This is a genomic window from Thermogemmatispora carboxidivorans (assembly GCF_000702505.1).
GTDB classification, from domain to species: domain Bacteria; phylum Chloroflexota; class Ktedonobacteria; order Ktedonobacterales; family Ktedonobacteraceae; genus Thermogemmatispora; species Thermogemmatispora carboxidivorans.
In genome coordinates, this window is sequence record NZ_JNIM01000001.1 from 519,045 (window position 1) to 980,417 (window position 461,373).

Consider the following 461,373-nt stretch of genomic DNA (forward strand, 5'->3'; position numbering starts at 1 on the left):
ATTCAGGTCATGGGCATTTAGCCGCCCTCGGACAAGGATAGGCATCGGCGTCACAGTAGCGAGCGGCAGGGCCGTCTGGGCTGCCATCGGAGCAGGGGCAGGCAGGCGGCCCTACCTTGCCAACAGGGCGGCTACCCCTCTTCGGTCTCAATCTCTGGCTCGTCCACCTCCTCTGAAAGAGGCTCTGCCGGAGTGACGTCCTCCTCCTGATTGGCTGCTGCTTGCTCGCGCGAGGCACCAGCGACCACCAGAACGTACTCGCCGCGAGGCTTCTCCTGAGCGATCATTTCCAGCAAAGAAGAAAGCGTTCCGCGATAGACCTTTTCGAACAATTTGGTCAGCTCATTGGCCAGAGCTGCTGGTCGGTCGCCAAAGACCTCCAAAGCGTCGCGGAGAAGGTCAGTCAGCCGATAAGGGCTTTCATAATAGATGAGGGTGTAAGGTGAGAGGCGGTCGGCCTCCAGAAAGCGCCGCCGCCGGCCCGCCTTGCGAGGTGGGAAGCCTCGGAAGGTAAAGCTGTGTACAGGGAGGCCAGAGAGCACAAGGGCCATGACAAAAGCGGCTGGCCCGGGAATCATCGTTACGGGGATGCCTGCCTGGATGGCACGCTGGACCAGCGTGTAGCCCGGGTCAGAGATGCCAGGGGTGCCCGCGTTGGTCACCAGGGCCACTGACTTCCCCTGCTTGAGAAGAGCCTCAATCTGCCGTCCGGCTCGCTCCTCGTTGTGCTCGTAAAAAGCGAGCAGCGGCTTGTGAATATCATAATGCCTCAAAAGGATGGCCGTCTTGCGGGTATCTTCAGCGGCAATGACATCGACGCTACGCAGAACCTCTAAAGCCCGCAGGGTCATATCGCCGAGATTGCCGATCGGGGTCGCAACAAGATAGAGAGTGCTCATCTAACGTATCCACCTGTTTTTGAAACTGACGGAGAGTTCACGATGGCGACTAGACCAGACCAAACCAGCCTTGGGCCAGTCGCTCTGCCCGAGCCACCAGACGCCCTGGCGGTAAAACTCCATTAGTAATATTGGGAGGGTCAGACAGGAGCTGACCAGCCTGAACCGTTCTACTAGATGGAAGTTTTCGGGCCATGCCCCTGGGCATGGCTGCGGGAACAGGGCCGGTTGCTTGCTTGCCGTGGGGGATGCGGCAAGACGATGATGGTCACTGCCAGTGCTGGCATAGTCAGTGAGTGCAGCGGCGGACGGGTGGGAGGGAGAGATCCAATCTTGCGCTGATGGCCATAGAAAAAGAGAAAGAGCATTGCTCATAAGTCTGACTTAGAACCGATCCTTAACTGCTCAAAAATATGCTGAAATGCTGGCCGGCCAGAGAGATTATAATCGAGAGAGAGACTGTTTCGCTAGCACTGTAATCGTTGAACTTATTCCAGGTTTGAATGTGGGAAGGCTACCCCCTCTGAAGATCAAGGCGCTGGCACTCGCAAAGCATTTAGCTATTGTTGTATAATGATAGAAGAGCTAAGCTTTGCCAGCAGCGTAGTTGCATCTCAAATATGTGAATTTTGTATTCAAATCAAAAGGGAACAGGCCATATTTTTGCTGCTCCTGAATCAGGCAAAAAAATTAATCCCCCAGGGACAATCAGGCTAGAGAGAAGTACCCATAGAGAGAGAACCTATCTGGCTACTCCTTAAACTAATAATGCACGATATATTGACCTCGTGCCCTAAGTATGATAGAGTAGACTTGATGTTTTGCTTAGACTGCTCATCCCTGGATGTTGATACATCCCTTGCTTACTGATTCGCTGCGGCTTGTACAAGCCTGTTGAAAAACCGCTGCTCAGCCAGCCAGGGATAGCAGTGCAGCAGCATCGCACGGGCCTGGTGCATGGAGCGATCGTCGGTCAGGCAAGGCCGTGGTGCTCTGGATGATCCTGGCCAGGCAAACAAGCAAGCAAGCGTACTTTCGAGAGAGCAAGCGGAATCTCGGAAAGGAATGTCCTTATGCCGTCGACAGAAACTGCGAACGTGGGTAAAGCGGTTGCTGCCCGAGTGGGCACCAATATCCGTGAGGTGCGCACGCGGTTGGGCCTCACCCAGGCGCAACTGGCGTCGCCCGAGTTCTCAATTTCATATATCTCTGCCATCGAGAGGGGCAAGATCCGCCCTTCGCTCAAGGCGCTATCCATTCTCGCCCGGCGGCTTGATGTCCCGCTTACCTTCTTATTGGAAGGCTCGCCTGCGGGGGCGGCTGAAGCGCGTGCTGTTGGTTACTCGCCGGCGGACTCTGGTCCTGACCAGCGAGTCGAGGTTGATCTCTTACACGCCGGCATCCTCATCCAGCAGCAAGCCTACGAGCAGGCGACCCAGTTACTGGCGCCGCTGCAGCCTGAGCGTCTCACCACCGATCAGGCTTTCCGTCTCTATCTCTTGCGGGGTCTGATCCATCTAGGGGCTGGGGAGTATCAAGAGGCTGTTGTAGATCTGCGTGCTGCGGTCAACCAGGGCGAGGGCATGAGTGAGATCGAATACAGCGAGCGTGCGCGTAACTACCTTGGCAAAGCGTACTTTCTCCTCTATAACTACACGCTGGCCTTAGAGAACCATCAGCGCTGCCTGGAGGTCATCGAGGCTGGACAAATTAAGGACCCGATCTTCGCTCTAGAAGTCTTTAGCAATCTGGCCAACGACTACTTCCGCCTTGGTGAGCTTGAGAAGGCGGTGACCTTCTATCATCGTGCTTTAGAAACCCTGGACGAGGTCTATCGTGACAGCCGGGCCTTCGCCCGTCGTTATATGGAGATCAGTCAGCAGTATCGTAGCGCTGGCAAACTGGCAATGGCGCGCGACTATGCGATGCGCAGCCTGGCCATCTACGAGATGCGCGATGAGCAGCGTCTGATTGGTCTGACCCATCAGCAGCTTGGCAAAGCGCTGGAGAAGCAAAACGATCTGGCGGGAGCTGAGCAGGAGTATCGCCGTGCCATCGAGATCGAGCGTGAATTAAGCGATGAGGTCGCCGCCTCACTCTGTCATACCAGTCTGGCAGAGCTGCTGCTGAAAGAGGGGAAGCTGGCCGAGGCCGAGCGTGAAGCTCAGGAGGCCCTCAACCTGGCTCGCGCCAGTCAGGACCCACGTACGCAGGGGCAGGCTCTGATCGCTCTGGCTCAGATTCGTCACCAGGAGAGCGATTTCGCTGGCGCTGATGAGCTGTTCCATCAGGCGCTGGACCTGCTCGATCGGGCCAATGCCCATGAGCTGGCGGCCAGTGCCTACTTCCGCTATGCGAATTTGCTGGAACAGCGAGGTGAGGTGCAGCGCAGCCTCAATGCCATTAAGAAGGCCTATGAGCACCAGCGCCAGGGCAAATTGGGTGATCTGGAGTAGCCTGCCCGGCCCACTACCGCTCGCGCCAGGCGAGCAGTAGGACCGGGGGCTACTCTACTGCCGTCTGCTGCTTCCTGCTTCCCTCTTCTGCGGAGATCCTTGTTGCCTGGAGAGCGGGTCGGTCACTGCGTGTGCTGACTGCTGGCCTGCTCGCCCCACGCGCTTCCACCGCGGCGCTGCTACTGCGCGCCACGGTGGTCCTTCCTCCCTTCTTTTTGTCCCTACTATCTGCTCCTCCTGACATTAGAGAAGATCAGTGGCATCATACTTCATAGTGTTGCAGTGTGCTGCTTTGTACGCCGTCTCCTTGCCGGATGGAGCAAAAGCAGATATACTGCTGTGAGATCCTGCACATGCTGCCTTCGGGAAAGAGGCTGCGCCTGATCCTAGAGTCTTTAAAGGGGAATCTTGAGCATGCCATTCACGGCTCGTGATCTAAGATATGAGCCGGAAAAAAGCTTTCCTGCGCTGGAAGCTTTCCTCCGGCAGCGGGCTCAGCGCTACCTGGGGCCGCTGCAGTATAATGCTGAAGAGGTTGATCTGGTAGTCAACCACGTGGTCGATCGTCTAGTCGCTTTGGGCTTGCTGGGAGGGGGAGATCGGCAGCCGGAGACGGTGCTGGACCGCCTGAGCCAAGCTCAGTTCTATGCCTTCCTCAATAACTGTGTGTATCATAAGGCGATCGATCGCCTGCGTCTGCATCCGCGGCAAGCGACCCCTTTTTCCGCTCTGGAAGAAAGCGAGGAGCGCCAGGGCGAGGCCGACCCTTTGAGCGAGATCACCACATCGCTGTGGGGCAGTTCCCCTTTCGCTCATCCTGAAGAAGCGGCCCTGGCTGCCGTAACCCGGCAGGAGCTGCGCACCCTGTTGAAGCACTGTATTAAAGCGCTCGCCAGTGCCCCACGTCAACTGCGGGCAGTGTTGCAGGAACTGGAAACGTTAGGCGCTGTGGATCTGGCTCGCGAGGTGGTGGAGGAACTCCAGGCGATGGCTATCACTCCCCTTCCTGCTGAAACCCCGCTCGCTCACCTGAGTCAGCATCGCGACCACGCTTATAAGAAGCTCCGCACCTGCCTGCAGTCGCAGAGTTCCAATTTGGCGGTTATTGTTGCTCTGCGTCTAACAGAGTATGAGGCTTTGCTCTCGTCTCGTAGCAATGAGGCTGCCGGCGAGGTAGTGATCCCGGTACAGGATCTGGCACGCAAGGAACTAACGCTAGCTGAGGTCCAGCAAGGACTGAGACAGCTGGCTTTCGAAGACCTGCTGGACTGGCATGAGGGAGATGAGGTCGTGCGTCTCGATGCTGCTCGCCTTCGCCGGTTGACCCGTTACTATCGGGTTGAATAGATACAAATCGTGATTACCCCCCCGATCCAGAGGAAGGAAGGAGGTTGTGAATGAGCAACCACAGCAACGATGAGCGTGAGATGATGCAGCCGCATCCGGATTCTTCTGGGGGACTGGCCCGTTGGTTGCAGGAGTTGATGCTACCCCCCAATGCGCCGGCTCCTTCCCCCTCGTCTGCAAACGAGCAGCTCTCTTTGCTCCAGAGCAACGACGACCATCTACGCCTCTATCAGCAAATTCCCGATTTTTGTGCAGCACTGCTTCAACATGATGATCAGGTTTACCTGCGCTATGCTGGGTTCATCTATCATCTGATTGGTTGCTCGCTCTGCCGAAACACCTATGTGGAAACCTACACCGCGCTGAGAAAAGCCCTGACGGATCAACCTCGTTCCCCTGAGCAGGAAGCCATTTTGCGCCCTCCGTCCGCGGTTCCGCCAGCGCCAGCCCGATCGCTGGTCCATCTCTGCCAGACCCTGATTCGCCAGGCGGAGCTCTTGTTGCGTCAGGCAAAACGCGAGCCTGAGCGCGAAGATTCCCTCATCGCTGCCCGGCAGCTTTTGCAACGGGCTATTCGCTTGAGCGTGGGTCTGACTCAGCAGCGCGAGCAGGCTTTGCGCGATCTGGTGCGAGTGGCAAGTCTGGTGGCGGAACGTGAAGGGCCACCCCGTGAGCCTCCGCTTTATGCCTATGAGCTACGCCAGCCTGGTGCTGCGGCGCGCTCTGTTCGCAGGAGCGTTACCCCCTTGGCGAGTGCGGGATTGGCTGGCCAGCAGGGGAGGCCGGCTATTCTTTTGCAGGCTGGTTCCTATGAAGGCAGAATAGAGCAAGAAGGCGACCTGCTTGTTCTCTTTCTGCAGGGATTGCCCCCGCAGCTGCATGGTCAATCCCTGGAAGCAACTCTTCCTCTAGGCACCCTGATTGAGGCAGTGGAGTGGTTCGGCGGTAACCCACAGGCAATTCGCTCGCCGGAGGCGGTGGATTCCCAGGGCCGGCTGCGCTTCCCGTTAGGGCGCACCTCCCTCCAGCTAAGCAAGCCAGAAGAGCGCAACATGCTGGAAGTCGTGTTCATGCGCCTCGAGTTACGTCCCTGCACGACCTGATGAGGAGCCACCGCTGACCCTGAGCAAGGGTACAAGTGGGGTGCAAGCTGATCTTCATTCAGGGACGAGGGCGGCGCTGAGCGATCTCGTAAGCGCGGCGGAAGTAGAGAAAGGCTTCTCGTGCTTCCCCTCGTCCCTCAAGCAGACGAGCGTAAGTGCTGTAGTATTCGGCGAGCTGGTCGCGGTCGATGTGGAGGCGCTCTAAAAGGCTCAGTGCCTCGCGACAGAGCTGATCGCCGTACTCATACTGGTTCTCCTCGTAAGCGAGCTGACCAAGAAGGAAGAGGGCCTCGGCCTGAATAAGGTTGTCATCAAAGGTGCGCGCCAGTGCCAGAGCTTGCTCACTATAGCGCCTGGCTTCGCTGAGCTGATGATCGTGGTGGAAATGCCAGTGCGCCAGGTGAAAGGCGATACTGGCAGCCTGCAGCGGTTCTCTGGCCCGCTGTTGCAGGTCTTCTAAAGCGGCGAAGGCTTGCCGACGGCTGGCCTCGTCTCCGCTGTGCAGACGGGCATGGTAGAGCAAATGGGTGATCTCTCCTTGTAAGCGGCTGAGACGGCGCCGCGTCTGGACAGCCAGGGCTTTGTGGGCGCTGAGCAGGGCCAGTGGATAGGTGCCCTGTCGCGCATAGCCTGCGCTTAGCTCATAGTAAGCCTGTTCTGGCGGTGAGGTGAGCGCTGCCGCCGCCTTCTCGCTCAGGGCTGCCGCTTGTCTCAGGGCGGCGATCGCGCGTTCGGCCTCGCCTCGTCTTAGATAGTGCTGCCCAAGACCGAGATAAGATCGAATGAGAAGAAAGTAGTCTTTCGGGGTAATTCTGTCGGAAATGCTGATACTTTCATGATAGAAAAATTCTGCTAAATAATAATTTTGCATAGAGAAATGTACAAGACCAGAAAGATATAAAATACAGGCTTTTAGGGGAGAAGGCTCATAGTCTGCAAGAAGCTGGCGGCCCTCTTCAAGGGAGCGCTCAGCTTCGGAGAGGTGCCCACTGGAGAAGGCGGCAAGGGCGAGAAGATAATAGACCCGCGCCTTATCCTGGCGCGGGAGAATGGCACTGATCAAGTCGTGCAAGGCGGCGGTGGCCCGGGCAAGCTCGCCCTCGTGAATCCAGATCTCGCTCTCCAGTAGCCGCAGGTGCAGCTCGCTCTCGCTTGCAAGGGCGCGTCGCCCATCGCGAGCGGTGGTGCTTGGCTGGTCAAGTAGCCCTCCTCCAGTCTCGGCCAGCAGCTGGGCGGGGGAGACGTTCAGCCGGCTGGCCAGGATTTCCAGCGCCCGAATAGAGGGCTGAATCTGTCCGCGCTCAATCGCTGAGATGTAGCTTACGGAGAAGTCTTGACCGGCCAGCTGGCTCTGAGTGAGTTTCCTGGCTTGCCTGATCGCTCGCACTCTTGCCCCTACTGAAGACCCGAGGTGGTTGGGCGTCTTTGGTGACATAGAACCCTCCTACGTACAGCACACTCGTGAACATGAATGGGGAGTCAATAAATAAATAACTTCCTCATAAAAGAGATTGTAAATTCTTTTTATTGTTGTGTCAATAGCAAGAAAAAATCAGCACGCAAAAAAGTCCCTTTCTTGTGTTACAACTAAAGCTGTCTCCCTATTCTGATCCTCTGAATGAACAGCGTATTGCAGCAGTCATCGCAATGCTATGCACAGTTTAATCAAAATTCAAGCAGAGGCTACCCTCTCCTTTAGAACGCCAGCCAGCCAGCCAATCTGCTCGAACTGTATATAGCAGTCTTTCTCTATGAGAAAATAACGCAGAGGCTCTCTGCATCTGGTACCATCTTCCTGTGCTCTTCTATCTTCATCTGGTTATCTCTCTTTAGTGAAAGCAGGGGGGACAGATATCTCCTGCTGACGGCCTACCCTTTTTCCCTGTATAATCAAGGCAATCTGGACTTCTGGGAGGGTGAGTCTCTCATGTTTCGCTTTCTCACCGCGGGTGAATCGCATGGTCCCTGTCTGACTGTGATTGTCGAAGGGCTGCCTGCCGGGCTGGAGATCGATCGTGAAGCTATTGACCGGGATCTTCGTCGTCGTCAGGGTGGCTATGGGCGTGGTGGACGCATGAAGATCGAGAGAGACAGTGTGCGTTTTCTCTCTGGTGTTCGGCATGGGCGGACTCTTGGCTCGCCGGTGACCATGCAGATTGAGAATCGCGACTGGGTAAATTGGCAGCAAGCTATGAGCGCTGAGCCGGTGGAGGAGCTGCCCGAGCCGGTGACGCGCGTGCGTCCTGGTCACGCCGATTTTACGGGGGCCATCAAGTATGGCCATCGTGATGTGCGCAACGTGATTGAGCGAGCCAGCTCGCGCGAGACTGCGGCGCGTGTGGCTGTCGGGTCCCTTTGCCGCCAGCTGCTGCAGCCTTTTGGGGTCTCCATTCATAGCCATGTTCTGGCCATTGCCGATGTAGGCTATGAGGAGCCGCGTCCCCTGACGCGCGATGCCTATCCTCCCAGCCTGTGGGAGCAGGTCGAGGCGTCGCCGATGCGCTGTGCTGATCCTGCCTTGACCGAGCGCATGATTGCTCGTATTCTAGAAGCAAAGCGAGCTGGCGATACCTGTGGTGGTGTCTTTGAGGTCGTGGCGCTTGGGGTTCCGATCGGGCTGGGCAGCTACAGCCAATGGGATCGGCGTCTGAGCGCGCGCCTGGGCCTGGCCATGCTCAGCATTCCTTCGGCCAAGGCTGTCGAGATCGGCGCGGGGCTGGAAGCGGCGCGGCGCACTGGCTCTCACGTTCATGATGTGCTGCGGCATGGCGCTGACGGTAGCTGGTATCATGTGACGAACAACGCCGGCGGCATCGAAGGAGGGATTACCAACGGCGAGCCGCTGGTGGTGCGTGTGGCGCTCAAACCCATCCCTTCTTTGGCTCATCCGCTACCCGCCGTCGATCTGGCCAGTGGCGAGAATATTGATCAGACCCGCTATGAGCGCAGCGATGTCTGCGTGGTGCCTGCTGGTGGCGTGGTTGGTGAGGCCATGATGGCTATTGTTCTGGCCGAAGCCCTGCTAGAAAAGTACGGAGGCGATAGTCTGGAGGAGGTGCTGCGTCATTTCCAGGCCAGCCAATCGGCTTAGGGCAGGGCCTGTCAGGTCAGAGAGCGAGTGGCGAAAACGCGCGCCCTGGGTCTGCTGTTTCGCTGGCTCCGGTCCAGCGGGGGGAGGCTTCGCTCAGATCTCGTCTTGGGGGCTGTTGCTCTTCACCTCCGCGGTCGTCTCGCCCGCAGAGGGAAAGGACTGTCTTTTCTGCCAGCAGGTCGGGCAGTAACCGCTGGCCATCAGGTCCAGTGTCAGACCGTGAAAGCCATATTGCTGCTGTAGGTCTTCGTGCAGGTTCCCGAGGAGGTTCTCGTCGAGATGGATAATGACGCGGCAGCCACGGCAGATCAGATGGTGATGGGCCTTGCCTGGCGCACGCTCATAGCGTGGCGGCTCCCCCGGAAGGCGGTTCTCACGTACCAGCCCTAGCTCCTTGAGGAGTTCGAGCGTGCGGTAGATGGTCGAGAGGCTGACCGCGGGATTCTGCTGCTGAACACGCTCGCTGATCTGTTCGATGCTGAGATGGGCGTCGGCTTCGTGAATGACGTTCAAGATCATCGAGCGCTGCGGCGTGAGACGGTAGCCGCGCTTGCGTAGAAACTCGCTCGACGACTTGATAGAATGATGCATTGCTCAAACCTCGACGTGCAATTGACCTGAGCTGGGCTGTCTTCGGCTCGCCAGGACAGCCCGACAGCTCTCTTAGCTCTATATGAGAATGCCTGGATGGGTAGATCGATGGATCGATCGATCGAGTATACAGGGTGCGCAGCCTCGCCTGAATCCTAGCATGGCCAGAGGCGAGGCGTCAATGAGGGTGGCTAGAGGCGATCATGAATAGAAGAACGGCGTGGTCTTCTCGCTTGCCGTTGTGTGCAAGCCTGCTCAGCTGATGAGTGCACAGTGCGACGAAGCGAAGGAGGATGGCACCATGACTGCTACCCAATTTTGGCGCTCTATCGTTGATCCTCTGCGCGTCATGAGTGCGCGCGTGCTCCACTGGGAGGGAGAAGATGCTCAGTTGCGCGACGAGGCCCTGGCTGTCGAAGAGCCGCTGGAGGTCCGCCTCAACCGGCGCAGTCTCGCGATCATTATGCGTACCCCCGGCCACGATCGCGAGCTCGCTCTGGGGTTCCTTTTTAATGAGGGTCTCATTCGCTCGGGGCAGGAGGTGCTGCGTGTCGAGGAAGCTCTTGACGCTGATGGCCTCCCGCTGCCCAACGTCATCGAGGTCACTTTGCGCACGAGCGAGGCCCAGGAGGAGCAAGCCGGTGGTGACGCTCTCTGCCAGGCTACCTTTGAGCGCCACTTTGCGGTCTCCTCTAGCTGCGGGCTATGTGGCAAGAATAGCATTGCGGACCTGCTGAGCTCGCTTGCACCGCTTGAGCCAGATACGCTGCGCTTGCGGGCCGAGACCCTCTACGCGCTGCCTGAGCGGCTGCGGGTCGCCCAGGCTGTCTTCTCCCATACTGGCGGCCTGCATGCGGCAGCTCTCTTCTCACTCCAGGGTGACCTGTTGCTCCTACGTGAGGATGTCGGGCGACATAATGCGGTGGATAAGCTCGTGGGCTGGGGACTGCTCCAGGGCAACTTCCCCTACCGCGAGCATATTCTCATGGTGAGCGGACGGACCTCGTTCGAAATTATTCAGAAAGCTCTCTCTGCCCGTATCCCTTGTGTTGCGGCGATCTCGGCGCCATCGAGTCTGGCCGTGGAGCTGGCGGAGCAAGCGGGCATCACGCTCGTTGGCTTTCTGCGAGGACGTTCAATGAACGTCTACACGCACCCTGAGCGTTTGCTGGCCGCGGGCTAAAGTCCTCTTGCGTGCCAGGGAGGACAGGGCTATAATGCGGACTATGCGAGGAGCCATGCAGAGTGATACCATAGCAGCGATCGCCACCCCTCCTGGTGTGGGTGGCGTGGGCATTGTGCGCGTGAGTGGGGAGGCAGCTTTCTCCATTGTGCTCCCGCTCTTCCGCCGTCCTGGTGGGGAGCAGACGCCCCCTCCTTCCCACCAGCTCACCTATGGGCGAATCGTTGATCCGCGTAGCGGGGAGGTGCTCGACGAGGTGCTGGTGGCTTTCATGTGTCGGCCCCACACCTATACGCGCGAAGATGTCGTTGAGATTCAGGGACATGGCGGGCCGCTCGTCCTGCAGCGTATTCTGCGCCTTGTACTGGAACAAGGGGCCCGACTGGCGCAGCCGGGTGAGTTTACTCTGCGAGCCTTTCTCAATGGACGTCTCGATCTGGCGCAGGCGGAGGCGGTCATGGATGTCATCAGTGCCCGCACCGAGGCGGGGTTACGGCTGGCCATGCAGCAGCTGCAGGGGCGCGTCTCGGCCCGTCTGCATGAGGCTCGACAGACAGTGCTGGGTGTCCTGGCACGTATCGAGGCGAGCATTGATTTCCCCGAAGATGATATTCCTACCCCGCGCGCCGACGAGTTGCGTTCCCCTCTCCTGGCAGCTCTGAGCCTGATCGATGAGTTGCTGGCCGGGGCAGAACAGGGCCGCCTCTATCGCTACGGTCTGCGCACCGTCATCATCGGTCGCCCCAATGTTGGCAAATCAAGCCTCCTGAATGCCTTGCTGCGCAGTGAGCGTGCCATTGTTACGCCGATCGCCGGCACAACCCGCGATACAGTTGAGGAAGTGGCCAATCTCCGGGGCATTCCTCTCCATCTGATCGACACCGCTGGGATCACGCCTACGGATGACCCAGTCGAGCAGATTGGTATCCAGCGCAGCCGCGCTGCTGCGGAGAGCGCTGACCTGGCGCTGCTGGTCTTCGATGGCGCTGAGGATTTCACCGCTCAAGATCGCCAGGTCTGTGAGGAGCTCCAGCGTCTGGGTTTCGGCCAGGAGGACAGTGAGACGGCCAATGGTCGCACTGGGCGCCCGCTGATTCTGGTGCTGAATAAGATCGATCGTCCGCGCTCGTTGCCGCTTGAGCAGGTGCGCCGCTTCTGGCCGCAGGCGCCGCTGGTGATGACCTCAACGCTGACGGGCGAGGGACTGAGCCAGCTGGAGGAGACGATCGCCAACCTGGTGCTGGCCGGCAGAGCGCTCCAAAGCGATAGCGTGCTGGTGACAAATCTGCGCCATCAGGAGGCTCTGCGCCTGGCCTCGCAGCATTTGCAGGCAGCCCTGGCCACGTTGGCGCAAGATCTGCCCCTCGACTTTGTCTCCATCGACCTGCAGGCTGCCTGCCACGCCCTCGGCGAGATCACCGGCGAGACGGCCAGCGCCGACCTGCTTGAACGCATCTTCAGCGAATTCTGCATCGGAAAGTAACAGATGTTCTTTTTTTGTTGATTATATTGATTTATTTGTAATAGTCTCTGAAGAAGAAAGATGGTCTTTAGAAGCAATATCAAGCGCTCGACGCTGCTCATCGTTGTGGCTGTCATCCTAAGCAGTGTTGTTCTGACCGCCCTGGCCTACCGGGTGGCGCTAGTGGGCATGGCGGCGAGCGAGGCCACGCCGACCCCGGTGCCGGTGGTGTTGCGACCGACGCCGACCCCTTCGCCGACGCCGACCTTTACGCCGACACCGACTCCTTCGCCGACCCCCTCGCCGACGCGTGATCCGGCTACCATTCTCGGGGTTGAGGGACGTACGGCTGCCGCGGCTGGAGGTATTGCCTGGGTGAGGCTGGGAGACCACAGCTGTGGTGCTGCTGGTTTACAAGGCAGCGCTCTCAGAAATGCCGTTGCCAGCATGCATGCAGCAGGTTTCCATGTCCTGCTGACCCTGTGCCAGCCAAGTGCAGGGCCGCCCCGTCTTTACGATGCCAACATTATCCAGGATGCCGCTTTGGCGGGGGCGGATGCCGTACAATGCGGCAACGAACAGATGAAGCTAGACGCCTGGACAACCTATGTTACGCCTGAGCGCTTTGCGCGCTTTTATGATCTTTGTGCTCAGGCCGTGCAGACCTATGATCCCGGTGCCAAGGTCATTCTCGGCTCCGTTGATCCTCTGGTTGTCCCGGACGACTACGGCAAGCTCATGACCCGTGTCGCCTACCTGAATGAGATGCAGACTGCCATGAATACGCTCGTCCATCCAGGTGGCCACTGGAGCTGGCGCACCCAGACCCTGGGTCTCATCGATAGCTGGCACAATGGTTATCCAGGCGATTACGTCAATAATCTCTACGGGGTGCTGGCCTTCTGGGCGCAACAGTTTGGCCTTGATCTCAACAGCGGCAAGCTGGGAGAGCGCATCTGGATTGTCGAGGGCACGGGCTGTTTTCAGGGCTGCGGCCTCAACGTCTACAATCCAACGGAGATCGCCATTGCCCACATCCTGTCATTGGTTAGCGATGTGCGTACGGCGATGAGCTACCGTGTCCCCTTCTTCTACTTCAGTGGGCAAGACTTCATCATTGATGGGCAGCTCTGGCCGATCGGGGTCGTAGATGTGAGGGGACATCCCAAGCCTTTAAGGCAAGACCTGGGAATGGGGGCGCGTACATTGACGCTCAGCTGTCCACGGGGAGCACTCCAGGTCCAGACACAGCCAGCGTTGCTCGGGGCACTCTATCGCGGCTGCCAGCTGCCGGCGAACTATCGGAGCATTCTGGCCAGCTAAAGGCCCTGCCTGAGTGGGGCCGGTTGTTGAGTCGCTTCCGCCCTGCCACTCAGCCGAATAGCCAGGCCAGACAGCACTGCTCTCCTTATTGTGAATGTGGGCAGTGGGCAAGACTGCGAGGAGTTGCCTGCTGAGAATCTGTGAAGGAAGAAGGCTACTCAACGACAGCCACGAGCGAGGAGAGAAGGGCGCGCACCCAGAGAGCGTAGCCTTCTTCTGCTCCTCGCTCGCCTCAGACCTGGAGGTAGCGCAGGACCTCCTTGCGAGGAACGGCTACCTGCCGGGCTTCCTCCTCAGCGCCTTCGGCGCGCAGTGAGCGGAGAGAGACCAGCCCATTGGCCAGCTCCTCCTCGCCGAGAATCAGGGCATAGGCGGCGCCCGAGGCATTGGCCTGCTTCATCTGGGCCTTGGGGCTGCGATCACCGTAGCTCATCTCGGCCTTGATACCGGCATGCCGCAGCTCAGCAATCAGGCGGACCGCTGCCTCCTTGAGCGCTGGCTCCTTGCCCATATAGACCACAAAAGCCCGTGGCCTCTCGGGAGGAGGTGGGACGATCCCCTGACGCCTCAGCTCCAGAATGACGCGCTCGATCCCCATACCGAAACCAATGCCGGGCGTAGAAGGGCCGCCCAGGAGTTCGGCCAGTCCGTCGTAGCGCCCCCCGCCGTTGAGCGCCGTATTGTCCATCTCCGAAGTGAACTCGAAGACCGTACGAGTATAGTAATCAAGACCGCGCACAAGCAGCGGATTCAGCTCAAAAGGTACCTCATAGAGCTGCAAGAAGCGCTGCACACGCTCGAAGTGTTCATGACACGCTTCACACAGGTAATCAACGCTGTGAGGAGCGGCAGCGATCTTGGCCTGATCTTCCGGCTCTTTGCAATCCAGCAGACGAAGCGGATTCTTCTGGAAGCGAGACTGGCAGTTATGGCAGCACTGGTCAAGCAAGGGACGATAGTAGGTGCGCAGAGCCTCCACGTATCGCGGGCGACAGGTGGCGTCGCCGATGCTATTGAGCTGGACGCGGATGCCTCGCAGCCCGAGCTGGCTGTAGACCTGATAGAGCAGGGCGATCAGCTCGGCATCGATTGCCGGATCGCTCTCACCGAGGGCCTCGCAGCCAAACTGGTGATGCTGGCGATAGCGTCCGGCCTGGGGACGTTCATGGCGAAACATTGGTACGCTGAGATAATAGAGCTTGACGGGCTGAGGGAGCTTAAACATCCCATGCTCCAAATAGGCCCGCACCACGCCCGCCGTTCCCTCGGGGCGCAGCGTCAGACTCTGGCCACGGCCCTCCTTTCCCGGGCGATCCTCGAACGTATACATCTGGTGCTCAACCACGTCCGAAGTCTCGCCAGAGGTTTTGAGGAAGACCCCTGTCTCTTCGAGAATGGGCGTCTCGATACGGCGGTAGCCGTACAATTCGGCCACGGTCGCGGCGGTCTGCTCCACGAAGCGCCAATAGGGCTGCTCATCAGGCAAAATATCGCGGAAGCCCTGCAAGGCTCGGTACTGCTGTGCTGACATAGTCCGGTTCTTTCGCGCCTCCAGATCGGAAATGCACAGCCTATTATAGCAGATGATGTCTAGAGGAGAGGTCAGGAAGGGCGAGTCAAAAAGCTGGGAAGAGAGGGCCATCGCCCGCTGCTTTAGCTGAGCCGTAATCTGAGGGCTGTTACTCTTGAGCTAAAGCAGGCGTTACACTCATGGTTAGTTGAAAGGGGGACCATCCTATCTGTTAGGCGCTCGCAGGAAGTGAGCGACGAGAAGGGGCCTGGACTACGAGGCTTGTGGTTGTGGCAGGGCAGGGTGTAGCTTATGGCCCAAGAGCCTGTCCTCTGGACATTCTGGCGGGGAAATGGTATTACACAACTGAGGAACTGGCTCGTTCTGCAGTTGCCATCAGGCTTGCTGGAATGCCATAGGGCCTGTCCACATGTGATCGGATGGTAGGTCCTGCACGCGCCTCCGCCGGCAGTCGGCATCAGGCATCCGGCTATGCATGGGCCAGAATGGTCAAGGTCTGCACGTAAGCAAGGATGCGACTGACATCTCCGTTGGGCCGTGCGAGCCAGAAGAAATGCCCGGTTCTTCTTCGTCATCTCAACTGCCGTACGGCAAGTAACAGGGAGCTATGAGAGAATTACGATCAGAAACCATTGAGACAGGAGTCAAGACGAAGTACAGCCTTTCGGTCATTCTGCCTGCCCATAACGAAGAGGCAGCCATTGCCGGTACACTGCAAAATGTGCTGGAGACGCTGACCCCTTGGGTGCAAGACTTTGAGGTCGTAGTAGTCAACGACGGCAGCAGAGACAACACCAAGACGATTGTGGAGGCGCTGGCTGCTGTTGATCCACGCATTCGGCTGATCAACCATCCGGTCAATCGCGGCTATGGGGCGGCTCTGGTCAGTGGCTTTGAGGCAGCGAGTAAAGATCTCGCCTTCTTCATGGACTCTGATGGCCAGTTCGATATCCGCGACATCGAGCATTTTTTTCCGCTCATTGAGCGCTTCGATGCGGTCCTGGGCTATCGGATCAAGCGCCAGGACACCTGGATGCGCAAGCTCAATGCCTGGGGCTGGAAATGGCTCGTGCGTCTGGTCTTCGGCCTGCGCGTACGTGACATTGATTGCGCCTTTAAGCTCTACCGGTCGCAGTTTTTCCGCGATCACAAGCTAGAGACGCGAGGAGCGATGATCAACACAGAGATTCTCTACAAGTTCACTCGCGCGGGCTATACCTATACTGAGGTTGGCGTTCACCATCTGCCCCGCAGGGGGGGACGAGCCACGGGGGCGCGACCGGAGGTCATTGCCCGGGCCTTCCGTGAGCTGATCTACTATGCCTGGAAGTGGCGAGCAGAAGAACGTCAGCAGAGACGAGCCTATCGAGCTATGCTACACGAATGAGGTAGAGAAGGAATGAGCGCGACCTTTGCCGAGCTCTATGCTCCTGCCCTGAAAGAGGTCTTTACCGTCCAGGCCCGGCAACGCCTGGCAGAAGGAGTAGACGGCCTGGAGTATGCGCGCTCCTACGCCGAACGGGGCAAACCTGATTTTGTGCTTGCGTTCCTGCTCCTTGTGGAGGCCGAAGATGATCTCAAGCGGGAGCTGCTAGCCTATGCCTATGAGCGGCGAGCTGCCCTCTCCGAGCAGAAAGCTGCCAGCTTTGCGCGGCAGTTCCGCCGCTCCTTCCCACTGGTACGCCAGAGTGCTCATCAAGATCGGCTAGCGGCTCAGCGCATCCGTACCGGCCAACCGCTGCCCTCGGCGCACGAACTGGCACGGCTCTTCAACGAGCAGGCGCAGCTATAAAAGAGAGAAGAGAGGAGCCAAAGCGAACGCAAAGGCGATAGCGCCCGGCGACCGTAACAGAGCGGGGTCGATCCGCTTGGAGTGGTCCAGGCTCAGCGCCTGGGCCAGAGCGGACCGATCCCTTTTCTTCTCTTGTGCGCGCAGGCCAGCTACGAGCTACGCCTACGCCTGTCCAGGCGCTGAGCTTTCAGAAGCCGGTAGCTCCCCGTCGGCCTGCTGCTCCTCTCCCTCAGCGTCTGGCGTCTGATCATCCGAGGATACGAAACCCTCCTCGCGCTCACCGTGGCGTTTCCCGTTCGTCGTCGCCACGGCCACCACGCTATCGCCGTCAGCAATCGTCATCAGGCGTGTCCCCTGAGTAGCGCGGCCCAGACGCGAGACGTTGCTGATCTCTGTGCGGATCACCACCCCGCCGGCGGTAATAATCATCAAATCATTATCGAGATCAGTAATGATGCGAGCCGTGGCCACCGGACCAGTCTTCTCCGTCACTTTAGCTGTCAGCACGCCGCTGCCGCCGCGGCTCTGTGGCGGATACTCCTCGATAGGGGTACGCTTGCCGTAGCCACGCTCTGTCACCACCAGCAGCTCGCTGTCGCGAGGAGTCAGGTTGAGAGAGACCACGCTGTCGCCCTCTTCCAGCCGGATACCGCGCACCCCGCCGCTCATGCGCGAAGCAGCCCGCAGCTCCTCCACGGTAAAGCGGATGGCCTTCCCATGAGCGGTAATCAACAGCACATGGTCATCGGCGCGCGCCAGCTTGGCCCCGATCAAACGATCGTCCTCCTCGAGATTCATCGCGATCAACCCCTGGCGGCGCACGCTCTCAAACTCGCTCATGACCGTCTTCTTCACCTCGCCCTTGCGGGTTGCCACGATCATATAATCGCGACTGACCCCTTTGGGCACGGCCACGATAGCCGTCACGCGCTCCTGCTGATCAAGGGCAATCAAGTTAATCAGGTGCTCGCCCCGGGCCGTACGGCTGACATCGGGCAGCTCATAAACGCGGAGCTGATAGACGCGGCCCCGGTCGGTAAAGAAGAGCAGATGATCATGGGCGTGGGCCACCAGCAAATGGCGGACGGCATCATCCTCGCGCGTAACCATCCCGGTCACCCCCTTGCCGCCGCGGCGCTGGGCGCGGTAGGTACTGGAAGGGAGGCGCTTAATATAGCCCTTCTCCGTCAGCGTCACCACCACTTCCTCATTCGGGATCAGGTCTTCTTCGGTGAAATCGCCGGCCTCGCCCTCGCGGATGTCGGTGCGACGCGGATCACCGTACTTCTCCTTCAGCTCCTCCAGATCGGCTTTGATGAGCTTGCGCACTTCATTAATATCGCTCAGCACCAGATTATAGTAATCGATATGCTGCTGAACGGTGCGCAGTTCCTCCTCGACCTGCTGACGTTCGAGAGCAGCCAGACGAGCGAGGCGCATATCGAGGATGGCACTGGCCTGAGCCTCCGAGAAACCGAACTGCTCCTGCAGCGTGCGGTTCAACTCGGCCTCCGTGCCCTGCGACTGGCGAATTGTCTGCAAAATGGCATCGAGGTGCTCAAAAGCCTTGCGGAAGCCTTCGAGGATATGCTTGCGAGCCTCAGCGCGAGCCAGCTCATAGCGGGTGCGCCGCGTAATCACCTGTTCGCGATGGTTGATATAGTGCTGTAGGAAGCCTTTGAGCGTCAGAATGCGCGGTTGGCGGTCGACCAGCGCCAGCATGTTGGCATTAAAGGCGCTCTGCATAGCCGTATACTTGTAGAGCGAATTGAGGACGCTGGTCGGATTCGCGTCGCGCTTCAGCTCGATGACCATGCGCATGCCGCGGCGATCCGACTCGTCGCGCACCTCAGCGATTCCTTCGATCTTCTTATCGCGAGCTAGCTCGGCGATCTTCTTCACAAGCTCGGCCTTGTTAACCTGATAGGGCAGTTCAGTCACCACAATGCTGGCGCGCCCACGCTCGTTTTCCTCGATATGGGTCCGAGCCCGGACGACGATGCGTCCGCGCCCGTTGGCATACATATTGCGGATGCCTTCACGGCCCTGGATGATGCCCCCTGTGGGAAAGTCGGGGCCAAGGATGATGTGCGAGAGGTCCTCAGTAGTGGCCTCGGGGTGATCGATCAGGTAAGTGATACCGTTGCAGACCTCGACAAGGTTGTGAGGAGGGATATTTGTGGCCATACCAACGGCGATGCCAGCAGAACCATTGACCAGAAGGTTAGGCAGGCGAGCTGGCAGGACAGTTGGCTCTTTCGCCTGGTTGTCATAGTTGGGCACGAAATCGACGGTGTCTTTCTCGATATCGCGCAGCATCTCGTCGGCGATAGGGGCCATTTTAGCTTCCGTGTAGCGCATCGCCGCTGGTGGATCATCGTCCTGAGAGCCAAAGTTGCCTTGCCCTAAGATCAGTGGATAGCGCATCGACCAGGGCTGGGCCATGCGCACCAGGGTATCGTAAACGGCGACGTCGCCGTGTGGATGGTAGAGTTTGAGAACCTCGCCGACAGTGCCGGCGCATTTGCGGAAAGGTTTATTGGCTTGCAAGCCCATCTGCTCCATGGCGTAGAGGATGCGACGATGCACCGGCTTGAGGCCATCGCGTACATCCGGCAGCGCGCGGCTGACGATGACGCTCATGGAGTAGTTCAGATAGGCCACGGTCATTTGTTCAACTATATCAACAGTTTTGACATTGCCTACTTCTTCCATCATGCGAAAATCCTCGAGCGAAAAGAGAGATCAGCGCCAACGCTCAAGCGCTGCTGGCTGCTTCGGATGGGGACGAGACGAGATGGACGGAGGCCAGACAAGGGTCGAGCCGGGCAAACCAGACCTCCTTCTCACACCCGCATTTTCTTATAGTATAGCATATCCGAGAGAAAATTGCGAATGGGGGCCAGAACTTCCCTATCGGCGATCGAAAACCCGCAGCTTTTCACCCGTCCAGTGCTATATTTCATAGCTGACATGTGGTATGATAGATGCTAGAGCGGGATTAAAAGAGGCTTGTATAGCGCTGTACGAGAGGCGTCCTGGACTCTGCCCAGGGGACGACACTGCAGTGCTGCTAGCGATTGTGCTACGGCTGATGCCATTAGAGGGAGAAGGGTAAGCAAAACAATGGAATGGCATCTCACTCTTCAGACAGCCTTATTCATCCTGCTGGTGCCGATCTTTCTCTGGTTCGGCTACCGTCGGGGATGGCGTCGTGAGCTATTCCTCCTGCCATTTGTGCTGGGGGCAGTACTCTTTCTCATCCTGAATGTGGGGCGGGGGCTGACACAATTTCTGACACAGCTGTTTGTTGATCAGCCTAGCATCAGCCCCTCACCGCGGGCGGTGACCATTGTCACCGTGCTTTGTCTGGCGGGTATTATTGCAGCGGGCTATCTCCTGGGCAACCGTCTCTTTCCCAAGCCGAGCGCGCCCCAGGATCGCGTCCTTGGTCTTGGCCCGGCCTTTATCACTGGCTGTGTGGCGGTCTTCTATCTGACGACCCTGGTTTTTCCGCAGACCCAGGCAGTGATGCTAGGTCAGGGCTTCATTCTGCTGGATCAGTATCATCTAGGCTACTATGCGCTAGCGCTCTTTATTATCATCGCTGTTGTGGTCGTTATCCGGCTGGTCACGGCCAGTACTGGTAAGAAGAAGTAGCAGGCAGGGGCTGAGGTCGTGAGTGGGGCGGGAGGAGAAAGTGAGCAGGCAAGCTCGGGTATTTGAGTGAAGCCAGATGGAGGCGACCCAGTGCGGATGGCCTGGCGCGTCATCTGCCACGCTGCCGAGGTGAGTGAGCGATGAGCAAGAAAGACGCCAAAACCATTGCTGCCGAGGAGCAGGAGAAAGACGATCCCTGGCGCTCCGGGAGAGCGCGCTGGAACATTCGTCAATTCCGGCGGGGACGAGACAGACGCTGGCATTTTCCCGGTCAGCAGCCCGATGAGGTTGTTCGGCTGGTGGTCCGCAAGCACAAGGTCTTTCTGCTGAAGCCGGCCATGCCTACGATTGGCCTGATCCTGGCCTTGGTGCTGGTGATCTGGGCCAGCACCCGTCAGCCGGCCCTGGGAGGACTGTGGCTTGCCCTCGAAGTAATCATTTCGCTGCTGATGTTGGCCGCTTTTGGCTGGTTTTTGTGGAAGGACTTCCTGGCCTGGTGGTTGGAGACCTACATCATCACCAACAAGCGCATCGTCAGTTCGCGGGGGGTACTCCAGCCAGTGCGCCAGCAGATCGAGATCAACAAGGTCAATCAGGTTGGTATTGATCAGGACAGCCTGCTCAGCCTCTTACTCTCCTATGGCAACGTGCATCTGTATCTCACCGGCGGCGATTTCATAATGAAGGATGTTCCTGCGCCGCAGAAGGTCAAGGATGCTATCGAGGGGCTGAGCGCTGAGGTCAAGAGCACTAAGAAACCGGAGGAGAAACCTCCTGCTCCCCGCGATCAAGATCTGACCCGTGTGCTGGAGCAACTGGCCAAAGGCAAGGAGGTCCCCAAACTCCAGGATGCTGATGAGCGCTATCCGCTGCGCCATCCCGATCGCGTGCGTGGTCCCAGGCGGACCTTTGGCGGTCCCTTGCGCATTCCCTGCGATGTGCATTATGCCTCGGGTGAGTTCACCGTTGAATACATTCAGCGCTCGCGCTATGTCCTCTATCGCAACCTGGCTCTGCCGCTCTTCTTCTTCATCTGCATCCCCCTCCTGGCGATTCGTGTCTCGCAGCTGATTCCTGCGACCTGGTATCTGGTGGCCCTGAGTGAGGTCGTGCTCCTGCTGGTCATGGGTTTCATCTACGTCAACTACGTCGATGATGTTTACATTCTGACGAACCGCCGCATCATCGACATCCAGCGCCGTCTGATTTTCCTCTATGAGGCGCGAGTTGAGACCGAGTACAAGAACATCCGCGATATCAAGGTGACGGTCTCCAGCGTCATAGAGCGGCTGCTTGATATCGGCAATGTCTACATCGAGACCCCTGGTTCCAGCGCTGACATCGTCCTTTCCACTGTCGACCATCCTTTCCTGATTCAGGATAAGATCTACTCGATTAAGGGGTATAAGGATCGGGTAGATGCGGTCTCTAAGGAGAATGCCAGCAAGAAGGAGCTACAGAGCTGGTTTGCGGCGATCCTGGCGACGCTCGAAGGGAAATGGCTCAACTACGGTACCCCCAATCTGCAGCGCCTTGATTATTGGTCGGCAGTCGAGCGCGCCAGTGAATTTGGCCTGCGGGTTGTGGCTATGGGTGAGGACACATCGTATCCCGATTTACCGCCGGGGCTGGTTGTACGCCAGAATCCGCCGCCTGGCACGGTGATCAGCCAGGGGGGCGAGATCCAGGTCTATCTGAGCAGGCGGCCCTGACTGGCTGCGATTGCCTCCTCCTGCCCTGCCATACAGGCAGGCGGTGTAGTGTATGTGCCCCCTTGCCTGCCTGGGCAGGACATCCAAAAGAAACGGGAAGCGCCACGCCTGGCGCATCAGCTCCCCCCTTATGGGGAAGGAGGCTGAGCCTGCCAGCGTGGCGCTCTTGTTATACAAGAGCCAAGAGTCACGTCAAACGGTTCTGCTCACTCAGGAAGGTATCCTCTAGCTCAGGCGAGCGACCTTGAACTCAGCGCATGTTCCCACGTACGAGCAAAGCCACGCACTCGATATGGTAAGTTTGGGGGAACATATCGATAGGCTGGGCGGCGATCAAGCGGTAGCGATCGCCGGCGCAGAGCGTAGCGATATCGCGCGCCAGTGTGCTTGGATCGCACGAGACATAGCAGATAGCCCGTGGAGCCAGAGCCAGCAAGCCCTGTAGGGCCTTTGGGTGGCAGCCGGCGCGTGGTGGGTCGATGACGGCCAGATCGATGCGCTCGCGGCGGTAGTGAAGCTGGCCAAGCAAGCGTTCGAGTGTACCCTCGATCGTTGTAATATTGCTCTGATTATTGAGCAAGGCATTGGCCCGCGCATCGGTGACGGCGCTGGGCTGTGACTCGATAGCGATCACGCGGGCGGCGTGATTAGCCAGGAAAGCCGAGAAGAGGCCGACGCCGCTATAGCCATCCAGGACCACATCGCTGCGACGCGGCTCCAGCATAGCGAGGGTGCGCTCGATCAGAGTCGCGGCCTGAGTAATATTCACCTGGAAGAACGAATCGGCAGAGACGCGGAAGCGCTTGCCGAGGACCATATCGGTGAGGAACTCCTGTCCCACCACCACGCGACCGAAGCGTCCGCCGACGCGCTCGATAATGACGCCGACGATGCCGGGAGCGATCGTAATCAGCTCATGGGCCAGCTGTTGAGGCGCCTCGATGATCGAGCCGGGGCGGGCCTGGATGGTCAGCAGCGTGGGCACAGCCCTGGCCGTTTCGCCGGAGCCACCAGCGGGACTGACAGTTCCGACGGCGCCGCGGATCGTAAACTTCTGGATCATCTGGCCCAGGGCATCCCCGAAGTACTTCAACAACTTGGCACGCACGCGCTGGTAGACCATATCCAGGGCGGGGTGCAACAGCGGGCAGTCCTCCAGGTCCTGGACGTCGTGGCTATCGGTCAGCTGGAAGCCGATCTCGCAATTGGGGCCGGTCGAAAACTGAGCGATATTGCGATAGTGCCAGGGCGAGATGCCTGGGGGCATGCCGATAGTCGGGTGGACCACCGCATCGGGCTGCTTGCCGATGCGCACCAGCAGCTGGCGGACGATATGAGCCTTCCAGGTCAGCTGGGCGGGGTAAGCAATATGCTGCCACTGACAGCCGCAGTCAGTCAGCTGAGGATAGCGCGGCTCTACCCGCTCGGGAGCTGGGCGTAAGACTTCCAGCAGCGCCGCCCGCGCATGACCGCGGCGTTCTTCAACGATTTCCACACGAACACGTTCGCCGGGAATGCCACCGGGTACAAAAAGGACCCGTCCCTCGTATCTTCCGACGGCGTCGCCTCCATAGGCAAGGTCTGTCAATTCAACGTCGATGCTCATAATCACCTCGGCGGCCACCTGCACTCTAGAGGCTTGCGTCCCTGCAAAGGTCCTGATCGGTTGCGCGCATGACTGCGGGGGCAGGCCCTACGAGCGCATCGATTGTGCCGTCCCATCTTTCCAACATTGTAACAAACCGACACTGTTGTGCAACAGCAGGGGTGAAGAAGGAGGGCCGTACGTACCCCCTCTTCTGAGCTTGGGAAGGGGGGGCCCGCAAGAGACGGGCCCAATCAGTAATACGCCCCTATTATACAGGATGTCGCACTGTCAGGCGATGGTTAGTTGTGACTAACCCCCATCTCTCCCTGCTGCGAGCGGTGGTCGGGCGGACAAGAAACTGGCTAACCGGGAAGGAGCCGGACCACGTTTAAAGCATGAGCGGGTAGCGAGGCAGGCCATAGAGCCGGGTGCCAAAGCGGCTCAGGAGGGTGGCACCCAGACCAAGCAGGCCTGCGCCCAGGCTCACCAGCCAGCCGAGAAGAGGGAGAGAGCTAGCCAGAGTCAGGATGACGAGTCCCACCGCCACCTGGATCAAGCGGGCGTGCCGCTGTGGAGCGGACGTCTGTAAGAGTCGTTCACCGATCAACAGGCCGAGGGCGACCATGCCCAGCACCCACCCCGCAATCAATCCTACAGCCACTATAATAGCTAGCGGAATAGTAATGATCAGCGTACTCAACAGTAGGATGAGGACCGGGGCTAGGATTGAGCTGAGCAGACCCACGAGCAGACTGCGCCCGACGCAGGTCTGGATCGTAGTACGTACCAGCATCACGTGCTCAGGAAAGAGCCAGGTAAGCAGCAGACCAAGCCCTACCCAGATCAACAGGGAGAGAGAAGGGAAGCTGAAGCTCAAGGAGCCGGAGAAGGGCCAGATCAAGTGCTGCGAGCGGTCAATGAGGGCTCCATCGAGCCGGGCATTGCGCTCACGGGACCAATGGGCGTTATAGAGGTGGATCGTGCCGTGAACGTGGGAACCACTCTGCAGACTGACTGCGCCGCCGTAGAGGTTCACATCCCCATTCACTGTACCCTCGATAATAACATCGCCGTCAAATGCCACCACGTTGCCATTCACCGTACCATTAATGGCAACCGTACCGCCGAAAGAGATAAGATCACTGCAGAGCACCTGATTGCTGGCAACCACGAGATTACCACCGATGAACGGCCCATGTCTGGTGCACTGATCACCCCCTCCTGGGAACTCTTGCTGAGGAGTCACAAGGGGTGCGGCGAACGTCTCCCTCGGGAAGAACGCTCCTGTGAGAAGGAGCAAGAGGAGGCAGAACATCACCAACCCCATGCAGCTAGCTCCCGCAAGCAAGAGCCACCGCTGTCGTTTCCGCGTAGGCTTAAGCATCGGCTCCCGATCCCCTCGCTCTCGATGTGGGCAACCGGCCAGGCTCAGATGCTGGCTGCTTTCGGTTCAGACTCCAGCCAGCCATGAACCAGTCAGACCCCGCTTCCAGCAGCGGGCCTGGCTGGCGCTGTCCGCTTTGCCCCAGGGCCTGTTCCTTCCTGCTTTCTTCCTTCTCTCGCTTGCGGTTTGGCGGCTCGCTCGGCTCGGTCAGGCCTCTTGTGGAACACGCATGAGGCGCAGCCACATCGCCGCGAGCAGCAGAAGGAGGAAGGCTAGAGCGGCCAGTAGTAGATTGTCTTGCGAGACAAAGCTCAGACCAAGGCGCAGATAGGTGAGCGCCACCAGAGAAACATCAACAACATCGCTCAGCAGTAGCAGCGTTCTGACCAGTAGCTCGGGCTGATTGAAAAAGAGCAGGAATAACAATACAGGAATACTGGCGGTCAGAATAAACAGTGAGATCATTAACAGAGAGCTTAAGGTCTGGAGATGTGCCAGGCGAGTGCGTTGCTGTTGATGCAGCTCCTCAAGCTGGCGTGTCGTACGCTGACGCAGGTAGATGGCCTGCATGATCTGTTCGGTAGAAAGGCTGCAAGAAACGGGTGAGAAACTCCTGTACAGAGTCCGCTTCAGCTGCTGCTGCTGCTGCTCATAGTGCCGGCAGGCGGGACAATGAGCCAGGTGAGCAAGGACCTCGGAACGTTGACGGGCCATCTCGGCCTCGCTGTCTCTGTGCTCCTCAGTCAGCCATGCTCTAGCGTCGCGGCAGCGCATCGACCTCTCCCTCCTTTGCGTCTTCCTGCTGCATGTAGCGCGCGAGCAGCTCACGTGCTCGGTGCAGGCGCGCTTTCACCAGCGCGGGCGTCAGCTTGAGCGCTCCTGCAATCTCCTCATATGACAGATCGTACCAGTAGCGCAGGACGATCACCGCGCGGTACTTAGCCGGGAGACGCTGCAGATAGCGCTGAATCTCATCATGCTGCTCGCCCTCTAGAGCAGACTGCTCGGGGCTGCTGCCGTGGTCGATGATCCATTCAAGGAACGGCACTTCTTCCAGCGATCTGGCCAGAAAGCGCCGTCGCCTGAACTGGTCGATGGCCAAATGTGAGGCGATCGAGAGCAGCCAGGTGCTGAACTTATGAGCAGGCTTGTAGCTGGCCAGTTGCATGTAGGCACGGACGAAAGCTTCCTGAGTGACATCCTCGGCCTCAGTCACGTTCCCCAACATACGGTAGGCCAGGTTGTAAACTGCATCTTTGTAGCGCTCGACGAGCACGCTGAAGGCGTCTTGCTCTCCTGCCAGCACAAGCTCTACCAGCGCCGTATCGCTGATCGCCTCCACAGCTGCCCCTTGTACCTGTCCACGCAGGAGCTGCTCCCCTGTGACGGTCCCCTGCCCACTTTGTGTATGGCTCCGACTGGAAATAGCCTCTGCGCTTTCCTCGGGCCGGCTTCCCCGCTTACGTCGTATGTGACGCGCTGGTTGGGCCACTGGCCCAAGACTCAGCGCCCCTGATGCTCGTAATGTCGAATCCATCTTTAGCTATCCGCTCGTTTCCTTTTCGACCGCTTTATCTATATGTAGAAATGGATTGGAAAGTCCTTCTATGGCAAGATACGAGCGGTGACTAAAAAAGTTGTAATCTTTTGGCAAGTGTAGCACGACGGAGGAAGCTCTGACAAGGGGGGTGGTCCTGGGAGATTTGGCTAGAGGAGCAAGCTTCAAGCAGACCGACTGTCATGGATCTGTCGGCTGGCAGGCCGTGCTGCGGCCCATTGCCAGCTGGTGATCAGCGGCTAAGCGTCTGGTGGGGTTGAGAGAGGCGGACGTCCTGTAGAGAGGACAAAAAGGCTACAGGACGTCCGTTTCTTTCCCTTAGTATGTGCGCCTGGACAAGCAAGGCGTAGGGAAGAGGGGGGAGTGGTGTGAGAGCGCTAGATGCTGATATCCCAGATCGTTTGGCCGCTCTCCAAGAGGTCGCTCACGAAGGCCAAGGTGTAGTGGTGCTCTGAGCGAGGGACCTCGTAGGTCAGGGTGCCGCGGATTTGCTCGCCGGCCTCGACCTTGCCATCGGGTGTCTTGGGGGCCGAACTGACAAAGGCGAAGTCCATCTCCTGGCCGCTGCTATCTCTGAGGGTGAAATTTACGGCAGAGGAGACGGTTTGCTCGCTGTTGCTGAGGTTCTTGAGCGCGACGTCGATGAGCAGGTAGGTATTGCCGGTTTTGGGGTGGCTGAACTCATCGCCGTCGCTGGTTTTGGCCCCCAACACAGTCACCTGCCAGATGTCGCCTACCTTGACGGCCTGGCCGACTTTGAAATGCTGCGTCGTCGTGGTCCCGGTCGGCTTGTTGGTGGTGCTTGAGGAGGAGGGGGTAACCGCTGTTCCTGTGTTACTGCTCGTGCTCCCATCGCAGGCCAACAGAGCCATGATGAGGAGACCCACGCCTATCACTAGGCTCAACACACGCTTCATCTTTCGATCAACCTCCATTCATACAGGTGGGCTAGTAGATCCTGGGAACGATCTTCCCAATCGCTCAACGTTCGTCGCCGTAATTTTTATCGCTCAGATTGCCCTTTAAAATGGCTCAGTAATTGGCCTGAAAGCGCATTTAGACATGAAAATACGACCACATTGTGACTGAAAAGGCCCATTTTCTACTTGATTTCGTGACTTTTGGCCAGCAAGGAGGGGCCGGGTAGATGCAGGCGGCGAGGTAGCTGGTGGAGGCTGGCAGACCGAGGCTGGTGACAGGAGAGATGAGAAGCGGACCAGTTGCTTCCTGCTCTGGGGAGCGGGTACAGAAGTCTCGAAGAAGGCAGCAAGAGAGGGGACGCAAGTTGATGCGACGATCAAGAAGTTAGCTGACTCAGGGGAGTGTGTTAGCTTTGGGTTTTGGGAGGGCTGTGTAGCCCAGGGGATCAGGGTCAAAAGGGTCGATCTGAGGGACAAAGGTGCCCTGGGGTGAGCTGGTGGGGAAAAGGACTCAGTGGGCCTGGGGAGCGGTGTGGAGCGGGAAGAAGGAACAGGTGGGGCGAGTGGGACTCGAACCCACACGGGGGTCTCACCCCAGGGGATTTTAAGTCCCCTGCGTCTACCATTTCGCCATCGCCCCATTGTCTCCTGGCTGACCAGGTGGCGGGCATCTGTAGCACCTATCCGGTTCGGCGTCTGAAGACTACTCAGCGCCGGCCTTCTGTCCCACCCTGCACGAGAGTGGGGCACGGCCTCGTGGTTGACCTTAAGCTCTGCAATGCTACAGATCCCAGTGCAATTCTAGCAGATCTTGGGGGAGAGGACAAGTCAGCTTCCACCGTTGCAACTGGCGAGTAATCTGCGGCTTCATCGATCCAGACCGCCAGCTCAGCTCTCTTTGCTCAGCAGGGCGGGAAGCGTGAAGATCATGGCCACACTTACTGATGGTGATTGGCCCCTGTCAGGACGCAGGGGCAGAATCTTCCCCTGGGACCACCTTCGGCTAGAGGGAAGCTGAGCCGATACGTTTCTAGCGAGCAGCTTGAGGGGCAATTTGTCAAAGGCGGCGGTGGCTGTATTGACGTGCCTTTTTATCTGCGGCATAATACCAGAGTGATCGTTATACATGTACATGACATGTAAGTGGGCGGAACGCAACAAATGACAAACGAAGCAGGCACTCATAGTCTTTCTGCTGAAGGGCAACAGCGAGGCACGTATGAGGTGATCGTGGTTGGAGCAGGGCATGCTGGCTGCGAGGCCGCACTGGCCAGCGCGCGCATGGGCCGTAAGACACTTCTGCTCACCATGAACCTGGACAGCATTGCGCTCATGCCCTGCAATCCCTCAATGGGAGGACCAGCGAAAGGGCACCTGATCAAGGAAATCGATGCCCTTGGCGGCGAAGTTGGGCGCAACACGGATCGCACCTTCATTCAGATCCGCTTACTCAACACTGGCAAAGGGCCAGCAGTCCAGGCCCTGCGCGCTCAATGTGACAAGCAGGCCTATCGCCTGGCGATGAAATTTGCATTAGAAGCTCAGCCTCATCTTGATCTGAAGCAAGCGACGATCACGCACTTTCTCTATGAGCAGGGGCAAGATGGGCGCCCGGCTATTCGTGGGGTCGTGACCAGTACTGGCTGGCAGTATGAGGCGAAAGCGGTTGTGCTGACAACGGGCACCTTCCTCAACGGGCGCCTCGTGGTAGGCGAGAAGACCCAGCCAGGCGGACGCGCTGGCGAAGGTCCCTCACTGGGAGTCGCCGACTCGCTACGGGCCTTTGGCCTGGAGGTGCGCCGTTTCAAAACCGGGACACCGCCACGCATCGATGCGCGCACCATCGATTTCAGCAAGACCGAGCCGCAGCCGGGCAGCCGCGTTCCCCTCTATTTCTCCTGGGATGAGGCGGCCCGAGCCGATGTGCAGCTGCCAGGCGGGCGGCCTCATCCGGTCTATCCGGTTACCGATGAGGACCTGCACGGCTGGCGTCCGCAGTTGCCCTGCTATCTGGTGCGCACCAACGAGCGCACCCATGAAGTGATTCGCTCCAACCTGCATCGCTCTCCGCTCTTCAATGGCCTCATCGAAGGCATCGGACCCCGCTATTGTCCCTCGATCGAGGATAAGGTGGTACGTTTCGCTGAAAAGGCCTCCCATCAGGTCTTTTTGGAGCCGGAGGGTTGGCGCACGGGCGAGGTCTATGTGCAGGGAATGAATACCAGCCTCCCCGAGGATGTGCAGCTGGCCATGCTGCGCTCTATTCCGGCCCTGGAGCGGGTGGAGATTGTTCGCTTTGGATACGCTGTCGAATACGATTATGTTCCCCCCTATCAGCTCACACCGACCCTGCAGACGCGGGCCGTAGCCGGCCTCTTTCTGGCTGGTCAGATCAACGGCACCTCTGGCTATGAGGAGGCGGCAGCCCAGGGGATGATGGCCGGCATCAATGCCGCTCTCTATGCCCGCGGTGAGTCGGGCTTCGTCCTGGGCCGACACGAAGCCTATATCGGCGTCCTCATCGATGACCTGGTAACTCGTCCTCTCAGCGAACCCTATCGCCTGCATACTTCGCAAGCCGAGTATCGCCTCCTCCTGCGCGCCGATAGCGCTGATCTGCGCCTGAGCGACTACGCCTATCGCCTGGGCCTCATCGATGAACAACGCTATGCACAAGTGCTGCACAAGCGCGAGCAGATTGAGCAGACCCTGGGACGCCTGAGCAAGGTGATCTTGACTTCGTCGCGCCGTGTAGAGTCTGCTGCGCGCGAGGTGGGCATCGCTCCGCTTGGTCAGATGACCTCGGCTCGCGATTTGTTGCGGCGCCCCGAGGTGCACTATGGGCAGGTCGCTGAACTGACCCGCCTTGCCTTCCAGAATGAGGAGCGCACGCACACAGCGCCACCTTTACCCGCGCTCTCTCCTGATATCGCGCAAGAGGTGGAACTACAGGTTAAGTACGAATATTATGTTCAAAAACAGCAGCAATTGGTTCGGCAGGCTCAGCGTCTTGAGGGACTCCTGATTCCCGAGAATCTTGATTATCAGAGCATTCCCCACTTACGGACGGAAGCGCGGCAGAAGCTGGCCCGCTTGCGCCCACGCACGGTTGGACAGGCCTCACGTATTGAGGGAGTCACACCGGCGGATATCGCTATTCTGATGGTCTATGTGGAGAAGCTACGCGCGGCGACAAAGGCTGTCTCGTAGTAGGGGCCCCGGCCAGCAAGGCAGGGGGCGAGGGCAAAGCACAGAGGGAGGAGAACCGTGATCATCCTCTGGCGCATTGTTGATGGGCCGTGGTAAGGAGAGACGACCGTCGGTTATCCTGGCCTGGAGAGGGATGCAAGGAGGCATGGCATGCGGCTACTGCTTAGGCTACTACGCTCCTTTGCTTCTATAGCGATGTGTCCGAACAGCATGCTCATCCTGCCGGGCCGTGAGGCAGAGCGCAGCCCAAAGCTGGATGGACTGCGGACCTTCCCCGTTCCCGGCGGCTGAGCACTATGTGCTGAAGAGGGGAAGAACTGTGTATATCCTTGTGGTTGATGATAGCCAGTTTACAACTGCACTGGTGCAGTTTGCCTTGAAACAGGAAGGCTACGAAGTTGAAGTCACGGACAACCCTCGCGGGGCTATGCAGATGATCCAGAAGCGCGAGCCTGACCTGTTGATTCTCGACATTGCCATGCCCTATCAGAGCGGTTTCGAGTTTACTGCCAGGTTGCGAGCGGAGGGGTACGATATTCCTCTGATCTTCATGACCGCCCAGGATAGCATGGAGTCTAAGCTCAAAGGCTTTCATATTGGGGCTGATGACTATATTTGTAAGCCTTTCGATCACCAGGAGCTGGTCGCGCGCGTCCAGGCTGTACTGCGTCGCATCAAGCGCAGCAAACGCAATGAGGGTCAAAGTATCCGCGTTGGTCCAATCGAGCTATTCCCGGCTGAGCTACAGGTAGTGATCAATGATCGCGTCAAAGTGCCATTGACCCGCACCGAGATGCAGGTCTTGCGCATCCTGATGAGCTGCCCCGATCAAGTAGTCAGCCGCGATCAGCTTCTCTCTTCAGTCTGGAATGATAATGAGAATAATAGTAATATTGTTGATGTTTACATTGGCCGTTTGCGCAAAAAATTAGAGCCGGATGCCGCTCATCCGCGCCATATTATTTCTGTGCGTCGTATCGGATATAAGTTTGTCAGCAAGTAAGGAAAAGGGGGGAACGTGGTGAAATCGGTCTCTCGCCGCTCTCGGGTGAAGGAGCGTGCGCCTGCCAGGGCCGAAATCCGGCAGGTACACAACGTTGACGGCGTTGACCAGCCTGATCAGTCGTTATCTGAGGAGCAAGCGCGTACGCAGGAGGAAACGGCAAGTAGGAAGAAAGTGGTGCGTGAGCGGCATCCGCCCGAGCAGGAGAGCCGGGCGGAGATGGAGCTGTTGGCGGACTGTGCTGGGAAGGCGCTGGCTGCCACGACTGATGTCGCCTTTCTCCTGGACAGCTGCTTTCGTCTCCGGGCCTTCAATCCTGCAGCGGCGGCTCTCTTAAACTGGGAAGTAGCTGCCACCATTGGCCAGGGCTGTGCCCAGGTTCTCAGGTGTCGCAACCTGGACCATATGCCGCTCTGTGGAACCTCTGGCTGTCCGCTGGTGCGTGTCTTGCAGGGAGGGCAGCCGCTGGCCAACGAGGAAATCATTCTCGGTCCCGAGACTGTGCAGGGTTGGGAAGCCTCGGTCAGTGTCACCCCTATCGAAGCCGCCAATGAACCCTATGTCTTCTTCCTGGCGCGCGATGTCTCTGCCCTCAAGATGGCCAATCGCATGCGAGAGCACTTTGTATCGATGGTCTCGCATGAGCTTCGTACGCCGCTCAACTCCGTGCATGGGTTTATCGAGCTGCTCTTGCGCGGGCAGATGGGGCCGTTGAACGATACCCAGCGCGAGTACCTGGGCTACGCCAGCGAGGCGTTGCAGCAACTACTCTCGCTAGCCGAGGATGTCCTCTTCATGGCGCGCTCCGATGCTGGGCACTTTGAGGTTCGGCTCCAGCAGGTGAACGTTGAGGTCCTCTCTCAACAGGTTCTGGAGAGCTTGTTACCGCTGGCGCGCAAGGCTGAGATCGTCATGAGCAAGGAGATAGAGCTGCCCGCTCCGCTCCTGCATGCTGATCCGCAGCGTCTTAAGCAGGTACTCTCTAACCTGCTGGGGAACGCCATTAAGTTCACCCCACCGGGGGGAACAGTGGTTCTACGCGCCCGTCCCGATCCCGATGATCCTCAGATGGCGCTGCTCTCCGTGAAAGACACTGGCTTTGGTATTGCACCCGAAGATCAGCCTCATGTCTTTGAACGCTTCTATCAGGCCACGCACAGCATGCAGTCCCGCATGGGGGGCTATGGGCTGGGGCTGACGATTGCCCGCCTCATCATTGAACAGCATGGAGGTAAGATCTGGTTTGAAACAGTCCCTAATCGGGGTACCACCTTCTATTTCACTCTCCCTCTCTATCGCGAACCAGCGCCAGGAGAAGAGAGAGGCAAAGGCGGCTAACTGGGCCAAGAGGTCCACCACACTGTTCGCTGCTCTAGATGAGGCGGGGGGAGGTGCAGGTGGCAGGCAGGCCAGAGGGCGCTTACTGCCAAAGCGAATCCTGAACGGCTCCGTTTGCTGTATCCTGTCCCTCCTTGGGTCTGCTGGCTGGCTCTCGATAGGCGTTATTCTTTGAGAGCCGATCGGCCAGGCGCGTTGGCTCGGGCAGGCGATAACCGCGACAGCAGGAGAGGGCGTAGCGGATGCTTGTCTCCAGGCTGATCCGGTGACCGATAGATATGATCATTGGCTTGACGTGCTCGCGCGTCCGCACGGCAGCGCCGATGATCTCTCCATGATCGAGCAGAGGAACCCAAGAGCCGGCTGTTGCGCCTAGCTCCTGCTCGTTGTAGTGGCCGCGCAGGACCGATTTAGCGCATCCAATTGTGGGGAGATCCAGCCAGAGGCCCAGGTGGGAAGCGATGCCCAATCGGCGCGGATGAGCGATTCCCTGGCCGTCAACCATGATCAGATCCGGCTCCTGTCGCAGCAGATTGAGTGCTCCCAGCACGCAAGGCAGCTCGCGAAATGAGAGCAAGCCCGGGATATACTCCATGCGTACTGGCTCCTCGTAGACATGTTGCTCCTCCAGCTCCAGGGAAGGGTAAGAGAGAAGAACGGCGGCGGCGCGCGCCAGACCATTGTTTTCATTGATCGCCAAGTCGACGCCAGCAATATGCTGGATCTGAGACGGCAGGCGATCCTCGCGAATCACCCGGCTGGCAAGCTCTTTCTGCAGAGCGATGGCCTGCTCTGGCTGCAGGTTCCACTCATGCAGGGGGTGTACTGCTCGCATGGGCTATCGTGCCTCCGCAATGAAGATCATGCGCGGGCTTTGCAGTTCGTAGGGGGCCATCTCATAATTGCCGTAGACATCCTTGATGGCAAAACCCGCCTGCTCTAGCATCAATTCCAGCTCACTGCGCTCGAAGAGGTAAAAAGTGGTGCGTGTAACGGTGCGCCGCACCGTTTCCCCCTGGCAGTACTGGTCATAGAAATGGACCAGCTCCAGCATGTGGCGGGTGTTGGACGCGGAAGGAGAAACAAAATGGGTCAACAGGCTACCGTCCTCGCATGTCCAGGTCCCCTGATGCAGAAGCTGCCCACTCAGATTTTCCATCGCGCGAGCATCGGCGTTGCTGAGATCAAGGATGAGTGTGGCGCCGGTCACCAGGTGAGCGCGTAACAGGGCCAGCGCTTGCTGCTGATCTTTGCGGGTGGTCAGGTGGGCGAAGGAGCCGAGCGCGATAAAAGCCAGTCGAAAGCGCTGCTCTAGATGTAAGGCGCGCATATCCTGCTGCACCAGTGTCACTCGTGACAGAAGGCCCTCCTGGATCAGCCGCTGGCGTGCGCGTTCCAGCATCCTGGCCGAGATGTCGACCCCGGTCAGCTCATAGCCTTCGCGCGCCAGTGGTAGAAGCAGGCGACCGCTGCCGCAGGCCACCTCCAGCAAAGGACCGTAGGGGCCGCATAGCTCGGCAAAGTCCCGATAGAGGTCCAGGTCCTCCAGGAAGTGGGTATGCTCGATATCGTAAAAAGCTGCAATGGTATCGTAATCGTTCACAGTATCTCTTTGCATAAGAAGATCCGCTCCGCATAGCTCGGCGATGGGCGCTGGCCTCTAGAATACTCTCCCGATGATAGCACGGGAGCAAAAGAGCCGCAAGAGGGGAAAAAGAGGATCTGGCCAGGGCAAGGAGGTTCACAAGGAAGGAGCTGCCATGACCTCTCTGCTGGCCTGCCGGCCTGCTGCCGGCGGACCATCCTGGTGAGATCTTCTACAAGAAGCGTCTCTGGAACGGGGAAAGGCTAAATCCCATCTGCCGAGCTGATGCGATCGAGAGTGGGCAGGGCCTGCGTGGCGAACGTCAGATGAACATCATAGATTGCCAGGTCGCGCCAGACCGTGACAGTGAAATGGTAGGGGTCCTGGTCATCGACTGAGAAGTCCGAGACCTTGCCGAAGCGCTGATCTTGCGCGCGCGCGAGCTGAAGATAGCCATTCAGGTCCAGATGCTGCCCCTGCACTGTGGCGTCGCTTGCCAGCTCGATATAGGCTAATTGATACTGCTGCTGCTGGATAGCCGTGTAATAATTCTGCACGACCGTGCGGTGGGCCGTTTCAAGCGTGGCTGGCGAGACGTTCTGTCTGAGGCTCTGGCTGAGAAGCTGACTGGTCTGCTGGTAGGCAAGGAAGGTGGCGAGGCCGCAGCTGGCCAGACTGGCTACGATGAAGAAGGTGATGGCCAGCGGTAGCCACCACGGTTGCTGACGGGTTGAACGCGGAGCCGGAGGAGCTGGTAATGGTGTTGGGAGCGGCGCGGGACCGCCATAGGGCGGAAAGGGCACCATACCCATGCCGGAGGGAAAAGCCGTCGCTGGTGGTGGGGGAAACCAGGTCGGAGGCACCATGTTCGCTGCGCCGAACCAGGGCTGCGGTCCTGGCGCGGCAGAAGGCCACGGAGAAGCGAGTGATGACTGCTCAGGCTGATTCTGTTGCTGAGGATCTGACTGCATCGAACCTTATCCCCCTGCTCCTGATGAGCCAGATAGCTAGTAGTAGACGTTCGATCAAGCCTCTCCTTGTAGGGCAAGATAAGTATAATGAACCAGGACATATTTGGCAAGACCACAACAGTGGTTTTTCGATCTGTAATCTGTAGTGGCTTGTCCTGACCTCCACAGGTGCCTACCTGAGCAAGCGGGACGACAAGAGGAGTACACTTTCTTCCTGCGGCCAGCAGCGCGCTTGCGCAGACCACGAAGCCAAGAAAAGAGGGCAATTCCTCACCGCTCCCAGCTCAGGGATTGGGGAGCGTCAGAAGGAATTGCCCGCTTTCCTAAAGCTACACGCCTTCGAAAGCAACCCGCAAGCCAGACGCCCAACGGGACGAAGGTGACTGGCCCGGGCCTGGTCTCCTTATTTATCCTTTTCGGACTTGCTCAAAGCGGCCTGAGCGGCGGCCAAGCGAGCCACTGGCACCCGGAAGGGCGAGCAGCTCACATAATCGAGGCCAACCTGATGGAAGAACTCGATGCTGCTCGGATCGCCGCCGTGCTCGCCACAGATTCCCAGCTCAATCTGTGGATTGGAGGCGCGTCCCTTCTCAGCCGCCGTACGGACCAGCTGACCCACGCCATCGCGGTCGATTGTCTGGAAGGGGTTCACTGGCAAGATCTTCACCTTTTCGGGCAAGCCAGGGGCCTCCAGACCGTCGACGTACTTCATCAAGAACTTGCCTTCGGCATCGTCGCGGCTGAAGCCAAAGGTTGTCTGCGTCAGATCGTTGGTACCGAAGCTGAAGAAGTCGGCCACCGTCGCGATCTGATCGGCGGTCAGTGCGGCGCGCGGCAACTCGATCATCGTACCAAACTTATACTCGACCGCAGAGCCAGCCTCTGCCGTAATCTCTTTGGCCACGGCCTCAAGCTGGCGGCGTACCTCGCGCAGCTCGTTCACATGCCCGACCAGCGGGATCATGATTTTCACCTGGGGCTTCTTCCCGGTCTTACGCGCTACCTCCAGAGCGGCCTCCAGGATGGCGCGCGTCTGCATAATGGTAATCTCTGGGTAGAGCAAGCCCAGGCGACAGCCGCGCAGGCCGAGCATCGGGTTCATCTCGCGCATCGCGGCCACGGCATCGAGCAGGGCCTTTTTCTCCTTGAGCGCCTCTGGATTGGCGCCAGTGGCCTCCAGGCGCGTCACCTCGACCAGCAGCTCCTCATAGTTTGGCAAGAACTCGTGAAGCGGCGGATCGATCAGGCGGATCACCACCGGATAACACTCCCCGGTGCGCGGATTGACCATCGTCTCGAAGATCCCGATGAAATCGCCACGCTGGAAAGGCAGCAGCTGGTCGAGGGCGGCCTGTCGCTCCTCGGGGGTCTTCGCCAGGATCATCTTCTGAACGATGGGCAGGCGCTCCTGCTCCATAAACATATGCTCGGTGCGGCAGAGGCCGATACCCTCGGCGCCGAACGTTACCGCGCGCTGAGCATCGCGGGGGTAGTCGGCGTTGGCCCAGACCCCCAGCTTACGGATGCGGTCCGCCCAGTTCAGGAGCTTCTGCAGCTCGGTCTCCTTTTCGAAGTCCGGCTCCACCGTGGGAATCACTCCGGCAAAGACCTCGCCGGTGTCGCCATCGATGGAGATCTCATCGCCCTCACGGATGACCACATCGCTGCCGACCACGCGGAAGAGCTTCTCCTCCTCGTAGACGCGGATTCCCTCACAGCCGGCGACACATGGGAGACCCAGGCCGCGGGCCACCACCGCGGCATGGCTGGTAGCGCCGCCACGGGCCGTCAAGATACCCTTAGAGACGAGCATTCCGTGGACGTCGTCGGGGCTGGTCTCTGGGCGAACCAGGACCACCGGCACGCCGGCCTTTCCCAACTCCTCAGCGCGGTCGGCGTCGAAGACCGCTTTACCCGCGGCAGCACCGGGTGAAGCATTCAAGCCGCGGGCCAGAAAACGCCCCTCCTGATGAGCGCGGGCCTTCGCTTCCTCATCAAAACGCGGCAGCAGCAGCTGATAGATCTGGGTTGGATCGGAGCGGCGGATGGCCTCCTCCTCGCTGATCAGCCCTTCCTCGACCATGTCCACGGCGATCTTCACCGCCGCCCTGGCTGAGCGCTTGCCCGAGCGTGTCTGCAGCATATAGAGCCGGCCACGCTCCACCGTAAACTCCATATCCTGCATATCGCGATAGTGTCGCTCCAGACGGCGAGCGATCTCCTGGAACTGCTCGTAGACCTGAGGCAGCTCCTCCTTCAGGCGGCTGATCTTCGAAGGCGTGCGGATGCCAGCCACCACATCCTCGCCCTGAGCGTTGAGCAGGTACTCGCCGTACAGCTCCTTCTCACCGGTGCTGGGGTTGCGTGTGAAGGCCACGCCGGTACCGCTGTCATTGCCCATATTGCCAAAGACCATGCTCTGCACATTGACAGCGGTGCCCAAATTGTGAGGGATCTTATTGAAGTTGCGGTAATCGATGGCCCGCTTATTGTTCCAGGAGGCGAAGACCGCCTCGATAGCGCCTTTGAGCTGCTCGTAGACGTCGGTGGGGAAGGGCTGACCGGACTGGCGTTCGGCGATCTGCTTAAATTCGGCTACCAGTTCCTTGAGAGCTGAAGCCGGCAGCTCTGCGTCGCTCTTGGCTCCCGTGCGCTCCTTATACTCATCGAGCTTCTGCTCAAACTCGCGGGGGTCGGCATCGAGCACGATCTTGCTGAACATCTGGATAAAACGCCGGTAGGCATCGTAAGCGAAGCGCTCATCGCCGGTTTGCTCTACCAGACCCTGAACCGTCTCATCATTGAGGCCCAGGTTCAGCACGGTATCCATCATGCCTGGCATTGAGAACTTCGCGCCCGAGCGCACGGAGACGAGCAGAGGATTATGGCGATCGCCAAAGGTTTTGCCGGTCTGCTGCTCGACGATACGCAGAGCGGCCAGGGCCTGTTCCCACATCCTTGGTGGGAACTGTTTTCCAGCCTCGTAGTAGGCATTACAGGCTTCAGTCGTGATAGTGAAGCCTGGAGGAACCGGCAAGCCAGCCTTGGTCATCTCGGCGACGCCTGCCCCCTTGCCGCCGAGCAAGTCGCGCATGCTGGCACTGCCTTCAGTGAACAAATAGACCCACTTGCGCGGCGATTGCTTGACCACCTCTTCAAAGGGCGTTCCCTGGGGCTGCCCTCCTGTGATTGCTTGCGTCACGAAATACTCCTCCCAGTTGATAGAATACTCAGGATCTATAGAAGCCGAAGCACGACGCCAGGGGAATCCTCCTCATAGAGGATGGGTAGGACGTAGCGCTGCAAGCAACCGGGTCGGCGCTGACCCGCGCCGCTGGATTGCGCTGGAGAAGGCGCGTGTTCAGTCGGCTGGTCGATCAGGCGCTGGTAAAGATTCTTCCCCTGGCCCAGCGCAAGACACGGCGGGCACGCTGTACATGGTCGTTGGCCTCGGAGGCGCTAATGACCTCATCGGCCTCCTCGGGGGGCGTGTCGGCATAAAAGGTTTCGGGATGGAAAGGAGTGAGAGCCTCCATATCGTGCAGGATCTCCGTCGGTGCGCCGACGCGCTCGCCCAAGGCTCGCAGATCATGGTTATAAGGGGAACGACGTCCGAAGAGGAGCAGGCTCACGGCCTGGGCGGCTTTCTCAGCCACCTGGTTACAGTAATCGACGCAGGCGAAATGCCGACCGAGGTTCAGCTCCAGGCTTGCGGTGGCCATGTCCTGGGCGGCCTCGGCGAACAGAGCCAGAGCCCCCTGCAAGTCGCCTCTTGCAGACTGCATGGTCTCTGTCTCCTCTTCGTCTTCTGCCTCCGCTTCCGCTCCATCTCCTTCGCTCTCGCGCCCCGTTCCTCTGGCGGCTGGCGTTGAGCTGTCCTCTTCCCTGGTGTGGGAGGGAGGAGCCTGCTCCGACTGCTGCGGGCTGACGCCTTCCAGCAGCAGCCGCTCCAGATCCTCCTCAGACTCATGTGGTTGAGGGGCGTCACCCGCTGTGTGGCGCTCTGACATCTGAGTAAGCTCTCCCCGGTGCCTGCCCAGGGGCCAGCGAGCGCCCCGGGCGGCTTGTTCTCTTAGCTCAAACGACCTGTCCCTTGCCCGTAACGTACCAGGCTTTCCGCTTATCGATACCTCTGTGTGTTTCTCCTCTATATTAGTCCTGTCAGCGCGTGGTGTCAATGCAGCTTCACCGATGATTGATAGCGAAGAGCGAGAGTGGCCGCCGACAGTCCCCCTGCTGAGCCATTCCTGCTGCTCTTGTCCCCTCTCTCCCCCGCCTGGTGCTGGACCTCGACCGGTGAGAAGCGAACTGATCTGGAAAAACTGGCTGCAAAAGCTGGCCTGTTGACTCGTGAGAGGGAGAGGGAGAGAGCGAGGCGGTGGCTCTCGATGAGCGCTGCGGCAAAGTAGTGGGCCTGATGAGCGGGGAGCATCTCCTCAGCACCTACTGGCATGTTCTATTCACCGGGCGTTCCTGCTATACTAGGTATACAAATGCATGCTTTTAGTAAGGTTAGTGAAGGTGGCGAGGGCGCAGTAACTGCTGGTAACGCTGATGTCGCTGCTGTCGCAGAGGCCCGGAGAGAAAGAGTACATGTCAGCATGACAGAGAAAACGCCTGCGCATTCGCAAAGAGCCGGCCCTGAAACTGTTGCTAATGCTGAGAGCGCCCTGGCCTTAAGCAGGCTCTATGAGCGGTTCAGTCGGCCAATTCACTCCTATATTTATCATCTCTTGGGGAACCGTGAGGACGCCGATGATATGACGCAGGAGGTCTTTATCCGTGCCTGCCTGGCCTGGGATCACCTGCATGACCGTGAAAACCTGAGCGCCTGGCTCTATCGCATTGCGACGAATCTCTGCGTAGACCTCTTGCGCAGACGGAAACGTATTGCCTGGTGGCCTCTCTCCCTGAGCCATCAGGGCGACCATGATGAAGGCTCGATCTCTGAGGAGTTTGCTCTGTTGCTGGCTGATAGCGGAGGCATCCCCGAAATCGTAGAGCGTGAGCATATCCGTGCTGCGCTGGCGGCGATGCCGCTGGACTATGCGATCGTTCTCATGCTGAGCGCTGTTCAGGGCCTACCCTATCAGGAGGTTGCTACCATCATCGGAATCTCCCCCAATGCTGCCGCAACACGTATATCTCGGGCAAAAAAGATGTTTATCGAACGTTACATACGAATCGAGCGAGAACATCTGAAGGGGGAGGAGCGCCAGCGATGAGTGAGGCGAGGCACGAATCTGATCTGCCGCCGTTGCCTGCGGCTCATGAGCGCGGACGGCAGGTCTGCGAAACTGTCCAGCTCTACCTGGCCGTGCTCGATGACTTAAGCTTTGAGCAAGCGCAGGCGGTGCTGGAGCATGTCTACGATTGCTCATCCTGCCTACAGACCTATCGTCTCTTGAACCAGGTGACGCAACTGCTGCGTAGCAACCTGGAGCAAACACGCCCCTCAGCGCGCGTTGAGCGGGCTGTCTATCAGGCGATTGCGGCGCGTTGGGGGTCAGCAGCCAGTCTCTCCCGGGAGAAGCAGGCAGGGGAGTTCCACGAGCGGGCCGAGGTGTCTCGTACTCAGCGGCGCCTGGCGGCTCTGCGATCCCCAGTCCGTCGCGCTTCCGTGCGTCGCCGTCTCTGGCTCTTGCCGGCAGTAGCGGCCCTGGTGCTGCTGGTCCTGGGGGCCTCCCTGGGGCTAAGCACCATCTGGCAACCGTCGCAGGCGTTTGCCTTGCCTGCAGGACTCTCCTGGAGTGGCTATGTCCTCTATCATCGTCAAATCAAGGCGAGCGATGAAGGACTACCATACCGAGTCGAAACCTATCATAACCTGGGGACCGGTGAGCTGCACGTGGAGGCCACCATGCCTGGTCAGCTGGATGTGGTGCTGATCAGCGATGGGAAAATGGTTCTTGGGTTGGACATGATGCATCACGTGGTGCAGTGGAATCCTGCTCAATGGACTGTCCAGGACACGGCCTTTGATCTTGGGCAGTTGCGCCGCGATCTTCAGCAGGGTAGGGCCCACTATCTTGGTCAAAGTCGATTACAAGGACAAACAGTCTACCGTATCTGGCTGCCCAGTAACTATATTTTGTTGCTGGATCAGCACTACCATCCGGTCAACCTCCTGTATGCCGATGGTGCTCAACAGGGTCAGCCGGTGTATGACAGCCTGCGCTTGCTGACGGAAGACCAGGTCTCCGAGCGCCTCTGGGACATGCATCCTCCCTCGGACTTTCTGCCGGGCCACCTTCCCGCTGAGCCTTAGCCTCTCTTCCGTTCTTGCTTGCTTGCATCGCCTCGCGAGTGGAAGCTACAATGGGAGAACGAAGGAGCAGCAGGGCCTTCTGTAGGGTGGCTGTTCCAGCGATGAAGCTATTCGAGAGGCTGCACTGGCAGCAGGAGCAAGCATCATGGCAACAGCAGAACCAGTGCCTGTGATTGTCGGCGCGGCACGCACCCCGACGGGGAAATTCTTAGGGGCGCTTGCAAGCTTTACGGCCCCACAGCTGGGGGCGATCGCGATCAAGGAGGCGGTGCACCGTTCGGGCATCGCTGTCGAAACCATCGATGAAGTTATTATGGGCAATGTAGTCTCGGCGGGCCTGGGCCAGGCCCCAGCGCGCCAGGCGGCGATCGGGGCTGGCTTGCCGGTTGAGATTCCTGCCTTCACTGTCAACAAGGTTTGTGGGTCTGGCCTCAAGGCTGTGATGCTGGCGGCGCAGGCCATTCGGGCGGGCGATGGGCGCGCCTTTGTCGCCGGCGGCATGGAGAGTATGTCGAATGCGCCCTATCTCTTACCGAAAGCGCGCACTGGCTACCGTATGGGCCATGCTGAGCTGGTGGATGGCGTGGTTCATGATGGCCTCTGGTGTGCCTTCGAGCATGTGCATATGGGGAACGAGGCGGAGATCATTGCCGAGGCCTTTGAGATCTCTCGCGAGGAGCAAGATCGGTTCGCACTCGCCAGCCATCAGAAGGCCGCGGCAGCTACAGCCGCTGGCCGCTTCAAAGAAGAGGTTGTTCCGATCGAGGTCAAGCAGAAGGGCACCAGTCTCTTCGTTGCAAGCGATGAGCCGATTCGCTCGGATACTTCGCTGGAGGCCCTGGCCAGGCTTAAGCCGGCCTTCCAGGAGCAGGGCACGGTCACAGCGGGTAACGCTCCTGGCCTCAGCGATGGAGCCTCGGCGATGGTGGTGGTCGAGCAAACCCTTGCTCGTGAGCAGGGCTTGCCCGTGCTGGCGCGCGTGATTGGCTATGCCTCGGCTGCCATTACGCCGCGCTATATCTTTGCGGCCCCAACGCGCGCTGTTAAGCGGCTACTGGAGCTGACCGGCTTGCAGTTGAGCGACTTTGATTTGATCGAGGTCAATGAGGCTTTTGCCGCTCAAACACTGGCCAATGGGAAAGACCTTGGTTGGGACTGGAACCGGGTCAATGTGAATGGGGGGGCGATCGCCCTTGGCCATCCTATTGGCTCTAGCGGTTCGCGCATCTTGATTACCCTCATCTATGAATTGCGACGCCGTGGCGGCGGGCGGGGCCTGGCGACACTCTGCCTGGGCGGCGGCGGCGCTGTGGCTCTGGCTGTTGAGGTCTCGTGAACGGCACCAGCGCCAGCCTGCCTGTTGTCCGCTCTCCGCTCCTCGTTCACCCTGGCGGCTCAACCACCAGGACCAGGATGGGCGAGGAGCAGGAGGAGCGTTAGCTAGTCAGACTGCTTGATCTGGCTATACCCCCTCTGAGACCGGTAAAGACCTGCCTCCACTGGGGCGATTCCCCCTTCTGCTCTCCCCTTTTCATCACTGCAATGCTTAATTTCTTGCTACCCTCCCTCTCCACCTTTCAAGCGTCCTTTGTTATAACAATGGAAACTTTACATTTAAAATTATCAATATCGAATAAAGACAAGAGAAAGAGTTACCTCCTTCGAAGTGAATCGTTAAAAACAGATGCAAGGAAAAATAAAAACTGGAAGGTTGTATCATATAACATGCTTAAACAAGCTAACTCTTTATCGTTGATTATTCCTGTCCACAATGAGGCGGGAAACCTGGCGCTTCTGCATCGGAGAATTCGAGATGTTATGTCTAGTATGCATCAGCAGTATGAGGTCGTTTATGTCGATGATGGTAGTACTGACGGTAGTCTCTCTGTCTTAGAGCAACTGGCTGGGGCTGACCTCCATGTAAGAGTGGTGGGGTTAAGCCGCAATTTTGGGCAGACAGCGGCGCTGGCTGCTGGGGTGGCTCACAGTAGAGGAGAGGTGCTGATTCTGCTCGATGCTGACCTTCAGAATGATCCTGCCGATATCCCGCGGCTGCTCAGCAAGCTAGAAGAGGGGTATGATCTGGTCAGTGGCTGGCGGCGGAAGCGGCGGGGGGATGGTTGGCTACGTTGCCTGCTCTCTCGTCTGGCCAATTTTCTCGTTGCCAGGATCACTGGCATTCCCATCCACGATCTCGGTTGCACACTGAAGGTCTATCGCCGTGCGGTCTTTGCCCATGTTCCCCTCTATGGAGAGATGCATCGCTTTCTAGCGGCCTATGCGGCTCTGGCTGGCGCGCGCGTTGCTGAGGTTGAAGTAAGGCACTATCCTCGCTATGCCGGGCGTTCGCACTATGGTCTAGACCGCACACTAAGGGTGCTTCTTGATCTCTTGCTCTTGAAGTTCTACAGGAGCTTTGCCACTCGTCCTCAGCAGCTGCTGGGCCTGCCGGGGCTGCTGGCGCTTGTCCTTGGCCTAGCCTTTCTGCCGCTTGTCCTGATCCTTGTCTTGCTAGCTGGTAGATCGCGGGCGGCCTTCTGGTCGGGGTCTTTGCTCTTAGGTGCGCTCGGCTTTTGCTGCTTCGGCCTCCTGTCGCTTCAGCTGAGCCTCCTGGCAGAGATGCTGATGCGTACCTACTATGAGTCTCAGAACAAGCGGCCTTATGTGGTGCGCTGCCTTGTCTCGGGCGCAGAGCACCGTGAATGCTGGTAATGTCTGGACTAGATTGACTGCTCGCGTCTCACCCGTCTGATGTTTGTGGAGAAGTTGCTTGAGGGAAGAAGTAGGTAGTACGAAATGAAGATCTTGGTGATTGCTCCTCAACCCTTTTTTGTCCCCCGCGGAGTGCCTTTCAGTGTTTACGCCCAATTGCGTGCCCTGAGCGAGCTGGGCTATCGAGCAGACCTGGTGACCTATCCGCTTGGGGAGCCAGTAGCGCTGCCTGGCCTGCGCATCTGGCGCATTCCCAGCCTACCTTTTGTGCGCGAGGTACCTGTTGGCCCCTCGCTCGCCAAGCTCCTCTTCGACCTGCTGCTCTTTCTGTGGGCTTGTGGGCGGCTTTGTTCTCAGCGCTATGACTGCATTTGCACGCATGAAGAAGCTGGCGTCTTCGGTGTTGTCCTCGCGGCGCTCTTCCGCTGTCGGCATGTCTATTATATGCATTCTCAGCTGGCTCAGCAGGCTGCCTGCCTGGGACATGAGCACAAGCGCTGGCTGCTCTGGAGCCTGCATTGTCTGCAGGTCTGGATCCTCCGCCATGCCACTGCCGTGGTGGCGATTTGCCCTGCTCTGGAGCGGGAAGCCTGGCGGATGGGCGCTCATGGCAAGATCTATGTGATAGAGAACGTGGCCTTGCCGGATGACCTGCCGCCTGTGGATGGGGGGAGCGCGAAGGGAGCTTGTCTACGGCAGGTCGATGTAGCAGCGACCGGAGGTGAGTCGAGCGAGCCAGCTGCTCTAACTGCAGCCCGCGAAAAAACCAGGCTTGTCGTGAAGCAACCTGACGCTCGATCGGCCTCTCCGGAGGTGGCGCCCTTACTCCTCTATACTGGCACCCTTGAGCGCTACCAGGGAATTGAGTTACTGCTAAAGAGTGCTGTCATGGTACGGCAGCGCTGCCCTACCGTCCGTTACCGGATTATTGGCGGACGACAGGATCAAGTGGCGGCTTTGCAAGCGCTCTGTGGTCGCCTGGGGATCGAGGAGTGTGTGGAGTTCCTTGGCCAGCGGCCACCTTCTGAGATGGCCGCTGCTCTGGAGCAGGCCACCATTCTAGTGAGCCCGCGCTGCACAGGGACAAACATGCCGCTGAAGCTGGCAAGCTACTTGCAGTCTGGCAAACCCCTGCTGGCCACTTCGATTGTAGCCCATACGCAGGTCCTTAACGCCGAGGTGGCCCTGCTGGTACCGCCAACGCCAGAGGGTCTGGCTGCTGGTACGCTCTTCCTCCTGGAGAATTCGACTTACGCGCGTGCCCTAGCCTCTGCCGCCAGGCGTTTTGCCGCCGAACGCTGGAGCTGGCCCTCCTTTGTGAGACAGCAACAGTGCCTCTATGCTGACGTGATTGCCGGCGAGGTGAGGAGGTGCTCCCGATGAAGCGCTATTTGCGCGACCTTTTCGCCGAGGCGGCTGCGGAAGAGTTGGGGCTACCTCGCTGGTTGATGCATCTCTACCTGACGCTGCTGGAGCCGCCGCTTGGCAAGACGATCCGTCTCGATCTGCTGCGCTCGGTGCTGCGTGGCTACAGCGTGAGAGGAGAGCGCTGGCTAGATCTCGGCTGTGGCATCGGTGATCTGACGTTGCGCCTGGCCGCTTGTGGCGCCAGGGTGGTCGGGATCGAGCGCGACCCACGACGGGTTGAGCGCGCCGCAGCTTTGGCGGCTCGTGCTAGTTTGGATCAGGTGCGCTTTCTGGCGGCTGATGTCTGCCAGCTGACCGAGCTGGGGCTAGGGTCGTTCGATGGAGTTTGTTGCCTGGCAGTGCTGGAACATATTGTCGATGATCTCGCTTTGCTTCGGCAGATTGCCGCTGTACTGCGCCCCGGGGGCCTCCTGGTGCTGCAAGTCCCTTCCGCACGCCGCAAGGTGCTCCCCGCTGCCGAACAGGAGGATGGTCATGTCCGCTCCGGCTATGCCCTCTCAGAGATCTATGCCCTGCTCGAAGCCAGCGGCTTCCGCGTGCTTAGAGACGACTCACGGGACCCCCTCAACCTGATGTATTGCTGGTCCCTCTGTGCCTGGCTGCTAGCAGGGTTATTCGGGAGTGGTCGCTTGCGTGGCCCCTGCTTCGCTCTGTTTGGCCCTCTCTTTCTTCCCCTCATTCGCCTCTCTTCTCGCTGCCTGCCGCGGGTTGGAAGCGAGTTGGCTTTTCTGGCAGTGAGGTGCTGAATGACCAGAAGTCGATGCCAGGCGGGCAGTATATGCTCTGGCGCGAGGCAACATCAATCTCTTAGCCGTTCTCTCAATATTGGTGGAAATTCTGTCGTGTTGAGTGGTTTTTAGATCGTTTTACAGGCAAAAAACATGTGGTGGAGGTAAACATATGCGCTGCCTTATTACTGGTGTAGCTGGTTTTATTGGGTCCCATCTAGCTGAGCGCCTGCTGGCTGAGGGACATGAGGTCTGCGGTATCGATGCTTTTACCGATTGCTATCCACGCCAGATCAAGGAGCGGAATATCGAAGGGATTTCAAGATCCAGTCGTTTCGACTTTATCGAGGGCGACCTGCTCCGGCTGCCTCTGGTCTCACTCCTGGATGGTGTGGACTGGGTGTTTCACCTTGCTGCTCAGGCTGGGGTACGCCAGGGATGGGGTAATGAGTTTGTGCGCTATGTTGATGCCAATGTGTTGGCAACCCAGCGCTTGCTGGAGGCAGCTGTCCGCGCAGGGAACGTGCGACGTTTCGTTTGCGCCTCCTCTTCATCCGTCTATGGTGAGGCGACCTGCTTGCCGGTGAAAGAGGCGGCTCCCTTGCGACCTGTCTCGCCCTATGGAGTGACCAAGGTTACCACTGAGCAGTTGTGTATGCTCTATCATCGTAACTGTGGTCTGCCGGTGGTCATTCTCCGCTACTTTACCGTTTATGGCCCTCGCCAGCGGCCCGATATGGCCTTCTACCGCTTCTGCTGTGCGCTGATCAACCAGCAACCGGCTCTTGTTTACGGTGATGGTCTCCAGACGCGAGATGTGACCTATGTCGATGATGTTATAGAGGCAAATTTGCTGGCGGCGGCTGTCCCGGCAGCGGTGGGCCTGGCCTTTAATATTGCAGGGGGCACTCGGGTCAGCATTCGCGAGGTCCTCGATCTGCTCGAAGAGATGAGTGGCATGCCTCTGCCGGTGAAGTTTCTCGATGAGCAGCGCGGTGAAGCCCATGATACCTTCGCAGACATTTCACAGGCCAGCTGTGTTCTGGGCTTCTCTCCGCGGGTGGGGCTGCGCGAGGGATTGAAGCGTGAGTTAGATTATGTGATCTCGTATGCTCGCAGCCTGGCTTCTCGGTCCTATCTCGGCTGGCCTTTTGGCTCTGCGAGCCAGCTGCTGGGGGGGAGTGACGATGATAAGTAGGAGACCACCATCCCCCATGCTTTCCATTGCTTGTTATCCTCACAAAGGGGTGGGGACGGCACCGCCGTTCCCACCTCGCCCCTCGTCGGCGAGGAGATTAGCGCGTGTCAGGCTATGCCCGCTGGAGAAGGAGACTTCCCTACCTTCCCCTGTTGATTGTACAGGAGCGGCAGCCGATGGTTCCTCTGTCTCTGTGCCATCCAGAGGCTGGCTCTTCCGGGGCAAGGAGGCTGGAAAGAGGGGGTGCTTTGCGAGGTCTGCCCTGGGTGGGGGACCTGGTTGGCGACACGCTTTGGGGACGCTGGTGCTGGGCGCTGTCTCTCTGGCTGCCATCTGCTTGTTGCTTGGGAAGACTCTTGTTGCTTCTGCGGGCTGGACGGGGCTTGCGCGCAGCCAGGTGAGCTGTGCCTGCCTGCTGCTGGGGGGATCAGGGGGGCTGCTCTGTGTAGTGATCAGCGCCTATCAGTGGCGTGCCTTGTTACTGGCCCAGGGGAGACAGCTGGATCTGGCCGAGCTGATCAGGCTCTATCTGATCGGTCTCGCGTTCAGCCATTGTCTCCCTCTAGGGATTGGGGGCGATGCCATCAAAGCGCTCTACTCGGGTCGAGCGCTCGGCTCCTATCCGCTGGCGGCAGCCACCCTGGCTCTGGCTCGCTTACTAGGTTTGCTGGCCTTGAGCCTGCTGCTTGGGGGAGCGCTCTGTATCTGGAGGCAGCTCCTGCCTGCTCCTTTACCTGCTCTGGCCGCTGCCGTTAGTCTGCTGATCATGCTGGCTCTGGCGTGCCTGTTTGTGCTTGGCAGGCTGGCCAGCAGGCGGCAGCGGTCTGGCTGGCCTGCTCAAGCGGGTGACTTGCCTCGCCTCCTCTGCGGCAAGAAGCTGGGCCTTGGGCTTGCTGCTCTGACAACAGTGGTAGCCAAACCGTTTTCTTTCTTGCCTTCGCTGGGCTTCAGCCTCTGTTTCTGGGTTATGGCTGGGCTGAATTACTATAGCTATGGCCTGGCCCTCGATATCCATCTGCCGTTGCCTTGCTACCTTGTCGCCATTCCGCTGGTAGCTCTCGCCGCCGCCCTCCCACTCTCTTTATTCAACGGTCTGGGGATACGTGAGGGAAGCCTTGTCGCCATCCTGGCTCTTTATCACGTGCCCGCGAGCAAAGCCCTCTTCCTGGCGGCCTGTGTGGATGCCCAGGGGGTGCTTCTGGCGCTGGGGGGCTGGCTGGTCTATCTCTTGCGGAGAAGGGAGGAGAAGTAAGCAATGACTCAGCAGCCGCCCAAACGGCGCCAGTTTAAGCCGGGCGTCGGGATGCCTTCCTCTCAAGTACGTTTTTGCTTCGACGATGAGGAAGACACCGTTGTTCTGCCTCTCCTTCCAAAGTCGACAGGAGGGGCAGCAACTGGCGGGCACGCCAGATCCGATGCGGGCGCTGTCCCGGAGCTGCGACGGGCCTTCATCCCCCAATCTTTGCCAATGTTGGATGCAGAGGAGTTGTCGCAGCAGCCGATCTGGCTAGCCACAACTCTGCGCTTGCGGGTCCTGCCAGGAACCTGGCGGCGTCGGGGCAGTCGCCGCTTACGATTGATGCTTGTGAGCTGTGGCCTCTTCGTCTTGCTCTTCGTGGGCTGGCTGGTCCTCGTGCGCTCGTCTGTACCGGAAGTAGTGCTTTATCAGGCTCAAAGCCAGGACTATGATCAGAGCCTGGGAGGGGAAGGTCTGGTCTATCCCCAGAGGCAGCTTGTGCTGTCTCTGCCTTTCGGGGGCAAAGTTGATACCGTGCTGGTCAAGGTGGGCGACGCTGTCAGCGCTGGGCAGGCTGTGTTGCGCCTTGATCCACTTGAGTTGTCTGGGCAGCTAAAGCTGGCCCGGGACGAGCTGACTGCCGCGGAAAGTTACTTGCAGGAGGTGATGAACAGCGGCAATGCAACGGCGATCGCGCAAGCGCGTCAACGCTATGCGCTAGCCAAAAGCAGATATGAAGCCTTACAGGCTCGTTCCTCTTCCCTCCTTTCAGGGAACTGCCTTGTGACTCCGCTGAGGGGAGTGGTGACAGCGGTGCATGTCGTGGCCGGCCAGTTCTTCTCGGCCAATGCTTCCTTGCTCACAATCAGCGATCAATCGAGGGTAATAGTCCGCGCTAAACTGCCGTTGAAGGCTCTAGGATTGGTCCATGTAGGGCAGTCAGCGGAGGTCTTTACTGTCGCAGGACCGACGCCGACTCTGAGTGGCACTGTGCTGACCATTGTGCCGCGTGCCGATCCACAGACCGATACCTTCGAGGTGTGGGTGGTGCTGGATAATCGGAGTGGGGTTCTTTTGCCAGGCATGAATGTCTTTGTGCGCCTTGCTGTAAAGGGGAGGGCCTTGGGACTGCCGCGACTGGCGGTGCTCGATCTGGATCTGGCTCCAGCTGTCTTTGTTGTGAAGCAGCAGCATGCTTATTTGCGCTCAGTACACGTGATTGCTCGCTCGTTCACCCAGATCTTTATTGATCTTGGTTTGCGCCGTGGAGAGCTGGTCGTTCTGGTAGGGCTGGCTGACCTTCGCGATGGACAAGAGGTACGTGTAGTAGGGATTGAGAAGAGTTGATGACTCGCCCGAGGTATCAGCGTGGGAAGGGATGGAATATGACAATAAGATACCAAAGACTCGCTGGCTTGGCGCAGTGGTTGGAACAGTGGCCCTGGCTGGAGTGGAAAGCTGATCGTGGCAGATTCCTGCTGGCCTGCCTCTTGATGCTAGGAGCGAGTGGCCTGCCCTGGCTAGCAGACCCTTTGCAGGGTGGATGTTCTCCCTGGCAAACGCCGCTGGTGCCAGCCTGGTCTGTGGCAGCTCCCAGTACGATTGGAGCGGCACTGACAAGCGTTGGGGCTGGCTCTTTCATGGCCGCTTTGCTCTGTCTGAGCTGCACTCTGAAACCTGTTGCTCGTCAGGACCTGTGGCGCTATCGTCTGGCGGGGAGCGCTTGTCTACTGCCACTATGCCTCTTTTTGCTGCACTTTATTGCTGTCGACACTCAGCAGGGCGATCTGCTGGCTTACCATAAGCTGGAAGCGCTGCTTATCCTGCGTCACTTGGGCTACAATCTTCCCCGGGACTGGCTCCCTGTGACAGCTCCTTTTGCTCTGGATAAGACGGCACTCCACTGGCGCGCCGTCTTATTGGTGGATCAGCTTCGCCCGGGGGCTCTGCTTCCTTTGATTGGCCTGAGCCTTTGGTTCCCGCACCAGCAGCCAGGCCCTAGACGACCAGACGGTAAGGTAAGGTCTCGGACAGGCAGCCGGGGCCGTGTCTGGCGCCCGCTCTGGGTGACGGTAGTGCTGGGAGTGGGCCTGCTGCCAGCTCTCGTCGCTCCACTCTGGTCTCTGTTGGCTACATACCAGGCGGGCCTGGCCATCGCCTCCGGTGAGTATCAGCAGGCTCTCGAACGGTTAGAGACAATACGCTGGCTGGCCCCTGGGGCTGTCGACTCTGTAACCTATGAGGAGCAGCTCGGTCAATCCTTCTTCGGGCTAGAGGCCTACTCGCAAAGGGAGGCCATCAGCTTTGCTGCCGCTCTCTCTTTGCTGCAACAACGTGCCTACCTGCGGGCCTATCAGCTGCTTTTCCCACAGTGGTTAGCGCATACCCAGCGGCAGCAAGATCCTCCTGAGCCGTGGCTAACCGCTGCTCTCAGCGAGGCCCTGGAGGGGCTGGTAGAGGCTGCCTGGCCTGCCGGAGCGCTCTCAGAGGATACGCTGGAGCGGAACCACCGATTGAGTATGGCTCGGGCCTGGCTGAGGCGGCTCGCGCAGGTCAATCCAGATAGCCTCTATGCTCACTACCTTCTGGGACGAGCTGACTACGAGCTTCGTAACTATCAAGACTGCCTGGCTGAAATGGGAAGAGCGTCCACACTCTCCGCCGATAATGACCTCCGCTCGTCTGCCTATACCTATATAGGTCTGGCGGAGATTGCGTTAGGCCACTCCGTTCAGGGGCGGGAGGCTTTGCTACTAGCGCTCGCGCTTGATCCCGACTATCACAATAACACGGCGCGAGAGGCGCTCTCTGGTCTGCACTAAAGTGCACTCGTTGCTGAGAATAGCAAATACCTATTGATATGTATGAACAAATAAGGAAGAAGGGATGGTCGTAGGGTGCTATGTTTGAGCGCTGGTACTTGTATCGCCAGTTTCTTCCCAGTCCCGGCTCTCTCTGCCTCCTGCTGCTGGCCATGTTGGCGGCGGTTTGGTTTCCCTGGCAGGCTACTATGGTTCCTCAGCCGGGGGATTTTGATCCCGGCTGGGGAGGGGCCCGTTGGATCACCGCGGCAGATGGGAGCGCACCGGTCGCCTACTTTCGTTACAGCCTGCCGCTCAATTCGTGGCCAGAGGAAGCGCTGCTGACGGTAGCGGCGCGGCAGACTTTCACCCTGGCTGTCAACGGCGTCTCACTGGGCAGCACGAACGGCCAATTCGCTCCCCGTGCCTTTCTCTATGATCTACGCCGCGCGTTACGGATCGGGGTAAACGTCATTGCTCTGCGTGTAGTCAATGCAGACTTGCAGGTACCGGCTCTAAGAGCTTTCCTAGAGATCAGGAATGGGGCAGGAACCTACCGCTATGGCTCGGGAGAAGTCTGGCGCGCCACCGCTCAGAGCGGTCTGGCCCATCGCCGCGATGCGGCTACGGCCAATGCCTGGAGCCTGCCCGACTTCGACGCAACTGACTGGCGGCGGGCGAGAGTTCTTCCTGAAGAGGCTGGCTCTGAGCCTCATCTCTCCTTTGATCCCCGTCCCTACGAGCAACCTTTGCCTCACCTCTGGCTAAGAGCGGACAGCCCGGACGCCTGCTTTGCTCGACTCCTCGACGTGCCCGAGGGAGTGACCACTGCCTGGCTGCGCCTGGGAAGCCCTGCCCGAACAAGTGTGTATCTCAATGGAAGGTTGCTGACGACCCTGAGCGGAGGAGTCCAGTCTCTGCCTTTCAAGCAGCCTCCCTCTTCAGAAGGCTATCGGGCCGGGCTTGCGGTCACGCTTTATGACATCTCACCCTGGCTGCATAGGGGGCGTAATACGCTGACCATCCATACGGCTCTGCAGGTGCCGCCAGTCGCAGGACCGGTGGAGCACCTTGTTGCCAAGGTGACAGTGCTGACCGATCTTGTTCTTGAGGAGAGCGAAGGCCGGTCTCTTTGGCTGGAACCATCAGCGGCCTGGCGCCTGGCCGATCATCGGGCCTGCGGAGAATTAAATGCGGAACAGCTAGCGAAGCGCTGGCCATCGGCTCCTCTCGAAATTCCTTCGGCCCCCTTGCTCTTGCCATACCTGACCACTGTGACGCTCGCCTCGCCTTCTCTCCTCTCCCTGCCCACCACAAGCTGGATCATCCTTAGCGGAGCGATAGCCAGCGTTTGGCTCCCCTGGCTTGGGCTAGGTTTCTGGCTCGCCATTGGATGCTCTGTTGTACCGCGAATGATCTGGCGACGATTGAGCCTGGCCGTAGTCCCACCGCTAACGCTGGCGGCACTGTTGATAGTGCTGGCCCATGTGCCCGTACTCCCACATCTCTGGCCGTATACCAGGTTCTGGCTCTGGTTTCTGGAAACACTCCTCTTGCTTGACTACGCCGTGCTGGCCTGGGCAATCTGGATGGCCAGGCGTCGATTGCAGATCAGTCATTTCAGACAGGAAGCTATTTGGCTGGGAAAAGAGCACAAAAACAGCAAAATCGAGGCAGAGGAGTGCCTTCAAGATAGCTCTCAACGTTGGAAGCGCTTGTCCGGCTGGTATCGATCGCTATCTGGCTATCTATTAATGGGCCATCCCTCCTGGCTATCCTGGCGCTTCTGGCTGGCCATGCTCGCGCTCCTGGTCGTAGCTATCCTCTTCTCAGGCTACCAACTCGCGTATGAGCCGTATTGGCAAGATGAGCTTTCCAGCTACTATGCAGCACACGGCATTTTGGCCACTGGCTGGCCAAGCTTCCCGTCGGGTTTTCTCTACACCAAGGCAGAACTCTATTCGTATCTATTGGCCGGCTGGAGCCTGCTTTTCGGCGACCGTCCAGAGATAACGCGGGCCATCAGCGTTGGCGAGTACCTGCTCTGTCTACCCCTGCTCTATCTGGCAGGCTGCTACTTCTTCTCCCGCCGTGTGGCCTGGCTAGCGACGGCTATGCTGACCTGTTCACCTCTGGCCTGGGTCTGGTCACGCCAGATGCGCATGTACCAGCAAGCGCAGCTCTTCACCCTGCTGACCTTGCTGCTCTTTCATAACTGCCTACAGCGCCAGGCGCGCTCTCGCCTCATCTACGGGGTAGCGCTCTGCCTGCTAGCAACCTATCTGAGCCACGAGGAGACCTTTATCATCCTGCCGGCCCTGTTGTTCTGCGCTCTCTGCTGCAGAGACCGGGCCCGGCTCAGCCTGGCAGCCCTTTGTTGCTCGCCCTCCTGGCGAAGAGCTGGCCTGCTCTCTGGCATCGGTATCGGCATTCAGCTCCTGCTGGCTCATGGCAGCCATCCACCGATCCTCGGAACAGATACCTCGCAGCGCCCTCTTGTCCAATTCACCTTGAATAACGTCATCTTCTATACAGAAATGCTGTTTTCGCCTGCCACAAATGGACGGACCCCCTGGCTCTTCCTTAATTCGGCGAGCATGGTACTTGGCTGCTTGAAAGCTATTCGCAGCAAGGAGCCACGCGCTTGCTACTGTCTCTTGTTTTTACTGGCTTCCTGGCTGACGCTCATCTACGGCTTTACGCTGCAGGCTGATCGCTACCTCTATCCATTGCTCCCTTGCTATTACCTGTTGAGCGCCTATGGAGCGAGCGAGCTCATGCAGGCTATTGGGAGATTCACAATGGCCTTGACAGAGGCAGGCTCTTTATTGCCTGACCAGAGCTGGAGCCGAGTAACGGCGGTGCAGCGCCTCTTCTTAATAGGAAGCTCGGGTCTGCTGTGTGCCCTCCTCTTGATTGCGCCGTTGAAAGCGATGAACACCAGCAGCCTGTTTCTGAGCCGGCTGTTGGGGCTGCCCTATCACCGTCACTACGCCGACTATGATGTCGTCGGAGCCTATCTACGGCAACATCTGCGCCGAGGGGACGTGGTAATTGCGGTAGCACCTGCCAACTGCGTGCGCTACTATGTGGGGCAAGTCGATTACTTTTTCTCCATCGACCGCGCCCTCTATCTCATGGAGCAGCGTGGGCATATCATAGAGACCGCCTCTGCGGCGGAGGCGCTCCTCAACCAAGAGGACTTCGCGACGGTGCTGGCTGAGCACCCACGGGTCTGGATTGTCTCAGATGGCGGACCATATGAGTCTGCTGTCAAAAAGCGCTTTATCTTTCCGCCCGATGTGCGCCTGGTCTTTGAAGGATATGCATCCGCTCTCTATCTGCGTGGCGGCTAGCTATTTCGGAGGGTCTAGTTCTATGCAAAAGAAGCTATACGGATTATTGCGAACTATCGTGTGGATTGTGATTGTGCTCTGGGTGATCATGACCGCAGCTGGCTATATTGTGAGCTGTGCGCCACTCTGGGAGCAGCTCCCTCATCCGCCTCTGCTCGTAGGGGAGGGTCTCACTCCCAGTCCTGGCCAGAACCTCGCCGCTGCCGCGACCTCGCTGACCTTGTTGCCTGGGTGGCGCCAGCAGGTTGAGACAGTGGTCGACCAGGTACTGGAGAGCATGCATCAGCATGCCTGGAATCCCCTGGCCGAAACGCATGGCCAGCACACCGGCGGTCTCTTCATCAACTGGGAGATGGCCCATCCAGAGCGTGTCAATGCCATTCGGCCTGGGCCTGGGCCGCAAGCAGAGACACTGAAAAAGCATGATCCCCAGGTTGATCTGCTCTACCTGAACGCCTTGAGCAGCTATCAGCGCCTCAACCCTGGAAAGAGGAGCTATCAAGCCGACCTGCAGCGAATACTGGCTGTGGTCAGAATCGATTTTCAGAACTACAACCTGCCCAAAGGCTGGGTCTACTTCTCACTCCTCTCTGCTGCGCTCTCCTTGCCAGATGCTGCTCTCCTACAAGAAGCCCGTGCTCTGGCCGAGCGTTTCTATCGCTTCTGGTATGATCCACTGGTAGGGAACGTCTACGACCGGCGTCATCGACTACCCGACTATAGTACGGTCCATACGCTAGAGTGTGGTGTCGCTCTCATCGATGCGGGAAAGCGCTGGCAGGTGCCGGCCTGGAAGGAGGCCGGCGAGCGGACGCTGCAACACGTCATCAGCGTCGCCTTTGATCCTCACAGGCACTTGCTCTACGAGAGCATGCTGGTTGAACCTGCAGGCCCTGACCAGCCCCAAAGCGATCAAGTCAGAGCGGCCTCCGAAGGAGAGGCGATCTCAGCCCTGGCCCTGGCCTATCATCTCACTGGTCAACGCCACTATCTTTCGCTCGCTGGCACGTTACTCCAGAGCCTCTTCACCACCAGTGGTCTCTGGGACACCCAGCGCGGCGGCTTCTACTTTGCCCTCCATCTGAGCAATGGGAGCGTTATCCAGGATTATAAAGAAACACGGGCCCAGTGTCTAACGCTAAGCGGCCTCCAGCTCTATAATACCCAGGTCACGCTCCCATTGCTCAACGAGGAACAGGCCCTGATTGCTTTACTGTTGGGACCATTTTATGAGCACACGTATCATGGCTACTTCTACCGTCTGCGAGCCGATTTTCAGATCTATGTGAGCAAACCGGGCGCCGGGATTGGCAAAGAAGACTATTTCACTTCGGAGGCAATGGGATGTGTCGTGAACGCGCTACTAGCAGTGATCCAACCTGTCTAGCAACCCTCCTTACATGCGCCAGAGCAGAAAGACCCAGGCTGCGCTCCGGCTACGAATCACCAAGGGCAAGCCCACCGTTCAGCCCTGGCCGACCACTGGCTGCTGACGGATCAGAGTCAGTAAGCTCCCAGCCAGGAGGTAGGAGAGGGCCATCGCCATAAAGGCGAGCTGGAAGCCAAACTGATCGATGAGCCAGCCAATGATGCCACCCCAGGCGGAGCCAACGCCAAAGGCCAGCGCGAAATAGAGACCGAAGGCGTTGTCACGCACATCGCGGCTGGCCGAATCTGCCAGGTAAGCCTGGAGCAAAGGAGCTTCTGCATAGACAGCAAGGCCCATCAGCAACAAAGCCGGTGGGATAAGCCAGAAAGGCATACCTGGGCGAGCCAGCTCGGTAAAGAGGAACGTCGTGACAGCCGAGGCTCCATAGAATAGATAGAGCATAGGGCGGCGTCCCAGGCGGTCGGAGAGGCGGCCACCTAGCAGCGGGCCGACGACGCTTCCCAGAAGCAACAAAGTCAGCAGAAGACCCTGAAGACGGCTATCTACATGGCGCACATTTTGCAAATAAAGCGGGACATAGGTAGTAACATTGCCTAGACCACGACCGCCAGCGGCAATAATGGAGACGGCCATGATAATCAGCAGCGTACGGTCGCGCAGCGGAAGCAGCAGGCTTTTGCCTGTCTGGAGCAGCTCGCTCCCGCGCGAGGCCCGATTGTGAGCGGGCTGAGGCGCTATTTCTGCAGTCTGCTGCCGGAAGCGGCTGCGCCGATCGAGTGGTCCCCTCTCTTCGAGCAGAATCAGGATAGCGATGCCAATCAAGATGCCTGGCAAAGCGGCCACATAGAGCAAGGGGCGCCAGCCCCACAGTCCCAGCAGGGGGCCGGCGATAAAAGGGACAGCCAGCGTGCCGATATTGCCGCCGGCGATATGCCAGGCCAAAGCATAGCCATGCCGGTGCTGGCCGTAGCGATCGGTCAGATACGAGCTGCCAACGGGATGTTGAGGAGCGGTAGCCAGTCGGAAAGCCGTACTCCAGGTCATCAAAGGCCAGAAGCCATTGATCGTACCCATCAGCAGGGTGCTCAAGCCGCCGAGAATAGCGCCAGCACCAAGGAGCACCTTGCGCAAGATATAGCGGCTGGCCAGGCCGAAGACCACCTGGAGAAAGCCCCCGAGAGCATTGGGAAGAGCGACTACCAGGCCAATTTGGGTATAGCTGAGATGATACTCCTCCTGGATGAAGGGGTAAACGAGAGGCATCAAGACGGTAATAGCGTGAATAAAAGCATGAGCTGTGCTGACCAAAAAGAGATCGCGACCTGCGGCAGGCAAAGTAGCAATCTGCTCTTCTGGTAGCATAGCCATCTGGTTTGAACCAGCCGTCGATTTCTGCTCTGCTTGTTTCATAAGATCCCTCCAAATGAAGTGTAACACGGAGAGAAGTGGAGGAGATAGAGAGGAAAAGGGCACCTGCCGGGGAGAAGAGGGGCCGTGAGAGGCCACCCCTATGGTACAATACAACTGTGGAAATCGTCCTGGGGGGCGGCAATGTCAACGGCTCAGGCCGTCCCACAAGGGTTCTCGACGAAGAGGAGTGAGCGGCATGCTAGACCAGGAATCTGTGGATATTGGCAAGGAACCCCGCCTTGTGCAGGGGACCCTCTTTGATAAAGCTGAGCTAGAACGGTTGGCAGCCGAGCAACGGCGCTGGGAAGGAACCACGCTCAAACAGTCGCTTGAGCGCATGCCCGAGCGAGAGCACCACATGACCACCTCCAGTGTCCCCATCAAGCGCGTCTACACCCCGCTGGATGTTGCCCACCTGGATTACATGCGCGATATCGGCCTGCCGGGCGAGTACCCTTTTACCCGCGGCGTACAGCCGACAATGTATCGGGCCAAGCCCTGGACCATGCGGATGTTTGCCGGTTTCGGCACAGCTGAAGATACAAACGCGCGCTTCAAGTATCTCCTGCAGCAGGGGCAGACAGGTCTATCGACCGCCTTTGACATGCCCACGCTTTACGGCTACGACACTGACCATCCGATGGCTGCCGGTGAGTTCGGCAAATGTGGCGTTGCAGTCTCCTCGCTGGCCGACATGGAAATCCTCTTTCAGGATCTGCCCCTTGATCGCATTACTACTTCCATGACCATCAACAGCCCGGCAGCAGTCATCTGGGCCATGTATATCGTCAACGCCGAGAAGCATGGTTATCCGCGTGAGAAACTGGGAGGCACTCTACAGAACGATATCCTCAAGGAGTACATAGCGCAGAAAGAGTTTCTCTTTCCTCCCGAACCTTCCCTGCGGCTCGTCGTTGACACCATCGAATTTGGCGCGCGCCACATGCCGCGCTGGAACACCGTCAGCATCAGTGGCTATCATATTCGCGAAGCAGGTGCCACTGCTGTCCAGGAGCTGGCCTTCACCATTGCCGATGGCATGACCTATGTAGAAGCGGCGCTCCAGCGTGGCCTCAAGATTGATGAATTCGCGCCGCGACTCTCCTTTTTCTTCGATGTCCATAATGACTTCTTCGAAGAGATCGCCAAATTCCGCGCAGCGCGTCGCATCTGGGCAAAACTCATGCGCGAGCGCTACGGAGCCAAAAATCCGCGTTCCTGGCTGCTCCGCTGTCACGCTCAGACGGCGGGGGTCTCCCTCACCGCTCAACAGCCGGAGAACAATATCGTACGCACAACCATTCAGGCGCTGGCCGCAGTGCTCGGAGGCACGCAATCGCTCCACACCAACGCCCTTGATGAAGCGCTGGCGCTTCCCACTGAGAAGGCGGCCCTGATTGCCCTGCGTACCCAGCAGATTATTGCCTGCGAGAGCGGGGTCACCAATACTGTCGACCCACTGGGAGGCTCCTACTTTATTGAGAAGCTCACCGATGAGACCGAGCAAGCGGCGTGGGAGTATATCAAGCGGATCGAGGAGCTGGGGGGGGTATTGGCCTGTATCCAGAATGGCTTCTTCCAGCGAGAGATTGCCGAATCGGCCTACCGCTATCAACAAGAGATCGAGCAACGCAAACGCATCATTGTAGGTGTGAATCAGTACGTCCTGGAAGAGGAGATGAAGGTCCCGACGCTCTACATCGATCGCGAGGGGGAGCGCGTCCACCTGGAGCGCTTAAACCGTGTGCGCAGAGAGCGGGATCAAGCGGCAGTCAGGAAAGCTCTCGACAGCCTGCGCCGCGTAGCCGAAGGAAGAGAGAACACGATGCCGGCCATTATTGAGGCCGTGAAAGCCTATGCCACCCTGGGCGAGATCATGGATGTCTTCCGCTCAGTCTTTGGTGAGTATACAGAGCCGACAGTTTTCTAGCCAGGCGAGGGCCTTAGCCAGGAGCCTGGTGCTTCCTGGTGGTTGGAGAAGCTGCCACTAAGGGCGAGGGGGCAGGCGGAGCCAAAACATCGCGCTGTTACCTGGCTGATCTCCTGGAAGCCAAGCCCTAGAGATTGGTGGACCGGGCTGGATGGCAGGGAGGGCCGCCGACCCCCTGATCCGCCAGGGGTGGGAAAGCGCGTTGCGTGCGCGCTCTCCTGATGGCATAATAGAATATCGCGCGACCCTTGGGATAAGAGTGAAAGGGCATTACCTGATTTAAGGTGAGGATCGAGATGCGATGCAGTGGATAGAATTAACGGTGCAGGCGCACCCCGAGGCGGTTGAGTCCGTCAGTGAACTCCTCATGCGCTATACGCATGGTGGCGTGGCCATTGAAGAACCGATCGAACTGCTCGATGACGGGCAGGAATATCGCATTCTCCCCGGCCATCCTGTCAAGATTCATGCCTATCTGCCGGTTGATGGTAAAGAGGAGGAGGCCCAACAGCGGATTGCTGAGGGGCTGTGGCATCTTGCCAGCATCGGCGCCGGGCTTGTTGGAGAGCTAGAGACGCGCCTGATCCGTGAAGAAGACTGGGCCACCGCCTGGAAGGAGTCCTATCATGTGACCCATATTGGCCGCCGCCTGGTCATCTGCCCTTCGTGGCGCGAATACAGGCCCGCTGAGGGCGAGGTTGTCATGACGCTCGATCCCGGCATGGCCTTTGGCACCGGTCTCCATCCGACCACCAGAATGTGTCTGGAGGAGCTGGAACGGCGTGTACAGCCAGGTATGCGTGTCCTTGACCTGGGAACGGGTTCGGGCATCCTGGCCTTGGCTGCCGCCCTGTTGGGAGCTGACGAGGTCGACGCCTACGATATTAGCGATGTTGCTGTCGCCAGCGCCCGCGAGAATGTGGAGCGCAATCATCTTAGCGAACGCATTCGGGTGATTCACGGAACACTCGACGAAGCAAGCAGCCTGGCCCTGGTTGGTCGCTATCATTTGCTGGTGGTGAACATTCTGGCTGGTGTGATCTGCTCTCTAGCCCCCTTTATGGCGACCGTCCTGGCTCCTGGGGGCCTGCTGCTAGCCAGCGGAGTGTTGCAGGAGCATCGGGATAAGGTCGAGGAGGCGCTCAAAGGAGCCGGGCTTTGTCCAATGGCCACCGTGCAAACCAATGACTGGTTGCTTTTTGTCATGCGCAAGCCAGTCTAGCCTGATGAGCGGCCATGCACCGTTTCTTTGTCTCGCCTGAGTTGTTAGCCCAGACTAACCGTTCCTCGTTGTACCGGATGATGTTGCCCACAGCAGTAGCTCATCAGGTTCGTGATGTCTTGCGGCTCGCTCCCGGTGAGCGTGTGCTCCTACTTGATAACAGTGGCGACGAAATTGAGGCGAGGATTGTACACGCTGGGCGCTCTGGGGTCGAAGTGGAGATCGTCGAGCGGCGTAAGGGCCGTAGCGAGGGCTGCCTCCGGCTAGTGCTGTATCAGGGACTGCTGAAGTCAGCCCGCTTCGAGTGGATTCTGGAGAAAGGGACAGAGCTGGGTGTCAGCGCTTTTGTCCCGCTCCGCTGCCAGCGATCGCAGAGTGGACAAGAGGTGCTGGGAGCGACAAAGGTCCAGCGTTGGCAACGTATTCTCCAGGAAGCGGCGGAACAGTGTGGCAGGTCTCGTCTCCCCGAACTGCTTCCCGTACGCAGCCTCCCCCAGGCTTTGGCCGAGCTTCCTGCTGATGCCTTGATCGTGATGCCGTGGGAGCAGGAAAAAAAGCTCGCTCTGCGCACAGCCCTGCGCACTCGGCGGCAACAGATACGTGAGGCGGTGCTGCGTGGACCGTTCACTGTGGCCCTCTTTATCGGACCCGAGGGCGGACTGGCCCCCGAGGAAGTGGCTCTGGCCCGTGAGCATGGCGCTCTCATTGTCTCACTTGGCCCCCGCGTTCTCCGGGCAGAGACAGCGGCTCTGGTGGCCGCTGCCAGCGTACTTTACGAATACGAAGATGCAGAGGCAGAGACCGACGAGGCTGTCTCTGGCTAGCTAACGCTGGTTGATCAGAGAAGGCCCCTTCCTTATCAACACATCGGCAGAGCATCCACCTATGATGGCCTCCACCTGCCGCAACGCTCACAGCGGTGTGACGGGCAATCGCCGCGCTACTTCCGACAGTGGCCCCGCTTTGACGAGACAGGCCTGTCAGTCTAGCCCTGCCTCGCCTGGCCCCATTAGTGGAAACCGCTTTCCGCATGGCCCGGACCTTGCTCTCAGGAGCAAGAGATCTCCCTCTCTAACGAATGCTGAGAAATTTCTGGAATCTGATCCAAAACCTGTTGACAAATCACCAGAGATGTGCTATCTTAATGGCACAAGGTTAGAGAACTCCTCTAGCCAGATATGCGGGAGTGGCTCAGTGGTAGAGCGCTTCCTTGCCAAGGAAGATGTCGCGGGTTCGAATCCCGTCTCCCGCTCCAGGTGTGGCGACGTGGCCAAGTGGTAAGGCAGGGCTCTGCAAAAGCCCGATCAGCGGTTCGAATCCGCTCGTCGCCTCCTCCTCTTCTCTCATGGAAAGGCGTGATGCTCTACGATCACGTCTTTTTTATTGCTAAGGACTCCAGCGCATGCGGCAGCAGCGTAGCTACTCCACAAGAGCAATTGTCCTCAGACGGATCAACCTCGGTGAGGCAGACCGCATTGTGACCCTCCTCACGCCCACTCATGGCAAAATGCAGGCGGTGGCCAAGGGGATACGTCGCCCGACCAGTAAGCTGGCTGGCCATCTAGAACTCCTCTGCCATAGTCAGTTGCAGCTCGCTCTCGGGCGTGACCTGGATATTGTGACGCAGGCAGAGAGTCGCGAGAGCTTCCTCGATCTGCGCATGAGCCAATGGCACATGACCTGCGGCTTCTATCTGGCTGAGCTGGTAGACCGTTTTCTGGAGGAGCATACGCAGCAGAGCCGGATCTACTTTCTTATGCTAGAGATGCTGCGTGCGCTCGATGCCGATGCGGCCCGCTCTCGGAAGGAGGAGTCACCTGGCCAGGCCGATGATGCCTGGCGAGCGCTTTCGCAATTGCTGTTGCGCTACTTCGAGATCCATCTTTTAAGTCTGGTTGGCTACGAGCCGGCCTTCCGCGCCTGTGCTCATTGCGCTGCCGAATTGCGTCCCGAACAAAACGGCTTCTCTCCTTCGCTGGGGGGCGCCCTCTGTCCTCGCTGTTCCCGCTTCTGGAGTCGTTCCCTCTCTGTGAAGGCGCTGCATGTGTTGCGCGTCCTGCAGCGTAGCGAGTGGCAGGCCGTTCCTCATTGGCGTCTCAGCCCTTCGCTGCTGCTGGAGATCGAGCGTGTGATGCATGATCTCCTCCGATTTCACCTGGAACGCGACTTGAAAACCTGGAGTTTTCTTGAAATGCTGCGCCTGGAGCGAAATCTTGACAGTCCCTCCCTTCCCTCCGCTCCGAATCTGTGATAGAGTGGTGCTCAGGTCAGTCCCTTTGCGATTGTCGTTGGGCTTCTTTGCCTATCTCCCTCTGAGGAGGTTGTCCATGAAACCATTTGCTCCCTCAGTCAGTGCTGACCTGGGAGCCGGGAAACGGCGCACCTCGGGCTATGCAACCTACGCTTTTGTGATCCTGTTCTCCATTAATTTCCTCAACTACATGGATCGTTATGTCTTCACAGGAGCCTCTACAAGCATTGGCCAGGAGCTGGGACTGGGCTTAGACCAGCTTGGTTACATTGCCTCGGCCTTTCTGATCGTCTACACGCTAGGGACGCTACCTTTTGGCATCTGGGCTGATCGCACGCGGCGCAAGAACGTAGTGGCGCTCTGCGTGGCTATTTGGAGCCTGGCCACGGCCCTTACTGCCCTGGCCAGCAACTTTATCGCCCTCTTTCTGTCTCGCATGGTCTTGGGCGTTGGCGAGGCCGGTTACTATCCAGCGGGCACAGCTTTACTGAGCGACTACTATAGTCGTAAGAAGCGGGCAGGGGTCATGAGTCGTTGGGGAGCAGGCTCGCTGATTGGTCTGATGGTAGGCTTCATCCTCGGTGGCGTTATTGCTGGATTGGGGCAAGGAAGCTGGCGGCTCGCTTTTCTGATCTCAGGGATTCCTGGCCTCGTGCTGGCCTTGCTGGCCTGGCGCTTACGTGAGCCGCGACGCAATGAGGCTGATGAGCTGGAGGAGGAGGAAGAGAGGGAGCAAGTCGGCGAACTACAGGAGGTAGAGGGAGAGAGGGTCAGCGCCAGCTCTGATCTTGTCCTTGCCCATTGGAAGTCAGTGGTCAACGCGCTGAGCTATCTCTTAGGAGGCTTCATCTTAGGTGGGGGAGTCACCGGCCTGATCCTCAAGAACTGGGGCGTGGCCCTGACCTTTATCGCGATCGGGTTAGTGCTGGTAGTAGTAATAGCCCTGCTGGCCCTCGGTGGTCTCTTTCTGATGCTGCGCTGGCAGGCCAGTACTACCCGGGCTGAGGAGGCAGGCGCCGAAGTCGAAGAACAAGGAAGCCCTTCTCTTGCAGAGGCCGTGGTCACTGCTCCTGCTCCACCTGTGGCAGAAGAGCAGCGACTACCCTTTAGCTGGCAGCAACTCTGGAGGGACTTCACTTCCCTACTGCGCATTCGTAGTCTGATCGTACTGACGCTTGTCCAGGTCTTTGCCTTCTATGCCCAGGGAGCGAGCGTCTCCTTTTTGCCGGTCTATCTGCATCAGAAAGATGCTCTGGGGCTGACGGTAGCGCAGGCGGCAACGCTCTCGGGCGTAGTGGTAGTCATCGCGGGTATTGCGGGGATGATCATCGGTGGTTATCTGGCAGATATTCTGAACACCTTCCATCCGGGGGCGCGTATTCTTGTCTGTGGGATTGGCTTTTTGCTCTGCGCCCCAAGCTTCGCCCTGGCGGTAACCGTGCATAGTACTACCGCCTTTATGGTCTTTTTCTTTATTACAGCTATGCTCATCTTGCTTTATAATGGACCCTGCACAGCGGCTATTCAGGACACTGTGCCCTCGGCGTTGCGCGCTTCGGCGGTCGCCCTGGCGTTGCTTCTGGCTCACTTGCTCGGCGACGCCTTTGCGCCCTCGCTGATTGGGGTGCTGGCCCAGCATTTCGACCCGACACATGGCAGCCATTTTGCCCATGATCTGGCCGGTCAGGACCTGCGCCTGGCGTTGTTGGTGACTTGTGTACCAATGTTGGTGCTGGCCGGGCTGGTTGGGATCTTCGGCGCACGCTGGATGAAGAGCGATGTTGCTGCCGCCCAGCGCGCCGACGCCCTTGCTCGGGGGTCCAGTTCGGATGCTGTAATGGCCTAAGCCGAAGAGGGGTCTTCAGCGGCGAGCAGAAAACGGAATCTTTTCGGTGGAGTCTGATAGGTAATGGTGCATTTCTATGAGCTGGCGACAATGGATGCAGCCCAGCGCCGGCGTCTACTGCGCCGCGCCGAGCTGCGCATAGAAGAGGTAACCGAGCGCGTGCGGCCAATCGTCGAGGAGGTACGTGCGCGTGGCGATGCCGCGGTCCTGGAGTATACAGCGCGCTTTGATGGTGTTCAGCTGAGTGCCGAGCGCCTGCGGGTGAGGGCCGAAGAGATTGAGCGTGCTCATCGTCAACTTGATGGTCGTGTGCGTGTCGCGCTTGAGCAGGCCGTGCGCAATGTCAAGGTCTTTCATCAACGGCAATTGCCGCAGGAGCAATGGTATACCCAGGTGATGCCGGGGGTCATGGCCGGGGAGCTGGTGACGCCCATCAGCAGCGTGGGTCTCTATGTACCACGTGGCAAAGGGGCTTTCCCCTCCGTCATGTACATGCTGGCTGCCCCTGCCAGCATTGCCGGCGTACCGCGCATCGTTGTCTGTACGCCGCCTGGCCCCGATGGCGAAATCGATGCTGCCTCCCTGGTGGCTGCCGACCTCTGCGGTGTGCACGAGATCTATCGCGTTGGTGGAGCGCAGGCCATAGCGGCTCTCGCTTACGGCACTGAGACCATCCCGCGGGTGCATAAGATTACAGGACCTGGCAGCGGCTATGTCGCAGCCGCTAAGCGATTGCTCTATGGGGTCGTTGACGTCGGGCTGCCGGCAGGACCCAGTGAGGCTATTCTCCTGGCCGACGACAGCGCTGACCCCGAGCTGGTCGCGCGCGATCTGCTCATCGAAGCCGAGCACGGCCCCGATTCTTCCAGCCTGCTGGTCACCCCTGCTCGAAGCCTGGCAGAGGCCGTCAGTCAGCTCTTACCGACCAAAATCGCGGCTCTGCCTGAGTGGCGGCGTGCCTTTTGCCGCGCTGTCCTGGAGGAAGAGAAAGGAACAGGGGGGATCATCCTGACGCGCACTATGGATGAGGCTGTAGACTTTGTCAACGAATATGCTCCCGAGCATCTGGAGGTTCAGGTACGTGAGCCATTTGCGCTGCTGACGCATCTGCGTAACGCCGGGGAGATTCTCATAGGACCTGCTACCCCCATCTGTCTCGGCAACTATTGCATAGGAACCAACGCCATTCTGCCAACCGGCGGCTTTGCTCACACCTTCTCGGCGACCTCGGTTCACGATTTTCTCAAGCGCACGGGCGTAGCCTATGTGACAGCAACAGGATACCGTGCGTTAGAAGAGACAACGCGGACGCTGGCAGAGTTTGAGGGGTTTCCGGCCCACGCGGCTGCCGTCAACGAGCGACCGCTGTCGACGTGGCCAGAAGCCGGGGAGTAGGGGAGCAATCGCAAGGGCTGCGGCTAGCTCAGCCTGCTCCAGAAAAGGTGGAGCAGTCGGGGCTGGCCGAGCCCCGGGCACGGGATGGCTCAGCTGTGCTGGGTTCACATAGAGATAGTACAATAGCTTACTTCCTGTTCAGCGAAAATGTGCTATAATGCGCCCAGCACCATGAGCAACGAGCGAGCGTTTTTCCTGGAAAACCAGGGAGCCTGGGCGAGTAGGCTGAAGAAGTGCAACGGATCGAAGGGGAGCGGGACAGGGGCGAACCTGATAGAGAGGATCGCTAATGTCGGGGGCTTGGGGGTAGCGGAGTGGTAGACAGGCCAGGAGATAGTCGGTGCGTCTTGTAAAGAAGCAAGGGCAAGGGGCGACCCTTTAATAGAGAATTCAGGGCTGCATCAAGAAGCGGTGTAAGGAAAGATGGCTAGCAATCACTCTGATCCCAGAGAAGTCGTGTCTGCCGGGAATGCAGCAACACCTGCAAGCGGGCAAAGCGAGAGCGGGCCTCGGCTGCCTCCACCGCCGGGAGCTCCGGCGGCGGTTGGGGCTGGTAGTGTGATGCCGGAGAGTGTCGGATCGGCGGCGTCGGGGGCTGGGGTGATGCGCCTGAGCCCTGGGGTCTTGCTGTCGAACGGACGCTATAGAATTGAGCACCTGGTAGCGGCGGGCGGTATGGGAGCTGTGTATCGCGCGATCGATCTGCGCTTTGAGCGTCCCTGCGCGGTCAAAGAGATGCTGGACGATTTTCAGAGCGAGGTGGAGCGGAACCAGGCGGTCGAGTGGTTCAAACGAGAAGCAACCCTGTTGCTGGATTTGAATCATCCCTGTATCCCGCGCGTACGCGACTTCTTTGTGGAAGAGGGGCGCCATTATCTGGTGATGGACTTCATCGAAGGGCGCACGCTGGCCAAAGTGCTGGAGGAGGAGGGGAATGTTGTGGGGGTGAGTGGAGCGCGTGGTGTACCCGAGGCGCGTGCCAGGAGCTGGGCACAGCAGATCTGCAACGTTCTGAGCTACCTGCATCGCCAGAGTCCACCGATTATCTTCCGTGACCTGAAGCCGTCGAACATCATGGTCACAGACCGTGATGAGATCAAGCTCATAGACTTTGGCATTGCGCGTACCTTCCAGTCGCAGCGCCAGGCCACGATCATCATGACCATTGGCTATGCGCCACCGGAGCAGCTGCATGGGATGCCGGAACCGCGCAGCGACATCTATGCCCTGGGGGCGACACTGCATCGCCTTCTGACGCATCACGATGCGGCCAACAATAGGCCGACGATCTTCTCGTTCCCACCGGTGAGAAGCTTGCGCCCCGATGTCTCGCCCGAGTTTGAGCAAGTCATCATGAAGGCGCTGGCGCCCAGCGTAGAGCAGCGCTGGGCAAGCGCGGCGGAGATGGAGCGGGCGATTCTGAGCCTGCCGCCGATCAAAGCTGCGCCTCCGTTGATGAGCAGCGTGCCACCAACAGTAGCAGTCGGGCCGGCAACGCCGGGGCAGGTGGCTCTACCAGTTGCTGGCAGCACCACCGGCCCAGCCGGACAGTTCATCCTCACAGCGCAGGCTCAGCTGCAGGCCGGGCGAATCGAAGCTGCCTATGCGGCTGTCCAGCAGGCTTATGCCCTGGAGCCAAACAATGCCCTGGTCCATAAGATCTTTGGGCAAGTTTTTGCGCGCCGCCAGCCGCCTGATCCTCAGCGGGCGATTCAAGCGTACAACCGCTCAGTCCAGCTCAATCCCAGCGATGCTGAGACGCATAAGCTGGTTGGTGATGTCTATCATTTCATCCTCATGCGCCCGGGTGATGCCAGCACAGCCTATACGCAGTCTCTGCGCCTGAATCCCAATGACTTCGAGGCCCACCAGCGCCTGGCGCAGTGCTACGAGCGGCTGAGTCAGTTCGAGCCTGCCTTACGGGAGTTTCAAGAAGCCTTGCGACTCGCTCCCAAGGTTCCGAATCTGCTCGCAGCTTTGCACTATGAGATCGGCCAGCTGGCCTGGCGACTCAATCAGCTATCACTGGCTGAGCGGAGCTTTGTGCAGGTCCTGATTATCAATCCCGCCGATCATCAGACGCGCTTCCTCTTAAGCCAGGTCTATGAGCGGGAGAACAAGCTCGGCGATGCACTGCGCGAGTGCCGCTATGTTGTTGGGGCTATGCCTACCAATCAGGCGGCTCAGGCCATGTTACAGCGCCTGCAAGCCAGGTTAGGACGATGAGAAACTATTTGCTCCTTCGGCGCATTTCGTCAGCTTTGGATGTAAGGGAGAAAGTGCCGATGAGTACGTATTACCTGTGTTCCGCGGAAAGGAAAAGCATCGGCCTGCTGTCAACCGTAATTGGCCCCTTGCTTGGCGCTCTTCTCATCGCCTTACAGCTCCTGTGGCCTGTTGCTGCAGTCGCTGCTCCTGGAGGTGGGAGCGTCGACGTCGGGAAAAGTCAGGTGCTTGACCTGGTAGGGGCAGCAGTCGTTCGTTTGTTGGTGACCTATACTCCTGGCCGTGCGGGTGGTGGTCAGCTGCCTCTGTCACGGACCTCAGTGGCGAGCGAGCTATCTGATGAGCTCGTGCCGCTGAGTCTGCCTGGTGTTCAGTGCACGGGCTTAGGGGTGCTTGTTAGAAGCTGGCAGTCGCGGGGAGCAAATGACCTCAACGCCTGGGTCTTAACCGACGGAGATCTGGTGAGCAGGTTGCGCCTCTGTGGAAATAGTGGCAGTACCGGTGACCTCCCAGACCAATTGACCTCGATTGATATCTATAGCAGTTCAACCGGGTTGGGGACCCTGCTGACCCACATTACTTGCTCTGGCTCCCCCCTGAGCTGCTCGAATCGTGGCCAGCTGCTCCCAAACGGTGGCAGTAGTTGCCCGATAGAACTGAATAATTGTGCCCATGCCCTCGTGCTTGTTCCTTTCCATAGCGCCTATACTCTACCTTATGCCGACCTGGCATCGCTCTCCTCCGGGGGGCAAACAACAACCTTTGGGCTGGAGCTTACTGACGCCAGCGGGACCCTGCCAGCTCAGGCCAGCCAGGCGCCAAACTTTCTCACCCCCGAGCTCCTTGGGGGCCAGGAGCGACCTGTAAACACCGCCATCTCGGCACCTGGTGAGCCGCAGGAGGGGGGTATGCCAATCGTCAATCAGGCTGGTCAGGTAGTCGGCTTGCGGCTTCTCAACGGCGAGGCCAGCGACGCCAGTCAAGTAAGTATGCTCCTTCGTGGCTTCAACCTGCTAACGGCGCCCGCTAATCCGCTCCTTACTCACTGGCGAGCTGGTGTCCAGGACTATTATCGTAGCCAGTATCAGCAGGCCAAAGGGGAGTTTCAGCAAGTCCTCGTCTTCAGTCAAAACCAGCTGCGAGGAGCCCAGCAATTCCTCCAGTTGATCGATCAGCGTCTGCAGGCCCCTGCAGCCGGCCAGGCTCAGCCCCAGGCAGGAAGCAGCGAAGTCGGTTTTGCGGGCCTCCCGCTGCTTGTCTGGGGAGGCATCGTCGGCTTGCTCCTGCTGGTGATAATTCTGCTGTTCGTCACCCTGACGGTGGGGCGCGTCAGGAGGCGCAAGGAGCTGGAGCGCTTCCGCAAAGAAGAGGAAGAAGCCAAGCGCCAGGCGGACCTGGAGGCGGAGCGTCAGCGTCAGCGAGCCAAGGCCTTCCAGGCGCAGCAGCATGCCGCGGTCTCTGCAGCGAGGCTGCAGCAGGAGCAGCTGGAGAGAGAGGAAAGAGCGGCGGCCTCGACGGGGGCTGCTGGAGCCAGTGCCCTGCTGCAATGTCCGCGGTGTAAGCAGCAGGTCAGCCGCGGTGTCGAATATTGTCCCTCATGCGGTGTGTTGCTCTCCCCATCGACCTCGGGCCTGCGCCTCCGCGCGCTCGTGCCGCCCGAGGTAGTCGCTCCTCAGCCAGCATCGCCCATGCCGGGGCCAGAGATGCCGACCGCAAACGAGATGCCAGCATCGGCTTTCTCTGCCTCCTCTTCTCCACCCGCTCAAGCCGCCCCGTCGCCTCCACTCAGCGATCAACCCACCTTTGTCCTGCCACCGCTCAGCGAGCAGCCAACGCAAGCGATCGTTGCCCCCGCCCCATCGAGGTCAGAGGGCAAAACCCAGGTCGTAAGAGGAAGACAGCGGATGAAGAGCCTTCAGCTGGTGGTTGGTCATCGTACTGACCCAGGCATTAAGCGACGTCATAAGCCGAATGAGGACAGTCTGCTCGCCATTCTTGGGGGGCGGCAACTGGGTGGGCAGCTGCAGCCCTGGGGCCTCTTCGTCGTGGCCGACGGCATGGGAGGCCATGCCAATGGGCAGGATGCTAGCCGTCTGGCCATTCAGACTATCGTCGACTACGTGCTCCCTTCACTACTACGCGAGCAGGAGCTGAGTAGCAATGACTACCAGCACCTCCTGGTAGAGGGGGTGCAGTCAGCCAATCAGGCTGTTCATGAGCAGAACCAGCGCGAGCACGCCGACATGGGAACCACCATGACCGCGGCGTTGATTGTCGGCTCCGTGGCCTATGTCGCCAATGTAGGCGATAGCCGCACCTATCTCTATCGAGAGGGGAGGGGTCTCAAGAAGGTAACGCAGGATCATTCGGTAGTCGCTAGCCTGGTAGAAGCAGGCATTATCAAGCCCGAGGATATCTACACCCATCCGAAGCGCAATCAGATCTATCGGAGCCTGGGAGAGAAGCCGATCGTCGAGGTGGATCCATTCCGCGAAGAACTACTCCCTGGCGATAAGCTCTTGCTCTGCTCCGATGGTCTCTGGGATATGACTCGTGATCCCCACATCGAGGCCGTACTGCGCAAACCCGTTGATCCTCAGCAGCTGGTTGATGATCTGGTGCAGCTCGCGCTCGATGGAGGTGGCGAGGATAACATTTCCGTCATTGTCGTCCAGCTTGTCGAAAGTAGCCGAGCAAAAGGCCTGACGAGCCTGCACGTCCTTGCTCAGCCAGATCAGTTTGCTCTGCCCACCTTGCCGCAGGGCTGAAACCACAGCAGCAGAGACACGCCAGGAGAGAAGCATCCTCCTCCTGGCGCTTGCTTTTTGGGGAGTGACCCGGCAGGGCAGGGCAAGGCAGGCCAGGGCAGGCCAGGCCAGAGAGGGGTAGAGTCAGCCGGCCAGTTTGTCGCCTGTTCAACCCTGTGCTATAATCTTTGCAGCATCTTCTGACCCTCTTTTCCTTTGTAAACAAGGGTCCGACAGCTGGAGGAAGGCGTGTGTCACTAACTACCAGTACTGGTTATCTTTATGCCGCGATTCTGCTGGCCGCCGGCTTCACCTTTGTCCTGATCACAATGACGGTCGCGAATCTGCTGGCTCCCAGACGCAGGACCTCAGAAAAGCTGCAGACCTATGAGTCGGGCGAGGTGCCGATCGGTTCGGCCTGGGTCCAGTATCCGCTGGGATTCTACATCTTTGCCTTGCTCTTCGTCGCCTTCGATGTCGATATTGTCTTTATCATCACCTGGGCTATCCTCTTCAAAAGTCTGAGTATCTTTGGCTTTTTTGAGATACTCTTCTTTATTATTGTGCTCGCGCTCGGTCTGGTCTATGCCTGGCGCAAGGGAGTGATCCGATGGATATAGTGCCGCGTGTTTCGCAGATTCCGAGCGCCTCTGACTATAGTGACGAGCTCGCCGAGCTTGCACGCGACCTGGCGCCGCTAGCGCAGATCACCGGTCAGCCGGTGGGGCCGCGGGTGATGAAAGGCAATTATCTGGGCATCGAGGTTGATCGTGCCCATCTGGTTGCTGTCTGTCGCTTTCTCCGCGATCAGCTTGGCTTTGACCTGCTCAGCTGCGTCTCTGGGGTTGACATGCTTGACCATCTGGAGACAGTCTATCATGTGCGTTCGACCACACGTGGCTCGCTCTTGCAGATCAAAGTACGCCTGGATGCGGAGAGCCCAGAGGTGGATAGCGTAGTTTCGGTCTGGCCGACAGCGAACTGGCTGGAGCGGGAGACCTACGATCTGTTCGGCATCCGTTTTACGGGGCATCCCGATCTGCGGCGTATGCTGCTTGATGATGACTTTGAGGGGTACCCGCTGCTGAAGAGCTTCCATCAGGTGCCTCTAACGGTCAAGCCGCCAGCCACGACCCAGGTTGATCCCAATATGGCAGTTGCTGGTCAGTATCAACAGCGTGGGGTTGAGCATGTGGTGCAGAAGAAGTTTGGTCAGGGCAAGCTAGAGCGGCTGCATCCAGGAACGCCAACCTTTGGCCATGCTTCCCATGCTCATGGGCACGAAGAGGAAGAAGGAGAGGCGCGCTCAGCTTCGACGGAGGGCCAGGCTCGCTGATGGCCAGCAGCAGGGGGAGCAGCAAAGGAGCCAAAGCCAGAGCCTCAGCGCAGGCCGCCAGGCGTGCTGAGCAGGAGCAGCCTTCGCAAGGGCGAGGGTCTGGGCAGAGGGAGCGACCGCTTCCTGCCCGCTCGGCGTCCGAGTGGCGTAGCTTGCTCTGGTCTCTCTTTCTGGCGCTGGCCTTCTGGTGCCTGGCGATCGTCTTTTATGTCAGCCTGGAGCGAGATCCGAACCGCATTCTCTACGCTGCGATGGCGGCGCTCCTGGCGCTGCTCTGGACTGTCAACTTCAGTCTCCGCCTCTCCCGAAGGCGAAGGCGCTGAGGCGCTCGCCCGGTAGCTGTCTAAAGCAAGGTTCGCCTCGCCCATCATTCTGGCCTGGTTGCTGCCCTACCTGTCAAGCAGTCGGCCAACCAGCCAGCTAGCAGCGCAGAAAAAACAAGCGTGAAGCGTTATCCTGCTCTGAGCGGCTGGAGAGCTGCGTCGAGGTTCAGGTACTGCACAGTCAGTGGTACGTCACGCAGGCTTGCCCACTGCGGAGACTCAGCACTGACTACCCCTACTACCTGCTGAGTGAGACCAAAGAGCTGCGAGGAAGCTATGGCGACCAATCAAGGTGTAAATAGACCTCCCCTCGAAGGGGTAGCGCCCGGTGAGCTGCGCTCGGAGGAAATGATCCTGAACATGGGGCCGCAGCACCCGAGCACTCACGGCGTGCTCCGCCTCGTACTCACCCTGGAGGGTGAGACGGTGGTGGATTGTACGCCGGTCATTGGCTACCTCCATCGTGGCATTGAGAAGATTCTGGAGAATCGCACGGTGATGGCCGGCATTCGCTATATGGACAATGCCGACTATCTCTCACCGATGCTCAACGAAACCGCCTATGTAGGAGCGGTCGAGCAGTTAATGGGTATAGAGCCGCCGCGCCGTGCCCAATACATTCGCCTGATCACCAATGAGCTGCAGCGCATCGCCAGCCATCTGGTGGCCATTGGTACCTATCTGCTCGACCTGGGTGCCTTTACGCCGATTCTGTGGACCTTCCGCGATCGCGAAGGGATTCTCTCGCTCTTCGAGGCCCTGGGAGGAAGCCGCTTTAATGTCAACTATATGCGTGTGGGTGGCGTCCTCCATGATTTTCCCAGGGGCTGGCTCCAGCAGTGTGAAGCCTGGTGCAATCAGTTCGAAAAGAACCTGCAAGAGCTAGAGACCCTGATCACGGGAAACGAGATTTTCGAGGCGCGTACGCAGGGCGTTGGCTATGTTGATCCCCAGCAGGCCATCGCCTATGGACTGACTGGCCCGATGCTGCGCGCCAGTGGCGTGAATTGGGACCTGCGGGTCAATCGCCCCTATATGGCCTATCGGGAAGTCAAGGTCAATCCCCAGGTGCGGCAGGAAGGTGACTGCTATGCGCGCTATCGGGTGCGTATGCAGGAGATGGCGGAGAGCCTGCGCCTGGTGCGGGTGGCAATGGATCAGCTGCCAGGTGGCCCGATCTCAACGCGGACACCAATTGCGCTCCGTCCACCACGCGGTGAAACCTACTTTGCCATTGAGAGCAGCAAGGGCGAGCTGGGGATCTACTTTATCAGCGATGGCAGCGAGTACCCGTGGCGGGCCAAGATTCGTGGGCCTTCCTTTGTCAATCTTCAGATTCTGCCCGAATTGCTGCGCGGCCACAAGATGAGCGATGTCGTGGCCATTCTGGGAAGCCTGGATATTGTGCTGGGAGAGGTCGATCGTTAACGCTCGCGGGCAAGGCCATACGCAGCCTCTCTTGTCGCGACAGGGCTGCCAGCCTTTCAAACGCTTGCTGGCTCCAGGCCGGACAACCGTTCCTTCCTGCCTGGCAGCGGTGACCACGGCTGCTGGCCTGCTCTGAAGACAAGCTGGGTGCGCATGTCTTGCTCGTAAGCTCGCTGATGCAAGGTAAGAGAGTGGAGTGTATCCTATGTCCGGTGGAGTTGTATTAGCCGAAGTCTGGTGGGAGCAGCTCCTCCACGGCATCCTTTCTTGGGAGTTTCTCCAGTTCGTGGTGGCGTTTCTTTCCATCTTTGGCTTCGTGCTGACCAGTGCTGTGATTCTGATCCTGGCCGAACGCAAGGTCATGGCCTGGATGCAGGATCGCTATGGCCCGCTGCACACGGGACCCTGGGGCATGTTGCAGACCGTGGCCGATGTGGGCAAATTGCTGCTCAAGGAAGATATTCATGCCGGCAAAATCGATAAGGCTGTTTTTATCCTGGCCCCTTCGGTCTTTCTTGCCCCAGTGATTGCCTCCTTTGCCGTGCTGCCCTTCTCGCCCTATATTAGCCTGCCGGGCGGGGTGCTGGCGACAGGCATTGTCTACTTGATCGCTATGAGTTCGCTCGATGTGGTGGGTGTGGTCATGGCAGGCTGGGGCTCGAACAACAAGTATGCCCTGATCGGGGGCCTGCGCTCTGCGGCTCAGATGATCTCTTACGAGCTGCCGCTCGTGCTCTCTCTGATCGGCATTGTGATGCTGACGAGCGTCCTGCATGACAGCGGCCTTGGCACCATCGCTATCAAGGACATCATGAATCTCCAGATGGCGCAGAGTTGGCCGGGCAAGGGCAGCCCCGTCTGGGACTTCATCTTCGAAGGCTTCACGCCCTGGGCCTGGTTTATTCTGGTGCAGCCGTTGCTCCTGTTGATCTACTATACCTGTGGACTGGCCGAGACGAACCGCTCGCCTTTTGATCTGCCGGAGGCTGAGTCGGAGCTGGTGGCTGGCTACCTCACTGAGTATAGCGGCATGCGCTGGGCGCTCTTCTACCTGGGCGAGTATGGCAATATGACAATTGTCTCTGCCATCACGGCCATGCTCTTTCTGGGTGGCTGGTCGGGTCCGGGCGTGGCCTTCCTAACGGCTCCAGGCATGGCCATTGGCTGGCAAGTCCTGGGCAATCTGCTGGCGCTCTTCTACTTCATCCTCAAGGTCTACCTGCTCTGTGGCGTGTTCATCTGGGTGCGGACGACGCTGCCGCGTCTGCGTGCCGATCAGCTGATGCAGTTTGCCTGGCTGATTCTGATCCCCACGACCCTGGTTAACATTGTCCTGACTGGAGCGCTCTATCTGGTTCTGAACGCTCTGGGGGCCTCGAATCTGGTCTTCCTGGTCGTTCTGGGGGTTGTCAACTGGTTGATGCTCTTTGGCTTCTTCTGGGTGGTCAGCCGGGCGACGACTGCCTCGACGCGACGTGCAGTGGCGCCGGCCATTCGCGCTCGCCAGCGCCTGGCGGCCCTTGCAGCGGCTCCCGCCGCTCCGCAGCTCCCTGAGCCAGAGCGAGCCAGTGTGACTGGTGCCGGCGCCGGCAGCAGCCGCTAACCTTGCGCTCAGCAGGAGCCAGAGAGATACCGTCGGGGGTGGAGCAGGCATCAGTAGGGCTGTTGTTGCCGCTCTTGCTGTTGCTGCTACGCCAGGCCGGTATCTCGCCAAAAGAGCAGGAGAGCCTGTCTCGCCGCTGTCGGCCTGACAGGCTCTCCTGCCTTGCTCATCAGAAGTCGTCTTCTTGCGTGCCTCTTCTCTCGAGAGACTCTCAAGAGGTCCTGTCCCTGCTTCCCTCCCCCGCTCCCTGTTAAAAGAGAGGCCTCTCAGCGCGAGCTGAAGGGCAGACGCGTGGCTCCTTCCTAGAAGCCCCGCAGCTTAAGGATGACAGTGGTGAGCAGGATGCTCAGGAGAGCGCCGAGCGTCACCTGGGCCACTGTATGCCGGCGTAAGGCCACCCTTGACCAGCTTACCAGGATGAGCAGCAGGAAGAGTGGCAACATCACTGAGCCGTACATGGCAGTCAGCAAGGTTGCTGCGCTGGCCATTGAGGAGGCATGAACGCTGATTTTCCACCAGAGCGTGATGAAGAGCATCACAATGCCGCTGGTGATGGTGATGATCAGCAGCGTCATCAAATTATAGGGGCCGTGGAGCGTTTGCAAGACGAAGAGGCCGACGGTGGCTGAAGAGATAGAGAAGACATAAGGACCCATGCGCTCGGAGCGGCGCGTGATCTCCAGATCGGAGAGCCGACCGGTGTGAACGCCGATGGCGATATAGAGCAGGGGACCAAGGCTTAGGAAAAAGAGAGTGACAAAGGCGCAAGCCAGCGCATAGCGCGGATCGGCGCTATGATAAAGTGCTACTAGTGTTACCAGTGGCAAAGAGATCGAAAAAGGTGCAAGAACATTGGAAACGTGACGTGCGATTCGTAAGCGCAAAGATTCGCTATCAGTCATACCAAATTCACCAAGTTGAGGGCCGGCGGCATCTTCTTTGAGCACCTGAGTCAGACGGCGGCTATTCATCACAATCACTCTTTCCCTTCCTCATGAGCGGCGGCAGTTGTGATCTGAGCGAGCTGGCTGGCCTGGTGCACCACGACGGGATAGCCCAGAATGCTAGAGGCGACCTGGCGGAAGGACGTGGGGTCGCCGCTGCACCAGACTTCCAGTCTGCCGGTGGGGTTCTGGCCCCCTTGCTTCGTCGAGGGCTTTAGGAGGGCGGCAGCTTCCAGCACGGCGCGTGTCCGGCGAGCAATTGCCGCTCCGCTGTCGATGACCTGGACACCGCTGCCGGCGACGCGCTCGATCAGCGGGCGCAAAGCCGGGAAATGGGTGCATCCCAGTACCAGCACATCGATATCCTTGCTGAGCACAGGCTTCAGAGCCTGGTGCACGACCTCCTCCGCCGTTGGCGTATCTAGCTCGCCACGCTCGACGAGGGTCACCAACTCAGAGCAGCCGTGGCTATAGGTCTCACTATCGCGAGCAAAGTCGGCAATTAACTGGCGCAAATAGGGCGAGCGCGCCGCTTGATTCGTAGCAATGATACCGATACGACCCTTGCGTGTCAGGCGTGCTGCGGGCTTCACAGCGGGCACTACCCCGACGAAGGGCACAGGGAAGGTGGCGCGCAGAGTGGCAAGGGCCGCTTGTGAGGCGGCATTGCAGGCGACAACGATCAGTTTCACGCCGCGTTCTACCAGGAAGCGACTGATCTCCAGCCCCAGCAGGGTGATCTCAGCCTCACTGCGCAGGCCGTAGGGGCAGTGAGCCGTATCGCCGACGTAGAGGAAGTCCTCGCCGGGTAGCTCTTGCCTCAGAACGCTGAGAATGGTCAATCCACCGGCTCCCGAGTCAAAAACCCCGATGGGAGCGCTGGCCTGACCGGCTCCAGGGGCCTGCAGGGTCGGCAGTTTTGATGGCTGAGACTCTCCCTCCTGCTGGAGATGGACGCTCTGTAGCCTACTACTCAATGGTGCCTCAGATGCTTGTTTAAAGTAACTATTGTGCATAATACTACTGAAAATTCACCAGCATAGTGATAACATGGAAAGGCACGTCTCCTGATGGCGAGCGCCTGGCGTTGTCCTGGAGAGGCTGGCGGGCGAGATGCTGGCCAGAAGAGCCAGGCTTCTCAACCATAAGGTCAGGCGAGCAGAAAGGCGCCAGGGGCCTCTTCGTTAGAATACTCCACTGTCCCAGGGCATGCAATCCGAGTCCGTGGCTGCTGCTCTTGTCTGGTCCTTACCTTGCGCGCGTGCAGGCTGGCTCAGACCGTTCCGGAGAACCACAGCGACTCAGCCGGACTTCTCTGACTGACGACATTGGGTATCTCCGCGAAGGAGAATCTTCGCTGGATGCGGCCACCGATCTGCGGCGGTGCTCATCTCAAGCGAAGTGAACCATTCTCCAGAGGCCGTGGGCGTTGGTCGTATCAGTCAGGGTACTTTATATAGAACGATCCAGACGAGAGATCAACCACATCGGCGACATCTGTCTCACTTGTCGGAAGGGTTCGATTGGCAGAGGGAGGTCGCAGCGCTGCCGTCCGTCCTGGATGCAACCGGGTGGTGATTCTAACGCTTCTCTAACACTCTTCCTACGCTTCTCTAATGCTTTTCCTACGCAGCTCTAATGAGGGGTGTGGCATACTCAGAGCAGGCTCAGGTGTTGCTTGGACAGCAAGGAGAGGCGAGGACCCATGTACGCAGCGGGCAATCGGTCACAAGGGAACGCTGGTCAGAGTGCTCAGCGGGCGCCACAACCGCAGCCGTTGCGCTGTGCGAACTGCGACATCGAGATTCGCTGGTCTCCAACGATCGTGCAGGGCAAGGCTTATTGCTGTAGCGGGTGCGCCGCTGGGGGCCCTTGCAGCTGTGACTATTCACAGTATCGCTCAGTCAACATAGCTGGTGTGATCCACTACATGCCTGAGCATGAGGGGCAGGATTCTACTCAGCCGCATGGGATGGAAACAAGCCCGTCCTGAGCTGCTCGAGGGGTGCTCGTGAGCTCCAGTGGTCCCCAGTTCTGCTGTCTCCCTGTCCTGCGGCTGCCGACCGCGCGCACAGAGCGGGGAATCGGAGTCTGCATCGTTCCAGACCGTATCTGAGGCCAGAGGCAAGGCGAGGGCGGCGGCCTGGTCAGCGACAAGGTGGCCACCAGGAGGAGGCGAAGCTTTTCTGAGAGTGGGAGCTTGCCTGATAGCCCCTTTTGTTCGCTTGTGCTGGTACGCGAAAGACGCGATGGGTCCTCTATAAGAGAAGCTCTAAACAACTAGCGGAAGAAAGGGAGAAGACGTTCGTGGCGAAGATCCGTCCTGTTGGCGACCGCGTGGTGGTGAAGCCCGCGGCCAAAGAAGAGGTCACTAAGAGTGGTATCGTCATTCCTGATACGGCCAAGGAGAAGCCCCAGGAAGGGACCGTCGTTGCCGTAGGGAGCGGTCGGCTGCTTGATAATGGCGAGCGGGCGGCGTTGGAGGTGCGCGAGGGTGATCGGGTGCTCTTTGCCAAGTACAGTGGCACTGAGTTCAAGCTCGATGGTGAGGAATACCTGGTGCTGAAAGAAAGCGACATTCTTGCCGTTCTGAGCTGATTGATCCCCGCTGTACACTCTCCCCCTTTGTTGGCGCTCCCCTCTCTATAGAGAAGAGAGAGCTGTCATCGACCGAACGGAACGATCGCTTAGCCAAGATAGAGAGGAAGGAACAATCGATAAATGGCAAAACAGTTAGTATTTGACAGTGAGGCGCGTCGTTCTCTGAAGCGAGGGATCGACATTCTCGCTGCCGCGGTCAAAGTCACCCTTGGCCCCAAAGGCAGGAACGTCGCCCTCGATAAGAAGTTTGGTGCTCCCTCCATTACGCACGACGGCGTCACCGTGGCCAAAGAGATCGAGCTGGAAGACCCCTTTGAGAATATGGGGGCCCAGCTGCTGAAGGAAGCGGCCACCAAGACCAACGATGTGGCCGGTGATGGCACAACGACGGCCACCGTTCTGGCGCAGGCCATCGTCACGGAAGGCTTGAAGAACCTGGCCGCTGGTGCCAATCCGATGCAGCTCAAGTATGGCATCGATCGCGCCACCGAAGCGGTTGTCGACTATATCCGTTCGGTAGCAGTACCGGTGCAGACGCGAGAAGATATTGCCCATATCGCCACCAACTCTGCGGCGGATGAGACGATCGGCAGACTGATTGCCGATGTGATGGACAAGGTCGGCAAGGACGGCGTCATCACCGTCGAGGCTTCGCGCGGTACCAGCTTCGAGACGGAGTTTGTCGAGGGCATGCAGCTCGACAAAGGCTTTGTCTCGGCCTACTTCGTGACCAACAACGAGAAGCAGGAAGCCGCCGTTGAGAATCCCTATCTCCTGATTACCGATCGCAAGATCAGCGCTGTTCAGGATATCCTGCCGGTGTTGGAGAAGATTACGCAGCAGGGGCGGCGCGAGCTGGTGATCATCGCTGAAGATGTCGATGGGGATGCCCTGGCGACGCTGGTGGTGAATAAGGTGCGTGGCGTGCTGAACGTGCTGGCTGTCAAGGCCCCGGGCTTCGGCGATCGCCGTAAGGAAATGCTGCGCGATATCGCGGCGCTGACTGGCGGCCAGGTGATTAGCGAGGAGATGGGCCGCCGCCTTGATTCGGTGACTCTGGCCGATCTGGGCCAGGCTCGCCGCGTGGTGGCCACCAGAGATACGACCACCATCGTCGAGGGCCGCGGCAATCCGGCTGACATCCAGGCCCGTATTCGTCAGATCAAGGCTCAGATCGAGGAGACAACCAGCGACTACGATCGCGAGAAGCTGCAGGAGCGCCTGGCAAAGCTGGCCGGCGGCGTGGCGCTGATCAAAGTGGGGGCCGGCTCAGAGGTGGAGCAGAAGTATCGCCAGACCCGCGTCGAGGATGCCCTCTCGGCGGCTCGGGCCGCAGTTGAGGAGGGGATCGTCCCCGGCGGCGGTGTGGCTCTGCTCAATGCGATCGAGGCTTTGGACAAGCTGGAGCTGACCGGAGATGCGGCGACCGGGGTGAGGATCTTGCGCCGCGCCCTGGAGGAGCCGGTGCGCCAGCTCGCTATCAATGGCGGCAAGGATGGCTCGGTGGTGGTCGAGGGCATCCTGCGCGCTCAGCGCGAGCAGAATAATCGCAACTATGGCTACAACGTCCTGCTCGATCGCTATGAGGATATGATCGCCGCTGGCATCACCGACCCCGCTAAGGTGACCCGCTCTGCCCTGCAGAATGCTGCCAGCATCGCGGCCATGATCCTGACCACCGAGGCCCTCATCACTGACGTGCCTGAGAAAGAGAAAGCTGCTGCTCCTTCTATGCCTGAGTACTAGCGCTCTTCGAACCGCTTCACCCCGACTCTCTGCGATGGGAGCGGGGCCAGGTTGTCGCGAGGCCCTCTTTCCTCCCCTACCTTCTGGCTGGAGAGGATGAGGGCCTCGCTGACTGTAAGAGAGCTGACTGGCTGCCAACGCCGGCTTTGCTCAGGCGATAAAGTGCAGCGAGTTGAGCATCGGATCGTAGTATTTCTGCATTGCCTCGTCAAAAACGTCATTGCTGGCATAGAACTGAAGGCTATAGTAATGTTGCTGGTGCATGACGCTCAGGGTGACGAGGTGCAAGCTCTGGTTGTTGTTCAAGGGGAAGCTCACGTCGTCCTCGCTCCAGCTCTGGCCCCCGACGGTCCGTGTCTGGGGGGTATTGGTCAGTGTTTGTGGATTGCTCAGGCTGGTGGCCTGGGCGAAGTTCTGAATCAGAAACTGGTCAAGCTCGTGCGCGCTGGAAAAGGCCTGGTTGGCATCGCTGGGAAATTGGACAACCAGCAGGCTCAAGGGGGCTGAGAGACTCTGAGGGGGATCGAGCGTGAGCGTTTTGACCCCACTGCTGGAAGTGTTGAGCTGACCCTCAAGCCAATCCTGGGGGAGGTTCATGGTCAGACCCAGAGATTGGCTACTGGCATTGCTCAAGGGCTTGAAAGAGGATGGCGTAGGCAGAGCGTTTGTGGTCGAGCTCTGGCTGCCTGCCGTGGCGGTCGCCGCTGGCGCCTGGCTGGGGAGCTGAACGCTGTGCGCGGGCGCTTTGGGGGCAAAGTAGCCGTGGGCCCACAGCAGCCCCACAGCAAAACCAGCGCCGAGCAGACAGCTCAGGAGCAGCACGGTGATCACCGTAAGCCAGCGGCTGGAGCGCCCTGCTGGTCGAGTCTGACCCGGAAAAGCGACCGCCGTACTCTGACCGGCAAGACCGTTGGCCAACAGCAAGGAACCGGAGACTTCGCGCGGGTCACGTGGCCAGGCAGGTGTATCGGCAGGAAGGTACGAATAATATGCCTGTGCTCCTGATGAGACTGCCGTGCCACACTGGGGACAGACCACGGCAGAGACCGGTAGTTCTATCTTGCATTGTGTGCAGGTCATGGCTGCACCTCTCCCGTGTTCGTTCCGACAACAGCAGCTGTTGTCGGAGAATGACCTCTGTACAAGAGATGGGTGGATGGGGCGGTTACAGCCGGGACGAGGCAGCTCCTCTTGCTCCGGCGCCCCTTCTTCGCTCGCGTGTAATCGCTTCTTGCTGACTGGCTGGTCAGAGAGAGCTATCTCGACTTGGATGCCGGCCTCTCACACCGGTAGACAGGGTCCCTTACCTTGCTCATGCGGCTTGGTTCTGTCCGGGCGATTCATCAGGGCTGTTGCTCGCTGAACGTCAGCGGCTCCGGCTATCTTGAGCCGCGAGCTAGCGAACCCAACGGCAGTCAAAGCGAACCTGTCCGCTGCGACGATCGGTGATAGCTCTGACGATCTCCAGTGTCATTGGCTCGCCAATAGCGATCGGCAGATCGTTCTCATCGAGCACGCGGCACTCGAATTGGCGTGTTGGGTCATTGAGATCGGCAATGACGCAACGCACATAAGAACGCTCCTCACCGCCAATAGTGGCCCGTAAGCCGGATTCCTTCGCGAGTAACTTTCCCGTGCGCTTCACCGTCCCCTGTCCCCCCTCTCTGGGAATCCTCTCACTCACTTCCCTCCTCTCCCACTAGGATGGCAAACTGCTAAAGACATGGTAGAAGAATCTGCAGCAAAAGTCAACGAGGCTCCTACCCAGCCCAGCAACCAATCAGCTTCTCTGTTGACCTGCCCTGCTCCCGTTACCTCAAGGAAGGCCAAGAGCAGGATGGCTTGAGTCCTCTCGTTGTCCACGGCGGCCAGTGCCCGGGGGTGCTGGGCTGAGTCTTAGCCCAGCACCTCGGGATTGACCAGGTTGGGGGGCCGGCGTCCTTCGTGGTAGGCGACAATGTTGTTACTGGCCACCAGTGCCATCTGATTGCGTGTCGCATAGGAGGCGCTGGCAATATGGGGTAGCAATACCACGTTTTCCATCGTCAAAAGCTCTGGCTCAATGGCCGGCTCGTGCTCATAGACATCCAGGCCGGCGCCGGCGATCTGCTTCTCCTGCAAGGCGCGGACCAGGGCCTTCTCATCGACGACGGGGCCGCGAGAAGTATTGATCAAATAGGCTGTTGGCTTCATCAATGACAGCTCTCGTTCGCCGATCAGGTGGTGGGTTGAAGGCAGGTAAGGGGTGTGAATACTGACGAAATCGGACTCGCGCAGCAACTCGTCCAGCGGGGCATAGGTCAGATGATGGGCTGCTTCCTCCTCGGGTGGCAGACGGTAGACATTGTAGTAGAGGACGCGCATTTCAAAGCCGCTGGCCCGTTTGGCGACGATCTTCCCGATGCGTCCAACGCCGATGAGCCCCAGGGTTGCATGATGGACATCGGCGCCGCAGAAGAGCAAAGGACCCCAGCCTTTGAACTTCCCGGCGCGTACGAAGCGCTCGGCCTCGGGAATGCGACGAGCGACGGCGATCAGGAGGCCGAAGGCCAGGTCGGCGGTAGTATCGGAGAGGACACCAGGAGTGTTACTGACGGCAATGCCGAGGCGCGTAGCCGCTTCGACATCAATGTTGTTGTAGCCAACGGCCATATTGGCCACCATCTGTAGACGTGGCGTGGCCGAGGCACAAGCCTCCAGAAAGCGGGCATCGATCTGATCGGTGAGCAAGCAGAAAATATAGTCATGGCCGGGACCGCGACGGAGCAGCTCTTCGTAGGGCCAGATAACGCCTTCCTCCATATTGGCCTCTACCTCGCCGATGGCCTCCAGAGGTGGATAGGCAACATCAGGTACACGCTGGGTCACCAGGATTTTGGGACGTTCTGCCATAGCACTCTCCTGCCGATCTTGCTTGCTTGCTACTGCTGCTGCTGCTGACTTGCTGGAGCAACGGTCTACCTGAACATATTGAAGCTGGGAAGCCTCGCTGACAGACCAGGCGCATGCGGTCCGTCGATGACTGCTGGCTATGCTGGCTGGAACTTTCCTTTTATTGTATAACCTCTGACAAGCCTCGTGTCTGATCCGTCTGATCGTCGGGGCGATCGGTCGGTTGACATGCCAGGGAGGTGGGTAGACGGAAGGGTTTCGCCAGACGGCGACGCAGGAGCATCAGGAGGGCAGGCCATCCGTCGCGCCAGGGGGAGAGCTTTTTAGCCTGGCGAGGAGCATAGCGAATGGGGACTTCCAGGATAGTGAGGCCGGCCTGTACCAGATAGATGGTGATCTCTGGCTCAATCTCGAAGCGGTGTCCCTGGAGAGGGAGAGCCTGCACCACTGCGCGTGGCATGAGCTTGTAGCAGGTTTCCATATCGGAGAGGCGGCAGCCGTAGAGCAGATTTGTGGCCCCTGTCAAAAAGCGATTGCCCCAGCGTGTCAGCCAGGGCTGTCGAGAAAGATCACGGCAGCCGTAGACAGCTACGAGGGGGTGACCCGCCGAGATCCAGCGTTCCACGAGCAGGGGGATATCTTGAGGATCGTACTCTAGATCGGCGTCTTGGATAAGGACCAGGTCGCCCGTGATAGCTCCAAAGCCTGTGCGTAAGGCCATGCCCTTCCCCTGGTTGGTACTGTGGCGTAGGTAGCAATAGCGATCAAAGGGCGGCTGCTGACGCAGTGTCTGTAAGATCTCCCAGGTACGGTCGGTGGAGGCATCGTCGACGATGACCACCTCCAGATCAAGAGGGACGTTGGCCAACATCTCCAGAAGCTGGGCCACTGTGGCTTCTTCGTTGTAGACAGGCACAACCACCGAAATGCGCATGCTTGCAGTAACCTCACTTCCCGATGCTGCGGAGCAGTGAGCATAGGGGCTATCTGCCCTTTGTGCTCCTCTCTCCTTATCCGGGATGACGACTCTCTGGGTGGTAGGGGGTAAGAATAGAGCTGTTTCTTCTCCTGGCTGCTGGCATCCATCAGGTCTGCCGCCCGGTCTCGACTCATTCCCAAAGCTGCACCGTACCATCGGTCAGGGCGACGAGCAGGCGACGATCGGCAAAATGCAGGGCACTGATTTGCCAGGGATGGTAGAGCTTTTGGGCCAGCTGTCCTGCTCTCAGCGACCAAAGCTCAACCACGCCCTCGTTGATCTCGCTATCTTCGCGGGCCACGGCCAACCAGCTGGCATCATCGGAAAGCGCCAGACGCGAGGTGCCTCCCAGGGTGCCGACAGCGAGATCGTAGTAGGTGGCAGCGCGCAAGTTCTGCACGCGCACGCGATTACGCTCCTGCCGCGCTGCGAAGACCACCGTCTGCAGATCTGGTGTGACCGCATAGGGCGGAGCACAATCGCTACACGCTCCAGCCAGCACAGAGGTGACAATGCGTGGGCGCGGACGGTTCCCAAAGCGGGTGCGGGCAGTCAGGTCCCAGCGCCGAACAACAATCACCTCCTCCTGGCTGCCGGGGCTATGCCCACAGGAAAGCGTCAGCAGGGAGCGCGTGTCGCGTGAGAGCGCGCGCAGGCGAATGGCCCAGAACTGGCGCTTCTCGATTTCCTCTTCGATGCAGACCAGGGTCTCCTGGGGAGCAGCGCCCTGCCCCGGCTGGTAGAGCAGGACATCGGTGGCACGCACTCCCACTTTCCGCGGGGTGCGCGGGTCCTCGGCCTGATAGGGAAGGGCGAGGCGCAAGTACAGAGAGAACGAATCTATTGTCGAATCCGGCGGGGGTTGAAGAACGCTTCCCTCCTCTACGAAGGCCAGATCGAGCGTATAGTGGTCAAAAACGGTGCGCTGCTGCAAAGGGTAGCTCCAGAGCAGCGAGCCGCTCTGTGTACGCCAGACGTGCAAGCCGAGGCGCCCCCAACCGGCTAGGAGCTCCCCATGCGGTGAAAAGCGCAGTTCACGCAGCGATTCGACTGTCAGAGCAGGATCAGTGCGAAACTGAGCAAGCTGAGCACTGCGGGCCACGCTCCAAATGGCTCCCTGGCCATCCAGAGTGCCAGCAGCGATGTACAAGTCATTGTCTTTCGTTTGCACGCTGCCCAGGGCCGAGATCACTCCCAGGGACGTCTGGAGGCGAGCGCCGGCGCGCAGGGGGCCGCGTGTGCTGAAGATGCTCAGGCTGGCAAACTCTAGCTCCTCCTGTGGGTCAATGCGCTGGGGACGCCGGCGCGGTCGCAGCAGGCCACTACGTACATCCAGCACACCGCGCAGGACCACATCATACTGCTGTCGCTTCTGGGGGTCACCCAGGACGGCGTAGGCGCGATTGATGCGCTTCATCTGCGTTGCTCCCTCGGGGCCAGCCAGATCAGGGTGGTAGCGCCGTGCCAGTTGTCGATAGGCGCGTTTGATCGTCTCCTGATCGGCATCCGCTGGTACACCCAGAATGGCGTAGTAGTTTTCCAGTTCGTCCCTCTCCATAGCCAGCTCTGTTGCCTGCTGAAAGTGAGTGGATCGCGCTAGAGCGATACAATACGTGTTTTGACACGGTTGCCTGGCATCGACAAGCGCCGTGTGCGCCAGATATACCAGGTTGCCAGAGTGCGATAAGGTCGCCAGCGCTCGCCGAAGGCCAGCAGTTCTTTGCGCGTTGGGCGCCGTTCTAGTTCGTAGAGGAGGCGGAGGCCCTCGGCCAGACCCAGATCATCGACGGGCCAGACATCAAGGCGTCCCAGGGAAAAGATCAAGATCATTTCTGCTGTCCAGCGCCCGATACCTCTGACTGTGGTCAGGGCGCGGATAACGGCCTCGTCGTCAAGTGCTGGGAGCTGCTGCAAATCCAGCTCTCCACTCAGGACGTGGGCACAGAGATCACGTATATAGCGAATCTTTTGTGTAGAAAGGCCGACTGCCTGCAGTTGCTGCTCGTCGAGGGCGGAAAGGAATTGGGCCTGAAGAGGTCCGGGTGGAAGAAGAGTGCGCAAACGAGCCATAATGGCGTCGGCGGCCTGAACAGAAATCTGCTGCGAGATGATGGCATCGACCAGCGCTTCGAAAAGGTTAGGGTCCGGCACCAGCGTACACGGCCCTACGCGCTCAATGGCGCTGGCCAGAACTGGATCACCGGCTTTCAGCGCCAGGGTGGCTGTAGCAAGAAGGTCGGTCCAAGATTGCTGGATGGTCATCCCTCCGTCTTTCTGCTCGCTCAATGTTCTCATGCCAGTTGCTTGCTCGCTGGTTGCCAGCTGGCCGCTGAGGCAAACAGCACAGCCGCTGATATTGTAGCACATGCTGGCCTCCTGCCGCTGGCGCGCTCTGGCCTGGCAGGCGATGGATGCAATGGAGCAGATAATGACTGAAGAAGCAGATAGACAGGCGGAGGAGATGCGATTTACTCCTCCGCCTGTGGGGCGTTGCAGGCTCTCGTCAGGCCCTGGCCATGAGGCTGCTTTCCTTGAAGTGGAAGAGAGCAGCCAGGGCCACCGCGATGGCCAGGCCAAGGACCGTCAGGGTGGGACCCCAACGCATACCCTCTGTGATTGGGCTACCGTAAAGGTGGAAAATCGAGAGGTTGATCAGCCAGTCGGGCAGTTTCAGCATCGGTTGCAGAAACTCCATCAAGAAGGAAAGAGCTATGAAAAGGCTGACCAGGCCCGTGGTCAGGCCAGCGGAGAGGCGTGTCGCCAGCAGGTAGACCAGGGCAGCGGCCAGCCATTCGAGCGGCAGCATGCTGAAGCAGGCGGCAGCGGTGTCTCCAACATCGATGCGCAGATTGATGCTGCTGGCTGTCACCAGGAGGCTGAGCCAGATCACCAGCGGAGGAATCAGTGAGGCCACCACCACAGCCGCAGCGTGCTCGCCGAGCAAGCGGCTGCGGGAGTGAGGCGTACTCAGGATAAGCTCCAGGCGGTTGTTGTCAAGGTCGCGGCTCCAGCTGTAAGCCAGCGTCATGGCGAAGATGGTCAAGGCGACAGGGATAAAAGCAAAGACGGTCGCTCCCAGAAAGCCCTGGTTAGTAGCGACGTTGTAGCCGCTAAAGAGCTGGCTCATCACGGCATTACCTGCAACTGCCTTCCTGAAGATGTCCAGCAGGCTGGGAATGAGAGCGGTCAAAAATTCGACGAAGAAGAGCGTGATCATCGTCCACCAGAAGAGTGAGGTGAACTGCGCGCGCAGGGTGCGCAGACTCAGCGAGCGCAAGAAGGGATCGCCAGCGGCGCGCGCCAGCGCACGGGCGCGCTCGACGGTGGACGGGTGCCGTCGTCCATTGAGGGCGAGCTGGAACGCCACGCCGCCCAGATCGCGCCGGGCAAAGATCAGGGTGCTGGCGACGATCAGGACCACGGCGAGCAGGATGAGGAGCGCCAGGGCGCCCCAGTTGGTGGCCACCGAGGGGACTAAGGGCTTATTCCTGTTATAGTAGTAAAAGATCGACAGGCGTCGCAGCCAGTCAACATTTTGCTGAATACGCCCAACGCTATCGAACAGGAACATCAGCACCAGGATAGCAGCGGTCCAGCCGGAGGCGGCACCGCGCCAGCGCACGAACTGCGAGATCAGCAGGGCGATGCTGGCGAAGATCAGCTCAAAGAGGCCGACGTTGAGGGTCGTCAGCAGGGCCCGCGGGTAATCGGCTGTTTCGTGGGCGCTGAGCTGGCCAAGCAGAATAAAGAGGCTAATGATAAGCATCATCACAAGAATGGCCAATATCAGTGAAAGCAGCTTTTCCAGCAAGAGGCGCGACCGTGCCACTGGCTGCGAGAGCAGAACATCGAGCGTGCCACGCTCCTCGTCCCCGCGTACCAGGCGGGCGCCGGCCAGGATGGCCCAGATGGCCAGAAAGGCTGGCAAGGTCGTGCCAAAGACGCGAAAGGTGACATAGCCGGGAATAGTGTTGAGCGCCACCTGATCGCCATAGAAGCTAAAGGACTGATAAATCTGCGTGACACCAGCGCTGAGAGCATCCTGAGCGGTGGCATACATAGCATAGATCAGCAATCCCAGGCCGAGGCCCCAGCAGAGGACTGCGATCCAGTACTCGCGCAGCGTTTTCAGCCAGATCGTACGCAGCATAGCTGTTCCCTCCCGTCACTGGCCGCCAGAAAGCGGACAATGACATTTAGCGGCCAGCGGCAACCGGCTGGTCGACCTGATAGAAGCGCAGAAAGATCTCTTCGAGGCTTGGCTCCTGAGTTGAGAGGCTGAGAGCATCGTGGGCGGCGGCTACCTTGATAACTGCCTGCAGCTCGCCCTGGACGTCAAGATGCAGCTCGCGCCCGTCGCGATTGAGGCGGACGGCGGCCACGCCCGGCAGCCCCTGGAACCACTCCGGTGAGGCAGGTCCAGGGAAACTGATGACGACTGTCTGCTGCCGCATGTGCTTGAGCCGACTCACCTCATTCACCTCGACCAGGCGTCCCTCGCGGATGATACCGACACGGCTACAGGTCTGCTCAACCTCGGGCAGGATATGCGACGAGAGAAAGACCGTGTGTCCCTCGCTCTGCACTTCCCGCAGCATGCGGTAAAACTCCTGCTGGTTGAGGGGATCGAGGCCACTGCTCGGCTCGTCCAGGATAAGCAATCGTGGACGATGCATGAATGCCTGGATCAGACCCAGCTTCTGGCGGTTGCCACGCGAATACTCGCGGAAGCGCTTGCCGGGATCGAAGTCCAGTCGCTCGCAGAGCTGCTGCACGTAGGAGCGGTCGACGCCGCCGCGCAGGTGGCCGAGGTAGGTCAGGATCTGGGCGCCCGTCAGCGAGGGATCAAAGGCAAACTCCGAGGGCAGGTAGCCCACGAGCCGCTTGACGGCGGCAGCCTGCGACCAGCAGTCCAGGCCGGCGATGGTGGCGCGGCCTGCCGAGGGGCGCAGGAAGCCCATTAAGGTGCGGATCGTCGTAGTTTTACCGGCTCCGTTGGGACCAAGGAAGCCAAAGATTTCGCCTTCCTCGATCTCAAAGGTCAGGTCAAGGATGCCGCGGCTGCGACCGTAATACTTCGTCAGGCCGCTGGCTTGAATCAGGACGGTCATGATGACTCTCTCCTTCCATATATTGGCTGAGGTAAGCGCGAATGGCTATTACGAAGCTTTCGATATGCTCATTGACTGTGTAAGCCAGCCGACGGCGCTTCTCTGGGGGCGGTAGCTGCTGATTTTCCAAGGCTCGGCGAATGGCCTCGCCCAGATCCTGAGCCTGTTGCTTAAGCGGAAGGCGTTCTTCTTCCGGCCAGAGCGGGTCGAGCGTCATATAGCCCATAAAGAGGGCTGCCAGCATGTATTCCAGGCGCTTGAGGCTCAGGTCCGAGCGCAGCAGACCCTCCTCCTGCATCTGTGCCAGAATGGCATGAGCAAAAAGCACTTTGCGGCGAGCGATCGAGTTCCCCTGTAGATAGTCATGCTGAGTCATCGAGCCGAGCAGACTGACATCGTTAGTCAGCAGCGCCTTCACCAGCGGACGCTCCTGGTAGCGCAGAAAGGCATAGGGAAAAAGCGTATGGAAAGCAAAGCTATCAGCATGCTCGGCGATGTACTTCTGCAGTGCTTCGATCACGGCCAGGGCCTCGCGCATGATGACACTCATAAAGAGGTCCTCGCGCGTCTTCCAGTGGAGATAGATGGTCCCCTTGGCGACGCCGGCCTCGCGTGCAATGTCGTCGATGGTCGTCTTATCGTAGCCCCAGCGCTCGATGAGCTTGACAGCAGCATCGAGAATGCGCTCAGCGCGTGCCCGGCGCTTTTCCGGGGACGTACGGGCCCTGCCACGCTTCCTCTGCAGCTGATCTGTCACTCCAACACCTCCTTTCTTGACTAAATGACTGTATAAATAAAAATGGTCACAAAATTCTGATAAGAGTATAGTCCGCTGGAGCAAGAAAGTCAAGGGGAGAGGGAAAGCTCAATAAAGCTGATCTGCTCCTACCTGGCCGCCCGCCGTCACAAATTCCTGCGTAGCTTTGCCGGCGAAGTAAACTCATAACGATCGACTATCAGGCGCAGATCCCTCCCCTGATGTCGTACAATGGACATCTAAAGGAGAAAAGAGACTGTTCTTGAAAAGCAAAGCGAGCATCTGCTCGGGAGGCAGCATGACAGAAGCAAGCGGCGCGCCGCAAGGCGCTCAGCATACCAATCGGCTCATTCACGAGACGAGTCCCTATCTGCTGCAGCACGCACACAACCCGGTGGACTGGTATCCCTGGGGGGAGGAAGCCCTTCACAAAGCCAGACAGGAAGACAAGCCCATTTTTCTCAGCATCGGCTACTCCGCCTGCCACTGGTGTCACGTCATGGAGCGCGAATCCTTCGAAAACGCAGAGATTGCGGCCCTCATCAACCGTTACTTTGTGCCGATCAAAGTTGACCGTGAGGAGCGGCCCGATCTTGACGCCATTTACATGCAGGCCGTCCAGGCGCTGACCGGTCAGGGAGGCTGGCCCCTCAGCGTCTTTCTGACGCCGGACGGCAGGCCCTTTTTTGGTGGAACCTATTTCCCGCCCGAGGATCGGCGCTACGGCGGGCAGGTGATGGCCGGGTTCCCGCGAGTGTTGTTGACCATTGTCGACGCCTATCAGAATCGGCGCCAGGAAGTTGAAGAGCAGGCCGAGCGTCTGGTCGAATACCTGCGCGAGCGGAGCAGCGCGCCCCTCTTGCGCCGCGGGCAAGGGCAGGTTCTGCCGCAGCTTGAGCAACTGGCCAACGCGGCGCGCGAACTGGCTGCCGAATTTGATCCCACCAACGGCGGCTTCGGCGGCGCTCCCAAGTTTCCCAACAGCATGGCGCTGGAGTTCCTGCTACGTGTCCACCTGCACCGCGCCGCCGGCGAGCTGCCAGCAGCCAAAGAGGGGGAACGCTCAGAGCTGGAGATGGTTGAGCAGACCCTGCAGCGCATGGCCTGTGGCGGCATCTACGACCAGCTTGGTGGCGGCTTTCATCGCTACTCGGTTGATGCCCGCTGGCTGGTGCCCCATTTCGAAAAGATGCTCTACGACAACGCCCTGCTCAGCCGCCTCTACCTGCATGCCTATCTGGTTACAGGCAATCCCTTCTACCGGCGCATTGCCGAAGAGACCCTAGACTACGTCATGCGCGAGATGACGGCGCCGGAGGGGGGCTTCTACTCGACCCAGGACGCAGACAGCGAAGGGGAAGAAGGCAAGTTCTATCTCTGGCAGGCCGAGGAGATTGCCCGCCTACTGCCTGGCGAGGATGGGGACCTCTTCATGGCCTGGTATGGCGTGACCCCGCGCGGCAACTTTGAAGGCAAGAACATTCTCCACGTGCCCGAGCCTGATGCCCAGCGGATGGCTGAGCGTCTCGGGGTCAGTCGAGAGCGTCTGGAGCAGGCTCTGGAGAAGGGCCGCGCGCTCCTCTTGGCGGCACGGGAGCAGCGCGTCAGGCCGGGACGCGATGAGAAGGTTCTGACGGCCTGGAATGGGCTGATGCTGCGCAGCTTCGCCGAAGCCGCGCGCTATCTCGGGCGTAGCGATTACCGGCACGTAGCCGAGCGCAATGCTGACTTTCTGCTGACGGCGCTGCGCAAAGATGGGCGCCTGCAGCGTACCTGGAAGGATGGACGGGCCCATCTGGCTGGCTATCTGGAGGACTATGCCTTTCTGGCGGATGGTCTGCTGGCCCTCTACGAAGCCAGCTTCGAGCTGCGCTGGTTCAGTGAAGCGCGCAGCCTGATGGAGGAAGCCCTGAGCCTCTTTGCTGATAGCGAGAATGGTGGCTTCTTCGACACTGGCAGCGATCAGGAGGCCCTGATCAGCCGGCCCAAAGAGATCATGGACAACGCCACGCCGGCGGGCAACAGCGTTGCGGCGGAAGTGCTATTACGGTTGGCGGCCTTCACAGGAGAAGAACGCTATCGCCAGGCGGCTGAGAGCTATCTGCAAGCCCTGGCTGATATTATGACCCAGCATCCGCATGCCTTCGGGCATGTGCTGGGTGCGCTGGACTTTGCCCTCTCGCCTGGGCGTGAGATTGCCATCATTGGAGATCCGCAGGCGGAAGGGACCGCGGCTCTCCTGGCTGTGGTCAACCGTCGCTATCGACCCAACAGCGTCCTGGCCTGTGTTGCACCCGGCAGCGCGCAGGAGCGTGCCGCCGCTCTCATTCCGCTCCTGGCCGAGCGGCCTCAGCAGAACGGACGGGCGACAGCCTACGTCTGTCAGCATTTTGCCTGTCAGGCGCCGGCGACAACAGCCGAGGCGCTGCAGGCCCAGCTTGGTGATCTGGACCGCTAGCCGACGCTCAAGGTAAGCGCAGAGAGAGAGAGACAGACCCAGCGGATCGGCAGAGAGGAAGCTGGTCCGCTGGGCCTGCAGCGTATCCTGATGAAGATGGGGCCAGGGTCACCGGCGGTCGGGCAGACTCAGGATGGGCTGAGATGAGGTGAGGCTGGGGCCAGAGCCCGCAGCGGCAAGACGCCGCTGATGGCCTTAGTCATTGACATAACGCAGCTGGCCTTTCACCTCATGACGGCAGAGCCGGCCACTGTTGACGAGATGTTCAAGCGCAAGCGTGGCCGCAGCAATCTCCTTTCTACCGGCCTTCTTCTTGTTGGCCGGCAGAAACATGGTGGCTACCTCCTGGGGAGTGAAAACGGCCAGGGCGCCAGTATGCTCCTCCAGATAAGCGGTCAGAGCCTTGCGATACCAGGCCACCAGATCGCCGGGGCGGGCAATTGGTGGGGCCATCACGATCATCACGGGGCAGGGGGCAAGGGCTAACACGCGGCGGGAAATACTGCCAACCAGCAAGCGGCGCAGCTTGTGGCGCAAGCCCTCACCGCGACTTCCGACGACGATCAGGTCGGCGCCCAGCTCACGCGCAGCCCTGACGATTTCACCAGCCGGCTCGCCGACGCGGATCATCATCTCGATACGCTCGGAGGAGATGGCATATTTTTGGAATTCAAGGCGGGCGCGCTTGAGCACCTCCTCAGCCTCGCTGCGCTGTTCGGTGGTGATGGGCAGGGGCTGGATCTGGCCAACATACATGCCGAGGGAAGGGGAAGCAGTATAGGGGATAGGAATGACCGTCAGGAGAATCACGTGAAAAGCGGGAGCCTGCTCAACCAGCTCTCTGACTTTCGTGATTGCCTGCCTGGTGGCCGGAGAGATCGCGGGATCGATACCAAGCAAGATGTGCCTGTTCATGGCTACCGTACTCCCGAAGGTCACCCGAAGATGGCCACCCCATCTTCTGGGTTCGGTTTCTCACTGAGCGGGGATGAATGCCCGGACATCCGGCGTCGGGCTGAACTGGTATGGTCTACTGCGTCTCTCGCCAGAGAAATGCTCTTCCCGAGGACATGGGGCAGAGAGCGCCTTGCACCGCGGTTGGCTAGCCAGCTGGTTACTGACGGATTCGCCTGCCTGGCGTGATAGGGTCCCTCTCTCATCTCTCCCCCATTGCCCAGCGCTTGCCTTCTCCTATCCACCTCAGCAGGTAGTCCCTTTTGCCTTCCTTCCTGCCTCCTTCTGACGGCCAGCTTCCTGGCCGGGTTCGACGCTCTTTTCGCTGGAGGCCTGTCTAACAGGTGATCGAAGTAAGAGGAATACGACGCTTAGTGAACACCGTCACTGTCTGACCACTCATTCTCAGCCGCGCCTCCTTCGCGAGCCGTACCTGGCTTAGAAAGCGGCAGACAGACAAGACAGACAATCGAAGCGGCTGGGAAGAGAGCGCCATCGGCGGTTCCTTCCTTGTCGGCGCTACCCGCATACCTCGGCTTGCTCTACCCCGCCATCGCTTTTGTGGAGTAGTTCACACTGAGCTGGTTAGCTGCGACATAGCCTGTCCAGAGAAGGGACCGTACACTCTCTATACGATAGTATAGCTGGTTTTTAAAGGAGCCACAAGAGTTCAAGCCGCTTCTATAGCAGAGTTCAGATCCTTGAAGCAGCTGAATCCTGTCAAGGAGTGATCTCCGCCATGAGCCAGAGCGACAGACTGGGCCCAGGGGGAAGCCCGGTCGCCCAGTGCATTGTTCCACAAATGTTCCCTACGCCTGCCGGGCAAGGTAGGTGGTGGGGGAGCTGTCGTTATGAACATATAATTCTGTCCCATACCAATAAAAAATTGGAGATCAGCTTGTAAATAGCGTCTATCTGAAGATGGATGGGTAACGGTTCTGCCAACGAGCGGAGGAACAAGACCATCTCTGTGTAAGCGAAGGCATTGAAGGAAGAAAGCAGGTTGAGAGCGATGGGCATGCAGACTGAACAATTCTCAAGCGTCCTGGAGCTGGCCCTGCCGACTGAGGTTGACGCCGGGGGAGCCGAAGCGATGAGCAACAGAGAAGCCGAGCAAAGGCTGGCGGAAGAGCGTTATGGGCTGGAGATCTTCCAACGCGCCATTTTGGAAGGTGACCAACAGGCCTGGGCGCTGCTTCAAGACCGGTTTTCCGACCTTGTCCGCGCTTGGATACGCCGGCACCCTAAGCGAGAGATCGCCATTCGCCTTGATAGCGAAGAGAACTATATTGCTCAGGCTTTTGAGCGATTCTGGCAGGCGACAGCTTTCAAGCAAGATCTCCAATTTACTTCCCTGGCGGCGGCTCTGAGCTATCTGCGGGCCAGCCTCAACGGGGCCATCATGGACACTTTGCGTACATATGCCCGGCCACGCGAGGCTTCTCTCTCGACGCCGGGCTACGAAGGAGTATCAGTGAGCGAGGACGGGGATGACGGTGGCGAGCTTTGGGAGATCCTCAAGAGTCTGCTGCCTCAGCGGCGGGAGCAGTATCTTGCCTATCTGCTCTTCCATTGTGGCCTGAAGCCACGAGAGGTTGTCCGCTACTGCTCGCAGGAATTCCACAGCGTTCAGGAAGTTTATCGCCTAAGACGCAACATCGTCGAGCGCCTGTTGCGTCAAGCTGATCAGCTACGTTGGAGGCTCAGCGTGCATTAGCCCTAGCCCTCGGTCAGATCGATGGTCGGCTCCTTGCCCCAGGAGCCAGGCGGTGCGGAAGGAGAGATGGCAGCTGGAAAGGGGTGGAAGAAGGCCATGTGTAAAAAGCCGCACCTGAAACGTTGATTTAGCGAAAGGAGTATCCTCAGAAGGAGGAAGAACCTGCCTGCGTTTAGGCATCGTTGCATGCCATGCTGCCAGGTGAAGGAAACAAATGATGGATTGCAGAGATCAGTTTGCTCCTGAAGCTGAGGAGCTGATCATGCTGGCCTTCGGCGAGGAGGGCCTGGCTCCCGAGGTAGTGCGACACTTACACGCATGCATGATTTGCCAACGGCGCCTTATGCAGTTTCAGTCGCTCTCTCATCACTTACTGGCGCAACTCTACCGTAGTCAATGTCCTGATGGCCAGCGCCTTAGCTTCTACTGTGCTGGTCTCCTTAGTGGAGAGGAGCAGCGTCAGATTGCTGCTCACGTGCAAGAGTGTCCACTCTGCGCCGAAGAAGTGGCTGTTACCAGGCGCTTCATGGCTGATCCGCTGACACCTACGACCCTGGCGCCTTCTTTCCTCCGCCTGGCAACAACACCTACCGGGCGGCAGGCTTGGCATGGGCTGCCTGATGGGCGCCCATCGGCAGCATGGCCGCGGTACTACCATAGCGAAGAGTTTGAGCTGGTGCTGCATATCTCATCTTCAAGTGCGGGGCGCTGTGCCGTCTACGGCCAGCTCAGCTGCGTCAATGCCCCTCTTGGCGGCGCGGCTTTCGAAGGTCGCCAGGCGGTGTTACAACCCCTCAAGACCGTGCGGAAAAAGCCAGCCGAACGAGCGGCGGCAGACACTGCTCTGCTCCGGCTGACAGCCGAGATAGACAACCGAGGAATGCTGACCTTCCCCACTGTGCCCCCTGGGCGCTATATGCTGCTCTTGCATCTACGTGAGCGAGATCTGGTGATTGAGGAATTGCAGATCGACGGTTGTAGAGTGATCTGGAGCTAAGGCTTGACAGAGCAGCGAAAGCTGCTGAACGACAATGGCGCCGGACTTGGGACAAACCAGGCGCGACCTGCTGCTTGCCTGGGGAGGCGCGAAAAGCCGCTGACCCCAAGGTGGACCGAACGGACCCGCGTCAGGCCGGGGATTTTTCCCCAGGTCCCAACCGGCGCCGTTGGACAGGTGGTAGCTCCTCTTACCAGAGCAAAGGCCCTGCAAGGGCTTGTTGTTCGCTTGCCGCTTTTCTGTGGAGAGGGCAGCGCGCTCCTGACGTGTTCTCTTCGCTGCTGGTCTTTCCGCTGGGGAGCCTACTCCAGGTCGCCCAGCCAGCGTGTCTTCTGCCGGTAATCGGTTGGAATCCGTTCCGGTGGCGAGAGGGCTGGATAGCCGACATAGAGAAAGGCCACAATCTCATCCTCGGGGGCCAGGCCAAGCCAGGCTTTGACCTGGGGGTCATAGGCCGCTTCGCCGGTGCGCCACATGGTGGCCAGGCCCTGCTCCTCAGCGGTCAGCAGCATATTCTGAACAGCGGCGGCCACCGCCTCGATATTTTCAATGGCGCGCACCTCGGAGCGCTGAGGAGCCTCCGCTGCTACTACGATCACTACTGGGGCACGTAAGGGCTTCTGGCGTTCCTTCTCGATCAAGGCCCGTATCTTTTCATCCTTCCCCTGACTCAGGCGCAGCGCCAGTGCCTGAGCCATTGCCTCCCCCAATTCCTGGCGGGCAGCACCGCTAAAGACGATGAATTTCCAAGGCTCGACTCTATGGTGATTGGGGGCGTGGGTCGCCGCCTCCAGCATGCGCTCGATCTGGACCCGCGTCGGACGGCGCTCGCTCATCTTGCTGATGCTACGCCGTCGGCGGATCGTTTCAAACACCAGCATGTCGATGTTCACCCTTATAAAGTGCGATGATGATGTTCCGTATACTATACCCCATGCGGTCCTGTTACTCAAGGAGGACTTTCGCTCTCAAGCGGCCTCACAGGCTGTGACAGCGCCCTTTCTTCTGACTGCCTGTCTCATTCATAGGCAGCCAAGGAGACGTCCCCGGCTGCGAGGCTCTCTCTGGCGAGCGTAGTGATTTTCGTGTAGCCTGCTATGCCTTGTCATGCTGCTGCCCGAAGGATACAATGGAGGCAAACAGCGAAGATCAAAGTGAAAGCGAGCCATGATGACAGCAGTACATTTTGGCTGGGTTCTCAACGCCGGGCCGACGCGCGGCATGGAGCCGAGCCGCTTTCTGGAGATCGCGCGAGAGCAGGTTGCGCTGGTGGGTGATCGGATCGACTCGCTGTGGTTCACTGATCATCTGCAGTTTGGCGATTCACCTGTTCTAGAGGCGTGGACAGCGCTGACCTATCTTGCGGCGCTTTACCCGCGGTATCGCATTGGCCACATGGTCCTCTGTCAGTCTTTTCGCAATCCCGCCTTGCTGGCCAAAATGGGGGCCACCTTGCAGTATCTGAGTGGAGGGCGTTTCTTGCTGGGCATCGGCGCAGGCTGGCATGAGGAAGAGTATCGGGCCTACAACTATTCTTTTCCCGGCCCGAGAATCCGCCTCGAGCAGCTTGAGGAGACCCTTCAGGTTGTCAAGGCGCTCTGGAACGAGAGGCAGGCAACCTTTGAGGGGCGCCATTATGCTGTTCGCAGCGCCTATTGTGAGCCAAAACCAGAACCGGTGCCGCCTATCATTGTCGGTGGTCTGGGTCCGCACCTGCTCCACATTGTGGCTCGCTATGCTGATGGCTGGAATGCTGCCTGGGTCAGGCCCGAAGCCTATCGCCAACGGCTAGCGACCTTCGAGCGCGCGTGTCAACAGCTCGGGCGTGATCCCAGCCAGATCGAGCGGAGCTGGTTCGGGCGCTGCATCTGTGTTCCTTCTCCAGAAGAAGCGGCCAGACTGCAAGGTCGGGGGCTGCTTGGTACGCCGGACCAAATCGCCGAGCAGATTCAGGCCTATCTCGACCTGGGCATCACCACCTTTATGCTGGGAAGCTCGAAACTAGAGGATCTGCAGACCGTCGAGCTGCTGGCGCGCCAGGTTTTGCCGCGCTTTCGCCCAGGGAGCGCAACCGTCTGAGTACCATCGCCTTGGTGATCACTATCCTGACATGGTCTCCCTGGGCTCTTCTCTCTTGCTGGCTGGCTGGCGGCCAGATGACGACCTGGAACCCTCATTGCTCCCATCTTTTGCACCACTGACGAGCGCGCAAGGGGAAGCAAGCGGATGAGAAAGAAGGAGCAAGGCCAATGGAAACCCCTAAGAGTGCGTTGCGCCCTATTCTCTTTGGCGCCAATGTTGATCCTACTGCGGACGATCCGCGCTGGCCTCTGGAACTTACCCACGCCGTGGAAGAGGCCGGCTTTGATCTCATCGGTATTCAGGATCACCCGTACAATGCGGGCTTCCTCGATACCTGGACGCTCATTGCCACACTGGTGCAGGCCACACAGCGTGTGCGCTTCTTCCCTAATGTTGCTAACCTACCGCTGCGTCCTCCGTTGATGTTGGCCAAAGCCGTTGCCTCCCTTGATGTTCTCAGCGGTGGCCGGATTGAACTGGGGCTAGGCGCTGGCGCTTTCGCTGACGGCATTGTTGCGATGGGAGGACCAAGGCGCCGGGCTGGCGAAGCAGTGACTGCCCTGGAGGAAGCAGTACAGCTCATACACCGCTTCTGGAGCGGAGAGCGCAGCCTTCACTTTCAAGGGCGCTACTACAGCGCTCTGGGAACGCGCCCCGGTCCGCGTCCGCTCCATCCGATCGGCATCTGGCTAGGGGCCTATCGTCCGCGCATGCTGCGTCTCACCGGGCGCCTGGCCGACGGCTGGATTCCCAGCAGCACCTATGCGGCCCCCGAGCAACTACCGGCCATGCAACGCCAGATTGACGAGGCCGCCCAGCAAGCAGGACGCTCGCCGCGAGCTATTCGACGTATCTACAATATCATCGGCCAGATCACTGATAGCGGCCCCGGCTGGGAGCGCGGTGTCTTCCGCGGAGGCCCCCAGGACTGGATTACAGAGCTAGCGCGTCTGGTGCGCGAAGTGGGGATGGATACCTTCATCTACTGGCCTGTGGAGGATCGCCTGCATCAGATCCAGCGCTTCGCTGCCGAGGTTATCCCCGGCGTTCGCGCGGCCCTCAACACTCCCTAGCCAGGTGCCAGGCATAGGACGGCCTCCGGCCACCGAGACGCGCAAGGTAGCCAGCCAGCCACGACTCACCAAAGTCGTGGCTGGCTGTGTCTGCTCTCTACCTGTGTTCAGCCCGGTCTTTCTGCTGAGGCTGAAGAGGAAGGGGAGGGAGCGGTGTGGGCCGGCCCTTTCTCCAGAAGGTTGCCCTCAACGCCTTTCAGCAAGTTCCCCTCGACACCGAGCGAAGGGAGAAGCTGGGCCTGGGCCTGGGTCTGCAACGGTAGGCCCCACAGCTTAATAAAGCCGATGGCGGCGTTGTGATCGAACTGATCACCCGTATCATAGGTGGCCAGGCTGTGGCTATAGAGCGAATGCTCGGACTGCCGTCCGACCACCGTGAACTGACCCGGCGCCAGCTTCACGCGCACCTTGCCGCTCACAAAGCGCTGCGTACTCTGCACATAAGCGGCCAGATCCTGATGGAGGGCGCTGTACCACTGCCCATTGTAGATCAGGCGCGCGTATTCGGCAGAAACCAGCTCCTTGAAGCGCAGCTGATCCCGGCTGAGCGTCAGGCTCTCCAGAGCCTTGTGCGCGGCATGGAGGACCACCGCCGCGGGCGCCTCGTAGATCTCGCGCGACTTAATGCCCACCAGGCGATTCTCGACGTGATCGATGCGTCCGATCCCGTACTTCCCAGCCAGAGGATTGAGCGTCTCGATCAAGGTCACTCCATCGATCTCCTCGCCGTTCAGAGCCACTGGAATGCCGTGCTCGAAGGTCAGCTCGATATAGGTTGGCTCAGGGATAGGTGGACCGCCCGGACGCCCAAAGAGCCAGGGGCTGGTTGTCCAGGCATAGACATCCTCCGGCGGCTCCTGCCAGGGATCTTCCAGCGCACCACACTCGATGCTGCGCCCCCAGAGATTCTGATCGATTGAGTAGGGGCTGGCGTTCGTTACTGGAATCGGAATATTGTGCTCGGCAGCGTAGGCGATCTCGCTGTCGCGCGTCATGCTCCACTCACGCACGGGAGCGATGATCTTCAGATCAGGGGCCAGTGCCGCGATCGAGACATCGAAGCGCACCTGGTCATTGCCCTTGCCAGTACAGCCATGAGCCACGGCGACCGCCCCCTCGGCGCGGGCTACCTCTACCAGCAGGCGAGCAATTAAAGGACGGGCCAGAGCGGTTGCCAGCGGATACTGGCCCTCATAAATCGCGCCGGCCTGCAGGGCGGGCCAGACAAAATAGCGCACAAAGTCAGCCCGCGCGTCCACCACAATCGCCTTCACCGCTCCAATCTGTTCCGCGCGGCGTGCGATACTTGGCAGGTCGCGGTCGTTGCCGACATCTATCGTTAGCGCGATCACATCCAGATCGTATTTCTCCTTAATCCAGCGGATCGCCACGGAGGTATCCAGACCGCCGGAGTAGGCGAGAACCGCAGTAGCCATCAGCTTAAGCCCTCCCATGCTCAGACTGAATCTCGCCCGGCGCCGAGGCGGGGCTATCCTGGCTGCCCTGGTCATCCTGTTCTGAGTCTATCAGGCGCCGGATCGCTATTTCAAACGTGGTGGTGCGTTCCTGCCAGGCCGTCCGGGCTGCGGTCAGCCGTTGAGCAAGCTGCTCCAGACCGAGATTCCCGGCTCCGCCCAGGTGATTGCGCTTCTTGAGGCGCTCGACCAACTGCTCGCGGCTCTCCGTTGGCAGCGCTTCATGGCGATCAAGCTGCGCTGTGACCTCGGCTCCCACAATCCGATAGGCATCGCGAAACGGCAGGTTGGCGGTGCGCGTTAGCTCGTAGGCGCGATCGGTGGCGAAGAGTTCGAACGTGCAGGCAGCAACCAGGCGGTCGACATTTACCTCCAATGACCCCACCACCAGCGTAGAAATCTCCAGGCACTCACGCACCACATCCAGCGCTTCCATAAAGGGGCGCTTGGTCTCCTGATAGTCCATATTGTAGCCCGAGGGCAGACCGGTGACAATGCCCAGAATCTGCTGTTGAAGAGCCAACACCGTCTGAGTGCGGGCGCGTACCAGCTCCATCACCCCCAGATTGCGTTTCTGGGGCATAATGCTGCTGCCCGTACAGAGTTCCTGGGGTACGTGGAAGAAATTATATTCCGCCGTTGTGAACAGCAGAATGTCCTGAGCCAGCTTACTCAGGTCCAGCATGATCTGGGCCAGGGCCTGGACAATGGCCGCCTCTACTTTGCCGCGGCTATTCTGGACATAGATCACATTATGCTGCACACGGGCGAAGCCCAGCAGCTCAGCAGTGTACTGGCGATCGATAGCGAGCGGCACCCCGTAGCCGGCAGCGGAGCCAAGTGGCGACTGGTCGTTCAGGCTGTAAGCGGCGCTCAACAGCTGCTCATCGTCAAGCAGAGCCTCGGCGAAGGCGCCGGCCCACAGGGCCACCGATGAGAGCATGGCCCGCTGCATATGGGTATAGCCGGGCATCGGCACATCGGTATGGGCGCTGGCGAAGTGCCAGAGCGTTTCCACCAGCGTCAGCAGCGAATTGGCAATCCCGTGCAGCTGCTCCTTAGCATAGAGGCGCAGGTCAACCAGCACCTGATCATTGCGCGAGCGCGCCATGTGGATCTTCTTGCCGGCGGCCCCGGCCACCTCTGCCAGGTAGTTCTCGACGCGCGTATGTACGTCCTCATCGCTGGGCGTGATCGTAAACTGTCCCGTTTCGGCCAGGTGGAGGATGTCACACAGGGCCTCTTTCAAGGCCCTGTGCTCATCCTCCGTCAGCACGCCGATTTTGGTGAGCATGGCCGCATGCGCCAGCGATCCCCAGACATCGTGACGCACAAGGCGGCTATCGAGAGCGCTATTCTGCGCCGCCTCGAAGCGCTCGACCTGCTCATTCACACGGTAGGTTTTCTGCCAGAGTTTCGGCATGAATCAGATCCCTCCCACGGGACTGAACCCCAGATTCTTGTTGCGGCGCGAGATCAGCTCATAAGGCAGGCCGCGAATATGGGCCACAGCGGCGCACTCCTTCTGATTGAAGCTGGCGCTCTTGATAGAGCGCACATCGGGGAAGAAGAGACCGCCTTCAGCCTTGCGCGCCACAATATCAACGTTCCCCTTATAGAGCTGGAGCGTATACTCGCCGTTCACCACCTTCTGAGTCTCAGCGATAAAGGCGTCGATAGCCTGCTTCAGAGGATGGAACCACTCGCCGTGATAGACCAGGCGTGCCCAGTAAGCATCGAGTGGGCGCTTCAGCTGAATCTCCTCCTTTGTCAAACAGAACTGTTCCAGGTCACGATGGACCTTCAGCAGGATGGTGGCCGCGGGAGCCTCATAGATCTCGCGGGACTTGAGGCCCATGATGCCATCCTCGAAGAGGTCGATCTTGCCGATTCCATTGGCCCCACCGAGTACATTCAACCGCTCGATCATCTCATCGAGCGGCAGCTCATGGCCGTCCAGGGCGACCGGCAGGCCATTGCGCCAGGTCAGCTTGATCATCGTCGGCTTATCCGGGGCCTTCTGAGGGGGAGTCAGCCACATCCAGATCGAATCGGGCAGCTCGGTATCCAGATCGATCCCGCCGCTGGCGATCGAACGGCACCACATCGTCTTGTCATCGCCGCCAACAATGATCTCCTCGATTGGAACGCCGTAGTGCTCCATTAGCAGCCCCTCCTCGCTGCGCGTCAGGTCGAAATCGCGCACCGGCACAAAGATCGCCAGGCCGGGAGCGAAGAGGCTAAAGACGTTATGCATGCGGTACTGGTCGTTGCCTTTGCCGCTGGAACCCTCCATCAAGGCATCGCAACCCAGCTCCAGGGCCTTCTGAGCTACCTTGGCGGCGATCAGCTGGCGCGTCATCGAAGTCGAGACAGGATAGCCATTGTAGTCCGAGTTGGCCTGGATGGCTTTTGTCAGCCACTGCTCGGTGAATTCCTTCCTGGCATCGATCGTAATCGGCTGAATACCCAACTGGACCGCGCGCTGGACCGCCATCTCGATCTCATCCTGTCCCTGACCAACATCAACGTTGATGGCATACAAGGCCCGCGCCTTGTACTTGAGCTGGGAGAGCTTGACGCAGAGCGACGAATCGAGGCCACCGGAGTAAGCCAGGGCGATACTCTTTCCCTGGGGCACCTCTACCGCCTCGATCTTCTGCAGGGCGACTGCAAGGGCACTCTGCTTGTCGGTCTGCTGTTGCTGATTGCTGGTCGTCATCGTGCAACACTCCTTCAAGGTCTAAGGAAGATGTCCTGGGAAGGAGCGAACAGGCATCAAAAAACCCTCGCCCCTTCCTGTCCTGGAAACCTGAAGGGACGAGAGTAGGCAAAGGCGAGATGGGATTGAGGACTCGCTTGCACCTACACCCGTGGTGCCACCCTTATTGTCACCAGCCGCTGCCTAGCGCCGGAGAGAGAAGACCAGCTCTCTCCTGTTGGATGCTGCTCACACCGCTGTGAGGAGCATGCACGGTGACCGCTCTTTACGGTTATTGCGCTGCGTGGGAACCACCCACCTGATCCTACTTGCCCGTGATGTGCCCCTGCTCCCGCTCTCCTCTCTACCCTAAGCCAGGACGGACCCGGCCTTGAGCGCATCACGAACTTTCTTCGGCCAGCCGCTCACGAAGGCGTTCCAGAGGGCGTGTCCTTCCGAACTCTCACCAATCATCGGATCGCTGTTGGCCGCTTCCTCTGTACTACGTTCGCTCAACGCGGGCCAGCTATCAGCAAGCCCATATTCGATTGTCGCTTGGGCGGCGTGGACACCTGCCCTGGTGGAATAGTGGCCTCTCTCGGCTGCTTGCCCGACAGTCTGGCGCACCTTATCTGCCAGGGGCGGTACCGCGGTGTCTTGCTGCTGATGGAAAAGGGAGATGCCTGTGAGCAATGACCTGCAGGCATATCTCTTTTCAGCCTTGATTTGTAGATTACGGCAAGTGAAGCGAACTGCTGTCAGCTCGGCTCTGGGTGCCGAGAACGAGGATGTCGCAGGAGACAGTGCAGAGAGGGGAGTTGCTTATGCGAGCTGCGGACCCCTGGCGGCTTTCGGGGACGCAATGCTGAAGTGAGTGATGCTCATCCAGATCGCAGCTTGCGACTCTGTCAGCAAGACCCACGCCCAGACGGCCCTCCAGCCAGCGATGCGCTTCGCTGCTGTCATCCTCCACTACCTCTCACTGAGGCTTCCCCTGCTCTCGTTTTCGCTCTTGATGCTAGCCTCTATTCCCAGAGGCTGAACACCCTACCCAGACTAGTATACAGAGACTATCGGGATTGCGCAAGTTTCTGCCTGGTGGGCACAGGACTTCTGTGCTAGCGGAGCATACCATAAAGAAAAAGGTGGCGCTTCCCTTCGTCTTGGCCTGCCATTGTTGCGCGGCAGCACTCAGGGCCACTTCTTCTACGGGGTTCGCTGCGGACAAGCCTTCGACATGGGTAGAATGCTTCTCCGTGTGTTCCTTCCAATCCTTCCCTGACGCCGGGTCTCCCAAACCTTAGCCGTGGGAGAGCTGGCCCTCTGCCGTTGTTGGCTGCCTATCGGGCGCGCCTGGCCACTACGATATACACCGCCGTTGAAAGCAGCATGCAGAGTACCAGACCGATGAACCCCAGGGCTCCGGGACCCGTCGCCTGCTTGGTCGCCACCTCTATCGTAAGCCATTCGGCATAGACCAGTATCCAGATCAGCAAGAGTTTGAGCCAGTTGATCAGCCCTCGCGCTAAGCGGTACTGCCGAGCTGCGTTCTCTTCGGTAATGGCCCAGGGATAATTGAAAAACTGTGGGATGCGTGACAAGAGAGTCATAAAAATGTAGGCAATAGTCGAGAAAATGGGATAGTAGAGAAGATCGGCTTTGTTAGTATAGGCATCAGGCTGGCCCGCGAGGTTGAAATGGCCGGGGATGCGTGCCGGCAATGTACCCCAGGCCTGCACCGTCAGGTAAATGTTCAAGGCAATACTGACCAGGGCAACAACCTCTATCCCTATTTCGAGAGGGGAAAGTGGTAAACGAACCACAGGACGCCCTTTTCTCGCGTGCATGGAGTGCTCCAACTCGTTGAAACGCTCATCCTTACTGAACTAGCGTTGCGCCGCGAAAGCTGTCAGAAGTCGCAGCCCAGCATGAGGTACCATTGTATACCTCTCCCTGCAAAATTGATCGGTGCTATCGCTCAGAGCCGATCTGACAGCTGTTCTATTCACTTGTAGTAATTCGTACATCAATTCCAAAAATACCATATGCCTGGCAGCGAGGTCAACCCCGGCGAGTGGAGATACTGACGGTGCAATGTTGGCGCTTGTGCCCCTGCGGAGCGCTGTGTCATACTGGTAGCAGACAGGGCGGGGTGCTCTGATTGGTGATGGAGGCAACCCTGCCGAGAGATAGCTCCGTCAGGAGGGAGAAGCGTTTCACAATGGTCGCTATTTCCATTCAGATCGAGGGACAGACGGGTCTGACCTGGCCCCGCTGGAAGCGTCTGGTGGAGGCCATCGAAGGTCTGGGCTATGCTGGCCTCTTCCGCTCCGATCACTTCACCGATCCCGTGCCGCCCGACCGTGAGGCCCTGGAAACCATTGTCTCGCTGGCCTATGCTGCCGATCATACCCGGCGCCTCCATTTTGGCCCCCTTGTCTCGCCGGTCTCCTTTCACCATCCCGTCATGTTAACGCGCCAGGCGATTGCTCTCGACGACCTGAGTGGGGGACGCTTCATCTTCGGCGTAGGAGCTGGCTGGCAGGAGCGCGAGCATACCATGTTCGGGCTCAACCTGGGTGATATGCGCACGCGCATGGCCCGCTTTGCCGAGGCCCTCGAGGTCACCGCCCTCCTGCTGCGCTCCGAACAGCCAGTCACCTTCAACGGCAGCTTCTACCAGCTCCGCGAGGCGCAGCTCCTGCCCCGTCCGCAGCGACCTGGTGGGCCGCCCATCATGATCGGCGGCGGCGGACGCAAACGCACGCTGCCGCTGGCAGCGCGCTACGCTGACATCTGGAACGCCGGCTTTCTCTCACCCGAGCAGTTTCGTGAACTGTCTGCCTTTCTTGATCAACTGCTGCAGGAAGCAGGACGCCCGCCAGCGAGCGTGCAGCGCACCATGATGACCTCGCTCTTCTTCGGGCGCACGCGCGAGGATCTCTATCAGCGCCTGGACTGGTGGCGCCACTACGATCCCAGCTATGCCCCCCTCTCCTCGCAGGAGATCCTGGAGCGAGTGCAGGCCCAGAATCGCACCATCGTCGGCACGCCCGACATGGCTATTGCCCAGATCAGACGCTACGGTCAGGCCGGCGTTCAAGAACTGATGCTGCAGTGGTTCTACCTTGATGACATCGATGGCCTGCGCGACTTCGCCGAGACAGTCCTGCCTTTTGTCTAGCTGGCAGGCGTAGGCCCCCAGGCAGCAAGGCGGATGGTCACATAGCATAGACAGGCAGAGCAGCACAAGAAGGGATGAGACCACTGAGATGGGCCCCATCCCTTTCTGCGTCTTGTCTCGCCTCGCCTCGCCTCGCTTTACGGGTCTGCGCCTGCTGAAGGGGGAGGTAGACCACTAGCCGGTATTGCGCAGGCCAGCGGCAATGCCATTGATGGTCAAGAGCACAGCGTAGGTCAGACGTGCCCGCTCGCGCTCCTGTTCGCCGGCCTCCTGTTGCTCTGCCTTGCTCAGATCCAGCGGCCCGCCCAAGGCCCGCAGGCGGCGGAGCAAAACCACCTGGAAGTAGCTCAGCGGGTCCACGTAAGGATTGCGCAGACGGATCGAGCGCTGCAGAACCGGCGAATTATCAAGCAGGGCCTTGCCTCCCACGATACGCAGCAGCCAGCTACACGTACGCTCGTACTCCGCCTCAATCTCCGCAGAGATGCGTCGGCGCAGCTGCTCGTCAGCCACCAGGGTCGCATAGTGGCGCGCGATATGCATGTCTGCCTTTGAGAGCGTCATCTGTAAATTATCGAGAAAAGCGCGCATGAAGGGCCAGGAGCGATACATCTCCTGCAACTCATGGAGGCCCTCTGGCTCGGCCTGCACAAACTCCTCGAGCGCCCCCCCGATCCCGTACCAGCTTGGCAGCACATAGCGGCTCTGCATCCAGGAGAAGACCCAGGGGATGGCGCGCAGCTCCTCAATATTGCGCCCGCTCGTGCGGCGCGCCGGGCGCGAGCCGATATTGAGCCAGCCGAGTTCAAGGATTGGCGTCGCCTGCTCGAAGAACGACAGAAACTCGCGATCCTCATAGATCAGGCGGCGGTAGCGCTGATAGGCGCTCAGCGAGAGCCGATCCATGATCTGAACCCAGCGCGGCGACTCCTCGTGGTGCTGAGCCTGGGGAAGGCTGGACTCGATCACTCCGGCCACCACCAGCTCCATATTGCGCAGGGCAATCTCATGCAATCCGTACTTAAACGAGAGCATCTCACCCTGCTCGGTGATGCGGATGCGTCCGTTGACCGTTCCCGGAGGCTGGCCCAGAATGGCCTCGTAGATAGGGCCGCCGCCGCGTCCAATGGCCCCGCCGCGCCCATGAAAGATCGTGATCCCGATCCCGTAGCGCTCCCCCAGTGCTGCCAGGCGCTGCTGAGCCTGATACAGCTCCCAGCCCGAGGTGAGCATCCCGCCGTCCTTACTGCTATCGGAATAGCCGAGCATGATCTGCTGCTTATCGCCATGACCGCTCACCCACTGACGATAGAGCGGGAAGCGGAAGGCCGTCTCCATGATCGTTGCGCAGCCGCGCAGATCGGCGATCGTCTCAAAGAGCGGCACGATCGGCAAGCCGCTAATGCCGGCCTCCTTGCAGAAAAACTGCACCTCCAGCAGATCGCTGAGCGTGCGGGCCATACTAATGATATAGCAGGTCACCGCCCGCGGACCGAACTCCTCCCGTGCCTGACGAATGGCCTCGAAGGTTCCCAGCACCGTGGCTGTTTCCCGGCTCAACTGCAGGCCCCGCCGTGGCAAAACGCGCGGATCGCGGAGCAAGCGCTCCAGCAACTGAATGCGCTCCTCCTCATTCAGCTCCAGATAATCTCGGGCGGGTGCTCCATCGGTGCCAGCGGCCAACGTTTCCGCCAGGCCTGTCACGCGCAGCAGCTCCGAGAGTGCCTGAGCATGGCGCTCGCTATGTTGGCGCACATCGAGCGCGGCGAAATGGAACCCGAACAGCTCCACCTGACGGATCAGGCGAGCCAGGGCCCCATTGGCCACCTCGCGCTCGCCATCGGCCAGCAAGCTCTCGTAGACCAGGCGCAGATCGGTCAGAAGCTCCTCGGCGTCGCGGTAAGCTACCATGCGCGGTGCAGGCGAGGTTAAGGCCGACTCACCGGCTTCCTCCGTCTGGGAGGGGACCATCGCCGCCAGGGTTGCCCCCAGGCGCTTCCACATAAACGACAGCTTGCGCCGATATGGCTCCAGGCGTGTCTGCTCACCCAGCTCGCGATCGTAGTCTGGCAGGAGAGCGGCGTCCTCCTCGATCGAGCGGCGCAGCTCCTCAGTCACTGTGCTATAGTTAATCGACTGCGAATACTCACGTGCCAGAGCTTCGATCGAGCGGCGGTAGTGAGTCAGCAAGCTCGCGCGTTGCAAGCGCAGGGCCTGTAGCAAGGTCTCCGGCCCAACATTTGGATTGCCATCCTGATCGCCGCCGATCCAGGAGCCGATTCGCAAGAAAGGAGGGAGGCGCAGATCGAGATCGGGGTAGTGTCGTTCAAGCAGCTGCTCGAACTCCGCGTAGAGTTCAGGCAGGGCCTCGTAGATAATCTCGTCGAGATAATAGATGCCCATCTTCACCTCATCCACCGGCTGCGGGCGCACATGACGGACAGCATCGGTGCGCCAGAGCAAAGCAAGTGTGCTCTCCAGCTCACGCTGGCGTGGCCAGGGGCGCTGAGGGCGACCGAGCAGGTGACCGTACTCCCGATCGTAAGCATCCAGAAGATCAGCCACCTGACGCGACTTGATAATCAGCGTACGGCGAGTGGCCTCAGTTGGATGAGCAGTGAAGACCAGCTCGATCGAGAGGCGTTCCAAGAGTGATCGCAGAATCTCGCGGTCGACGCCGTGTTGCTCGAAAAATTGGATCAAGGCAGCCATCGAGCCGCGCTGCGGCGTTGGCTCTGGGCTGTTCTCATGCTCACGGCGGCGGCGAATGCGGTGGTACTGCTCAGCTGTGTTGACCAGGTGGAAGTAGATCGTGAAGGCGCGAATCACATCGATGGCCATGCGCAAATCGCAGCCTTCCACGACCCGCATAATGTCGGCATCCAGTGCCTCAATCTCACGCTGCAATTGTTCCGCTTCCGCTCCCTCAGCATGTGCAAGCTGCTCGGCATAATCGCGCAGGCGCTTGCAGCTGCGGCGGAGGTGTTCCACCGTCTCAAACACCTCACTCCCCCCGTGCTGCTGAATGGCGCGTCCCAGCGCATCGCCGAGCATGCGGATATCGCGGCGCAAGGGAGCATCTTTCTCCTGACGGCGTTCTTGCTCAGACATAGAGAAGCATCCTTTTCCAAGCGCTCACATGCAAAACCCTGCTCTGCTAGCGTAGTGGTTGATCCTGTCCCTGCTGGCTCTTCCTGCGCTGCCCAGGCAGCCTGACCAGCTTTCCGCTGCTTGCCTGCTAAGGGGGCAACATTGACGGAGCTGCCAGCCAGGTGGCAATCCCTTATCCATTATGGAAATTGCGAGAAGGAAGGCGAGCAAAACGATCGGCGTTGCAGAAGCCCTCATCAGCGGTGCGGTCAACGATCCTTGTGGGAGGCTCATCATTGCGCCGTCATTAGCAATTGTAGCACATCAGCGCGCGAATAGTCGTGCTTCTTGCGGGCCGCCAGACGGGAGAATGGAAGAGAAACCTTGAGCTGGCTGGCAACCTTGACCAGCGAGCGAGCCCACCACTCCCCAAAAAGCAACCGACAGCCAGGAGGAAGCCCTGACTGCCGGCCTCTTTCAGGCGAGCTGAGTCTGCCAACAGCGACTAGCGCAGCGACACATCATCCACGTAAACCGTGCCCTGGGCGTACCAGCCGTGAACATAAATCGTCACACTGGTCGTCGAGGAGCCGGTCGTAAACGTGACCGACAGCAATGTATAGCTCGTACTGCTCGTCCAGTTACTGGCTCCGCCATTGATGCCCAAATAGGCATAGGGACCGTTCACATAGGCGCTCAGCGTGTAGGTATGGTTTGGCTGCACACTGATCGTCTGCGTGCACTGGCCAGTTGTCGAATTACTCGGTGCCATCTGCAAAGCGTAGGAGCCGCTATGAACAGGAGAGGTCACCACGCGATCGCCGGCGTCGCAGCTCCAGGATGAGAGTGAGCCGCTTTCGAAGCCAGGATTGGCTACCAGATTGCCCCCGCTTGGGGTTGGAGTAGGATTCGTGGCCGTCGGGGTTGGGGTCCTTCCAGGGGTAGGGGTAGGCGTCGCCGGCTGAGACGTTGGCGTGGGCGTGGGATTCGAGGTGCTGCCGCCGGTAAACTGATTCAAGAGCTTCGAGAAATCAAAAGGCTGCTGCTGAATACCGCTGCACGTTGGCGAAACATAGGCCCCATTGTTGGGACAAGACTGGTCGCGGCCAGCTGACCACATTGCCAGCTCCCCCAGGCCATTCTGCTGAGCGAAACTCAGCAGCTGCTGGGCGTCCTGGAGCGTAAAGACCTCGGGCGAGACATCATTTAAACCAATCATTGGCGTCACTCCGAGCATAGCCCATAGCTGCGCGTTCGACTTGTTGGGGTAAAGGCTCTTGAGCTGATTGAAGGTGCTCTGAGCGGCGCTGATGGCATTTTGCCCCATCTGATTGGGAGGGGCAGAGCTGCCATAATCCATTGCCATGATATTGACCATCCCCACATTGACCCCGTTCGCAATGGCGTTCTGCAAGAGATTCACCCCATCCTGTGTCAGTCCCGAGGGCATCACTGGCAGCGTGTACGAGACGGCCAGGCCCGGATTGGCCGCCTGCAGAGCCGCAATAGCCTTGTTGCGCCGATCGACCGAGGCCGAGTCGGCAATAGCCGCCCCCTCGATATCGAAATCGACGCGCCTCAGCTGATAGTTCGTCACCACGGCCTGGTACTGTGCCTGGAGGCTACTGACGCTGCTACAAGCCTGAGCCAGCTCGATGCCATTGGCGCCGCCAAACGAGACAATGACATCGCCGCCCAGAGCGCGCAGATTGCTGAGATCGCTCTGCAAGAAACCCTGATTGACGGGCGTCGTTCCATTCCACTCGGCCTGGCAGCTACCGCCGCCATTAATAATGAAGGCCAGCGTATAGAACTTCACCCCGATCTGCTGGGCCGTCTGCGTCAACTGGAACGTTGGATACAGACTTGTATCCACGTAGGGAGCGAAGTAATGGGCTGGAAAGCCGGCGGCCTGCGCTGGCCGACTCTGGCGCAGCTGCCAGCCGGCAAAGAGAGCGACGGCCAGAAAGAGCGAGAGGACAACGAAAACGATAGGACGCGGTAATCTTTGCTGCATCGTTGCTCCTTTGTTGCATCATGCATCGATCAGAACGGAACCAGACGAACGAGAGAGAAGAAGACCGCAGCCATGCGATCCAAAGAGCAGCAGAGAAGGGCACAAGGCTGCCTTGCGCCTGACTGCCCGACCCGAGGTCAGCTCGAAGGGTCGAGGGAAGGTCAGACATCGCTCACCTCCTGCTGATTGAGTGCCTCATCGTGGAGCTGGCACAGCGTCTGTAGAGCTGCCCTCTCACCGACACCGTCTCACGGGCGAGTTGCCAGTGTATATCAGCAGTTGCGCCTTGATAACAAAGCGACAGAGAAGCATCGTGATCCCCCCTGGTGCACTCAAGACAAAGGCCTGTGCCAGGTTATCCAAAAGGCGATCTGAACGCTCAGAGGGAAGCACTCCCCTCTAAACGAGAGGGTAGCGGGAGATGGATCATATGTCAAGATGTATAGTCCACATGGAAGGGGATTATGCAATGTGCACAAAGTTTCGCGGGTTCTCTTCGGAGGTTTTGCCTGTATGCAAGGGGGGTGAGAATTCCTATACTTCAGAAATAGAAGCGCAACGATTGCGATGTACCCCTTTAGGGCCTTTGGGATGGTGAAATGGCTGAGTTGGAGGTTGGGAGGTCTGCACAGAGAAGAGAGCCCTCAGCGCCGAGAACCCTGGAAGTCTCCTCGAAGGTGAGCACGTTACCTGGAAAGGGGAGTTGTTACAGCATGTCTGTTACCTCATTTCTGCTGCTGCTAGCCTGCTTACTGATTCTTGCGAAGTGTGTCAGCTGGATCTGTCAGAAGCTCTCGCTCCCTAGCGTTTTAGGCATTTTGACCATTGGGATCATTGCCGGGCCATCGGTCCTGGGGTGGTTGCATCCGAACGAAATCCTCTCGACCTTTGCCTCGCTAGGGGTCATCATGCTCATGTTTCTGGCCGGTTTGGAAACGGACATGGAGCAGATGCGCCGGGTGCAGGGAGCGGCCTTCGTGTCAGCGGCCTGTGGGGTAGTAGTGCCCCTGATTGCAGGAACGATCTTTGCCTTAGCGCTGGGGCATACGCTGCCGGTGAGCCTCTTTATTGGAACACTGTTGACAGCTACCAGTGTAAGCATTTCAGCACAGACGCTCAAGGAGATGGGGCGCCTGAACTCGCGTGAAGGCACGACCATTCTGGGGGCAGCAGTGATTGATGACGTGCTGGGGCTGATTGTCCTATCGCTGGTCTTAGCGTTCACCCTTGGGGAGAATCCAGTTTGGTCCATTCTGAAGATGGCGGCCTACTTCCCCATAGCCTATCTCCTTGGTCGCTATGGCTTTCCCTGGCTTTCCCGGCTGCTTCCGCGTATGCTCGCCCTGGAAGCGCGCCTGGGCATGGTGCTGGCGCTTGTCCTGCTCTATTCCTGGGCTGCGGAAGAGCTGGGCAGTGTTGCGGCCATCACCGGGGCCTACATTGCTGGTCTGCTCATAGCGCGCACTGAGATGCGCGAGTGGGTTCATGATGGCATATCGAAGATTGGCTATGCTCTCTTCATTCCCCTCTTCTTCATTAATATCGGTATTGATGCAAATATTGCCTCAATAAAGCAGGTATCGCCTCTGTTGGTGGGCGGTCTGTTGATCATTGCCATTGTCAGCAAGATCGTTGGATGCGGCTCGGGGGCCTGGGCCTGCCGGTTCCCCTTTCTGGATGCTGTGCGCGTAGGAGTGGGAATGATCTCCCGTGGAGAGGTGGCGCTGATCACTGCCTCCCTCGGGCTAGAGGCCGGGCTGTTATCTCCATCGCTCTATGCCACAGTGATTCTGATTACCCTGGTCACAACGATGATTACCCCGCCGCTCCTACGCTTGAGTTATGCGGTACGCATCCAATGGCTCTCTCAGCCACTACTGTTAGCTCGTCAATGGCTAGCGGGAGCACCTTCACCAGTGCCAGCGGTCACAGCAGAGGAGGAGGAGTAGCCTATGCTGGAATCCATGAAGTATCAGATACTTTTGGATGAAGGCTACTCGGCCATACGCCGTGGTGATCCGGAGGCGGCTCTGAATCACTTCCAGCGGGCGTGTGAAAGCCACCCTGATCGTCCCCAGGCTTACTTTGCAGTTGCTGTCGCCTCTCTTGAGCAAAATGACAGTGACCAGGCGATCGAGGCCCTGCAGAAAGCTCTGGCGGTCGATCCGACTTACGCTATCGCGCGTGCCTATCTGGGGGTTGAATACCTGAAGCGCCATCGCCTTAATGAGGCCCAGCAGGAGCTCGATCAAGCCTTAGCGGATGCGCCCCATGATCTCCTTGTTCACATCAAATACGCCGAGTATTACTTCCGTCTGGGTTTTTATCATCGCTCGGTTGAAATGCTTGAGAAAGGCCTGAAAGGACCTCATCATGCCAAAGAGCACGTTGTCCTAATGGCCAGACAGTTACTCACGCAGGCGCGGCAGAAATGCAAGAGCATTGTTCTGCGCGACCCGCCTGATCCTCGCCATCTACTGCGTTTCCTCGCGCCATCCTGGCGTCGCAGGAAGCGTGTTCTGGCCTAAAGAGCGGTCATGTTTGTGGCGATTCCTAATCGCCAGGGGCAAGTGGTGGTCATTTAGAACCTCTTGGAGAGAAAGGATGGTTCCATGCTCGCTGTCTGGTTGTTAATCGGTTGTCTATTCGTCATCATGTTCCTACGTATTGGCCTTCCCTTTGGAGTTGAGGCAGCTGGGCGGACCGTGGCCCGTGTCAGACTTTCCTTTAGGGAGCGGCTGCTCTGGCATCGCGCGGACATGTATGCCCTGGGAGCAGTCTTGCTGCTCAGTGCCATCGGGGGGTGGTTCCCTACCACCCTTGAACTTGTTCTTATCCTTATGGCGCTTGCTATTGTCAATCTGCCGGTGCACTATCGGTTAACCGATCGTGGAATTGCCTGTAACAATGTCTTTTTCCGGCCTTGGGAGGAGTTTGAGTATGCGACGCTTCGTGGTTGGAAGCTGACCCTTATCCCGCGCCAGGGGGCTGGCAGGCTGCGCCTGGCCCTTTCGCCGAAGCATCAGCGTGAGCTTCTCCCCTATCTGAGTCGTTTTCTCCAGATCCGTGAGCTGAGCGAAGCTGGGAGGTCGGAGCGTTTCCGGCTTCGTGTGCGGGCGCTTCAGAGGTATTTCCCCGCACTGAGGACCCTCCTTATCTTTGCTGGCTTGCTGGTCCTTTCGCTGGTCTTGCTCAGTGCCTGTGGCGCTGGTCCTGATCCCAATGGTCTGAACAGCAGTGATCAGCAGCACCTGACCTCGGTCACTGCGACTGGTACGCAGCCATCGATCTCTCAGGACGATGTGAACAAGGCCAAGACGAGCGAGCCATTTGCCTATAATCTGGCCCTGTATGTTGACCAGAACCGCCTGGCTATCAACTTCGTCTGGACGTTGGTCACGGGCTATCTCGTGATGTTCATGCAGGCTGGTTTCGCGCTGGTAGAGACGGGGCTGTGCCGCGCAAAAAATGCCGGTCATACGATGGCCATGAACTTTATGATCTATGGCATTGGTATGATCGGTTACTTTGTGGTTGGTTTTGCCTTCCAGTTTGGTGGAATTGGCCTTGTCGGGGTACCGAACCTGGGCGGCCTCTCCAGCCTGACCAACGAGCTGACCATTCCCATCGGTGGCATCAACTGGGGTATCGTTGGCTATAAGGGCTTTTTCCTCAACGATGGCACCTATGACGTCGGGGTGGCCGTGATGTTCCTCTTCCAGATGGTCTTCATGGACACGACTGCTACCATTCCGACGGGGGCGATGGCCGAGCGCTGGAAGTGGAGTGCCTTCTGCGTCTATGGTTTCTTCGTTTCGACTCTGGTCTATCCGATCTATGGAAACTGGGCCTGGGGTGGTGGCTGGCTCTCGCAGCTTGGCAAGATTGGCCTGGGAGCGGGTTATATTGACTTTGCCGGCAGCGGTGTGGTCCACGCTGTCGGTGGCTGGTGTGCTCTGGCTGGCGCCATGGTGCTGGGTCCGCGCCTGGGCAAGTACAATCGCGATGGTAGCCCTAATACCATTCCCGGCCATAACATGGTTCTCGCCCTGCTCGGCTGCTTTATCCTGGCCTTCGGCTGGTTTGGTTTCAACCCTGGCAGCACGCTAGGTGCTTCTGGGAATGGCAATCTGCGCATCGGTCTGATCGCTGTGGATACCATGCTTGCTGGCGCCTTCGGCTCGGTCGCTGCCATGCTTTTCACCTGGCTCACGGGGGCGAAGAAGCCGGATATTGGCATGATGGGCAATGGTCTCCTTGCCGGACTGGTGGCGATTACTGCTCCCAGTGGCTATGTGAGTCCTGTTTCGGCTTGTATCATCGGAGCAGTGGCGGGCATCATCGTCATTCTGGCTGCTGGCTTTGTGGAAAAAGTCCTGAAGGTTGACGATCCCGTCGGGGCCATTGCGGTTCATGGTTTCAATGGCCTGTGGGGGCAGATCTCGGTCGGTCTCTTTGCCGATGGCCTGGCCAACTATGGTGGCCTTCAGGTGCGAGGTCTCTTCTTCGGTGACCCAAGTCAGCTGGTTGCTCAGCTGATCGGCGCGGTTGCCTGCTTCGTCTACGTCTTCGGAATTTCCTGGCTCTTCTTCAAGGCCTATGACAAGCTCTTTGGGCTGCGCGTCTCGCCTGAGACAGAGCTGGCGGGTCTGGATATCCCTGAGATGGGGTCACTGGGCTATGCCCCTGATGCTGAGCCGTACCGTGTCGTCGCCCAGGGCGACGGTAGTGTGGCTGTGGCTGGTGGGGCTGCTAGCAAGGATTGAGTCGATCCCTCTCCTCCCTGCAGATAGTTATTCCTGGCCTCCTGAACTCCTGAGACAGACCGTAGATGGGAACAACGGCGTTCCCATTCCACCCTTCTGTACTGACACTCGCTGGACAGAGCTTGGAGGCCGTGAGCACCTGTTACAGTGCTCACGGCCTCTGGCCCATGCCTGCTTCACGGGTTTCCCCTTGCCAAAAGCCATGTTCGTATGTTACACTTTTTGAACAGCGAACGCTGGTTGTTCGGCTGTATGGACCGTGACCAGGTGTCCGCGAGCCCCGCCGCTCTCCCCCGACCAATGCCGCTCATGTGTGCGCATCTGTGCGCCCTGCTATCCTGTCTATCCCGATGACCTCGGCGAGCGCTGTTTTGGTCGCCGACACAGTGTGGCTCCAACGCTGGTGCCTCCTGGTCTTCTATGCTGTCTGTTTTACAGGAGGGCAATCTATGCAGCACCATGCTTCTGCTGATCCTGCATATCCGCTCTACGATGCCCGGTGGGAACATGATGCCTGCGGTACAGGCTTTATTGTACAGATTTCCGGAGAGCGCAGTCATGCGCTGGTAGAGATGGCCCTGGAGGCGCTGGCTCGCCTGACCCACAGGGGAGCCCAAGACGCCGATGCCGAGACCGGTGATGGTGCTGGTGTGCTGACCCAGTTACCGACGGAGCTGTTCCGCGCAGAACTGGCGGCCCAGGGGATCACGCCGCCCGAGGCTCACGCTCTGGCTGTGGGTATGCTTTTCCTCCCCCCCCGTACACGCTCTCCCGAGGAGCTTGAGACAAGCCGCCAGATCATTGAGCAGACACTGGCTGAGTTGGAGATCCCGCTGTTGCTCTGGCGCCAGCCGCCGCTCGATGAGAGCGTCCTTGGCTCTCAGGCGCGCGCAACCCTGCCAACAATTTCGCAGGTTTTGCTTGCATGTCCAGACAAGCTTACCCCTGAAGCGTTCGACGCCTCCCTCTATAATGCGCGCCGCCTGATCGAGCGTCGCTGGCTAGAGGCTGGCCTTGCCAATGCCTATGTGGCGTCGCTCTCTCGCCACACCCTGGTCTACAAGGGCCTCATGGCGCCTGATACGCTGGCGCGTTTCTACCTCGACCTGGCCAATCCTCTCTATACCAGCGCTTTTGCTATCTTTCACCAGCGTTACAGCACCAACACCTTCCCGTCTTGGCCGCTGGCCCAGCCTTTCCGCATGCTGGCCCACAACGGCGAGATCAATACCCTGCTCGGTAACCGTAACTGGATGCGGGCGCGCGAGAAAGCTCTGACTGCCGCTCGCTGGGGGGAGAAACTGGCCGATCTGCTGCCGGTGATTCAAGAAGGGGGCAGCGATTCGGCTCAGCTTGACAACGTGCTAGAGTTCTTGACTTGTTCGGGCCGTGATCTGCTGCATAGCATGCAAATGTTGGTCCCACCGGCATGGGAGCAAATGCCCGAGCTGGATACTGCGTGGCGGGCCTGGTGCGAGTACCATGCAGGCCAGATGGAACCCTGGGATGGACCGGCGGCTTTGGTCTTCAGTGATGGGCGCTTTGTTGGCGCGGCCCTCGACCGTAACGGCCTGCGCCCGGCTCGCTATACGCTGACCTCGAACGGGCTGCTGATTCTAGCCTCTGAGGTTGGGGTGATCTCTTGTGAGCCGCATGAGGTGGTTGAGAAAGGGCGTCTGGGACCGGGACAGATGATCGCTGTGGACCTGGAACGCCATGCTGTGCTGCGTGACGAGGATATCAAGGCGCTGCTGGCTCAGCGCCAGCCGTACGAGCAGTGGCTTGACGCCAATCTGGTACGCTTGACGCGCCTGCCGCAGGTGGTGGCCTCGGAGCTGTGTAGCAATGGAGGTAATCAGCAAGAGCCAGATGCCGAAGCCCTGTTCCTGCGTCAGCTGCTCTTTGGTGTGACGAATGAGGATGTTGAGCTGATTCTGCGTGCGATGGTCCAGAATGCCAAAGAGCCGATCTGGAGCATGGGCGATGATACCCCGCTTGCCTCCCTCTCGCTGCGTTCCCGTTCCCTGGCCGACTACTTCCATCAGCGTTTTGCCCAGGTCACCAATCCTCCCATCGATCCTTTGCGTGAGCAGGTGGTCATGTCACTGGACTGCTATTTGGGACGGCGAGAAAGCCTGCTCAGTGAGTCCCCACGCCATGCTCATCTCATCCACCTGGAGACACCGCTGCTGACTGAAGCCCAGCTGGAGACGCTCCGTCATCTGGAGGAGCAAGGATTTCGGGCGCGCACGCTGGAGGCCACTTTCGCCCTGGCTGAGGGACCGACAGGACTGGAGGTTGCTCTGGCGCGTTTGGAGCGCGAGGCGGTAGCAGCTGTTCAGGAAGGCATCGATCTTTTGATTCTAAGCGATCTGGGCACAGATCTGGAGCATGCCCCTGTTCCGATGCTGCTCGCCGTCGGAGCGGTCCATCAGGAGCTGATCCGCCGGGGTCTGCGTACCTCCGTGTCGTTGATTTGTGAGACCGGCGCGGCCTGGGATATTCATCAGATCGCCTTGCTGCTCGGCTATGGAGCGGAGGCTATTATGCCTGCGGTGGCGCTGGCGACGGTGCGCGCGCTGGCCGGTGAGCGCCATCTGGAGTCGGTCACGCCCGAAGAGGCTGTTGAGCGCTACTTCCACGGAGTGGAGGAGGGCTTGCGCAAGGTCATGGCGCGCATGGGCATCTCGACTGTGCGCAATATCATTGGGGGGGGCCAGTTCGAGATTGTGGCCCTGGAGCCTGCCCTGGTCGAGCGTTGCTTTGCTGGCTCGCCGGCTCATCCGGGGAGGATTGGACTGGAACAGATTGGGCGCCAGCTGATCGAACACCATCAGAAGCTGGCCCAACCGGCTGAGCAGCCTGTGATGGCTTCGCGTGCGGCTGCCGGTGCCGGCGCGGCTCATCAGCGGCGCAAGCTACCCGAGGCCGGCTACTATCGCTATCGCCGCGATGCTGAGTATCACGCCTTCAACCCGCTAGTGGTGCGTGCTCTGCAAAAAGTGGCTCAGAGTGGCGATCCCGAAGACTATCGCCGCTTTACTGAGCTGATCTATGGCCGTCCGCCCACCAACATCCGGGATTTGCTCAGCTTCGTGCCACGCCAACCCATTCCCATTGAAGAAGTTGAGCCGGTCGAGGCGATTCGGACCCGCTTCGTGGTCTCGGCGATGTCGCTGGGGGCACTCAGTCCCGAGGCCCATCGTACCATTGCCGCTGCCATGAACAGCATTGGTGGGCGCAACAACACGGGTGAGGGTGGAGAAGATCCCGATTGGTACTACGAGCTATTGGAGGGCCACCCGGTCAGCAGCAAGATCAAGCAGGTGGCTTCGGCGCGCTTCGGTGTAACCACCGAGTATCTGGTGCGCGCCGAGGAGCTGGAGATCAAGATGGCCCAGGGTTCGAAGCCGGGTGAGGGCGGCCAGCTTCCGCCTAACAAGGTCACGCCCTTCATCGCACGCCTGCGTCATACGGCACCGGGCGTGCCCTTGATCTCGCCACCGCCCCATCACGATATCTATAGCATCGAGGATCTGGCTCAGCTGATCTACGATCTGCGTCAGGTCAACCCGCGGGCGCGCATTGGCGTCAAGCTCGTGTCGAGCAAGGGTGTAGGAACCATTGCAGCCGGCGTGGCCAAGGCCCATGCCAACTATATCCATATTGCTGGCCACGATGGCGGCACCGGAGCCTCGCCGTTCCAGTCGATCAAGCATGCTGGTATCCCCTGGGAGCTGGGCCTGGCCGAGACACAGCAGACCCTGGTACGCAACGGCCTGCGCAACCGTGTGCGGGTGCGCGTTGACGGCGGCCTCAAGACGGGGCGCGACGTAGTCATCGCGGCCATGCTGGGGGCCGATGAATTTGGGTTTGGCACTGCCATCATGGTCTCGCTTGGCTGCGACATGGCGCGTCAATGTCATCTGAACACCTGTCCGGCAGGCATAGCTACCCAACGTGAGGATCTGCGCGCAAAATACACAGGCCGACCGGAGATGGTCGTCAATTATCTGACCTTGCTGGCCCAGGAGGTGCGTGAAATCCTGGCTCAGCTAGGCGTGCGGCGCCTCGACGAGATCATCGGGCGGGCCGATTTGCTGCAATGTCCCGAAGAGGTGCGCATCGAACTGGCGCCTGTCCTGGCGACGCCGACGGGCAGCTTTGTGGCTCCAGCGCCACCGCCGCCGGGCTCGCAGGTGGCGGCCCAGATCCTCAGCGAGGCCGAGCAGGCGCTGAATGGAGAGCGCAGCGTCTTTACGCAGCATAGCATCCAGAACGCCGATCGCACGGTCGGGGCCAGTCTGGCGGGAGAGATCGCGCGGCGCTATGGCAATCAGGGGCTGCCGGGCGTGAGCGTCACCTGCACCTTCCACGGCTCGGCGGGACAGAGCTTCGGCGCCTTCTGCGTGCCTGGCATGCGCCTGATCCTCAACGGCGAGGCCAACGACTATGTGGGCAAGGGCATGACCGGCGGCCAGATTGTGATCATGCCGCCGCCGGCGGCGCGCTATCCTGCCCATAAGAATATCATTATGGGCAATGCGGTTCTCTATGGAGCCACTGGCGGCCAGCTCTTCGCCGCTGGCTGCGCGGGCGAGCGCTTTGCCGTGCGTAACAGCGGGGCCCTGGCTGTGGTGGAGGGTGTGGGAGCCCATGCCTGTGAGTACATGACTGGCGGCATGGTCGTGGTGCTTGGCAGCACGGGCATCAACTTTGGCGCCGGTATGTCCGCCGGTGTGGCCTATGTCCTTGATACCGAGGGCGTCTTCCCGCCGCGTTGCAATACCGAACTGGTCGAGCTGCAGCGCATCAGCGACCCTGATGAGGCGGAGGCGCTGCGCAAGCTGATCGTGCTCCATCGCAAGAAGACCCATAGCTGGCGCGCGGCCCAGATCCTGGCTGAGTGGGACCATATGCAGCGCTTCTTCTGGCGTGTGGCGCCGCGCGAGCGTGTACAGACGGCGCGCGATTTCCTGGGAGCCTATCCCGAGGAGAAACGCGACGCCGTAGGAAGCTAGCAGCGTGAAGGGCCACCGCTCTCGGTGGCCCTTTTACTGCTGATGCTCGATCCTGTCCTGCTGACCACAACCGAACCGCCACGGCGACTATGGCCCGCTGCGGCGATGCTGGCGACTCAGCACCTGCTCTTTCAGGCAGCATGAGGCGAGCAGAGTCAAGAGGCTGATGAGGGCACTGGCGACGAAAGCCTGATGCAGGCTCTGCGCCAGCCCACTTTTCACGGCAGTGAGCAGGGCTGCGTAGGCGCGCAGGCCCTGTGGTCCGTAGGCGGCGAAGGCAGCGCGAATCCGCAGCAGGGTGTTACCGGGCGCGAGCAAGACCAGCGGATCATCGAAGATGCTGATGAGGCGCTCAGGCAGGGCTGTGCGCAGCGCCGCCGGCAGAGCGGCGTGAAAAGCCGGGACGTAGCTGGAGGTGACGATGCCTCCCAGAACAGCCAGACTGATGGTCCCTCCGAGCTGGCGGAAGAAAGCCAGTGCCGCCGTCGCCTGGCCGAGCTTATCCGGCAGCGCATTCTGCACAGCCGTCGTATAGACGGCCTGACCCGCTCCCATACCAAGCCCCAGCACCAGCATGGCCATCAGAGCATCCACCCACTGTGAACCCATGTTCAAGCGTAGCAGCAGCAGTGCGCCCAGCAGGGCGAGCGCGGCCCCGGCGACCGCCTGCCATTTGTAGCGGCCTGTCAGGGAGAGCGATAGCCCGGTGGTCACCGCGCCGACGATGGCGGCCAGCGCCAGCGGGATAACCACCAGGCCGCTGTTAGTCGCCGAGCTGCCAATGACACCCTGGATGAAGAGCGGGAGGTAGTAGGCGCTGCCCATGAGGGCAATATTGAGGCTGATCGTTACCAGCGAGGCGATGCCGAAAACGCGCGGGCTGCGGCGAAAAAGGCCTGGCTCAAAGATCGGTTCCAGCCCGCGGCGCTCCAGAGAAGCGGCGTAGAGCACAAGGACGGTCAGGAAAAGGGCAGCTCCTGCCAATAGGGCGAGGATCTGCGGCGAGAGCCAGGCGTACTGGTTGCCGGCCCAGGAGAAGGCGAGCAGCAGTGGCGCCGTGCCCAGTCCCACGAGCAGGGCACCGCCATAGTCGATAAAGACCCGCTCTACCCGTGGTCGCAGCGGAGGCATCAGCCAGAGGAGCATGATCAGGGCCAGGCAGCCGATGGGTAGATTGACATAGAAGATCCAGCGCCAGGAAAAGTGGTCAGTCAGCCAGCCGCCGGCCAGCGGCCCCACGATGGCGGCCAGCGCGTAGATGCTCCCAGTCAGGCCCATCCATTTCCCACGCTCGCGTGGCGGAAAGAGGTCGCCGATCGCTGCGGAGGCAATGGGCTGAAGACCGCCGGCACCAATGCCTTGAAGGGCGCGGAAGACAATCAACTGCGCCATTGACCGCGCCAGCCCGCTGAAGGCCGAACCGATCAGAAACACTCCAATGCTAAAGAGAAAGATGAGCTTACGCCCCAATAGATCGGAAAGCTTCCCGTAGATGGGAATGGTGACCGTTGACGTCAGCAGGTAGGCGATACCAACCCAGGCGAGATCGGTGAAACCTTGAAGATCGGCGGCAATGTGCGGCAGCGCGGTGGCTACAATAGTCTGATCCAGCGTGGCCAGGAAGAGAATCAGCAGAATACCGCCGATGGTGGCGAGCGTTTGACGACGGCTGTAGACTACAAGATCCTCCTGCTGCGCCGGGGATGGCGGTAGCGGCTGCTCCAGTTCAGGCTGCATAGTGGTAAGCCTTTCTCTACTTACATCAGGACATCAGGACATACGATTTTAGGTGTTGCCAAGACACCGGCGAGATCTGCCGACCTGATAACGATGCTCAGGGCTTCAGGATACGCAGCATCCGCTCGATGGAAGGCTGGACCTCGCTGTAGTCATCCATGAACCAGGCGCCCGTTGCCAGGCCCTGAAGCAGCGACCCGTAGAGCAGCGTCAGCTCTTCGGGGTCTGCCAGGACCACCTGGCCGGCCTGCTGGCCCTCAACGATCAGCTCGCGAAAGAAAGTGTACGACTCACGGACGTAGCGTCGTGCCAGCGCTCTGATCTCTTCAGGTACAGCCTCACTGATCAGCGTGTGCAGGACGACATGGACATAGGCCGGTCGGCGACGCATGCCTTCCCACATGTAGGCTGTCAGACGATAGAGCTTCTCCCAGGGTGTGCCTGGCTGCTCGCGTAGCTCCTGCAGGCCAGTCAAGACCTGATCCAGAGCGTTGGCGATCACTGCTCTCAAAAGCTCTTCCTTACTGGCAAAGTAGCGATAGATCAGACCCTGACTGATCCCGCTGGCTGCGGCGATATCGCTGATGCGGGCCTCCGCCAGCCCTTTGCGCGCGAAGATCTCCGCGGCCACATTGAGGATCTGGCGACGGCGTTCATCGCGTATCTGTTGATTGGCTTGCTCGCTGCGTGGCATTGGCTGATCCTGCCAGGTAGTCATACTGTGCTCGTGTACTGTGCTCGTAGTAGCCCTGATCTCAACTCGGCCCAGCACGAGCTCGCCGCTGGATTATTGAATGATTAATCATTCATTGAACACATTGGAAAGTATAGCCTCCTTGCTGACCTCCGTCAAGAGGGCAGGGAGAGAAGGAGGTGGGAGCCGGTCAGGGTGGTGGCCGAGGCAAGGAGGCAGGAGCGAAAGAGAGAGTCAGAGAGGGACAGGCGGAAGCTAAGCGAGAGCGTCCAGCGAGTCATCTTCTGCTGAGGGGTGGATCACCTCAAGTTGGGCCCCGAGGACGCGCAGCTTCTCATCCAGACGCTCATAGCCACGTTCGATATGCTCCACGCCATGCACCTCAGAGGTTCCTTCGGCGCAGAGGGCGGCCAGAATATAAGAGCAGCCGGCGCGGATATCGGGGATATCCAGGCGGGCGGCGCTCAGGGGTGTGGGGCCGCGAACCACGCAACTATGCAAATACTGCTTTTCGCGGAAGCGGCAAGGCACTTCTCCCAGGCACTTGGTATAGAGGCCGATATGGGCTCCCATTGTTTTAAGGGCGTGGGTATAGCCAAAGCGGTCCTCATAGATCGTCTCATGCACCACTGAAATCCCGTCGGCCTGGGTCAGCAGAATAGTAAAGGGCTGTTGCCAATCTGTCATAAAGCCTGGGTGGACATCCGTCTCCAGAGCGATGGGAGGCAGAGGGCGGTCATCCCCAATAAAGCGAATGCCCTCATCCTCCACCTCAAAGCGCAGGCCCATCTTCGACAGCGTATTCAAGAAAGTCAGCAGCGTATCCTGCTGGGCCCCGCGCAGATAAATATCGCCTTTCGTCAGATAGGCAGCGATGGCCAGTGACACGGCCTCATTGCGATCGCTCAAGAGCGTATGGCGGGCGCCGCGTAGGCGCTGGACCCCTTCGATAACGATCCGGCGGTCCACCTTCTGCTCGATAATCGCGCCCATTTTCTGCAAGAACTTGATCAGATCGATGATCTCCGGTTCGAGGGCAGCGTTCTCAATGATCGTCACGCCGCGGGCCAGCGAAGCCGTAATCAAAAAGTTCTCGGTGGCCATCACGCTGGGAAAAGGCAAGTGGATCGTGGCCCCGTGGAGGCCGTGAGGAGCGCTCATATAGTAGCGTCCGCCCAGCTCCACGATGGTTGCGCCCATCTGCTGCAGGCCATTGAGATGGAAATCGATCGGGCGGGCCCCGATCCGGTCGCCGCCGGGGAGAGGGATATCGGCCTCGCCGCAGCGATGCAGCAGAGGACCGACCGTCAGGATCGCCATCCGATTCAGGCCGCCAATGGTCGCGGAGACTGAAGTTGAGTGGATCGCCGGGGTTCGGATCGTGAGCATATGCTCTTGTTCATTGAGCCTCACCTCTGAACCCATATCCTGGCAGAGACTGAGAGTCAGATAGAGATCGCCGATGAGAGGCACATTGCGCAGCGTGCAGGGTTCCTCGCTCAACAGCGAAGCGATGGTCATCTTGGTGACAGCATTCTTGGCGCCGCTGACCGTGACCTCGCCGTGGAGGGGAGTTCCGCCGCGGATCAGATAATAGGGAGCAGCCTTTGCGATGTCCGTCATGGATAGAGAGGTCTCCTTACCTGCTTACGAGCATTGCCCGGGGCCGTCCATAACCAGCGCAGGGCATTGAGGCGGGAAGGAGGGCGTACCACATGACCCGAGCGCGCTCGTTCCCGTCCTCGTCCAAATGGTAACCAGCCTGGCCAGTGCTGGCGTTCGCCGTCTGCGGCTGTCGTGGCTGGCAGGTGAGGGCTGCCCAGAGGACCAGCGGCCTCGCCGCGCTCGATAGCATCGAGAAGGTCGAGCACGTAATTGACGCTCTGTGCTACTCCCTCGACCATCAGATAGCCGCTGGGCTTGACGGCATCGCCCACCAGAAAGAGGCCCTGTAAAGGTGTGACCGGCGAGAGATCTCTCCCCTGGGCCAGGCGATTGACCGGCCACTCGCCTCGATAGACGCTCATCGTCAGAATACGGCAGTGTCGTTCAAAGGTTTCCCCGAAGAGGTGGCGCAGATCGGCGATGGCCAGCGCTTTCTCCTCCTCGATATTCTCGCTCTGGAGCACCTGATGCGTGATGAGCAAATGCTTGCCGGGGGGAGCCAGGCGGGGGTCGCAGTTCGTTGGCTGGACAATGCCAGCGATGCGCTGCGTGTCGAGACAATACATGATCCCTCGGTGTGGGATCAAAGAAACATCGCTGAGCACATGGACCTTCAGGCCCACTGCTTCGCGGTAGGCCTGATCCTGCTCGGCAGCACTCGCGGTGCTCTGGGCCGCCTGTTGCTGCTGCTTGAGCAGCTCGGCCTGACGCACCTGGCGATTTTCGATCAGAGCGGTGGTCGCGCGCGGACCGATATCGCTGACTACCAGGGGCGCGTAGAGCAGTAGCTCGTCACCGCTGGCCTTGTCGCGGGCGCGCACGCCTGTCACTCGCCCATCGGCGTGGAGAATCTGCTGCACCTCATGGCTCAGCAACACAGTGGCTCCCCGCTCGCGCAAACGGCGCTCTAGTTCGGCTGCCAGCGCTCCGCAGCCGCCCTCGACGATTCCGGGCGCACCATAGCGAAACATATTCTTAGTTGTGGCAATGACCTCAGCCGTTGAGACCTGAGCCAGCTCCAGGCTGAGGGCGAAGCGAGCGATGCGCTCGAAGAAGGCCACCAGCTCGCGGTTGCGCTCGACCTTGATATGGCGCGTCAGCCAGGCGCTGAACGGTAAAGCGCTCTCGCTGGCGGGCAGCGGGCGGAAAAACATCAGGTAGCCCAGGCGTAGAAACCAGAAGAACTGGCGCGGGCCCAGAAAGCGATAGACGCCGAGGAGGCCGCGAGCGCGCACCTGGCGCCCGTGCACATGGAAGGAGCCGAAGACATCAGCGTCCAGAAGACGGTGAGGAATCTGCAGGCGCCGCAAGGTGTGGGCCAGCACTCCGCTGCTGCCGAAGGGTACCATGTGCACAGCCCCGGTGCTGACCTGCACACCTTTAAAGGTTTTGGCGCTAAAGCGTCCACCGCAGTGATCAAGTCGCTCTAGCAGAGCCACCCGCTTGCCGCGCTGCAGCAGTTGAGCGGCGCTGAGCAACCCCCCCAGGCCAGCGCCGATGACGAGAGCATCGTAGTGAGCTTCCTGCATTTTTCTAAGAAAGGACCCTGTTTACTAGAATTGGCAACTGTTAGCGCTCTTCCCCGATCAGCGCCCTTAGTAGGGTATTGCACTCAGCAAGGGTATTGAGTACACTCTGGTGGATCTGGAAGACCTTATTCAGCTCGCGAGCTTTGCGAGCAAGGCGAGTCACATACTCGATATCGCGTGGGTTATTCGTAACATCTTCCATCAGCTGGATCAGCTCAGACCAGGCCAGGGCTTCGCGGCTGCGGGCCACGTCGGCGATCGTTTGATCCATGCGTTCAGCCACGCGGCGGACGCCGGCGCGCAACTGATTAGCCGTCTGGGCGATTTCGGCCTCATGGTTGCGCAGGGCCTCCTGGGTTGCATTCAGCTGTTCTTGGAGGGCCGAGACCTGTCCATCGAGTGTGGCCAGAGCTGCCATGAGGGAAGACATATCCGGCAAAGCTGGCAGAGGCAGGCTGGTCAGACGATTGAAGGTCACGCCATCGGCGGTGCTAGAAGCGAGGGGCTGAGCGACCTCTACAGCGGCGGAAGCGGAAGCCACCGGCTCTGACTCGCGCACTGGGCTGGCGGCGACCGGCTCAGCGACAGGAGCGCTGCTGCTGGAACCGCTCTCGCTGCTGGGGGTGACCAGCGGAGTGGGCGAGATTGATCCGCTGCCGGCCACTACCGAAGGAGGGAGCTCGCTCTCTGTGTGTGTCGCAAACTGGTCAATGGAGCTGGCCGTCAGGCTGCTATCCTCGCGTGTCCGATAGGTCATCTCGCTCGGCTGAATGCTAATAGTTGGCAGCTCATCGACGCCGCCAGCGGTGGCCTGGAAGATCAACTCATGCTCACCGATACCGATGTGGTCGCCATCCTTCAGCGTATAAGGGGCCAGTTCTTCAAGCTGTTGCCCATTGACGAATGTGCCGTTAGCGCTCCGCTCGTCGCGCAGGATATACTGGCCATTTTCGTAGCGTACAGTTGCATGGCGGCGTGAGGTGAGCTTATCCTTGGAGAGGAGAATATCGCTGGTTGGCGCGCGTCCAATCGTAATTTCCTCTTTATCAAGGGTATATTCCTGGATCACCTCACCGCTCTCTGATTTCAGGATAAAGCGGGCGGGGTTTTTAATTTTTGGCTCCGCTGTGGCAACTGCCGCTTCTTGGCTGGAGGCTGGCTGAACGGGAGAGGGTGACAGCTCCGTTGGTGTAGATGCAGATGGAGAAGCGGGAATGGTGGCATTGGGCCAGCTGCTGCCGGACGAAGGTGGCAGCTGTGGACCAGGGGCCGCAGCTCCCCACTCGTCCTGAGCTGGCAGAGTTGCGTCGCCCCCGGAGAGCGGGGTCTGGGCCGGCTCATAGGCGGGAGCGGAGGTAGGCAGCGGCTGACCACAACTCAAGCAGAAGCGATCGCCGGGCCGCGTTTCTGCACCACAACGGGGGCACTTGTCCATAATAGATCTCCTCCCTTTGCTAGCACGTAGGCTTTGCTTTTGTGCTCCTCGTATACCTCACAGGAGTATTTAGCGCACTCGCAAAACTGCTGCCATTATACCAGAAGTGGTCACCAGGCGTCGAGCGGGTACACAAGCGAGAGTGGGAGAGCCAGCGCTCGCCTGCAGTGCCACTCATTCACCGGGCAGCTGTGTTACCAGAACAGGCGCCTGAACACCTCGTGGATGAGATGGCGCACAAAGAGGTAGGTCAAGAAAAGCGCCAGAGCAATCAGGCCGACGAAGCACCAGAAGAGGCCGCGCAGCCCTGGAATGAACCAGGCCAGCAGGCCCAAAGCTACCACAGCGGCCAGGGTGCCCCCAATAATGACGAGCAGAATCAGCCCCACTTGCTTGAGGGGCTGTCGGCCCGGCAAGGCATTTGCCAGCTGGAGAGCTGAATCCGGCATAGGCTGGACTGGCGGAGCGACTGACGGATCTCCCCAGACAGGGGACCTGTTCCCCTGGCTGTTGCCTATTCCTACTGAAGGGAACAGCTGGGCACCACAATTGGTACAAAAGCGCGTCTGCAGGTTGTAAGGCTGGCCGCAGTAAGAGCAAGTGCCTGCTCTTTGCATCTTCCTGACTCCTTTCCTTTCCTATCTCCTGAGAGGACGTGCTTGAAACTGTGCCATCCCTGGGACCTGCTTGCTTCGCCCAGCGGAGTCAGAGATCCCCTTGATGGTTGCTTCTGTGCTCGTACTCTTATCAGGAACTCAGCAAACGCTGTTCTACCGCCACTGACTTACCTCTTCTTCTTCTTCTTCTCTTTCTCCTCCTCCTGGCGCTGCCCCGGCGCTCACTCTGGCAGCAATCGATAGATCTCAAGAGAGAGGCACCCAGGCTACATTAGGTTGCAGCGTATCGAAAAACTGTTTCAGCGTCTTCTCGTCGCCGGGCGCCGAAAACACGATGCTGGTCTCGCCGCGCACCCCGGAACAGATCTGGCTCGGCGTACGGGTTGGCGTTGGACTGACGCGAGCGGTTGGGCTGGCCTTGGCCTGGGGGCGGGCCGTTGCCGTGGGGGTCGCTAACGAGGCTGTGCACTGGAAGACAGACTTCTGATTACGATGTGGTGCCTCTGAAAGGCTAATAGCGCTCCCATCGGGGAGGAGATAAGAGATAGAAAAGTTGCCCCCAAAAATAGGATCGTGGACCGTGCCGAGGGCGCTCACCAGACAGGTGCGAGCTGGCAAGCGTGATGGTAAATAGATAGTGAAGCCGAGCAAAGCCTGAACCTGCTGCCAATCGGTCAGGGTCCGCGGGCCGCTGCTGGCAGGCGTGGCGGTGGGAGTGGTCGTCGCGGTAACGGTGGGAGTGGTCGTCGCGGTAGCAGTGGAGACTGCGGGTGAGACGGTGGCCCCCTCGTCGCGGAACAGCATTGAGGGCTTGCCACACCAGTGAAGCTGATTCAGTGCGACAGTAGCTGCAGTAGGTGTCGCGTTTGCAGACTGATTCGGATTGCCACCCAGCAAACCAGAGCAGGCAGCAGTCAGCGATCCCGTTAAGATCACCAGAGTCAGGAGTAGAAGCCAGCCATGTCGATGCTGTGGCGAATGGGAAACCTGTACCGAGCGCAGTAATGCTTTCATGGACATCATTGAGCAGCCTACTCCTCTCCCTGGTGACCTGCGAGCCAGGGGCAAGGTGTGGGGTGGCTGCTCCTCCTTTCTATCCTCTCTCAAGGGATTGCAGCGCGGCAACGAGCAGAGCCTGAGAAAGAGCCTTGTGCTCTGTCCTGCTTGCTCTCCCCCTCCCTCAAGAGGAAGAGAGTCAGGGTCGCTCGCCTCCGTTTTGCTGCTCTATCGTGCGAGCCAGTCAGGCCATCCAGGCCGTGTGCAAAGAGCGGAGCAGATGAGTTGCCAGATAAGAGCAGGGGGTCTCAGCGACGTGTGGGTGAGGGGAAGAAGGCTGCCATCCCCCGGCTCTGGCAGCGGCTGGGCGAGCAAGATGGCGCGGGAGAGGACGGACCAATGTAGCCTCCTCTCTCGCCTGTCGGCTCTCGCCTCCCAGTGACAACAGTACTTTTTTCCGCGCTCGCAAGAGCACCCTGCGCGCTTTGAACCCAGTATATATTACTGGTAAAGGAATTCCTATGGTCTGCTTCTCATCTGGTACCAAAAGAGGGCTTTACAGCCTTTTGGTTTAGTGCTACCATTACCCTCTGCTATTCAGGAATACGTTCATCCGGGTGTTTTTTGTCCTACTCATCCAACCCTTGTACTACCAGCGTAGGGCTGGGCACCCCTCTAGCTACCGAGTTGTTCTGAGAATCCAGGCCCGTGACCTGGCATTTCTATGTCCGAAGGAACTCAATCAGAGCGAACTGACGCAGCCTGAAGGCAGAGACGAACTGCGTATGAGGTGAGAGCCGGTGAATGCAAGACAGATCTGGAAAGCGACACTGGAGCAGATACAGACCCGGGTCCAGCCGTCCGTCTACGATACCTGGTTCAGCGGCACGGTGGGTCTCTCGTTCGATGAGAACGTCTTTATGGTGGGGGTGCCCTCGGCCTTTGCCAAGGCCCAAATGGAAGTACGCTTTATCGAGATGATCCGCTCGCTCCTCTCGGAAGCGACCGGCTGTCAGCCCGAGGTGCGCTTTGTGGTCACGAAGGGTTCGACGGTCAACGAGGAGCTGCAAGCCTTGGAACAAGAGGCCGCATTGAGTGAGAGCCCTGCCCAGCGTTTGAAGCGTGCCTATCGCGCTCCCAGGCATCGCCCGGCCTTGCGGGCGAAACTCGATTCGTCTTCACCGGCGATTGCAATGACGTCTCATGCCCCTTCTAGCGCTCGCCCGGTTCCCCATCGCGCTGAGGCCCATGAGGAGGAACACGAGCAGGCTGCTATCTTTCTTGGATATGAGCGCCCTGCCGAGGAGAAAGCAGGCGGTGGTGGCGAGCAGGAGCACCTCTTTACTCCCATTGAAGGCGGTAGTATGCTAAATCCTCGCTATACCTTTGATACTTTCATTGTCGGCAAGTCGAACCGCCTGGCTCATGCCGCCTCGAAGGCAGTCGCCGAGCGCCCCGGCTATGTCTACAATCCGCTCTTCCTCTATGGAGGGGTGGGCCTGGGTAAGACCCACCTGCTTCACGCTATTGGGCATCATGGCGAAGCTGCCGGCCTGAGCGTCCTTTATACAACCTCTGAAAAGTTCACGAATGAAATTATCAACGCTATTCGCTTTCAGAAGACGGAGGAGTTTCGCGCGAAGTATCGCCAGATCGATATTTTGCTGGTCGACGATATTCAGTTTATCGCTGGCAAAGAATCGACAGAAGAGGAGTTCTTTCATACCTTCAACGCACTCTACGACTCCAACAAGCAGATCGTGGTGACCAGCGATCGCCCCCCAAAGGCCATTGTAAGCTTGCAGGATCGTCTGCGCTCGCGCTTCGAATGGGGATTGCTGGCCGATATTCAGCCACCTGATTATGAGCATCGGCAGGCAATCCTGCGCTCGAAGGCCGAGTCGATGCGTTTCCAGGTTCCCCCGGCGGTCATTGATTATATTGCGCGCCCGGAATGCCGCAGCGTGCGCGAGCTGGAGGGGGCGTTGAAGCGCGTGATCGCCTATGCCACCTTGCATCAGGAGCCTCTCACGGTGAGCCTGGCGGCCAAAGCTCTGGAACATATCTATAACAGCAAGCCGCCAGCAACGTTAACGGTGCGCGAGGTCCTGGAGGGCGTCTGTCGCTACTACAATGTCGATCCTGAGCAGCTGCGTGGCAAAGCTCGCGATCGTGAGATTGTCTGGCCGCGCCAGGTGGCGATGTATGTGATGCGCGAGCAGACCGATGCTTCGCTGCTCCAGATCGGCGCCGAGCTGGGTGGGCGTGATCATACGACGATCATGCATGGCTGGGAAAAGGTTCAGGCGGAGATGGCTACCAATGATCGTGTGCGCCGTGAGATCGCGGCGGTGATCGAGACGATCGAGCAATCCAGAATGGATCTGCGGCGGCTCTGACTGGCTGCTGCTCTCCTCTCCTGCTGATCTGGCTGGGCAAAGCGGGCTTCGAGCCGTTCGCGGTCGGGTGGGGCCCAGGTGGCGCAGCGGTGCCGTAACGAGAGCGATCGCCAGACTGGCAATAGCGTGCGCCAGAGAGGTTGGTGCTGTGCCGGTCTGGTTCTATTTTTGGCCCTTTGCGACCTTGGCCTTACAGGGATCTCGGGAGGCGGCTGCTTGACTGTCAGCCGGTGGGGCGCTTCTGGTTCTGAGGAGCGCTGACCTGTCCGCAGGGACAGGGAGCAATCTGTCCGCTTGCCCAGTGTAGGCTCTGCGGGCCTTGCCCCATAATGGACCTTGCTTGTAAGTGAGTGCTTTAACAAGCAAGGAGGTCCATGAGCTATGACGTCTTCTTCTCTGGGGGCTGTGCGTACCGGGTTGATCACCGGGGCCTCTCGTGGTTTGGGGCTGGCTCTGGCTCGTGAGCTGGCTCGTGCGGGCTGGCGGCTCATTATCGATGCCCGTACTCCTGGCGAGCTGGAGCAGGCGCGAGCCGAGCTGGCTCGCTGGAGTGAGATCGTGGCTCTGGCTGGCGATGTCTGTGATGCTGAGCACCAGCAGGCTCTAACCGGTGCCGTGGCGCGCTGGGGGAAGCTCGACCTGCTGGTTAATAATGCCAGTATTCTCGGCCCCAGCCCTCAGCCGTTTCTGCTGGACTATCCCCTGGCGGTCCTGGAGCAAGTCTATCGCGTCAATACCTTTGCACCTCTTGCGCTTATCCAGCGATTGCATCGCTATCTATCCTCTGACGTCTGTATCATCAATGTTACCAGCGATGCGGCCCGTGAACCGTATCCTGGCTGGGGTGGCTATGGCTCAAGCAAAGCGGCGCTGGAGCAGCTGACGCTCATTCTGGCGGCAGAGCAGCCGCAGTGGCGGATCTACCTGGTTGACCCTGGTGATATGAGGACGCGCATGCATCAGGAGGCTTTCCCCGGTGAGGATATCAGTGATCGGCCACCCCCAGAGGTGAGTGTACCGGGCTTGTTAGCCTTGATTGAGGGGGGCTATGCCTCTGGGCGCTATCTGGCCCGTGAGGTGAAAGCTTGAGGCCCGCGATGGAAGCAGATGGGAGTCGTCTGGCTATCAGGAGAATGGTAGGTACTTATGAGCACGTTCGAGCGACCCTGGCTTGAGCACGAGTCGGGGGCCAGAGGGCGTGAGGAGGGTGCTGGTCTGAGAGCTGGCTCCAAGGGAGAGCGACCGGTGGTTGGGCTGGAGCTGACTACTTTATCCTTTGAGCTACCGCCTGAGTTGGAGGCAGGAGAGCCGCCCGAGGCGCGTGGTCTAGCCCGCGACGAGGTGCGTTTGCTGGTCTCATATTGTCGTGACCATCGGCTGGTGCATGCGCGCTTTCGGGAGCTGCCAGCTTTTCTCAAGCGAGGCGATGTGCTGGTGATCAATACCAGCGGCACGATGAAAGCTGCGCTGCCCGCTGAGCGGGCTGGAGGAGAGCCAATAGAGCTGCATCTCTCGACGTGCCTACCAGCTGGTCTCTGGGTTGTTGAGTTACGCTTGCCTCTCTCTGAAGGCTCGCAGCCTTTTTTCGCAGGCCGGGCTGGCGAGGTGCTGACTTTACCGCAAGGGGGGCGGGTGGTGCTGCATGCTCCCTATGTGCCTCGTGCACGCTCCGAGGCTGCTGATCGGCAGCGGCTCTGGGTGGCAACCTTCGATCTGCCGGAGCCTCTGGAGGTCTATCTAGAGCGCTATGGTTTCCCGATTCGTTACGGCTACGTCCAGCGCGACTGGCCAATCGACTATTATCGCTCGGTCTTTGTCACCGAGGTCGGCAGTGCGGAGATGCCTTCGGCCAGTCGTCCGTTTACGGCTGAGCTGGTGACGCGACTGGTGGTAGGGGGAGTCCAGTTCGCGCCTCTGCTGTTGCATACGGGAGTGGCCAGTTTGGAAGCGCATGAGCCGCCCTACGAGGAGTACTATCGTGTGCCTGCTGAGAGTGCCGAGCTGATCAATGCTGCTCGCCGGCGTGGGCGGCGGGTCATCGCCGTAGGGACAACGCCCATGCGAGCGCTAGAGACAGTGGCTGATGAGTATGGCGAGGTGCATCCTGGTGAGGGCTGGACCGATCTGGTGATTACTCCGCAGCGGGGGCTACGTGTTGTCACCGGGTTGCTGACGGGCTTCCATGAGCCGCGTGCGTCGCATCTGGCGCTCTTAGAGGCCCTGGCTGGACGCGAGCATGTAGAGCGAGCCTATGCGGAGGCGCTTCAGGAAGGCTATCTCTGGCATGAGTTTGGCGATCTCCATCTGATTCTGCCCTGAGCGATAGCGGGTTGTCAGGGCTGGCAGGGCTGGCGGGCGCAGAGGTGATCAGGCAAGTACTGGCGCGTGGATGTCGTTCTCCTGCCCTGGGGTGAGATCTTGCCACCGGATCAGCACCGGCTGCGGCCCGGTGGCCCTCTTGCCTGGTCAGACTGCGCCCGCTGGTCAAGTCTCTTGTGGCAGTCCCTGACTTACTCCTGATGAACGACTTGGCTCTGGCGTACTGCTGTCACTAACCAGTGATAGAGCTTTTCCGTTTCGGGGGTGAGCTGGTCGCTCGGAATGAAAGGGTAGACAGGACGGCTGTACTCGTAGCCCTTGCGGGCGGTAGAGGTCACGGTGGCCTGCCAGCCAAGAGATGCCAAGAGAGAGACGGGGTCATCGATGGTGCCGATCCAGGGGACGCTGAGCCGTGAGACGCGTTCCATGCGCTGGCGCGTTAGGGGAGAGCTGGTCATAGCGCTGTGGATCGCGTCGAAGGCCAGCCAGCTCTGAGGAGCGCTCAGGTTGCTGATCAGTCCAAGCAGCTGATGGATAGCCTCATTGGGCAAGTAGAAGAGCAGGCCTTCAACGAGCCAGATTGCTGGGCGGGCAGGATCGTAGCCAGCCTCCAGCAAGTGTGTGGGCCAGGCGGCCTCGGTCAGATCGGCGGGGATAAGACGGCGTTGACAGCCTGGGCGGGCTTGTTGGGCCTGCAGGATGCCCTCTTTGTAGTGGAGGACCTCGGGCTGGTCCAGTTCGAACAGCAGCAGCTCTGATGGCCAGGATAGGCGGAAGGCACGAGTATCGAGGCCGCAGGCAGGCATAACAAGCTGACGGATGCCTTGCTCACTGACGGTACGCTGCAAGAATTCATCGAAAAAGCGTGTACGCACGATGATACTACCGCCTGCATCTTCGAGCTGACGAAAGCGCCGTTCTCCCTCGGCTCCGGCCAGGGCGGCGGCCCAGGGATCGGTGAAGAGGCGGTCTGCGCGCAGGCTCTCGTGAGCGCGCACGGCGGCTGTCATACAAGCGGTGTAGCCTATCGAGGCTTTCTGGACCGAAGGAGAGCTGTGCTCTGACATCGTGTTCATCCTTTCCAGGACAGGCTTGTTTGCCTGGAGCGCGAGCTAGCTAGGGATAGCACTTGTCTGGGTGACCAGGCGTCTGGCGCTCAAAACGCCCGGATCTAGGCGATGGTCGCCAGAGACAGCCTGACCTCTTGCTCAGGGCAACTCTGGGTTTGGGCTACACCTGTGGGGTGAAGCCCTGGAGAGCCTGAGCAGCGGTTTGGGTATCAACCAGGGTAGAGAAAGGAGGAATCTTCTTCACCGCTCCTGTTTGGAGGGCGAAGGAAGCGGTCACGTTATAGCCCTGCTCGTTGACGATGGGCGTAGTTGCGTAAGAAGAGCGCAGGTCCTGGGCTGCGGCGGTAGCGGTCTTGTCGTCGATGTGGGTATACTTCTGCAGGATCTTGATGGCCTGGTCGGGATACTTTTGGATGAAGGCCAGGGCCATGTCCATAGCGCGCACGAGGGCCTTGAAGGTGTTGGGCTTGGCGCGGATGAGGCTGGCCTTGGCGTAGAAGACCGAGTTGAGCTGGCCCTGCATTTGGGGGACGTCGCCGCGGAGGGGACTGATGAAGATGCGTCCCAGGCCCTGAGTTTGGACGGCCTCGCCGACAGGTTTATAGAAGCTGAGGGCGTCGACACGGCCTGCTTTCAGGGCTGCCACCGCGGCGGAAACGTTGTTGCCGACAGCCACGAGGGAGGCGGACTTGTTGACGTCCAGACCAAAGAGATGGAAGAGATAGCTGACGAAGCCGCCGGTTTGGCCAGTAGTGGAGATGACGCCGATCTTTTTGCCGACGAGCGCTTTGACCTTGGCTTCCAGGGGGCTGGTCTCGGAGAGGCCAGTCTGCTGCAGGAACTTATTGCTGACGGTGATATCGTTGGGGAAGGCTACCTGGAGCTGACCGATCACTTTGACGTCTGAGTCGACCTGCGAGACCAGGAAGGCTTCGGTGAGAAGGCCGCCGACGGCCACCTCAACGGCACCGGAATGGATGGCTTCAGCCATCTGGGGGCTGGTGGGTTCAAGCTGGAAGGGGGTAGGATAGACGGTAAGGCCCTGAGCCTGGAAGTAGCCCTTGTCAAGGGCCACCAGATCTGGCAAGAAGGGGGCCGAAAGGCTGTCAACCGCTACTTTCAATTTCATGTTATCCTGGCTCTGGCTGCTAGATGGAGGGGGGGAGCTGGCGCCGCAGGCGCTGGTAGCGAGCAGCAGCAAGACCAGGATGAGAGCAAGCAGCAAGGAATTGGAATGTCTGAGTGGCCAAAGCTGTTGCCTGTGCATAGGTGAGTCCTCCTTGAGTAACTTGCTGGGCAAGCGATCCTTTGGGCGACGCACGGCTATCTTCAGAGTCTAGCCAGCAGATCAGGCTGATGTTGACTGCTCTGGGGATCTGTTCATGGCTATTGGTACCGGTAGGCTGGTGAGAAGGAAACCGAGCGGCTGCAGCTTGCAGTCAGGACCTCGGTGGTGGCGGACTGCGTGAGTGTTGCCCCCTCAGCATTGGCGGAAAGCTCATTGCATAGTGACCTCCTCTCTTGGCAGTAAGCGGCGTCCACTCAGTGCTCTTAGTGACTCTAGTGGGCGCCGCTTACAAGCTTCAGGCGTCTAACTCAGCTGCCTGGACCAGCTGGATGCATTAAACCTTCGGTGTGAAACTCTGCAATGCCTGGGTGGCAGTCTGGGTATCAACCAGAGAAGAGAAGGAAGGGATCTTCTTGGCAATACCAGTTTGCTGGGCGAAAGCAGCGGTGACATTGTAGGCTTGTTGGTCGACGACAGGAGAAGAAGGGTAGGAAGTACGTAGATCCTGCATGACCGCGGTAGCGGCCTGGTCGCTGATGTGGGTGTATTTCTGCAAGATCTTGGCGGCCTGGTCGGGATACTTTTGAATGAAGGCCAAAGCCATCGCGATGGCGCGCACGAGGGCCTTGAAGGTGTTGGGCTTAGAGCGAATGAGGCTGGCCTTGGCATAGAAGACCGAGTTGAGATGGCCCGTCAGCTGAGGGACATCGCCGCGCAGGGGGCTGATCAGCATGCGGCCCACTTTCTGGAGCTGGACAGCTTCGCCGGTGGGCTTGAAGAAGCTGAGGGCGTCGACGCGGCCCGCCTTGAGAGCGGCGATGGCGGAAGAAACGTTATTGCCGACCGAGACGAGGGTCGCATCCTTGCTGGCATTGAGGCCGAAGAGGTGGAAGAGATAGCTGACGAAGGCGCCGGTCTGGCCAGTGGTAGAGACGACGCCGATCTTTTTGCCAACGAGGGCTTTGACCTTGGCCTCCAGGGGACTGGTCTCGGAAAGGCCGGTTTGCTGCAGGAACTTGGTGCTGACGATGATATCGTTGGGGAAAGCCACCTGCAGCTGGCCGATGATCTGGACATCCGAGTCGATCTGCGAAACCAGGAAAGCTTCGGTAGCCAGGCCGCCGATGGCGACATCGATGGCGCCGGAGTGGATGGCCTCGGCCATCTGGGGGCTGGTCGGCTCAGTCTGGAAGGGAGTAGGATAGACGGTGAGGCCCTGGGCCTGGAAGTAGCCTTTGTCGAGAGCGACAAAGTCGGGCAGGAAGGAGCTGGAGAAGGCGTCGATGGCCACCTTCAGCTTCATATCATCCTGGCTCTTGGTGGTAGTGGTGGTAGTGGTGGTAGTGCTGGAGCCACATGCTGTCATACCAAGTAGAAATAGTATGAGAAACAGCATGGACGACATATTTCTCAACAGCTTCTGCGAGCTGGATTCCATTATGTTCCTCCCAAACGCATTGAGAGATCAATCGAAAATAATCAATTTATTCGGAGTGCCGCCGCTCCAAAAATAGGGAGCGGTTGTTGCCAGCTTCTTCTTAGAGCGGCAGCCTCCAGAGAGATAGCCCCGCCAGGGTCACCCTGCCGTCGGCCTGTACAAATAACACGTGCTCATTGGCTCGGCCTAGACCGATGAAGCTAGACGACAGGTGTAAAGCCTTGCATCGCCTGAGTAGCTGTACTCGTATCGACGATTGCCTGGAAAGGCGGAACTGCTGATAGCAGACCTGCCTTGATGTCAAAAGCAGCGGTGACATTGTAGGCCTGCTCGGTGATCGGCTGCACTGAAGCAGCAAAACCGGATACAGGCTCTTCCCCAGCTTTTCTGCGTGAGGGACTGGCCTGTCCAGACCGGGTTTGCTGATTCATGTTGGGGAGAGCAGACAGTTCTGGCTATCTGCTCCCACCTTTACCAAAGGAGAAGCCTGCCCCTAAAGAGAACCTGCTTCTAAAGCAGGGTTACCTTATTTTGGTGCATTTATCTTCCTGGCCGTCACGAATAGATGGTAGAGGTTCAGCAAGTCAGGGGTCAGCTCTTCTTTGGAGACGAAGGGAAAAACCGGACGATTGTACTCCAGGGCCTTATGGATGCTATAAATAACTGTAGCTCTCCAGCCATAAGAGCGGAGTAAAGAGACAGGATCATCGATAGCGCCGATCCAGGGGGAGCCAAGGCTGGCGACGAGCTTTGTGCGTACTTCCAACAGAGGGGAGTTGAGCATAGCGCTGTGGACGGAATCGAATCCGAGCCAGCTCCCTGGTGCTGTCAGGCTGCTGATCTGCTCAAGGAGCCTTCTGATTTGCTCCTCTGACAGATAGAACAGCAGCCCTTCCACCAGCCAGGCTCCCGGGAGGTGAGGATCATAGCCGGCCTGCAAGAGAGCGTCTGGCCACTCAGAAGCGGTCAGATCGACTGCCAGACTATGGCGCTCACACCGGGGATGGGCACCATGCTTTTGCAAGACCTCCTCTTTGTACTCAAGAACCATTGGCTGATCCAGTTCAAAAAAACGTGTGTCCTCGGGCCAGTCCATACGGAAAGCGCGGGTATCCAGGCCGGCGGCGGGAAGCACAATCTGTCTGATACCCTTCTCAAATGACAATGCTTGCAAGCACTCATCGAAGAAGCGTGTGCGTACAACGATGGGAGCTCCTTGATCCTTGATCAGGAGCCGACGCCTTTCTCCCTCCTCGGTTGCCAGGGCGGCGGCCCAGGGATCATCAAAGAGGCGGTCGGGCCTCTGGCTCTCGAAGGCGCGGACGGCAGCCGTCATAAAAGCGCTAGGGCCGATCAGCTCCTTGGGTGTTGACGGATAAGCGGTTTCTGACATTGACAAGACTCCTTCCTTTGCTCTTGCTTTACTACGACGGGCCTGTTTTCTCCGGCCCGTTTGTTGCCTTATAAGGCAGGTCGAAGGCCCTGCAATGCCTGAAAGGAGCTGGAGAAGGCGTCGATGGCCACCTTCAGCTTTATATCGTCTTTGACGTTACTGGTCCCGATACTCAAATCGCAACTTGTGGAAACAAGAGCGCTCAAGACCAAGACAAATAAGGTGAACTGGAGTGAACTGGCTACACACCGTTCCATTGACATCTCTCTCTCATCCCAAGCTTGCTAACTTTTGTCATATTAGAAGACAAAAAGTAAAAATTGCTGTAAATTCTTTATGAAAAACTGATCTTTATTTAAAGAGTGGAGAGCTTGCAGGCTCTTGAGACTATAATTATTGTGCCACAATGCATCAACTTTACGCAGCTGTATTGCTTGATGTTCGGGGAACTTATGCTAGCCCGACTGACAAGCTCGCTCACTCCTTTCTAGCTGTGAACAGAAGATGGTAGAGGGTAAACTTATCTAGAGTCAGCTCTTGTTCTGGTATAAAGGGAAAAACCGGGCGCTGATATTCAAACCCCTTGAGAGCGCTAGGGACAAATGTTGCTTTCCATCCGTAAGCGTGCAGGAGGACCACCGGCTTTTCAAGGATAGTAAATCCCTCGTTGCTGGCCAGCCAAGCGGCCCAGGGATCGGTGAAGAGGTGGTCTGCGCGCAGGCTCTCGTGAGCGCGCACGGCGGCTGTCATACAAGCGGTGTAGCCTATCGAGGCTTTCTGGACCGAAGGAGAGCTGTGCTCTGACATCGTGTTCATCCTTCCAGGACAGGCTTGTTTGCCAGGACAAGGGCTAATCAGAGATAGCAGTGCTGAGGCCAGGCGCGGCCTGGCCTCTTGCTCTGGGCAACTCTGGGTTTGGGCTACACCTGTGGGGTGAAGCCCTGGAGAGCCTGAGCAGCGGTTTGGGTATCAACCAAGGTAGAGAAAGGAGGAATCTTCTTCACCGCCCCTGTTTGGAGGGCGAAGGAAGCGGTCACGTTATAGCCCTGCTCGTTGACGATGGGCGTAGTTGCGTAAGAAGAGCGCAGGTTCTGGGCTGCGGCGGCAGCGGTCTTATCGTCGATGTGAGTATACTTCTGCAGGATCTTGATGGCCTGGTCGGGATACTTTTGGATGAAGGCCAGGGCCATGCCCATAGCGCGCACGAGGGCTTTGAAGGTGTTGGGCTTGGCGCGGATGAGGCTGGCCTTGGCGTAGAAGACCGAGTTGAGCTGGCCCTGCATTTGGGGGACGTCGCCGCGGAGGGGGCTGATGAAGATGTGGCCCAGACCCTGGGTCTGGATGGCCTCGCCGACAGGCTTATAGAAGCTGAGGGCATCGACACGACCAGTCTTCAAGGCTGCCACCGCGGCGGAAACGTTATTGCCGACAGCCACGAGGGTGGCGTCCTTGCTGGCATTGAGACCGAAGAGGTGGAAGAGATAGCTGACGAAGCCGCCGGTTTGGCCAGTAGTGGAGATGACGCCGATCTTTTTGCCGACGAGCGCTTTGACCTTGGCTTCCAGGGGGCTGGTCTCGGAGAGGCCAGTCTGCTGCAGGAACTTATTGCTGACGGTGATATCGTTGGGGAAGGCTACCTGGAGCTGACCGATCACTTTGACGTCTGAGTCGACCTGCGAGACCAGGAAGGCTTCGGTGAGGAGGCCGCCGACGGCCACCTCAACGGCACCGGAATGGATGGCTTCAGCCATCTGGGGGCTGGTGGGTTCAAGCTGGAAGGGGGTAGGATAGACGGTAAGGCCCTGAGCCTGGAAGTAACCTTTATCCAGGGCGACGAGGTCGGGTAGAAATGGAGAAGAAAGGCTATCAATAGCCACCTTCAGCTTCATATCATCGGTACTACCGGTGTGTGCTGCCGGACCAGAGCTGGAACCGCAGGCAGAGAGAGCTAGTAAAAATAGCAGGAGAAGCAATATAATGGGCTTGGAGCAATATGGCTTGATCTTCATGATTCCTCCTAGCTGTGAGCTGGCTTTGCAAATAGTGTGTGGGCTTCCATTCTGTGACAAGCTTCTCATCAATCCAGATGAGAGAGCCTATTTTCAGAACAGAAGACCGACAAGCCTTTGGGCCTAGTCGGCTCTATGCTCTTAGACTACAGGGGTAAAACCCTGCATGGCCTGCGATGCGGTATCTCCATCGACAATCGCCTTGAAGGGAGGAATGGCCGATAACAGACCTGCCTGGATGTCAAAGGAGGCAGTAACGTTATAGCCCTGCTCGTTGACGATGGGTGTGGTCGCGTAAGAAGAGCGCAGGTTCTGGGCTGCGGCGGCAGCGGTCTTATCGTCGATGTGAGTATACTTCTGCAGGATCTTGATGGCCTGATCGGGATACTTTTGGATAAAGGCCAGGGCCATAGCCAAAGCGCGCACGAGGGCCTTGATGGTGTTGGGCTTGGCGCGGATGAGGCTGGCCTTGGCGTAGAAGACCGAGTTGAGCTGGCCCTGCATTTGGGGGACGTCGCCGCGGAGGGGGCTGATGAAGATGTGGCCCAGACCCTGGGTCTGGATGGCCTCGCCGACAGGCTTATAGAAGCTGAGGGCATCGACACGACCAGCCTTCAAGGCTGACACTGCTGCAGAAACGTTGTTCCCTACAGAGACGAGGACCGCGTCCTTGGTAGCATTGAGGCCAAAGAGACGGAAGAGGTAGCTGACGAAGCCGCCGGTTTGGCCAGTAGTGGAGATGACGCCGATCTTTTTGCCGACGAGCGCTTTGACCTTGGCTTCCAAGGGGCTGCTTTCGGAGAGGCCAGTCTGCTGCAGGAACTTATTGCTGACGGTGATATCGTTGGGGAAGGCCACCTGGAGCTGACCGATCACTTTGACGTCAGCGTCGACCTGCGAGACCAGGAAGGCTTCGGTGAGGAGGCCGCCGACGGCCACCTCAACGGCACCGGAATGGATGGCTTCAGCCATCTGGGGGCTGGTGGGTTCAAGCTGGAAGGGAGTAGGATAGACGGTAAGACCTTGAGCCTGGAAGTAACCTTTATCCAGGGCGACGAGGTCGGGTAGAAATGGAGAAGAAAGGCTATCAATAGCCACCTTCAGCTTCATATCATCACTTACATTAGCAGCAGGTCCTAAACTGCATGCTGAGACACTAAGCAAGTTGATGGTGAGGGTAAGTAGAAATAGGATGAATCTCCTAAAGGTGAAGTGCTTCATGCCTTTTCCTCCCTAGGTTGGATAATATCCTTAATGGACAAGTTTGTCCTTTGTATCTCCTCTGAAATGATCAACCAGGACAGTCCTTGTAAATTCTTTGATAAAGGCATCAGAGGGATAGATACATGTTTGATGCCTTATATTGTTTAAGGGATCTGATTATAATCTGTCCTGGCGAGTTCCTTATTTTCTCCGCGCGGTGACCAGCATGTGGTAGAGCCTTTCTGTCTCAGGGGTGAGCCCTTCTTGGGGGATAAAAGGAAAGACTGCTCGACCGTACTCATAGCCTTTGCGTCCACTAGATACCCAGGTCGCTTCCCAGCCGAGCGATGCAAGCAAAGCGACAGGATCATCGATTGCACCGATCCAGGGTGCGCCAGAACGAGCCAAGCGCTCGATTCTAGCTTGAGTACGTGGCGACCTAATCATCTCACTGTGGATTGCGTCAAAGCCGATCCAGCTATTAGAGGCTGTGAGACGACTTATCCGTTCAAATAGATGGTGGCTTTGCTCAAAAGGAAGGTAGAAAAGCAGGCCCTCGATAAGCCAGGCGGATGGCTGCGTGGGGTTGAAGCCCGCCTGTAGTAAGGCGGTTTCCCAGTCGGGTAAAGTGAGATCGATCATCACAGGGATACGTACACAGCGAGGGGAGGCCTGATGAACCTTGAGAATAGCTTCCTTGTAATCTAGAATAAGCGGCTGATCTAGTTCAAAAAAACGTGTCTCGGGAGGCCAGTCCAGGCGAAAAGCCCTGGTATCGAGGCCTGCTGCTGGCAAAACAATCTGGCGAAGACCCTGCTCATTAGCTATGTGCAGGAGCCACTCGTCGAAAAAGCGTGTGCGCACAATAATTGAACCACCCTGGTCTTCAACTGTGGCAAAGCGCTTCTCTCCTTCATGACCCGCCAGAGAGGCTGCCCAGGGGTCATTGAAAAGACGATCTGGTCGCTGGCTCTCGAAGGCTCGGGCTGCTGCTGTCAAATAAGCCGTTGGACCGATAAGCTCCTTGGGGGCCGGCGAATAGACTGTCTCAGACATAGGTAGGTAATGCCTCCTTTTCACTTACTTGTGCAGCCCGTTTTTTCAGCACCTAATGAAAAGAATCTTACCCGGGCTGCTCTGTCTCGAATGTGGCAACCTATTGCAAAACTTGTACTTTCTGATACGAAAGCGCTGAAACTGCTAGGTGGCAGCAACGTGAGGGGTGGACAGCACACTTAATTGGCGATAGACACTGGTGTCTCTATCGCCCATAAAATCTGGAAATCTACTTATACTTCATAAGCTTTTCATGAGCTAAGCATGGCGTCCTACCTTGATCCTGAAAGTTGCTGTCAGACCTAAAAGTGTTAGTCAATCAGAAATCAGGACTGATCAGCGCTGCTGAGCTTGAGGCCGGCTTTCCAATGGGAAGTCTTGTGATCGATCAGATTCACCACTGCATTGAGCAGTCCTGCGATCAGCGTCAGGACCAGCAACGCAGCGAAGATACCGGCAGCGTTAAACGATTCGCCGGACGACTGAATCAGATAGCCAATGCCGCGATTGGCCCCGATCTGCTCGGCCACAATAGCCCCAATCAGGGCATACGGGATAGCAACATGCAGGCCAGTCAACACCGAGCCCGTGGCCGAGGGAAGAATCACCTTAAAGACCACATCGCGCCGGCGTCCTCCCATCAGGCGCACCGCATCAACCAGGTGCTGATCGACATTACGCACCCCATTGAGCGTATTCAAGAAAATCAAGAAAAAGACCGTCACGGCGGCCAGCACCACCTTCATCGGGATCTCGATCCCCAACCAGAGAATGAAGAGCGGTGCCAAAGCAATCTTCGGGATGCTGTTCAAAGCAATGATGAACGGATTGAAGATCCGCTCAAGCGTTGGCTGTAGACCGAAAAGGAAACCCAAGAGCAAACCACTCGCGACGCCGAAGAACAAGCCAAGCAGCGTTTCCTCCAGAGTCACCGCGGTATTAATGATGAGCGTACTCTCATACCAGGGATCCCCGTCGCTGAGCCAGGCGATGGTCTGGCGAACGATGGCCAGCGGGTTGCTCAGAAAGGAAGAATCAAGAATCGTCCCTGACGCCAATTGCCAGAAGAGCAGCACCCCTACCACCAGCAGCAGGCGAGACCCATAGATCAGCCACTGCTGACGCTGCTTGCGCTGCTGGGCCTGTCTGACCAACGTCGAAGGTCCCACAAGGACAGGCCTCGGCTGCTCCGATCTGAACTGGTTCACCAGGCTCATAGCTTTACCTCCTGCCTCTGCACTTGCAGACGAGACTCCATGAGGGCATCCCAAAGACGTCGGTGCAGATTGGTAAAATCCGGGCGAAAGCGAATATGGAAGGCATCGCGCGGGCGCGGCAGGGTGACCAGCTCATCAGCGATAATATGGCCTCCTGTGCCCAGCACCACCACACGGTCACCCAAGATAATGGCCTCCTCCAGGTCATGAGTCACAAAAAGCACGCTGGAACGCTGTCTGGACCATAGCGAGAGCAGCTCATTCTGCAGCTCTAGACGCAGCTGTGCATCGAGCGCACCGAATGGCTCATCCATCAGAAGCGTTTCTGGTAGAGTTACCAGCATGCGAGCCAGGCTGGCCCGGCGTAGCATGCCTCCCGAAAGCTCGTGAGGATAGAGCTTCTCAAAGCCCTGCAGACCAACCAGACGAATAAACTCAGCAGCACGCCGACGCCGCTCCGTGGCTGGAACCCCTCTGATCTCCAAGGGCATTTCGACGTTGCGCTCGACCGTTCTCCAGGGCATCAGCGTGTCCTTCTGAGTCAGGTAACCTACTTCCAGTCGTGGCCCACTGATAGGCGCCCCTTTGTAGTAGACCGTCCCTGAGCCAGGGGGGAGCAGGCCAGCGACGATATTGAGCAAGGTCGTCTTGCCGCAGCCGCTTGGGCCGGCGAGGACCACGAAGCTTCCGCTCTCAATATCGAGATTCACGTTCTGCAAAACTGCAATTTCACGATCATTGCGAACAAATGACTTGCTGAGCTGTTCTATATGTATGACGGTGCTCATTAAGCTGCTCCTTATAGGACCTGGAGGAGTGGCAAGGGTAGCGAGGGCTCGCCTTCCAGGCCAGGCACAGATCTCCCCTTGTCCTTGCGTTATTCCTGGCAACGGCGTCGACGGCTCACGCCAGCGTCTGGCCTCCTCTGGCCATCGACGAAAGAAGCGGCTGGACGGGCCAGCCCGATCGGTTGCAGGATGTGCTCTCTTGCGCCGCTCATCGAGGCTGAGATTGGCGAACGGATTGCTACTCCTTCCTTGCCCTGCAGGTTTAGTCATCCTTGCTTCTCTAGAGACAAGCGTCTGGCGGTGACGAGCATGTGATAGAGCTTCTCGGTCTCGGCGTTGAGAGCCTCGGGGGCGATAAACGGGAAGATCGCTCGACCATACTCGTACCCCTTACGCGCATTAGGCACAAAGCTAGCCTGCCAGCCAAAGGAGGCTAGCAAAGAGACCGGATCATCGATAGCGCCGATCCAGGGAGCCCCGTTTTGCTTAGTAAGCTGGATGCGTGAGCGTGTCAGCGGCGAAGAGAGCATGGCGCTATGGATCGCATCGAAGCCGAGGCGGCTCCCTGGGGCAGCCAGGCGACTCAGGCGGGCGAGCAGCTGGCAAGTCTGCGCGAGGGGAAGGTAGAAGAAGAGACCTTCTACGAGCCAGATCGAAGGAAGAGCTGGCTCAAAGCCGGCCTGCAGCAGCTGACTTTCCCAGCCAGAGGAGGTCAGATCGGTAGCCACAATGGCGCGTTGGCAGCGGGGCTGAGCCTGATGGGCCTGAAGCTGCGCCTCCTTGTATTCGACAACGGCGGGCAAGTCAAGCTCGAAGAAGCGGGTTGCTGGGGGCCAATCGAGGCGAAAAGCCCGCGTATCGAGACCGGCGGCGGGCAGCACGATCTGACGCAAGCCCTCCTCGAATGTCAATTGCTGCAGCCACTCATCAAAATAACGGGTGCGCACAATAATCGAAGCGCCCCTGTCCTCGCCCTTTTCAAGGATAGTAAATCCCTCGCTGCTGGCCAGCAAAGCCGCCCAGGGATCATCGAAGAGCCGATCTGGTCGCTGGCTCTCGACGGCGCGCGCCGCCGCTGTCAGGAACGCGGTCACGCTGATGCGCTGTTTCGCCGAATCACGCATATCTATCACAGGGGTCTCCCAGTGTATCGTTTCTGCATAATCTACAGCTAATCATCTCTATTGCAAGAAAACATGAAAATTGTATAGTTAGAAAGGCTTAGTAGGCGCCATCGCATACTTAGTCGCAAGCATCACCGGGAGCCCCTCAATTGAAGAGCTTATTATGACTGAAGAGCTTGACTTATTTCTTTCTCTGGATCTATGATATAAAGCCTTGTCAATACCTCACTGGGTAGAAGGCCCTAAAGAGCCGGGCATTTCTATCTATGAAAGGATAGTACCTTCTACGGATTTATGCAATATTTGCCCGGCATTTTTATATAATCTTAATATTTGAGAATGCCATCATCTGTTAAAATAACTAAGCGAGGAGTCGGCTCTGTGGGAATAGCCCTATAAGCAGCACCAGAAAGCGGTTACCGTCTTTCCCCGAATTGTGGAGCTCTATGAATCGAAGAAGGTCAGGAGCCTGATGGTACCAGGCTCCTGGCTCCTTGTTTAGAACAGGAAGAGCCTTGATCGATGTATCGCCTGGACTTTGAAACAATGAAGCAGGTCATGCGCGAACATCGCAAAACCGGACTCCTCTATGCCGACCTTCCCTGGGGAGTCCCGGGGATGCCGGAGCCATGCCGTGTTGAGATCATTCTGCGTGCAGGACAGATTGTCTCCTGCTTTTTCGTTGGTAAGAGCGGGCGGCGTCTGAAAGAAGAAGACGCTTCGTCAAAGCTCGCGCGCCTGGGAAAGCTCGACTGGACTTTTGTTCCTCAAGAGGAAGTGCCCACCGAGTTGCCCTCTGCGCCCGGGCAGGCGAGAAATGTCACCACAGGGCCTTCAGCTTTCCCGCAGCGCCTGCTGCATCTGGAACAGTGGCAAATGGTCGGCTGGTCGCGCATGCATCGCATGGTTTTTGCTCTAGCTGACGGAACCCGTTCTGTCGAGAAAATCGCCGAGATTCTCTCGACCACCCCCGAGGCGGTGCGTGCTGTGCTGCGCGATCTCCAATCGATCGGCGTGATCCGCCTCTAGCGAGCGCCGTGGTGAAAGGGGAGCTCGTGATCAGCCGGGCTGGTACTGTCAGGCACAAAGGCGCAGATTCCTAAGCAGAGGTGGCTCTCTGGGAGAAAGGTGTCTGAGGCGCTTTTCTTTCCCGATGTATATTTCCTTGCTGGTTTCCCAGCTATCACTTTTACCTGTCTTGTGAAAACAAGGAAGGAAAGGCTTCCCGATGAAAAGGATCACCGTTGCTGATCTCGATACGCAGAGTACCGATGCGCAAGTGCCCAGTTATCTGGCCTCCGACCACCGTGAGAACCGCTGGCTGCGCTGGTGGTACCGGCTGGCCTCCCCTATGATGCCACCGGCCTCGGCCTCCTTCCTGCGCCGCGAACTCTTCCGGCGTGGGCGAACTGGCAGCCAGATTCTGCCTGCCCTCTACCTCCTACTCATCGTGGCTCTGCCTGCCGGTTTCCTTGGCACCAATTTCTACCTGGTGCCAATTGTCATCGTCTGCTTCTTCATGCTGGTGATTGCCACGGTGCTAAACCGTCTCGGCTTTGTCAATGCTGCCGGCTTCATCGTGGTCTTGACCTTTATGTTCTTCCCCATCGCCGATATTGTGACGACGCCTGGCGGGATCAATATGATGGATCTGCCGGTCTTCGGCATGTTGATCCTCCCGCTGGTCTGTGCTGTCTCCTTCCTGGCGCCGTGGTGGGTCTTCGTCGTGGCTCTCATCAACTGTCTCTTTACCTTCTTTGCGCTGACTCAGCTCCCCCAGACCCCCGAGCTGATGGGTATGCTCGAAATCAACTTCACTGGCATCATTAGCCCTATCCTCATCAGCCAGATAATCATCTCGGTCGTGGCCTATGTCTGGGTCAGCAGCACGGTGCATGCTCTGGCGCGCGCTGACCGTGCTGAGGAGATCGCCCGCCTGGAGCATGATCTGGCCATGCAAGCTGAGGCCGCTGCCCGGCAGAAGGAGCTGTTGGAAAACAGCATTCAGAAAATCGTGGAGACCCATACCCGGGTGGCCAACGGCGACTACAGCGCTCGCGTGCCGCTGACGAGCGACAATGTCCTCTGGCAGATTTCTGGCTCACTCAATAACTTGCTGGCTCGCATGCAGCGCTTGTCTCAAGACTCTGGCGAGCTACAAAAGATGAAACAGGGCTTCTATCAGCTGCGGGAGGAGAACAGGCGTTTACGTGAGGCCGTCCTGGCCCTTCAGCAGCTGCGCGAGGAAGAGGGTCGCTCGCGGGGAACCTCGCCCAATCTCTCGCAGTTTTCGCCCGATGATCCCAGAAAGCTGATGTGGTATACGGGCGAAGAGCGCTTTTGAGGGCCATCCTTGTGAGCTGACCAGCGCTGGAGCTGGATGCTCCTTCTAGCGTGTGGCTGCGATCTCTGGCGATGCTCTGTTCTGCGCCTCCTTGGAGGCAGAGCTGCTATTGCAGATTGAGCAGACGGCAGTCTGGGCCGGCTGACGCTCGTCGAACTCAGCTGTCCTCGGATTCTCCTTGGTCTGAGCCTCAGTAACTGAAACAAAGACGTGGCTCAGGCGTATCTTCTTTGTGGTATCATACGTACTGGTTAACAAGAAACCGGGCGGCATGCTCCACGAGCTGGATGCTGAGATGGGCACTCGATGAGTCCTTTTGTTGACTATTATGCTGTGTTAGGGATAGAGGCCAGTGCCTCCCCTGCCGAGGTCAAGGCTGCTTTCAAGAAGTTGGCGCTTCGCTATCATCCCGATGTCTATAAGGGCGAGGATGCTGAGGAGCGCATGCGTCTGATTCTGGAAGCGTATCAGACGCTCAGCGATACTGAATTGAGACGTGCCTACGATGAGCGTCGCCGGCAACAGCTTGGCCTGGCGGGGGCAGCTCGCTCAACGCAGACGGAGAGGGAAGGTAGCAGCTCTAGCTCTGCTAAGGCGACGAAGACTGAGGTCTCTCCGCAGGCCCGTCGTGATCGCCAACGCTATTATGATTTTCCGGCGCTGGATGGCTCAACGACTATCTATCTAGGTGAGGTCATCTATAGTCTGGATGCTGAGCAGGCGGCTACCTTGAGGGAGCAGGGATTGCTGCGCGGTAGCGTCAGCGGTGGCCGGGCCCGCAAAGATGGGACGGTCCATGTGCCGCTCTCGTCAGCTGCGGGGTCGTCGGGGAGCGATGTTCACTACTGCCATCGCTGTCGCCATCGGTGGCCTGCTCCCTCGGGAGCAGGATCGGCCTCATCAGCTCAAAGGGTTGCCTGTCCGCGCTGTCGGGCCTATGACTGGGCGGAATATCTGCTGTTGCGCTGTGTTCACTGCCGGGCGGTCTTCGAGAGTGAGCAGATTCGCTATGAGGTCGGTGTCTATCGCTACAGTGGGGGCAGGCTCTGTCCCCCCTACGAGCTTTTTCCGCTCTGCCCTTATTGTGCGCGTCCTCACTGGTGCCCTGCTGAGGAGGTGCGTCTTGAGCGAGAGCGGGCAGCGGCGGCGCGACGGCGTGGTCTCTCTTTTCTCCTGGCACTCGTCTTCCTACTTGCGGTGGTTGCTGCGCTGAGCTTCATGGCCCTGACCACTCTCATCCATTGAGGAAGAGAGGCCGGCCTGGCGCTGGCCGAGGCGAGGTCTGTTCTTCTCCTTCCCGCGTCCACTGGAACTGGATGCTGCCGGTAATCTATGGCCTACCCGAGGGAAAGCAGAGAGATGTCTGCCTTGCTTTTAGAAGGGATTTATCCGCCGGTCCCAACGTTTTTCACTCCTGACGAGGAGCTTGACCTGACAACGCTGGAGAGCCACCTCCGCTGGCTGGCTGTCAGTGGTATCGCCGGTTATGTGGTCCTTGGCTCTAACGGTGAAGCGCCCCATTTGACCGCTGAGGAGCGAGTGCTGGTCATTCGCACCGCGCGTCAAGTCATCGACCAGCTAACCTCCCCCGAGGGAGCGGCGCGTCCCCGGCTCCGCCTGCTCGCCGGTTGTGGCGAGCAGTCGACGCGAGCCACCGTCGCCGGCTGTGAGCGGGCGGCCCAGGCAGGAGCCGACGCCGTCTTAGTATTGCCCCCTTTCTATTTCCGTGGACGGATGAATGGGGCGGCCCTGCTGGCCCATTACCGGGCAGTTGCCGAAGATTCTCCTGTGCCCGTCGTTATATACAACATGCCGGCCAATACGGCAGGTCTGGATCTGGAGGCATCGCTGATTTGCCGCCTGGCCGAGGAGCATCCCAACATCATTGGCCTCAAAGATAGTGCCGGCAACATTGCCAAGCTAGCCCAAATCGTCGGCCTGCTAGAAGCCAGCCGTCCCGCTTTCTCCGTGCTGGCTGGCAGTGCTGGTTTCCTGCTGCCAGCTCTGGCGGTCGGAGCACGGGGAGGAGTGCCAGCTCTGGCCAACGTTCTGCCACAGCAGGTCTGCCGTGTCCAGGCGCTTTTCGCGTCCGGTCAGCTGGACGAGGCACGCCGTCTACAAGCGCGGCTGGTGGCCCTCAATACCTTGCTGACCACAACCTATAGTGTGGCCGGACTGAAGGCCGCTCTGCAGCTGCTCAAGGGCTATGGGGGCCGGCCTCGCTCGCCAGTCTTGCCACTGGATGAGCAGGAGCTTGCTCAACTCAGAACTGCCCTGGCTCCTTTCATCGATGAGGGCTGAGCTAGCTGACAACAAGCCAGTCTCTGGCTCAGACTGGCCAGAGCTGTCGGACCTACCATGAGCGTGAGGGACGCTGCTCGCTCGAACAATCGAGCATCGTAGCGGCCCTCGCTCGTCTCTAAGTCAGGATTAGCTGCTCGCCTCGACGGTAAAGGTGGCCACCTGGGCAAGTTGGGCATCGCTGCAGTCGGAGGTCGTGCACCAGTAAATCTCGACCGCTCCCTGGCCAGCCAGATTGTAGTAGCCGGCGAAATAACCGGCGTCGTAGTCAGGTTTCACTTGCAAGATTTTGTTATCGAAGGCGTGGACATTATCCAGGTACCACTTGGCTATCATGTAGCCACTGCTACCGCTCTTTATTTCAAAAGTGGCATAGATAGTCTGATGAGTCTTAAAGGTCGAAGACAGATGAGTTGGCGTCACATCTTTCACCTGATCGGCCATCTGCACCTTAGTGACAATGGCACTGGCCGAGGTAGCGATGGGTGAGCCAGAGGGTGAGGGGCCCTGCTGATTAGAAGAGGCTGGGCTGGTTGGAGCCTCAGTCGCTGTAGGCGTCAGCTGGCTATTGGCGGTGGCCTCCTCTGCTACAGTTGTAGCGGCGATAGCGGTAGCAGTCGCATTGATGTCGCTCACCACGCTATTGGAAGCATTACGCGCTAGGATGAAAAGACCGCCGCAGCAGGCAGCGACGATAACCAGCAAAACAACGCCGGTGATGAGCAGCACCTTGCCAACGTTGCTCTTACGCGGAGGGGTAGGGGGCGGACCATAGGGGCCTGGGCTGCCAGGTGCGTATGGTCCGGCTGGCGAAGGGCTATAGGGATCAGTAGGCACATTCGGCGTACCGTAGGGGTACCCTCCCTGGGGGCCGTAGTTAGTAGCCGGTGGAGGGGGAGGGGTCTCCTGCTGGGGAGTGGCTGCCACCGTGGGGTCGTAAGGGGTCTGGCCGGCAAGGTTATAAGGTGTAGGATTGCCGCAGACCGGACACGAGGCCGCTCCTGTAGGGAGCGCTGCCCCGCAACGATTGCATTGCATTGAGAAAAACCTCCTCACTTAAGTAGGCAGCAGACGATGGATGTTCGGCAGAGCCAATGCTGTGGTCCAGGAACCTCTGAACTGAGATAAGATACTGAGAAAGCCTGTCTGGGCCTCTGCCTGCTTTTACCATCCTTCTTCGACGCAGCCTGTTCCTTTCTCTGCCAGCTCCCTTGCTACTGACCCTGTGGATTGCTGCTTGCTCCTCGGCCTGACTGCCTGCTCTCATAGTCTAACACGCATCATCAAGGCTGCCAGGTGGCAGCTCCGAGCCATCTCTAGAGAAAACGCTGGCAAGGGGATCATTTTGCAGTAGATTTACTCCTTGCCGAGCCGGAGCGGAAGCGGGTCGGGAACTGGCCGCTGCTAGACCAGCCTGGCTGGGGTGAAGCTGCCGGGCGCAGCAATCCATCACCCTGTCACGACGGTAAAGGTGACATGCTGAGCCAGGACGCGGTCCGTACATTGGGTGGTGCTGGCCCAGTAGAGATCAACGCTTCCTGTTCCGGGTTGGCCGTAGATAGCGTAGGAGTAGCCAGTTTGGCTGTAGGGCCTGACAGGAAAAGCAAAGTTAGTCACACTATTGCCATTAAGATACCAGTAAACGCAGACGGCTCCGGCCTGGCCATGCGGATGGAGAGCAAACGTGACATAGATAGCTTGATTCGTCTTAAACGTTGTCATCACCTGAGTGGGCTGGCCGGTCTGTGTATTAACGGCGCTGGCCAGCTGAGGCTGATCAATATAAGACTGCCCGGGAAGCGCGGTCGCTGAAGGGGAGGCAGTAGCGCTGGCCAGCGGCGTAGCTGATCCTTTAATGCTGGCCGTGGCGGTCACGGCATTCTGCAAGCTGGCGCTACTCCCGTTGGGGTTAACCAGCATATTGGTGGCCATGAACCAGACAAAGAGCAAGATAATGGCTGCCGTTACCAGACAGGCGGCTGAAGCAAAGAAACCCAGGCGAACGTGGCCGGGACGATGAGCAGGAGCAGTGAAGGCTGCACGAGCAGTGGCTGGTGTAGCAGGCGAGAACTCCTGCGGGGGCGCAGCCTGCTGAAGCGGTGCCCCGGCAAGCCAGAGCGGCTGTTGTGACTGGGGCGGCTGTTGTATCAGCTGTGGCTGGAAGACAGTGGTTGGGCTAGAGGGATCAACGTCGTTCCTGTCTCCCCCTCCTGGTGGTAGGGGAGTTGGCTGAGGTGCCGGCCCAGACTGAGGCCAGCTCGGGAAAGGCATTTGCTCAACGGAGGCAGAAGCCGCCCCCACGCTGCCAGGTTGAATCTGGGGCATCGGGGTCGGGACGGCTCCCCATTGATATTCAAACGGCGCTGCCCTATCAGGGGCCAGAGACGATGGCGATGGGGGGACCTGGCCCAGGACGGAGCCACAGCGGGGGCAGCGGCTATCTGTCCAGCCTGGCGAGAGCGGCAGGCCGCAGTGTGAGCACCTTCTCATCGGTCGTTTCTCCCATACATGCTTACGAGTGATCTCAGCGTTATTTCCCGTTACTTTTTTAGTAACGGTCAAAGGATGAACCAGCGGGCGGCTCTTCCCCTGAAAAGGCTATCACACAGAGGCCGCGGTCAGGCCCGCTGGCGGGAAAAGCCTGGAGAAGGCCAGACAGCTATATACTGGCCGCTATCTATGATATAATGTGGTTCAAGTTCGTAGCGGTCGCTGCTGAAGTACCACGGGCAGAGGATAGCACATCTCTCTGAAGCAGAAAGGTCGGATAAGACATCTGGCCTGGTTGACCTGAGAATATCTGGTCCTCTCCCGCAGAGGAAAGGGCGCATCTTCCATCCGTGGCTTGCAAGAGAGGCAGTGACCAGAACAGGGTGACAGGACGTGTCGCAACAGTGTGAAGTGGAGCAGGTGCTAGGCCAACACCTCTCACGGTTACAAATATGCTTACAACGTGCATCCGGTGCAGGCTCTGGCCCCGAGGAAGGGAGCGATGCCTGGCTGTTCTTGCAGGCGCTGATAGGCGACGATGAAGCCGGGCTGCGAAGTCGCTTTGAACGTTCGGGGCGCTGGCTGGCGGAGCAGGGGGGGAGATTGGACGCCCGCCTGGAGGCTATGAAGGCTTATATCGATGCCCTCAGCGAGGAGCTGCAGGCCATTTTTGCTGACCAGCCCCAGTTACTGGCGGCAGCACTTGCGCGCCTTTACCGGCTGCAGTCGACCTGCTCGCTGGCGCTGACTCAAGGTTATCAGGAGGCGATGAGTCAGATCGCAGATCAACAGCGGCGCTTGCTGGAACGTCATAGCCGGCATCTCCTGGCTCTGCAGCGCATCAATGGCATCAACAACTCCAGCATGGATCTTGACCAGACGCTGGAAATGACGGCCCACCTTGTGGCAGAGGAGCTGCAAGTCGAGCTGTGCGCGGTCTTCTTTTACGATGAGCTGCAGCGCTTGTTGACCCTGCGGGCGACAAATGGTCCACGACCGCTTGGAGGCATGCATTTCACCCTGCGCCTGGGTGAGGGATACAGCGGCTGGGTGGCAGATAAAGGCCATCCCCTGTTGGTTCGCGACGTGATGAGCGACCCGAACTTTGCGGCTGAGGCCACCACCTACGATACGGAGTATCACGGCTTGATGGCGCTCCCGATTATCTTCTTCGGCTCAGTCGAGCGCCTGATCGGCGTCATCAGCGTGCAGTCGGAGGAGCCGCGCGACTTCACGCCTGATGAGATCAACTTTCTAGAGGTAGTGGCGGGGATCATCGCCATCAATGTTGAAAATGGACGCCTCTACGAGCAAACCGATGAGCAGCTGCGGCGCAAGGTCCACGAGCTGGCAACCATTCACCGCGTCACCACTGTCATTGCACGCACCTTAAACCTTGACGAAGTGCTGCAGATGATCACGACTCAGGCGGTGCATCTCAGCGGAGCCGAGCGCTCTTGTATCTTTGAACTGGATGCAGAGACGCAGACACTGCACATTCTGGCCCACTATGGCTTTGGCGGCAGCCAGATCCAGCAGGCACGCGTCAAAGTAGGCGAGTGCTGCGCGGGGCGTGCCGTCCAGACGGGGCGCCCAATCATGCTCGTCGACTGTTTCCAGCAAGATGAGAAATGTTTCCTGCGTGCTGATCCTTTCATTTCGTCAGAGATCCATTCAGTGCTTTGTGTTCCGCTAGAGGTAAAAAGGAAAGTTTTGGGGTGTATTTGCATCTATAGTAGTCATAGACACTTGTTGAGTCCTGAGCAAATGCAGCTGGTGGTGACCTTTGCGAATGAGGCGGCCATTGCCATTGAGAATGCGCGCCTCTACGAGGAGACGCGGCGGGGTCTGGAGCTGAAGTCGATGCTACTGCGCGAGTTGCATCACCGGGTCAAGAATAACCTGGCCACGGTGGCCGGCATTCTCTCGTTGCAGCGCCGGCGGACGCGCTCGCCCGAGGTTGGTAATACTCTGGCGGAGAGCGTCAATCGGGTCCAGGGGTTGGCGGCCACCCATGATCTATTGGCGCATGAGGATCTGAGTGAGGCGCGAGTTGATGATATTGCGCGCAAGATCGTTGGCGTTGCCAGTGCGAATCTTAGTCCACCGGAGGCTCATATCACCTTTAAAGTTGAGCCATGTCCGATCGTGATTCCCTCGCGGGCGGTTACGATTCTGGCCCTGGTGCTCAATGAGATGGTCTCCAATGCCATCAAGCATGGCATGGCTGAGCTGAGTGAAGGAACGGTCTTGGTGCGAGGACGTGAGGAGGAGGGCCTGGTGGTGGTGGAGGTCATTGATACGGGAAGGGGGCCGAAGAAGCCCTTAGAGGAGGATGAGAGCGGTGAGGGGCTGGGCCTCTCACTGATTCGCAACTTGCTTGCTGATCTGCGTGGGAGCTTCAGTCTACGGCGTGTGACCGAGCTAGAGCCGCCGGCTAGCACGCCTGGCCTCAAGCCAATCTGTGGGGGCTATACGGTGGCGGAGGTGCGCTTCCCCCTGACACGCACGCATGCACTTGCCTCGTAAGCTGCCTGAGTCGTGTTGTGCAGGTGAGCTGGCCAGTGTATTGCCCAGGCCAGGCTGGGGTGGAGCCTTTCCATGCAAGAATCCTGGTCGTGGCCCCATGTGGGGTCTTTTCTGGCTGCTACCGCGGTTGGGAGAAGGTGATGACATGTCTGCTCAAGAGCGCAAGCCGAAAATTCTCGTTGTTGAGGATGACGAAGCTATTCTCAATGTCCTCAGTCTTTTTCTATCATATGCTCACTTTGAGGTGCGTGGGGCGCGTAGTGGAAAAGAAGCGATGGAGCTCGTGCCCAGCTTTGGCCCTCAGCTCATTGTTCTCGATCTGAACATGCGGCCTATCTCAGGCTGGGAGGTCCTGCATTGGTTGCGTGCCAGCAAGCTGAGTCCACCTATTCGCGTGCTGGTCTTAACGGCCTCGACGCGCCTGAGCGAGCAGGTCCGTGGTCTGGAGGGGGCAGTTGACTATTTGACCAAGCCGACGCAGCCGAGCGTTCTGGTTGAGCGCATTCGCAGTATCCTGGCCATGAGCGACGAAGCGCTGCTTTCGCTGCTCCAGAAGCGGCTGCAGGAGCAGCGTCGCGTTCTGGAGCAGCTCGTTCAGGCTGGCAAAGATGAAAAGATGAATGTGTCTATCAAGACCTATTAAATTAAACGGGGACTGTGGAAAGAGCGTGTCCACAGGCAGTACAGAAGCGAGTGCTGGCCAGGTGGATGCGCCCGCAGCCGGGGCACTGGTTGATTGGGCAGCCGCAGCGGGTACAGTAGCGCATGTGGGGTTTATTAAGGTGCTGGCAGTTTGGGCAGAGGTAGCCAGTGGCATAGGGTTGGGCTGCTCCGGGCGCAGGGGGCCTGGCTGGTGAAGCGGCTGGGGCTGCCTGCGCAGGCTGAGGAGCTGAGGAGACAAAGCGCTCCCTTTGATAGGCTGGTTGATAGGCTGGCAGCCGACCGGTAGCGTGGATAGCCAGATCGAGAGCATCGGCCAGCTCGCTGGCTCGTTGGTAGCGCTGGGCAGGGTCCTTCATCAGGGCTGTCAAGATCACCCGCTCCACCGGAGGGGGCAGGGTCGGATTAAAGCGGCTTGGTGGTGGTGGTGGCTCGTAGAGGTGGCTGTGAGCCAGGGCCGGGTAATTGTCGCCAAGGAAAGGCGTGCGACCGGTCACGGCCTCATAGAGCATCACACCCAAAGCATAGATATCGGCCCGTCCATCGACCTGCCCGCCCATGCATTGCTCTGGAGACATGTATTCAGGGGTGCCGACGCCGGCGCCCGGGCGTGTCAGCTGCTCATGGCTGCTTGCCAGGACCTTAGCGATGCCGAAGTCCGAGAGGATAGGGCGGCCCGAGCGATCCATCAACACGTTGACCGGTTTCACATCGCGGTGAATGATCCCCTGGTCGTGGGCATAGCTGAGGGCATCGGCAATCTGACGGAAGATAGGCACTGTCTCTGCCAGATCCATCGTCTTCCTCTGGGCACGGAGCTGGTCGAGCCGTTGCTTCAGTGTGCCCCCATCGACCAACTGCATAACGATATAGAGCAGCCCGTTATATTCGCTGGCGTCATGGACCGTCACGATATTGGGATGAGAGAGGCGAGCGACCAGGCGGGCTTCGAGATTAAAGCGCTCGACGAAGCTGCGGTCTGAAGCGTACCAGGGCGGGAGCACCTTAATAGCGACCTCGCGATCCAGATTTTCCTGGCGGGCGCGATAGACGCGGGCCATGCCGCCCTGGCCCAGCGGGGCCAGAATCCGATAATTTCCGAGTGTTGCTCCGATCAGCTCATCGCGTTGTGGCTGCACAACTCACCCCATTGAAGGGGGCACCCTGGTGGAGGCTGCCGGGCCGAGAGGCCAGCAACCAGCCGCGGCATCCAAAGTGATGCGACGCGGCGGGTGCCCGACCGATGTGACACACGTTCCGGGCCTGCCTGACTTGGCGAGAGGGAGGCAAACCCGGGGCCGAAGAACCGAACCAACAAGCCAAACCCAAGAAAGGATGCTGTGGCCAGACCGCACGAAGCCAGCCAGGCCGGGTGACAGTACGTTGAGCCACCACAGATCTGTCATCAACGTTTGGCGAAGACAAGCACGGTTTGCCCAAGCTGAATCTTATCCCCCTCCTGGAGCGGATAGGGTTGGTACTTAGTGATCATCTGGCCATTCAGCCGGGTTCCGTTGGCGCTCCCCTCATCTTTCAGGGCATAATTGCCATTGCCCATATTGATGATCGAAGCATGCAAACGAGAGACAGCCAGATCCTCCAGGAAGATATCGCTTTCGCGGCTGCGCCCGATACTGAGCGAATCCTTGCGGATCTCGTAGACGCGACCGGCCTCCTTTCCTTCTTCGACGCGCAAGATCCCGATCCGACTCTGCGGTCCTGTTGTGCGCAGCATCGTCTTATCGGCCTCGGAGAAGGCGGAAGGAGCAAGCTCCTGGGGCTGACCGAACTGGCCGGGCTGGCCAGCGGGGCCGGTGGGAGCGAAGCCGGGCAGAGAGACTGGCTGCTGAGCCTGCTGAGGCTGCTGCCAGGGGTTGCCGGCGGGCGAAGGAGGTACAGGTGTCGCGGGGACCTGCCCCATCAAGCCGGCGCCCTGTGGAGGCTGGAGTCCCTGGCCCCAGGGCTGGGAGGGAGTAGCGCCCTGAGCCTGAGCCTGGGCCCAGGGATCGGCGGAAGCAGGCTGTCCTGTTTGTTGCCCGCTTTGACCCCAGGCAGGCACCCCTGTTGGGGCAGAAGGTGGCTGCTGCGGCTGCTGTGACAGGCTCCAGGGCGCAGTGTTGCCACTCTGTGGGGCTGCCTGGCCCCACGGGTTCTGAGCAGCTGCCGGCGACTGGCTCTCCCAAGGCGAAACGGGGCTGCCAGCCGGCGCACTATCCCAGCTCGCACCCGAGCCCGAGGGAGAAGCTGCTCCCTGGGCCTGTCCTGGGGGCATGCCCCACGGAGGGCTTTGCGGTTGCGCTTGAGCACCCCAGGGAGATAGCTGCTGACCTGGCTGCTGGGCCTGGGGCTGTGGCGCGGACCAGGGAGCCGGCTGGGGCTGTACTCCTGCGGCTCCTGGGCTACCACTCCAGCCGCCAGGCTGCTGAGCTTGAGCTGGATTTTGGGCGCTCCAGGGCGAGAAAGGAGGCTGCTGCTGGGGCTGGGCCGCCATGCCTGGGCCGGGGCTGCCCCATGCGCCGGGCTGCTGTGCTTGGGCAGACTGGCCCCAGAACTGGTCGGGGACGTTCCCCATCGCTTGCTGGCCCCACCCTCCGGGAGCGGCCTGGCGCTGCCATTCTGGTGCCTGAGCCTGCGCGGCGCTCGTCTCCTCATCCCGCTTCTTGCCGCTGCTGCGTATCAGCAAGATGGCCCCCACGATCAGGATGATAACGACGACCGCTGCAATGACGAGGATGAGCGGACTCGATAGTAGATTATGCATACTGGTTCACCCCTCCGAGTTGTAGGAGCTGCCTGGCCGATCCACATATCCTCGCGGAGAAAGCGACCGCGTGGGCCGTCCCTACAACTGCAAAATAGCGTAATAGCTCAGCGCAGTTCAAAGCGAACCTCGACGCTGCCGAAGCGAAGAATATCTCCATCCTTAAGTACATGCTCCTCATGCGGTGCAAGAACCACTCCATTTAAGCGGGTTTTATTCAGGGCGTTCAAGTCCTCAACGGTAAAAGTACCATGCTGATTGCGGATATAGGCATGCCGTCTGCCAACTGTCTTATCCATGAGATTAATCTCGGGGTAAATTCCGAGAATTGGATCGTGGCGACCGACGACCATTTGCTCACCGGTAAGGGGAAAGACCTGGCCCGTAGCGATGACGACCAGGCGGGCCTGTTTTTGAGGAGGCATGCGGGGAGGAGCGGAGCGCTCTCCCTCGGAGGGCTCGGCATGCTCATCAGCGCCTACCTCGTGAACACGCTGCAGCAGCTGCTCCAAGGCGGCCAGGAACTCCTGGGGAGTCTGATAGCGCTCTGCGGGCGCCTTGGCCATCGCCTTCTGGAAAAACTGGTCCATCTCCGGCGGCAGCCCTGGCCGCTGCCGGCAGATCGAGGGCACTTTCTCATTCATGTGCTTGATGACAATATCGACCGCTGTCTCACCCTCAAACGGCGGATGGCCGGTCAGCATTTCAAACAGGACGGTGGCGACCGAATAGAGATCCGAGCGGGTGTCTGCCGAGCGCCCGCTCTCGGCCTGCTCGGGCGCAATATAGTAAGGAGTGCCCATGAACATGTTTGACCGGGTCAGGGTAACCGTCTCACTGCTGCGTGCTAGCCCAAAGTCGGTGATTTTGACGACATCCTTCGTGTTGATGAGAATGTTCTGCGGCTTGATGTCGCGATGGACCACTCCATGCCGGTAGGCAACGTCCAGACCCTCGGCAATCTGATGCGCGTAGTTGAGCGCGCGTGAGGGTTTCAGCGGCCCATAGGTAATTGTATGGTACTTGAGATTCTGCCCATCGATGTAATCCATCACGATAAAGTGCATGTTGTGGTCTTCCCCATAGTCAATGATGCGCACAATATGGGGATCGCTCAGGTGCAACAGGATGCGGGCCTCACGCTGAAAACGGGCCAGCAGCTCGCTGTCCCCCGCCAGCTCGACGTGCAACACCTTGATGGCATAAATATGGTTGTTCTCGAGGTCACGAGCAACATAGACGGTGGCAAAGTTGCCCCGCCCTCTTTCGTCAATCAGTTTGTAGCGACCCTTGATGACACGCCCGATCATGTCACCGTCCATGGCGCAATCTCCTACTTAAAGGCTATTCCTCGCGGCTATTATAGCATCATTCCCTGTCTCATGTCATTGGTACGTGGCTTTTTTCATCGCTCCCATCTCGGGAAACCTGTGTTGATAAACCGGGTACGATATGGCAATAGATCACTCTTCGAGCACACACGCCGGCGCTTCTTGCTTCGCAGGCCAGGAACGCATATAGTGATAGCGTACGCTCGCCGACATCCTTCAGCGTTGCGCGGGGACGATCTGCTGTGCAAAGGCCCTTTTCCAAGAAGATGGTACCAGTATTCCTTACTGTTAAAGAACGCTCTTTTCTTTCTGAGTGGGAAGGTTCCTGTAATGTCTGGCTTTATTTGATCAATCTTGATGAGAAGGAGACACTCGATGGGAACTATTCGCGGTGTACTGCTGGATATCGATGGCGTGCTGCATGTGAGTATGCAGCCCATTGAGGGTGCCGCTCAGGCGCTGCGCTGGCTAGAGCAGCAGGGGTATCGCTATGCCTTCGTCACCAATACTACAACTATGGCCCGTCCAACGCTGGCGCAACGTCTCCAGGCGATCGGGCTGCCGGTCTCTGCTGAGCAGCTTATTACGGCTCCTGTCGCTACCGCGGCCTATGTGCGCCATGCCTACCCAGGCAAACGCTGCTGGCTGCTCAGCAAGGGAGATACGGCGGCTGATTTCGCTGGCATTGAGTTGGTTGAGCCTGACAGCTCGGAAGCGGAACACGTCGATGTCGTGGTGATCGGAGGGGCCGAGGAGCTCCTTTCCTACGAGAATATGAACCGTGCTTTTCGCCTGCTGATGGCTGGGGCCGATCTGGTCGCCATGCATAAAAACCTCTACTGGCGTGTGAGCGATGGGTTGCGCCTCGATAGTGGGCCATTCGTCTCGGCTCTAGAGCTGGCCTCTGGCAAGCAGGCTGTGGTTATTGGAAAGCCGGAGCGAGCCTTCTTCGCGGAAGCTGTACGCTTGCTTGGAACGGAGCCAGAGGAGACGCTGATGGTAGGAGACGATCTTGTCAATGACGTCCAGGGAGCCAGACGGGCCGGCCTGCGGGCCTTGCTCGTCTGCACTGGCAAGCACGGACCGGATACGCCTCTGCTGAGGGAGTGCCCACTAGAGGAGCGTCCCGAGGCGCTGCTGCCTTCGGTGGCAGCTTTACCTGACTATCTTGCTGGCCAGGGCTGAGGGAGGCCGATCAAGGCCAGCGGCCTGGCTCGCCCTCGCCTTCCGGGAAAAAAGCGGCGAGCTAGCTCGTTGCCTCCTCTCCGTCCTTCGTCTCCGTTGGCGCCTGCTGGCCGTTGATCAGTTCAAAGCGCATTTCAATATTGCCGAAGCGGAGGATGTCGCCGTGCTTGAGCGCCCGCTCTTCGCCTGGCAGTAGAAAGCGACCATTGAGACGGGTGCGGTTCCGTGAGTGGAGGTCCTCGATGGTAAAGGTGCCTTGCCGGTTGCGGATGCAGGCATGGCGCCTGCCCACCATCTTGTCGGCCAGGCTGATATCGGGATAGAGATTGCGCAAGGGATCACGTCGCCCAATGATCATCTCCTGATTGGACAAGAGAAAGATTTTCCCCGTGGCCAGGTGGACAAGTCGGGCGGCGACTCGTGGGGCGGGTGCCTTCTCTGTGGAGGCTGGAACCTCGATCACGGTGCTTTGCTCAGGAAGAGCTAGCGCACTGCTTGAGGCTCTGGACAGGCTGGTCGGTTGAAGATGGTTGGCCGCGGCGCGGCGCAGGTCCTGCAGCGCCTCGATAAATTCCTGGGGCGTTTGATAGCGCTGCTCGGGGTACTTGGCCAGGCCTTTTTGGAAAAACTGGTCGACAATAGGGGGAAGATCAGGACGCAGCGGTTGCAACGCTGGAATAGGTGTACTCTTATGCTTGACAATCAATTCCATCACGTTGCTGCCCCGGTAGGGCGGTTGGCCGGCCAGCATCTCGAACAGGATGGCCGCCAGTGAGTAGAGGTCAGAGCGAATGTCTACCGTGTGGCCGCTGTCGATCTGCTCTGGGGAAATGTAGTAGGCCGTGCCCATAAATTCATCAGTCTCGGTAATCGTCGGGGTATCCTTGGCCCGCGCCAGGCCAAAATCTGTAATTTTCACCTCACCCCGGTTATTGACCAGGATGTTCTGCGGTTTCAGGTCGCGGTGCACGATGCCGCGACTGTTGGCCGCCGCTAAACCAAGAGCGACCTGCTCTGCGTAATTCAGGGCAGTCTCCAGGGGGAAGGGACCACGGCGCTGCATAATGGCGCGCAGGTTGTGGCCATCGACGTAATCCATGACGATGAAGTGGACCTGTCCATCCCAGCCATAGTCGATGACATGGACGATGTGAGGATCGTCAAGGCCCAGCGGGAGCGAGGCTTCTCGCTGAAAACGCTGCAGGATCTCCGTATTGCGCAAAAATTTATTGTGTAGCAGTTTAACTGCGTAGAGATAGTTGGTTTCCAGATCGCGGGCAATGTAGACTGAGCCAAATGCTCCCTCCGCAATCTGGTCAATCAGCTTATAGCGCTCTTTGACTAAATAGCCGAGAAACGTGTCGTCCATAGAAACAGCTCCTCCTCCTGACTTACCTGACCGTCTCGACTGACGTGATCGCGCTGTGTCCGTTTCACTATATCATAACGACCGGAAGAGGCCGAAGCCAAACTGGCCAAGGGTGGCCACAAGCACGAGGGCGTTGCGCAACAGAATAATCTCGAAGAAGCCGGGCAGCGTCTGCGCGACCTGGGGCGCACTAGCCGGGTCAGCCAGGTGAGGATAGTAGAAAACGTAGATTGAGCTTGTCAGCAGGCCGATGGCGATCCAGAGGAGCTGCCAGGTGCGAGCACGGGAGGGAGGGGTACGGCTCAGAGTGGCACCGACGACCAGGGGAATGACCCAGAGGAGATATTGCGGGCTAAAGACCTTCCCTGTCGTGATGAGCAGCAGCAAGAGAGCGAGCATGCTCTCCCAGAGGTCGAAGACGCCTTTGCATTGCAGCCAGAGCGTCAGCAGGAGGCCGAGGCAGAGCAGGCCCATCAGGAGCAGGCTCACGATAGGAGCCAGAGGGCTGACGACGTTGAGGGAGCCATAGCTGAAAAGGAGCTGAAGCGGCTGGCCAGGGCCGAGCCAGTTGCTCAGCCAGAGCAGGCTTGCGGCCAGCGATTCGACCTGGGGAGGGCGCTGGCTGAAGTAGCGCAGCGGTTCTAGCAGCGCGCCTGCTGGATTGAACAGGGCGAAGAAGCCGCTGACCAGTGCCACGGTGGCGACAAAGAGCAGCAGGTGACGCCAGCGCCAGGCTTCAATCTTGGGCAGCGCCTCCCGACCGGCGCTGAGATGCTGCTGCTCGGCCAGAAAGAGCACCGGCAGGCCCACCAGGGGATAGAGCTTGAGGAGTGTACCGCCCGCCAGAGCGAGATAGGCCAGGGTCCACCGTTCGCGCCGGGCCGCTATCAGGCAGAGCAGGACACACGAGGACGGCAGCAGATCGTAGCGCACCTGAAGCAGGGGACCACCTCCCAGGATGAGCAGCAGCGTGCCACTCAGCGCAGCCTGGGGCGAAACGAAGCGGTACAGCAGCCAGATGAGAGCGGCGGCCACACCAAGCATCAGCAGCGCAAAGGTTAGGGTATAGTACGGGGGTGGAACCAGCAGCGGCAGAGAGAAAGGGATAAGCGTCAGTGGAGGATACTCTTGTGGTAGAACGTGAAAGGGAGGCTGAACCCCGTGAAGCGAGAGAAAGGTGCACTGCTGCGCCGGCAGCCAGTGCAGGGCTGCGCTGCCGAACCAGAAAAGGAGGGCATAGCACTGGTAACGGAGCAGGTCAGTTGGTGCAAGGAAGACCTGCCAGGCGCTCTCGAGAAAGAGCGCCGTGCCAAGCAAGAAGAGCAGCCAGGGAGCTGGCCACCGGCGCAGGTCGGGTATCCAAAGGGGAGTGGAGCGTCGCATTGCCATCGCGCCACTCAAGAGGCAGAGGTAGGCGTCGAGGCTGCGGAGTCGCGTTCAGCCAGCATTTCCACGAAGACCTCGTACGTCTTACGGGCGATTGCCTCCTGCGTATAGTTTTTCAAGATATGCTGGCGGGCCTGGCGCGCCAGGCGCTGATAGAGGTCCTGATCCTCAAGCAGGCGTCGCACGCACTCAGCCATTGCGCGGGCATCGCCCTCGGGGAAGATCAGGCCGCCATCGCCTACTGTCACCGGGATCTCGCCCGAGCTCGAGCCGACCACGGGCACCTCACAGCACATGGCCTCGGCCATCGAACGTCCGAACTGCTCCATCCAATTGGGGCGTGTCAGCGAAGGTTGCAGCAGCACATGCATCTTGCGCATCTCGTCAGGGACCTTATAGCTCGGCAAGCTGCCCAGGAAAGTCACCCGTTCAGCCACGCCCAGGCGCTGGGCCATCCGCTCCAACTCATCGCGCAGCGGCCCGTAGCCGATAAAGACCACGCGGCAGCACTCTGGCAGCATAGCCAGAGCCTCGATGATTAGCGGCACGCCCTTCTCCTCCTTCAGGCGGCCCACATAGCCCAAGATAAACGGCTCTCCCGGCTGGTAAGGCCGGCGCTGGGGATCGGGGTAGTGCAGGCTGGGCTCCGCTCCGAACTGGGCAATCAGATGAATCTTGCCCTTATAGCCCTTACGGCGCAGCACGTCGCCCGCCGCCTTATTGCAAGCCTGAGCGTGTCTGGCGTGTTGGTAGCAGTACAGCTCAAACTGTCGGAAGGGAGGAGGATAGCGGCGATAAAGGTTTTGGAACGTTGAGAAGATCGGCAGCGCCCCGTAGCGCCGGGCCTGGCGAATCGCCTGGTAGGTTGCGAAATTATACGGCTCCTCATCGATATGCACAATATCGGGGCGCACGCGGCGCATAATACTATTGAATTGAGGATAGTAGTGGATATGGAAATGGCCATTGAGTGCCATCGGCGTCACGATCAGCTCGTAGCCCTCCAGGTAGACCCGTTCCAGCTCCTGCTTACTGCCATCATCGGCCAACCAGTAGGGAGGGGTCACAGCGATCAGCTCGACGCCGGGACACTTAGCCAGCTCCTCCAGCTTGCGATGAGAGGTGCCGGCGACGTAGGCCTTAGAGATCGTCAGAACGCGCATCGCACTAAGCTCTCTCCAGCGATAAAGCTGCTTCATAGGCAGCCAGCGTCTCGCTTGCGGTCCGCTGCCAGCTAAACTGCGTAGCGCGGCGCAGCGAACGGGCGCGCAGGTCTGCCTCAAGTCTCATGTCACTGAGAACAGCATACATTGCATCCGCGAGGGCGTCCAGATCGGTAGGATCAACGCATAGCGCGGCGTCGCCTACCACTTCCGGCAGCGAAGTCCGATTGGAACAGACCACGGGGGCGCCGCAGGCCATTGCCTCCAGAGGATCGAGGCCAAAGCCCTCGTAGAGCGAAGGAAAAACGAAGAGGCCGGCGCCGCTATAGAGAGCGGGCTTATCTTCATCGTGCACAAAGCGTACGATCACCTTATCGGCAATGCCCAGCTCAGCGGCCACCGGGCGTGGATCGGAGAAGCGCGGACCACGCTGTCGGTCGGGATCACCCGAGATCAAGAGGCGCAGATCTGGCTCGCCCAGGCGCTCGTAGACGCGCGCGAAAGCGCGCACCAGCTGCGGAACATTCTTTCGTACATCCAACCCCCCAAGATAGAAGACATAGCGCTGATGCTCGGCCAGGCCGTAGCGTGCACGCGCCGTGGCCAGTTGCTCAGGATCGTGCACTGGGTGATACTCTTCGCCGGCGGCCTCGTAGATCACACGGATGCGCTCGGAAGGCAGCTTCAGCGTCTCGACGATATCGCGCTTCGCGTGCTCGGAGACCGTAATAATCAGGGTTGCGTGCCGCACCGCATAAGCAATGAGCTGCATATAGGCCTCGATCCTGGCTCCGGCGCGATAAATAGGCAGATGCCAGGGAATCACATCATGCACCGTGACGACGACTGGCATAGAGGCCCGCAGCGGTGGCGCGAAATAGGGGATATGGAGCAGATCAACGCCGTGGCTCCGGGCTGCGCGTGGCGACGTCATCTGCTCCCAGAACAATTTTTCAATGTTCTCACTGCGAGCCAACAGAGAGGGAACAGGCGTCGCGACATAGCGCATGTGATCGGAAAGAGCGAGTGGTGGCGACTCCGGGCGAGGCCCCAGCAGAATATACTCGTGGCGCTGGTCGAGCGTAGCCAGGGCTTTGAGCAAGTGCAGCAGATACTGACCGCTCCCGCTAGCGGGGTAGCGAAAGAAGAGGGCATTAATGCCGATCCGCATAGGAAGCCTCCAGCGTAGTGAAGTCCGTGAGGCCCTCATAGAGCTTCTGATAGACCAGAAGCATTTTACGGGCCGAGGCCTCCCAAGTATAGCGTTTCGCTTGCTCCAAGCCTTTTTGGCGCAGCTCCTGGCAGAGCTGCTGGTCGTCGAGCAGGCGTGTGATCGCGGAAGCCAGGGCCTCGACGTCATAAGGGTCGACCTTGAGGGCGGCCTCGCCGACCACTTCGGGTAGCGAAGAGGAATTCGAGGTGACCACGGGGGCGCCGCAGGCCATTGCCTCCAGGGCGGGCATACCGAAGCCTTCATAGAAGGAAGGATAAGCGAAGACATCGGCCATACTATAGAGCATCACCAGGTCGAGCGTGCTGACATGCCCCAGGAAACGCACCTTCTCCGCCAGGCCCAGGCGGACCACTTCCTGCTCGGTCTCTTCATAGAGCCAGCCCGGGCCGCCAACGATGACCAACATTTTCGGGCGTGGCTTGCGGCTCAGAGCCTGGTGGAAAGCGCGAATCAGACCCAAATGGTTCTTGCGCGGCTCCCTGGTTCCGACCGTCAAGACGAAAGGATGTTTCAGGCCATACTTATAGCGTGTAGCCTCCAGCAGCACGGGATCAGTCACGCGCCGGAAGGCGCGGCCCACCCCAGGAGAGATAATAGCCATCTTTTCGGGAGGGGTTCCCAGATACTTGGTGAGGGTACGAGCCGAAGCCTGAGAGACCGTGGCGACCACATCGGCGCTACGTGCTGCCCGTGGAACCACCCCGCGCAGATAGGCGGCCAAGGAAGGAACAGCATACTGTGGGTACTCCAGGAACGCCAGATCATGGATAGTCACCACAGTGCGTGGGCGGCGACCAAAGCGGCTGAAAGGCGGCAAGACAAAGTCCGGGCCGTGGTAGAGATCGACAGGGCCAGTGAACCAATTCGCGTAGGGCGGGAGCTGCCAGCGATACCAGAGAATATTGAGGTAGCGCTCAGGAATAGGAATGCGCCGAATCGTCACATGCTCGGCTTGAGGGAAAGTGCGTCCCTCCTGGGGGGGCTGGCTGCTCAACAGGACATAACGGTTTACCTGATCTTGAGCGAGCAGGGCCTCAACCAGGCAGCGGATATAGGTCCCGATGCCTGCCCCTTGCCTGATAGCCGTTGTGTAGTCAATGGCAATGCGCATAAAGACATCCCTGGCCTTTGTAGAGATCTTCCCGATGGATTGAGCGCTGCTCGACCGATGGCGCCATACCTGTCTCCGCTCATGGCCGTGAGCTTGCTTGACGCTTGCCTGACCTGTGGCTCTGCTCAACTTTGCTTGTTCAAGCGATGAAGATCTGTTCCCACCTGCCTGTTGGCGGATGAAGAGGAGCAGAGGCAGGGCATGCAAGAAGAGGCCGTAGAGCGAGGCGGGCTTGCCTGCCAAAGGCCGACGATTCTACCGCGGGGCCATAGAGACCCAACCCGGAGCAACCCAACCGTTTCCACCAGCGCGCGGAACAGTAACGACTCGGATTGGTTCAGTCAAACCATGCCGAAATGACGAAAGAGGGGCGAGATGCCACAATGATGCGGAGCCAGGCAAACAGGGAAGCGCTGGCGACTCTCGCCCCAGAGTAAGCCGGGCGGGGCCGGCGCGCAGGGCTAGCCGGGTGGCCAGCCGAACGGGCGCCCGCCCAAGAGATGGAAGTGCAGATGAAAGACCGATTGTCCGGCGTCGGGTCCGACGTTCGTCACGAAGCGATACCCGCGCTCGGAGAGGCCGAGGTCCTGAGCGAGCTTATTGGCGACGACGAAGAGGTGGGCGAGCAACGCCCCATCCTGTTCCGTCACCTCCTTCATCGAAGCCAGGTGGCGCCGTGGAATCAACAGCACGTGATGGGGTGCCTGTGGATTGATGTCCGCAAAGGCGACGGCCTCAGCATCCTGATAAAGGATCTTACTCGGGATCTCGCCGTTGGCGATCTTGCAGAACAGACAGTCTTGCATAGTTGCCTTCCTCAAGCCAAGAGGGGCCGGGACTATCTGGCTCTCTCGCCTGGGCGGGAGAGCAAGAGAGAGGTCAGCCCGACTCTTGCCGATTACTCCTCCGAGACCGGCTGGCTCTCGGCGGCGTGAGGTGTAGCTTCGACGCTTCCAGAGCCAGCGCTCTCCCGAGAGAGAGAGACGATCTCGGGAGTGGGCGAGGTGACCATAGTACCAGCCGGCAAGACCGGTACCGCTTGCTTATTGTCCCTGGACTGGACACCCGTTGTCAATTCCTGGTCATGCAAGCTAGGATCATTGTACTGCGGCAGCTTCAGCTCCTGGCGGATGAGGCGGATCGCCTGGTAAACCACAGCGGGCTTGAGCGAAAGCTGCTGCGCGATGGTACGATGGACGCCGATTGGAGGCACAGGGAGAAACGGCTCATACAGGGCCCGGATCTTCGCCAGTTCTTCGCTGTTCCCTCGGTAAGGCTGGACCTCCCACCAGCTTGGCAACCTCTCGCGCTCGCGCAGGGCCTTAACGATCTTCTTCACCGCCGATTTAGGGATATTCAGTTCATGGGCAATCCGCGTACGGATGCCGTCGAACTCAACAGGCTGGGCCAGCTCCTTGTAGCGAGCTTCGATCAGTGCCACCTGCTCTGGAGTAGGCACGAACGGAGCCGGCGGAGGAGTTTTTTCGCGCTTGGGCTTGACCGGCTGTGGGAGAGGCTTCGCTGCTTTTGCGGGCTCCTTTGCCTGCCGATGATGAGGATGATGACGGTGGGCAGCCTGGCCTGATCCTGGCCGGGCACTCCCTTTCCCGCTGGGACCGAGGCCAGTGCCAGTGCCAGCGCCAGTGGATCTGAAGAAAGGGCCGCTCTGGCGGGGACCACGTGCAGGACCGCTCTCCACGGGAGAACGTGGACGCTGGCCTAACGTAGAGTAACCGCTGCGGAAGAGAGGACCCCGACGCTCCGCTTCCCAGTACTGAGCGGGGCCACGTGGCCCTGGCCAGTCCCGTTCCCTCTCTCGCTCCCGCTCCGCGCGCAGAGGGCGCTCCACCGGTCGTGGCCGTGGGCCTTCTCGCCCGGGGGGGCGCGTGTCGGCAGGGGGGCGGGAGGCTGGTCCCTGCGGTGAGCGGAAACGCGCAGGTGGCTCTGGCTCACTGACCTTGATGTCCTGCAGATGATCAAGCCAGTGGTTTGTTCCTCCCGGGGAGCTGGGGGGACGCGGGGGCGGCGGCGGCACTGGACGGGGCGCGCTCACTGGTCTCTGCGGCCCTGTTTTGGTGACCTGCTTCTCTCTCCGCGATTTCTGATTGCACTCAGGGCAAAGGGCTTCTTTAGCATTAACCGACTGGAATCGCTTGCCGCAGTTGATGCAGCGCATCTTGACTTTACTCATGCAGTTCTCCCTGTACCGCTGGATACAAGAACTTCTCTCACTCGCGTCGGAATGCACTTCCTAGTATAGCAGCTTTACCCGGAGCGTCAATTGTCTTAGAAAAAGATCCTGTTTCCCCATTGATATTGCCGAGTGCGCAATAATGCTTAGTACCGGAACATCTGTCAATTGTCCGCTCCTGGAGAAGGCTGACGCCCGTTCTGGAAAAAGCGGTAAACCTCTGCCAGCCGATCGGTGCGGCGCGCAGGGGGAAGAGCGTTCACGATCAGCCGGCCATAGCTTTTCGTATAGATGCGGCTATCGAGAATGGCCATCACTCCGCGATCCTCGCGTGTGCGCAGCAAACGGCCCAGGCCCTGCTTAAGGCGTAGTACGGCCTGGGGGAGGACATAGGAACCAAACCAATTCTCGCCGGCCTCTTTCATCAGCGCGATGCGGGCGGCGTGGACGGGGTCGTCGGGTGGATCGAACGGCAGCTTGTCGATGACCACCAGCGAGAGGGCGTCCCCGGGGATATCGACCCCTTCCCAGAAGCTCTTAAGGCCGAAGAGGACCGCGGGCTCCGCTTTGAACTGGCGCAGCAGCTCACTGCGCGGCCAATCGCCCTGGCGTAGCAGGCGGAAGGGCAGGGCGCTCCCCTGCAGCAGCTCGTAGACTGCATCCAGCATGCGCTGGCTGGAGAAGAGCAAGAAGGCGCGGCCTTGAGAAGCATTGACCAGGTGCAGCATTTCGCCGGCGACGGCCTCGGTATAGCGTCGCACAGCCTCGCCCCCGCCGTAAGCTGGTTCGGGCAGATGGCGCGGCAGATACAGCAGGGCGTTCTGCTCGTAGTCAAAGGTCAGAGGTAGAATCCGCTCTTCTACCTCGGGCATCTCCTCATAGCTAAGACCGATGCGCTGCCGGAAGTAGGAGAAGTGGGGACCTTTCTCCTCTGGCCGCAGCGGATGTGGTCCTGTGGTGGCCAGTGTGGCCGAGGTGAAGATGAGGACAGGGGTCTTCAGCAGTTTCTCGCGCAGCCAGGAGGTCACATCGAGCGGAGCCGCTGAGACCTCGATATGGCTGCCGCGCTGCCCTGGTTGCGTCACACGCTCTAGATAATAGACATAGCGCTCGGCCTGATTGACGGAGAACACGGTGCGAATGTGCTCGGCCAGATTCTGCGTGCGCTTGAGCAGGCGGTCATAGAGGGTACTCTCCTTTTCCGGCAGGTCGCGGGGGCGTTCCTGGCGTAGAGAATCGGCGAGCTGGGCGATAACTGTTGCTAGCTGTAATCCCTCCTCCAGTGGCTCTTGGAGGTTCAGGCGGGCACCAGGTCCGTAGGAGCGGGCCAACTGCTCCAGGCGTCGCCAGGTTGTGAGCCAGGCACGCTCGGCCTCATCCTGAAGACTCAGGCGGCTATGCTCCTTCAGCATGCGCTGAGCGAGCAGGGTGCGGATCTGGTTGGGGCTGATAGTGATTGTGAAGGCGCGGGTTGCTTCTTCTTCAAGGTGGTGCGCTTCGTCCAGTACGATGATATCGCGCTCGGGGAGCAGGTGGCCCTCTAGAGCCGCATCGAGCAGCAGCAACGTGTGATTCACGACAATGATCTGGGCCTGCTCGGCGCGCAGGCGCATCTGCCGCACATAGCAGTCGAAGAAGAAAGGGCATTTGCTCCAGGCGCACTGGTCGCGCTCGGCCACGACCCGGCTGCGCAGGTCGGCAGAGAGAGGGAAATCGAGGCTCTCGATATCCCCGTTGAAATCAGCATCAGGGTCCTGGGTCAGCTCGTAGAGGCGGCGGAACTCACGGTTTTTTGCGTAGAGCTGCAGGCCAAGGCGCTCGCTTTCGAGGCGATCCAGACAGAGGTAGTTTCCCATCCCTTTGACGAGGGCCGCCCCAAACGGCTTGATGTACTGCTGGACGAAAGGAATATCCTTGTAAAAGAGCTGCTCTTGAAGCGCTTTGTTGGCGGTGCTGATAATGGCGACGCGGCCCGAGCGAACGATGGGAACAAGGTAGGCCAGCGATTTGCCGGTACCGGTGGCCGCTTCGAGGATGGCGTGATGCCTTTGCTCCAGAGCGTGGGCCACAAGCTCGGCCATAGCGATTTGGGCGGGCCGCTCTTCGTAGCCTGGCAGGCTGCGGGAGAGGATACCGCCCTGGCGCAGGTCGGCGCGTACGCTGGCCAGCAGACCTTCCTCTCCTTCCTCTTCTGCAGACCTCTCATGCTTCAGTGAGACAGGACCATCAGGCCCAGACTGCCGAGCAAGCACTGCCGGAGCTGGAGGCGCAGGGGTGGCGGTGGCCGGCGTTGCTGATGCTGCACGCCGCGAGGCAACAGGGCTGCTCTCGCTGGACGAGGCCGTCGGCCCTGCTGGTGGAGATGGGATGATGGGCAGAGGGGCGACCGCAGGCTCGCGCTCCTGGACCTGGTAGTGATGAGGCAGACCCTTGATGGCGGCCAGACAGGCGTCGGTAAAAGCACGCACGTGGGGAAAGCGCTCCCCAGGATCAAAGGCCAGGGCCTGCAGCAGCACTGCTTCTAGCTCTGGTGAAAGCGTCGGGTTCAGGCTGCGCGGCCTGATCAGCGTCTGGCGTTCCTGCTGTGCGAGCAGTTCTGCGGCTGTCCGTCCCTCATAGGGAGGGCGCCCGCAGAGCCAGTGATAGACCAGGGCCGCCAGAGCATACTGATCGCTGCTCGGCAGAGGAGAGCCGCGTAGCTGCTCCGGAGCTTTATAGGGCAAAGCCGCAGGCTCGTCGTCGTATGTCAAGCTCCCATCGCGGCAAGCCAGCGCAAAATCGGTTAGGACTGCATGGGTAGGCTCCCCGAGAATGCAGCCCGGATGGAGATTGCCGTGCACCACTTTGCGCTGATGAGCCATGTGTAAAGCATCGCCAATAGAGAGCAAGACGGGCAGAATCTGCTCGGGAGACAGGGTGTCCTGCCCCTGAAAATAGTGTTCAATGCTCTTGATGGGTAGGTCATGTAACACGAGATAACCATAACGCCCATCGCTGGTGGGTGGATTGAAGAGGCCATAGCCTCTCACCGACGCGATGGAGCGGTTGCCAGAGAGCCTCTTGAGGTGGCGCGCGCGCTCCTGAAAAAGCTGCTGGTCGGCCTCGGTAAGCAAGGGGAGAGCACTGACCTTGAGAAAGATCTCGGCGCGAGCGCGTTTCGTTGGCTGACAGCGGTAAAGGGTGCCACTGGCGTTCTCCTTGATTTTCTCGGCGATGGTGTAGGAATCAATCTGGTGCAAGTCTAGACCTGCCATCAATGGCTCTCCCCCACAACTGAACAGATGTTTGTGCTGCCTGTGCCAGTATATCACAGCCGTCGTCGGGGGACAATGTCAGACTGGATGGGGCCGGCCTGGCGGTGGGCCAGCTGCTTTCCCTCCCAGACGGAGGGGGGCTGTCGCTCTCAGCGCGCCCACTTGACAGAAGTGCCAGAGTCAGCTATTTTAGCGTCAACGAGACACGCATTGTGAGGAGCGTGGCACAACACGCAATGGATGAGCGAGCGGGCGCCAGGCCGGGGAAAGGTGCACGCTTCTCGCAGTGAGCCACCTGAGCTGAAGACCGACGCAGCTTGCTCTCGCGCCGCTCATCCTAAGTGTGGCCTCTTTTCACCGCTGAGTTGTCTCCTGGCTTTCTTACTTTATTCCAAACAACAACTATGGGTGAGCAGAACGAGCAGATGAGCAGTGGGCAGAGCCAGACACCGAGTGCAGAGGCCCAGGCCCATCATTATGATCCCTCGAAGTATGAGCGGCCATCGGTGACCGTTGACGTGGTAATGATGAGCATTCGCCAGTCCGATCTGCAAGTGCTGCTGGTCAAGCGGCGCTCCTGGCCGTATGAGGGGATGTGGGCTATTCCTGGGGGCTTTGTACATATTGATGAGTCGCTAGAAGATGCGGCCAAGCGTGAGCTGCGTGAGGAGACGGGAGTCCAGGACGTCTATCTGGAGCAGCTCTATACCTTTGGTGATCCTGGGCGCGATCCGCGCATGCGAGTAATCACGGTCGTTTACTACGCACTTCTCGATTCGGAGCGCTTGCAGGTACGCGCGGCGGATGACGCCAGTGATGTCGGCTGGTTTTCCATGTACAATCTGCCGGAGCTGGCCTTTGATCACGCCGAGATTCTGGCCTACACGCTCCAGCGAATTCGGGGCAAGCTGGAGTATACGACGATCGCCTTTAACTTGCTACCGGAGCAGTTCACGCTGCGCGAGCTGCAGCGCGTTTACGAAATCATTCTTCATCGCAAGTTGGACAAGCGTAATTTCCGCAAGAAGATTCTCTCCACCGGTATTCTGGAAGATACGGGGGCCAAGAAAATGGAAGGAACCCACCGACCCGCCCGCCTCTATCGTTTCAACCCGGCGGCGGTTGCGCGCCAGTAGGGCGGGGCGGCGGGAGCCGGGGTGTTGCTCACCTCTTGCCTGGTCGCTGTCGCGCTTTCTTCCTTCACTCTGGAGAAAGGGCAAGATCACAAGGATCTTATCCCTCTCGGGAAGGCCTGTCTGGCTGCTGCTGTGCTCCATGCTGGTCACTCCTGATGGCCTGCCAGGCAGGCGTGGCCTCTTCGGCGCTGGGGCTTACTTGACGAGAGCCTGGGGCAGCTCAAGCAGCGTCAGCACGTCTGTCAGCGAGTGCACTAGAAGGCAGTCGACATCGCTGCTGCGCAGGCGATGGGAGCGATCGAGCAGCACAGGGGTGATGCCTGCCGAGCGCGCGCCGAGCACATCATGGATGTAGGAGTCGCCGATGTGCAGGGTGTAATCAGCAATCGCGTTGGCGCGCTGCAGGGCCGTTTCATAGAGCAATGTCGATGGCTTGGCGTAGCGCGCGATTGCCGAGACAATCACGCAGTCGAAGAAGCGTGTCAGGCGGTGACGGTGCAGGATGGAGTTGAGGCTGATACCCCAGTCTGAGATCACGCCCAGGGTATAGTGATGTTGTTGCAGCACTTCCAGTGTGGGCACGACGTCGGGAAAGACTTCCCAGCTCGTATGGGCCGCAAACTCCTCCGTGATGGCTCGCGCTAGCTCGTAGAGGCGCTGCTCGCTGCGCTCATCGACGGCCTGGCGAAGCATACTGACATAGTAACCCAGCCACAGCTCATTGATGGCCTGCTCGCTGGCCCAGGTATGGCGGTCCAGGCGGACCTGGCGGTAGAAGAAGTCTTCTGCCTCGATCAGGCCCTGCTTGAGGCGCGGTAGATCGACACCCAGGCCAGCGCGCTGACAAACCTGCTGGCAGATTTCGACAACAGAAGGATAGGGTTGTAGGAGCGTTTGACCAGCATCAAAGAAAATCGTACGGATTGCCTGGGGTTGCTCAAGACGCATAGTCACCTCTTTTCCAGTCTGCTCGCGAGCAAGTTCGTGCGATCCTGTCGGCTTTCAGCTGCCAGTCTGGACAGGCGAGAGCCTGCCACTCCTCATTGTGGCCGAGGGATCAATCATCTTAGCCACTAGAGCGGCTCCTGTGATGCTCCTGTCTCCCTGATCTGCTAGGAGTGCCGGATAGGGAAGGGGCTGGACAGGACAGCGAAGACTGAGGTGGCGCCCTGGAGGTGAGTGGTCCACGGGTCGCTGAGCCTCACTCTTTTCTGTCTCCAGCGCTGCAGCCTGGAGCAGCAGGCTCTCTCTCCTCTCCTCTGGCTTGCCGCTGGTATGTCGACCAGTGGGCCTGCCTGATCCGTTTTCTCGCTCTCAGGCGTCCCCGGAAGGCCGTTCTTCTTTGCTGTAGACCGCTGCCGCAGCGGTCAGAGCTGTCCCGGCCTGGACCGGCCAGCCGTATGAAGGCAAGAGTTGCTCAAGCGCTGCCAGCACCGTTTCAACATTCTTACGGCAGGCGTTGTAGCCCATCAGTCCGATGCGGAGCAACTGCCCTTTCAGGGAACCGAGGCCGCCGCCGACCTCGATGCTGTACCCTGTCAGCAGCTGCTGGCGCAGCAGGCTCTCGGAGACCGAGGAAGGAAGACGAACGGCGGTCAGCACGGGTAGCTCGTAGCTGGGACGTGGTAGCAGGGTAAGGCCCAGGGCTTGCAGGCCGGCGCGTAGCGCCTCCCCATGAAGGTGGTGACGCTGCCAACGGGCCTCTAGTCCCTCTTCAAGCACAATACGTAAAGCCTCATGCATGGCGAAGAGCAGATTGCTGCAAGCCGTATGATGATAGGCGTGGTCGCCATTCCAATAGCGCTGGAGAGCCAGCAGATCGAGATAATAGCTCTGTATCGGCCTGCGACGTCGCTTGATTGCCTCAACGGCGCGCGCGTTGAGAGTCACCGGAGCCAGGCCAGGGAGCGCGCCAAGGCATTTCTGGCTGCCCGCGTAGCAAGCATCGATCTTCATCTGCTCGACATTGATGGGAATGCCACCCAGGCCCGAGACCGCGTCGACGACGAAGAGCGCCCCGTGGGCGTGAGCGATTCGCTCCAGCTCTTCCAAAGGCTGGAGCAGACCTGTAGAGGTCTCCGCGATGGCCGTGGCGAAAAGCTTGGCCTTGGGATGCCTGGCGAACGCTGCAACCACTTGCTGTGGATCGAGCGGCTGCCCCGGCTCGCTCTCCAGCAGAATCACCTGGGCCCCGATCCGCTGGGCGATTTCGGCGATCTTCCCACTGAAGAAGCCCAGGCTTCCGGCAATGAGTGTATCACCCTCCTCCAGCAGATTGCAGAGCACAGCCTCTGCGCCTGCAAAGCCTGAGCCAGAGACGCAGAGCGTCAGCTCATTCTGCGTCTGAAAAACCTGGCGCAGCTGGTCAGCGATGGCGCCGAGCGTGTCAAGCAGAAAAGGATCGAGATGGCCTAGCTGCGGAGCGGAAGCTGCGAGCAGGACACGTGGATCAACGTTACAGGGTCCTGGCCCGAGCAACAGTCGATAGGGGGGATGAAGTTCAGAGATCGTTCTCTGGATGAGAGATGTCTGACCCGGCAGTGGTGGAGTCATCGAAGAAAAAGCCTACCTTTCGCTCAGAGAAATAGTGCAATCATACCCTCTCCATCCTGGTGGCCCTGCTCTCCTCACGGAAGTAGGATAGCACATTGAGGCCATCTTTGCCGGTGCCAGAGGGCCGTCGTAGTGCTCAAGCCGGGAGAGAGGGCTGAAGGAGGCCTGGGAGCCGGTGGCGCGGCTGGGGAGAGGTGTGGATAGGTCTGCCTGAGACAATCAGCCCCCTGCTTCCGTGGTTTACTGGACGGCGGCAGGCTCTTCAGCAAAGAGGCGCTGCAAGCGATCGGCCTGGTCGGCGGCGATCAAGTTATCGATAAACTCGTCCAGCTCGCCGTCGAGCACACCCTGCAAATTATAGCGAGTCAGGCCGATGCGATGGTCGGTCACGCGGTCCTGGGGGAAATTATAGGTGCGGATCTTCTCGCTGCGGTCGCCCATCTGCACCTGTGAGCGACGCGCTTTCCCCAGTTCTTCCTGGCGGCGGGCCTCTTCCAGGTCCCAGAGGCGAGCTTTCAAGACCGAGAGCGCCCGCTCCTTATTCTTCAGCTGCGACTTCTCATCCTGGCAGGTGACCACCAGGCCGGTGGGCAGGTGCGTAATGCGTACCGCTGAGTCGGTTGTATTCACGCTCTGGCCACCGTGGCCCGTCGAGCGGAAGACATCGATACGGATATCGCTCTCCTTGATCTCGATGTTGATCTCCTCGTCGGCCTCGGGCAGCACGATCACCTTTGCTGTAGAGGTATGGATGCGCCCATTCGCCTCTGTCACGGGAACGCGCTGGACGCGGTGGGTACCTCCCTCGTATTTCAAGCGGCGATAGGCTCCCTTGCCGCGCACCAGAAAAGTGATATCTTTGAAGCCGCCCTGATCGGTCTCGTTCAGGTCGAGAATCTCGATCTTCCAGCGGCGCTGCTCAGCGTAGCGGCTATACATACGGAAGAGATCGGCAGCGAACAGGGCGGCCTCCTCGCCGCCGGCGCCACCCTGGATCGTCACGATGGCATTCTTCTCATCCATCGCATCTTTAGGGAGCAGAGCCAGCTTGACCTCTTCGGTCAGCTGCTCGCGGCGCTCTTTCAGGCGCGTGCTTTCCTCACGCGCCAGCTCGCGCAGTGCGGGGTCGTCGCTTTCGCGCTCCAGCTCCTCGGCCTCCTCCAGTTCTTTGAGCGTTGTGCGCAGCTGATAATATTTCTGAACGACTTCTTCTAACTCGGCCTGCTCACGCCCGTAGCGTTGGAGCAGAGGGATATTGCTCAAAACCTCCGGCTGGGCCATGAGCGTATTCAGTTCCTCGTAGCGATTGGCCAGACTTTCAAGCTTCTGCATTAAATCCATAGATGATCCCTCGCTGACTGGCTGGTACTGATCTCGCGGCAAGGCTTCCCTCTCTCTCTGGTGGGCCAGGTGCTGGCAGCTGTGCCGCTCCGCGTCTCTGGGCCTCTTGCCCCTGCAGAGTGACCAGCCTGACCTGACCGGTGATTGTGCCTGGCAGGTGGTAGCCGTGCTATCGTGCCGCAGTGCGCGCGCATCCGGTGTCGCGTTGCAAGGATCGAACCGGTATGCTGTGCAGAGGATCTCGGCAGGAGAGCAGTTCAAGCAGCTTGTCACGCTGACACATGCAGAGCAGGCATGGCCCTGTTCTGTTCTGTTCTGAGCAGAGAAGGAAGTAGCTACCCGGCAGCGAGCAGGTAGCTCTCAGCGCCAGTTCTCCTGGCGCGATGGGCAACGGATGATAGACGCGGAAGATCGCGCATGATGACAAACAGGAACAAGCCCTTTCCATTGTATTATAACACAGCGGCGCCGATCTTTCTGACAGCGCCAGGGTGGTTGCTGTTCTTGGCAAGCATCTCTATACTCAAAAGTGTGGAGCCTGGAGCGGGCAGGGCCAGACGACGGGGGACCTGGTTCAACCAGGGACCGGGTCAGGCCCGGCGCGAGCCGGGAGAGGAAAAAGCGGCCCACGGCTTTCGGCTCTCGGCTGAGAGCTGTCTGACGGCCAACGGCGAGGCGGCCCCTTAGCTAAGCTAAGGTAAGGAAGGAGAGAGGCAGAAACGCTGGCGAGACGGCTCACCCCAGAGAGAGGCATCTTTTGCCCGAAGGGGATGAAACTTGCCGTCCTATCGGATCGTGCCAGGAGCAGGTTCTCTATTTGTGCCAGTGAGGCAGGGCGCCGGACGGGGCGGGGAACGTGGAACGAGCGCGGAGGAAACGGGCAGCGTAGTTGGTCCTGCCAGCTCATTTGCGCCGCGGGCGGCACGGCGTCCGAGAGGGACCACTTGCTTCCTGCCGACGACAGAGTAGGCATACGCAACGTGAAGAAAGACAGAAAGAGAAGAGCCTGTCCACAGCGAAAGGATGTGATGAATAGCGATGGCGAAAGGTAATGGCTTTGCGCCGGTAACAGAAACGCTCAAAGAAGTCCGTGCGCGTACCGCGGAAGTGGCGCGCACCGGCCTCTCAACTGTCCAGGACAATGTACAGACCGTGCTAGAGCCGCGCCGCCGGCGTCTGCTCCTGAAGCGCCTGCGCCGGGGGCTGCGTAGCACCTCAGAGCGCGCCGAAGACCAGCTTCAGCACAAGCGTCAGGCTCTGCAGCGTGCCTGGCGCGACAGCCGTAAACCGGTTGAGCGCTCCCTAGAGGAAGCTCGGCGGGAGGGCAGTCGTCTCAAAAACGTGCTGAGCGAGCAGTTTAGCCTCCTGCTGGGAGCCTTAGCGGCGGGGCTAGGTCTTCTCCAGGTGGCCGTCGAGCGCAGTATGCGCGACGCACGTGGCAGACTGGAGCGCGCGCGAGGCAACCTGGCAGAGGCACGTGTCGCCTGGCAGCAAGAGCGAGAACGACGGGCACGGCGGCGGCGTCGAGCGCGCATGCTCTTCCGCTTCGGCCTGCTGGTTGGTATCGTTCTTGCTCTACTCTTTGCGCCGCGTCCGGGTCAGGAAACGCGGCGTCGCCTGGGTGGCTATCTCCGCAACGTAATTGCCTTTTTCCAGTCGCGGCCATTAGTGCGCTCCGAATCGGAGACTGCCGAGCACGTGCCGCTCAACGTTCGTTAAGGAGCGGGCGTGAATAAGCTCATAAGAGAGTGGACAGAAGGTGTGAGCACCTTCTGTCCACTTTGCCTGTCTGATGCCTGGCGGCAGCGCCAGTGAGAGAGCCGCCGCTCAACGCCTCTGAAGGTGGCAAACATCGTTCAGGGCGAAGAGCACGCGCTGAGAACTGGCCACACGCACCACTGTAATCGACGTATTGGCCGCCGGGAAAAAGAAATCCCGCTCCAAACCCAAGACCTCGGCCACATAGGCGTTGATCACCCCGCCATGCGCAAAGGCGATCACTCGTCTCCCAAGGTGGGCGTGAGCGATGGCATCGAGCGCCGTGACCACGCGAGCCCGGAAGACCTTGGACGGCTCACTGCCCTCGATGGCATCCCAGCTGCCGGCGGCCCCGGCCAGGCGGATAATATCCATCTGGCGCTCTTGCAACGTGCGGGCCAACAGCTCTAAATTATCGTGCTCAGCGGGCAGCGGGCGCACCGTGCCGAGCCGGATCTCTTGCAAGTCGGGGACCACAATAGGCGTTAAACCCAGGCGCTTGGCCAGAGGAGCGGCGGTCTCCCGGCAGCGGCGCAGAGGGCTACTGTAGATCGCGGCGAACTCCAGGCCAGCCAGGCGCTCGGCCAGGGCCAGGGCCTGCTCCTGGCCTTTGCGCGAGAGAGGCAGATCATCGTAGATGCCGCCCGGGATCAGCTCATCGGCAGGGGGGAGCGCGTCACCATGTCGAACCAGGAACAGCTCAGCGGCGTGAGAGCGCCGCAAGAGAAAAGGGTCGTCCTGCAAGAAAGCCATCTCCTCACCAGCATTCACTGTCAGCGTCCTCCGCTGCTGCTGCGATGACAGACGTCCAGCGCTCGGCGGGCCAGGGCTGGAATACCCGCCTCCAGCTGCTCAAAGAACGGGTCATCAGTAGTACCGGCCCGATAGCGGGCGTAGCTACCCTCCAGCAGGATGGCTAACTTCCAGATCGCCAGGGCCTCATAGAAGTCCATCTCATGCACAGAGCGCCCGCTGCGCTCAGCGTAGTACTCCTTCAGCTCAGTGCGCGTCATAAAGCCAGGCTGCTCCATGACGCGCCAGGTCTCCGTATCGAGGGCCGGCGGTGGGTCGCCAGGCTCGCGCCAGAAAGAGAGCAAGTAGCCGAGATCGGCCAGCGGATCGCCGATCGTAGCCATCTCCCAATCGAAGATCGCCACCACTCGTGGCTCATGCTCCGCATACATCACGTTATCGAGGCGATAGTCGCCGTGGACAATGGTTGACGGTCCAGAGACGGGCAGATGGTCCTTGAGCCACTCCGTCACCATGTCCAGCTCGGGCAGAGGGCGCTGACGCGAGCGCTCTAGCTGACCGATCCAGCGGCGCAGCTGGCGCTCCAGATAGCCGCTCGGTCTGCCAAAGTCCCCAAGACCCACAGCCTGCCAGTCAACCGCGTGCAGCTCGACCAGCGCGTCGATCAATGCCCGGCTAATGGCCTGACGACCCACCTCATCGGAGGCGTAGGGAGGGAGCGTATCGCGGATAATATAGCCGTGGACCCGCTCCATGAGATAAAAAGGAGCCCCGATCACGCTCGTGTCCTCGCACGCCAGAAGCACACGTGGTGTTGGCACCGGGCTATTGTTGAGCGCCTTCAGCACGCGGTATTCGCGCAGCACATCATGGGCAGTTGGCAGCAAAGGGCCGCGTGGTGGCCGGCGCAGTACCCATTGCTGGTTGCCACGTGTGATGTAGAAGGTCTCATTCGAGTGTCCCCCACGGATACGCTCGATCTGCAAGGGCAGGTCCTCGCCCGGCAGCTGCTCGGCCAGGTAACGGCGGAGTTTCTCCTCGTCTATGAGAGGGGGGAGTGTGGTCATACTTCCTCCTTTATCTACGAGCCTGGGATTCCCTGGAGGGAGCTGCATACAGGAACATCGCTATATATGATAGCGCGCGCGCACGCGCTTTGACCAGGCAAACGCGGACCCGTGAGGGCCAGGCGGGGGCGGAGGCAGGAATAATGGCACCTGAAACCTCCGTTCTAGATGGTGACGAGAAGGCGAAAGAGAAGTGCGGCGAGAAGATTGCCAGACTGTCTGGCCTCGTTCCCCTCATGGAGAGGCAGAAAGGAGGGAGGAAGTTGGGAATAAAAGGGGGAGGCTCGGTGTTATTCTGGGTAGTTAGCAGTCAAGAGTAGCGAGTGCTAGACAGCAGTGAAAGATCTGTGCTATAATGCTGGCAATCACCCGCGTAGATTGCTAAAATTCCCGGGGAGGAAAGAGAGCGGGGCGCCGGAGGTCGGAGCTGCCGCTTCCCCGGTTGAATGAGGAGCCTGGAATGAAGTGTGAGCGATGTCATAAAAACAATGCCAGCATCTCCGTCGATCTGCTCGTGGAAGGGCGCCATGAGCGGCATTATCTCTGCCAGCAGTGTGTCGATGAGTTGATGCGCTCATCGATGAACCAGGCGGGGAACTTCTTCGGGCAGGGCTTTCCCGCGGCGGCCTTTGGCTTCTTCAATGGTCATGAGGCGGCCAACGGGCGCGGGACCAGGACTGCCGAGCGTCAGGCGAGCGGCAACAGCAAGACGCCGACGCTGGACCAGTACGGTCGGGACATTACGGCGGAGGCGGCACAGGGGAAGCTTGATCCGGCGGTCGGACGTGAGCGCGAGCTGCGCCGCTTGATTACCGTCCTGGGTCGCCGGCAGAAGAACAACCCGGTGCTGATTGGCGAGCCAGGCGTGGGTAAGACGGCGATTGTCGAAGATCTGGCGCGGCGTATCCATGCGGGTAACGTTCCTGCCCCATTGCGCAACAAGCGTATTGTGGCGCTCAACATTGGCGGCATGATTGCTGGAGCGATGTTCCGCGGGCAGTTTGAGCAGCGCATGAAGGCCATCCTTGATGAACTGCGGCAGGCGCCGGATGTCATCCTCTTCATCGATGAGCTACATACCGTTGTCGGAGCGGGTGCAGCGGAGGGCGCGGTTGGTGCGTCGGATATGCTGAAGCCGGCGCTGGCGCGCGGTGAGATCCGCTGTATTGGTGCGACGACACTTGACGAATATCGCAAGTACATTGAGAAGGATGCGGCTCTTGAGCGCCGCTTCCAGCCAATCATGGTCGATGAGCCTTCGGTGGAGGAGGCCATTGCCATGCTGCGCGCCGTGCGGCCCAACTATGAGGCCCATCATGGCGTGACGATCCCGGATGAGTCGATCGAGGCGGCGGTCAAGCTCTCCGATCGCTACATCAACGATCGTTTCCTGCCCGATAAGGCCATCGACGTCATGGATGAGGCTGCTTCGGCCCTGCGCCTGGAGGCCCTGGAGAAGGGCATCGTCAGCCCGGCGATGATTACGGAGCTGGAGCAGCAGCTGGCCGATATCCAGGCCAAGAAGGAGGCGGCGGCCAACGCCGAGGACTATGAGCGTGCGGCCCTCTTGCGCCAGCAAGAGCTGCTGACGCTGCAGAAGCTGGAGAAGGCCCGCTCCGAGGCCGATGCCTCGTTCCAGTTGATTGTGACGCCGGAGCTCATCGCTCAGGTGGTTGAGAACTGGACGGGTGTGCCAGTAACGCAGATGATGGAGAGCGAGCGCCAGAATCTGCGCGATCTGGAGGAGCGCCTGCGCAGACATGTCATTGGCCAGGATGAGGCTATCAGCGCGGTGGCTCGGGCCATCCGCCGCTCACGGGCAGGATTGAAAGATCCGAAGAGGCCAATTGGCTCCTTCCTCTTCCTTGGTCCGACGGGCGTTGGTAAGACCGAGCTGGCCCGTGCTCTGGCGCGCGAGCTGTTCGGTGGCGAGGAGAATATGATCCGCCTCGACATGTCGGAGTACATGGAGCCGCATACGGTTTCGCGTCTCTTTGGTAGCCCGCCTGGCTATGTGGGCTATGAGGAAGGGGGTCAGTTGACCGAGCAGGTGCGGCGTCGCCCCTACAGCGTGATCTTGTTGGACGAGGTGGAGAAGGCCCATCCGGAGGTCTTCAATGCCCTGCTGCAGATCCTGGACGATGGTCGCCTGACCGATGGTCAGGGTCGCACCGTAGATTTCAAGAATACGGTGCTCATCATGACCAGCAACGCTGGCACCAATGAGCTGAGGAAGGCGGCGCGTATCGGTTTCATGCCGATCACTGGCAGTAGCGAGCGCGCGGAGCAGTACGAGGCGATGCGCGAGAAGGCTCTTGAGGGCCTGAAGCAGATGTTCCGGCCCGAGTTCCTCAACCGTATCGACCAGATCGTCGTCTTCCATTCGCTGGGCAAGGACGAGCTGTATCGCATCGTTGATCTGCTGCTGGATCAGGTGCGCGAGCGCCTGCGCGAGCAGAAGATTGAGCTGGTGATCAGCGATGAGGTGCGCGAGTTCTTGCTGCGTGAAGGCTACGACGAGGCATACGGTGCGCGCCCTCTGCGCCGCGCTATTCAGACGCACATTGATGATACGCTGGCCGATGCCCTGTTGAACGGTGAGATTGCCTCGGGCCAGACGGTGCGCCTGGCGCTGCGCGATGGCCGCGTGGTGGCCGAGACGGTAGTCCCGGAGGCTGAGCCAGCTGCCTGAGAGAAGCCTGGCATCTCTGTGCAAGTTAAGGCGTCCATCGATCCCCCGATGGGATCGATGGACGTTTTTTTTATGCCTGTACCTGAGCCGTTGGCTGATCGTTGGGGGGACGTTGCAGCAAGAAATGCTGATAGCCGTCGCCGGTCCTTTCCTCCAGGAGAGCCAGGCCGGCAGCTTCAAGCCAGATTCGCACTTGCTCCAGTGTGGGATAGTAGTGATAGCCGCCGTGATGGGCGTATTCGCCAGGGACGAGGGGCAGGCCCTGCTCTCGGCCCAGAAGAAAGGCCCGCTCGCGCTCAGCGCTCTCAATCAGCTCGACGGTCAAATAGAGCAAGCCGCCGGACTTGACAGCTCGACGCAGATTGGCAAGCACCAGCGGCCAGTCCTCTGGGGGGACCATCTCCATAGCGTCGATACAGAGCACGGCCTCGAAGGTCTCGCTCTCGTTCAGCTCCTGGAGTCCTTGCTGTCGGGTTGGTACGGCTGGGAATTTCTCATCTGCGCGCCGCAGCATGCCCGCCGACTGGTCGATGCCGACGAGAGCGTAGCCGCGCTCCAGCATGAGCCCCCAGTATTTGCCAGTGCCGCAGGCCGCGTCGAGCAGGCAGCTCCCCTGGGGGAGGCGTGCCAGCAGCAGGAGCAGCATCGTAGTGTGTGTCTCGTCGAGGGTGCCCCAATCGCGATCGTAATCGGGCGCCAGCTGATCGTAGCGCCCGGCGGTCAGGCGTCGCCGTTCCTGCAGCCAGGCGGTGCGCTCTAGGGTCATTGCCATGCCGTCCTCTCTGTTCGCTGGGAAGATGCTAGAGCAGATTGGACCATGAGAAGTATTCTAGCCGATCAAGTTGGCGAAGGTGCCTGATGAGGGCCTCACGCCTGGCAGGCTCCTCAATGGCGGCGGCGGCCAGCTCATGGAAGCGGTCGGCCAGTTGTTCCGCGCTCAAGGGATTTTCGGGATCGCCAAGCGGATAGCGCACGCTGGCGCGGAAAACCTGGCCATCATCCATCTCCACGCTGGCCGTAGCGCGCCACTCGGCGGGGTAGTAGTGATCCAGGGCGGGATCGCTCTCGCAGTCGACACGCTGCATCAGGTCGCGGATTGCCGGGTGCTGCAGCCAGGTTTCGCTGAAGGCACTCAGGCCGGCCTGACCGGTGATCAGGGCTACGGCGGCCCCGAAGGGCATGCTGAACTGGGCGTCGACGACGTTGCCAGGTCGCCGCTTAGCCTCAATGGGATCGGCGACCAGACCACGCCCGGCGCTCAGCACACCGCAGCGTACGCGGTGGATATGGTGCGGATCAGGGGCGTGCTGGCGGCGAATGGCCAGCAGACAGTCGATGGGGCCATGCATATAGCGACAGCAGGCGTATGGCTTGAGCGAGACGCGCTGAAGGGCGAAGTCCTCTGTGCCGGAAGGTGGCCGCAGCTCCTCTGGAAAGCTGGCATCAGAGTAGGCCCGCAGGAAGCCGTAGCGTCCATTGAAAATCTCCTGCGGCCCGCGAAAGCCTGCGGCGGCCAGGCGCGCGGCAGTGATGCCGGCGTGGGCGCTCCAGCCGGGGTGCAGGCGTTTGGTCCAGGCACCATCATCGAGATAGGCTAACGAGCCAGCTGCCATGCTACCGGCGATGCCCAGAGCCTGCGCTGTCTGCTCTGCAGAGAGACCCAGGAGGCGAGCGCTGGCGGCGGCAGCGCCGAAGGTGCCGCAGAGCGCGGTTGGATGGAAGCCGCGAGCGTAGGCCGAAGCGGGATTGAGGGCGGCGCCGAGGCGCAGCGTAAGCTCATAGCCAGCCACCACGGCGGCGTAGAGATCATTGATAGGAGCGGCCAGCTGTTCGGCCAGTGCCAGAGCCGCTGGAAAGATTGCCACACCCGGATGCAGTGACGAGCGGTTCTCGACGTCGTCCATCTCCAGACCGTGAGCGGCCACACCGTTGACCAGGGCGGCCCAGGCAGCTTCGGCGCGCTCATCGCGTCCTAGCAGTGTGGCCCCAGGTCTGTCGGACGGGAGAGCGGCCCCTGCTCGCGGGGATTGCACAACTCCCATCGTCACCAGCAGTTGATAGGCTGCCTCACTGGATGGGAGCCGTGCGCCGCCTAGGGCGACAGCCAGATGGTCAAGCAAGAGATCACGAACTCTGGCGCGCACCCGCTCGGGCAGGGCCGTCCCTTCCAGCGAGGAGCAGAAGCGTGCCAGCGCTTGCGTTGCGCTCATAGAGCACCTCGTCTCTTTCTGTGGGAGGTTCCTCGTGTAATAGAAGAGGTGACCTGCACTCCCTCACCTGTATTACAGATCAACGCTCGATTCTGATAATATCCCATCTGAAGTAGAGGTGTATAGATGTGTGCTCGTAAAGCTGAGGGGCCGTCGTCTGACGAACCTTTGGAGGAATTACCTGAAGACGTCGAAGCCTTCATTGATCACTTTCTTGGCACGATGTGTGACCCCAGTCGTCGGCAGATCCTGGCCTTGCTGGCTGCTCCTGCTGTTGAGCATGAGAGGCCGGTCGAGATGCGTTCGGGGGAGATCGCGCGAACACTGGGGTTAGCCCATGCCACCGTCTCTGGCCATCTCCGTCAGCTTGCGCGTACGGGACTGCTCGGCTCGCGGCGCAGTGGTAACGAGGTCTACTATAGCGTGCGCAATCACCTGCTGGTGCGTGCCTTTCACGATCTTGTAGAGGCGCTCTATAAAGAGCATCAGGAGCGCTTCAAGGATAAGCAAGAGGCCTCTGAAAGCGATAGGAGTGCGTAAAAAGGGCCTGATGTACGGCTTTCTGGCAGGCTTGTAGGACGAAAAACGGAAGGAAGGAAGGAAGGAAGGATCAGGCGCTCGCCTTCTCGAATGCTCTCTGAGGAGGCGAGCGTATCTGCTTTGCCCAGGCTGAGAGAGAATGCTATACTGCACAATGAACGACACTGAACCTGGGCAGGAGAGACCAACGGTCATGCAAGCCACACGTGTCAAGCAAGGTCGCAGGCCACTGATTCTCATGCGTCTTCGCCAGAGCGCGGAAGTGCGCAAGCTCTACGCCGCGCGGGTGCCCTGGTGGCGGCGCGCCCCAATTGGTTATCTGCTCTGTATTCCGATTGTTGCCTGCGGGCTGGGGATCGTCTATCTAGAGCATTTCTTTGCGCTGCATATTTATGTACCGGACCTGCCGCTGGTCCTGCCGGTGCTTCTTGTAGCCCTGCTATGGGGAGTTGGGCCAGCCCTCGGCGCTGCGCTGCTCTGTACCCTGGCGCTCATCTACATTTATGTTCCCCCGCAAGGGGCCTTTATGCTGTTGCCGCGGGTGCAGTGGGCTGCGGACAACATCGACAAGCTTGCCGAGATCATGCCTTTCTTTTTGATCGAGGTGGGCATCGCCATTATCGCCGGCCAGCGCGAATCGGCGCGGCGCCGTGCCTTGCTGGCTGAGCTGGAGGCCCAGGCCCGGGCCCAGGATCTGGAGCAGCTCAACGAAGAATTGAAGCGTGCAGATATGCTCAAGGACCATTTTATCTCGGTGGCCTCACATGAGCTGAAGACCCCCATCACCACCATTCGTGGTCAGGCTCAGATTGCCCTGCGGCGCCTTACTCGGGTGGCTGATCTCCCCCCCGAACTGGAGAATGTGCGCCTGGCCTTGCAGAAAATTGATGAGCAGACCTATCGGCTCAGTGCGCTCATCGATGACATGCTGGCACTCAGCAGCATTCAGGCTGGCAAGCTCAAGCTACGGCCTCGCTCCTGTGACCTGGTAGAGATCTGCCGCGAGGCCGTTGAGGATCAGCAGCTTGTCTCGGGTCGCGCCATTATCCTCTCCACCCCTGTAGAGAGCCTCACAATCAAGGCGGATTCCGACCGTCTCCATCAGGTCTTGACCAATCTCCTCAGCAATGCTGTCAAATACTCGCCCGAGCATACCCCTGTCGAGGTCAGCCTGACCTGCCTGGATCACCAAGTAGAGATTCGCGTACGTGATCATGGCCGAGGCATTCCCGAGGACCAGCGGGAGCAGATCTTTCAGGCTTTTTACCGGACGCCCGAGGCTCAGGCCTCGCCCAAAGATGGCTGGGGTTTGGGCCTGGCCATCTGTAAGGATATTGTCGAGCGGCACGGTGGGCGCATCTGGTGCGAGCCTGCCCCTGGCGAAGGCACAGTGTTCGTGCTAGTCCTGCCTGTGAATCTGGACTGATCCCAGTTGTCTGGCACCTGCCTGAGACGGCCCATGCACATGGTTGCCCGGCCTGCCTCAGCCAATAGGGCCAGGACCCAGCAACTTGCTGGCCCCGCTGAACAGGAGCAAGGCGGGCGCATCGGCTTGGCGCTCCTCAAAGAGGTGCTGAAGACGCCCGCTCCTGTCCCTCGATTTCTTCAGATCAAAGTGGCGGCGGCCAGGCCCTAACTGGCAGCGATCCCTGCGCTGGCGCGACGGTAGCGCGCAGCCCCCATCTCGCCAACGCCGATGGCCAGCAGGGCGACCAGCAGGTGTAAGACCTGGATCATCCAGTGCGAAGAGTTCAGCAGCCAGGAATTCTGCATCAGCCCAATGATCGGCAAGAGAAGACCGACGATGACAGCCAGCACGGCGATCACCGGGCTACCACCGCGTACCAGCGCTTGCCCAATACCGACCACCCACAGCGCGAGCACGACTATAAAGCCAAGCAGCATGTGCACTGGAATCAGCTGGGCGGCGTTGCCTGTCCAGAAGAGCACCCCAAGGATCAGGGCTAGCAGTCCGGCAATGCGCAGAACGAAGGAAGCGATCTTAATAGCCATGCAATTCTCCTGCAAACGGCGAAAGTAGCGGAGGTGACCTCCCTGGTAACCTGAGCGGGTGGACGAGCGCGCGCTCGTCCACCCAGCGGACCCTTGGATGCCTGGGAGGGCACTCTCACCGCGTGGCGGGAGCAGCCAGGTCGCTGCTTCCGTTGAGGAGGGATCGATGGCGGCTTGCTCCTCGCCACAACTAGAATCATAGCATTTACGGGAACGGCAAGAGCAAGCCGCCCGGGCGGGACAGTTCCCGTCGAGGAGGCGCAGGCCCGCTGCCGTCGGCCTGACTCTCCCAGAGGGAAAGATGTGGGCACTAGTGTGGGATGAAGGCTTGCCAGAAGCGGCTCAGGTGTTCCCGCAGCGGCACGTGTTCAGGGCGCCGCAGGTAAGGATCACTCGCCCATAGGCGCGCTGCCAGGGTGCGGGTCTCCTCGATCAAGCGCGTGTCGTTAAAATCAGCGATCCGTAGCTCGGGCATCCCGCTCTGACGCACGCCAATGAAATCGCCTGGACCGCGCAGACGCAAATCGTGCTCGGCCAACGTAAAGCCGTCATCGGTCTCCTGGAAGATTGCCAGACGCTCGCGAGCCTGTGGACTTGCATCGGCGCTCAACAGATAGCAATAGGACTGATGGGCGCCGCGTCCGACGCGGCCACGGAACTGATGGAGCTGCGAGAGACCAAAGCGGTCGGCGTCTTCGATCACCATGACGGTAGCATTCGGCACATCGATGCCCACCTCCACCACCGAGGTCGCTACCAGGATGTCCAGCTCATGATCGCGGAAGCGGTGCATGACGGCGTCTTTCTCTGCGGGCTTCATCCCGCCGTGCAGCAGGCCCAGCCGACGGTGAGGGAATACCTCGCGGCTCAGCCGCTCATATTCGGCAGTGACCGCTCTGGCGCTCAGACTCTCGGACTCGTCGACCAATGGGCAAATGATGAACGCTTGCCGGCCCTCAGTCAGCTGCTGCTCGATCAGGCGATAGGCTTCCTCGCGCCGGGCGCCGGTGCGCCAACGGGTAATCACCTTCTGGCGGCCCGGCGGAAGCTGATCAATGACCGAGAGATCCAGGTCTCCGTAGAGCGTCAGCGCCAGCGTTCGCGGAATCGGGGTCGCTGTCATCACCAGCATATGGGGATGGTAGCCCTTCTGACGGAGGGCCTCGCGCTGTTCCACACCAAAGCGGTGCTGTTCATCGATAATCACCAGACCGAGACGCTGAAAGGTCACATCTTCTTGGATCAAGGCATGGGTTCCGATGGCCACAGCCGCCTCGCCGCTCTCTATGGCAGCTCGTCCAAGGGCGCGCTCCCTGGGGCGCAATCCCCCAGTGAGCAGCACGGTACGGATGCCAAAGGGAGCGAGCATAGCGCCGATGCTGCGCGCATGTTGCTCAGCCAGGATCTCGGTCGGAGCCATAATCGCGCCTTGATAGCCGTTGAGTGCGGCCACAAAGAGGGCCGCAGCAGCCACAGCAGTTTTGCCGGAGCCGACGTCACCTTGCAGCAGTCGACACATTGGCTGGCTGCGACTGAGGTCGCCCAGGATCTCGCAGAGCACGCGGCGCTGGGCCGCCGTGAAGCGGAAAGGAAGAGTGGCCTCGAAAGGGCGCTGATCGGCCAGCGGGGCCCACAGGGTTGAGCCTGACTGAGGAGACGGAGCCTCGTGGGGAGCCTGGAGGTCAGCCTCCTGGGCGGCAGCAATGGCCTGGACCGCTTCGCGCTCGGCTGCTGTTGGCTCGACAAAGACGCGCGCCAGGTCGACCTGGAACGCCTGACCGCTAGGTAGCTCACGCTGCCAGCGCGTTCGACGCTCCTGCATACCGAGCTGGATCAGAAACAGCTCGTCGAAGGCCAGACGACGTCGGGCTGCGCTGAGCTGCTCCTCGGTGGCTGGATAGTGCATCTGGGCGACGGCCTCCGACAAAGGCAGCAGCCCTGCGGCCTGTCGAATCGTCACAGGCAGGTGATCGGGGATGAGGGCCGCATAGCGATCGACAACCCAGCGCGTCAGGCGGCGCATAGTGCGAGCTGGCAGGCCCTCGGTGAGCGAATAGATGGGGACAAGGATGCCCGTATTGAGCAGCTCGCCTTTCTCGGGCAGCTCGTGGCTGCGCACTGTGAAAGTGACCTTGTTGCCGAAACGCTGCTTGATCCCTGTGACGACCAGCCACTCGCCCCGCGCCTCGGAAAGCTGCTTTTGCAAATAGGGCTGATTGAACCAGACTGCGCTGAGGCGACCGGTGCCGTCGCTAAGAGTAGCCACCGTACGTGTGCGCCCGCTGCCCGTGCGGCTCGTTTTCACCTCCCAGATAAGCCCTCGGGTGGTCACTAGCTCGTCAAAAGGTAGTTCGGCGATGCTGAGCAACTTGCTGTAGTCACGGTGCTCGCGCGGGAAATAAAAGAGCAAGTCGCCAACTGTGCGGATGCCCAGACTGTGCAGACGAGTTGCGACAGTTGGGCCAACGCCATGAATGGCAGAGACATCGGTCGTCAGCAGAGTCAAGGCGGCGTGACCAGGCGAGCTGCTGCTGTCGAGGGCGATCCGGTCCTGCTCAGCCTTCTGGCGCTCGTCGCTCGCATCTGCTGGCTTGCTGGCGCGCACTGCCGCGGGTGATGCTGTTGTTGGTGCCGATGGTGGCGACTGCCCAAGCGGCTCGTTGGAGAGAGCTGACGGCCTCAGCCCTGAAGAAGGTTGCCGGCCAGGAGCGGCACTGTCCTCGCGCTCCAACTCGTTCAGGAGGGCGAGAGCGGCCCGCAGATTGGCTGCCCGCTGCAGTGGGTCCTGCTGGCGATAGCCCTCTAGACAGGAGGCCAGGCGATAGAAAGGGCGTAGGTCACGCCCTGACGCATGGCAAACAGGCCCGATTTCATCCAGCCAGCGTTTCACAAAGGCTTCCAGCCCACCAGGTTTGACAGCCTGGTCCTGATGATTGGTGTGCTGTTCGTGTTGAAGCACTTTGCGGGCGCGCTCGATGTATAACCTGAGTGCGATGCTGGCTCCTGTTGTCATATGTTGACGCTACTGCTTGTTTCTTAAGAATACTGCTGCTCACCTACTATAGTCGTCGCTGCCCTGGAGTGTCAAGGGCCTCTGGGCCGAGGCAGTCTTGTATTCCGTAGCCGGTCCGGGCTGGTTGCGGGGTGGCAGCCCTGGGCCTGCATGGTGTGTTGAGTAAAATAAAACTGAGCCTCTGGTCCTGGTGAGTCCGTCTACTAAAGGTGTTGCATAAATAGTACCTATTGATCCTGGGGGCCGAATGGGCATAATATAAGGGCTGTGAGCCTGCAAGATGCTTCTGGAGGGAAAGAAAGAAAGATGGCACTGATTGGATCTGCTGCTGTGGTGGGAATTTTCGAAGAGCGGAGTCAGGCGGAGCAGGCCATCGGCGAGCTGAAAGCTGCTGGTTTTCGAGATGACCAGATTACCAGGCTATCGCGTGAGCCACTCAAGCTGCAGGAGGCCGGTCCAGCGGAGCGGTTACTGGAGCGAGTGAGGGCCAGATATAACCTGCCGGTGCTTGGGGGTGTAGTGGGGGCCATTGGGGGAGGGCTATTCAGCTTCATAGCGTCTTTTGCGCTTCCTCTGGCTGGTGTCCAGATCAGCGGGGGGCCGGTGATCGCCTTGCTCGGGGGGCTTATTCTTGGGGCGTTAGGAGGGGGTTTTCTCGGGACCGTCATAGGTCCCTCTTTCATTGCGGAGGGGCCGGGGCCGCGTTATACGGAAACCGAGGCTTTACGGGGACGCACCATTATCATGGTCAGAACGCTGGAGCGTCAGGGCGAGGCGGCTTTCATCCTGAGCAAGTATGGAGCGCGCAATGCTCTGGTGCCACGGGCCACAGAGACGGCTGCGATGGCGGCCCTGCGTCTTGCCCGTTCTGGTCCTGGTGACAGTGCGGCCAATTCTGGCGGCGAGGGGGGGGCCTCTTCCCCCGTGGAAGCAAGTGCTCAACCGGAAGGGGAGAGCCTTACAGGCCGTGAGACGGAAGTGGAAGACAGTGCAACGGAGCGAGTAGCGGCCCACAATTGGGTAGATGAGGGGAGGGGCCAGGGCTAGCCCGACTGCACGGCCCCGCCAGCTCGGAAAGAGATCCTGGACTCGGCCCAGGGCAGGACAGGGAGGGGGGCCACTGCGCCGCAAATCGCAGAAGGTCCATGCCAGGAAGGCTTCTCATAGCGGTCGTAGCGGTTGGCCTGCCCTATTCTGTCCTGCTCAGGTGGCCCCCTCACGCAGTGGGAGATCAGGAGTGGGTTCGCGAGCGTCTCTCACTCTTGAGCGGAGACCACATCCTCATAGATATCGTGCACTGGCTGCCAGCCCAACACCCTGCGGGCTGCCTCATTGCTACAGCGGAACGAAGGGGGGCAGGGCATTGAAAGATCGCGTGGGGGAGGCGGTACCTGCAGCAGAGTGGCGATCCGGTCCACGTACTCCCCATAGCGGACCGGCGTTGCGACGACGTTAAAGATACGTCCTACTGCCGCCGGCTGCAGGGCAGCGACGATAGCCGTAGCCATATCGGCCACATGAATCGGCGAAATAAAATTGCTCCCATCGCAGATTACCACAAGCCGCCCCTCGCGCAGGCGAGCGACCAGTGTATCCTGGGCTGTGCCGTGCCCGACGAAGCTGCCGCCGCGCAAGATGCACCATCCCAGTTCAGTGGGATCGACAGCCTGGACCATCTCCTCCATTGCGATCACCGGTCCGCAGACCGTAGCGCGCTGCGGCGAGCGGTCAATTGGAGTCGTCTCATCGAGCCAGCGCTCGCCCCCATCGGGGTAGGCGATTGCGATGCTCTGCTGGATATAGTAGCGGGCCCCCGCCGCGCGCGCCGCTGCCAGCAGCAGCCGGGTGCCATCGGTGCGCAGGCGAGTAGTAGTTTCCCAGGCTGAGGCTTCGGTGGGATTTTGCGGGATGGCTGTCGCGATATGCACCACCGCATGGCAATCACGGACCAGGGTCGGGAGCTGCTGCGCGGTGGCCTCGGTCAGCAGGTCGCCGCTGACTAGCTCGACCCCGGGAGCTTGGATCAGCCGTCCCCGTTCGGGAGAGCGCACCAGCGCGCGCACCGTATGTCCCTGCTGGAGCAGGCGAGGAACAAGCGCGCGTCCCAGAACTCCTGTTGCACCGGCAACAAAGACCTGCATTGTCCTTTCACCTTTCTCTGGTGGCCTTGCTTCAAGCCTTGCTTTTCAACCTCCCCAGGTGCTTGCTGGCCTCGCTTTCTGCTCTGCTGGCTGGCTTACGAGCAGCACCTGGCAGGTAGTCAGTAGTAAGCAGGCCGCTGCTTAATGAGCAGCGGTTGTATCGGTGATGTAGCAGAATGGAAGAGAACCCGCTGCCAACGGGCGAGCGGGCAGACTGATACCGGAAGCAGAGCAGAGACCAGCCTGCCCAATGTGATCGTGATCTGGCGGGCTGGACTTGCCCGAGCGGGAGCACGAACGCAGACAATGACTCCGCTCAGGCCGATTTCTCATGCTCCGACGCTGGCTGGCTGGCGGGCGGCGCAAAATGGATTTCCAGGGCCTTATCGACGAAGCGCGCCACCGTTGCCTCCTGGCTGGCCAGAATAGCAGGTAGAGGAATATCGCGCTTAAAATTGCCGATCTCGATGATCATCTCATCTCCTTTTTTCGTCATCAGGACCTTCTCCAACTCGACGTGAGGGAGAGGAAGGCGCAGGACGTAATGGCCATCCTGCTCGATGACCTCCTGAATAGGCCCGCGATAAAAGACCTGCGTCGGGTCCTGCTCGCCGAAGATGGCGCGGGCCAGCTCGGCTAAGCGCTCGATGCCGAGAGGTTCCTGAGCGTAGTAAGGGGCCTCCCAGACGGGTAAGGGAGCAAAGGTCTGCTGGATATGGCGACGGAGCTTTTCCTGACTCTGGTACATCTGCTGCATAAACTGATCCTGATAGGGACCGGGCGGCAAGACGCGATTGCAGACCACGCCGTCGATGGGATAGCCGAAGAGAGCGAGATAGGTTTCGGCGCGCAGCGCCTCCTTAATCACCATGCGTTCTGGATTCACGACTGGGCGATAGGAGCTAACGGCGGGATCGCTCAGCACGGTGCGAAGGGCCGTGACACGCTCGCTGAGCAACTGGATGGCGTCCAGCACCTCTGCTGATGGGAGGAAAGCCTTAATCAAGGGGCGTGCCAGATTGAGCGTACTGTTTTGCAGGCCGGCAATACGCCCGGCATACCACTGGAAAGTATCGGGCATGCTCAGCAAGCGCACCGTTTCGCCGGTAGGAGCGGCATCGATTACCACCACCTCAAAAGCGCCGTCACGGGCATTGCGGTAGATATTGAGCAGGCTCACGATTTCATCCATGCCGGGGATCAGGGCCAGCTCTTCGGCCATGATACTATTCAAGCCCTGGGCGCGCAGGAGAGTGCTCAGCGTGCTCTGCAGTTTCCCCCAACTGCGTCGCATCTCATCGAGCACATTCACCTCCTGAGCCCACAACTGGGGAGCCAGCTCGCTCGGTTCCGAGGTCAGAGGCTGCTTCAGGCAATCGGCGAGACTATGGGCCAGGTCGGTACTCACCACGAGCGTCCGTTTGCCGAGCTGAGCTGAGCGCACGGCAGTAGCGGCGGCCACCGTTGTTTTCCCCACGCCACCCTTGCCGAGATAGAGAATCATTCGCATAAGAGAAACCTTATCTTCCCTCGTCGGATGTGCTGTCCTTATTATATGCTCTCAAAGGCACAGTCTGGCGGCGCGAGGTATCTATTCCAGAGGGCGCCTGGTCAGACGGCCTTGTTTCTATTTCTGCAATTACTACGTTGGGTGCCGGGCCAAGTTAGAAGGAAATAGGTGCAAGAAGCAAGACGGCGAGCAGGCGACCGAGCAAGTGCAAGTCGGCAGCCAACTCGCCGGAAAAGAGCGCCTCTATCGTCACGCGCCTGCTCTCACGCTCACGCTGAGGCAGTGGGCCGCTGGCCAATCTCACTGCCTGGCTGGGGGCCGGAGACGGGGTAGTCTTGCCGGCGTCGTGGGCGGGCAGGCGGACGAAATAAGCTACAGCTGAATTTTCCCGTGAAGGAACAGCATTCTGATAAACTCCAGGCGGCGGACAATCTCCATCCGATCGCTTCCTCCACTTTGGTACCACTGGCGCAGCCAGAGCAGAGAGGTGACCTCATCCTCAGTGAAGCCCTGGCGCATCAGCGCCTCACCCTCGTCGATCAGTTGACAGAACGTCGTGTCGCACGGTGTTTCTGGTTGCCGTTCCTCATCGATTCGTGGATTCATCATGCTCTCTCTGTCCTCACGTTCAATCGCTCGCTCGCTCACTCACTCACTCACTCACTGACGTGCCGAGCCCCTATCTCACTTTGCCCATGTTGTGCAGGTGCGATGACCGCTGCTGCTTGTTAATTATAGCGAGAGAAGAGCAGCAGGCGGTCAACGTTTCAAATAAGGCGAGACCTGGGCATCTGCACAAGTCCTCTCATTTTATAGTAACGCTTTCCATCCCTCACTTTGGCATTTCCTCCGCAGCAAGGGAAAGCGGAAATAGCAGGCGCGGCTCTCTACCCATTGGCCCGGGAGCGCCCAAGCGGCGCACTGGGCGACCTCTGGCGGTTCTCGCTCTTATTACGATTGAGGCCCCGCACAGGTTCCATCTCTGGTGATGGTGCGGGCAGCGAATCCAGAGGGGAGGGGGAGGAAAGGCTCGACGTCGCGTCCCGCCCGTTCCCTCTAGTCTTAGCCTGCTCTGACTGCGAGCTGGCTGGGTGAGTGAGAGAGTGGGGGGCGAGCGAGGCGATGGCAGGAAGCGTGGAATAGCAGAGGCAGAGAGGCGTGAATATGCTATAATAGTTGCCGGGACTGGAACAGCTTGGGAGCGAGGAGTGGCTTCGAGCCGCACTTCACTTCTTTTATCCGATCCTCTCCTCCATACTTTTTATCTCACAATATCTTAGGAAGTTGAGGGGTGAATTATGCAGTTGATGAAGCAGATGCAGGCACAGAACTGGCTGATAGATTTTCGCGGGGGCACGCGGGCCAACATGTACCGTGTGCTCAAGACGGTCGTTGCCACCAGGTCGCCGTATCAGGAGATCCTGATTCTGGACACCATTGGCTTTGGGAGAGCGCTTTTTCTGGACGGCATTCCGCAGTCCTCGGCCCTAGACGAGCACATCTATCACGAAGCGCTCATTCATCCAGTCCTCATTGCGCATCAGCAGCCCAAGAAGGTCTTCATTGTTGGAGGGGGGGAGGGGGCCACGCTCCGTGAAGTACTGAGGCACAACACCGTTGAGCGGGTAGTGATGGTAGACATTGACGACACGCTGGTAGCCCTGGCCAGGGAGCATTTGGGTGAGTGGCACCAGGGGGCCTTTGACGATCCGCGTGTTGAGCTAGTGCATACGGATGCGCGGGGCTATTTAGAGAAGACCAGCGAGACCTTTGACAGCGTCATTGTTGACGCCACAGACCCATTGGAGGGAGGGCCGGCGGCCCTGCTCTTCACCACCGAATTTTTCCAGCTGGCCAAATCCCGGCTCAATCCGGGGGGGACTTTTGGCATGCAGGCAGAGGCGACCGACATTGGAGTCTGTGAGGCGCATGCCTCGATCATCAAGACCCTGAAGCAGTGCTTCAAATCGGTGTTTTCCTATCAGGCGATGGTCACCTTCTTTGGTCTTCCCTGGGGCTTTGCCGTGGCCAGTGACGCAGATCTTGCGGCGCGCTTTACGCCGGAGGTCATCGCGGCCACGCTGCGAGAGAGGGGCTGCAGCAATCTCAAATTTTACGACGTTGAGTCGCACCAGCACATGTTTGCGCTGCCCAAGTACATACGGGAAGCCATTGAAGACCCAAACGTGGGGATGATCATTCGGGACGACCGCGTCCTTGTAGTGGAATAGAAAAAACGCCCACCTGAGCCATGCCCCGCTCGGCTTCGGCGCGGGGCATGGCCGTGAGCGTTTTCTGCGCCGAGGAGCCGACCCCACCCACAGGGATGTTTTCCTTCCTCCTCTCGTTCCCTTTCCTTCCCTTCCTCCTCCTTTTCTCTCGCACCTTCGCAACGACCCGTCCCTGCGGACAGGCAGGTGGATAGCGGGCAGGCGGACAGGTTTGGTGGATGAGCGGAGGGCGGAGTTAGCGGGCGAGCCGGCGAGTTTCGATCTTCCCTGGCTCGAAGAACGAGACGAGCGCGGCGTGGATGCGTTCAGCGGCGTCGGAGTTATCCCGCTGATAGTTGCAGAGGTAGACCTCTAGCGTCGCGTAGCCCAGTTCTGGCCAGGTATGGATAGCAATATGAGACTCAGCCAGGGCGATCAGACAGGTGATACCGCCCCCATCGAACTGATGACAAAAAGCTCCCAGTTGCGTGAGATTGTGCTCTTTCGTCATCCTAGAGACGGCTGCACGCAGCTTCTCGCTATCCAGCTGAGCCATCAGGTTCTTGTCGCACGAGTACAGTTCCGACAAGATGTGCTTTCCAACCGGAGGGGGTGCCATCGATTCAGAAACGCTTCCTTTCCTGAATTAATGTACCACTTTCGTAGCCCTGGTCGGTGCAACCAAACTCTATGTATCGCCAAAGCAAAGCGATATTGTTGAGGTGCGTTGGTGAAAGCAGATATATCAGCCCAGATGGCTCCAGGGCGTTTTGTCACAGCGGCCATACTAGTTTAGCATATTTCTTCCCCCATGACAATGGCTGTGCTTTCGGCCACCGAGCGATGTCGCTCGGTGCCTCTGTGGGCCTCTCAAGTGCTCTGAGGTTCTCTGTGGCCTGTCAAATCATGGAGCAAAGTGCTAGAGGAACTCAGGGAAAAGGCCAAAAGGAGACCTCCCAAAAAGATGGCCGTGATGCGCAAGCTGGCATCACGGCCATAGACTGGCTGGTTGGCTGCCTTTAGCCGCTGTGAGAGAAGATCAAGGCACCAGCCTCCAGCTCTGCTACTGGATTACTCTGCTGGCTAGGTCTGTTCTGACTTCGATGCCTGGCCCAGTTCAGGCAGAGGCAAATGGGACTCAGCCAGTCATCAGTGAGGGGCTGGCCGAGTCGAGTCTATCTAAGCGGGTCGTGTCACGACATTGGCAATACGGCCCGGCACGTAGATGAACTTCTCCACGGGGGCATTGCCGATGGAGGCGGCCACGCGTGGATTGCGCAGTACCAGCTGACGGATCTCCTCCTCGGATGTCTCGACTGGCACCTCCAGGCGTTCGCGCACGCGCCCATTGACCTGGACCACCAGCGTGAAGGTTTCGTCGCGTGTCAGGTTCTCATCATACGGTGGCCAGTCGCTCAGATGGATGCTGCCCTGGTGGCCGGTCATCTCCCACAGCTCCTCGGTGATATGAGGGGCCATCGGAGCCAGCAGGTGCATCATGGTCTCCAGGGCCTGGCGGTAGGTAGCGGTGCGAGCGACGGGCTCGTGCTGCTGTTTGATCAGGGCATTGTTCATCTCCATCAAGGCGGCCAGGGCTGTATTGAAGCGGAAATGGTGCAGGTCCTCGGTGACCCGCTTGATCGTCTTATGGCGCAGGCGCTCGATGGCGCGAGTGGCCTCGTTCTCCTCCTCGCTGACCGTGCCGTTGACCCAGCTTTCCGTTACCAGGTTCCAGAAGCGGTTCAGGAAGCGCCAGACGCCTTCCAGGTTCTCTGCTTTGAAGCTGCCACCCTGATCGAAGGGGCCAATGAACATCATGTAGCAGCGCACCGTATCGGCGCCGTACTTCTCGACATACTTATCGGGGGCCTCGACGTTGCCGCGCGACTTTGACATCTTTTGGCCATCGGAGCCCAGCACCATACCCTGGTGATACAGGCGCAGGAACGGCTCGTCGAAGTGCAGATAGCCCATATCGCGCAGAGCCTTGACGAAGAAGCGCGCGTACAGCAGGTGCATGGTAGCGTGTTCGGCGCCGCCCACATACTGGTCGACTGGCAGCCAGTGACGGATGGCCTCCTCGCTCCAGGCTTGCTTATCGTTATGCGGATCGGCGTAGCGCAGGAAGTACCAGGACGAGCAAATGAAGGTGTCCATTGTATCGACCTCGCGCGTAGCCGGGCCGCCGCACTGGGGACAGGTCGTATTCAAGAAGGCCGGTTCGTAGCGCAGGGGAGACTCGCCCGTCGGCTTGAACTGGACGTGCTCAGGCAGATAGACGGGCAGTTGGTCCTCGGGAACGGGAACCGTGCCATCCTTGGGGCAATAGATGATGGGGATCGGGGCGCCCCAGTAGCGCTGGCGACTGATCAGCCAGTCGCGCAGGCGGTAGGTCACCTTCGACTGGCCGATGCCCTGCTCCTCCAGGGAGCTAATCACGCGGCGGATAGCCTGATCGGCTGGTGTTCCTGTAAAGGGGCCGGAGTTGATCATGGCTCCGTAGCTCGTCTTGGCCTCACTCCAGGTTGCCGGATCGCTCTCCTCCTCACCTGGAGGCAGGATGACCTGGCGGATGGGCAGACCAAACTTGCGGGCGAACTCGAAATCGCGCTGATCGTGAGCGGGTACGCCCATCACCGCGCCCGAGCCGTAGCTCAGCAGCACATAGTCGGCGATCCAGACCGGCACGCGGTCGCCGCTGACAGGATTGGTCACATAGCCGCCGGTGAAGACGCCCGTCTTCTCCTTCTCGGTATTCATGCGCTCGATCTCAGTCATCCGGCGTGTGCGCTCGACATAGGCCTCGACCGCGGCGCGCTGTTCAGGGGTGGTCAGGCGCTCGACCAGCGGATGCTCCGGGGCCAGCACGAAGAAGGTCACGCCGTAGATGGTATCGGGGCGCGTAGTAAAGACGGGGATCTCGACGCGCTCGCCATCGACCTCAGTAAAGAAGCGGACCTCTGCGCCCTCGCTGCGTCCGATCCAGTTACGCTGCATCGTAATCGTCTTCTCAGGCCATTCAATGCCATCGAAGCGCAGCAGCTCCTCGGCGTATTTGGTGATACGCAGCAGCCACTGCTCGATCTCCTTGCGGATCACGGTACTACCGCAGCGTTCGCAGGTACCGTTAGGCAGCACCTGCTCATTGGCCAGGGTCGTATTGCAGCCCGGGCACCAGTTTGCTGGGGCGCGAGTGCGATAGGCCAGGCCGTGCTTATAGAACTGCAGGAAGAGCCACTGAGTCCATTTGTAGTACTCGGGCTGGCAGGTCACGACCTCGCGCTGCCAGTCCCACTGAGCGCCCATCATGCGCAGCTGGTTCCGCATGCGCTCGATGTTGGCCATTGTCCAGTCGTGGGCCTGGATGCCGCGTTTGATGGCGGCGTTTTCGGCGGGCAGGCCAAAGGCATCGAAGCCGATGGGCTGCATAACATTGTAGCCCAGGCGGCGCATGAAGCGGCCATAGGCGTCGAAAGGAGAATAGTTGTACCAGTGGCCCATGTGCAGATCGCCGGAGGGGTAGGGGAACATCACCAGATGATAGAACTTGGGCTTAGGCGAATCGTCCGGAGCGTGATAGATCTGCTCCTCCTCCCAGCGAGTCTGCCATTTTGGCTCAATTACCTTTGGGTCATATTTTGTGCGCGTGATCATTGCAGGTGTCCCTCCCCTGATAATCGGTCGGACCTGATCAGGCACTGCGGCCAACAGCAGGAAAGCAGAGGCAAAGCGGGCTGGCATCGTACATAGGCTTGCGAAGCCAGCCTGTGGCGCTCGCGCGAGAGCGGTGGCGCTTGTTCTGCTGCTTCTCCTGGTCTGTCCGTCCGTCCGTCTGGCTGGCTGGCTGGCTCGTAGTGAGTGTGCCTGCTTTGGAGGCGGTAGTGGTCCGGGTGGAGCGGCAGCCGCCGAAAGGCAAAGCAGGCTGCGGCACAGACCAGGCGCAGAGCAAAAGGTGCCGAGCCAGGAAGGCGACAGCGACAGGCCAGGAAATAAGCGATGTAGTAGGGAGCGAACGTAGCAATAAAAAAACCTTTCATCCGCTCGGGACGAAAGGTTTTTCCGTGGTACCACCCTGTTTCCAATCACCATCGGCAGCTTACTGCGGAGTTGAAGAGAAGTGGACCTGAGGGGACTCGAACCCCTGACCTCCTCCATGCCATAGAGGCGCGCTACCAGCTGTGCTACAGGCCCAAGGACCAGGGACGCTTCAGAGCGTCGAAGCAAGCTATTCTTCACTCCGCAGCGCCGGGTGACTGGCACTCATTCACTGCTATAACGGGCATACCGACAGGTGCTACTGACTCCCGAGGCGTTCGCACCTGTTGCTCACAGGCGAGTTCGGTCGTTTCCCGTGTAGCCTTGCACCAGCCGGCTACTCTCTAGACGGGACTGGCGACCTACTACTCCTGCTCATCGCCAGGGCTGTTTTCTTTCCGCTGCCCTTTTACTATAGCATAAAGCTTTGCGGTTGGCAAGGGGGAAGGTCCTTTAGTCCTTGCTACCCGTTGAGCTGTGCTCTCCAGGAGAGCAGGCAGCGGGTGGAGATGAGGGGACTCGAACCCCTGACCTCGACAGTGCGATTGTCGCGCTCTACCGGCTGAGCTACATCCCCATGCCGTCGTGTTGGCAGCTAGAATGATAGCACATTGGAGGGTGAATTGTAAAGACCCTTTTTGAGGAGATCTTTCAATTCACCCGTTCCGTTTTAGGAAACCGATGGCAGGCTAGCGATAAATTCCGCCAGGTTTTCGCGTCCGTCGACGCGGATGCGCAAGAGAGCGAAAGGCTGGGTACTTTGCTGGAGCCAGCCGGTAGGGCCGGGGTCGGTTGTGGCGCCGACATAGCCGTCGGCGGCCAGCATGGTAGTGATGCGTGCCTGTTCGAGGGGGGTGCCGTGGCGGAATGGCTCGCCGCTGGGGTAGCAGAACTGTTGGATAGGGATACCGAGATGCTGTTGTAGGGTCGCCTGTGAAGCCTGCAGCTCCTGCTGAGTGAGCTGGGGGTCGCCGATGATGATCCAGCCCAGGCTGGTATGATGCACGGTATGTGAGCCGACCTGCATACCCTGGGCGAGCAAGTTACGGACCTCGTTCCAGCTCATATAGCCTGTGGCGCCCACGAACCCGGTGATGATATAGAACATGCCGCTGAAGCCGTGGGCCTGTAGGAGGGGCACGGCGTAGCGATAGACGTCCTCGTACCCATCGTCAAAGGTAAGGATGATGGGATGTGGGGGCAGTGGTGCGTCGAAATAAAGGGCGTTGAAGAGCTGGTTGAAGGTGATGGTGTGGTAGCCGTGGCTTTTGAGATAGTCGAGCTGGGCGGCAAAGGTGCGCGGTGTGACTGTCAGGCTGAAGTCGAGCAGGTTGTGGGTGGGGGCTGGTGAGACATGATGGTACATCAGGATGGGGACAGCGATACTGCGGGCAACTGGCTGCGGCGGGGGCAGGATGGGAGCTTCGGGGTCTGCCGGTCCGCCAGAAAGTACGTGCCAGTGTGGCTGCTCATTGCCCTGGCTTGGGCTGCCCTCGACGATGAAGGGCAGGTTGTGGTAGACACTCGCCGGGTGACGGTCCTCGGGCGGTACATTGGCTGCCTTGCTCAGCGTGGCGTCGGGGACGAGTTGCAGCGAGGCCGGGACAGTCAGGGTATTGCTGTAGCTCGTCATGGTCTCGGGATCGATCCAGTGACTGAGCTGGCTGGGTAGTCCCAGGCTGAAGCCCTGCAGGGTGTAATGGGCGAAACGTGCCTGCCAGAAGTGCGCGAAGGTTTGCTCATTGGGCCAGAGGGCGCGCCGGGCAGGCGCCAGGAGCGACCACATGGTATCGTAGTCATGGTGCAGCAAGGCTGTCAGATAGCGCTGAGCGAGGACCAGCACTTGCTGCTCGTTGGCCGCCTCCTGCGGGTGCTCGGCGATGAAAGTTGCAGAGTTATGCAGCGCCTGGTTGCCACCTGTGCTACTGCTGCTCAGAAGCGCATAGAGGCCCCAGACGAGAACGGCAATGGCAATCAGCAGCAGGCTGAGGAGGCCAGCCAGCAGTAGTTGGCTGACTCGCGACGAGGTTGAGCGGTTGCGGCGCCTGCCAGGAGAGAACAGGCTTGCCGCTTGTCCCGCTACTCCCCCTGAGCGGGCCGATCCTGGCTCGCTCCGGGAGGCGTACCCTTGCGGCTCGTACTTGGTGTTGTATCTCATGGCTGAGAACCTGTGTGTTGTGTGTTCTTGCCTATAGCTGTACATGACTGCCCCCTCATTATACCAGAATTTAGGTAAAAATACCTATTCAAGAGCGGCAACTGGCGATCAGCTGTGATGAAACACGCTGATCAGTGATGAGGTGAAGAGAGTGGCTTGTGTCTTCTTAGAGGACATGAATCCTGGGGGAGGTTCTTCATCCAGAATTGAGGGCAGGAGGGAGAGGAAAAGGCAGGAAGGCTGGCTCCGCGGAGCTGCGGGCCAGCCCATTCTGGAGCCGCGGGCCAGCGTTATGTGGTAGTAGTTGCCCGGCGGTCGGCGGACCCGGCGCGCATCTCGCGAGGTAGGCGGGTCGGCTGCGCGAGGGGTCAGAGTTGATAGAGGGGGGAGTAGCCGGGGCTAGCCTTGCTTCTCATGGTGACCGCCGAACTCAAAGCGCATGGCCGAGAGCAGCTTATCGGCAAAATCTGCCTCGCCGCGGGAAGCGAAGCGCTCATAGAGGGCGGTGCTGAGCACGCCGGCGGGTACGGCCTCATCGATAGCGGCTTTGATCGTCCAGCGCCCTTCGCCGGAGTCGGAGACGCGCCCCGCAAACTGACTCAGGTCGGGATCTTGGAGCAGGGCATGGGCGGTCAGGTCGAGCAGCCAGGAAGCGACGACGCTGCCGCGGCGCCAGAGTTCTGCGATATCGGCCAGGTTGAAGTCGTACTGATAATACTCGGGGTTACGCAGTGGCGTCGTCTCGGCGTCGATCTCTTCGGGGTGCTTGCCGATGTTGGCGTGGCGCAAGATGTTGAAGCCCTCGGCGTAGGCGGCCATGATGCCGTACTCGATGCCGTTGTGGATCATTTTGACAAAGTGGCCAGCGCCGTGTGGGCCGCAATGCAGATAGCCATGCTCGGCGGTACCGCCGACCTGCTCGCGTCCGGGAGTGCGTGAGGCGGCCTGGACACCGGGAGCGAGGACTTCGAAGAGTGGTTCGAGCCGCTGAACGATCTCGGCCTCGCCGCCGATCATCAGGCAGTAGCCACGCTCAAGGCCCCAGACGCCGCCGCTGGTGCCGACGTCCAGGTAGTGGATGCCGTGCTCCTTTAACGTGGCGGCGCGGCGAATGTCGTCCTGGTAGAAGGAGTTGCCGCCATCGACGACGACATCGTCGGGGGAGAGCAGTGGAATGAGCTGCTCCAGGGTGGCGTCGACCGAGGCGGCGGGGATCATCAGCCAAACGACGCGAGGTGGCTTCAGCTGCCCGATGAGTTCAGACAGGGAAGTAGCTCCTGCGGAGATGGCCCCCTCTTTCAAACGCTTCTCCACGGTCTCGGCGTGGCGTGCATAGCCAATGCATTTGTGGCCGGCCCGTTGGAGCCGCAGAGCCATATTGGCGCCCATGCGTCCAAGTCCGATAAGGCCAAGTTCCATATAGCAATCCTTTCTGTTTTTCTTTCTTTCTGTCTTTCTTCTCTAGCTAGCGAAGTTCGTGTTCTCCGGGGTATGGATGGAGAGGCGGGCGCAGCATGCTCTTGGTCTGCCTGATGGGAGTCCCTGCTGACGGCAGACGGCTGGATGCTGGACGAAAGGAAGAGCAACGCAGCGCTGCCTGTCCATCGCTAAGTGTACCATACTGGTGCAGGGAAATGAAAAGAGGAGGGCTGGCTGATCGCGGTGTCGGAGGAAGGCCAGCACCAGCGAAGGAGGGGCCTGGAAAGAGCTGCTCCCTGGCAATCTATCTGCCAGGGAGCACGCCAAGGTAAGGCAGGTTACTGCTGTTCGCGCTTAGCTGCTGGTGCGCTGGCGTGTTCGGCGCATCAACACATAGCCTGTTTCCAGGATGGAGAAGATATCGATGCCGAAGGCGTACAACTTCATACGCGTGCGCGAGAGGACGTTGCGCACCGGACGCATCTCCTGGTCCCAGACGCCTTCGGCCTGGGCCAGGCTCAGGCGCCTCCGACAGCGCTCAACCTCGGCTTCGGTGATCTGGCCGTTGGTGAAGCTGGCGAGGAGGACTTCGTAGGGACAGTAGTGGGGGTAGGCTTCCAGTAAGGGGAGCAGCACACAGATTTCACTGTTGGTAAATTGCTGCTCGGCGATGAGTCGGGGCAGACCTTCCTCACAGGCGAGCTGGGCCAGGGTGCCCAGAGTCAGATTGAGGGCCAGGAGATGGTGGGGAGGGAGCAAATCGCGTAAGGCGAAATGGCGAATCTCTGCAGGTTCTTCTTGCAAGGGACGTGGGGACGCTTTGGTCATACGCAGAGAGGTCTTCTGCATGGCACGCTCCTTCTGGCTGGCTAAGATAGCTGCTGATGGACGGACCAACTTGCCGAACAAAGCCCGCGCCGAGCCGGGGGCCGGTGGTGGCTCTGTGCCGCCTGGTTGCTGCTGGAGCGCCCGGGACGTCCCCCCTCTTCCCGCGTCAAGGCCAGCGCAGTTCGTCGCCGGGCCGCGGACCCCTCTTCCGCTGGCGCTCGCTTGTTGCTGGCTGGCTGGCTGGCAAAACGGCTGCTGCTCAGGAGTGGAGCAGCAGGCCCTGCACTGCGAGAGCACTATGATAGCTGCACGAAAATAACGCTCCTTTCCTCATACTGCTTCTCCACAAGCACTTCTTGCTCCTTGAATGCTGCTCTCTACAGAGGACGAACGAGCGGCGCGTTGATCAAATTACGTCTGGGGATCGCGCTCGCTGCCGCTGAGCCGGCGCTTCGGCGCGCTGGCCGTCGCCGTGGGAAGCATGGACTGCTTCGATAGGTGCTGTACAAAGAAACGCAATGATATTCAATGTCTGATATATTTCGTTCCTTCCATATTTTACAGTACCAGATAATCACCCAAAAATCAATACCTGAATTGGCTTTTTTGCTTCTCTTGCCAGAAGAGGCAGCGCTCTCCCTCTTGTAGGAGGGAGGTGAGCGCCGGCTATGGGACATTCTGGCTATTTCCCCATCCTGTGCCCGCAAATTCGACGATTCTGTTCCATACTGCCTTTCGGTATCAGCTTTTCGGTGTCGAAATGCCGCTGATCGTTCAAGGGTTGGCCTCTCTCTCAGTACCTCTCTATCTCATTCCTGTTCTTCCATCCTGGTTCCATCGGATCATATCGATTCCACAGGTGTATGCTGGAAGAATTGCCTTGCTTCTGAGATATGGGGTATGAGGGACGGCTCTCTTGAAAGGAGAATACAGACGTAATTCAACATGAAAGGTGCGCTTCAACCATGCAGAAGACCGCCCTGCCGGCCTGGTTCGGCGATTCACGAATAGAGGCCAGCGCGGATGTTGTGATTGTAGGGAATGGGATCGCCGGCCTGACTGCAGCAATCGAGGCTCGCCGTTTTGCGCCTGAGTCCACGATTCTGGTTCTGACGGAGCAGTGCTATCCGACGATTCACACACCGGCGCTGCGTCAAGTTCTCTCTGGTAGGGTGAGCCGGAGCCAATTGCTGGCCTATCCCGAGGGGACGGAGCAGGCGCGTGGGATCAAGGTGGGGATAGCGCGGGTTGAGGTGATCGATGCGGTCGAGCGGAGGCTGCTGGTAGCGGGTGGGGGGGTAGTCCATTATGGAATACTCCTCCTGGCGACAGGGAGCGTTGCCCGTGGGTTGCCGGAAGGTCTGCCTGGTGCTGCGCTGGATGGAGTTCTGACGTTGCACCGTCTGCCCGACTATCTTGATGTCAGGCGCCGGTTGCGGGAGGTGCGCGAGGTGGCGGTGATTGGTGGTGGGGTGCATGGAGCTGAGACCGTCATGAGTCTTTTGCACATAGGCAAGCGTGTTCACTGGTTCATTCGTGGCTCCTACTGCCTGCCGCGCTTGCTCAATCGGGTGGCGGCTGAGCTGGTTTTGCGGCACGTGGAGCGGGCGGGGGCGCTGGTTCATCTGGAAAGCGAGGTGATAGGTTTTGTGGGCAGGGTAGGGGAGTTAGCGGGAGTTGCCACTGCTGACGGGCGTGTGATTCCTGCGCAGCTGGCGCTGGTTTGCACAGGGACCCGTCCCGCGCTCGACCTGGCGACTCGTTCCACCCTGCCTCTTGTCTATGAAGAGCAGCAGGGCATTCTTGTCGATGGGCGGCTCTGTACCAGTGTCCCGGGAATTCTGGCTGCGGGCGATGTGGCTGCCTGGCGGCATCCTCTGAGTGGTTTCTATCGCTCGCAGCCATCCTGGCATGCTGCTGTCCTTCAGGGACGAGTGGCAGCAGCGACCATGACGGGGCAGGTGGTGACCCAGGTCAGCGAGGTGATCGGTGCTCCCTGGCAGGCCACACGGCTGGGTTCGCTCTCCATCCTGGCGGTTGGCGATCCCTTGGCGGAGGCGGCGGAGGTGAAGGTCCTGACGCGGCATGGGAAGCAGAGCTACCATCGCCTGGCGCTGGTGGGTGATCGTCTGGTTGGCTATCTCGCCCTGGGAAAGGCGCAGCCTGATGCCCTGGCCATCAAGCGCCTCATCGATGAGGCGTTGCCTGTGGGGGTGATCCAGGATGCTCTGCTCCGAGGCGACTTTGATGCACGTGCCTACTTTGCGCAGCTTCGCTCGTCTAAGCTCTATACCTTAACGGCGCCCGGGCGGCTGGCGGAGCGTACATTGGCGACCTCCCGGTGTGCGCCTCCTCTGTCTCCTCCGCTGGGCACAACGCCTGCAGTGGCGGGATGGCAGGCGCCGCCCCAGGGCGGTGAACCCTTCCTGCAGGGAAGCGTGTCAAGAAGGAGGCCCCAAACTGAGCCACTACGGAGATTGATCCCTGCGCAGCATGGTGCCAATGTGGCCAATGCCGCGGGTTCTGGAGCACTTGCTGATCTCGATTCTTGGGCTGGGGGGCTGGAGCCTGAGCCGCTGCCGCGGCGGCTCTCGCTACCGGCCTCTCTCTCCCAGCCGAACCCGCGTCCGCTGCGGTATTGTCGCTAGCCAGGCGGCGAGGCCTGGCGTGAACTTGCTACTTTCTCAAGCGATGCAATCCTTCTTGCTGACTGGGAGGCGCCAGGATGGTTGGTTGGTGGGTGGGCCGCGTCAGATGGCTGACTCTCTGGCATCTGTCGGCTCTCTACTGGTGCTGCTGGCTCTGGGCCGGCCATCCTGGTGTTGTCCTGGTGATGATGATCCACCGCGTGCTGGCCGGTAAGCAGGGAGGCCGGTCACTCAAACATCCATACATCAGGGGAGGATGATTTTATGCTGTGTCCACGTTGTCACGCTCAGTGGGATGGGGAGAGGCGAGCCTGTCTGCGCTGTGGCTTCGTGTTACCCGTGGCCAGTGGAGACGCGGTGGCTCGCCCGGCAGGTCGGGAGCGGCCCCATTGGTCGACTGGCTCTGGCGGAAGACCGCCGCACTTCCATGTTCCGCGGGTGACTCCTGTTGCTGGGCGGCATGCTGGTGGGCAACAGCCGCCCGTTCCACCGGTGCTGGTGAGTGAGGCGCCGCGTTACCAGTCGCCAGCGGAGCAGCTGCGTCAGCATCGGCCCTGGCAGGCTTCTGGTGGTGGTGCTCGTCAGGAGCCGACGACACTGGATGATCAACGTCGCACGGACGAGCAATTGCATGAGCGGGAGCGTCAAGGGGTGAGGCGCTCTTCTGGATCGCAGCCTTCGACTGTGACTGAGGGGCTGCGGTCCCTGCAGGCTGGGGAGCTGCTTCAGGGGGGGCGTTATCGTCTGGCTGAGCGTCAGGGGCGCCATGAGTGGTTGGCGGAGGCTTACGAGACCTTCTGGCTGGCGCATGATGCCCGTCGTGGGGGGGCGCCGGTTCGCATTTGTGAGTTTGTGCTGCCGCGTGAAGATAGTCGTCTGCGGGGGGCGCTTGTCCGCTCTGCTGCTTCTTCCCTCCATGCCGCGGGACGTCACACGCAGATCCCTACTTTGCTCGATGTTTTTTCGGAGGCGGAGCGTGATTTCTTCGTCTTCGAGCACGTTGAGGGGGAATCGTTGTTGCTCCGTTTGCGTCGGCGTGGGCGTCCTCTTGGTGAGCAAGAGGTGGTCGAGTGCTGTCTGCAGATGGTCGATGTCCTGGAGTTTCTGGCCAGTCAGACACCCCCTATTGTTCACGGTTTGATCCGGCCAGACTATATTATTGCCGGTCGCACGCGCTCTCACTATGTGCTGACCGGTTTTTCGGTGATGCTGGCCTCGGGGGCAACGCAGTTTGTGACCGGCATGGCTCGCGCGCAGCTCTCGCCCTATACTGCTCCCGAGCTGACTCATGGGGTGATCGATAGCCGTATTGATCTGTATGCTTTGTTGGCCACGGCCTACCATCTGGCGACCGGCTGTCCGCCGGCCAGGAGCCAGGGCCGTATCCCGCCGGCTCGTCAGTTGAATCCGGCGCTCAGTCCAGGTTTCGAGGCTGTTCTCACGAAAGGACTCTATTCGGGACAGGGGCTACGGCCAGATCTCTCGCAGCGCTATCAGCATCCTGCCCAGTTGCGTGAGGCTCTCACCGAGCGGACGACGCAGCAGGAGGCGCCGCTCCGGGTTGCTGAGCCTCATGCTGAGCTTTCCCAATCTGTGGCTTCTGAGCCGCGTCCGCCCGCGACCGAGCCATTGCCTGATGTGCCCGAGGACCCGCTGCAGGGTCATCCGATCTTGCAATCGTTGGCTCCTTCCTCGGATCTTCCTCAGCACGAGGAGTCGCTGCTCCCCGCTCCTGAAGAGCTGCCTCCCTTGCCAGATGGCAATGATTATCAGCGGGTGCTGCTGTGGGGGATAACGCTCTTTCTCTCGCTTGCCTTGACCATTGCCCTGGCCCGTGGCTGGTTCTGATCAGACTCGACGAGTGGGTGATGGCCGAGATGATCGACGAGAGAGGCGCGCAGCGTCGCGCGCAGCCGCCGGGCTGAGCATGCCAGTCGCTTCAGCTAGCCGGCGAGGGAATAGATAAGAGGCAACTGCCCGGCTCCGGGTCGCGAGCCGGGCTTTTGTTCTGCTGGGAGGACTGCTTCGTCTGGCGCTGGTTCTGCTCAGGAGGAGGGTTCTGCTGGTTGATGTTGCAGCAGGTCGAGCGTGGCACCACACTCGCTGAGGATGCCTGTGGCCTCGCGCTGATAGTTGAGGGCCTCGCTCTGGCGTCTGGGGCTGTGTTGTAAGAGCAGCTGGGCATAGGTGATCAGGGTACGGGCGTAGTGCAGTCGCATGCCGCGTTCCTGGAAGATGCGCAGGGCCTCCTCAAGATGGTGCTCTGCCTGTGGGTGGACCTCACTGGTTTCTGTGTGGACAGAGATACGGCCTAGCAAGGCCAGGGCCTCCCCCTGGATGATCGTCATGTTGGTGCGGCGCGCCTGGTCGAGAATGGCCTGAGCCTGAGACTGCGCGCGGCCTGCTTCCCCAAGGAGGAGGTTGACCTCGGCCAGGGTCAGTTTTCCCTGGGCTTCGACGTCTGCGGTGATCCCTGATTGGGCTGAGGCCAGCCGCAGTGCGGCCCGGGCTCGTTGAAGCAGTCGTTGCTGAAGTTGTTGGCCCTGGGCTCGTTGCTCTGGCTCGAAGACCCCTTCTCGGGAGAGGCTGGCCTGCAGTAGGCGTGCCTGGCTCAGGCGCAGACGGGCCAGGGCGACCAGGGCCGAGCTGATGCAGGGACTGCTTTTAATGGTGCGTCCGATGGTTAGCGCTTGATAGAGGGCCTGGCCGGCCTCACTCAGCTGACCGCGAGCCTGCAGGACACCAGCCAGGTAGCCGTTCCAGTAGCTGAGGTAGACCTGGTCTTTCCCTTGCTCGCCCTGGGCAATGGCTTGCCTGAGATAGCGCTCGGCGTCGTTGAGGTCGCCTGTGCGTTCGGCGAGAATGCCCAGGTTGCTGAAGACAACGGCCATCAATGGCAGGTCGCCTACCTCGTCTGCCAGCTCTAGTGAGCGACGACAGTAGGCCAGAGCGTCTGTATGGTTAGCGCGGTAAAGAAGCACATGTCCGATATTGCAGCAAATATGGGCAATTTCTCGCTTATGGCCGAGTTCTTCGGCGAGTTGGAGGGCGACTTGCAGGTGGTGCAGGGCCTGCTCGTGGCGACCGGTGTTGATCTCCAGGGTACTTAAGAAGCGGTGGGTGCGGGCTAGACCGATGGGGTCGCCGCTGATCAGGGGGGTAGCGGGTCGTGTTGCTTGGAGAGTCGGCTTCTCCTCGGCGTTGGCTGGGATTGAGGAGGGTGCGCTACCGGTGCGCGTCTGGAAGCTGTGAGTGTAGAGGGCTTCAAAGAGGCGCAGAGCCTCCTGTCCCTCCTGGCGTGCCTCGCCGTAGCGGCCTTCGTCATTGTAGATGTAGCCTCGCAGGTAGCGCAGGGTGGCCCAGGCCATTCCTCCTTCAATGCCTGCTGTGCGCAATCTGGTGGCGGCCCGGTCGCAGTAGTCGTGGGCGCGGGCGAAGTCGCTCATATAGAACCAGGTGCGGCCAATCTCGGTGAGCAGGCGCGCTTCAAGTTGCGTTTGATAGGGCGGGTCGCTTGGGGTGTGTGTCCGGCCTTCCTGTGCAACATCAAAGGCACGCTGATAGAGCTGGCAAGCCTCGGCGTAATGTCCCTGGATACGGATGCACTCGGCCAGTCTCCCCAGGAGATAGGCGCGGCGGTCATAAGGGAGGGCCTGGGGGCTCCTGGTGGGCGTGGTGGGGTCGCTGACCTGGGGAAAGTGTTCGACGGCGATCCGATAGAGGCGGGCCGCCTCGGTATAAGCTGAAAGGGCGTAGGCGGCTTCTGCTGCCAGCGAGGCGTAGTGGATAATCTGCTCGGGCGGGCCGCCGCCGGCGACCAGGTGATAGGTGATCATGGCGGCGCCCTTCTCTTCGTGGCCTCTGTAGAGCTGGCGCAGGGTCTCGGCGGCGCGTCGATGGAGTAGGACGCGCTTCATGCCCGACATGCTCTCGTAGAGATGGCTCGCCAGCAAAGGATGCCAGAAGTGGTAGCTGATATGGCTGCCGCTGCTGGTCTCGCTCAGGACGCCGGCTTGCAGGGCCTCGTCTAGCAGGTCGAGGACGCGCTCTTCGTCGAAGGGCTGGGGATCGGCGGCTTCCAGGGCGCAGAGGGCTTCGAACTCGAAGGAGCCGCCGAGAATGGAGGCGTCGCTGAGCAGGCGGCGGCAGTGGCGACTGAGCCGGGTGAGGCGCATATCGAGCACGGCGGTGATGGTCTCGGGCAGGTGCTGCAGGCTTGCCTGAAAGCTGCTTTCGGTAGGAGAGAGCAACTGCATTTCAATGCTGCGAGCCAGTTCCTCGGCAAAGAAGGGGTTGCCAGCGGCGTGCGACTGAATGAAGCGCAGGGCTGCCGGGGGCATGTGGCTGACGATCTGGGCAATTTGTTCATCGGTGAGTGGTGGCAGGTCCAGGGTGATGACGCCGTGTTCGCGCTGCAGGTGGGCAATGAGCGTCTGGAGGACGGTATTGGCGGCCAGGTCGCTATCGCGGCAGGTGCCGATGAAGAGCACCGGGTGGCCGGCGAGGCGGCGCACCAGGTAGCCGAGCAGTTCACAGCTGCTGGCGTCGGCCCAGTGCAGGTCGTCCAGCACGAGCAGGAGGGGGATGTGTCTGCTGATGCGCGTCAGCAGTTCTTGCAAAGCCTCTTTGAGGCGCTGTTGTTCCTGCTCTGGTGGTAGTGGTGGGGGCGGCGGCAGGATCTCGTAGAGTTCGGGCAGGATAGCCCCGAGCGGGGCATACAGTTCGGGATGCTGTTGAATCTCCTGGGTAAACCAGAAGTCTTGCCCGGTAATGCTTCGCAGTGGTTCAATCCAGAGGCGGTACGGGATGGCGCTTTCTTGCTCGTAGACGCGGCTCCAGATGACGGTCCACTGGCGTTGCAGGGCCTCGCGGCTGAGTTCTTCGGCCAGACGAGTTTTGCCAAGGCCGGGGGCTGCGACCAGGACGGCGTACTGAGGTTGGCGTTGGGTCGCCAGGGGCAACGTTGCGGTGGCCCCGTTGCGGGTGGGACCAGTCCCGCTGGCTGCGGGGGTCAGCCGCTCCAGGGCGGTTGTAGCGAGCTGCTCGGTGGTGATGAGGAGTTGCCGTAAGCGGGTCAGCTCCTGATCGCGTCCGACCAGGGGGCTGCGGTGGGTGCGCCCAATCTGAGGAGAAGAAGAGGTGGAAACACTCTCTCGGGAGGTGGCTGGCTGGCTCGGTTGAGGAGCAGGCTCAGGCAGGGGACGAGAGAGCGAATGGTTGGCGCAGATAGCCTGGTAGAGGGTCTGAAGGGCCTCGGAGGGGGTTCCTTCATGTGAAGAAAGGAACTGCTGGTAGAGGCGGATGGCCTCGCTGCGGCGGCGTAGGGCTGCCAGGCAGTACATTGTCAAGGAGAGCGCTTCGTCATCGTTGGGGTTGTAGGCTAAGAGGCGTTCGAGCAGTGGCAATGCGCCAGTGAGGTTATCTCGGGAGAGGCGCAGATCGACCAGGGTCAGCAGGGCCTGGCGCCAGCTCCTGCACAGGGTTTCGCGTCTTCTGGCAAGCTGGGCGGGATAAGGCGGTACAGTCCAGCCGGAGAGCAGGTCCCCTTTGTAGAGGCGCAGGGCTTCGTCCAGCAGGCTTTCGCGGAGCAGCTCGTCGCTGCAGCGCGCGGCCTGGTCAAGCAGCTCCTCGAAGGCGTCGGCGTCAATCCACAGGGTTTGCTGGCCGGCAAGGCTGAGCGTCTCCTCGCTTTCTTGAAGGAGTGTGGGGGCTGTGGCTAAGGCGCTGGCGCTGGTGAGCCAGTAGCGCAGGTTGGAGATGGCGCGTTCGAGGCGGCGGGTAGCCTCGGCAGGTGGCAGGTCAGGCCAGAGGATGGTCAGGGCTTGATGACGCGAGAGCTGACGCTCTGGACTGGAGGTCAGGAGGGCCAGGAGGGCGCGCCCGGCAAGCTGGAGGGTGGGGCGTCCGCCACGTCGGCTGGTTCGCTGTTCTTCGATGGAGCGTTCCAGACGTAGGCTGCCAAGCAGGTAGAGGCGTCGCAGCGAGGGCTGCGCTGGCTGACCGGCCACAATCTCTTGTTGCTCGATCTGGGTCAGTGCCTCTGGTGGCAGGGTGCGGCCAATATAGGTACGTGTGGTCTGGCCGCCCTCGCTGCGATAAGCGTACCAGTAAGGTCCGTGCCCGCGCCCTGCGCGACATTTTTTACACTGTGGTTTGCCACAAAAACTGTACTGACGATAGTAGGTGACCTTACTGTTCATCGCGCGCACTCCTTGCCGCTACGCAGGCTTGCTGCTGGGGAGCTGATCGCAGAGGCTGCTAGGAAGGGCCTGGCCTGCGTGCGTCGCACTGTTGTTGCTGGTGCGTCTAGGGGCCACTGGGCGGCCCACAGGCTCTTGCTCCTGGCGAGGGCCAGACAATGGCTGAGTGGCTGCGCTGGTCCCGACGGGTCCTGGAGAGCTGCCCCTGCCCTGGGCAGCCCTGGCGCCTTCGTAGGGAGAGGGTGATGGTTGACGATGTGGGGCAGCTGCTGTAGCTGGCTGCTTGCTGGCAAAGTGGGACGATCCCCGGCCTGTGCTGCTCTCGTTTGGGAGAGCGCTCTCTTTCTGTGCTCCGGTGCTGGTCTGGTGAGCTGGGCAGGAGAGCACCGGAGTGCTGCAGGCATTGCGAAGCCGTGGCGCTGGTTCCTGAACGGATCATCTGGCGCCGTCGTTGCTACAGGCATGCGCTCTGCTGCTCCCTCGTCAACTGACCTGGCTGACGTGGCTTGGGCACCCTCTGGGGCCATCGCAGGTGTGAAGCGGAGCCGTTGTCTGACCTCTGGCCAGGCCGACCTGTTCTCATTCGTCTAGCATGCTAAGTCTGCCCGCTAATCTTTAGCAGGACTGCTGTAATCCCTTGGCAGCCGCGGGACCAAGGTTTGGGAAGAGACCTGCACCTGCCAGACCTCTTTCTCTCCTCTGAATCCCAAGAAGGCCGCACTGTGAAATGTAGGTAGTCACAGCTAAGATTACCCGATAAATATCGGTGCTTCAACCTGACCGCCAATTGCGACCGCTGGCGAGCAGGGCGGGAGGTCGAGCGGCTCATGCGAGCGACCGGCGTTTCTTATTATAGCTTATGAGAGGCGATCTGTCAGGTAATGCTCGCTCTATGGTGGCAAGGGGCACCTGCCAGGGATTGCGGCCCGGCTCTGGTTGAGGTTCAGGGCCGTGGGGAGGTGCAGTAGTCAGGAGAAGGGGAATGGGAGACAAAAGGTGGGTCGGTCAGCGCTGCGGCTTCGAGGGGTTCAGACCGGGGGAGGCTGACCGACCCGTTCTATCGACAGGCGGGCCAGGCAGGTGCAGCCGGTGTGTCAGTGGACCGACATGGAACTACGGGAGGTGGCCGTAGCCCGTGGCCACTGGTTGTGGCACCCTGCCGGGGGCCTGAGCTGGCTCGCCATGTCTGCAATCACGATGAAGGGTGCGCCGATTAGTCGAAGTGAGACATCAGACGCTTCCTTTCTCAGGGACGTTACTCTGAGAGGGACGAGGGCGATCGGATCGGTTAAGTGATCTTGACCTGGTCGCATCCTCGCCCGCTCAGGCAAGGGTTGTGTCGTTTGCCCGTGTGGGCTATGTATGGATGGCTCTGGCCAATGCGGCCCGTAGAGGGCGGCGCTGCCAGGACGGCTGGAGCGACGGGCGCTGTTGCAGCCTCTGAGTGGCTGGGTGGTACCACGTGGCGCTCTGCGTCGCTCGCCGTCGCCGCCCCATCTCCAGGACCACTGCCAGCAGCAGGACCAGCAAGCTTCAAGCAAGGCAGCTCTTTAACAATGGTGCGCTGTACGTTCGCTGGCGGCCTGGTCAGGTGGCTCTCCCAGCTCGGAGAGCCGTCAGGCGATTAGGGGCTGCCGTGCCACTGGTAGTGAGGTACAACACTCAAGATATGGGTGAGGGCCTGGTGCTCGATCAGCGCCACGGCGCTCAGGGCGGCGGCTACAAGGAGCGCCAACAGGATAATGAGTGTTACCAGTTGCTTCTTGCTGAGAGCGATATGCATTGTGTTCCTCCTCGGCGGCGTGTACGGTTGACCGAAAAACAGGACGACTGGTCTTAGTGTCTGAATAGAAAAGGCTGAGGCTGACTCTATACTCTAAGGTTTTGGTCTGGGCTGGCTCACCTCCGACTTCGAGCAGCGGGCGCTTTGGATAGGCCTGGCCGCTGGCTACCACTATCGTGTCTCTTACAGGGCACTCTCAGTTTTGTTATCTGTATCGTACCCTATCTTGGGGTGAAGAAGCCCAGAGTTTTTACCTGTGTGGAGGGGCAAATAACATAGTGGATGGAAGAGGGACATATCAGAACTCCTGGATGTACGAGAGACGCTCTGCTGCTCTTCAGCATTGCCGGATGTGGGCGCGCAGCCTGCTAGCTGGACTCAAAGGTGAATGAAGCCAAGGTTGCAGGGCTAACTGCGGCGCTCGCCGCCACGGAACGATTCCAGCAGGTGATGGGTGGCTTCGTAAGCAAGCTTATCCTGACAATCTCTGAAGAGCACCAGGGCATCTCTAAGCTGGGGGAGGAATTTGGCCTTTGATAACCTGACATTTTTAGATGAAACAAGTAGAGATAGAAAGTATATCGAATGGCTGTACTCTATTTTTAAGCCCTTATTGTGCAGAGTACTTAGAGCCTGGTTGATCTGACGCTCTGCCTGCGCTCCTGCCCCTTGCGCCAGGAGGATAGTCCCTTGTAAAAACTGAGCCTTTGTAAACTCCAGGACTCGCTCATGGGCGTTCAGCGTGGCCAGCAACTCGCTCGTGAGCTTATGGGCCTGTTCTAACTCGTTGAACAGAAGGAGGACCTGAGCCAGTGCCAGCTTCCCCTCTACGAGGGTTTCGGATTCCAATTGCTCCAAAGTCAGAGCGCGCTCGAGAATCTGGCGAGCGCGCTTCAGACAATGCCTCGCCCTCCCAGCCGGGCTTTCACGACCAGGGGGCTGGTGGGCCTCTGCTGGCCTGCGCGCCAGCTCGTACATGGCCTGGGTCAGACGCATGGTGCCCAAGGCGACGAGCGCGAAGCCAAGGCAAGGCTGCAGATTAAGAGAGACGGCTGCGGAGAGTGCCTTTCTCATGCTCCGGGCTGCCTCCTGGCTCTGCATTTGCCGCTGCAAGATCGTGGCTAGAAAGGCGTTCCAGAAGCAGAAATATATCTTATCACTGACCTTCTCAGCCATCTTCAAGCTGCTCTTGTGCTCTCTCGCGGCCAGGTCGAGGTCCCCCAGTCTGGCGGCTAAGAGGCCCAAGTTGCTGGTAATCACGGCCTGCAACAGGGTATCCCCCAGCCTTTCTGCCAGCATCAAAGCCCGGCGGAAAGCCGCCTGGGCCGCTGGTAGTTGGGCTATGCTCAGATGGGCGTGGCCGATGTTGCAGCAGGCTGCAGCTATATCCCTATAGCGATTATATTGCTCAAATATCGTAAGAGCCATTTTCAGATGATAGAGGGCCTCTCTCGTCTGCCCAACGCTGTTGAGAATTGATCCTAGCAAACGGTGGGTAAGAGCGATGTCGACTTGGTCTCCCATCAGGCTCGTGTTAATATTGGTCTGCCTGAGTGGTTTGTCTAAAGGGAGCCTGATAGATGCCCGCTCCAGGTTCTGCTCGAACAGCTGCAGGGCACGATTGGCCTCCCGCAGAGCCAGCTGGTAATCACCGACTTGCCATGCAATATAGCCGCGTTCGCGGTGAATACTGGCCCAGGCGGGGCTCTTCTCGATGTGGAGCTGTTGAAGGATCTGGGCGCTGCGCTCGCAGCAGTTGAGTGCCTGAGCGTTATCGTTGGCATCGTACCAGGTCCAGCCGATCTCGACCCAGATCATTGCCTGATACTGGGCCTCGTAGAGGGCCTCCTCCGGGCTGCTCGGCTGGCGCTCATAATTGCGCACCTCGAGCAGGCGCTCATAAAAGTGGCGGGCCTCCTCCGGTTTACTTTGCACCCGCAGCGAATAGGCCAGCAGCTCGTACAGGTCTGCCAGATTCAGGCGCTCCTCCTGGCTCCAGGCGGCCAGCGGACGCCCCTGCGACGCCTGCAAATACTGGATCGCCAGGCGATAATAATGCTCGGCCTCCCCATAGGACGACAGCGCGTAAGCATGATCCCCCGCCAGTTCCGCATAGCGCCTGATCAGCGCCGCCTCGCCGCCGCCCTTCACCAAATGCTGCGTAATCGTCGCTGCTCCTTCCGCCTCGCGTCCCTCATACTTCTGCTTCAGCACCAGGGCGGCCCGCCGGTGCAGACTCGTCCGCCGCGCTCCCGACAATCGCTGGTAGAGATGCAGGCCGAGCAGCGGATGCCAGAAATGATAACTGATACGGGTCCCAGCCCCTTCCTCAACAAGGACACCCTCGCGCAGTGCCTCCTCCAATAGATCAAGTAGTTTAGATTCATCGATATTACTACCGCCCAACTGCTCTAGCTGCAACACCTCCCCGAACTCGAAAGCCCCCTCCAGGACCGAGGCATTGCTCAACAAACGCTGGCAAGCCGAGCTCAGACGCTGCAAACGCAGATCGAGCACCGCCGCAATCGTCTCAGGCAGCGGCAGCGCCCGCCCGAGCTCCTGCTTGTGACCGCCGTTCCCCTTGCCGATCAGCAACTGCTCTACCAGCTCCGGGCCTGTGCCGGCCAGCGTTCGCGCCAGCTCCTCAGCAAAGAACGGATTACCGCCAGCCTGCTTCTGAATATAGTGGACTAGCGGCTCAGGCAAATGGGCTACCAGCGAGGCGATCTGCTCCTCGCTCAGCGGCGCGATTTCCAGCCGCAGAGCCACCTGCTCGCGCTGCAGATGAGGCAGCAGCAGCCGCAGCGGATGCTCCTCCGGCAGCTCCGTATCGCGATAAGTGGCGATGATCATAATGGCCCGCTGCTGCAAATGGCGCACCAGGTAGGCCAATAGCTCGCAGCTACTGGGATCGGTCCAGTGCATATCATCCAGCACGATCAGCAGGGGAGTGCGCTCGCTGATCATCGTCAGCAAGTCCAGAGTGGCCTCCCAAAGGCGGCGCTGCTCGTCCTCGGGGGACAGGGGGCTGGCAAACTCAACATGGGGCAAAGCGTTCAACTCGGGGAGAAGAATACTCAAAGGCTGATAGAGCAAGGGGCGGTGACTAATCTCCTGAATCTGCCAGAAACCGCGGCTCTGAGCATTGCGCAGCACCTCTGTCCAGGGCCGGTAAGGGACGCTGCTCTCCTGAGCATAGACCCGGCTCCAGGCGATGGCCCAACCGCGCTGCTGCGCCTCTCGTCCCACCTCCTCGGCCAGGCGCGTCTTACCGATCCCCGCCTCACCGGCCAGCAAAACGCACTGCGGTTGGCGAGGCTGATCGAAAGGAGAAATCAAGGCTCGCCGACGATTTCCAAGACGGACGCGGCGCTGCTGCTCGCAGGTATGCATCACCGTACGCAACGTCTCCAGCTCCTCCTCGCGACCCACCAGCGGGCTCTGATGCTGGCGCCCAACCTGCACCTGTGAGCGCCCGTCGCGCCCCTCCTGGCTGCGGCCCTCCACATCCGGCAACGATGTCAGAGGCACCGGCGGCAACCCCTTGACACTCACCGAGCCGCGGCGCACCTCCTCATAGAGCCGGCGCGTCTCAGCCAATGGCTCAATATCATGGGTTCGCCGTAGCGCCTCGACCAGGCGATGGTAGACACGCATCGCCTCAGCCCGCCGTCCCCGGGCCGTCAAAGCAATAATCAAGCGCTGCACCGCGGCCTCATTCGTATCATCGGCGGCAAGCAGACGGTCCATCGGCTCGATCACCGCCGCATAGGCCTCGCGGGCCAGACGCAGATCAGCCAGCTCCAGCAGGGCCCCCATCCAATGACGGCGCAGCATATCGCGTCGCGTCACCACCCACGGCACATCAGACATCTCCGGCAGCAAATCATTTGCATAAAGAGCGACCGCCTCCTCAAGCAGATGCTCCCGCTCAGAGGCCGTACGCTGCTCCTCGTGGGCCTGCGCCAGCAACAGCTCAAACGCATCGCTATCCGTCCAGATCTCATGCTGATCAGCCAGGATCAGCCCCTCATGCTCAGTGCGCAGCAGGTGGGAAGTTGAAGCACGTGGAAGCGAAGGCTCCAAAATACGGCGCAGCGAATGCACCGTTCGATCAAGCCGGGCCGCGGCGGTCTCAGGATCAAGATTTGGCCAGAGCGCTTCCATAATCTGCTCGCGGCCCAGCTTACGCCCCGCGCTGAGGAGCAAAAGAGCAAAGAGCTGGCGTGGACGCTGATGGTTCCAACGAGCATCTTCCACCATTTGCCAGTTACGTCCCACACGGCGCTCAAGCTCAAAGCGACCTAGCATCGAGACGCGGAGCACGGCGGGATCATCGTCCTGGGCGGGCCGCCCGGCGATCCAGGTCTGGATCTGCTCAGGCTGAACATCGGGAGGTAAGGCCTTCCCAATATAGGTGCGCGTCGTACGGCCATTCACTGTCTTGTAGGCATACCAGTAGGGGCCGTGTCCAATGCCCGTGTTACATTTGCGACAGCGCGGCTTGCCGCAGAAGCTGATTTGTTGATGGTAGGTCACTTTTGTGCTCATGTGATGATCCCCTGATAGCGGTTCCTACCTGTCTGCGAACTGCACTGTGCTGGAGATGAGGGATAGGCTGAGCTGCGCAAAGGGAGCCTACCGGGACGCTTTAATTAACTCCCTCATTATACCTTATACCCCATTATGCGCAAGCTGGCAGCAGGAGCGGGTCAAAAGGATAGCGCCCCTCTCTCATGCTCTTCGCCTGGCAACGCTAGCGCCCACCATGCAAGAAGCCTGCTGCCAGCGCCTGGCAAGCAGCTCCCGGCCCGTTGACAGCCTGGCGGAGAGGACAGCTGATTGACCCTGATTCGTGACCAACCCTCGGACCGCTGTGAGGCTTCTCCAGCGCAGTTCCCCAACAACAACCCTGGTGCCGGCGCCAACCAATGACCACCCAACGGCCAGCAGGGACCCACGAACGCATCGCGCTTTACATAAGACTGGTATAAGACAGGACCAGGTCGAATCTTCTACCGAAACCAGCTTCCGTGGCGGGTGCAACCCGCTGCTTATCTGACCGGGAGCAGAAGCCTGGGGCATGAATCAAGCAACTCAAGGGCCTGTATCGCCCCATTGCAAGGTATACATCTTGCGATTCTGAGACGCCTGTCGAAAGAAGTCGAGCCATCTACTCCTGTACGCAGGGACCTCAGCAGGCACCCCATTGCGCCCGCTTCCTGCTGGCCTGCGCTGTCTTCCCAAGAAGACAGCGCAGCGGCACCCTACCAGGAAGAGAGTGAGGAGGTAGGGGAAACCTCTGATCGGTATACTGCCCAGTGTCAGTGAAATCCTCGTCTGTCCTTGTGTTCTTCTGCGCACCTGCGCAGGTTAACGAGGGAGGAAGACAGCCCATGTGCGAGAGCGAGGTTGCACGGCTGCGATCGCAGATCGAGCGAGAACTAGAGGCCATGCAGCGAGGTCTTTACGGCCTGGCTCTGGGGACCGCTCGCCATGAGTTCATCCGGCGGCGCATGGATCATCTTGGACGCTATCAGCAGCGACTCGCAGGTCAGGTAGGCGAGGAGCAGGCCATGCAACTGATGTATACCCTCTACGTCCAGGTAGTGGGCTAGCAGAGGCAAGCGCTCGCATGAGCGAGGAGGCGTAGACGCTGACTATGAAAGAGCAGCTGCCATCGGAGTACGAGACGCCTCTGTTGGCGCACCTGCAGGCTCTCCCAGGGTTGGTAAAAAGACAACTGTCCGGGCGCGGCAGATCCCCTTTGCGCCGCTGGCAGCGCAATTTGCCGCTGCGCCTGGAGGTCGGCACGGCCTGGCACCAGGGTGAGGGCCGCCGCCTTGGCCCCAACGGAGATCGCTTAATCGCCCTGCAAGGAAGCTGTATTTGCAATGAACGCCTGCTTCCCATTGGCCTCTTCGTAGTGGCCGACGGCCTGGGCCTGGGCGATCGCGCCTACGATTTAGAAGCAAGCAACCTGGCCATCCAGACCCTCTTGCATTTCGTCCTTCTGGGCCTGACAGGCTCTCGCCCCCTGAGCGAGGAACAGCTGCCGAAATTGCTCGTCGAAGGCATCAGACGCGCGAACCAGGCCGTCTATCTGCGTAGCATAGAAGCATGTGCATACATGGTCACAACGCTGACGGCGGCCCTCGTAGTCGAGCTGACAGCCTATATTGCCAACGTAGGCAACAGCCGGGCCTATCGTTATCGAGAGCGCGAGGGACTGCTCCAGATTACGCGCGACCACTCGCTGGCGGCGCGCATGGTTGAGACCAGCGTCATCACGCCAGAAGAAGCCCAACGTCATCCCGAGCGCCGGCAGCTCTACCGAGGGCTTGGCAGCAAAGCCACCGTTGACGTCGATTGCTTCAAACTTAGCCTTCAGATCGACGATCGCTTACTGCTCTGCTCTGATGGGCTATGGGAGGTCATTCCCGATGCCCAGCTCTTAGAGATCCTCTCTCTGCCCGGCCTCTCCTCGGCAGAGATCTGCGATCGGCTAGTGGCCACGGCCCTCGACAGTGGTGGACTTGACAACATTAGCGCGGTTTCCGTGCACATAGCGCCAATAACCGCCTGATTCCTGCGGAAATAGCACAAGCTCAATCCTTACAACATATTTCTCGAAACAGATCAAGAGAGGAGCGTATCTATGGTCAGTGTATTGCCTAAACCCACTTCCGCCTGCGTTGTCATCGGAGCTGGACCAGCTGACGATGAAGAATGGCGCCTGCAATCGCGGCGCATTGAGCGAGCCTTCCCCGGAATTACGGATGACAAGACATCACTGCAGTCTGAGCAAGACATTCTCTGCCTGCGCGATTCTCGTCAGATGTACAAGCGCGAGATTGGGCGCACGCGCCAGCTCTCTGTCGAAGAGGTGACAGCGCTGGCCCGGCAGATGGAGCGTGCCCGTGAGGAGCGCAAGAAGGCTCATCCTGATCCCTACATTCTTGCCCAGGGGGAAGAAGCCAAGCGGCAGCTCATCGAGTCCAACCTGCGCCTGGTTGTCAGCATCGCGCGCCGGTACGTGGGTCTGGGAATGGACCTGATGGATTTGGTACAGGAAGGCAACATTGGCCTCATTCACGCCATCGAGAAATTTGACTATCGTCGGGGCTACAAATTTAGCACCTATGCCACCTGGTGGATCAAGCGCGCCATGTCGCATGCCCTGGCCAAGCAAGCCCACACCATTCGGGTGCCGCTCTACAAGCGCGAAGAGCTGAAGCGTCTGACCCAGGTGCGCCAGCGTTTGCAGCAGGACCTTGAGCGTGACCCCACGACCGAGGACCTGGCGGAGGAGCTAGATCTCTCGGAGCGGCAGGTTATTGCCCTCTTGCAGGCTAGCGAAGAGACCCTCAGTCTCGACTCGCCGGCTACCAGCTCTGAGGATGAGATCCCCTTCAGGGACACCATTGAAGACGACGTCGCCTACTCGCCTGAGCAGGTCGTCATTCGCCAGATGCTGGAAACGCACATCAAGGAGATGTTGCAGAGTCTCAGTCCCAACGAGCGGCGCATCCTCTGTCTGCGCTATGGTCTTCAGGGAGCCCGTGAGCACTCCCTGAAGGAGGTTGGGCGCAAGCTGGGAGTCACACATGAAGCCATCAGGCAGGCCGAAGCCAAGGCCCTGCGCAAGCTGGCGGAACCTTGCCGCCAGCGGATGCTCGAAGAATTCCTTGTGCCCTAACGGAGCGGGGATATGGTCGATCGCTGGTGTCCTGGTCGGGAGACAGGAAGAGCGCTGGAGCGCTGTCCCTCTCCTGGCCAGGCCGGGCCGTCTCAATCGCTCTTGCCCAGAGAGAAAGCAACTGCGGGCGCCCGCTTGCTCGCGAGCAAAGGGCGCTGTTGACAGGGAAGGAGTTGGTGAGGAGAACGGACCACACGTCAAGTCAGAGCCATGCCCAGTCTACAATCAGGTTCCTGCATTGGCAGACCCAGGGGGTGAGACAGGCATGGCGGCTAAAGCGCCTGTTCCAATACGAAGGCGAGCTATCTAGTATCTACGGAGCAAACCAAACCAGAGGACTCCGTCGCCTCTGGCTAGCTACCCTCTGGCGAGAGAAGTAAGAAAGCAGTAACCTGCCGGTATGATTGACCGATGGGGGCCAGATCGCTCAGCTCAAGGCCGGTCGGCGATTGAGCCTCGTTTCCAGGAAGGGGCAGGCCACGATGGGCAAGCTTGTCATGGTGATCGACGACTCATTGCCGGTGCGCAAGATCGTCGAGGTATGTTTGCGACGCCAGGGTATCGATTGCCTGACCTATGCTGATGGAGTGGAAGCCATCAGGACGCTTGCGCAGCAGCGCGATCTCCTCCCCGATCTTGTCCTCCTGGATATTGCCTTACCGCGCCTGAGTGGCTACCGTATTGCTCAGATCCTCAAGGCCCGTCGTCCTCGGCGCCCGGTCATCATCATCCTCTCCGGCTACGATGGCGTTCTAGACCGCCTCAAGGGGCGTCTGGCCGGAGCCAGCGCCTATCTCACCAAGCCCTTTCGGACCGAAGAACTCCTGGCACTGATCAAGACGCACCTGGCCGAGGCAGAGAGCGAGCATGGCGAATAAACGGGAGGGGAAGAGACCAGCGCCGGTGCAAGGCAGGAGAGACGGCGGGAGAGGCAGGAAGAGGCCTTCTCACCGGCGCTGGGTCCTCCTCGGGCGAGGAGCCTGGCAGGGCTGGGAGCCGCTTACGGGCAGCGACTCAACACTTCCTCAATGCGGACAATCTCCTCCTCCCCAAGCTCAGGGTAGCAGGGGATGGCCACCAGTAAGCGAGCAACCTCCCGCGCTCGCTCAGCGGCCACCATACGGCAAGGAAGCAAACCCTGGCGATAGGGTGGCTGATCAGGAACCACACTATAGGTATCGGCAACCTGGATGCCCGCCGCACGCAGGCGGGACTCCAGCAGGTGGCGGGCATCCAGCGTGGGCGCTTTCACCATGTAATTGAAGAAAGCATGACCGCGACCAGGCGCAGTATAGGGGGGCGTGAAAGAAGTGCCGGCCAGAGCAGCGTTATAGCGTGCTGCAATCTGTTGGCGGCGGCTCACCCAGCTATCGAGGTAGTGCAGCTGGGCCAGACACTCTGAGGCCGAGTACTCGTCCATCCGTGCGCGGATACCCCAGGTCTGATGCTCATAGCGATGCCGTCCGAGGCGGCCCGTATTGCGCCAGGCACGAGCCTCAGCGGAGAGAGCAGGCAGGCGGGAGCCGAGACGTCTAGTCAGCGTCAGCAGGCCCGCATCGCAGCCCAGCGAGCCGATATTTTTCACATCGCTCAGCGAAAAGCAGCCGCAGTCGCCCATGCTCCCCGCCTGGCAAATATGGTTCGTCAGGGGATCGCAGTAGGTTGCGCCGTGGGCCTGGGCGGCATCCTCGATGAGAAAAAGCTGGTGCTCATCAGCCAGATCGAGCAAGGGACGCATGTCAGCCATTTGACCCAACATATGAACCGCGATGATAGCCCGCGTGCGCTCGCTCAGGGCTTCCCTGACGCTGGCCGGATCGATCGTATAGGTCTGAGGATCGATATCTACAAAGACAGGAATCAGACCGCCTTTAGCCAGTCTGCCGCTCTGGGACTCAAAAGCAAAGGCATCGTTGACCGCATAGGCGGTCATAATAAACGTATAGGATGGGACAATGACCTCGGCTCCTGGGGGCAGGCGCAGCAATTCGCAGGCGGCCCGCAAGGCAGAGCTGCCGCTATTGACGGCGATCGCATCGGCCACCTGCAGATAGACCTTAAATGCCTCCTCCAGGGCCTGGACACGAGGCCCATTCGTATGACTGCCGCTCTCAGCTGCCTCCTCCACGACTTCGGCCACTTCCTGCTGGAGGGCGCTCAGTCGTCGCAGTAGACGGCGCCCATTGCCCTGAGCGGGAATCAAGGGCCGCGCCTCGCTCGGGGCAGAGGCGGCAGTAGCGTAAGAAGCTGACCGGCTCATAGCCATGCCTCCTTGCTGCGCGGTCTACAATACAGGCCGCGGTGGACGCAATAGTCACCGTGCTCAAGATGAGCACTTCTGTCGTAACGATAGCCTACCATGATCAGTTGACAGATGCCTGTGATTTCTCCCGGTCTCATGGTGAAAGGATGTCGATCTTACTGGATGTAAGGTGCGCTCCCAAGGCGCAGGTGTTTGAGCCACTGCGGGCAGAGGAGACTGACTTAGGGCAGGAAGCTATAGGCCTGATAGCGGAAGGCCGTCCAGGCTGGTGAGGATGTCTGGCTCAAGGAGACAGGGACAAGGCGCAGGTGAATGGCGCCTTTGCCCGCCGTCAACTGAGCCGGTAGCGGATAGTCTTCCTCGCGCCAGCAGCGACGAGGCGAGCCGGGTGGGCCGTGATTGGCTACGCCAGGACTGTACCAGATCCCGGCAAAAGCTCCATCGACGTAGACTGCGGCGCTCTGATTGGGGGCGCAGTAGTCAAAAAGGCGGCGCAGAAAAGCCCCGACGTTGTTAGCTGCCAGACGAAGGCTAAAAGAGAGCGACCCGCCCACCGCACTGACAATGCCACTGTGGACAGTATTCCCCTGTTGGTAGAGAGCAGCGGCGCGCAGCGCGTAGAAGCGTTCATCTGCCGCCTGGTAGCCATGTTGAAGACGGCTACTTGCCTGTGCGGGAAGCAGTGTATCGCTGAGGGTTGCCGTCTGGCGTGCTGTCCCGTACCAAAGCAGGAGCGCGCGATAAGGGTAAGGACTCTGATTGTGGCTGCCATGTCCCAGGCGGAAGACCAGATGGCGATTGAAGGGGATACTGTCCGCGACCAGGAAACGGTAGAGGGCGGCACCATCGCGCTCGCTCCCTGGGGGATTAGCGGGACCGCTGGGGAAACCACCCAGAGGCAGGCTGGTCTGCTGGCCGCCGTGCCAGTAGTCGCCGCCAAGCCCCCACTCTTCGGTCCCTGTGATCTCTATTTGGGGAGTCAGGCTATCATCGAGTGTAATCTCTGGATTGCCCTCCAGCGTCCCATCTGGGCGCCAGAAATTGATCACCGTTCCAACCAGCTTGCCGCTCCCGCGGACATCCAACAAGGTCAGAGCCTGGCCCTGGGGCGGATGGCTCACGCTGGTATAGGTAGCATGAAAGGTGCCCCACCAGGCGGGCGGATCAGGAAACGGCTCTAAAGCCACACTCCAGCCCACGGCAGTCAGCTCTTGAGGCGACTGTAGCATCAAGCGAGCGCTGCGGGAGAAAGGCATTGGCCAATAGAGATGGAAAGCCAGCAGCTGCTGATGGTTGCTGCCCTCACTCTCGATGGTTGCCAGCCAACTGGCAACCAGAGGGCGCTTTGTGGGCTGGTAGAGGCCGGCGCCATCGCCGGCAAGGAACTTCACCGGAGCGGCCACGGAGGGTTCTCGCTCGCCATCCCAGGCGATTGACAGCCAGCTTTTTCCAAAAGCGACCGCCTCCCTCAGCGGCACGCGAAAGGTCAATTCCCGTATCTGGGCGGGTCCTTGCAGTGTCAGCAAGGTCACGCGCTTTCGTGGCAGCAGGGTGAGCTGACCACTCTTCCATTGCCAGGGAGCCATCTCTGACAGCCCTGTAGCGTGAGTACTGACCAGCGCACTGGCCAGCTGGGCTCTCGTACTGGCAGAACACTGGGAGGGCGTGCTTCCCCAGGGCAGGCGCCGATAGAGCGCATAGAAATTTCCATTGGGGCGCGTGGTGCTCAGCGTCAGGCGCTGAGCAAAAGGAAGCGGCAGAGCGATAATGCTGCTGCCCTCGTCCTCGTCTACATTCAGGGAGAAAGGATATGGGAGGAGGCTGGCCACCGATGAGGTAGGTCGTTGCTGGCCCAAATCGCTGGCCGAGACCTTCAGCAGCTCGCCATCGCGGTTGAGCTGCCAGGGAGCACCGATCTTCTCCTGCATGCGGGCGAAGGTCAAGAGGCCGGGGCCGAGCGCATCGAAGAGCACACGGCCACCGCCGGGGAGCGCGCGCAAGTAATGAGAGGAATCGGCGTTGTTCCCGAAAAGATCGGCGGTGGACAAACCCAGGGCGCGATCGCCAATCTCCAGATAGGCCAGCTTATCCACAAAGCGATAGGCCGCCAGACCCAGATAGAGCGGGGGAGTGCGCCCTGGGGAGAGGGAGAGCGCAGTACAGCCGCTGGCGAGCGAGTCGAAGCCGTCCGTGGCCGATCTGCCAAGCAGCACCACCACCAGCGGTAGCAAGACAATGAGCAGCACCAGATGCAGCAGCAGGCGACCACGACTGGCTCTCTGATCCCAAGACGCACCAGGCCACTGCGCTCTCATCACAAAAGCCATCCTCTGTCTCTTCACTCCAGGCGGAGAACAGGCCACTGCTCTCCGCCCGCAAGTACCAGGTCAGCTCAGGCAAAACCTGGCCCCTCCCGTGCAGCCTGCCTTTTCCTCTCTGCCAAGGCCCTGAAAAGGACCTGAGCCGGACAAGACGGGCCTCGCCTGGTCTCGCACCTCAATCGATGACGGCAACCCTGGCAGACAGGGCTGGCCGAAGGAGGAGATAGCCGCAGGAGCAAGCGAGCTTTTTTCTCTTTCAGAAGCGTGTCTTCGTTTTAATCAAAGCTAGCTTGTTTGTAATCTGCTGCATCTATCCCTGCTTTGGAGGATAACGACTTCGGAGCAGGTTGTCAAGCAGCGAGCGGCGAAAGAGAGAGCCAAGGAGACGCCAACCGTCTCAGGTGGCGTCTCTCCTGCTCGACTGAGGATGATCAACGGTCTCCAAGAAGAAGAGATCGACTCAGGCCCGCAGCGAGCGCAAACGAGGGAGTGCATGGGCAGCCTGATGGCGAGCCTCACGAAGCCGCGAGCGGGCTTCCTTCAGCTTACTGGCAGGGATCACACGCGCTGGAAGCGCCGAGCGTCGGCGGCGTTGCTGGAACAGACGAATGAGCAAAGGCACGGCGATGATCAGGGCGAGTAGCGGCAGCAAGAGCACCGGGCTGGGAGCGCGGGGTGCCTCGGAGGGGCGACCTTCGACCATAGTGGCCAGCGAAGCCAGAATCTGGTCATAGATGCGCCGCAGCCCCAGAGGAGCAAAAATACGCTCGAAGAAACCGCCAAGGCCGCTGCCTCCTTCCCACATGGTGGCGATACGCACCTGCGTACGCTGCCCATCATCCAGCGGCGTGACCGTCCAGGTCGTGATCAGCGAAGAATCGAGGTCGCTCTCCGTCAGCGTCCGCCCCCGTACCGGCTCGCTCACCCGCATGCGGTAAGGGCGTTCCCGTCCACCGGCGCGCAGACGAAAGCTGACCACCGTGCCCTCGCCCTGAGCGCCCTGCTCAACGCGATAGTCCTGGAAATTCGCCGTCAGAATCTGCGGATGGCGGCCCTTATAATCGGCTAGAATCGCGTAAATCTCTTCTGGTCAACCTGAGATAACTTTTTCACTCTGAACAATGATACGACTCACAGCAATCCACTCCTTTCCTGATAGGCGTCCCTATCATAACGAGCATATATGCTGATCCGTCACTTTCCTTATCTGCTCTCAGTATGGACACGCGCTATGACAGATCAATGTATATATAGAAATCTAATGACAAGAGAAGACAGAAGGGGGCAAGGGCCTGCCAGCCGTTCAGAGGAGAGCAATCAGTCAAGCGCAAGATCGCTGATGATGATCGCGGTGACCCGGCCCCAGTTAAGGGACCGTAGGGGTCATCGCTGTAGCTGTAGGCAGGGGAGAGAGTGTCACTGAGGGTGTACTCCTGCTGGCGGGCTGCATAGCAGGGGAGGCCGTCGGCAGAGGTGAGGCTTTCAGACCGACGACCGTGGCTACGTGGATGCTAATCGAGCCGGGGTTATCCGGCAAACGGGAACCGTTCCCGCTGAGAGCGAGCGAGACACTCTGAACTCCTGGTTGCTGTCTGAGCAGAGCCAGCGCCTGATCTTTGGATTTCCCTTTAATCAGGGTTGCCAGTCGCTGGCGCTCTTGGGAGTCGAGGTGATAGGCCCAGATACCCGCGGCCTGCACCCGCAGCGTGATAAGGCTCTGCTGGTGCGGATCGAGGGTAGCCGACACGATGCTTGTGGCGATCTGGCCGGCCAGGCTGTAGCCTGGCCCTGGGTTGTGCGCTCCGTCGTTAGCGAGCAGACTGGCGGCAAGAAGGCGAGCCCCCACCTGGTCGTAGACCTCGCCGCTGCAGACGACAGTCACCGTCACTGTCACAGCTAACACACGATCGCCAGCCTGGTGATCAGCGCTCGTCAAGACTGGACACTGCATAGCGCCGACAAAATGCTCATTGGCTGTCGCTCGTGCCTGGAGATCGCGCTGGGCCGCTGCAATCAGGCTGGTCTGAAGCGCCATACTGGCCTGATCAATATCGCTTTGTTGCACATAGGTATAGGGCTGAGGATCGGCTCCGCCGCTAAAGGCCAGGGAATTTTGGACAGTGATGCCGTTGCCACAACAGGCAACAGCGTGGAAGGCGAAGGCTGGAAGGTTCCCCTGACTGCCTGGCTGCAAAGCATAGGCGGGAACGCTCGCACTCGACTCCACAGGGGGTGTAGCTGCTGGCAACGAAGCTGTCTGATCGGTTATGACCTGAACGCCGCGTTGGTCGCTCAAGATGGTGCCTTTCGGAATGCTTTGAGGTACGGGCAAAGCATTATAGAAAGTCAGGATACCCTCGGCTCGCGTTGCCGGAGTCAGGCCGTGCCCGCTAGCTGGCACCTCGCGGCTCTGGCGTAATTCGGATGAGGCCAGCAGGCGAGCGCTGATCTGGTGACGAGCGGCGTCAGCGGAGACGCCCGGTTGCCCGGTCAGGGTATAGATCTGCTTGAGAGTGCGCGTTTGGGGAACGATAGTGACGATAGCGGCGCTAGCTGCCCCGCCGAAGAACTGACTCAGGGGGATCAGAACGATACTGATCAGTAGGAGCAGTCCAATGACCAGGCCGAGCAGCAGCCAGCGCCGTCTATTAGCAAGCAAGCGGCTGGAAAGGCGGGTCTGGTGCCTAGACGGAGAGGGTGGCCGACCGCTCGTCACTGGCACCAGAGCATACGGAGCGCCGGCTGTCCTGTCATGAGCAGTTGGGGGGCCGCTAGCGGTAGAGGCGGCCTCGCTGTCGGGCGCTGCTGGCACTAAGCCTGGCAGGGTGCTGGCACGTGGCTCCTCGGGGGTGCTGCTGGCGGGCAGCGAGGCCGGCGCCGGCTCCTCGCTTGCGGCTGGGCTCTCGCCTGACGAAGGCTGGTAGAGCTGAGCTGTGGCGGCATAGTCTTCCAGCGAGGAAAAGACAGGAAAGCCTTGTTGGCGAGCGTAGTGAGCCACCTTCGAGCCAGATTGAGCAATAATGACCAGCTGGGTCCGCAGCTTGCGCTGCAGCTCATGCAACCCTTCGAAATCCACCTTGCGGTAGAAAGCCTTATTCTCCGCAGGCAGAAGCAGCAGCGTCTGCCTGCGCTCCAGCTTCTCCTGGGTCAAGATCGCTGTGAGCACCTGCTGGCGTCGATCATCGGGTCGCACCTCGATGATACTGATAGCCTGGCTGCGCAATACCCCTGATGGGGGCAGCTCACCACTGTGATGCTCTTTCATGGTCCGTGCCTCCTTGCTCTCTGCAAAGGCTGCCGCCGACTGGTGATAGGCCCACTGCCTGGATTATGGGCTTGGACGCTTGCTTTGTCAAGTAGCGAATAGAGCAAGCTCTTGATCGTTCCAGCGGAAATACGCCACACGCTCGATGTGGCCCTCAACGGCCAGAGCAGCGGTGTAAGCCGGTGCCGGCTCGATAGCCAGCAGCGACCAGCGCTGAGGAGCATCTGGCTCTTCGGCGCTGGCCAGTAGCCTGGCGGGAGAGTCAGGAGCCAGGGACACCTCAAAAGCGTCCAACGGCAGCGAAAGGCCCTGACCGCGCGCCTTGACATAAGCCTCTTTGCGGGTCCAGCAGCGGAAAAAGGCCGGCAGCTTCTCCTCATCTGTCAGACTGAGGAGCGCCTGATATTCCGCGGGCGCGAAGTAGCGAGCGGCGAGCTGCTCCAGCTCGGCCCCTGGCAGAGGGCGCAGATACTCCAGATCGATGCCGATGGCTCGTCCGTCTGCCACAGCATAGAGGGCGAGCGCTTCGGAGTGCGACAGATTGAATGTCAGCATCGACTGAAGGCTAGCTGGCTCAGAATCTAGCTCGGGCTTCCCCCAGGGATTGGTACGCAGGCGCAATTGCTGCGGAGGCTGCCCGAGATAGTGGCTCAGAATGAGGCGCAGGATCGCCCGTGCCGCCACGAACTGCTGGCGGGCCTGCGCCGAGCGAAAGCGCGCAGCATGTTCCTGTTCAGCGAGCGTCAGAACTGTGGCCAGCTCTGCCATTCTGGCGGCGGACAGAGCCAGCGAGGCGCACCAGATATGGACCTCGCCCTGGGCAAGACTCAGCTGAGCTGGTGCATATGGCCAGTCGGGCCAAGGGGGAATAGTGCTCATGCAGTGGCCTGGCTCTCCTTCTTTCGTTGGCAACGGAGCCGGGTGCCTGGCCCTGCTCCTTGGCAAAGGAAGGAGCTGGCAAGCACCCGCACATCTGTCTCTATTCATTACATAGGACGTGCCAGGTGAGGTCTCCTGTTGCAGCAACCCGGCTGAGCAGCAGGGACCACAACCAAAATCGTGGCTCTGTTCCAATGCCTTCCCCGGGACTTGACAGCAGCGGCAAAAAATGGTATAAATCCAGAAAAGCAACCCGTTCTAAGAGCGAAAGGCGTTGCGGGATGAGTAGCGGCCAGGCCGCATTCAGAGAGCGAACGGTCGGTGCAAGGTTCGTATGCTGGCAGGTCGCGAAGAAGGTCCCGAAGCCGCGAGAAGAAATCGTCCCGTCCGCTGAGGCGGGCGAGAGTAGACCTCTGCCGGAGGCCCCCGTTAACGGGCAGGAGTGCAGTCTCGTTCGAGATATCTTGTCTCCACTAAAGAGGGAAAAGCAGGGGATTGCACTCGCCGAGGTCGCTACCGTGAGGTAGCGGCGAATGAAGGTGGTACCGCGAGAGCCGCCATCTCTGTTGTGCTCTTCGTCCTTTCGAGGATGAAGAGTTTTTTTGTTGCTGCAGCCCATGACCTGCGGCGCTATCCGCTTACCACAGGCCCGCAAAGAAAACGGGCAGTAGCAGTAGCAGAAAAGAAGCAGGCGACTCAGAGTGAGAGCCGGCCAGTGGGGATCGGGTCACAAGTGCCGGTTACTGGTTCTCTACGGAGAGCCTGATAAGATAAACAAGCAAGCAGACAAATAGACGCAGTCACAGTCAAAGAAGGCGCTGAAGGGGACAGGTAGCGGTTCCTCCGATAGCCAGAGAGCGAGCGGTTGGTGGAAAGCTCGTCTATCGTGAACCGTGAGAAAGACCCTGGAGCCGCGAGAAGAAATCGTCCCGTCCGCTGAGGCGGGCGAGAGTAGACCTCTGCCGGAGGCCCCCGTTAACGGGCAAGAGCACGCTGGCGTGCTCGCTGAGGCCGGTGCGCAGGAGTGCCGGCGAATGAAGGTGGTACCGCGAGAGCTGTCAATTGCGATTGCTGACGCTCTTCGTCCTTCGCGAGAAGGGGCGAAGAGCGTTTTTGTTTGGCTGTAGCTGGTGAAAGACCCTGGCCTGCAATCAGGCTGCTAATCAGGAGGAACCGTCATGAGCAAACTGGTGGCCCTCTGTCCAGAGTGTGAGGCCGAGATCGATCTGCAGAACAGACTTGTCGGCGAAATCGTCTATTGTCCCGATTGTAATGCTGAGCTGGAGGTAACCAACCTGGAGCAGCCAGCGGTGGCGCTGGCGCCGCGTGTTGAAGAGGATTGGGGTGAATAGAGCATGAGGCTGGCAATTCTGACCTCGCGCATCCGCGTTGAGGAGAAGCTGCTCATCGAGGCTATGCGCCAGCGCAACATCGCCTTCGACCTGCTCAACGATGGCGAGCTGCTTCTTGATCTGGCGCGTCCCGATGAGCGCTGGTGCTCCTACGATGCCGTGCTTTGCCGCAGCGTGAGCCAGTCCCACGGCCTGGCGGTGGCTCAGGTGCTGGAGAGCTGGGGGGTGCACGTCTTCAATCGTCCAGCAACAACAGCGATTTGTAACGATAAGCTGCAAACCACCCTGGCCTTGCTGCGCGCTGGCATCCCCACGCCGCGCACGCTGCTGGCCTGCAGTGCCGAGAGTGCCCTGCGTGGCATCGAGGCCCTGGGCTATCCCGCCGTGATCAAGCCGACTACTGGCTCCTGGGGGCGGCTGCTAGCGCGTGTCAATGACCGCGACGCTGCTGAGGCTGTGCTGGAGCACCGCGAGACGCTCGGCTCCTATCAGCATCACCTGCACTATATCCAGGAATATGTGCAGAAGCCGCAGCGCGATATCCGGGCCTTTTTTGTAGGAGAGCGCACGATCTGCGCAATCTATCGTACAAGCGAGCACTGGATCACGAACACGGCCCGCGGGGCGCAGGCCAGCAATTGCCCAGTCACTCCGGAGCTTGATGCCCTCTGTGTCCGTGCAGCGCAGGCGGTTGGTGGAGGCATTCTAGCCATTGATCTCCTGGAAGACGAAGAGCGTGGCCTGCTGGTCAATGAAATCAATGCCACAATGGAGTTTCGCAATAGCATCGCTCCCACCGGGGTCGACATCCCTGGCGCGATGCTGGACTACATCGAGCAATGCGTGCTGCAAGGAGCGGAGCGATGAGTCAGGTGCGCGTAGCGATCGTTGGCGGCTCGGGCTACACAGCGGGCGAGCTGCTGCGTCTACTGCTCTTCCATCCCCAGGTGGAAATTGCCCAGGTAGCTTCCAGCAGTCACGCTGGTCAGTATGTGCAGAGCCTGCATCCCAATCTGCGCAAGCTCTGCGGCCTGCGCCTCTGCCATTATGATGACCTGTCGACGTGCGACGTCATCTTTCTCTGTATGCCGCATGGAACGGCGATGCAGGCTATCGAGCGTTACCGCACTCTGGCGCCAGTAGTCATCGATCTCTCAGCAGATTTTCGCCTGCGCTCGCCGGACCTCTATCTGCGCTGGTATGGAAAGGAGCATCCGCAGCCGGAGCTGTTAGCCCAGGCTGTCTATGGGCTGCCCGAGCTGCATCGGCAGCAACTACGCGAGGCGGCTCTCATCAGTGGGACGGGCTGTATGGCCACGGCGGCCATCCTTGGTCTGGCTCCGCTCTATCGGGCTGGCCTTGTTGACCAGAGGCTGCCCCTGGTAGTCGATGCGAAAGTTGGCTCTTCGGCGGCGGGTGCTACGCCGGGACCGGGGAGCCATCATCCTGACCGCAGTGGGGCGGTGCGCTCGTTCCAGCCGACCGGTCACCGCCATAGTGCCGAGCTGATCCAGGAGCTAGGTGCTCTGGCGGGCGTGAGTGGCTCCTGGCGGCAGACGCTGGCCTTCTCGGCGACCGCCGTGGAGCTGGTGCGCGGGGTGCTGGTTACGGCCCAGGTTTTCTTGAACACCGACCTTGATGAGAAGGCCATCTGGCGTCTCTATCGCGAGGCCTATCGGGAGGAGCCATTTATTCGCCTGGTCAAAGAGCGGAGCGGTGTCTATCGCTATCCAGAGCCGAAGATTCTGGCTGGCAGCAACTACTGTGACATAGGTTTTGAACTCGATACTGATCAGCGTCGCCTGGTGGTCATGGCTGCGCTGGACAACCTGGTGAAAGGGGCTGCCGGCAACGCTGTGCAGGCGCTCAACTGTCGCTTTGGCTGGGATGAGACTCTGGGGCTGACCTTCCCAGGGCTGCATCCGATCTGATCTGAATGCTGTTCTGTTCGGTGCGGTCAGGAGAGCAAGAGAAGAGGAGGCACGGGCCATGACTCTCGTTGTCAAGATTGGCGGTGGGGCCGGTATCGATGCGCTGCCGGTTGTTGAAGAGATTGCGCATCTGGTGAGGGAAGGCGAGCGGGTAGTGGTAGTACACGGCGGCTCTCAGCTCACGAATGAGCTGAGTGAGCGCCTGGGCCACCCCATGCAGGTCCTCACGGCTCCTAATGGAATGACCAGTCGCTATACCGATGCTGAGACCTTGCGTATTTATGCGATGGCGGTAGCTGGTCAGATCAACACGGAACTGGTGGCGCTCTTGCAGCGCTGCGGGGTCAATGCTGTGGGCCTGGCCGGCGTTGATGGTCAGCTACTGCGAGCGCGGCGCAAGACGGCCCTGCGGGCGGTGATGCCGGATGGCCGCGTGCGTGTGGTGCGCGATGACTATAGTGGACAGATCGAGCAAGTCAATGCCCCGTTGCTGCGCCTGCTCCTGGAGGCGGGCTATACACCGGTAGTGGCGCCGCTGGCCCTGGGCCTGGAGGGAGAGCGCTTGAATGTTGACGGGGACCGTGTGGCGGCGGCGGTCGCGGCGGCCCTGGGCGCGGAGACGCTGGCTATTCTGACGAACGTTCCGGGATTGCTACGCGATCTGGCCGATCCGAGCAGCGTGGTGCCTACGATCGTGGCCCACGAGCTGGAGCGCTATCTGCCCTATGCTCAGGGGCGCATGCGTAAGAAGTTACTTGGCGCTCAGGAGGCGCTGGCTGGTGGAGTGCGCCGCGTCTGCATTGGCTCTGGCTCACTGGCGACGGTCCTGGCGGGGACGGGAACAGTAATCGCCGCTTCCAGCTCCTGTGAAGCTGAGGCGGTCCCCTATCGTCAGCAGCCGGCACTCTCGGGGGAGGTGCGGCGATGAGTACGCTCAGCAGCGAGCTGGCTGCGTCCTGTGAGACGCTGATGGATCTGGAGCGGCTCCACACCAGCGGCGTCTACAACAAGCGGCCAGTGGAAATTGTGCGTGGCGAGGGGGCGCTGCTCTGGGATGCGCAGGGACGCTGCTACCTTGACTGCGCCGCCGGGCATGGAGTGGCGAACATCGGACATGGGCGGGCGGAGATTGCCGCGGCACTGGCAGCCCAGGCGCAGCGCTTGATCACCTGCCCCGAGAGTGTCTACAACGATGTTCGGGCCCGTCTACTGGAGCGCCTGGCGCAGCTCATGCCATCTGGACTACAGCGCTTCTTTCTCTGTAATAGCGGCGCGGAGGCTGTTGAGGGGGCGATCAAGTTTGCTCGTCTGGCGACCGGACGACCGGGCATCATTGCTACCCTGCGTGGCTTTCACGGACGCACGTTCGGTGCTCTCTCAGCCACCTGGGAACGCAGCTATCGTGAGCCGTTTGCTCCCCTGGTACCGGGCATCACACATGTACGCTATAACGATCTGGCAGCTCTGGAACGAGCGATTGACGATCAGACGGCGGCGGTGCTGATTGAGCTGGTCCAGGGTGAGGGTGGTGTACACGTTGCTGATCCGGCTTACGTGCGCGAACTGGCCAGGCTTTGCCAGGAGCGTGGAATCTTGCTGATCGTCGATGAGGTGCAGACGGGTTGTGGACGCACGGGGCGCTTCCTGGCCTGCGAGCATTACGAGCTAGAGCCTGATCTGCTCTGTCTGGCCAAGGGGATCGCTGGCGGGCTACCGATGGGAGTGGTCGCGCTTGGCGAGCGCGTGATTGCCAGCGGGCGTCTGACGCCGGGCACGCATGGCAGCACCTTCGGTGGCAATCCGCTGGTCTGTGCTGCGGCCCTGGAGACGCTCGATATCATCGAGCGCGAGGGGCTGGCTGAGAGAGCCGCGCATCTCGGTCAGCATGCTCTGGAACGTCTGAGGGCGCTGCAATCGCCGCTGATCCGCCAGGTACGTGGCCTGGGCCTCTTACTTGGCGTCGAACTGCGCACGCGGGTGCAGCCCTATCTCGAAGCGCTGCTAGAGCGTGGGGTATTGGCCCTGCCGGCAGGCCCCAACGTCATCCGCTTGCTGCCGCCGTTGGTCATCAGCGAAGAGCAGCTTGACCAGGCGCTCGACTGCCTGGCCGAGGTCTTGCTGCAAGCCGGCCAGCCAGGGCAGTCGGTAGTGACGGAGGCGACGGCAGAATCGCATCCTGCGGGATCAGCGGCCATCTCGGGAGGGGGATCTGCTGAACTGGGACCGGAGGTTGAACTGCTCTATCGCATGGTGAGCATTCCCAGTCTCTCCGGTCAGGAGCGTGCTCTTGCCACCTGGCTGGCCGAGTATCTGCCGCGCCTTGGGCTACAAACCACCCTTGACGAGGTCGGTAACCTGATCGCCACGGTGCCTGTGGCTTCGGAGGCCGCCCAACGAGCGCCGCTGGTGCTGCTTGGGCATATGGATACGGTACCGGGCGCCATCCCGGTGACCTTGCGCGAGGGCAGGCTTTACGGACGCGGGGCGGTGGATGCCAAGGGGCCGCTGGCGGCCTTCCTGGCGGCGGCGGCGCGCCTGGTGGGGAGTCGTCATCTGCAGCGCCCCATTGTAGTCATCGGGGCGGTCGAAGAAGAGGCGGCCACCTCACGTGGAGCGCGTGCCGTCGTGGAGCGCTATCGTCCCTATGCGTGCATTATCGGTGAGCCAAGCAGCAGCCGGGCGGTGACGCTCGGCTACAAAGGGCGACTGCTTGTTGACGGACGGGTGGTGCGTCCCTGTGGGCACAGCGCTGGACCGCGCCAGACGGCGGCGGAGGCAGCCGCGGCCTTCTGGGAGCGGGTCAGGCAGCATGCTGAGGAGTGGAATCGTGAGCACGGTGGCAGCTCACCTTTTGCGTCGCTGCAGCCGGTGCTGCGCGGCATCGAGAGCGACCAGGATGGCCTCCATGAGTGGGCGACGCTGCGCATCGGTTATCGCCTGCCGCTGGCCTGCTCGGCGCAGGAGCTGCGCGAGGAACTGCAGCATTGGGCAGCAGAGGCAGAGCTTGAGTTAGACTTCAGCGGCGAAGAAGCTGCCTTCCAGGCACCGCGCACAACCAGGCTGGTGCGCGCCTTTGTGCAGGCCATGAGGGCAATGGAAATCCAGCCTGCCTTTAAAGTCAAGACCGGTACCTCAGATATGAATGTCGTAGGGCCGGTCTGGGGACCTGAGATTGTGGCCTATGGTCCGGGAGATGCGCGCCTGGATCATACACCCGAGGAACACCTTGCCGTGGAGGAATATATGGAGGCCATTGCCATACTGGAGCGCGTGCTGACAAGCCTGGCTCAGGAGGTGGCAGGCGGAGAGGAGGGAGTGCAATGAGACGAGCGCTGCACATTCTCGATACGACCCTGAGAGAGGGCGAGCAGTTCGCTGGCGCCTTCTTCAATCTGGAGCAGCAGATTGCAATCGCCCGTATGCTGGATGCCTTCGGCGTCGACTTCATTGAGGTGCCCTCGCCGATCTCGGCGCCGCGCATCCGCGAAGCTATCGAGCACCTCTGTGCTCTGGGGCTGCGGGCGCGCATCGTGACCCATGTGCGCTGTGTTGAGGCAGACGTTGAGGCGGCTCTGGCGACCCCAGTGGCCGGCGTCAACCTCTTCTATGGCACCTCACCTGAACTGCGCTCTTATAGTCATGGTAAGCGTATCGAACGAATTATCGCCGACGCCGTGCCGCTAATTCAGCGCATTCGCCAGGCGGGGCGCTATGTGCGTTTCTCGGCTGAGGACGCCTTCCGCAGTGATCTGGTCGACCTGTTGACCGTCTTTGATGCCGTGGTAGAGGCCGGGGTGGGGCGCATCGGCCTGCCGGATTCGGTAGGGATTGCTACGCCACGCCAGGTCGAGCGTATCATTCGCCTCTGTGCCGAGCGCTATCCCCAGGTCGGGATCGAGTTTCATGGGCACAACGATAGTGGCTGCGCCATTGCCAACACCATTGCCGCCTATGAAGCCGGAGCGGATTGTCTGGATGTGACTGTCCTGGGCATCGGTGAGCGCAATGGCATTGCCTCGCTCAGTGGCCTGGTGGCGCAGCTCTACCTGCATTATCCCGAGACGTTGCAGCAGCGCGATTTAAGGCAGTTGGCCAATCTTGATGATTATGTAGCCCAATGTCTTCATCTCCCTATTCCTTTCAATAATCCGATTACAGCGCCGTATGCCTTCACTCATCGCGCGGGGGTGCACACGCGGGCCATTCTCAACAATCCACGAGCCTATGAAATCTTGAATCCGGCGGACTTTGGCCTGGAGCGCCGGGTAGACCTTGGTTCGCGCTTCACGGGAAGTCATGCTGTCGCTCATCGAGCCGCGGAGCTTGGGCTGCAGCTGAACGACGAGGAGGTACGCGAGCTGACCTGGTCGCTGAAAACGCGAGCCGAAGAGGGGCCGCTCTCGCCAGAGGCCGTTGACGCTTTTATTCGATCCTGGTATGAGGAGCAAAGGAGTACCGCATGGGAACGCTAGCTGAGGAGATCTTTAGCCATAAACTGGGCCGGCCAGTGAACGCCGGCGAGATCGTGATCGTCGACGTTGATCATGTTATGAGCCATGACACGACCTCGCCGCTGGCCATTCAGGCCTTTCGCAAGCTGACGGGCGAGCGTGGCGGGCGCGTCTTTGACTCGGCGCGTGCGCACATCGTGTTTGATCACATTGTCCCAGCGGCCACTGTGGCAGCAGCCACTCTGCAGCGTGATATCCGTGTCTTTGCCCGTGAGCAGGGCATTCAGATCCTGCAGGAGGGCATTTGTCACCAGGTGATGCCGGAGCGCGGCTTTGTGGCGCCGGGCGAGATTATTGTTGGGGCCGACAGCCACACCTGCACCTATGGCGCCCTTGGAGCCTTCGCCACCGGCATGGGGTCGACCGATATTGGCGTCGCCTATGCCACAGGGCGGAGCTGGTTCCGCGTGCCCGAGACCATTAATGTGCGCCTGACGGGGAAGTTGCAGCCCGGCGTCTATGTTAAAGATGTGACGCTGGAGCTGGTGCGGCGTATTGGGGTGGACGGCGCGAACTATCGTGCTCTGGAGTACAGCGGCCCGCTTGTCGAGTCTCTCTCGATCAGCGAGCGCTTCACGCTCTGCAACATGGCCATCGAAATGGGAGCCAAGACCGGGTTGGTGGCTCCTGATGCTACGACCGAGGCCTGGCTGCGCGGGCGTGTCAACCGCAGTTATCCCATGTTGCAGCCGCAGAATCCGCGTTATGAGCGCGTGGTCGAAGTCGATGTTTCCGATCTATCGCCGCTGATTGCCTGTCCGCCGGATGTCAATAATGTTGTACCAGTCGAGCAGGTAGAGCACATACGGATTGATCAGGTTTTCCTGGGCACCTGCACCAATGGCAGGCTCGACGACCTGGCGATCGCGGCCTCGATCCTGCGTGGGCGTACCATTCATCCCACTACGCGCATGGTCGTGATCCCCGCCTCGCGCGAGGTCTATCTAGAGGCGCTGCGTCTGGGCTACATTGAGACCTTTATCCAGGCTGGGGCCTCGGTTGGAACGCCGGGCTGTGGCCCCTGCATTGGTAGACACTTCGGCGTGCTTGGTCCCGGCGAGCGTGCTCTGACGACGATGAATCGCAATTTCACCGGGCGCATGGGTGATCCCACTGCCGAGATCTATCTAGGCAGTCCGGCCACGGTGGCAGCAACGGCCATCACCGGCCATATCACCGATCCGCGCCAGTTCCTTGCTTGAGTGGGTGATCAGGAGCTGGCGAGTGAGGGGAGACGAGATGAGAGGGCCGGCGCTATTGTCCAGTAGAGCAACGACTGTAGATTGAGAGTGAGAGAAGGAGCGATCAAGAGCATGGGACGTATCTGGAAGCTCGGTGATAATATCAATACCGATGTCATCATTCCGGGGCGTTACAATGTCACAACCGACCGTGCGCAGCTGGCGAAGTACTGCCTTTGCGAGATTCTACCGGAGTTTGCCCAGCAGGTGCGCCAGGGTGACATTATTATGGCCGGCCACAATTTTGGCTGTGGCTCCTCGCGCGAGCATGCCCCGGCGGCCATTCAGGCCAGTGGGGTCAAGGCGGTGATTGCCCGCAGCTTTGCGCGCATTTTCTACCGCAACGCCATTAACATCGGGCTGCCTGTCCTGATCTGCGAGGAGGCTGTACTCAATAGCGAGGATGGGCAAGAGGCCGAAGTTGAGCTAGAGCAGGGCCTGATTACCAACCTGACCACTGGCCAGCGTTTTCAGGCGCAGCCGCTGCCGCCTTTTATCGCGCGCATTGTGGAGGCCGGGGGCATCATTGAATACATCCGGCGTGAGGGCACGCTGCGATGAGCGCGGCCATCTTTCGGCGGGGGCTGGTCCCGGACGAGCCGGCGCTGATCTGTGTTGTGGCCGGAGACGATGCTGCGCCCGAGGTGGTCTGGCCCACAGTGGAGGTCTTGCGTCGCCTGGTGCCGGAGCTTCAGTTTGTCGAGGGCTGCAGCGGACGTGAAGCTGAGCGGCGCTATGGGGGGGCCTTTCCCCAAGAGACGCGGGAGCTGATCGATCGGGCGGTGTGTACGCTCTTTGGGGCCAGCGGCGGACCAAGCCGGCCTGTGCTCTGGTATCTGCGCTGGGGCAAGGATACGCGCGTCAACATCCGTCCGGTGCGCTGGCAGCCGGGCTATCGCAGTCCGATGCGCGAGCCGGAGCATTTCGATTTTCTCATTGTGCGCGACAATCTGGAGGGGATGTATCCGCCGCGCGAAGGAGACCTGGCCGAACTGGCGGCCCTGGCGAGTAGCTCCACCTGGTGGCTGCCGCCGCCGGTGGACCGTCAGGGGGCCTATGCGGTGCGCATCTGCACCGACGAGCAGATGGCCTATGTGGCGCGGGCGGCCTGTGAGCTGGCCCTGGAGCGCAAGGCTCAGGGCTATCCGGGACGGGTGACGCTCGGCGCCAAGTATTCGATTCAGCCACGCACCGATGGGCGCTTTCGCGAGATTGTGCGCGAGACGGTGCGTCGCTCTGGAGAGCTGGAGTATCAGGAGTTTCTCATCGATGATTTGGCGCGGCGCATGGTAGCAGTGCCTGAGAGCCTCGATGTGGTCGTGCTGTCGAATGAGCACGGCGATATTCTGGCCGATATGGCCGCTGGCTGCATTGGGGGTCTTGGTCTGGCGCCGAGTGGCTGCTATGGTCCCGCCTATGCCTATTTTGAGCCAGTGCATGGTTCCGCGCCGGATCTGGCTGGCAGGGGGGTGATTAACCCGACGGCCATGCTGCTCTCTGGGGCGATGTTGCTGGACTATCTTGGCTATGGGGAGCAGGCCCGGCGCTTGAGGGAGGCCGTTGCTGAGGTCTATCGGCGCGGGCAGGTGCTGCCTCCTGATCAGGGTGGCAGGGCGACCACCGAGGAATTCGTGGCGGCGGTGGAGCAGCTGCTCTAGAGACTGACGAGCGGACGATAGAAAGCTGGAGCGCGCCCGGCTGAGTCTGGCAGATGACGCAGGTTGCCAGCGGCTCAGGGGCGCGCTCTCTTTTTGCTTGCTGCGAGACAGTGGCGGGTGGGGAGTCATGTCAAGAAGCGCAAGGGGGTCAGTAGCCACTCGCTCAGGCGCACGTACCAGGGCCGCTGCTCCCAGTCTTCCAGGCGCAGCTCGAAGGCGTTGGTCTTGTCGTACTTGAAAAGGACCTCCATCTGACGGGCCAGGTCGCCGTTGTAGATCTCCACGTTGATCTCGTAGTTGCCGATGGAGCTGAGGCGATCGAGGTTGGCGGTGCCGATGGTTGACCATTCGCCGTCGATGGTGCAGGTTTTGGCGTGGAGCATGTGGCGGTAGCCGAAGATGCGGATGCCGGCCTTGAGGCACTCGCTGAAGTGGCTGCGCGAGAGCCAGTCGGCAATGATGTGGTTGGACATCCAGGGGACGAGAATCTCGACGTCAACACCACGCCGGGCGGCAGCCTTGAGGGCGTCGAGCAGAATGGAATCGGGAACAAAGTAAGCGTTAGTGAGGTAAATAAACTTCTGGGCGCGGTCGATGGCCTCGATGTACATGTCGCGGATGGGGAACATGAGGCGCATGGCGCTGGTGCCGCGCACGTTGATGAGCGGGTTGAAGCAGCGCGAGTGGCGCCTGGTGATGCGCTCATAGGCGGGTACGTGCTGGTTCCAGAAGTCGACGAAGGATTGGGCCAGATCGGCGGCGGCTGGCCCGCGGATGCGCAGGTGGGTGTCGCGCCAGCTGGTGGCGTAGGTTTCGCCGATGTTATAGCCACCGATGAAGCCGATCTGGCCGTCGACGACGAGCAGTTTGCGATGATCGAGGGCATAGCGTCGCGGGTCGAAAAGATGCCAGGGGTAGCGGAACGCCTGGTACTGGAGCACATGGATGGTGGGAGGGAAGATTTTGAATTTGCGCGGGACGACCAGGTTGGCGAACCAGTCGAAGATGACGTAGACGGCTATGCCTTCTTCAGCTTTGCGAATGAGATGTTCTTTGAAGGCGCGACCGACGCTATCGTCTTTCCAGATATATGATTCCAGATAAATGGTTTCTTGAGCGGAGTCGATGGCGGCGAGCATATCGTCGTAGAGGTCGCGCCCGTAGTCGTAGAGCTGCAGGTGATCCTGTCCAATGGTGACCTCAGCAAAGCGCGTGTGTGGGAAGCCGCCCTGGGGGAGATAGCGCTTGCGCTGACGAGAGATGACCTGCAGGATGATCAGGGTGATGGCCTGTGCGCTGAGGATGGCCCCCACGGTGCGTAGGAGCAGACGCTTCAGGGAGAAGTGGCGTGCGAGGGAGATGAGCAAGGCCATCGCTGTGCTTGCTGGGCTGCTGCGCTCTCGGTGCTCTCTATGCCTCATGTGATTTTCTCCGTTTGTTCTGTCTGTGAGGATGGCTGTTGTGTGTGCTCTTCTGGCTGGTTCATGGGCGGCCCGGTCCAGCCCGGCTGGTCCTGCGAGTGCCGATGGCGGTTGGCTGAGGCACCCCCGTTGTCCTCTGCTCTTCCCGGCTGCCTTGATATGATAGCGTACTTTGCCCCCCTCGGGGAAGGTGAGAATGGAGCAGGGGTGAAATTTCCCGACGGATTGCCTCTCTTATGAGAGATAGCCCCTTTTACTCTCTGGCCATAACTCGCTCATGCTTCTGCATAGGTATTGCTGGTCACTTGTGTAACTATAGATTGCCAGAGTGCCATATCTAAGGTATATTTACATATCATGGAGATTGAAAAATTGGGGAGATTTTTTAGTAAAAAGTAATCCTATTAAGGATAACGCAGTTGCTTGACAGGTTTTATCAATGAAATTCATAAAAATTTGTGAAGAAAATCATATGCCCCTTTAGGGGAGGAGAGCTATAACTATGCTATATTCCTATTGCCTGCCGGCTGAACCTGCTGAGCCAATTATAGGCACCAGAAGGAGGTAGTGCAGCTGTGGTCTATGCGCTGGTAGCGCTCGACACCGATCGTATCAAAAACTACGTCTTCAGCACCGATCGCCTGAGAGAGATCCGGGGTGCCAGCTCCATCCTCGACCGACTCAACCGTGAGGTTATGGGGGCCATCGCCAGGGATCTCGATCCCAACGCGCGAGTGATCTATGCTAATGGCGGCTCGGGCCTCTTCTTGCTGGCAGAGGAGAAAGCCGAAGAGTTCGTGAGACGAATCCAGGCCAGGTACCGCGAAGAAACCCAGGGTGGGGCTACTATCACGGGCGCTGTGCAACGGCTGCCGGCGGAGCTGGCTGGGCATGATCTCCGGCAGGCTGATCTGCACCAGCAGCTTGATCTGCTGCGCTACGAGCTGCGCCGCGCCAAGGAGTGCCCACCCGCCATCGTGGCCCGGCCATCCCATCCACTGCTCCGGCTCTGCGACTCCTGCGGCCTTGAATATGCTGCTGGGCAAAGTCCCTGGAGAGAGCCGCGGGAAGAAGAGCAGCGTTACTGCCCTGTCTGCCTTCAGAAGAGAAGAGAGGATGCCCAGATCAAGAAAAGTATCGAGAGCATGGCGGCCAGACCCCAGGAAGTGAGGCCGGGCTCTGGCGAGGAGGAGAAGCGAGCGGTACTCTGGGCCAACCTGATTCATCGATTAAATAGAATAGCGCCTGATTACTTTCTGGAAGATGGCAAGCCAATCGTACCCAAGCGCCCGCGTGATATCGATACCTTGCGCGCCGTTGCCGGCAGCGGTCGAGATAGTGTCAGAGATTATCTTGCTCTGATCTACGCCGATGGCAACGGGATGGGCAGCAGGATTGAAAAGCTCTCGACCCTCAAACAAATCGAAGAATTCGCCAGCGATATCGACGATGCCATCTGCGAGGCCCTGGCGAGCGCGGTCGCCGAACACCTCAAGCCGGTCCCTGTGAAGGGCCTGTTGGATGAGGAGGACAACGAGGAGGAGAATGATCAGGCAAGACAAGAAGCTCAGCCACAGGGCGACTATTTCTTCCCCTTTGATGTGCTCTTGCTTGGCGGCGACGACCTGATGCTGCTGACCAGCGGTGATCGTGCCCTTAGCGTGGCCCTGGAGGTGGCCCGTGTCTTCCGTGAAAAGGCAGGTAAGCAGCAGGGCACACTCTCAGTGGGGGTAGTTTTTGCCCCGTTGAAGTATCCTTTCGGCCTGATGCACGATCTGGCGGAGAATGCGCTCAGGTTCGCTAAGAAGCAGGCCCGGATGGACCAGTGGCGTGACGCCGGAGATGGCGACGACACACGCGTCAATTTCCTGGTTGTAGCTGGTGCTGGCACTCACGAATTTGACTATCTCTACAAGACCGTCTACTGCAAGCGTGAGGCCGACACTGAATTCCGTGCCACGCTGCGCCCCTATCGGCTCCCCGTGCTGGAGAATCTGCTACAAGCCATTCGCGAGGCGAAGCGCCTGGGTTTTCCGCGCTCCAAGTTGCATCAGCTACGCGAGGCCGTGCTCAAAATGAACCGGACCAGCACCGTTCTCGATGCCCTGGCGGCCTTGCAGGGCTGCCGCGACAGAGAGCGTGAGTTTCTGCTGAGATGGCTCTATGAGTTCAGTCAGCGCTATCTCCTTTCGGGGAACCAGTCAGAGACGAACTCTGGCAATATCCAGGGTTTCCCACATGTCATTTTCCCCTGGTCGCGGCTTCAAGACCAGGGTCAGTCGGGGCGAGAGATCTACCTGACGCCGCTGCTCGACCTGGTCGAACTCTACGATTTTGTGGCAGCAGAGGAGGGCGAGCGTGAAAGCGAGGACTGACCGTCTGTCGATCGATTACAGACTAACCTTCCTTACCCCTTTCCACTTCGGGACCGGCTTCCGTCAGGGGTTGGTCGATCGCACGGTCGCGCGCGATCGGCAGGGCTGGCTCTACGTGCCCGGCGCCACCTTCAAAGGGGTCGTCCGTGAATACTGTGAACGGCTGGCCCGCACTTATGAGGAGCTGGCTGAAATGTACCATCTCATGGCTACCCCGCACGATGATGAGCTGGCCCTGCGCGGCCTCGGGTCACGTGTCAGCATGATCACACGTATCTTCGGCTCGCAGATGCTGCCCGGAACGCTCTTCTTCGACAACGCTCGCCTCTCGGCAGCCTCAGAGGCGGCTTCGACTACAGGGACAGCATCCACGGCGGAAGGACGGCAAGAAGCTCCCGAAGCCCTGATAACTCCCTATACGCAGGTACGCCTGCGGCGCCTCACGCGCACGGCGGTCCCTGGTGCCCTCTATACCAGCGAGTTTGGGCGGCGCCATCTAACTTTCTCCGGGACCATTCGCGGCTGGCTAACCTGCCTGCCTCTTGATGAGGAGCCGCGTAGCCCGACGTACTCGCTGCTGCTCTTGCTCGCGGGCCTGCACCTGGTCGAGCAGCTCGGAGCCAACAAGTCAACGGGAAAGGGGCGTTGTCGCTGCGACGTGCTGCGACTGGAAATCAACGGTGAGGAGTATTCTCCCGAAGAATGGCGCGGCTGGCTGGCGCGTCTCGACGAGCTGATGTACTATTCGACGGCGCAGGAGGATGAAGAATGAAAGCTTTCGCCCTGCTGCTGCAAGCCCGCGCACCGCTGGCCATTCGCGCTGATCATGCCCCCTCTGGCTTTGGGTGCCTGGACTACCTGCCTGGCACCAGTCTGGCCGGTAGCCTGGCTGGTCTGCACCGTCTGCTCTATCCGACCCAGCGTGACGAATTCAGTCGCCTCTTTCTCAGCGGGCGCGTACAATTTCCTGACCTGTTGCTCGCTCCTCTGGTCTCGCATGGGGAGAAGAAAAATAAGGCTCAGCAAGAGATAGCCCTCAGCCCTGTCCATCCGCTGCCGCGCACGGCCCAAAGCTGCAAGCGCCACCCAGGCTTTAAGAGCGCTAGCGGTCAGGAAGCGGACGAGAACGGGCACGGCGTGCGTGATACGCTCTTTGCCTGGGCCGCCTTTGCTCTGCAGCCCAGCGACGAGCCGCAAGCGATCAAGGCGCTTAAAAACCTGCACTCCTGTCCCATTGAGGAGTGCAGTGCCTCGATGCAGAGCATTACCGGTTGTTATGCGCGACACAACGGGACCTTTCATCTGGCCGATTATCGTGGACGACGACACCTACAAACTCATACCGGTATCGACCGCTTGCGAGGAACTGTACAGGAAGAGATCCTTTACAACCGCGAGGTTCTGGACGAGGGAACCTGCTTCTGGGGACTGGTGAAAGCCTCCGACGAAGAGGCCCCTTTGCTCCAGCGCTTTATCGAGGAGGCAGGCCATTCGGGTCTGGTGCGCATTGGAACGGGGCGCACACGCGGCCTCGGCGCAGTTGAGCTGACGCTGACTCCTCTGCAAGATGCAGCGACCTCTTTGGCTCGTTTCCGTGAGCGCCTGCTGACCTTCGATCGCAGACTGAAGGATTACCTGGCCAGTCATGAGCTATGCAACGACCAGAAGCCTTTCTACTTTGCCCTTACGCTCTATTCGCCGACCATCCTCTGCGATGAGTTCCTGCGCTATCGCGGGCGCATCGATGAGACCGCTCTGGCGGAGCTGCTCGGCCCGCCTTTCACCAGCGATGATCTGCGCTGTCTGCACACGGCGGCAGCGCTGCGTCGGGTAACCGGCTGGAACGACCTATGGGGGCTACCGCGTCCGGCGGAGTACGCCATTGAACGCGGCTCGGTCTTCCTCTTCGCTTACTGGGAGCGCAGCGGCGCTGGCCTTGATCGGCTGATTGAAGCCCTCTTCCGCCTGGAAGAGGAGGGCATCGGTCGCCGTCGCAACGAGGGTTTCGGTCGGGTGTGCGTGTCTGATCCTTTCCATTTTGAGGTGTTGTGGTCATGAGCACAAAGGTCAAGGCGATCCCTGAGATTCAGATTGTGATTGCCGTGAGCAAGGAAGCAGATAGACCGGACTTCTATGAGCTGGCCGAGCGTCTTGGATACCATGCGGCGGTCGCTTTGAAAAAGGAACACCGCTCGCAGATGACTGGGCTGGAGGCTATCGTCAATGGAACGCTCAAGCGCAGCGATGTCCTGGACTATGTCAAGAAGCAAATCGCCCGTTTTGACTATTGGTGCTTGCCTCTCAAGGACGATAAGGCTGATCCTCAAACAGGTTTCGGCGAGCGTTTGCTGCGCGTTCTGGAGCAGGATCTGGCCGCGCGTACTGATAAAGTCTGCCAGGAGCTGGGCATCGGCGAGAAAACTGAGGAGGACCGCCAACTCCGTCGACGTGTCCATCTCTCCTTGATGCGCCAGTTTATCCGCTCGATGGTGGCCCACTATGAGTTTCGCTCTGCAATGGAGGGCCGCAAGGAGCTAAAGACCTTTACGGAGCGAAGGAGGTAGCGCCCATGCTCTCAGAGGAACAGATTAACAGGATTGCCCTACTGAGCGACGAGGTGCTTTATCCAGAAGCGGTGGACTTCATACGTCAGCTGCTGGACGAGGAGGACTGCGAGCCCCTGCCCAATAGCCAGATCAATGGCCTGCATGCCATCTCACTGGCTCTCAACTACCAGGCGCTGCGCGACTTCGTCACCCATCAGACCGAGCGTAACTGGCATCAAGATAAAAGGAATACAGAAACATTCTATAAAAAGCTAAAAGAATATATGGAGTTCATGAAGAAAAAACGTCTGAAAAACGATTTCCATCTGCTCAGTGATCAGGGGGGGCCGCAGGCGGTGCGCACTCAGACTGAGGAGCTGATGGCGCAGTTGATGGCCGAATTCATCCAGCATCTGGCAGCAGAAAACAGTCGCTTGCTAGGGGAGCAAGCGCAGAAGAGAAAGAAGAAAGAAGAATTCTCCAGGAGAGAGCGATAATGGCAGTTGATCAGAAGCTCTATGAGAATGATCCCGTACGCCGGCTGCGCCTGCGCAACCGCTATCTCTTCAAAGGGCGGCTTGTCATGGAGACGGCGCTCCACATCGGCGGTGGCAAGCTCACCCTGAGCAGCAGCAGAAGCCCGATTGTCCTGACGGCCGAGAACATCCCTTTCATTCCGGGTTCGAGCTTTAAAGGGGCCTTGCGCAGCACAGTTGAGAAGCTGGTGGCCGCTCTCGCCGATCTTTCTCAGCCGCGCCTGCGCACCTGCGGCCTCATTGAGAGGGAACAAGAAGAGCTAGAAGAGATCCAGCGAGGGGGAGGAAGCCTTGATAACATCTGCCCGACTGCGCGCCAGCGCACCATAGCTGAGGAGAGGCGTCGGCGGGGCGAGCTGGATCTGCTCCCTATTCTAGAGCAGCTTTGTCACACCTGTCGACTCTTTGGCTCACCGTTCTCTGCTTCGCGGGTCAATGTCAACGACCTCTACATTCCCGAGGAGGAATGGAACGGCATCATTCAGCTGCGCGACGGTGTGGCCATCGAGCGCGACAGCGAGCGCGCCAAGGAGGGCCTCAAGTACGACTACGAGGTCGTGCCGGCCAGCACTGCCTTTGACCTGGAGATCACTCTGGAGAACGCCAGCAGGGAAGATCTCTGGCTGCTCAGCCTGGGACTCAGCGAGTTCGTCAACGGCTTCGGATCGATCGGCGGCAAGCGTTCGCGCGGCCTGGGGGCCTGCCGTCTGCGCGACCTGCGCGTCTACATCCTGGAACTGGAAGGCGAAGAGGACGCCGACGGTAAGAGTGGAGGGCTACGCCCCGAGGAGCGCGCCCGGCGTCTGCAGCGTTACCTGCTTGGGCGCAGTCCCGAAGAGAAATTTCACCGCGTCGAAGACGGTGAGGGCTTCCTGGCGAAGCAGATTGAGTTGCTGTTTAAGGCCAAATAGCGAACGAGACGGGAGGGATTGTCACCGATGCTTAAACAACTCCTCAATGAAGCCCGCTTGCGCCTGCGCATCACCACCACCGGCCCACTGCTTGTCAAATCGGGCCTGTCTACGGTCGGCGGGCCGGACATGACGCCAGTGCTGACCTTTCGCAACGGACGTCAGGAGCCGTTCCTGCCCGGCAGTTCGCTCAAAGGGGTCTTTCGCAGCCACGTGGAGAAGATTATTGCCAGCCTGAGACCGCGTGTGGTTTGCTATCCCTTCGCTGGCAGCGAGGGGCAGGAGGCCGATCTTGAGGAGCGCCGCCGCACCTATCGCGACTCCTGTGGCGGGCGCTTCACTAGCGAGGCCAAGGACAATGATCAGCGTCGCCACTATCTCGAAGCCCATACTGATGAGGTCTATGCATGTTCCTGCCCGGTTTGTCGCCTCTTCGGTTCAACCTGGTTTATCGGGCGCCTGGCCATCGGCGATGCCTATCTCGTTTCGGCCCCTGTCCGCGAGCTGCGCGACGGTGTGGGTATCGATCGCCTGACCGGCGGCGCCGCCCACAGGGCCAAATTTGAGCTGGAGGTCATCAGCGCAGGGGTCACCTTTGAATGCGCGATTCACCTGCGGAACTTCGAGATCTGGCAGCTTGGTATGCTCTTCGTGGTTCTGCAAGACCTGGAGGATGGATTGATTCACATTGGCTCAGGGCGCTCGCGTGGCCTGGGCTGGGTCAAAGGAGCGATCAGCGAGGAGGAGCATGAGAGCTGGCCCGGCGGCTTTGTCACGGCCACCATCCGCGGCAGCGACGCGCGCGAGCCGGTCAGCGAGCTGTGGGGACTGGGGCGCTGGCTGAATGAGAGGCCTGCTGTCAGGGAGACGGGCTTAGGTCGCTACGGGACCTGGTATGACGATCTGGTCAAGCTGCCTGCTGGCATTGAGCGACGCCCGCGCGGCATTCGCCACCTGCGTGTCTTCACCAATGAGGCCCTGGCGCAACTCCGCGAGGAGGCCATTGGGCACTTTATTCGCCGCATCCAGGAATGGCCAGAGGAGTCAGCAGTGCTGGCTGCCCTGGCAGCAGGAGGACGCGTATGAGCAAAACAGCATCTCCTGCATGTGACGCGCAGTCTGGTGAGGTTGTCTCCAGCGCATCTGTGACGCGCGCTGTCCTTGAACAGCTTGTGAAGCCTTTTCCTTCAGGGGCCTTCTTTCTCGGCGAGCATTTACCCAGCAGGGTTGTGGATGATAACCGGCAAATGCGGCGCCTGCTGGTGCGCTTCGCCCGGCTGAGCGAAGTGCAACAAATGGCGCAGGACCCTCTGCCGTGGACTGCTTATAGCTGGGGACGGGTCTTCTGCGAAGAGGGGGAATTGCGCTGGGATGGCAGCGAGGGAGAGCTGCGCGTGGTCTACCTGGGACAGGCGCACTTGCTGGCCGAACATCTGCGGGCCAGCTCGCGCCCGGTGGAAGGTCTCAAGCGTCGCTCGACGCAATACTATCTTTTCGGAGAGCGCCCCCGTCGCGTGAAGCCGCAAGAGGTAGGAGTAGCACCTGAAGAGGAGCCGCGCCTCTTTCTCACCACGCGCATTCCTCGGCCCTTGTTCTATCCTGTCGAGCTGCTGTCGACGACGAAGCGAGTAACGCTGAAAATCTACTGCTACTGCGATCCTGCAGATGGGGCGACGGTCTACTTTCGCTTTGCTGGCCTGGAACTGGAAGCCGAGCCAGTGCCCACAAAGACCAGAGGAGGTCGCTCATGAACCCGTATGATTTCGCGCGCATTGATTGGAGCCGTCCCCCGGAGCGGCGTAAGCCCGTCTGGCATCACCGCCTCTTTGGCGTGGGCCTGCCACGCCTCTACAGCGGCAGGCTGGAGCTGCGCCTGACGGCACGTACTCCCATTTTTATCCCGGCCTACTCGCTGGCGGCTGCCGGCAAAGCGATCAGAGATCCGCGTAAGCCAGAACCTTTTATCCAGGATGGAGCTGGCCACTATATCATTCCCGGCACCTCGCTCAAGGGCCTGCTGCGCAGCCTGGTCGAAACCCTGGGCAACGGCTGCCTGACGCTCTTCGATGGTAACTATGAGCAGGAAAAAACAGGCGAGCGGGGTCGCTATAAGGCGGTGTATAAGGATAAAGTCAAGCCTGAATTCTTGCACTGCCAGGACGATACCCATCTGTGCATCGCCTGCCGGATCTTTGGCTCGCTCAAAGAGCACAAGCGGGAAAGCATCTTCATGGGCAAAGTGAATATCGGCGATGCCCAGGTCGACCCGGAAACGGTGGCTCTCTACGGGCCAATGTATACCAAGCCCCTGGTTGAGCCGAAGCCGCATCATCGCGCCTTCTATCTCGACGAGCAAGAGCGCTACATCGCCGGGCGTAAGTTCTACTTCCACCATGATCCTACCAGGAAGCCTTTGCAGGCGGGCGACTATGTCTACTTCACGCGCGCGCAGCCGGCCAACCGCTACATTCACCCGCTGGGCAACGACACCGTCTTTTACGCCCGCCTCGACTTTACCAATCTGGAGCGTGATGAGCTGGGTGCGCTGCTGCTGGCCATTGTGCTCGAAGAGGGCATGTGTCACAAGATCGGCTACGCCAAGCCGCTGGGCCTTGGCTCGATTGCTCTGGAGCCGCTGCGTCTGGAGTTGATCGACTATGCACGGCGCTACAGTTTCAGTGCGCGTGGTCAGGACGGCAGAGAGCAACTGCAGGGCGAGGCCCTGGCGCAGTTTATCGACGAGCTGGTAGAAGAGTTCAAACGCGAGCACTTGCAGCGGCTGGCGATGGAGGATCTGCGCCGTATCTGGCGCTGGCCGCCCGATCCCAATGTCAAATACTACTATCCTGACAAAGCTGGGTGGTTCGATCAGCCCGAGAATGCCCGCAAGCGCATCGCTGAGACGCGCGATTCTGCCTAGTAGAAAGGGGATCTTCGTATGGAAGCGAGCCAATCAACAGCTCGTGAAATTCTTTGCTTGTATGCTATTGAGGATAAGCGTGGTTTTGAGGAACTAAGCAAACACTTATATAATCTTAATGGGATAAGGGATATTCAAAATACTCCACCAGGTAAACCACCGAAGCAGGAGCAGAGCAAGCTGATCAATCAGGCGAAGCTGATCATCATGCTTATCAGCCCTGATCTCTTGTCTTCGCTGAGAGAAGAGGCCAGCACGGCTTTGAAGCAGGCAAAGGAGGGAAATGCTGAGCTTATTCCAATCTTGTACAAGACCGTGGATCTCGGAGGCACTGACCTGGCCGAGCTGCAACTCTTGCCGCGCAATGGGGAGGCCCTCGCCCAGCGAGAGGGAGATAATCGCAATAAAGCATGGAAAGAAATAGCTCAGGAGATTCGGAAGATCTGGGAAGCCCTCGACGCGGGCTCTGGAACAGAGGAGAAAGAGAAGACGACGGTGAATGCTGGCCAATCCGATGCCCATCGATCCCAGCAGCAGGAACAGGACCCAACCAGACCGGCCACCGTTTTCATCAGCTCTGCTGGCGATGCTGGAAAAAACCGCGAACAGCTAGAACTCATGCTACGCCTGCGCGGCCTCAAGCTCTGGCACCGTGACAGCGAGGATCTGCCCTTTCTCGGCATCCGTGAAAAAGCCACAGAGCGGGCCGTGAGCGAGTTAGCCGATGCCTACCTGCTCTATCTTACACCCGAGGCCCTCAAGAAGCCGCAGCTCTGGCCGTCCGAGGCACGCGCCGCCCTGCAACGCCAGGAAAGCGAGCCGGAATTTCCTATAGTTTTGATCCTGCAGGGGGTCAGCCGGAAGAGAGTACAGAGCGCCCTGGCAAAGATCGATCTCGAGAAGTTGACCAGTTTTATTGGCAGCGAGCTTGAGCCGGAGGTGAGCCAGCAGGAGGTGGTGAGCGGCAAGCTGCGCTCGCTTGCGCGCAAGATCCTGCGCGAAGCCTTTCGTCAGCGCCGCGTGAGAGCTGGGGAGAACCATGAAATCTGGATTGGGTTACGCACCTTTGTTTTTGGAGAAGGTAGCCCCAGGCTTGATCTGTCGGTTGATGCCAGAAAGCTTTTCCTTGAAGATGAGAATAGGAATGTGCGACGTGTCACTCCAGTCGCTGAATGGCGGAACCTCATTGTTCCCGCTCTGGAGGATATTGAAGGTCTTCTCGCGGTCTTGGGCTTAGACTCTAGAGGGAGTCTAAAAGTCCCAATTAAAGCAGCCCTCTCGCTGGACTATCTGTTTGGCTTTATCTTCCGCAGCGTGAGACTGGAAGTACGTGATGAAAAGGAAGGACAGTATTGGGATAGCAAAGGGCCGCAAGACGATAGTACCCCTCTTAAATATGATGAGAGTATCCAGGAGGGAGATCCCCGGACAGCGATAGTGGCTATTTCTATATCGAACAACATTGAAAATGATTTGAATCTATATATGCAACGAGCGGAGAATAGAATTAACTATAGCCGCTTCATCCATTATTGGATGCCGGAAGGAGTAGACCACACCCGAGGAGTAAGGGACGGTAGCCATGCCCTGGCCATCGCGCGCCAGATTGGGCGTGACCTGCGTCGCCTGCGCAGCCAGGGTATTACCCATATCCATCTCTTCTCATCGCTGCCTGCGGGGCTGGCGGTCCTGATCGGCCAACAATTTAACGCGAATGTCTTCGGACCCATTTCCCTATACGATTTCTTCGGGGATCAGTACCATTATGTCTTTACCCTCAACCAGCAAGAAGAGCGACTGTAGAGGTGACAGTAGTAGCAAGACTGTGCCTCTAGCTTGCAGCTGTGCCGAGCAGTAGAAGAGCGAGCGCTTGTTAAGGACAGCTCTTCTACTGCTGCTGTTGCTGAGCCTGCTATGGATGACCAGTCAGGCACTCCTGACCTTGTATGCAGCTAGCGGCGTGTGCGTGTATGGCGGCGGCGGCGGCGACGAGCCACGGCGGCCTTACGCTTGCGGCGGTCGCTACGGCTCTCGTAATGTTTGCGGCGGCGCACCTCGGCCAGAATGCCAGCGTTCAAGACTTTGCGATTAAAGCGCTTAAGGGCGACCTCGAAGGACTCGTCAGGGTTCAGGCGAACTTCGCTCATCTCGGCCCGCCTTACCAGCGCGCGCGGCGGCCCTGGCCGCGCCCGTACGACTCCTGGGGACGATAGCAATCGCTGCAATAAACGGGGCGATCATCGCGGGGCAAGAACGGCACCTGGGCCTCGTTACCGCAGCTAGCGCAGGTCACCGTATACATCTGGCGCTCCTCGCGCCCGTAGCCACGGCCACGGCGCCCGCCACTCGCCTTGCGCGCCGCCCGGCAGCTGGGGCAGCGACTGGGTGTATTGGTCAAGCCGCGGCTGGCAAAAAACTCTTGCTCTCCAACGGTAAAGGTGAATTCCTGGCCACACTCGCGGCAGACCAGGATTTGGTCCTGTCCAGGGTTTATCATGTAGATAGTCTCCTTACGCGCATTTCTCCGCGGAGGGAAATGCATTGGGACTCGTCTGACAGCGCTCTTAATCTGCAAGCTACCAGACGGCAAAAGGCTGATAGGCGCGGGAGCGTGCGACCTGAGCCTAGCAGAGTAGGGGCAGCGTCGGCGCGGAGCCGCTGAATGACAAAGAACGGCGTGCCAAAAAAAGCCGCTGCCCGTAACCATGGGCAGCGGCTCTGACAGTTCGCTTCCATGTGTCCTTTGCAGCATACCACACTTGCCCTCTCCCGTCAAGCCTCCCATCTCAAACGCCAAAAGCTCGTCTATTTATACCTCCCTCCCTCCCTTCTTCCGGGCGCTACAGCCGTGGAAGCGGAAGGCGTGCGCTGTCACCTCTGACAGCGAGAAAGGAAAGGAAGAGCAAGGCTCACTGGCAAATACCAAACGGTCATCATCTTCCCTTCCCTCGCCCTTTCTCTCTCTGGCTTGCAACCGTTGGCGTTTCTGCAGTATGCTGGTATTGTCGCGTCTCAGCTCCACACTCTGGCCTGGCGGCGGAACGGCAAGCTCAGCCCGCTTCAGCAGGCCCTCTAGCGAATTACACTGATAAGCAGGACATGGATCTGCTACTTCTGCAGCAAGGGAGCACTGATCATGAGCGAACAAGTGACCTTGATGCCGGTCGACAGCGTCGATGTCACCATCCTCGTAGACAACAGCGTTGACGTCCTGCTGCCTGGCAACGAAATGGTTCGGCGCGCTCCGCTGGCCATCAACTGGACCGAGCGCGAGCAGCTCATTGCCGAGCACGGCTATGCCCTGCTGCTCACAGTGGCGAGCAACGGGCAGCGCGCTTCTCTGCTCTACGACGCTGGGCTTGGACGCAATACGCTCCTGCACAACATGGATGTGTTGGAAGTGCGTCCGGCTGATCTACGGGCCATCGTGCTCTCTCACGGCCATGCCGACCATCACGGAGGGCTAGAGGGCATCGTTCACCGTCTGGGGAAGCGCGGTCTGCCCTTGCTGCTCCATCCCGATGCCTGGCGCTACCGGCGCATCGTCTTTCCAACCGGCACCGAAATCCATATGCCCCCACCGAGCCAGGCCGATCTCGATCGCGAAGGTGTGACCATCATCGAAGAACGAGGTCCCTCGCTGCTGCTCGATGGAACCGTGCTGGTGACCGGTCAAGTTGAGCGCGTCACCGATTTTGAAAAAGGCTTTCCCTTGCAGCAAGCGCGTACCGACCACGGCTGGGAACCCGATATCTGGGTCTGGGATGATCAGGCTATCGTCTGCCATCTCAAAAACCGCGGCCTGGTGGTCCTCTCCAGTTGCAGCCACGCCGGCGTCATCAACATTCTTCAACATGCGCGCCGGCTCAGCGGTATCGAGACGGTCTATGCCTTTGTGGGCGGCCTCCACCTGAGCGGAGCCGTCTTCGAGCCGATCATCCCACGCACCATCGCCGAGCTGCAGGCAATTGGCCCCAGCGTCATTGTGCCTGGGCACTGTACCGGCTGGCGCGCAACTCATGAGCTGGCTCGCGCCTTACCTGGGGCCTATGTCCAGACCAGCGTAGGTACCACGCTGCACCTTGCCTGATGTTCCCTCTTCTCGGTCCTCGTGTGCCAGGGCAGGGGCAGGAGTGCGAGAGATGATCACTGCTATCGTGCTCAAAGAGTTACATCGCGCTCTGCGCTTCCTGCTCTGTGGAATCGGCAATTCTATCTACTCGCTATCGTGCTGATCGCGCTCTTCCTGCTGAACCGCCTCGCTCTCTCGCTCTGGGGACAAAACACGGTCTAGCGGACGGACCGCAGCGACACCTTTTGCGTGGCCCAGTCGTACCTGTGACAGAGCGGAGATAACTGTTGCTAGTGTACCTCTGCTATTGATTGTATGACACTGTGCCGTTCTTGTGAGAGTAAGCAGGATAGCAGTGAGCACGCTGTGAGATGCCCTTGCTATGCTCAGAAAGAAAACGTGCGAGGCTCACTGGCTATGTCCGAAGATGGCTACGGCTGTGACCTTGAGCGAGGATCGCCGCAAAAGCTGCTAGAGTAACTGATGATTGTCAAGTAGGTATTCTTGCCTTGTTTGTCGCTGAACAGAGGAGGGAAGCATGTCGACCGCTGCCGGAGCGCGTACACTCAGCCAGCAGCAGCTAGAATTGATGCATAAGTACTGGTGTGCCGCCAACTATCTGACTGTAGGGCAGATCTACCTCCAGGAAAATCCCTTGCTCAAGGAGCCACTACAGCCCGAGCACATCAAGCCCCGGTTGTTGGGGCATTGGGGCACCTCACCTGGCTTGAATCTCATCTACGTCCATCTCAATCGCCTGATCAAAGACTATGACCTCGATATGATCTTTCTGGCAGGACCCGGGCATGGTGGTCCGGCGGTGATTGCCAACGTCTACCTTGAAGGTACCTATTCAGAGATCTACCCGGAAGTGAGCCAGGACGAGCAGGGGCTGCGTCGCCTCTTTCGCCAGTTCTCTACTCCTGGCGGTGTGCCCAGTCATGTCGGCGTTCCCATTCCTGGCTCCATCCACGAAGGGGGCGAGTTAGGCTATGTACTAGCCCATGCCTTCGGTGCTGCCTTCGACAATCCCGATCTGATTGTAGCTGCCGTTGTCGGCGATGGAGAAGCCGAAACTGGTCCCCTGGAAGGGTCCTGGAAAAGCATCAAATTCCTCAATCCCGTCCGTGATGGAGCCGTGCTTCCTATTCTGCACCTCAACGAGTACAAGATCTCCGGTCCGACGGTGCTGGGTCGCACCAGCGATGAGCGGATTGAGCAGCTCTTCTCGGGGCATGGATACCACGTCTACTTTGTCGAGGGGGACGACCCACTCACGGTGCATCGGGTTCTGGCCGAAACCCTGGATCACTGCTATCACGAGATCCGCGGCTACCAGCAGCAGGCCCGGACCCAGGGTCTCACTGGCGTACCGCGTTGGCCGCTGATTATCCTCCGTACGCCCAAAGGCTGGACTGGCCCCAAGGAGGTTGACGGTGTCCCGATTGAAGGCACCTTCCGCGCTCATCAGGTTCCCCTGGAGGGAGTACGAACGAATCCGGCCCATCTCAAGCTACTGGAGGACTGGCTGCGCAGTTATCGCCCCGATGAGCTGTTTGACGAAGGCGGGCATCTGCGCCCCGAATTGGCGGCTCTGGTCCCGCAGGGAGAGCGTCGCATGGGCGCCAATCCTCATGCCAACGGCGGCAAGCTGCTCGTTGACCTGCGCCTGCCAGATTTCCGCTCCTACGCGGTCGACGTCTCCAAACCGGCTACCAGCTACTATAGCAATACGCGTCCGCTAGGGGTCTTTCTCCGCGATATCTTCAAAGAGAACGCCGAGCAGGCCAACTTTCGCTACTTCTGTCCCGACGAAACCAACTCCAATCGGCTCGGCGACGTTTTCGCCGTCCAGAACCGGACCTTTTTGGAGCGCATCCTGCCCGGCGATGACCATCTCTCGCCGGATGGGCGTGTCATGGAGGTGCTCAGCGAGCATCTCTGCGAAGGCTGGTTAGAAGGCTACCTTCTGACCGGCAGGCATGGCCTGTTTGCCACCTATGAGGCCTTCGCGATGATCGCCGACTCGATGATCATCCAATACTCAAAGTGGCTTGAAGGCTCGCGGGCCCTCTCCTGGCGAGCGCCGATCGCCTCGCTCAATCTGCTGCTCACCTCCACCTGCTGGCGCAACGACCATAACGGCTTCTCCCATCAAGGTCCGGGCCTCATCGATACCCTGCTTTCGCGCCGGGGGAGCATCGCCCGCATCTACTTGCCACCTGACGCCAACTGCCTGCTCTCAGTCGCTGATCACTGCCTGCGCAGCCGTGACTACATCAACCTGATCGTGGTTGACAAGCAGCCGCACCTGCAATATCTGAGCATGGCCGAGGCCATCGAGCACTGTCGGCGTGGCCTCTCGATCTGGTCCTGGGCTGGCAATGAGGACGATGGCGACCCGGATGTCGTCCTCGCCTGTGCTGGCGACGTCATGACGATGGAGACCGTGGCCGCCGCCTGGTGGCTCCGTCGCCGGCTCCCGCAGCTCAAGGTACGTGTCGTCAATGTCGTCGATCTGATGACGCTCTATCCTCCCGAGCTGCACCCGCACGGCCTCGACCAGGCAACCTTCGTTGCCCACTTTACTGAGGAGAAGCCTGTCATCTTCGCCTTCCACGGCTATCAACGCGCCGTTCACCAGCTTGTACATGGGCGTCCCAATCCAGCCCGCTTCCACGTCCGCGGCTACAACGAGCAAGGGACCACGACCACGCCTTTTGATATGGTCGTCCTCAACGAAGTCAGCCGCTACCATCTCTGCCTGCTGGCCCTGGAGCACGTGCCGCGCCTGCGCCAGCTCACAGCGCCACTCGTGCGCGAGTGCGAAGAGCGGCTACGTGAACACCATCGCTATATCCGCGAGCACCTGGAAGATATGCCCGAGATACGTGACTGGACCTGGAGAGACTAATTGCACAGCGAAAGCGGCGCAGAGGAAGAGCATACAGCAATCGCTTCCCCGTGCCGCTTTCGCTATGTCTCCGGGCAGTGCAGAGCTGTGACAGAACCCGTATCAGGGGATGACATTCGCAGTCTCCCCTGTCTCTTACGCTCAGTGAGTCATCTGCTCTGTCGCCAGCGATTGCAGGCTACCATCCCGTTGTTGTCGGCGCAGTACATGCTCAACAAGGTTCATCGGGCAGAATGGTCCACACATTGAGCAGGCGCGCGTCTTGGAAGCGCGCTCGGCAAAGATGCGCCGCGCTTCCTCGGGATAGAGTGCCAACTGCAATTGAGTATCCCAGTCGAGGCGATAACGGGCCTCCGACATCTGGCGGTTGCGTGCCAGGGCCTGGGGATGGCCACGGGCCACATCGGCAGCGTGAGCGGCGATCTTGAAAGCCACCACGCCCTCGTAGACCTGGCGCGGGTTAGGTAGGCCCAGATGCTCTGCCGGCGTCAAATAGCAGAGCATGTCGGCCCCATGCATGCCTGCCAGAGCGCCCCCGATGGCGCCGGCGATATGGTCGAAGCCGGCAGCGGTATCAACGGGCAGCATGCCCAGAATGTAGAAAGGAGCACCACGACAGAGCTTCTTCTGCAGCTGGACATTGGTCTGCACTTCGTTCAGCGGTACATGGCCCGGTCCCTCGACCATCACCTGCACGCCGGCGCGTCGTGCCCGCTCAACCAGCTCTCCCAAGATGATCAGCTCGCCTACCTGCGCACCGTCGAGATCATCGGCCAGCGATCCAGGGCGAAGGCCATCGCCCAGGCTCAGCGTCATATCGTACTGGCGGGCGATCTCCAGCAACCAATCGAAATGCTCGTAGAGCGGATTCTCGGCCCCGTTCTCCAGCATCCAGGCCGCCAGCAGACCTCCACCGCGTGAAACAATCCCTGTCACCCGTCCAGCCTGACGGTAGTGCTCTAACGTCTGACGTGTCACGCCGCAGTGTACAGTAATAAAGTCGACGCCGGCCTTCCCATGCTCCTCGATCGTCTCGAACAGCTCGTCGGGACTCATCTTGAGAAAAGAACCCTTGTCGCTCACCGCCCGAAACTCAGCCTCGTAGATGGGCACCGTGCCCAGAGGAACCTCGCAGGACTCTAGTAGCGTCTGGCGAATAGCAGGGATGTCGCCGCCGGTCGAGAGATCCATCACGGCGTCGGCACCTGCTTGCTGTGCCAGGGCCAGCTTGTGACGCTCCTCTGCCACATTGACATAGTCGTAGGAAGTACCAAGATTAGCGTTGACCTTTACCAGGAGGCCCTGGCCGATGGCGGTGAAGTGGGAGAGCGTGCGATGATTGGGATTGGCTGGAATAACTGCCAGGCCGGCAGCGACCTTCTCGCGGATCGCTTCAACGGGGAGATTTTCGGCTTGGGCCACGTAGGCCATCGCCTCGGTAATCTGGCCCTGACGGGCCTGCTCAAGCTGGGTTGGCACTGTTCCACCTCCGGTCATGATCTGGGCTGACTGACCTGAAGGGGAACCGGCAGCGGGTTGGGCAGCCAGACGGACCCTTCCCTCCGCCGGTATTACCCGGGTCAGGTTCGAGGGGTCGGCCCCGCTTACAGAGGCCCTCTCAGCCCGGTTGGATTGCCCGAGCTCCCCCAGGTCCAATCAGAAGCGCTCAGTCTTCTGCTGAGAGAATCATACCATATCGATTCTGCTGAGCTGGCCCGCTCGATGGCCGGCGGCGGGCTTCCCTGGCCAGATGAGAGCGGTGTACGAGCAAGGGGGAACAAAAAGGAAGAGGCACAGCCGGAGCCGGGACACTGCCAGGCTCCGACCGCTCCTCGAGCAGGAATAACTCAAGCTGCTAGCCAGCCTCCGTCAACGGGCAAGAGGGCCCCATTAATATAGCTGGCTTCTTTGGAGGCGAGGAAAGCAATAGCGGCGGCGATCTCGTCAGGTGAAGCCACCCGCGAAGGAGCGCTGGCGCGGATGAAGGTCCCAACGCGCTCCAGGCCAGACTGACTCGGAACGCCCGATCCCATACCGATAGCTGTGGCCACCGCTCCCGGACAGACGGCATTGCAGCGAATGCCACGCTCGCCGTAGTGGAAAGCGATGCTGCGAGTCAGGCCGATCAGACCATGCTTGGAGACCGTATACGGAGTGCCAGCAGCGCCGCCGCGCAGGCCAGCCTCGGAGGCCGTATTGACAATCGTGCCGCTGCCCTGCTCTAGAAAAATCGGGATGGCCCGGCGGCAAGCCAGGAAGGGGCCGTAGAGGTTCACCGCTAGGACGCGCTCCCACAACTCTAAGGGAACCTCGGCGGCGGGCGTCATCAGGTCCATGATACCCGCATTATTGCACAGGATATCGAGCCGTCCGTAGGTCGAAGTAGCGGTCGTCAGCATGGCCTCGACGCCACTCTCCGAGGCCACATCGGCGCGGCAGGCGCAGAGCTTTGCCCCCTGCCCTTGCAATTCCGCCACCAGTGCCTGCAGTGGCTCTTCTACAATATCGACAGCTACCACTGCTGCCCCTTCGCTAGTGAGGCGCTGCACCAGTGCACGACCGATGCCCGACGCGGCTCCTGTCACCACGGCAACCTGTTGCTCGAAGCGCATCATCTCTTGCTTACTCCTTCTCTGCTAAGCTGAAGACGTCAGAACGTAGAAATTGGAAGCGAAACGCCGAGCCATCCCTGCTCGTTGCCAGATCCAGGCGGCGCTTGACTGCCAGAGCCGCGGCGTCAGAGCACATGCGAGCTGGTTGTCAACGCCGCTTGTTCGCATTATAATGTCACTAACTGACAAAAGTCAATGAAAGACAAAAAGGAATGAGCGACACAGCTATCTCAGAGCAGGACCAGACCGTCCGGCCTGGCCTACGCGAGCGCAAGAAGCGTCTCCTTCAGGAAGCCATTGAGCAAGCCGCGCTCAAGCTCTTTCTGCAGCGTGGCTACGAGCAGACCTCAATTCAAGACATTGCCGAAGCGGTCATGATCTCGCCGCGCACCTTCTTCCGCTACTTCCCATCCAAAGAAGAAGTCTTACTGGGACCAACACGCGCTGTCGTGCGGGCCGGGCTCGAGCGCCTGCGTACTCTACCGCTGCCGGAGGCCCAGTCTGAGAGCGAGGCCGCGTACGCCGCGCTGAGAGCTGTCATGCTCTACATCGCCCATCTCTACCAGCAACAGCGTCGAGGTTTCCTGCTGCGCTATCAGATTGCCCGCCAGGTTCCATCGGTGGCTGCTTTCTATCTCTATGCCCTCTTAGAGGCTGAGACGGCCTTTTGTGACCTTCTTCAGGAGCGCACGGGGGAAGCATATGAGCGTAGCAGGCTTCGCTTGTTAGTGGCAACCCATGTGGCTGCCCTGCGAGTTGCGCTGGAACGATGGCTTGATGAAGGAGCGGAGGGCGACCTCCAGGCTCTCGTCAAGAGCTATCTTGAGGCGCTGCACTAAACACGTTGGGTTCTGACCTCCATGCCCGAGGCGCTTCTAGCGAGTGCCGTGGGTAGAAGAGAGAGAGCTAGGGGGCAGAGGCAGCTCACTCGGAGGGATGACCAGGCCACTGGTGAGAGAAGCCCGCCGTGGTCAGCCAACGGAGAAAAGGAACTGCCATACGTGAAAGGGCCTGTGCAGCCTGCTCACGTATGGCAATTCAAAAAGGGTGCCGAAGGTGGGATTCGAACCCACACGCCCGTGGTAAGGCACAACGCCCTGAACGTTGCGTGTCTACCAGTTTCACCACTTCGGCTTATACGCTGTATGCGGTCCGTTGTCCACCTGCCTGAGCGGCGGGGCTTTCGGTTCCGTGAGGCTATATTACTCCAACTTGGGTTTTCTGTCAAGGGGTTTCCCGGCAAATTTCCCGATTGATCGCCTTATCCCGGCCCTCTTCTCTGGCCCGCAGGCAAGCATGCTATAATGAGACAAAAGCGGCCAACTGTCGCTTTACCTGAGAGGCGGCCTGGTGCCTGGCGGCTGCCAGCCCAACGGAAGTAGGCAGACGAAGCGAGCCGTCTCAAAGGGGCTGGGCTGGAAGACAAGACAGGTTCTGCAGAAAGAGCGAGACAACTGCTTATGGGAGCAGAAGCGCGGCCAATTCGAGCCGCCATCGACATTGGCAGCAACACGATTCACCTTGTAGTTGCCCGTTGCTGGCCTGATTACCTGGACATTCTTGCCGATGAGCTTGATCTTACCCGTCTTGGAGAAAGCGTCAACGTCAGCGGGGCGATCTCTGAGGAGAAGACAGAGCAAGCCTTAGCGGTCATTGGGCACTACGTGACCCTGGCTCGGCGTCTGGAAGCTGAAACCATCCTGCTGATTGCCACCGAGGCCATTCGCCGGGCCAGCAATCGGGAAGTCTTTCTCAAACGGATTGAGCAGCAAGTAGGGCTTCCCGTGGCCCTCATCAGTGGCGAAGCAGAGGCCGTGCTAACCTTTTATGGAGCCACCTATGAACTCTATCACACAGGGCGGGCCCCGCTTGACCTCGGAGTCGTTGATCTTGGTGGAGGAAGCACCGAGCTGGTCACCGCTCACGACGGGCGCATTACCTGGCGTCTCTCCCTATCCATTGGTTCTGGCTGGCTGCTCGATCGCTACCTGCCCTCTGATCCTCCGACCCGACAGGAACGGGCCACCGCGCGAGCCTTTCTGCAAGATGCCCTGCGCAATCTGACCATCCCGTTCTACCCGCCTGTGCTAGTTGCCACCGGTGGCAGCGCCAATTCTCTCTGGCTACTGGCCGAGCGCGCCTTTGGCCTACCGGAGAGCCAGCGCTCCCTCAGCGCCGAAGACCTGGCTCACTGCGAAGGATTACTGGCGGCCCTCTCGGCGAGCGAGATCGCCGGGCGCTATGGGCAGCCCTATAAACGGGCCCGCATCCTTCCTGCTGGCACCCTGATCCTGCGAGCTTTGCTGGCGCGCCTGGGGCTGGATCAGCTACTCATTAGTCCCCACGGCATTCGCGAGGGAGCATTACTGGCCTACGAGCGCCACGGTTCGGCCTGGCTGTACGAGGTTGAGAGTCAAGGGGCCGTCGGCGGTCAGGATCAGAGCCACGATCAGCGTCAGTCTGCCGAAGAGGCTCTCCCGGACGATTTCCTTGCCTATGGCCGTCGCCTGCTGACTGAGCGCCTGGAGAAGATGCTCTCCTGGCGCCGTCTCCTGCTAAAGGAAGCAGATGAGGAAGCCGTCCATAAGATGCGCGTGGCCTCGCGGCGTCTACGAGCTGCTCTCGACGCTTATCGTGGCTATCTAGAACCAGTAGCTTTCAAGAAGCTCTATCGCCGCCTCAAAAAAACCGCAGCCCTCCTAGGCGCCGTACGTGACAGCGACGTCCTGCTCCTGAACCTGCACGCGCTGCTGACAGAAGCTAAGGCCGAGGAACGTCCTGCCCTCCTGTGGCTGCTGGCCGTGCTGGAAGAGCAGCGAGGTCAGCAGATCTCCGCTCTAGAGGAGCATCTGCACGAGCTAGATGGCGAGGCGCTACGCACGCAGCTGCTGGCCTGCTTTGCAGAAGAGGAGTGTTAAGAATGGCCAAAGCCCAACCTGTCAAAGGTCTTGATCCCTGCGCGCCTGCCGCCCACAATGCCCGTCTGATCGCCCTGCAACGCTTGGAGGAACTCTATGGCTGGAGCCAGGCGGCGGAGGATTCACACGACACGCGGCGCCAGCACCACCTACGCATTGCCGTCAAGCGGCTCCGCTACACCCTGGAGCTATTCCAGGAGGTTTTGCCGGAGGAATGTCAGCCTGTGCTGGCAGAGCTGGAGCAGCTGCAAGAAGAGCTGGGGAGACTCCACGATCACGATGTTCTTATTGCCTTACTCAAAGGGATACTGACCGAGAGCGGGCGCAGCGCCCCTGGCGAGGCTGCTGAGGCCATATCTCTGCTACCGGCTCTAGGGGAGCCGCCGCTCGCAGTGCAGGAGGGTCTGCGTCACCTGCTGCCGCGTCTTCTGGAAGAGCGTGAGAGACATTTCCTTACCTTCCGTCAACATTGGCAGGCGCTTGAAGCTCGCCACTTCCGACAAGAGCTGCAAGCCCTCTTACAGCGCTAGCGTAGCCCGGTTGCATTCGCAATTTGCTGCCTCTCTGCACAGCAGTCTTCGTCAATCTGGTGTACAATAAGAACAGGTAAAGGGACAGTAAACGCCAGGTTAAAACTATGCTACAGAGCATGGTCTCTTGAAGAGCGTGGCGTATAAAGGTGGGTATACCGCATGCATTCCATAGAAGATCAATTAGAGTGGTGGCAACTCCCTCAGCCCACACCCGAAGAGTTGCAGCTCAGTGGGGGATTGCAGGTCGAAGACTGGCCCCATGCCCGCCATGTGGCCCGTCTCTCCTTGCAGCTCTTTGTAGCCACGGAACCGTTGCATGGGCTTGACGACAAGGCGCAGCGCCTGCTAGAGCGGGCGGCCCTCTTACACAACACAGGGATGCTCGTTGAAGAGCGGCGTCACCACAAACATTCCTTCCGCCTCATCAAGGAGACCCCACTCCCTGACTTTACCGATGAGGAACGGCACGAAATTGCCTGCATTGCGCGCTATCATCGGCGAGCCTTGCCGAGTCTGGCTCACGAAGAATATGCAGTCATGAGCCGCTCGGCGCGCAAGCGCGTCTCCATGCTTGCAGCTCTCTTACGCATTGCCGATGCCCTCGACTACAACCACGATGCTCGTGTTTTGCGTCTGGCCAGCGTACCCGAGGAGTGCACCCGGGAGCGCTGGACCATACAACTCTGGACGCGCCCCCTGGCTGATCTTGACGAAGAGCTGGAACAGGCTCACGAGAAAGCCGACCTGTTCGAGAAAGTCTTCAAGCGAAAGCTGCGCTTTCACATTGCAGCGGCGGAGTGAGGAGAAAGCCGCAATGGATAACCCCGCCGGACCGCCGTCCGGCCTGGTGCCGCGCCCGTTCCGCCGCTTCTCGCGTCTACTCCACTGCTCTAGAGCTACTCCTCACCATTGATCTGTCTGTTGGCCCGCCTTTTGGGCACTCAGGCGAGTTGGTGCAGCACAATGGCAGCGCCGCAGGCAAAGTCTGGGTGAATCCAGAGGACTGGCTGGGGCTGCTCCTGGAGCAGGTAGGTGACGCCGTGCTGATCGAGATAGCGCTGAGCCGCTTGCAGATCAGAGACCTCTAGCGTCATTCGACAGAGGTTCTCACCCACCGTCTGGAGAAAATGCGCCATACTCCCTGGCTCTGGCAAAAACTGGCCCAGGCCAGGGAGCGGGTCGGCAGATGCATTTCCAGTGCTGACCAGCGGCAGAGGAGCTGCCAGCTCGAAGCTCTGGAAACCATTGCCCAGGGGGAAAGCCACCAGGAGGGCTTCCCAGCGGTCGGCCTCGCCTGTATAGGGGGGAGAGGCCTCCAGCCCATAAATCTGGCTGAAACGTTGCCGGCCCTCGTCCAGATCAGCCACTGCAATCGTCACGCTGGAGACGCGCACCGCTCCCAAAGGATGAGATGGTGGTTGGCGCCAGCCAGCCAGGCGGAAACGGCGCTCCTCCCCACTGCTGTCGTGCTGGATGAGAAAGGGATAGTGCTGGGCCAGGTCGGGGCGCTCAATATCGGCGCGCAACCACGAGCGAGAGCGATCATCGGCGGCCCGTAGCTCTCCGCGAGTCGGACCTAACACGGGTACCCCGCGCGCACGCATCTGCTGGCAATCCGTTTCAATCGCATCAGAAGCCAGAGCAAAGTTCCAGTAGCCCTCTCCCTTGGCGAGGTGCTCCAACATGCTGGGCTGGGCCTCATCCGGCGCCACGACCGTAATCAGCTCCAGGTAAGTGTCGCCGATCACAATAATACGATTCGCTGTCCCGGCGGCGGGATGGCGCCCGCCGCCAGAGACGGTCAAGCCCAGCTGCTCAGTGAAGAGAGCACTGGCCCTCTCCAGATCCTTGACTCCGAGGATCACATGGTCAATCCCGGTGAGCATAACCGTTCTCCACCTCTTACCCATTCAGGATAGACCTGAAGAGTCGCTGGTCCTTTTCATCCTTTCTCACTCGCTGGCGAGCTGGCCGTCTCGCTCGCCTAAACCTGCAGCATGCCGGGCGAGCTGTTGTAGCTCTTCCAAGCCGGAAACCTTGCACCGGGCAGCTGGCAGCTGCTCTGGAGGCCTGGCAGCGAGTTAACCACGGGTCGAAGTCAGCTCGCGCTCGCGAGCGCGGCGTCCACCTGAAGCGGTAGCGCCTGCACCGCCGAAGCGTGCTCGTAGCCAGCTCAGACCAAGCTCGCCCTTCTCCCAGATCACCAGCAGCATGCTGGCATTAAAGATTGACGAATAGGTACCGCTGAAGATCCCGAGCAGCAGCGTCCCCGTGAAAGGCCGAATTGAGACCCCGCCGAAGAGCGTGAGGGCGGCCAGCGTGAAGAGCACCGTCAGCGAAGTATTCAGAGAACGGGCCATCGTCTGGACCAGACTGGCATTCACCACCTCCTCGAACGTTTCGACGGTGCGCCGCTGCATATTCTCACGGATGCGGTCAAATACCACGATGGTATCGTGAACAGAGAAGCCGATTACCGTGAGCAGGGCGGTGATGAAGAGTGCGTCAACCTGAAAGCCGATGGTCCAGCCCAGGATTGAAGAGACTCCCAGCACCACCAGCGCGTCGTGTACCAGAGCGAGCACGGCACAGACACCATAGCGCCAGGGGCGCGGCACCTTGCGGAAGGCGAACCAGATATAGAGCAGGATCAGGATCGAGGCAGCGGCAACCGCCAGAATAGCGTTGCGCTGTGTATCTGCTGCCACTGAACCCTGAACAGTGGCCGTCTGGAGCAACTGAACGTAGGTATTGCCCTGGTTAATAAAGGCGCTCTCGATCCCGGCCTGCAGATTCGCATCCAGGGGGGTCACCGTCAGAATATTGATCGTCTGGGTCGTCGTCCCCTGGCGGATGTCCATCACTTTGACCGGAATATTGGCCGGGTTACTGCTGGAGCTACTTGACGGCGTAGCGGTAGCGGTGGCCGTAGCGGTAGCGGTGGCTGTGGCCGTAGCCGTAGCCGTAGGAGTCACCTGCTTTGCCTGGGCCGTAGCGGTGGCCTGAGCGGCAGCAGTTGCCGTCGCCTTGGCTTGAGCGGTGGCCTGAGCGGCAGCAGTTGCCGTCGCCTTGGCTTGAGCGGTGGCCTGAGCGGCAGCAGTTGCCGTCGCCTTGGTCTGGGAGCTGGCCGTCGGAGTAGGCGTACGAGCGACCGAAGGTCCCGAGGTCGCTGTAGGTGTGGCCGAAGACGACGAGGCACTACTGGAAGCGGCCTTGGTCGTATCGGTAGTATTGGGCAGCTTGCTCAGAGCCTTGCGAATATCCTCCACCTTGGGAGTAACCCCTTTGGGGAAGTTCGTCACCGTAACAAACGTGACCTTCTTTCCGCTGTAGACCAGATCATCGAAGGTAATTCCCAGACTGGTGCTCTTATAGAGCGTCTGCAGATCCTTCTTGATGGCGTCTTGAACCGTACTATCGATGGTCGTATTCAAGCGCACCCAGACCGTTCCCTTGCCGGCCAGCGTCTGATCGCTGCCGAGCTGGACCTGCACATCCTTGAGTGGGAAAGGACGGAGCAGGTTCCGTACGGTTGTGATGGTCAACTGCTTTTCTGGCCGCAGGCTGAGCGAAGAGCCGCCGGCGAAGTCGATGCCAACGTTCAGCCCTTTGAAGATCAAAGAGATGGCACCAGGGATAATCACTAACAGTGAGAGCGCCAGGAAGAGATAGCGCTTTTCAACGAGCCTGAACACAGCATCCTCCTCTTACAGCGAGCTACGCCGTCCTCCAGTGGCCGCCGCGATCGAGCCGGCGGGCAGACCGAAGAGAGCGGGGTGGTTGATGACGCCTGTCGGCACCAGCACGTTCAAGAAGGTGCGTGTGACCGTGATAGCCGTGAACATGCTGATCAGCACGCCCAGGATGAGCGTAGTGGCGAAACCGCTGATGATCGTTGCGCCGAAGGTATTGCCGAAGAAGAAGAGCACCAGGCACGTAATGATCGTAGAGAAGTTAGAGTCGCGAATTGACGGCCAGGCCCGCTTCCAGCCGGCATCGATGGCCGCCGCCAGTAAGCGACCGGCACGTAGCTCTTCCTTGACGCGCTCAAAGATCAAGACATTGGCGTCCACTGCCATACCGATTGAGAGAATGAAGCCGGCAATTCCGGCCAGAGTGAGCGTGACACCGATGAGCTTAAAGACCGCGAACGTGAGTCCGGCATAGAGCGCCAGGGCCAGATCGGCCAGCAGCCCGGGGAGGCGGTAGTAGAGCAGCATGAAGAGCACGACCATGCTGAGGCCGATGGCGCCAGCGATCAGGCTCTTCTGAATCGAGTCGGTGCCCAGCGTGGGACCGACGGTCTCCAGGCTCGCGATCTTTAGCGCGATGGGCAAGGCTCCGTAGCGCAGGACTGTCGCGATAGACTGAGCCTCCTGGAGGGTGAAGCGACCGGTAATGACCCCTGGGCCGTTGATAGCGCTCTGAATAACGGCTGACTGGATCACCTTGCGGTCGAGGGTGACGGTCAGATAGTCGCCGATATGCTGCTGGGTGAACTGGCCGAATTTCGAGACGGCATCACCCTTCATAGCAAAGTTGATCTGCAGCTGGCCTGACGAGTCCGTGCTCACGCCGATCTGGCTGGGATCAAGATCCTTGCCAGTAAACCAGGGCTTGCCGCCGGGGTTGGTGCTGGTGTATTGGCTGGGATCGAAGGCGCTATTCTCGGTGAGCGGCGTCGAGCCAGTATCCCAGAATTCGAGGTTGCCCGCCTGCAGCAGCGTCTGCAGAGCCTGGGTCTGATTGCCCGTGTTAAAGCCCGGCAGCTCCACTGAAATGCTGTATTGATTGCCGTTCTGCTGCACGCGAATGCTTGGCTCTGAGACGCCCAGGCCGCCATTGACGCGCTGCTCGATCAGATTGCGGGCTGCCTGAATCGTCTCGTCGGTTACCTGCTCGTTGGAATTAGCAGGCACCAATAAGGCGCGGACGCCTCCCTGCAGATCCAGTCCCAGATTGACCTTGAAGTCATGGTTAATCCCCAGAATGTGGATACCTGGCGTAGTGGGCCAGTCAATGTAGGCCGCGCAGGCCCCCAGGATGACGATCAGCAGGAGGAGTAGGGCTGTTCCTCTACGCATAGCGTCTACGTTCTCCTCGCTCTCTCCCCGGCTCTCTCCCTCATCCGCTCGCGCAGGCGCTGGCTCTCCTTGCCGTCCTGCCTACGCTGCTAAGATCCTGGGAAAGAAACGCAGGAAAAGAGATGTGTATTGGGTTTGACCAGCGCCTGCCAGAACGCGCCGCAACCAACGACGTCACGTATGGGCTGGGCGGGACGGGCCGCTGATGCGCGTAGGCGGTCGCTGTTGTTCGATTCCTTACAGTTGCTCGCTGTTTCCTCTGTCAAGGCCGTCCGATGAGTTCCTGTGCAGTATAGCATAGTTGATGATGCTTGCCTATCCCGGACTCTCAGACTGGCGCGCCTGCGGTTCTTGGCGCTTCCACGCCTCCACGCCTGGCTTTGAGCGGATCAAGTTTGAGCCAGGGGCAAGCGCTACGTTCTCCTAAGGAGAGAACTGTTCTCCTCTTGACAGATCAGATAACAGTATGTTATAAATGCGAAGGCTATAACTTATTGTTATAGCCCATCGGAGGATCGGCAGATCTTGCCGAACGAGCAAGGGGCTACCCTCTTTCCACTGTAGGGGTATCATCCCATATGGGAGAGGGGTAAGGGGACGGAGCGCGCGGCCACTTGCCAGATGTAATCGGGAAAGAAGGAGAGATCACGACGATGGAAGAAAGAGTGCAAGGCGATAAGAGCGCTGGCCAACTCGAATCTCATAGTGTGACAGCAGGAGGAGATGAACAGAAGCAGCCAGTCCCAGGGAAGACCATCCTCCAGGTTGAGGGGGTAACGCGCAGCCTGCCGCTTGGCCACGAGCGCATCGAGATTCTGCGCGGTATCAGTTTCGGCGTGCAGCAAGGGGAATTTGTGGCCATCGTGGGACCTTCAGGGTCGGGCAAGAGTACGTTACTGGGGATCATCGCGGGCCTGGACAATCCCACCAGTGGACGGGTCATCATTGACGGTGTTGATGTCACACGTATGAGCGAGGGCAAACTGGCCGCTGTGCGCAACCAGAAAATCGGTATGGTCTTTCAAGCCTTTAATCTGATCCCTACTCTCACGGCCCAAGAGAACGTCGAAATTCCCCTCTATGTTGGCAAACACAAAGGGTCGCCGGCGTCCCGGGCGCGCGAACTCCTGGAGCTGGTTGGCCTCTCTCACCGGCTCAATCATCGACCGACGCAGCTTTCGGGAGGCGAGCAGCAGCGTGTTGCCATTGCCCGCGCGCTCGCGACTGATCCTCCGATTGTGATCGCGGACGAGCCAACCGGCAATCTGGATGCCGCCAACGGCGAGAAGCTGTTGCAGCTGATCGCTTACCTGCGTCATACCACCGGTAAAACCTTTATTATCGCTACACATGATGCGACAGTGGCTAACCACGCCGATCGTTCCATTCGGATCGTGGACGGTCGCATTGCTGCGATCGAAGGGCTCAGGGGGGAGGCGATCCGTTCATGAAAGCCTCGCTCTACGTCAAGTATGCCTGGCGTTCGCTGCTCAGGGGGGGACAGCGCAGCGTGCTGGCTATCCTGTGTATTGCGGTAGGGGTGCTGGCCATTGTCTCGCTGGAACTGGTTGGCCAGATGATCAATCTGGCTTTGACCAGCAATGTGCGTGAGGCCAACGGTGGTGATGTGGCTGTCTCTACCTATGTTCAGCCGTTCAATAGCAAGGATCTGGCCTTCTTTGAGCGCCTCAAAAAGCAGGGGGAGATCAGCGCCTATACTCCAGTGATTGCAGCACAGGCCTCAACGACGCTCTCGGCGAGCGTGGGTGACAGCTTCCAGCTTCTCGTGATTGACCCTCAGACCTATCCCGTAGTTTCCTCTCCTACCTTTCTGCAACCGTCTGATGGCAGCTTCACGCGCCTGGTCCAGGGGCAGCAGGTGGTGGTCACCAAGAACTTTCTTGATCGGTATCATTACAAGGTTGGGGATAGCCTGACCATCTATGCCAGCTCTGCTGAGCCGACTGCGCGCTCTTTCCATGTCACTATTGCGGGCGTCATCGCCAATGAGGGTATAGCCTCCCTGGGAGGCGCGAGAATGTACCTGTCCGCAAGTACCTATCAGGCAGCCGCCCCTGATCTGCCATTGCTTTATGAGAACATTTATATATCGACAAATAACGATCAGTCGCGGACCGATCGTGTTGTCAAGGAAATTCAAAACCAGTACTATTATGCCTCAGTGCAGACGGTGGCGGATGCTTTGAAGGCTAATGAGCACCAGGTTGACTATATCCGCAAGTTCCTGGAGGTTGCTGGGCTGCTGGCCTTGCTCATTGGAGGCGTTGGTATTGTCCACACCATGCAGGTGCTCCTTCTGCGACGGCGTACCGAGATTGCCATGCTCAAGACGACTGGCTATCGGCGACGCGATCTCTACCTGCTCTTTGGCCTGGAGGCCGGTCTGCTTGGTCTCGTTGGGGGAGTGATTGGCTCGGCCATCGGTCTGGGTGTGAGCCTGTTGGCGCGCAACCTGATCAGGCAGCTCTTTATGTTCAACCTGCCGGTCAGCTTCGACCCGCTCATCCTCGGCGGTGGGGTGCTGATCGGTCTAGGGACGGCCCTCATCTTCGGTTTATTGCCGATCGTTCAAGCGGCCAATATCCGCCCGCTGAGCGTGATCCGCGAGCTGCCAGAGGGCTGGCGTCCTGGCAGCTATGCCCTGACAGCGGGTCTGCTCTTGTTGCTCTCGCTGCTCTTCTGTGGCATGGCCATCGTTGTGCTCAACAACGATGTTGTGCTAGGGATTGGGGTCGTCTATAGCACGTTCATCTTTCTGGGGCTGCTTAGTCTCTTCTTTGTTCTGGCGGTCATTGTCATTAGTCTGCTGCCGGTTCCAGAGCGGCTGAGTGTTGGTTTTCTGGCTTTGATCGTTGTGGCTCTGGTGATTGCCGGCTTGATCACCTTTGTCCTGCCTATCTTCGGCTCGCTGCTCTTGCTGGCGGCTGTCGCCGGGCTGGCAACGGTCTTCTTGCCCGCTACCTGGAAGGCCAATATCAAGATGGCCTTGCGTAATATCGGGCGTCAGCGGGCCCGTACCACTACGACGATGTTGGCCTTGTTCGTGGGTATCTTCACGATTGGCCTGATTCTGATTCTGGGGCAGGATCTGCGTGATGCCATTAATACGTCGCTGGCGCAGGTCGTCTCGTTCAATGTGATTGCTACCACGAATGATCGCCAGGCTCAGCTGTTAGAGGCACAGTGGAGCAGTGTTCCTGGTATTCAGCGGCGAGAGCACCAGGTGTTGACTTCCTGCTTGCCGCTAGCGATCGACGGGGTGCCGCTGCAGACGCTGCTGCGCCAGACGGGAAATCCATCGCCAAACAGCTTGGAGAATCAAGTCGCACTCCTGTATCTGGGAGAGCTAGAGGGCTATGATCTGGCACATGGGCAGGCTCCATCTCAGGGGGTCTCCATCGTCCAGGGGCGCAACCTTAATGCGGCGGATGTTGGCAGCGATAACGTGCTCTTGCCGCAGGCTACTCTTGAGCTTGCTCCTCTGAAGGGTCATCTGCAGCTCGGCAGTAAACTTACTCTGGTCAGCCAGGACGGCAAAGTTACCCGTACGGTGACGGTGGTGGGCATCTACCGTCCGCAGCCAGGGGTTCTCACCGCTGGGGGGATGCTCGCGCCGTTGAGTCTGGTGCGGACTCTCAGTCCTGGCGATCAGGCGACCAACATCTACTACCTGAAGATCGATCCGGCCCAGCTAGACAAGGCCCTCGATCGTATGCAGGCTATTGCTGGGGCTATCTCGGTCGCCAATCTGGCGAACCTGGGCGACTATGTCAACCAGTTCCTGAGCTATATCATTCTGACGCTGAGCGCCATCGCCTCGCTCTCGCTCTTTGCGGGGATTGTCATCATTGCCAACGCCGTTGGTCTGGCCATGCTCGAGCGGCGGCGCGAGCTCGGTATTCTCAAGGCGGTGGGCTATACCAGCCGTTCGATCCTGGGTGAGGTTCTGCTTGAAAACGGCACCGTCGCTGGGGTCGGGGCCTTCCTTGCTATGCTCCTGGTTAGCCTGGCTCTTAGCCTGCTTGGTCACTTCGTCTTCAATTTCAATCTGGGTACCAGTGAGGTGATCGTTCTGGCGCTGATTGTCGGGGCGGCAGTCCTCGCAATGATGGTAGCGGCCTTTGTGGCCTGGGGGGCGGTGCGCGTGCGCCCGCTGGAGGTCCTGCGCTACGAGTGAGGGCGCGCCATCTGTGCAAGCAAACAAGCAAGCAGTGCACTCGATGGAAGGAAGGAGAGGGGAGCCCCAGGGACAGGCTCCCCTCGCTTCTGGGCCTCTCAAGGGACAGGCACTTGAGCTTCATCTCAAAGCGGCAGGAGCAGCAAGGGGATCTGCATCTCTGCCGGGGTCAGGCCGCCGTGGTGGCCCCGAAAGCGCATCTCGAAGCGTCCTTTTTCAAACCACCAGACACTTTCCCCCTCATACGGTAGGAGCACAACATTGCCCACACGCCTCAGAAAGGCCTCGCTGGGAGCCTGGCGCCCAAAGAAGCGAGCGGCGATCAGGTCCTGCGTCCGATGGACCTCTGCTCGTCCGGCCAGGGCCTGTCTCAGGAGGGCGAGAGCCTCGTCCAGGGCTTCGTCTCTCACGTAGAGGAACATATCGCGTGCCGAGCCTGCGGCGACCAGCGGGCGGCCCTGACGGGTCGTGTGGAGCAGAGGCACCAGTTCCGGTAGCTGCAGATTCAGATAAAAGGTGGTTTCGGGTTGCACGGGCACCATGCCGTGATCGGCGGTGAACATCAGGAGCGTCTCAGCGAGCTTGCCGTGTAGCGGTTGGTAGAAATGCCTTTCCAGGACGCTCCAGAATTGGGCAATTGCCTCCTCAAACTCTGGGGAGTCAGGACCGAAGCGGTGACCGGTGGAGTCGATCCCGTCGAAGTAGAGCAGATAGTAGGCGGGTGTCGTCTCGTTGGCCTGCGCCGAGAGGAGCTGCTCACTTAGTTCATCAAGCGCCTGGGAGAGTGTGTCGAAGGCGCAGACACGTGCTCCTCGGAAGACCACGTTAGAGAACGTCGACGGGGTATAGGAACGGTGCTGGAAGATCGTGCTTTGCACGCCGTAGCTTCCCAGCGTCTCGTAGAGCGTCTGTTGCGGGTAAAAGGCCGAGGGCGGTAGGCCGCACTGTGTCAGCGTGTCGCGTGTGAATGTGCCCGCGTATGAGAAGAGCAGAGGCGCGATCACCTCATCGACCAGTGGCTCGTAGTAGGTCCATTCGTAGATGCCGCTCTGACCTACCTCCAGGCCAGTGTGAATTGTTGTAGTGTGGGCTGCCGTGGTCGACGGGAACTGCGAAGTAAGCAGCGAGAGCGTGCCCTCGTCGAGGGCCTGGCGAAGCAGCGGATGACGCTCGGCGTAACGCTGCAGAAAGCGCCAGCCAAAGCCATCGATAAAGAAGAGGATCACCTGCCGATAGCGCTGGGGCAGTGCTCCGAAAACATCGCGGGGCAAGGGGCTTTCACCGGCGCCCGTCAGCAAGGTCAGAATGGTGTCAGGAAGATTGGCGAAGCAGTAGGAGTCGTAGAGTGGCCTGATGAATGCGTGCGAGAAGTGGGCCTTCTCAACTGCCTGCACGGAAGCTGTATTTAGCATGATCGTTTCGCTTTCCAGGGAGGGGGTCGATGCTGACCTGATGCGTCATATAATAGAGTATACGTAACTCGCCACCCAAAAGATAGGGCACGCAGGCGCAGTCTGTTCCCGCTGAGAGAAAGGATCAAGCCAAAGATGGACTTCGAACTCCCTGAAGAGCACCGACTGGCCTATGAAAGCGCTCTGCAGTTTGCGCTTCGCGAGATCAAGCCTCTGACGGCAGAGCTTGAGCGCAGCGATGATTTCCCGCGCTGGCTCTGGCAAAAGCTGGCAGACCAGGGCTATACCGGGATAGGCATTCCCGAGAGTTATGGTGGCAGTGGCGGCGACTTCTTGATGGCGGCTCTGGTAGCGCGAGCCATTGGGCGGGCCAATGGGGGCATCGCCATGTCATTTGGGGCCCATCTGAACCTCTGCGCCCATAATATTTTGCGCAATGGAACGGAAGAGCAGAAGCAGCGCTATCTTCCCAAGCTCGCAGCAGCCGAGATGATCGGCGGGCTGGCCCTGACCGAGCCTGACGCTGGCTCTGATGCTATGGGGATTCGTACAACGGCGCGCGCCGTGGATGGAGGGTTCGTGCTGAACGGTACGAAGGTCTTTATCACCAATGGCCCGATCGCCGATCTTCTCATTGTCTATGCCAAAACCAAACCAGAGGCGGGTAGTCGTGGCATTACTGCCTTCCTCTTCGAGACCAAGACGCCAGGCTACCATGTGGCGCGCAAGATCGAGAAGGTCGGCATGCACGGCTCTCCCACGGGGGAGCTGGTCTTTGAGGAGGCCTTTGTGCCGGCGGAAAACGTGTTAGGCCGGGTCGACGAAGGCTATCGAGTGGTGATGAGCGGCCTTGATCTAGAGCGGGCCTTCTTCGCTGTCAGCATTGTGGGCGGGATCGAGGCCGCGCTAGAGCTTTCGCTGAAGTACGCTCGTGAGCGTCAGCAATTCGGACAGCCCATTGCTAACTTTCAACTCATTCAGGCCAAGCTGGCTGATATGTATACCGATCTGGAGGCAGCCAGGCTGCTGGCCCACCGAGCCTTGTGGCTGGCACAGCAGGGACAGCGCGTCAGCAAGGAGGCAGCAGCGGCCCTGCTCTTTACAGCACGGGCCCAGTGGCGAGCGGCAAACGAGGCGCTCCAGATTCATGGCGGCTGGGGATACACTACCGACTTCGAGGTCGAGCGCATGTGGCGCGATGCGCGCCTGGCAGAGATCGGGGCCGGGACAACTGAGATTCGCCAGCTGATCATTGCACGCGAGTTGCTGGGTCTGCGCTAGGCTGTGGTGCGGCAAGGGCGCGCGCTTGTCTGCGTGGCCTGCTGGCCTCACAGCTTGCAGTTCACCAGAGGAGGTCGCCAGGGTACCAAGGCCGTTGATTGACAGGGGAGCTGGCGCTATGGCAATGTATAGAGCGGTGACAAACGGCAGCGAACAGATGCGATAGATGGAGAGAAGCGCTGCGCTTGCCATCTATAGCCTCTCACTGCTGCAGGCAGTTTGGCCTTGTTTGTTGGGCAGAGAGGCTGGTGGCAGGCGCGCTTTCTCCCCCCTTGCGCAAAGATATTGAGTAGATACGGGCCGGGCTGCAAGGAATCCCCAAAAATGTCTTGACTAGATTGGACCAGCAAGAAATGCAGAAACATGGTTTGATGCGTAAGCGCACGCTGGCGGCTGAGGAGCTGCAGGAGATTGCCGCGCTGGCGGCCTTATGCCATGAGCGCGAAGGAATTGAGGTGCGCTTGCTCTGGGAGATGTTGCGTTCGCGCTCGGGGCAGGTGACTAACGACTTTCTCTACTATGAGGATGGCCAGCTGCTCGGTTATCTGGCGCTCTATAGTTTCAATCCGCGCGAGGCTGAGCTAACAGGTATGGTTCATCCTGACAGACGTCGCCAGGGCATCTTTTCGCTGCTTTTCCGCCTGGCCAATCAGGAGCTGAGGTCTCGTGGTGTGCCGCGGATTCTGCTCTTTTTTGATCGCAGCTCGCCGGGGGCCCAGGGCTTTGCCCAGGCAGTGAAGGCACACTATCACAACTCCGAGTATCGCATGGTCCGTGGGTTGGAGAGTGCTCCCCTCCAGGTGGAGCGACAGGATGGGGTGCGGATTCGCCCGGCCAGGGCGGATGAGGCGCCGTTACTGACGCACATTACGGCGCGCGCTTTTGATATGGCGGAGGATAGAGCGCTCTTGGCGGAGACGACGCGCGACATTACCGGCCCGCGGCGGGTGACGCTAGTCACGGAGGTGGCTGGCGAGGTTGTTGGGCTGATCCGTTATATCGATGACGAAGAAGAGGCTTTCATCTATGGCTTCTGCATGTTGCCCGAATACCAGGGTAAGGGCTATGGACGCCAGACGCTGGCCTGGACGGTTGAGCATATCCTTCGCCAGCGCCCGCGCCGGATTGCGCTAGAGGTGGATACCACCAACGAAGGTGCGCTGGCGCTCTACCGCTCCTGTGGCTTCGAGATCACCACCACCTTTGATTATTACGAGGTGCCAGTTGGCTGATCGGGCTGGTTCAGTAACAGCCATACGTCGTGAAAGAGCAGGTCCTGAAAGGACTTGACTTGCCCCTGGAGTCTCTGGTCTGCGCCCAGTTCAGGCCGATAGTCTACAGAGTAGACTCCTTCCAGGCGTGTCAGGAGATAGCTGTAAACGAGGAAATGATTTCTTTTTAAAGGCGGCTATGATCATCTGATTGACTGTCTGCACCTGGCGTTCTCCTGGTCATATAAAATCCACCTCTCTATCGGCCAGTCCTCGACAAGCTCGAGGCGTTCAACTGCCCAGTGACAGTACTCGACGGATATATCGCAGCCCTTCCAGCGACGCTTGAGCTGCTCGGCGACGACAGCGGTGGTGCCGGAGCCGATGAAGGGGTCAAGAATTAGATCACCTGGGTTGGACGAGGCGAGCACTATTTTGCGCAGCAGCTCTTCAGGCTTTTGTGTTGGATGAGGAGTTTTCTCGTGCATGCCGTTGCAGGTCGTGGGGATCTCCAAGACATCGCGTGGCTTGGCTCCGTGTGGATGTGGTTGCCAGAGATGCGGGTGGCCTCGTCCATACTGGCTACTTGCAGCTTGTGGATGCTCGGGGTACTTCAGGGTATGGTTGCCGTAGGGGATGCGTACCGCATCGATATTAAACGTGAATTGCCGCGTCTTGCGGAAATGGAGGATGCTTTCATGCGAGCGTCCCCAGTCTCTACCAAGATTCGCTTTGTTCTTGTAATGCCAGACAAGCCAGCGGCAGCCTTGGAAATAGCGGGAAGCGGGCAGGCGCAGGTCAGCCAGAATCTCGGAGTAACCGCAGATATAGAGGGTACCTGTTGGCTTCAGCACACGCGCAGCCTGCTCGATCCACTGTAAGGACCAGTCCACGTATGCCTGCTGTGATTCAAAGCTATCCCATTCAGCTTTTTTGATATTGTAAGGCGGGTCGGCAAAGATGAGATCGACGGACTCACTTTCCAGCGAGCGCAGCCAGGCAATAGCATCTCCGACCCAAATCTCCCCATGAGGATGACGGTAGAATACGTAAGGTTCCTCCCTGTGAGCTGCAGGCGGCTCGTACACAATGCCTCGTCTCACAGGTTCTCCAAAAAAGCTCGGTAGTTCTCGCTCCCCTTTCTGGGCTCGCGCTCTAAAAGCCACGGACAACCACCTCTCTCATCCCTCGGGCTGACGATGCTCTCCTGATGAGGGATCATGTATTTACTACAGCTATGATACCATGCACCGCCCTCTGGGAACTAGTATGGGGTGAGCCTTTCCCAGGGCTTCCTGATCAAATAGCCAGGGGCAAGGAGGGCTACGGGCGCATGGAGCGACCGACAGAGCCACGCCGTCGGAGATCACGCGATTGGCTCACATTGATTCCTGTGAAAAGCTGTAGATTGGCTGTGGTTACGCAACCATCTTTCCTCTATGGTTGTTTCTAGGAAAGGAAGAACAATGATGGCAACATGAGCGGGCGGGATATAGCTAGACCAGGTCGTTCATCGAAGCTCTCCCCGGTCAGCAAGGCAGCTGCTAGCTACCGCTGCGCACGGTCGCCGTCGATCCAAGTACGTTGGTTGGCACATGGCCTGTCCCCATTCAGGAGGTACCTGGCATGACTGGCATACTTCTCCTCTTATTCTTGATCTTACTGATCGCCCTCCTCGGTGTAGCCGCCTTCCTCTGGGGCGCGGATAGCCGCGATGGTCCTGGCAGCCCCGAATGGCAGCGGCGAGGCTCCTGGTTCCTTCCCATCGACCATGCTCGTCCTGTGAGGTATAGTACTCGAGAGCGCTATATCTACCTCTATCGTCGCCAATGTCATGATGAGAGGACGTCTTGACAAGAGGCTGTCCTCTACTCTGACAGGCGGCAGACCTGCGGTGACGCAGTCGGAGAAAGGCAAACCTGTCCCTGAGCGGCACAGAGGCGCGGCAATGACGCAGCGCCTCTTACCAGGCGACCTCTACTTACGGACGCGACGATACAGGCTCAGCGCTATTGCCAGTGTCAGCCCGAGGAGCGGAGGCCAATAGACCAGCGCATAGTAGAGTGTCCAGTCGCGTTCATACATGAAAAAGTAAGCCAGCGGAGTCGTGCAAGCAAAATACCAGGCCCAGAAAGCTATAGGTCTTCCCAATCCCAGCTTGCTTTCGCTGGCGGTCAGGAGCAGCGTGGCCAGTGGGATCAGCACGGTCGTATACCAGGGGAAAATATGGGCTGACACGGCAAACAAGGCACTGATCAGCAAGAGCGCCGCGGCTTCCTCGGCGACTTGCTGGCGCCAGCGCAGCCAGAGCACTATGACCGTTGTCCCCCCCATGATTGCGCCAGTCAAGCCCTCCTCCTGCCAATGCAACAAGACCGGATTCAGAGAGGTATGCAGGGCCAGCCAGTGGCTCAGTTGCTGCGGCAAGCCTGCGTTCGGGGTGTAGCTGCCGGCATAGCTCTCAAAAGGACTCAGCAGCTGGCCCTGCCCCAGAATCAGATACGGCAGATATCCAGCGACTAGAGTCACGGCCCAGACCAGCACCAGCAGCCAGTCGCGGCGCCGGGCGATGGCCAGCAGCAGCAGGGCAGGGTAAAGGCGTACCAGCGTCGCCAGGCCCAACAGAAACCCAGTCCCAGCCCGCCTGCGAGGATTGGTATGCCCAGCGTGCCCGGCGGCGAGCAAGGTCAGGAGAGTCAGAAACACCGCTGGCGCATCGACGTGGCCCTGAATGGCGAACTCCACCACTGGCAGCGGACACCAGGCGTAGAGCACACAAGGCCCTCCATCCTTCCCCCTCCGATACAGCAGCCAGGCCAGGACCGCACAAGTCAGCCAGTCGCAGCCCACAAAGATCGCCTTCAAAACTGTCAGGTTGCTGGGAGCCAGCAAGTAGCTGACCAGAAAGAAGAGCTGGGCCCCGGGCGGATAGAGCGTTGGCACATTGCGATAGCGGCTGTTGGCAAAGACAAAATCGCGCAGGTGGATGAAATGGGGATCGCCTGGAGCATAAACATAGGGACTGTAGCCCAACAGCGTCACGCGCGCGTCCCACAGGTAACGCCAGGCATCTGGCGAAAGCACTGGGGGGATGGGCAGCAGCATCAGGCGGAGCAGTAAGGCCCCGCCGAGGAGCAGTCCAAGCTCAACGATGCGCGCGCGACCTGAGAGCGGCGGGCTAGTCAGCACAACCAGACAGGCCAGCAGATACGGAAGAAAGGTCAGCAGCCAGTGCCAGACAAACGTATTGATCAAAGGAGCAGGACTACTTGTATTCGGAGGATTAATCAATAGAGGTATTTGCAAAAGAATCTGTAGAAGCAATAATAGAGATAACAGGGCAAGGCGTCGATTTGGAAGCAGGGGGAACGCTGCTGGCCTGCGCGTTGCTGGCTGCTCGGCCTCTCTCGCCAACCGTGCCATCGCTGCCTCCCAGAGTGATCAGTGAGAATTAAGAGCGGGGCCGTCCTGGCCACGGCCTTCGGGCGGTCGTATCTATAATAACACAGAGAGCGCCTGGCTCCTCCGCTGGTTGGGCCCTATCAGAGGTTGCGGGAGAGGAGAACCAGCGGCAGGGCCGGAGCGTCTCTAGCTGTGAACCAATCGGCCTCAGCTAAAAGCAGCAAGGCTGCTGCCCCTTGAGCGGAAGCCGAAAAAGGTGGGCAGCAGCCTGTCAGCTAAGGCGCAGATACGTCGTGCGTAAAGCAGGTGGGCGGAGCGTGTCTAGAGTAGGCCAACGCTCTTCAGCCAATTCGTTGCCACCTGCGTAATCGCCTGGGAGCGAGGCGTCCCGCTATTGACGGCCTGGGTTACCTGGCGCTGCAGATCGACGCTGACCTCGGTTGTGAGCTTGGGGGCCAGCGGATTCAGGGCTGTAGCAATGGCGGGAGCCTTCTTCAGCGTATCCTCGCGCACGATGGGGGCCGGGTTATAAATTGGGAAGGCGTTCTTATCGTCTTGCAGCAGCACAAAGCCATTCTGATCGATGAGGGCGCTTGTCGTATAGCAGACATTCAGCTGCGCCTGATTCTGCTTTACGGCGTTAAAGGTCAGCGCCTCATCCATGACGATGACCTTTTTGAAATGGATGCCATAGATCGACTCCATCGTCTGTAGCGGCTCCTGACCATCGGTTGGGGCCGCGACCGTCAGCTGTGAGGCGACTGCCGCTGGAAGCTGGGAGAGCTTCGTAATCTGCAAAGGCGCGGCGGCCATCTTGGGGGCACAGATCCCGTAGGTATCATTGAGCGGCGCCACGTCCAGCCAGACAATCTTATACTTGCTCTCGAAGCCCTGCTTCACCAGCTCATAGTCTTTCTGCGGATCGTGTGTTGTCTGCAAGCCCAAACGCTGCAGGCCCGTCGCTGTAAATTCGGGATAGAGATCGATGGCTCCGCTCGTGATAGCGTTAAAGACCACATCGTTGGTGCCAAGAGCTGGCTTCTCAATCACTTTGAAGCCGGCGTGGCGCAGCAGGAGGGTATACATCTTGGTCAAGAGCTGAGCCTCGACATCGAGCTTGCCGCCGACCGTCAGCGTAATCTGACTATTGGGGGAGGAACTGCTCCCCGAGCTGGAAGAGCCACCACAGGCGGCCAGGGTGAGCAGGCTGATCCCTACCACAGACAGCAGAAGCAGTGCGCGCAGACGCGCTAGCAAGGCAACAGAACGCATAGACTTTCTCCTCATAAGATCCAAAATAGGACAGGCGGACTCCACTCTCAGTATAGCCATCGAGCAAGAATGAAGAGTCAGAGAATAGCAGAAGGAACCGATCTGGCCCTCACTCCCGCTTGATCTTCAAGCCCGCACAGCCTCACTCAAAGCCGTCTCCTGGACCCGCAAGCCGGCGGGCGTTAGGGCGCGCTGGAGCCAGCCCATCAGTAGCTCAACCAGCATCGCCAGCAGGGCCACAGGCAGGGCGCCAGCGAGAATCTGGACCGTCTTAAACTCGTAGAGGCCATTTACAATATACTCGCCATAGCCGCCGGCGCCGATAATGGCAGCCAGCGTGGCCGTTGCCACAATCTGAACCGCCGAAGTGCGTACACCGGCTGCCACGATGGGTAACACCAGCGGCACCTGAATGCGCAGCAAGATCTGTCGCGTATTGAGGCCCATGCCGCGCGCGGCATCGATGATTGCCGGCTCGATGCTGCGAATACCGGTATAGGTATTCAGCAGGATCGGCGGAATCCCCAGCAGCGTCAGGGCGACAATTGTCGGCTTAAAGCCCACTCCCAGATAAGGGAGAGCGGCGGCTAGGAAAGCGATAATGGGAATGGCACGCATCAGACCACTGAGATTGACGGCCACGAACGACAGCAGAGGGCTGCGAACCACGGCTACCCCAATGACAATGCCGAGCACAGTCGCCAGGGCTACAGAGACGGCGCAGACCTGCAGGTAAGCGAGCGTGTGGTCCCAGAAGGTATTAGCCGGGTCAAGAATGAACTGCCACAATTGGATAAGCAGCATGGGGGGTCTCCTCCCTTCAAGGCTTCGCCAGCAGGCTGGCCTAGGATGCCAGGGCCAACTGACTACGCCCACGTTCCAGCGCGCGCTGCAACAGGAGCAGCAGGAGGTCGGCCACGAGTGCGAAGAGCGCCAGGAGAATCGCCCCGCCCAGGATCGTGTCATAGTCCCCCAAGGGGATGCTCTTGAAAATCAAGTCGCCCAGCCCTCCCTGGTCTACTAGCGAGGCCAGCGAAGCAATGCCGATCGTTGTGACGGTTGCCACGCGAATCCCTGCTATAATCACGGGCATCGCCAGCGGCAGTGTGACACGCCAGAGAATCTGGACGCGATTCATTCCCATTGCCCGCCCGACCTCGATCAGCAACGGATCAATGGCGCTAATTGCCGTAGAGATGTTGCGTACCAGTACTAGCTGGGCATAGAGCACCAGGGGAATGATCACGGTTGCCAGCGAGAGCCCGGTAACCGTGACCAGAATGCCGATCAGGGCCAGCCCGGGAATCGTGTAGAGCAAGCCCATCAAAGTAATCACAGGCAGGCGCAGGCGACGGTAGCGCACAATCAGAAGCGCGAGTGGGAACGCAATGACCAGGGCGATCAGCATGCTGATCGCCACAATGGTGAAATGTTGCAAAAGAAGATTCGGGATACTGCTGGGATCGGAAAGATCATAACTGGAAGGAGTTGTTAAGTAACGCATGAGCAACTCCGTAGTGAAAACGCTTGAGAGATCGAGAGGCAGCAAAGCGCCTCCTGCAGCAGGCGAATCCTGCCGCCCTGGCTGAAACAGCGTAACGTCTCTGACCTGGCGCTGCCGGGCCTTAATGGGCCGGGCTGACTGTTGTCGGTGCTGTCTCTGTGTGCCGGACGGTAGTGATCGCTTGATTGATCGCGCTCAGGGTAATCGTGCCGATGGGGGCCTGGCTCTGCTCATCGTAGACGAGCAGGGCTTGCGCGCCGGAGGCGATCAGGCTCATCAATGCCTCTAAGAGCGTTGCCTCTGAAGAGCAGCGTGGCTGGCGCTCATCCTCGCCGGCAGCCTCTGTTCCTGCCAGCATGGCGCTTCGCACAGGCAGGTACTGGAGCTGGCGCTGAATATTGTCCGACCCGATAAGGCGGCTTACGAACTCATCGGCTGGCCTCAGCAGTAGATCGACTGGGGAACCGATTTGGACGAGGCGACCCTCGGAAAGAATCGCAATCTGATCTCCCAGGCGAAAGGCCTCTTCTACGTCATGAGTGACGAAGAGAATGGTTTTGCGCATCTCGCGCTGGATACGCTGGAGTTCGTCCTGCAGATGGACACGGGTAATGGCATCCAGCGCACCGAACGGCTCATCCATCAGGAGGATGGCCGGGTCTGAGGCCAGGGCGCGGGCCAGACCGACACGCTGCTGCTGGCCGCCCGAGAGCTGGCGGGGGTAGCGCCGGCGATATTCCGCTGGGTCCAGGCCCACGAGGGTCAGTAACTCGTCGACACGCCTTTCCATGCGGTCTTTCGACCAACCCGCGATTTCAGCGGTAAGACGCACGTTCTCGGCGATGGTCATATGGGGGAAGAGGCCGACCTGCTGAATGACATAGCCAATGCGCCGGCGCAGCTGAATAGGGTTTTCCTCCAGAATAGAGTGGCCATCGATGGTAATCGTACCGCTGCTTGGCTCGATCAGGCGATTAACCATGCGCAGCAGGGTTGTTTTGCCCGAGCCGGAGGTGCCCAGCAGCATACAGATCGAGCTTTCGGCCACCTCGAAGCTGACGTGATCAACTGCGGGCTTGCTGGCACCGCGGTAGTACTTGCTGACCTCATGAAATGCAATTCTGGCCATGCGACACTCCTTCGCTAGAGCAATGCTTGCTGCTCTCTCTGACTGGTCCCGCTGCGCAGCTCTCTCTTCACCCACGGTCTGCGTTTGTGGACAGTGACAGAGCATGACACGCTGCCGCTGTGCCAGCTGTTGCCTTGTGAGCGGACGGCTTGCTGCTGCCTCCGCTGTGGGATCAAGGGAACGGAGTTCCGTCCCTGTCCGTGCCTTTCTCTCGCGCTTGCTCGTTCGGATCGGAAAAGAACCTCTTCATTATGGCATACAGCCGTCTCCCCCTGCAAGCTAGCCAGCTACAGCCTGACAGCACGCGGGCAAGCCTTCACCATACAGACACGATGCAGCCCCCATCGAGGTATAGCTGGAAACGGGAAAAAGGAGAGGGACGACTTGCCTGCCGCAGGCCAGCGCTTGCCTTCCTCCCTTGGAGCAAGGTAGCGCCGCGTCTCGCCGACCTGCTCCGCCCGCCGCCTTCATTGCTGGCGAAAAACATGTTGACGGAAGTGCTGAAGGTATGGGGTACGACCAGACACGTGGAGAAGCGTGTGTTACAGCTGTGGCCTTTTCTCGATGATGGTGTGTGGAGGAGTCTGCTCACGCCCTTCGCAGCATCTTCGGCGCTGGGCCTGGCTCACTCTGAGCGCCTCGCGTCAAGTGGCTCATCCTCTGGGTCGGGGAGCTCTTCAAACAGTGCTTCCATTGGGACACGCAACGCCTTGGCGACCTGAGCTAGGGTCGTGTAGGACGGTCTGTAGCTATCTGGCTCCTTCAGCATCTTGCTGATCAGTTGGTCTTGCACCCCGGACTTTCTCGCCAGCCAGGACTGTGTCCGGCCCTTTTCTTGTAGCACTTCCCTCACCCGTAGTCGATACACGTATCGCTCGCTCCCTGTTTTTGTTGTCTCTCAAAATAGGGTAAGGGATGATGGCATTGAACGCTAGCCAATACTCCACCTATACATTGAACGGTGTTGACCGCTCTGTATTTTAAGGTGTATACTCTTGTATAGTATGATTGTACAGAGCAAGCAGAAGCGTTGCCGCACAGTGCATTCGTCTTGCTCCGAGCTGTCGCCTCTGGCTCAGTCCCTGTGGTGTATGGAAGTGCTGTAAGCGAAGGAAGTGGAGTAAAAATATGGCAGAGACGTATATGATTATTTCTTGTGTATATGGTGTTTTTGCGGTGCTGTTCTGTGCTGCACTGTTCTTGATGTCTATAAAGTATGAAGCTGGTTCTGTAGATGCTATGACGTGTGCTGACAGTGTAAAGCGTGATTGAGTACGTTGCATGTGAAGGAAGGAGGAAACACATGGATACGCCGCTGTTGCCGTTTCTGCCGCCGCCAGAGGGCCTGCTCAAGCTCCCTCAAGGGCTGCTGGAGCACCTGGAACAACCGGAATGGGGTCAGGCACACCTGCGCCTGCACATTGGAGGCGGAAAGATCTACTGGGGTGTTTCCCAGAACGAGACGGACCTTATCTTTGCGGTCACGGATCTGCCCGCCTGGCTGGCGTGCACAGCCTGCCCGCAGGCGCTAGAGGGGCGCGTCCTGGCCTACACAATGAAAATGAAGACGAAGGCAGGTGGCAAAGAGAGAGCAGGAACAACGCTCTTCGCCGAATGGAAAGACGGTGTCCTCTTGCTCGAAGGTCAGGCCCCGCTCCTGGTGGCTCCATCCCCGTTGCTGGCCGCCTTGCAGGAAGCAGCCGAATGCCGCGCCCGCGCAGAGATCATCGAGGCGGGCTATCTTCCCTGGCAGCTTTTTGAACCGCCGCGGGAGTGGCTCTACTGGCCGGGACATGGCCTTGCCGCATTGGTGCCACCTCAGCCTGATCGGGAGGGAACCGGGGAGGCCTTGCTTTTTGTGACCAGCACCCCTACCAGCATTCCCGCTCATCGAAATGGAAACGGGAACGGCGCGGGCACTCAGGCTGGCACAGGCTTTGTGTTTGCCTATCCGCCTGAGCTGGCGCCGTTCTTCATGGACGTCATCGTCTTGCGAGTGCGAGAAGAGGAGGAGCAGGAACAGGAGACACGTCTCTTGATTGTTGGCAGAGGCATCCGGGGCCGGGGTGAGGAGACTCACAGTTACCTGCTCACGCCTGCTCGCCTGATCCCGATGCCGACCCCGACCCCGACCCAGGACGCCCCCGCTGGGACGCTGCACGTTGAGGCTGCCATGCAAGACGTGCTTGCCCCTCTGGCTGAGGCGCAGATCAACGCCCCGGATTTTCTGGCCGCTGGCTTTGCCGCGCTCTCAGACCGCTTTGACTACGCCCCTGTCGACGTCTGTTTCTTCCGCCACGCCGTGCGGTTCAGAACCATCACCACAGAGGAAACAGCACGTCTGCGCCAGTTAGACGAAGAGGAAGCGCTCTGTATGGCAACCGCAGAGGAGGGCGATCTGAGCCTTCTGCTAGAGACGCCCACGCCCTGTCTGGAGGGAAGCCCGCCGCGAGATGGTCAAGAGCAGGATCAGGAGCAAGAGCAGGATGAGCCACGCGGCGCACCAGTAGCGCAAGGCGTCCTCAACGCCAGCCAGATTGCAGCGGTCCTTGCGCCATTTGCCGCGGCGCCCTTGCCGATCATCATTGGCATGGGGCGCCGCACCTTTTTTGCGCGCTCAGACCGGCTCTTTTTCATCGTGCCGCTGTGCTCGTGCTCGTGCTCACCCACGTAAGCCCGTAAGACTGCCATCGCGCCACGCCCAAAGCCGGGAGATGGACGAGCAGCGGGGTGCCCTGGAAGCGCCCCGCTGTTCCGATGCGCCTGGTCGCTTCGCATCTCCCCTACAATTATTTGATAGAAATCTGACAACTTCCCCATACTTTCTTGAAGTTCTCGGCGTATGATCTTGACGTAACGATAGAGGCCCTGCACAACGAAGCAGTTGCGATGCGGCTTCTCTAGCCGGCGGATTGGCACACAATTTGCACGCACATGATCTCTGTCATGAATCCAAAAACGGGAGGTGAGAGCAACGGCCTGAGCTGATCGATAGTTGTGTGTTCTGGCGTACCCATTCTGCTTGGACCATACCATCCGGAGGCACCCGGATCGCGCGAAGGATCGCCGATCCGGGTGTTGTTTTACATTGTTGGCCGGGGGAGCTGTCTGTCTGTCGACGGAGGAGGTGAGAGCCTATTGCTCAAGCGAGGCGCTGCTCAGGTCCCGTGCAGGTAGTGAGAGCTTGTGCTATAATAGGCGTCACGCCAGGGCAGCAGGGGCAGAAGGAGAGGTGGGGAGGCACCAACACCGAAGGAGGGTTCTATCGTTGCTATGGCAACCATTAGCTACGACGACTTCGAAAAAGTTGATATTCGAGTGGGCAAAATCGTCGCCGTTGAAGACTTCCCTCAAGCGCGCAAGCCTGCTTATAAGCTGACCATTGACTTTGGCCCTGAGATTGGCCTCAAACGCTCCTCAGCCCAGATCACCAACTATGCCAAAGAAGAGCTATTAGGCATGCAAGTCGTGGCCGTCGTCAATTTCCCGCCCAAACAGATTGGCCCCTTTCGCTCAGAAGTCCTGACCCTGGGCGTACCCGATGCTGAAGGCAAAGTCATCCTGTTGACTCCCACGAGAGAGGTCCCTCTAGGGGGACGGATGTTTTGAGGAGGCGAGGCCAGCCCTGTCTTGCCTCCTTCACCCCTGCCTCACCTGCTTGACAGCCCACAGGAAAAGGTGTATCCTGAGCGCCAGAGTAACAGAGCAAAACGCAGCTGCGGTGAACTCAAAGAAAGCATCCTGGAATGCGGTGATCAGGACCAGTAAGCGTGGCGACCGTTCGACAGCGAGCCGGGGCGGTGCGAGCCGGCGAATGTGACCGCGCTGAACCCACCTGAGAGCGTCGGCGAGGAGTTGACCGGTTCCCTCCCCGTTAGCGGAGGAGACGATCAGGGTCTGCCTGCCTGCCTCTTAATCTGGGCGGGGGGCAGGTGCTGGCACTGGCCTGCTGGGAAGGGAGCGGTTACAACCGGGGCGAAAGAGGGGTTGGGGCGAGTTGCTGCAGGGAGAGAGCTGGCCGCCTGGTCGTACGAGTGGGGCTGTCTCGTAAGAGGCTGCCCAAGCAAGGTGGTACCACGGGTCTCGGTGCTCGTCCTTCTCGAAGGGCGAGTTTTTTTATTGGGCTGTCTCTCTTCTTATCCGTCTGCTGTCTGCTCTCTGCGAGAGAAAGGGTGTGCTTCATTATGGCCGAAGGAGCAAAGGAGAAGTACGTCGAGGAACTTGTCGATCAGAGCGACGATTTTTCACGCTGGTACAACCAGGTAGTGCGTAAGGCTGAGCTGGCCGATTATGCGCCGGTGCGGGGCTGCATGATTATTCGTCCCTATGGCTATGCCATCTGGGAACATATTCAGCGTCTGCTGGATGCTCGCTTTAAAGAAACAGGGGTCATGAATGCCTACTTCCCCCTGCTCATCCCGCGCAGCTTTCTGGAGCGTGAAGCAGAGCATGTGGAGGGCTTTGCCCCCGAAGTAGCCTGGGTAACGCGCGGAGGGGGTGAGGAGCTAGAGGAGCCGCTGGCCATTCGTCCCACCAGCGAGACCATCATTGGCTACAGCTTCGCCCGGTGGATTCAGAGCTATCGCGATCTGCCGCTCTTGATTAACCTCTGGAACAACGTCATGCGCTGGGAGAAGCGCACAGTGCTCTTCCTGCGCACCTCTGAGTTCCTCTGGCAGGAGGGCCACACGGCTCATCGGACGCTGGAGGAGGCCGAGGAGCGCACGCGCCTCATGTTGGAGGTCTACCGCTCCTTCGTACAAGAGGACCTGGCGGTCCCTGTCTTTCACGGGCGCAAGAGTGAGAATGAGAAGTTTGCCGGAGCCTTGCGCACCTATTCCCTGGAGGCGATGATGCGCGATGGGAAGGCGCTGCAGTCGGCCACCAGCCATAATCTGGGCCATAACTTTGCGCAGAGCTTCGATATCCAGTATCTGGATGCCGATGGCCAGCGCAAGTATTGCGCGACCACAAGCTGGGGCCTGAGCACGCGCATCATTGGCGCAATCATTATGGTCCACGGTGATGAGTCGGGTTTGATTCTGCCGCCGCGCGTGGCTCCCTATCAGGCCGTGGTTGTGCCGATCTGGCGCAAGGATGCCGATAAGGGAATGATTATGGAGGCCATCGGGCGCATCGAGCGCATGCTGAAGGGTAAGGTGCGACTGAAGGTCGATTTGAGCGACAATACACCAGGCTGGAAGTTCAACGAATGGGAGCTGCGTGGGGTGCCGGTGCGCATCGAGATTGGGCCGCGCGATGTCCAGAACAATAGCGTGGTACTGGTGCGCCGTGATAACCGCGCGAAGGAGACCGTGGCGATCGATGCCCTGGAGACGCGCCTGCCCCAGCTCCTGGAGGAATTGCAACAGGCTCTCTTCCAGCGAGCCCTGGCCTTCCGCGAGGAGCATACCTACTACGCTGAGACGTACGACGAGTTTAAGGAGATGATGAGCGAGAAGCGCGGCTTTGTGCGTGTGAAGTGGGCAGAAGATAGCGAGGCCGAGCAGGCGATCAAGGAGGAGACGAAAGCCACGCTGCGTGTGATCCCCTTTGATCAGCCCGAGGGAGGGGTTCAAGGTCGCTGCTTCTATACAGGGAAGCCAGCGACCTGCGAGGCCATCTTTGCGCGCTCATACTAGCGGTGGTGCGAGTGGAGCTGTTCCCATCCGGAGGGAGAGCGGCGGCCTCGCGCCCTGTCTGCTGCCTGAGAGGGGGAGGGTCCTGAGCAGTCTCTGGCCGCTCGGAGCTGCCCCTCTCTGCCTGGCCTGCTTCTGCCGAGAGAGAAGCCGACGAACGGGGCAGAGTGGGCGGAAGAAAGCTAGCAAGAAGACCTATCTGACTTGCCCGCCTGAGCCTCCTTTGTTATACTGCTCACGATGAACTATCCGCCTTGAGTGCTGGGAGGCTCTTTTCGTATGGCAGACTACTCGAGACATGGTGGCGGGGGAATCTCATGGCCGAGCCGTGCGCGCCTGGCCCTGGCGATCTCCGCTGGCAAGCTGGCGGGGGCCTCGGGCCGTCTCTTTCGTATCGGTGGCGGCACAAGCCTGCCGGGCATGATTGCACGGCGCATCGATCCCAACGTGCTCCGCTCTGTCATGGCGGCCACGACCGCCAGTAAAATCGTCATTACCGGCAGCAATGGCAAAACTACTACCGCGCGCATGACCGCCGCCATCGCCGATGCCAGCGGTCGGCGCGTTTCTCATAATCGCACCGGCTCAAACTTGCTGCAGGGCGTGACCTCTGTTGTCGTCAACTACGCGGACGTTTTTGGGCGGCTTGATAGCGATCTCCTGCTCTTTGAGATCGACGAGGGCACGATGCCGGTGGCCATGCCCGAGATTCAGCCGGATGTGGTTGTCGTTACCAATATCTTCCGCGACCAGCTAGACCGCTATGGCGAACTCTATTCAGTGGCCAAGGCGCTCGACAAGCTCCTGGAGCGTCTGCCAGAGACAGCCACGATTGTGCTGAACGGTAATGATCCCCAGGTGGCTAGCTTTGGCCAGCAGGCACGCGCCAGAAAGCTCTATTTTGGCCTGCGCACCACCGATATCGGTCGTCCTGTGCCCGAGCACGCCGCTGACGTCATTCGCTGCATTCGCTGCAATGAAGATCTGGTCTACGAGGTGGCCTATCTTTCCCATCTCGGACTCTATCGCTGTCCCAACTGTGGCTATGAGTTGCCGCCGCTGGATGTGGCTGCGACCTCGATCCAGTTGGACCCACGGGGCGATGGACCCACTCAGGTGACGATGCAGACACCACTTGGTCAGGTAGAGCTGACGCTGCCGCTGCCCGGCGTACACAATGTCTACAATGCGGCTGCCGCCATCGCCGCCTCGATCGCCGCTGGCTTTGGCATTGAGAAGGTCCCGGCAGCTCTCAGCAATATCCGTACCGCCTTCGGGCGCTTGGAGAAGATCCAGGCTGGTGATCAGACCATCTATCTGGCCTTCGTGAAAAATCCCACCTCCTTCAATCTGGTGCTGCGTCTCATTGCCCAGCATCCGGGCGAGAAACACCTGCTGCTGGTTGCCAGCAACACGGTCGTTGACGGCGAAGACTTCGCCTGGCTGTGGGATGTCGATCTGGAAGAGATCTCGCCCCAGGTGGCCGATGTGATCTGCAGTGGAACCAAGGCCGAGGAGCTGGCGATGCGCCTGAAATACGCTGAGGTGCCGCTTGACCGCGTGCGGGTCGTCCATGAGCGTGAGGCGGCGCTCAATGCCGCGCTGCAAAACGCCGGCCCTGGTGGCACGCTCTATATCATGGCCAGCTATACACCGACACAGGAGCTGCGTCGCATTATGCAGAAACGCGGCTGGGTCAAGCCCTATTGGGAGGAGTAAGCAGCATGGCAAACGAGCAGGGAAAAGATACACGTCTGGTCTTGCGCATTGGGCATCTCTATCCCCAATTGATGAGCGTGGCCGCGGACCGTGGCAACCTTTTCGCCATCGTCAAGCGCTGCAAGTGGCGCGGCATCAAGACAGCCATTGATCAGATTTTTGTCAAGCAAACGCCGGATTTCACCCAGTATGATCTGATCCTCTTCCACGGCGGCGCAGATCGCGAGATGGAGGTAGCGGCCCAGGACCTGCAGGCTAAGGGGCGCTCGCTGCGCGAAGCCGCCGAGTCGAATACGGTCTTTCTGGCCGTGTGCGCAGGTTACCAGCTGCTGGGGCACTCCTACAAGCCCTTCGAAGGCCCCGAGCTGAAAGGGGTAGGTATCCTTGATCTGCATACCGAGGGTGGTAGCACCCGCTTCATGACCCATATCGCCATCGAATGTGAGTTTCCGGAGTGCGGCAAGCAGGTCCTGGTCGGTTACGAAAATCATAGCGGGCGAACCTATCTGGGACCAGGAGCTCAGCCATTGGGGCGGGTTTTGGCTGGCTGGGGCAATAATGGGAAAGATGGCTATGAGGGAGCGGTCTATAAAAATGTCTTTGGCACATATTTACATGGCCCCGTGCTGCCGAAGAATCCCTGGTTCACCGATCTGCTGATTGCACGCGCTCTGGCACGTCGCTATGGGCAGGTTGAGCTGCCGCCTCTGGATGACTCGACAGAGCAGGCAGCCCACACAGCAGCCTTCAAGCTGGCGATGGCCTTCAAAGGGACGGTCTCGGCTATCGATGCCACCCCCTGGCGGGAACGCCTCTCGCCTGGCTCTACCTCGCGCTCCCTCTAGCTCACAGCGCTTGCTTCGGTGCTCGCAGGCAGGCTAGTGCTGCGCTTTTGAGCTAAGGGGAGCGCTGGCAGTAGGATCGTCTGGCCGCCTGGCTCACTGGCTGACTTTCCTCGCTCTCCGGGCCTGACGAGCGGTGCATCAGGATGAGCGCGCGAGAGAAGGGACCAGCTCTTAAGCTTATACTTGCGGCAGGAAGGGACTATTGTCATGCCCTGGATGAGAGGGAGAGAAAAAGGCAGAAAAGGATTCTTCTGGCACGTGCTCTATTGGCAGCTCCTGAGCGCCTGGCTCTTGGCGGCGTGTCAGGCGCCGATCAGCTTCAGCATTAGCGGGCCTGGCACGCCCTCCCCGACGGTGCTTATTTCCACTGATGGCACCAGCCGCCCATTGGATCGCTGGCTGATGCTTGCCACTGGCGTTGAGCTACGTTATGAGCATTGGAAAGGGCCAAGTGGCAACGAGGACACCATCATGATCGCCCGCTTCGATCCGCGGCACATCGCTTTACGGGTCCTCTACAGCCCCTCGACGCCGCACTTTATTAGTGACTGGCTCAAGGAAGAGAAAGGAGCGCTGGCGGTCATCAATGGTGGCTACTTTAATGATCAGGGGGAGGCTACGGGCCTGGTCGTCTCCGATGGTCAGGTCTATGGCACTTCCTACAGCGGCTTCGGCGGCATGCTCTACGTCGACGGCCAGGGGGCCATCCATCTGCGTTCCCTGAGCCAGTACCCCTACAGTCCGGGGGAGCAGCTCCAGCAGGCCACACAATCTTCGCCCATGCTCGTCCTTCCAGGGGGCAAGCGCACCCAGTTTAACGCCGATGCATCGAGCAACCGACGCACAGTCGTCGCTCTTGATAAAGAGGGGCGTCTCCTCTTCATTATCAGTCCCGATGCAGCCTTCTCGCTAGACGAGTTTGATGATCTGTTGCTGGCCTCTGACCTGAATATTGATGTTGCCCTCAATCTTGACGGCGGCTCCTCGACAGGAATGTACCTCAATGCCGGTAGTCAGCGCTTCGGCGTAGATTCCCTGACGCCGGTGCCGATTGCCCTTGTGCTGCAGCCTCGCTAGCGTTCGCTGTGGTCCCTAACCTGGCGGCGGATACCTGTTCTTCTGAGTGAGGCTGAGGCGATCCGATCGAGCACGGAAGCCAGGGGTCCTGGCTGGCCTTGGAGAGGCCAGGGACCCAGACCCAGCCAGGGAGGGACCCCGCCGCTGGCTGGGCTAGAGCCGTTTACATTGCTTACCGGCCAGATCACACTGGATGGTGGCCTTCTGGAAGCGCTGACTCACCAGGCTCCCTTGAGTATAATCGGGCATGCTGGTTGGAAAGCCAAATTTATCCAGGCCGCCATTCTTGTCGAAGTAGCTCAGAATGGGAGGCGAGACGCTATAGCCCGTATAGATGTAATAGCGTCCGTGATTCGCCGTTGGTAGCGTATTCGTCTTTTTATCGCGAACAAAATAGCCCCAGTCGTAGTCGTAGGGAATAGGGTGCTGGAGGTCGACATCGTACGGTGAGATCCATTGGAAATTGTCAAAGCCCCAGTTCATCAAATCACGCATATCCGTCCACCAGTCTTTCGTATTCATCGTGACCCCAATCAGATGGCGGCCATTGCGTGTGCACGAGACCACCTGCACGAAGTCGGTGTTGCCATCCCAGCCTGGCTTTCCGCCATCGGCGCCAGGGTACCACCAGAGAAACTGGTTGCCGTTGACCAGATAGTGCTCGGCGTGCTGTGACGTCTTGGGAATATGGTAGAGGCGGGTGCTTGCAATCTGGTGGAGAATTGGGTTGCTCATGGTGTAGCGACCGAGTACTGCCAGGTCGTGGGCGCTGGAGTAATGGCTGGTGGCGAGCAGGCCGCTGGGATTCATATAGTGGGTATCGTACATACCCAGCTCGCGAGCGCGCTGATTCATCATATCCACGAAGTGCTGATAGGAGCCACCCACCGTATCGGCGATGGCCACAGCGGCGTCATTGCCGGAGGGTAGAAGGAGGCCATAGAGCAAGTCTCGCAGCGTATAAGTCTCGCCTTTCTTCAGCCCGAAAAGACTGCTATCTGACGAGATATGCTGTTGAATATCGCGATCGAGGGCATTCGTGATGGTCACCTGCTGATTAAGATTCCCGTGCTCAACGGCCAGCAGAGCTGTCATCAGCTTGGTGGTGCTTAACATAGGCAGGTGCATGAAGGGGTTGTAGGCGTAGAGGGTGGCCCCGCTGTCCATATCCATGAGATAGGCAGCCGTGGCCAGAACCGGTGGAGGCGGATGATCGGTATCGCTGGGCACGATCACCACCTGGTGAGGATTAACAGGGGCCTGGTTGAGCGGTGTGGCCGCCACTGTGGCCGTGTTCCGTTGCAAGCTGATGCCCATTGGCCGGGGTGTGCCCAGCCAGCTCACGAGCAGAGGGATCAGAGAAACGAGCACTACCAGAAGAGCAGCGCATAGCAAAAGCAGGGTTTTGTTATGGCTCAAATCGTGCAAGCGATGAAGCAAGCCGGGAGGGGAAGGGGCAGCCGTTCGAGGCGGAGGTGGGGGAGAGACCGCGCGCATTCTGCCAGTGCTGGCGGTGGATGCTGGAGGTCGACGCTGTTGGGTGGTAGTCAGCAGCTCATCATCGTCGAACGTTGGCCAATCAGAGGCGCTGCGTTGGCTTCGGCTCAGGCTCTGGGATGGTTGTCGTGGAGAGCGCGTCCCTGGGTCTTGCTCTCTGCCCTGGCTGGCAGCTGAGCGGGAAGAGCCACTTGCCCTCTGGCCAGCAGAGCCTGCCTGGCCCGCGCCCCGACTGGCCCGTAGCGAGGCGCGGCGCTTCGGGACCGGAACGCTCCGCCAGGAAGAAGTACTCATCGCTGATGAAGGCTCGGATTCCTCAAGAGGTGGCAGCCGACGAGATCGCTGGACCCGTTGTTTGGCGTATTGGGGAGCCTGCCGCGGAGAAGAGGCAGGCGGATAGGCGCGCTGCTCATCATCGTTAAGCGGCGTGCGTTGCATCGAAATGTCTCTCTCCGTTCTATCATAGTTCAGCAACACCGGTTCTAGTCTAGCATACTTGTTCAAGAGGAGAAGAGGAGGACTTCACAGAGAAGAGCGACAGCCGTCCCCCTATTCGGCCCTTGACGGTCCAGGCCAGGCATGCTACTCTGCAACCAATGCCTCGATACCTCAGCCGTCTGTCTGGCTCCCTGGAGAGAATCAACGAGGCGCCAGCCCTCAGTTGCTGAAGAAAGGACGGAGATCGAATGGAACTCGCTCAGATTGAGCAGCTTGTACGCGATGGCAAATTGGAGTATGTCAAAATCGGAACTCCCGATATGGAAGGGGTCTACCGCGGCAAGCGCGTCGATGCCACCTATTTCTTGCATGCGCTCAACGATGGCTTTGCACAGTGCGATGTGCTCTTTGGCTGGGATATTGCCGAAAATGTCCTGCCCAACCTCAAATTTAGCAACTGGGAGCGCGGCTTCACCGATCTAGTCATGCGCCCTGATCTCTCAACCTTTGCGCTGGTCCCCTGGGAAGAGCATGTCGCTTCTTGCATCTGCGATCTGTGGACCGAGGCGGGTGAGCAGGTGAAGCTCTCGCCGCGCTTCCTGCTCAACCAGCTCGTTGAGCGTGCCCGCTCGCTGGGCTACAGCGTGGCAGCGGCTGCTGAGCTGGAGTTTCGCCTCTTCCGCGAGAGTCAGGTCTCCCTGCGCGAGAAGGACTTCGGGCCAAATCTCACGCCGCTCAACCCGGGCATGAACTGCTATGCTATCAGCCAGGCGAGCGCCGACGATCATTTGCTGGGCCGCATTGCCCGCATGATGCGCGATTACGGCATTGCCATAGAGGGCTATAACCGTGAGCATGGCCCTGGCATGTACGAGATGAACCTGCGCTATCAGCCGGCCCTGGCGGCTGCCGATTACACCTTGCTCTTTAAGACGGGCATCAAAGAGATCTGCTATCAGCTGGGCTATGCCGCAACCTTTATGGCGAAGTGGCATGATCAAGAGGACGGCAGCAGCGGTCACTCGCATATGAGCCTCTGGGACCTGGATATGGAGCGCAATTTGTTCTGGGATGAGGGGGCGGAGGGCCATATGTCGGAGACCATGCGCCATTTCCTGGCCGGGGTGCTGGAGTCCATGCCGGGCCTGATGGCTCTCTATGCCCCGACCATCAATTCGTACAAGCGTTATGTCGTCGGTACCTGGACGCCGCTCAACACCACCTGGGGCTGGGATAATCGCACCTGCGCAGTGCGTGTCATCAACAATGGTCCGCGCGCCATTCGCATCGAGAACCGCGTGCCGGGCGCCGATGCCAATTTCTACCTGGTCTTTGCCGCGATGTTAGCTGGTGGCCTCTACGGCATCGAGCGCAAGCTGGAGCTGGGTCCGGCTCTGCGAGGGAATGCCTATGATCCAGCCACCATTGCCCGGGCCTCGGAGAGTGGCCGTATCCACTCGCTGGCGCGCAATCTGACGACAGCAACCGACCTCTTTGAGCGGAGCGAGGTGGCTCGCGAGTACTTCGGTAGCGAATTCGTGGAACACTTTGCCGCCACACGGCGCTGGGAGGTCAGCGAGTTCGAGCGTGCAGTGACCAACTGGGAGCGCCGCCGCTATTTCGAGCTGATTTAATCGCCGCCGACGGCAACGGTCCAAGAGGGCCGGCGGCTGACCGCCAGCGATAAGAATGAGTGAGGGCCGCAGCACAGTCGATCGAGGCTGTGCTGGCGTGCTCTCCTCGGGGGGCCGGCTATCCTCTCAGATCGCAGGCTCCGCGGGTTTTTCCTGCTCAATCCAGCCTTGGGCCTCATCGCAGGAGAGACCTTGCGCTCTGGCCTCTTCGGCTGTGAGATAAGGGAGAACGTGCCCGACCAGTAACTGACCGGCGCGGTAGCGTTCGAGATTAGCGCGTGCCTGCTCTGCCAGAAGCAGTAGCCCCTGCTCGCTCTGTCCCAGACGGCGCTCCAGCTCCGTGAAAAGGTCACGGGCGCGAGCCTGACGTGCGGGACGCAAAGGCTGGCGTCCCAGGTAGCGCAAAAGGGCCAGCATATCTTCGTCGGGCACCAGGCCGAGGTGTTCGCCCCAGAGGAGCAGGCGCAGGCCACGAGCCAGCTCACGATCCAGCGTGGCCACATTCATCTCGGCATCATCGCGCATACCCCGGTTATTCAGGTTAGCTGACCCCACTGTCGCCCAGAGATCGTCGACCAGGGCTACTTTGGCATGGACATAGATAGGGCGATAACGTACCTGCCCGTCGACCAGATCGGACGTGGCGAGCGTCAAAACGAGCAGACGGCCCTCCTGGACGGCCTCGGGAGCCTCCTCACGAAGGCGCTGTAGACCGGCATCGCTGAAAGCGCGGCCCACATTGGGATGGTCCGGTAGGACCATGACGAGCTGGGCGCCACGCCGCAGAGCCTCCCCAAGCAAGCGAATATTCTGCTCCATATCGGGGCTATCCGACCCGATAAAGGGGATGTTCAGTCCCAGAAAGGAACGGAGCCAGAAATACTGGTTCTCCAGGTAGATCAGCTGCTGCGCGTTACGGAACGCTGCAGCGTAGAGCTGGGCGATCCCCTGGATGCCCCCCTCGGGAGGAAAGCGGTAGGTATGCTGAGGAATGGTACGCGCAAGCTGAACCGCCGTACGACTCTGCAGCGGCGGCGGTAGTGGATGCTCCGGTACCAGTAATGTTGCCTCAAGCCCTTTGCGCTGCACCACATCGTTCCAACGCTGGCGGAAATTCAGCTCAACGTCGGCGGCTGCCGGTCCTTCGATCAGGGCGTGGGCATCATGCCAGGGATGGGGAGAAGCCGGTTTGGCCAGCAGGCGACGCAGGGGAGTAAAGAGAGGATGAGGATGCATATCCCAGCGATCAAACTCGCCGTCGTTCTCGATCAGGGGATCAATGCCGCCCACAAAGGCGTAGTGCCCGTCGATTACACTGGTCTTCTGATGCAGCGCCTCCGCTGGATGATGGAGCAGGCCGCGTGAACTATCATCGAGCAAGCAGAGCACGCCGACAGCGCTCAGCTCCTCGTAGGCTTGCTGAGGATGGTAGTGCGAAAAAATTTCCGGGCAGTCCCAGAGCAGGACACGCACCTCAACGCCGTGTTGGACAGCATAGCCGAGGACCGTCTGTAGCGTCAGTTCGTGATTGCACCAAAAAGCGATGTCCTCATCGCTCAGGCCCGCCAGGCGCAGCTCAGCGACCAGCTCCTGCTGTTCGGAGCTATCATCAGGTCCAGCGCGCTGATCTCGACCACGCACGAGCGGCATCGAGGGGGTCAGGCCCCAGTGAGCAAGATAAATATAGTTTTTGGCCTGGAAGCAGGCCAGGCAGAAGGCGAGGAGCGTGGCATGGCCATCAACCAGGTAGGTCACGCGCGAATCGCGGCGCACGGGCGTATCGCCTTCGGCCCACCACTGCCGCTCGTCGGCGCTTGCTGCGCTCATGGCATCTCTCCCTCCGTCGCTCAAATTGTGCGCCGGACAACAAAGCTCTTCCTGCCGGCAGGCCCCCTGATTGTAGCATTCTCCCCATGAGAGGCGCAAGCCTGGGATGAGCCGCAGAAACAAAGAGGAGTGGCTCGATCGAAGGCGTACTTTCGACCAAGTCACTCCTCCTCATTGAAGAGGATCGCCTGCTTACTGGCGGGTGGGTCCGATCCAGACCGTTTGGATATTGACGAACTCGCGGATACCGAAGACCGCTAGCTCGCGACCGTAGCCGCTATGCTTGACGCCGCCGAAGGGCAGACGTGGGTCGCTGGCGGTCATCCCATTAATAAAGACACCGCCGGTCTCGAAATGGCGAGCCAGCTGGCGTGCACGCTCGACATTGCGCGTCCAGATATTGCCCCCCAGGCCGAAAGGCGAAGCATTGGCCAGCTCCAGGGCATGCTCAGCATCGCGGGCATAAATCACCGCCGCAGCCGGGCCGAAGGTCTCCTCGCGGAACATCGGCATCTCCGGGGTCACCCCGCTGACGATCGTCGGCTCGTAGAAGAAGCCGTGGCCCGAGCCGGGCTGACCACCCAGGAGCAGGCGCCCGCCCATCTGGAGCGTCTCCTCAACCTGGCGCCGCAGGGTCTCGCGCAAATCGCCTCGCGCCAGTGGGCCGATCTGGGTCTCCCGCTGCAGAGGATCACCCATGCGCAGCCGGGAAGCGACCTCAACAAAACGCCGCTCAAAATCGGCGGCCACCGACTCCACGACGATGAAGCGCTTGGCTGCAATGCAGCTCTGGCCGGTGTTCTGAAAGCGCGAACGTGTCGCCCATTCGGCAGCGGCATCAAGATCGGCATCCTCCAGAACGATAAAGGCATCGGAACCACCCAGCTCCAGGACATGCTTCTTGAGCGCGCGCCCACTGGCGGCAGCCACCTCCATACCCACATCGGCGCTGCCCGTCAGGGTGACAGCAGCGATGCGCGGATCGCTAATCAGCTTCTCGGTCTCAGCACCGCGCACCAGCACCGTGCGGAAAACGCCCTCGGGGAAACCACACTCGCGGAAAACACGTTCGATCTCCAGGGCGCAGCGCGACACATTGGAGGCGTGCTTGAGGACTGTTGTATTGCCCGCCATCAGCGCTGGCGCGGCGAAACGAAACACCTGCCAGAAAGGGAAATTCCAGGGCATCAAGGCCAGAACCACACCCAGAGGACGGAAAGCCACGTAGCTCTCGCTGGCGCTACTCTCGGCGGGCTGATCGGCCAGGAACTGCTCAGCGTGCTCAGCGTAATAATCGCAACCCCAGGCACATTTGACAATCTCTGCCTCGGCCTCCGCAATGGGCTTGCCCATCTCGAGCGTAATCTGCTGTCCCAGCTCCTCCTTATGCTCGCGCAGATAGGCAGCAAGACGCCGGAAGAGGCCAGCCCGCTCCGCAAAGCTCGTATCCCGCCAGCGCAGGAAGGTGCTGCGTGCCTGATCAAGTGCAGCGTTGATCTGCTCATCCGTGAAGAGTTCAAAGGTTTCCAGCACTTCTTCGGTGGCCGGGTTAATCGACTGGATGGTCGGCCTGATCGATTGGATGGTCATCGGCACAACTCCCCGGGAACGAAAATAAGGGTCTCCTCTCGACTGTATTATATCATCCCACTGGCCGCCTTTCCGGCCCCTTGCTCTCTTGCCAATAGCCAAGATATTGCTACCGGATCTCTTATCTTTCTGAAGATTTGACAGATTGCCAGAATGATGGTAAAATTCTCCATATGGATGGCAAATAAATTCATTGGTAAGGAGCTTTTTACTAAGCCAGACGGAGAGCGTCGCTGACGCCCTGATGGCGAGAGTACAGTTGAAAGTAAGGAGGCCGGAGTAATGTTGACTCAGTCTGAGATCAAGAAGCCGGATTACGGAGTTGATGCTCCCGGCGTGGTGCGTGTGCTCGTGCTCGTCGGGCTATGCCTCTGTGTGCTGGCGCTAGGGTTGCTGATTGTCTTTCGTCTCAATGCTCTTGTCATTGTGCTTGCGGCCTGGGTGATTTTATGGGCCTTGGTCTGTCTGGGGGAGGCGCTGGCCATGCTCTGGACCTCGCGGGTTGGGAAGCTGCGCGAGATTCGGCGCATGCTCGATTGTCTCGTCCTCTCCGGCGATGAAGAGGTGCTTGACGTCGGCTGTGGGCGAGGGATGCTGCTGATCGAGGCGGCCCGTCGCCTGCGCAGCGGGCACGCCACGGGCATTGACATCTGGAGCGAGCGCGATCAGAGCGGCAACAGTCCGCAGGTCACCCAGGAGAATGCGCGTCTGGCTGGGGTAGCAGAGCGTGTTACTGTGCTCACTGCTGACGCCCGGCAGTTGCCTTTTCCGTCAGAGCATTTCGATGTTATCGTCTCCTGTCTCGCCCTGCACAATATCGATGGGAGGGAGGAGCGCTGTCAGGCTCTGCGTGAGATGCTGCGGGTGCTCAAGCCTGGAGGGAGGATTGCCATGCTCGACTTTACCCACGTGAAGGAATATGCCCAGGATCTACAGACCCTGGGGGTGGACCAGCTCACCCTCGGGCGTCCCTCCTGGCGCGTCTTTCCCCCGCTGCGTATGTTGCTGGCCCGCAAGCTGCCAGTCTCTGAGAAGAGCGAGACTGCTGCGACGACCATCTGAAGCGGGGCGCAGACTCGTGCTTGAGGCTGGACGAAGAAGGCCAGGAGGAGCGAGGAGGAGGCGCTGTCATGAGTATTCTCTTGCACGGTCTGAGTCTGGTCACGCCTGAACTGTCTGACCGTCAAGGGTTGCTCTGGCTCTTCAGGGTCTGCGATCATGATCTCGACGACGCCGACTGTGGAGGTGAGCCGCTGCTCAGCGCGGAAGAGAGCTGGCTGGTCAAGACTCGCTCGGGGGAGCCGGTTGCCTATGCTGATCTTCGTTGCCAGCGGCTGGACCGGGAGATCGCAGGCGCAGCCGGCCTGGCCTCTCGGCTGCGCCTCCTCGTTCATCCTGACTATCGTCGTCGGGGCCTGGGCACACTCTTGCTCCGGCTGGCTGAAGAGCAGGCCAACCGGCTGGCCGTTGCTCTTTTCTCTCAGCAAGAGGGCGGCATACCGATCACGCTGCTGTTCTGGATACCAATACTGCTCAGACGAGACAGATGTGGTGTGCTGCGCTTCTTAAAGCGCGAGGGCTATACTCTTCTGGCTTCTGGCTGTCGAGCCTGGCCGCAGGCAGAGGCAGGAACGGGCAGCCCGCGAGCGCTGTCCCTGTTGGCTCTGCCGGTGCGGCCATGTCGGCCTCTGCTGATCTACGCCAAAGAGATCGTCCTGGCACGACAGGCGATCCTCTCTGCTGCTGCGCGTGACCCGTAAGTTGTCTCCTGCTGCGGCCCTCTAGCTGGCAGAGACCGGGGCAAACGTCACGGGCAGCGCTTGCAAGCCGCGGAAGACCAGAGAGGGAAAGTGCTCGACCTGCTCGGTTGCCAGGCGTAACTCCGGCAGGCGTCGAAGCAGGGTCGTAAAGGCTACCTCTGCCTCCAGGCGAGCCAGCGGGGCCCCAAGGCAGAAGTGTGGACCGTGGCCGAAGGCCAGATGGCGATTGTCTGCGCGGCGGAGGTCGAGGCGGTCAGGCTCAGGGAACTGCTCGGGGTCGCGATTGGCTGCTCCCAGCACAGTCAGCACCTCCTCGCCAGCCTTGAAGCGTCGCCCGATCCATTCCACGTCAGTCTTGAGGCGACGCGAAGTCAGTTGCACTGGACTATCGTAGCGTAAAAGTTCCATCACCGCAGTTGGTGCCAGACTGGGATGGTCCCGCAGCAGCTCAAGCTGCTCTGGATGCTGCAAGAGGGCATAGAGACCGTTGCCAAGCAGATGGGTGGTGGTACCATGACCGGCGGCCAGCAACAAAACGCAGTTCCCGAGCAGCTCTTCCTCATTCAGGCGGTCGCCCTGTTCCTCTGCCATAATCAGGGCTTGCAGAAGATCATCGCGCGGAGCCAGGCGTCGCTGTGCGATCTGGCGCCTGAAGTAGTCCAGGAATTCAGCGATGCCGCTCAAGGTTTTCAGCAGCTCCTCGAAACCCAGATTGCTGCCATCCAGCAGCCGGCCAAAGTCGCGTGTCCAGACAATGAACTGACTGCGATCCTCGGGCGGCACTCCCAGCATCTCGGCGATCACAATCGCTGGCAAAGGATAGGCGAAATCGGCGACGAATTCCATCTGTCCTTGCTCCTGCACCGCATCGAGCAGCTCGTTGACAAGGCGCTGCACGCGCGGGCGCAGGCTTTCAACCATGCGCGGCGTGAAGGCCCGCGCTACCAGGCTGCGCAGACGCGAATGATCAGGGGGATCGAGAAAGAGCATCTGACGGGAGACCGCCCGGAGGGCAGGCTCTAGCTGAGGACGTAGCTCCTCTGGCATCCAGGCCGTCTCCAGGGAACCCCAGGCCGACGAAAAGCGTGGGTCGCGCAGCACAGCTACAACATCGCTGTAGCGCGTCAGTACCCAGGCCCGCATCTCATCGTCCCAATAGATGGGATCGTGCTCACGCAGGCGGCGATAGAGAGGGTAGGGATTGGCCAGATATTCCGGCCTCTGGGCATCGCTCAGCGTCAGGCGCTGGCGAGTGCTCTGGGGATCTTGCATGTCCGTTGCTGCTCCTTGCTAGACAAGCTGCAACTCTCTGAACGGCGAAAAGGAATCAGGTGACTGTGAGTCTGTAACCAGACCGCGGTTGGCCGGGTCTGTTTCCCCTTGCTGTTCTTATACCCTACCACAGCGCCCGGACCGAGGACAATGCTCCCTCTGCCCTGCTCTCACTCGCAGGTCTGGCCTCGGGCAGAGAGGGCCGCCTATGGAGAAATCTTTATGGGGCGCGCCTGGCATTAACCAGATCTTGACAAATTTGCGCTCTCTAGCGGCAACATTTATCAGATATACTGCTGTACAGTAATTTGAGGGGGATCATGCGGGTCTTGCTTATTGGGGTGGATGGTCTGACGTTACGCATTGTGAAACCGCTGATGGCGCAAGGATTGCTCCCCCATCTGCGGCAGATCTACGAGGGGGGAGCGCATGCCTTGTTACGGGCACCGCTTCCGCCAGCGGCGATCACCCGCTGGCAGGCCATCATGACCGGTCTTCCGCCGCAGAGGCAAGGCCTGATTCCGGGCTATGACGAGTACGACCGCTGTCTGCTGGAGGCGGCTGCGCCGCGCTCGACTATGTCAGTCGTGGGCGAGCTGGCACAAGAGGACGCGGCGCTCTGGAGCCACCTGAGCGCCTGGGGGCGGCGGGTCCTGGTCGTCAATGTTCCTGCAACCTATCCGCCACGTCCCATCAATGGCATCATGCTCAGCGGTCCGCCGGCGCCGCCGTTCTATGCCGGCCTTGCCTATCCACCCGACTTCGCTGCCAGGCTGCTGGAAGTCATTCCACATTATCAGCTTGCGCCCACCTGGCGCGGACTGGCGGCCTGGTTCAGAGAACCTCTGGTCGAGATTCGTCGCCTCCTGGCAGATCGCTCTGCTCTGCTGGACATGCTGCTACGCGAAGCATGGGATTGCTGTCTCTTCGTACTCCATGAGATTGATCTGCTGCAACATCTCTACTGGGACCGCGTGCTCGATCTCAGCCGCGAGGTGGTTGTGTGCTATGGCCTTCTCGATGAACTCCTTGGGCGAGCGCTGAGCGCCCTACAGCCGTCTGACCTGCTGATCCTTCTCTCACCCTATAGCTTTCAGAGCATCAAGCGTACTTTTCATCTGAAAGAATATCTGAGGCGCTATACTCCTCATTTTCCTTTTGTGGGGGGAGTTGCGCCGCGAGGGGCCGGCTGGCCTGCTCGGAGGGAGGAAGCGCGGCTACTGGCTCCTCTGCCTGCGCGGAGGCGCTGGCGAGTCTGTCGGCTGGTGACATCTCCTGAGAGGTCAGCTGAGCCACCGCTAGCGGGTGGTTCCCTCCTTTGGCTCCCGGCCTCATCGCCGCTGGGAGGCTATGCCGCTATCGCTCTTGCCGACCACCTCACCGAACAGCACATCGAAGAGTTCATCGCCGATCTGCAGGCCCAGGTTGATCCAGCAACGGCCTATCCAGCCATTGGGGACCTGTACCGTGACGAAACCTGTCCGCACAGTCAGGAGCGGCGCCTTATGCTCCTGGCCCACGATGGAATACTGCTCTCGCAGGCCCTGGGGCAGCGGCAGCTCTGGGGCGCAGGTGAGCCGTGCTATGGGATGCATCATCCAGACGGGCTGCTCTGCCTTTATGGGGCGGGACTCCAGCGGTCTGTACTCAGGCCTGTCTCTGCCTACGACATTGTCCCAACCGTACTGGCCGCCCTTGATCTGCCTCTCCCTGCGTGGCTCGTGGGCCGTCCCCTCGTAGGGGCTAGGGCGCCCCTTGCAAGGCCGTCTCCGATATAGTATCATAGCTAATGAGCTAATTTATGAAAGATGTCGACCTACGATTGCAATCAGGATTGCAAGAGCGACCTCAAACTGCCTGATTGGCTGCAGCGGCAGGCGAGCGACGCCAGACAGCACGCCGCTGCCTCTATTTCTCTCTGGGGTGGGCGGGCTGTAGTGGGGGGAGTTCATCTACGAAAGCGTGCATCGACTCGCGTATGCCTGGCTAGTGCAAGGTGTTTTTTACGCCTTTCGCATGGATGAGGCAGACCCGGCTGCGAAAGGAGCATCGGCTCGTCTGAACGCGCGAGCGGGCAGGGCCGATGCTCCTGCCACCTGGGGCACGAGTCGCAGAGTCAGAGCAACGGTATGGCTAGTTAGCTCAGCTGTCCCTCTGGGCAGACGTGATCTTGTCCCTCTGGGCCAATCAGCTAGCGAGTAGAAAGGTTGGCGGCCTCTGTGCTAGAGCTAAGCAAGATTCGTGTGGGCAAGCCTTCTTTGAAGCAGCTTTTGGTTGGCGGCCTGGGGAGCGTCATCGGAGTGGCAGGATTCGTCGTCACAGTAGCTGTCTATGTGGTTGAAACCCTGATCCGTCCCAAGAAAATCGTCAGTTTTGCGGACCTCTACAAAATCTCTCCCTTTGAGCTTGAGCTGCCAGCCGAGGCGGTGACCTTTCCGGCATCCAGCAGCGACCACATGGTCAATGGCTGGTACATTCCCTATCCAGGGGCCACCACAACCATCCTGGTCTGCCCCGGCTACCGCTCAGGGATGGCCGACGTGCTTGGCATGTGTGCCCACCTCTGGAAAGCCGGCCATAACGTCCTCGTCTTTGAGTATTACGGGCATGGGCAAGAGGTAGGCAAACCGGTCACCCTCGGCTACCGCGAGATCAATGATTTCATGGGAGCAGTGGCCTATGCCAGAGAGCGCGCTCCTCATGCTCGCCTGGGGGTCATTGCCTATTCGATGGGGGCTGCTGTGGCCATCATGTGCAGCGCTCGCTGTCAGGATGTAGAGGCAATTGTTGCTGACAGCTCATTTGCCACTCACTGGAGCGTTATCGACTATAACGTTCACCGCGTGCTCCACTTACCTGCTGCTCCCTTCACCTGGGTCGCCGATTACCTGCTTTGGTGGCGTGCGGGCTATCGCTTTGACCAGGTGGCCCCGCTGCGCGACATTGGCAAGATCGCGCCGCGGCCCATTCTCATCATCCACGGCGGCAAAGATTCCCTGGTTGACCCACGCGATGCCCCGCTTCTTTACGAGGCAGCCGAAGAACCGAAAGAGCTGTGGATCGTGCCCGAAGCTGACCACTGCGGCGCCTACTTTGCGGATCGGCGTGCCTATGTCAACAAAGTGCTCTCCTTCTTCGAAGAGCATTTAAAGAAGCCCCGCCCTCACCTGCAGCTAGTCGAAGGTGAAGAAGCGGAGCCGATGTCACCACGCCCTGCTGAGCACGTGGAGGAAATCACGGACCTCTCCGAGGCCAGCTAATCAGTGAGCACGTTCCTGTGACTGCGAGCGCTCCCGTAGCTCGTCGGGGGTGGGGGAGTAACTCAGCGTCAGAATTTCCCCATCGCGAGCGGCCCGCGTCGCGCGAAAAACGCGCCGGGCCGCTTTTTCGGCGCTGGAAGGATCATGGATCTTAGGGCTGAAGTGAGTCAAGAGCAGCCCATGAGCGCTGGCCTCCTTGGCCAGGCGGGCAGCCTCTTCTGCCAGCATATGTCCGTGAGCGCGAGCCAGAGGAAGATCTGCCGGATCATCATACATACTCTCGCAGATCAGCAGGTCGACATCGTGGGCGAAAGCGCTCAGCTTAGGTGTTGGGCGTGTATCTGTGATAAAAGCCAGAGAGATACCGCGTCGCGGCGGGCCGAGCACCTGATCCGGGGTAATCAGTCGCCCCTCGTACTCAAGGCTCTCGCCGCGCTGTAAGCGTGACCAATACTGGACAGGCAGGCCCAGGGCCTGAGCGCGCTCCACCTGGAAGAGTGGACGGCGTGGCAGCTCCAGGCGGTAAGCCAGGCAAGGTATGCCATGCTGAGCGGGGGCGCAGGAGCCCTGCAATCCTCCTGGGAGGGTCAGCTTCTCACCGCCCTGTAGCTCCTGCACCTGCAGCGGGAAAGGGAGCTCGCCTGCAATACGCAGCAGGCCCTCGACGACATAGCGCGTTCCTGGTGGCCCGTAGAGCAGCAGCGGTTCCGTGCGTCCGGCGTGGGCCACCATAAAGAGCACGCCTGGCAGCCCTGCCACATGGTCGGCATGCATATGTGTCAAGCAGATGGCCCCTAGTTGACGAAAGCCCCAGCCCAGGCTCTTCCAGGGGATCTGTGTCCCTTCACCGCAGTCCAGCAGCGTGAGCGAAGCGCCACAGCGTACCAACACGCACGAAAGCCAGCGTCCCGGCAATGGCATCATGCCGCCTGTTCCCAGCATGCAGATGTCGATCATCGTCTGCCCGCATTCAGAGATTTTTCTGGTAGGCCCAGGCTAGCCCCAGGACGAAAATGGAGATCATCAGGTCGCTGCTGAGAGTAAGCGTTACCACGATGAAAGGGAAGCCAGAGATGATCATCATCGTGGCCAGCAAGAGCCAGAAGGCCAGCAGGGCAGCTGCCAGGTAGGCGAGGGCAGGAATTCGCCGCATAGGTTGCATCCTTTCGCGCCATTTCCCTCGTATGGTAGCACGCCCGGGGAGCCTTTGCAACCGGCATGGTTGCGGTCTCGTTCCTCAGCCGAAGGAGGCGAGCAACTGAGGCTAATGAGCGATCCTCTCCGCCTGGCTTGCGGCTCTCCTCTATCCTCTGAGCGAATAGCTGTGGTATCATCAATCTGCAGAAGCCTGGTCCCGGGAAAGATACGAAGAGGCCTGGCGAGTAAGCAAAGCTGCAAAGAGCGGGCGCAGCCGTGAGAATTATCGATCGCTTCCATCCTCAACGACGTCGAGAGCTTCAGACTGCTCTCGACGCTGGACTGGTTCTCCTGCGAGGAGAGGTTTCTCTGCTAGAGCCACCCTTGCTCTATCCGCTGACGCTGCTCAGTTTCCTGCTTCTGCTCATCGGGTTGGCGGGCTTCGGCGCTCTGGCTGTCCTCGTGCTCAGCTGGCGGTCCCTTCACGGCTGGTCCGTGGGGAGAGCCGACCTCGTGCACCTGCTCGTGTGGCTCGCGGTCAGCAGCGTCGTTTATCTGGTCCTGCTGCCCCTACACGAGCTGCTACATGGGCTGGTCTTCCGGTTCTGGGGAGGGCGGCCCTATTACGGGATGCGCCTCCCTGTGGCCCTCTATTGCGGCGCGCGTCATCAGCTCTTCTGGCGCAACCAGTATCTCACAGTGGGCCTGGCTCCCTGTCTGGTCCTCTCTCTTCTCCTGGCCCTGCTCATGTGGTGCTGGCCAGCAGTAGCTCCGTACCTGGTCCTGGCAGGGGCTGGTCATCTCTCCGGTTGTGCCGGCGACTTGCTGGCGATCTGGCTGCTCTTGCGCTATCCGTCCCGCCTTTGCATTGAAGATACAGAGACGGGCTTTCGGGTCTGGGAAATTTTCCCCCTCCTCCTCGATTCCGACTCCGTGACCCGAACAAACTGAAGCCTGGCTCTGTGGCAGGGATCAGGGACAGTGGGCATGATGCGGCAGAGCGCTGGCTGCTGCACCCCTGGCGGCTTTGCTCTCAGGCAGTACAGGTATCATCAAGCGAGCGAGTAGAATCATGCCAGAACTACCAGAAGTTGAATATACGGCGCGTCAGGTACGCGCTGCTCTTGTTGGAGCCAGTATTGCGGAAGCGCAAGTCTTTTGGGAGCGGAGCATTGCCCGGCCCAACAGCAGGGCCTTCTGTCAGGACATTGCCGGACGGCGCATTGAAGGGGTCCGCCGCCGCGGCAAGCTGCTCCTGCTGGACCTTAGCGGTGACTATCTATTGACCATCCACCGGCGCATGACCGGCAACCTGCTCGTCCTGCCTCCTGGCTGGAGCCTTGACTGCCGGCTCCAGCAGCAGGACCGGGCGTTGTGGGAACGAGTGGGACCAGCCTTTATCAGCGAGAGTTATCAGTGCCGTTGCCAGGAGAAGCAGCAAGAGGAGCAGGAGGAAGCCCTCTGTCTGCTACATGACCAACCATTCTACTGTCGTGTCTGCTTCACATTAGCTGATGGGAGGCGCTTACTCTATAACGACCTGCGCAAATTTGGCAAGCTGGCCCTCTGGTCCCGCAACCAGGAGGCTGAGGCTCTGGCTGGCCTGGGTCTCGAACCGCTCGACCCGGACTTCACCAGCGAGCGGCTGGCCTTGCTGCTGCAAGGAAAGAGGCGACCTATCAAACAAGTGCTTCTTGAGCAAACCCTGATTGCCGGTCTGGGGAACATCTATGCCGATGAAGCCCTGTTTGTAGCGGCCATCCATCCTCTGCGCCGGGCCGAGACACTCAGCTTCGAAGAAGTGGCCGTCCTGCGCCAGGCGATCGTCGCGGTGCTCCAGCTCGGCATCGAACATGGAGGAACCTCTTTCAACGACTATCGCGGCCTCTGGGGAGAAGCCGGCAGCAACTATGGCCATATGCAGGTCTACCAGCGCACTGGTCAACCCTGTCGACGCTGCGGTACAGCGATCCAGCGCATCAGCGTTGCCCAGCGGAGTACCCATTTCTGCCCGCGCTGTCAGCCAGTCAGCCAGTCAGCCAGCCAGCCAGCCGATTCTGTAGCCAGCCTTACCAGCAAGGACCTTACTGAGGCGTAAAGAAGGCCGGGCTGCAGCGCAGGCTAGCAGGCCCACCGGGGATATTCGTAAAAGTCACGTCGACAGTCGCCGGCACATTGCGCGGCTGTCGGCTGGCCAGGGGCAGCGTAAAGCGGACATAGCCGCCCTGATCACTCGTAGGCTGTTGTGTCAAAGGCGTATCGCCACTGCTAAAATGGACCACCGCCGTGGCTGTAGCGCCTGACACGCCCTGCATATTTTTAGTCAAGCGAGCATAGATAGTAATGACCGCTGTCGGAGACGGAGCATTGTTCGAAGCCCAAGCGCCGCAGCGGTAGGGCGGTTCTGTAGGCAGGGGCGAGGTGCTTGCCTGGAAGGCGGGATTAATGGTCACCGTCGCCGCCGGAGAAAGCTGGTTAGCTGTTGGGCCGCAGGCACTCAGTAGGAGCAGCCAGAGCATGGCCAATCCCGAGAGCAAGGCGCCCAAGCCCAAGCGCTGGTAGCGAGATCTCCTCATACAGGTTGTCACCCTGAACCTCTCTTACAAGGCATCGTGGTCGTTCCTCCGGTCCGGGCGGAAGCCAGCAGCGCGACGCCACAGGAATCCGACTGACCCTGGACCCTGACTCGCTCGCGCTCTGCCATCCTGCGATGTTCACTGTGTGCTGACAGGCAGGATACATCTGAAACGAGCATCTGACAAGCCCATTGCTGAGAGGCTGGCCCGAGACTCTCCCCTGGGAGGAATAGGTTTCCCATGAACGGTAGGTTGGGAGTCGCAGGGAGCCTCCGAGAAGCGGACAAAAAAGCATTTAGGGCATAAGAGTAAAGTACTCTTTGGCCCGGAGGAGCGGTTGCCGGTGCGACTCCATAGCACCTGTTAGAAATAGACCACATTTGGAGGTGCGAGTACATTATATCATAGACAGGTAGTATAGGAGAGCTTACGCCCAGCCGGCTTGGCCGGCAGGCGCTGAAGCAAGGGAACGCCTGGCAGGAGGTGGAGGAGAAACAGGTCGGCCCTCTGGTTGGGAGGGGCTATCTGCCTCTTTCTTGGTCTGCCTGGCGGCCTGAGCCGGACTCACCTGGCGACTGGCTGGGAATGTGGCGATTGAGCGGAAGCGCTTTTCCTAGACGTGCTTGTCCCACGGCCCTTATGGCCCTGGTGGTCCTGGTACCGGCATAATTGCCTTGTTCTTTCTATCGAAATGTGTTACACTACTGGGCGTTGGAGAATTCCTGGATAGGAAGACAATTATTTTGCTCAATCGGGAGTGTACATTTCCATGAGTCATCGGTCTGACGAACAGTGGGAGCTGTTCGCGGAGCTGGAGCAGCTGAGCGAGGGGCCGGAGATGCACAGCAGCGAGGGGTCGCAACCAGCCTCGTCGCGTGTGCAATCCGAGCCGGTTACAGTCCGTCCTGATCCTGGCCGCGAGCGCAGGAAAGGGGCGCCGGAAGTCATCTTTGGGGAGACCAAGGAGACGGCGCAAGTGATTGCTATGGCCGAGGCGCTGCTGGCTGGTTCAGGGCGAGCGATTGTCAGCCGCATGCGCTCAGAGACAAAGGAAGCACTCCTTGAGGTCTTTCGTGGTTACACCATTCGTCTGCGCGAAGCCGCCAGAGCGATGGTCATCTCCAGGCCCGATTTTGTGCGTCCCGACACGGGGGGGCATGTTGGTATCATCACGGCAGGCACCTCCGATGTCCCGGTAGCGGAGGAGGCGGCCCTCGTTGCCGAGGAAATGGGCTGCCGCGTGACCTGTATCTATGACGTGGGGGTGGCAGGGTTGCACCGTCTGGTTGGCCCGCTGCGCGACCTGCTCTCGAACGACGTAGATGCGATCGTGGTGGCCGCTGGCATGGATGGGGCGCTCCCTTCGGTCGTGGCAGGGCTGGTTCCTGTCCCTGTCATCGGCTTGCCCACTTCGGTTGGCTATGGCCTGGGCGGCAAGGGCATGGCCGCCCTGCTGTCAATGCTGCAGACGTGTGCCCCGGGCCTTGCCGTCGTCAATATCGATAACGGCGTCGGCGCGGGCATCACCGCGGCCCTGATCGCCAACCGCGTGGCTCAGGCTCGCAAGCATCCCTTGCGCTAGCTAGAAGGCTGCGAGATTTCTGTCTCTCTCGCTGGGAGCAGAGACTGTCTCGCCGCGTTGTTGGGTAAACGTGGATTTGAGTGAAAGAGAGGCGGGACCTTCTATGGCGAACAATAAACGCGGACCGGAACCCGGATCGCAGAAGGCCAAGCATGGCGGTCAGGCTGTGCGCGAGAAGTATGGTACGGAGTTCTACGCTAGAATCGGTAAGAAGGGAGGCGAAGCGGTCAAGCAGAAACGTGGCCCTCAGTTCTATTCCGAGATCGGTAAGAAAGGCGGAGAGTCGACGAAGCGTCAGCAAGGCTCGGCTTTCTACTCGCGCATTGGTAAGAAGGGCGGTGAGCGGGGACGTGCTGCTAGCTCTGCCGCTGCTCCAGCTCAGACGCCGGATGAGAGCGGCACTACTCCTTAGCATCGCCTGCTTCGTCTGCCGAGGGCCTCAGAGAGGAAGTGGCTTGCCCGCGCGCTCCCGCTGCTTCCCTCTTTCTCGTGCAGGCGGGCCTGAGATGAGAGATGTCGGTGTGTTTGCTAGCCATTCGGCAAACACACCGATCCACGGGAAGAGCTAGCTGGCGAGGAGGTTAGCCAGCGGGGAGACTGGCCACTGCGGTGGTCAGCTCCCCGTGCCTTGACTTGTCTCGCTGGTGGCCCCGGAATCGTTCGTTAGAGCGAGGCGTCGCTCTCTTTCCAACTCAGAGCAGAGACCCTCTTTGCCTCCTAGCGACGGCGCAGAAAGGGAGGCGCGCTAATCTCCTGCTCCTGCTCTAGCCGCTCCTGGTAGCGGCGTGCCAGGCTGCGCAGGCCTCGCAGATCTTCCAGGCTGCGCTGCGGACGTGGCAACGCAGGTGGACGCAAGGGGGCCGCTGAGGCGGCGGGAACCCCGTGGGAGAGCGAAGGGCGCGGCGTCAGTGGCGGCATGGGGACCATCTGGTGAGATGCCCGGGCTGGCTCGGGTGTGCCTGCACCGTTGCTGGCCTGGGTTGCTGCCTCAAGCTGGGCCGGGCGCGATGTTCCCGCCATCAACGCTGGTGGCTGGGCTGCCAGTGGCTCGCCCATGCCAGCGGCAATCAGCGTTACTCGCAGGCTATCCTGCAGCGTTGGATCGATGACCGCTCCAAAGGTAATATCTGCTGCCTCGTCGACCACGCTACGAATGCACTCCGCCACCTCGTTGACCTCAAAGAGCGTCAGATCCTCGCCACCACTAATATTGAACAGCACACGGTGCGCCCCTTTGATGGTCACATTCAGGAAGCCACCGGCGATGGCCTGCTGGGCGGCAGCCTGAGCGCGATTGCGGCCTTTTCCCTCGCCGATGCTCATCAGGGCGCTACCGGCGCCGCGCAAGACATTCCGCACATCAGCGAAATCGACATTGACCAGCCCCGGCACATTAATGACCTCGGCGATCCCTTGCACTCCCTGGCGCAGCACATCATCGGCGACCTTGAAGGCCTCCGCCAGACTGCGATCCCGCGTGCTCGACATTAGCAAGCGATCGTTGGGAATAGTGATCAGTGCATCAACCTCTTTGCTCAGCTCGGCCAGGCCCTCGTGAGCCACGCGGCGGCGGCGAGAGCCTTCAAAGCTGAACGGAAGTGTCACAATGCCGATGGTCAGGGCGCCCAGCTTGCGAGCAATTGAAGCCACCACTGGGGCAGCTCCCGTACCGGTGCCGCCTCCCAAACCGGCAGCGATAAAGACCAGGTCGGCATCCTTGAGCGCGGCGCGAATCTCAGCCGCGCTCTCCGTTGCGGCCCGCATACCGACAGCCGCGTTACCGCCTGCTCCCAAACCCTTAGTATAATGGTGGCCCAGGCTAATCCGCAGAGGGGCCTGTGACAGCTCCAGCACCTGCGCATCCGTATTCATCGCGATGAAACGCACGCCCCGGACATTCATATCAATCATGCGATTCACCGCATTGGTACCTCCGCCGCCTACACCGGCCACCACAATATCAACGTGGCGCGGCTCATCGCAGCGCTCTTCGGCGTCGACGGGCGCCTCAGTAGCGAGCATCTCCTCTTCCGTATCCCGCTGCTCCCAGCCGGCCAGGGTGTGCTCCTCCCGCATATCCTCTCCCACCTCCACCTCATGTCGGAGTACGGCCCAGCGGTTCGCCTGCTCATCGTAGTAGAAATCCGATCCCTCGTTCACCGCCTGCCCCTGGCGGTCCCAGGGCCTCTCTCTCTCGTATCGATCGCCATGAAATATCGACTGCATGCGGACCCCCGTTTCTCTTCTCTCTGTGAGCGAGCAGCCCTTGTCTGGGTGCTGCGATGAGCAGGTAGTATGTTGCCGAAAGGCGTTCTAAGCGCATTGTAGCAAGTGTGTCAAGGGATGGCAAGACGTTCCTTCTCCTTCAAAATGCGAACCCTCCCTATCAGATATTACGGAGAGCATGGCCGGTACGTAAAACGGAGAGTGAAAAGGCCGTTCTGCCTGCCTGTGAGCTGGGGGCCTGGGAACTGGGGGGCGCGCTGATCAGCTGATCAGATAAGCCAGCCGCCAGATGGAGCAGGCGGATAGAGATGGAGGGCTGGGTAGGGGAGAGGTAGCAAAAAGCCCGAAGCGGAGCGGGCCAGGCCGGGCCGGACGGGTATGAGACAGCCTCTGCACCTGTCTGCTTGCTTGCCAAGTCAGACGAAGAGAAGAACCCTTCCTTACTCGGCCCAGATCTCGCTCTGCCTCGGGCTCTCGACTCGCTCCTGCAGAACGCAGCTGATGGACGAACCGGCCCTGCTGCGGGCGACGAAAAGCCGCTCGGCGCTACTGCAGAGGGCGCGGGTCAATCTATGGCCTGACTGCCAGCACTATTCAGGATTGGGCGCGCACCAATTGCTGCTGTGACTGTGATTGCTGCTGCTGGGGCGGCTGAAACGGCTGGAACGACTGCTGAGCACGGGCCAGCTGCTGCTCTTCGCTCGTAGCCAGGGCATGGGTGATCACGCGGATCACGCGTCGGATGTCCATCGGCTTACGCAGGGGATGGATACCGCGCTGCTGCAGCTCCTCGTAGGGCAGGTCGGCGCTCATCATAATGGCTGGGGTACCGCGTGTCTCCTCCACCTCCTGCAAGCGGTCAAAGACCTCTAAGCCGTTGATGTCCGGGAGCTTATAGTCGAGGAGCAGAAGGCAGGGACGGAGGCGCTTGGCCTTCTCCAGGGCGCAGGAGCCATTATCGGCAAGAGCCGCCTGGTAGGGGGTTTCACTGTTAATAACCTCCTCCAGAAACTTGCCGAAGTCGGCATCGTCCTCGACAATCAAGATAATAGCACTGCGTGGGCGTTGGGCTGCCGGCGGAAAGACAAGCCCTGACATTGTGTACTCCTTCCCTTTGTCTCTGTCAGCTCAATGGAGAGAGAAAGGATCACCGATAACTACATTGTAGTCTAACGGTTATTCCTGTGGATAGGTGACATGATCGCGACATTGAACCGCGACTTCCCTTCTCTCTGTAAAGCATACCATCATCGTGCGGACCTGCACTCTGAGTCTGCGCGCTCTGCTTATGAAAGATGTCCTATCTCTCTTTCCATTCTACCTCGTGTCCTCTCGTCTGGATGGGACTGAGCGATGGCCCGCGACAGCTCAGGAGTTCAAGCCGCTCACGGCGGGGAGGGGACAAACAAGTAAGCTGGCGTCCGCTTACCCCCGTTCCAGTGTACCTGCTTTTGACTAGCATAGAGCAGAAACCTTTTTCTGGGAAGGGGGCAGGGAACAACTGGCCCTTCCTGGTTCCTCCCTGGTCATTGATCTGCTGTCCCTCTCCGTAGAAAGGAAGGGAGGAAGGGACTTGAAGATTGGAGGGGGACTATGCTATCATGGAAGCGCTGCACCTGTAGCTCAATTGGATAGAGCGCTTGACTTCGGATCAAGTGGTTGCGGGTTCGAGTCCTGCCAGGTGCGCTCTCCCACACTGGCCACCGTCTCCAGCCGCTTCTCAAGCCTCACGGCGCCACACGGGGAAGCCGGGCTGTCGAGACGGCGGTCCCCAAGGCCGGCTTCCTCCCCTGCAAGGACCACTTGCCTTCATGTGGCAAGGACCACCTGCCTCGCTCAGCGGTGGCAGAGACAAGTGTTCCCTTTCTCTGGCGGCTATGTCCATCTGCCTGCCTCGACTGGCAACCACCTGCTTCCAGGGGAAGCACGCTCAGCTTCCCACCTGGTTCCCGCATCGTTCTCCGATGCTCCTGTCCGGATTCCGACCCCGTTCTGGGGGCGGTCCTCCTGCTCTGCTACAGTTGTCCCTGGCTCATCCCGGTTCTGTCTCGAAAAGACGCGAGAAGCTCTCTGTAGGCAGAAAGAAGCAAGAGGGGAACGCACTGGCGCGTTCCCCTTCTTTTTTGCTGTGCGTTGGGCTGCACAGGGCAGGATCAGCAAAGGGGTCAGCTCAGGAGAAAGAGACCTGCAGCCCACCGGCCTCGAGGGAGGCGCTGTTGAGGGAACGGTCGATATAAAGCACCACATTGGTCATCACAAGCCGGGGGACTGTGCCCCCAGTAGCCAGAACCAGCAGATCGGCCTTGTTGGCGAAACTGCTCAGGCCAGTAACAATATCCTGCAAGATAGAAGTCTTGATAGAAACGCCGGTCGCTACCGCTGTCCCCGAGGCCGTGATAGTAATGGTCACATTGCCAAGATCGCGCGAGATCTGCAACCCCGACATCGTAGTGGAGCTAAAGGTCAGCACAGGGTGCAACGGGTCGGGCAGGAGGCTCAGATGGGCATTGGTGCCAATGATCTCGCTTGCCCGCAAGACGATCGAGTTAGGAGCCGTGAGAATAGTCGGCTTGGGCGTAGCCGTAGGTGTCGGTGTTGGCGTGACGGTCACCGTGGCCCCGGGCGTCACAGTGACTGAAGGGACCGCGCTCGGCGTCGGGGTGGCCGTGGCTGTTTCACCGGGTGTGGGTGTCACCCGGGGCGTTGGCGAGGGTGTTGGCGACGGCGTCGGCGTGGGAGTCGGCGGGTCAACGGTTGGCGTGGGGGTTGACGTGCGATGATGGCATGGGATCAGCGGCGGCAGACAGAACTCCGGCCCGGCCTGCGGCACTGTTGCTGCACTAGCGGCGAAGGCCACCTGACCCCCTGCAACAAAAGCTGGAATCAAGAGCACCAGAAAAGAACAGAGTGCGCCGATTTTCCCCCAGAATGCCAGCATTGCTGGAGAACGCTTCTTCATATTCATAGCTTGGCCTGACCTTTATTACATTGCGCAACTTATTCGTCCGCTGAGCTCGCGAGGATAGAAAGGAAAATACCATCACCGTCAGGTGGCAATCGTACCATTGGAAGACCAGACGGGGAGAGCGCGCGAGTGCAGCCGACCCTGAGAGCACCGCTGCACCCGCGCGGTGACGATGGACGGGCCTTACAGGAAGCGACCCATCTCTCGCCAGCTTTTCTTAGCTATGGGTGATGCTCAGCGTCAGACCAGGCAGCGTGATGCTGTTGGCAGCCTGGTATGGGGAATTAATGGTCAGATTGGTCAGCGTCGCGCTGGTGGCCGTCTGATCAAAAGGATTGGGGCCAGTGCTGAGCACGAGGTTCTGGAACTGGCCTTCATCGGCCTGCAGACCTGTGGCGTCGTTCGTCAACCCCGTCACCGACACTGGCGTGTTCTGGCCCGCCTCCAGCTTGACGGTCACAGTACCCAGCGGCCCCAGGCTGATGCTCTTACTGATCACCAGATCGGTAATGGTACCATCAAGCTGGTTGACTGCCACCGGGGTGCTGTTATCGGCAGGCGAGATGCCCGGGTAAAGATGGAAGTTCTTGGCCTGCAGTACCTTGGCCTGCACCGTGACCGGCAGCGGCGCCGCTGCCGCCAGGGCGATGGCACCGTTCTCCACTGCTCCAAGCATCCCGAAGAGCAGCAGGGCTGCGACCAGCATCACCGACCAGAAAACAGTTCGATTGGTGCGCCCTACCGGAGGCAGCTCCTCGTCTTCATCGACAACTGCTCTGGTCTCAATGGTTTCCACTCGACTGACATCAATGTCCTCGGCATCGAACGGGGGCAGGTGCATGGGCAGGCTCGTTTCCTCACGCTCTGGTTCCCGGGTCATTCCGGTGTCGTGCTCGTTTTCCATGAGACGCTCTCCTTTTCAAGTACTACATGATTAGATATATATTTATGTATATGTAATCCCGATAAGCGGGATCACAGACGAACGGAGAAAGACGCACACAGGATAATAATCTGGAAAGATAGTCAGGTTCGCTGATCTGTTATCCTTGCTGGCTTAAAGCTCCTGGCTGGCAATGGCTTCATGAGCGCATGGTCGCGCGGGCGCGGAGAGACGAGCGCTGCACGCCGCTCCGTTTGCTAGCAGCCACAGGACGCCAGGCTACGCCCAAGGCCCCACCGATGATGCCAAGCAGCATACCGATCCCAAAGCCGCCGAAAGAGGAAGCGACCAGAGAGACGAGGGCGAGCACCACGCCGATAGAGCCGGTGATGAGTGAATAAGCAGGGACCAGCAGCTGGATCACGCCCATAATGACCAGCAAGGAGCCGACAAGTAGGCCAGCCCAGAGAGTGCTGCCGGGGAGCATGGCCAGTCGGATGAGCATAGCCGGGCCCCAGAGGACCAGCAGGCCGGAGAGGATCAGCAAAATGGAGCCTGCGAAGGGACGTGAGCGGCGCCAGCGGCGGAAGCGACCCCAGCGCTGCCACTGTTGGACCAGCCGGGCCTCCTTGTCGGCGGTGCGCAGGCGACGGTACGTGCGCCAGGCGCTGAAGCGTTGGCGCAGTCCTGCCAGCGCGCCCGTCAGCGCGTGGGTGCGGCTGGAGCGACTGGAGAGGTCGACAACGATCACTTGTTGACTCTGGCTAGTGCTGCTTTGCGCGGTGCCTTCCGCCTGTGGTTCTTGAGACATCGCCATTGTAGACACTCCTTTTCCACGCCTCAACGGTGAAGCGACCTGCCGGTAAACAGCCCCGGCTAACCAGGAAAGCAAACGTTGCTCAACGAGCTGAGCGAGCAGAGACAGACAAGAGAGGGTATAGCTGGCCGCTCCTGGCGCCCGAGCCCCGAGCCGGAGCGGCTCACTCTCCCCGGCTTGCGGCTGCCTCTGCCTAAACGGCGAGCAGGCGCGGCAGCTCCAGTGCCAGCCGCCAGTCGCCGCTGATGCGCAGGCGACGTGAGAGGACAGCCTGACGCTGATTGAGTCGGCGGCTGGAGAGCCTGGCCCAATCATTGGCTGAGCAGCGCAGCGTCAGCCGCGGATTCTCCAACCGGCCCACGCCAGCGACCGGTGGTTCGCCCGGCTCCAACTTCAGGTAGCGAGGCTGCATATCATCGAAGAGCCACTGGATAGAGGCCCGTAGTGGCTTCGAGCGCTGCTGCGACCAGGCGGCCACCAGGCGCATGGAAGTAAAGATCGTCTCCATTGTCTCCTCAGTCACATGGGGTGCATCCCCAGTGCCCAGCACACCGCCCTCGATGAACTTGATAATGCGCTCGGCCTGGACCTCAAAGGGGTCATCGAGGCCCAGCTTGGCCAGCTCGCTCACCTCGTGGGGGTCGATGCCCGCACGGCGTAGCTTTGTATACAGCGATCGCAGGCCGAAAGCGAACATCTCCTGTGGGGTAAAGCCAAGGCAGGTAATATACGACCAATCGTGATCGGGGGGAGCCAGCACACCCGCCGTCCAGGCCAGGATGCGGTTGAGCATCTCGATCGTGGCCTCCTTGCAACGGCGGTCTTTGCTCACCAGCTCACGCAGCAATTGGATGCCAAAGGCAATATGTCGCGACTCGTCGCGGGAGACGAAGAAGATGCCGCGTCCCAGGGCTGGAAGGAGGCCAGTGCGGGTGGTATATTCGCGCAGGAAGTGCTGACCGGTGTGCGCCAGCATCCCTTCGATGACGATATGGTAGAGTACTACACCCTGGGCCAGCAGCGGCAAGCTATGCGGATTGCGACGCAGCCGCTCTGCTGCGCGATCAAGCTCCGTGAAGACCTGCACAAAGCCCCAGCTCAGATGGGGACGAACTGCACTGAGCGTCGTGCTGATATCCTGGCCGAGCTGACAGACTTCGCGAATAAAGCGATCGAAAAAGACGTGGTGACGAGCCTCGTCGGCGATCTGCGTTGCGAGGAAGATCTTGTCCTCTGGCCGGGGCGCCGGCTCCACAAAAGGAGCCAGCGTCAGCGTCACCGACTCCTCGCCGTCGAGGAACATCGAACAATTCCAGAGGATGGCCGCCCGCTCTCGCTCACTGTGCTTTTCTCTCCAATCCAGTGCATCCTGGCTAAAGTCCAGCGCCTTTGCTGACCAGTTCCCTTCCTCCCACAGGCGATAGAGTCGATCTTTCTCAACCGGTGGCGTCTGTTCAGAATCGACATCGATGAAGCCTTCCTGTTGGGCCGGTTCGGTAGTCATGGGTTGTTTCCCCCTGTTTCTGGGTACCTGCCTGCCTGTGAGGGAGGCGCCACCCCGACAAAGCCGCGTCGGGGCTGGCTGGCCCTCGCCAGATCCTGAACCGTCAACTAAATTGACTGACAGTCAGTCAACCGTTGTTGTATATGACTATAGCCGGCAATCAGGTGATTGTCAAGGGGAAAACGATCGCCTGGTAAATTAGGGTAGTTTCTGCAACCGGACAGGATACCGGGAGCGAGAGCGAGCTACCGCTGTGAAGCAGCGTCAAGCGATGCCGAGTGCGTGGCGAATGAAGCTAGAGCATTCGGCGATGAAGACCTCGGGGGAGACGGGCGAGTTATAGATGTAGCATTCTTCGGCGGCGTAGTAGACGGTACCGACGATCAGAATCGCCGTCACCTCGGGGTTAATCGTCGGGCTAAGAGAGCCGCGTTGCTGCTCCTGGCGGATGATCTCGGCGATCAGGCCGTAGTAGGGAGCGAAGATATGCTGGCGTTCGGCGGGGTGCTCGGTCCAGCAGGTATTGAAGTGGACGATCGCCAGGATGTCGCGGTACTCTGACATGGTCTGGAACGTTTCGGCCACGCTGCGCTCGATCATCTCTTGCAGAGTGTGAGCCTCATCGTAGGCGCGTCGGAGCGTGGTCTCGATGCGCTCTTGCATCTCGCGGGCGAGCGTTGTCAAGACCGAGGCTTTGGATGGAAAGTACCAATAGAAAGTTCCCTGGGCCACGCCGGCGCGGGCCACGATCTCGGAGATGGTCGTTGCTTCGAATCCTTTCTCGGCGAAGACCTCGCGCGAGATCCTGAGCAATTCGGCCTTGCGTGCTTCGCGATTGCCTCGATTTGCTGCCATTCCCTTCACCTTTGTGCTATCAGTAAAGCAGATCCTTTGCTAGTCTTTTCTAATAGCATAGCATACAAACGCGGCCATACGCCAGGTCAGGTCAGGCCGGTTTCTGGGGCCTGGGGGGGAACAAGGGAGCCGTGTGCTGTTGCCTGTGTCTCGCTCGTGCGGGAGACCTCACGCTCTCACTCAGCCTTGCACCGAGCGCGGAGGGATAGTGGTGCAAGGCTGAGAAGAAAGCCGGCTCACCACTCTTTGTGCGTTGTGGGCCTCGGGCCTGCGTGCTCGCTGAGTGGGAACCGGGCGAGGCCTGGGGAGGCTGAAGGTGGGCCGGCCTGAACCTCTTTTCCTCTCCCTATTCCACCTGATCCACTGCCCTCCGCTGGCTGGGTGAGCCTGGTGCGATCTCGGCGGGGTGAAGCGTCGCGTCATGCTGCGGCGCCCTCCCCTGGCCAGGCTGCCGCAAACCTGGCTCTCTGTAGAGGTCCTCTAGACGCTGACTGCTGGCGTGCCATGAATCAGGGCATCAAGTGTACTCTTCTTGACACGATAGCCCTGACGTTTCCCACGGTGGGGGAGCAGGATAGCCTCCAGGGCACCCGATTTGATCCAACGCCGTACGGTGGTGTCATCGACGCGGAGCCGCTGGGCGACCTCGCTTACGGTGAGCAACTCGGTAGGAGGCTCCAGCTCGCGACCGGCTGTCTCTTCATGGTGTGTGCGTGTTCGAACCATATGTCTCTCCTTCCTCCTGAATTCTAAAAAGCACCTGCAGTATTCCTCAAACGGAACAGCCTCCGTCTTACAACTAGCATACTGTAGTACACAAAGAGGGCGTCTGCAAGCTGGCGCAAGTCTGCGCCGTAGTCCGCCGCAGAAGCTGCTTCGGGAGTGCCCTGCCTGGCTGTGCGCGGCCCTGTCTGGCTGTGCCTGCCTGGCGAGACTGGGCTATGCAGGACGATGCGGGGCCTGCTGTTGTCAGCTTCCCTACGCTCCTCCCTTATATAATGATGATGCTCGCTTGAAATAATGCGGGTAATATGTTCTGGCAGAGGGCACGAATCTGGAGGTGAGCGATTGTCAACAAGGAGGTGAGCAGTATGTCTAGCTGGTTCCCTGGTGGAGCTGGCTCGGGCTCCGCTGGAGAGGAGGGGCGGGTGCAAGGGCAGGAGCGGCTAGCGATTCCTTGCCGGGGGCAGGGTTGGCCGGCCTTCACAGAGGAGGATGTGCGCACCTATCTCGCTGAACACCCGCCTCTCTCTACGATGTTTGGCAGTGTCCCCAGGGTTGGCAGCGTGCGCTTTCTGCCCGTCCCCGAGGCGGCCTCACTGTTGGCCCAATGGCGCGCTGAGCAGAGCCTGGTTTCCCAGCTTGCTGGCCGAGAGCAGGTCTGTCTAGTCGAGCTGCTGGGGCCGTTCCAGGTCCATGATCCGCTACGCCCTTTGGGGCGAGTGGCGCCCATCGCCTCGCGCCTCTACTTGCTCTTCGACGCAGGCGATGGGTCGCTGCTTACCTGGGTGCCCGCTGATCGATAGGCCCGGGCTGGCGGCTGCTCAGGGCATCGCGCTCTTGGAAGCGGGCCAGGCGAAAAGGCTTGAGCGGTACCAGCGGTTCCTCGCCACACACCAGGCTGCTCAGCAGCTCACCAAGCAAGGGACCGAATTTGAAGCCGTGGCCCGAGAGGCCGGTGGCAAAGGCGACACGCGGCTCGTCGGGCAGGAGATCGATGATGAAGTCCCCGTCAGGACTCATGTCGTAGATGCATTTGCCAACGTGAGCCAGATAGGCCCGCCGCAGAGCCGGGATCAGCTCCTCTAGATCGTGGATGGCCTGGCGCACAAGCTGCTGGCTGCGTGTTGGATGCTCGGTCTCATCCGGGTCGATGACCGGACCGGTGGCGTGAGAGGCAACTTTGAGCCAGGGCAGGCCCTCGCCATTGGCACTGTAGCTACTGTGAATGGGTAGCCCATAGAGATCGTTGGCCATAAAGGCGGGAAAGTTGTGGACGCCAAAGCTGGAGAGCGGCAGACCACCAAAATAGAGCAGGTATTGGCGGGTTGTTTGAACGGGCAGGTGAAGCTCGCCTAGCAGACGATGCACCCAAGGCCCGGTCGCCAGGACAACGCGATCGGCGCTGATGGTGGCTCCATCGGCTAGTCGCAGGCGCAGTGGCCGCTGCCGGCTGCTGGCGTCGAGGGCACAGACGCGCGTTCTCTCATAGATGGTTCCTCCCATCTCGCTTACGAGCGCCTTGAGCGCGCGTAGAGCGGTCGAGGCATGGAGAATACCAGCTTCTAGATTATAAGTGAGCAGATCAAAGGCATGCGTCTCAAATTGGGGAAAACGTCGGCGACATTGCGGCTCTGCCAGCCGTTCTGTCGGCAGACCCAATGCCCGCAGTGTACGATGGCTTTCCAGAGTAAACCCGTCATCCTCACGCCCGAGCAAGAGTAAACCTGTGCGCAGATAGAGGGTTCGCTTTGTCAGTTGCTCCAATGTCACCCAGCGACTTAGACTGAGTATCACCATTTGAGAGTAGAGGGCATTCGCTCCGTATTCAAAGCGTAATAGACGCGAGGCTCCGTGAGAGGTAGAGCGTGGATGATCGACAACTTCCTGCTCCAGTACGGTGACGCGCTCTATGCCTCGGGCCAGCAGCGCATAGGCCGTCGCCAGTCCCACGATCCCCGCTCCCACAATGACAAAATGGTCTTGTTTCACGATCGTCTGGCGCCTCCTAGAAATTCTGCTATATGGAATCCTAGTATAGCAGAATATACATTTTTAGTCAATTGATAGCTATGGCTTTTCCCTTGTTGAAAAGATAAAATGATGCACTATAAAGTGTGGCACGGCTTGTATGTACAGTGTAATTCTTTTGTAAGGCGAGCAGGAGACATATGTCTCCCTGGGTGCTGACCACAAAGTTGTATCTGCTGGCCTGCATGTTCTCTCTTTCTTTCGCCTCTTGAGAAAGGGCGCACCAGCGTGATACTATCTTGAAGACAAGCTCCGGCCTTGCTGGCGGGGCTATTGCCTACGATGAATACGGCTCGGCTGCGCGCTACAGGGCAGTGTGATGCATGACGTGAGGCGTGCACGAGCCAGGCTAGTGAGATGGAACAACGAGACGCGAGAACCACAGCGGCGGGCGAGCCAGGGCGCAGTCTCTCAGTTGCGCCGACAGCGTTGCTGCGAGGGAAACCGTCGTTTCCCTCTTCCAAGTACTATACCTTGCGTTACCTGTTGGCGGCAACCCTGGCGGAGGGGGAGAGCCAGATTCTCTTCCCTGCTCTTAGCGAGGATAGCGAGGCGCTTTTCCGGGGCTGCCGTGCCTTGGGGGCGCAGCTCGACTGGTTGGGGGAGCCGGGCGAGCGCTTGCGGGTGAGAGGGGTGGGACGACCGCGGGCCGCGGGCGCGGTCACTATCAACGTTGGCAATGCAGGAGCGGTGCTGCGCCTCTTGCTCGGTGTCGCGGCCTGGCTGCCACAGGTGACCTTTGTGACCGATCAGCCGCAGTCGCTGGGGCGCAGGCCAAATCGTGAGTTGCTGCAGGCCTTGGAAGCATTGGGGGTGCGGGTTGAGGCTCAGGGACCGGAGGGCTATCTGCCGATCACGCTCTATGGTGGCCAGCCGCATGGAGGGCTGGTCAGGGTCTCGGGTGCGCGCAGTTCCCAATATGTGAGTGCTTTGCTCTTCCTGGCTCCTTTGCTCGCTGAGCCACTGACGATCGAGGTCGTTGACGGCTTAACCTCTCAGGTGATGGTGCAGTTGACGCTCAAAGTGCTGCGTCAAGCGGGGATTGTCGTCGAGCACGATGCTGCTCTCCGGCGCTTCCTGGTACCGGCTCCGCAGGCGTACCGTGTGGCTACCTATGTGGTACCTGGGGATTATCCTTCGGCGGCGGCGCTGCTGGCGGCCTGTGCTGCTATGCCTGATCCGGCCAGCGAGCTGTGGCTTGGGCGCTTGCCGGCGGGTGAGGAGGATGGTGAAGCGCTGGTAGCGGCGCTGCTGGCAATGGGCTGCGATCTCCGGCGCGAGGGCGAGACCTTGTGTATGCGTGGGGGGCGACCCCTGCGGGGGCTGGAGTTGGATGGCAGCCGGATGATCGACTGTATTCCGGTGTTAGTGGCTTTGGCCTGCTTTGCCGAGGGGCGCAGTGTCTTCTATAACGTGGAAAATCTCCACTATAAGGAGTCGGATCGCATTAACGATCTCTGCGCCGAGTTGCAGCGGGCTGGCTGCCGGGTGACTCCCTTGCCGGATGCCATTGTGGTCGAGGGACAGCCAGAGGGCGTCGAGGGTGGGGTCTGGGTCGATGGCCATAGCGACCATCGCTTGCTGCAGGCCCTGACCATCGTAGGGATGCGTAGCCGTCGCGGGCTGTCGCTGCGTGGGGTGGAGCATGTGGCCAAGAGCTTCCCGCACTTCTTCTCGGAGCTGCAGCGCCTGGGGGCAGTGGTCAGTCCTGCGCTTTCGTGGTAAACTCTTGTCCAGAGGGATGATAGAAAGCGTTGTGTACCTGAGTCTGCCTGAGTGTTCTAGCAGAGAAAGGACAGAGGGGTGTATCGATACAAAGGCTTTGATAGTGCCCAGTGCGGCGATAGCATCTCCGCCCTTGAGGCGGCCATCAATGCCTGGATGGAGGCCGAGCGCCCCCGCATCCGTCATGTCTGCCAGAGCGTGCTGAACAACCATATTCTGCTAAGCTTTGTCTATGAGGAGATGTCGGAGCTGGAGCAGCGTTTGCCTGCCCAGGCTCAGACTCAGGCCGGTAGCACTCACTCCCGGTTTCTAGAAGACGAGTGTTCCGAAGGGCCTCCGACCAATCCGCAGCTGCCGGCCATCCCGCCGGTCGTCCACTGAGTGACTCAGCTTCCAGAGCAGGGGCGTCCGTCCCCCACCCGGACAGCGCACGCTCTCACTCTCCGCTGCCGCCTTGTTGCGCCAGCATGGCGGGCAACTGCGGCATCAGATGAGGTGCGTCTGTCTTCTGCGGGAATTCTTCTTTGTCTTTTTTTCACCCGCTTGCTGATAACTATGTTCTCGGCTGTTCGTGGGGCAAGAGCGGTGGCGGGTGGAAAGCAGCGATGATCAGGCGCTCATCTGTGTCCTTGCTGCTTGATGAGCGGAGTGCAAGAGGTGCTATGAAGGAACCGTATCTTGTTTATTCGACGGCGCAGGGGGAGGTCCGTGAGGCGCGGGGGCTGCGCGCGCTGGCCTTTGATGGAAGTCCGCTCCGGGCTGAGGAGCTGATCCCTCTCCCCGATGGGGCGACGCTCTCGATGCTTCCTGGGCGCCTGCCTGTGGGGCTGGACGCGGCTGGTCAGCGTCGTACGCTGCAGCGGCGGGGGGTCTGGGCCCTGGCGGCCCTGCTGCCGATTGGCTATACACGCACTCATTTGCCAGCCTATAGCAGAGATCCCATGAGTGAGCCGCTCCCTTTCTTTGGCTACTGCGCTGTGGCTGGCCTGAAGGGACGGCTCTTTGTGGCTGCCCTCAGAACCGATGATCCGCATAAATGGCATCCGCGGACCTTCCCGCGCCGTACCCTGGAGCGCCTTGTCCAGGAGAAGCTGGCGGCCTATCCCCATAATCGCGTGGTGAAGCAGCATGCCCATTGTGCGCTTGACTACTATTGCCCAACGGCCAGTAATCTGTTTTTTGGCCGTTGGGAGATGGCTATTGCGGTTTCTCCTGGCTGCAATGCTCGCTGTGTAGGCTGCATCTCGAAGCAAGAAGAGGAGCAGTTGATTTCACCCCAGGATCGCCTGACCTTTGTGCCAACGGTGGAGGAGATTGTGGAGGTGGCCGTCCCCCATCTGGAGCGGGCTGAGGAGGCGATTGTGAGCTTTGGCCAGGGGTGTGAGGGTGAGCCGTTGCTGCAGTGGCGCCGTATCGAGCAGGCCATCCGTGAGATCCGCCGGCGGACGGATCGCGGCGTCATTAATATCAATACCAATGCAAGCAATCCGCGCTGGCTACAGCGCCTCTATGATGCTGGCCTCGATATGCTGCGGGCCAGTACTATCTCTGGCCGCGAAGAGACCTATACAGCCTATTATCGTCCGATTGGGTATACGCTGGCCGATGTGAAAGAGTCGCTCCAGCGCGCTCGCGATGCAGGCGTCTATGCCTCTATCAATCTGCTTTGCTTCCCTGGTCTGATCGATCGCGAGCGCGAGGTGGAGGCGCTTCTGGCCTTTGTGCGTGAGACGGGTCTGCGCCTGATCCAGCTCCGCAATCTGAACATCGATCCCGAGGTACTCTTGCCGCGTCTTCCTGCTCTCGATTCGCTTGGTAAGGCCCTGGGCATGCGCACCCTGATTGAGATTCTGCGTCAGGAGCTGCCCGCGGTTGAGATCGGCAACTTCTCGCGTCCAGTCAAGCGTTGTACCAGTCAGCCTGCCGGAGACCAGGCCGAGGCTGGTGCCAGGGTTTAGCGGGCGCGAGGGGGCGGCTGGCTCACGCCTGCCTGCATGCTCAAAGCCACCGCCCGTTTTCAGTGGTCCTCACCGGGCGCGCCCGGTTGGGAAGGCTGGGAGGAGTGGAGGGGCGAGGCGGGCCGGTAGCCGGCCTGGAGTAAAAGGCTGCGTGCTGCGGTAGCAACTGGATCGACGCCAAGCTGGGCCAGGCAGTCGCGGGTAGCGCAGCCCTCGGGGGTGCCCAGCTCGTGGCCGCGATAGAAGCAGGGCATGCAGGGCAGGTCAAGGCGTACGACGACCGCCTGTCTTCCAGGTACGCCGCCGGTATAGGGACCCCAGGCGCGATGGTTGGAGAGGCCGAAGATAGCGACGGTGGGTGTTCCGGCGGCAGCGGCCAGGTGCATGACGCCCGCGTCGTTGCCGATAAAGAGGTCGACTTGTTCCAGGACGGCTGTCGTGACTTTGACGCTCCCTTTGCCGGCGAGGCTGCGCGCTGGCAGGCCCGAGCGCAGCAGGCTCAGGATATGCTGATGTAGCTCGCGTTCCTCTGGTCCTCCGAGCAGTACCAGTTGTCCACCGACCTCGCGATAAAGAGTATCCGCCAGAGCGGCGAAGCGCTCGGGGGCCCAGCGGCGAGCAGTGCTGTAGCTGCCGCTGCCCGGGTGCATGGCAATAATCGGACGCATAAAAGGATCGGGAGCCTCGTCCATATAGAGCAGGTAGCGGGCCTGCTCCCGCTCTCCCTCGCTCAGGGGGACGGTTAAGCGACGGTCGCTGGTGTGAGCGTCGACGGCGGCGGCAACGGCCAGGTTGTAGTCAGCTTCATGCATGGCTCCGAAGCCCTCGTCTTTGACGCGGACATTCAGAAACCACCCGTGTCCATTATCCAGGCCAACGCGCCAGCGTGCTCCCGTGGCGCGCACCAGAAGCTGGTGTTTCAGGCGACCAAAGGGAAGAGTCAGGTGGTGCAAGAGCAGCACGGCGTCGTAATGGGCGCTGTGCAGGCGCTGCCAGAGTGGGAAGAGGCGCCCGAGCCGTAGCGGGTCGGTCAAGACCTGTCTGGGCGAATCGAACAGGTATTTGTCGAGAACAATGATCTCGTCAATGACCTCCCAACCGGCGAGCAGATCGGCTGAGCCAGGCGTGACAAGCAGGTCGATGCGCGCCTGCGGATAGGTCTCGCGCAAGGCGCGCAAGGCTGGCGTGGCCAGCAAGAGGTCACCGAGCGAGGCCAGCTTGATGACGAGGAGACGCGCCTCCGCTGGTAAGCGGATCGACTGCTGCTGCTGGTTGTTCTCGGGTGATGGCGTTCTCAAAGATGCGTCTTGCTGCTGCACTAGGGTAGCTGCCTCCTCTACAAAACTCATAAAGACGAGCGGCTCTGGCCCGGCTGTTCTGGGCGGGAGGAAGTGGGAGCGTGCGGTACAGAAGGGCGGGCCGCAGAAGATGGCGCTGACCACTGCTCCTGGAGGCGGCGCATCGCCAGGGCCAGTACCTGCTCTGGGGTGACGTCCTTCATGCACTGAACCGTATGGAAGCGGCAGTCGGCTGGACTGCGGGCGTCGTAACAAGGGCTGCACCAGATCCCACTACGCACGATCGTGGCCTGCCGGCTGACGGGTCCACTGAGGGCCGGATCGGTCGGACCGTGGATAGCGATCAAAGGGACCCCGGTGGCCGCCGCGATATGCATCGGGCCACTGTCGCCACTGACCACCAGGTCGGCCATCTGCATCAGGGCCGCCAGCTGAGGCAGGCTGGTCTGTCCGGCCAGGTTGAGCACCGGCGTGGAAGCGTCCAGGCGCTGGAGGATGGCCAGAATGAGTGGCAGGTCGCCCCTGGCTCCCGTGAGAACCAGGTGCGCCTGAGCTTCCTGCGCCAGTCCGGTCAGCAAGCGTGCCCAGTAGGGGATAGGCCAGCGCTTGGCGTAGCCGTTATGCGAGGCCACGTGGCAGACCACCAGGGGCCTCCTGCGCGCTCCCGTTGAGCTGGAAGGCTCAGCGAGGTCGATCGCGGGATTGAGGCGCTTGAGGAGGGTCTCCACCTCAAGACGGGCCTGGGGATCGACGGGGAGGCGCGGAAAGCGATCTTCTGCTTGGAGATTGACGCCTGCCGCGCGGGCCAGCTCCAGGCAATAGTCGACTTCGTGACGGCGATCGCCGGGCTGCCAGTGACGGCCCGGGACGGGATCGGTCATAAAGCCGGCGTAACCCTCGCCAGCGAAGCCCACCCGTCGTCGGGCGCCGCTGAAGAGAGCCAGCAGTGCCGCCCAGGGGCCAAAGACGCTCACGGCCAGGTCATAGCGCCTGGCCCGTAGTCGGCGCAGCAGCGCCGCTGCCTCGCGCCAATGCTGGCCTCGAACGAGCGCTTTGGGCCGGCGCCAGATGTTCGGATCGTAGGTGATGATCTGGGCCAGGGCAGGATCGGCGCCGGCGATTGGCGCAGTCGAAGGCATCGCCAGGAGATCGATTTCCGCCTCGGGATAGGTCCGCTTGAGGGCGTGCACCAGCGTTAGTGAAAGGACCAGATCGCCGATGAGGTCCAGGCGAATGACCAGGATGCGCCGCGGCCTGAAATGCTGCGGGTTGAGCGGCTCTCGACGTTGCGCCAGGCGAGCGCAGCGCAGCAGCAGGCCATAGCTGCTCAACGCCAGGTAGATGATCGTCAGCAAGGTGCGCTTACTGAGCTGGATGAACAGCTTGCGCAGGCGGCGCCGGGCTGGCGGGCGCAGTGGATAGCCATATTCATCGAGTTCTTCTCTTGCTGCCATACCTCTCGCGTGCCATCCTTATTCTACAACATGCGTGCTGGCAGGAGTTGCTCTATCGCTGCAAGGAGGCGCTCCTCTGGGATCAGACGTACGCAGGGATGCTCCGACAAAGCCTGCGGCGGAATATCAAGGCGCCCGCAGGGAAGTTTTGGACAGGTGGGGCAGCGCTGGCTTGCCAGAATAACCATATGGCGTCTGGGATTGCCCCAGGGACCGAAGATAGAGGGGTCGGCAGGGCCGTAGAGCGCCACGGTGGGCGTCCCCTGTGAGACGGCCACGTGCAGCGGGCCGCTGTCGACTCCGAGCACCAGCTGTGCGCGGCGCAGAAAGGCGGCCAGCTCCCCAACGCTCAAAGTGGAGAACAAGACAGGAGGCGCCTCGCCGGTCCGGAGCTGCTGGCGAACCAGGGCGGCAATCTCCTCAAGCAGGGCTTGCTCTTGCTGGGTACCTGTTAAAACGAGGCGCAGGCCATAGCGGCGCAACAAGGTCACGGCGCAAGTGGCCCAGCCCTCCGGACGCCAGAGCTTGACAGCGGCCCCGCTGCCAGGATGGATGACCGCGAAAGGCACCTCATCTGTCAGACCGGCCTCAGCGAGCAGGGCGGCGGCCCGTTGCTCTTCCTGGGCCGTTGGCCTGAAGAGAAGCGGGTAGCGTTCAGGGGTAAACGGCTCCGCGAGGGGGGCCTGACCCAACAATTCAAGCGCAGTGCTCACCAGGCGCAGGCTGGAGCAGGTGCTATGCTCTCCTTCGGGGAAGGGCAAAGCGTGCGTCAGGAAACGCCTACCCGGCGCGAGGGCGTAGCCGACGCGCTGAGGGATGCCTGCCAGGTAGAGTAAGGCCGCGCCCCACCAGAAATCGGGGCGCAGGTTGATCGCCAGATCGTAGCGTTCGCGTCGCAATTGCCAGGCCAGACGCAGCAGTAGCCAATAGGGTCCCAAGGTTCCCTGGGCCGCCCGCCGGAAGCCCGGGAAGGCGCAGGTCAAGACCCGTTCCGCTGCTGGATGGCCCATCACAATCGCCTGTGACCAGGGCCCCACAAAGAGCGTCACCTGAGCTGTCGGGCAGCGCTCCTTGAGCGCCGTCAGCGCTGGTGTTGTCAGGACCAGGTCCCCCAGGTGGTCCGGCCGTAGAAGCAGCAGGCGAGGGGCCTGGGCAGACGAGAGGGAGCGTCGGGCGCGCCGCTGTGCCAGCCACGCCCCCGGCAGGCCACAGAGATAGATCAGCAACAGGAGCGCTTCACGTAGCCGTTCTCGCATCATCGAATTCCCCCCCGCTCAGGGCTGGGCAGCAGTTGCTGCACGGCCTGCCAGACCAGATCGACACTGAGCGCCTGCATGCAGGTGCATTCCTGGCAGGCGCGCATGCGACCCAAGAAAAAGCAAGGCTCCCCGCGCGGATGCTGCCAGAGAGCCACGTGGTGCGGCTCGTCCAGGGGATAGGGACCATACTCCTGTGGACTGGTCGGACCGAAAAGGGCGATCACTGGAATGCCCACAGCGGTGGCCAGATGCATCGGACTACTATCGTTGCCGATGAAGAGAGCGCACTGCTCAAAAATGGCCGCCAGCTCGCCAAAGCTAGTCTCGCCTGCCAGATTGAGCACGCGGCCTGGTGGGACGGCCAGACCAGTCAGCACCTCCTCGTTGACGGCGCGATCCTCTGGGCCGCCAACCAGCAACACGCGAGCCTCCAACTCGCTCACCAGGCGCTGCGCCAGCTCACGATAGCGCGCTACTGGCCAGCGCTTGGCTGTCAAAGTCATCCCTGGGTTAGAGCCGCCGCCGGGCAAGAGCGCAACCTGCAGACATGGCTCGCCATCCCGACTGGCGTCACGAGAGAGCAAGGTCCGGGCGCGCTGGCGCTCCTCACTGGTAGGCACAAAGCGCATGTAGGCCCGTTTCAACGGCAGGCCCAGGGCACGCGCCAGGTCCAGGTACAGCTCAGCCTGATGGCGCAGGTCGGACAGAGTAGCAGGGGCAGGCACACGGTCAGTCAGCGCGAAGCCGCGTCCCAGGCTGTCCGGCCCCACGCGGCGGGGGATACCCGCCAGCCAGGGGAGCAGGGTCAGCATAGGAGATCGATCCAGAACAAAGGCCAGATCGAAACGCTGCCTGCGTAGAAGGCGAGCAAAGCGCAAATACTCTGACAGGCGGTAGCGCCCAGGGATACCGACCGTACCGCAATCCAGGACTGTATCCACGGCGGGATGATGCTCCGGCACCACCTTCGACCAGCTGCTGGCCACATACGTAATCTGGGCCTGGGGATAAGCCGCCCGCACAACCGCGAGCAGCGGCGTTGTCATCAGCAGGTCGCCCAGGCAACAAGGCTTGATCAGCACAATCCGGCGCGGTTCGCGCCAGGAGCGTCGCCGGAGCCAGCGCTCGCCAACATTGAAACAGGCAAAAGGAAAGCGCAGCATGTAGCAGAGCAGGCTCACCACATGCTGGCGCAGAGCTGCTCCAGGCATAATGTTCGTGCTCTTCCTCACTTCCCATCTATGTATATCATATGCGATTATGTAAAACCTAAAAATCAGGAAGGATTGGCTATCGACCGTCTTATATGCTTTAGACAAAAAGTTGGCGCCTGCCCGTTATCGCATGGCGCAGCCTGCCTTACCGCTGGTAGCGTCTCCTTGCCTTCTGCAATCAGGGGCATCCCTCTTGAGGATCGCCCGTGCTGCTGGGAGCATCAGGCGAACCTCCTTGGGCCGGCTGGCCAGGGGGAGGCTGCAAAACTGTCTCCTGGTTGCTGATGCTCGCTGGATCAATGGCCGTAGCGGGAGCTGCTGCAGGAGGGGTGGCGATCGTTGGCTGCTGAGTCAGGCCAGGCTCTGGCGCGAAGGAAGGACCTGGTCTCGCTACCGTAGCGAGGGCCTGCCCACACCTTGTGCAAAATCGTACCCCAGGCGGCATGTTGGCCTTACAGGAAGGGCAAAGACTGCCGCTCAGCGGCGGGGCAGTAGCTGACCCAGAGGCTGCTGCTATCTCATCAGGGCCGCTGACTCCGCCTTCGTCCTGATGGACAGGAGTAAGCGGAGAAGCTGGAATGGTGGGGTGCATTGGACTACTGCCGACGGAGGGGGTAGGGATGGTAGGATAGGCTGCACCGCTCAGAGGAGGAGCAAAAGGCGCACCCCCAAGAGGAGGTGGAGGTGGGGGCGGAGCGATCTGGGTTGCTGATTCCTCTTCAATCCCAGGACTGTAAAGAGGATGGCTGCTTGCTGTTGGCTCCCGTTCACCACCGCTGCCGAGGGGAGCCCAGGCTGGCAACGTTCCCGGCTCCGGTACAGGATAGCTTGTGATAATGTCCGTTTGGCCTCGGGCAGTAGCCTCAGACCCGCTTTGCACGCTCTGCAGCTCTCTCTGGGCCTCGCTCAACTGCTGTTGTAGACTGGCCAGGGCCTCACAGAAGGGCATCAGCTCGCTCTGGTGCAGCTGGCCCGTCTCATACAGCTCGCGAGTTCTCGCCACCAGGCCACTCTCCTGCTGGCTGAAATCGCGTTTGAGTTGTTCGATCGTGCTCCGCAGGTAGCGAATACGTCCCATGCGAGCAGCTTCTTTAGAAGCCTTCTCCAGGCCGCGGTGGAGTGAGTCCCAAATGCTCATTGTGGCCTCCTCTGGCGCTTAACAACGCTGGCAAACTGGCTACCGATACTGGCATTATAGCAAAGGGGGCTTTCGCGCGTCGAGTGCACTAGCCAGCTTGCTGCAGCCCAAAGCGGCTTAGTGAGCGGCCACAGTAGCAAGCGTCAGAGATTCTGCGGAGGGAGAGACCGCCTGAGTCAGATAGACCTCATAGCCCTGCTCCTGGAGACGGAGCCAGAGACGATGAGCCTTCTCAAGGTCGGCCAGCGCTGTAAAGAGCGTAGGACCGCTGCCCGAGAGGCGGACGAAAGGTGCCCCAGCCTCCAGAAGTGCGGCCCGCCCGGCAGCCACCTCGGCATAGCGCTCCAGGACGCCGCGCTCAAGACCATTGTGAAGGTGAGCCAGGGCAGGCATCCGTTGCGCCTGCAGAGCCGCGCAGACCGCCTGGGTGTGCGAGCCATCGCTGTAGTCGCGCGCCGTCAACGCTCCAAAGACCCCGGCAGTTGCCACGCTGATCGCCGGCTTCAGCAGCACCAGCCAGCGCAGCTCGGAGGGCCAGCAGGGAGGCAAAGGGGTCACCAGCTCGCCCCGGCCCTCACAGAGCGCCAGCCCTCCGTAGAGAAAGAACGGCACATCTGAGCCGAGCGAGGCGGCCAACGCCATCAACTGCTCCGAGGTCAGTTGCAGTTGCCACAGGCGTGTCAGAGCCAGGAGAGCTGCGGCAGCGTCGCTGCTTCCTCCGCCCAGGCCAGCGGCGCTCGGAATACGCTTCTGCAGCTCAATCAGCGCGCCGTGCTGTTCGCCGCTATGCTCCCGGAGCAGCAACGCCGCGCGGAGTGCCAGATTGGCCTCTGTACTCAGCTCAGGCTGGCTGCAGACCAGGCGCACCTGCCCATCCTCGCGCAGCGTCAAAGAGAGCGTATCGTAGAGATCGATCGTCTGCATCACCGTCGCCAGCGCATGGTAGCCATCGGCGCGGCGACCGAGAACATCAAGCGTCAGATTGATCTTGGCGTAGGTCCGTACCGTGCAGCTTCTCCCTGGTTGTAACCATTGCCATTGCATAGCCATAGCCATTCCCTTCGTCTGGATTGTGCCGCTTCCTGGCCAGGCTGTCAAGAATGCAGTCCCAGAGAAGGAGGTTAGTCCTTTTTCGCCCGTGGGAGAACTATTCTGCCCCACCTGTGGTATACTACCAGCGAGCTATTTCCCAACATAGCCAAGCTGCTTGCTCAGCATGAGCAGAAATCGGTCTCCGCACCACCTATCCTGGACCGCTTGCCTGGTGAGCGTCATGGACATTACTGTTGCTTATTTCCACTCGCTCTTTCATCCCGACCTCGTCAAACGGGACTTTGAGCAGATTCGCGCCGCGGGCGCCAGCAGCATCGTTTACAGCATTCAAGATGAAGAACGTCACTACTGGCCGCGCGACCTGGAGCGAGGTCTGTTGCTCGCGCAAGACGTGGGCCTCAAAGTCTACCTGAGTCCGGGCCAGCATGGCAACCTCTTCGCCACCCTCTCGCCGGCTCCGAGCTGGTATACTTTTCATCACCCCGAGTCACGTGTGCTGGACCATCACGGTCGTTATCACGATCTCACCTGTTTCAATCACGAGCCGTTTCGCCGCTGGCTCTTCCAGGAGCTTGCTTTCTATTTAAATACCTATCCCATTAACGGCATCCTGCTCGATGGGCCAGACTACGGAGAAATCACCTGCTTCTGCTCAGTGTGTCGGGCGCTTTGTCCTGATGTCACCGACCTGGCGGGCTTTCGGCGTCGCTCCTGGGTGACCTTCTTGAGCGATCTCTGTGCCCACATTAAAGGTCTAGACAAGCATGTCAGGACAGTGATTGTGCTCCCCTCCTACGATGCCAGCCTGGTTGAGGATCTCGCCCTCTTGCCGGACCTGGACATGTTGGGCCTCCACCTGTGGCAGCGGCCTCGCCAGCAGCCTCAAGCGGCTGAGGCTGCAACGAGCAGCGCTGATCGTGGGGAGCGGGAGATTGTTGATCTAGCGCGTCAGCATCAGAAGCGTAGCCTGCTCTGGTTGCAGAACTTCGATCTGGATGAAGGCGGCCAGCAGGAACTTCCGAAGCTCTTTCAGCTGGTGCTGCAGGCTGAGCCTGACGAGGTCGCCTGCTATTACTACTGGCGCAACAATAGTGATCCCGAGGGAGTCTGGCAGCTTACCAGGCAGCTGCTGCGGAGCATTCCCCGGCGCCAGTTGCACTGGCAGACCGGCAAGCATTTCGCTATTCCACGCTTGAGAGATGAGTGAGGAAACGGTGGTAGAGAGGACAGCAAGGCACTTCTTCCCCCTGGTGGCCAGCGTATCCTACTCGTCATGGCCCATCCCGACGATGGCCGAGTTTCTCTGCGCTGGGACCATTGTCCGCCTGACTGCCCAGGGATGCGAGGTCAGCTAGCTCCTGGCTGCCTCGCATAACCTCCTGTATTATCCCGAGCAGTTTGCTAAGATGGGTGGGGTGAGCCGCATCGTGTCCGCCAGATCTACTGCGTGGCCAGCAACCAGCCGAATCACTCACTGGGTAGACCTCACTCAGCGCTGTCCTTGGTAAGGAAGTCGAAGCTCTTCTCTGCCATGCCAGTCAGACGCGCGGGCACGATGCCCGGGCCATCCGCGAGCTTGTGCGCCAGCGAGGCCATCTGCTCGGCAGCGAGCATGGCTTCGCCTGGGCTGAGGCCTTTCATCATCTGGTGATGAACTAAGCCGGTCCCAGCCGGCTCGATCGGCGGGCTAGCCCGCGCTCAATCTGGCATGCTGCAGGACCTGGCGGGCCGCTCTAGGGTTCTTCCTCCTCCTCAAAGGAAGTTGAGAGCGACGGCTGAGGCACGGTCGGCGGGGGAAGCTCCTTTTCTTCCTCCTGATGGGCCTTCTCTAGCCACTCGCGCAGCTCCTGGATACGCTGAGTCGTCGTAGCGATGTTCTCGCTGGCCGGCACAATCACTGCCTGGATGCCCAGCGCGAGCAGACCATAGGCGGCGGCCTCGTTCGTGAGGGAGGCCAGGCTCATGAGAGCTGGCAGGCGCAGCGCCTCGCGGATGGCGCGGTAGCCAAGCGCCTCTTCGATGCTGAGGCGCTCGAGCGGTAGCTCTCGCCCGTCGAAGTGCAGGGCCGAGATCCCCTCGAACGCGCTCAGGTTACGCACCACCAGAGGATAGAGGGGATCGTTCCCGTGCCAGGGGAGCGTCACCGCCAGATCGAAGTCCTTCAGGTGCGTGCTCAGTAAGCGAGCCGGAGCCTGGAGCGGCACGATCAGGAAATGGACTCCATGCTCTTTGAGCGACTCTAGCATTTTTCGCTCGATGCCGGCGCCGTTGCCGAGGAGGCGCAGGCCGAGGGCGGCGTTCTCGTCCTGGCTTTGAATGGTCTCACTCAGCTCTTTGAGGGTTGCGAGGCTGGCCCTATCCAGGGAAGAGCCAGACCAATGAAAGAGCAGGCCATTGGCGCCGGCTTTGATCGCGGCCTCCGCCTCGCCAGCGTTGACGGCGGGAAACTCAATTAGCAGAGCGGCGGCGCGTGGTTTGACGGTTGGCCGGCTTTTGCTACCGAAGAAGCCGATAGCGCCACCGCTCTGGCCACGCCGCGCCTGGCTCAGCATATTCGAAAACTTGCTCATCTCTCTCTCCCGCTAGCTATCTGGTGGATAGGATTGTACCATAGCAGCAAGGTCGGAGTCATCGGCGCGAGCTGGCGCCCCGACCGACCTGCCACATTTCCGTTTCTGTGCATACCGGGCGGATAGTCCTATTATAGCACCCGGTTCTGGGTGCGGCGCAGTGGTACTCTTCTGTCGCCACTCTTGCCTCTCGCCAGCCTCTGGCATATAATGCCAGCACCGAGGCAAGCCACCCACTCCTCCCTCAGACACGGACGAGACGAGAAGATGGTGGTAGATGCACTTCTTTCTCATTTCTGGGCAGAGGATATGTCGCAATGTTGCAAGAAGCTGTGGATGCCTATCTCGCCACTCTGGCTGAGAGGGGCGCTGGAATCAATCACCACACGGTGGCGGCCTATCGCAACGATCTCTCTCAGTTCTCCTCGTTTCTAGCGCAACAGCGGCAACGCTGGTACTGGTCGGAGGTCGAGAGCGAGGATGTCCAGGCCTATCTAGAGGAGATGCGTCAGGTGCGGGCCTATCAGCCCACGACGATCAGTCGCAAGCTGGCCGCGCTCAAGACCTTTTTTCGCCATCTGAAGAGCCTGGGGCTGGTGGAGAGGAATCCGCTGGAGACGGTGCCAGCTCCTCGTCCTCTCAGGATGACCTTGCCGGTCCTTTCGGCTGAGCAGCTCATGCACCTGCTGGAGCAGATTCCGCCATTCACGCCAACGGGCATGCGCGATCTGGCGATGGTGCAGGTGCTCTATGCGACGGGGATGCATCTCACTGATCTCGTGGCCCTCGATGTGGGCTGTTTCGATCGCCTCTGTGGCTCGCTGGTCTATCCGCGCGGCGATGGGCGTCTGCGCGAGTGTCCGCTGACATCGCAGGCCGTGATGGCGCTGGAGCAGTATCTGCTGCGCTCTCGTCCTTATCTGGCCCGCCGTCGTCCCGAGGAGCCTGGCCTCTTCGTGAATCATCATGGTCGGCGACTGACTCGCCAGGGCTTCTGGCTGGTGGTTAGAAACTACGCTCAGCGTGCTGGCATTGCCGAACTGACGCCCTCTCAGTTGCGTCAGTCCTTGATGCTCCTGGCGGTCAAGCGGAGCAGCGAGCCGCAGGGTGTACAGGCATTATTGCAATATGCTCACCTATCGAGAGAGGCAGGGCGCTCAAAGCGTTGGGGGACGTCTGAGGGCCTTGATTCTTTGTTGGTGCGAGGATAGTGCTATGTTGTACGACCAGGTCGAGGAGGCCGTCGCAGTAATCCAGCAGCGCTCTCCGTTGGTCCCCCAGGTGGCTCTGATTCTGGGGTCGGGTCTGGGCGAGTTGGCCGAGGCGGTAGAGGCTACGGCTGCTATTCCTTACGCTCAGCTGCCACATTGGCCCTCGTCGACAGTGGCAGGCCATGCTGGTCGCCTGATAGTGGGGCAGTTGGAGGGGGTGGCATTGGTGGCCATGCAGGGCCGGCTGCATCTCTACGAGGGCTATACACCGCAGGAGGTCACGCTGCCTGTGCGGGTAATGGCGCGTCTGGGCGCCCAGGTGCTTGTGGTGACCAATGCGGCTGGCGCCTTGAATCCAGCCTATCAGCCTGGCGATTTCATGCTGATTCGCGATCACATCAATCTGCCCGGGCTGGCGGGCTGGCATCCGCTGCGTGGTCCTCACGATGAGCGGTTGGGGGTACGCTTCCCGGCCATGACGGCGGCTTACGATGAGGAGCTGCGGGCCGTGGTGCAGCGGGTGGCTGGAGAGATTCCTAGCCTGCGCCTGCATGAGGGGGTCTATGTGATGGTCAGTGGCCCATCCTACGAGACGCCGGCTGAGCTGCGCTTTCTGCACCAGATTGGGGGCGATGCTGTGGGAATGTCCACCGTGCCCGAGGTGATCGTGGCCCGCCATGTGGGGCTGCGTGTTCTTGGTCTGAGCCTGATTACGAATAGCGCCACCGGGAGCGAGGGGCAGCCGGTCGATCATAGCGAGGTGCTGGCCACTGCTGCCGCCGCCAGTTCGCGTTTTGTGCTCCTGATCCGAGGAGTGCTGCGCGAGCTGGCGCAGATGCTGCAGGGACGGGCGGAGCAAGCGAGCGAGTGAGGAAGTGAGTGAGTGAGTGAGGAAGCAGGCCAGGCCGACAGGAAGTCCCTGGCGCCGAGCTGCTTGCTTGCTGGTCGGTGAGACCACAACAGGATGACTATCGCTGGCGCTCTGTCAGCCTCTGGGCTGGCAGGAGATCGCGACGAGACGAAAGGCAGCAGCCAGCAGCCGGAAGGTGCTCAGTCGTTGCCTGGTCCCATCCCCTGTGCTTTGGTAATAACGATGTGGGCCCAGCTCCAGTTGTAATGGATGCCCTGCCAGTCGGTGAGCAGGACGAGATCATACTTGCCCGGCTGCACGCTGGGGGAGATAGTGTAGTTCCAGGTGGCTCGCCCTTGGGAGTCGCAGGATTGGGTTTGTGGGGTGCCTGCCGAGAACTGTAATCCTGCGACTTCGTCGTAGGACTTGTCTTTGACCTGCCCCGGAATAGGTTGCTGGATGCTGGCCTGATCCATGCGCTTGCCAATATCGGGCAGCTGGAGGAGTGCCCCATCAGGGACACGGTGCACCAGCCAGAGCTTGCAGGTCACTCCGCTGCGGTTGATGGCCTGCCCTTGCTTGTCGATGGCCTGGGCGGTCACGGTGTAGCTGGTCTGGCCGTCGGCGACTTCGCTGAAGGTCGGTCCGGCGGCAAAACGGGGAATCCCGAGGAGAATGGGCACCGGCGAGGGCGTTGGTGTCGGGGTAATGGTGTGCTGGGCGATGGTGGGCACGGTTGGCGAAGGCGTCGGTTGGCTGGCACTGGATCGATGATGCACGGCGGCCCCGAAGGCGAAGCCACTCATGATGCCGGCCAGGGCAAAAAGGACCAGGGCACTGACAACAATCGTGCGGAGCTGGGTTCCACTCGGGGGGAAGCTCTCTCTGGGCTGCATGGTTCCCTCACTCACTTCTGTACTTGCTTGCTTGCTCACATGGGTAGCGTACCAGCGCTACCCTCCTCATTTTTATTTCTGCATTTCTCTATTCGGCTTAGATGATAGCACAGGCCAGAGAATAGGCAGTAGTGGAAGACCGCTTTCTCCCCCGATCTGGCCATGTCGGCGAGCGGCAGGGCAGGCAGGGCGAGTAGTTGAGGATGGTCCTGGCTAAGGGAGAGAAAAAGGAGCTGGCGCTGCTTGCAAGTGGCCAAAAAGAAGGAGACCGATTGCTGTAGCAGGAACCGAAAACAGCAATCGGCAGGCTCGGAGTGGGGGTGTGTGGGGGAAGCTCCGGGCCTGGATCTCCTGCGTCGACCACTGCCGGCCTCTGTACTCACAGTCGTAGCCCTCTCCTCTCACTTCCTCGTTTCCCCATTCCTTGCGTGATCCTCGTGGTGGGGTGCCCCCTCTTACGAGGCAGGGTCTGAGAGACGCGAGGAGATACTGAGAGAGAGCATCAACTACGCTGTGAGGAGAAGCCAGGCGATCAACCTCGGCACTCTCTCCAATATAATAAACTCCCAACAATCACTTTTTCGTTCCTGAATTTTTTTCGCTGTCCTGTCCCGGCCAGTCGTTAAGAATCGCTGTGGGCTGGTTGACCTTGGCCGGGGCCTGGGCAACGGAGCGGCTCCAGCGCAGCGGGCGGCTGCCGCGGCATCGTCAGGATCGCCTTAGAGGGCGATGACGGCCTGGCGGAGATAGCCAGCGCGCGTAGCCTGTCCAGGAAAGGCTCGTCGCTGGGCCAGGGTGCCGAAGAGGCGGAGGCGAATAGCGGTCCATTCCCAGCGCAGGGCCTCATAGACTGTAAAGCTGTGGGGACTATTGTGGGCGAAGAAGGTGGCCAGCTCGCGTGCTTGCGAGAGATAGGAACTGAGGATCAGAGCCTCCAGGCTTTTGACGACGAAGCCGGCGCGGGCCCAATGCCAGCTTCCGTCAGAGCGCATCTCGCGGGGCTGATACCAGACGTCGAAGGTCAGACGTAGCAGATCGGTGGCTGCGCGCGGCGTTGAGAGCAGGGCAAGCTCTAGCTGGACTTGCTTGATATCGCCGTCGTGAAGCCAGGTCCCGTGGAGCTTGCGCGCTGCCTCGAGGGCTGTCTCCAGGGCTGGAACGTCGTGGCGCAGGCGCGCATAGTCGCCCCAGAGCATGGCACCGAACTATTGCTGAGTGCCCATGCTCTCGCGCGAAGCGAACAGCCTATGGTATCATACTCTTGAGAAGAACCAGCGAGTAGGGATGCGACTACTGGCCTCCCAGTTTGGAAAGCGAGAGAGAGCCAAGACGAAAGGTGGCCCCTATGGGCTTTCATCCGATTGACCTGCTCATCATTCTCCTCTTTGGGTTGGCACTCTTCGGGCCGCGGGCGCTCCAGTCGGTGGCGCGCAACCTGGGCCGAGGAGTTGGTCAAGCCAGGGTAGTGAAAGATAAGATCAAAGAAGAGCTGCAGGTTGAGGAGCTGGCGCAGATCTCCGGGAATATCCCTCGCCTGCCGCTCAATACGCGTGAGGCGGCCAGCCTCCTGCTCAAGGAGCAGAAGGAGCAGCGTGCAGGCCAGAGCCAGGAGGCGGCGCTGACCCCTGCCCATGCGGAGCAGGCGAACAAAGGCGCAGTCCGTGACAGCGCTGCCGGTGTCTGAGCGGCACTTCCGCAGGTGAAGCCTGCATCCCTGGCGATCCTTGTCGCCACGAGTCAGCCTCACCCACTTCTAGACTGTTAGCATTCTTCATTCCCGTCTGCGACGGCAAAGCCGCCGTAGTTATCCCTCTATTGCGTTACGCCATCGCCCCTCTCTTTTTGCGTCTCACCCTCACCGGCTGAACGTGGACAGGGCTGGTGATCGGTGATCGGCAAGCGAGCATAAGTAAGCAAGAACAGTCCGCAGCCTCGCCCCGTCTCAGGGCCTATCAGAGGCCCTCTCAAAGAGCCACTGGAGCAGAGAAAGAATCTGCCACCTTGACACTGATCCGATATATCGTTATACTTTCAAGAAAACGATATATCGAATTGAGAGATGGGCTTGACAGCGGTGAGAGATCGTGCTATTCTTTGATCAAGTCAATAATTGTTACTATCACTAATTGGTAGCAACAACGAACTGAGTAGAGCAACGAGTTAGCAACGCAGGAAGAAAGGAAGCAAACAGGGGTCATGGAAAGAGAGACCGATGGTGAAAGGCAGGTACAGGACCTGGAGGAGCAGGCGGAGCGCTTTGCGAGCTTGTTCAGCCAGATTCAGAGGGCGATGGGAGCGAGTTTCAAGCGGGCCCATCAGCATGGTGTGATCGTGAGTACGACCCAGTTCATGGTGTTGGGCTTGCTGCAGCGGGCACTGCAAGAAGGGGGGGAGCCGTACACCATCGGTCTACTGGCCAGCCATCTGGACCTTGATCCCGCGACGGTGGTGCGGGCGGTTGACAGCCTGGAACGACGGGGGCTGGTGATGAGGAGGCGTGATCAGCAAGACCGTCGTCAGGTTTTTGTCGAGTTCACCGACTCTGGGAGAGAATTGCGCCAACACATGGCGCATCAGATGAAAGAGCAGCTCAAGGCAGTCTTCAGCCTGATGAGCGAAGAGGGGCGGTGTGCACTTCTTCGCGGGCTAGAAGAACTGGCCACTGTGATAGCTGAGAGAGCTGAGAGAGAAGGAGAGTTACATGGCAGACATGGCTGCTGAAGAGCAGACACTGCAAGGAGAACAGCTAAACGGACGGATTCAGTCGCCGGCGGATCTGCGGATGGCGGTCGCGAGCGAGGGAGTGCGGCCCACGGGGGCGCCCATCATCGAAGTCGAGGGCCTGACCCGCCACTATGGCAAGCTAGAGGCGGTTAAAGGCATCTCGTTCGAAGTCTACCCTGGGGAGATCTTCGGCTTCCTCGGTCCCAATGGTGCCGGCAAATCGACCACCATCAACATGCTCTGTACCCTGCTGCACCCCACTGCTGGGCGGGCGCGCATCGCCGGCTACGACCTTGTGACGCAGCGCAACAAGGTGCGCGAATCGATCGGCCTCATCTTCCAGGACCCGAGCCTTGACGATCGCCTGACCGCAGACGAAAACCTGCGCTTCCATGCCACCGTCTATGGTTTGCCGGCGGCGGTGAGCAAGCAGCGTCGCGAGGAGCTCCTCAAGATGGTCGATCTCTACGACCGGCGCGATCAGTTGGTGCGTACCTTCTCGGGAGGCATGAAGCGCCGCCTGGAGATCGCTCGTGGCCTCTTGCACTATCCGCGCGTCCTTTTCCTTGACGAGCCAACCATCGGCCTTGATCCACAGACGCGCCTGCATCTCTGGTCATATATTCTGAATCTGCGCCAGCAGAAGCAGATTACGATGTTTTTGACCACGCACTATATGGATGAAGCTGAATATTGTGATCGAATTGCCATTATAGATCATGGCAAGATCGTGGCGCTGGACACGCCGAGTCGGCTCAAGGACATGGTAGGAGGCGATGTCATTCGTCTCAAGACCAGCGATAACGCTGTGGCAGCGCAGCAGATCAAGGAGCATTTTGGGGTGGAGCCGCGGGAGAACAAAGGGGAGCTGGTCTTTGAGATTGCGGGCGGCGAAGAGCTGGTTCCGCGCATCGTTGAAACGGTGACGGCGCGCATTGCCTCGATCAGCGTGCGGCGCCCGACGCTGGACGATGTCTTCATCAAGCTGACGGGACGTGAGATCCGTGAGGAAGAGGCTGATGCCAGGGAGCAGATGCGTGGCTTCATGCGTTCGCGTCAGTGGGGAAGGAGATAAAGATCATGGCGACAACTGTAGCGACGCCGCAACCGGCGCAGATTGAGCAGACCCTGACGCCGATCAACGGGGCGTTTCGGCGCAACCTCAATACGATTGTGATCATCTGGTACCGCGAGGTTTTGCGCTTTGTGCGCGACTGGATACGGATCATCACCTCGCTGGCCCAGCCGTTGATGTTTCTCTTCATCTTTGGTTCTGGCCTCTCCAGCAGTCTGAATGTGGTTGGCAGTCAGGCCAATCTGCCACCGGGGACGCCGACCCTGGATTTCCGAACCTTTCTCTTCCCGGGCGTCTTGAGCATGACCGTGCTCTTTACCTCGATCTTCTCGGCGATTTCAATCGTCTGGGACCGCGAGTTTGGTTTTCTACGGGAGATGTTAGTGGCGCCAATCTCGCGTACGTCGCTGGTGCTGGGGAAGGCTTTGGGTGGCAGCACGATCGCCATGTTGCAGGGGACGATCATGCTGATCTTTGCGCCGCTGGTGGGGGTCAATCTGAGCGTCGGCCTGGTGGTCAAGCTGATGCTGGAGATGCTGCTGTTGGCCTTCTCTTTGACGTCGCTGGGCATTGTCATTGCCTCGCGCATGAAGTCGATGGAAGGCTTCCAGATGATCATGCAGTTCTTCCTGATGCCGATGTTCTTCCTGAGTGGGGCGCTCTTCCCCCTGCGCAATCTGCCCGACTGGCTGGCCTTCCTGACGAAGATTAATCCGGTGACGTATGGGGTGGACCCGCTGCGGCAGGCGGTACTGCGGGCGCTCAATCTGCCCCAGTTTGTGCTGGATGGCCTGGGCCTGGGTGTGAAGGTCTTCGATACGACGCTCTCGACGCCGGTGGAGCTGGCGATTGTGGCAGCGTTGGGGCTGATCTTTATCATCTGGGGCGCAGTGGCCTTCAATAAGCAGGATTAGAGACGAGAGCCGCCTGCCAGCCTGCCAGCCTGGCGCTCTGGACCGGGCAGGCAACTTTCTGGAAGAAGGGGCCGGTATCTTTTGCCTTTGAGGCGAGGATACCGGCTTGATTGATTATTGGGGCCATAGCTCTGCTGCCTGGCTCAGTCCCTCTCGTCGCCGCCGACCCTGTTGCCGCTGCTGCGTTGCCCCCTTCCAAGCTGCTGCTTTGAGGGCGTCATAATTTACCCACAATACTTCTTGCCTGGGAGTCTTCTTCGAATGGCAGAGCTTTACTGGCGCCTCGACACATTGCCAGTCTCGATAGAGATGGCTAAGGAGATCACAGTGATAGCCTGAGAGGGCGACCTTCCCTTTCACACTGTGCAGTACCTCTGCCAGGCGGCGATGATCATCGTCGCTCATCTCATGCGCATAGGCATTGGCATCCCCACGAGCATCGTGGGGATAGGGCGGATCGCAGTAGAAAAGGGTCTCCTCGCTATCGTAGCGCTCGATGACATCGATCGCAGGGGCATGTTCAATTTGCACGCGCAGCAAGCGTTGGGCTATTTCGGCCAGTCCCTCAACGCTGCCCAGCCAGCGCGAAACGGCCCCTGCCATCCCGGCGCGGCTGGTCAGGATGCAGTGCGCCCAGCGTCCGGCGCTGGCGGACTGCGCCAGCCGGGTACGAACTTGCCTGGCGCGAATGAAGAAACGCCGGGCCCGTTCCAGATCCGAGAGACCTTCCGGCGCTTCGCTACACGCGCGCTCGAACTCCTCGCGCGAGAAGGGCGTCAGGCCGATGGCTTCGATCAGGGCCTCTTTCTGCTCGCGCAAGACGCGGAAGAAATTGACAACCTCGCTGTCGAGGTCATTGTAGGTCTCCACTGGTGATGGCTCGCGGTTGAGCAAGACGGCAGCAGAGCCGCCAAAAGGTTCACAGTAGTGCGTGGTCTTGGGCAGCAGCGGTAAGAGCCAATTGAGGTGATTAAATTTCCCCCCATACCAGCCAAAGGCGATCAGTCTTCTTTTCCCATCGTGTTCCATGCCAGCAGCCTCAATGCACTTAGAATAGAAGAATACCTCTGATCCGCCGCTTTGGATTCCCGCGCGGCTAAAACCGCGGCGGAGAATACTGTCAATGAGGCAGTATAGACCAGTTGCCTGACCTTTGCAAAAGTCTCTGCAGCGAGAGGCTTGTTCCTGGGCAGCTGCTGGCAAGCGATCCAACGGTGCCGGGTGAGACGCTGGCTATCGTTTTCTCACCTGGTGCGTGGGCCGGCCATAGAGCAGCTCCGCGGAGAACCAGCGCACGGAGAAGGAAGAGGACAGACAACAGATGATCCCAGCTGTTGTCTGTCCTCTGCAGTGACAGTATCTCGGGCCTGATGAGCTGCCTTGTCTCCGCAGAGAGGAGGCTAGCGCGGCTGCAAGAGCAAGCGGCCCTCCATATTCTCCTCGATCGCCTGGCGCTCGAAAAGCATCGGATGATGCTCCGTGCGCAACCAGGGGCGCACGAAATCACCGTAGTGGCGGCTGCCGGGATGGCCCGACTGCCCGGGTGCATGGCCCGAAAGCGAAGCATTCAGATCGGCCAGGTTTACAATCTGGCGATACGAAGGCACGATCACCACCTGCTCTGGCTGGTTAGGCAGCACCGCGCCCATAAAGACCGTATCGATATCGCCGCCCGCTGGATAGGGGCCACGATTGAACAGCTTATCGAGCGGTTTCACATTCCCCAGCGGATGCTGATAGGTCAGGCGGTGAATCGCTCCATACTGCCAGCGTGCCACATCTGGGCCCAACTTCTCCAGCAGCTCAGCAATAGCTGCCGACCAGGCCGCCGAGATAGCCGCCTGCCACGAGTGTGGCCCATTGGGAATAGCCGACTCCGCAAACCAGGCGTCGTCACGCTCCTTCAGCAAGCGAATCAGCAGCGGCTTACTCCGACTGGCATAGCCGTTAAGAATCGCCAGCAAAGTCGAACCGACGCCCAGGTACTGATAGAGCAACTGCTCATCGTCGCCGATGACCGCCCCGAAGACAATGCGCTCCAGCTTCTGCAAGAACGTCTCATAAATCGCCGCTCCGGCGCTCTGAGGAGAGAGCACATAATCCCACTCCCGCAGCGTCTGCAGCGCCGTCTCCTCCAGAGCATTCGCCGGGCTGACCGTCTCGAGCACGTGAGGCACAATCTCGCGAGCCGGCAGCGCATACTGATCAGACTGGATGCGCGCCATATCCGCCAGCGACAGTCGTTCCTTACTCAGCAGCAGATCACGGATGCGCTGAGCGCGATACCCATTCAGCCACTCGTGAGTAATGTAGTAAGGATAGTCATCCTTCACCACGCGGTTATTGGCCGTCACAATCACGTGCTCAGGCGGATTAAAGAGGCGCGGCAGCTCCTCAAAGGGGATGAAGCCCGTCCACTCATATTCCCCCGTCCAACCCGGCGAAGGCAGCAGCGTCTGACGGTGGCTACGGACAGGAATCAGGCCCGCCATAATGTAGCCGATATTGCCCTCGCGGTCAGCATAGACCACATTCTGCGGCGGCACATCCCAATCGCGCATCGCCTCCAGGAACTCCTCCCAGCAGGTTGCGCGATTCAGCTTCTCCACTGCGGCAATAATGCGGCACGACTCGAAACCGGTCCAGCGCAGAGCCAGCGGCACCTCTGAGGGAGTAGCGCCGTCTCCCTCGCTCGCGCGTCCCTGCCCTGTAGGCAGCGTTGTCAGAATGGGGCCATGACGTGTCACCACTACCTCTTCGACAACCGGCTCCTTCCGTCCCTTCACATGGATCTCCTCGCGGATCACCTGAGCTTCCTCCCACTGGCCCCGGAACTCGTAGCGAGATGGATGCTGCGGATCAAACTTCTCGATGTAGAGATCCTGAACATCGGAAATCGCGTTCGTCAGGCCCCAGGCAATATGGCGATTGTGGCCGATGACGATGCCGGGCGTGCCCGGGAACGAAGCCCCGATCACATCGATATCGCCAGCCACCAGGTGGCACTCGAACCAGATCGAAGGAGCCCCCTGAGCCAGGTGCGGATCATTGCAGAGAATGGGAGCGCCCGTCACCGTCTTGCTGCCATCCACCACCCAGTTATTGCTAGCCCCCAGCGGGCCGAAACCGCTCAGCAGCTTCACCTGCTCATATGGCTCCAGCAAGCCCGGATTGACGCCGCCGTACTCGGCCCCGGGCGGGATAATCAGCGGATGTGCAGGATCATAGCCGGCCTCCAGTTTAGCCGCTCGCTCTGCTCCGGCACGGGCCACAATACGGGCCCGAATCAGCTCACTCTCCCAGTTGCCACTCAGGTTCCAGCCCATCATCTTCGCCCAGAGCAGACTATCGGCAGGCTGCCAGGGGGCGGGCCGATAGCGCAAGAGCGTGAACTCCACCGGGAGCGTGTGATTCTCGATACAGGCATTGACGCCGGCGGCATAGGCCTCCAAGATCCGGCGATGATGGGCCGAGAGATGGACCACATCGCTGGCAGCGGCGCGATGCAAGCCCAGGCGTCGACAGAAACGATCAAGGTCCAGCGTGACTTCTCCCACGATCTCCGAGAGCCGGCCTGAGCCCAGACGGCGATTGAAGTCCATCTGCCAGAGGCGCTGCTGAGCATGGACGTAGCCCTGACCAAAGAAGAGATCATCTTCGTTGCGAGCATAGATATGGGGCACGCCATAGCGGTCAGTAATGACCTCGACCTCTTCGTGTAAACCAGGCAGGCGCCGGACACCCTTGGGCGAGGGAACAGGGCGACGCAAAAAGAAATAGTAGGCGCCGCCAACTGCGCCCGCCAGACCGGCAGCGGCCATCAGCGTCTTTTGCCACCAGGATGCCATGAGTCTCGCCTCCTTTGCGTACGTATGATCCGACTCGCTAAGCCAGCTTGCACAACCGCTGGCCTGCTCCTGGCTTGTCGCTTGCGCAAGCGACCGCTCATCTAGCCATCACATCACGCTTCTCCACTTGCGCGAGCAACTGGGATAGGTCAGAAGTCGGCGAGTCGCTCTATGCTGAAATCTGATCCGACTGATACTTCAACCATCGGCGCTTGCCCATCTGCCCGGTATGAGCAAGCGAGCGAGGAAAAGTAGAAGAACAGCGGGAAGAACACCAGGCTGACCCTGGCTCCCTCCCGCTCTTGCTAGCAGACAACCTGGATCATCCAGGCAATATTATACGTTGTCAGTGGAGCAGACGGCAGGCTCTCGTAGTCGACTCTGGCCGCAAAGCATGGTTGCCGCGCTAGCAATCCGCTCTAGAGCCAGCGAAAGCCATCGTTCGCCTTCTGGTGCAACCGCCTATGTTCAACACCGACGCAAGGCGCATGGCAGGTGGCAAAGAACCAGGCCACGGACAGAGAGCTGGGTAGGCGGGCATGCAGCCGTGAGCAGTTCCTACCAGCGACATCGGGCCTGGCCGAAGCTCTTCGTCGGCAAGCCTGGCTAGATCAGCTCGGTACCGTGAGATGTATCGCGCACCTCAAAGCCATAGGCTTTGATTTGCTCGCGTAAGGCATCCGAGCGTTGCCAATCGCGAGCGGCGCGGGCCGCCTCGCGCTCGCGCACCAGAGCCAGCACCTCCTCGGGGATAGAGCGCGGCTGGCGTGGAGCCACCGTCTCCAGGCGAAGACCGAGCACGCGGTCAAAGTCCAGCAGCAGGCGGCGCCGCTCGGCTGGTGGAATGCGCTGATTACGAAGCGTGCGGTGGGCCAGATTGAGAGCTGTGGGCAGCTCCAGATTATCGTTGATAGCCTCGTGGAACGCATCCCGCAGACGCTGAGCCTCCTCCGACCAGGGACCGGTCGCCCCCGCGCCATCGGCGGGCAGCTCCGCTAGCGTCTCGCGCAGGTTGTTCAAGCCGTTCTGCGCTGCCGTGATCGACTCATCAGTGAAATTGATCTTTGAGCGATAGTGCGCGGTCAACAGCAGATAACGCAGAGCCAACGGCTCAATGCCGCGCTCCTTCAGCGTTGAAAGCAGCACCACATTGCCCTTCGAGCGAGCCATCTTGGCATTGCCGAAATCCAGAAACTCGCCGTGGACCCAGTAGCGCACTGGCGGCTTGCCGCTGGCGCCCTGGCTCTGCGCGATCTCATCCTCGTGATGGGGGAAGATCAGATCGACCGCGCCTGTGTGGATATCGAACTGCTCGCCCAGGTACTTGACGGACATGGCCGAGCACTCGATATGCCAGCCCGGGAACCCCAGGCCCCAAGGGCTATCCCAGTTCATCTGACGCCTGGGGCTACCGCGCTTCCAGAGGGCAAAGTCCTCGGGAGACTCCTTGTCATCGGCCACCTCCATCTGTTCGCGTCCATGCCCACCAGCCCGCAGCTGCTCCAAGGTATTGCCGGAGAGCTTGCCGTAGTCCGAGAAGCGGCTTACATCGTAGTAGACGTTGCCTTCGCCTGTCACGTAAGCCAGCCCTTTCTCGATAAGCCTGGCGATCATCTCCTGCATCTCAGAGATATGCTCGGTTGCCTTGGGAGCGATGTGGGGCGGCAGAATATTCAGCTCGGCAGCGTCCTCCTCATAGCGGCGTGTATAGTAGGCGGCAATCTCGTAGGCTGAGCGACCCGTCCGGCGCGCCTCATGCTCGATTTTATCCTCGCCGCTCTCCTCAACGTCGTTCTGCAAATGGCCAACATCCGTGATGTTGCGCACCAGCAGCACCTCGTAGCCGTTGTATTCGAGCATGCGGCGAAGCCAGTCGGTCATCAGGAACGTGCGCAAGTTACCGATGTGGATGTCGCGATAAACGGTGGGACCGCAGCTATAGATGCCTACCTTTGACGGATGCAGCGGCTCAAAACGCTGTTTCTCTCGACCGAGTGTATTGTAAAGCACAATCGGCCTGGCCGGTATGCTGCTCATTGTGCTCTTCTCTCCTAATGTCCAGAAATGCTCACAGAACTGTACCCAAATGGAGCCGAGGATCAAGAAAGCAGAAAGGCAAGTGGTACGCTAATTGCGCGTGTTGCGGTCAGAAACAGCGTGGGTACAGAAGTGTGTTGCAGCTCGTGGTATAGCTGCCATTATGCCCATAGCACCTTCAGTCCTCTGATTTCTCTGCCCTGTGTCTCTCGTCTTGTCGGGCCTCAACTCATCTGCGCTCGCGCCTGGGGACAGGTCGCGCTAGCGAGCGCTTGCGTGGAGGCTGGCCTGCGTTTCAGCTGGGAGGGAGCCACCGATGTGCGACGGTTAAAGAAGGCCCGTCTTCGCTAGTATAGCATACTCTCAGGCGCTGGTATAGTCCCGCACAGAAATTGCCGGGTTTTTTCTACTCTGTGGCCATTGCCCATCATTTTTTCGGTTTGCGCCCCCTGTTCCGTCTACAGAGTAGAAGGCCAAAGCCGCAGGCAGGGAGAGAGCTGGCAGCCGGGTCTCCCCTTGTCCAGTCCAGGCTGATAGCAGCGGTCTTCCTGCGGGCTGCCTCCAGGGGCAGCGATCTCCTGCCGTACTTTCCTTGGCATGTTTAACCCCTGGCTTGCTCTTGCCAGGCCGACGCGGCGGGGAAAATCGATTTATAGTAGTCTTACTTATAGTTTCTGGCTACATCTAATATTTCGAGATTATAGAAGAGATCTCGAAATCGGTGGTGGCCAGCCAGTCTGTATCAAGCAGAACAGAAAAGGAGAGAATGTATGCGTGACAGTCGAGCGCAGTCTGAGCAGCGCACCTGGCGGCTCTTCCCCTATGATGGCCCGGGTCCTTATGATGACGACAACGGTGGAGAGAGCCGTTGGAAGCCCGGCACCTCGCCCGAGGACACTGATCCTGAAGAAGAGGAAGGAGAGGAAGCGCCAGCCTGCGGTCAAGGAGTGGGGCAGTAGCTCGTCTCTCGTCTGCCTGCCACTGCTGGTGAGCATGCGCCATCGGCTCATAGGAGCGCTGATCGCCGTTGAGGCGGTGACGTTTGCTCCCTGGCCAGATGCGCTGATGGCAGGAAGAGCGCACCGACCCTCTGCGAGCTCTGCCCAGCACATCCTATCACAGCCACCTGTGTAAGAGCAATCGCCGTGGCGAGGCCAAGAGCGGAGCGTGCTGGCCATCCGAAGCCAGGACCCTCCAGGTCTGGGCCTGGGCCGCGGCGATCTAGTTTTGGCAGGCTGCAGCAGCCTGAGTGCTCACAAGCTGCTGGTGCCTGGCGATGGCTCTCGCACCGCGAAGTAGACGGCCTGGGGATGATGGACCACGATAGCTGCCGTCGACTGCTCCGGCACCAGCTGATAACCGGCGGTCAGCTCGACCCCGATACTATTCTGAACCGGCAGCAGGGTGAATAAGACGCGGTGATCCTCCAGGTCGGGAATCGCGGGATAGCCCCAGCTATAGCGTCTGCCTCGTCCTTCTTGCTCTCTCAAGCCCAGCTCATGCCGGATGTGTTGATTGGCGTACTCGGCCAGGGCCTCTGCCATCTGGACCGATAACCCATGAAGAAAGTAGGCCTCTGCATAGCGTCCCTCTTGCTGAAGCTGGTGAACCAGCTCCGAAGGCCCGGGGCCTACGGTGACCACCTGCAGTGCTACAACGTCAATGAGGCCGCTGGCTGTCGAGGCAAAATAGTCGGCCAGACAGAGCCGTTCGCGCTCGCGCTGGCGTGGGAAGTGGAAGCGAGCCAGCTCGCGCAGAGCTTTGCCATCCTCCGTAAGCGACTGCGGATCATAGACGATCAGGCTATTGCCCTGCGACTGGCAGGGGTAGTATCCATAGATAACGCGCGGCTGCAGGTAGCGCTGTTGCCTGGCCTCGCGTAGCATGCGCTCCAGGCGCGGACGAAACTCCTGCGTCACCAGGCGCGCGAAGTCGTCGCCGTGCGCCTTACCGCCCCAATGCAGGCGGAAGAGCGTATTCTCATCCAGACAGGCTGCAATGTCCTCCAGGCCGATGCGCTCCAGGACGCGCGGCCCCCAGAAAGGCGGCCTGGGAATGGAGGGGGCGGGCTTGATACTGGTCGACGGCTGCTCGTCCTGGGCCACGGACCCGGTAGGGGAGGCAGTCTGTTGCTGTTGCTGCTTTTGCAGCTCGCGAAGGGCTTCCTGCTTGATACGCTCCACAAAGGCTTCGCGCTCGTGGGGGGCGCCGGTCAGGCGATCCATAATCTCCAGGCCCTCGAAGGCATCGCGGGCATAGAAGACTCCTGGCTCATAAGGAACCAGGCGTCCTTTCTCGCGTGTGGTACCATCCGTCTCCTCGACAAAGAGGATGCGGCGGCCATAGGCGCGATTAATGGCGGCGCCACCCACGATCACCGGGTAGTGCAGACCGCGTCGGTGCAGTTCCTGGACGCAGAGCGGCATCTGCTTCGAAGTGCTGACCAGCAGAGCCGAGAGGCCAATGGCGTCGGCGTTGACCTCGACGGCCTTGTCGAGAATCGTGTTGAGCGGAACCTGCTTGCCCAGATCGTAGACCGTATAGCCGTTATTGCTCAGGATCGTATTAACCAGGTTTTTGCCGATGTCATGGACGTCCCCGAAGACGGTGGCCAGCACGACGCGGCCCTTGGTATAGCCCTCCTTGCGCTCAAGATAGCCCTCCAAATGGGCCACGGCCCGCTTCATGACCTCGGCAGACTGCAGGACGAAGGGCAGGATCAGCTCGCCGGCGCCGAAGCGATCGCCGACCTCCTTCATCGCTGGCAAGAGCACGCCGTTGAGCACCTGGACAGCGGCCTCACTGGCTTTCAGGCCGGAGGCGGCGCAGCGCTCCTGGATGGCCTGGGTGATCAGCTCCTCGATGCCCTCCTTGCGTCGATGCAAAATCTGCCAATGGATGCGCTCATCGGTACTCAGGCCTTCTGTGGGATCGCTCCGCGTCTCCGTTCCTGTTTCGGGCTGAGCATACTCCTCAAAATAGGCGATATAGCGTGGCAGCGCTTCAGGACGGTTGTAGATCAGGTCCTCGGCGAGGCGGCGCTGCTCCTCGGGAATCTCCGCATAAGGCTTGATATGGGCGGGGTTCACAATGGCGGCGTCCAGGCCGGCGCGCACAGCGTGGTAGAGAAAGACGCTGTTGAGCACGGCGCGAGCTGGCGGTTTTAGGCCGAAAGAGACGTTGCTCACTCCCAAGAGCGTCAGGGCACCGGGCAGCTCGGCCTTGATCCGGCGCAGCGCCTCCAGGGTCTCGATAGCCGCTGTGTGCAGGTCCTCCTGGCCCGTTGTGATAGGAAAGGTCAGGGGATCGAAGAGCAGCGCCTCGGGTGCCAGCCCATACTCCTCGACGCAGATCTCATAGATGCGGCGAGCCACCTCCAGCTTGCGCTCAGCGCTTCTGGCCATACCAGCCTCATCGATGGTCAACGCCACTACTGCTGCTCCATGCTCGCGGGCCAGGGGTACCACACGCTCAATGCGCTCGCGCCCGTTCTCCATGTTGATCGAATTAATAACGGCCCGGCCCGGGTAGACTTCTAACGCCGCCTGAATGACCGCCGGCTCCGTCGAATCGATGAAGAGCGGGACCTCGATGCTCTGGGAAAGCTTCTTAATGGTCTGAGCCATCTGCACGGCCTCATCGCTGCGTTCCGTGAGGGCCACGCAGACATCCAGGGCGTGTGCGCCACCCTCGACCTGTTCGCGAGCGATGGCCAGCAGCGCATCGTAGTCATCGCGCAGCAGGGCCTCCTTGGCTTTGCGGCTTCCCTGGCTATTGACGCGCTCGCCAATCAACAGCGGTGGCGGGTCCTGCCGCAGATGAGTTGCGCGCATGCCGCTGGCTACCAGAGGGAGCGAGACAGTGGCAAAGCTGCCCTGCTGGAGCACCTCGTCGGCTGGCGGACGCGGACGACGCGGCGCCGTCCGGCAGGCTTGCACGATGGCCCGCAGGTGGGCGTGAGAGCTGCCACAGCAGCCCCCCACGATATTGACGCCGAAGTCGGTAATGAACTCGCGCAGGGCGGCTGCCATTGCTTCGGGAGCCAGCGGATAGACAGCTTTGCCACCGACGTTCAGGGGAATTCCGGCGTTAGGGATCGTTGAAATTGGCAGCGGGCACTGTTCCGCCAGGTAGCGCACCGGTTCGCGCATATGCTCGGGGCCGGTCGAGCAATTGAGGCCAATGACCTGCACCCGCAGCCCGACCAGAGTCGCCATCACAGCGGCGATATCCGTGCCGAGCAGCATGCGCCCGCTGGTATCGAGCGAAACCTGGGCCTGAATCGGCACGTGTCGCCCGGTTTGCTCCATCGCGAGGCGCAGGCCCGTCACAGCCGCACGCACCTCCAACAGATCCTGGCTGGTCTCGATCAAGAGCACGTCGACGCCGCCCTCCAACAAAGCGGCGGCCTGCTCCTGGAAGACCGTCACCAGCTGCTGATAGGTGATATTGCTCAACACCGGATCGTCTGAGGACGGCAGCATGCCGGTGGGGCCGATCGAACCCGCCACAAAGCGTGGCCAGTCGGGCCTACTGTAGCGGTCGGCCAGCCGGCGGGCCAGGCGTGCGGCGGCCAGGTTAATCTCGCGGGTGCGCTCCCCAAGGCCATATTCGTTGAGCTTCAGACGACTGGCCGTGAACGAATTGGTCTCCAGTACATCGCAGCCCGCTTCCAGAAAGCCCACATGGATCTCCTCGATCACCTCGGGTCGCGTCAGCACCAAATACTCATTACAGCCCTCGGTAGCAGGTCCACCGTAGTCGGCGGCAGTCAGCTGATAGGTCTGAATTGTGCTGCCCATAGCACCATCGAAAATCAGGACGCGCTGTGCCAGGGCCTCCAGAAAGCGGCTCATAAGCAGACCGCTTGCCTCCTCTACGCTCTTGCATGTATTCCTCCTCCGGGCGAGCAGACAGGCAGGCGATGCAAGATGCTCGGCGCTGGCTGGTTAGCTGCAGCCGGAGTCAGTTGTCGGTTCGTATGACGTAGCGCATCGATCGGAGCGAGGTAGCCCCGAAGTCGATGGCCTTGGGCGCGGTGGTCAGCAGCAAACAGGCTCTCTGGAATATGTATGGAGATGCGCCGATATCGTAAGTCGCTGACGCGACGCTGACCGGGTTGCTCTATTATAGCACGTTTCTCGATTCAAGCTGAGGTGAAATCGGTTCCCAGGTGGTGCGGAGGGAGCAGTCTGCCGTCCCTGAGCCTGGGGAGGCGGGGGCCGGGAGCGAAGATCGTCTACCCGTAGAGGGAGAGGTGACCAGATAATGCCCTCTCTCCCTCTCTCAGTTCGTGGCTGTAGTCTTCTCGCTGAAGGGGGCCCAGATCTGCACGGTACCATCCCACGAGCCGGAAGCGATGACCTCTCCGGCAGGTGACCAGGCCAGGGTGCTCACCCAATCGCTGTGGCCACGGTAGCTTAAGAGCGGAGCGGGCGGCGGCGCGACCTCGCCGGTGGGCCGCCAGAGATGGACCTGCTCATCGACGCTGCCGGAGGCGATCAGGCGGCCATCAGGTGACCAGGCCACGCAGGTCACGCCGCCGTTGTGGCCGTAGTAGCAGAGTGGTTCGCGCCCGCCGTCGATCCCACGTGGGTCGCGGGCCTCCCACACCTGGACCGATTGATCATCGCTGGCGGAGGCCACAAAGCGCCCATCGGGCGACCAGGCCACTGCGTTCACCTTATCGTGGTGGCCGTAATAAATGCGAATGTTGCCCCCGGTGCTCGCCGTTGGCTCCCAGACATGGACCGTGCGATCCTCGCCTCCAGAGGCGAGCTGGCGGCTATCGGGTGACCAGGCCAGAGCGGCAATGCTGCCGTGGTGACCGCGGTAGGTACAGACGATGCGGCGAGTGGCGATCTCCCAGACCAGAGCGATCCGTTCCTCGCCGGCGGCGGCCAGATACCTCCCATCGGGCGACCAGGCCACTGCCAGGATACGCTCGCTGAGGCCCTCGTAGCGTGCGCCAGCGGGTGACTGCAGTCGGGCGGCGCGGGCGTCCTGGGGTAGGACAGCGAGCAGCTGGACTACCTCGGACAGCAGTCCATCGGTCATGGCCAGATAACGCCCATCGGGTGACCAGGCGATGACTGGCGCCTCCAGGGAGAGGCCACGCTGTACCAGCAGCGTTTCCCCGGTGCGGCTATCCCAGATCTGGACGCTCTCATCCTGACTGCTGGAAGCCAGATAGCGCCCGTGACTGGCCCAGGCCAGCGAGGCCACCCGGGCACTGTGGCCGCGATACACCAGGCGGGGTGCGGTCACCACGGATGAAGGCGACAACTCGCCCGGGGGCGCCGCCGCTGACTGAGCAGCAGCCGGGGCAAAGGGCAGCGGCGATTTAAACTGCGAGCGAGGCAGAGGAGAAAGCGGGAAGCGCTCCTGACGACTGGCCCGCTCCAACTCACGGGCGAACTCCTCCACCGAAGGAAAGCGCTCATTCGGGTCCTTCGCCAAAGCGCGCATTACTACCTGTTCCACTGACGGCGGAACCGCCGGAGCGCGTTCGCGCAGCGATGGCGGAGGGGCAATCTGATGCTGCAGGGCAATCTCCTGGGTAGTGCCCACGAAAGGCCAGTCGCCCGTCAGCCACTCATAGACCACTACTCCCAGGGCATACTGATCGCTGGCCAACCGGGGGCGTCCGCGCAGCTGCTCCGGCGCCGCGTAGGGAACCGTTCCCTCGAAACCCTGCAACTTCTCGCGACGGTAACCGGCACTGCGCGCCACCGTTGCAATATCGAAATCGCTCAGCCAGACCTGGTTGTCTGGTCCCAGCAGCATATTGTGTGGCTTAATATCGCGATGGATGAGTTTATAGCTGTGGATATGCTGCAAGGCCGCAGCCACCTGGCGCACGTAGGAAACCACCGTTGGCAGGGGCAGAGGAGTACCACGCGGATGCCGCTCGCGCAGCGTGCCGTGTGGGGCATAGGCCATCACAATGAACGGCAGCCCATCCTCCGCTCCAAAATCGAAGACGCGCACAATGTGTGGATGCTCCAGCCGTGTTAAAATCTGCGCGCGGATCAGCAACTCGGCCAGCTCCTGACTGGAGAGCTGCGCCTCAACCACTTTGAGCGCTGCCTGGGCCCCCGTGCGCACGTGCTCCCCCAAATAGACGCGCGTCATATGGCCCTGGCCCAGCAGGCGCACCAGCCGATAGCCTCCAAGCCGCTGATCGATTCGACTGACCATAGCGCTCTTCTCCCCTCGCAAGGTGCCTACCTACCCTGGCCGCCGTCGTCATCTTCTCTCTCCCTTGCGAGTCCTCTTGTTGGAGGATTCTAGAGAATGGGCGAAGAACATGTCAAGCGGATAGTCAAGATGGTATATGTTGATGCTTTTTGTGGTCTCTTGTGCAATAGCGAGAACGGAAGACGGGAAGGCCGCAAAAAAGGGAGCGTAGCGCCCCAACACGAGCGGAGGACGGGGCTGCTCAACTCAGCGAGCGACTGGTACCTGCCAGCAGATCCTCCAGCGTCCGGGCGAAACGCTCGACCTCCTCCTCGGAATTATAGTAATGCACCGAAGCGCGTACCAGCGCCTGAAGGCCGTGGGCCTGCATATCCAGGAGCGCCGCCTGTTGAGAGACCACTGAGACATTGATGCTCTGGCGGCGCAGTGCCTGGCGAAGCGTCTCGGCCTCCCAGCCCTCCACCGTGAAAGTCACAATACCGCCCTGAATCACGCCCCGATCATGAACGATCACCCCTGGCAGCGGGCTGAGGCGTGTGCGCAAGAGATAGGCAAGATCGCGAATACGGCGCCAGAGCCGCTGCTGATCCCATTGCAGAAAATAATCGATAGCTGCCCCCAGGCCCAGGCGATTGGCAATACTGGCCTCCCAGCACTCAAAGCGGCGCGCGTCGGGACGCAGTCTATACTGATCGGGCGCCGTCCAACTGGCAGCATGGAGATCGATCAGCGGAGGCTCCAACGCTTCCAGTACCTCCTTGCGCACATAGAGAAAACCAGTGCCACGCGGACCGCGCAAGAACTTGCGCCCTGTGCCTGCCAGGATGTCGCAACCGAGCGCCCGCACATCAAGTGGCATCTGGCCCACCGACTGCGTTGCATCTAACAGATAGAGCGCTCCGGCCTCACGGGCGATCTGCCCCACTTCAGCCGCGGGATTGACCAGGCCATTATTCGTCGGCACGTGCGTCAAAGCGATCAGGCGGACGCGCTCATCGATGGCATTGCGCAGGGCACTCACAGAGATTTGCCCGTACTCATCGTCAGGGATCACCTCGACGTGGAGACCGGAGCGGCGCCTCATCTGCAAGAAAGCCAGGTAGTTACTGGCATATTCGGCCATGCCGGTCAGAATACGGTCGCCGGGCTCGAACGGAATGGCGTAGAAAGCCATATCCCAGGCGCGGGTGGCGTTCTCCACCAGGGCCACCTCGTCCGGCTGGCAACCGAGCAGTGTGGCTACTGCCTCGTAGACGTGGGCAAGCGCCTCGCGTGCCTCCTCGGCGGCTTCGTAGCCGCCGTGACGGGCCTCGCGCTGGAGATGAGCGCTCACAGCCTCTAAGACTGGCTGAGGCATCAAGGCGGCCCCAGCATTATTGAAGTGAAGCACCTCTGTGCACCCTGGCGTCTCCGCGCGTACCTGAGCCAAATCAAATGCCCGCGTTTGCCGTTCCATGCTGTCCCGCTCCGTTCTCGGTCTTGGTTAGCCGTGCAGCTACTCACGTCTGGCAAATCGAACCCTTTGTCTGTTTCAACCTGCCCCCGTTCTGGCTACACCACCAGAAGGGGCCAGGCGCCGCGCAGCCGATCAGCGGCGAACGGGCGATCGCAAGCATCCGCCGCTGGAGCTGACAGCGCCGGGACCCCGATCAGGAAAGGCTTGTTTACTCCCCAACAGGGATAACGACGCGACCTTGACCGGTGGGCGGCATGTTGGGACCACTGCCGACCCAGCGTACGGCGGTGCCGATGGCCGTCACCTCCATCCATTCGCCGTTATGCAGATACTGGACCTGGATGTCGACGCCGATCACCCCATCGGCCCCCAACTGATCAGCCTCAAACTGCATGCGGCTCAACGCCAGCTCGCGCGCCTGATACATCAGCTGGGTGTATTCTTTGAGCTCGCCCTGGAAGTGGGACTTGATCCCCGCCAGCCAGTTGCGAATGGCGCCCATCGAGTAAATGCAGTTGCCCATCACCAGACCCAAGGGCTGGAAGCCCTTGTCGACAACTAGCCAAAATTCCTGCCCGCTGAGATCGGAAGTAAAAGCCCGGCCCCGGTAGCCCGGTCGGATATCCATCGCTGTTCGTGGTTCGCCCATGTGACCTCTCTTTCGCTTTGGTCTTACCTGGCCGCTTCTTGTAGTCTTGCTTGCTGCCACAGTGCGCAGCCATGCCGCGCTCGCCGCCATTCCAGGATAGGCAATCGCCTCTGGAATGTCAACCATTCGGCGCGCGAGACGCTTTCAAGCGCTGGCCTTGCTACCTGCCTGGCAGCTCCTATTTGATCTACGTCTGGCTCAGCTTGACTCATACGTCTAAAATATGACTGGAAAGTTCAATGTGGTTGAAGAGAGCGTGAAGCGCGGTGTGGAGCCTTCCCCGTGAGTCCGAGGAAGAAGGGGAGCAGCATCGACCATGAGCAAGGAGGAGTAAGCCGATGGCGAGTGAGATGGGGCGGCAGCGCTTAAAAGAGCGCTTGCGCGAAGTACGTACTGAGCTGATTCTCAGTGTGGCAGAGGAGGTTTTCGAGGAGCGAGGCTATCACGAGACGACGATGGATGAGATAGCGGCCCGCTGTGGCGTCGCCAAGGGCACGCTCTATCAGCACTTTCCTGGTGGCAAGGACGAGCTGATCACCGCGCTCTTTGAGCGCCACCTGGAGCAGTTTGCCCGCGCCGTCGCCCAGGCCCAAAGCGCTGCCAGCACGGCTCGCGGCAGGCTCAGACGCATTCTGGAGTATGTCTATCTGGAACGCAGCGGCCTGCACGCGCGCCTCTTACAGCTGCTCACCTATGGCGGAGACCTTCGTCAAGCGCTCAAAGAGCGTCTTGGTCCCCGCCTGGAACTGATCAGCGCCGCTATTCGCGCCTTGCTGGAGCAAGGTCAGCGCAGTGGCGAGTTCCGCGACACGCTCTCGACCGAGCTGCTGCTACAGACATTTATGCACCTGTTACTCTTCAACAAGTATCAGTCAGTGCTTGAACGCGAGCAACTCTCTCCCGAGAGCCTCGTAGCGCAGGTTGCGCAGATTTTCTTTGACGGTATTGCCAGCGACACGTCTGCAGAGGAAAGGATATAGCAGCAATGCAATCACAACCCGGTTTGCGCGCAACGGCCCCCATGCTCTTCGGCCTCCAGGCCCTGGAAGATACCGAGCGTTCCTTTGCCTGGTTTGCCGCTATGCGCGAGGCGCACCCGGTCTTCTTTCACGAAGGCACAGGCATCTGGCAGGTCTTCCGTTACGATGATGTATTAAATGTTCTCAACGACTACGCGCGCTTTTCTTCCAACGCCTTTGAGGACGTTGGAGCTTTTTTTGAGGGAACGCTGCTAGCCAAAGATCCGCCGGAGCATCGCAAGCTGCGCAGCCTGGTCAATCAGGCCTTCACGCCGCGGGCTGTAGCGCGGCTCGCGGAGCGCATTACGCAGATCACCCAAGAGCTGCTGGACGCAGTGCTGGCCAAAGGAGAGTTGGATGTTGTAGCCGACATCGCTTTCCCCTTGCCGGCCAAGGTCATTGCTGAGCTGCTTGGGGTCCCTGATCAAGACTGGGATATTTTCCAGCGCTGGGCGCAGGCTGACCCCTCCTCGCCGCCAGCGCGGCGGCTGGCCGGGCGGACCATGCGCCAAGAGATGGAGGAGTACTTCACGGACCTGATTGCTGAGCGCCGGCGGGCGCCGCGGGAGGACCTGATCAGTGCCCTCTGTCAGGCCGAAGTCGATGGGCAGAAACTCAGTCAGAATGAGCTGTTGAGCTTCTGTGTTCTGTTGCTGGCTGCTGGTCAGGAGACCACCAAGAACCTGATCGCCAATGCCATCGTCTGCTTCACTGATTACCCCGAGGTCATGGAGCGGCTGCGTCGCCAGCCAGAGCTTATGCCGGCGGCTATCGAAGAGGTACTGCGCTTCCTGTCCCCCGTCTGGTTCCTGTTGCGGCGCACAACGACCGAGGTCGAGCTTGGCGGGCAGCGTATTCCGCCTCAGCAAAGTGTCCTCGTCTGGACGGCCTCGGCCAACCGCGACCCGGCTCAGTTTCCAGAGCCAGATCGCTTTCTGATCGAGCGCAGTCCTAACCGACATCTGGCCTTCGGTCATGGTATCCATTACTGTGTCGGGGCGCCGCTGGCGCGTCTGGAGGCCAAGATAGCCCTGCCCCTGATGCTGCAACGTCTTGGCAGACTGGAGCGTGTTCCTGGTATTCCAATCATGGTCAATCGGGGTCTGGTCTTCGTGATCCGCTCCTTGCCGATCGCCTTTGAGGCAGCGGCTGCCGGCAGCCAGCGCTAATGAGAGTGCCGGCCCGTGCCGGTAGAGGTCTCTTTCCCGGGCGGCTTCCGCTTCGGTAGCTCGACAAAGGAAAGGAGCGGAAGCCGCTTAGCTTCCCTCATCAGGTACCAGCTCGATCACTTCGCCAAAGGGAAAGCTCGCCCGCTCAAGATGGTGGCCCGTCACAACCCACAGTACGGGCAGCGCGGGTGGCTCCTTGGGAAAGACACCGAAGCCGTCCGTCAGGTAGACACAGACGGCGTTCTGCCAGGGTTCGTGCTCGGCCAGGACACGCTCAAAGAACGGAGTGAAGTCTGTGCCGCCGCGACCTCGTGGGGGTGGCAACTCGGCGGAGACGCTGCTGACCTCATAGGGACCGTAGCAGGCCGTATCGACATAGTAGAGTTGGCCAATCACATGGGGATAGGCGGCCAGAATACCCCGCAGCTCGCCCAAGAACAGACCCGAGTCGCGGTCACTGATCGAGCCACTGGTATCGATAGCAATGTAGGCGTACAGCTGCTCGTTATCCTGGGCATCGAGATAGAGCCGCTGACCGATAAAGCGCCGGTCGAAGCCAGAGAAGTCGCTTGGGGTTTGCGTCAGAAAGCGCCAGAGATAGCTACGCCAGTCAAGCCGGCTTGGTTCGATACGGGCAAGCTCGCGTTCCAGGCCGAGCGGAAAACGACCGGGTTGTACTACTGTGCTGCGTGCTTGCTTAATGGCCCGCCACCAGTAGTCTCGCTGGCGGTCGTGCTCCGCGTGCGACAACGGGTCCTCCTGCTGGCTCTGCTGCTGGAGATCGAGGGGAGCGCGCAGCTGGGCGGCGCGCTTGGGATTCTGCTGCAGTTGCTGATAGACCTCCTCGACGCTCAGGCTCTCTAGATCAGGCTCGCGCACATGCCCCCTGGGCAGCTCTAGCCCTTCCAGGTGGGCAATGATGCCATTGACAACAATATCGGCAGCAATGTTCCAGAGGTAGGCATCACGCTGACCGCGCCTTGGCACATGCTGCAGGGCGGTATGGAGCACCTCGTGGGTCAGCACCCCCAGGCGCTCGGCAGGCGTCAGCTGGCGCCAGAAGGCGGGGTTGAAAGTGATACTGCGCCCGTCTGTCATGGCTGTGTCGACACTATCGCTCACTTTGATCTGGGCGAAGAGACTCAGGGTAGCGAAAAATGGCTGCCGGAGACGGAGCTGGAGAATCGCGCCGCTGATCTGCTTGTGAACATCGTGGTGCTCCTGCATGGCATCTCCTCCTTGGAGCGAATCGGCTCAGGCGAAGGCTGAGCGCGGGCGGCCTCTGGCTGTAGTGAGCGTACTGCCCCTCCTTCGTTCGTTCATTACTGTGGGTTGAGTAGCTCCATGTACTCGGCAAACAGCTTCTGGAGCTGCTGGTTGCGCTGAGCCAGGGCTGCCAGCTTGCCTAGTTCGTTGCGCGCGCGCAGCAGGCGGAAGAGGTCCGTAGCGAAGAGCTGAACCCATTCGGGTTGAGCTTTCTGGCTCATCCAGACGAAGGCCTGATAGCACTGCTGCAGGGTTGAGGCGCGCGTCGCCAGAGCAACCGTAATGGCGTAGCGCAGCGATGGCTCGCTCGGAAAAGCGATTTGCTCGCCGGCCCCCTCAAGGATAGCTTCGACATCGGGGAGGCGGTCGTAGAGGGCCATAAAAGCCTCGAACTCGGCGGCAGCTCCCTGGCCCACTGCTGGGGTGATATCCAGTCCGGCCTTGTAGAGAGCGTCGGCCATCATCCAGGTGCGTGGAGAGGGCCAGGCTGGCTGCTGCGGATCGAGCTTGTGCAGCAGCTCTGGGCGGAAGGCCAGGAAGGCTAAGAGGTGCTCGTGCATGCCCTGCTCCAGAGCATAGGCTTTGAAGCTATCGAAGTTCGGTTCCACAAAGAGATGAATAAAGCGGTTGCTCAGCGGCGCCGGCATATCGAAGACGGCGGCGCGATCTTCTTTGCGATTGCCAGCGGCCCAGATGAACCAGCCTTCGGGGACGGTGTAGCTACCGACGCGCCGGTCGAGAATCAGCTGCTGGGCGATGCCCTGGATCGTGGGCGGAGCCAGATTCAGCTCATCAAGGAAAAGGATGCCCCGACCCGCGCGCGGCAGAAACTCAGGCGGATACCAGCGGGCTGTTCCTTCCTCGGCCACAGGAAGACCGCGCAGATCGGTCGGTGCCAGCTGTGAGAGACGCAGGTCGATCAGCTCCAGACCGTGAGCGCGTGCCGTCTGGGCGACAATGCTGGATTTACCAATGCCAGGCGGCCCCCAGATCATGGTGCTCATCATCAGGCGTCGACTCACCAGGCTGGACAGAAAACGTGCCAGGGCATCAGGTCGCATGAGACTCTTTCTCCCTCCTTTGTGTCTATCCTTATCTTCAGCGGGCGAGGTCAGATCTGCCATCTAGCCTGGGAGAAAGTCGTACCATCTGTCAACTCCCTGGATGACTGGCCAGGCGGGCGCGAGCAGCCGCGCGCACAAAGCAATTGCCATCGTGGGCCAGGGTCTCCAGCAAGGTGGGCGGCGCAGCGACATGCCGGGTCACAAGATAGCGCTCAACCCAGCGGCCCGATTCGGCGAACAGCTCCAGTAAAGCTGGTGGCAGATCTGGACGCTGCAGAAGCAGCGGACGCAGACGCGAGGGCAGGTCAGCTTTGATAATCTCTTCCCGCAGGGTCTCTAGCAGATACTCAAAGATCAGGTGCTGACCCTGGGCGGAGACCTGCGAATGGGTCGCGACGCTGATCGCTACCTCGCTATCGTTCAGGCGAAGCAGTTGCTCTAGCAGGGTCAGCGGAGCGGCAGGGTGGGCTGCCAGAGAGCGAAGAATCTCGATGGGCTGCGTGCTTTCCTCTGTCACGAGGGCTGCGCGTTGGCGACGCCACTCACTCAGGTAGCGAGCGGCAAGGCCCTCCAGCAGGGACGTGGGCAGGTGAGGCTGCTGGCACAAGGCCAGATGGATCTCGCGGTCGTCAAGCTCCACAAGACGCGCCAGAACAGCGGCGGGTGTGTGAGGATTACGTGCCAGGCCAGCAAGCAAGGCGCGATCCTGCTTGTGGGAAGCAGCCAGGTGGTGCAAGGTCTCTGGCGCCAAGGCTGGATGGGAGGCGGCGCACTGGCGGACCTTCTCCTCTGGATGGGCACAAAGCTGTTCGGCCAACCCCGTGGGCAGGCACGGGTTGCCTGCTAGAGCAAGCACCACTTCCAGAGCGGAATCGCTGGCCAGCGAAGCAAGGAGCGCCTCCGGTAGCGCTGGGTGAGTGGCGACAGCGGCCCGCACCTGAGAGGACTCATCCACGGCCAGAGACCGGAGCAAGGCGCTCTCAGGCGGCAGATGTGGCACAACGGCAGCCCGGACCTCGGCGCTGGCATCGGTAGCCAGCAGCTCACGCTCGATGGCACCTAGCGCGGGATGGCTGGCCACTGCCCGCCGGACCTCGGACTCGGGACTATGGGCCAGGCGCGCTAACGCCTGCTCTGGAAGCTGAGGGTGAAGGGCGGCAGCGCTGCGTACCTGGCTGCTGGGGTCCTCTATCAAGGAGAGCAACAGGGCAGGAGGCGTAGCGGGATTGGCCGCCACAGCGCTGCGGATCTCTACCTCTGGCGCGTTCGCCAGGTCCTCAAGGAGCTCAGGAGAAAGTGTCGCCAGCCTCACAGCCTCTGCACGGACCGCTAACGGCCCCTCGCTGACCAGCTTGAGCAACGTTCCCCGATGCAGGTGGGGGAAGCTGGCCAGCAAGAGCTGACGCCAGCACTCGTCGTCTGGCAGATAGATCCCCTCAACCAGCTCAGGATAGAGATCGGGCATAGCTAGCGCCAGGAGCACCAGCGTCGAGCTGAAAGAACGGGGATAGAGGCCAACCTGACTGCTACGCCGCTCATAATCAGCTACCGCTTCGCTGGCGATGCGCTGCCACTGCTGGTTAAACTCAGAAATCTCACCCACGATAGCCACATGCCACTGTAAGGCCCACATCGTTTCATCGGAGAACCAGCGGATGCGACTGAGATTCACGTCCTCATTGAGCCAGCGTAACCAGAGCAGCGGGGTTTCTTCGCAGCGCAAGAGCTGCAGCCAGGCCTGGGGCGAGGCTTGTTTAATGAAATCGGGCTGCGTCAGGTTCAAAAGTGGCAGGAGAGGATTGGACAGAAACTCGTGAGGAAACTCACGAGCCAGCTCCAGCAGCAGGTCAAGCGAAGTATTCGGATTGCGTGCCACAGCCCGTCGGACGCTCAGATCGCGCTCCCTGCTCAGCTGCTCCAGAACGGCGGGCGGTGTCGCCGGGTTGGCAGCGACCAGGGGACGCAGGGCAGGCTGTTGACTCAGTTCGGTCAGTCGCTCAGGTGGCGTGTCAAGATCTAGAGCTTCGGCGATCAGCTCGGGAGGCGCGTTTTCTGTTGTCATAGGCCAGAAGATCCATCGTCGTCTAGCGCTCGACTATTGAGAAGGCTGCTTCACGTACTGGAGTGGCGTCAACGGTAGGCGGCGCGCGAAGCAACTCGCTGTCAAGTCAAGCAGGAGAGCAGGAGCATGGGCTGAGCAAGAGTAGCCCTCTACGACGGCTCTCCGCGCTAGCCCACAGGCAGACAGATAGGTGAGTGACTTGTGGAAACTACTATAGACGACAAGACAGGTCTCTGTCAATCCGGTCTCCGGCCCGCCTGGTCGCCCTTCTCCTGTCGGTGAAGCCTGGGCGCCTTGCGGTCGGTCTGCTCTGGCGTAGACAAGAGCAGCGCTGAACCTTCTCGCCTGCCTGCAAGGGCCTGACGGAAGTTGCGACCAATCGGGAGACAGTCAGTGCCCATTGGTCAGGCTTGCCAGCCGGAGATTAGCCTGACTGCCAGGCTCTAGCTGAGGCTGCTTAGCTGTGGTGTATGACCTGTTCTCACTATTCTGCTTCTGTAGTCAGAAGTTCTCTACCCGCTCTTGAGATCCGCTCTCAAGGCCATCTCATGAAGGATTGTCTTGTATAACATGTTATCAGAATAGACACTATTTTTAACAAACTATTAATATCCATCTGTTTTAGATAGGTGCTATACTTTCTGGTTGTGTAGAAGAAACTGTTCAGGCGTTCTTCCTATTCTCTGGTAGGAGTGTCGAAATGTTGGCGGATCGTCGTCTAGAGCCGCGATCAGGGTATGAGGTGGAGCAGGACCTGTGGCAGGAAGCATCTCTGGACCTGGCTACCCTACTGCGTCGCACGGGCTTTGGTATCAAACTACGCTTTCTTATATCGATGCTTATTGTATCATTGCTTCCTGTTAGCTTATTTGTTGTGCTTTTTTACGAGTCTGCCTATCGGCTGGAGGGAAGGAAAACCTGGCTGCTCCTCGGTGGCATCCTCCTCTTGACTGTTTTGACCGCAACCTGGGTCTTCCTCCCAATTGTGCGCCCCATCCGCCGCGCGACGCGCCGAATCACGGCCACCACCGACGAGGTGAGGCGCCTGACCATTGATGCCCAACGTATTGCCGACGAGCAGCAAATCGGGACCTCCATCTTAGCCGCGGTCAGTCGACATCTGGCGGTGCGCCACACGGCTCTTGTGCGTGATATCTCCCTGATCACCCGAACGTGCCAGGGCCTGCAACCTCGTCTGGCTGTGCTGCTTCAGCGGACCCAGGCCAGCCGCGAGGGCGAGGTCGTGGAAGCGCTGATAGCGCTTCGTCATGGATTACAGCAAATCTCATTTCTGGCCGCTCGCATATCTGATGCCTATGAGCGGGATAGGTTGCCGGAGCAACTAGATAAAGCCATGAAGAGCGCCCAGGAGATCGCGGCCCAGTTCAACGAGGCCAGCCAGCAGCTTGCCAAAGATCTAGAGCAGCTAGAGCTGGCCACCGAGGCACTGGTGTAGACTAGTCAAGGGCGATCGAAGGGACTGCTCTGCCCAGCGCCGAAGGGCAAGTGAGCTGGTCAGTTTGCTGGAGGACGATGGGGACAGCGATGCGATGTACACCAAGGATTTTGCAAGCTTGCTGCAACTCCTAGGTCTGTCTCAGCGGAGCGGAACACTGATCGTGCTCCGCCAGGGAGAAGCCTGGCAGGCCAGTTTGCAGCTGCAGAAGGGCCGTCCTCTCTCGTGCGTCATCATCAATCTGGCCAATGGGCGGCTCCTCATGAGCGGTGCTCAGGCGATTGACTGGCTGGCCAGTCGAGGAGAATTACAGTGGCATCTGGCGGCAGAAGGATCGGTGGAAGCTCCCGCGCCGGCCCCTAGTCCTGGCCAGGGCCTCACTTCTCCTCCGTTCTCTGCACAGGAGCCCAGGCTCTCCCATCTTGTGCCTTGCCGGCTGTCCCAATCGCCTCCTTTCTCGTCCTGGTCGCGCGAGGAACGGCTGATCTTTGCCCTGATCGATGGGAGCCGCACGGTGACTGAGATCGCCCATCTGCTCCGTCGCTCACCGGATCAGATTATGCCCCTGCTTCTCTCTATGACTCAGAAGGGAGCTATCGCGCTCAAAGATCTTCGAGAGTGAAAGATAGACGTAAGTGTATATAACTACGGTAGAGGGAGAGAGCTATGAACTCTTTTGCATCTCCGCTAGCGCCCGAGCAGCGCCCATCTACCAGGGATGAGACGCTGCCAGAAAGCCGTCCCAGCTTACCGAGCGAGCGTTTCCCGCTGGGGCGCTTGCCGCGCGTCCTTCGTCCGCGAGATCTGACGGTGCTCTGCCTGTTCGCTGTGCTTCTCATTAACAATGTCCAGACGGTTAGTGTGGCGGGGGGGGGAAGCCTGCTGTACTGGACGCTGGGGTTTCTCTGCTTTCTCGTCCCCTCAGCGCTGGTCTGTGCTCAGCTCTATCGCCTTTTTCCCGGCGAGGGGGCGGTCTACCTATGGGCGAATCGCGCCTTTGGCAATTTCTGGGATACCTTTCTTGGCTTTTTCTGCAACTGGTGGCCGGGAGCCATTGGTTTGACGGTGGAGGCTGAAGCTGCCGTCGCCAGCATTCAGGGACTCAATAGCGACTGGCTCAGCCTGCCCTGGGAGCAGGGAGTGGCGGCGATCCTGATCTTGCTAGTGGCGCAGTTGCTCTCGGCTCTCAGTCAGAGGTGGCTACAGCGCATCTTGAACGTTGTTTTCTCTGCCTATGCCCTCATGTTCGCACTTGTGGGCCTGGCTGGCCTCGGGTGGCTGCTAAGTGGTCAGCCGCTGCGCGGGGACTTCTCGGCCCAGTCCTGGCAGCTCAGTCCCTCCAGCCTGCCAGTGCTGGCCATTGTCACCGTCGCCTTACTGGGGGTAGCCGTGCCCTTGAATATGGGAGGCGAGGTCGTGGACCCACGGCGCAGTGAGCGTTACCTCTTATGGGGAACCCTCATCATTATCGCTGGCTACCTCTTCGCCACCTTTGGCGTTCTGGCCGTCCTTTCTCCCGCGGAGCTGAAAGAGCCAGCCTTCGTCTCTGTGCTCTTCAGCCATGTTTTTGGCGACAGAATCGGCCATGTGATTTCTATTTGCTATTATCTCACGATGTTAGTTTATTTTGTTTGTGCGACAGCGGCCTACAATGCCATGTTCGCGCGGCTCCTCTTCGTGGCGGGCCTGGATCGTCGCCTGCCCCGTGCTCTGGCGCGTCTCAATGCCAGCGGTGTGCCTTTCAATGCCATGTTATGGCAGACGTCCATTAACATAATCTTTCTCATTGTCATCTTCTTTATTGCTCCTGTAGTTCCTAATCAGGAGTTGGCTCTCACCGTCTTCCTGGTTGTCATTAATGGGGCCTCAGTCATCTGGGACATAGCGATGATCAGCCTCTTTCTGTGCGGCATCCTCCTCTGTAGTCGTCATAGTCGGCGACTGCGCCAGCGCTGGGTAGTGCCGCCGCCGCTGTTTTACCTGGCTGCTGTGCTCGGGATCATTCTGACAGGCGTGGCCATTGGCTGCACCTTTTTCGCCGGGTCGCCAGTGCCAGAGGTCTTGAACAACGAAGACTGGGGCTTTTGGGTCTTGCTCTTTGTGCTGGCCAGCCTGACGGTGGGAGCGATCTACAGTTTTCTGGTGCCGGAAGCGGAGGACCTGGCGGCCCTCTTGCCAATGCCGTCGAGCGACCCGGTAGTGGGGTCGCCACTGGCGGCCAGCTTCCCGGAGCAGGAGGTCTCTCGGGCTACTGCTGTCCCTGGCGCCCTTGCGGGCGGTCCGGGGCAGGGTCGACCTCTCCAGGGAAGAGCTTCACATCAGCCTGAGCCAGCGCCGTGGCCGCGACCCGGCTCGGTTCCCGGTCCTCGGGGATGGAAGCTGTAGGGTGGGCGCTCTCGTGCCTGCTATTCGCCTGGGGTCCGATGGAGCGCTTAACGGCGACGCGCCGGGTCTGGCCAGTGTTGGCCTGACAGGCGACAGGCGACAGGCGATGAGCCAGGGACGCTGAGTGAGTGTCATGTGAGATGAGAAGAGAGAAAAGAAAGGAACGATGCAAGATGAGCGAAAGCCAGATGCAGACTTCAGCGGAGCTGTCTCCTCAAAATCAAAACGAGGCGCAGATCTCTACCTTACGCAAGGACAGCCTGGGTCTCTTCGATGCCATTGCCCAGTCGGTGGCTCTGCTCTCGCTGGAGATGGGTATTGCTCTCTCCAGTTCCTTTGCTGCCGCTTCAGCGGGGGTGGCGGTCCCGCTGGCCTATGTGGTCGCTGGTCTTGCCAGTCTCTGTCTGGCCTACGTCATCATTCGTTTCACCAGGCGCATTGCCAGTGCTGGTGGCCTTTATACCTATATTGCTCAAGGGCTTGGGCCGCAGGCTGGCTTTATTGGTGGTTGGATGTATGGCGGAGCTTTTGCTGCTGGAGCATCCTTTACCCTGGCTATTTCCAGTATTTTTCTCGATCAGTTGCTGGAGCATCTGGGGCTGGCGCTTCACTGGTTTGTCATTTTCTGTGTCTTACTCGTATTGCTCTTTGGACTGGCCTTTTTTGATGTCCGGCTCTCGACACGAACGCAGCTGCTGCTCTCATTTATCGGCCTGCTCTCGGTTCTGGCCCTGGCCGTGATCATTCTGGCCCGTGGTGGGGAGAGCGGCATCAGCTTCGCGCCCTTGTCGCCAGCGGGGCTGGCAGGTGGCTGGTCCTCGCTCTTCTTCGCCGCCATCTTCAGCTTCACCTCATTTATTGGCTTTGAGGCAGCGGCGGTACTTGGAGAGGAGACGCAGCGTCCGCGTCAGGCTATTCCCTGGGCCATTCTGACGGCAGTGCTGGTGGCCATCATCTACTATGTCCTGGTCTCCTTTGCGATGGCCAACGGCTATGGGGTGGCGCACATCGATCAATGGGCCAGGGACGAAGCGCCCCTGGACACGCTGGCAACGCGCTATGCTGGGGCCTTCCTGGCGACTCTCATTGACCTCATGGTCGCCATTGGAGCTTTTAGCGCCACGCTGGCGGGGGTTGTTCTGGCTTCGCGCATGATGTTCGCCGTCGGGCGCGATGGTGGCCTACCGGCAATCTTCGCCGTGACCCATCCTCGTTACAAGACGCCCTGGGTAGCGATTCTGGTAGTGCTGGCTCTGACGCTGATCCTGGGGGCCGCCCTGGGGATACAGCTGGGGCCATTCCTCTTCTTCGGCTTCCTGGCGACGACGGCCTCCCTGGGGATTCTGCTGGCCTACATTCTGGTGGCTCTGTCGGGGATCGTGGCCTCGCTTCAGACCCGCCTGCGTGGCGAGGGTGCTCCCCTGGCTCTGGTCTTCGACATCCTGTTGCCCTTGATTGCGATCGTCATCTGCGCCTTTACTATCTATAGCTCGGTTGTACCGGTGCCGCCGTTCCCGCTCAACCTGGCTCCCTATATTGCGGCGGCCTGGCTGATCATTGGCCTGGGGCTGCTGATCGCTCTCCAGCTACGCCACCCGCAGCAGGTGCAGCGCTTCGGGAAGATCCTGGGAGAGCACGTCAGCGAGTAGCCAGGGAGAGAGGACTGGCGGTGAGAGAGAGCCTAGCAGGAGGAGAAGCGATGAGAGAGGCAATGGAGCAGCCGGGAACAGGACCCTCGCCCGAGCTGCTTGCAGCGATGGAAGCCAATCTGTTTGAAGCCTATGCCCATCTTGGGCGAGCCTTGGGCGGTGAATTTCAGCAACGCCCTGGCCTGCTCTTCTTTTTCAGCGGGAGACCGGTCTTCTTTGGCAATGGGGTGATCCGCTGCCAGCTTGCCGAGGAGGAGGCCGAAGAGCAGATCGCCGCCCTCTGTGCGGAGGCGCGTCGTCGGCAGGTTCCCTTGACCTGGTTACTCTCCCCCTCATCGCGTCCCGTCGATCTCGAGCAGCGTCTGCTGACGCAAGGCTGCCGACTCGACGAGGAGGTGCCGGGCATGGCCATCGAGTTGGGGCAGCCTCTGCCGGCAACTGCGCCAGCGGTGCCCGAGGACCTGGTTATCGAGGAGGTCAGCGAGGCGCGGGCGATGGAGATCTGGCTGCAGGTGCTCTGCGCTGGCTTCGGCTTCCCTGAACCAATCAGGGCGGTCTTCTTCGATCTCTACCAGCGCTATGGCTTTCTGCCGGGCCAGCAGGTGCGCTATCTGTTAGGCTCCTGGCATGGAGAGCCGGTCGGAACGGCCCTGCTGACCTTCGGTGGGGGCCTGGCGGGCCTCTATGGCATAGCAACGCTTCCCCAGGCGCGTCGTCAGGGAATCGGCACGGCGATGACGCTGGCGGCTATGCGCACGGCTGAGCGGCTGGGTTACCGCCGCGCCACCCTCCAGGCCACACCAATGGGGTTGAACGTCTATCGGCGCCTGGGCTGGCAAGAGTATTGCCTCTTCAAGACCTATGTCTTGGCGTGAGCGTTTGGCGGCCCGGAGGAGACTGGCCTGCTGACAGAGCGAAAAAGCTGCGCCCAGCCCAGACGAGGACCGACCAGGGAGGCGTCCCGGCACTTGCCTGAGAGGGGCGCCTCCCTGCCTGTTACCTGGCTCCACCTGCCCACAGCGAGTGCTTCCCCTTGCGTCTCTCTCTGGGCCGACCGCTCCGCATTCGGGCTACCGGGTTTTGACAATCATGGTGGAATACGCTATAGTACAGACGTTCGGTCGAGGTCTGCTATGGCTTGGCAGGAGGAGAAGAGAGCGGTGAAGGTCACACCCGCACGGCGCCAGTACCTGCAGATCAAGAGCCAGTATCCCGATGCCATTTTGCTCTATCAGGTCGGCGATTTCTACGAGACCTTCGATGAGGATGCGCGCATCGCGGCCCGCGAGCTGCAGATTGTTCTGACGGCTCGCCACTACGGTGAGGAGCGCGTGCCGCTGGCGGGCATCCCGCTGCATGCGCTCGAAAACTATGTGGGCAAGTTGATTCAGCGGGGCTATAAGGTGGCGATCTGCGACCAGGTCGGCGAGGTGGGTCACGGCGTGGTAGAGCGCGCCGTGACACGCATTCTGACTGCTGGCACGCTCTCCGAGCCCAATCTCTTGCCGGCCCGCCAGAATAATTATCTGGTGGCTATTGCTTCCTCCCGTCAGCAGACCGGGCTGGCTGCGGTTGACGTCAGCACGGGCGAGTTCAGCGTGACCTGGTTTGCCCCCGCGGAGCTACCAGCGGCGCTGGAAGCCGAGCTGCAACGTCTCTCCCCCTCCGAATGCTTGCTTGCTGAGGGGGCAGGCCGCGAGACCTACCGCTTTCCTTCGCAGACGGTGACCATTACTCCCTGCCCGCCCCATTTCTTCGATGTCGATGTTGCTCGCGGGCGGCTCTGCCGTCATTTCGGTGTGCAGTCGCTCGACGCCTATGGCTGTGCCAGTGCTCCCCAGGCGATTGCTGCCGCCGGGGCCATTATCGCCTATCTGGAAAAGATGAATACGGCCCTCCTCTCGCTTTTGACGGGCCTTCATTCTTACCAGACGACCAGCTATATGGTATTGGATGCGCACACTCAGCGCAATCTCGATATCCTGCAAGGCTCGCGCAGTGGTACTACGCAGGGGAGCCTCTTGGGAGTGCTCGATCGAACGCTGACGCCGATGGGAGCGCGCTACCTGCGCCGCTTGGTGACGCAGCCGCTGCTCGACCTGACGCTTCTCAACGCTCGTCTGGAGAGCGTCGAAGAGCTGTATGAAAGCCCTGCGCTGCGTAGCCGCATTGCTGCCTGTCTGCAGAGCCTGGGCGACCTGGAGCGCTGTGCCGGACGGGTGCGTCAGGGGACGGCGACGCTGCGCGAGGTGCAGGGATTGCGGAATTATCTGGAGATCATTCCCCGCCTGCGCGAGCTATTGCAGGGCTGTCAGGCTCCACTGTTGCAAGAGATTGCTGGCGAGCTAGATGATTGCCCCCAAGTGCGCGATCTCATTGCCCAGGCTCTGGTCTCCGAGGGAGCGACGGACGAGGGGGTCGAGCACGGGCGGCTGATCCGGGCCGGCTTCCACCCCGAGCTGGATGCCTTGATCTCCTCCATCCGCGACTCGCGTCTCTGGATGGCCCGCCTGGAGCCGCTCGAACGCGAGCGTACCGGCATCAAGTCACTCAAAGTCGGCTACAACAAGGTATTTGGCTACTATATCGAGGTCAGCAAGGCCAATCGTCACCTGGTTCCTCCCGACTATGAGCGTCGCCAGACCCTGACAAACGCGGAGCGCTATATTACGCCCGAGCTGAAAGAGCATGAGGCGCGCATCCTCAATGCTGAAGAGCGGATCGAAGAACTTGAGCGCAGCATCTATGCCGACATCCTGCGCCAGCTCAGCCTCTCCTACGGCCAGATTATGACCACGGCCTCGGCGGTGGCGCGTATCGATGCCTTGCTGAGCCTGGCGGAGGTCGCTGCCCACTACGGCTATGTGAGGCCGTTCCTGGAACAGGGACATGTCCTCGACATTGTCGGTGGGCGTCATCCTGTGGTTGAGCGCAGTCTGGATGGCGATGTCTTTATTCCCAACGACACCCACCTCGATGGCGATGAGGGCGAGCGTATCCTTTTACTAACCGGGCCGAACATGGCCGGCAAGTCGACCTACCTGCGTCAAGTCGCTCTCATCACGCTGCTGGCCCAGATCGGCAGCTTTGTCCCCGCCAGGAGCGCCCGCATCGGCCTGGTTGATCGCATCTTCACGCGCGTGGGCGCTGAGGATGATATCGCCTCGGGAAAGAGCACCTTTATGCTGGAGATGGAGGAGACAGCGGCGATTCTCCATCACGCAACGCGCCATAGCCTGATTGTGCTCGACGAGATCGGGCGCGGCACCAGTACCTACGATGGCCTGGCAATCGCCCGCGCCGTGGTCGAGCACCTGCATTCGGTGATTGGAGCGCGTACGCTCTTCGCGACCCACTATCATGAACTGGCAGCGATGGCGAATGAGCTGCCCCACCTGCGCGTCTACACGATGGCGATCAGCGAGGAAGAGAATGGCGACATCGTCTTTCTGCATCGCGTGACTCCCGGCAGCATCGGACGCAGCTACGGCGTCCATGTCGCGCGCCTGGCAGGGATGCCGCCGAGCATTATCCGTCGTGCTCAGGAAGTCCTGCGAGCGCTAGAGGTCGGCCAGCATGCTCCAGGCCAGGTGGCCGGCGTGGCTCTGGTAAGCGGCGCTCTGCCTCTTTCCTCGGCTGCTGAGCTGCCTGCTACTGGCTCGGCCACCAACGGCCATCGGACAGGGCACGATCATGGAATGCGGCAGGCTGGCGTCGCCGAGGAGAGTGGCCGACTGTCGCTAACCTACGCCTGGCAGAGCGAGGAAGGCCGGCGTTTAGCGGCCCTTCTTGAGCAGCAGGGGACAGATGAGGCCCTCCTTGACCATATCGATATCTGCGCCATCACCCCGCTGGATGCCCTCAACCTGCTCTTTCTGATCCAACGCCAGCGACAGAGACAGAGAAAGGCGCTATGAGTCTCCCAGACCCATCCATGTCAGATTTAACGCAGCCTACTCCATCTGCTCCCAAATCGCTTCCTCCGCGCCTCCCCATTCGCCAGTTAGCGGCGGAGGTAGCGGAACGCATCGCCGCCGGTGAGGTCATCGAGCGCCCTGTCTCGGTGGTCAAAGAGCTGGTAGAGAACGCTCTTGACGCCGGTGCCCACGAGATCCGCGTTGAAATTCGTGACGGGGGCCTGCGCCTCATTCGCGTCAGCGACAATGGCCAGGGGATTCCCGAGGAAGACCTGGAACGAGCCTGCGCTCGTCACTCCACCAGTAAGATCGGGCGTGTCGAGGATTTAGAGCAACTGCACACCCTGGGTTTTCGAGGCGAGGCCCTGGCCAGCATTGCGGCGGTCTCCGAGCTGACCCTCCTCAGCCGGCCCATCGAGAGCGAGGAGAGCGGTCTGGAGGAACCGGCGGCCTGGATTACGGTGCGCGGCGGGGAACTTGTCCAGCGAGGTCATCGGGCACGCCCGCACGGCACGACCGTCACCGTACGCGAACTCTTCTACAATGTTCCCGCGCGACTCAAATTCATGCGCAGTGCCCGGAGCGAGGCTGGTCAGATACTGCAGCTGCTCTATCGCTACGCCGCGGGCTATCCTGCCGTGCGCTTCAACCTGAGCGTCGAAGAGCAGCCCCTCTTACAAACCAGCGGCAGCGGTGAGCTGGCCACCGCTCTGGCGGAGCTCTACCGCCTACCGCTCGCTGAGCTGCTGATCCCCGTTGAGGTGGAAGATGAGCCAGGCATCAGGATCTTCGGCTACGTAGGCAACCGTGTTCTGGCCCAGCCCAATCGGCAGCATGTGATGCTCTTCATCAATGGGAGACCCGTGCAGGCGCGTGCGCTGCAAGAGGCCCTGGAAGCGGGCTATCGTCCACTGCTGGCTAAAGGGCGCCATCCCTTGCTGGTCCTCCATCTGCAGCTGCCGGCTTCGGAGGTCGACGCCAATGTTCACCCGGCCAAAACAGAGGTCCGTCTGAAGCGCGAGCGTGAGCTGGCGACCTTGCTCACCCAGAGCGTGCGCGCGGTCCTCGAACGCAGTCCTGTGCTGCCCGCCGAAAGCACCTGGCCTGGCCCGGCCAGTGTCTATCAGCCGCGCTTGCCGGGGCCGCGTCGGCGGGGCCTGCGAGTTCTGGAGGAGAGCGAGCGTTATGGCGGCAGAAGCGGTCTCCCGACGCCCGCCGAGGTGCTGGCGGCCCTGCGTCCTCTGGCTCAGCTGCAGCAGGCAGTCATTCTTGCCGAAGCTCCCGATGGGAGCCTTTATCTCATTGACCAGCACCGTGCCCATGAGCGCATCCTCTATGAACATCTGCGCAGCCGGGCTGCTGGCGCTGGGAGCGAAGGAGCAGAGAACCTGGCGGCGCACCTTCTGCTTGAGCCGGTGGTGCTGGAGCTGAAGGGCTGGCAGGCAGAGCTGCTGGAGCAGCGCCTGCCGATCCTGGCCAGCCTGGGCCTGGACTGTGAGCATTTCGGAGGACGCAGCTTTCTGGTGCGTTCAGTTCCCGAAGGCATCGGCGACAGCGAGCAGCTGGTGGCCCATCTGCGCGAGCTGGTGGAGATTGCTCTTGAAGAGAGCGGAGACTGGAAAGATCGCCTGCTCATTGGGCTGGCCTGCCGCTCGGCCCTGCGTCGAGGACGCACCTTGAGCCAGGGCGAACAACAGGACCTCCTGCTTCGGCTGGCCCAGACTAGCGCACCGGCGGTCTGCCCTCATGGCAGCCCGGTGCTGCTCCACTATAGTCGTGCCTTCCTCAGCGAAAAGTTTGAGTGGTAGCATTGGCAAGCCTCTGCTGCAGCGGAGTCCATCCGGGGAGCCAGGAAGCGCAGACCACCGTCCCCCGACGGCAACGGTATCAGGCCCCGGTGGGCGGGCAGATATCTAGGTCAAGTGCAGGCGAACGGAGTCGGTCACAACAGCCGGTTGAGGAGATCGGCGACAATAAAGATGGCCAGGTCGAGGATCAGCAGAGCCAGCAAAGCGAAATCGATGTGGAGAGCTACAGAGGCCACTCCCTGCAAGAGAGCTGCGTTGAAGACCAGCAAATGCGTATACCAGAGCAGTGCTAGCGTCGCCACAGCTACGAGCAAGAGGCCCGTCAAGAGCCAGCGCGCGCCGCGCCAGTCCTGGGAGCTGGGCCAAAGCTCAGCGGTAATAGTCAAAATCAAGTAAGGGGCGAAGAGGAGCGTCCACCAGGGCCAGCCTGGCCGGATCAACTGCAGACGTACCTCCCAGATATTGTAGCCAGTGGCCACCCAGTAGAGAAAAATGATGGCCCCAATTCCTCCGATCAAAGGAGCGACGGCGCTCAGGCCATCGCCGATATGGCTGACCAGACGCCCTGGCGGGCGCACATATTGCACCTCGCCGAGCTGCAGGGCCTGGGGGGTGCCACGCTGGAGCATGCCGTAGGCTCTTTCCTGCACTAGCGGTTTGATGCGGAAGAGCGTGATTTTGGTAATGCGGAAGCCAAAGGGGCGAAAGAGCAGCACCACCAGGGCGTGGCAAAGTTCATGCAAGATGACGCCGGGGGCATTCATCCAGAACCAGATCAGCAGGCCCCGCTCGCCGAACAAGCGATAGCCGATGCGATCGACGCGATGGCGCAAAGCACGGCAGGTCAGGCGGAGCAGGATGAAGAGCACGAAAACACCGGCGATCAACAGCCAGGGTTCGTAGGGCTTAATCTGAGCAGTCAGGGCAGGGTCCATGAGCATAGCCTCAGCGACAGTCGACAGCGCGACGGCCTCTCATCTTATCACTATTGTAGAGAAGGATCGGGACGAGCGTCAATAGGGTCACGTTTTTCCGGAATCAGCGACTGATCTCATTGGCTTCCGACTCAAACTCCTCTTGCCCATATTCTTCCTCTGGCTCCTCCTGCAAGCAAGTAGCGACAGCGGGGTGGCGGCGCTCATAGAAGAAGCCCCAGAGAGCGAAGAGCAAGATAGCCAGAGACAACAAATAGATCACGCGATCGATGCCGAGCAGGTCGGCTGCCGCGCCAGTCAGCAGAATTACCGGGATCGTCCCGGCGTTATAGAGCATTAACTGCAGTGCCAGCACACGGCCCTTAATCCACTCAGGTGTCTCCTCCTGCACACGTGTCTGAGCGGGGATATTAATACAATCCAGGGCGATGCCGCCCAAGAACATAATCAGGGCGGCGCTGCCCAGGAAGAGCGGCTGAGTATTCCAGCCTGTTGGCTGCAGGCTGCGGGCAATGAGTGTTAATAGTGGCAGGAGCAGAATGATCAAGGCGAAGCCCAGGCAGCCCAGAAGAATCGAGCGAGATATACCCAGGCGGCGCGTGATGCGCGGCATAAAGAGCGAGCCCAGCACCAGGCCGATGCCGGCGGGAGCGAAGACAAAGGCCAGGGTATCGGCTGGAAGCAGGAAGAGCCGTGTCACCAAAGCCGTGGCCAGCTCAGCCACCAAAGCCAGCAAGATACCGGCGAACGAGAGCTGTACCACGGCCAGCAGCAGCGGTTTATTCTGGCGAATGAAGAGCCAGCCCTGACGCATTTCGCTGCCGATATTGCCGAACAGGCTCAGCGACTGCGTAGCCAGGTCCTCACCGGAAGCGGCAGGGCGATGCGGAGTGTGCTGCTCGAAAGCGGGAGGGGGGATCAGCAAGATCAGGCCTGCGCAGAGCAGATAGAGCAGTCCGATCAAGAAATAGAGCGTCTCCACAGGCTGCACAGTCATCGAAAAGAGCTGGAAAGTGGGGAGCAGGCTCAGCACCAGCGGGGCGAAAATAATCATCCCCAGGGCCATAGACGTCATAAAGGTGATATTGAAGAGCGCCAGGGCGGGCATCAGCTCATCCTCGTCGACCAGCAGGGGGATTGTCGAACTCTCTGCGGGTGTAAAAAACTGACCGATACTTGAAATCAAGAAGGTCAGCAAATAGGCGGGGATCAGCTGTCTGGCGTCGATCAGCAGCGAGATCACAAAGCCGAAGCTCGCGATCGCGCGCAGGCAGTTGCTGCCCCAGAGAATCAGCCGTTTGTCCAAGCGGTCGACAAAGACGCCGGCAGGAGCGCTGAAGAGCAATGCGGGCAAGCTGAAGCTGATAATCGCCACGCCCACCAGCGTCGTCGACCCCGTGACCTCCTCAACGAGGACCATGATAGCGTAATTGGAGGCGTTGAGGATAGTCATCGAGATCAACTGAGCGAGCCAGAGGTAGACAAAGTTCTTCTTCCTGAGAAGTGTCTTGAAGCCTCCCCCTTGCTTGGACCTGGCAACATCCATAGCATCTCTCCCAAATGTGCTAGCTTCGAAGTAAACATGGAGCAATGACCACAGCCAGGCGCGGAGCCGTGACCATCTGTAGACTTGAGCTGGTGGTGGCTCCAATCCCTGGCCGAGGCTGGGGCTGGAACCTTTTCCCTCCGCTCGTCTGCCTCTTCGGATTCTGGTTCTGGCAGTTCCTGGCCCTCTCTCTCGCCATCGGTCAGTCAGGGCTGGAAAGTTGGCGGCGCCTGCGGATCGTCATGCGGCGGAGTCAAGGGCGGCAGCCGTTCCTTCGTGCGCCGCTCCACCTCCGAGCGGGGCAACAACACGCGCCGCCCACACGTCTCACAGCGCAGGCCGATATCGGCGCCCAGACGTACCACCTGCCAGGTTGACCCGCCGCACGGATGCGGCTTACGCAGGCGCAAGCGGTCCCCAAGCTCAAGATGCATGGGCATCCTGGACATCGCTGGACCTCCCCTCTGCTGGTTCACGTGGCACCGACTCGCGATAGAGCTGGTGCTGTGCAATATACGCCTCGACACTCTCTGGTGTTTGGTATTTGATCGGGCGCCTCTCCGCCACCCGCCGACGCAGATCGCTTGCCGAGATGGAGAGGTAGGGCGCATTGACCACACGGAGTCGTTCGCGTATGCCCGGGAGGCGCTCTTCCAGGGCTGTAACCAGCTCCTGGGGCGGGCGATAACCAGGGCGGCCTACTGCCACCAGGCAATCGAGCTGCGCCAGGACGCCGGCGGCGTTGTACCAACTCGTGAACTCGGCCAGGCTATCGGCGCCCAGGATAAAAGCCAGTGAGACCGGTTGTGATCCCCAGCGCTCGCGCAGCAGGCGCAGTGTATCCACCGTATAAGAAGGGCCTGGTCGCTCGATCTCGATCTCGCAGAGAGAGAAAGCGGGATTCGACGCGATGGCCAGCCGCAGCATAGCGAGGCGATGCTCCGCAGGAGTCACCGGGCGGCTCGGCTTATGGGGCGGCTGACCAGCCGGGATAAACACCACCTCGCTGAGTGCCAGTGTGGCCCGTACCTCCTCGGCGATCACCAGGTGCCCGTAGTGAATCGGGTCGAAGGTCCCTCCCAGCAAGCCGATGCGCCTCACGGCTGGCGTCTGTCCCATAGGCGAAAACAACTCCTCTCAGCAAGAATTGTAGGCGGCGCGTCCACCCGACCGGCTGAGCGGCTAAATAGCACCGGCAGACTCCTTGACCGTCAGCTCGGCCTCTACAAAGGCGTTGCGTAGGGCATGCAGGGCGTCGGCAATCACGCCGCTCTGGCCGTGGACGATCCAGAAGCGTACTGTCAGGGTCACTGTCTCGCGCGTATAGCCACTAATGGTGGCCACTGGCTCTGGCTTGGGGATAATCTCATCGATTTCGAGCAGGATACCCAGAATCCGTGCGGGCGTCTGCTCGCGATCGTACTGCTCCTGAGGCAGAGTCATCGTCAGAGTCACGCGGCGTTCGCCATAAAAAGTATTGTTGATGACAGTGGTGCTAAAAATCCGTGCATTGGGAATCGTCACTTCCTCGCCGCTGACCAGACGGACCTTCGTCGCGCGTAGCTGCACCTCTTCGACGCGCCCTGTCAGGGTTCCGGCGGTTCCTCCCTCGATGCTGATCTCATCCCCAATGTGGAAAGGGCGCTCGACCAGAATGTAGAAACCTGCCACGAGATCCTTGAGGATATCCTGGATCGCAAAAGTAAAGGCCACCGTGAGGGTGCCCAAAATCGCCAGCGGTGTCTCGATCGAGAGGTGCCAGAGGGCAAGAATCCAGAAGACGGCGATGCCCAGCACCACAAAACTCAGCATGCGCCCGATCAGCGTCCGCGTGTTGATGTCGATGCGGTTCTCTGCCAGATTGCGGATAGTAATCTTGCTTACCGTGCGTCCGACGCCAATGCCGAGTACCAGAATGACGGCGCTCAGGATGACGGTCCAGACATCGCCCATATAGTTGGCCAGCTTCTCTATTGCCAGATTGCCTGCGAAGCTATGCCATAGCAGCTGCAGATTGCTGATGCTCCAGATGCTAATGACCACCACCACCCCAAGGGCGAGCAGGAGCAAAATGAGCATCACGCCCAAGGTTTCGACCAGCCAGGCATCCAGCACGGTCTGGCGCAGGCGCCCAACGAGCAGGCGACGTAAAAAAAAGCCCGCTGCTCCCGCGATGAGGAGAGTCAGGATCGAGTAGATAAACTGTTGCACCTGGATTCCCATTGCAAACCCGCGTCCAGCTCTTTGTGTTCCCTGAAAAGAGCGTGTGATGTGTATTACTTCGTCGCAAATTATATCATACTCTTCCCGGCTGACAGCAGGCAGTGCTCTGACCAGGGGCAGCGGCTGCCTGGCAGAGGCTGCGCGTGAGCTGGCAGAGAGAAGCCGCCAGCCTGCAGCAGTGTGCTCAGGGTACAGAGTGGAAAGCCCACCACATTGAGATAGCAGCCGGCAATGCGCTCGGGCAGCTGAAAGGCTGGATTCTGAATGCCATAGGCGCCAGCCTTATCGAGCGGGTCGCCGCTGGCAATATAGGTCTCGATCTCCTCATCGCTGTAGGCGCGCATCAAGACCGGGGTCACACACTGACTGCTGCTAATCAGGGCCTGTCTCTGGTCGTGATGGCCGCCTGACTTGCCGGTCTCGTCTGCGCTTCGTGGGAGGGCCACGGCCACCCCTGTAATGACCTGGTGCCAGCGTCCGCGCAGCCGGCGCAAGATCTCTCGGGCGTGGGCGGCATCGCGCGGCTTCCCCTGTGAGATCCCATCGAGAATGACTGTGGTATCGGCGGTCACCACGAGGCAGCCAGCAGCCTCGGGCAAGGCCAGGGCGGCCTCCGCTTTCTGCTCGGCCAGCCAGCGCCCCAGCTTTTCGGCGGGACCCTTGTAGCTCGCCTCAAGCTGCTCTTCATCGAGTGGAGACACTGCTACCTTGAAAGGTAGGCCCAGCTGGGCCATCAGTTGGCGTCGGCGGGGAGAAGCCGATGCCAGTAACAAGACTGGTGGCCGCTGGCTGCCTTCGCTGCTCATCTGATCATTCATGCCCCTCTCTCCAAGATTGCAAGACATTCAATATGGCTCGTCTGTGGGAACATATCCAGTGGCTGAACCGAGAGAAGCCGGTAGGTGGTCTGGCGCCGGCAAAGGACCTGCAAATCGCGGGCCAGCGTCGACGGATCGCAAGAGACATAGACGATCCTCGTCACAGGGTGCTGTACTAGGGCCTCCAGGACCGCCTCCTGGCAACCAGCGCGCGGAGGATCAAGAACCAGGCCATCGAGTTGACTGGCCAGCGCAGGCAGAAGCTGCTCCACCTTGCCTTTCAGAATCTCAACGTTGTTGACATGACGCAGATTCCACTGAGCATCCTGAATAGCGCTGGGCGACTCCTCAATGGCGTAGACCTTGCTCGCATAGCCTGCCAAAAGCAGGGCGAAGGTTCCCACGCCGCAGTAGGCATCGGCCAGGACTGGTCGGCGCTCTGGTTCAACGGGTCCGGGCACCATCTGACTCTGCCCGAAGGCTGAGGCGCCAACGTCGCTGGTCGCAGGCTTTCCCTGAAGCAGGCCCTCGATGATCAGGCGCGCCATCTTTTCAGCCTGGACCGTGTTGGTCTGGAAAAACGAGCTGGGGCGAATGCGGAAGATCTCGCCAGCCAGGCGCTCCTCGAAGGCCTCGGTGTGGACCTCGAGGCCGGCCTGGCTCAGCTCCTCTGCAACCTCTGGCGCCGGAGCCGGCTGAATAAGCACCTGGCCTGTGGCGGCACCACAGCGTACCAGGACCTGGGGGCGTGGATTAACGTGGCGCGCCAACACCCCTAGAACGGTGTTAATCCGCTCATGGGCAATCGGACAGGTGCTCAGTGGCAGCACGCGATGGCTGCCACGTGCCGTCAGTCCCGGCTGGCCCTCGCGATTGACCGAAAAGCGCATGTGATTGCGATAGTGCCAGGGAATATCACACGGCTCGGTCGACCGCACAAGCTCACGCAACTCCGATTCCTCAAAGCCGCCGACCTCGTGCAGCAAAGAAACAACCACCTCGCGCTTCCAGGCCAGCTGAGCATCGTAGCGCATATGTTGTAGCTGGCAGCCGCCGCAGATACCAAAGACCGGGCAGGGAGCAGGCACCCGCACAGGAGAGGCTTCGTGAATAGCGCTGATCCAGACGCGCGGTGGCACGTGCCGACGAGCACGTCGCCGACGGGCAGAAGGTGCCAGCTCCTCAATGGCAATCGTCACGCGCTCACCTGGCAGGCCGGCGGGCACCTCCACTATCCGCGGCTGAGGGATGGGGGCCTCTCCTGTCTCGCTCGGACGCTCGCCAGGAATCTCCGCCTGAGCCAGACCGCTGCGCGCCAGTGGTCCCAGGGTCACCGTGTGGTAGGTCAGCGAACGCTCTCCCTCCATCATCGCTGTTTCCTACGTTCGTTCAAAAGCTCGCGTGCGGCTTGCACGCTGGGCAGGCGCTGATCGATCTGCTCCGCCTCTTCTAGAAAGCGCTGCGCCTGACGCAGGTCACCCTGCTCGGCGAGCACCATCGCCAGCAGCGCGCGCAGATGAGCCGACTGGGGAAGCTGCTTCAGGCCCTCGTCTAGCACTGCACGCGCCTCTCCGAACTGCCGTTCCTCGACGGCCAGGTTAACCAGCTCGCTGTAGGCTTGCAGATCGGTGGGATTGTGGCGGAGAGCACGTCGCAGGCTCTCGCGGGCCTCTGTCCGTCGGCCAAGGACACGCTGGGTATGGCTCAAGGCTAGCCAGATTCCGGGGTAATCGGGGCTGAGCGAGGCGGCCCGTTCGTAGTGCTGCAAAGCCTGTGGCTGGTCGTCGCGTGCACTGGCGATCGTCCCCAGTACCGCCTCGATGATGGTCTCCTCGGCGCGATTGGGATTGAGCGCCCGCGCCTGGGTCAGCAGCTGTTCCGCCTCCTGCAGAACTTCTGGCGGAGGGAGTGGGGCCGCTGTATGCTGCAGCTTCATCTGGGCCAGGAGCGCGTAGCCAAGAGCTGTCGGACGCAGAGCCTGCGACTCCTGCATGTGCTGCTCGGCCAGCTCGTCGAAGCGGCGGCTCCGCTCCTTCAAGCCCTGCTGCTCGAAAAGAGTAGCCAGACTATCCTCGGTCATCGCCAGCTCGCGCAAAGCATCGGCACGGCGGCCCGGGAAGCGCTGCGCCAGGCGCTCCAGATAGGCCATTGCTCGCTCACCATTACGGAGCGAGGCGGCATGGTTATAGGCATTCTCGACAATCTGCTGGTCGAGCGGAAGGCGCACCATCAGGGCATCCTCATAGTGCAGGGCCTGGGTCAGGCGGCGCGTCACCTCTTCGAGCAGCACCTGCGGATCAGGCCGGTCCAGTAGCGAAATGCTCTTCAGTAGAGCCTCGCGCTGCTGCACTGAAATCTCGCGTACGCGCTCATCGTGCTCCTTAATGCGCTGTTGCAGTTCAGGGATCGGCAGGCCCTGAGCGCGGGCGCCCTCATCGGTCATTGAATGGATGCGCCAGACCTCGTCTTGGCGCTGCAGCGTATAGCTTGTCCAGAGCCAATGGCGGCCTGTTTCCTTATTTACCGCCGTGCCCATTGCCATTTCTGGCAAAGTGCCGCTCAGGGGTGTCTCGCTCAACTCCAATGACCAGCCGATCTCAACCAGCTTGCGCGGGCCACGGCTGGAGAGAGTACTGCCTGGCAGCCAGAGCCCGCTTTGCGGCTGCTCGCTTTCGGTCACGAAGCTGACTGTCAGGCGGGCGGGATGGGCCTCATTGGCCCATGCGCGGCGACGTTCGATCCACTCCTCGCGGCTCAGCCCCTCGCGCAAGGGACTCTGTGGCGTTAACAAATCATAGGCCAGCCCGAAGTCGCCCAGTGACCAGGCGCCGATAAAGGTCAGAGCCAGCTCTTCCGGGTCGAGACCTGTCTGAATGAAGGTCAGGCCGCGATCCTGGCCGGCCTCGGCCTCGGGGGCTTCCAGTATCAGCTGACGGATCAGCGGCAGATGATAGCGATAGCTTTCTGGCAACTCCTGCCCGCGCCAGCGGCTCACGGCCAGGGCCTCCTCCAGCAAGCGGCGTCCCTCGGCCAGCGTACACTCCTGAAAGCGGGCCTCTTCCAGGAGGCCAGTCAGTTCACTAAGGCGTGCCTCAATACGGCGTTTACCTGCGCGCTCGACGATGCAATCGCGGACCCCTTGCTGCCAGAAATCCAGCTGCAAAGCGATCAGGCGCGCCTCGTCATAGGCGTAGCCCTCTTCCCAGCAAAGTAAGAGCTGAACCTCGCCCCGCTCGCGGGTCTCTGACACCAACCCCTTCCAGAAGCGTGGAGGGCGAGCCTGGAAAGTCGTCGGCTGCTCGCGAGGCGGCTGCCATTGAGGATAAAGGCGGGCCCCTTCCAGGCGAATCAGCGAGCGCCTGGCTTCCTTGCGACACTCCTTCTCGGGGCTGTAATGATAAAGAGCCTGCAAGAGATCGGCAGCGTCCTGCCCGCTCCAACGAGGCCCTTCTGCTGCGGAGGAAAGCCCTTGAGGTCCCTGCGGTTCCTGAGACTGCTCCCTTCCTGGGGATGCGAGCGATCCCTGCGCCAGCTCTCGCAACAAAGCGAACTGGACGCTTACGGGAGCGGAAGTAATAGGCGCCAGCGCAGCCTCCGCCTCCTGCTGACTCTGACTGCTGCGGAGCTGCCTGGCCAGATCAGAGACCTGAGCGAGCAGGCTCTGGAGGCGGGCCTGATCCTCTGCAGAGGCTGGGCTGGCAATTTCTTTCTTACGTGCCATATGAGTAGTATTCTGCTCCTCCCCTCGCGGCGACATACCTCTGTCTCTGTTGGGAGGATTGTATCACGTCCGGGCGTGAGGCGTCGAGACCTCATCTACTGACAGCCAGGCAGGCCAGGCTGGCCTGCCCACAGAACGCAAGACCGCACATGGGCAGCTGACCTGGCTAGCCCGACAACCGTGACCGCCGCTGCAATGGCAGGGCCGATAACGAATCGACTGTCGGCAGGCTCGACAGCAGTCCCGCCCCCGCGGGTTGCAAAGCGGCCCGTCCGCTCAGAGCTGGCAGCGAGGGCTGCCCGGCCAGTGTCGGCAACGGCTCGCTGGAAGCGGGGCGCCGGGCAGGATGCTGCTCGCGCTCAGGGGCTGTCTTTTGGCGCAGGCGAGCCATCTGTAGCACAAAGAGCGGGAAGGCTGCACAGTAGAAGTAGGATGAGAGACTGCGCCAGGCGAAGAAGAGCGGTACCACAGCCAAAAAGAAGGCCGCCTCTGGTCGTGTGCGACAGATCTGCCAGTACCAGGCCAGGGAAGCCACCATTGCTGTCAGCTCAAGAGCGAGGTAGACCTTTTCAGGGAGATAGGGAATCAGATGCGTGGCGCTCAGATTAATAATTCCGACCCCGAGAGGGAACATCGGATCGTTGAGAGGGGCTAGCACGCCGGAGACAAAAGCCCCCGGGTTCCAGACAATAAACGGGAGATTGAGCGCCAGAGCTGTCAAAGCAGCGATGCCCAGGCGGCGCAGAGCCTCGCGTGGCTGGTAGAGACGCCAGGCCATAATCAAATAAAAAGGAGTCGAGAACCAGGCTGGTTGCTTTGTGGCGATGGCCAGACCTAGCAGGAGAGCCGAGAGCCAGCCGCGCTCGCGCAGCAGCCAGGCGAGCAGCAGTAACAGGCAGCAAACAATATCGAGGTTCGCACCTATTGTGGAGGCCCACATTGGGACATTGGCCAGGCTCAATAGCAAAACCCAGGGGCGCAGCTCCCGGCGAGCCAGGCGCCAGGCGATTGCCACGATCAGCAGATAGCTCAGCAAATATAGAGGGAGCACGTTCACATCGCGTAAAGGCGAGTGAAGCAGCACGAAAGGAACGAGGGTCAGAAAAGAGAGAGCGGGATAGCTCACCTTGCCCTCGAACTCAGGAGCCTGGCCCGTTTTGAGCGCTGCCGTGAAAGCAGCCGCCAGCTCAGCATCCGAGGGATAGTCCAGGCGGTTGGCAAAACGGCCCTGACGCAGAGGGGTGGTCCAATCGGGTTGGATCACAAAGGTGCGCGCAATGCTCACGAAGTTCGAATCGCTATAGGGGTTGTGCCCTGCCACCAGGAGAGCGGCAGCGTTGGTGTCCAGGGTCGTGCCGTCGTTGGAGAACTCGGGAGGGAGAAAGCACATCACGATACCGCGGCCTAGCTCTATCACGCCTACCAGGCTTGTCAGCAAGATAAGGATGAGAGCGATACGCTGCCAACGCCGCGGAAAAGGCTGGCTCAGAGTCCGCGGCTGAGGCCGAGGCGGTAGGGGGCGCAGAGCCATCAGCATGGCGGCGAAGCTGCCCAGAATCAAGCCCAAGGGAATGAGCGAGCCGTAGGGGAGCAAGTAAGGCATATAGAGATGATGATCGATCTCGTTGAGCGCTTGCAGGATTAGGGCGATGCCGATCCAGACTGCGCGCTCCTGCAGGGCGCGGACCAGATAGTTATCGGGGCTGTGATCCTCACTGAAGAAGAACCGTAACCAGCTGCGTTTGGCTGTGGTGGTGGCCTGCGTGGCCTGCTGCTCGCACGCCTCCAGGGACGGGGGCAGTAGGGATGGCTGCACCATAGCGTTCCACTTCCCTCCTGATACTGATGTAAGGCAAGCCTGTTGTATACTCGTGCGCATGACAGGACCACTACCCAACTGGCACCGGGAACCTGTGGGAGACGGCCTGATCTGCTCTCCGGTCAGGCTCACCGGCCATGCAGTCGCACCAGTCGAGCCGGGGCGGCCAGAGAGCGGGCGGGGTAGGGCTTCCTCTGATGTTTCCCCAGCCTGAGTCTTACAACGAAGAGGAAGAGCCGGGCGTCACAAATTGGCGTGGGGCTGCGGAGGCTGTTTCGTCTTGCAGAGATGGGGCGTGGGCAAGCCTACGAGCGGGGTGGACAATGGGAAGTGGGCGGCGAAGCGCCACCGCTGGCCTGGCTAGAGGGGAAGGCGATAATACAGCTCACGGTGCTGCAACTGGAAGCCCAACGCCTCATAGAGGCGAATCGCCGGCCTGTTCTCCTCCCAAACGTGCAGATCGAGTGCCTCCAGCTGCTCCTGTTGGCGGGCAAAATCGATAATGTAGTGGAGCAGGCGGCGAGCAAAACCGCGCTGCCGATATTCCGGCAGAACCACTACCCGGCGGATATAGCCAGTACGGCTTCCCTCGCTGCCGTCGGAGGGTGGCAGCATCAGCTCTGCCTTGGCCACCGCTTGTCCCTCCAGCTCCCCAAGAAAAATCAGGCCACGCTCATGTGTTGAGGGATCAACCGAGCCGAAATATTTCTCCAGCTCGCGATGAATGTTGCGCGTGGGCGAGGTGCCGAAGCGATCCAGGTATTCGATGCTCTGGATATCCTCCGCGCAGGCCAGGCGAATCGCAAAGGGGGTGGTGTGCTCCTCTACCATAAGCTGCTCATGATTACCTGCGTTGCTCTCGTAGGTCAGTTCGCCTAGCGCTGGGCATGTCTGGCCTTTCTACTCTGCCGTTCTCGCTCGTCCTCTACCTTCTTGCGTGGCAGCAGCAGAATAGAAACGAGAGCATAGCCTGCGCATCCCAAGAGCATCAGGGCATAGATAACATCTTCTGTGCTTGTGCGATTCGCCAGTTGCCAAAGTCCCCACCACAGAAAGGCCGCAAATACAAGAAACAGCAACACCGTGCTGAGGATAGTCTTGCTCATAGCCTCACGATCCTTACGTACTGGCCGGCTGGCAGATTGCCGCCGCCTGGCAGTATCCCTGTACTGCTGTAAGAGGCTGGCTGGAGCATGAGAAAAGCACCTCTCACCCTGGGGCAGACTCGTTGCCGGCGCTTCTGGCCTGTACCAGTGCAGAGTGGGCGGGTGGGTCCGCTGCCAGCCAGTAGCAAATACTCGCTAGTATTGTAGCATATCCGTCCAGCGTGCTGCCAGCGGCTCGCTCGCTCAGGTGGGCGGATCTGGCTCAAGAGAAGGAGGAAAGAGGAGAGCGCTAACGACGGCTGGTCAGCAGGCGGAAAGCGCTCTCTTCTCCCTGTGCCAGGGCCAGGTGCACTCGTCCGCCAGTAAAAGCGTCGCCGCTGAAGAACAGCCCATAGGGGGCGCTCACCCTATGTAGGGCTTCTGCTTCCAGCAGCGTTTCTGGTTCTGGAAGAGCCAGAGGCCAGCGCTGGACGTCGTAGAAGTCGGCGGCTGGCAGGCGCTGACCGAGCAGTGTCGAGACCAGGGTTGTCGCAGCTGTGGCCAGGGCCTGGTCATCCCAGGACCAGTGTGCCCGGCTATAGTCGGGGGCGAGCTGAACGATAAGCAATGTCCAGGCCGGTGGAACCCGCTCGGGACTCTTTTCCTCCTCGCGAGCCAGCCAGGAGATAGGATGAGCCTTATCGCTATTGACCAGGGCATAGTAAGGGGTAGGTGGGAGCGCGCTTCGGGGCCAGGCCAGGGCGACTGAGAGCAGAGGACGATAGCGAGCCTTGCCGAGCTCGGCCAGCAGAGTCTGCTGAAGCTCAGATGGCAGCTCGCTCGCAGCCATCAAGGCCGCCGCCTCTGGAGCGGGCAACGTTACCAGCACGTTAGGGACCTCAGCCACAACCTGACCGCTGGTGGAGAAGAGGCGCCAGCCTGGTCTCAGATAGGCCAGACGGGCGATCTCACAGTGGGTATAGACCGTCAGCTCGCGTGCCATCAGTTCCGCCAGCGTCAGCAGCCCGTGTCGATACGTCCAGCGAGGTAGAGCGTTCTGGCGTGGATCGCCTTCGCGAATGCGGTTCTGGCTATCGAAGGTCCAGACCGGCTTAGCGATGGCCACCAGCTCGGAGGTAGCCAGGCGCTGGAGCAGCAGGGCGTCACTGGCAGGTGCGTTGCCGTGGATATACTGGGCGCCGGGGTCGAAGCAGAAGCCCGCGCGCACGCGCGTCGTCGCCCGCCCCCCTACGCGCTCCTCGCGCTCGTAGAGTGCCACCTGCAGAGAGTGGTCGCGCAGCACATGTGCTGCGGCCAGGCCGGAGACGCCTGCCCCGATCACCGCCACCTCAGCGCGCTTCTGGTGCTTGCCCTCTCTCCAGCTCTCCATTGCCTCTGCTGCGCTCCTTCCCGCTAGTGGGCCTGGGCCTGAGAGGCATCCCGGCTTGCTCTCTGCTCTGGGGCCTCACTGGAGCTGGCTGTCTGGCTCTCAACCTGGCGCAGCCAATTCTCCTTCCAGAGCTGGGAGCGCGCCAGCAGCTCCTCAGCGCTTTTGAGAGAGAACTCGCTCACGCTCCCGCCCATGATGTGAGCAAGCTCGCGCGCACGCTGCTCAGGGCGCAGCTCGTTGACGATCGTGATCGTGCGCTCGCCCAACACCTGCTTATTCACATTGAAGTGCAAATCAGCGAAGGCCGCGATCTGGGGCAAATGGGTCACACAGATCACCTGGTGGTTGCGGGTCAGCATCCACAGCTTCTCGGCCACCACCTGGCCGCTGCGTCCACTAATGCCCGAATCGATCTCGTCGAAGATCAGCGTTGGCGTTGCATCGGCCCGGGCCAGGATCGTCTTCAACGCCAGCATCAGGCGGGAAGTCTCGCCGCCCGAAGCGATCTTCGTCAGCGGTTTGAGAGGCTCGCCTGGATTAGGGGCAATCAGAAACTGGATGCGATCGATGCCGGTCGCGTCGCAAGCGTAGAGCGTCTCGGGTTGGCCATCGATGGTAGCTGGCACGCCCTCGGGATCAGGCTCCTGAAGAATCTCCACCGCGAAGCGGGCCCGCTTCATATTCAAGTCATCCAGCTGCTCCTCCATCGCGCTGGCCAGGCGAGCGGCGGCGGCGCGGCGACGTGCAGACAGTTCCTGGGCAATGCGCCCGATCTCGCGACGTAGCTGTTGGTCCTGCTGCTCCAGCCTACGGATATGCTCCTCGCGATTGACGATGCGATCAAGCTCCTGGCGATCCTCCTCGGCGCGCCTGAGAATCTCCTCAATCGTTGCTCCATACTTTCGTTTCAAGCGAGCGATCAGGTCGAGGCGCTCCTCGATATCGGCCAGGCGGGCGGGATCATCCTCGATATCGGCCTCATAGCTGCTAATCGCGGCGGCCACGTCCTCCAGGCGATAGATGGCCTCATCCAGGTTTATCTCCTGCTCCGCGAGGCTTGTATCCAGGCGTGCCAGCTCATTGAGGGCCCGGGCGGCGCTGCGCAACAGATCGAGGGCCGACTGCGTCAGGTCGCTGGCCAGCTCCGACCCTTTAATGGCCCCATAAGCCAGGGTGCACAGCTCGCGCATACGTTCGGCATTGCTCAGGACCTTGCGCTCGCGCTCCAGCTCCTCGATCTCTCCGGGCTGCAGCTCCGCCTTCTCGATTTCCTCGATCTCAAAGCGCAAGAACTCTGCGCGGCGGCTCTCATCGCGTTCCGTCTGCAAAAGCTGCTGCAGGCTCTTGCGCACCTGACGCCACTCGCTGACGCGGGTGGCCAGCTGTTCGCGCAGCGGGAGCAGCTCAGCGTAGCGATCAAGAAAGTTGACATGCTGCTCCGGGCGCAGCAGGCTGAGATGCTCGCTCTGGCCGTGGATATCGATCAGCCAGCTAGCCACCTGCTGCAGCACGTGCTGAGAGACAGCGCGTCCGTTGATTCGAGAGACCGTGCGCCCCGAGCGGAAAATATCGCGTGAGAGGATCAGCGTTCCATCTTCGGGCTGGAGGCCATACTCTTGGAGCAAACTGGCGAGGGCCAGGCGCGCATCGGCGCTCGAAAGATCGGCGCGCAGGCGTTCCAGGCGCCGGCCCTCCTGGCTTTCGGCCTGCTCCAGGGCCTCATAGAGCGTATCGCCGACAGCAGCTGCTTCCTCCTCCCCCTCAGCCGTGCGGGCCAGGGACTGGAAGCCATTGCCGCTGGGCGGCAGCAGCGTCTCCAGCGAAAAGACGCCCTCGACACTGGCGCGCTCGCAGCCGGCGCGCACATACTCTGCACCGATCTTTCCTCCGAGCAGGGCGCTGACGGCATCGATGATAATAGACTTGCCGGCCCCCGTTTCGCCGGTAAAGACGTTGAAGAGTCGATGGAAAGTGAGATGCAGATTGTCGATGATAGCGAAATCCTTAATATTCAGTTCGAGCAACATGGCACTGCACAGGCAACTTTCTCAACGGATGAGCAAAGCGGGAGGCAACAGCGGGCCGGCGGATCGAACCGGCAGCCGGGCTGCCACCTGGCACCCGTTGCTGAAGGGAGCGCGGGCGAACGCGCGCCTGGCATCGGGGGAGAAGCGAGCGAGTGAGTGAGTGTACGAGCGATCCTACTCGTCATCTCGCAGCTTCGCATTGATAATCTGGTAAAAGTAAGTTGGTGGTCGGCGTCGCAGGAAGCGGGTCTCATATTGGCTTTTCTGAACAGTGACCATGGCGCCGTTGCGTACCTCGCGGTTCAATTGGCCATCGGCGGAGAAGACGCCATTTTGCGAGCCGGTCACGATTTGCAGGCGCACGCAGGCATCGGGGTGAAGAATCAGCGAACGATCGGAAGCCAGATGGGGAGCGATGGGTGTCAAGACCATGCTCTGCACCTGCGGATGGAGCAGTGGCCCCCCAACGGCTAAATTATAGGCCGTTGAGCCAGTAGCCGTTGAGACGATCACCCCATCGGCATAGGTTGTACTATAAAAATGATCGTCGATCCAGATACCTACCTGCACCACGCGGGGCCAGGTGCCGCGTGCAATCACAATATCGTTGAGCGCCAGAAAGGTCTCGCTTTGTCCTTCCTGGTCCAGGGTGGCGGTGAGCATAGTGCGCGTATCCACCCAGACCGAATCATCCTTCTCTAGATAGTGTACAAGCTCGTAGGGAAGATCGCGCGGTTCCAGTTCTGTCAGAAAGCCGACACGCCCGTACTTTACTCCTACGATGGGAATACCATCGGCAGCACACAGGCGCGCAGCGTGCAAAATCGTGCCATCGCCGCCCAGGACGATGACCAGCTCGCAGCCCTGCAGCAGGCCCGCGGGGCTCTCCTCCCCCTCCTCGCGGATATCAACACTGCGGACCTCGTAGCCGCGGCGGCGCAGAAATGGTTCGATCTGGGCTGCAGCCTCAGCGGTGTGCTGCTTGCGGCCCTGATAGAATATCGCGATGACCTTCACAGATGGCTCCAGTCCGTCCGGTTGCGTCGGGTTGGGTCGGGTCGCTCAGTCGGGGATGGCTCGGCACCCACGGATCTGCGGTTTGCCCCATACACCTGTATAGCTCGCCAGGGGCTTGCCTGGCGAGAACCCGCCTCGTGGTGTGGTGCACAGCTTCCAGCAGAAGCCGTTTGGCTTCTACCACAGCGGAGTGTCACACGGTAATGGTACGTCATCTAGATAGGCTTGTCAACCGTAGTGCAGCCAGGCTCGGAAGGACAGAAGCCCCCTCCCGAGCCGCTTGAGAGCAAACAGACAGATTTTCTAGTTCATCCGGTGGCCGTTGCGCAGGCGGCTGCTGCTCTCTGGTGGCAAGCCCTCGCTGAGTGAAGTCAGGTTGACTGCCAGGGAAGCGCTATGGGCCAGAGCTACCCGCGGAAGCTGCTTCTCAATCGCCTGAATAAACGAGGCCTTACAGACGCTGGCCGGTTGATCGTTGGTAGCCACGCAGATCCCTGCCGTCAAATAGTTCGCCACGCCCAGGATACTCTTCGAAATGGACGTGCTTGAATTGGTGATCTGAATCGCGATATCCTTCTGCGAAAGGCCGCTGAGCAACCCCGGGTCAACGGTCTGGCCTTGTGACATATAGATATTGGCGATATCCAGGAAAGGGAAACCGCCGCTGGGATTGAGGGCGTTCACCAGTTGTTGCTGCTCCTGGTTGGGGTTCTGCAGGGCCTGCTGATTGCGGTCTTCGACCTCTAGCGGCACAAAATCAATATAGGAGCTGGTATAGCTGCTGCCGTAGAAGGTGAAGGTGGCCGTATCAGGATAGACATCGCTACTCGAAGAGGTCGTCTCTGGGAGGGCGCTGAAGTGGCCAAAGCGGCTCAGAGCAACTACCAGCGACCAGCGTTCCGCGGCGCAATACGGGCAGAACTCTGCGCCCCAGTAGAAGACCTCGGGCTTGCCGTGGGGGCCGACCAGTCGATCGCGATTCGTGACGGCCTGTAAAGGACTCTTCTGGCCACCGGTGCCGATTTGCGCCAGCAGATTGGAGTCGACGCTCGTCACCGTCTTCAGGACCTCGGGGTCGGTGCCGCCACGTGCTCCAGAGCTGCTGTGCTGCTGAGAGAGGACAATGAAACCTCCTATGATGGCCAGCACGACAATCAAGGCCCCGGCGACGATCAGCCAGCGCGTTCGCCCACTGACGCGCCTGCGTGTGTAGCGGCGCTGGGGCTGACGGGCCGTGCTACTCGGGCGGCTGCTTACTTCCGGGCGGGTGGTATTGCGCGCTGTGGCGGTGCTGACGCTCTTGGGAGAGGTTCCCGCTGTGCTTGCCGAACTCGAAGCAGCGTTCCCGCTCTGGGCTCCCCCTGCCGCTGCGCCACTGGCGCTCTGTGGACTGCGGCTCTGCAGCTGGGCCTGGGCCTGAATTTGCGCCCGTCGCTGGACTGCGGAGGAGCTGCTGCCGCTATGTTTCTTGCGCTTTTTGGCCATACTATTCGTTTCCTATTTAGGAATTGTTGAACCAGGTGACTTGAGGAATCGTTTGGCTGCCGGGTATCGCCAGTTATTATAGCACGGGGCCTTTGAATGGAACAGGGCATGAGTGCTGAGCCATCATGCATGGCTGGCTGCGGGGGAGGAGGCCACCAGCCAGCCTGAGCCGGGCCGAACCGGGCCATTAGCCGGAGGGGATCAGCTTCCTGAGCCGGAACGGGGCGTCTCCGGGCTACCGGCTGCGCGGGTCTGCAGATACTCGCGTGCCAGCCAGAGGGCCTCTTCCTTCGAGTGGATACGCTCCTCGGCGCGCGCCTCTGCGATGACTTCGAGCAGCTCGCCGATCAGCGGACCTGGCTCCAATCCCAGACGGCGCATCAGCTCGTGACCCGTCAGCAGGCGCGTTGGCAGAAAACGCTCGCGCTCATGGAGATAGCTGCGCAGCAGCAGCGCTACACAGGCAAGGTGTGCTTCCCAGGCGCCGGTGGGGCGCCGGCCATAGCCGGGGCCGTAGGTGGCCAGATGGTCGGCCAGCGAGAAAAGGGACACATGCAGTCCCTGCACGCCCAGATCGACAAAGTAGCGGCGAATAGCGCGCGGCGTCACCATCTCTTGCTGGGCGAGCTGGCCGGGACGCATGTGATGGAGCGTCACCAGGCGCACCAGATGGCGATCATGACCGCTGGCGCTCAGGCGCTTCATCGCCTCCTCGGCGAGCGGTACACCGGCTTGCTGGTGGCCGTAGAAATGGCTCACTCCTTGCTCATCGTAGCTCAGGGTGACAGGCTTGCCGATATCGTGCAAGAGAGCGGCCAGCTTCAGAGCTGGCTTTGTCAGCTCGGAGAGAAACAGCAGGTTCTGATGGCTCGCCTCGGCTAGCAGCGTGCGCAGCTCGGCGATCTTCTCCGCCTGCTCAGGGGCCAGCAGGAGCGGCTGGCACCAGGAAGCGCAGGACAGCCCGTCCAGTAACAGCGGCTCGGGAGACAAGACGCGGGCCACTGCCTCCAGGGCGCTCACAGTCTCTAACGAGTGCTCAAAAACGTCCCAATGATGGGGGGGTGGCTGTGGCATGCCTCGGGCCGAGGCCAGCTCTGGGATCAGGACCGTGAGCAGGCCGTAGTGATCGAGCAGACGCAAGCTGCTGGTGCCATCCTCCTGTCCCAGCAGCTGGTACAGCTCGCCGTGGAGGCGCTCAGCCACCTCGGTGGCTAACAGCCCGGCGTCGCGGCGGATGAGGGCTTCGGTCGTTGGCTCGATCCGCAGGCTGTAGCGGCGTGAAAGGCGAATGGCGCGCAGCAGACGCACCGGGTGGCTGCGAAAGACCTCCTCATTGACTACCCGCAGCAGACGAGCCTGAGCATCGGCCAGGCCACCGCAAGGATCGGTCCACGGCAGGGAGAGCAGAGCAGAAGGAGAGGGCAGACTCAGGAGGGCGTCCAGGGGCAGCGCCAGCGCATTCACTGTAAAATCACGCTGGCACAGGTCTTCTTCAATGCTGGCACCCGCCAGCGGGGCCACGTCGAGCGTCCACTCGCCTGCTGGCTTGCGTACCACGACCCGGCTGGCTTTTTCATGCATATGGGCATAATAGCCGCCGAGGGCATCGGCCAGCTGGCGCGCCAACAGCGGCGCCTCGCCAGCGACGACCAGATCCCAATCGACTATGGGTAGGCCCAGCAACAGGTTGCGCACGGCTCCGCCTACCAGATACACCTGAGTCTGGTGCCGCTCTGCAAAGAAGCGCGCTACTTGCTGCAGTAACTCGTAGGTTCCTTGCTCTAAAAAAGGCACCGACATCTCTCTCCCTGCTCATTAGATCGGGGTGGAACTGCCTGGGCGCGGAAAAAGGAGCTTCTCCCCGTCCCGTCTGCAGCCACCTTTCCTACTCCTACTGGACAAGAGGTTATACATATTTTATGCTAACATACAGTTGTGGCAGTTGCAACCATTAACCTATGGTACATCTACATATGAGAGTTCTCGGAAGGGGCGAGCATGGAAACCACAGCTCTCGTATCGCCGAGCAGCTTCAAAGCTGATCTTTATGCTCTGCATCTGCGATTGCGGCCATTGCAGCCAGGGACCTTAATGCCATTTTCGGGAGAACTGGTGCATGGGGCCTGGCTCGAATGGCTGCGTGGTGCAGCCCCCGATGTCTCTGCACGCCTCCACGAAGGAAACAAGCGTCGCCTCTTCACCTGCTCCAGTCTGCAATTTCCGCTGCCGCCGGTCCAGGTCAGAGAGGCGGAGCGCAACAATCGACACCTCCCGCTCAGCCCAGAGAAGACCTATATCATCCGCATTACCTTGCTGCTCGGTGAGCTGTTCCCGCATTTCTACAAGGCTCTGATCCAATTCAATCACTTTAGTGGAAATCTGCGCCATTCGCCTTTCATGCAGATTGGGCGGCAGGTCTTTTTGCTGGAAGAGGTCATTGCCAGCCCTGACGACCCTGCACGCTGGACGGGTTTTACCACCTTTCGTGAGCTTGCTGCGCAAGCGGCCTTGTTGCAGCCCGCACGCTGCGAACGCATGACTTTAGAATTTGATTCGCTCACAACCTTTAACTGGATCAATACACGCAACAAAGTCTATGGCAACTATTATGCCCTTCTTCCGTTGCCGCGCTACCTTTTCCCTGGACTGGCCAAGCGCTGGCAAGAGCTGGTTGCTCAGGAGCCGGAAACGCGCGAGCTGGCCGCGCTGGTTCAGCCTGAGCTGATCGAAGAGTATATTCTTGACGATGGTGTGATCATCGACGACTATGATCTGCGACCGCATCAGGTGCATTTCTCTACGCATGTTCAGTCGGGCTTTATCGGACGATGCGTCTATCGCCTCCGCGGGCCTGATCCACCACCGGCATCTGGGTCATCGTCGGCGGCATCGGCGGCAGGGCCTGCTCTGACGGTACGGCAGCAGCTCTGGCTTCTTGCCTATCTGGCTTTCTACTCTGGTGTAGGGTACAAAACGCCTATGGGCATGGGGCGAGTGCGCCCTCTGTAGGGAGGAAAGCGCTTTACAGAATGTAAGCCCTGACGCCGCTCTCGGTTCGTCGTCTGTGCGTGGCGGGAGTGTCATCCTGGCGACCAGGTGGCCTTACTCTCCCTGTGCTTTCTATGCTACCATTATATAGCAGCGACGCGGCCTGAGCGGAGTGCGCGGCCCATCCAAGGCGTAGTACGTGGGCAAAACATACAGAGCGCGTACTGACGATCAACACAGCTATTGCCCCAGGAACGTATGGACAATGAGCCAGAGCTATGGTGTGCTACGGGTGGTGTGCATGCCCCAGCTTCAACCCCCGACGGCGCGGGGTTGGGCCGTACGTACGCGCTCTCCTGCCGCCTGGTTGCCTGATGAGCAGCTAGTGCATGTACTGACGAGGCGAGAGACCAGTATAGGGCGGGCTCTCAGCAACGACGTTGTCCTGATGGATCTTGCAGTCTCGCGCGAGCATGCGCGGGTAGTGCTCGATAGCGATGGTTGCTGGTACATTATCAACCTGACGCCCCACAACGTGATTCGGGTCAACGGGCAAGCCATTCCCTCGCATGTACCTTTCCCCCTGCGTTCTCAGGATATCATCGTCTTAGGTAGCACGATGCTCCAATTCCTGGCTCCCCATGTGGCGTGCATTGGAGGGAGCGAAGAGCGGGCGGAGCAAATAGACACCCACTTTGCTGAGCAGGTTACGCAGCTGCTGCCGAGCGTATCGTCCCAGAGAGTCCTACCTGGGCCAGGTCCTTCTATTCCGCCCACCCTGCCGCCGGGCGAGGGAGGAATGACGGCCTTCGGTCCTTGGGCCGAGGAGGAGAGTGAAGAGGAGGACCTGCTTGGGGCAGGCATTACCATGCAATTTGCCCTCTCGCCGCGCCTGGGGAGGCGTATGCGCTGGCTCATGGCCGGCGTTGGACTCAGCATCCTTGCCATCTGTGCCCTTATGACCCTCATCCTCAACAGTTTCATCGGCATCAATGCCCTGACGCAGAATGGCGCTTCCAGTCTATTGGCGGCTCTCACCATTCCGCTCATTCCCGCTCTCGCGACCCTCCTGCTTGTCAACTTTATCGACCGGTTCGAGAGAGAACCGTGGTATCTTCGCCTGGCTACCTTTCTCTGGGGGATGGTGATAGCCATTCCCACCGCCTTCTTTATTGAGCGTCTGATCGATAGTGTGCTGCTCAACCTCTTGGAGCCGGGCACGAGTACGGTGCTGCGCTCGGCCTTGCAGGCTCTCAATGCCGGTGTCACTGAAGAGACCGTCAAGGGGCTGGGCCTGCTCCTGCTCTTCCTGGTCCTGCGCGACCAGTTTGACAACATCACAGACGGCATTGTCTACTCGGCCATGATCGGGGCCGGCTTTGCCCTGGTAGAGAATTTCAGCTATTTCGCCAGTGGTTATCGCAACTCGCTGGTCTTTCTCATTATCTACCGTGTTGTCCTGGGCTGGTTGGGGCATCCGACCTTTACCGCCTGTTTTGGTGCGATGCTGGGCTACACGCGCCACACGCGCTCACGCTGGCAACAGGTGATCACTCCCTTGCTAGGCTACATCATGGCCGTCATGCTGCACAGCTTTTTCGATTTTGTGGACATTCAGGCTGGCGTGGAGGTTCAAGCGAATCCTGGCAATACGCACGTGGCCATGTTAGCGCTGGTGGCAATCATCTGTGACTATATTCCCCCTTTCCTTGTCCAGATGATGCTCCTCTATCTACTGATCCGCTCGCTAGCCCAGGAGGCGGCCATCATCCGCGAGTTTCTGGCTTCCGAAGTGAGCAATGGCGTGGTCACGGTCGACGAGTATGCCCTGTTGCAGCACTCCTTTCAGCGCACGCACCAGGAGCGTCAGGCCCTCTGGCATTACGGTTTCAGGCATTGGCTGCGGGTCAAGGCTCTCTATCAAGCGGAGATCGGCCTGGCCTTTCGCAAGTGGCATGTGAGCATGGGCGACAGCCAAAAAAACGGCTATCTGCGCCAGCCGGAAGATGTCTATCGGGAGCGCATTCGCCGTTTGCGTCAGGAAATTCGCGCGTTTGAGGAGCAAGAGCGAGCGAGGCGACGGGGGACCTGAGCCGTCTATTCTCGCAGCGGAGCGCTTTGTGGTACACTTATGGGGGGCAGGCGCGTCCATCACCACGGCCAGATAAGCAGACGAGCTGCCTGCCGCTGTCCAGCGGTGGGAAGGATGGCGAAACCGTTTCTGGTGGAGCCAGGCTAGATGCTGGTCGTTGGAGATGCCCGTTGTCGGCCATACAGACAGACGCTCACTCCCTCGTCAGGCAGGGATCAGGCGATCACGATGCGGAGGAGTATCCCAGAAGATCATGAACGAAGCGGAGCGGGCTGACCTGCTGTTGCAGATCTATTATTATATGCGCCTCACCCGCGCAATGGAGGATCGTACGCGCACGCTCTTTCTCCAGGGGCGGATTGTCGGCGGAGTCTATACGGCGCAGGGTCATGAGGCGACGACCGTCGGGGCGGCGATGACGCTGCGCGATGGGGACTGCATTGTACCGCAGCACCGGGATCTGGGCATGCATCTGGTACGGGGAGTCTCGCCACGCGCTGTGATGTGCCAGTGGTTGGCACGCGGCAATGCTCCGACGCTGGGACGTGACGGCCAATTGCACATTGGCGATATGCATCATGGGGTCGTCCCAATGATCAGTATGCTGGGCGAGTCGCTGCCGGTAGCCTGCGGTGTCGCCCTCGTCATGAAGATGCGCCGCCGTTCGACGGTGGTGCTGGCCAGCTGTGGCGATGGGGCGACCAGTACCGGAGCCTTTCACGAGGCCCTCAATTTTGCTGCTGTGCAGCGGTTGCCTGTCGTCTTTCTGATCGAGAACAATGGCTATGCCTATTCGACGCCGAACGCCAAGCAGTTTGCCATCGAGCAGCTTGCGCAGCGGGCGGGGGCCTATGGTATGCCCGGCGAGAGTGTCGATGGCAATGACGTGCTGGCGGTGATGGAGGCTGTCGGGCGGGCGGTGGCTCATGCGCGCGGTGGCCGGGGGCCGACGCTCGTCGAGTGCCGTACGTTCCGTGTCCGGGGCCACTCCGAGGCTGATAAGGCCGACTATGTGCCGCCAGCTCTGCGCGAGGAGTGGCTCGCCAGGGACCCGATCAAGCGCTTTGAAGACTATTTAACAGCTCAGGGACTGCTGAGCGCAGAGCGCCGCCGGGAGATCGAGGCCCGAGTGCGGGCCGTGGTCGATGACGCCGTGGCCTTTGCCGAGGCCAGTCCCCCACCCGATCCGGCGACCGTGGCCGACTATGTCTTTGCTCCCGATGGCCCGATCGCTATCGTTGGCGAGCCGGGGGCAGCCGATCCGCGCTATGTCAATGCGCTGGATACGCGCACCGGAAGGCCTTTCTGCACGATGAGTCAGGTAGAGGAGGCTGTTACTCAGTTATGACTGCGGTAACCTATCTGGAAGCGATCAGCCAGGCGATTCGCGAGGAGATGCGGCGTGACGAGTCGGTCTTTCTCCTTGGCGAGGATGTGGCCACCTATGGCGGGGCCTTCAAGGTGAGCGCCGGCTTCCTGGAGGAGTTCGGCCCGGAGCGGGTGATCGATACGCCAATGTCTGAGACGGCGATCATTGGCTCGGCGGTGGGGGCCGCCCTGATGGGAATGCGCCCGATCGCTGAAATGCAGTATATCGATTTTATCACCTGCGGCTTCGATCAAATTGTCAATATGGCCTGTAAGATGTACTGGCGCTCTGGTATCCCTTTGCCGCTGGTGATCCGTGGTCCTGCGGGCGGCGGCACGCATGGTGGTCCGTTTCATTCGGCCAGTCCGGAAGCCTGGTTCTTCCACACGCCCGGGATCAAGGTAGTAATGCCGGCCACCACCTATGATGCCAAGGGCCTCCTGAAGGCGGCGATCCGCGATAACAATCCTGTCCTGTATCTGGAGCATAAGCTGCTCTATCGCCTGCCCGAGCTGCGCGAAGAGCTACCCAGTGAAGACTACATTGTGCCGCTGGGGAAGGCCATTATCCGCCGTCACGGTCGCCATATGACGATGCTGACCTATGGGGCAATGGTTCATCAGTGCCTCAAGGCTGCCGAGCAGCTTGCGTCTGAGGATGGCCTGGCGGTCGAAGTGGTCGATTTGCGCAGCCTGACCCCTCTCGATCGCCAGACCATTAAGGAGTCGGTCATGCGCACCAATAAGGTACTGATTGTCCATGAGGATACGCTGACCGGGGGTGTGGGGGCCGAGCTGGCAGCCCTGCTGGCCGAGGAGCTGTTTGACTATCTCGACGGCCCAATTATGCGGGTAGCCGCTCCCGATGCTCCCTATCCCTATGCCCCTCCTCTGGAGATGGCCTATTTGCCTGGCGTCGAGCGCATTGTGGCCGTTGCCCGCCAGCTCGCCGCCTACTAGCCCGAGGAGATCCGTTCTTCGCCCTTGGGAGCTAACAGGTGACGCAGTGAGCGGTGAGTGAGTTCGTGAGGCCGGGGAGGCGTAAAAGGAGAAAGGGGGAGCAATTCGCTCGCCTCTGAAAGGAAACCAATGGAGTAATTGTTTGCGAGGAGTGGACTATGCCAACGCCGGTGAAATTCCCCCGTCTCGGCGAGTCAGTTGCGGAAGGAACTGTCGCTGCCTGGCTCAAGCATGAAGGCGATTATGTGGAAAAGGATGAGGCTCTGGCCGAGGTAGTGACCGACAAGGTCAATGCTGAACTTCCTTCGCCTGTGGCTGGTCGGTTGGTGAAAATCCTGGTGCCAGCTGATCAGACGGTCCCAGTTGGGACCGCCATCGCTCTCATTGAGGAGGAGGGGGCGAGGGCAGAGGTCGCAGAGGAAGCGAGGGCTGGTCAGAGCGAAAGTGGTAGCGTAGCCGCTGCTCAGCCGGCGCCCGTAGGTGAGCAGGTGACTTCTGCTGCTGCAGTGCAACGTGGCACCTCGGCCCTCTCGGTAGCGGCTGAGGCCGTGACGGCGGAGCCACACGATGGTCAGCAGCCTGGCGAACGTCAGCGCATCTCGCCCCTGGCGCGTCGCCTCGCTCGCGAGCATGGTCTTGACCTGAACGAAATCAAGGGCACGGGCGTCGGTGGACGGGTGCGCAAAGAAGACATCCTGGCTTATCTGGAACAGCGTCAGCTCGGCGCGCAGACGGTTCAGACACCTGCCGCGGCTGTGACTGCCCAGCCCAAGCCTGCCCCCACCACTGTGGTGAGCACGGCAGCAGGCGCTGCCAGGGGACCGGAGCCAGTGGCTGTCGGCCCCGATGAGGAAGTCATCGTCCCCGATCGCATGCGCCTGGCCATCGCTGAGCACATGGTGCGTAGCAAACGGACAGCACCCCATGCCACCACCGTTGTCGAGGTCGATATGACCGCCATTGCGCGCTGGCTAGAGCGCAACAAAGAGGAATTCAAGCGGCGCGAGGGCTACAGTATCAGCTACGTGCCCTTCGTCATGAAAGCGGTCTGTGAAGGTATTCGAAAAGTGCCGCTGATCAACTCTAGCTGGACCGAGGAGAACCGAATCGTTGTCAAGAAGCGCATCCATCTTGGGGTGGCGGTTGCTACCGATAGCGGCCTGGTGGTGCCTACCATTCACGATGCCGACCAATATACCATTGCTGGCCTGGCGCGGCGTCTCAATGAAGTAGCGCAGCGGGCGCGCAGTAACCGTCTGACGGTGCAGGACCTGCAAGGGAGCACTTTCGTGGTTAATAATCCGGGTACCTTTGGTACAATACTATCGGTACCGATTATCAATCAGCCCCATGCGGCTATTCTCAGCATGGATGCCGTGGTCAAGCGCCCGGTAGTGACAGAGGACGATGCCATTGCCATTCGCTCCATGATGTATCTCTGTCTCTCCTTTGACCATCGCATCCTCGATGGGGCCGGGGCTGCCACCTTTCTGCAGGCTGTGCGGGCCAAGCTGCAGAGCTACGGGCCGGAGATCGATGTCTATTAAAGACGCCCTGGTGGGGCGAAGGTAGAGGAGGCAGCCAAAGCGGCAGCCTGGTGGTCCCGCTGATCTGGCGGTACGCGGCCAGGTCAAATGGATCAGGCCAGACCTGGCCAGGGCCAGGCAGTCAGCAAAGCGAGCGATACGAGAGCGAAGCCGAAGCCGAAGCCAAGCCAAGAGAGGAAGTAGAGGAACGATCATGGCGACCATTATCCCTGAGCGCCGTCCCTTGTGGCTACGTGTGCGCCCGCCCGAGGGAGAGGGCTATGAAGAGATCAAGCGGCTCATGCGCAGCAAAGCGCTGCACACAGTCTGCGAGGAGGCGCGCTGTCCCAACATCCGTGAATGCTGGGGGCATGGCACTGCCACCTTCATGATTCTGGGGCGCATCTGCACGCGCAGCTGTGGCTTCTGTGCTGTTGAGACAGGGCGTCCCCTGGGTGTAGACTGGGAAGAGCCGAAGCGGGTAGCGGAGGCCGTACGACAGATGGGGCTGCGTTATGCCGTAGTGACCTCGGTCAATCGCGACGAGTTGAAGGACGGCGGGGCTTCTATCTTTGCCGCGACCATTCGCTGGATTCGGCGCCTCAATCCCGGCTGCAAGGTGGAGGTGCTCACGCCCGATTTCAAGGGAGACTACGAAGCGCTCAAGGTGGTGATGGACGCCAAACCCGATGTCTTCAACCACAACGTGGAGACGGTTCCGCGCCTTTACCGTCGTGTACGGCCCCAGGCGCTCTACCGGCGCTCGCTGCAGGTGCTCAAATGGGCCAAGGAGCTGAATCCGGAGGCCCCCACCAAGTCCGGCTTCATGCTCGGCCTTGGCGAGACCTGGGACGAGGTGCTGGAGGTCATGCGCGATTTGCGTGCCCATGACGTGGATATCCTCACCATTGGCCAGTACCTGCGTCCCTCGTTCCAGCATCTGCCGATCCAGCGCTATGTCCCGCTGGAGGAGTTTGCCGCGCTCAAAGAGGAAGGGCAGAAAATGGGCTTCCGTCACGTGGAGTCCGGCCCCTTTGTGCGCAGCTCCTATCACGCTCACGAGCAGGCCGAGGAGGCTCTAGGGTGAGCGGGCCGGTGGAGGCTGGAATTGCCTTGCGAGGCTGGTTCTGCTGGCGCTGGCTCAAGCACGGAGCTGGCGCCAGCAGTGGCTGTGCGTCTGTGGCGCTTGCCAAACTTCAACTGAGGAGGGGAAGCTGCTCATGAAAGCACGGCTCAATGGCGTCCAAATCGCCTATGACGATCATGGTGCGGGTCTGCCTGTGCTCTTTCTGCACGCTTTCCCACTGAATCGCCGCATGTGGCAGAGCGAGATGGAGGGACTCCTGCGGGAAGGCCGCTATCGCCTGGTCGCCCTCGATTGGCGCGGCTTCGGCGAGAGCGAGATTGATCGTGAGATTCTCGCGATGGAGACGCTGGCCGACGATGTAGCAGCCCTGATGGACTGGTTGGGCATGGATGGGGCTGTGCTCTGCGGCCTGTCGATGGGGGGCTATGTGGCCTTTGCCTTTCTGCGCAAGTATCCGCAGCGTGTCCGGGGCCTGATTCTGGCCGATACACGACCTGAACCTGACAGCGAGGAGGGGAAGGCCAATCGCGAGCAGTTGGCGCGTCTGGCTGAAACCCAGGGCGTGGAGGCGGTGGCCGATCTGCAGATTCCGCGCCTCCTCTCGGAAGAAACGCGCCGTCAGCGACCCGAGGTCGAAGCTCAGGTGCGTCGCTTGATCGCGGCGGCAACGCCACGGGGCATAGCTGCCGCCTCACGTGGTATGGCTCAGCGTGCCGATGCCCGTGATCTCTTGCCTACCATTCGCTGCCCGGTGCTGGTCGTTGTGGGCGAGCTGGATCAGCTTTCGCCGCCCTCGCTGGCCCAGGAATACGCGGCGCGCATTCCGCAGGCCCAGCTGCAGGTGATTCCTCGGGCGGCGCATCTCTCCAATTTGGAGCAGCCGCAGGCTTTCCTTGATAGCATTAGCACTTTCCTGCGCTCCTCAATTCCGGCTCTGTGAGTAGACAGGGCGGGCAAGTGATCCCTCCTCTTGGGCAGAGGAGCTAAGTGCAGGTCAGGGGAGCCGGCATGCTGGGCTTGAGGTGCAGACGGTAGGTACGTGGCTTGTCTCGGGAAGACCTTCGGAGGAGGCTGCTGGCACGCTCCCGCCTTCGATGGACGGCGAGTCTGCCAGCTCGCGCTCGTGGTTGGTAGAGGTGATTTATTGGTTGTGCTCTATGGGAAGGGGAAGACAAGAGGCAATGGACGATGATTGTGATCGGGGTGAAGGCCATCACCCGATTGTGCTGGTTGTCGATGATAATCCGGCCATTCGCGACATGGTAGCCTGGGCGCTGGAGCTGGATGGCTATGAGCCAGCGGAGGCCGCTGAAGGTCAGGAGGCACTGGCCTGGGTCGATAATGCAGTGCGCGAGGGACGCTATCCCTCTGTGATCCTGCTCGACCTCGCTATGCCGGGTATGGATGGGGAGACCTTCTTGCAGCGCCTGCGTTCCCAGTGGGAGCCGGCTTATCCTTTCCCTCAAATTGTGGTCATCACCGCCGGAACCGGCTTGACCACTGCTGCCGCTTTAGATGTGCAGCAGGTCATTGTCAAGCCCTTTCACGTGCGTGACCTGCTCGATGTCATTCGCCGCCTAACCGTCTGAGGCCAGCCAGAGCCACCAGGCTCGCTAGCCTCTTGCGGAAGCGAAAGAAGGACGGCGGGGGAGAGAGGTGTAACGTTCTTTCTCCCCGCCAGGTGGCAAGAGCCTGGTTCAGGCTCTTGCCACTACCGCTCAGGCTGCGCCTCTGCCAGATAACAAGCTAGCGTGATATGCTCCTCCGATAGGTCAGGAGATCCCCATCTTCATCCCTCTCTTGCAGCGCTTTTTTCGGCTCATTCCATTGATGAAGCTGACTGTCGCTCCTCTCGCTGCTCGGTGGGGCCAGTTTGGAGCAGGAGGCGAGAGGGCTGTGAGAGGCGCTGGATGAGTAGGGCAGCGGGAGGAAAGTTTAGGCGTCCAGTCGCTTGCGAGCTGAGGCCAAGACGAGTGCGGCTAGAGAGGCGATCGACCAGCCAGACCAGGAAGAGCGGCAGAAGCCAGGCGCAAGGGCCGCGCAGATAGGCCAGCTTGAAGCCAGGAAGGAAGGGCACAAAAGCACCATGCAAGGCCCAGGCATAGGTGCAGTAGAGCATCAGCATCGTCAGGCTGAGCAGACGGAAAGGGAGAGGCCGCCGGAGCATGGCCAGCCCACGCCAGCGTACGAGAGTCAATGGCCAGCGCCTGCTCTCACCGCTCGCCTCTAGCAGGGCATAGAGACCGAAGAAGGTGACCAGGTACCAGGGCCAGAACCAGGGCGTACCAACAAGGCAATAGAGCAACCAGACCAATGCTAGCCACTGAATCAGACCGCCCGCGGTCCTGATGCGCCAGGAGTGGCGTAGGGCCTGCCAGCAGAGCCAGAGGTAGCAGAGGGCGAAGAGACCCATGCTCAGCGTATGGGTGAGGCGCTCGCCAGGCGAGCCGATAATTGGGATTGTCATCTCGAAGTGTGAGACGATGAGCGCATTGTAGAATTGACCAAGAAACTCGGCGAGCGTGTTAATATTGCGCGAGGCTGAGGGGTTGACGCGCAAGACATCGAGAACGGCGCCACCATCCCAGAAAGGGGCATAGAGCAGGACGATACAGCCGAGATAGAGTCCCAGACAGAAGGCGATTTGACGCAGCGGTAAGCCCCGACCCCACAGCAGCAACAGTAGCCCTGGAAAGAGCAGCACCGTATTAATCTTCAGGCAGGCTGCCAGCGCGAGGAGCACGGTCACTAGCGAGTAGAGGAGGAGCACCGGCCTTCCACGCACAAGAAGCCAGAGAGCTAGCAAGATGAGGAAGAGTAGAGTGCTATCGTTGTGGGCGTTGACCGCTGCCTCAAAAAGCAGAAGCGGATTCCAGGCGAAGGCCAATGTTGCCAGGACGCGCCGGCTCAGCCCGTGCTGGTCCTCATCTCGGGCTGGTTGTAAGTAACCGCTGATAGACCAGATCAGAAGGGTCGAACCCAGGTGCGTGACCAGGCCAAGCAGGCGCAGCAATAACAAGGGAAGAACCAGATTATTGGCCCCAGCTAGCGGCAGTGCCAGCCACTGTAAGAAACAGGTGATGGCCGCCCAGGTTGGCCCATAAGCCGAGGGTTGATCGATCCAGTAGAGATAAGGGTAAGTTGCATCATATTGAATTTGGGTTGGAAGCGTAGTGAGAGGATTAAGGTGATAGATAACGCCCATTCGCGCATAGATCAGGTAAGAAAAAAGATCTGGCGAAGTGACAACGGGAATAAGCGCGAAGAGCAGACCAAGGGCTACTGTTGAGAGTATGACATACTGACGGGAGATAAGGGCAGGCAGCCTGGCCAGAGCGTAGAGATAAAGGAGAAAGAGGGCCGTCAGGACTGCCAGGAACAGGATGACCTCAAGCCAGGCCACTGGGGGCGAAGGAATCGCCGGGTCGGTAGGTACTGGCTGGAGCGGAATAATGCTCCAGCTAGGAAAGAGTGCCTGTGTCGGTAGGAGCGACCAGGTGCCGGCCCGTGAGAGCAGCACATCGTTGAACCAGAGGCCGCTGAGCGGGAGCACGGCATCCAGCAGTACAATGGCCAGGACCATTCCCCCAAAAACGGCCAGCGGGAGAAGCCGCTGATTCCTGTGCGGCCTCGCTGGCGCCTGTGGAAGGATTGCCTCCTTCAACTCCTGTTGAGCGACGACATCTATTCCCGCCGTTTTCTGTTCAAGTGGCAATTCTACATTTCTCATCCCTATACTTGCTACCCATCTATCACAGTTGATGCTGCTATGGCGCTGGCAAGTGGTAGCTTGCCTGCATGAAGGAAGGCCCCGAGGGCAGGGCCTTCCTGGATAGCGAGAGGCACAGCTTCCAACTTTCTTGAACGATTGATAGTTTTGCACGGTGACGGACCGGGCCAGATTCCTTTCGGGGGCCATCTTCAGCAAACATATAGCTCTTCTTGAGGAGATCTTGAGCTTTCTCTGCTAGTATGACTGCTATAGTCCAGAAAACAGTTTCCCTGTTTTGTAGAGAGGATGCACGGGAGCGACCTGGCGTATGGAAGAAGCAGCAAGCTATGAGGCACCGACCTGGCCCCACCCGGAGGAGCAGAGAGAAGCGGAGTCGAGAGCGTCTTCCTCAACCTCAGAGTCAGCCTCAACGCGGCTGCCCCGGCGACGCCTCCTTGGGCTGGCGGGGGTCGGCCTGGGGGCAGCGGGCCTGGTGACTGGAGGCATCGTCCTGGAACAGCTCTGGCAGCAGAGCCACGCAGCTGGCTCTCAGGCCGACCAGCAGCTCATCGGTCACTTGCTGCGGCGTGCGGGCTTTGGCGCTGGACCCGCAGAGCTTGCGCTCTATCGCAATCTTGGCTTCGCCGCGGCGGTTGATCGTCTCCTGAGCTACCAACAAGTCCCCGACGATGAGATGGAGCAGCGTCTGGCGGCCCTCAATCTCAATCTCGATCGACCACAAGATCAGCAGCGGTGGTGGCTGTTGCGCATGGCCTGGACGCAGCGTCCGCTCTTGGAAAAAATGACCCTCTTCTGGCATGGGGTGCTTACCAGCAGCTTTCGCAAAGTCGGCGGTCCGCGCTTCTATCGTCGCATGGTTATCCAGAACCAGTTTTTGCGCGAGCACGCCTTCGATACCTTTGACAATATCCTGCTGGGGATCACCAGTGACCCTGCTATGCTCTTCTATCTCGATCTCACCAAGAGCACGCGCAACGCCCCCAATGAAAACTATGCACGCGAGCTGATGGAACTATTCACCATCGGGCTGGGTCATTACACCCAACAGGATGTTACCGAAGGAGCGGCGGCCCTGAGCGGCTGGCATGTTCGGGGCTTCTCCTCTTATTACAATCCTGACAGTCACAGTGAGCGTATCAAGCATTTTCTGGGGCACAGCGGAAACCTGGATTATCGCGACGTCATCGCGATCCTCGCCGACCATCCGGCCACTCCCTGGTTTCTCGCGCGCAAGCTCTTCAGCTTCTTTGTCTACGAGAGCCCGAGTGAGGAGGACCTCCAGCCGCTCGTCACTGCTTATCAGCGCAGCAACCATAGTATTGGGGCGGTCATGCGTGCGCTCCTGCTCTCTCCGCAGTTTGCCTCGGCCAAAGCCTACCGTAGCCGACTCAAGTCGCCGGTTGAATTCGCCGTTGGGGCCTATCGAGCTTTAGGCCTCCAGGACGATGGCAGCCTTCTGCCGCAGTTCACCACGCTCATGGGCCAGACAGTGTTCGATCCTCCCAACGTTGGCGGCTGGCCTGGTGACAAGGTCAGCGCTTTCTGGCTCAATAGCGGCACCTGGATGACGCGCCTCAATTACGTTGATCTGCTCCTGCGTCGTGGCCTGGGGCGCGCTACGGTGGGTCCACTCGATCTGCAATCGCTGATTGAGAAAAACCGGCTGGCCTCACCCGAGGCCTTCGTCGACTACTTCGCCGCCTTCCTGCTTGACGGCCAGCTAGCCGACGACCGGCGGGCCTTGCTCGTCAGCTATCTCACTTCGCCAGCGCCAGGGCGGCAGGAGAGCGTCACCTTTGCCAATGGCCGGGCCTACCCGCTCAGTCGTGTGCGGGGTGCTCTCTATCTCCTCCTGGCCTCGCCGGAGTATCAGCTCGACTAATCAAACGAAGATGGAAAGAAGCAGGCGACCCGGAGGCCCACAGTCGTGCTCTATGGGGGAGCCTGATTGAACTGGGAGGGAGCAATGGCACTGTCTCGTCGCACTCTTATCAAAGATGGCATGCTCGTTGTGAGCGCGGGCATGGTTATGCCCTCTGTCTTTAGCCGCGCCGTGCTCTCGGCGCGCGCACAGGCCCGGGAAGGGGCGCCAGTGGCCCAGGCGGCCAGCGAGCGCACCCTGATCGTCGTGCAGCTAGCCGGTGGCAACGATGGTCTCAACACCGTCATCCCTTATACAGACACCCGCTACTACCAGATGCGCCCCACGCTGGCTATCAAAGAGGCCCAAGTACTGCCATTGGATCAGCGGCTGGGCCTGCATCCTGAAATGGCAGGCTTCAAAAAGCTCTGGGAGGCCGGGCGCCTGGCCGTCATCGAGGGAGTCGGCTATCCCAATCAAAGTCTCTCGCACTTCCAGGCGATGGACATCTGGCAGACCCTTGATCTCAGCGGTAACGGTCGCGAAGGCTGGCTAGGGAAGCTCGTGGCCGGCCTTGTCGATCAAGAAGGTCACCCTTTCAAGGCGTTAGAGATCGGTAGTCAGACCGCACTTGCCCTTTCATCGCTCACCACCCAGGTTCCGACGCTCGCCAGCCTCAGCTCTTACCGTCTCAACGCCGACCCAGCCGATCACGATGGCGGAGCCTCGCGCCTGCAGGCTCTGCTCAAACTCTACAATTCCTATCCGCGTACTGCGCCTTACGCCGTGCTGCTGGAGGCGACCGCCCTGGACGCCCAGGAGGGTGCGCGGCGCCTGCGGCAAGTGGCCAACACCTACAAGCCTGCCGTGAGCTATCCCCAGGGTCCTTTTGCCGAGGGACTCAAGATTCTCGCGGAAGTCATCGTCAACGATCTGGGCCTGCGTGTCGGCTACATCACTCTGGGTGGCTTCGACACCCATGCTAACCAGCAGGAGACCCATGCCCAGCTTGTCAAAACTCTTTCCGACGGCCTCTATGCCTTCTACACGGACCTCGCCTTGCATGGCAAAGCTGATCAAGTAGTGGTCATGACCTGGTCCGAATTTGGACGACGTGTTGAGGAAAATGGCAGTCTGGGAACCGATCATGGGACGGCGGCCCCCATGTTCGTCGTCGGCACTGCTGTCAATCGCGGCATTTTTGGGGAGCCGCCATCGCTGACCAATCTGGACGACAATGGGAATCTGAAATACACGCTTGACTTCCGCTCGGTCTATGCCACCGTCTTAGAGCGCTGGATGGGGGCCTCGGCGCATACTGTCCTGGGAGGCTCCTTCGGCACGCAAAATTTCCTCTCGGCCTCATAGCCATATTGGCTATTGGGCTGATCTAGCCTATCGACGACTCACCGGCGTTTCCCCTCCGTGGTGAGCCGATGTGCTCCTGGTCACCTGGCAGCGATGGCCGTCGGGTGACCAGGAGCAGCAAAATTGCCAGGTGACCTGTCCCTCACCCCCAGCGGGAGGCCGCCTGACCCGCCTGTCGGATCTTTGCTATAATATGAACCGGTTGATCTAACTCTCGCAGTCAGGAGTACCATCGTCAAGATGTCTGATGATTTCAAGGAAGAGGGGTATCCGCAGCGGCGTGAGCTGTGGATCACACTGGGCATTGTGGTGCTAGTGATGCTGATCGTCCTGGTTGGTCTCATGGCCTATAGCCACTTACCGCGAGCTGGAGGCAATAGCAACGATGGGCTGACGGCGCTTACCCCCACCCCGGCGCAGAAGAATCCGGTGGCCTCCATCGAATTAAATCGCTCCTTCTCCTACAGCGGGGTCAACCTGACCGTGACCCGGGTTGGTGAAGCAGGCAGCTACTCTGATGATCAGAAGCACCAGAGCAACTATGTCATTCGGGTCTATCTGGACGCTCAGAATCCCGGCGAATCGCCAGTCGGGATCGACTACCAGGCCCTGGCGCGCCTGGTGCTGCCCGATGGCACCCAGATAGCCCCCCAGCTCATCACCATTCCTCCCGTGGTCCTGCCGGGCCAGAAGCAAACGGGCTACCTTGATTTTCCTACCAATCAGCAACTCGATCTCTCCACGCTTTCGCTACATCTCGGCAAGAAAGCGCAGGTGCTCTTCTCCTGATGCATTCCCCGGACGAATACGAACGACAAGAACAGGAGCAAGAGGAGCGAGGAAGCGATGAGCTGCTCGCCTCAGATGAGCTGCGCCTCCCAGAGGGAGCCAGCTTTCTTGTGCGGCTGCACGCAGTCAGGGCCTGGCTGGCGCTTCGGCAAGAGGAAGCCAGACGAGCCGTGGGTGAGGCGGCGCTGCGCCTGCAAGAGCAGGCTCTGGCCCAGGAAAGAGAGTCACGTCCACGCCGGCGTCAACTAGAGCAACAGGCGCGTCGGCAGGAGCGGGCTCGTCAAGATCTGGAGGAAGCCACCCATCGGCTCCAGGCCTACACTGAAGCCGCAGCCCTCTTAGAGGAGACGGTCGATCACATCAGCGGCCAGCGCGTACTGGTCGAATATTACCTGACCCTTAGCGATCTGCTAGAGCGGGCAGTAGAGAACGCCGGGTTGCCCCAAGAGAGGGAGAGCCTGGTCGCCCGTTCGCCACGGCTCCAGGCCTGGCAGGAAGTGCTGCAGCGCGTGGAGCAGGTAAGCGTATCAACAGAAGACGACTAATCAGCTTGCTGGAGAATAAACGAGTAAACCGGACAAGGCGAAGAGAGACGAGTATCCCCCACCCATGAAGGTGAAGAAGGCCCGTCTCTCTTCGTTCGTTCCAAAGCTCCAATCGCGCCTTCGTCTTTGCCGTCCGTTGGGCCTCATCTGGGCCAGGGCGGTCAGCCAGTCAGCCAGCGTGCGCCAGGTAAGGCAGGGAGCGGACGAGAGAGCAAGTCCAACCGACAGGACTCAGGCCAGCTCCTCCATCAGTGGCTCCTTGGGCAGAGCAGTCAGCCCCTCCTCCTCATAATCGGCAGGCTGCGTATTGTCCTTCCCCGAAGGAACCCCCAAGGCCCGGAAGACCGGGGTCAGGATCAGCGTCAAGACCAGATTGACCAGCAGCGAATAGACGGCGATATAGGCGGCGATCTTCACATTCCCGAGAGAGATCGTAAAGACCGAGGAGGCGAAGTTATTGGCCACTGCCATCCAGGTGCCAGTCACCATGCCGCCGACCCAGCCGATAATCATCGCCCAGCGGTGCATCCAGTTGGTATAGAGACCCAGGAAGACCGGGGGCAGCGTCTGAATAATCCAGACCCCGCCCAGGAGCTGGAAATTGATAATATCGGTGGCCGGCACAAGCAGGATAAAGAGCAAGGCGCCGAACTTCACCACCAGTGAAACCACCTTTGCCACCGTCGACTCCTCGCGGTCCGAGCAATTCGGGCGGAAGTACTCCTTATAGATATTGCGCGTAAAGAGGTTAGCCGCGGCAATCGACATCACTGCGGCAGGGACCAAAGCGCCGATCGAGATAGCGGCGAAAGCGAAGCCCGCAAACCAATCGGGGAAAGCCCAGCTCACGAGCGAAGGCACGGCCCCATTGGCCTTATAGCTCTGGAAGGCAGGCTGGCTTGTCACCCCGGTCCCGGCGGCGATGGCCATATAGCCGAGCAGAGCCAGCAGGCCCAGCATCAGCGAATAAAGGGGCAACAGCGCCGCATTGCGCTTTACCACCTGGCGACTGCTACTGCTGAGCACCCCCGTCATCGCGTGAGGATAGAGGAAGAGAGCAAGGGCTGAGCCGAGAGCCAGGGAGGCATAAGCCATCTGGGCCTGGGGAGTCATCAGCAAATCGCGGAAGGTCGTGCCCTGAGCAATGGCGTTCACATGCTTCGCATGGGCCGCGGCGAAGATATTGCCGAAGCCGCCTAACTTAATCGGAACCACAATGATCGCCACGATCATCACCGTAAAGATCATCAAATCCTTGACCAGAGCGATCATCGCAGGCGCGCGCAAGCCGCTGGTATACGTGTAAGCGGCCAGAATGAGGAAAGCGATAATCAGAGCGGCCTCAACTGGAACCCCCATCTGAGCGATCGAGACCTCGATGCCGAACATCTGGAGGGCGATGTAAGGCATCGTGGCCAGAATGCCAGTGAAAGCCACCACCAGAGCAAGGGTGCTGCTCCCGAAGCGATCGCGGACAAAGTCCGAAGCGGTGATATAGCCGTGCTTCTTGGCGACGCTCCAGAAGCGCGGCATCAACAAATAAACCAGGGGATAGGCCACAATCGTGTAGGGAACAGCGAAGAAGCCGGTGGCCCCGCTGTTGAACATAAGGCCCGGCACAGCAACGAAGGTGTAGGCCGTATAGAGGTCGCCGCCCAGGAGGAACCAGGTAATCACGGTACCGAAGCGTCGACCAGCCAGCCCCCACTCGTTCAACAGGCTCAGATCACCGCGACGCCAGCGAGCGGCAACGAAGCCCAGCACGGTGACAAGAATGAAAAATACGATGAAGACGCTTAAAGCAACGACATTGACCATTGCAGTCTTTCCTTTCTCGGCAGGCATTGCATCACGGTGCAATGCGGCAATCCGTTGCGCAGATGCTCGAACAACGCTGTTCTCAGGGCCGCTTGCTTTGCTGGCTCAGCCTCTCAGCCAGTAAACAATGGCAGTGACCAGCGCGCCGAGAATGGTCCAGAGCAGCTGATACCAGTAGAAGAACGGGATGCCGATGAACTCCGGCTGATAGGAGTTGTAGAGAAAGGGCAGCAGGGTGGCGATGAAGGGGATGATGAGCAAGAGAAGAGGCCAGCGTCTCTTCTCAGTACGGGTAACCATAAGCTGTCACTCCTTTGAAACAGGTGATACGATCCCCGCGGCGCGTTGGGAGACGATTGGATGGAAAACCTGACGGACATAGTCGGCATGGTTGGTGCGAACCTGATAGCAAGAGCCAGCACACAGGCATGAGGTAATGGATGAAGCAGCACCCACCTCACCGGCTGGCTCACTTACTTACTTACTTGCTCGCTGTTGACCTTGGCCGAGACCATCCGCGCGTGCACCCTTTGCACGCAACTGGCCCGATTAGGCTGAACTGGCGCGTCTCTCAGTCTGTACTGTTGCTGGACCCGGCAACTGACACGCCCACTGCTGACTGGTATGCTATAATCGTACGCAATCAAAGTCGAAAAGTCAACCCGCCCTTCAAGTTAGTCATTCGGACAACCGTTCCTTATGCTCCTCACCTCAGTTTCCTCTCAGACAAAGCGGACTGGTATGATTGGAACAACGAGGGGAATTTTCCACCTGTGCAGAAGTATAATGATATAAAGGTAGCACTACCAGATGGCACATCGCTCTGTTAAGCTCTTCCTGGATATTCGTCATATACAATAAAAAGGGTATAATAATAAGGAGAAGAAGAAAGGCAGATAGTCAGCTCATGAACGAAGCGCAGACGAGAGGGAGCGCGTGGGATGGAGAAGAACGGGAGCTGCGTGGGGCGGCGCTGCCGGAAGGCTCGATCATCCTTGGCGGGCGCTATCGTCTGATCCGCCTGCTGCATGAGCGTCCGCGTGTCCATCTCTACCTTGCCAGGCGTCTCTCGGGCAGGTGGGAGCGCATCCAGTACAGTGAGGAGCCGGAGCCGCTGGTAGCGGTGCGCGAGCTGCTGCTTGGGGGGCTGAGTGCTCGCGAGCGCATGCAGATTGAGCGTGCGGCCTATGAAGAATTTGCCTCTTTCACGCTGCTGGCCTCGCCGCGCCTGCCCGAGGCGGGTGACCGTCTGCGGGTAGAAGGTGACCGACACTATCTTGTGCAGCAGCTGGTTGGTTTGCGGCAGGCGCGTGAGCTAGAGGTCATGACCCTGTCCGATCTGCTGCTAGCCGATGGGCGCTGGCCGGCCTGGCTTGATCTGGAGGTTGCGCTCTCCTGGAGTATTCAGCTTGCCCGTCTGGTGGCGCGTCTACATCGCCTGGGTTGCGTGCTTGGGGATCTTGATCCGGCCACCGTGCTGATCGATGCTGATGGGCGGGCCCCCTGGTCGCCGACGTTGCTCGTCTCCTGGCCGCCGCCGCCGGTCTTCTGGCAAGCGACCGTCGGCACTCCCCAACTCGCCTTCGAGCATTACCGTCAGCTCTTTCCGTCGCCTGCCCCCTCGGCGGCCAATCCATTTGTGGCCCCCGAGGTCTTTTCAGGTCAATGTGACGAGCGCTCGGATGTTTATTCGCTGGGGGCGCTTCTCTACCTGCTTTGCACGCATTACGCGCCTATTACCGCGACGCATCGCCAGTTAGCGGAGATCCTCGATTGCGAAGAGATGGGGGCAGAGGTTCCTGATCCCTTGGAGCCGTTGCCCGTGCCCGAGGGCCTGGCCCTGATTCCTCCTCATTTGCTGAATGTTCATCTCCCACTCGCCATTGAGGATATCCTCTTGCGAGCTTTGGCCCTGGACCCTGAGCAGCGCTATCCCTCGGCCTTTGCCCTGGTAGAGGAACTAGAAGCTCTGGACCTGAGTCGTCTGGGGATCGCGCGCTATCGACCTGGCGTTCTGGCCCGTTGTCTGAGCAAGCTCTCTGTCTTCCTGCGCCGCTGCACTGGGGCTTACGATCTTGCCTAGGCACAGCTCTGCCGCCTGCTTCCTGTCCTCGTGAGTCAGTGAGTGAGTGACCAGCCCAGCAACGACCAACATACCTGCCGGGCAGGAGCCAGCACTGATTATTACTGCCTTTCTTCGGGGGAGCCTGCTGCCGGCCCTTTCTCGCCGTCAGGAGGCTGATCGGGCTGGCCACCTGTCATGTCAGGCCCATAGAATAGAGATAGGGGAAGGATGGTGTATGATAAAGGGGAGGTCAGAGAGACGAGAAAGGCTCTGGTCTCGCCCTTGTGGCGCCGGCTGCTTTCTGCACAGCAGGTGAGCAAAGGAGAGGACACAGCTATCATGAGCACGGTGCGTCTGAGACGCAGCGAACTGTCGACACCGGCCAGCAATGCGCGCATGCTACAAAAGGCGGCGGCCAGCCAGGCCGATCTGGTCATGTTGGATCTAGAAGATTCCGTCTCCCCCGCCGAGAAGGAGAAAGCGCGGGAGCAGGCCATCGAGGCCCTGCGCTCGCTGGACTGGGGAAACAAGACCCGGGCGGTGCGCATCAATGATCTTGAAAGCGAGCATGCCTATCGCGACATTGTGGCGCTTGTCGAAGAGGCTGGGGAACATCTCGACATCCTGATCGTTCCCAAAGTCAAGCGAGCGCGTGACGTCTGGTGGGTTGATCGCTTGCTCACCCAAATCGAGAAGCGCTGCAAGCTGACGCGGCCCATTGGACTGGAAGTCTTGATTGAGGAGACTGAGGCCCTGATCAATGTTGAAAAGATCGCCCGCGCGAGTAGGCGCCTGGAAGCCCTGATCTTTGGTCCTGCCGACTATGCGGCTTCCCAGGGCATCGATCTGAAGTACATTGGCAACGACCTGGATGCCTATCCTGGCGATCTCTGGCACTATGCGCGCAACAAGATTGTTGTCGCGGCGCGGGCGGCGGGTATTGAGGCTGTTGATGGTCCCTATATCGACATCCGCAATCTTGATGGTTACCGACGCGAATGCCTGCGGGCGAGCGTCCTGGGCTTCAGTGGCAAATGGGCTATTCATCCTGAGCAGATCCCCATTGCCAACGAGGTCTTCGCGCCCCCATCCGAGCAGGTAGCTCAGGCGCGTCGGCTGGTGGCGCTCTATGAGGAGGCTCAGCGTCAGGGGCAGGGAGCCATTGAAGTCGAAGGGCGTATGATCGACGTGGCCGTTGTGCGCAACGCGCGGCGGCTCATCGCCCGTGCTGACCTGCTGGGCCTCTGAGTGGCCAGCAGGGGATGGCAGGCGTGGCTTGCCTCGCCGGCGCCAGGAGGGGCGGACCGACGCCTGCCTGACTCTTGAGTGACCTCCACTGCAGGACCTGCTCGGAGCGCCTACCGGGGGCAGGATTGGCCTACAGACTGGTTCCGTCGCGCCCTTGCTCAATGCGGGCGTGTATCTGGCGCTGCAGCTCCTCATCCAGGGCCCGCGTGGGGACCAGCACGCGCCTCCGGTATGACAGAACCTTTTCCCCACGCTGGTTGTAGGCTACTGTCTCGACAGTGACAATGCCACGGTCCGGCTTACTGGTCGAGAGCCGCTTATCGAGCACGCGCGACTCAGCATAGATCGTATCGCCGTGGAAGGTTGGGGCCAGGTGCTTGACTTCCTCAAATTCAAGATTGGCGATGGCCTTCCCGCTGACATCGGGCACCGACATGCCGAGCGCGATGCTGAAAACCAGTGCGCCCACAACCAGACGCTGCTTGTGCTGCGTGTAGGCGGCATAGTTGGCATCGATGTGTAAGGGATGGTGATTCATCGTTAACATGCAAAAAAGCGTGTCATCATACTCGGTGATGGTGCGCCCCGGCCAATGCTTATAGACATCCCCAACCTCAAAATCTTCGTAGCAGCGACCGAATGACATGATAGACTCTCCTTCTCGATACTAGCCCGAACGGTTACCTGTCGAGCGCATAGCGTTGAAGGAGCTGGCGGGCGATGATCAGGCGCTGAATCTCGCTTGTGCCTTCGCCGATCAGCATAAAAGGAGCATCGCGATAATAGCGCTCGACATTGAACTCCCTGATGTAGCCAAAGCCGCCGTGGATGCGCAGTGCCTCCAGCGTCACGCGCTGACACATCTCCGTGGCGAAGAGCTTGGCCATCCCCGTTTCGAGATCGCAGCGCCCACCGGCGGCCTTCTTGCGGGCTGCCTCATGGAGCAATAGCCGGGCGGCCTCGATCTCCGTATACATCTCGGCCAACTTCAGCTGAATGGCCTGATGCTCGGCGATCGGCTGGCCGAAGGTACGGCGTTGCTGGGCATAGCGGATGGAGTCCTCAAAGGCGGCGCGAGCCAGGCCCACAGCGCGAGCGGCCACGTTGAGTCGTCCGATCTCCAGGCCACTCATTGCCTGTTTGAAGCCCTGGCCCTCAACGCCGCCGAGCAGATTAGCCACTGGCACGCGTACCTCCTCAAAGACCAGCTCAGCCGTATCCACGCCCTTATAGCCTAATTTCGCGAAAGTGCGGCCCACATGGAGGCCCGGAGTCTCCTTTTCAACCAGAAAGAGGCTCATGCCGCGGTAAGGTGGCTGAGCCTGGGGATCAGTGCGGGCCAGCACGGCCAGAATGCGGGCATGGACCCCGTTGGTCACCCAGAGCTTGGCCCCATTGAGCACATAGAACTCCCCGTCGCGCACCGCTGTCATCCGAATAGCCTGGACATCGCTACCAGCCTCAGCTTCTGAGAGGCAGAGAGCGCCCCGGCGCCTGCCCTCGGCCATCGCTGGCAGAAAGTGCTGGCGCTGCTCTTCGGTACCGTACTGAGCGATCAGAGCAGCCACCAGGACATGCGTATTGACCACCCCGGCCAGGCTCATCCAGCCGCGTGCCAGCTCCTCGATGAGCTGGACATAGGTCAGCAGGTCCAGCCCCAGACCGCCATAGCGCTCGGGAATAGTGGCTGCGAAGAGGCCGAGGTGGCGTAGCTCTTCGACCAGCTCGCTCGGATAACGGTCCTCATGCTCCAGCTGCTGAGCAACCGGCAGCACCGAGCGCTCCACAAAGCGCCTGACCTCGGCGACTAGCAGACGCAGCTCCTCATCGGGGTGTGATGGCATCTCCATCGAAACCTCCTTTGCTTACTCACTCGGGTCTCGTCCAACAGGGTGACTACTCCTTTGCAGCCGAGCCAGAACCCGTGCCTTGTGGCAGGTAGTGGATGCGGGCGCTCAGCCAGGTGGCAGCGGTTGCTGTCGGTGCTAGGAGTGCGGAGGTTCCTGCTTGCGGAGTCGCTTATCAGCGTGTTGCAGGAGAAAGAGCTTAAAAGCTCTCGCTGTGGCGGAAAGATTTTTGTCCTTCAGATGCACGATACGCCACTGGCGAATAATCGGAAAGCCCTCGACATCGAGAATGACCAGGCGGCCTGTCTCCAGCTCCATATCGATGGCCACCCGCGAGATCAGAGCGATTCCCAGACCTGCGGTTACGCCCTGCTTAATGGCGCTGTTGTTGCCTACCTGCATCGCCATCTTCAGCGGGACTCCGGCCTCCTGGAAGAGGCCCTCCAGAGCTGCGCGTGTGCCCGAACCGACCTCGCGCAGCAGGAAAGTCTCGCGCGTCACCTCCTCAAATGGGACCTTGCTGCGTCCCGCCAGGCGATGCGTGGGGGCGGCCACCAGCACCAGCTCGTTAAAAGCGAAAGGCTCAATGACCACTGGAATGTCATCGGGCACCCGTCCAACCACCGCAATATCGATGCGGTTATTGGCCAGAGCCTCTACCACCGCCGCCCGGTTAAGCACATTCAAAGTAATCTCTACCTCGGGATACATCTGGTGAAACCTGCCGAGCAGGCGCGGAATGACATAGGAGCCAACGGTGGTATCGGCGGCCACGCTGAGCCGCCCATAGTGTGGGCTCCGCAAGGACTCAATGACCTCCAGGGCCTCCTCGATGACAGAGAAAATCTTCTGGCTGTAGAGATACAGCTCCTCGCCGGCCTGTGTAAGATGGGTCTTGCGCCCGATCTGGTCGAAGAGCTTAACGCCCAGGTTCTCCTCAAGCTGGCGGATCTGCGCCGAAACCGCAGGCTGGCTAAAATGGAGTTCCTCGGCGGCCCGGACAAAGCTACAATGCTTGGCGACCACCTGGAACGTAGCGAGCTGATGCAGATTGAGCGTGCGCATGGGGTCTCCTGGCAAGAGAATAGGAATTCGACGATCTATGTCTACTCTGTCTAAGATGTAGAAAGCTCAGTTGCATAAATGCTTGCTCTTTATCGTTTATCTATTATCTTAGAAGAAAAGGGCTGGCCTCGACAAGCGAGCAAAGAATGGCAAGGCCCTCTTTAAGGGAGCGTCAGGCAGGCGACTGTGGGGAGGGCGCCAGAGCAGGATAGCTCTCCTCTAGATAGGATTGACCTTGCGTCTGGCGCTGACCTCAGTATACCATGAGGGAGGGGAAGGTTGCAGGCGAGCAGCAAGCAGTTCCGCTTCGTGGTGATCAGCCAGCGCCCGTTGACCGACGGGTGGACCTGCCAGCTGGGCAGTCGAGGCGGTCAGTAACTCAAGGAGCCGGCTATGAACAGCGAGAACGAGGGGCAGGTCCGCGAGCAGGCAGCGGACGAAATGGGAGAGCGCTCCGCCCGTCCCGAAGGGAGGGGAAGCCCGACGCGCCTGCTGGAAGAACGAGCCTGGAGTGAGGAACTGCCGTCAGGGATTCCTCCCCAGGGAACGGTGGTGATCACCATCGCCCGTCAGCTCGGCAGTGGTGGCAGCGAAGTAGGGCGTCTGGTGGCCCGTCGCACGGCGCTGCGCTATCTGGATCGCCAGATTATTATCGAGGTGGCCCGGCGCCTGGGCGTAGATGTCCGTGAGGCAAGGCGCCTTGATGAGTATACCGCTGGCGTGGCTGCCCAGATCCTTGAGGCTGTACGTGCCAGCCAGCCCTTCACTCTCAATTACGCTGGCTTGCTTGGTCAGGCCGGTCGTCCCCTGCAGCAGTATGATGAGGTTGCCTATCTGCACCTGACCCAGAAAGTCATTCTGGAAATGGCTACGCAGGGGAACGTCATCATTGTTGGTCGTGGCTCCCAGTTCTTGCTACAACATGCTCCGCGCACGCTCCATGTTGCTGTCTTTGCTCCGCTGCCGCAGCGTATTGCGCGCGTCATGAGCGCGCTGCGCGTTGATCAGCGTCGGGCGCGCGAGCTGATTGAGCAACGTGATTATGAATATGCTGCCTACCTGCGCCGCTACTATGGAAGCGATGGCCAGCAGCCTGGCCTCTACCACTTACTCATCAATACTGGCCTCTTCTCCTTCGAGCAGGCTGCTGACCTCATCTGTCAGGCCCTCACCGCCGTCAGCAGCGAGCCAGAGGCCAACCCCTCATCTCCTCAGTAGTCACTGATTGGACAGCCTGCGCTCTCCTATGGTATACTGTGGCGAAAGCAGGCGGGACACAGGTCTTTTTCTTCTGTGCCGTGCAGTAGTTAGCCAGCCTGCTTGCCTGCCTGCCTGGGTGGTGGAACGGCGGAGCGAACCCGGCGAATGGCAGGAAGACGCTTCCGCCTGGGAAGTGAGCGTCGTGCAGAACGCAAGCCATCACTGCCACTAGAGCGAAACCAGTTATTCACAGATGAAAGGGGGTAGCGTGTATGCCGCGTAAGGGTGAGCTGTCCAAGACAGCGCGCGCATCGCTAGCCAATCGTGAAGAGGTCAACCATCTGACGGACCGCATTTGCGCGAAGTGCGGCGAGCCGATCATGCTGAAGGAGCTGCAGCCGGTCAAGGTGATCGGCAAGGGCATGGTGTACTATCACAAGAACCACTATAGCATCCAGTAGTAGGAGCATTAGCGGCGGGGAGCGTACTCAGAGCGAGGAGGCCCACCTTCCCATTCAGCGTCAGCCGGGACGTAGCGGCCTGGAGAGCCAGGTCAGGTATGCTCAAGACGGTGCTTACCTGCATGTAAGGAAGACTTTGGCTACGCTGGCTCGGCTGGGTGTGCCCGCTGGCGCCCCCGCCTGCCCAGTTCAGACAAGCGGTTCTGGCCTTCTCTGCTCTTCTGCTCTGGGGTGGCGGCGCGACGCAACGACGGCGCTGAGTGCGTGTCTTCGTCTGAGAAGGTGTTGAGCCAATGACATGGAAACGAGCACGTGTCTTATTCTTCCGGGCCTTGTTGCTGCGCTGTCCGGTTTGTGGTGAGGGGAGGCTCTACTGCGGGGTATTCAAGACCTACGAGCGCTGTCCGGTCTGCAACTTCGAATACGAGCGTGAGCCAGGCTACTATACGGGGGCGATGGCCGTCAACCTCGTGCTGAGTGAGCTGCTCATCACTGCGATCACTCTCCCGCTGGCGGTCAACACCAGTGTCCCCTTTGTTCCCCTGCTCATCTGGGGCATGACGATGCCCATCATCTTCCCCCTCATCTTCTATCGGCACACGAAAAGCTTCTGGATGGCTTTTGATCATCTCATTCATCCTGTGACCAACGAGCGCATCTTTTTCCCTGAGTAGGGTAGGACCAGTCTCCCCATATTGATGGAGGCATGCGGCCCGTGTAAGTACGGAGGGAGGGGAGCGACAGAGGCCATCTGGCGTGCTAGCCGAGGGAGGTGTTGCCTCTGCCATACCAAAGGTGCTACCTTGATGGTGTGTCGCGGCCTTTCTCTCTCTCCTTATGCTGGCCTGCCTCGGCCAGTGTCAGCCTTTCCTCTTGACAGCGGAAACAGGAATTGGGACAATCGAGAACAACTATCCATGTGAGGAGCAAGGTATCTTTGATGGTACAATCGCTAGAGCATGAGCAGGATCGTCCATTGTTGGAGGAGGCGACCTTGCGTGGAGGAGAAGGGCGGGGAAGGCCGGCCACGGCTGGTGCTGAGGAGAGCGAGAAGGTCACCATCCGCGTAGCCTTTCAAGGCGAGCGGGGCGCGTTTGGCGATGAAGCGGTGCGGGCCTACTTTGGTCCTGCCAGCGAGCCGCAGCCCTATCGCAGTTTTGCGGACGTCTTTCACGCTGTTGCTGCGGGAGCGGTCGACTATGGCCTGGTGCCAGTAGAAAATTCGCAGGCTGGCAGCATCAATGAGGTGTATGATCTGCTGCGTCAGTACGATCTCTTTGTCATTGGCGAGGTCAGTCTCCCGGTCAACCATTGCCTGCTGTGTTTACCTGGGCAGCAGCTCAGCGACATCAAGCGTGTGATTTCCCATCCGCAGGCACTGGCCCAGAGCGAGGCTTTTCTGCGGGAGCTGGGGGTGGAAGTTGTCGCCAGCTACGATACTGCTGGTAGCGCCAAGATGATCCGCGAGCAGAATCTGAGAGAAGTAGCTGCCGTTGCGGGAGCGGCGGCGGCGGAGCTCTATGGGCTGCAGATTCTGGCTGAGGGCATCCAGACCATCAAGGATAACCACACGCGCTTCATCGCCCTGGGGCGTGATCCGGCCTCTCGCCGGGAGGGACCAGCCAAGACCATGATTGTCATGGCAACGCCGCATCAGCCTGGGGCCCTCTATCGCTGTCTGGGGGTGCTTGCTGAACGGGGGATCAACCTGCTCAAGCTGGAATCGCGTCCCTCGCGCCAGCGTGTCTGGGAGTATGTCTTCTATCTTGATTTTGAGGGGCACCGCGATGATCCGCCCGTGCGCGGCGCCCTGGCCGATCTGGCGCAGTATACGACCTTTTGCAAAGTCCTTGGCTCCTTCCCGCGCCGTATTTAGCTGGCTCGTGCTGAGGACCTGACGAGAGGGCCAGGCCAGAGGAGAGCGAGAGAGATGGAGGCACAAAGCATCCAGGGGGCACAGCGCAGCGTATCCTTGCTGAGTGTTCCTCTCCTTGGTCCTCGCCGTGCCCCGCTTGGCCTGGTCTGCTCCAACGTACTCCGGCTCCCTGCCCCTTCCTCTCACACAGTCCTCGGCTCTGTGAGAACAGATGGCCCGATGGTGGGCGGGGCCACAGCAAGGAGCGGGGTGGAGGGGGCGCAGCTCACCAGCCGACCGCTGGAAAGTGGTCAGTACGACAGAAGAAGCAGCAGCGCAGGACTTAGCGCTTGATCTTCAGGGTGTTCAAGAAGTTCTCAGCCAGTAGCTGGTAGGCCGACGATTCGTACTCTTCAATGCGACCTGCGTCGCAGAGGGCGGCAACCTGGGGATCGATCGGTAGCTGTGCGAGCAGTGGGGCGCTGGTGATAGAGACCAGCTCGGCGCCCTGGCTGGGACCGAAGATCTCGTAGCGCTCGCCCGAAGGAGTCTCGAAGTAGGCCATATTTTCAACCACGCCGATGATGGTGCCCTTCAGGTGTCGCACCATATTAATGCACTTCTTGACCACCATTGTCGCCAGGAGCTGTGGTGAGGAAACGATGACCACGCCATCCGGGACCACAGCCTGCATGACCGTCAGAGGAGCATCGGAGGTTCCGGGCGGCAGATCGACCAGCAAGAAATCGAGCAGGTCCCACTCAACATCGCTGTAGAATTGCTGGATGGCCTTGGCCACCATTGGCCCGCGCCAGATCACCGGGTCGCTCTCCTCTCCCAGAAACATGTTCATCGAGATCACCTTAATGCCGCCGCGACTCTCCACCGGACGAATGCGATTATCGGGCAGCATCGTTGGTTTACTGCTCAGCCCGAACATGCGCGCCATGCTTGGCCCGGTGATATCGGCGTCGAGCACGCCAACGCGATAGCCCTGACGGCGCAAAGAGACCGCCAGCAGCCCAGTGACGAGCGACTTGCCAACACCCCCTTTGCCACTCATCACGGCAATCACGTGCTTGATCTTACGCCCGCCTCCAGAAGCCATTGTCAGCGGAATACCCCGCCCAACGGGCGCCTTTTTGGGCGCGACAGAGACTGGCTCACCCTTAATAGCTGCGTTGAGGTCTTTGAGCAATAAGTCCAGCTTCTCTGGAGGCAGACGGTGAGTGCGCGCTCCCCCGGCGATGCTCTCACGGGAACCAACCGCGCACGCTGTGCAGGGTAACCCATAGCCGTGGAAAACCTTGACGGTCTCCGGATGCTTGGTTACCACATCATGAATGACCATATCGGCAGTAATAAGCTCCGCCATATCAGCTGATACCCCGTCCTCTCGCCAACCTGCCCGCCTCTGTCAGCCTGAAACGGGCAGGTCGACGTTGGTGTTTCTCTCTTGTGCCTATGTCGGTTTCGCAAAGTGGCTCTCGCCCTTAATTCCGACTTGTGCACTAAGTATTATAGCACAGGGAAGCTGGCTCTGGCTATGCTCTGCTCCTGGAGGGAGGGGGAGTGACTTACTCGCCCAAGTCTGCCCCATTCTGGCGAAATGAAGATCGAGCAAGAAAGCAAACGAAATCAAGAGAAGAGAGCTTTCTTGTGACATTGCACAGCCAGAGCCAGTATGTTATCATGGCCGCGAAAGGTCCAGCCAGGCGTACCTCGACGGCCTGGTTGGCAGGCGAATACTCTGATCTGAGACAGGGCCGGATGCTCCGCGCTGGTGCTGATGCTGCCGAGCTGACTGGTGGGCTCGCTTGCGATACGCGCGACCACTTGCTTACTCGTTTGAGTAAGGCCGTCGTCTATCCCGCCATCTACGCTCAGGAGGGGAATAGCTTATGTCGACAGATGAAATGCTGTATTTGAAGCAGGTATCGAGCTTTGCAGAACTCCCCGATGACGATCTCCGCGAGTTAATGGCGGTTGCCAAGAAGCGAACCTTTCGCCCTGGCGAAGTCATCTTCCATCGTGATGATCCGGGGCAAGTACTGTACATCATCAAGGAGGGCAAGGTCAAGATTGCCATCAACAGCCCGGATGGTCAAGAAATTTCGCTGGTCATCTTTGGCAAAGGCGAATATTTCGGAGAATTTGCCCTGCTGGACGGTTTGCCCCGCTCGGCGGATGCCGTCGCCCTGGAGCGCGTCGAGTGTTATACGCTGCAGCGCGACAACTTTCACCGTGCCCTTCTCAAGAATCCGCGAATTGCCATTCACATGTTAGAGTCGCTCTCGCGGCGTCTGCGCAACACTGATCGGATGATCGAGGACCTCATTTTCCTTGACGTACCGGGGCGGGTGGCCAAGAAGCTGCTCGAACTGGCCGAGCTGCATGGGGTACCCACCGAGGACGGCGTGCGTATTGATATCCGGCTGACCCAGCAAGACCTGGCGTCGATGGTTGGAGCCTCTCGCGAGAGCGTCAATAAGGTGCTTGGCTATTTTTCCGCTAAGGGGTATATCGCGACCGGTCATCATCGGATTACGCTCCGGCGGCCAGCTGAGCTGAAAGAGCGCATTTATTAGCGCAAACCTGGAGTGGAGGGCGCTGGCTGATCGGTGCAGGGCGCATCTCAACGTATCGTAGAGCCTGTCTCGTCCGATCCCCTTTCTCTCTTCTCGTTGGGGTCCAGGCCTGGCCAGGCGCTGCTGATCAACCTGGGCGGCCAGGGGCACCTGTCTCCTCTCTGTCTGTCAGACTGGCTGCAGGAAGAGAGCAAAGGAAGGCTGGGCTGAAGTAGAAGGCGGACTTCCTGCCAGGTCTGTTACTCCCTTTCCCCGCTACTCGTCTTCACACAAAGGTCAGGGTAGTCGCCCTGCAGGATTGTGCAGTTTAAAGGCAGCGAAGGGAGCGTTTGACCATTGAACGAAGCATTGACCGATCAAAGAGAGCAATCGCAGCCGGTCGAGCAAAACGTGACATTGGTCAGCGGCGCGAGAGAAGAAGTGGCGGAGAATAGGACGGTGACCTCTGGGACCCGATTGGGGGCCTTGCTGCAGGCCCTGCGTCCGCGTCAGTGGACCAAGAATCTGGCGCTCTTTGTCGGCATTCTCTTTGCGAAGCGCCTCTTGGAAGTTACTCCGCTGATCCATGCTCTGCTCGCCTTTATAGCATTTTGTCTTGTCTCCAGCTTTATTTATTTGTTGAACGATCTGCTTGATCTAGAGAACGACCGGCGCCATCCTCGCAAACGTTATCGTCCCCTGGCCTCGGGTCGTCTACCGATCTCCTGGGCCCTGGTGGCCATGAGCTGTCTCTTAGGCTTAGCTGCGCTGCTTACCTTGGCGATTTTTCTCGTTCCGCTGGGAGGCCAGCATCTGCCCTACAGCTCCCTGGGTGGGGGGGATCTGCTCTTCGCTCTTGTGCTGGCGACCTATGTGGTCCTGATGGTACTTTACAGCGTGCGGCTCAAACACGTTGTGTTGCTAGATGTCTTTATTATTGCGAGCGGTTTTCTGTTGCGTATTCTGGCGGGAGCCGTAGTCATCTCTGTTGTTATCTCTCCCTGGCTCTATCTGGTAACGATTCTACTCTCGCTGTTTCTGGCTCTCAACAAGCGGCGGCATGAGCTTGTATTGCTGCAGGGCGAGGCCAGCACTCATCGGCAGATCCTGAAGGAATACAGTCTGCCTCTGCTGGATCAGATGATCACCATTACTGCTGCGGCGACGGTTATGGCCTATAGCCTCTATACCTTCCAGGGACCGACGGGAGATCATCATCTCATGGTGACGATTCCCCTGATGCTCTACGGCCTCTTTCGCTATCTCTACCTGGTCTATATGCGTATGGAAGGGGGTAGTCCCGAGGAAGTGCTCTTACGTGATCGCCCGACCCTGGCGGCAGTCGGGCTGTGTGCAGCAGTAATTTTTGTGGTTCTGTACGTGCTCCCGTCTTAGCAAGAGGAGGATCATCGGCCTATGTTGACTGCGAGCCGGCTTCGAACTGTGCGCACAGGCATAGTGTTTTCGCTGGTGCTGGCTTTTGTTGTCCTGGTGGCGATCGCTCTCTATGCGGACTTCCCGCGCATGCTGACAGCGCTAGCGAGCTTCCGCTGGTCCTTCCTGCCCTTGATTCTCTCTTTGACGCTTTTTAATTACTGCTTCCGTTTTGTCAAGTGGCAGTATTATCTTCAGCGTTTGCAGATTCGTCTGCCGCGTCTGAGCAGCTTCCTCATCTTTCTCTCGGGGCTGTCGATGGCCATCACGCCGGGCAAGGTGGGAGAGCTATTGAAGTCCTATCTGCTCAAGCGTTCAACGGGAGAACCTATCAGCCGGACGGCCCCGATCATTATGGCTGAGCGGCTCTCGGATGGGCTGGCGATGCTGCTTTTGGCAGCCACGGGCCTGATCTTCTATCGCTTTGGCTGGGAAGTGCTGCTGAGTCTCCTTGTGGTAGGCTTAGGGATCATTCTGCTCATCCAGCATCGCGCGCTCTCTTTGAGAGTGCTCGCGGCTGGTGAGCGGCTACCTCTATTGGCGCGGCTGACACAGCCGCTGCGTGCTTTCTATGAGAGCGCCTATACGTTGCTGCGCTGGCGCCCTCTCTTGTTCGCCGTTACCATCGGCTTTCTCTCCTGGTCGGGGGAGTGTCTGGCGCTCTATTTTGTTTTTCTCGGCCTGGGTGTGCCGGCCTCTCCGGACCTCTTGCTCAAGGCTACCTTCATTCTCGCGGTCTCTTCTCTGGTAGGTTCAGCCTCCGGTCTGCCAGGTGGCCTCGGTACCGCCGATGGTAGCCTGCTTGGTCTGATCCGCCTGCTGATTTCTTCCTCTGCTGTTCTTGGTGGGGCTGCAACGCTATTGATTCGCTTCTGTACGCTGTGGTTTGGCCTGGCGCTCGGTGTTATCGCATTGCTTCTTTTGCGTCTTACTCAATACAAGAAACTTTTCGCGCCGGAGCCTTATGAGGAAGAAAAGATGTATTTCTCAACAGTTACAGATTCTGATGCAATGCTGCCTGAAGCCGATGGAAGCTACCATCTATCCCGGGCATCGGCACCTCTAAGCAACGGAGAGTGAGCAATCGATGATGAAAACTCTGATCATCATTCCTACCTACAACGAGAAAGACAACCTGCGTCCCCTTATTGGGGAGATCTTTCGCTACGCGCCAGCAGTGGATGTGCTGATTGTGGACGACCATTCACCTGATGGTACGGGAGAGCTGGCGGAGGAGCTAGCCAAACAGGATGCGCGGGTGCATGTAGTGCATCGTTCGGGGAAGCTCGGACTGGGCACAGCCTATATTACGGGCTTTAAATATGCCCTGGAGCGGGGCTACGATGCTGCGTTTGAGATGGACGCAGACTTTTCGCATGATCCGCGCTATCTCCCTGACTTTCTGCGTCTCATTGAAGAGGCCGATCTGGTCATTGGTTCGCGCTATATCAAGGGAGGGGCGACACCCAATTGGCCCTTTTTGCGGCGCCTGATCAGTGGGGGCGGTAATATTTTCGCGCGCACCCTTCTGGGTCTGCCGGTGCGTGACTGTACGGCTGGCTATCGCTGTTATCGTCGCGAAGTCCTGGAAAGCATCGATCTTGACTCGATTCGCTCGCATGGATATGCCTTCCAGGTTGAGCTCGTCTATCGGGTCTGGCGTCAGGGCTTTCGCATTGTCGAGACGCCGATTGTCTTTGTGGACCGGCGAGTGGGCCAGTCCAAGATGTCGAAGGCCATCGTCTTAGAGGGCTTTCTCTTTGTTCTGCGCACTCGGTTGGGCCGTAAGCCGCAGCTGCCACCGCCGCTACGGCGTGAGGCCGTCCTGGTGGGAGGGGCCTCCGAAGAGGAAGAACACGAGCGGGTGCCTGAGACGTCGCGTTAGGCTCATGTGCCTGCCGTGAGGTGGCTTCTGGCTACCGCTCTCCCTTTGCAGCCTGGTGATCGCCTGACGAGCAAAAAGTGGGCCAGCCGGGCGCTGCTGAAGCGGCTGAACTCTGCTGCCATCCTGATGGCGGCTGGTAAGGTTGCTTCAGTAGCGTCTTTTTTTCTGAGGGCCGCGCTGCTGGTGACGCTGGGGTCGACGCTGTCTGGAGAAAGGGGCCTCATCTTCGTAGTCTTCTAGCTTGAAAGAAGGGTCAAGCCCATAGAGGGCGCGCATCCGTATCTGATGGGCGAAGCGCTGGGCCAGACGACGTGGAGGAGCGTTCAGACGAGTGGCCAGGCCCTGAGTGGACTCGGCCAGGCCGCCTTGGCCGATGACGGCCTGACGTACCTCGCTGTCGTCGCTAAAAAGCTGGACCTCGTGTCCGGCGGCCCGGGCCTCGCGGGCGAGGCGGGCAATGACCTGATCGGCGTTTTCGCCATGTTGTGAGTAAATAATGTGGATACGTCTCTCGTAGAGGTGTTGCTCGTGTTTGCCTGCGCCATCGAAGACGACCGTGACCTGGTAGGGGGTATGGCGATAGCGATGGGCGAGCTGGGTGATTAAGAGCTGGCGGGCGCTTTCCAGACTTTGAGCCAGGGCGGCGCGAAACTGCGGGTTACGTCGAATCACGTTGTAGCCATCAACAAGAATGTATTGTCCCATTGTTCACAGTCCTCTCTCGTACGTTCCGCGAAGGAAAGCCTCCTCTATCCAGCGGGCAGCCTGCTCTGGCCGAAGACGCCGATTGTGCAAGCGATCGGTATCGGTCGATGCTGTCAGACAGACAAAGGTTCTGCTCTCCTTAGCTGGGGCCTGCGGAGTGATCTTCAATGAAACCATTGTATCCATTGGAGGAAGAGGGTGATAGTCCCACGAATATCGATGTGGATGGCTCTCAGCAGCAGGGCATTAAAGGCTGCTGAGAGTTCGGCGAGCAAGATTGCTGCCAGGGCGAGCGTCAGGAGGGCTAGCAGAGGGAGAGAGAGCCAGAGGAGAAAGGTGTTTGCTCCTTGCTGGTGGGCTTTTTTGGGGGCTATGCTGCGAGTGCTCTGGTCTTGAGCGGCTGTGGAAGTTGCTCGGGGAGTGAGGTGCGTGGCTGAAGCCAGGTTGTGCTTTGGGGTGGTCTGCTGATGGGGTGAGGAGGCTGTCGAAGAGGAGGAGGCCGGTGGGAGAAGGAGAGGAGTCTGCTCGTTGAGGGGAAGGTTGCGGGAGGGAGCTATGGCTCTGTTCTCGACGGTCGCCGTGGTCTCTGTTGGGGGAGTGGAGGAGGAGGGATGTGCTTCCGGAGCGGCTGGAGCTGGACGTGTTGGGGGGAGAGGCTGCACGTTCTGCATTTCGACTGTCTCGATGGCGGCGATGAAGGTCGAGGGAGAGCTGAGGACGCGGAAGCGACCGGCCTGGAGGCAGGTGAGCAGAGGCTCTTGCGTTGAGCTGCTCTCGTTTATCTGACAGGTGCAGGGATCGGAGGAGGTGGAAGTGGGGGGGGAGACTGTTGGAGCGGGAGCAAAAAGGATTCCTTCGAGGGGGGGAACTTCACGACGGAAGGGGAGGCCAAGCTCAGCGACGCAGGCACCGCAGATACGGTGCACGTGGTCCCAACATTCGGGACAGGCGGCGCGGCGGCAGCGGAAGCAGAAATGGGACATGCTCATCAGGGCAGCCTCCAGCACTGCAGGGCTGGCCAGGTGTAGCTCTGGGTGCAGGTGTGAAGGGGCAAAGATGGCCCCGCAGGTGCTGCAGGCGACTGTAGTGTGCTCCGTCGTCGGCGGACGATAGATGCGCCGGACGCTGCGCGGCTGGCCATGCAGCTGAGGAGACTGATCTGATCCTGGCATGCCTTCGTTCATGGCTCGCTGCCCATCTCCGTTCGCTTCGAGTTATGCACAGTTCAAGGCTGCTCCGCAAGCCGCCGCCTGTCGGCTTCGTCTGGCGAGGCGAGCACTCGGTGAAATACGAAGAAGAAAGGTTTGGCCCCTCTGTTAAAGAGTATACCCTACGGGCAAGAGAAGGTGGGCAAGCCGGGCCTCACATTTGCGGGAACAGTCCCCTCATCTGGATTGGACCCGTTGCCTACTAGAGGGTGCCAGACCCTTCCTAGGCTGTGCGGCGACGGAGACGGCCTGCGTCCAATCACTGACAGTCAGTATGCTGATTAGCCAGGCGGCGCATGCGTGCCTGATCCCGCAGCCCTTGCAGATTGACTATTTCGGCTACTTCGTAGTCGGTGGCGCCGTGATGGCGAGGGCGCAAACGGATGACTGAGGGAAAGTGGCCCATGCGCCCATGAAGCTCGGCCAGCAAGGCTGTCGCCACAGGCGAGTAGCCGGGAGGATTAATCAAGATGGGAAGCGTTTGCCACTCTTCAGCTGTGAGATTGGCTTGATTGGCGATGGCCACCACCTGGGGGACCAGCTCTTTGGTTTCATCAATGCGAACGGGGATAGGGCGGACCTCTTCGATTCGCTCGATCAGGCGCTCGGCGATCTGGCGCAGCTGCTCTTCGGTCAGTGGGTGAGCAAAATTTAAAATAATCATGGTCTTTCTCCTGTCTTGGCGAAGCGTCGCTGGCGTTGGTCTTTCCCAAAGAGATGAGCAGGTCTCAGGGGGATGGCAGCCACCCCCCTCGGCCTCAGCGTAGCACTTGAGCGATCTCGCTTACGAATTTCTGGCGATCCTCTGCGGAGAGTTTTCCATCCCTATAGGATTTTAGTACAATCGTGTTGATGCCTGTAAGCTCAATGAGTGCTTTATGGATCGCCGGGAGCGGCACATTGAGAATATAGAAGCGTTGTACATAGGTGCCGAGCTGCCTTGTACTGGTAGCGAGCTGCTTGATGGCTTTCGTATCGATGCCGGCTTGCTCTCCTGTTGGTGCTTTTTTTTTATGTTTTACCTCGATCACTCCATATCGCTGCCGAAAGCGTAGCATGATATCGATCTCGGCCTGGCTGTCCCCAATGTGCACTTGCTGACGAACTTCATAGCCCTCGGCTCTCAAGAGATCGGCCAGGGTCTGCTCGAAACGGGAGCCTTCGTCACCTTTTCCTTTTGTATCTTCATACCACTTATTTGATCCGAGGTGTAAGTCCAGGATGTCTTCAAGGGTGAGCTGCTCGCAAGAAAGATCGTTTTGTCTGACCTGCTGAGGTCTGCCATTCTGCCACTCGTACTCTATAAGGTTACCCTGTTTCAGTTCGCTTTGGAAGTAGAACATGGGGGCTTGCCATTCCTGGGCGACGTGGTAAGCAGCAAATGACATGACCTTGGTCCCGCCCGTCAGGTTGAACAGGCAATTCTGCCCTGATAGCTGCTTTTGCTCCAAGTGTTTCTTTAATGCATTGGCTGTTTTGTCTAGATCATATGGCTCTACGCAGAGGCCGCTGACACTGCAATCGAGGTCGCCATGCTTCTGGACAGTTTTCTGAAATCTGTCAAAAGCCTGGCGAGTAGTGCTTGTGTACAAACAAAGGACGCACGCAGGTTTGTAATGGAGAAGCGGTAAGAAATTAGGCAGGGTTTGTTCGCCCATCAAAGCAATCATCGTTACCATGAGGATCTGCTCCTTTCTCCTCTCGCTTTCAGAGGCAGACGACTGAGCTGAGCGAACTGCAAGCGGCAAGGGGACGGACCAATTGCTCTCAGCTCAGAAAGTACGATCAGTTTGCAAAGAACTGTTAATCTCTTTATACTCGAGCAGGTCAGGGGGAAGCCTCCTCAAAGGTGATGAAATTTCTCATAATGTCTTTGGAAGACACATATCATTATGGGATAGTATCGTTGTCTTGCTCCTGCTCCACTATCTGGGCGAATTTCTCACGCAGGAAGTGGTAGTGCAGCGAGTCTTGCTCGGGCAGCTCCCAGGCTTGATGACATAGGCTCAGCAGGACTGTCTTATGCGAATGAACGGTCGCCTCGCTCAAGTGCAGCTCTTCAGCGACCTGCTTTGGGCGGAGGCCTCTGGCAAAGGCGTGCAGCACACGCCGCTGTGCCGGAGTGGCCTGACGAAGCACCGCTCGACGGCGGCGTTCATCCTCAGCAGCGGCTTGCTGACGCTGCTGCTCGTAGATGGCGCGGAAAGAGAGTGAAGGGGAGTAGAGATAAGAGCCTAGCGTGGGCAGGAGCACCTCGATCAACCGGTGGCCGGTGTCGGGAGGAATGTGCATCTGGCGCCCTTCATCAACCTGCTTTTGTACTTCCCTGGGTGTGTAGAGATGCCAGATATGATCATGATGATCGAAATTGAAAATGGCGACTGAAATGGCCAGCAGCGTCATCAGACGCCTGCCGCCGCTGACAGAGAGGTGGATCACATAACCGCGGTGTTTGTAGTCACCGAGCAAGCGCTGGAGAAAGTTGAGAGAGGCGTCGATCTGGGGATCGGTCTGAATATCCTCTATCGGCTGTCCATTCAGCTCAAGTGCTTGCGACGAGAAGGAGATGGTCTTCTGAGCTGCCCGGTAGTAATTACCTGAAAATTCACTGGCCAGCAGTTTGCACGCCCTACTCAGGCGCAGATCTCCCCTGGTAGCGGGGTGGACAACCACTACTTCGCTAATAGGGAACCCTTTGGCTAAGAGAAGATCGAGCGTAAAAGTCACAATCTGGGGTTGGCCTCCCAGGGTAGCGATCAGTACGTGCTTTTTATCCATAGCGTGCTCCTTGTGTTGGTGAGAAGTTTCCATGTTGTAAAAGGAGGTAGCAACAGATGGTTTCGCTCCCTGCAGTGCTTATCGCTGGGACACCGCACTCTGGAAAATCTGTGCTGGCGTACTATCTCTGCCAGGCGCTCTGTGAGCGGAAAATTCCCCATTATCTGCTCAGGGCTTGCCCTGATGGGGAAGGTAACTGGTTCTATAGTGCTGATCCAGAGCGGGTCAGCGCGATTCGCCAGAAACATGAGGGCCCCTGGCCTGAGAGCTTTCGCACTCGTATTCGGGCTGATCTGTATCATCGTCGTCTTCCTCTCCTTGTGGACATTGGGGGGAAGCCATGTGAGTCTGATCAGGTGCTGCTAAAAGAATGCACCCATGCTATTCTCCTGCGGCGTGCCGATCAGCCTGTCGAGGCTCAACAGTGGCTTGACTTCATCAATGCGTCCCAATTGGAGCTGCTTGCTGATCTCTCCTCAACGCTCAAAGGCGAGTCGAGCCTGAGTAGCCGCGGGCCTGTGCTGGAAGGAACCATCAGCGGCCTGGAGCGCCAAAAGCCTGTCTCCCCTGGTCCTGTACTTGACGAGCTGATTGCACGCCTCTCCTCTCTTTTCAAGACGCCTGATCTGCAGAGAATTGAGGATGAATATCGCAACAATGCTCCTGTGAGGCCCATCGTTGACTTAGACAAAGAGCTGTCGCGTCTCCGTCCAGAGGCGAAGCGTTGGGAGCCAGACTTGCTCAGCCAGCTCCTGGGGTCGCTCTCTCCGGGGACCCCCTTAGCTGTCTATGGCAGAGCGCCCAATTGGCTCTACGCTGCCCTGGCCGCTTTTGCTTATCCAGCCGAGTTCTATCTCTTTGATACGAAACTTCCCTTGGCGTGGGTGCGGCCAGTGGAGGTCAAGCTGGCAGACAATGGCAACCATCCTGATCTCTGCGTGCAAGTGGAGGAATACGATGATTTCTGCTTGCTGGGCATCTCTCTCCCCGGCAAACGCCTGGAGTATTGGCAGCCTCAGCCGCTACCTCTGCCGTCAATTCCCCGCGGCAAAGGATTGGTGATAGACGGTCCTCTCCCGTTCTGGCTGCTCACAGCGATTATACGCTGCTATCTCCAGTATATGTGCCTGTTTGATCTGCCCTGGGTTGCTCCCGTCTATGTTGCCAGCGGGGAAGGGAAAAAACCTATTATTGTCTGGTCGCGGGTTCCTGACCGTTCTTTAGGAGAGGCTTATCCCAAGCTGCCTGAGAATAAGCCTGTCATTGGCTAGTGCTCCGATTCTTATGGAAGCTGGTTCAAAGCTCATGCGCAATAAGAGACGCTCTGTGACGTTTACTCATTGTGTGGACTGGATTGCTCTCCTATCAAGCGGCAGTGCTAGAACGTACCCGCAAGGCCCACTGCGCTTGTCATAATGAGGGTTCATGCTGGCTTTCGCTTGAGTCTACAACGGCCACGAGAAAGGAGTACGAAATGTCGTCGGATTCTGTTGCTGCAGCTTTTACATCTACATTGCTCTTTTCCTGTATAATTGGGTTGGCTGTTGCTGTTTTCGGTGTGCTGATCTTCTGGCAGATCTTTTCCAAGGCCGGTTACAGCGGCGCCTGGGCCCTCTTGATGCTGATCCCGCTGGCCAATCTCATAGCGCTCTGCGTGCTGGCCTTCGGTCGCTGGCCTGTCCATGATGAACTTGATCGCCTGCGCGCCTATACCGGCCAGTGGCAGGGCGGTGCTGTCCCCCCAGCCGCTGGACCCGGTTCCTTCTCTCAACCTGGCTTCCCTCCACGAGTCTGATCCCCACCCCATAGACAAATAGCGGGAGGTCGGCCTCTTGTAGCCTATCTCCTTGATGAGTCGCTGCTCCTGTTGCGGGAGTAAGCTCTCTTCGAGCGAGAGCAGAGGGCCGGCCTCCCTGGCTCTTTCTTGCATCAGCCCCGTCACCTCTCACGTTATCCCCTTGCCTGCAAGAAGACTTGTGCGGCCCGCTCTCAAACTACACTATAATAAAAAACGACTGTGTGCTCTCAGGTTCATCTCAGATGATTCTCAGGATTCATTCATTGGGAGCTGGCATACTGGGTCTGAGGAAGGAGGCAGAAGGGTGCGCTCGCTTGCAGCTTGTTGGGTTCCCCCTCTCTCCCTCTCTATGACTCAGTAGATCCTGGTAAGGCGTTGGCCTGGCTCGCCTGTGGCTGTAGCGTCACCGGCCACTGGCCAATGTGACTCACCAGTAGCCCGGAGAGAGGCCTATGAAGGCGCATATCCTGGTTGTTGACGATGATCCACGCATCACTAATCTCCTACGCAGGATTTTGGCCTACGAAGGGTACAGCGTAGCCATCGCCGCTACGGGTGATGAGGCCCTGATGCGCAGCCTGGAGCATCCCCCTGATCTGATGATCCTGGACATCATGCTGCCCGGGATCGATGGGCTGGAGGTTGTCCGCCGCCTGCGCGCCGCCGGCGATACGATGCCGGTCTTGATGCTCACCGCGCGCGACGCGATTCCCGATCGCGTGAAGGGCTTCGAAATGGGGGCCGACGATTATCTGGTCAAACCCTTCGCTCCCGAAGAACTCCTGGCCCGTGTTATGGCTCTCCTGCGTCGTAGCCAGGCCGAGCGCAGCGAGGTGCTGCGCTATGCCGACCTGACCCTGGATACTGGCACGCGCCTCGCCTACCGTGGGCAGCGCGAGATCGAACTCTCCCCGACCGAGTATGAGCTATTGGCCCTCTTTCTGCGCCGTCCCCGGCAGGTTCTCACTCGTGACCTGATCATGGAACGGGTCTGGGGACTCGACTTTGAGGGCTCGTCCAACGTGCTCGAGGTTTATATCGGCTACCTGCGCTCAAAATTAGAGGCTGGCGGCGAGCCGCGGCTCATCCATACGGTGCGCGGCATCGGCTATGTACTCAAAGAGTAGAGACCTGCATGCAGCGGCTTCCTTCCGTTGACTCAGGGACGGGTCGGATTCTCAGGCTCCGGCACGGAGGCCGCTTTAGCCAGAACTGGTGATCGGCCTGGGTTTGCCTGGGTCCTTCCTCGCGCAGCTACGTTAATTGAATGACAAGGGAAATGGAAGAAGTGTATGGGTGAGATTGGTGCCACTCGGGCAGCTGCCCGCCTGCGGGCCATGCCGCATACCTTGCGCCTGCGCCTGGTCTTTTGGTATGGCCTGCTGCTGACAATTACACTGGTGGCCTTCGGCTCCCTCATTTTTCTCCTGGCGAGTAGTGCCCTCAATCAGAGCGTCGTCACAAATACGCGCGTCGTCGGTCACGCTGCCCTGCTGGATGTCGAGCGCCAGCTGCGGCCAAATCCACCCTACATGCCTCTTAATCCTGATTTTCACGATATCGATCTCTATCGCACACCGATTGTCATTGCACTCCTGACCCCCGATGGCCAGGTGCTGTACGCCTCGAATGGCAGCCAGCTCAATATGCTGCCGCGCAATAGCGGGGCCTGGAATGCGGCTCTCCGCCGCCAGGAAGCCTGGTATACGACTGAAGTCAACGGTGACCGCTTGTATGTCGGCGTGCTTCCGGTCTGCCAGAGCAAGACAGCGAGTGGACTGCCTGCTAATGTCAGTGCGACGGTGGCTCCCACCTGTCAGGGGCCGCTTGTGGGCCTGCTGCTCGTGGCCAAGTCTTTCAACGACGTCGACAATATTCTCCTGCTGCTCAAGACGTTGCTGGTAGTGGCGAGCGCTGTCATTCTGATCGGCGCATTGGCTGGCGGCTGGTTCATTGTCAGCCATATACTCCGTCCGCTAGAGGACGTCGTGGCGACGGCGCGCGCCATCAAGGAAGCCACCGCTCGCGGCACCCGTATCGGCGATCTGAGCCTGCGAGTCCCGCGCCCGCGCCGCCACGATGAAATTGGCCTGGTGATCGATTCTTTCAATGCCATGCTCAGCGACCTGGAGCATGCCATTCGGGCCCAACGCCGTTTCATCGCTGATGCCTCACACGAGCTGCGCGCTCCCCTTACAACTATCCAGGGCAATCTCGCTTTCCTGCAGCGACACATCGAAGAGCTACCACCCGAGGAGCGGCGGACCATGCTTTGCGATGCCCATAGCGAGACACTGCGTCTGGCCCGCCTCGTGGACGATCTCCTGCTCTTGGCGCGGGCCGATGCCAGCTTCGCCCATCAGAATGCGGAAGAGGAGGCGCTTGCCCCTGGCAGCAATGGCCGTCGCGCTCTGCCCCCCGTCGTTGAGCTGGATCGAGTTGTACTGCACCTCATTCGTCAGTTGCGCCTCCGCCTTCAGGCTGAAGATTCTCCGCTCAAGCTAGAAATTGGACATATTGAGCCAGTGCGTGTGCGTGGTGAGGAGGAGAAGCTACGCCGTCTGATGTTGATCTTGCTTGATAACGCGCTGAAATATACTCCTGCTGAGAGCGAGCAGCAGCCGGGGCGTGTAGTCGTCTCCCTGGAGCGCCTTGGCCAGGAAGCCCTTTTGCGCATCAGCGATACGGGGATTGGCATTGATCCTGTTGACCTTCCTCACATCTTCGAGCGCTTCTATCGTGCTGACCGGGCTCGCCAGCGCCCGGGCACGGGCCTCGGCCTGGCGATTGCCCGCACGCTCGTCGAACAGTTTGGCGGTCGCATTGGGGCCGAGAGCGTGCCCGGTGAGGGCAGCACCTTCAGCGTCTGGCTGCCGGTTGCCTCCTCTGGTAGTCAGAGCAGCTCGGTACCGCTGAGCAGCTGAGACCGGCTGGCTGCGAACGGAAGCCGCCTTAAGGCTGTTGGCCAGATGCGTCCGCATCCTCTGCTGAGCGAGAGGCTGACTGCTTGTCAGCCGACTGCGCCAGATCCTCGGGATAAGTGAGATCGAAGAAAGGTGGAGGCTGCTCGGTACGAATATTGGGAGCATAGGGGCCGCTCCGCCCACGGCCCGAATGAGCATCATAGGCCCCATGACCTTGTAGGAGCTCCACGGCCTTGCGGGCGCTGGCGGGGGGCAGCCCGGCAACGCGCACAGTAACCAGGGCTCGCCCTGCCTGGAATTCTTGCGCATAGAAACGGGCCTCTTCTCCAGGGATGCCAGCTTCCGTGAGATAGTTCAAGTCCAGCTGGGGCCTGCGCATTTCCTGGGGATTGGCCAGGCCAACATAGTCGGCCCCAAAGCCTTCCGCTCGTAAGCTTTCATAGGCGTGCCGGGCCTGATCAATATCCTCGAAAACACCTACAACTACAGCACTCTCTGCCATGTCTGTTTTCGTCCTCCCTTCAGACTGCAGGCAAGACCGAGGACCATTGCTTGTTTGTCAGCTTGTCTGCTCGCTCGCTGGAAGTGAAGCTCGCAATGGCGACCTCCTCAATTTTGCCCGCTCAGTACTCGCCACTCTCACGAGGATTCCACGTGACAGAGGTTCCCCTGGTGACTCTACTATAGGGAGTGCGGCCAGGAAGGAATGCCCCTTGCGCCCTGGCTGGCTTCGCTGTCTTGGAGGCCGGTGGGCGGAGCCGGGGGCTAAGCTTCCTCGTGTTCTTCAATGAAGAGGCTGGCTGGACCTTGAGAGCGGCTGACAGCTGGGAGATAGGCGCTAGTGTCTATTTCAGGCTCAGTCAAGTCCTGAAAAGGAGAAAATAGCGATGCAATTGACTGAGAAGGTGGCACTGATCACAGGGGGCGACAGCGGTATCGGACGCGCCATTGCCCTGCGCTTTGCGAGCGAAGGAGCGCGTCTTGCCATCAGCTATGCCCATGCAGAGGAGAAAGCTGCGGAGGTGAAGCAGCTTATCGAACAGGCCGGGGGAACGGTTCTGGTCCTGCAGGCTGATGTCGCCCAATATCGGCAGGCCCTGGCCCTCGTTGAACAGACAGTTGAGCACTATGGGCGTCTTGATATCCTGGTCAACAATGCCGGCATGGAAATCCATCACCCCTTTGTTGACGTCACAGAAGAGGAGTTTGATCGCGTACTGGCGGTCGACCTGAAGGGAGCATTTTTCTGTGCTCAGGCCGCGGCCCGCCAGATGATCAGACAAGGCACAGCGGGGCGCATCATCAACATTTCTTCTGTGCATGAGGACCTGCCGATGCCGCTCAACGTACCGTATTGCTGCGCCAAGGGAGGTCTGCGTATGCTGACGCGCACGATCTGTCTGGAGCTGGCTCCCCATCACATCACGGTCAACAATATTGCTCCTGGGGCCGTCGATACCCCGATCGACGCCGATGTCAAAGCTGATCCTCAGAAATATCGAGCACTGCTAGCGGAGATCCCCCTCCATCGAATGGGCCAGCCCGAGGAGGTGGCTGCTCTGGCTCTCTATCTGGCCTCGGACGCTGCAGCCTATGTCACTGGCGCTACCTTTGTCATTGACGGTGGCCTGATGCGCAATACTGGCTCACTCTAGCCCTAGCGGAAGAGGCCAGACCAGTAAGTAGTTCTGGCCTCTTCCGCTGGTCTGGCCGCCTGACGTCCCCAGCCATCAAAGCGGCGTTCGCACCTCCTCGTTGCTTTCCCGGTCGGGTGGGGCCAGACGCTCCTCACGCAAGCGCAAGGCGCGCAGTCGTGGCCCAAAGGGGAAAAGCAGACGAATGCGCAGGACGCGCTCACGCTGTCGCTCTTCGATCAGTGTCCGTACCCGCGCCTGCAGCAGATCGCTGATCGAAACCAGACCAACGAGCCGGCCACTCTCGCGCTCGACCACCGGCAAGCGTGTCAGGCCAGTGGCGGCCATGCGATAGACCACCGGACGCAGCGGCTCATCGGGATGGCAGATGACTGGCTGACGTCGAATGGCCTGAGCCAACAAGCGCCCATCCTGTTGCTCTAACTGCTCCTCGCGGGCCAGCAGTTCCAAATCGCGCCGCGTCAGTACCCCGACGAGGCGCTCTTGTTCGTTGATCAAAGGATAGAGGCGCTGGCCATGCTGATGAGAGGCATGTCTCAGCGATTGCAGTAGCTCCTTCTGGGGCAGCGAGGCAGGCAGAGCCACGATGCTCGTGCGCATCACTTCGCGGATAAAGATGATTTCCAAGGGATCGATAGAGTACTCGCGCGTCAGGTGATAGCCGCGGCGACTGACCTTCTCGGTCAAAATGGAGCGTCGCATCACGAGGACCGTAAAGGTGTGGGCGGCAGTGACTGCGATCAGTAGCGGGAGCAAAGCATTCACATCGTGGGTTAGCTCCAGCATGAAGACGATCCCAGTAAAAGGCGAGCGCATGGTCCCGCCAAGGATGGCCCCCATGCTCACGAGAGACCAAAACCCCGCTCCCTCGGGAGGGAGCAAGGGGGTCAGCAACCCTCCGAGGGCGCCACCCATCAACAGAAGGGGCGCCAGTACGCCGCCGGAGGTGCCCGAGCCAAGCGAGATAGCCCAGATGGCAGACTTAACCAACAAGACGCCCAAAATGATCGTCAGGGGAACATTGCCCTGCAAAAGAGCGCTGATTGTATCGTAGCCTACCCCCAGAGCCTGGGGAAAGATCAGCCCACCCAGACCGATGGCCAGACCGCCGATGGCCGGCCACCACATCCAATGAATGGGCAACAGGCGAAAAGCGTCCTCTGAAGCATAGACCGCCACCGTTAACAGGGTCGAGAGCGCCCCAGCCAGCAGCCCAACAACAAGGCAGCAGAGCAGAGCCTGGGGGCCGATGAAGGCTGGGTGTGGTGGCGTTGGGAAGAGCGGCCCCAGACCGATCAGGTAGCGCCGCAAGACAGCGGCTGTGGCGCTGGCCAGGGCTACTGGAATCAGGCTGCGTGGCTTCCATTCGAAGAGGAGCAGCTCTACGGCAAGCAAGACCGCCGCCACTGGCGAGGCGAAGGTGGCTGACATCCCTGCCGCTGCTCCCGCGACCAGCAGCGTCTTGCGTTCGGCACTACTCAGGTGGAAGAGTTGGGCGATCATCGAGCCGAACGCTCCTCCGGTCATAATGATGGGTCCCTCTGCACCAAAAGGGCCGCCAGAGCCGATCGAGATGGCTGAAGAGAGCGGCTTGAGAAAGGCGACACGCGGCTGCACACGACTCCCGTTAATAAGAATCGCCTCAATGGCTTCAGGGATACCGTGACCACGGATGCGCTCAGAACCGTAACGCGCCATGAGGCCAATGATCAGAGCGCCAATGACTGGCACCAGCACCTCGAAGGGACCAAGGCGGTTGCCCGCTGGCGAGATCAGAGAAGTATCGAAGCGCTGGTAGAAGAAGAGATTGGTAAATAAGCCGATGAGTCGTAGTAAGACAAGGGCAACGATTGCCCCCAGGGCACCAATGGCAATGGCCAAGAGAGTCATGGGGAGCACGCGCGGTGTTGTGGTAAAATCGCCCAGGCGCCTGCTACCTTCGTCTTCCTGGTCCTCGCCCTTCAAGGCCTGGAGCAACGTCGTCCAGAGACCAGCTCGCCGCTCGGCCAGCTGGCAACTTATCCCGGCCCCAGCGGAGAGCTGTCCTGTCAGACCTCCTGCAAGATCATGTTCAATCATTGCTCTTCATCCTCTTGAGCCACTTGCTCCTCTTGATTCACGTTCTGGTGACGAGGCTCATGCTCCTGCGACGTGCCGGTCAGGACGCTGTCCGTGAGAATGGCCTGCAGCGCAGCGACCAGGGCCGGCCCAACGATTTGCAGTTCGGCCCGGTGATAGGCGGCCAGCGTCCGCAGTACCTCTTCGCCGCGAGAAGTGAGCGAGAGAATGACCTGGCGCTGATCGACTGCATCGCGTTGTTTCTGCACCAGGTCGCGCTCAGCCAGACGGTTGATCAGCTCAACGGCACTGTGGTGCTGGACCTGCAGTCGCTCGGCTAGCTCGGTGATGGTGGCCTTGCGTCCTTCAGGCAGCCCCTTGAGGGCTAGTAACAGCTGATAGTGCTGCGGCTCCAGACCGGCTTCGCGCGCCACCTGCTCGCTGAAGCGCAGGAAGCGCCGGATCTGATAGCGGAATTCGGCCAGAGCGTGGTAGTCGATGGGCGGGTCCTGGTTGGGTGACATGAGCGCTCTCATTCTTGATTGAAACTATATCGTATTACGATAGAATTGTACGGCGGGCGAGACACTCCTGTCAAGGCGGCGGCGCTGTGGCTTTTCATGTAGCCCTTGATCTGCAATCCATCATGTCACTATTTGGCTTTTTGATATCTTTTGTATTGTCTAGATCATTATAATCTACTTATGGGTAAAGCACCATAATATCTTCATATAGTTTAAAAATATTTTAGCTATGAAAGGAGGAAGCAACATGCGTGCTCTCGAGTCGAGAGCTGCCGCCTGGACCAGGGCCGTGGGGGGGCTGGCGCTGCTCCTCATGTTGGCGGCCTGTGGGGCTGCGACCCCTTCCAGCGGTGCGGCGCCGAACAGGACCGCGGTAGCGACCACCTTCGCCAGCGCTGTCTTCAAGCATATGCCGACGGGGACGGCGCAGCTGATCTGGACGCCGCAGGATCACAGCCTGACCGTCAAAGTCACTATGCAGGGCTTGGTGCCAGGAACCAGCCATCCGGCACACATCCACAAAGGAAGCTGTCAGCATGCGGGGCCGGTCGTCTATCCTCTGCCGATGCTGCGCGCCGATGAGCATGGGCAGGCCAGCATTACCGCTGTCTTCAAAGGTGAGGCCGAAGGTATTCCTGCAACGGGCTGGTACATCAACGTCCACAATGGGCCAACGGCCATCACCGCGGACCAGATTCAGTCGATCTCCTGTGGTGACATTAGCAATCCAGCAGGCTCCTCGCCCAAGAGCCGGCAGCAGGTCAACGTGACCCTGGGTGAAGATGTTGCACCGAACCAGGCTATCAAAGGGCAGGCTCAGCTACGCCTGGAAGGGCATGCGCTCACTGTGCACGTCACAGTCAGCGGGCTGGTCCCTGACTCAACCCATGATTTCCAGCTCCATGCTGGCAGCTGCAGCAACATGGGCCAGTTGCTCTACAATCTCCAACCTCTGAAGGCCAATGCGCGTGGCGAGGCCGATGCCAGCCTGACCGTCAAAGGGATCAAGACCATGCCTTCCAATGGCTGGTATCTGGTGCTCTATCAGGCTAGCGGCGCCTCGGTGGAAGCCAATAGGGATATCATCGCCTGCGGCGATGTGCTTTCCGCGATCTAGGCGCACTGCTTCCTTGAGATGCGCGCGGAGAGAGCAGACGGCGAACAGTGCCTGTCAGGGCCTGGACAACGGCAACCAGCTCTGTCGCTGGCTGACTCTCTCGCGCTGCTTGCTGGAAGTTCCGTCGGCCAGCATTGCTCACCCCTTCGCCCATCGCTCCCTCCCAGCCGCACGGTCAGGACGGCAACGGCTGATATGAAGCCGCCAGGCAAGACAGCCAATTGCAAGAACGGGCTGTTCATGGGTACCCTCATGAGCAGGCCCAGGCCCCTCCGCGAAAGTGATCGGCAGGTCAACAACGATTCCTGCTCGCTGGCTCTTCTCCATGAAGGCACTCTCCCCTGTCTTTGCTTCCCTTACCAGCTGGGGGTTGTCCCTTTGTGCTATTTGCTATATAATTGATATAACAAATAGCCAAGGCAAGCTGACGATGTTGATCTTCATCGAACCGGAGAGTGAGAAGCCCATCTATCAGCAGATTCGCGATCAGATCGTCGAAGGCATTGCGCGCGGCGAGCTGCTGCCGGGGACGGGGCTGCCGTCGATCCGGCAATTGGCTGCCGATTTCGGCATCAACCTGCACACCGTCAACAAAGCCTACGAGCTGCTGGAGCGCCAGGGCTTCCTCCAGGTGCGGCGCAAGACGGGGGCCGTGGTCCAGCCAAGCGGTCGCCTGGCTGAGGATTGGGAGGCGCGCCTGTCTACACTGCTGGCAGAGGCGCTGGCCCAGGGGTTACCTGCGGAAGAGATCGTAGGACGCTGCCAGCGTGTGTTAGCCGCTCTGACCGATCGCGAACGACCCAGCGGGTCGTGTGCTCAGCAGGCAGGAGAAAGAGGGGAAAAGCCAGACAAACCATGAATGCTCTCTACGCTTGTATCAACGCGCTTATGCTCGTCTGGATTCTGATCGTCTTCTGGCTTGGGCTGGACCTGCTCCAGCCGACCTTACCCTTCGGCGTGCGTGTCCCGCCGACCCATGTGAATGAGCCAGTGATCGGGCAACTCCGGCGCCTCTACCGTCGAATGTTGCTGCTGACGGGGCTGGTGGGCTTACTGGCCTTGCTAGTGAGCACCTTGGCCTTGCCTCTGCGGTGGCAGATCTGGATAATGCCTCTGATGGTGGTAGGGGCAGCCGTCATTGCGAGTGCCCTCTATGCTTTCGTGCGTGGCAGGCTCCGGAGCGTGAAAGAGCGAGAAGGCTGGTATAGCGGTCTGCGCCAGGCGGTCGTGGTCGAGATAGGGGGGCCCGAACAACGTGTGTGGCCCTCTCCCCTCTGGCTCGGACTGGATCTCCTGCTGCTGGTGGCGCTCTGGGTGCTGACGGTCGTCCGTTATCCGATCCTACCGGAGCGTATTCCCCTCCATTTTGGTCCCGAGGGTCAGATTGATCGCTGGGGAGGAAAAGAAGAGCTGCTCTGGTTCTCCCTGCTCGCCCTGGGGCTCAATGGCCTGCTCCTCGGCCTGGCGCTTGCGCTTCCTTTAGGCAGGCGGCAGCTTGATCCGGCGGACCCAGAGCAGGCGCGTCGTGATCAGCAGCGCAGGCAGCAGGCTCTGAGCAATGTGCTGGCTGGTGTGTCAGGGATTGTGAACCTGAGCTTCTTTCTGATCCTTTTGCTGCTCACGCAGGTCATTCCACCGACGGATCTAGGTGTGATGCTCGTAGTAACCCTGTTGATTTTGCCCCTCGGGCTGGGGTGCCTGATGGTCTTCTATCTGACCCAGGCCAGGCCTGCGCGGGCCTATGCGATGCGCACGAACTATGTGGCGCGCGATGATGATCGTTACTGGAAAGGGGGCCTCTTCTATCTCAACCGCGATGACCCAGCGCTGTTTGTGGAAAAGCGCTTCGGGGTAGGCTGGACTGTCAATCTCGGTCATCCGCTCGGGGTCGGGTTGGTGCTTGCCCTCCTGTTGGTAGTGGTCGCTGTCCTCCTGATGGTTCTACTGCTTGGGCCGCGCTAATGCGGCGGAGGCAGGGGCTGGGAGAGGCTGTATGCTACAATCAGGAAGGGGGGCGGCCTCACGGTCGCCGGCCCCTGGTTTCCCAGTCTTTCCTGCATCAGGAGCAGAAGCATGAGCGCGAGCGCAAGACGGCGCAAATTCTGGGGTTGGGGCTATGAGGGGGATATCCTCAGCGAGGAGGAACTGAACTGGCTAGAAGGGACATGGGCGGCCTTCTTCGGTGTAGATCAGTTCGAGGCTACCCCGCCACCAACGGTGGAAGAGATTGATCTGCCTCCTCCGCGTCTGAGCGTTCCCTCTCAGCTCGCGGCCATCTGTACTACGGAGCCTTATGAACGACTGCGCCATGCCTATGGTGCTTCTTTTCCCGACTCAGCGCGTGCCTTTGCGCGCGACTTCTCTCATCCACCCGACGTAGTGGCCTATCCGCGCGATGTTCAGGAGATCGTGGCCCTGCTCGACTGGTGCTATGGCCATGATATTGTCGTGATCCCCTTTGGCGGGGGCACGAGCGTAGTGGGTGGCGTCGAGCCGCCGTCGGCAGCGGAGCGGGTGCTGACCATTGATCTGACGCACATGCGGCGCGTATTGGAGATCGACGAGCGGTCACAGGTGGCGCTGATCGAGGCCGGGGCTGCCGGCCCGGTCCTGGAGGAGCAGTTGCGGCCCGGCGGCTGGACGCTGCGTTTCTTCCCTCAATCTTTTGAATTCTCGACCCTGGGGGGCTGGATCGCCACACGCGCCGGCGGCCACTTTGCGACCCTGGCGACCCACATCGACGATCTGGTCGAGAGCGTCGAGCTGGTCACGCCGCGCGGCCTGGTGGTCACGCCGCGTTTCCCAGCGTCGGGGGCCGGACCCGATCCATTGCGGCTCTGGCTTGGCTCCGAAGGCATCTTTGGTCTGATCACACGGGCCTGGGTGCGCATTGTGCGGCGCCCAGGCTTCCGGGCCTCGGCCAGTGTGCGCTTCAACGATTTCGCCAAGGCCGGCGAGGCGGTGCGCGCCATTGCTCAAGCTGGCCTCTATCCTGCCAACTGTCGCCTGCTTGATCCGTTAGAAAGCCTGGGGAGTGGCCTGGGCAATGGGACGCAGGCGTTCCTGGTGCTGACCTTTGAGTCAGCTGATCATGCGCTTGATGCCTGGCTGCGGCGTGCGCTCGAACTCTGTGCCGACTATGGGGGCGCGGTGGAGTCGCAGGCGAGCGAGGGCGGCGGTGGCTCTCGCCACCGTCAGGGGGCGGCTGGTCGCTGGCGTCAGCGTTTCCTGCGCATGCCCTGGTATCGGGAGGCCATGACGGCCCGCGGCATCATCACGGATACCTTTGAGACCGCTGTGACCTGGGAGCGCTTTCCGCGCCTGTATGAGCAGGTGCGTAGTGCGACTGCGTGGGCCATTCACGAGGTGACCGGAAAAGCTGGCTGGGTCAGCTGCCGTCTGACGCATGTCTATCCCGATGGAGTGGCGGCCTATTTCACCTTCTGCGCCCTCGGTAAGAAGGATGGGCTGGTACGGCAGTTCTGGGAGATCAAGCAGGCGGCCCTGGATGAGGTGACGAAGCAGGGTGGCACGATTACCCATCATCATGCGGTTGGACGTGACCATCGCCCCTGGTACGATCGTGAGCGGCCCGCGCTTTTTGCCGAGGTGCTGCGCGCGGCCAAAGAAAGACTTGACCCTCGCTGGCTGCTCAATCCGGGTGTGCTGCTCGACCCGCCCGCCGGCCAGCGCGTGATATAGTAATAGAGCGGACGCGGAACCCGACTGGCAAGTCGACGAGCCTGATCAGCATGCTGCTCGTGGGTCTAGGGTGTACAGACAGGAGCAAAGAGGCTCTCCAGGATGCTGGTGTGGGTGAGGCTGAATCACAAGGGCGGAAAATAGAACGATGTCGTGAGCAGGGATCGACTGGCTCAGCGTCCTGAGTTCGAAAGCAAAGACAAGGGAGTATCGACGTGGAACTCAGCGGCAAAAGTGTCATGGTGACAGGAGGCGCCTCCGGCCTGGGGGCGGCCTGTGTGCGACTCTTCGGTCAAAGCGGCGCGCGTGTGCTCATTGCTGACATCAACAGTGAAGGTGGCCAAAAGCTGGCCCAGGAGATCGGACCTGCGGCGCGCTTTGTGCCAACGAATGTTGTTGAGGAAGCCTCGGTTCTGGCGGCACTCAAGGAGGCCCAAGAAGCCTTTGGCGGTCTACATATCCTTGTAAACTGTGCGGGCATAGGTCTCGCTGAGCGTACCCTTGGCAAGCAGGGTCCTCACGGGCTTGAGTCCTTCGCGCGTGTCATCCAGGTCAATCTGATCGGCACCTTCAACGCTCTGCGTCTGGCGGCGCAGGTTATGAGTACTAATGAGCCGAACGCGGAGGGAGAGCGTGGAGTCATCATCAATACAGCGTCGGTGGCGGCTTTCGATGGGCAGATTGGCCAGGCAGCTTATTCGGCCTCTAAGGGTGGTATTGTGGGGATGACGCTCCCGGTAGCCCGTGACCTGGCGCGCAATGGTATTCGAGTGGTCACCATTGCCCCTGGTATCTTTGACACGCCGCTGATGGCAGCGCTTCCCGAACCGGCGCGCGTCTCTCTGCTGCAACAGGCGCCCTTCCCGCCACGGCTGGGTAGACCGGAGGAATATGCTTTATTGGCGCGCCATATTGTTGAGAATCCGATGCTCAACGGTGAAGTCATTCGCCTGGACGGGGCGATTCGCCTGCCCTACCTGATCCGTTGAAGCTGTGAGCTATAATGCAGGGGCTGCCTGGGAAAGTGCTGACTGAGTGCACTTGAGCCGAGCGGCCCCTGTTTGCTCTCTCTTCTCTGGGGAGAGAGGTCTAGTAGTCTCTGCCACAAGAGTCCACAAGGGAGGGTGGCTGTGGCAGCAGCGAAGAGAGCACGAACGCGAGCTGACCGTTGCTCCCATGAGGCTTGCCCTCCCTGCTGAATCCTTCTGGCTCCTGGGGCTGCTGGGAAAGGGCTGCCGGCGCCAGTGCCGCCGATATTCCAAATCCGCTCATCGGCGAGGCGCCTTGCATAGTACCAACTACTGTCGACCACGACGAGCAGCTTCCGGAGGGCAGCGTTATCAATCGCATTGCTGTTGATCGGCTGGCCTTGCCCGTCGGGATGGAAATAGAGCATGCTGTTATCTGCGACATTCTACGTCCGGTAGATAGCTTTACCCGGAAACCAGATAGACGGAGCGATCCTTCAACGGATGACCTTCGCAAGTGTACAGAGGCTCTCAAGCGGCTCCCTCTGTTCTGTCCGCCTCGTTGGCAGCGTGCTCACCGACCCCCTCCGGTGGCGCGACCAGCGGTAGGGCAAACCAGAAAGTCGAGCCTGTGCCTTGGCAGCTCTCGACGCCCACCTCGCCGCCCTGCTGCTGGATGAGGCGTCGACTGATATACAGGCCGAGCCCCAGACTGGCCCCAGCGTTCTGGTAGGCACGAATGCCGGGCACCTGATAGAAGCGCTCCCAGATATGCTCACGAGCCTCTTCAGACAGTCCTGGGCCGGCGTCGCGTACCCAACAACGCACAACGAGATCGTTACGTTCCACCCCCACCTCAATCGGTTGCTCGGGAGGCGAGTACTTTAGTGCATTAGTGAGATAATTATGGACAACCTGCTCAATGCGGTCGCGATCGATATAAACAAACAGAGGCTCCTTCTCAGGTAGATTGAGCTGGATAGTGCGCTGAGGAAAAGCCAGTTGCAGATCCTGCACCGTCTCGCGCACGATCTCCACCAGATCCCAATGAGCCAGGCGTAGCTCCAGAGTGTCATCGTGGTTGCGTGACATCTCTAAAAGATCATTAATCAACCGGTTCTGACGGCGCAAATGCTGCTCGCCACGCTCTAACAGTCCCTGTACCTGCTCGAAGAGCTGCTGGCGCATCTCCTCATCCAGGTCAGCCGCGTTGGTCAGGCGCCACAGCAGGCGACGCGCAAGCTGGATATTACCGAGCAGAGCTGTCAGCGGCGTCTTTAGCTCATGCGTTGCCAGACTCAAGAAAGCATCCCGCTGGCGCTCCAGAGCGGTTTGCTTGCTGATATCAAGCATGGTACCGATATAGCCGGCGAACGAGAGAGAGGCATCGCTGTAAGGGGTGGTACGGACCAGCATATCATGATACTCGCCATCGGCACCCAACAAGCGAAACTGGGTCTCATAAGGCTGCTGAGCTGTCAAGGCCGCCTGCCAGTGCTCCAGCACGCGCCGGCGGTCAGAAGGATGAAGCGCAGCGGTCCATTGCCAGCCCTGGCACTGCTCGAACGACCGTCCAGTGAACTGCTGCCAGGTCGAATTGAAATAGACAGCGGCGCCGCTCGTATCGGTTTGCCAAATAATAATAGGGGCATGCTCAGCCAGGCTACGGAAGCGCTCCTCACTGGCCTTCAGGGCCGCCTCGGCCTGCTTGCGCTCCGTGATGTCGCGCGAAATGGCCAACAGGCAGGCGATGCGCCCTTCGTGATCCAGGAAAGGAGTGATGGTCACCTGCCACCAACGAGGAGACCCTTTCATGGTAGGGCAAAAGCCTTCAAAGTGCCCTACCCGTCCGGAGCGGGCCTCTGCCAGGGCTTGCTCGGCCAGGCGACGCCCCTCGCCTGACCAGAAAGTCACCCACTCGCTATTGAGGCAGCTGGCCACGTCCTCGATCTCCAAAGCCCGTATACCACCACGGTTGAGCCAGAGCAAGTGGCCCTCGTGGTCAAGCAACTTGATGCAGTCTGGACTATTATCAATAACCTCGCGAGTATGGTGCTCCTGCAGCAGTTGCTCGATAGAAGGTCCCCTGGCGGGAGGTCCCTCCTCCGGAAATGTTCCAGTCATTACTGCTACTCCTCTTTTCCTGATCGATCTGAAT

General features: G+C 59.8%; 350 protein-coding genes, 7 tRNA genes, 2 pseudogenes and 1 riboswitch (1 of these 360 cut by a window edge). Of the genes and pseudogenes, 180 read left to right on the forward strand and 179 right to left on the reverse strand.

Annotated features, from left to right (window positions below; translation table 11 throughout):
* A protein-coding gene (gene mdh, locus N688_RS02015) for a malate dehydrogenase (RefSeq protein WP_052887726.1) crosses the window boundary here: on the forward strand, positions 1–21 show its 3' portion. 906 nt of this gene lie to the left of the window's left edge; only the last 21 of its 927 coding nucleotides appear in the window; its start codon lies beyond the left edge, outside the window; its stop codon occupies positions 19–21.
* 110 nt (positions 22–131) lie between these two features.
* Here mdh and rsmI read toward each other — a convergent pair whose 3' ends face one another.
* Positions 132–899, reverse strand: a complete 768-nt coding sequence (gene rsmI / locus N688_RS02020; protein ID WP_052887727.1) for a 16S rRNA (cytidine(1402)-2'-O)-methyltransferase — start codon at positions 897–899, stop codon at positions 132–134.
* 1,073 nt (positions 900–1,972) lie between these two features.
* Here rsmI and N688_RS02030 point away from each other — a divergent pair.
* The 3 genes from N688_RS02030 to N688_RS02040 all read left to right on the forward strand — a co-directional run bounded on the left by N688_RS02030 (position 1,973) and on the right by N688_RS02040 (position 5,805).
* Positions 1,973–3,355: a helix-turn-helix domain-containing protein gene (locus N688_RS02030; protein ID WP_052887729.1), complete on the forward strand. Its 1,383-nt coding sequence runs from the start codon at positions 1,973–1,975 to the stop codon at positions 3,353–3,355.
* Positions 3,356–3,769: 414 nt separating this feature from the next.
* Positions 3,770–4,702, forward strand: a complete 933-nt coding sequence (locus tag N688_RS02035; protein WP_052887730.1) for a hypothetical protein — start codon at positions 3,770–3,772, stop codon at positions 4,700–4,702.
* Positions 4,703–4,752: 50 nt separating this feature from the next.
* The gene (locus N688_RS02040) at positions 4,753–5,805 is read left to right on the forward strand and encodes a hypothetical protein (protein WP_052887731.1); all 1,053 of its coding nucleotides are present in this window, start codon (positions 4,753–4,755) and stop codon (positions 5,803–5,805) included.
* Positions 5,806–5,863: 58 nt separating this feature from the next.
* Here N688_RS02040 and N688_RS02045 read toward each other — a convergent pair whose 3' ends face one another.
* On the reverse strand, positions 5,864–7,240 hold the full coding sequence (locus N688_RS02045; RefSeq protein WP_081838411.1) for a helix-turn-helix domain-containing protein: 1,377 nt from the start codon (positions 7,238–7,240) through the stop codon (positions 5,864–5,866).
* Positions 7,241–7,732: 492 nt separating this feature from the next.
* Between N688_RS02045 and aroC the strand changes: the two genes are divergently transcribed.
* A complete protein-coding gene (gene aroC, locus N688_RS02050) occupies positions 7,733–8,896 on the forward strand; it encodes a chorismate synthase (RefSeq protein ID WP_052887733.1) in 1,164 nt (387 codons plus the stop codon).
* A 93-nt stretch (positions 8,897–8,989) separates the two neighbouring features.
* Here aroC and N688_RS02055 read toward each other — a convergent pair whose 3' ends face one another.
* A complete protein-coding gene (locus N688_RS02055; protein WP_052887734.1) occupies positions 8,990–9,487 on the reverse strand; it encodes a Fur family transcriptional regulator in 498 nt (165 codons plus the stop codon).
* Between the two features lie 301 nt (positions 9,488–9,788).
* Here N688_RS02055 and fdhD point away from each other — a divergent pair, with 301 nt between their 5' ends.
* Genes fdhD through N688_RS02070 form a run of 3 tightly spaced genes read left to right on the forward strand, consistent with a single transcriptional unit; the run spans position 9,789 to position 13,455 of the window.
* Entirely contained in the window at positions 9,789–10,670 is an 882-nt protein-coding gene (gene fdhD / locus N688_RS02060) for a formate dehydrogenase accessory sulfurtransferase FdhD (protein WP_202901820.1), read from the forward strand.
* Positions 10,671–10,725: 55 nt separating this feature from the next.
* Positions 10,726–12,153 (forward strand): tRNA uridine-5-carboxymethylaminomethyl(34) synthesis GTPase MnmE, encoded by a 1,428-nt coding sequence (gene mnmE, locus N688_RS02065; RefSeq protein WP_052887735.1) that lies wholly within the window; start codon positions 10,726–10,728, stop codon positions 12,151–12,153.
* 60 nt (positions 12,154–12,213) lie between these two features.
* Positions 12,214–13,455, forward strand: coding sequence for a hypothetical protein (locus tag N688_RS02070; protein ID WP_052887736.1), 1,242 nt, complete (start codon positions 12,214–12,216; stop codon positions 13,453–13,455).
* Between the two features lie 232 nt (positions 13,456–13,687).
* On the opposite strand, the gene hisS is transcribed toward N688_RS02070, so the two are convergent.
* On the reverse strand, positions 13,688–14,986 hold the full coding sequence (gene hisS / locus N688_RS02075) for a histidine--tRNA ligase (RefSeq protein WP_052891339.1): 1,299 nt from the start codon (positions 14,984–14,986) through the stop codon (positions 13,688–13,690).
* A gap of 607 nt (positions 14,987–15,593) precedes the next feature.
* Between hisS and N688_RS02080 the strand changes: the two genes are divergently transcribed.
* Positions 15,594–16,373 carry a glycosyltransferase family 2 protein gene (locus N688_RS02080; protein ID WP_052887737.1) on the forward strand — a complete coding sequence of 260 codons (780 nt, stop codon included), beginning with the start codon at positions 15,594–15,596 and terminating at the stop codon, positions 16,371–16,373.
* Between the two features lie 12 nt (positions 16,374–16,385).
* Entirely contained in the window at positions 16,386–16,778 is a 393-nt protein-coding gene (locus N688_RS02085) for a hypothetical protein (RefSeq protein ID WP_052887738.1), read from the forward strand.
* Positions 16,779–16,940: 162 nt separating this feature from the next.
* Here the strand turns inward: N688_RS02085 and gyrA are convergent, their stop codons facing one another.
* On the reverse strand, positions 16,941–19,496 hold the full coding sequence (gene gyrA / locus N688_RS02090) for a DNA gyrase subunit A (protein WP_052887739.1): 2,556 nt from the start codon (positions 19,494–19,496) through the stop codon (positions 16,941–16,943).
* Positions 19,497–19,904: 408 nt separating this feature from the next.
* Here gyrA and N688_RS02095 point away from each other — a divergent pair, with 408 nt between their 5' ends.
* Both N688_RS02095 and N688_RS02100 read left to right on the forward strand, forming a co-directional pair.
* A complete protein-coding gene (locus tag N688_RS02095; protein WP_052887740.1) occupies positions 19,905–20,438 on the forward strand; it encodes a CvpA family protein in 534 nt (177 codons plus the stop codon).
* A gap of 140 nt (positions 20,439–20,578) precedes the next feature.
* Positions 20,579–22,150, forward strand: a complete 1,572-nt coding sequence (locus N688_RS02100) for a PH domain-containing protein (protein ID WP_052887741.1) — start codon at positions 20,579–20,581, stop codon at positions 22,148–22,150.
* 250 nt (positions 22,151–22,400) lie between these two features.
* On the opposite strand, the gene rlmD is transcribed toward N688_RS02100, so the two are convergent.
* The 6 genes from rlmD to N688_RS02130 form a co-directional block, all read right to left on the reverse strand.
* On the reverse strand, positions 22,401–23,756 hold the full coding sequence (gene rlmD, locus N688_RS02105) for a 23S rRNA (uracil(1939)-C(5))-methyltransferase RlmD (protein WP_156025249.1): 1,356 nt from the start codon (positions 23,754–23,756) through the stop codon (positions 22,401–22,403).
* A 370-nt stretch (positions 23,757–24,126) separates the two neighbouring features.
* Complete coding sequence (locus N688_RS02110; RefSeq protein ID WP_052887743.1) at positions 24,127–25,065, reverse strand: DUF8173 domain-containing protein; 939 nt, start codon at positions 25,063–25,065, stop codon at positions 24,127–24,129.
* Positions 25,066–25,329: 264 nt separating this feature from the next.
* A complete protein-coding gene (locus N688_RS02115; RefSeq protein WP_156025251.1) occupies positions 25,330–25,836 on the reverse strand; it encodes an anti-sigma factor in 507 nt (168 codons plus the stop codon).
* Between the two features lie 40 nt (positions 25,837–25,876).
* Entirely contained in the window at positions 25,877–26,659 is a 783-nt protein-coding gene (locus tag N688_RS02120) for a sigma-70 family RNA polymerase sigma factor (protein ID WP_081838412.1), read from the reverse strand.
* Between the two features lie 398 nt (positions 26,660–27,057).
* Complete coding sequence (locus tag N688_RS02125) at positions 27,058–27,597, reverse strand: DUF4352 domain-containing protein (protein ID WP_052887746.1); 540 nt, start codon at positions 27,595–27,597, stop codon at positions 27,058–27,060.
* A gap of 558 nt (positions 27,598–28,155) precedes the next feature.
* A tRNA-Leu gene (locus N688_RS02130) sits at positions 28,156–28,240 on the reverse strand.
* A gap of 521 nt (positions 28,241–28,761) precedes the next feature.
* Between N688_RS02130 and mnmG the strand changes: the two genes are divergently transcribed.
* From mnmG to N688_RS02145, 4 genes are all read left to right on the forward strand, one after another.
* A complete protein-coding gene (gene mnmG / locus N688_RS02135; RefSeq protein WP_052887747.1) occupies positions 28,762–30,810 on the forward strand; it encodes a tRNA uridine-5-carboxymethylaminomethyl(34) synthesis enzyme MnmG in 2,049 nt (682 codons plus the stop codon).
* A 150-nt stretch (positions 30,811–30,960) separates the two neighbouring features.
* Positions 30,961–31,101: a hypothetical protein gene (locus N688_RS23095; RefSeq protein ID WP_162179472.1), complete on the forward strand. Its 141-nt coding sequence runs from the start codon at positions 30,961–30,963 to the stop codon at positions 31,099–31,101.
* A gap of 28 nt (positions 31,102–31,129) precedes the next feature.
* A complete protein-coding gene (locus N688_RS02140) occupies positions 31,130–31,813 on the forward strand; it encodes a response regulator transcription factor (protein WP_052887748.1) in 684 nt (227 codons plus the stop codon).
* Positions 31,814–31,828: 15 nt separating this feature from the next.
* On the forward strand, positions 31,829–33,151 hold the full coding sequence (locus tag N688_RS02145) for a PAS domain-containing sensor histidine kinase (RefSeq protein ID WP_052887749.1): 1,323 nt from the start codon (positions 31,829–31,831) through the stop codon (positions 33,149–33,151).
* Positions 33,152–33,233: 82 nt separating this feature from the next.
* Here N688_RS02145 and nfi read toward each other — a convergent pair whose 3' ends face one another.
* The 5 genes from nfi to N688_RS02170 all read right to left on the reverse strand — a co-directional run bounded on the left by nfi (position 33,234) and on the right by N688_RS02170 (position 39,717).
* Positions 33,234–33,986 (reverse strand): deoxyribonuclease V, encoded by a 753-nt coding sequence (gene nfi / locus N688_RS02150; RefSeq protein ID WP_081838415.1) that lies wholly within the window; start codon positions 33,984–33,986, stop codon positions 33,234–33,236.
* 3 nt (positions 33,987–33,989) lie between these two features.
* A complete protein-coding gene (locus N688_RS02155) occupies positions 33,990–34,769 on the reverse strand; it encodes a class I SAM-dependent DNA methyltransferase (RefSeq protein ID WP_081838416.1) in 780 nt (259 codons plus the stop codon).
* Between the two features lie 230 nt (positions 34,770–34,999).
* Positions 35,000–35,707 carry a hypothetical protein gene (locus N688_RS02160; protein WP_052887751.1) on the reverse strand — a complete coding sequence of 236 codons (708 nt, stop codon included), beginning with the start codon at positions 35,705–35,707 and terminating at the stop codon, positions 35,000–35,002.
* A gap of 403 nt (positions 35,708–36,110) precedes the next feature.
* A complete protein-coding gene (gene ppdK, locus N688_RS02165; protein WP_162179613.1) occupies positions 36,111–38,858 on the reverse strand; it encodes a pyruvate, phosphate dikinase in 2,748 nt (915 codons plus the stop codon).
* 226 nt (positions 38,859–39,084) lie between these two features.
* Positions 39,085–39,717 (reverse strand): HEPN domain-containing protein, encoded by a 633-nt coding sequence (locus tag N688_RS02170; RefSeq protein ID WP_052887752.1) that lies wholly within the window; start codon positions 39,715–39,717, stop codon positions 39,085–39,087.
* A gap of 591 nt (positions 39,718–40,308) precedes the next feature.
* Here N688_RS02170 and N688_RS02180 point away from each other — a divergent pair.
* The 12 genes from N688_RS02180 (at position 40,309) to N688_RS02235 (ending at position 56,822) form a co-directional block, all read left to right on the forward strand.
* Complete coding sequence (locus N688_RS02180) at positions 40,309–40,932, forward strand: RNA polymerase sigma factor (protein ID WP_052887754.1); 624 nt, start codon at positions 40,309–40,311, stop codon at positions 40,930–40,932.
* Complete coding sequence (locus N688_RS02185; RefSeq protein WP_052887755.1) at positions 40,929–41,975, forward strand: hypothetical protein; 1,047 nt, start codon at positions 40,929–40,931, stop codon at positions 41,973–41,975. Before N688_RS02180 ends, N688_RS02185 begins: the two co-directional genes overlap by 4 nt.
* A 145-nt stretch (positions 41,976–42,120) precedes the next feature.
* Positions 42,121–43,311: an acetyl-CoA C-acetyltransferase gene (locus tag N688_RS02190; RefSeq protein ID WP_052887756.1), complete on the forward strand. Its 1,191-nt coding sequence runs from the start codon at positions 42,121–42,123 to the stop codon at positions 43,309–43,311.
* Between the two features lie 389 nt (positions 43,312–43,700).
* Complete coding sequence (locus tag N688_RS02195) at positions 43,701–44,687, forward strand: glycosyltransferase family 2 protein (RefSeq protein ID WP_081838419.1); 987 nt, start codon at positions 43,701–43,703, stop codon at positions 44,685–44,687.
* Between the two features lie 84 nt (positions 44,688–44,771).
* On the forward strand, positions 44,772–46,070 hold the full coding sequence (locus tag N688_RS02200) for a glycosyltransferase (protein ID WP_052887758.1): 1,299 nt from the start codon (positions 44,772–44,774) through the stop codon (positions 46,068–46,070).
* Positions 46,067–46,861, forward strand: coding sequence for a class I SAM-dependent methyltransferase (locus tag N688_RS02205; protein ID WP_052887759.1), 795 nt, complete (start codon positions 46,067–46,069; stop codon positions 46,859–46,861). The genes N688_RS02200 and N688_RS02205 overlap by 4 nt, the downstream gene beginning before the upstream one ends.
* Positions 46,862–47,015: 154 nt before the next feature.
* Entirely contained in the window at positions 47,016–48,041 is a 1,026-nt protein-coding gene (locus N688_RS02210; protein ID WP_081838420.1) for an NAD-dependent epimerase/dehydratase family protein, read from the forward strand.
* 16 nt (positions 48,042–48,057) lie between these two features.
* Positions 48,058–49,293 (forward strand): lysylphosphatidylglycerol synthase transmembrane domain-containing protein, encoded by a 1,236-nt coding sequence (locus N688_RS02215; RefSeq protein WP_238321058.1) that lies wholly within the window; start codon positions 48,058–48,060, stop codon positions 49,291–49,293.
* Positions 49,294–49,296: 3 nt separating this feature from the next.
* The gene (locus tag N688_RS02220) at positions 49,297–50,625 is read left to right on the forward strand and encodes an efflux RND transporter periplasmic adaptor subunit (protein WP_052887761.1); all 1,329 of its coding nucleotides are present in this window, start codon (positions 49,297–49,299) and stop codon (positions 50,623–50,625) included.
* 68 nt (positions 50,626–50,693) lie between these two features.
* Positions 50,694–52,100: a tetratricopeptide repeat protein gene (locus N688_RS02225; RefSeq protein ID WP_052887762.1), complete on the forward strand. Its 1,407-nt coding sequence runs from the start codon at positions 50,694–50,696 to the stop codon at positions 52,098–52,100.
* 80 nt (positions 52,101–52,180) lie between these two features.
* On the forward strand, positions 52,181–55,435 hold the full coding sequence (locus tag N688_RS02230) for a glycosyltransferase family 39 protein (protein WP_052887763.1): 3,255 nt from the start codon (positions 52,181–52,183) through the stop codon (positions 55,433–55,435).
* Between the two features lie 46 nt (positions 55,436–55,481).
* Positions 55,482–56,822: a hypothetical protein gene (locus N688_RS02235; protein ID WP_156025252.1), complete on the forward strand. Its 1,341-nt coding sequence runs from the start codon at positions 55,482–55,484 to the stop codon at positions 56,820–56,822.
* 78 nt (positions 56,823–56,900) lie between these two features.
* Here N688_RS02235 and N688_RS02240 read toward each other — a convergent pair whose 3' ends face one another.
* On the reverse strand, positions 56,901–58,235 hold the full coding sequence (locus N688_RS02240) for an MFS transporter (protein WP_081838422.1): 1,335 nt from the start codon (positions 58,233–58,235) through the stop codon (positions 56,901–56,903).
* Positions 58,236–58,431: 196 nt separating this feature from the next.
* On the opposite strand from N688_RS02240, the gene N688_RS02245 reads away from it, so the two are divergent.
* From N688_RS02245 to N688_RS02315, 15 genes are all read left to right on the forward strand, one after another.
* A complete protein-coding gene (locus N688_RS02245) occupies positions 58,432–60,165 on the forward strand; it encodes an acyl-CoA mutase large subunit family protein (RefSeq protein ID WP_081838423.1) in 1,734 nt (577 codons plus the stop codon).
* 301 nt (positions 60,166–60,466) lie between these two features.
* Positions 60,467–61,387, forward strand: coding sequence for a 50S ribosomal protein L11 methyltransferase (gene prmA / locus N688_RS02250; RefSeq protein WP_052887766.1), 921 nt, complete (start codon positions 60,467–60,469; stop codon positions 61,385–61,387).
* Positions 61,388–61,401: 14 nt separating this feature from the next.
* On the forward strand, positions 61,402–62,211 hold the full coding sequence (locus tag N688_RS02255; protein ID WP_052887767.1) for a 16S rRNA (uracil(1498)-N(3))-methyltransferase: 810 nt from the start codon (positions 61,402–61,404) through the stop codon (positions 62,209–62,211).
* Positions 62,212–62,567: 356 nt separating this feature from the next.
* Positions 62,568–62,642 (forward strand) — tRNA-Gly (locus tag N688_RS02260).
* A 5-nt stretch (positions 62,643–62,647) separates the two neighbouring features.
* Positions 62,648–62,718, forward strand: a tRNA-Cys gene (locus N688_RS02265).
* Positions 62,719–62,789: 71 nt separating this feature from the next.
* Positions 62,790–63,638, forward strand: coding sequence for a DNA repair protein RecO (gene recO / locus N688_RS02270; protein ID WP_052887768.1), 849 nt, complete (start codon positions 62,790–62,792; stop codon positions 63,636–63,638).
* Between the two features lie 76 nt (positions 63,639–63,714).
* Positions 63,715–65,484, forward strand: coding sequence for an MFS transporter (locus N688_RS02275; protein ID WP_052887769.1), 1,770 nt, complete (start codon positions 63,715–63,717; stop codon positions 65,482–65,484).
* A 63-nt stretch (positions 65,485–65,547) separates the two neighbouring features.
* A complete protein-coding gene (gene hisD, locus N688_RS02280; protein ID WP_052887770.1) occupies positions 65,548–66,879 on the forward strand; it encodes a histidinol dehydrogenase in 1,332 nt (443 codons plus the stop codon).
* A gap of 561 nt (positions 66,880–67,440) precedes the next feature.
* On the forward strand, positions 67,441–69,105 hold the full coding sequence (locus tag N688_RS02285) for a serine/threonine-protein kinase (protein WP_162179473.1): 1,665 nt from the start codon (positions 67,441–67,443) through the stop codon (positions 69,103–69,105).
* A gap of 59 nt (positions 69,106–69,164) precedes the next feature.
* Positions 69,165–71,873, forward strand: a complete 2,709-nt coding sequence (locus N688_RS02290) for a protein phosphatase 2C domain-containing protein (RefSeq protein WP_162179474.1) — start codon at positions 69,165–69,167, stop codon at positions 71,871–71,873.
* A 230-nt stretch (positions 71,874–72,103) separates the two neighbouring features.
* Positions 72,104–72,472: an NADH-quinone oxidoreductase subunit A gene (locus N688_RS02295; RefSeq protein WP_052887773.1), complete on the forward strand. Its 369-nt coding sequence runs from the start codon at positions 72,104–72,106 to the stop codon at positions 72,470–72,472.
* A complete protein-coding gene (locus N688_RS02300) occupies positions 72,463–73,188 on the forward strand; it encodes an NADH-quinone oxidoreductase subunit C (RefSeq protein WP_052887774.1) in 726 nt (241 codons plus the stop codon). The genes N688_RS02295 and N688_RS02300 overlap by 10 nt, the downstream gene beginning before the upstream one ends.
* Before the next feature lie 152 nt (positions 73,189–73,340).
* A complete protein-coding gene (locus N688_RS22610) occupies positions 73,341–73,511 on the forward strand; it encodes a hypothetical protein (RefSeq protein ID WP_156025253.1) in 171 nt (56 codons plus the stop codon).
* A gap of 276 nt (positions 73,512–73,787) precedes the next feature.
* Positions 73,788–74,939, forward strand: a complete 1,152-nt coding sequence (locus N688_RS02310) for an NADH-quinone oxidoreductase subunit D (RefSeq protein ID WP_052887776.1) — start codon at positions 73,788–73,790, stop codon at positions 74,937–74,939.
* Between the two features lie 205 nt (positions 74,940–75,144).
* A complete protein-coding gene (locus tag N688_RS02315; RefSeq protein ID WP_052887777.1) occupies positions 75,145–76,542 on the forward strand; it encodes a complex I subunit 1/NuoH family protein in 1,398 nt (465 codons plus the stop codon).
* 302 nt (positions 76,543–76,844) lie between these two features.
* Here the strand turns inward: N688_RS02315 and N688_RS02320 are convergent, their stop codons facing one another.
* On the reverse strand, positions 76,845–77,522 hold the full coding sequence (locus N688_RS02320; protein ID WP_052887778.1) for a phosphatase PAP2 family protein: 678 nt from the start codon (positions 77,520–77,522) through the stop codon (positions 76,845–76,847).
* On the reverse strand, positions 77,519–78,463 hold the full coding sequence (murI, locus tag N688_RS02325) for a glutamate racemase (RefSeq protein ID WP_052887779.1): 945 nt from the start codon (positions 78,461–78,463) through the stop codon (positions 77,519–77,521). The genes N688_RS02320 and murI overlap by 4 nt, the downstream gene beginning before the upstream one ends.
* A 1,330-nt stretch (positions 78,464–79,793) precedes the next feature.
* On the opposite strand from murI, the gene groES reads away from it, so the two are divergent.
* Both groES and groL read left to right on the forward strand, forming a co-directional pair.
* Positions 79,794–80,084, forward strand: a complete 291-nt coding sequence (groES, locus tag N688_RS02330) for a co-chaperone GroES (protein WP_052887780.1) — start codon at positions 79,794–79,796, stop codon at positions 80,082–80,084.
* 123 nt (positions 80,085–80,207) lie between these two features.
* On the forward strand, positions 80,208–81,833 hold the full coding sequence (gene groL, locus N688_RS02335) for a chaperonin GroEL (RefSeq protein WP_052887781.1): 1,626 nt from the start codon (positions 80,208–80,210) through the stop codon (positions 81,831–81,833).
* A gap of 150 nt (positions 81,834–81,983) precedes the next feature.
* Here groL and N688_RS02340 read toward each other — a convergent pair whose 3' ends face one another.
* The 9 genes from N688_RS02340 to N688_RS02375 all read right to left on the reverse strand — a co-directional run bounded on the left by N688_RS02340 (position 81,984) and on the right by N688_RS02375 (position 91,572).
* Positions 81,984–82,913 carry a hypothetical protein gene (locus N688_RS02340; RefSeq protein ID WP_156025254.1) on the reverse strand — a complete coding sequence of 310 codons (930 nt, stop codon included), beginning with the start codon at positions 82,911–82,913 and terminating at the stop codon, positions 81,984–81,986.
* Positions 82,914–83,229: 316 nt separating this feature from the next.
* Positions 83,230–83,517, reverse strand: coding sequence for a hypothetical protein (locus tag N688_RS22615; protein WP_156025255.1), 288 nt, complete (start codon positions 83,515–83,517; stop codon positions 83,230–83,232).
* Between the two features lie 212 nt (positions 83,518–83,729).
* The gene (locus tag N688_RS02345) at positions 83,730–84,725 is read right to left on the reverse strand and encodes a 2-hydroxyacid dehydrogenase (RefSeq protein ID WP_052887783.1); all 996 of its coding nucleotides are present in this window, start codon (positions 84,723–84,725) and stop codon (positions 83,730–83,732) included.
* Positions 84,726–84,885: 160 nt separating this feature from the next.
* Entirely contained in the window at positions 84,886–85,659 is a 774-nt protein-coding gene (locus N688_RS02350; protein ID WP_052887784.1) for a glycosyltransferase family 2 protein, read from the reverse strand.
* A 175-nt stretch (positions 85,660–85,834) separates the two neighbouring features.
* Positions 85,835–87,262 (reverse strand): DnaJ domain-containing protein, encoded by a 1,428-nt coding sequence (locus N688_RS23705; protein ID WP_052887785.1) that lies wholly within the window; start codon positions 87,260–87,262, stop codon positions 85,835–85,837.
* A 38-nt stretch (positions 87,263–87,300) separates the two neighbouring features.
* Positions 87,301–88,071 (reverse strand): DNA-3-methyladenine glycosylase family protein, encoded by a 771-nt coding sequence (locus N688_RS02360; protein ID WP_202901821.1) that lies wholly within the window; start codon positions 88,069–88,071, stop codon positions 87,301–87,303.
* 136 nt (positions 88,072–88,207) lie between these two features.
* Complete coding sequence (locus N688_RS02365) at positions 88,208–89,854, reverse strand: ABC transporter permease subunit (RefSeq protein ID WP_052887786.1); 1,647 nt, start codon at positions 89,852–89,854, stop codon at positions 88,208–88,210.
* A gap of 46 nt (positions 89,855–89,900) precedes the next feature.
* Positions 89,901–90,815 carry an ABC transporter ATP-binding protein gene (locus tag N688_RS02370; protein ID WP_052887787.1) on the reverse strand — a complete coding sequence of 305 codons (915 nt, stop codon included), beginning with the start codon at positions 90,813–90,815 and terminating at the stop codon, positions 89,901–89,903.
* A complete protein-coding gene (locus N688_RS02375; RefSeq protein WP_052887788.1) occupies positions 90,751–91,572 on the reverse strand; it encodes a TetR/AcrR family transcriptional regulator in 822 nt (273 codons plus the stop codon). Before N688_RS02375 ends, N688_RS02370 begins: the two co-directional genes overlap by 65 nt.
* A gap of 298 nt (positions 91,573–91,870) precedes the next feature.
* On the opposite strand from N688_RS02375, the gene N688_RS02380 reads away from it, so the two are divergent.
* Positions 91,871–94,030 (forward strand): thioredoxin domain-containing protein, encoded by a 2,160-nt coding sequence (locus N688_RS02380; protein ID WP_052891343.1) that lies wholly within the window; start codon positions 91,871–91,873, stop codon positions 94,028–94,030.
* Between the two features lie 195 nt (positions 94,031–94,225).
* On the opposite strand, the gene N688_RS02385 is transcribed toward N688_RS02380, so the two are convergent.
* Positions 94,226–94,945, reverse strand: coding sequence for a universal stress protein (locus N688_RS02385; RefSeq protein WP_052887789.1), 720 nt, complete (start codon positions 94,943–94,945; stop codon positions 94,226–94,228).
* A 1,051-nt stretch (positions 94,946–95,996) separates the two neighbouring features.
* Between N688_RS02385 and N688_RS02390 the strand changes: the two genes are divergently transcribed.
* Positions 95,997–96,701, forward strand: a complete 705-nt coding sequence (locus tag N688_RS02390) for a hypothetical protein (RefSeq protein WP_052887790.1) — start codon at positions 95,997–95,999, stop codon at positions 96,699–96,701.
* A 214-nt stretch (positions 96,702–96,915) separates the two neighbouring features.
* The gene (locus tag N688_RS02395) at positions 96,916–97,698 is read left to right on the forward strand and encodes a zf-HC2 domain-containing protein (RefSeq protein WP_081838428.1); all 783 of its coding nucleotides are present in this window, start codon (positions 96,916–96,918) and stop codon (positions 97,696–97,698) included.
* Positions 97,699–98,000: 302 nt separating this feature from the next.
* On the opposite strand, the gene N688_RS02400 is transcribed toward N688_RS02395, so the two are convergent.
* A complete protein-coding gene (locus N688_RS02400; RefSeq protein ID WP_052887792.1) occupies positions 98,001–98,579 on the reverse strand; it encodes a nitroreductase family protein in 579 nt (192 codons plus the stop codon).
* A gap of 286 nt (positions 98,580–98,865) precedes the next feature.
* Here N688_RS02400 and N688_RS02405 point away from each other — a divergent pair, with 286 nt between their 5' ends.
* On the forward strand, positions 98,866–99,777 hold the full coding sequence (locus tag N688_RS02405) for an LLM class flavin-dependent oxidoreductase (RefSeq protein WP_052887793.1): 912 nt from the start codon (positions 98,866–98,868) through the stop codon (positions 99,775–99,777).
* Positions 99,778–99,947: 170 nt separating this feature from the next.
* On the forward strand, positions 99,948–100,853 hold the full coding sequence (locus N688_RS02410) for an LLM class flavin-dependent oxidoreductase (RefSeq protein WP_052887794.1): 906 nt from the start codon (positions 99,948–99,950) through the stop codon (positions 100,851–100,853).
* A gap of 107 nt (positions 100,854–100,960) precedes the next feature.
* On the opposite strand, the gene N688_RS02415 is transcribed toward N688_RS02410, so the two are convergent.
* The 4 genes from N688_RS02415 to N688_RS02435 all read right to left on the reverse strand — a co-directional run bounded on the left by N688_RS02415 (position 100,961) and on the right by N688_RS02435 (position 106,876).
* A complete protein-coding gene (locus N688_RS02415; RefSeq protein WP_420341008.1) occupies positions 100,961–102,292 on the reverse strand; it encodes an argininosuccinate synthase in 1,332 nt (443 codons plus the stop codon).
* Position 102,293: 1 nt separating this feature from the next.
* Entirely contained in the window at positions 102,294–103,751 is a 1,458-nt protein-coding gene (gene argH, locus N688_RS02420; protein WP_081838430.1) for an argininosuccinate lyase, read from the reverse strand.
* A 3-nt stretch (positions 103,752–103,754) separates the two neighbouring features.
* Positions 103,755–105,050 carry an argininosuccinate synthase gene (gene argG / locus N688_RS02425; RefSeq protein WP_052887795.1) on the reverse strand — a complete coding sequence of 432 codons (1,296 nt, stop codon included), beginning with the start codon at positions 105,048–105,050 and terminating at the stop codon, positions 103,755–103,757.
* 1,319 nt (positions 105,051–106,369) lie between these two features.
* A complete protein-coding gene (locus N688_RS02435; protein WP_081838431.1) occupies positions 106,370–106,876 on the reverse strand; it encodes a DUF1648 domain-containing protein in 507 nt (168 codons plus the stop codon).
* 374 nt (positions 106,877–107,250) lie between these two features.
* On the opposite strand from N688_RS02435, the gene N688_RS02440 reads away from it, so the two are divergent.
* Entirely contained in the window at positions 107,251–108,213 is a 963-nt protein-coding gene (locus N688_RS02440) for a TIGR03560 family F420-dependent LLM class oxidoreductase (protein WP_052887798.1), read from the forward strand.
* A 174-nt stretch (positions 108,214–108,387) separates the two neighbouring features.
* Here N688_RS02440 and ppc read toward each other — a convergent pair whose 3' ends face one another.
* Positions 108,388–111,324, reverse strand: coding sequence for a phosphoenolpyruvate carboxylase (gene ppc / locus N688_RS02445; protein ID WP_052887799.1), 2,937 nt, complete (start codon positions 111,322–111,324; stop codon positions 108,388–108,390).
* A 484-nt stretch (positions 111,325–111,808) separates the two neighbouring features.
* The gene (locus N688_RS02450; protein WP_052887800.1) at positions 111,809–113,320 is read right to left on the reverse strand and encodes a carbohydrate binding domain-containing protein; all 1,512 of its coding nucleotides are present in this window, start codon (positions 113,318–113,320) and stop codon (positions 111,809–111,811) included.
* A 713-nt stretch (positions 113,321–114,033) separates the two neighbouring features.
* On the opposite strand from N688_RS02450, the gene N688_RS02455 reads away from it, so the two are divergent.
* The 4 genes from N688_RS02455 to gltB all read left to right on the forward strand — a co-directional run bounded on the left by N688_RS02455 (position 114,034) and on the right by gltB (position 123,107).
* Positions 114,034–115,269 carry a cation:proton antiporter gene (locus tag N688_RS02455; RefSeq protein WP_052887801.1) on the forward strand — a complete coding sequence of 412 codons (1,236 nt, stop codon included), beginning with the start codon at positions 114,034–114,036 and terminating at the stop codon, positions 115,267–115,269.
* Between the two features lie 3 nt (positions 115,270–115,272).
* Positions 115,273–115,848, forward strand: coding sequence for a tetratricopeptide repeat protein (locus N688_RS02460; protein WP_052887802.1), 576 nt, complete (start codon positions 115,273–115,275; stop codon positions 115,846–115,848).
* Between the two features lie 84 nt (positions 115,849–115,932).
* Complete coding sequence (locus N688_RS02465) at positions 115,933–118,086, forward strand: ammonium transporter (protein ID WP_238321059.1); 2,154 nt, start codon at positions 115,933–115,935, stop codon at positions 118,084–118,086.
* A 449-nt stretch (positions 118,087–118,535) separates the two neighbouring features.
* Complete coding sequence (gene gltB, locus N688_RS02470) at positions 118,536–123,107, forward strand: glutamate synthase large subunit (RefSeq protein ID WP_052887803.1); 4,572 nt, start codon at positions 118,536–118,538, stop codon at positions 123,105–123,107.
* An 87-nt stretch (positions 123,108–123,194) separates the two neighbouring features.
* Here the strand turns inward: gltB and N688_RS02475 are convergent, their stop codons facing one another.
* From N688_RS02475 to N688_RS02505, 7 genes are all read right to left on the reverse strand, one after another.
* Entirely contained in the window at positions 123,195–124,844 is a 1,650-nt protein-coding gene (locus N688_RS02475; RefSeq protein WP_052887804.1) for an MDR family MFS transporter, read from the reverse strand.
* A gap of 97 nt (positions 124,845–124,941) precedes the next feature.
* Complete coding sequence (locus N688_RS02480; RefSeq protein ID WP_081838433.1) at positions 124,942–125,562, reverse strand: TetR/AcrR family transcriptional regulator; 621 nt, start codon at positions 125,560–125,562, stop codon at positions 124,942–124,944.
* A 231-nt stretch (positions 125,563–125,793) separates the two neighbouring features.
* The gene (gene murA / locus N688_RS02485) at positions 125,794–127,161 is read right to left on the reverse strand and encodes a UDP-N-acetylglucosamine 1-carboxyvinyltransferase (protein WP_052887806.1); all 1,368 of its coding nucleotides are present in this window, start codon (positions 127,159–127,161) and stop codon (positions 125,794–125,796) included.
* Positions 127,158–128,732 (reverse strand): phytoene desaturase family protein, encoded by a 1,575-nt coding sequence (locus N688_RS02490; RefSeq protein ID WP_052887807.1) that lies wholly within the window; start codon positions 128,730–128,732, stop codon positions 127,158–127,160. The genes murA and N688_RS02490 overlap by 4 nt, the downstream gene beginning before the upstream one ends.
* A gap of 40 nt (positions 128,733–128,772) precedes the next feature.
* Entirely contained in the window at positions 128,773–130,167 is a 1,395-nt protein-coding gene (locus N688_RS02495) for an FHA domain-containing protein (RefSeq protein ID WP_052887808.1), read from the reverse strand.
* A 194-nt stretch (positions 130,168–130,361) separates the two neighbouring features.
* Positions 130,362–130,616 carry a hypothetical protein gene (locus N688_RS02500; RefSeq protein WP_052887809.1) on the reverse strand — a complete coding sequence of 85 codons (255 nt, stop codon included), beginning with the start codon at positions 130,614–130,616 and terminating at the stop codon, positions 130,362–130,364.
* 414 nt (positions 130,617–131,030) lie between these two features.
* Positions 131,031–131,807 (reverse strand): hypothetical protein, encoded by a 777-nt coding sequence (locus tag N688_RS02505; RefSeq protein ID WP_156025256.1) that lies wholly within the window; start codon positions 131,805–131,807, stop codon positions 131,031–131,033.
* A gap of 773 nt (positions 131,808–132,580) precedes the next feature.
* On the opposite strand from N688_RS02505, the gene dnaA reads away from it, so the two are divergent.
* The 3 genes from dnaA (at position 132,581) to N688_RS02520 (ending at position 136,498) form a co-directional block, all read left to right on the forward strand.
* Positions 132,581–134,179: a chromosomal replication initiator protein DnaA gene (gene dnaA / locus N688_RS02510; RefSeq protein WP_052887811.1), complete on the forward strand. Its 1,599-nt coding sequence runs from the start codon at positions 132,581–132,583 to the stop codon at positions 134,177–134,179.
* A 381-nt stretch (positions 134,180–134,560) separates the two neighbouring features.
* Positions 134,561–135,268, forward strand: a complete 708-nt coding sequence (locus N688_RS02515; RefSeq protein ID WP_052887812.1) for an SDR family oxidoreductase — start codon at positions 134,561–134,563, stop codon at positions 135,266–135,268.
* 57 nt (positions 135,269–135,325) lie between these two features.
* Positions 135,326–136,498, forward strand: coding sequence for an S-adenosylmethionine:tRNA ribosyltransferase-isomerase (locus tag N688_RS02520; RefSeq protein ID WP_052887813.1), 1,173 nt, complete (start codon positions 135,326–135,328; stop codon positions 136,496–136,498).
* Between the two features lie 191 nt (positions 136,499–136,689).
* On the opposite strand, the gene N688_RS02525 is transcribed toward N688_RS02520, so the two are convergent.
* From N688_RS02525 to N688_RS02585, 11 genes are all read right to left on the reverse strand, one after another.
* On the reverse strand, positions 136,690–137,565 hold the full coding sequence (locus N688_RS02525; RefSeq protein WP_052887814.1) for an SAM-dependent methyltransferase: 876 nt from the start codon (positions 137,563–137,565) through the stop codon (positions 136,690–136,692).
* Positions 137,566–137,728: 163 nt separating this feature from the next.
* Positions 137,729–138,835 carry an ABC transporter substrate-binding protein gene (locus tag N688_RS02530; protein WP_052887815.1) on the reverse strand — a complete coding sequence of 369 codons (1,107 nt, stop codon included), beginning with the start codon at positions 138,833–138,835 and terminating at the stop codon, positions 137,729–137,731.
* Between the two features lie 355 nt (positions 138,836–139,190).
* Positions 139,191–140,261 carry an ABC transporter substrate-binding protein gene (locus tag N688_RS02535; protein ID WP_162179475.1) on the reverse strand — a complete coding sequence of 357 codons (1,071 nt, stop codon included), beginning with the start codon at positions 140,259–140,261 and terminating at the stop codon, positions 139,191–139,193.
* A 559-nt stretch (positions 140,262–140,820) separates the two neighbouring features.
* Complete coding sequence (locus N688_RS02545; RefSeq protein WP_052887818.1) at positions 140,821–141,687, reverse strand: SAM-dependent methyltransferase; 867 nt, start codon at positions 141,685–141,687, stop codon at positions 140,821–140,823.
* Between the two features lie 477 nt (positions 141,688–142,164).
* Positions 142,165–142,494, reverse strand: coding sequence for a hypothetical protein (locus N688_RS02555; protein WP_052887820.1), 330 nt, complete (start codon positions 142,492–142,494; stop codon positions 142,165–142,167).
* Positions 142,495–142,607: 113 nt separating this feature from the next.
* Complete coding sequence (locus N688_RS02560) at positions 142,608–143,696, reverse strand: ABC transporter substrate-binding protein (RefSeq protein WP_162179476.1); 1,089 nt, start codon at positions 143,694–143,696, stop codon at positions 142,608–142,610.
* Between the two features lie 141 nt (positions 143,697–143,837).
* The gene (locus N688_RS02565; protein WP_052887822.1) at positions 143,838–144,806 is read right to left on the reverse strand and encodes an ABC transporter substrate-binding protein; all 969 of its coding nucleotides are present in this window, start codon (positions 144,804–144,806) and stop codon (positions 143,838–143,840) included.
* A 294-nt stretch (positions 144,807–145,100) separates the two neighbouring features.
* Positions 145,101–145,955 carry an SAM-dependent methyltransferase gene (locus N688_RS02570; RefSeq protein WP_052887823.1) on the reverse strand — a complete coding sequence of 285 codons (855 nt, stop codon included), beginning with the start codon at positions 145,953–145,955 and terminating at the stop codon, positions 145,101–145,103.
* A gap of 326 nt (positions 145,956–146,281) precedes the next feature.
* On the reverse strand, positions 146,282–147,172 hold the full coding sequence (locus N688_RS02575; RefSeq protein ID WP_052887824.1) for an ABC transporter permease: 891 nt from the start codon (positions 147,170–147,172) through the stop codon (positions 146,282–146,284).
* A complete protein-coding gene (locus N688_RS02580; RefSeq protein WP_052887825.1) occupies positions 147,169–147,960 on the reverse strand; it encodes an ABC transporter ATP-binding protein in 792 nt (263 codons plus the stop codon). The genes N688_RS02575 and N688_RS02580 overlap by 4 nt, the downstream gene beginning before the upstream one ends.
* 266 nt (positions 147,961–148,226) lie before the next feature.
* Positions 148,227–149,084 (reverse strand): class I SAM-dependent methyltransferase, encoded by an 858-nt coding sequence (locus tag N688_RS02585; RefSeq protein ID WP_052887826.1) that lies wholly within the window; start codon positions 149,082–149,084, stop codon positions 148,227–148,229.
* Positions 149,085–149,606: 522 nt separating this feature from the next.
* Here N688_RS02585 and N688_RS02590 point away from each other — a divergent pair.
* The 4 genes from N688_RS02590 to N688_RS02610 all read left to right on the forward strand — a co-directional run bounded on the left by N688_RS02590 (position 149,607) and on the right by N688_RS02610 (position 153,729).
* The gene (locus tag N688_RS02590) at positions 149,607–150,113 is read left to right on the forward strand and encodes a hypothetical protein (RefSeq protein ID WP_052887827.1); all 507 of its coding nucleotides are present in this window, start codon (positions 149,607–149,609) and stop codon (positions 150,111–150,113) included.
* Between the two features lie 199 nt (positions 150,114–150,312).
* Positions 150,313–151,428: a methyl-accepting chemotaxis protein gene (locus tag N688_RS02595; RefSeq protein ID WP_052887828.1), complete on the forward strand. Its 1,116-nt coding sequence runs from the start codon at positions 150,313–150,315 to the stop codon at positions 151,426–151,428.
* A 306-nt stretch (positions 151,429–151,734) separates the two neighbouring features.
* Positions 151,735–152,673: a J domain-containing protein gene (locus tag N688_RS02605; RefSeq protein ID WP_052887830.1), complete on the forward strand. Its 939-nt coding sequence runs from the start codon at positions 151,735–151,737 to the stop codon at positions 152,671–152,673.
* A 114-nt stretch (positions 152,674–152,787) separates the two neighbouring features.
* A complete protein-coding gene (locus N688_RS02610; protein WP_052887831.1) occupies positions 152,788–153,729 on the forward strand; it encodes a dihydrodipicolinate synthase family protein in 942 nt (313 codons plus the stop codon).
* A gap of 129 nt (positions 153,730–153,858) precedes the next feature.
* Here the strand turns inward: N688_RS02610 and N688_RS02615 are convergent, their stop codons facing one another.
* Complete coding sequence (locus tag N688_RS02615) at positions 153,859–154,767, reverse strand: zinc ribbon domain-containing protein (RefSeq protein WP_156025258.1); 909 nt, start codon at positions 154,765–154,767, stop codon at positions 153,859–153,861.
* A 411-nt stretch (positions 154,768–155,178) separates the two neighbouring features.
* Entirely contained in the window at positions 155,179–156,054 is an 876-nt protein-coding gene (locus N688_RS02620; RefSeq protein ID WP_052887833.1) for a hypothetical protein, read from the reverse strand.
* A 1,029-nt stretch (positions 156,055–157,083) separates the two neighbouring features.
* On the opposite strand from N688_RS02620, the pseudogene N688_RS23895 reads away from it, so the two are divergent.
* The 3 genes and pseudogenes from N688_RS23895 to N688_RS02630 all read left to right on the forward strand — a co-directional run.
* A pseudogene (locus N688_RS23895) lies at positions 157,084–158,241 on the forward strand (GAF domain-containing protein); the annotation flags it as partial.
* Between the two features lie 96 nt (positions 158,242–158,337).
* Positions 158,338–158,748, forward strand: a complete 411-nt coding sequence (locus tag N688_RS23900; RefSeq protein ID WP_420341009.1) for an ATP-binding protein — start codon at positions 158,338–158,340, stop codon at positions 158,746–158,748.
* A 145-nt stretch (positions 158,749–158,893) separates the two neighbouring features.
* Positions 158,894–159,391: a response regulator transcription factor gene (locus tag N688_RS02630; RefSeq protein ID WP_052887835.1), complete on the forward strand. Its 498-nt coding sequence runs from the start codon at positions 158,894–158,896 to the stop codon at positions 159,389–159,391.
* Between the two features lies 1 nt (position 159,392).
* Here the strand turns inward: N688_RS02630 and N688_RS02635 are convergent, their stop codons facing one another.
* From N688_RS02635 to N688_RS02645, 3 genes are all read right to left on the reverse strand, one after another.
* A complete protein-coding gene (locus tag N688_RS02635; RefSeq protein ID WP_052887836.1) occupies positions 159,393–160,547 on the reverse strand; it encodes a serine/threonine-protein kinase in 1,155 nt (384 codons plus the stop codon).
* 266 nt (positions 160,548–160,813) lie between these two features.
* On the reverse strand, positions 160,814–162,169 hold the full coding sequence (locus tag N688_RS02640; RefSeq protein ID WP_052887837.1) for an FHA domain-containing protein: 1,356 nt from the start codon (positions 162,167–162,169) through the stop codon (positions 160,814–160,816).
* Between the two features lie 107 nt (positions 162,170–162,276).
* The gene (locus N688_RS02645) at positions 162,277–163,491 is read right to left on the reverse strand and encodes a protein kinase domain-containing protein (protein WP_052887838.1); all 1,215 of its coding nucleotides are present in this window, start codon (positions 163,489–163,491) and stop codon (positions 162,277–162,279) included.
* 384 nt (positions 163,492–163,875) lie between these two features.
* Here N688_RS02645 and N688_RS02650 point away from each other — a divergent pair, with 384 nt between their 5' ends.
* The gene (locus tag N688_RS02650; protein WP_052887839.1) at positions 163,876–164,685 is read left to right on the forward strand and encodes a TIGR01458 family HAD-type hydrolase; all 810 of its coding nucleotides are present in this window, start codon (positions 163,876–163,878) and stop codon (positions 164,683–164,685) included.
* Between the two features lie 61 nt (positions 164,686–164,746).
* On the opposite strand, the gene N688_RS02655 is transcribed toward N688_RS02650, so the two are convergent.
* The 8 genes from N688_RS02655 to N688_RS02685 all read right to left on the reverse strand — a co-directional run bounded on the left by N688_RS02655 (position 164,747) and on the right by N688_RS02685 (position 176,393).
* Complete coding sequence (locus N688_RS02655) at positions 164,747–166,054, reverse strand: FHA domain-containing serine/threonine-protein kinase (RefSeq protein WP_052887840.1); 1,308 nt, start codon at positions 166,052–166,054, stop codon at positions 164,747–164,749.
* A 72-nt stretch (positions 166,055–166,126) separates the two neighbouring features.
* Positions 166,127–167,443 carry a glycosyltransferase 87 family protein gene (locus tag N688_RS02660; RefSeq protein WP_052887841.1) on the reverse strand — a complete coding sequence of 439 codons (1,317 nt, stop codon included), beginning with the start codon at positions 167,441–167,443 and terminating at the stop codon, positions 166,127–166,129.
* Between the two features lie 8 nt (positions 167,444–167,451).
* A complete protein-coding gene (locus tag N688_RS02665) occupies positions 167,452–168,603 on the reverse strand; it encodes a glycosyltransferase family 4 protein (protein ID WP_202901822.1) in 1,152 nt (383 codons plus the stop codon).
* Positions 168,604–168,607: 4 nt separating this feature from the next.
* Positions 168,608–169,774 (reverse strand): glycosyltransferase family 4 protein, encoded by a 1,167-nt coding sequence (locus N688_RS22140; RefSeq protein ID WP_162179477.1) that lies wholly within the window; start codon positions 169,772–169,774, stop codon positions 168,608–168,610.
* Positions 169,758–170,948 carry a glycosyltransferase family 4 protein gene (locus N688_RS02670; RefSeq protein ID WP_156025261.1) on the reverse strand — a complete coding sequence of 397 codons (1,191 nt, stop codon included), beginning with the start codon at positions 170,946–170,948 and terminating at the stop codon, positions 169,758–169,760. The genes N688_RS22140 and N688_RS02670 overlap by 17 nt, the downstream gene beginning before the upstream one ends.
* Positions 170,949–171,409: 461 nt before the next feature.
* Positions 171,410–171,754: a histidine triad nucleotide-binding protein gene (locus N688_RS02675; protein WP_052887844.1), complete on the reverse strand. Its 345-nt coding sequence runs from the start codon at positions 171,752–171,754 to the stop codon at positions 171,410–171,412.
* Between the two features lie 92 nt (positions 171,755–171,846).
* On the reverse strand, positions 171,847–173,139 hold the full coding sequence (locus tag N688_RS22620) for an FmdB family zinc ribbon protein (RefSeq protein ID WP_156025262.1): 1,293 nt from the start codon (positions 173,137–173,139) through the stop codon (positions 171,847–171,849).
* A gap of 164 nt (positions 173,140–173,303) precedes the next feature.
* Complete coding sequence (locus N688_RS02685; RefSeq protein ID WP_052887846.1) at positions 173,304–176,393, reverse strand: helicase C-terminal domain-containing protein; 3,090 nt, start codon at positions 176,391–176,393, stop codon at positions 173,304–173,306.
* A 425-nt stretch (positions 176,394–176,818) separates the two neighbouring features.
* On the opposite strand from N688_RS02685, the gene N688_RS02690 reads away from it, so the two are divergent.
* Positions 176,819–177,529 carry an NUDIX hydrolase gene (locus N688_RS02690; RefSeq protein WP_052891344.1) on the forward strand — a complete coding sequence of 237 codons (711 nt, stop codon included), beginning with the start codon at positions 176,819–176,821 and terminating at the stop codon, positions 177,527–177,529.
* Between the two features lie 195 nt (positions 177,530–177,724).
* Here N688_RS02690 and N688_RS02695 read toward each other — a convergent pair whose 3' ends face one another.
* From N688_RS02695 to prfA, 3 genes are all read right to left on the reverse strand, one after another.
* Entirely contained in the window at positions 177,725–178,477 is a 753-nt protein-coding gene (locus N688_RS02695) for an HAD family hydrolase (RefSeq protein ID WP_052887847.1), read from the reverse strand.
* A 366-nt stretch (positions 178,478–178,843) separates the two neighbouring features.
* Positions 178,844–180,082 (reverse strand): pyridoxal-phosphate-dependent aminotransferase family protein, encoded by a 1,239-nt coding sequence (locus N688_RS02700; protein ID WP_052887848.1) that lies wholly within the window; start codon positions 180,080–180,082, stop codon positions 178,844–178,846.
* 240 nt (positions 180,083–180,322) lie between these two features.
* Positions 180,323–181,423: a peptide chain release factor 1 gene (prfA, locus tag N688_RS02705; RefSeq protein WP_052887849.1), complete on the reverse strand. Its 1,101-nt coding sequence runs from the start codon at positions 181,421–181,423 to the stop codon at positions 180,323–180,325.
* Positions 181,424–181,927: 504 nt separating this feature from the next.
* Here prfA and N688_RS02710 point away from each other — a divergent pair.
* Complete coding sequence (locus tag N688_RS02710) at positions 181,928–182,110, forward strand: hypothetical protein (RefSeq protein ID WP_156025264.1); 183 nt, start codon at positions 181,928–181,930, stop codon at positions 182,108–182,110.
* Between the two features lie 351 nt (positions 182,111–182,461).
* A complete protein-coding gene (locus N688_RS02715) occupies positions 182,462–183,142 on the forward strand; it encodes a YtxH domain-containing protein (RefSeq protein WP_052887851.1) in 681 nt (226 codons plus the stop codon).
* A 108-nt stretch (positions 183,143–183,250) separates the two neighbouring features.
* Here the strand turns inward: N688_RS02715 and N688_RS02720 are convergent, their stop codons facing one another.
* Together N688_RS02720 and N688_RS02725 are read right to left on the reverse strand one after the other, a co-directional pair.
* Positions 183,251–183,952 carry a histidine phosphatase family protein gene (locus tag N688_RS02720; RefSeq protein ID WP_052887852.1) on the reverse strand — a complete coding sequence of 234 codons (702 nt, stop codon included), beginning with the start codon at positions 183,950–183,952 and terminating at the stop codon, positions 183,251–183,253.
* Between the two features lie 2 nt (positions 183,953–183,954).
* Positions 183,955–185,001 carry a phosphotransferase family protein gene (locus tag N688_RS02725; protein WP_052887853.1) on the reverse strand — a complete coding sequence of 349 codons (1,047 nt, stop codon included), beginning with the start codon at positions 184,999–185,001 and terminating at the stop codon, positions 183,955–183,957.
* A gap of 460 nt (positions 185,002–185,461) precedes the next feature.
* Here N688_RS02725 and N688_RS02735 point away from each other — a divergent pair, with 460 nt between their 5' ends.
* Positions 185,462–187,693, forward strand: a complete 2,232-nt coding sequence (locus tag N688_RS02735) for an ATP-dependent Clp protease ATP-binding subunit (protein WP_052887855.1) — start codon at positions 185,462–185,464, stop codon at positions 187,691–187,693.
* 70 nt (positions 187,694–187,763) lie between these two features.
* Here N688_RS02735 and N688_RS02740 read toward each other — a convergent pair whose 3' ends face one another.
* Together N688_RS02740 and N688_RS02745 are read right to left on the reverse strand one after the other, a co-directional pair.
* The gene (locus tag N688_RS02740) at positions 187,764–188,465 is read right to left on the reverse strand and encodes a class I SAM-dependent DNA methyltransferase (RefSeq protein ID WP_081838442.1); all 702 of its coding nucleotides are present in this window, start codon (positions 188,463–188,465) and stop codon (positions 187,764–187,766) included.
* A gap of 28 nt (positions 188,466–188,493) precedes the next feature.
* On the reverse strand, positions 188,494–189,903 hold the full coding sequence (locus N688_RS02745) for an MmgE/PrpD family protein (protein ID WP_052887857.1): 1,410 nt from the start codon (positions 189,901–189,903) through the stop codon (positions 188,494–188,496).
* A 126-nt stretch (positions 189,904–190,029) separates the two neighbouring features.
* Between N688_RS02745 and N688_RS02750 the strand changes: the two genes are divergently transcribed.
* Positions 190,030–190,443, forward strand: a complete 414-nt coding sequence (locus tag N688_RS02750; RefSeq protein ID WP_052887858.1) for an ArsR/SmtB family transcription factor — start codon at positions 190,030–190,032, stop codon at positions 190,441–190,443.
* 193 nt (positions 190,444–190,636) lie between these two features.
* Complete coding sequence (locus tag N688_RS02755) at positions 190,637–191,869, forward strand: sensor histidine kinase (RefSeq protein ID WP_052887859.1); 1,233 nt, start codon at positions 190,637–190,639, stop codon at positions 191,867–191,869.
* 206 nt (positions 191,870–192,075) lie between these two features.
* On the opposite strand, the gene N688_RS02760 is transcribed toward N688_RS02755, so the two are convergent.
* Both N688_RS02760 and recG read right to left on the reverse strand, forming a co-directional pair.
* Positions 192,076–192,456, reverse strand: coding sequence for a hypothetical protein (locus tag N688_RS02760; protein ID WP_052887860.1), 381 nt, complete (start codon positions 192,454–192,456; stop codon positions 192,076–192,078).
* Between the two features lie 310 nt (positions 192,457–192,766).
* The gene (gene recG / locus N688_RS02765; RefSeq protein ID WP_052887861.1) at positions 192,767–195,469 is read right to left on the reverse strand and encodes an ATP-dependent DNA helicase RecG; all 2,703 of its coding nucleotides are present in this window, start codon (positions 195,467–195,469) and stop codon (positions 192,767–192,769) included.
* A 306-nt stretch (positions 195,470–195,775) separates the two neighbouring features.
* Between recG and N688_RS02770 the strand changes: the two genes are divergently transcribed.
* On the forward strand, positions 195,776–196,516 hold the full coding sequence (locus N688_RS02770; protein WP_052887862.1) for a hypothetical protein: 741 nt from the start codon (positions 195,776–195,778) through the stop codon (positions 196,514–196,516).
* A 209-nt stretch (positions 196,517–196,725) separates the two neighbouring features.
* On the opposite strand, the gene N688_RS02775 is transcribed toward N688_RS02770, so the two are convergent.
* The 3 genes from N688_RS02775 to N688_RS02785 form a co-directional block, all read right to left on the reverse strand.
* Positions 196,726–197,610, reverse strand: a complete 885-nt coding sequence (locus tag N688_RS02775; protein WP_052887863.1) for an NAD-dependent epimerase/dehydratase family protein — start codon at positions 197,608–197,610, stop codon at positions 196,726–196,728.
* A gap of 316 nt (positions 197,611–197,926) precedes the next feature.
* Positions 197,927–199,120, reverse strand: a complete 1,194-nt coding sequence (locus N688_RS02780) for an ArsA family ATPase (RefSeq protein WP_052887864.1) — start codon at positions 199,118–199,120, stop codon at positions 197,927–197,929.
* Between the two features lie 372 nt (positions 199,121–199,492).
* Positions 199,493–199,729 (reverse strand): hypothetical protein, encoded by a 237-nt coding sequence (locus N688_RS02785; RefSeq protein WP_156025266.1) that lies wholly within the window; start codon positions 199,727–199,729, stop codon positions 199,493–199,495.
* Positions 199,730–200,418: 689 nt separating this feature from the next.
* Between N688_RS02785 and speE the strand changes: the two genes are divergently transcribed.
* Positions 200,419–201,351: a polyamine aminopropyltransferase gene (speE, locus tag N688_RS02790; RefSeq protein ID WP_052887866.1), complete on the forward strand. Its 933-nt coding sequence runs from the start codon at positions 200,419–200,421 to the stop codon at positions 201,349–201,351.
* A 235-nt stretch (positions 201,352–201,586) separates the two neighbouring features.
* On the opposite strand, the gene speD is transcribed toward speE, so the two are convergent.
* From speD to N688_RS02825, 7 genes are all read right to left on the reverse strand, one after another.
* A complete protein-coding gene (speD, locus tag N688_RS02795; protein ID WP_052887867.1) occupies positions 201,587–201,949 on the reverse strand; it encodes an adenosylmethionine decarboxylase in 363 nt (120 codons plus the stop codon).
* Positions 201,950–202,509: 560 nt separating this feature from the next.
* The gene (gene leuS / locus N688_RS02800) at positions 202,510–204,984 is read right to left on the reverse strand and encodes a leucine--tRNA ligase (protein WP_052887868.1); all 2,475 of its coding nucleotides are present in this window, start codon (positions 204,982–204,984) and stop codon (positions 202,510–202,512) included.
* Between the two features lie 464 nt (positions 204,985–205,448).
* Positions 205,449–205,521 (reverse strand) — tRNA-Ala (locus N688_RS02805).
* A gap of 348 nt (positions 205,522–205,869) precedes the next feature.
* Positions 205,870–205,942: transfer RNA gene (locus N688_RS02810), tRNA-Ala, on the reverse strand.
* Positions 205,943–206,035: 93 nt separating this feature from the next.
* Positions 206,036–207,523: a polysaccharide deacetylase family protein gene (locus tag N688_RS02815; protein ID WP_052887869.1), complete on the reverse strand. Its 1,488-nt coding sequence runs from the start codon at positions 207,521–207,523 to the stop codon at positions 206,036–206,038.
* A gap of 399 nt (positions 207,524–207,922) precedes the next feature.
* Positions 207,923–208,942, reverse strand: a complete 1,020-nt coding sequence (gene gnd, locus N688_RS02820) for a phosphogluconate dehydrogenase (NAD(+)-dependent, decarboxylating) (RefSeq protein WP_052887870.1) — start codon at positions 208,940–208,942, stop codon at positions 207,923–207,925.
* A gap of 354 nt (positions 208,943–209,296) precedes the next feature.
* Positions 209,297–209,791 (reverse strand): hypothetical protein, encoded by a 495-nt coding sequence (locus N688_RS02825; RefSeq protein WP_052887871.1) that lies wholly within the window; start codon positions 209,789–209,791, stop codon positions 209,297–209,299.
* Positions 209,792–210,735: 944 nt separating this feature from the next.
* On the opposite strand from N688_RS02825, the gene N688_RS02830 reads away from it, so the two are divergent.
* Positions 210,736–212,418, forward strand: a complete 1,683-nt coding sequence (locus tag N688_RS02830; RefSeq protein ID WP_052887872.1) for an NAD(P)/FAD-dependent oxidoreductase — start codon at positions 210,736–210,738, stop codon at positions 212,416–212,418.
* 264 nt (positions 212,419–212,682) lie between these two features.
* Positions 212,683–214,266 carry a protein kinase domain-containing protein gene (locus N688_RS02835; RefSeq protein ID WP_081838445.1) on the forward strand — a complete coding sequence of 528 codons (1,584 nt, stop codon included), beginning with the start codon at positions 212,683–212,685 and terminating at the stop codon, positions 214,264–214,266.
* Positions 214,267–214,463: 197 nt separating this feature from the next.
* Here N688_RS02835 and N688_RS02840 read toward each other — a convergent pair whose 3' ends face one another.
* The 3 genes from N688_RS02840 to N688_RS02845 form a co-directional block, all read right to left on the reverse strand.
* Entirely contained in the window at positions 214,464–218,618 is a 4,155-nt protein-coding gene (locus N688_RS02840) for a DUF6788 family protein (RefSeq protein ID WP_052887874.1), read from the reverse strand.
* A gap of 1,624 nt (positions 218,619–220,242) precedes the next feature.
* Entirely contained in the window at positions 220,243–220,401 is a 159-nt protein-coding gene (locus N688_RS22625) for a hypothetical protein (protein ID WP_156025267.1), read from the reverse strand.
* A 408-nt stretch (positions 220,402–220,809) separates the two neighbouring features.
* Positions 220,810–224,952 (reverse strand): DUF6788 family protein, encoded by a 4,143-nt coding sequence (locus tag N688_RS02845; protein ID WP_052887875.1) that lies wholly within the window; start codon positions 224,950–224,952, stop codon positions 220,810–220,812.
* An 845-nt stretch (positions 224,953–225,797) separates the two neighbouring features.
* On the opposite strand from N688_RS02845, the gene N688_RS02850 reads away from it, so the two are divergent.
* The 4 genes from N688_RS02850 (at position 225,798) to N688_RS02865 (ending at position 228,978) form a co-directional block, all read left to right on the forward strand.
* On the forward strand, positions 225,798–226,019 hold the full coding sequence (locus N688_RS02850; protein ID WP_052887876.1) for a hypothetical protein: 222 nt from the start codon (positions 225,798–225,800) through the stop codon (positions 226,017–226,019).
* Between the two features lie 44 nt (positions 226,020–226,063).
* On the forward strand, positions 226,064–226,987 hold the full coding sequence (locus N688_RS02855) for a PP2C family protein-serine/threonine phosphatase (RefSeq protein ID WP_052887877.1): 924 nt from the start codon (positions 226,064–226,066) through the stop codon (positions 226,985–226,987).
* Between the two features lie 72 nt (positions 226,988–227,059).
* On the forward strand, positions 227,060–228,100 hold the full coding sequence (locus N688_RS02860) for a sigma-70 family RNA polymerase sigma factor (RefSeq protein WP_052887878.1): 1,041 nt from the start codon (positions 227,060–227,062) through the stop codon (positions 228,098–228,100).
* A 482-nt stretch (positions 228,101–228,582) separates the two neighbouring features.
* Positions 228,583–228,978: a response regulator gene (locus N688_RS02865; protein WP_052887879.1), complete on the forward strand. Its 396-nt coding sequence runs from the start codon at positions 228,583–228,585 to the stop codon at positions 228,976–228,978.
* Between the two features lie 122 nt (positions 228,979–229,100).
* On the opposite strand, the gene N688_RS02870 is transcribed toward N688_RS02865, so the two are convergent.
* From N688_RS02870 to N688_RS02890, 5 genes are all read right to left on the reverse strand, one after another.
* Positions 229,101–230,360: a DegT/DnrJ/EryC1/StrS family aminotransferase gene (locus N688_RS02870; RefSeq protein ID WP_052887880.1), complete on the reverse strand. Its 1,260-nt coding sequence runs from the start codon at positions 230,358–230,360 to the stop codon at positions 229,101–229,103.
* 224 nt (positions 230,361–230,584) lie between these two features.
* A complete protein-coding gene (locus N688_RS02875; RefSeq protein ID WP_052887881.1) occupies positions 230,585–232,690 on the reverse strand; it encodes a DUF2961 domain-containing protein in 2,106 nt (701 codons plus the stop codon).
* A gap of 454 nt (positions 232,691–233,144) precedes the next feature.
* Entirely contained in the window at positions 233,145–233,765 is a 621-nt protein-coding gene (locus N688_RS22145) for an SRPBCC family protein (protein WP_202901997.1), read from the reverse strand.
* A gap of 285 nt (positions 233,766–234,050) precedes the next feature.
* Positions 234,051–235,949, reverse strand: coding sequence for a baseplate J/gp47 family protein (locus tag N688_RS02885; RefSeq protein ID WP_052887882.1), 1,899 nt, complete (start codon positions 235,947–235,949; stop codon positions 234,051–234,053).
* Between the two features lie 87 nt (positions 235,950–236,036).
* The gene (locus N688_RS02890; RefSeq protein ID WP_052887883.1) at positions 236,037–236,828 is read right to left on the reverse strand and encodes a 4'-phosphopantetheinyl transferase family protein; all 792 of its coding nucleotides are present in this window, start codon (positions 236,826–236,828) and stop codon (positions 236,037–236,039) included.
* Positions 236,829–238,006: 1,178 nt separating this feature from the next.
* On the opposite strand from N688_RS02890, the gene lysW reads away from it, so the two are divergent.
* From lysW to N688_RS02940, 9 genes are all read left to right on the forward strand, one after another.
* On the forward strand, positions 238,007–238,180 hold the full coding sequence (lysW, locus tag N688_RS02900; protein WP_052887885.1) for a lysine biosynthesis protein LysW: 174 nt from the start codon (positions 238,007–238,009) through the stop codon (positions 238,178–238,180).
* A gap of 3 nt (positions 238,181–238,183) precedes the next feature.
* On the forward strand, positions 238,184–239,047 hold the full coding sequence (gene lysX, locus N688_RS02905; RefSeq protein ID WP_052887886.1) for a lysine biosynthesis protein LysX: 864 nt from the start codon (positions 238,184–238,186) through the stop codon (positions 239,045–239,047).
* Positions 239,044–240,111: an N-acetyl-gamma-glutamyl-phosphate reductase gene (argC, locus tag N688_RS02910; protein WP_052887887.1), complete on the forward strand. Its 1,068-nt coding sequence runs from the start codon at positions 239,044–239,046 to the stop codon at positions 240,109–240,111. Before lysX ends, argC begins: the two co-directional genes overlap by 4 nt.
* Positions 240,112–240,169: 58 nt before the next feature.
* A complete protein-coding gene (locus N688_RS02915; protein ID WP_081838448.1) occupies positions 240,170–241,039 on the forward strand; it encodes a [LysW]-aminoadipate kinase in 870 nt (289 codons plus the stop codon).
* A complete protein-coding gene (locus N688_RS22150) occupies positions 241,036–243,435 on the forward strand; it encodes a [LysW]-lysine hydrolase (protein WP_081838449.1) in 2,400 nt (799 codons plus the stop codon). The genes N688_RS02915 and N688_RS22150 overlap by 4 nt, the downstream gene beginning before the upstream one ends.
* Complete coding sequence (locus N688_RS02925) at positions 243,432–244,583, forward strand: LeuA family protein (RefSeq protein WP_052887888.1); 1,152 nt, start codon at positions 243,432–243,434, stop codon at positions 244,581–244,583. Before N688_RS22150 ends, N688_RS02925 begins: the two co-directional genes overlap by 4 nt.
* Positions 244,571–245,824, forward strand: a complete 1,254-nt coding sequence (locus N688_RS02930; RefSeq protein WP_052887889.1) for a 3-isopropylmalate dehydratase large subunit — start codon at positions 244,571–244,573, stop codon at positions 245,822–245,824. Before N688_RS02925 ends, N688_RS02930 begins: the two co-directional genes overlap by 13 nt.
* Positions 245,825–245,926: 102 nt before the next feature.
* On the forward strand, positions 245,927–246,424 hold the full coding sequence (locus N688_RS02935; protein WP_081839147.1) for a 3-isopropylmalate dehydratase small subunit: 498 nt from the start codon (positions 245,927–245,929) through the stop codon (positions 246,422–246,424).
* Entirely contained in the window at positions 246,421–247,521 is a 1,101-nt protein-coding gene (locus N688_RS02940) for an isocitrate/isopropylmalate family dehydrogenase (protein WP_052887891.1), read from the forward strand. The genes N688_RS02935 and N688_RS02940 overlap by 4 nt, the downstream gene beginning before the upstream one ends.
* A 125-nt stretch (positions 247,522–247,646) precedes the next feature.
* On the opposite strand, the gene N688_RS02945 is transcribed toward N688_RS02940, so the two are convergent.
* Entirely contained in the window at positions 247,647–248,942 is a 1,296-nt protein-coding gene (locus tag N688_RS02945) for a phospholipase D-like domain-containing protein (RefSeq protein ID WP_202901823.1), read from the reverse strand.
* Positions 248,943–249,517: 575 nt separating this feature from the next.
* Here N688_RS02945 and N688_RS02950 point away from each other — a divergent pair.
* Genes N688_RS02950 through N688_RS02995 form a run of 10 tightly spaced genes read left to right on the forward strand, consistent with a single transcriptional unit; the run spans position 249,518 to position 260,033 of the window.
* Positions 249,518–251,317, forward strand: coding sequence for a Cas10/Cmr2 second palm domain-containing protein (locus N688_RS02950; RefSeq protein ID WP_052887893.1), 1,800 nt, complete (start codon positions 249,518–249,520; stop codon positions 251,315–251,317).
* The gene (locus N688_RS02955; RefSeq protein ID WP_052887894.1) at positions 251,301–252,089 is read left to right on the forward strand and encodes an RAMP superfamily CRISPR-associated protein; all 789 of its coding nucleotides are present in this window, start codon (positions 251,301–251,303) and stop codon (positions 252,087–252,089) included. The genes N688_RS02950 and N688_RS02955 overlap by 17 nt, the downstream gene beginning before the upstream one ends.
* Entirely contained in the window at positions 252,086–253,375 is a 1,290-nt protein-coding gene (locus N688_RS02960) for an RAMP superfamily CRISPR-associated protein (RefSeq protein ID WP_052887895.1), read from the forward strand. The genes N688_RS02955 and N688_RS02960 overlap by 4 nt, the downstream gene beginning before the upstream one ends.
* A complete protein-coding gene (locus N688_RS02965) occupies positions 253,372–253,881 on the forward strand; it encodes a hypothetical protein (RefSeq protein ID WP_052887896.1) in 510 nt (169 codons plus the stop codon). Before N688_RS02960 ends, N688_RS02965 begins: the two co-directional genes overlap by 4 nt.
* Positions 253,882–253,886: 5 nt before the next feature.
* Positions 253,887–254,360, forward strand: coding sequence for a hypothetical protein (locus N688_RS02970; RefSeq protein WP_052887897.1), 474 nt, complete (start codon positions 253,887–253,889; stop codon positions 254,358–254,360).
* Positions 254,360–255,310 (forward strand): type III CRISPR-associated RAMP protein Csx7, encoded by a 951-nt coding sequence (gene csx7, locus N688_RS02975; RefSeq protein ID WP_052887898.1) that lies wholly within the window; start codon positions 254,360–254,362, stop codon positions 255,308–255,310. The genes N688_RS02970 and csx7 (N688_RS02975) overlap by 1 nt, the downstream gene beginning before the upstream one ends.
* A 27-nt stretch (positions 255,311–255,337) precedes the next feature.
* Positions 255,338–256,396, forward strand: a complete 1,059-nt coding sequence (gene csx7 / locus N688_RS02980; protein ID WP_052887899.1) for a type III CRISPR-associated RAMP protein Csx7 — start codon at positions 255,338–255,340, stop codon at positions 256,394–256,396.
* Positions 256,393–257,061 (forward strand): type III-D CRISPR-associated protein Csx19, encoded by a 669-nt coding sequence (gene csx19, locus N688_RS02985; RefSeq protein ID WP_052887900.1) that lies wholly within the window; start codon positions 256,393–256,395, stop codon positions 257,059–257,061. Before csx7 (N688_RS02980) ends, csx19 begins: the two co-directional genes overlap by 4 nt.
* Positions 257,058–258,230 carry an RAMP superfamily CRISPR-associated protein gene (locus tag N688_RS02990; protein WP_052887901.1) on the forward strand — a complete coding sequence of 391 codons (1,173 nt, stop codon included), beginning with the start codon at positions 257,058–257,060 and terminating at the stop codon, positions 258,228–258,230. The genes csx19 and N688_RS02990 overlap by 4 nt, the downstream gene beginning before the upstream one ends.
* Before the next feature lie 18 nt (positions 258,231–258,248).
* Positions 258,249–260,033 (forward strand): SAVED domain-containing protein, encoded by a 1,785-nt coding sequence (locus N688_RS02995; RefSeq protein ID WP_052887902.1) that lies wholly within the window; start codon positions 258,249–258,251, stop codon positions 260,031–260,033.
* Positions 260,034–260,182: 149 nt separating this feature from the next.
* Here the strand turns inward: N688_RS02995 and rpsU are convergent, their stop codons facing one another.
* Positions 260,183–260,377 (reverse strand): 30S ribosomal protein S21, encoded by a 195-nt coding sequence (gene rpsU / locus N688_RS03000; protein ID WP_052887903.1) that lies wholly within the window; start codon positions 260,375–260,377, stop codon positions 260,183–260,185.
* 11 nt (positions 260,378–260,388) lie between these two features.
* Entirely contained in the window at positions 260,389–260,727 is a 339-nt protein-coding gene (locus N688_RS03005; protein ID WP_052887904.1) for a zinc-ribbon domain containing protein, read from the reverse strand.
* A 639-nt stretch (positions 260,728–261,366) separates the two neighbouring features.
* Here N688_RS03005 and N688_RS03010 point away from each other — a divergent pair.
* Both N688_RS03010 and N688_RS03015 read left to right on the forward strand, forming a co-directional pair.
* Positions 261,367–262,320: an MBL fold metallo-hydrolase gene (locus tag N688_RS03010; RefSeq protein WP_052887905.1), complete on the forward strand. Its 954-nt coding sequence runs from the start codon at positions 261,367–261,369 to the stop codon at positions 262,318–262,320.
* Positions 262,321–262,840: 520 nt separating this feature from the next.
* Positions 262,841–265,216 (forward strand): phosphoketolase family protein, encoded by a 2,376-nt coding sequence (locus N688_RS03015; protein WP_052887906.1) that lies wholly within the window; start codon positions 262,841–262,843, stop codon positions 265,214–265,216.
* A 141-nt stretch (positions 265,217–265,357) separates the two neighbouring features.
* Here the strand turns inward: N688_RS03015 and thiC are convergent, their stop codons facing one another.
* Positions 265,358–266,695, reverse strand: coding sequence for a phosphomethylpyrimidine synthase ThiC (gene thiC, locus N688_RS03020; RefSeq protein WP_202901824.1), 1,338 nt, complete (start codon positions 266,693–266,695; stop codon positions 265,358–265,360).
* A gap of 60 nt (positions 266,696–266,755) precedes the next feature.
* Positions 266,756–266,874, reverse strand: a riboswitch (TPP riboswitch).
* Between the two features lie 189 nt (positions 266,875–267,063).
* Positions 267,064–267,831, reverse strand: coding sequence for a glucose 1-dehydrogenase (locus N688_RS03025; RefSeq protein WP_202901825.1), 768 nt, complete (start codon positions 267,829–267,831; stop codon positions 267,064–267,066).
* A gap of 209 nt (positions 267,832–268,040) precedes the next feature.
* On the opposite strand from N688_RS03025, the gene N688_RS03030 reads away from it, so the two are divergent.
* Entirely contained in the window at positions 268,041–268,667 is a 627-nt protein-coding gene (locus tag N688_RS03030; protein WP_052887908.1) for a TetR family transcriptional regulator, read from the forward strand.
* 209 nt (positions 268,668–268,876) lie between these two features.
* Here N688_RS03030 and N688_RS03035 read toward each other — a convergent pair.
* A tRNA-Leu gene (locus N688_RS03035) sits at positions 268,877–268,962 on the reverse strand.
* A gap of 326 nt (positions 268,963–269,288) precedes the next feature.
* On the opposite strand from N688_RS03035, the pseudogene N688_RS03040 reads away from it, so the two are divergent.
* The 3 genes and pseudogenes from N688_RS03040 to N688_RS03050 all read left to right on the forward strand — a co-directional run.
* Positions 269,289–270,605: pseudogene (locus tag N688_RS03040) on the forward strand (Ppx/GppA phosphatase family protein); the annotation flags it as partial.
* 11 nt (positions 270,606–270,616) lie between these two features.
* Positions 270,617–271,276: a CHAD domain-containing protein gene (locus N688_RS23710; RefSeq protein WP_081838451.1), complete on the forward strand. Its 660-nt coding sequence runs from the start codon at positions 270,617–270,619 to the stop codon at positions 271,274–271,276.
* Positions 271,277–271,438: 162 nt separating this feature from the next.
* Positions 271,439–272,080: an HD domain-containing protein gene (locus N688_RS03050; RefSeq protein ID WP_052887911.1), complete on the forward strand. Its 642-nt coding sequence runs from the start codon at positions 271,439–271,441 to the stop codon at positions 272,078–272,080.
* Between the two features lie 140 nt (positions 272,081–272,220).
* On the opposite strand, the gene N688_RS03055 is transcribed toward N688_RS03050, so the two are convergent.
* From N688_RS03055 to secD, 3 genes are all read right to left on the reverse strand, one after another.
* Positions 272,221–273,165, reverse strand: coding sequence for a VOC family protein (locus N688_RS03055; RefSeq protein ID WP_052887912.1), 945 nt, complete (start codon positions 273,163–273,165; stop codon positions 272,221–272,223).
* A 195-nt stretch (positions 273,166–273,360) separates the two neighbouring features.
* The gene (gene secF / locus N688_RS03060; protein WP_052887913.1) at positions 273,361–274,974 is read right to left on the reverse strand and encodes a protein translocase subunit SecF; all 1,614 of its coding nucleotides are present in this window, start codon (positions 274,972–274,974) and stop codon (positions 273,361–273,363) included.
* Positions 274,975–274,986: 12 nt separating this feature from the next.
* Positions 274,987–276,363 carry a protein translocase subunit SecD gene (gene secD / locus N688_RS03065; RefSeq protein ID WP_052887914.1) on the reverse strand — a complete coding sequence of 459 codons (1,377 nt, stop codon included), beginning with the start codon at positions 276,361–276,363 and terminating at the stop codon, positions 274,987–274,989.
* 653 nt (positions 276,364–277,016) lie between these two features.
* Here secD and N688_RS03070 point away from each other — a divergent pair.
* Positions 277,017–277,814 (forward strand): ABC transporter ATP-binding protein, encoded by a 798-nt coding sequence (locus N688_RS03070; RefSeq protein WP_081838453.1) that lies wholly within the window; start codon positions 277,017–277,019, stop codon positions 277,812–277,814.
* The gene (locus N688_RS03075) at positions 277,811–280,561 is read left to right on the forward strand and encodes an ABC transporter permease (protein ID WP_052887915.1); all 2,751 of its coding nucleotides are present in this window, start codon (positions 277,811–277,813) and stop codon (positions 280,559–280,561) included. Before N688_RS03070 ends, N688_RS03075 begins: the two co-directional genes overlap by 4 nt.
* Positions 280,562–280,686: 125 nt before the next feature.
* Here the strand turns inward: N688_RS03075 and N688_RS03080 are convergent, their stop codons facing one another.
* Complete coding sequence (locus N688_RS03080) at positions 280,687–281,973, reverse strand: alkaline phosphatase family protein (RefSeq protein WP_052887916.1); 1,287 nt, start codon at positions 281,971–281,973, stop codon at positions 280,687–280,689.
* Positions 281,974–282,108: 135 nt separating this feature from the next.
* On the opposite strand from N688_RS03080, the gene N688_RS03085 reads away from it, so the two are divergent.
* Both N688_RS03085 and N688_RS03090 read left to right on the forward strand, forming a co-directional pair.
* Entirely contained in the window at positions 282,109–283,254 is a 1,146-nt protein-coding gene (locus N688_RS03085; protein WP_052887917.1) for an acyl-CoA dehydrogenase family protein, read from the forward strand.
* Positions 283,255–283,583: 329 nt separating this feature from the next.
* A complete protein-coding gene (locus N688_RS03090) occupies positions 283,584–284,486 on the forward strand; it encodes a GNAT family N-acetyltransferase (protein WP_156025268.1) in 903 nt (300 codons plus the stop codon).
* Between the two features lie 182 nt (positions 284,487–284,668).
* Here N688_RS03090 and N688_RS03095 read toward each other — a convergent pair whose 3' ends face one another.
* Positions 284,669–285,568, reverse strand: coding sequence for a DNA-methyltransferase (locus N688_RS03095; protein ID WP_052891347.1), 900 nt, complete (start codon positions 285,566–285,568; stop codon positions 284,669–284,671).
* 523 nt (positions 285,569–286,091) lie between these two features.
* Between N688_RS03095 and N688_RS03100 the strand changes: the two genes are divergently transcribed.
* Positions 286,092–286,319: a hypothetical protein gene (locus N688_RS03100; protein ID WP_052887919.1), complete on the forward strand. Its 228-nt coding sequence runs from the start codon at positions 286,092–286,094 to the stop codon at positions 286,317–286,319.
* Between the two features lie 123 nt (positions 286,320–286,442).
* On the opposite strand, the gene N688_RS03105 is transcribed toward N688_RS03100, so the two are convergent.
* The 6 genes from N688_RS03105 to N688_RS23905 form a co-directional block, all read right to left on the reverse strand.
* Positions 286,443–287,720 (reverse strand): glycosyltransferase 87 family protein, encoded by a 1,278-nt coding sequence (locus N688_RS03105; RefSeq protein WP_052887920.1) that lies wholly within the window; start codon positions 287,718–287,720, stop codon positions 286,443–286,445.
* Between the two features lie 468 nt (positions 287,721–288,188).
* Entirely contained in the window at positions 288,189–289,139 is a 951-nt protein-coding gene (locus N688_RS03110; protein WP_052887921.1) for a glycine betaine ABC transporter substrate-binding protein, read from the reverse strand.
* Positions 289,140–289,265: 126 nt separating this feature from the next.
* Entirely contained in the window at positions 289,266–289,943 is a 678-nt protein-coding gene (locus tag N688_RS03115) for an ABC transporter permease (RefSeq protein ID WP_081838456.1), read from the reverse strand.
* A 40-nt stretch (positions 289,944–289,983) separates the two neighbouring features.
* Entirely contained in the window at positions 289,984–290,643 is a 660-nt protein-coding gene (locus N688_RS03120) for an ABC transporter permease (RefSeq protein WP_052891349.1), read from the reverse strand.
* 121 nt (positions 290,644–290,764) lie between these two features.
* Entirely contained in the window at positions 290,765–291,772 is a 1,008-nt protein-coding gene (locus N688_RS03125; RefSeq protein WP_052887922.1) for an ABC transporter ATP-binding protein, read from the reverse strand.
* Positions 291,773–292,397: 625 nt separating this feature from the next.
* Positions 292,398–292,640 (reverse strand): helix-turn-helix domain-containing protein, encoded by a 243-nt coding sequence (locus N688_RS23905; RefSeq protein WP_052887923.1) that lies wholly within the window; start codon positions 292,638–292,640, stop codon positions 292,398–292,400.
* Between the two features lie 435 nt (positions 292,641–293,075).
* Here N688_RS23905 and N688_RS03135 point away from each other — a divergent pair, with 435 nt between their 5' ends.
* From N688_RS03135 to N688_RS03160, 6 genes are all read left to right on the forward strand, one after another.
* Positions 293,076–294,446 (forward strand): hypothetical protein, encoded by a 1,371-nt coding sequence (locus tag N688_RS03135; protein ID WP_052887924.1) that lies wholly within the window; start codon positions 293,076–293,078, stop codon positions 294,444–294,446.
* 599 nt (positions 294,447–295,045) lie between these two features.
* Complete coding sequence (locus N688_RS03140) at positions 295,046–295,381, forward strand: tRNA-binding protein (RefSeq protein ID WP_052887925.1); 336 nt, start codon at positions 295,046–295,048, stop codon at positions 295,379–295,381.
* Between the two features lie 575 nt (positions 295,382–295,956).
* Positions 295,957–297,414: a proline--tRNA ligase gene (gene proS / locus N688_RS03145; RefSeq protein WP_052887926.1), complete on the forward strand. Its 1,458-nt coding sequence runs from the start codon at positions 295,957–295,959 to the stop codon at positions 297,412–297,414.
* Positions 297,415–297,690: 276 nt separating this feature from the next.
* Entirely contained in the window at positions 297,691–299,130 is a 1,440-nt protein-coding gene (locus tag N688_RS03150) for a MurT ligase domain-containing protein (protein WP_052887927.1), read from the forward strand.
* Positions 299,131–299,135: 5 nt separating this feature from the next.
* Entirely contained in the window at positions 299,136–299,975 is an 840-nt protein-coding gene (locus N688_RS03155) for a type 1 glutamine amidotransferase (protein ID WP_202901827.1), read from the forward strand.
* A gap of 258 nt (positions 299,976–300,233) precedes the next feature.
* Positions 300,234–301,052, forward strand: coding sequence for a phosphodiester glycosidase family protein (locus tag N688_RS03160; RefSeq protein ID WP_052887928.1), 819 nt, complete (start codon positions 300,234–300,236; stop codon positions 301,050–301,052).
* A 153-nt stretch (positions 301,053–301,205) separates the two neighbouring features.
* On the opposite strand, the gene N688_RS23100 is transcribed toward N688_RS03160, so the two are convergent.
* On the reverse strand, positions 301,206–302,357 hold the full coding sequence (locus N688_RS23100) for a D-alanyl-D-alanine carboxypeptidase family protein (protein ID WP_162179478.1): 1,152 nt from the start codon (positions 302,355–302,357) through the stop codon (positions 301,206–301,208).
* An 878-nt stretch (positions 302,358–303,235) separates the two neighbouring features.
* Here N688_RS23100 and N688_RS03170 point away from each other — a divergent pair.
* On the forward strand, positions 303,236–304,621 hold the full coding sequence (locus N688_RS03170) for a glutamine synthetase family protein (protein ID WP_052887930.1): 1,386 nt from the start codon (positions 303,236–303,238) through the stop codon (positions 304,619–304,621).
* Between the two features lie 126 nt (positions 304,622–304,747).
* Here N688_RS03170 and N688_RS03175 read toward each other — a convergent pair whose 3' ends face one another.
* On the reverse strand, positions 304,748–306,448 hold the full coding sequence (locus tag N688_RS03175) for a phospholipase D-like domain-containing protein (protein ID WP_052887931.1): 1,701 nt from the start codon (positions 306,446–306,448) through the stop codon (positions 304,748–304,750).
* 192 nt (positions 306,449–306,640) lie between these two features.
* Positions 306,641–308,038, reverse strand: a complete 1,398-nt coding sequence (locus N688_RS03180; protein ID WP_052887932.1) for an NAD-dependent succinate-semialdehyde dehydrogenase — start codon at positions 308,036–308,038, stop codon at positions 306,641–306,643.
* 282 nt (positions 308,039–308,320) lie between these two features.
* Here N688_RS03180 and N688_RS03185 point away from each other — a divergent pair, with 282 nt between their 5' ends.
* Both N688_RS03185 and N688_RS03190 read left to right on the forward strand, forming a co-directional pair.
* On the forward strand, positions 308,321–309,100 hold the full coding sequence (locus tag N688_RS03185; protein ID WP_052887933.1) for a class I SAM-dependent methyltransferase: 780 nt from the start codon (positions 308,321–308,323) through the stop codon (positions 309,098–309,100).
* A 68-nt stretch (positions 309,101–309,168) separates the two neighbouring features.
* The gene (locus N688_RS03190; RefSeq protein WP_052887934.1) at positions 309,169–309,798 is read left to right on the forward strand and encodes a GNAT family N-acetyltransferase; all 630 of its coding nucleotides are present in this window, start codon (positions 309,169–309,171) and stop codon (positions 309,796–309,798) included.
* Positions 309,799–309,819: 21 nt separating this feature from the next.
* Here the strand turns inward: N688_RS03190 and N688_RS03195 are convergent, their stop codons facing one another.
* Positions 309,820–311,070, reverse strand: a complete 1,251-nt coding sequence (locus N688_RS03195) for a cytochrome P450 (protein WP_052887935.1) — start codon at positions 311,068–311,070, stop codon at positions 309,820–309,822.
* A gap of 320 nt (positions 311,071–311,390) precedes the next feature.
* On the opposite strand from N688_RS03195, the gene N688_RS03200 reads away from it, so the two are divergent.
* Entirely contained in the window at positions 311,391–312,848 is a 1,458-nt protein-coding gene (locus N688_RS03200) for an alkaline phosphatase family protein (RefSeq protein WP_052887936.1), read from the forward strand.
* 441 nt (positions 312,849–313,289) lie between these two features.
* Positions 313,290–314,330 (forward strand): alpha/beta hydrolase, encoded by a 1,041-nt coding sequence (locus N688_RS03205; protein WP_156025270.1) that lies wholly within the window; start codon positions 313,290–313,292, stop codon positions 314,328–314,330.
* Here the strand turns inward: N688_RS03205 and N688_RS03210 are convergent, their stop codons facing one another.
* Positions 314,331–315,287 carry a ribonuclease Z gene (locus N688_RS03210; protein WP_052887938.1) on the reverse strand — a complete coding sequence of 319 codons (957 nt, stop codon included), beginning with the start codon at positions 315,285–315,287 and terminating at the stop codon, positions 314,331–314,333.
* Between the two features lie 13 nt (positions 315,288–315,300).
* Entirely contained in the window at positions 315,301–315,483 is a 183-nt protein-coding gene (locus N688_RS03215; protein ID WP_052887939.1) for a hypothetical protein, read from the reverse strand.
* Between the two features lie 260 nt (positions 315,484–315,743).
* Here N688_RS03215 and N688_RS03220 point away from each other — a divergent pair, with 260 nt between their 5' ends.
* A complete protein-coding gene (locus N688_RS03220; RefSeq protein ID WP_052887940.1) occupies positions 315,744–316,418 on the forward strand; it encodes a DUF3267 domain-containing protein in 675 nt (224 codons plus the stop codon).
* Positions 316,419–316,539: 121 nt separating this feature from the next.
* On the forward strand, positions 316,540–317,565 hold the full coding sequence (gene mutM, locus N688_RS03225; RefSeq protein ID WP_052887941.1) for a bifunctional DNA-formamidopyrimidine glycosylase/DNA-(apurinic or apyrimidinic site) lyase: 1,026 nt from the start codon (positions 316,540–316,542) through the stop codon (positions 317,563–317,565).
* Here the strand turns inward: mutM and N688_RS03230 are convergent.
* Positions 317,552–318,043, reverse strand: coding sequence for a hypothetical protein (locus tag N688_RS03230; RefSeq protein WP_156025271.1), 492 nt, complete (start codon positions 318,041–318,043; stop codon positions 317,552–317,554). The two genes, mutM and N688_RS03230, sit on opposite strands and share 14 nt — an antisense overlap.
* 769 nt (positions 318,044–318,812) lie before the next feature.
* Between N688_RS03230 and larB the strand changes: the two genes are divergently transcribed.
* Together larB and N688_RS03240 are read left to right on the forward strand one after the other, a co-directional pair.
* Entirely contained in the window at positions 318,813–319,625 is an 813-nt protein-coding gene (gene larB / locus N688_RS03235) for a nickel pincer cofactor biosynthesis protein LarB (protein ID WP_081838460.1), read from the forward strand.
* Between the two features lie 103 nt (positions 319,626–319,728).
* On the forward strand, positions 319,729–320,037 hold the full coding sequence (locus tag N688_RS03240) for a KGG domain-containing protein (RefSeq protein WP_052887943.1): 309 nt from the start codon (positions 319,729–319,731) through the stop codon (positions 320,035–320,037).
* A gap of 305 nt (positions 320,038–320,342) precedes the next feature.
* Here N688_RS03240 and ftsZ read toward each other — a convergent pair whose 3' ends face one another.
* Together ftsZ and N688_RS03250 are read right to left on the reverse strand one after the other, a co-directional pair.
* Positions 320,343–321,851 carry a cell division protein FtsZ gene (ftsZ, locus tag N688_RS03245; RefSeq protein WP_202901829.1) on the reverse strand — a complete coding sequence of 503 codons (1,509 nt, stop codon included), beginning with the start codon at positions 321,849–321,851 and terminating at the stop codon, positions 320,343–320,345.
* A gap of 594 nt (positions 321,852–322,445) precedes the next feature.
* Entirely contained in the window at positions 322,446–322,949 is a 504-nt protein-coding gene (locus tag N688_RS03250; RefSeq protein ID WP_052887944.1) for a response regulator, read from the reverse strand.
* A gap of 514 nt (positions 322,950–323,463) precedes the next feature.
* Here N688_RS03250 and N688_RS03255 point away from each other — a divergent pair.
* A tRNA-Arg gene (locus N688_RS03255) sits at positions 323,464–323,537 on the forward strand.
* Between the two features lie 484 nt (positions 323,538–324,021).
* On the opposite strand, the gene N688_RS23715 is transcribed toward N688_RS03255, so the two are convergent.
* The 6 genes from N688_RS23715 to N688_RS03285 all read right to left on the reverse strand — a co-directional run bounded on the left by N688_RS23715 (position 324,022) and on the right by N688_RS03285 (position 329,601).
* Positions 324,022–324,789 (reverse strand): hypothetical protein, encoded by a 768-nt coding sequence (locus N688_RS23715; protein ID WP_052887945.1) that lies wholly within the window; start codon positions 324,787–324,789, stop codon positions 324,022–324,024.
* A 244-nt stretch (positions 324,790–325,033) separates the two neighbouring features.
* Positions 325,034–325,720: a DUF6230 family protein gene (locus N688_RS03265; RefSeq protein WP_052887946.1), complete on the reverse strand. Its 687-nt coding sequence runs from the start codon at positions 325,718–325,720 to the stop codon at positions 325,034–325,036.
* 178 nt (positions 325,721–325,898) lie between these two features.
* Positions 325,899–326,510, reverse strand: coding sequence for a DUF6114 domain-containing protein (locus tag N688_RS03270; protein WP_156025272.1), 612 nt, complete (start codon positions 326,508–326,510; stop codon positions 325,899–325,901).
* Between the two features lie 199 nt (positions 326,511–326,709).
* Positions 326,710–328,020 carry a ribonucleotide-diphosphate reductase subunit beta gene (locus N688_RS03275; protein ID WP_052887948.1) on the reverse strand — a complete coding sequence of 437 codons (1,311 nt, stop codon included), beginning with the start codon at positions 328,018–328,020 and terminating at the stop codon, positions 326,710–326,712.
* Positions 328,021–328,284: 264 nt separating this feature from the next.
* Positions 328,285–328,875, reverse strand: coding sequence for a TetR/AcrR family transcriptional regulator (locus N688_RS03280; RefSeq protein ID WP_052887949.1), 591 nt, complete (start codon positions 328,873–328,875; stop codon positions 328,285–328,287).
* 480 nt (positions 328,876–329,355) lie between these two features.
* Positions 329,356–329,601, reverse strand: coding sequence for a helix-turn-helix domain-containing protein (locus N688_RS03285; RefSeq protein ID WP_052887950.1), 246 nt, complete (start codon positions 329,599–329,601; stop codon positions 329,356–329,358).
* A gap of 365 nt (positions 329,602–329,966) precedes the next feature.
* Here N688_RS03285 and N688_RS03290 point away from each other — a divergent pair, with 365 nt between their 5' ends.
* A complete protein-coding gene (locus N688_RS03290) occupies positions 329,967–330,401 on the forward strand; it encodes a hypothetical protein (RefSeq protein ID WP_052887951.1) in 435 nt (144 codons plus the stop codon).
* Here the strand turns inward: N688_RS03290 and N688_RS03295 are convergent.
* Positions 330,376–331,587 carry an FAD-dependent oxidoreductase gene (locus N688_RS03295; protein WP_052887952.1) on the reverse strand — a complete coding sequence of 404 codons (1,212 nt, stop codon included), beginning with the start codon at positions 331,585–331,587 and terminating at the stop codon, positions 330,376–330,378. The genes N688_RS03290 and N688_RS03295 overlap by 26 nt on opposite strands.
* 396 nt (positions 331,588–331,983) lie before the next feature.
* Here N688_RS03295 and aroA point away from each other — a divergent pair, with 396 nt between their 5' ends.
* The 3 genes from aroA to N688_RS03310 all read left to right on the forward strand — a co-directional run bounded on the left by aroA (position 331,984) and on the right by N688_RS03310 (position 335,309).
* Positions 331,984–333,351, forward strand: a complete 1,368-nt coding sequence (gene aroA, locus N688_RS03300) for a 3-phosphoshikimate 1-carboxyvinyltransferase (RefSeq protein ID WP_081838464.1) — start codon at positions 331,984–331,986, stop codon at positions 333,349–333,351.
* Positions 333,352–333,429: 78 nt separating this feature from the next.
* Entirely contained in the window at positions 333,430–333,732 is a 303-nt protein-coding gene (locus N688_RS03305) for a hypothetical protein (protein ID WP_052887953.1), read from the forward strand.
* A gap of 281 nt (positions 333,733–334,013) precedes the next feature.
* Positions 334,014–335,309: a radical SAM family protein gene (locus N688_RS03310; RefSeq protein WP_052887954.1), complete on the forward strand. Its 1,296-nt coding sequence runs from the start codon at positions 334,014–334,016 to the stop codon at positions 335,307–335,309.
* Between the two features lie 59 nt (positions 335,310–335,368).
* Here N688_RS03310 and N688_RS03315 read toward each other — a convergent pair whose 3' ends face one another.
* From N688_RS03315 to ispE, 6 genes are all read right to left on the reverse strand, one after another.
* Positions 335,369–336,607: a glycosyltransferase family 9 protein gene (locus tag N688_RS03315; RefSeq protein ID WP_162179479.1), complete on the reverse strand. Its 1,239-nt coding sequence runs from the start codon at positions 336,605–336,607 to the stop codon at positions 335,369–335,371.
* 47 nt (positions 336,608–336,654) lie between these two features.
* Entirely contained in the window at positions 336,655–338,061 is a 1,407-nt protein-coding gene (gene waaF, locus N688_RS03320; protein WP_052887956.1) for a lipopolysaccharide heptosyltransferase II, read from the reverse strand.
* Between the two features lie 23 nt (positions 338,062–338,084).
* Positions 338,085–339,320 (reverse strand): glycosyltransferase family 9 protein, encoded by a 1,236-nt coding sequence (locus N688_RS03325; protein ID WP_081838466.1) that lies wholly within the window; start codon positions 339,318–339,320, stop codon positions 338,085–338,087.
* Positions 339,317–340,531 carry a lipopolysaccharide heptosyltransferase II gene (waaF, locus tag N688_RS03330; protein ID WP_052887958.1) on the reverse strand — a complete coding sequence of 405 codons (1,215 nt, stop codon included), beginning with the start codon at positions 340,529–340,531 and terminating at the stop codon, positions 339,317–339,319. The genes N688_RS03325 and waaF (N688_RS03330) overlap by 4 nt, the downstream gene beginning before the upstream one ends.
* A gap of 181 nt (positions 340,532–340,712) precedes the next feature.
* A complete protein-coding gene (locus tag N688_RS03335) occupies positions 340,713–341,672 on the reverse strand; it encodes a zinc ribbon domain-containing protein (protein ID WP_052887959.1) in 960 nt (319 codons plus the stop codon).
* A 117-nt stretch (positions 341,673–341,789) separates the two neighbouring features.
* Positions 341,790–342,722: a 4-(cytidine 5'-diphospho)-2-C-methyl-D-erythritol kinase gene (gene ispE, locus N688_RS03340; RefSeq protein WP_162179480.1), complete on the reverse strand. Its 933-nt coding sequence runs from the start codon at positions 342,720–342,722 to the stop codon at positions 341,790–341,792.
* A 223-nt stretch (positions 342,723–342,945) separates the two neighbouring features.
* On the opposite strand from ispE, the gene N688_RS03345 reads away from it, so the two are divergent.
* Positions 342,946–343,932 carry a hypothetical protein gene (locus N688_RS03345; protein ID WP_052887961.1) on the forward strand — a complete coding sequence of 329 codons (987 nt, stop codon included), beginning with the start codon at positions 342,946–342,948 and terminating at the stop codon, positions 343,930–343,932.
* A gap of 278 nt (positions 343,933–344,210) precedes the next feature.
* Here the strand turns inward: N688_RS03345 and N688_RS23720 are convergent, their stop codons facing one another.
* Positions 344,211–344,339, reverse strand: coding sequence for a hypothetical protein (locus tag N688_RS23720; RefSeq protein WP_272945027.1), 129 nt, complete (start codon positions 344,337–344,339; stop codon positions 344,211–344,213).
* 119 nt (positions 344,340–344,458) lie between these two features.
* Positions 344,459–345,295, reverse strand: coding sequence for a hypothetical protein (locus tag N688_RS03350; protein ID WP_052887962.1), 837 nt, complete (start codon positions 345,293–345,295; stop codon positions 344,459–344,461).
* 317 nt (positions 345,296–345,612) lie between these two features.
* Between N688_RS03350 and N688_RS03355 the strand changes: the two genes are divergently transcribed.
* Positions 345,613–346,506 carry a tyrosine-type recombinase/integrase gene (locus tag N688_RS03355; protein WP_052887963.1) on the forward strand — a complete coding sequence of 298 codons (894 nt, stop codon included), beginning with the start codon at positions 345,613–345,615 and terminating at the stop codon, positions 346,504–346,506.
* A gap of 4 nt (positions 346,507–346,510) precedes the next feature.
* A complete protein-coding gene (locus N688_RS03360) occupies positions 346,511–347,377 on the forward strand; it encodes a purine-nucleoside phosphorylase (RefSeq protein WP_052887964.1) in 867 nt (288 codons plus the stop codon).
* Between the two features lie 179 nt (positions 347,378–347,556).
* Here N688_RS03360 and N688_RS03365 read toward each other — a convergent pair whose 3' ends face one another.
* Positions 347,557–348,252, reverse strand: coding sequence for a hypothetical protein (locus N688_RS03365; protein WP_052887965.1), 696 nt, complete (start codon positions 348,250–348,252; stop codon positions 347,557–347,559).
* 719 nt (positions 348,253–348,971) lie between these two features.
* Positions 348,972–349,448 (reverse strand): hypothetical protein, encoded by a 477-nt coding sequence (locus N688_RS03370; RefSeq protein WP_052887966.1) that lies wholly within the window; start codon positions 349,446–349,448, stop codon positions 348,972–348,974.
* Positions 349,449–349,597: 149 nt separating this feature from the next.
* On the opposite strand from N688_RS03370, the gene N688_RS03375 reads away from it, so the two are divergent.
* From N688_RS03375 to N688_RS03390, 4 genes are all read left to right on the forward strand, one after another.
* Positions 349,598–349,936: a Sec-independent protein translocase subunit TatA/TatB gene (locus tag N688_RS03375; RefSeq protein ID WP_052887967.1), complete on the forward strand. Its 339-nt coding sequence runs from the start codon at positions 349,598–349,600 to the stop codon at positions 349,934–349,936.
* A gap of 512 nt (positions 349,937–350,448) precedes the next feature.
* The gene (locus tag N688_RS03380) at positions 350,449–350,973 is read left to right on the forward strand and encodes a MarR family winged helix-turn-helix transcriptional regulator (protein WP_052887968.1); all 525 of its coding nucleotides are present in this window, start codon (positions 350,449–350,451) and stop codon (positions 350,971–350,973) included.
* On the forward strand, positions 350,954–352,051 hold the full coding sequence (locus N688_RS03385) for an ATP-binding cassette domain-containing protein (protein WP_202901830.1): 1,098 nt from the start codon (positions 350,954–350,956) through the stop codon (positions 352,049–352,051). The genes N688_RS03380 and N688_RS03385 overlap by 20 nt, the downstream gene beginning before the upstream one ends.
* 5 nt (positions 352,052–352,056) lie before the next feature.
* The gene (locus tag N688_RS03390; protein ID WP_052887969.1) at positions 352,057–352,965 is read left to right on the forward strand and encodes an ABC transporter permease; all 909 of its coding nucleotides are present in this window, start codon (positions 352,057–352,059) and stop codon (positions 352,963–352,965) included.
* A gap of 114 nt (positions 352,966–353,079) precedes the next feature.
* On the opposite strand, the gene N688_RS03395 is transcribed toward N688_RS03390, so the two are convergent.
* The 3 genes from N688_RS03395 to cysS all read right to left on the reverse strand — a co-directional run bounded on the left by N688_RS03395 (position 353,080) and on the right by cysS (position 358,850).
* Positions 353,080–353,994 (reverse strand): DNA adenine methylase, encoded by a 915-nt coding sequence (locus N688_RS03395; RefSeq protein WP_052887970.1) that lies wholly within the window; start codon positions 353,992–353,994, stop codon positions 353,080–353,082.
* A 371-nt stretch (positions 353,995–354,365) separates the two neighbouring features.
* Positions 354,366–356,813, reverse strand: a complete 2,448-nt coding sequence (locus tag N688_RS03400) for a penicillin acylase family protein (RefSeq protein ID WP_052887971.1) — start codon at positions 356,811–356,813, stop codon at positions 354,366–354,368.
* 606 nt (positions 356,814–357,419) lie between these two features.
* Positions 357,420–358,850, reverse strand: coding sequence for a cysteine--tRNA ligase (cysS, locus tag N688_RS03405; RefSeq protein WP_052887972.1), 1,431 nt, complete (start codon positions 358,848–358,850; stop codon positions 357,420–357,422).
* 770 nt (positions 358,851–359,620) lie between these two features.
* Between cysS and N688_RS03410 the strand changes: the two genes are divergently transcribed.
* Positions 359,621–359,809 carry a hypothetical protein gene (locus N688_RS03410; RefSeq protein WP_052887973.1) on the forward strand — a complete coding sequence of 63 codons (189 nt, stop codon included), beginning with the start codon at positions 359,621–359,623 and terminating at the stop codon, positions 359,807–359,809.
* A gap of 294 nt (positions 359,810–360,103) precedes the next feature.
* Here N688_RS03410 and metH read toward each other — a convergent pair whose 3' ends face one another.
* The 4 genes from metH to N688_RS03430 form a co-directional block, all read right to left on the reverse strand.
* Positions 360,104–363,706 (reverse strand): methionine synthase, encoded by a 3,603-nt coding sequence (gene metH / locus N688_RS03415; protein ID WP_052887974.1) that lies wholly within the window; start codon positions 363,704–363,706, stop codon positions 360,104–360,106.
* A 430-nt stretch (positions 363,707–364,136) separates the two neighbouring features.
* Complete coding sequence (locus tag N688_RS03420) at positions 364,137–366,050, reverse strand: serine/threonine-protein kinase (protein ID WP_052887975.1); 1,914 nt, start codon at positions 366,048–366,050, stop codon at positions 364,137–364,139.
* 241 nt (positions 366,051–366,291) lie between these two features.
* Positions 366,292–367,506, reverse strand: coding sequence for an aminotransferase class V-fold PLP-dependent enzyme (locus tag N688_RS03425; protein ID WP_052887976.1), 1,215 nt, complete (start codon positions 367,504–367,506; stop codon positions 366,292–366,294).
* 208 nt (positions 367,507–367,714) lie between these two features.
* On the reverse strand, positions 367,715–368,155 hold the full coding sequence (locus tag N688_RS03430) for a YbjQ family protein (RefSeq protein WP_052887977.1): 441 nt from the start codon (positions 368,153–368,155) through the stop codon (positions 367,715–367,717).
* 338 nt (positions 368,156–368,493) lie between these two features.
* On the opposite strand from N688_RS03430, the gene N688_RS03435 reads away from it, so the two are divergent.
* Positions 368,494–369,135 carry a TetR/AcrR family transcriptional regulator gene (locus tag N688_RS03435; RefSeq protein ID WP_052887978.1) on the forward strand — a complete coding sequence of 214 codons (642 nt, stop codon included), beginning with the start codon at positions 368,494–368,496 and terminating at the stop codon, positions 369,133–369,135.
* 5 nt (positions 369,136–369,140) lie between these two features.
* Positions 369,141–370,343, forward strand: coding sequence for a cytochrome P450 (locus N688_RS03440; RefSeq protein WP_202901831.1), 1,203 nt, complete (start codon positions 369,141–369,143; stop codon positions 370,341–370,343).
* Between the two features lie 87 nt (positions 370,344–370,430).
* Here N688_RS03440 and N688_RS03445 read toward each other — a convergent pair whose 3' ends face one another.
* From N688_RS03445 to N688_RS03455, 3 genes are all read right to left on the reverse strand, one after another.
* Positions 370,431–371,570: a vWA domain-containing protein gene (locus N688_RS03445; RefSeq protein WP_052887979.1), complete on the reverse strand. Its 1,140-nt coding sequence runs from the start codon at positions 371,568–371,570 to the stop codon at positions 370,431–370,433.
* Positions 371,571–371,665: 95 nt separating this feature from the next.
* On the reverse strand, positions 371,666–372,670 hold the full coding sequence (locus N688_RS03450) for an AAA family ATPase (protein ID WP_052887980.1): 1,005 nt from the start codon (positions 372,668–372,670) through the stop codon (positions 371,666–371,668).
* Positions 372,671–372,761: 91 nt separating this feature from the next.
* Positions 372,762–374,735: a variant leucine-rich repeat-containing protein gene (locus N688_RS03455; RefSeq protein ID WP_052887981.1), complete on the reverse strand. Its 1,974-nt coding sequence runs from the start codon at positions 374,733–374,735 to the stop codon at positions 372,762–372,764.
* Between the two features lie 700 nt (positions 374,736–375,435).
* Here N688_RS03455 and N688_RS03460 point away from each other — a divergent pair.
* The 7 genes from N688_RS03460 to mutL all read left to right on the forward strand — a co-directional run bounded on the left by N688_RS03460 (position 375,436) and on the right by mutL (position 385,950).
* The gene (locus N688_RS03460) at positions 375,436–376,191 is read left to right on the forward strand and encodes a hypothetical protein (RefSeq protein WP_052887982.1); all 756 of its coding nucleotides are present in this window, start codon (positions 375,436–375,438) and stop codon (positions 376,189–376,191) included.
* A gap of 118 nt (positions 376,192–376,309) precedes the next feature.
* Complete coding sequence (locus N688_RS03465) at positions 376,310–376,813, forward strand: hypothetical protein (protein ID WP_156025273.1); 504 nt, start codon at positions 376,310–376,312, stop codon at positions 376,811–376,813.
* Between the two features lie 44 nt (positions 376,814–376,857).
* Positions 376,858–378,576, forward strand: coding sequence for an APC family permease (locus tag N688_RS03470; RefSeq protein ID WP_052887984.1), 1,719 nt, complete (start codon positions 376,858–376,860; stop codon positions 378,574–378,576).
* A gap of 173 nt (positions 378,577–378,749) precedes the next feature.
* The gene (locus N688_RS03475; RefSeq protein ID WP_052887985.1) at positions 378,750–380,225 is read left to right on the forward strand and encodes an APC family permease; all 1,476 of its coding nucleotides are present in this window, start codon (positions 378,750–378,752) and stop codon (positions 380,223–380,225) included.
* 50 nt (positions 380,226–380,275) lie between these two features.
* Positions 380,276–381,100, forward strand: coding sequence for a GNAT family N-acetyltransferase (locus N688_RS03480; RefSeq protein WP_081838470.1), 825 nt, complete (start codon positions 380,276–380,278; stop codon positions 381,098–381,100).
* A 285-nt stretch (positions 381,101–381,385) separates the two neighbouring features.
* Positions 381,386–384,142, forward strand: coding sequence for a DNA mismatch repair protein MutS (mutS, locus tag N688_RS03485; protein ID WP_052887987.1), 2,757 nt, complete (start codon positions 381,386–381,388; stop codon positions 384,140–384,142).
* The gene (mutL, locus tag N688_RS03490) at positions 384,139–385,950 is read left to right on the forward strand and encodes a DNA mismatch repair endonuclease MutL (RefSeq protein WP_081838472.1); all 1,812 of its coding nucleotides are present in this window, start codon (positions 384,139–384,141) and stop codon (positions 385,948–385,950) included. The genes mutS and mutL overlap by 4 nt, the downstream gene beginning before the upstream one ends.
* A gap of 134 nt (positions 385,951–386,084) precedes the next feature.
* On the opposite strand, the gene N688_RS03495 is transcribed toward mutL, so the two are convergent.
* The 16 genes from N688_RS03495 to N688_RS03570 all read right to left on the reverse strand — a co-directional run bounded on the left by N688_RS03495 (position 386,085) and on the right by N688_RS03570 (position 405,816).
* Positions 386,085–386,885: a hypothetical protein gene (locus tag N688_RS03495; RefSeq protein WP_156025274.1), complete on the reverse strand. Its 801-nt coding sequence runs from the start codon at positions 386,883–386,885 to the stop codon at positions 386,085–386,087.
* A gap of 103 nt (positions 386,886–386,988) precedes the next feature.
* Positions 386,989–388,431: an MFS transporter gene (locus tag N688_RS03500; protein WP_052887990.1), complete on the reverse strand. Its 1,443-nt coding sequence runs from the start codon at positions 388,429–388,431 to the stop codon at positions 386,989–386,991.
* 206 nt (positions 388,432–388,637) lie between these two features.
* Positions 388,638–388,871, reverse strand: coding sequence for a DUF951 domain-containing protein (locus N688_RS22165; protein WP_081838473.1), 234 nt, complete (start codon positions 388,869–388,871; stop codon positions 388,638–388,640).
* Positions 388,855–389,550: a nicotinate-nucleotide adenylyltransferase gene (gene nadD / locus N688_RS03510; protein WP_202901833.1), complete on the reverse strand. Its 696-nt coding sequence runs from the start codon at positions 389,548–389,550 to the stop codon at positions 388,855–388,857. Before nadD ends, N688_RS22165 begins: the two co-directional genes overlap by 17 nt.
* A gap of 63 nt (positions 389,551–389,613) precedes the next feature.
* Entirely contained in the window at positions 389,614–390,642 is a 1,029-nt protein-coding gene (locus tag N688_RS03515) for a mechanosensitive ion channel family protein (protein ID WP_162179481.1), read from the reverse strand.
* A gap of 80 nt (positions 390,643–390,722) precedes the next feature.
* The gene (locus tag N688_RS03520; RefSeq protein ID WP_052887993.1) at positions 390,723–391,472 is read right to left on the reverse strand and encodes a Maf family protein; all 750 of its coding nucleotides are present in this window, start codon (positions 391,470–391,472) and stop codon (positions 390,723–390,725) included.
* The gene (locus tag N688_RS03525) at positions 391,469–392,842 is read right to left on the reverse strand and encodes a class I SAM-dependent RNA methyltransferase (RefSeq protein WP_081838474.1); all 1,374 of its coding nucleotides are present in this window, start codon (positions 392,840–392,842) and stop codon (positions 391,469–391,471) included. Before N688_RS03525 ends, N688_RS03520 begins: the two co-directional genes overlap by 4 nt.
* Positions 392,839–395,193, reverse strand: a complete 2,355-nt coding sequence (locus N688_RS03530) for a tetratricopeptide repeat protein (RefSeq protein WP_052887995.1) — start codon at positions 395,191–395,193, stop codon at positions 392,839–392,841. Before N688_RS03530 ends, N688_RS03525 begins: the two co-directional genes overlap by 4 nt.
* Positions 395,194–395,359: 166 nt before the next feature.
* On the reverse strand, positions 395,360–397,012 hold the full coding sequence (locus N688_RS03535) for a glycosyltransferase 87 family protein (RefSeq protein ID WP_052887996.1): 1,653 nt from the start codon (positions 397,010–397,012) through the stop codon (positions 395,360–395,362).
* A gap of 360 nt (positions 397,013–397,372) precedes the next feature.
* Positions 397,373–397,843, reverse strand: coding sequence for a GNAT family N-acetyltransferase (locus N688_RS03540; protein WP_052887997.1), 471 nt, complete (start codon positions 397,841–397,843; stop codon positions 397,373–397,375).
* Between the two features lie 44 nt (positions 397,844–397,887).
* The gene (locus N688_RS03545) at positions 397,888–398,118 is read right to left on the reverse strand and encodes a hypothetical protein (protein ID WP_052887998.1); all 231 of its coding nucleotides are present in this window, start codon (positions 398,116–398,118) and stop codon (positions 397,888–397,890) included.
* 289 nt (positions 398,119–398,407) lie between these two features.
* The gene (locus tag N688_RS03550; RefSeq protein WP_052887999.1) at positions 398,408–399,487 is read right to left on the reverse strand and encodes an NAD(P)/FAD-dependent oxidoreductase; all 1,080 of its coding nucleotides are present in this window, start codon (positions 399,485–399,487) and stop codon (positions 398,408–398,410) included.
* A 23-nt stretch (positions 399,488–399,510) separates the two neighbouring features.
* Positions 399,511–401,514, reverse strand: coding sequence for a DNA repair protein RecN (gene recN, locus N688_RS03555; RefSeq protein ID WP_052888000.1), 2,004 nt, complete (start codon positions 401,512–401,514; stop codon positions 399,511–399,513).
* A 174-nt stretch (positions 401,515–401,688) separates the two neighbouring features.
* Positions 401,689–402,531, reverse strand: a complete 843-nt coding sequence (locus N688_RS03560) for an NAD(+)/NADH kinase (protein ID WP_052888001.1) — start codon at positions 402,529–402,531, stop codon at positions 401,689–401,691.
* Between the two features lie 303 nt (positions 402,532–402,834).
* Positions 402,835–404,016, reverse strand: a complete 1,182-nt coding sequence (locus N688_RS03565; protein WP_052888002.1) for a DUF929 family protein — start codon at positions 404,014–404,016, stop codon at positions 402,835–402,837.
* 201 nt (positions 404,017–404,217) lie between these two features.
* The gene (locus tag N688_RS03570; RefSeq protein ID WP_052888003.1) at positions 404,218–405,816 is read right to left on the reverse strand and encodes a tRNA nucleotidyltransferase/poly(A) polymerase-related protein; all 1,599 of its coding nucleotides are present in this window, start codon (positions 405,814–405,816) and stop codon (positions 404,218–404,220) included.
* A 198-nt stretch (positions 405,817–406,014) separates the two neighbouring features.
* Between N688_RS03570 and cas6 the strand changes: the two genes are divergently transcribed.
* From cas6 to N688_RS03610, 8 genes are all read left to right on the forward strand, one after another.
* Positions 406,015–407,025: a CRISPR system precrRNA processing endoribonuclease RAMP protein Cas6 gene (cas6, locus tag N688_RS03575; RefSeq protein ID WP_052888004.1), complete on the forward strand. Its 1,011-nt coding sequence runs from the start codon at positions 406,015–406,017 to the stop codon at positions 407,023–407,025.
* Between the two features lie 244 nt (positions 407,026–407,269).
* Positions 407,270–409,096: a PrsW family glutamic-type intramembrane protease gene (locus tag N688_RS03580; RefSeq protein ID WP_052888005.1), complete on the forward strand. Its 1,827-nt coding sequence runs from the start codon at positions 407,270–407,272 to the stop codon at positions 409,094–409,096.
* Between the two features lie 253 nt (positions 409,097–409,349).
* Complete coding sequence (locus N688_RS03585) at positions 409,350–410,444, forward strand: thiamine pyrophosphate-dependent dehydrogenase E1 component subunit alpha (protein ID WP_081838477.1); 1,095 nt, start codon at positions 409,350–409,352, stop codon at positions 410,442–410,444.
* On the forward strand, positions 410,441–411,424 hold the full coding sequence (locus N688_RS03590; RefSeq protein ID WP_052888006.1) for an alpha-ketoacid dehydrogenase subunit beta: 984 nt from the start codon (positions 410,441–410,443) through the stop codon (positions 411,422–411,424). Before N688_RS03585 ends, N688_RS03590 begins: the two co-directional genes overlap by 4 nt.
* A gap of 158 nt (positions 411,425–411,582) precedes the next feature.
* On the forward strand, positions 411,583–412,971 hold the full coding sequence (locus N688_RS03595; RefSeq protein WP_052888007.1) for a dihydrolipoamide acetyltransferase family protein: 1,389 nt from the start codon (positions 411,583–411,585) through the stop codon (positions 412,969–412,971).
* A 193-nt stretch (positions 412,972–413,164) separates the two neighbouring features.
* Positions 413,165–414,037 carry a lipoyl synthase gene (lipA, locus tag N688_RS03600; RefSeq protein ID WP_052888008.1) on the forward strand — a complete coding sequence of 291 codons (873 nt, stop codon included), beginning with the start codon at positions 413,165–413,167 and terminating at the stop codon, positions 414,035–414,037.
* Between the two features lie 133 nt (positions 414,038–414,170).
* A complete protein-coding gene (locus tag N688_RS03605; protein WP_052888009.1) occupies positions 414,171–414,977 on the forward strand; it encodes an alpha/beta fold hydrolase in 807 nt (268 codons plus the stop codon).
* A 241-nt stretch (positions 414,978–415,218) separates the two neighbouring features.
* On the forward strand, positions 415,219–415,626 hold the full coding sequence (locus tag N688_RS03610) for a response regulator (protein ID WP_052888010.1): 408 nt from the start codon (positions 415,219–415,221) through the stop codon (positions 415,624–415,626).
* Between the two features lie 230 nt (positions 415,627–415,856).
* Here the strand turns inward: N688_RS03610 and N688_RS03615 are convergent, their stop codons facing one another.
* Positions 415,857–417,767: an MptA/MptB family glycosyltransferase gene (locus N688_RS03615; protein ID WP_156025276.1), complete on the reverse strand. Its 1,911-nt coding sequence runs from the start codon at positions 417,765–417,767 to the stop codon at positions 415,857–415,859.
* 310 nt (positions 417,768–418,077) lie between these two features.
* Here N688_RS03615 and N688_RS03620 point away from each other — a divergent pair, with 310 nt between their 5' ends.
* The 4 genes from N688_RS03620 to N688_RS03635 all read left to right on the forward strand — a co-directional run bounded on the left by N688_RS03620 (position 418,078) and on the right by N688_RS03635 (position 422,333).
* Positions 418,078–419,652 carry a DUF1800 domain-containing protein gene (locus tag N688_RS03620; protein ID WP_052888012.1) on the forward strand — a complete coding sequence of 525 codons (1,575 nt, stop codon included), beginning with the start codon at positions 418,078–418,080 and terminating at the stop codon, positions 419,650–419,652.
* Between the two features lie 84 nt (positions 419,653–419,736).
* A complete protein-coding gene (locus N688_RS03625) occupies positions 419,737–420,999 on the forward strand; it encodes a DUF1501 domain-containing protein (protein ID WP_052888013.1) in 1,263 nt (420 codons plus the stop codon).
* 240 nt (positions 421,000–421,239) lie between these two features.
* On the forward strand, positions 421,240–421,788 hold the full coding sequence (locus tag N688_RS03630; RefSeq protein WP_052888014.1) for a hypothetical protein: 549 nt from the start codon (positions 421,240–421,242) through the stop codon (positions 421,786–421,788).
* Complete coding sequence (locus N688_RS03635; protein ID WP_052888015.1) at positions 421,788–422,333, forward strand: hypothetical protein; 546 nt, start codon at positions 421,788–421,790, stop codon at positions 422,331–422,333. The genes N688_RS03630 and N688_RS03635 overlap by 1 nt, the downstream gene beginning before the upstream one ends.
* A 231-nt stretch (positions 422,334–422,564) precedes the next feature.
* On the opposite strand, the gene mctP is transcribed toward N688_RS03635, so the two are convergent.
* Together mctP and N688_RS03645 are read right to left on the reverse strand one after the other, a co-directional pair.
* Positions 422,565–424,151, reverse strand: coding sequence for a monocarboxylate uptake permease MctP (gene mctP, locus N688_RS03640; RefSeq protein WP_052888016.1), 1,587 nt, complete (start codon positions 424,149–424,151; stop codon positions 422,565–422,567).
* A 105-nt stretch (positions 424,152–424,256) separates the two neighbouring features.
* Positions 424,257–424,451 carry a DUF3311 domain-containing protein gene (locus N688_RS03645; RefSeq protein ID WP_052888017.1) on the reverse strand — a complete coding sequence of 65 codons (195 nt, stop codon included), beginning with the start codon at positions 424,449–424,451 and terminating at the stop codon, positions 424,257–424,259.
* 607 nt (positions 424,452–425,058) lie between these two features.
* Here N688_RS03645 and N688_RS03650 point away from each other — a divergent pair.
* Both N688_RS03650 and N688_RS03655 read left to right on the forward strand, forming a co-directional pair.
* The gene (locus N688_RS03650; protein WP_052888018.1) at positions 425,059–426,234 is read left to right on the forward strand and encodes a protein kinase family protein; all 1,176 of its coding nucleotides are present in this window, start codon (positions 425,059–425,061) and stop codon (positions 426,232–426,234) included.
* Between the two features lie 321 nt (positions 426,235–426,555).
* A complete protein-coding gene (locus N688_RS03655; protein WP_052891354.1) occupies positions 426,556–427,464 on the forward strand; it encodes an HpcH/HpaI aldolase/citrate lyase family protein in 909 nt (302 codons plus the stop codon).
* A gap of 130 nt (positions 427,465–427,594) precedes the next feature.
* On the opposite strand, the gene N688_RS03660 is transcribed toward N688_RS03655, so the two are convergent.
* The 3 genes from N688_RS03660 to N688_RS03670 form a co-directional block, all read right to left on the reverse strand.
* Entirely contained in the window at positions 427,595–428,110 is a 516-nt protein-coding gene (locus tag N688_RS03660) for a MaoC family dehydratase (protein WP_052888019.1), read from the reverse strand.
* Positions 428,111–428,144: 34 nt separating this feature from the next.
* On the reverse strand, positions 428,145–429,314 hold the full coding sequence (locus tag N688_RS03665; RefSeq protein ID WP_052888020.1) for an acyl-CoA dehydrogenase family protein: 1,170 nt from the start codon (positions 429,312–429,314) through the stop codon (positions 428,145–428,147).
* A gap of 135 nt (positions 429,315–429,449) precedes the next feature.
* Positions 429,450–430,376: a LysR family transcriptional regulator gene (locus N688_RS03670; RefSeq protein WP_052888021.1), complete on the reverse strand. Its 927-nt coding sequence runs from the start codon at positions 430,374–430,376 to the stop codon at positions 429,450–429,452.
* Between the two features lie 393 nt (positions 430,377–430,769).
* On the opposite strand from N688_RS03670, the gene N688_RS03675 reads away from it, so the two are divergent.
* The 4 genes from N688_RS03675 (at position 430,770) to pheA (ending at position 433,913) form a co-directional block, all read left to right on the forward strand.
* Complete coding sequence (locus N688_RS03675; RefSeq protein ID WP_052888022.1) at positions 430,770–431,594, forward strand: cytidylate kinase-like family protein; 825 nt, start codon at positions 430,770–430,772, stop codon at positions 431,592–431,594.
* 254 nt (positions 431,595–431,848) lie between these two features.
* A complete protein-coding gene (locus tag N688_RS03680; protein ID WP_052888023.1) occupies positions 431,849–432,037 on the forward strand; it encodes a hypothetical protein in 189 nt (62 codons plus the stop codon).
* A gap of 293 nt (positions 432,038–432,330) precedes the next feature.
* Entirely contained in the window at positions 432,331–432,711 is a 381-nt protein-coding gene (locus N688_RS03685; protein WP_052888024.1) for a DUF983 domain-containing protein, read from the forward strand.
* Between the two features lie 266 nt (positions 432,712–432,977).
* A complete protein-coding gene (gene pheA, locus N688_RS03690; RefSeq protein ID WP_081838479.1) occupies positions 432,978–433,913 on the forward strand; it encodes a prephenate dehydratase in 936 nt (311 codons plus the stop codon).
* A 322-nt stretch (positions 433,914–434,235) separates the two neighbouring features.
* Here the strand turns inward: pheA and N688_RS03695 are convergent, their stop codons facing one another.
* Complete coding sequence (locus N688_RS03695; RefSeq protein ID WP_081838480.1) at positions 434,236–435,267, reverse strand: P-loop NTPase; 1,032 nt, start codon at positions 435,265–435,267, stop codon at positions 434,236–434,238.
* Between the two features lie 284 nt (positions 435,268–435,551).
* Between N688_RS03695 and N688_RS22635 the strand changes: the two genes are divergently transcribed.
* The 5 genes from N688_RS22635 to N688_RS03720 all read left to right on the forward strand — a co-directional run bounded on the left by N688_RS22635 (position 435,552) and on the right by N688_RS03720 (position 439,778).
* Positions 435,552–435,821 (forward strand): hypothetical protein, encoded by a 270-nt coding sequence (locus N688_RS22635; RefSeq protein WP_156025277.1) that lies wholly within the window; start codon positions 435,552–435,554, stop codon positions 435,819–435,821.
* The gene (locus N688_RS03705; RefSeq protein ID WP_052888026.1) at positions 435,794–436,480 is read left to right on the forward strand and encodes a Crp/Fnr family transcriptional regulator; all 687 of its coding nucleotides are present in this window, start codon (positions 435,794–435,796) and stop codon (positions 436,478–436,480) included. The genes N688_RS22635 and N688_RS03705 overlap by 28 nt, the downstream gene beginning before the upstream one ends.
* Before the next feature lie 336 nt (positions 436,481–436,816).
* On the forward strand, positions 436,817–437,854 hold the full coding sequence (locus tag N688_RS03710) for a decaprenyl-phosphate phosphoribosyltransferase (protein ID WP_202901834.1): 1,038 nt from the start codon (positions 436,817–436,819) through the stop codon (positions 437,852–437,854).
* Between the two features lie 21 nt (positions 437,855–437,875).
* Positions 437,876–438,973 (forward strand): lysylphosphatidylglycerol synthase transmembrane domain-containing protein, encoded by a 1,098-nt coding sequence (locus tag N688_RS03715; RefSeq protein WP_052888027.1) that lies wholly within the window; start codon positions 437,876–437,878, stop codon positions 438,971–438,973.
* A 7-nt stretch (positions 438,974–438,980) separates the two neighbouring features.
* Positions 438,981–439,778 (forward strand): polyprenol monophosphomannose synthase, encoded by a 798-nt coding sequence (locus N688_RS03720; protein WP_202901835.1) that lies wholly within the window; start codon positions 438,981–438,983, stop codon positions 439,776–439,778.
* A 147-nt stretch (positions 439,779–439,925) separates the two neighbouring features.
* On the opposite strand, the gene N688_RS03725 is transcribed toward N688_RS03720, so the two are convergent.
* From N688_RS03725 to N688_RS03745, 5 genes are all read right to left on the reverse strand, one after another.
* Entirely contained in the window at positions 439,926–440,483 is a 558-nt protein-coding gene (locus N688_RS03725) for an NYN domain-containing protein (RefSeq protein WP_052888028.1), read from the reverse strand.
* 164 nt (positions 440,484–440,647) lie between these two features.
* Positions 440,648–441,667, reverse strand: a complete 1,020-nt coding sequence (locus N688_RS03730) for a hypothetical protein (protein ID WP_052888029.1) — start codon at positions 441,665–441,667, stop codon at positions 440,648–440,650.
* A gap of 283 nt (positions 441,668–441,950) precedes the next feature.
* On the reverse strand, positions 441,951–442,355 hold the full coding sequence (csx15, locus tag N688_RS03735; RefSeq protein WP_052888030.1) for a CRISPR-associated protein Csx15: 405 nt from the start codon (positions 442,353–442,355) through the stop codon (positions 441,951–441,953).
* Between the two features lie 94 nt (positions 442,356–442,449).
* Positions 442,450–443,370, reverse strand: a complete 921-nt coding sequence (locus N688_RS03740) for a restriction endonuclease (protein ID WP_052888031.1) — start codon at positions 443,368–443,370, stop codon at positions 442,450–442,452.
* A gap of 211 nt (positions 443,371–443,581) precedes the next feature.
* A complete protein-coding gene (locus N688_RS03745; RefSeq protein ID WP_052888032.1) occupies positions 443,582–444,469 on the reverse strand; it encodes a CRISPR-associated ring nuclease in 888 nt (295 codons plus the stop codon).
* Between the two features lie 56 nt (positions 444,470–444,525).
* Between N688_RS03745 and N688_RS03750 the strand changes: the two genes are divergently transcribed.
* From N688_RS03750 to N688_RS03765, 4 genes are all read left to right on the forward strand, one after another.
* Positions 444,526–445,740, forward strand: coding sequence for a CRISPR-associated protein Csx3 (locus N688_RS03750; RefSeq protein ID WP_052888033.1), 1,215 nt, complete (start codon positions 444,526–444,528; stop codon positions 445,738–445,740).
* 203 nt (positions 445,741–445,943) lie between these two features.
* A complete protein-coding gene (locus N688_RS03755; RefSeq protein WP_052888034.1) occupies positions 445,944–446,264 on the forward strand; it encodes a DUF805 domain-containing protein in 321 nt (106 codons plus the stop codon).
* Between the two features lie 455 nt (positions 446,265–446,719).
* Positions 446,720–447,394 carry a response regulator transcription factor gene (locus tag N688_RS03760; RefSeq protein WP_052888035.1) on the forward strand — a complete coding sequence of 225 codons (675 nt, stop codon included), beginning with the start codon at positions 446,720–446,722 and terminating at the stop codon, positions 447,392–447,394.
* Between the two features lie 165 nt (positions 447,395–447,559).
* Positions 447,560–449,191 (forward strand): sensor histidine kinase, encoded by a 1,632-nt coding sequence (locus tag N688_RS03765; protein ID WP_052888036.1) that lies wholly within the window; start codon positions 447,560–447,562, stop codon positions 449,189–449,191.
* Between the two features lie 28 nt (positions 449,192–449,219).
* Here the strand turns inward: N688_RS03765 and N688_RS03770 are convergent, their stop codons facing one another.
* Entirely contained in the window at positions 449,220–449,693 is a 474-nt protein-coding gene (locus tag N688_RS03770; RefSeq protein ID WP_052888037.1) for a hypothetical protein, read from the reverse strand.
* Between the two features lie 385 nt (positions 449,694–450,078).
* Here N688_RS03770 and N688_RS03775 point away from each other — a divergent pair, with 385 nt between their 5' ends.
* Positions 450,079–450,846: an SDR family oxidoreductase gene (locus N688_RS03775; protein ID WP_052888038.1), complete on the forward strand. Its 768-nt coding sequence runs from the start codon at positions 450,079–450,081 to the stop codon at positions 450,844–450,846.
* A 75-nt stretch (positions 450,847–450,921) separates the two neighbouring features.
* Here N688_RS03775 and N688_RS03780 read toward each other — a convergent pair whose 3' ends face one another.
* The gene (locus tag N688_RS03780) at positions 450,922–452,736 is read right to left on the reverse strand and encodes a chloride channel protein (RefSeq protein WP_420341010.1); all 1,815 of its coding nucleotides are present in this window, start codon (positions 452,734–452,736) and stop codon (positions 450,922–450,924) included.
* Positions 452,737–452,921: 185 nt separating this feature from the next.
* Positions 452,922–453,428, reverse strand: coding sequence for a MarR family winged helix-turn-helix transcriptional regulator (locus N688_RS03785; protein WP_081838483.1), 507 nt, complete (start codon positions 453,426–453,428; stop codon positions 452,922–452,924).
* A gap of 247 nt (positions 453,429–453,675) precedes the next feature.
* On the opposite strand from N688_RS03785, the gene N688_RS03790 reads away from it, so the two are divergent.
* The 5 genes from N688_RS03790 to N688_RS03810 all read left to right on the forward strand — a co-directional run bounded on the left by N688_RS03790 (position 453,676) and on the right by N688_RS03810 (position 459,236).
* A complete protein-coding gene (locus tag N688_RS03790) occupies positions 453,676–454,545 on the forward strand; it encodes a CHRD domain-containing protein (protein ID WP_052888039.1) in 870 nt (289 codons plus the stop codon).
* Between the two features lie 430 nt (positions 454,546–454,975).
* On the forward strand, positions 454,976–455,404 hold the full coding sequence (locus tag N688_RS03795) for a GntR family transcriptional regulator (RefSeq protein WP_052888040.1): 429 nt from the start codon (positions 454,976–454,978) through the stop codon (positions 455,402–455,404).
* Positions 455,401–456,507, forward strand: coding sequence for a DUF5808 domain-containing protein (locus N688_RS03800; RefSeq protein ID WP_052888041.1), 1,107 nt, complete (start codon positions 455,401–455,403; stop codon positions 456,505–456,507). Before N688_RS03795 ends, N688_RS03800 begins: the two co-directional genes overlap by 4 nt.
* A gap of 111 nt (positions 456,508–456,618) precedes the next feature.
* Entirely contained in the window at positions 456,619–458,247 is a 1,629-nt protein-coding gene (locus tag N688_RS03805; RefSeq protein WP_052888042.1) for an FAD-binding oxidoreductase, read from the forward strand.
* A 215-nt stretch (positions 458,248–458,462) separates the two neighbouring features.
* Positions 458,463–459,236 (forward strand): 3-hydroxyacyl-CoA dehydrogenase, encoded by a 774-nt coding sequence (locus N688_RS03810; RefSeq protein WP_052888043.1) that lies wholly within the window; start codon positions 458,463–458,465, stop codon positions 459,234–459,236.
* A gap of 510 nt (positions 459,237–459,746) precedes the next feature.
* On the opposite strand, the gene N688_RS03815 is transcribed toward N688_RS03810, so the two are convergent.
* Entirely contained in the window at positions 459,747–461,339 is a 1,593-nt protein-coding gene (locus N688_RS03815) for a PAS domain-containing sensor histidine kinase (protein ID WP_052888044.1), read from the reverse strand.
* Between the last annotated feature and the right edge of the window lie 34 nt (positions 461,340–461,373).

What these genes read in the sequence shown, in the direction of transcription:
- N688_RS03180 (WP_052887932.1), bottom strand. Translation starts at nt 308,038, where the DNA reads ATGACCATCCAATCGATCAGGCCGACCATCCAGTCGATTAACCCGGCC.
- N688_RS03380 (WP_052887968.1), top strand. Translation starts at nt 350,449, where the DNA reads ATGGAAAGAGAGACCGATGGTGAAAGGCAGGTACAGGACCTGGAGGAG.
- N688_RS02245 (WP_081838423.1), top strand. Translation starts at nt 58,432, where the DNA reads ATGCTAGACCAGGAATCTGTGGATATTGGCAAGGAACCCCGCCTTGTG.
- N688_RS02530 (WP_052887815.1), bottom strand. Translation starts at nt 138,835, where the DNA reads ATGCACAGGCAACAGCTTTGGCCACTCAGACATTCCAATTCCTTGCTG.
- N688_RS03630 (WP_052888014.1), top strand. Translation starts at nt 421,240, where the DNA reads ATGTCTGATGATTTCAAGGAAGAGGGGTATCCGCAGCGGCGTGAGCTG.
- N688_RS03175 (WP_052887931.1), bottom strand. Translation starts at nt 306,448, where the DNA reads ATGAGCGCAGCAAGCGCCGACGAGCGGCAGTGGTGGGCCGAAGGCGAT.
- N688_RS03480 (WP_081838470.1), top strand. Translation starts at nt 380,276, where the DNA reads ATGAGAGAGGCAATGGAGCAGCCGGGAACAGGACCCTCGCCCGAGCTG.
- N688_RS22140 (WP_162179477.1), bottom strand. Translation starts at nt 169,774, where the DNA reads ATGCGGATCGGCATTAATGCCCTCTTCTTTCGCTACCCCGCTAGCGGG.
- N688_RS03115 (WP_081838456.1), bottom strand. Translation starts at nt 289,943, where the DNA reads ATGCTGCTTATCCAATTGTGGCAGTTCATTCTTGACCCGGCTAATACC.
- mctP (WP_052888016.1), bottom strand. Translation starts at nt 424,151, where the DNA reads ATGGTCAATGTCGTTGCTTTAAGCGTCTTCATCGTATTTTTCATTCTT.
- N688_RS02555 (WP_052887820.1), bottom strand. Translation starts at nt 142,494, where the DNA reads ATGTCAGAGCACAGCTCTCCTTCGGTCCAGAAAGCCTCGATAGGCTAC.
- N688_RS02195 (WP_081838419.1), top strand. Translation starts at nt 43,701, where the DNA reads ATGCTTAAACAAGCTAACTCTTTATCGTTGATTATTCCTGTCCACAAT.
- N688_RS03540 (WP_052887997.1), bottom strand. Translation starts at nt 397,843, where the DNA reads ATGGTAGAGGAGCACACCACCCCCTTTGCGATTCGCCTGGCCTGCGCG.
- N688_RS03230 (WP_156025271.1), bottom strand. Translation starts at nt 318,043, where the DNA reads ATGAGGAGATCTCGCTACCAGCGCTTGGGCTTGGGCGCCTTGCTCTCG.
- N688_RS23720 (WP_272945027.1), bottom strand. Translation starts at nt 344,339, where the DNA reads ATGCTCGCTGCCGAGCAGATGGCCTCGCTGGCGCACAAGCTCGCGGAT.
- N688_RS02915 (WP_081838448.1), top strand. Translation starts at nt 240,170, where the DNA reads ATGACTCTCGTTGTCAAGATTGGCGGTGGGGCCGGTATCGATGCGCTG.
- N688_RS03680 (WP_052888023.1), top strand. Translation starts at nt 431,849, where the DNA reads ATGCCGCGTAAGGGTGAGCTGTCCAAGACAGCGCGCGCATCGCTAGCC.
- N688_RS03775 (WP_052888038.1), top strand. Translation starts at nt 450,079, where the DNA reads ATGCAATTGACTGAGAAGGTGGCACTGATCACAGGGGGCGACAGCGGT.
- leuS (WP_052887868.1), bottom strand. Translation starts at nt 204,984, where the DNA reads ATGATCACGCGCACAAAATATGACCCAAAGGTAATTGAGCCAAAATGG.
- N688_RS02385 (WP_052887789.1), bottom strand. Translation starts at nt 94,945, where the DNA reads ATGAACAGGCACATCTTGCTTGGTATCGATCCCGCGATCTCTCCGGCC.
- waaF (WP_052887958.1), bottom strand. Translation starts at nt 340,531, where the DNA reads ATGCCTGGAGCAGCTCTGCGCCAGCATGTGGTGAGCCTGCTCTGCTAC.
- N688_RS02205 (WP_052887759.1), top strand. Translation starts at nt 46,067, where the DNA reads ATGAAGCGCTATTTGCGCGACCTTTTCGCCGAGGCGGCTGCGGAAGAG.
- argC (WP_052887887.1), top strand. Translation starts at nt 239,044, where the DNA reads ATGAGTCAGGTGCGCGTAGCGATCGTTGGCGGCTCGGGCTACACAGCG.
- N688_RS02755 (WP_052887859.1), top strand. Translation starts at nt 190,637, where the DNA reads ATGCAAGCCACACGTGTCAAGCAAGGTCGCAGGCCACTGATTCTCATG.
- N688_RS03370 (WP_052887966.1), bottom strand. Translation starts at nt 349,448, where the DNA reads ATGCTCTGGGGCGACTATGCGCGCCTGCGCCACGACGTTCCAGCCCTG.
- N688_RS03605 (WP_052888009.1), top strand. Translation starts at nt 414,171, where the DNA reads ATGAAAGCACGGCTCAATGGCGTCCAAATCGCCTATGACGATCATGGT.
- N688_RS02855 (WP_052887877.1), top strand. Translation starts at nt 226,064, where the DNA reads ATGAAAGAGCAGCTGCCATCGGAGTACGAGACGCCTCTGTTGGCGCAC.
- N688_RS02885 (WP_052887882.1), bottom strand. Translation starts at nt 235,949, where the DNA reads ATGAAAGAGCATCACAGTGGTGAGCTGCCCCCATCAGGGGTATTGCGC.
- N688_RS03500 (WP_052887990.1), bottom strand. Translation starts at nt 388,431, where the DNA reads ATGGATGTTGCCAGGTCCAAGCAAGGGGGAGGCTTCAAGACACTTCTC.
- N688_RS23095 (WP_162179472.1), top strand. Translation starts at nt 30,961, where the DNA reads ATGCGGCTACTGCTTAGGCTACTACGCTCCTTTGCTTCTATAGCGATG.
- recG (WP_052887861.1), bottom strand. Translation starts at nt 195,469, where the DNA reads ATGACAACAGGAGCCAGCATCGCACTCAGGTTATACATCGAGCGCGCC.
- N688_RS03360 (WP_052887964.1), top strand. Translation starts at nt 346,511, where the DNA reads ATGTTGTACGACCAGGTCGAGGAGGCCGTCGCAGTAATCCAGCAGCGC.
- N688_RS02395 (WP_081838428.1), top strand. Translation starts at nt 96,916, where the DNA reads ATGATGGATTGCAGAGATCAGTTTGCTCCTGAAGCTGAGGAGCTGATC.
- N688_RS02410 (WP_052887794.1), top strand. Translation starts at nt 99,948, where the DNA reads ATGGAAACCCCTAAGAGTGCGTTGCGCCCTATTCTCTTTGGCGCCAAT.
- N688_RS03610 (WP_052888010.1), top strand. Translation starts at nt 415,219, where the DNA reads ATGGACGATGATTGTGATCGGGGTGAAGGCCATCACCCGATTGTGCTG.
- N688_RS02645 (WP_052887838.1), bottom strand. Translation starts at nt 163,491, where the DNA reads ATGGACGGTGACATGATCGGGCGTGTCATCAAGGGTCGCTACAAACTG.
- N688_RS02525 (WP_052887814.1), bottom strand. Translation starts at nt 137,565, where the DNA reads ATGTCAGAGCACAGCTCTCCTTCGGTCCAGAAAGCCTCGATAGGCTAC.
- N688_RS02580 (WP_052887825.1), bottom strand. Translation starts at nt 147,960, where the DNA reads ATGAGCACCGTCATACATATAGAACAGCTCAGCAAGTCATTTGTTCGC.
- N688_RS03705 (WP_052888026.1), top strand. Translation starts at nt 435,794, where the DNA reads ATGTCGACAGATGAAATGCTGTATTTGAAGCAGGTATCGAGCTTTGCA.
- N688_RS03440 (WP_202901831.1), top strand. Translation starts at nt 369,141, where the DNA reads ATGCAATCACAACCCGGTTTGCGCGCAACGGCCCCCATGCTCTTCGGC.
- N688_RS03240 (WP_052887943.1), top strand. Translation starts at nt 319,729, where the DNA reads ATGGCGAACAATAAACGCGGACCGGAACCCGGATCGCAGAAGGCCAAG.
- N688_RS02770 (WP_052887862.1), top strand. Translation starts at nt 195,776, where the DNA reads ATGGCACTGATTGGATCTGCTGCTGTGGTGGGAATTTTCGAAGAGCGG.
- N688_RS03675 (WP_052888022.1), top strand. Translation starts at nt 430,770, where the DNA reads ATGAACAGCGAGAACGAGGGGCAGGTCCGCGAGCAGGCAGCGGACGAA.
- rsmI (WP_052887727.1), bottom strand. Translation starts at nt 899, where the DNA reads ATGAGCACTCTCTATCTTGTTGCGACCCCGATCGGCAATCTCGGCGAT.
- N688_RS03010 (WP_052887905.1), top strand. Translation starts at nt 261,367, where the DNA reads ATGAGCGAACAAGTGACCTTGATGCCGGTCGACAGCGTCGATGTCACC.
- N688_RS02035 (WP_052887730.1), top strand. Translation starts at nt 3,770, where the DNA reads ATGCCATTCACGGCTCGTGATCTAAGATATGAGCCGGAAAAAAGCTTT.
- N688_RS02095 (WP_052887740.1), top strand. Translation starts at nt 19,905, where the DNA reads ATGGAATGGCATCTCACTCTTCAGACAGCCTTATTCATCCTGCTGGTG.
- N688_RS02650 (WP_052887839.1), top strand. Translation starts at nt 163,876, where the DNA reads ATGGGAACTATTCGCGGTGTACTGCTGGATATCGATGGCGTGCTGCAT.
- N688_RS03310 (WP_052887954.1), top strand. Translation starts at nt 334,014, where the DNA reads ATGAAGGAACCGTATCTTGTTTATTCGACGGCGCAGGGGGAGGTCCGT.
- N688_RS02835 (WP_081838445.1), top strand. Translation starts at nt 212,683, where the DNA reads ATGCTGTGTCCACGTTGTCACGCTCAGTGGGATGGGGAGAGGCGAGCC.
- N688_RS02995 (WP_052887902.1), top strand. Translation starts at nt 258,249, where the DNA reads ATGGAAGCGAGCCAATCAACAGCTCGTGAAATTCTTTGCTTGTATGCT.
- N688_RS03815 (WP_052888044.1), bottom strand. Translation starts at nt 461,339, where the DNA reads ATGACTGGAACATTTCCGGAGGAGGGACCTCCCGCCAGGGGACCTTCT.
- N688_RS03435 (WP_052887978.1), top strand. Translation starts at nt 368,494, where the DNA reads ATGGCGAGTGAGATGGGGCGGCAGCGCTTAAAAGAGCGCTTGCGCGAA.
- N688_RS02360 (WP_202901821.1), bottom strand. Translation starts at nt 88,071, where the DNA reads ATGTGCTACAATATCAGCGGCTGTGCTGTTTGCCTCAGCGGCCAGCTG.
- N688_RS02230 (WP_052887763.1), top strand. Translation starts at nt 52,181, where the DNA reads ATGTTTGAGCGCTGGTACTTGTATCGCCAGTTTCTTCCCAGTCCCGGC.
- N688_RS02070 (WP_052887736.1), top strand. Translation starts at nt 12,214, where the DNA reads ATGGTCTTTAGAAGCAATATCAAGCGCTCGACGCTGCTCATCGTTGTG.
- cas6 (WP_052888004.1), top strand. Translation starts at nt 406,015, where the DNA reads ATGGAAACCACAGCTCTCGTATCGCCGAGCAGCTTCAAAGCTGATCTT.
- N688_RS03345 (WP_052887961.1), top strand. Translation starts at nt 342,946, where the DNA reads ATGGACATTACTGTTGCTTATTTCCACTCGCTCTTTCATCCCGACCTC.
- ftsZ (WP_202901829.1), bottom strand. Translation starts at nt 321,851, where the DNA reads ATGCAGTCGATATTTCATGGCGATCGATACGAGAGAGAGAGGCCCTGG.
- N688_RS03290 (WP_052887951.1), top strand. Translation starts at nt 329,967, where the DNA reads ATGTCTAGCTGGTTCCCTGGTGGAGCTGGCTCGGGCTCCGCTGGAGAG.
- N688_RS02390 (WP_052887790.1), top strand. Translation starts at nt 95,997, where the DNA reads ATGGGCATGCAGACTGAACAATTCTCAAGCGTCCTGGAGCTGGCCCTG.
- argH (WP_081838430.1), bottom strand. Translation starts at nt 103,751, where the DNA reads ATGCCGAAACTCTGGCAGAAAACCTACCGTGTGAATGAGCAGGTCGAG.
- N688_RS02890 (WP_052887883.1), bottom strand. Translation starts at nt 236,828, where the DNA reads ATGAGCACTATTCCCCCTTGGCCCGACTGGCCATATGCACCAGCTCAG.
- N688_RS03030 (WP_052887908.1), top strand. Translation starts at nt 268,041, where the DNA reads ATGAGCGACACAGCTATCTCAGAGCAGGACCAGACCGTCCGGCCTGGC.
- N688_RS03520 (WP_052887993.1), bottom strand. Translation starts at nt 391,472, where the DNA reads ATGAATGATCAGATGAGCAGCGAAGGCAGCCAGCGGCCACCAGTCTTG.
- N688_RS02585 (WP_052887826.1), bottom strand. Translation starts at nt 149,084, where the DNA reads ATGCGTGATTCGGCGAAACAGCGCATCAGCGTGACCGCGTTCCTGACA.
- murA (WP_052887806.1), bottom strand. Translation starts at nt 127,161, where the DNA reads ATGACGGACATCGCAAAGGCTGCTCCCTATTATCTGATCCGCGGCGGA.
- N688_RS03050 (WP_052887911.1), top strand. Translation starts at nt 271,439, where the DNA reads ATGCATTCCATAGAAGATCAATTAGAGTGGTGGCAACTCCCTCAGCCC.
- N688_RS03200 (WP_052887936.1), top strand. Translation starts at nt 311,391, where the DNA reads ATGCGGGTCTTGCTTATTGGGGTGGATGGTCTGACGTTACGCATTGTG.
- N688_RS03620 (WP_052888012.1), top strand. Translation starts at nt 418,078, where the DNA reads ATGGAAGAAGCAGCAAGCTATGAGGCACCGACCTGGCCCCACCCGGAG.
- N688_RS02275 (WP_052887769.1), top strand. Translation starts at nt 63,715, where the DNA reads ATGAAACCATTTGCTCCCTCAGTCAGTGCTGACCTGGGAGCCGGGAAA.
- gltB (WP_052887803.1), top strand. Translation starts at nt 118,536, where the DNA reads ATGCAGCACCATGCTTCTGCTGATCCTGCATATCCGCTCTACGATGCC.
- N688_RS03570 (WP_052888003.1), bottom strand. Translation starts at nt 405,816, where the DNA reads ATGTCGGTGCCTTTTTTAGAGCAAGGAACCTACGAGTTACTGCAGCAA.
- N688_RS02215 (WP_238321058.1), top strand. Translation starts at nt 48,058, where the DNA reads ATGCTTTCCATTGCTTGTTATCCTCACAAAGGGGTGGGGACGGCACCG.
- fdhD (WP_202901820.1), top strand. Translation starts at nt 9,789, where the DNA reads ATGACTGCTACCCAATTTTGGCGCTCTATCGTTGATCCTCTGCGCGTC.
- N688_RS02965 (WP_052887896.1), top strand. Translation starts at nt 253,372, where the DNA reads ATGAGCACAAAGGTCAAGGCGATCCCTGAGATTCAGATTGTGATTGCC.
- N688_RS02340 (WP_156025254.1), bottom strand. Translation starts at nt 82,913, where the DNA reads ATGACCTGCACACAATGCAAGATAGAACTACCGGTCTCTGCCGTGGTC.
- N688_RS03335 (WP_052887959.1), bottom strand. Translation starts at nt 341,672, where the DNA reads ATGAGCATTTGGGACTCACTCCACCGCGGCCTGGAGAAGGCTTCTAAA.
- N688_RS03590 (WP_052888006.1), top strand. Translation starts at nt 410,441, where the DNA reads ATGACTGCGGTAACCTATCTGGAAGCGATCAGCCAGGCGATTCGCGAG.
- N688_RS02830 (WP_052887872.1), top strand. Translation starts at nt 210,736, where the DNA reads ATGCAGAAGACCGCCCTGCCGGCCTGGTTCGGCGATTCACGAATAGAG.
- mutL (WP_081838472.1), top strand. Translation starts at nt 384,139, where the DNA reads ATGAGTCTCCCAGACCCATCCATGTCAGATTTAACGCAGCCTACTCCA.
- N688_RS02190 (WP_052887756.1), top strand. Translation starts at nt 42,121, where the DNA reads ATGGCAACAGCAGAACCAGTGCCTGTGATTGTCGGCGCGGCACGCACC.
- N688_RS02620 (WP_052887833.1), bottom strand. Translation starts at nt 156,054, where the DNA reads ATGCCCCAGATTCAACCTGGCAGCGTGGGGGCGGCTTCTGCCTCCGTT.
- N688_RS03745 (WP_052888032.1), bottom strand. Translation starts at nt 444,469, where the DNA reads ATGGATAAAAAGCACGTACTGATCGCTACCCTGGGAGGCCAACCCCAG.
- N688_RS02255 (WP_052887767.1), top strand. Translation starts at nt 61,402, where the DNA reads ATGCACCGTTTCTTTGTCTCGCCTGAGTTGTTAGCCCAGACTAACCGT.
- mnmE (WP_052887735.1), top strand. Translation starts at nt 10,726, where the DNA reads ATGCAGAGTGATACCATAGCAGCGATCGCCACCCCTCCTGGTGTGGGT.
- N688_RS02960 (WP_052887895.1), top strand. Translation starts at nt 252,086, where the DNA reads ATGAAAGCTTTCGCCCTGCTGCTGCAAGCCCGCGCACCGCTGGCCATT.
- N688_RS03720 (WP_202901835.1), top strand. Translation starts at nt 438,981, where the DNA reads ATGATGAAAACTCTGATCATCATTCCTACCTACAACGAGAAAGACAAC.
- N688_RS02500 (WP_052887809.1), bottom strand. Translation starts at nt 130,616, where the DNA reads ATGCCGGATTCAGCTCTCCAGCTGGCAAATGCCTTGCCGGGCCGACAG.
- pheA (WP_081838479.1), top strand. Translation starts at nt 432,978, where the DNA reads ATGGTACAATCGCTAGAGCATGAGCAGGATCGTCCATTGTTGGAGGAG.
- N688_RS02840 (WP_052887874.1), bottom strand. Translation starts at nt 218,618, where the DNA reads ATGAACAGTAAGGTCACCTACTATCGTCAGTACAGTTTTTGTGGCAAA.
- N688_RS03425 (WP_052887976.1), bottom strand. Translation starts at nt 367,506, where the DNA reads ATGGAACGGCAAACGCGGGCATTTGATTTGGCTCAGGTACGCGCGGAG.
- N688_RS02080 (WP_052887737.1), top strand. Translation starts at nt 15,594, where the DNA reads ATGAGAGAATTACGATCAGAAACCATTGAGACAGGAGTCAAGACGAAG.
- N688_RS03195 (WP_052887935.1), bottom strand. Translation starts at nt 311,070, where the DNA reads ATGCAAGATCCCCAGAGCACTCGCCAGCGCCTGACGCTGAGCGATGCC.
- N688_RS02700 (WP_052887848.1), bottom strand. Translation starts at nt 180,082, where the DNA reads ATGACTCCACCACTGCCGGGTCAGACATCTCTCATCCAGAGAACGATC.
- N688_RS03535 (WP_052887996.1), bottom strand. Translation starts at nt 397,012, where the DNA reads ATGGTGCAGCCATCCCTACTGCCCCCGTCCCTGGAGGCGTGCGAGCAG.
- N688_RS02110 (WP_052887743.1), bottom strand. Translation starts at nt 25,065, where the DNA reads ATGGGGTTGGTGATGTTCTGCCTCCTCTTGCTCCTTCTCACAGGAGCG.
- N688_RS02450 (WP_052887800.1), bottom strand. Translation starts at nt 113,320, where the DNA reads ATGCAGCAAAGATTACCGCGTCCTATCGTTTTCGTTGTCCTCTCGCTC.
- N688_RS03110 (WP_052887921.1), bottom strand. Translation starts at nt 289,139, where the DNA reads ATGCGTTCTGTTGCCTTGCTAGCGCGTCTGCGCGCACTGCTTCTGCTG.
- N688_RS02460 (WP_052887802.1), top strand. Translation starts at nt 115,273, where the DNA reads ATGCTGGAATCCATGAAGTATCAGATACTTTTGGATGAAGGCTACTCG.
- N688_RS02695 (WP_052887847.1), bottom strand. Translation starts at nt 178,477, where the DNA reads ATGCGTCTTGAGCAACCCCAGGCAATCCGTACGATTTTCTTTGATGCT.
- N688_RS02315 (WP_052887777.1), top strand. Translation starts at nt 75,145, where the DNA reads ATGTCCGGTGGAGTTGTATTAGCCGAAGTCTGGTGGGAGCAGCTCCTC.
- N688_RS02545 (WP_052887818.1), bottom strand. Translation starts at nt 141,687, where the DNA reads ATGTCAGAAACCGCTTATCCGTCAACACCCAAGGAGCTGATCGGCCCT.
- N688_RS03645 (WP_052888017.1), bottom strand. Translation starts at nt 424,451, where the DNA reads ATGGTTACCCGTACTGAGAAGAGACGCTGGCCTCTTCTCTTGCTCATC.
- N688_RS03550 (WP_052887999.1), bottom strand. Translation starts at nt 399,487, where the DNA reads ATGGAGAGCTGGAGAGAGGGCAAGCACCAGAAGCGCGCTGAGGTGGCG.
- N688_RS03430 (WP_052887977.1), bottom strand. Translation starts at nt 368,155, where the DNA reads ATGGGCGAACCACGAACAGCGATGGATATCCGACCGGGCTACCGGGGC.
- N688_RS03795 (WP_052888040.1), top strand. Translation starts at nt 454,976, where the DNA reads ATGTTGATCTTCATCGAACCGGAGAGTGAGAAGCCCATCTATCAGCAG.
- N688_RS03055 (WP_052887912.1), bottom strand. Translation starts at nt 273,165, where the DNA reads ATGCTCACCGGGATTGACCATGTGATCCTCGGAGTCAAGGATCTGGAG.
- N688_RS03730 (WP_052888029.1), bottom strand. Translation starts at nt 441,667, where the DNA reads ATGAACGAAGGCATGCCAGGATCAGATCAGTCTCCTCAGCTGCATGGC.
- N688_RS02030 (WP_052887729.1), top strand. Translation starts at nt 1,973, where the DNA reads ATGCCGTCGACAGAAACTGCGAACGTGGGTAAAGCGGTTGCTGCCCGA.
- N688_RS03250 (WP_052887944.1), bottom strand. Translation starts at nt 322,949, where the DNA reads ATGTCAGGGCTTGTCTTTCCGCCGGCAGCCCAACGCCCACGCAGTGCT.
- N688_RS03185 (WP_052887933.1), top strand. Translation starts at nt 308,321, where the DNA reads ATGTTGACTCAGTCTGAGATCAAGAAGCCGGATTACGGAGTTGATGCT.
- N688_RS03635 (WP_052888015.1), top strand. Translation starts at nt 421,788, where the DNA reads ATGCATTCCCCGGACGAATACGAACGACAAGAACAGGAGCAAGAGGAG.
- N688_RS02125 (WP_052887746.1), bottom strand. Translation starts at nt 27,597, where the DNA reads ATGAAGCGTGTGTTGAGCCTAGTGATAGGCGTGGGTCTCCTCATCATG.
- N688_RS03755 (WP_052888034.1), top strand. Translation starts at nt 445,944, where the DNA reads ATGTCGTCGGATTCTGTTGCTGCAGCTTTTACATCTACATTGCTCTTT.
- N688_RS03150 (WP_052887927.1), top strand. Translation starts at nt 297,691, where the DNA reads ATGGCAGACTACTCGAGACATGGTGGCGGGGGAATCTCATGGCCGAGC.
- N688_RS03665 (WP_052888020.1), bottom strand. Translation starts at nt 429,314, where the DNA reads ATGGAGATGCCATCACACCCCGATGAGGAGCTGCGTCTGCTAGTCGCC.
- N688_RS03265 (WP_052887946.1), bottom strand. Translation starts at nt 325,720, where the DNA reads ATGGAAAACGAGCACGACACCGGAATGACCCGGGAACCAGAGCGTGAG.
- N688_RS03455 (WP_052887981.1), bottom strand. Translation starts at nt 374,735, where the DNA reads ATGACAACAGAAAACGCGCCTCCCGAGCTGATCGCCGAAGCTCTAGAT.
- N688_RS03740 (WP_052888031.1), bottom strand. Translation starts at nt 443,370, where the DNA reads ATGGTAACGATGATTGCTTTGATGGGCGAACAAACCCTGCCTAATTTC.
- N688_RS02160 (WP_052887751.1), bottom strand. Translation starts at nt 35,707, where the DNA reads ATGCAGTCAGATCCTCAGCAACAGAATCAGCCTGAGCAGTCATCACTC.
- N688_RS03365 (WP_052887965.1), bottom strand. Translation starts at nt 348,252, where the DNA reads ATGCAGCCCAGAGAGAGCTTCCCCCCGAGTGGAACCCAGCTCCGCACG.
- N688_RS02750 (WP_052887858.1), top strand. Translation starts at nt 190,030, where the DNA reads ATGTGTGCTCGTAAAGCTGAGGGGCCGTCGTCTGACGAACCTTTGGAG.
- secD (WP_052887914.1), bottom strand. Translation starts at nt 276,363, where the DNA reads ATGCGTAGAGGAACAGCCCTACTCCTCCTGCTGATCGTCATCCTGGGG.
- N688_RS02465 (WP_238321059.1), top strand. Translation starts at nt 115,933, where the DNA reads ATGCTCGCTGTCTGGTTGTTAATCGGTTGTCTATTCGTCATCATGTTC.
- N688_RS22150 (WP_081838449.1), top strand. Translation starts at nt 241,036, where the DNA reads ATGAGTACGCTCAGCAGCGAGCTGGCTGCGTCCTGTGAGACGCTGATG.
- csx19 (WP_052887900.1), top strand. Translation starts at nt 256,393, where the DNA reads ATGAGCAAAACAGCATCTCCTGCATGTGACGCGCAGTCTGGTGAGGTT.
- N688_RS02380 (WP_052891343.1), top strand. Translation starts at nt 91,871, where the DNA reads ATGACAGAAGCAAGCGGCGCGCCGCAAGGCGCTCAGCATACCAATCGG.
- N688_RS03750 (WP_052888033.1), top strand. Translation starts at nt 444,526, where the DNA reads ATGGTTTCGCTCCCTGCAGTGCTTATCGCTGGGACACCGCACTCTGGA.
- argG (WP_052887795.1), bottom strand. Translation starts at nt 105,050, where the DNA reads ATGACGACCAGCAATCAGCAACAGCAGACCGACAAGCAGAGTGCCCTT.
- csx15 (WP_052888030.1), bottom strand. Translation starts at nt 442,355, where the DNA reads ATGATTATTTTAAATTTTGCTCACCCACTGACCGAAGAGCAGCTGCGC.
- N688_RS02760 (WP_052887860.1), bottom strand. Translation starts at nt 192,456, where the DNA reads ATGGCTATTAAGATCGCTTCCTTCGTTCTGCGCATTGCCGGACTGCTA.
- N688_RS02240 (WP_081838422.1), bottom strand. Translation starts at nt 58,235, where the DNA reads ATGAAACAAGCAGAGCAGAAATCGACGGCTGGTTCAAACCAGATGGCT.
- N688_RS03025 (WP_202901825.1), bottom strand. Translation starts at nt 267,831, where the DNA reads ATGATGCGCTTCGAGCAACAGGTTGCCGTGGTGACAGGAGCCGCGTCG.
- mutM (WP_052887941.1), top strand. Translation starts at nt 316,540, where the DNA reads ATGCCAGAACTACCAGAAGTTGAATATACGGCGCGTCAGGTACGCGCT.
- N688_RS02475 (WP_052887804.1), bottom strand. Translation starts at nt 124,844, where the DNA reads ATGCAGCCTGAACTGGAGCAGCCGCTACCGCCATCCCCGGCGCAGCAG.
- N688_RS02615 (WP_156025258.1), bottom strand. Translation starts at nt 154,767, where the DNA reads ATGCAATGCAATCGTTGCGGGGCAGCGCTCCCTACAGGAGCGGCCTCG.
- N688_RS03135 (WP_052887924.1), top strand. Translation starts at nt 293,076, where the DNA reads ATGGATACGCCGCTGTTGCCGTTTCTGCCGCCGCCAGAGGGCCTGCTC.
- ispE (WP_162179480.1), bottom strand. Translation starts at nt 342,722, where the DNA reads ATGGCTATGCAATGGCAATGGTTACAACCAGGGAGAAGCTGCACGGTA.
- lipA (WP_052888008.1), top strand. Translation starts at nt 413,165, where the DNA reads ATGGCGACCATTATCCCTGAGCGCCGTCCCTTGTGGCTACGTGTGCGC.
- lysX (WP_052887886.1), top strand. Translation starts at nt 238,184, where the DNA reads ATGAGGCTGGCAATTCTGACCTCGCGCATCCGCGTTGAGGAGAAGCTG.
- N688_RS02565 (WP_052887822.1), bottom strand. Translation starts at nt 144,806, where the DNA reads ATGAAGCTGAAGGTGGCTATTGATAGCCTTTCTTCTCCATTTCTACCC.
- N688_RS03070 (WP_081838453.1), top strand. Translation starts at nt 277,017, where the DNA reads ATGGAAGAAAGAGTGCAAGGCGATAAGAGCGCTGGCCAACTCGAATCT.
- N688_RS02495 (WP_052887808.1), bottom strand. Translation starts at nt 130,167, where the DNA reads ATGGACAAGTGCCCCCGTTGTGGTGCAGAAACGCGGCCCGGCGATCGC.
- groL (WP_052887781.1), top strand. Translation starts at nt 80,208, where the DNA reads ATGGCAAAACAGTTAGTATTTGACAGTGAGGCGCGTCGTTCTCTGAAG.
- N688_RS03565 (WP_052888002.1), bottom strand. Translation starts at nt 404,016, where the DNA reads ATGGCCAAAAAGCGCAAGAAACATAGCGGCAGCAGCTCCTCCGCAGTC.
- N688_RS03805 (WP_052888042.1), top strand. Translation starts at nt 456,619, where the DNA reads ATGAGCGCGAGCGCAAGACGGCGCAAATTCTGGGGTTGGGGCTATGAG.
- N688_RS23705 (WP_052887785.1), bottom strand. Translation starts at nt 87,262, where the DNA reads ATGGAGAGGGACGAACTGGAAAACTACTACGCCATTCTGGGTGTACCA.
- N688_RS02535 (WP_162179475.1), bottom strand. Translation starts at nt 140,261, where the DNA reads ATGTCGTCCATGCTGTTTCTCATACTATTTCTACTTGGTATGACAGCA.
- N688_RS03625 (WP_052888013.1), top strand. Translation starts at nt 419,737, where the DNA reads ATGGCACTGTCTCGTCGCACTCTTATCAAAGATGGCATGCTCGTTGTG.
- N688_RS03125 (WP_052887922.1), bottom strand. Translation starts at nt 291,772, where the DNA reads ATGGCCAGAATTGCATTTCATGAGGTCAGCAAGTACTACCGCGGTGCC.
- N688_RS03075 (WP_052887915.1), top strand. Translation starts at nt 277,811, where the DNA reads ATGAAAGCCTCGCTCTACGTCAAGTATGCCTGGCGTTCGCTGCTCAGG.
- N688_RS03800 (WP_052888041.1), top strand. Translation starts at nt 455,401, where the DNA reads ATGAATGCTCTCTACGCTTGTATCAACGCGCTTATGCTCGTCTGGATT.
- N688_RS02155 (WP_081838416.1), bottom strand. Translation starts at nt 34,769, where the DNA reads ATGCAAAGAGATACTGTGAACGATTACGATACCATTGCAGCTTTTTAC.
- N688_RS02055 (WP_052887734.1), bottom strand. Translation starts at nt 9,487, where the DNA reads ATGCATCATTCTATCAAGTCGTCGAGCGAGTTTCTACGCAAGCGCGGC.
- speD (WP_052887867.1), bottom strand. Translation starts at nt 201,949, where the DNA reads ATGGCACCCCCTCCGGTTGGAAAGCACATCTTGTCGGAACTGTACTCG.
- N688_RS02745 (WP_052887857.1), bottom strand. Translation starts at nt 189,903, where the DNA reads ATGAGCGCAACGCAAGCGCTGGCACGCTTCTGCTCCTCGCTGGAAGGG.
- N688_RS02630 (WP_052887835.1), top strand. Translation starts at nt 158,894, where the DNA reads ATGTCTGCTCAAGAGCGCAAGCCGAAAATTCTCGTTGTTGAGGATGAC.
- N688_RS02660 (WP_052887841.1), bottom strand. Translation starts at nt 167,443, where the DNA reads ATGGCAATGCGACGCTCCACTCCCCTTTGGATACCCGACCTGCGCCGG.
- N688_RS02860 (WP_052887878.1), top strand. Translation starts at nt 227,060, where the DNA reads ATGGTCAGTGTATTGCCTAAACCCACTTCCGCCTGCGTTGTCATCGGA.
- N688_RS03780 (WP_420341010.1), bottom strand. Translation starts at nt 452,736, where the DNA reads ATGACTCTCTTGGCCATTGCCATTGGTGCCCTGGGGGCAATCGTTGCC.
- prfA (WP_052887849.1), bottom strand. Translation starts at nt 181,423, where the DNA reads ATGGATTTAATGCAGAAGCTTGAAAGTCTGGCCAATCGCTACGAGGAA.
- metH (WP_052887974.1), bottom strand. Translation starts at nt 363,706, where the DNA reads ATGAGCCGCTTTCTGGAGGCCCTGGCACAGCGCGTCCTGATTTTCGAT.
- N688_RS03085 (WP_052887917.1), top strand. Translation starts at nt 282,109, where the DNA reads ATGGACTTCGAACTCCCTGAAGAGCACCGACTGGCCTATGAAAGCGCT.
- N688_RS03155 (WP_202901827.1), top strand. Translation starts at nt 299,136, where the DNA reads ATGGCAAACGAGCAGGGAAAAGATACACGTCTGGTCTTGCGCATTGGG.
- N688_RS02590 (WP_052887827.1), top strand. Translation starts at nt 149,607, where the DNA reads ATGTATCGCCTGGACTTTGAAACAATGAAGCAGGTCATGCGCGAACAT.
- N688_RS03545 (WP_052887998.1), bottom strand. Translation starts at nt 398,118, where the DNA reads ATGAGCAAGACTATCCTCAGCACGGTGTTGCTGTTTCTTGTATTTGCG.
- N688_RS02605 (WP_052887830.1), top strand. Translation starts at nt 151,735, where the DNA reads ATGAGTCCTTTTGTTGACTATTATGCTGTGTTAGGGATAGAGGCCAGT.
- N688_RS02120 (WP_081838412.1), bottom strand. Translation starts at nt 26,659, where the DNA reads ATGGATTCGACATTACGAGCATCAGGGGCGCTGAGTCTTGGGCCAGTG.
- N688_RS03695 (WP_081838480.1), bottom strand. Translation starts at nt 435,267, where the DNA reads ATGGCGGAGCTTATTACTGCCGATATGGTCATTCATGATGTGGTAACC.
- N688_RS03525 (WP_081838474.1), bottom strand. Translation starts at nt 392,842, where the DNA reads ATGATGGAGGGAGAGCGTTCGCTGACCTACCACACGGTGACCCTGGGA.
- N688_RS02400 (WP_052887792.1), bottom strand. Translation starts at nt 98,579, where the DNA reads ATGCTGGTGTTTGAAACGATCCGCCGACGGCGTAGCATCAGCAAGATG.
- aroC (WP_052887733.1), top strand. Translation starts at nt 7,733, where the DNA reads ATGTTTCGCTTTCTCACCGCGGGTGAATCGCATGGTCCCTGTCTGACT.
- N688_RS02100 (WP_052887741.1), top strand. Translation starts at nt 20,579, where the DNA reads ATGAGCAAGAAAGACGCCAAAACCATTGCTGCCGAGGAGCAGGAGAAA.
- N688_RS03420 (WP_052887975.1), bottom strand. Translation starts at nt 366,050, where the DNA reads ATGGTCAGTCGAATCGATCAGCGGCTTGGAGGCTATCGGCTGGTGCGC.
- N688_RS02560 (WP_162179476.1), bottom strand. Translation starts at nt 143,696, where the DNA reads ATGAAGATCAAGCCATATTGCTCCAAGCCCATTATATTGCTTCTCCTG.
- N688_RS02740 (WP_081838442.1), bottom strand. Translation starts at nt 188,465, where the DNA reads ATGGCAATGACCCTAGAGCGCACCGCCTGGCTGCAGGAACGGCGACGC.
- N688_RS02670 (WP_156025261.1), bottom strand. Translation starts at nt 170,948, where the DNA reads ATGCGCATTGCCATTGACTACACAACGGCTATCAGGCAAGGGGCAGGC.
- N688_RS02185 (WP_052887755.1), top strand. Translation starts at nt 40,929, where the DNA reads ATGAGTGAGGCGAGGCACGAATCTGATCTGCCGCCGTTGCCTGCGGCT.
- N688_RS03585 (WP_081838477.1), top strand. Translation starts at nt 409,350, where the DNA reads ATGAACGAAGCGGAGCGGGCTGACCTGCTGTTGCAGATCTATTATTAT.
- N688_RS03210 (WP_052887938.1), bottom strand. Translation starts at nt 315,287, where the DNA reads ATGATCGACATCTGCATGCTGGGAACAGGCGGCATGATGCCATTGCCG.
- N688_RS02940 (WP_052887891.1), top strand. Translation starts at nt 246,421, where the DNA reads ATGAGCGCGGCCATCTTTCGGCGGGGGCTGGTCCCGGACGAGCCGGCG.
- N688_RS03390 (WP_052887969.1), top strand. Translation starts at nt 352,057, where the DNA reads ATGGCGACAACTGTAGCGACGCCGCAACCGGCGCAGATTGAGCAGACC.
- N688_RS03400 (WP_052887971.1), bottom strand. Translation starts at nt 356,813, where the DNA reads ATGGCATCCTGGTGGCAAAAGACGCTGATGGCCGCTGCCGGTCTGGCG.
- N688_RS03275 (WP_052887948.1), bottom strand. Translation starts at nt 328,020, where the DNA reads ATGACTACCGAACCGGCCCAACAGGAAGGCTTCATCGATGTCGATTCT.
- N688_RS02665 (WP_202901822.1), bottom strand. Translation starts at nt 168,603, where the DNA reads ATGCGCGTTCTGACGATCTCTAAGGCCTACGTCGCCGGCACCTCTCAT.
- N688_RS02970 (WP_052887897.1), top strand. Translation starts at nt 253,887, where the DNA reads ATGCTCTCAGAGGAACAGATTAACAGGATTGCCCTACTGAGCGACGAG.
- N688_RS22620 (WP_156025262.1), bottom strand. Translation starts at nt 173,139, where the DNA reads ATGAGTAAAGTCAAGATGCGCTGCATCAACTGCGGCAAGCGATTCCAG.
- N688_RS03355 (WP_052887963.1), top strand. Translation starts at nt 345,613, where the DNA reads ATGTTGCAAGAAGCTGTGGATGCCTATCTCGCCACTCTGGCTGAGAGG.
- N688_RS03375 (WP_052887967.1), top strand. Translation starts at nt 349,598, where the DNA reads ATGGGCTTTCATCCGATTGACCTGCTCATCATTCTCCTCTTTGGGTTG.
- N688_RS03100 (WP_052887919.1), top strand. Translation starts at nt 286,092, where the DNA reads ATGACTGGCATACTTCTCCTCTTATTCTTGATCTTACTGATCGCCCTC.
- speE (WP_052887866.1), top strand. Translation starts at nt 200,419, where the DNA reads ATGCAGTTGATGAAGCAGATGCAGGCACAGAACTGGCTGATAGATTTT.
- N688_RS03410 (WP_052887973.1), top strand. Translation starts at nt 359,621, where the DNA reads ATGCGTGACAGTCGAGCGCAGTCTGAGCAGCGCACCTGGCGGCTCTTC.
- N688_RS22625 (WP_156025267.1), bottom strand. Translation starts at nt 220,401, where the DNA reads ATGCATATCGCTCTCAGCAAGAAGCAACTGGTAACACTCATTATCCTG.
- N688_RS03445 (WP_052887979.1), bottom strand. Translation starts at nt 371,570, where the DNA reads ATGCAGGAGCACCACGATGTTCACAAGCAGATCAGCGGCGCGATTCTC.
- N688_RS03385 (WP_202901830.1), top strand. Translation starts at nt 350,954, where the DNA reads ATGGCAGACATGGCTGCTGAAGAGCAGACACTGCAAGGAGAACAGCTA.
- N688_RS02575 (WP_052887824.1), bottom strand. Translation starts at nt 147,172, where the DNA reads ATGAGCCTGGTGAACCAGTTCAGATCGGAGCAGCCGAGGCCTGTCCTT.
- N688_RS02815 (WP_052887869.1), bottom strand. Translation starts at nt 207,523, where the DNA reads ATGAGATACAACACCAAGTACGAGCCGCAAGGGTACGCCTCCCGGAGC.
- N688_RS03170 (WP_052887930.1), top strand. Translation starts at nt 303,236, where the DNA reads ATGGAACTCGCTCAGATTGAGCAGCTTGTACGCGATGGCAAATTGGAG.
- N688_RS02715 (WP_052887851.1), top strand. Translation starts at nt 182,462, where the DNA reads ATGGCGAAAGGTAATGGCTTTGCGCCGGTAACAGAAACGCTCAAAGAA.
- N688_RS02045 (WP_081838411.1), bottom strand. Translation starts at nt 7,240, where the DNA reads ATGTCACCAAAGACGCCCAACCACCTCGGGTCTTCAGTAGGGGCAAGA.
- N688_RS02865 (WP_052887879.1), top strand. Translation starts at nt 228,583, where the DNA reads ATGGGCAAGCTTGTCATGGTGATCGACGACTCATTGCCGGTGCGCAAG.
- N688_RS02690 (WP_052891344.1), top strand. Translation starts at nt 176,819, where the DNA reads ATGAGCAGTGGGCAGAGCCAGACACCGAGTGCAGAGGCCCAGGCCCAT.
- N688_RS03685 (WP_052888024.1), top strand. Translation starts at nt 432,331, where the DNA reads ATGACATGGAAACGAGCACGTGTCTTATTCTTCCGGGCCTTGTTGCTG.
- N688_RS03280 (WP_052887949.1), bottom strand. Translation starts at nt 328,875, where the DNA reads ATGGCAGCAAATCGAGGCAATCGCGAAGCACGCAAGGCCGAATTGCTC.
- N688_RS02570 (WP_052887823.1), bottom strand. Translation starts at nt 145,955, where the DNA reads ATGTCTGAGACAGTCTATTCGCCGGCCCCCAAGGAGCTTATCGGTCCA.
- gnd (WP_052887870.1), bottom strand. Translation starts at nt 208,942, where the DNA reads ATGGAACTTGGCCTTATCGGACTTGGACGCATGGGCGCCAATATGGCT.
- N688_RS03475 (WP_052887985.1), top strand. Translation starts at nt 378,750, where the DNA reads ATGAGCGAAAGCCAGATGCAGACTTCAGCGGAGCTGTCTCCTCAAAAT.
- N688_RS02675 (WP_052887844.1), bottom strand. Translation starts at nt 171,754, where the DNA reads ATGCAAGACTGTCTGTTCTGCAAGATCGCCAACGGCGAGATCCCGAGT.
- N688_RS02775 (WP_052887863.1), bottom strand. Translation starts at nt 197,610, where the DNA reads ATGCAGGTCTTTGTTGCCGGTGCAACAGGAGTTCTGGGACGCGCGCTT.
- N688_RS02520 (WP_052887813.1), top strand. Translation starts at nt 135,326, where the DNA reads ATGAGCACGTTCGAGCGACCCTGGCTTGAGCACGAGTCGGGGGCCAGA.
- N688_RS03650 (WP_052888018.1), top strand. Translation starts at nt 425,059, where the DNA reads ATGAACGAAGCGCAGACGAGAGGGAGCGCGTGGGATGGAGAAGAACGG.
- N688_RS02685 (WP_052887846.1), bottom strand. Translation starts at nt 176,393, where the DNA reads ATGGCAGGTCTAGACTTGCACCAGATTGATTCCTACACCATCGCCGAG.
- N688_RS03120 (WP_052891349.1), bottom strand. Translation starts at nt 290,643, where the DNA reads ATGCGTTACTTAACAACTCCTTCCAGTTATGATCTTTCCGATCCCAGC.
- N688_RS02725 (WP_052887853.1), bottom strand. Translation starts at nt 185,001, where the DNA reads ATGACCACACTCCCCCCTCTCATAGACGAGGAGAAACTCCGCCGTTAC.
- hisD (WP_052887770.1), top strand. Translation starts at nt 65,548, where the DNA reads ATGGTGCATTTCTATGAGCTGGCGACAATGGATGCAGCCCAGCGCCGG.
- N688_RS02345 (WP_052887783.1), bottom strand. Translation starts at nt 84,725, where the DNA reads ATGGCAGAACGTCCCAAAATCCTGGTGACCCAGCGTGTACCTGATGTT.
- N688_RS03670 (WP_052888021.1), bottom strand. Translation starts at nt 430,376, where the DNA reads ATGCGCACGCTCAATCTGCATCAGCTCGCTACGTTCCAGGTGGTCGCC.
- N688_RS02200 (WP_052887758.1), top strand. Translation starts at nt 44,772, where the DNA reads ATGAAGATCTTGGTGATTGCTCCTCAACCCTTTTTTGTCCCCCGCGGA.
- gyrA (WP_052887739.1), bottom strand. Translation starts at nt 19,496, where the DNA reads ATGATGGAAGAAGTAGGCAATGTCAAAACTGTTGATATAGTTGAACAA.
- N688_RS03460 (WP_052887982.1), top strand. Translation starts at nt 375,436, where the DNA reads ATGTTGGCGGATCGTCGTCTAGAGCCGCGATCAGGGTATGAGGTGGAG.
- N688_RS02455 (WP_052887801.1), top strand. Translation starts at nt 114,034, where the DNA reads ATGTCTGTTACCTCATTTCTGCTGCTGCTAGCCTGCTTACTGATTCTT.
- nadD (WP_202901833.1), bottom strand. Translation starts at nt 389,550, where the DNA reads ATGGGACAGACGCCAGCCGTGAGGCGCATCGGCTTGCTGGGAGGGACC.
- recO (WP_052887768.1), top strand. Translation starts at nt 62,790, where the DNA reads ATGCGGCAGCAGCGTAGCTACTCCACAAGAGCAATTGTCCTCAGACGG.
- N688_RS03660 (WP_052888019.1), bottom strand. Translation starts at nt 428,110, where the DNA reads ATGTCATTCGGTCGCTGCTACGAAGATTTTGAGGTTGGGGATGTCTAT.
- csx7 (WP_052887899.1), top strand. Translation starts at nt 255,338, where the DNA reads ATGCTTAAACAACTCCTCAATGAAGCCCGCTTGCGCCTGCGCATCACC.
- N688_RS02040 (WP_052887731.1), top strand. Translation starts at nt 4,753, where the DNA reads ATGAGCAACCACAGCAACGATGAGCGTGAGATGATGCAGCCGCATCCG.
- N688_RS02085 (WP_052887738.1), top strand. Translation starts at nt 16,386, where the DNA reads ATGAGCGCGACCTTTGCCGAGCTCTATGCTCCTGCCCTGAAAGAGGTC.
- N688_RS02595 (WP_052887828.1), top strand. Translation starts at nt 150,313, where the DNA reads ATGAAAAGGATCACCGTTGCTGATCTCGATACGCAGAGTACCGATGCG.
- ppc (WP_052887799.1), bottom strand. Translation starts at nt 111,324, where the DNA reads ATGTCTGAGCAAGAACGCCGTCAGGAGAAAGATGCTCCCTTGCGCCGC.
- aroA (WP_081838464.1), top strand. Translation starts at nt 331,984, where the DNA reads ATGGAACAACGAGACGCGAGAACCACAGCGGCGGGCGAGCCAGGGCGC.
- N688_RS02115 (WP_156025251.1), bottom strand. Translation starts at nt 25,836, where the DNA reads ATGGCCCGTCAACGTTCCGAGGTCCTTGCTCACCTGGCTCATTGTCCC.
- N688_RS02310 (WP_052887776.1), top strand. Translation starts at nt 73,788, where the DNA reads ATGGCGACCAATCAAGGTGTAAATAGACCTCCCCTCGAAGGGGTAGCG.
- N688_RS02825 (WP_052887871.1), bottom strand. Translation starts at nt 209,791, where the DNA reads ATGCAGAAGACCTCTCTGCGTATGACCAAAGCGTCCCCACGTCCCTTG.
- N688_RS03765 (WP_052888036.1), top strand. Translation starts at nt 447,560, where the DNA reads ATGGGTGAGATTGGTGCCACTCGGGCAGCTGCCCGCCTGCGGGCCATG.
- N688_RS02435 (WP_081838431.1), bottom strand. Translation starts at nt 106,876, where the DNA reads ATGCACGCGAGAAAAGGGCGTCCTGTGGTTCGTTTACCACTTTCCCCT.
- N688_RS02780 (WP_052887864.1), bottom strand. Translation starts at nt 199,120, where the DNA reads ATGCGAATGATTCTCTATCTCGGCAAGGGTGGCGTGGGGAAAACAACG.
- N688_RS03450 (WP_052887980.1), bottom strand. Translation starts at nt 372,670, where the DNA reads ATGCGACCTGATGCCCTGGCACGTTTTCTGTCCAGCCTGGTGAGTCGA.
- N688_RS02785 (WP_156025266.1), bottom strand. Translation starts at nt 199,729, where the DNA reads ATGATGAATCCACGAATCGATGAGGAACGGCAACCAGAAACACCGTGC.
- N688_RS02990 (WP_052887901.1), top strand. Translation starts at nt 257,058, where the DNA reads ATGAACCCGTATGATTTCGCGCGCATTGATTGGAGCCGTCCCCCGGAG.
- cysS (WP_052887972.1), bottom strand. Translation starts at nt 358,850, where the DNA reads ATGAGCAGCATACCGGCCAGGCCGATTGTGCTTTACAATACACTCGGT.
- N688_RS03285 (WP_052887950.1), bottom strand. Translation starts at nt 329,601, where the DNA reads ATGGTTCGAACACGCACACACCATGAAGAGACAGCCGGTCGCGAGCTG.
- N688_RS02440 (WP_052887798.1), top strand. Translation starts at nt 107,251, where the DNA reads ATGGTCGCTATTTCCATTCAGATCGAGGGACAGACGGGTCTGACCTGG.
- N688_RS02180 (WP_052887754.1), top strand. Translation starts at nt 40,309, where the DNA reads ATGACAGAGAAAACGCCTGCGCATTCGCAAAGAGCCGGCCCTGAAACT.
- N688_RS03615 (WP_156025276.1), bottom strand. Translation starts at nt 417,767, where the DNA reads ATGAGAAATGTAGAATTGCCACTTGAACAGAAAACGGCGGGAATAGAT.
- N688_RS02735 (WP_052887855.1), top strand. Translation starts at nt 185,462, where the DNA reads ATGAAGTGTGAGCGATGTCATAAAAACAATGCCAGCATCTCCGTCGAT.
- N688_RS03215 (WP_052887939.1), bottom strand. Translation starts at nt 315,483, where the DNA reads ATGCGGCGAATTCCTGCCCTCGCCTACCTGGCAGCTGCCCTGCTGGCC.
- hisS (WP_052891339.1), bottom strand. Translation starts at nt 14,986, where the DNA reads ATGTCAGCACAGCAGTACCGAGCCTTGCAGGGCTTCCGCGATATTTTG.
- N688_RS03580 (WP_052888005.1), top strand. Translation starts at nt 407,270, where the DNA reads ATGAGCCAGAGCTATGGTGTGCTACGGGTGGTGTGCATGCCCCAGCTT.
- lysW (WP_052887885.1), top strand. Translation starts at nt 238,007, where the DNA reads ATGAGCAAACTGGTGGCCCTCTGTCCAGAGTGTGAGGCCGAGATCGAT.
- recN (WP_052888000.1), bottom strand. Translation starts at nt 401,514, where the DNA reads ATGTTGCTCGAACTGAATATTAAGGATTTCGCTATCATCGACAATCTG.
- prmA (WP_052887766.1), top strand. Translation starts at nt 60,467, where the DNA reads ATGCAGTGGATAGAATTAACGGTGCAGGCGCACCCCGAGGCGGTTGAG.
- proS (WP_052887926.1), top strand. Translation starts at nt 295,957, where the DNA reads ATGGCCGAAGGAGCAAAGGAGAAGTACGTCGAGGAACTTGTCGATCAG.
- N688_RS02845 (WP_052887875.1), bottom strand. Translation starts at nt 224,952, where the DNA reads ATGAGCACAAAAGTGACCTACCATCAACAAATCAGCTTCTGCGGCAAG.
- N688_RS22165 (WP_081838473.1), bottom strand. Translation starts at nt 388,871, where the DNA reads ATGCCCATGCATCTTGAGCTTGGGGACCGCTTGCGCCTGCGTAAGCCG.
- N688_RS03655 (WP_052891354.1), top strand. Translation starts at nt 426,556, where the DNA reads ATGAGCACGGTGCGTCTGAGACGCAGCGAACTGTCGACACCGGCCAGC.
- N688_RS02850 (WP_052887876.1), top strand. Translation starts at nt 225,798, where the DNA reads ATGTGCGAGAGCGAGGTTGCACGGCTGCGATCGCAGATCGAGCGAGAA.
- N688_RS03325 (WP_081838466.1), bottom strand. Translation starts at nt 339,320, where the DNA reads ATGATGCGAGAACGGCTACGTGAAGCGCTCCTGTTGCTGATCTATCTC.
- N688_RS03470 (WP_052887984.1), top strand. Translation starts at nt 376,858, where the DNA reads ATGAACTCTTTTGCATCTCCGCTAGCGCCCGAGCAGCGCCCATCTACC.
- csx7 (WP_052887898.1), top strand. Translation starts at nt 254,360, where the DNA reads ATGGCAGTTGATCAGAAGCTCTATGAGAATGATCCCGTACGCCGGCTG.
- rlmD (WP_156025249.1), bottom strand. Translation starts at nt 23,756, where the DNA reads ATGAGCATCGACGTTGAATTGACAGACCTTGCCTATGGAGGCGACGCC.
- N688_RS03350 (WP_052887962.1), bottom strand. Translation starts at nt 345,295, where the DNA reads ATGAGCAAGTTTTCGAATATGCTGAGCCAGGCGCGGCGTGGCCAGAGC.
- N688_RS02290 (WP_162179474.1), top strand. Translation starts at nt 69,165, where the DNA reads ATGAGTACGTATTACCTGTGTTCCGCGGAAAGGAAAAGCATCGGCCTG.
- N688_RS02640 (WP_052887837.1), bottom strand. Translation starts at nt 162,169, where the DNA reads ATGCATAATCTACTATCGAGTCCGCTCATCCTCGTCATTGCAGCGGTC.
- N688_RS02875 (WP_052887881.1), bottom strand. Translation starts at nt 232,690, where the DNA reads ATGGCTTTTGTGATGAGAGCGCAGTGGCCTGGTGCGTCTTGGGATCAG.
- N688_RS23715 (WP_052887945.1), bottom strand. Translation starts at nt 324,789, where the DNA reads ATGCTGGCATTCTGGGGGAAAATCGGCGCACTCTGTTCTTTTCTGGTG.
- N688_RS03015 (WP_052887906.1), top strand. Translation starts at nt 262,841, where the DNA reads ATGTCGACCGCTGCCGGAGCGCGTACACTCAGCCAGCAGCAGCTAGAA.
- N688_RS02210 (WP_081838420.1), top strand. Translation starts at nt 47,016, where the DNA reads ATGCGCTGCCTTATTACTGGTGTAGCTGGTTTTATTGGGTCCCATCTA.
- N688_RS02655 (WP_052887840.1), bottom strand. Translation starts at nt 166,054, where the DNA reads ATGGACGACACGTTTCTCGGCTATTTAGTCAAAGAGCGCTATAAGCTG.
- N688_RS02285 (WP_162179473.1), top strand. Translation starts at nt 67,441, where the DNA reads ATGCCGGAGAGTGTCGGATCGGCGGCGTCGGGGGCTGGGGTGATGCGC.
- N688_RS02170 (WP_052887752.1), bottom strand. Translation starts at nt 39,717, where the DNA reads ATGTCAGAGCGCCACACAGCGGGTGACGCCCCTCAACCACATGAGTCT.
- N688_RS02945 (WP_202901823.1), bottom strand. Translation starts at nt 248,942, where the DNA reads ATGAGGCATAGAGAGCACCGAGAGCGCAGCAGCCCAGCAAGCACAGCG.
- N688_RS03140 (WP_052887925.1), top strand. Translation starts at nt 295,046, where the DNA reads ATGGCAACCATTAGCTACGACGACTTCGAAAAAGTTGATATTCGAGTG.
- N688_RS03595 (WP_052888007.1), top strand. Translation starts at nt 411,583, where the DNA reads ATGCCAACGCCGGTGAAATTCCCCCGTCTCGGCGAGTCAGTTGCGGAA.
- N688_RS03760 (WP_052888035.1), top strand. Translation starts at nt 446,720, where the DNA reads ATGAAGGCGCATATCCTGGTTGTTGACGATGATCCACGCATCACTAAT.
- N688_RS02870 (WP_052887880.1), bottom strand. Translation starts at nt 230,360, where the DNA reads ATGAGCCGGTCAGCTTCTTACGCTACTGCCGCCTCTGCCCCGAGCGAG.
- N688_RS03005 (WP_052887904.1), bottom strand. Translation starts at nt 260,727, where the DNA reads ATGATAAACCCTGGACAGGACCAAATCCTGGTCTGCCGCGAGTGTGGC.
- N688_RS03395 (WP_052887970.1), bottom strand. Translation starts at nt 353,994, where the DNA reads ATGGAACACGATGGGAAAAGAAGACTGATCGCCTTTGGCTGGTATGGG.
- N688_RS03270 (WP_156025272.1), bottom strand. Translation starts at nt 326,510, where the DNA reads ATGTCTCAAGAACCACAGGCGGAAGGCACCGCGCAAAGCAGCACTAGC.
- N688_RS02405 (WP_052887793.1), top strand. Translation starts at nt 98,866, where the DNA reads ATGATGACAGCAGTACATTTTGGCTGGGTTCTCAACGCCGGGCCGACG.
- N688_RS02515 (WP_052887812.1), top strand. Translation starts at nt 134,561, where the DNA reads ATGACGTCTTCTTCTCTGGGGGCTGTGCGTACCGGGTTGATCACCGGG.
- N688_RS02930 (WP_052887889.1), top strand. Translation starts at nt 244,571, where the DNA reads ATGGGAACGCTAGCTGAGGAGATCTTTAGCCATAAACTGGGCCGGCCA.
- rpsU (WP_052887903.1), bottom strand. Translation starts at nt 260,377, where the DNA reads ATGAGCGAAGTTCGCCTGAACCCTGACGAGTCCTTCGAGGTCGCCCTT.
- larB (WP_081838460.1), top strand. Translation starts at nt 318,813, where the DNA reads ATGAGTCATCGGTCTGACGAACAGTGGGAGCTGTTCGCGGAGCTGGAG.
- N688_RS02480 (WP_081838433.1), bottom strand. Translation starts at nt 125,562, where the DNA reads ATGACTACCTGGCAGGATCAGCCAATGCCACGCAGCGAGCAAGCCAAT.
- N688_RS02925 (WP_052887888.1), top strand. Translation starts at nt 243,432, where the DNA reads ATGAGACGAGCGCTGCACATTCTCGATACGACCCTGAGAGAGGGCGAG.
- N688_RS02610 (WP_052887831.1), top strand. Translation starts at nt 152,788, where the DNA reads ATGTCTGCCTTGCTTTTAGAAGGGATTTATCCGCCGGTCCCAACGTTT.
- N688_RS02300 (WP_052887774.1), top strand. Translation starts at nt 72,463, where the DNA reads ATGGATATAGTGCCGCGTGTTTCGCAGATTCCGAGCGCCTCTGACTAT.
- N688_RS03080 (WP_052887916.1), bottom strand. Translation starts at nt 281,973, where the DNA reads ATGCTAAATACAGCTTCCGTGCAGGCAGTTGAGAAGGCCCACTTCTCG.
- N688_RS03725 (WP_052888028.1), bottom strand. Translation starts at nt 440,483, where the DNA reads ATGGGACAATACATTCTTGTTGATGGCTACAACGTGATTCGACGTAAC.
- nfi (WP_081838415.1), bottom strand. Translation starts at nt 33,986, where the DNA reads ATGCGAGCAGTACACCCCCTGCATGAGTGGAACCTGCAGCCAGAGCAG.
- N688_RS03790 (WP_052888039.1), top strand. Translation starts at nt 453,676, where the DNA reads ATGCGTGCTCTCGAGTCGAGAGCTGCCGCCTGGACCAGGGCCGTGGGG.
- N688_RS02490 (WP_052887807.1), bottom strand. Translation starts at nt 128,732, where the DNA reads ATGCAGGAAGCTCACTACGATGCTCTCGTCATCGGCGCTGGCCTGGGG.
- N688_RS02370 (WP_052887787.1), bottom strand. Translation starts at nt 90,815, where the DNA reads ATGACCGTCCTGATTCAAGCCAGCGGCCTGACGAAGTATTACGGTCGC.
- N688_RS02505 (WP_156025256.1), bottom strand. Translation starts at nt 131,807, where the DNA reads ATGATGTCCATGAAAGCATTACTGCGCTCGGTACAGGTTTCCCATTCG.
- N688_RS03770 (WP_052888037.1), bottom strand. Translation starts at nt 449,693, where the DNA reads ATGGCAGAGAGTGCTGTAGTTGTAGGTGTTTTCGAGGATATTGATCAG.
- N688_RS03530 (WP_052887995.1), bottom strand. Translation starts at nt 395,193, where the DNA reads ATGGCACGTAAGAAAGAAATTGCCAGCCCAGCCTCTGCAGAGGATCAG.
- N688_RS03785 (WP_081838483.1), bottom strand. Translation starts at nt 453,428, where the DNA reads ATGTCACCCAACCAGGACCCGCCCATCGACTACCACGCTCTGGCCGAA.
- N688_RS02220 (WP_052887761.1), top strand. Translation starts at nt 49,297, where the DNA reads ATGACTCAGCAGCCGCCCAAACGGCGCCAGTTTAAGCCGGGCGTCGGG.
- N688_RS02350 (WP_052887784.1), bottom strand. Translation starts at nt 85,659, where the DNA reads ATGCGCATTTCGGTGGTTGTGCCTGTCTACAACGAAGAAGCCACAGTG.
- N688_RS03495 (WP_156025274.1), bottom strand. Translation starts at nt 386,885, where the DNA reads ATGGACCCTGCCCTGACTGCTCAGATTAAGCCCTACGAACCCTGGCTG.
- N688_RS03190 (WP_052887934.1), top strand. Translation starts at nt 309,169, where the DNA reads ATGAGTATTCTCTTGCACGGTCTGAGTCTGGTCACGCCTGAACTGTCT.
- N688_RS03715 (WP_052888027.1), top strand. Translation starts at nt 437,876, where the DNA reads ATGTTGACTGCGAGCCGGCTTCGAACTGTGCGCACAGGCATAGTGTTT.
- N688_RS02365 (WP_052887786.1), bottom strand. Translation starts at nt 89,854, where the DNA reads ATGCTGCGTACGATCTGGCTGAAAACGCTGCGCGAGTACTGGATCGCA.
- waaF (WP_052887956.1), bottom strand. Translation starts at nt 338,061, where the DNA reads ATGGCAGCAAGAGAAGAACTCGATGAATATGGCTATCCACTGCGCCCG.
- mnmG (WP_052887747.1), top strand. Translation starts at nt 28,762, where the DNA reads ATGACAAACGAAGCAGGCACTCATAGTCTTTCTGCTGAAGGGCAACAG.